The sequence below is a fragment of the Massilia sp. LC238 genome, from assembly GCF_000735635.1.
In the GTDB taxonomy this organism is placed as follows: domain Bacteria; phylum Pseudomonadota; class Gammaproteobacteria; order Burkholderiales; family Burkholderiaceae_D; genus Telluria; species Telluria varians.
Genome location: NZ_JNNN01000053.1, coordinates 1 through 323,996 on the forward strand (window position 1 = coordinate 1; position 323,996 = coordinate 323,996).

A 323,996-nucleotide genomic window follows, 5' to 3' on the forward strand; every position below is an offset into this window, starting at 1 on the left:
CGGCGTCGCTCTTCGGACACCGTCACGACTTCGATGGTTTGGTTGTTTCTAGTCATACTCACAGTCTTATTCCTATCCGTAAGGATACAGCATCGACTGTGTCTGGTACTTCAAGGGGCTATCTCAGTCAGATGAGCCATCGAGGCCGCCATGGGCCTATAATTCAGTCTACCGCATTGTTGCAGGATTGCACCTAGCCATTGGCTGTAGCTGCGCATTGAAGAGTAAAATGTGGCACACGTCGTCATCTAAACATCTTAATGCGCAAATACTGGCCTACCCCGGAAGCACCAACCGACACGGTTGAGCAGCTTCTTGCTCGTCGCACTCTTGCAATGGTGTTTAACCATGTGGTCGGCAAGCCTAGTACGGACGGGTTGATTACGCAAACGGCATTCATCGCTGGCACGTTGTCGCTTGGTGAGGCTACAGCCTACGTTCGGTATGCCGAACAGATGATAGTGCTGTGCTCTAACGGAGCAACTAGTTGAGTATGGACACTATGCCTCCCGCACAGCTACGCGTCCTTTTGGTGGAGCGGAACGAAGATGTATGCGAACTCTTCACTAGCTTGCTTGAACGGATGGGCTTCATCGCAGAAGCCGTCAAGACGGGAGCCGAAGCGATGGCAGCAGCTAGGGCAAGGCCACCCCATGCGGTTTATAGCTCGCTCATGCTTGGAGACATGCACGGGTTTGACCTGTGCCGGATGCTACGATCTATGCCTGAGTTAGAACATACCGTATTCGTTGCCTTTACGGGGTATTCGGAGACTAACGTTGTGCAGGAATCGAAGGACGCAGGCTTTGCCTACTACCTGCTAAAACCTGTCAGCTTGGGAGCGATCCTTGCGCCGTTACATTCTATTCCCGGCCTTGAAGAGGACGGAGCCTTGCATGATGCGTATAGAGCTTTCAATAAAGCCCTCCTAGATGCCGAAAGACAACTGAGCAACCAGTAGCGTGAGAATCCCACTGCATTTACATTAGCATTAGGCGTTAAGCCGACGTGTTATCATCTCTGCATGTTTAAGAGAGTGCTACTGGTTGATGGTACTGCCGAAGATGCTGAACTGACGTTCAATGCATTGCATCACTGTGGCATTAAAAACCCAGTGGTGTACGTGGGCGACGGCACGCAAGCCCTTCTCAGTCTTGTAGAAGACCGAGATATAGCAATTGTACTCCTGAACCTTCACACCCATGTTGCCGAAGGCTTCGATCTGTTGAAGCAACTTCGATTCCAACCCCAGTTCGCATCAACGCCGGTGCTCGTTGTCTCGTCCTTTTACGACGAGGCCCACCGCAAACGGGCCGAGCTACTGGGTGCTTCCGGGTACGTGGTGAAGGCATTCGAACCAGAGCGGTTTGCAGACTTGCTATGTGACGCCCTAGCACCATACCGCCACTTGCTTGAGGAAGCTGTATAACTACAGTGCGCGTCTCGGATTACAGCCGAGCTACACTGTAAGGGCTGTTTGCCAAGACTCTCTCGTTCGGCTTTGCCCGGTACTCCCCACCGGGTTTTTTTTCGTATTACGACAGACGGGCCAGCAGGTTGCTTACGTTGGCTTTCGTCCAAGGGCCACCGCGAGCGGTCGAGATGCGACGGGCAGTCAGTTCCTTAGCAATCCCACCGAGGGACACGATGCCAGCAGCAGTAATGTCCTGAATGATCGGCTTGAGGTCGGCTGCAAATGCTTCGGCCTTCGCTTTGATCGTACTTACGGCTGCATCGTTGCCCTTGGCAGCACGGCGGAGGGCTTCGGCTCCGTTCGGGTTGCCCAGCTTCTGGCCGCGAGCCTTGGCAGCTTTCAGGGCTACCGTAGTGCGCTCGGAGATGGCGTGACGTTCCTGTTCGGCCACAAGCGCCATGATGCCAACGGTCAGTTCGTTGGCGTCGGGCATGTCGGCTGCAATGAACTTCACGCCGGAGTCACGCAGGGCCAGCAGGAAGGCCGCATTACGGCTCAGACGGTCAAGTTTAGCGATGACCAAAACGGAGCCGGTAACTTTCGCCAGATGCAGGGCTGCGGCAAGCTGGGGGCGATTGTTATTCTTGCCCGACTCTACTTCTACGAACTCTTTCACGATGGTGGCGTTACGCCCTGTAGCGTAGTCCTGCACCGCCTTACGCTGCGCTTCCAGTCCAAGGCCACTGTCACCCTGACGAGTAGTCGAGACACGCAGGTAAGTTACGATTTTCATATTGTTGGCCTCGTGGTATAAAATTGTCTAACGTCGGCAAGGCAATTATATACCCCCACTGCTGGGTTAACAAGAGCATTGAACTTGATCCCCTTCCCTCGGGGACCGATGGACCGGAAGGGGGACCGGCCTATCAGGTCTGCTAGGTTGACTTCTTCGTCAGCCGTGTCAGCTCGGCCAATACCGCGTCGCCATTGATCTTCGGCTTTCGTGCTACTGCTGCTACTGGCGCTGGCTTCGGTGCTTTCGCATCCGGTGCCCACCATGGCTGTGCTGCTGGTGCCTTCGGTGCTGGCTTCGGTGCTTCCACCGGCTGCGATCCTACCGGCCTCATATGACGTTGCAATTCCTTCTTCATTCTGTTCCTTCGTTTCTGTTTGTGTGATTACTGTTTCCTCTGCTGGTGGGACAGCAGGAGGAAGAGAGGATTTCGTTAGGGCGTCCCTGTACTTCTGTCGCTTGGCCTCTCGCTTGGCAATGTTGCTCAGGAACTCGGAGCCGAAGTAAGTCTCCCGGCCCGGTACGTCTTCCTTAGAGCGTACCTTGAGGAAGTACGTAGCCCACTTGATGCAATCAGCCAGCTTGGCGGGAGTGTTCATCTTGGCGAACATGGCTCCACCATGCATCGGATTCTTCGGTGGCTCGATGCGTATGCTCAGGCTCTTGTCTAATCCGGCTTCCTTGGCCTTCTTGGCCTTACGCTTGATGCGTCGAGCAATGAACCCGCCTTCCCGAACATCTAGTAGGTCTGAGGGGAAGTGCTCTGCTGTCTCAACAATGACAAATGCGTGAGCATGGCTTCCGCCTTTCTCTTCGCCTACCTCATAGGCTCCGATGTACTCTGCTCGGCATTTGGTGCGGATATGACGCATCAAGGCTTTCAGAGTGGCTTGGTACTCGGCCCTGTCTGCCCCGGACAGGATGAACTGGTACAAGATTGCAGTCTTCAAATCATGAGTGTTGAAGAACTGTTGTACGGTGTTCAGCTTACGGCGTGAGTGAAGTCCACCGTTATTGTTACCAGCTAGGATGTCGTTACTGTATTTCTTACGTGGCATCTGATTCTTTCATCGTTACTTCTACCCTCCCTGTAAGGGGGAGGGATAGGGAGAAAGGAGTAACATTGACTAACTTTGTTATTCCTTCTATTTATTAGTTATTGTTTCTTGTTTCTACTTCACTCTTTATTACTGAGAGAGAATTAGCTCGGGATTTGAACCCGGCACAACCTCATTTCCTCCTATGGGAAGAGGTCGAATAACCGGGCAATTCTGCAAATGTTCTAATCCGTCGTTTATCGCGTCTTGAATTTCGTTGCGAGGTCGATCAACCGGCCAATAACAAGCGAACCGGAAACGCCTTGCAGAGAGGCGAGCTTTTTCAAGTTATCCCACTGGTGCGGCTCAAGGTAGACGTATTGACGGTGCAGTTCGGTTCCGTCGTCATAGACAACGCGTTGGCGGCTGGTGCCGGGGACACTGGTTGGCGTAATGGTCATGCGCATTTAGTTTCCTTTTCATTAATCGTGTACAAACGGCAGACGTACGAATAGCGATGGCCCACACTGGGGCTACGTCTGCGGTTTAGGTTGTTGTGCTACAGGGGCCAGAATGGCCTGATGCGCTTCCCAGCCGGGAAGGCGGGGGAGATGGTTACTGCTGGGCTGCTGCTTCGATGCGAGCGCGTTCGGCGGCTACGTCAGCTTTGATTTTCTCGACGGCTGCATTGGCGACTGCTTCGGCTGCTGCAATACGTGCCTCTTGGTCAGCTTGAATCTGTGCTGCGTGGAGTCGTGCAGCTTCATCTTTCACGCGGCGGTCGAACTCGGCTGCCTCCTTGCGCTGTTCGTTGGCGACGCTTTCGGCGGCTCGTTGTGAGGCGAGCGGAAGAGGATTCCCAAGCTGGAGCAGGATCGACATCATGCCGGAGCGCTCGTAATACGTTGGATGCACACCGGGATACAAGTGGTAGCCGTTGCGTGCGTGAATCGTCATCTCTTCTAGAACCTCATGCGCATGACCCAGCAGGGTAATCGAGTCGGGGCGTCGTGCGATTTCTGCCAGTGGTGTAGATTCTTCAATTGTTACTGCTGCTTTCGTTGCCATATTCGTTTTCCTTTAGATTTTGTTCGATTTGATATAACGGGCCAAACGGTCACGCGTGAATGGTAGTCCCGTTGGGGTAGTGAATCCCTGCGAATTAAGATGCTGGGAAATAATGCGCAAGCTGCTACGTCCCCTCAAAATGCGGATCACATTTGAGGTTTTCGTGTAGTAGGCTTCGGTTCTCAATCGACCGCCGAAGGATGGCGGTAGTACGTCTGTTACATTTGTTTCGTCCATAGATATAGCTCCTGTGCTGATAGGATAATTAGTTTGATTCAATTGGGGATTGAAACTGGAAGGGTGGAGCGGGGGAATTGCGGATTCAGGCTCTACAGGTGAAATTGTATACTACGTGTCCTCATCTGTCAAGTTTTGGCCATAGCTAGCCACGCCTGTCAACCACTGTTACAAAAAAGTAGGATCGGCTAATACCGTAAATACGCAGGGGATTTGTCTATGAGACGGAATACGAATTCGTGGCGTTTCGGAGCGAATTTTCGTGCGTGAAAAGAAGAATGAGCGGGGTTCGCTGCTTAGCAATCCGGGGGCTTGACCGAAGGGCCACATTCCGGGCTACCCTGTGGACGCCTGACGCAACAAGAGTCAAACTACCATAGTCTCTTTCGCACATAAGCGCACCGATTCCTGGAAGCTGCGGCTGATCTTGTTGGCTTCATCCGTCGTGCGCCACTCGCCGAAGACGGTCGAGAAGCCGCGCGAGTACAGCAGGTCTCCGGTCTTCGCGTCCACCACCTCGACCCGGTTCTGGCCGCGGTTGGTCTCGTCGAAGTTGCGCGCCGTGTTGCCGGGCCAGGGCAGCGGTTCGATGACGACGCGTTCCAATGCATACTGGTCGGACAAGGCATTGCCGCTGTGCGTATAGTCGACGCGGACAGTGGCCGGCTGGGCTGCGCAGGCAAAGCCGGTGACCAGCGCCAGCGCGGCAGCGAAGAATCGGAGTGGCAGACGGAACATGGTGATCCCCATTCGGTGCGGAAGCTGCATTGTAAAACGGCGGCAAGCCTGTCGGAAATGACAGTTGTACTCATCAGCCCGGCGAACTAGAATCGTCCGGATACCTGGGAGACGACATGCACCTGTTCAAACGCAGCCTATTTACCGCGCTGGCCCTGGCTTCCCCACTGGCGCACGCGGCCCTGCCCGCCGCCTGCAAGCCCGGCCAGGCAATCCACGACAGCGGCTATGTCAAGATCGGCGGCATCGAGCAGTGGATCTCGATCGACGGCGCCGACTGCGCCAAGCCGGCGCTCCTGCTGGTGCATGGCGGTCCGGGCAATCCACTCTCGGTCTACGAGAACGGCCCGTACGCGTCCTGGACCAGGGATTACGTCGTCATCCACTGGGACCAGCGCGCCGCCGGGCTGACCTGGTCACGCAACGCGCCCGGCGAAGACACGCCCCTGCGCCTGGAGCGAATGCGCGACGACGGCATCGAACTGTCGCGCCACCTGCTCGAACGCCTGGGCAAGCGCAAGCTGGTCCTGCTGGGCAGCTCCTGGGGCTCGATCCTGGGCGGACACATGGCGACCAAGAGCCCGGAGCTGTACTGCGCCTGGATGCCGGTGGCGCAGGTCGTCAACAATACCGAGACCATGCGTGTCTCGCGCGACGCCATCCTGGCGCGCGCCCGCGCGACGGGGGACGTGGCTACCGTCGAGAAAATCGAGGCGCTCGGCACGCCGCCGTGGACCAACCCGCGCAACTTCGGCATCCTGCGCCGTGCGATCCGCAAGTACGAAGCCATGGTGTCCGATCCGGCGCCTGCCGCCTGGCTGGCATGGAAGGCCGAACGCGGTACCCCGAAGGCGCGTGCCGACTACGAGGCGGCCGAGGACTATTCTTACATCCAGTTCATCGGCATGAAGGGCGAGGGCATCGCTTCGCTGGTGGACATGGAGCGCCAGGCGGCCAGCTTCAAGCTGCCGGTCTACATGGTGCATGGCGAGCAGGACCTGCTGGCGCCCAAGGAAATCGCGCAACGCTACTTCGACCGGATCTCTGCCCCGCGCAAGCAGCTGGCGATCGTTCCGCGCGCCGGACACGATCCGAACCTTCCCCTGATCGATGCCCAGGCGCGCATGCTGGCCAGCCAGCTGGGCGGCCGCTGCGAATGATCCGCTCCTACCTGGCGGCATCGGCCCGGCTGGCGCCGGCACCGCCGTCCGCCACGGTCTCGAGCTGCCGGTACTGGTACAGCGGCCGCTGCACCACGATCGGCCGGATGTCGAGCCGCATGTTGTAGACCGAGTACTGCTCGGTGAACGAGGACTGGTAGCCCACGCTGTCGCCCGTGCGGGTGAGCTTGAACTCGAAGCCGAGGTCGGGCTGGATGCCGTGCGGGCTGTCGAGCGAGAGGCCGATGGCTTCCGGCTGGTCGCTGTCGATCAGCTTGGCCATCAGGTCGACCACCGTGCTGTTGCCGAGGATGTCGGCCGAGAACAGCGGTTCGCGGTAGTAGGGCCGGGCCGGGTCGATCCGGTTGTCCAGCTTGTCGGGCGCGGGGGTGAAGGTCTGGCTGAGCAGGCTGAAGCGGTCGCCGTTGTCCAGGTAGCTCAGGCGCACGTTGCTGACGCTCAGCGGCCCTCCCTTCGGCCCGTCCTGCGGCACCGCCTTCGACAGGTCGACCAGCAGCGCGCCGCGGTAGCCGATCACCTCGACGTCGCGGGCCGGGCCCACCACCATGGCGGTGTTCTCGTCGATGCCCAGGCCGAGCTTGTATCCCTTCTTGAGCATGGCCGGCACCATGCGCGCGAACCGGCCGCGCACCAGCAGGTGCTGGTCGATGAAGACGTCGTCGCCGATGAAGCCGAGGCCGGGCGCGATCTCCTTGTCCTCGTCGATGCCGAGCTTGAGCGTGGCCAGCACCGTCTTGGGACGGCCGAACATGGTGCTGCTCATGATGGCGGCGCCGGCGCTGGAGCCGGCGATCATGCCGCCGCGCCGGTACATGTCCCACAGGGCGTCGAGCATGCGGGTATTGCCGCCGTCCTCGCGGCGCAGCGCGCGCGTGATGCGGCCCTGGTCGCCGCCGGCGAAATAGGCGCCGCCGGCCGCGCGCACCGCGCTGGCCAGCGCCGGATCCTCGGCGGCCGCCTGGTAGTCGATGCCGGACAGGCGCACGGCCACCGGCACGAAGAAGGCCCTGGCGCCATAGTGGTTGAAGCGCTCGACCAGGAACTTGCCGGCTTTTTCGGGGCTGGCCGAGGCCGAGGCGAACACGGCGATGCGGGCGCCCTTGCCGCCCGCCAGCTGGACCATGCGTTTCCACACGGCGGCATTGTCGGCACGCAGTGCGCCACCGATGATGACGAGCGAGCCCTTCGGCTGCGGGGTATCGGCTGCGGCAAGCGGCTGGCTTCCCAGCAAGGCAAACACCAGCAGAGCACGGACGACGCGAAGCATACGACTTCCTCCCGGTTCAGACACATCGTAAGCCTGATTCCAGAAGGGGGACGCCGTGTTGAGTATGCTCAGGACAAATATATGTTCGGAAAGTACCGTTCCATCATCGTCTCGGGACGCTGGGGCGCGGTGAAACCGAAGCGCTCGTACAGGCTGTGCGAATCGCTCGTGTTGAGCGTGAAGCGGCGCAGTTTCTGCAGGCTGGGGTGGCGCAGCACCGCCCCGATCAGCTGCTTGCCGTAACCGCGGCCGCGGTACTCGGGCACCACGAACACGTCCACCAGGTTGGCGAAGGTGGCAAAGTCGGTGATGACGCGTGCAAAAGCGATCTGGCGCCCGTCGAGATAGCCGCCGAAACACAGCGAATTCTCGATGGCACGCTCGACGGTCGGACGCGAAATGCCAACTGCCCAGGTGGATTGTTCGCTCAGGAAGCGGTAGATCATCGGGATGTCCAGCCGCGTCTGGTCGGTACTGACCTGGAAGCTCGAATCGTTGGTAATCATGGAAGCGTTGAATGTGGCTTAAAAACCAATTCTAGCGCCGTTCTCTTGATGCATAAGTTTCAATTGGACGGCGCTCCCCGGGCAGCTCAGCCGTTGCGCAGGTAGCGCTCAGGCAGCTGCAGCTTGGCGTCCTCGGCCTGCCAGATCAGGTTCAGCACGTACCAGAGCTTGCCGTCATGGATGAGCTGGATGCTGTTGATCCCTCGCATGAAGGGCTTGGCCTCATCCTTGGCGTGGCGCGCCTCGTAGGTGCTGAACACGTGGGCGATCTGGCCGAAGGTCTCGGTGGTGCGCGCCTTTTCGGTCTCGAAGAAACCCATGGTGGCGAAGGCCTTGGTGTTGCGGGCGATGTAGTCCTCCGGGCTCATGGCGCGCAGGACGTAGCTGCCGTCCGGACGCGCGACCATGGCGCCCATGCGGCCTTCCGGCGCGAACAGCGAACGCCTGCGGTCCCAGTCGCGCGGCGCGCCGGCCGGGCCCGAGATCACGTCGTAGACGGCAGCGATAATGGCGTCGATCGAGGCGACGTCCGCCGCTTTCGCTGCCGGCATGCTTGCCGCCGCCGGCGCGGCTGGTGCGGCCACCGCGGTGGGCGTGGCCGGCGCAGCGGGTGCGGCCTGCTGGGCCAATGCTGCAGGTGCGGCAAACGCGAGTGCCAGGCCGAGTTGGGCCAAACGATGCATGTCTCCCCCTTATTGGAATAGTAAGCACATCATTGCGCATTTACCGGCGCTTGTCATCCACCTCGGGTGAGGGGCGGGCACAGGCTTTATAATCGTGGGATACCTAACAGGGATCCCACCATGACCGATCAATTCTCCAAGAAAGCCGAAGCCTGGTCCGCGCGCTTCACCGAACCCGTCTCCGACCTCGTCAAGCGCTACACCGCCTCCGTGTTCTTCGACAAGCGCCTGGCGCCCTTCGACATCCAGGGCTCGCTCGCCCACGCCGAGATGCTGGCCGCGCAAGGCATCATCAGTGAACAGGACCGTGCGGAGATCGAGCGCGGCATGGCCCAGATCAAGGGCGAGATCGATGCCGGCAGCTTCGAGTGGCTGCTCGACCTGGAAGACGTGCACCTGAACATCGAGAAGCGCCTGACCGAGCTGGTGGGCGACGCCGGCAAGCGCCTGCACACCGGCCGCTCCCGGAACGACCAGGTGGCGACCGACATCCGCCTGTACGTGCGTGCGGCGATCGACGACATCCTCGGCCTGCTCGCCAGCCTGCGCGCCGCCCTGCTCGATCTGGCCGAGCGCCATGCGGACACCATCATGCCGGGCTTCACCCATTTGCAGGTGGCCCAGCCGATCACGTTTGGACACCACATGCTGGCCTACGTCGAGATGTTCGGCCGCGACGCCGAGCGCATGCAGGACGCGCGCCGCCGCGTGAACCGCCTGCCGCTGGGCGCGGCCGCGCTGGCCGGCACCACTTTCCCGATCGACCGCCTGCGCGTGGCGAAAACCCTTGGCTTCGAGGACGTGTGCCACAACTCGCTGGACGCCGTGTCGGACCGCGATTTCGCGATCGAATTCACGGCTGCAAGCTCCCTGATCATGATGCACGTGTCGCGCTTCTCGGAAGAGCTGGTCATGTGGATGAGCCCGCGCATCGGCTTCATCGACATCGCCGACCGCTTCTGCACCGGCTCGTCGATCATGCCGCAAAAGAAAAACCCGGACGTGCCGGAACTGGCGCGAGGCAAGACCGGCCGCGTTTACGGCCACCTGAACGGCCTCTTGACCCTGATGAAAGGCCAGCCGCTGGCCTACAACAAGGACAACCAGGAAGACAAGGAGCCGCTGTTCGACACCATCGACACGGTCACCGACACGCTGCGCATCTTCGCCGACATGGCGGGCGGCATCACCGTGAAGGCCGAGAACATGCGCGCGGCGGCGCTGCAGGGCTACGCCACTGCGACCGACCTGGCCGACTACCTGGTCAAGAAGGGCCTGCCCTTCCGCGACGCCCACGAAGCGGTGGCGCACGCGGTGCGCGCCTGCGACATCGCCAAGTGCGATTTGTCGGAGATGTCGCTGGAGAAGCTGCGCGAGTTCTCGCCGCTGATCGAGCGGGACGTGTTTGCGGTGCTGACGCTGGAAGGCTCGGTGGCGGCGCGTGACCACGTGGGCGGCACCGCGCCGAACCAGGTGCGGGCGGCGATCGCGCGCGTGCGCAAGCAGCTCGCGTAGGGTGGACGGCTTAGCCGTCCGCGCGTTCAACTCCCCCATGAGCAGATACTGCGTCTGTTCTTGGGCTGGTTGAACGCGCGGGCGTTTGTCATTCCGGGCACTGCCCAAAATGACCCCGCCCACCCTACCTTAAAGAAGTCATCACCCGCCGCGCTTGTCCCGGCCGCGCTGCTTCGCTTCCTTCATCAAGACCTTCCACTTCCCGCGCTCGGCAATCCGCTCCAGCGCCGTCTGCTCCGCCCGCCGCACCTCGCGCAACAGCTTGCGATAGTTCTGCAGGCGATCCGCATCCACCACGTCCCGCACCGCGCATCCCGGCTCGCTCGCATGGCGGCAGTCGCGGAACTGGCAGCCTTCCGCCAGCGCCGCGATGTCGTTGAAGGACAGCTCCAGCTCATCCTCGTCCGCGTCCGGCTGCCAGGCGCGCAGGCCGGGGGTATCGATGATGCAGGCCCCGCCCGGACAGCGGTGCAGCGAGCGCGCCGTGGTGGTATGGCGGCCGCGGTCGTCGCCGTGGCGGGTGCCGCCGGTGGCTTGCAGGCTGCCGCTCAGGGCATTGGTGAGCGTGGACTTGCCCACGCCCGAGGACCCGAGCAGCACCAGGGTCTGCCCTGCCCCCAGCCAGGGCGCCAGCACGCCGGTGTCAAGCTGTTCCGACGGAATCAGGTGCAGCAAGGGCACGTCATCGGGAATGTGCTGGCGCAGCTGCGCGATCCTGTGCGCGACCTCGCTGCCGATGTCCGGCTTGGTCAGGATCATGACCGGCGCCACGCCGCAGGCCCGCACCAGCGCGATATAGCGCTCCATCCGGCGCGGATTGAAATCGTTGTCCAGGCCCATCAGCAGCAGCGCCGTATCCACGTTGCTGGCCAGCACCTGGCTGCCCGACGGGGTGCGCCGCGACAGCCGGGTGAAGGCGTCGAGCGTGTCGGCGATCCACCAGTCGCCCAGGCTGTGCGTGGCCAGTACCCAGTCGCCGACCACGGGCTGGCCACGCGCGTCGAAGCGCGCGTTGCGCGCGGGGAATGCCTCGCGCCCGTCGTCGAGCGTGAGCGCGTCGCGCTGGGCGGAGGTGACGCGGGCGAGGCGCCCTTGCGGCGATGCTGCCGCGAGTTGTGAGACGAAATGTTGCTTGAAGCCGATCCCGTGCAGGGTCGGGAAATCGATGTCGATCATGACGATGTGTTTTCCATTCAGTGGCGCAACAGGCGTGCGCGGGCAGCCGCACCAGTGGCGCGGCAAAGCAAGAAATGGAAGGTCGGGCGCGCTGGCGCGCTTAAGACATCGTCGAGATGGACGAAGCGCTCAGGCGGCCGACCGGAGGACGGTATCAGGCTGGTTCATGCGGCGTCTCCTCGGATCGGTAAATGGGATGGCCAGTCTGGCAGCACGCCGCCATCGCGTCAAGAGAGGCGAAGCCTTCAGGCCTTTTGCGCTATGCTGGATAATCCGATTCCACAACGAGAATGCATCCGTGACTCCGACCAACCCATCCGTCCTGCCCTCGCGCGAATACGCCGCCTTCCTGTTCGACATGGACGGCACCATCCTGACCTCGATCAAGTCCGCCGAGCGGGTCTGGAGCGCATGGGCGCTCCGGCATGGACTGGATCCGGTGACTTTCGTGCCGACCGTGCACGGCAAGCGTACCGAAGACACCATCCGCAACCTCGGCCTGCCCGGTGTCGACCCGGTAGCGGAAGCGCTGGGCATTGCGCTGGCGGAAATCGAGGACGTCGGCGACATCGAGGAAATCGCCGGCGTGGGCCGCTTCCTGGCCAGCCTGCCGACGGACCGCTGGGCCATCGTCACCTCGGCCTCGCGCCCCCTGGCGACGGCGCGCATCGCGGCCGCCGGCCTGCCCCTGCCGCCGCTGCTGGTGTCGGCCGACGACGTCAAGCGCGGCAAGCCGTATCCCGATCCTTTCCTGCTGGGCGCGCAGAAACTGGGCGTGGCGCCGCAGGATTGCCTGGTGTTCGAAGACACGACCATCGGCCTGGCGGCTGCGGAAAGCGCGGGCATGGACAGCATCGTCGTGACCGCTACGCACACGCATCCAGTCGAGACGCGCTCGGCCCCGGTGGCCGATTACATGGATCTTGTTGCCGTGCGTACAGAAAGTGGGCTGCTGAAGGTGCAGCGCAAGATCGGTCACTGAAGCGAGGCGTCTTGTCTTGAGGCGATCGACACCCACATGAGAGGTATCGACGACAAACATGGAGGTGCGCATGCGCCGCTATCGCAACACGAGCGGCGAATCCGGCGTGGTCGCCTACGACATCGACACCGACTCGATCACTATCCAGTTCACCGGCGGTGACCGCTATCTGTATACCGAGCGCAGCGCCGGCGCCGAGAATATTGCCAGGATGCAGGAACTGGCGCGCGAAGGGCGCGGACTGTCGACCTTCGTGAGCCAGCACATCCGCAGCCGCTACGCGCGCAAGCTGAACTGACCTTCAACCGCGTGGCGGATAGGGGCTGCCGTCCTTGTGCGAATAGGTGTTGGTGGCGCCATCGTAGTGCAGGTCGATGTCCGGATACGTCGCCTGGTCTTCCTTGACGCGCGAGCCGACGCACAGGAATACCCCCTGCCCCCAGCTGCGGTTGACGAGATGGTGCCCGTTCGGCTTTCCTGCCGGGAAAGCCGCGCAGTCGCCTGCGCGCATGAGGGTCTCGCCTTCGTCGGTGACCAGCACCAGCTCGCCCGACACCACCATCACGAATTCGTCCTCATGCGAATGCCAGTGGCGCTGCGAGGATGCGGCGCCCGGCTGCAGTTCGACCAGATTGACGCCGAACTGGGTCAGGCCGCCGGCGTCGCCCAGGGCCTGCTTGGTGCGTCCGTCCACCAGCTCGGCGTAGGCTTCGGGGTAACCCGTACCTTTCAGTACGGGAATGCTGCTCAGGTCCAGTCTCGACATGCGATAGGTCTCCTTGGTTTCCGGCGGACAGCGCCCTCGCGTCCTAGCCGCGTTTCTGTACCAGCGTCAGGATATCGTAACTCGCCACGAGTTCATCGTGTTGATTCGTCACCTGCACATCCCATGCCACCACGCCCTGGCCGCGCCCCTGCTCATCGGTACGGTTGCGGTCGACCTTGCGCTTGCAGGTCAGGCGCGCGCGGATGGTGTCGCCGATCGCCACCGGCGCCACGAAGCGCAGGTTGTCCAGGCCGTAGTTGGCCAGCACCGGGCCCGGCGCCGGCGACACGAACAGGCCCGCGGCCGCCGACAGCACGAAGTAGCCGTGGGCGATGCGCTTGCCGAACTGGGTGTCCTTGGCCGCGATCTCGTCGAAGTGCATGTAGAAGTAGTCGCCCGAGACGCCGCCGAAGTTGACAATGTCGGCTTCGCTCACGGTGCGGCGGTGAGTCAGCAGCGAGTGGCCCACTTCCAGGTCTTCGAACCAGCGGCGGAACGGGTGGATCTCGGTTTCCTTGACCGCGCCGCCACGCACGTACTCGCCGGTGACGGCGCCCAGCATGGTCGGCGAACCCTGCACCGCGGCGCGCTGCAGGAAGTGTTTCACCGCCCGGATGCCGCCCAGCTCTTCGCCGCCGCCGGCGCGGCCCGGGCCGCCGTGCTTGAGTTGCGGCAGCGGCGAGCCGTGGCCGGTGGAATCGACCGCCGATTCGCGCTCGAGGATGTGCACGCGGCCGTGCGAGGCGGCGGCGACCGGCACCGCGTGGGCGGCGATGGCCGGATCCTTGGTCACCAGGGTGGTTACCAGGCTGCCCTTGCCGCGCGCAGCCAGGTGCAGGGCTTCGTCGATGTCGCGGTAGGTCATCACGGTGCTCACCGGGCCGAAGGCTTCGATGTCGTGGACGGCGTCGTTATTCAATGCGTTACGGCACAGCAGCAGGGTCGGCGCGAAGAAGGCGCCGTTGGCACAGCCCTCGCCCACCGGGCTGAAACCGTCGCGGGCGCTGAACAGGACTTCGTTGCCGCGCGCGAGCATCTCGACACGCTCCGAGACGTCGCGGTGCTGGTCCATCGAGGCCAGCGCCCCCATGCGCACGCCTTCGACCTTCGGGTTGCCGACCGTGATCCTGGCCAGCCGCTCGCGCAGGCGCGCGCCCACGGCATCGGCGTGCTGCTCGGGCACGATGACGCGCCGGATCGCCGTGCACTTCTGGCCGGCCTTGCCGGTCATCTCGCGCGCGACTTCCTTCACGAACAGGTCGAATTCCGGGTCGTCCGGCGTCACGTCCGGCGCCAGGATGGCGCAGTTCAGCGAGTCCGCTTCGGCGGTGAACGGGACCGATGCGCGGATCAGGTTCTGGTTCGCCTTCAGCTTGGCGGCGGTGTCGGCCGAGCCGGTGAAGGTGACGGCGTCGAAACCGCCCAGGCGGTCGAGCAGGTCGCCGGTGGAGCCGATGACGAGCTGCAGCGCGCCTTCCGGCAGCAGCTTCGACTCCATCATCATCCTGACGGTAGCGTGGGTCAGGTAGCTGGTGGCGGTGGCGGGCTTGACGATGCAGGGCATCGCCGCCAGGAAGCTCGGCGCGAATTTTTCCAGCATGCCCCAGATCGGGAAGTTGAAGGCGTTGATGTGCACCGCCAGGCCGCCGCGCGGCACCAGGATGTGGGTGCCGGCGAAGCCGCCGCGCTTGCCCAGGGCGATGGCCGGGCCTTCGTGCAGCACGTTCGAGGACGGCAGCTCGCGCGAGCCCATGCTGGCGTAGGCGAACAGGGTGCCGATGCCGCCTTCGACGTCGACCCAGCTGTCCGGACGGGTGGCGCCGGTCAGGTGCGAGATCTCGTACAGCTCTTCCTTGCGCTCCATCATGTACAGGGCCAGGGCTTTCAAGACCTGGGCGCGCTTCTGGAAGTCGAGCCGCATCAGGGCGGGGATGCCGGTCTTGCGGCCGTAGGTGACGGCTTCGTCGAAGTCGATTTTCTCGGCGTGGGTGTGGAAGATCAGTTCGTTGTTCAGCGCGCTGTGCAGCGGGGTGTGCGCCTCGGCACCGTGCCAGCGGCCGGCGATCAGGCTTTGCAGGGTTGCGATGTTGCCCATTTGTTTGTCTCCAGTCGGTTATCTCTTCAGGAATTCGGTACTCGTGCATTCCCGCGCCCTATCCAACGTCAGCCCGGCGAAGGCCGGGATCCAATTCCGCTTCGTAGCCAAAGGATGCATTAGCACCTCGCACGCAAAATTGGGTACCGGCCTTCGCCGGTAGTCGTAGGCCCCTGTGGGGCGTATGACGGTCTTGGGACTAGCAATGCAGTCAGGCTTTCGGTTTGTGCATGCCGTTCGGATCGAACTCAATGCCTTTCCGGTCCGGCTCGGGTTCAAGCAAGGCCTCGACTTCGCGCATCGTCTGCAGCGAGCGCACGTTGAGCTCGTGGTACTGGCGCGTCCCGAAGCTCTTCCACTTCACGTCCTCATCGCTCAGCTCGCGCATGATCTTTGCGGGCGTGCCCATCACCATGCTGCGCGGCGGGATGATCATCCCGGCCTTCACGAAGCTCATCGCGGCCACGATCGATTCCTCGCCCACGACCGCCTTGTCCATCACCACCGCATTCATGCCCACCATGGCATTGCGCTTGATGCGACAGCCATGCAGTACAGCGCCGTGCCCGATGTGGCCGTCGACTTCGACCACGGTGTCCTCGCCCGGGAAGCCGTGCATCACGCAGGTGTCCTGCAGGTTGGCGCCCTCTTCCAGGATCAGGCGGCCGAAGTCGCCGCGCAGCGAGGCCAGCGGGCCGATGTAGCAGCGCGGGCCGACGATCACGTCGCCGATCAGCACCGCACTCGGGTGCACGTAAGCGCTGGGATGGACCACCGGCCGTACGCCGTCGATCTCGTACACCTTGACCATGCCTACACCCGCTCGACGATGATCGCGATGCCCTGGCCCACGCCGATGCACATGGTGCACAGGGCGTAGCGGCCCCCGATGCGGTGCAACTGGTTGACGGCGGTGGTCACCAGGCGCGCGCCGGAGGCGCCCAGCGGGTGGCCGAGGGCGATGGCGCCGCCGTTCGGGTTCACGTGGGCAGCGTCGTCGGGCAAGCCGAGGTCGCGCATGACGGCCAGGCCTTGCGCCGCGAAGGCTTCGTTCAGCTCGATCACGTCCATCTGGTCGAGACGCAGGCCGGTTTGTGCCAGCAGTTTCTTCACGGCCGGCGACGGGCCGAAGCCCATGATGCGCGGCGCCAGGCCGGCGGTGGCCATGCCGACCACGCGGGCGCGCGGGGTCAGGCCGTTGCGTGCGGCGGTTGTTTCGGCAGCCAGCAGCAGCGCGCAGGCGCCGTCGTTCAGGCTCGACGCATTGCCGGCGCTGACGGTCCCGTCTGGCAGCACCACACCCTTCAGCTTCGCCAATGCCTCGATGCTGGTGTCCGGACGCGGCTGCTCGTCGGTGTCGAATACGCGCGAGTCACCTTTTTTACCGTGAATGGTCACGGGGACGATCTCGTCCTTGAAGAAACCCTCGGCATGGGCACGGGCCCAGCGCTGCTGGCTGCGTAGCGCGAAAGCGTCTTGGTCGACGCGGTTGATGTTGAACTCCACCGCCACGTTCTCGGCGGTCTCCGGCATCGAGTCGATGCCGTACTTCGCTTTCATGAGCGGATTGACGAAGCGCCAGCCGAGGGTGGTGTCCTCGATCCTGGCGGCGCGCGAGAAGGCGCTGTCGGCCTTGGCCATGACGAAGGGCGCGCGGGTCATGCTCTCGACGCCGCCGGCGATGATCAGGTTGGCCTCGCCGGCCTTGATCGCACGCGCGGCGCTGCCGATGGCGTCCATGCCGGAACCGCACAGGCGGTTGATGGTGTTAGCCGGCACCGATGGAGGCAGGCCAGCGAGCAGCGCGGCCATGCGGCCGACGTTGCGGTTGTCTTCGCCGGCCTGGTTGGCGCAGCCGTAGAACAGGTCGTCCACCGCGCCCCAGTCCACGTCCTTGTTGCGGGCAATGAGCGCGGCGATGGGCAGCGCGCCCAGGTCGTCGGCGCGCACGCTCGAGAGCGAGCCGCCGTAGCGGCCGAAGGGGGTGCGGATGGCGTCGCAGATGAATGCGTCAGTCATGGTGTCTCCTCAATAATCAGTTTTTTGGACGCTTGTCGACCACGCGCCGGGCCTTGCCGGTCAGCGTGCGCTCGATCCCGCCGGGCGGCATCAAGCGCACGCGCGTGCTCACGCCCACATGGGTCTTGATGCAGTGCTGGAGTTCGCGGCACAGGGCATCCACGTCGCCTGCTGCGAGCGAAGCGTCGCGCAGTTCGTCCAGCACTTCCAGCGTGTCGAGGTGGCCATCGCGCGCGACCACCAGCTGGTACTGCGGCGCCAGCGCCGGCATCTTCAGGATGATTTCTTCGATCTGGCTCGGGAACACGTTCACGCCGCGGATGATCAGCATGTCGTCCGAGCGGCCCGTGATGCGGCCCATGCGCCGCATCGAGCGCGAAGTGGGCGGCAACAGGCGGGTCAGGTCGCGCGTGCGATAGCGGATGATCGGCAGCGCTTCCTTGCTCAGGGACGTGAACACCAGCTCGCCCTCCGCGCCGTCAGGCAGCACTTCGCCGGTTTCGGGGTCGATGATCTCGGGGTAGAAATGGTCTTCCCAGATGGTCGGGCCGTCCTTGCTCTCGATGCACTCGCTCGCCACGCCCGGGCCCATCACTTCCGACAAGCCGTAGATGTCGACCGCGTCGATGCCGGCGCGCGCCTCGATCTCGCGGCGCATGGCGTCGGTCCAGGGCTCGGCCCCGAAGATGCCGACTTTCAAGGACGACGTCGCCGGGTCGATCCCCTGGCGCGTGAACTCCTCGACGATGTTCAGCATGTACGAAGGCGTGACCATGATGATCGAGGGCTTGAAATCCTGGATCAGCTGCACCTGCTTCTCGGTCTGGCCGCCGGACATCGGGATCACCGTGCAGCCGAGCTTTTCGGCGCCGTAGTGCGCGCCCAGGCCGCCGGTGAACAGGCCGTAGCCGTAGGAGATGTGCACCATGTCCCCTGGACGACCGCCAGCCGCGCGGATCGAGCGCGCCACCACGCCGGCCCAGGTGTCGATGTCGCGCTGGGTGTAGCCGACCACGGTCGCCTTGCCGGTGGTGCCGCTGGATGCGTGGATGCGCACCACCTGCTCGCGCGGCACCGCGAACAGGCCGAAGGGATAGTTGTCGCGCAGGGTTTTCTTGTCCGTAAATGGGAACCTGGCCAGGTCGGACAGCGACTTCAGGTCTTCCGGGTGCACGCCGGCGGCATCGAAGGCGGCGCGGTAGTGCGGCACGTTCTCGTAGGCGTGGCGCAGCGACCACTTCAGGCGCTCCAGCTGCAGGGCCTGCAGTTCGTCGCGGCTCGCGCGCTCGATCGGTTCCAGCTCGTTCGGCGCCGGATTACGTTGGACCATCTCGACCTCCTCGTCGTCTTGCAAAATACTTTACTGCCCGACCTCTGCCACCATGCCGCTGACGCGGTGCGACTTCCCGCGGAACAGCGCCACGGTGCGCCCGTCCTGGTTCGTGACCTTGATGTCGTACACGCCGGTCTTGCCCTGCAGGGCCTGCTCCACCGCTTCCGCCACCAGCAGGTCGCCTTCACGGCCCGGCGCCAGGTAGTCGATGCTGCAGCCGGCGCCGACGGTATTGAAGTTGTGCGAGTTACAGGCAAAGGCAAAGGCGCTGTCGGCCAGCATGAAGATGTAGCCGCCGTGGCAGGTGGCGTGCCCGTTGAGCATGTCGCCGCGCACGCGCATCGACATGCGCGCGTAACCGGGGCGAATCTCGTCAAGCAGCATGCCCAGGGCCTGGCTGGCCGGGTCACGCTCGTACATGGTCTTGCCCGCCAATTCGGCCAGGGCCTGCGGATCGCTATGCATGGAAGGTCGCTCCGTGCGGATTGGCGGCGATCTTGCGGCGCAGCAGCGGCGAGACGCGATAGCGGTCTTCGCCATAGGTCGCGGCGAGGTTGGACAGCACCGCCACGATGTGCTCCAGCCCGACGCTGTCGGCCCAGGCCAGCGGGCCGCGCGGGTAGTTGACGCCCTTCTGCATCGCGATGTCGACGGCCTGCGCGCTGCACACGCCCTGGTTGACGGCGTCGGCGGCCTCGTTGGCCAGCATGGCGACGGTGCGCATCACGGCCATGCCGGGCACGTCGTCCAGGCGCGTGACGGCAAAGCCGGCGGCCTGGAACATGCCGACCACCGCGTGATACGCGGCCTCGCTGCATTGGTCGGCGCGCGCCAGCGCGATGCGGGTTGCGCCGGATGGGTCCAGCAGCAGGTCGTAGACGACGGTGTCGTCATGCCAGCTCTCGGCGGCGCGCTCGGTGGCGCTGCGGCCATCGGTGAGGTAGACCGCGGCGCCGTTGCACACGAAGCCGGGGGACGCGTCCAGGGTCTCCTCGCGCGGCAGCGCGTAGCCGGCAGCGGCCAGGCGCGCAGCCAGCGCTGCGATCGCCTCGGATTCGTTGCCGACGATCGCCACCGATTCCGGTCTCGCTTGCGGCGCCTCCAGCTGCACGGCAGGCTTGTCGACACCCTCGCCGTAACGGTAGAAGCCGCGCCCGGTCTTGCGGCCCAGGAAGCCGGCGTTGACCAGTTCCTGCTGCAGGATCGAGGGCGTGAAGCGCGGGTCGCCGAAGTAGGCGTTATAAACCGAATTCGTCACCGAAAAATTGACGTCGTGGCCGATCAGGTCCATCAGCTCGAAGGGACCCATACGGAAGCCGCCGCAGTCGCGCAGCACGGCATCGATGGTGGCCGGCTCGGCGGCCTGCTCCAGCAGCAGGCGCAGGCTTTCCGCGTAATACGGACGGGCGACGCGGTTGACGATGAAGCCCGGTGTCGACTTCGCGTGCACCGGGTTCTTGCCCCAGGCTTCGGCGGTGGCGTAGGTGGTATCGGCAACCGCCTTGTCGGTGGCGATGCCGCTGATGACCTCGACCAGCGCCATCAGGGGCACCGGATTGAAGAAGTGCATGCCGACCAGGCGTTCCGGGCAGCGCAGCTTTGCTGCAATCGCGGTGACGGAGATCGACGAGGTATTGGTGGCCAGGATGCAGTCGTCCGCCACGATCCCTTCCAGCTCGGCGAACAGGGCGCGCTTGGCGTCCAGGTTCTCGACGATGGCTTCGACCACCAGCGCAGCCTGATGCGCTTCCTGCAGCGTGCCGATGCGTTTCAGGCGCGCGCGCGCCTCATCGGCCGCGGTGGCGTCCATGCGGCCCTTCTCGACCAGTTTGGCGTAGGTCTTGCCGATGTCCGCGATGGCCTTGTCGGCGGCGTCGGTCCGGGTGTCGAACAGCAGGACCTGGTGGCCGCCGCTGGCCGCCACCTGGGCGATGCCGCTGCCCATGGCGCCGCTGCCGACGACGGCGACGATGCTGTCTTTCGGGAGAGCCGTCATCTCATTCCGCCTTGAAGTGTGCCGGACGCTTGGCGATGAAGGCGGCGACGCCTTCGCGATAGTCGTGGCTGTAGCCCAGCTCGCGCATCATCTCGCCTTCCAGCTTCAGCTGCTCCGGCAGGGTGTTCGACCAGCTGGCCTGCAGGGCTTTCTTGGTGAAGGCGAGACCTTTGGTGGGCGCGGCGGCGAAGTGCTCGGCCATGGCCATGGCCTGGTCCATCAAGGCTTCGTCCGGCACGCAGGCCCAGATCAGGCCCCATTGCTCGGCCTTCTCGGCGCTGAGTTTGTCGCCCAGCATGGCAAGACCGGTGGCGCGCGCCTGGCCAATCAGGCGCGGCAGGTGCCAGGTGCCGCCGGTGTCGGGGATCAGGCCCAGCTTGCAGAAAGCTTCGATGAAGCTGGCCGATTTCGCGGCCAGCACGATGTCACAGGCCAGGGCCAGGTTGGCGCCGGCGCCGGCGGCCACGCCGTTGACGGCGCAGATGACCGGCATCGGGAGCGACTTCAGGGTCATGACCAGCGGGGCGTAGAACTTCTCGACCGATTCGCCGAGGTCGACGCCGGGGGCGCCGGGTTCGACGGCGCGGTCGGACAGGTCCTGGCCGGCGCAGAAGCCGCGGCCGGCGCCGGTGAGGACCAGCACGCGCACGGACTTGTCGGCCTGGAGCGTATCCAGGGCGTCGCGCACTTCGAGGTGCATGGCCTGGGTGAAGCTGTTCAGGCGATCAGGGCGGTTCAGGGTCAGGAGGGCGATGCCGTTTTCGATCTTGAACTGGATGGATTCGTAGCTCATGGTTGTCTCCGTTTTTATTGTTGTCCTTCGCACGTCGTCCCGGCGCAGGCCGGGATCCAAGTTCGGTGGTTCGCTATGAACGTCAATTTGGATCCCGGCCTTCGCCGGGATGACGGTCTCTCTGCTAGTGGGCCTATTCGGCGATATCGAAGTCGACCACGACCTTGTCGGTGATCGGAAAGCTCTGGCAGCTGAGCACGAAGCCGCGCGCCACTTCGTAATCTTCCAGCGCATAGTTCACGTCCATCTCCACCTGCCCGTCGAGCACCTTGCAGCGGCAGGTCGAGCACACGCCGCCCTTGCACGAGTAGCGCATGTCGATGCCCGCGCGCAGGCCGGCGTCCAGGATGGATTCCTTGTCCTTGTCCATCGTGAAGCTGGCTGCGTTGCCGTCCATGATGACGGTGACTTCGGTGTGGTGCTGTTGCCCTGCTTCGACTTTGCGCGGCTTGTGCTCGTGCTTGGGGATGCTGGCGGCGAACAGCTCGATGCGGATCTTTTCCTTCGCCAGCCCGGCCGCCTGCAGCGAACGCGACACGCCGTGCATCATGTCTTCCGGGCCGCAGATGAAGGCGACGTCGATGTCCTTGATGTCGATCCAGTGGCGCAGGAAGAGGCCGCACTTTTCTTCGGTGATGCGGCCGTTGAACAGTTCGATGTCCTGCTGCTCGCGGCTCATCACATACACCAGCTTGAGCCGGTCCATGTAAGTGTCCTTGAGGTCGGTCAGCTCATCGCGGAAGATCACGCTCGACGAGGCGCGGTTGCCGTAGACGATGGTGAAGCGGCTCTTCGGTTCGGCCTGCAGGGTCGTCTTCACGATCGACAGGATTGGCGTGATGCCACTGCCGGCAGCGAAGGCCAGGTAGTGGCGTTCGCTGCTTGGATCGAGCGGCACGTTGAAGTGGCCCATCGGCGGCATTACTTCGAGGGTGGCGCCCGGTTTCAGGTGTTCGTTGGCCCAGCTCGAGAACTGGCCGCCGGACACCCGCTTGATCGCCACGCGCAGTTGTTCGTCCTGCACCGCCGAGCAGATCGAGTAGGAACGGCGCACGTCCTCGCCGTCGATCATCGCGCGCAGGGTCAGGTGCTGGCCCTGCTGGTAGGCGAATTGGGCTTTTAGCTCGGCCGGGACGTCGAAGGTGACGGCGATGGCGTCGCGGGTCTCCTGCTTCACCTTCGCCACGGTCAGTGGATAGAATTTGCTCATCTTAGTGGCACTTGAAATAGTCGAAAGGCTCGCGGCAGTCGAGGCACTTGTACAGCGCCTTGCAGGGCGTCGAGCCGAACTCGCTGGTCAGCTGGGTATGCGGCGAACCGCAGTTGGGGCAGGCCACCTCGGGCGCGGCGCGGCGGCGGATGCCGGCGTGCAGGCCGCTGATGTCGATCGCCTGCTGGCTAGGTGGCGCGATGCCGTAGCCCTTCAGGGCGGCCTTGCCGGCCTCGCTCATCCAGTCGGTGGTCCAGGCGGGCGCCAGGCGGCTGACGATGCGTACCTGTGCCAGGCCATGCGCCTGCAGGGCTTCCTTCACCGCGTCCGCGATGACCTGCATGGCCGGGCAGCCCGAGTAGGTTGGCGTAATGGTGACCACGCAGGCGTCGCCCTCGAAAGCGACCTCGCGCACGATGCCGAGGTCCACCACCGAAATGACGGGAATCTCCGGATCGGCGACCTCGCCGAGCCAGCTCCACACCTGTTCGATGGTGACGCCGACGAGGTTCATTACCACTGCGCTCCCGGATAGGCGCGCTGCAGGAACTGCATCTCGGCCAGGATGTAGCCCAGGCGCTCGCTGTGCCGGCCCTGCTTGCCGCCGCGCTGCATCCAGGCGCTCGGGTCAGGCATGCTCAGGGTGGCTTCGTTCAGCACGTCGGCCAGGTGGTCGAGGTAGTTCTTGCGCAGCGATTCGCTAGCTGGCGCCACGCCCTGCTCCACCATCGCATTGTCGACGGCGTCGTAGAGGAACATCTCGCTGCTGTACATCCACAGCTCGTCCAGCGCGGTCTGCATTTTGGCGTGGCTGACATCGGTGCCGTCGCCAAGGCGCACCACCAGGTCGCCCGAGCGGCGCAGGTGGTAAGTCACTTCCTTGATCGACTTCTGCGCGATCTCGGCGATGCGCGCATCGTTTGATTTGGTCAGGCCATCCATCAGGAAGTAGTGCCAGGTATCGAACAGGAACTGGCGCGTCAATACCTCGGCATAGCTGCCGTTCGGCTGCTCGACCAGCAGGCAGTTGCGGTAGTCGTGGGCGTCGCGCAGGAAGGCCAGGCGGTCTTCGTCGCGGCCCTTGCCTTCCAGCTCGCCGGCATAGCTCAGCCACATGCGGGTCTGGCCCAGCAGGTCGAGCGCGACGTTCGACAGCGCCATGTCTTCTTCCAGCGCCGGGCCCTTGCCGCACAGCTGGCACAGCTGCTGCGACAGGATCAGGGCGTTGTCGCCCTGCCGAAGCAGATACTCGATCTTTGCGTCCACGGCAGGCCTCACAGGTTCTTGACTTCTTCCGGCATCGGGAAGAAGGTCGGGTGGCGGTAGACCTTGCTGTTGGCCGGCTCGAACAGGGCTTCCTTGTCGTTCGGGCTGCTGGCCACGATGTCCTGGGCGCGCACGACCCAGATGGACACGCCTTCGTTGCGGCGGGTGTAGACGTCGCGCGCGTTGTTGATCGCCATCTCGGCGTCAGGCGCGTGCAGGCTGCCCACGTGCTTGTGGGCCAGGCCGTGCTGGCTGCGGATGAAGACTTCCCACAGCGGCCATTCTTTGCTCATCTCTGAATCTCCAAGGGGTTGCATGCGGCGGTGTCACCGCCGCATCGTTCTCATCTTATGCCGCAGCCTTGGCGGCGGCTTTTTTCTCGGCGTGGGCAACCAGCGCGTTGCGGAACCATTCGCCGTCTTCATAGGCCTTCACGCGGGTGCGCAGGCGCTCGCGGTTGCAGGGGCCGTTGCCCTTCAGGACGTTGTGGAACTCGCTCCAGTCGATCTCGCCGAAATCGTAGTGGCCGCGCTCCTCGTTCCATTTGAGGTCAGGATCGGGAATGGTCAGGCCCAGGTATTCGGCCTGCGGCACGGTCTGGTCGACCATGCGCTGGCGCAGCTCGTCGTTGGAGAACAGCTTGATGCGCCAGGCGGTCGACTGCGCGCTGTTCACCGACTCGGCATCCGAGGGGCCGAACATCATGAGCGAAGGCCACCACCAGCGGTTCAGTGCATCCTGGGCCATCGCCTTCTGCTCGGGCGTGCCCTTGGCCAGCGCCATCATGATGTCGTAGCCCTGGCGCGCGTGGAAGGACTCTTCCTTGCAGACGCGGATCATGGCGCGCGCGTACGGTCCGTACGAGCAGCGGCACAGCGGGATCTGGTTGATGATGGCCGAGCCGTCCACCAGCCAGCCGATGGCGCCCATGTCGGCCCAGCTCAGGGTCGGGTAATTGAAGATGCTCGAGTATTTTGCCTTGCCCGCATGCAGGGCCTGCAGCAGCTCGTCGCGCGATACGCCGAGCGTCTCGGCGGCGCTGTACAGGTACAGGCCGTGGCCGGCCTCGTCCTGGATCTTGGCCAGCAGGACCGACTTGCGCTGCAGCGTCGGCGCGCGCGTGACCCAGTTCCCTTCCGGGAGCTGGCCGACGATCTCGCTGTGCGCGTGCTGCGAGATCTGGCGGATCAGGGTCTTGCGGTAGGCCTCGGGCATCCAGTCCTTCGGCTCGATCTTGATGCCGGCGTCGATGCGCGCCTGGAACGCCGCTTCTTCAAGGCTCATGTCTTCTTCGGTTCGGACTTTCTTGAGTCCGGTCTCCACCATTTGTGCGTACATGCTGGTCTCCGTTGCGAAACTCTCCAAACCATAATACGATACAAAAAATTGGATGTACACCAAAATTTTGAATCATATTGAGGCGTTATCAATGGCACAACTCACCAGCGCGGAATGGATAGACCGCTTCCTGACGAACGACCCGCCGCGCCATAAATCGCTGGTGATGACCCTGTGCGGCGACGCCATCGCCCCGCATGGCGGCGCCTTCTGGCTGGGCAGCATGATCGACCTGCTGGGTCTCCTGGGCGTGTCGGACCGGCTGGTGCGCACCAGCGTGTTCCGCCTGGTGCAGGAAGGCTGGCTGACCGCCAGCCGCGAGGGCCGGCGCAGCCGCTATGCGCTGGAGCCGAAGGCCCTGCCGCGTTTCGAGCGCGCCAACCGCCGCATCTATTCGCCGCCGGGGCTGGACTGGGATGGCCGCTGGACCATCGTGCTGGCCCCCAACGGCAGCATCGACGGCGACCTGCGCGCGCTGCTGCGCAAGGAACTGGAGTGGGAAGGCTTCGCGATGCTGGCCACCGGCGTGATGACGCACCCGGCCCCGGATCGCGACACCCTGCGCGAGATCCTGGTGCGTGCCGGCGCGGAAGGCAAGGTATTTGTGTGCGATGCGGCCGAACTGCCCGGCGTCGGCGCGCGCCCGCTGCCCGAGCTGGTGGGCGACGCCTGGGATCTGTCAGGCGTGGTAGCCGGCTACCGCGGCTTCATCGAGACCTTCACACAGCTAGCGGACTTGGACGCGGACATCGCCCCGCAGGACGCGTTCGCCATCCGTACGCTGCTGATCCACGCCTACCGCCGCGTGCAGCTGCACGACCCGATGCTGCCGCTCGGGCTGCTGCCCACCCCGTGGCCGGGCAGCGACGCCTATGAACTCGCCGGGCGCATCTACCGTCTCACCTATGCCCGGGCCGAGGAACACATCATGACGATGCTGCGCAAGGAAGACGAATCCACGCCGGAAGCGGACCAGGACTTCCATGAGCGATTCGGCGGCCTCGCCTGATTCGTGCAGTATCATTAGCGTTTTACCCAACACCGATAATCCAGGACACACCATGTCTATCAAGATCAGCAGCCAGTTCGACGCTGGCGCCATCGAAGTCGTCAACGCCACAAGCGCGAACGCCATCGACCTGAACATCCGCAAGGATTCGCACGCCGACATCGTGCAATGGTTCTACTTCCGCCTGCAGGGCGCGCAAGGCCAGGCCTGCACCATCCGCTTCCTGAATGCGGCCCAGGCCGCCTATCCGGCCGGCTGGGAAGGCTACCAGGCGATGGCGAGCTACGACCGCGTCAACTGGTTCCGCGTGCCGACCTCCTACGACGGCAAGGTGATGACGATCGAGCACACCCCGGGCATGGACAGCGTCTACTACGCCTACTTCGAGCCCTACTCGTGGGAACGCCACCTGGAGCTGCTCGACCGCGCCCAGATGGCCGAGAACGTGCGCATGCTGGACCTCGGCTCCACCGTCGACGGCCGCGACCTGAACATGCTGGTCATCGGCGAGCCCTCGCCTGAAAAGAAAAAGGTCTGGGTAATCGCACGCCAGCACCCGGGCGAGACCATGGCCGAGTGGTTCGTGGAAGGCATGCTCGACGCCCTGCTCGACCCGGCCCACCCGTTCGGGCGCCAGCTCCTGAAGGAATCGGTGTTCTACGTGGTGCCGAACATGAATCCGGACGGCTCGGTGCGCGGCAACCTGCGCACCAACGCGGCCGGCGCCAACCTGAACCGCGAGTGGATGAACCCATCGATGGAGCGCAGCCCGGAAGTCTTCCTGGTGCTGAAGAAGATGCACGAGACCGGCGTCGACCTGTGCCTGGACGTGCACGGCGACGAGGGCCTGCCCTACGTGTTCGTGGCCGGCAGCGAGTCGCTCCCGACCTGGACCGAAGCCCAGGCCGCGCAGCAGCAGCGCTTCATCGAGGACTTCAAGATCGCCAGCCCGGACTTCCAGGACGTGCACGGCTACGGCAAGACCCCGTTCACCGACGAGACCCTCACCATGGGCTCCTCGCACATCACCCACGCCTTCGGCTGCCTGTCGCTGACCCTGGAACTGCCGTTCAAGGACAACGCCAATGACCCGGATCCGCAGGTGGGCTGGGACGGCGCCCGCAGCGCGCGCCTGGGCGCGGCGGTGCTGCAGCCGGTGCTGAACGCGGTGCGCGCGTTGGGCGCGAAGTAAGGAGCGGGCGATGAGCGTGTTCTCCGCCCCCGTGTTCGACGCCACCGTCGTGTTCGAAGGCCAGGAGCTGTTCAAGGGCCGCGGCGCGGCCCAGACCTGGGCCGAGAAAGTGGCGAAGGAAGTCGAGGCCGAGGTGACGGTCGAGAAGATCGGCACCGGCTGGGCCCTCAAGGCCACGGTCGACGGCGAGCCGGTCACCTGGGGCATCTACGGCCAGCGCCTGAGCCGCATCGGGCAGGCCGGCTGAACCTTGCCTGTCTCGGCACAGCCCACCCGACCGTATGGTCCGGTGGGCTTTTTACCGGCCGTAGCGCGCCCGCGTCGCGGCGGCCGCCTCGGCCACCAGCTGCTCCAGCACTTGCTGGTCCACGTCCTCCAGCCGGCGCACGTAGAGGCAGGCCTTGCCCATCTTGTGCCGGCCCAGGCGCTCGCGCAGCGCGTCCGTCGGCGGCACTTCGCAGGACAGATAGATGCTGATGTCGCCCTTGCGCGACGAGAAGCCGGCGAGCGGGGCGTCGCCTTCGCGGCCGCTGGCATACTTGTAGTGGTAGCTGTCGAAGCCGACGATGCTGCCGCCCCACATGACGGGAGGCGCTCCCGTCACCCTGCTCATCATCGCCACGATCGCTTCACAGTCCTGGCGCCGCGCGGCGTCGGGAATCGCATCCAGGTAGGCGCGCACGCTGGCGTCATTGGCCCTGGTCTTGTTCTCAGCCATAGGGGGTGTAGGCAAAGCCGTTGGCGATCAGCGCCGCCGAGCCGTTGATGTTTTCCGGACTCTCGCTGATCCCGGCCAGCACGTCGGCGCGCGCCACGCCGCTGTCGAGTTTCTGCACCCAGAAGTCCAGGCCAGCCTGCTCCGGCGCGCGGTCGAGGATGTTGGTGTAGTAGCGCGTGACCAGCTCGCGGTGCGTCATGGCGGAGCCATAGGCGTCGCGGTATTCCTGCGAGTCGATGAAGCCCTGCGCCACCGCCGTCACCGACACGCCCGCATCGAGCTTGCCGATCCAGAAGCCGACGCCCGCCGCGTCCGGCGTGCGGTTGAAGGCTGCCTCGTACAGGCGGTAGGCGCGGCCGCCGGTTTCGCCGGCGCCGACGTCGAGCGCCACGTTGGTGTCGGCAAAGACCAGGCGTTCGATGCCCTCCAGGCTGTCCCTGCCCTCCACGCCGGTGCTGTCGGCCACGGTGAAGCCGGTGGCCGTGCGGGTGACGGCGTAGGCGGCGCGATTGCCCGCGTACAGCGCGAAATCGAAGCCGGCGCCGCCCGAGATCCAGTCGTCCCCGCCGCCGCCGCGGATGCGGTCGTTGCCGGCAAAGCCCATCAGGCCGTCGGCGCCAGCGCTGCCCTCGATCGTATCGTCGCCGGCCAGGAAAGGCTCGTACAGGCCGCGCAGGTCGCCCTTGCGCTCGACGTAGGGCGCCAGCAGGCTGGCAGCATGGTCGAGACCGCTGATGGTGTAGATCAGCGCATCCTTGATGGAAAAGGAGGTGCTGGCGATCTTGCCGTTCAGGCTGCTGTCCGAGGCCAGCGGAAAGTCGCCGAGGAAGGTCTGGCGGTAGGTGGTGTCCGCGATCGAGATGCGGTTGAAGTTGGTTTCCCGCAGCATCCAGGTCCAGTCCTGGGCGCTGCGGAAATCGAAGGCTTGCGACAGGACGAGCTTGGCCATGGCGCCTCCGCTTGTCTTAGAGCTCGACGCCCAGGTGCTTGTGGACCCAGGTATTGGCGTCCGCGAGCGCGTCGAAATGCAGGGTGGCGATGGTGGTCTTGTCGGATGCCAGGAAACTCACGTAGGCCTTGCGCGCCTCGTTGCCCGAGCTGAGCAGGTCCGAGGGCTGGGACAGCTCGACGGTGGCGACCAGGTCGAGGTTGAGCAGGACGCTCTTCTGGCTGTTTTCTTTGTCAATGCGAACGAACTTGCTCATTTTTTATTCTCCTTGGAGCACCTGACAATTCCCTTTTTGTCAGGCGCTCTAGTTTCAACTACCGGCCACGACCATCTTTTCGATGAGGATCGAACCCGTCGATTTGTTGCCGCGTGCCAGGACATCGTTGCCGATCGCCACGATTTGCTGGAACATCTCGCGCATGTTGCCTGCGATGGTGATCTCTTCCACCGGATACTGGATCACGCCGTTCTCGACCCAGTAGCCGGACGCGCCGCGCGAATAGTCGCCGGTGACGTAGTTGACGCCCTGGCCCATCAGTTCGGTGACCAGGAGGCCCGTGCCCATCTTGCGCAGCATGCCTTCGAAATCGTCGGCGCGCTTCGTGCCCGAGGAGACGATGTCGAGGTTGTGCGAGCCGCCGGCATTGCCGGTGGTCTGCATGCCCAGCTTGCGCGCCGAGTACGAGGACAGGAAGTAGCCCTGCAGTACGCCATTCTCCACCACCTTGCGGCGAGTGGTGCGCACGCCTTCCTCGTCGAAGGGCGCGGAGCCGACCGCGCCGATCAGGTGCGGGTCTTCGACGATGTTGATGTGCTCCGGGAAGACCTGCTTGCCCAGCGAATCGAGCAGGAAGCTCGACTTGCGGTACAGCGAGCCGCCCGAGACCGCCTGCACGAAGGCGCCGAGCAGGCCGGCGGCCAGCGGAGCCTCGAACAGCACCGGGCAGGTTCGGGTGTCCAGCTTGCGCGCGTTCAGGCGTGCCAGCGCGCGCTCGGCGGCGTAGCGGCCCACGGCTTCCGGCCTGGCCAGCTTCCTGGGGTCGCGCGCCGAGGTATACCAGTCGTCGCGCTGCATCCGGTTGCCCTTGCCGGCGATCGGCGCAACCGAGATCGTGTGGCGCGAGAACGGATAGCCGCCGATGAAGCCGCGCGAGTTGGCGCCGACGAAATGCGACTGCTGCACGTAGACGCTGGCGCCTTCGCTGTTGCTGATGCGCGGGTCGACCTCGAAAGCCGCGTTTTCGCAGCGCTGGGCGAGTTCGACCGCTTCTTCGGTGCTGATCTGCCAGGGGTAGAACAGGCGCAGGTCGCGCGGGTTCGTTTCCAGCAGTTCGGCGTCGGGCAGGCCGGCGCAGTCGTCTTCGGCGGTGAAGCGGGCGATGTTCCAGGCCGCTTCCACGGTATCTTTCAGGGACTTGGTGGAGAAGTCGGAGGTATTGGCATTGCCGCGCCGCTGGCCGTAGTAGACGGTGACGCCGATGCCCTTGTCCTTGTTCTGCTCGATGGTCTCGATCTTGCCTTTACGCACGGAAACCGACAGGCCGCTGCCTTCGCTGATCTCGACCGAAGCATCGGTGGCGCCCTGCTCTTTCGCGAAGGCCAACACGTCGCGGGCAAGCTGTTTCAGCTGGTCCTGGGTATGGGTAAAAGCGGAGTCGTTCATGTCGTGTTTTTCGTAGCGAGCCCTAAAACAGTTATCATAGCAGCCGTTTACTATTTTCACTGACCGGCTCTACGCCAATCGGATCGATCCGGGTCAATCCATAGATCATGCCTAATCCAAACCGCGGCTCCGTGGGCTTCCAGTCCAACGAGTTCGAGCAAGAATACGAACGTCCTTCCAAGTCCGAAGCCAAGCGCCAGTCGAACGAGCTGCAGAAGCTCGGCGAACAGCTGGTGGAGGCGCCGCGCGACCGCGTCAAGCGCGTCGAGATGCCGGAAGACGTCAAGGAAGCCATCCTCACCTGCCAGAGCATCACCAACCACGAAGGCCGCCGCCGCGCCCTGCAGTTCGTGGGCAAGAAGATGCGCACCCTGGACGAAGCAGAAGTCGAGGTCATCAAGCGCACCATCGAGGGCTGGAAAGGCGCCTCGAAGGCCGAGACCGCCGCGCTGCACGCCCTCGAGCGCCGCCGCGAGAAATTGCTGGCCGACGACAAAGCCCTGACCCAGCTGCTGGAAGAAAATCCGGAACTGGACGTGCAGCACCTGCGCACCCTGATCCGCAACGCGCGCAAGGAACAGGCGGAGAACAAGCCGCCCAAGGCCTACCGCGAGATCTTCCAGATCCTGAAGGACCTGGGCAAGAAGCAGAAACAGAAGGCGGCAGCAGACGACGAGGAAGAAGCCGGCGATGACGAGTCCGACGACGAGTAATCCTGAATTGGTGATTGGCCTGGTGTCGGTCTCGGACCGCGCCAGCGGCGGCGTCTACGAGGACAAGGGCATCCCGGCCCTGCACGAGTGGCTGGCGCAGGCGATCACCACGCCGTTTCGGGTCGAAACCCGCCTGATCCCCGACGAACGCGCGGAGATCGAGCGCACCCTGGTCGACCTGGTCGACAATGTGCGCTGCCACCTGGTGCTCACCACCGGCGGCACCGGCCCGGCGCGGCGCGACGTGACGCCCGAGGCGACGCTGGCCGTGGCCACGAAAGAGATGCCGGGTTTCGGCGAGCAGATGCGCCAGATCAGCCTGCGCTTCGTGCCGACCGCGATCCTGTCGCGCCAGACCGCGGTGATCCGCGAGACGCCTGATCACGCGGCCCTGATCATGAACTTGCCGGGCCAGCCCAAGTCGATCAAGGAAACGCTGGAAGGCCTGAAGGACGATGCCGGCAACACGGTCGTCGGCGGGATTTTTGCCGCCGTCCCCTACTGCATCGACCTGATCAAGGGCCCCTACATCGAAACCAATCCGTCCGTCAGCAAGACCTTCCGCCCGAAGTCGGCGCTGCGTCCCCCTGCTGCCTGAACCGCATTGTCATTCCTAAGGAACCCATGGAACTGCTGCAAAACATCGAGATCGAAACCGCGCCGAACCCGCAAGTGGCGGTCATCTGGCTGCACGGCCTGGGCGCCGACGGCAACGACTTCGTGCCGCTCGTGAACGAACTGGACCTCTCCGGCCTGCCGGGCATCCGCTTCGTGTTCCCGCATGCGAAGACCATGCCGGTGACGATCAACGGCGGCTACGTGATGCGCGCCTGGTACGACATCACCGGCGCCGAGCTGACCCGCCGCGAGGACGAAGGCGGCCTGCGCGCCTCGCAGCGCGACGTGGAAGCCCTGATCGCGCGCGAAAAGGCACGCGGCATCCCGGCTTCGCGCATCATCCTGGCCGGCTTCTCGCAGGGCTGCGCGATGACCCTGCAGACCGGCATGCGCCACCCGGAAAAGCTGGCCGGCATGCTGTGCCTGTCGGGCTACCTGCCGCTGGCCAACGTGGTCATCAATGAACGTACCGAAGAAAGCCTGGCCACGCCGATCTTCATGGCCCACGGCACCCACGACAACGTGGTGCCCTTCGCGCGTGCGCGCGAATCGAAGGATGTGCTGGTGTCGCTGGGTTATCAGGTCGAGTTGCACGAGTACATGATGCAGCACTCGCTGTGCCTGGAAGAGGTGCAGGATATTTCGAAGTGGATCAGGAAGGTGCTGGCGTAGGGGTGATCTGGTCCAGTGGACCAGATCACGCTTTGCCGTCCGCGCGTTCAAATCACCGTTGAATAAACGCTGCGGCTGATCTTGTACCGATTGAACGCGCGGACGGCATCCGCGCAGCCGATCAATCATATTTCAGGGTGGAGCCGTCCACCCTACTGTTTCAACGCGGCCTCCACCGCATCGGCGAGGCGCGACACGATCTCCGACAGATCCGCCGCCGTCGCAATGAAGGGCGGCGCCAGCAACACGTGGTCGCCGTACTGCCCGTCGATGGTCCCGCCCATCGGGTAGACCATCAGCCCGTTTTCCATCGCCTTGGCCTTGATCGCCGCATGCAGCTTGCGCTCCGGCGCGAAGGGCCGCTTGTCGGCGCGGTCCTGCACGAATTCCAGCGCCAGGAACATGCCGCGCCCGCGGATGTCGCCCACGTGCTCGTGGGTGCCGAACACGTCGCCCAGCATGCGCCGCAGCGTCGCGCCGCGGCTGCGCACGCGCCCCAGCAGGTCGTCGCGCTCGATCACCTTCTGCACTTCCAGCGCCGCCGCGGCCGCCACCGGGTGCCCGATGTAGGTGTGCCCGTGCTGGAACATGCCGCTGCCGCCCCGCAGGCAGTCGACGATGGTCTGGTGCGCCAGCATCGCGCCGATCGGCTGGTAGCCCGCGCCCAGGCCCTTGGCGATCGCGATGATGTCCGGCGCCACGCCGTCCTGCTCGATCGCGTACATGGTGCCGGTGCGGCCCATCCCGCACATCACCTCGTCGGCGATGAACAGGATGCGGTAGCGGTCGCAGATGTCGCGCACGCCCTGGAAGTAGCCCGGCGTCGGGGGGATCGCGCCGCCGGTGGCGCCCACCACCGGCTCGGCGACGAAAGCGATGATGTTCTCCGGCCCGGCCTTGAGGATGTTGGTTTCCAGCTCGTCGAGCAGGCCGGCGGTGTAGTCGTCCACGCTCTGGTGCGCCGCGCGGCCCCGATATTCGTAGCAGGCGCTCACCCGAACGGTGTCCATCAGCAGCGGCGCGAAAGCCTTGCGGCGCCACTCGTTGCCGCCCACCGCCAGCGCGCCCAGGGTGTTGCCGTGGTAGCTCTGGCGCCGCGCCATGAACAGGCGGCGCTGCGGCTCGCCCGCCTCCACCCAGTACTGGCGCGCCAGCTTGAGCGCCGTCTCCATCGCTTCCGACCCGCCCGAGACCAGGTAGACGCCGCCGATGTCCTGCGGCGCCCCGGCAATCAGGCGGTCGGCCAGTTCCTCGGCCGCGTCGGTGGTGAAGAAGGCGGTGTGGGCATAGGCGCAGCCGTCGATCTGGCGGTGCATGGCGGCGATCACGTCAGGGTGCCCGTGGCCCAGCGAGGACACGGCGGCCCCGCCGCTGGCGTCGATGTAGATCCGGCCGGCCTTGTCGCGCATGCGGATGCCGTCGGCGGACACCGCGGTCGGCGGCACCTGGCGCAGGTTGCGGTGGAGGATATGGCTCATTGCGACTCCCTTGGTCAGAACAAGAGTTTGACAATAAGCGTGCCGTGCACCGGTTCTTTTGATTTTTAGAGAACGCTGTGCAATTATTTTCCAATTACAACATTTGATCGACGCCATGACCGACCGACTCGGACCGATTGCGCTGGAGGACATGACCCCGGCCCAGCGCGCCGCGGCGCAGGCCATCATCGACGGGCCGCGCGGGGCGGTGTACGGCCCCTTCGTGCCCTTGCTGCGCAGTCCGGAGCTGATGGAATACGCCCAGCGCATGGGCGAGTACCTGCGCTACCGCAGCGCGATCGGGGTACGGCTGTCGGAACTGGCGATCTTGGTCACCGCGCGCCAGTGGAACCAGCAGGTGGAATGGGCGATCCACGCGCCGATCGCGGCCCAGGTGGGCATCCCGGCCTCGGTGATCCAGGCGATCGCCGAGCGGCGCAGACTAGGCGACATGCTGGTCGACGAAGCGGTGGTGCATGACTTCTGCGTCGAGCTGCACGAGGGGAAATCGGTCTCGGACCGGGTGTATGCCGATGCGCTCGCGCTGTTCGGCGAGCACGGGGTGGTCGATCTCATGGGGATCAACGGGTATTACACCTTCCTGGCCATGGTGATGAACACGGCCAGGACGGCGGTGCCGGCAGGCTGCGAGGCGCGGCTGCCGGACTAGCGTTTGCGCGCTGGTAGCTGCGGCACGAACTTGGATCCCGGCCTGCGCCGGGATGACGGTTTTCAGGCCTGCGGCTTTAACGGATTCCGATTCCAGCGAACTGGAACAACGTCGTCCCGGCGCAGGCCGGGACCCAAGTTTGCTAGCGCGCCACTACCGTCATCTTACTTAGGAAACGCCACCACTTCCTGCTGCTGTTCCCCCAGGCCGGCGATGCCGAGCCTCAGCTTGTCACCCTTCTTCAGGAAGCGCTGCGGCGAACGCCCCATGCCCACACCCGGCGGCGTGCCGGTGGTGATGATGTCGCCCGGTTCCAGCGTCATGAAGCGCGACACGTAGCTGACGATCTGCGCCACCGTGAAGATCATGTTCGCGGTGTTCCCGGTCTGCATGCGCTTGCCGTTCAGTTCCAGGTAGAGGTCGAGGTCCTGCACGTCGTAGATTTCGTCGCGCGTCACCAGGAAGGGGCCGACCGGACCGAAGGTGTCGCAGCCCTTGCCCTTGTCCCACTGCGAGCCCATCTCGAACTGGAAGGCGCGCTCGGACACGTCGTTGACCACGCAGTAGCCGGCCACGTACTTGAGCGCCTCGTCTTCGCTCACGTACTGCGCGCGGGTGCCGATCACCACGCCCAGTTCGACTTCCCAGTCGGTCTTCTTCGAGCCCTTCGGCAGCTGGACCGGATCGTCCGGGCCGGACAGGCTGCTGATCGCCTTGGTGAAGAAGATCGGCTCCTTCGGCACCTCGGCGCCGGTTTCCGCCGCATGGTCGGCATAGTTCATGCCGATGCCGATGAACTTGCCGACGCCCTTGACCGGCACGCCCAGGCGCGGATTGCCGCGCACCAGCGGCAGCGTCTTCCACTCAAGCTTCGCCAGCTTGCGCAGCGCCTTGTCCGAGAGTTGCGACGCGTCGATGTCGTCGATGATCCCGGACAGGTCGCGCAGGCGGCCCTCTTCGTCGAACAGGCCCGGCTTTTCCTTGCCCGGGCGGCCATAGCGCACCAATCTCATTCTTGTCTTCCTTGTATATCAAACGCCGAACACGCCCAGCATGGGCCAGCGGGCGATGATACCAAGGATCCGACGGCCAGGTTATTGGCTTAACAGATAAGCGCTGATATCGAGCGCATCGCGTTCGCTCACGCCCATGTTCGGCATGGCGGTATGCGGGTCGATCGACTGCGGATCGCGGATCCAGCGCACCAGGCCGGCCTGGTCGTTCGGCACCGCCCCCGCCAGCACCTTGCGCTCGGCCATGCCTTCGAGCGGCCGGCCGACATAAACCTTCGAGCCGGGTACGCCGGGGATCAGGTGGCAGGACTGGCAGGCGTACTGCGTCACGGCGATCTTGCCGCGTTCCGGGTCGCCCTGCACGCCGACCGGCGGCCGCTTGGGCGAGCAGGCGGCCAGGCTGGCCAGCGCCAGTACCGCCGCGATGCGCAGCAAGCTCATTTCGCTCCTCCCTGCGCCAGCGCCGGCGCATCCGGCTGCGCCGTCCTGGCGCGGAAATCCTGGGCGCTCATCGTCGGCATGGCCCTCACGAAGGCCACCACCGCCCAGATCTCGTTCTCGCCCAGATGGTATTCCCAGGCCGGCATGCCGCTCATCTTGATGCCGTTCTTCGTGATCCAGTACAGCTCGCGCGCTTCCCAGTGCTGGGTGGCGTCCACCAGCGGCCCCGGAATCGGCTGCATGCTCATGCCGATGGTGGACTGGGCCACGCCCGGGCCGCCGTGGCATTGCAGGCACTTGTCGCGGTAGACCGCGGCGCCGAGGCGCAGCTGCTGTTCGTCCCCGAGGCGCGGCACCTGCACGTCGCGTGCGTGGTGGCGCACCGAGTTCGCCATGCCCTTTTCCAGCACCGTGTACACGTAGGGGAAATGCTGGGCGGTGGCGCCGATGTTGTACCAGCCGCCATACAGGACCGCGAGGCCGGCCGCACCCGCGATGGCACCCGCCGCGAGCAGCGTCAATACAGCGGTCTTCACGATCAGCCGTTGGCGGTTGGAGAGCATGTCGGGGTGCGTCCGATTGGATTCGTTAAAAAAAATACATTATTGTTTGTGTATTATAAAAGCCACTTCACAATGTCGAATTTCAAACGTGCGCCCCCGTCTTTACCGTGATTCTCTCCGCACCGCCACACAGGCCGCATTGACGCTGGCTTGTGCCGTATTGCTCGCCGGGTGCAAGGACGACGCACGCTCGGCCGTCCCCGGTGGCGACGTGCAGCTTGGATTGCGGCTGGTCACCCAGTACCAGTGCGGCGCCTGCCACGTGATCCCGGGCGTGCAGGGCGCGGACGGCAAGTCGGAAGGCGCCGGCCCTTCGCTCGACTACATCGGCCGCCTGAGCTACATCGCCGGCGGCATCCCCAACCAGCCCGCCAACATGGTGCAATGGCTGCGCGTGCCGCATGCCGTCAAACCCGGCACCGAAATGCCGCCCATGGGCCTGACGGAACAGGAGGCGCGCCACATGGCCGCCTTCCTGTACACCCTGAGGTGAGCGCCATGACCGGAACCCTGCACTCGGTCCTGCAGCCGGCCGGCTGGGACGCCGCCATCATCAGCCAGTTCGCCTGGGTCATGTTCGGCGCCGGCGCTCTGATCTTCCTCGCCGTGATGGCGCTGCTGTTCCTGAGCCTGCGGCGCCGCGAACGGCCGGCACGCGCGCTGCTGTGGATCGGGGGCGGCGGCATCGCCTTTCCGGTCGTGGTGCTCACCGCGCTCCTGGGGTGGAGCACCTGGCGCAGCGCGCAGCTGGCGCCGCAGACTTCGCGCGACGCGCTCACCATCTCGGTCACCGCCAAGATGTGGTGGTGGGAAGTGCGCTACCACGACGCGGCGAGCGGACGCGAGATCGTCACCGCCAACGAGATCCACATCCCGGTCGGCCGCAATGTCTACCTCGGCCTGAATTCGGCCGACGTGATCCACAGCCTGTGGGTGCCCTCGCTGGCCGGCAAGCGCGACATGGTCCCGGGCCGCGTCACCGGCCTGACCCTGCGCGCCGACAAGCCGGGCATCTACCGCGGCCAGTGCGCCGAATACTGCGGCGCCCAGCATGCGAAGATGGCGCTGCACGTGGTGGCCCTGGCGCCGCAGGAATTCGAGGCCTGGCTGGCGCGCCAGGCGCAGCCGGCCCTGCCCGCGGACAACGCGATCCTCGAACGCGGCCGCGCCGCCTTCCTGGAACAACGCTGCCAGGCCTGCCACACGATCCGCGGCGTGGCCGAAGGATCGCGCCTGGGCCCGGACCTGACCCACGTCGGCAGCCGCATGCACATCGGCGCGGGCACCTTGCGCAACCACCGCGACACGCTGGGCGGCTGGATCGCCGACCCGCAGGCCGCCAAACCCGGCGTCTTCATGCCCGGCTCGCAAGACCTCGACCGCGACACGCTGCGCGCGCTGGCCACCTACCTCGAGCACCTGAAATGACGCAGCCGCTGCCCACGCATTTGCCTAATTCATTGCCCCGTCCGGATGGCGAATTCGAGCGCCTGAAGGAAGTCTGGCGCACGCCCACCGGCTGGCGCTTCTTCACCTCGGTGAACAACACCAGCATCGGCCTGCTGTACATCGGCACCGCCCTGCTGTTCTTCGTCCTGGCCGGCATCCTGGCCCTCGTCATGCGGGTGCAGCTGGCCGTGCCCGACAACACCCTGCTCAGCCCCGACACCTACAACCAGGTCTTCACCATGCACGGCACGGTGATGATGTTCCTGTTCGCGATCCCGATCGTCGAGGCATTGGCCGTCTACCTGCTGCCCAACATGCTGGGCGCGCGCGACCTGCCCTTCCCGCGCCTGTCCGCCTATGCCTACTGGGCCTATGCCTTCGGCGGCCTGGCCTTCTTCTGCACCATCTTCGTCGGCCTGGCGCCGGACGGCGGCTGGTTCATGTACCCGCCCTATACCGGCAACACCTATTCGCCGGGCCTGAACGCCGACTTCTGGCTGCTGGGGATCGGCTTCATCGAGATCTCGGCGATCGCCGGCGCGATCGAGCTGATCGTCGGCATCCTGTTCACGCGCGCGCCGGGCATGACGCTGCGCCGCATGCCGGTGTACGCCTGGGCCATGCTGGTGGTGGCGGTGATGATCGTGTTCGCCTTCCCGGCGGTGATCGCCGGCACCGCCCTGCTGGAACTGGAGCGCGCCTTCGACTGGCCCTTCTTCATCGCCGAGCGCGGCGGTGATCCGATCCTGTGGCAGCACCTGTTCTGGTTCTTCGGCCACCCCGAGGTCTACATCATCTTCCTGCCCGCCGCCGGCATGGTCTCGACCATGATCCCGACCATCGCCGGCACCCCGCTGGTGGGACGACGCGCCATCATCGTGGCCCTGGTCGGCGTGGGCTTCTTCAGCTTCGGGCTGTGGGCCCACCACATGTTCACCGCCGGCCTGGGCGTGCTGGAGATGAGCTTCATCTCGGCCGCCAGCATGGCGGTGGCGATCCCGACCGGCATCCAGGTGTTCGCCTGGATCGCCACCCTGTGGAACGGGCGGGTGCGCATGACGTCCCCGGCGCTGTTCCTGATGGGCTTCATGTTCATCTTCGTGCTGGGCGGCCTGACCGGGGTGATGGTGGCCGTGATCCCGTTCGACTGGCAGGCCCACGACACCTATTTCATCGTGGCCCACCTGCACTACGTCCTGATCGGCGGCATGGTGTTCCCGGTGTTCGCCGGGATGTATTACTGGCTGCCGCTGGTCAAGGGCCAGCCCCTGTCCGAGAAGCTGGGGCGCTGGGTGTTCTGGATGATGTTCGGCGGCTTCAACCTGGCCTTCTTCCCGATGCACATCACCGGCCTGTACGGCATGCCGCGCCGGGTCTACACCTATGACGCGCACCTCGGCTGGAACCTGCTGAACATGCTGTCCACGGTCGGCGCCTTCATCTTCGCCTTCGGCGTGCTGCTGTTCATCGTCGACGCCGTGCGCGCGCTGCGCCGGCCGGAAAAGGAAGTGGGCAATCCGTGGAATGCGCCGACCCTCGAATGGCTGCCGTCGGAATCCTACGGCAACCGCAGCATCCCGCGCATCCACTCGACCAACCCGCTGTGGGACCAGCCGACTCTGTCCGAGGAAGTCGAGCGCGGCCAGCACTACCTGCCCGGCACCGCCACCGGCCTGCGCGAAACCATCGCCACCAGCCCGGTCAAGGCCGAGCCGCGCTACCTGATGGTGCTGCCGACCGACAGCTGGCTGCCGGTCATCGCCGCGCTCGGCACGGCCGGCTTCTTCCTGCTGCTGACGGTGAAGGCGATCGTGCCGGCCTTTATCTTCGGCTTGATGGCGGTGGGCGGCACCATCGCCTGGCTGTGGGAATCGGACCGCAAGCCACCGATCGACCAGGCGCGCGTCGCGGACGACCTGGTGCTGCCAGTGAATGCGAAGACCACCGCCTCGCAGTCGTGGTGGGGCACGATGGTGATGCTGATCGTCGACGCCTGCATCTTCGCGTCCTTCGGCTACGCCTACGTCCATGTGTCGATGCGCCTGCAGGTCTGCCCGCCGCCCGGCGCCGCCCTGCCGGAGCTGTCGTCGCAGCTGGTCTCGGCCGGCCTTCTGGTCGCCAGTTCGGTGCTGATGCTGCTGGCCGTGCGCGCGCTCGGCAAGCGCCGCCTGCCCTGGCTGGTGCTGCTGGCGCTGGGCTGCACCACGGCTTCCTTCCTGTTCGATCTGCGCGGCCACCAGTTCGCCGGCCTCGACCCGACGGCCAGCGCCTGGGGCGCCGCGATCGGCGGGCTGCTCGGCTACCAGGGCCTGCACGTGGTGGTGCTGGCGATCGCCGGCCCCTATCTGGTTCTCCGGTCCTGGCGCGGTCACCTGGGCGAGCGCAGCCGCGCGACGCTCGACAATGTCGCCCTGCTCTGGCACTACACGACGCTGCAGGGCCTGGCCGGCATGGCGCTGGTGCATGGCCTGCCGGCGCTGATGCCGTGGCTGATGGAGTAGACCATGCAAGACCACTTCTTCCGGCAACTGATGCGCGGCACCCTGCCCCTGCTGGTATGGGCGGCGCACTTCACCTTCTGCTACCTGCTGGCGGCGGCGCAATGCACGCCGGCGGTAATGCGCACGGGCGGGCCGGACCGCTTGCTGCTGGGGATCGCGACCGTGGCGGCGCTGGCGGCATGCCTGTGGCTGGCCTGGCGCGAGCGCGGCATCCTGCGAAACGCTACGGAAGCGGCGCTGCTCGACTGGGCGGCGGCGCTGGGCGCCGTGCTGGCCTTCGTGGGGATCCTGTGGACCGGGATGCCGATCCTGCTGGTCAGCGGCTGCGCGTAGGGTGGGCGGGTTTCCGCCCACGCGGTGATAGTTATCCCTACGATTAACGCGCGCTCGGCGTCACGCGCCAGACCACGTTGCCGACATCGTCCGCCACCAGGATCGCGCCCTTCCCGTCCACCGCGACGCCGACCGGACGCCCCTGCGCCTCGCCGTCCTTGTTGAGAAAGCCGCTGAGCAGCTCGACCGGTTTCCCGGCCGGCTTGCCTTCCCTGAACGGCACATACACCACGTTGTAGCCCGACAGCGGCTTGCGGTTCCAGGAACCGTGCTGGCCGATGATGGCGCCGTTGGTGAACTGGGGCAGCAGCGCGCCGGTATAGAAGGCCAGCCCCAGCGCCGCCACGTGGGCGCCCAGCGCATAGTCCGGCACGATCGCCCTGGCCACCAGGTCCGGGCGCTGCGGCTTGACGCGCTCGTCCACGTGCCTGCCATACCAGCTGTAGGGCCAGCCGTAGAAGCCGCCCTCCTTTACCGAGGTCAGGTAGTCCGGTACCAGGTCGCTGCCGATCTCGTCGCGTTCGTTCACCACCGTCCACAGCACCCCGGTTTCCGGGTTCCAGGCCAGGCCGTTCGGGTTGCGCAGGCCGGCGGCGAAGAGGCGGGTCTTGCCGGTGGCGATGTCCACTTCGAGGATCGCGGCGCGGTCGACTTCCTGGTCGATGCCGTTTTCGGCCACGTTGCTGTTCGAACCCGTGGTGGCGTACAGCTTGCGCCCGTCCTGGCTGGCGATGATGTTCTTGGTCCAGTGGTGGTTCAGCGGCCCGCCCGGCAGCGGCGCCACCCGGGCTGCCTGCGCGGTGATCGCGGTATCGCCCTCGCGGTAGGGGAAGCGCACGATGCCGTCGGTGTTCGCCACGTACAGCGTGTCGCCGACCAGCGCCATGCCGAAGGGCGAGTTCAGGCCCTTCAGGAACACGGTCTTCAGTTCCGCCACGCCGTCGCCGTCGGCATCGCGCAGCAGCGTGATGCGGTTCGCGCTGGGCACGCCCGCGCCCGCCCTTTCCATCACCTTTTTCTGGACCCAGTCCTTGATGCCCTTCTTGGCCGGCTGTTGCGGCGCATTGCTCTCGGCGACCAGCACGTCGCCATTGGGCAGCACGTGGAGCCAGCGCGGATGGTCGAGGCCGGAAGCGTAGGCCTGCACCGCCAGTCCCGCCGCCGCGAGCGGCTTGCCGCCCGGTGGCCAGCCCCTGGCGGGGGCGATGTCCACGGTCGGGATCAGGGAGCGGACCGGCGACACCAGGGTCGGATGCGAGCCGACGTCGGCCCCGGGAGACAGCGTGGAGCGGTCGCCGCAGGCGGCCAGCAGCAAGAGCATGGCGCCGCTGGACAGGCGAAGCAGGAAGTGGTCGCGCATGGTGTTCTCTCGGTGGGGGCGGACAGCACGATACTAGCCAATCCGGCCATATCGCGCCATCCTTTCCCAGCGAGAGAATCGGTTCAGGTGGGAACCGCCTGGACCTCCTCGACATCCTCGGCCACCGGTGCGCTCTGGCGGCGGCGCCGCCGCACGAATCCGACCAGGCCCGGCAACTGTACCAGCACCAGCACGGCAAAGGCCATGCGGTATGCCATGGCGGGAGTCTGGCCGGCGTCGTCGAGGGGCCACAGCCCGACCAGCAGGCCGAAGCCCGCCTGCACCACGAAGGCGCCGATGAAGATCAGGAGGTTCAGGCAGGTCGCCGCGCGTCCGGTCAGCTCGCGCGGCATCGACTGCGCGATGATGGCGTACTCGATTCCCGTAATGGTCCCGACCAGCGTGAACAGCACCGACAGCAGCTGGAAGCTCGGCTTGTAGTTGAGCACGAAGGCAGCCTGCACCAGCAGGAAGACGGCGATGCCGGCGGCGGCGACGTCCAGCGGGGCGATGCCGCGCCGGCCGGCCCACTCGGTGATCATGCCCACCCCGATGGCGCCGAAGATCACCGATGCCATCCCCATGTAGAGCAGGTAGGCGACCGCGTCGTCGGGAAAGCGCGCGACGTCCGACAGCCAGCGTCCGATCCACAGCCCCTGGATGCCGAAGAACACCGCATGCGGGATCAGGACCAGCGAGGCCGTGTTGCGGAACACCGGCGCCCGGAACACCTCGCGCAGCGCCTGCCCCAGCGGTCCGCGCTTGGGCTGCGGTCCCTTGTCACGAGGGTACACGAGCGCGATCAGCAGGCCGGAACATGCGGTCAGCCCGGCCAGGATGGCGAACAGGCCGCGCCAGTCGGTATAGTCGAGCACCAGCCGCACCGGCATGGTCGCGCTGGCGGCGCCCAGTCCCCCTACTGCGATCAGGTAGCCGTGCACCGAAGGCAGCTTGCTCGGGGTGATCCAGGTGGACACCGCCTTCACCGCCGCCATGAAGCAGCCGCCCAGGCCCAGGCCCATGACGGCGCGCGCCACCAGCAGCTGCCCGAAGCCGGTGCCGCGCGCGAACAGCAGCGCGCCGAGCGCGCCGACCAGCATCATCGACAGCTGCACCCTGCGCGGCCCCCAGCGGTCGAGGGCGATCCCGACCGGCAGCTGGACCAGCGCGAAGGCGAAGAAGAAGGCGCTGGTGAGCAGTCCCAGCTCGCCCGGGGTGAGCGCGAGCGCCCCCATCAGGTCGGGGGCCAGCACCGCGTTCACGTTGCGCAGCAGCGTCGACAGATAGTGTCCCAGCGCGAACGGCAGGAACACGTAGAAAAAGACCGCCACGCCGGTCAGGCGTGGCGCGGTGGCGGTATCCTGCATGGGCCAGGTCCCGGTCGGGGTCGGGTGGATGCGCGTCCGGGGTCAGGCCGCGTCCTGGGTAGCGCCGCCACGCGGCTGCCCTGCCGGCACCAGCGGGATGACGCGCCCGCCGGGTCCGCGCAGCGGGCTTTCGCTCTCCTGTTCGAAGAAGAACTTGTCGCGCCCGAAGGCCGGCTTGAGGTGGTCGAGCCAGGTGGCTTCCGGATCGTACTTGGCGAAGAAGGGACGGCGCACCCATTCCGGATTGCGGGCCTGCAGGAACTGCAGCGCGAACAGCTTCTCGCCATTGATCGTGACCACGCCGTCGATCACCACCTTGCCCGGGAAGGCGCTCATCGAGGGACCGCGCACGGTGCGCGACAGGCCCGACACCATCGAGTAGGCCTCCTGGAAGATCTGGTGCGCGCGCGCCAGCGGCAGCGAGAAGTAGTCGCGCGGGCCGGTGTCGCGCTCGACGAACATGTAGTACGGAATGGCGCCCAGGCGCACGCCGGTGGTCCACAGCTCGGCCCAGCTCTTCGGGTCTTCGTTGATGTGGCGGATCAGGGGCCCCTGCATGCGCAGCGTGGCGCCGGTGCCGACGATGCGCTTGACCGCCTGCTGGGCAATCGGGTGGCGCAGCTCGACTGCATGGTTGTAGTGGCCCATGATCGCGAGGTTCTTGCCCGACCTGACCACCTTCTCGAACAGGCGCATCAGGTCGTCGCTGTCCTTGTCCGACACGAAGCGCTGCGGCCAGTAGGCCACCGACTTGGTGCCGATGCGGATGTTCTGGATGTGGGCCAGGTTCGGTTCGAGCAGCGGCTCGAGGAACTCGGCCAGCGAACGCGTGTTCATGATCATCGGGTCGCCGCCGGTGATCAGGACGTCGGTGACGTCTTTATGGGTCTCGAGGTAGGACACCAGCTCCTTGCATTCGCGCGCATCGAACTTCATGTCGTCCATGCCGACGAACTGCGGCCAGCGGAAGCAGAAGGTGCAGTAGGCGTGGCAGGTCTGGCCCGAGCTCGGGAAGAACAGCACGGTCTCCTTGTACTTGTGCTGCAGGCCCTTGAGCGGCGCGTCGTTGACGCGCGGGACGTTGTGCGTCATCTGGCCGGCCGGGTGCGGGTTCATGCGCATGCGGATGCCGTGCACCAGCTTGGCGGTGGCCGCCTCGTCCTTCTTGTACAGCACCAGGTCGCGCAGTTGTTCGTATTCGCTGGCGGGCAGCATGTCGCGGTGCGGGAAGGTGAGCCGGTAGATCGGATCGTCCGGCACCTTGTCCCAGTCGATCAGCTCCTCCAGCACGTAGGCGTTCACGCGGAACGGCAACACATGGGACACCACCTGCACGGCTTCCTGCAGCTCCGGCGTCAGCCATTGCCATTGGCGTGCCGTGTGGATCGTCTGGCGGGTATAGGGCTTGAACTTGGAGGGCGTCGATTCGGTCGTGATCACGGAAATTCTCCAGGAAACGAGGGATGAATTAGTCGGCGTGGGTAAAACGTTGCCGGTAAGAATTCATCTTACGTTGCGGAAAGCCGCCAGAAATTGCCGCCAATCAATCAGACTGTTCCTACGGTGGGGGTTAAAACAAGAGAGAGGCAAAACGGGACAAATACTGGACAGGACGGCCCGGAGCGCATTCCCCGGGCCGTCCGTGCAGGCTTATTTCGGCGCTTGCCGGCGCATCCATTCGGCGAAATGCCTGCCCACCAGCAGGTCGCCGTCATAGCTCAGGTGGTTGGTGTCGCGGTACATCAGGCGTCCGTCGATCATGGCGTGGCAGCTACTGTCGTCGCACAAGGCCGTGGACGAATCGAACCAGGCCATCTGCGGGAACTCGCGGGCGAAGGCGCCCAGGACCTCGCGGTGCTGCACCACCTGCTGCTCCCATTCGGCGCGCGTGATCGCGCAGGGCACGCGGGTGGCCGACGAGGCCACGCCGGCGCGCTTGATGCAGGAACGCGGATCGAAGCTGATGATGGGCACGTCGTTCATGAAGATCACCTGCTTGCCGGCCGCGGTGAAGCGGCGGAAGGTCTCGCGCGCCGCATCCACCCACATGCGGTGCTCGGGCGCGCTGCCGAAACGCAGGTGGGTCGAGAACACCACGGTCTTCACCGAAGGCATGCCGAGGGCCAGCTCCAGCATCGGCTGGGTCGCCTGCTGGTAGGGATCTCCCTGCGGGTCCAGGCCCCAGTACGGATGGCGGGTGCCCAGCATCAGGAGGTTCTCGCCGACGCTGCTGTAGTACTTGGTCAGGCCGGCCACCACGTGGTAGGCATGGCTGTCGCCCACCAGCACCACGGTCGGGTCCCTGGCGACGTCGGCCTGCAGGCAGTACTCGTAGGTCGAGTCGAAACCGTAGCGCTTCTTGCAGGCCTCGGCATTGGCCTTGTCCTCGACCAGCACCAGCGCCTTCTGGTTGGCCAGGTTGTCCTGGACCGGCTTGCGCGTCGGCAGGCCATCGTTCAGGTAGATATAGCCTCCGGTGGCGGCGCAGGCAAGCATCAGCGCGCTCAGCGCAGCGACCTTGCCGCGCCCGCTGCCGCCGCGCAGCGGGCGCTCCACCACGCGGTAGGTCAGCCAGGCCAGCAGGACGGCCAGCAGCACCGCCGCGGCGCGGATGGCCGGCGCCGGGGTGCGCGATTCGACGATCTGGGCAAAGGACAGCAGCGGCCAGTGCCACAGGTAGAGCGGATAGCTCACCAGCCCGATCCAGACCATGAGGCGGTTCGACAGCAGCACGCGGTTGAGCCAGGCCTGCGGCCCGGCGCCGATGAGCAGGAGCGCGCCCAGTGCGGGCAGCAGCGCGCGCCAGCCGGGGAAGGGGTCTTCCCGCGTAATTAGGGCCAGGCCCGCGGCCAGCAGGGCGGCGCCAAGCCAGGAGAGCAGGTTCGGCGCCACGGCAAGGCGTGAAGCGGCGGCGCCGGGGCGCGCATGCAGGCAGGCCAGGCCGGCGCCCAGCAGCAGCTCCCAGGCGCGGCTGGCCGGGGAATAGAAGGTGGCGGTCGGGTGATCGGCGATGCCGCCCAGGTTGACGGCGAACGAGGCCAGCGCCAGCACGGCGGCCACCGCCAGCAGATTCATGCGCAGCCGCCACCCAAGCAGGAGGACGACCGGCCACAGGATATAGAACTGCTCTTCGATGCCGAGCGACCACAGGTGCAGCAGCGGCTTGGTGTCGGCCGCGGTGTCGAAGTAGCCGACCTGGGCCCAGTAGAAGAAGTTGGCCGCGAAGCCGGCGCCCCCGACCACGTGCTTGCCGAGCTGCTGGTATTCGTCCGGGAACAGGGCCAGCCAGCCGAAGGCCAGGCAGGAACCGAGCACCAGCACCAGCGCCGGGAAGATGCGCCGCACGCGGCGCGCGTAGAAGCCGGCGAAGCTGAAACTGCCCGCCTCCAGCTCGCGCAGCAGGATGCTGGTGATCAGGAAGCCGGAAATGACGAAGAAGATGTCGACGCCGATGAAACCGCCCCGCAGCACCGCCGGGAAGGCATGGAACAGCACCACCGACAGCACGGCGACGGCGCGCAGGCCATCGATGTCGCGGCGGTAGGCCAGGTGCCCCGGTGTGTCGGCTGGTTTTCCCAGCGGGTCCCCGATCGGAATCTGTGTCTCTCGCTTCATGCCGGCTCATCAATAAAAGCTGACGATTCTACATGAGCTGTTCACATCGAAACAACGAACTCTGCCTGAAAACAACATCAGGATTGATTTGCATGCATGGTGGATGAGCATTCTGCTCAGCATCCACTGACACGAATGCGCAACGTTCCTACGCGACTCCGCAATGCGATTGCGCGATCGCAATTCCCCGTCATCCCAGCCCGGTACATTTGCCAATGCACTTTAGCAATATTGATCCCAGAACATTCACTCAAGGAGTCAACATGAAACTGTTCGCCACGACCGCCGCCCTGTGCCTGGCCATTGCCGCCACCCCTGCCCTCGCCAATGGCCCGACCGAAAAGGACGCCATCGCGATGGTCGAACGCGGCGTTGCCCTGGTCAAGGCCAAGGGCAAGGACGAGATGATGAAGAAGATCAACGCGAAGGATGCGGAATACGTCCAGGGCGAGCTCTACATGGACATCCGCGACCTGAAGACCGGCATCGTGCTGGCCCACCCCTATAACCCCTCGATCGTCGGCAAGGACCTGACCGACGTGCCGGATGCGAACGGCAAGAAGTACCGCCGCGAGATCATCGAACTGGCCGCCGCCAAGGGCAAGGGCTGGGTCGACTACCAGTACAAGAATCCGACCAGCGGCAAGATCGAGCCGAAGACGACCTTCATCCAGCGCGTCGACGACGTGGTGCTGGAAGTCGGCATCTACAAGAAGTAAAGCGCCCCGCCCTTTCGTCCACGCCCGGAGTCAAGCATGCTGAACAAACTGAGGATCGGCCCGAAACTCCTGCTGGCCCCGGGCCTGGTGCTGGTGCTGCTGACGATGCTGTCGGCAGCCGCCTATTACGGCATGGTGCGCCAGAACGCCTCGCTCGAGCACATGGTGCAGGTGCGCGCCGCGCGCCTGCAGGCCGTGGCCGACGTGGCGGGCGAAGCGCGCTTCGCGCATGCCAACATCTACCAGCTGCTGGCCTGGGTGAACGGCAGCTTCGCGAAGAACCGCCTGGACGCGCTGACCGCCGACATCCACAAGAAGCATGCCGCGATTGCAGCCAGGCTGGGCGAACTGTCGAAGGGCGCCGCACCGGGCGAGCGTGCGCCGATCGAGAGCGCGCTGGCAGGGCTGGCGAGCTACCGCAAGATGGTGGCCGAGACCATCGAGCTGGCCCAGGTCGACCAGTCGATCGCTACCAACTCGATGCAGAAGGCCGAGAAGCAGTTCGTCGCCCTCGACAGCGGCCTGCAAAACCTGGCGGCACTGGAAAAGAAGCTGAGCGTGGAAGCGCACGCCGCCGCCAAGGCCGAGTTCCGCACCCTCGGCATGACCATGGCGGGCATGGTGCTGCTGTCGATCGCTGTGTCCCTGGTGGTGACAATGCTGGTGCGGCGCGCCATGCTGGCCGATATCCATTCGATCGCCACGGTGGTGAACGACCTGGCCGAGGGCCGCCTGCGTCCGTCCGGCACGCCCGGCGCCGGGCGCGACGAGATCGCCGACACCTCGCGCGCGCTCGACCACTCGATCTCGCGCCTGAACGGCGCCCTGAACAGCATATTGCACTCGGTGCGCTCGATCGACACCGCTTCGAAGGAAATCGCCACCGGCAACCTGGACCTGTCGACCCGCACCGAGCTGCAGGCCGGCTCGCTCGAACAGACCGCCAGCACCATGGAAGAACTGACCACGGCAGTGAAGGAAAACGCCAACAACGCGCGCCTGGCGTCGGATCTTGCGGCCGAGGCGGCGCAGCTGGCCTCGAATGGCGGCCAGGCGGTGGGCCGCGCGGTGGCGACCATGGAATCGATCCAGGCCAGCTCGCGCAAGATCGTCGAGATCACCAGCGTCATCGACGGCATCTCGTTCCAGACCAACCTGCTGGCCCTGAACGCCGCGGTGGAAGCGGCGCGCGCCGGCGAGCAGGGACGCGGCTTCGCGGTGGTGGCGGCCGAAGTGCGCACGCTGGCCCAGCGTTCGGCGGCGGCGGCGCGCGAGATCAAGGGCCTGATCGCCGATTCGGTGAAGAGCATCGAGGACGGCAGCGCTTCGGTGAGCGAGGCCGGCGCCAGCATGGGCGACATCGTCGCCTCGGTGCGCCAGGTGAACGACATCATCGGCCGCATCAGCATCGCCAGCACCGAGCAGGCCGACGGCATCGCCGAAGTGAACAAGGCGGTCGGCCAGATGGACGGCATGACCCAGCAGAACGCGGCCCTGGTCGAACAGGCCGCAGCCGCGGCCGAAAGCCTGCACGAACAGACCGTCAACCTGGCCAAGGCGGTGTCGATCTTCAAGTTCGAGGGTGACGACGGTGCGGACATCGCCGCTGTGCAGTCCGAGGATGAGGCGATCGCGGAAGAGGAAGGCGACGAAGGCTTCCACGGCCTGCACGAGCGCCGCGCGCCCGGCAGCGCGATGCGCGGACGTGCGGTGGCGGCGCTGCCTGCTGCGACCACCAAGGGAACGCAGCGCCGGCGCAGCGCCTGACGGCTCAGCGGAAGGGCCGGCTGACGAAGCGTGAACCCGCCAGCCCGAAACGCCAGGGCACGTCCATCGCCTTGGAAATCCCGATGCGCGGCCCGGTCACGACCTCCAGGCCTGGCGGCGCGGGCAGGATCTCGAACGGTGATTCCGAGATGGCCATGCCGTTGAGGGCGCGGGTCACCCCCAGCGCCTGGCACAGCTTGCCCGGGCCGGAGCACAGCAGCCACTCGTCCATCGCATCGCGGCGCACGCGCATCTGGTCCAGGCCGGCGAGCGGCTCCAGCGCGCGGATCAGGACCCCGGCGCCGTGGCCCTCTTCGCGGCACACGAAATTCAGGCACCAATGGATTCCGTAAGAACGATAGACATAGGCATGGGCAGGCGGCCCGAACATCGAGGCATTGCGCTCGGTAGGACCGGAAAAGGCGTGCGACGCCGGGTCTTCGCGGTCATAGGCTTCGGTCTCGACGATCCGTCCGCCGACGCCATCCACCAGCACCGTCACACCGATCAACTGGCGCGCGACGATCTCCGCGGGCTGGGAAAAATCGATTCCTGCTATTGTCGAAATGGCCATGGCGGGATTCTAACCCGGCCTGTCCAGGAGTGTCGCTTTGGTTAAATTGACACAAAATATGATTTTAATGATAAGCATTTTGCATTGCTTTGCTGCAATAAAATAAGTGCTGGGGTATAGTGGCACGGTTGGTCGCTTCCCTTCCGCACTTCCTCCTGTCCGCCCATGAATACCCTCGCCGATCCCGTTCCGCACCTCGACCAGGTCGATGCCCTGATCAAATCGATCCGCATCCCACCCCGGCCGAGCCTGCTTGCCGACATGCAGCGCGAACTGGCATCGGAAGACCCGTCGCCGGAGGCGATCGGCAAGATCGTGGCGAGCGACGTCGGCATGTCCGGTGCGCTGCTCAAGCTGGCCAATTCGGCGATCTACGGCGGCCGGCGCAAGGCCAAGTCGATCGAGCAGGCGATCCTGTTCCTGGGCATTAACCAGGTGGCGGCCCTGATGACCGGCCTGCTGGCGCGCCAGGCGATTCCCGCCAACAGCGCCGCGCTGGCCAGCTTCTGGGATATCAGTACCCGGCGCGCCCAGGCGATGGTGTTCCTGTCGCGCCGCCTGCGCATCGGCGAGGCGGACGTGGCCCACACCTTCGGCCTGTTCTGCGACACCGGCGTGCCGCTGCTGATGGAGCGCTTCCCGGACTACGCCGCGACCTATGCCGCCGCCTCGCTGGAAACGCAGCGCGCATTCACCGTGCTCGAGGACGAGCGCCATAGCACCAATCACGCGGCGCTCGGCTGCCTGCTGGCGCGCAACTGGGGCCTGTCGGGCGACGTCGGCTGGGCCATCCTGCACCACCATGATTTCGCCGTGCTCGACGATGCCGCGAGCGCCGCCGCGGTGCGCTCGCTGGTCGCCCTGTCGGTGCTGGCGGAGAGCGCGATCTGCCGCTACCAGGGCCATGCCGAATCGCTGGAGTGGAACAAGGGCGGCGCCGCCGCCTGCGCCTACCTCGGGCTGTCGGACGAGGAAACGGCCGAGCTGCTGGACGAGCTGGTGGAAGCCTTCCACGAGCAGTAGATACATATCTTTACATCACTCCTGTACAGGCGGATACTGCCTGTAAGTACACCTGGGAGTGAGTCATGAAGTTCCTCGCCATCCTGCTGTCGCTGTCCCTTTCCCTGCTGGCGGGCTGCGCCAGCGTGCAGCCCGCCAGCGCGCCCCTCCCTCCCTTCGCCGACGCGCGCTTTGCGCCACCAAGCGAGCCGGTCGGCGCCGGCGACCTGTTCACCCTCAGTCCGGCGATGCTGTCCTACCTGAACAGCCCGGCTTTCAACAGGTACCTGCGCCAGAGCGGCTCGCGCCGCGGCCTGGTCGAAGCGCTGTACAGCAAGACCGACCTGAAGCTCGAATACGAATCCTCGAAGACCCGCACTGCCGCGGAGACCTACGCGGACCGCTCCGGCAACTGCCTGTCGCTCGTGATCATGACGGCGGCCTTCGCCAAGCAACTGCGCATGCCGGTGCGCTTTCGCAGCGTCGACGTCGGCAATGACTGGAGCCGCAAGGCGGATCTGTACCTGGGCAGCGCCCACGTCAACGTCGCCGTCGGCGAACCGGTCGACAGTGGCTTTCGCAGCAATGGCCTGAACGAATTCCTGGTGGTCGACTTCATCCCGCAGGAGGAAGCCGAACGCCTGCGCGCACACGACCTGGACGAAGACGACATCGTCGCGCTCTACATGAACAACCGCGCGGCCGAGATGCTGGTGCAGGACCGTATCGACGACGCCTACTGGTGGGCGCGCGCCGCGGTGGACAAGCGCCCTGGCCTGATCGCGGCGCTCAACACCCTGGCCGTGATCTACAACCGGCACGGCGATCTGTCGCTAGCCGAACAGACCTACCGCGCGGCCTTGCTGCGCGAGCCGGAGAACGTGATGGTCATGCGCAACCTGCAGCCGGTGCTGGCCACGCTGGGCAAGCACGCCGAGGCCCAGGTGCTGGCGCAGCGCATCGCCAGCATCGAGCCCTTCCCGCCCTATTACCACTTCGACCAGGGCATGCTGGCGCTACGCGCGGGCGACTTCGACAAGGCGCGGCGCCTGTTCGAACGTGAGCTCAAGCGCGCCCCCTACAACGACGAGTTCCTGTTCTGGCTAGGCGTGACTCACCTGCGCCTGGGCGACGTCAAGTACGCGCGCGAGCAGATCGCCAAGGCGGTCGACAACAGCACGCGGCAGGAGATGCGGCAGTTGTATTCGGCCAAGCTGGCGATGCTTCGGAGGGTGAGTGCGACCGGGACGCATATCCGTTGAGCGGCCAGCGATAAATTTAGAACAACGGCGACTGCGCCGGCAGCGCTGTGTTCCCTTCCAACTCGGCGAGTCTACGCCACACCTCCAGCTTCTGCTCGAACGTCATCGCCATGTGTGCCGGTGAACTCGACGGCAGTACGACAGTGCGGTAACCGGCCGCCGCAAACTGCGGCGCGAACTTGCCCGACGCCTGGCCATTGAAGCCGACCGTCTCCAGCTCCGGACAGAGCGCCCGCAAGCGTTCGAAATCGTTGGCGGCCGGGTTGCGGATCGCGGAATCGAGGCTGCCTTCGCGTTCGCAGCCGGCCAGCACGTCCCACAGGCCGAAGCGGTGCGCCAGCAGGCGCGGCAAGCGCTCTTCATAGGGCAGGCTTGCCAGGTCCTCCTTGACCACCGCCGAGATCAGGGGCCAGAACTGGTTCCTTGGATGAGCATAGTAGCGCCCTGCGGCCAGCGAGGCGGCGCCGGGAAAGCTGCCGAGGACAAGGACGCGGGTGTCCGGTGCGAGTACAGGCGCAAGGCCAGTCAATGAGGGAGTTCGATTCACCATGCCCCGATTGTAGCCGGACGAAAAAAAGCGGCGAGCACTCACGTACCCGCCGCAAAGGGCAAACCGTCGGGAGACGAAACGACGGCAGGACTACTTCATGGCGACGGCATTGCCGTCGACGCGGGCGGCATCCCAGCCGCCGCCCAAGGAACGAATCAGGGCCACCGTCGTCACCGCCCGGTTGCCTCGCAGCTGGACGGCAGTACGCTCAACCGCCGCCAGGTTGCGCTGCGCATCGAGCAGCTCCAGGTAGCTGGAACGGCCGGCGTCGTACAGCTTCTGCGCCAGGTCGGCCGAACGGCGCGCCGACAGCAGCGCCGCATCGATCTGCTCGGCCTGGCCGGAAAGGATGCGCAGGCCGGCCAGGTTGTCCTCGACCTCGGCAAATGCCATGAGCACGCTCTGGCGGTAGCTGCCCACCGATTCCTCCAGCACCGCTTCGCTGCGTTCGACGTTGGCGCGGTTGCGGCCGCCGTCGATGATCGGCATCGAGGTGAGCAGACCCAGCACCCAGGAACGGCTGCTCCACTTGAACACTTCCGACATGGCGCCACCGACGCCTCCTCCGGCCGCGCTGATGGTGAGGGCCGGGAACATCGCGCCGCGCGCCACGCCGATGCGGGCGTTCGAGGCTTCCATCGCGCGCTGGGCGGCATTGATATCGGGACGGCGTTCCAGCAGCGAGGACGGCAGGCCGGCCGGTATCGCGGGCAGTGTGGTGGCGCCAAGTAGCGGGCTCTTGCCGGCGACGTAGTGCGACGCCGGCTTGCCCAGCAGGACCGCCAGCGCGTGTTCGGCGGTGGCGCGCTGGCGCTGCAGGCCGATCGCCTCGGCGCGCGCCGTCGCCAGCTCGGTGCGGGCGCGCGACAGGTCGAATTCGCCGATGTCGCCCAGGTCGAAGCGGCGCTGCGTCACCTTCACGCTTTCCTCACGCAGGCGCACGGTTTGCGCCACCGTGTCCAGTTCGGCGTCCAGCGCGCGCAGGCGGAAGTAGGTCTGGGCCACGTCAGCCTGCAGCGCCAGCAGCACCGAGCGGTAATTGGCTTCCGAGGTCGCCGCATCGCTGCGCGCCGCCGACACACCGGCCGCCACGCGGCCGAACAGATCGACCTCGTAGCTGGCGGTGAGGTTGGCCGTGTAGCTCGTCACCGGCTGGGTCGGCGCGCCTTGCGGCAGGCCGCTTTCCAGCGCCGACGGGCGGGCGCGCTGGGCGCCGATGCCGATGCCGACTTGCGGCGCCCTGTCGGCCGCTGCGATCCCGGCGATCGCCCTCGCCTGCTTGACGCGGCTTGCCGCCACCGCCAGGTTGGCGTTGTTGGCGCCGGCTTCCTCGATCAGGGAAGTCAGGGCCGCGTCCTTGAAGGCCAGCCACCACTGGCCGCGTGGCTGCTGCTCCGCAGGCTGGGCCGGTTTCCAGCGCGAGCCTTCGATGCCGTCCACTTCAAGGGCGCTCGGCACCTGCGATTCACGGAACGCCGTCGGCGTCTCGATGACCGGCTGCCTGAACTCCGGCGTGGCGCAGGCGGTCAGCAGCAGGGCCGCCAACAGTGGGGCCACGCCCCTCGCAATCATGCTTTTCATCTCAATGCACTCCTTCCAGGTCCAGGACCGGGGCTTTGACTGGCGCCACCGGCGCCTTTTTCTCGAAACGTTTGGCCAGCGTGCGCAGCAGGACGTAGAACACCGGCGTCAGGAACAGGCCGAAGAAGGTAACGCCCAGCATGCCGGCGAACACCGCCACGCCCATCGCATGGCGCATCTCGGCGCCGGCGCCGCTCGAGAACACCAGCGGCACCACACCCATGATGAAAGCGATCGAGGTCATCAGGATCGGACGCAGGCGCAGGCGCGAAGCTTCCAGCGCGGCGTCGACGATGCTGCGGCCGTGGTCTTCCAGCTCGCGGGCGAACTCCACGATCAGGATCGCATTCTTCGAGGCCAGTCCCACCAGCACGAACAGGGCGATCTGGGTGAAGATGTTGTTGTCGCCACCGGAGAGCTTGACGCCCACCAGCGCGCACAGGATCGACATCGGCACGATCAGGATCACCGCCAGCGGCAGGGTCCAGCTTTCGTACTGGGCGGCCAGCACCAGGAACACCAGCAGCACGCACAGCGGGAACACGTAGATCATGGTGTTACCGGCCAGTTCTTCCTGGTAGGTCAGCTCGGTCCACTCGTAGGCGATCCCTTTCGGCAGCGTTTCCTTGGCCAGCTGCTCCATGATGGCCTGGGCCTGGCCCGAGGACACGCCCGGCGCCGGACCACCGTTGATGTCGGCCGCCACATAGTTGTTGTAGCGCTGGACGCGGTCCGGGCCGTAGCTGTCCTTCAGCTGCATCAGGGACGACAGCGGGATCATCTCGCCCTTGTCGTTGCGGACCTTCAGCTGGGCGATCTGCTCCGGCTGCGAGCGGAACTGCGCATCGGCCTGCACCCGCACCTGGTAGGTGCGGCCGAACTGGTTGAAGTCGTTCACGTACAGCGAGCCCAGGTTCACCTGCAGGGTCTGGTAGATGGTCGACAGCGGCACGCCGAGCTGCTTGGCCTTGACGCGGTCGACGTCCGCGAACAGCTGCGGCACGTTGATCTGGTAGCTCGAGAACACGCCCGCCAGTTCCGGCGTGCCCCAGGCCTTGTCCTGCAGCGCCTGGGTGGCCTTGTACAGTTCGTCGTGGCCGAGGTTGCCGCGGTCTTCCAGCATCAGCTTGAAGCCGCCGGTGGTGCCCAGGCCGTTCACCGGAGGCGGCGGCAGCACCATCACGAAGGCATCCTGTACGCTGCCCATGCGCTTGTTGATCTCGGCGGCGATGGCTTCGGCCGACTGCTCCGGCTTGCCCTTGCGCTCGCTGAAGGGTTTGAGGCCGGTGAACACGATGCCGGCATTGGGCGCATTGGTGAAGCCGTTGATCGACAGGCCCGGGAAGGCGATCGAGGATTCCACCCCCGGGATTTCCTTGGCGATGGCCGACATCTTGCGGATCACTTCATCGGTGCGGTCCAGCGAGGCGGCGTCCGGGAGCTGGGCGAAACCGATCAGGTAGCCCTTGTCCTGGGCCGGCACGAAGCCCGGCGGCACCACCTTGAACATGAAGATCGCAGCCACGCCCAGCGCCAGGTAGACGCCCAGCGTCGCGGCCTTGCGGCGCAGGACGGTCTTCACGCCGCCTTCGTAGCTGTGCGAGGCACGGCCGAAGAAGCGGTTGAAGGCGGCGAAGAAGCGGCCCAGTACCTTGTCCATGGCGCGGGTCAGGCGATCCTTCGGCGCATCGTGGGCTTTCAAGAGCGCGGCGGACATGGCCGGCGCCAACGTCAAGGAAACGAAGGCCGAGATCACGGTCGAGATGGCGATGGTCAGGGCGAACTGGCGGTAGAACTGGCCGGTCAGGCCGGAGACGAAAGCGATCGGCACGAACACGGCGCACAGCACCAGGGCAATGGCGATGATCGGGCCCGACACTTCCTTCATGGCCTGGATGGTCGCGTCATGCGGCGACAGGCCGTTGCCGATGTTGCGCTCGACGTTTTCCACCACCACGATGGCGTCGTCGACCACGATACCGATGGCCAGCACCAGCCCGAACAGCGACAGCGTGTTGATCGAGAAGCCGAACATCAGCATCACGGCAAAGGTACCGACCACCGACACCGGCACCGCCAGCAGCGGGATGATCGAAGCGCGCCAGGTCTGCAGGAACACGATCACGACCAGGGCCACCAGCACCACGGCTTCGAGCAGGGTCTTGATCACCGAGTCGATCGACTCGCGCACGAACTGGGTCGGGTCGTACACGATGCTGTACTCGACGCCTTCCGGGAAGTCCTTCGAAAGCGCTTCCATCGTGGCGCGCACGTCCTGGGACAGCTGCAGCGCATTGGCATTCGGCGCTTCAAAAATGGGGATCGCCACCGCCGACTTGTTGTTCAGCAGCGAGCGCAGCGCGTAGGAGCTGGAACCCATCTCGAGGCGCGCCACGTCCTTCAGGCGCGTGACCGCGCCGTCCTCGCCGGCCTTGACCACGATGTCGCCGAATTCCTCGACGCTTGATAAGCGCCCCTGGGTGTTGACGGTCAGCTGGAAGTCCGCATCCTTGCTCGGTCCCTGCCCCACCACGCCGGCCGCGACCTGCACGTTCTGCTCGCGGATGCTGGCGACGACGTCGCCGGCGGTCAGGTTGCGCGCCGCGACTTTCTGCGGGTCGAGCCAGACGCGCATGGCGTAGTCGCCCGAGCCGAACAGCTGGACTTCGCCCATGCCGTTCAGGCGCGCCAGCTGGTCCTTGATGTTCAGCACCGCGTAGTTGCGCAGGTACAGGTCGTCGTAGCGGCCGTCCGGCGAATTCAGGTGCACCACCATGGTCAGGTTGGGCGAACTCTTCACCGTGGTGACGCCGATCTGGCGCACCTCCTCGGGCAGGCGCGGCAGCGCGCGCTGCACCCGGTTCTGCACCTGGCTCTCGGCGCGGTCGATGTCGGTGCCGATCGCGAAGGTCAGGGTCAGGGCCAGGGCGCCGTCCGAAGTGTTCTGGGAGCTCATGTAGAGCATGTCCTCGATGCCGTTGATCTGCTCTTCCAGCGGCGCGGCCACGGTTTCGGCGATCACCTTCGGGTTCGCGCCCGGGTACTGGGCGCGCACCACCACCGACGGCGGCACCACCTCGGGATACTCGGACACCGGCAGCTGGAAGATCGAAATCAGGCCGCCTACGAAGACGATCACCGACAGCACGACCGCGAAGATCGGCTTGTCGACGAAGAAGCGGGAGAAGTTCATGGTCTTACTCCTTGGCGGTGTTCAAGGCCAGCGTCGCGTCAGCCTTGGCGGCAAGCTGGGCATCCATCGGCACGATCTGCGGCGCCACCGGCGCCCCGGGACGCACCCTCTGCAGGCCGTTGACGACGATCTTCTCGCCGGCCTTCAGGCCCGAGCGCACCACGCGCATGCCGTCGACCACCGGGCCGAGGGTCACCGGGCGGTACTCGGCCTTGCCGTCGGCGCCCACCACGACCACGAACTTGCGGCTCTGGTCGGTGCCGACCGCGCGGTCGTTGATCACGATGGCCTTGCCGGCCTCGCCGCTGCCCACCTGGACGCGGGCGAACAGGCCGGGCGCCAGGGCGCGGTCCTTGTTGGCCAGGGTGGCGCGCATGCGCACGCTGCCGGTGCGGGCATCGAGCTGGTTGTCGACGAATTCGAGCTTGCCCTCGTGCGGGAAGCCCTCTTCGTTGGCCAGGCCGACCTTCACCACCGCTTCCTTGTCGCGCTGGGCGCCGACGCGCAGGTAGGTCTGTTCGTCGCCGTCGAAGCTGGCGTAGATGCGCTCCAGCGAAACCACCGAGGTCAGCACGGCGCTGGCATCGACCAGGTTGCCGAGGGTGATCTCGGCCTTCGACACGCGGCCGTCGATCGGCGCCGTGACGCGGGTGTACGCCAGGTTCAGGCGCGCCGCTTCATACTGCGCCTGGGCAGCCCTGGCGTTGGCGTCGAGTTCCTTCTGGGCGGCGGCCTTTTCGTCGAACTCGCGCTGGGCGATCGCCTTATCGAGCAGCAGGCGCTCGGCGCGCTGCAGTTCCAGGCGCGCCAGGTCGGCTCTGGCGCGGGCCGCGCTGGCGGCGGCGCCGGCACGGTCGGCCTCGGCCTGGTAAGGGCGTGGGTCGATCACGAACAGCACCTCGCCCTTCTTCACTTCGGCGCCCGGTTTGAAGTTGACGGCGGTGATGTAGCCGCTGACGCGCGAACGGATCTCGACCTCTTCTACGGCTTCCAGGCGGCCCGAGAATTCCTGGGTTTCAAGCACCGGCTTTTCGATAACGACCGCGGCGGAAAGCGGCGGCGCGGCGGGCGCCGCGGCGGCTGCGCCGTCCTTGCTGTTGGCGTCGGCGCAGCCGGTGAGCACTGCGCCTGCCAGGCCTGCAGCTGCGAGCAGCCCGACGAGTATCCTTACTTTGCCCATGTGTCGTTGGTTAGTCATGATCAACCTTTCTTATTGAAGAGACAAAAACTTCCCTGTCCGCAGCCGGGTACGAGCCGGATGCGGGGAAAAAGAGGGCCTGTCCACGCCCGCAGGTGTGGATGCCGAATTCCTTACTGGTATGGAGGCCGCGCGCTCAGCGCGGCGGGGGCGCCGGGATCAACAGCGCATGGTGCGCAGGTGGTGCATGTTCATGGCTCACCTCTTTCTAAAGACGTTCCCTCACGTCGCCGAAGCGACGAATTTTTGGGAAAAAACGGGCCTCCCTCGTGCTCGCGGCACGTGGTTGTTGGGAAGGCAGTGATGGTTAGCTCTGGCGCTGGCTGGTCAGCGGTCCAGTCCCGCAAGGAAGGTGGCGATCTCGGCGAGCGCGTGCACCTTGCATGCACATTCGTTGCGCCCGTCGGGCTCCTGCAGGGGCGCCGGCGGCATGCGCCGCACCGTGGTGCGTACGCCGGCGTTGATCAGTTTGGCGCCGTATTGTTCAGCCTCGTCGCACAATGGGTCGTCCTCGGCGGAGAGGATCAGCGCCGGCGGCAGGTTCTTCAGCCGGGTCGAACGCAGCGGCGAGGCATACGGATGCGCGCGGTCGGCGGCGTGCGGCAGGTAGCCGCGGTAGGCGGCGGCGCAGTCGCTGGTGACTTTTTCGCGGTCCGGGCACTGGTTCATCTGGCGCATCGAGCCGGTGGACAGGCCGGGATCGAGCATCGGCATGATCAGGATCTGGCCGGCCAGCTTGGGGGCGGCGCGGTCGCGCGCCATCAGGGCGCAGACGGCGGCCAGGTTGGCGCCTGCCTCGATGCCCATCACCACCAGCTTCTTGCCGGACCAGCCGAGCTTTGCCTTGTGTTTGGTAGTCCAGAGCAGCACGGCGTGCGCATCTTCCACCGCGGCCGGGAAGGGGCTCACCGTTGCCAGGGTGTAGTTCGAGGCGAGCACCGCGCGCTCTTCGTTGCATTGGGCCATATGGCGCAGGAATTCGTCCGCCTCCTGCAGGTCGCCCGAGACGAAGCCGCCGCCATGGAAGAAGACGATGAGCGTGTCGCGCTTGGCGGGCGTGCCGGCGGTGTACAGGCGCGCGGCAAGCGCTCCCTGTGCGCCGGCCACTTCCAGCTCGCGCACGTCCACGCTGGCCGTGGCGGCTTCTTCGCGTTCGAGTACCGCGCTCATGGGCGGCCTCCTTCCGGCGCCGCGGCCCAGCGGCTGGACTCGCCTTCCGGGCATGCGTCGCAATCCAGTTCCAGCTGCATCGAGAGTGCCTTCAGGCCGCGCGCTTCCGCGCCGGCAGCCTGCGAATAGGCGTCGGTCCCCAGCAGGCCTGCCAGCGCTACCCCGCTCAGGGTCACTGCTACCGTGGTGAAGATTCCGTCCCGCATGCTCATGACCAGCTCCGTTTGTGTTTACATTTTTGTTGCGATGCACACACTATAGTCTTCAACTACAATCGGATAAAGATGTCAATAACGAATTGATTGTTCAGATTGCCGAACAATCGACCAATTCAGGAAGGTGAGATCCTCATGAACAAGCTCCAGGCCATGGAAGTTTTCATCCAGGTGGTTGACTGCGGCAGCTTCACCAAGGCGGCCGAAATGCTGAACCTGCCCAAGGCGACGGTCTCGACGCTGGTGCAGACGCTGGAATCGACCTTGTCGGTCAAGCTGCTGCACCGCACGACGCGCCAGGTGATGATCACCTCGGACGGCGCGGCCTACTACGAACGCTGCGTGCAGATCCTGTCGGATGTGCGCGACGCCGAGGAATCGCTGTCGCGCCACCGCCTGAGCCCGAGCGGACGGCTGCGCATCGATACGCCCACCGGCCTGGCCTCGGAAATCCTGATCCCCGCCCTGCCCGCCTTTTTCGAGCGCTACCCGGACATCACGCTCGAACTGGGCAGCACCGACCGTCCGGTCGACCTGGTCGAGGAAGGGGTGGACTGCGCCGTGCGCGGCGGCGAGCTGGAGGACCCGAACCTGATCGCGCGCCGCATCGGCGTGATCAACTTCGTCACCGCCGCCTCGCCTGCCTACATCGAACGCTACGGCATGCCGGAACATCCGCGCGACCTGGATCGCCACCGCTGCGTCAACTACTTCTCGGCCAAGACCGGCAAGATCTCGAAATGGGACTTCACCCGCGACGGCGAGCGCATCGAAGTGGCGCTGCCCGGCTCGATCGCCCTGAACGACTCGAACGCCTACGTGCAGGCGGGATTGGCGGGACTGGGCGTCATCATGATGACGGACTACCTGCTGGCGCAGCACATCGCGGCGGGGCGCATGGTGCAGGTGCTGCCCGAGTGGAGCAGCGACGCGCTGCCGGTGCACGTGGTCTACCCGCAGAATCGCCACCTGTCGGCCAAGGTGCGCGTGTTCGTCGAATGGATTTCCGAGCTGTTCGCGGCCCACCCGAACCTGCGCCTGCAGGCGCCGCGGCCCAGCGTTCAACAGGAGCTGGAGACGGTGTAGAATCGGCCGAAACAACAGAGCACACGGAGACAAGCATGGACCACAGCGCATCCTCCCGCAACATCGACGTCCTGCTGGCGCGCTACGCCGAAAGCCACCGCAACCACACCAACGAGATCATCCACTTCGTGTGCATCCCGCTGATCGTCCTGAGTTTGCTCGGCATCCTGTGGGCGATCCACCCGGTGGTGGCGATCGCGGCGACGCTCGCCTCGCTCTACTACTACACCAAGCTGTCGCGCGGGTTTGCCCTCGGCATGGGCGTCATGAGCGCGGTGATGCTGGGCTTACTCGCGCTGATGCCGGACATGACGGTGCTGCCGGTGTCGATCGCGATCTTCGTGGTGGCCTGGATCGGGCAGTTCATCGGCCACAAGATCGAGGGCAAGAAGCCGTCCTTCTTCGAGGACCTGCGCTTCCTGCTGATTGGGCCGCTGTTCGTTCTGTCCTTCCTGTATCGCCGCATGAATCTCGCGTACTAAGGCGTATTCATTCAACCTGCAAGAACGCGCGGGAGCACGTATACTCGCGCGATGCCTTCTTCCGTCCTCTTCACCGTCGCCTCCCTGATCTGGGGCTCGACCTTCTTCGCCATCACCCTGCAGCTGGGCGAAGCGCCGCCCGCCGTCTCGGTAGCCTACCGATTCTTCCTGGCCGCGGCCACCCTGTTCCTCATCTGCCTGGTGCGCCGCGACAGCCTGCGCCTGCCGTTGCGCACCCATGGCTGGATGGCGCTGCAGGGCGTGCTCACCTTCTGCATCTCCTACCTGTGCACCTATCAATCCGAGCAGTACGTGGTGTCGGGCCTGGTGGCGGTGGTGTTCGCGCTGATGGTGTTCTGGACGCCGCTGCTGAGCAGCCTGTTCTTCGGCACCGGCATCAGCCGCCGCACCATCGCCTGCGGCGTGGTCGCGATCGCCGGCGTCGCCCTGCTGTTCTGGCATTCGATCGGCACCGCCTGGCGCGATTTCCAGGCTGGCGGCAGCCCCGCCTTCATCGCCGGCGTGATCCTCGCCCTGGCTGCCACCATCGCCAGTTCGGCCGGCAGCATCGTCGTCACCAAGGTGAAGGAACAATGCGAAAACCTGCCCCTGACCATGGCCTGGTCGATGCTGTGGGGCGCGTCGCTGGTGACCGTGTGGGCGCTGGCCCATGGCGACCGCTTCGTCATCCCGAGCAGCTCGACCTACTGGGCCGGCCTGGTCTACCTGTCGATCTTCGGCTCGGTGATCGCCTTCTTCGCCTACTTCACCCTGATCGGGCGCATCGGCGCGCAGAAGACCGTCTACATCGGCGTGATCACGCCGGTGCTGTCGGTCCTGCTGTCGATGGAGTTCGAAGGCTACCGTCCCGGCCCCGTCGAATTTGCCGGCATGGTCCTGTGCCTGGCCAGCGTGGCCTGGGCCCTGCGCGCACCCGCGGCCAAACCCGTGCAATCCGCAAACCTGAACAATCCACTCGAAACGCCATGAGCACCACTTTCTCCATCCGTCCCGCCCAGCCCACCGACGTTACCCACATCCATTCCATGATCGTGGAGCTGGCCGTGTTCGAGAAACTCGAACACCTGGTGGTCGCCACCGAAGACCTGCTGCACGAGGGCCTGTTCGGTAGCCGCCCGTCCTGCGAAGCCATCATCGGCGAAGAGGACGGCGAAGTGGTCTGCTTCGCGCTGTTCTTCCATAACTTCTCGACCTTCCTGACCAAAAAGGGGCTGTACCTGGAAGACCTCTACGTGCGCCAGTCGCACCGCGGCAAGGGCTATGGCACCAGGATGCTGACGCGCCTCGCGCAAATCGCGGTCGAGCGCAACTGCGGCCGCTTCGAATGGTCGGTGCTGGACTGGAACGCGCCGGCAATTGGGTTCTACCAGCAGATGGGCGCGGACATCCTGCCCGACTGGCGCATTTGCCGCCTTACCGGCGACACGCTGACTGCACTAGCCGAACGGCGCGCATAAAGAAAAACCCACGGGGCCGTGAGGCGCCGTGGGCGAACCCATTTTTGTCAAATGGGGAGGGGAGATGGTGAATCACACGCTTGCACTATAAGTGTGGATTCTTAATATTCAATTAGGCTTTACATCCGGTTACCCTTGTTACCAAACCGGTTTTTTGCTGCCGTTGAACTGATAATTCCCGAGCTGGAATTTGGTGATTTGATGAAGGTCAAGCACACCCTATTCAAGAGGGCGTTGCTTGTGCATGCGTAACGGATAAGGCTTGCCCTGTCTCCGTATGTTCACACGCTGATGTGCGCAGCACGCAAGACACCGCCGTTGACGACGCTGCGGCAAGGATTCGATCCCATGGCATAGGCCAGGTCGGCCGGGCGGGCAATGTCCCACAGGGCCAGGTCGGCCCGCTTCCCCACTTCCAGCGATCCGATCTCCTCGTGCAGGCCGAGGGCGCGTGCGGCGTGGATGGTGGCGCCCAGCAAGGCTTCCTGCGGCGTCAGGCGCCATAGGGTGCAAGCCATGTTCATGGCCAGCAGCAGGGAGGTCATCGGCGAGGTGCCGGGGTTGCAGTCGGTGGCGACCGCCATCGCCACCTTCGCTTCGCGCAGCGCCGCGATCGGCGGCTGCCTGGTCTCGCGCAGGAAGTAGTAGGCGCCCGGCAGCAGCACCGCTACCGTGCCGGCGCGCGCCATTGCGTCGATGCCGGCCTGGCTCAGGTATTCGAGGTGATCGGCCGACAAGCCCCCATGGCGCGCCACCAGTTCGGCGCCCTGCTGGTCGGACAACTGTTCGGCATGCAGCTTGACCGGCAAACCGAGCGCCCGCGCAGCAAGGAAGATGCGTTCGGTCTGCGCATGGGTAAAACCGATCCGTTCGCAGAAGGCGTCCACCGCGTCGACCAGCCCTTCTTCGGCCAGTTGCGGCAGCATGCGTTCGCATACTTCAGTCACGTAATCGTCGGCCCGGCCCGCGAATTCCGGCGGCAGCGCATGTGCGCCCAGGAAGGTGGTGGCAACCCGCACCGGCAGGCGCCCGGCCACTTCGCGCGCGGCGCGCAGCATGCGCGCCTCGGCGTCCAGCGCCAGGCCGTAGCCCGACTTGATCTCGAGCGTCGTCACACCCTCGGACAGCAGCCTGGCCACGCGCGGCAGGCTTTGCGCCAGCAGCGCCTCGACGTCGGCGTCGCGCGTGGCGCGCACGGTGGACATGATGCCACCGCCCTGGCGTGCGATGTCCTCGTAGCTGGCGCCGTTCAGGCGCGCTTCCCATTCCTTGCTGCGGTTGCCGGCGTGGACGACGTGGGTGTGGCAGTCGACCAGGCCCGGCGTCATCCAGGCGCCGCCGCAGTCGTGTTCCGCGCTGGCCGGCGGCGCATCGCGGCGCGCGCCGAGCCAGGCGATGCGGCCATCCTTCACGGCCAGCGCGGCGTCAGGCATCTCGCCGTAGCCGTCCACGGCGGTAGGCACCATCGTGGCCAGATTCACGTTGGTGAACAGCAGGTCCACAGCCTCACTCATAGCTTTCTTCGTCTTCTTCCTCGTGGTACCAGACGTCCACGATATAGATCATGCCCTGCCCCGCTTCGAGACGCCAAGTCGAGCCGGGCTCCAGCACCACCGCGTCGTAGCGCACCATGCCGATACGCTCCTTTTCGTTGCGCAGCTCGAGGGCGTCGCCCTCCGCCAGGAACAGCACGGTCACGTCGGCGCGCGCCACGAATGTGGACGAATCGCCCGACAGCCGGCGCCGGCCGAAGATGTGGTAGCAGCGCTCGCTGCGCGTCATGGCATTGAAGTCGGTGCTGCCGCCGCGGCTGAGTTTCGCGATGACCTGCGAGCTGCCGTCGAAAGCCACCACCGGCTCGGTATCGGTCACCAGGGTCGGCTCACCGTCGATTTCCAGCGTCATGCCGTGGCCCTCGACCAGGGCCAGCGTCCGGTCCACGCCGGGGAAGCTTGAAAAGGCGCCATCCTTCTCGATGGTGGCCAGGCTCACGCGCCAGTCGAAGTCCTCGAAGCCGGAGTCCGGCGGCCCGATGGCGATTTCGGTCGTGCTGCCGCCGCCGTTCTTCCACGGCACCGGCGACAGTCCCGCGAATGGGATCAGTACGGTCATTGGCTCACCTCGCGCAATTCATTCAGGGCCTGGCGGTAGCGCTGCGTGACCGCCTCCTGCGCCACGTGGCGTCCGCCCTGCACCACCCAGCGCCCGCCGCACAGCACGTCGCGCACCAGGTTGTCGTTACCGCAGAACAGGAAGCGGCCGAGCACGTCCTCGTCCCCCACGCCGTCCAGGTTCGGATGGCTCCCGTCCAGCACCAGGAGGTCGGCGCGCAGGCCTTGCGCGAGCGCGCCCACCTTGCGGCCGGCCGCCTGGGCGCCGCCGCGCAAGGCAGTCTGCCACAAGTACTGGCCGACGTCGCGCTGTTGACGTGTGAACGCAATATTGCGGCGCTGGTGGACCAGGCGCTGGCCGTATTCCAGCCAGCGCAGCTCCTCGACCGGGCTTTGCGATACGTGGCTGTCGCTGCCGATGCCGAAGCGGCCGCCCAGCTCGATGTAGGCCTGCAGCGGGAACAGGCCGTCCCCGAGGTTGGCTTCGGTGGTCGGGCACAGGCCCGCGACGGCGCCGCTCTTCGCGATCGCCGCCACCTCGGCATCGTTCAGGTGGGTCGCATGCACCAGGCACCAGCGTTCGTCGAGCCCGACCTGCTCGACCAGGTACTCGACCGGACGCCGGCCGCTGAAGGCGATGCTCTGCTCGACCTCGGGCATCTGCTCGGCGATGTGGATGTGCAGCGGACGCCCGGCCGGCAGGCCGGCCGCCAGCTCGCGCACCTGCGCGATGCTGGCCGCGCGCAGCGAATGCGGCGCGGCGCCGACTTCCAGCTGGCCGCCGCGCAGGGGCTGCAGCGCCTCGACGATCCTGAGGATGTCGTCGACGCCGGTGCGGAAGCGCCGCTGCTCGGGTCGCAGCGGCTGCTCGCCGAAGCCGGCATGGCTGTACAGCACCGGCAACAGGGTCAGGCCCATGCCGGTGGCATGGCCGGCGGCAGCCACACGCTCGGCAGTTTCGGCCGGTCGTGCATAGGCTTTGCCATCCGGCCCCCGCTGCAGGTAGTGGAACTCGCACAGCGAGGTATAGCCATGGCGCAAGCATTCCACGAACAGCTGGGCGGCGATGGCCTCGATCTGCTCGGGCGTGATGCGGGCGGCGAAGCGGTACATCAGGTCGCGCCAGGTCCAGAAGCTGTCCGGACCCTCGCCGGCACGCTCGGTCAGCCCGCCCAGCGCGCGCTGGAAGGCGTGCGAGTGCAGGTTGACCATGCCCGGCAAGACGTAGTCGGCCCGCGCCACGCCGAGGGGCGGGGCGGCCTGCGCGTCGACCCGGGTCAGGTCGCCCTGCGCATCCCATTCGAGCAGCACGTCGCGCTGCCAGCCATCCGGCAGCAGCGCATGGCGGGCGAACAGGGCTCTCATGCGCGCACCCACGCTAGCCCCGCGCCGATCATGTCCTGCAACAGCGGCTGGACTTGCGCCGCCACCTCAGGGCGATATTCGAACGGGGCTTGTTCGTTCATGTACAGGCACTGGCACATCTCGAGCTGGATCGCGTGCACGCCCTGCTCCGGCTGGCCGTACTTGCGGGTGATGTGGCCGCCCTTGAAGCGGCCGTTGACCGCGATGCTGAAGCGGTCCTGGGCGCGGGCGACGCTAATGACGGCCTGTTCCAGTCCGGGAGCGCAGGACTTGCCCTCGGCGGTGCCGAAATTCAGGTCCGGCAGGCGGCCTTCGAAGAAGCGCGGCACGATCGAGGCGATCGAATGCGCGTCCCACAGCACCACGCTGCCGAATTCACGTGTCAAGCGATCCAGCTCCGCGCGCAGCTGCTCGTGGTAGGGCATCCAGTAGCGCTCCAGGCGGCGCCGCACCTCGGCTTCGTCCGGCGTCTTGCCCGGCAGGTAGAGGCTCTCGCGGCCGAAGGTGTCGACCGGGCACAGCCCCGTGGTGTCCATCCCGGGATACAGGTTGGTGTTCTCGGGTGGGCGGTTCAGGTCGATCAGGTAGCGCGACCAGCGCGCCGAGATGGTCGACACGCCCATCTCTTCCAGGAAGCCGTAGAGTTCCGGCAGGTGCCAGTCGGTGTCCGCGCGCGCCGTGGCGCAGGGCGCCATGTTGGCTGCGACCTCGTCCGGGATGTCGGTGCCCGCATGGGGCATCGACACGAGCATGGGGAGCCTGCCTGCCTTGAACCGGAAATCCATTGCCTATCCTGGGTGAAATGATTAAGGGTGCAGAACCGTGAACAGTTCCTTGATTGATGCCGACAGCTCGCCGTTCACGACCATCAGACGCGCGGCCTCGATGTCCGGGGCGAAGAAGCGGTCCGCATCGTAGGGCGCCACGCGGGCGCGCAGCTGGGCATGCACGTGCTCGAGGTGCTCGGAGCTCTTCAATGGGCGGTGGAACTCGATGCCCTGCGCCGCCGCCAGCAGCTCGATGCCCACGATCACGGAGGTATTGTGCGCCATCTGGTCCAGGCGGCGCGCCGCGAAGGTGGCCATGCTGACGTGGTCTTCCTGGTTGGCCGAGGTCGGCAGGCTGTCGACGCTGGCCGGATGGGCCAGCGACTTGTTTTCCGAGGCCAGCGCGGCGGCGGTGACGTGGGCGATCATGAAGCCCGAGTTCAGGCCCGGTTCCTTCACCAGGAAGGCCGGCAGGCCGGACAGGTTGGCGTCGATCAGCAGCGCGATGCGGCGTTCCGACAATGCGCCGACTTCGGCGATGGCCAGCGCCAGCGTGTCGGCGGCAAAGGCCACCGGCTCGGCATGGAAGTTACCGCCCGAAATGATCGCGCCGTCGTCGGGGAACAGCAGCGGGTTGTCGGTGACGGCGTTCGCTTCGATCAGCAGGGTGCGGCCGGCATTGGCGATCAGGTCCATCGCCGCGCCCATCACCTGCGGCTGGCAGCGCAGGCTGTACGGGTCCTGCACGCGCTCGTCGCCCACCAGGTGCGAGGCGCGGATGGCGCTGCCCGCCATCAGCTCGCGGTAGATGGCGGCGGCCGCGATCTGGCCCGGCTGGCCGCGCACCGCATGGATACGTGGATCGAACGGCGCATCGCTGCCGCGCGCCGCGTCGACCGACAGGGCGCCGGCCACCATGCCCGCCTCCAGCACGCGCTCGGCCATGAACAGGCCGTGCAGGGCCAGCGCGGTCGAGACCTGGGTGCCATTGATCAGGGCCAGGCCCTCCTTCGCCGCCAGGGTCACCGGCTCGATGCCGGCGGCGCCCAGCGCCTGCTTGGCGTCCATCAATTCGCCCTTGTAACGCACCGGGCCGACGCCGAGCATGGCCAGGGTCATGTGGGCCAGCGGCGCCAGGTCGCCCGAGGCGCCGACCGAGCCCTGCGAGGGAATCGCCGGCATGATGCCCGCGTTGTACAGGGCGATCAGGGTCTCGATGATCAGGGGGCGCACGCCGGAATAGCCGCGCGCCAGGCTGCCGATCTTGGTCAGCACGATCAGGCGCACGATGTTGTCGGCGATGAGTTCGCCGGTGCCGACCGCGTGCGACAGGATCAGGTTGCGCTGCAGCGCTTCCAGCTGGTCGTTCGGGATGTGGGCCTTGGCCAGGATGCCGAAGCCGGTGTTGATGCCGTAGGCCGGGTCGCCCTTGGCGGTGATTTGCTGGACCAGGGCGCAGGAGGCGTTGACGGCCTGCCACGCTTCGGGCGCGAGGCTCAGCGGCACGTGGGCGGCCCAGACGGCGCGCAGGTCAGCCAGGCGCAGTTCGCCCGGTTGCAGGGTCAGGTGGTGATGCGAGTCGTTCATGGTGTACTGCCTTACTTGATCATTGGGAGATTCAGGCCATTGCGCTTGGCCGTCTCGATTGCGCTTTCATAGCCGGCATCGGCGTGACGCATCACGCCCGAGCCGCTGTCGTTGACCAGCACGCGCGCCAGTCGCTTGGCTGCCGCCTCGGTACCGTCGGCCACGATGACCACGCCCGAGTGCTGCGAATAGCCCATGCCCACGCCGCCGCCATGGTGCAGCGAGACCCAGGTGGCGCCGCCGGCCGTGTTCAGCAGGGCATTCAGCAGCGGCCAGTCGGACACCGCGTCGGTACCGTCGCGCATGGCTTCGGTCTCGCGGTTCGGGCTCGCCACCGAGCCGGTGTCGAGGTGGTCGCGGCCGATCACGATCGGCGCTTTCAGTTCGCCGGTGCGCACCATCTCGTTGAAGGCCAGGCCGGCCAGGTGGCGCTCGCCCAGGCCGAGCCAGCAGATGCGCGCCGGCAGGCCCTGGAAGGCGATGCGTTCGCGCGCCATGTCGAGCCAGCGGTGCACGCGCGCGTGCTGCGGGAACAGTTCCTTTATTTTCTCGTCGGTTTTATGGATGTCTTCCGGGTCGCCCGACAGCGCCACCCAGCGGAACGGGCCGCGGCCTTCGCAGAACTGGGGACGGATGTAGGCCGGCACGAAGCCCGGGAAATCGAAGGCGTCCGTGACGCCCTCGTCCTTGGCCACCTGGCGGATGTTGTTGCCGTAGTCGACGGCATACGAACCCATGGCCTTGAAGTCGAGGATGGCGCGCACGTGGGTGGCGCACGAGCTTGCTGCTGCCGCTTTCAGGCGCGCGTGCTGGACCGGGTCCTGCTGGGCGGCCTTCCACTCTTCCACCGTCCAGCCGGAAGGCAGGTAGCCGTTGATCAGGTCGTGGGCCGAGGTCTGGTCCGTGACCAGGTCCGGCACCAGGCCGCCCGCGCGTGCACGCCGCACCAGTTCCGGCAGCACGTCGGCCGCATTGCCGAGCAGGCCGATGGAGACGGCTTCGCGCTTGGCGGTGTATTCATTGATCATCGCCAGCGCCTCGTCGATGTCCCTGGCTTGCTTGTCGAGGTAGCGGGTGCGCAGGCGGAAATCGATGCTGCTCTGCTGGCATTCGATGTTGAGCGAGACCGCGCCGGCAAAGGTGGCGGCCAGCGGCTGGGCGCCGCCCATGCCGCCCAGGCCGGCCGTCAGGATCCAGCGGCCCGCCATATCGCCGCCGAAGTGCTGGCGCCCGGCTTCGGCGAAGGTCTCGTAGGTACCCTGCACGATGCCCTGGGTGCCGATGTAGATCCAGCTGCCGGCGGTCATCTGGCCGTACATGAACAGGCCCTTGCGGTCCAGTTCATTGAAGTGTTCCCAGTTGGCCCACTTCGGCACCAGGTTGGAGTTCGCCAGCAGCACGCGTGGGGCGTCCGCATGGGTGCGGAACACGCCGACCGGCTTGCCGGACTGGATCAAGAGGGTCTGGTCGTCTTCCAGCTCGCGCAGCGAGGCGAGGATCTGGTCGTAGCATTCCCAGTTGCGCGCGGCGCGCCCGATGCCGCCGTAGACCACCAGTGCCTGCGGGTTCTCGGCCACCTCGTTGTCGAGGTTGTTCTGGATCATGCGGTAGGCGGCTTCGGTCAGCCAGCTCTTGCAGGAGAGTTCGCTGCCGCGCGGGGCGCGGATGACGCGGGTGGGGTCGAAGCGGGGGTCGTAGGGCATCGGTGAGTTCATGGCGGCTCCTGGGTTGGAAATGGTGCGCGCAACAAGGGCGCGCACCACGTGCAGCAATGAGTCTAAGTTGTCTATACAACCAAGTCAATCCATTTCATCAGACCCCGCAACGCTTATTTTTTGAACACCTGGCGTCCGCCTACCCAGGTCTCCAGCACGCCGGTCTTGAAGATGTCGTAGGTCGGCATGCGGAACAGGTCGCGGTCGATCACGATGAAGTCGGCGTGCTTGCCCGGCTCCAGCGAACCCAGGCTGTTTTCCTGGTGGCCGGCATAGGCCGCATCGAGGGTGAAGCAGCGGAAGGCTTCTTTGAGCGACATGGCCTGGTTCGGATACCAGCCGGCCACCGGCTGGCCGGCGTGGTCCATGCGGGTGACTGCGGCGTGGATGCCGAAGAAAGGGTTCGGCGATTCGACCGGGAAGTCCGAGCCGCAGGCGATGCGCGAGCCCTGGTGCAGAAAGCTGCGCCAGGCGTAGGCGCCCTTGATGCGTTCCGGGCCGACGCGGGTCTCGGCCATGTTCTTGTCCGAGGTGGCGTGGGTCGGCTGCATCGACGGGATGATGCCGAGCGACTTGAAGCGCGGGATGTCGTCCAGGGTCACGACCTGGGCGTGCTCGATGCGGTGGCGCTGCGCACCGCTCTTCGTCGCGGCCAGCTCCTTCTTGTAGATGTCGAGGATCTGCTTGTTGCCGGCGTCGCCGATGGCGTGCACGTTGACCTGGTAGCCCTTGCGCATGGCCTTGGTCATCATGGCGTCCATCTGCGCGGTCTTGAAGAACAGCAGGCCGTGCGAATGCGGCTCGTCGCTGTAGGGCTTGAGCAGGGCGGCGCCGCGGCTGCCCAGCGCGCCGTCCGAATACAGCTTGACCGCGCGCAGCGCGTACATGCCGTCGGCGTAGTCCTTCAGCGGGCCATTTTTTGCCAATTGGTCAAAATCCTCGCCGGTGCCGCCGATCATGGCGTACACGCGCGCGGTCAGCTTCTTCCTGTCCGCGTAGTCGCGGTACAGGCGGTCTTCGGCCACGCCGATGCCGGCGTCGTGCACGGCGGTCAAGCCCATGCGCGCGATCTCCTGCAGCGATTTATCCAGCATGACGCGCCCTTCCGCCTCGGTCTGGGCCGGCATGACCTTGGTCACCAGTTCCTGCGCCGCGTCCACCAGCACGCCGGTGGCTTCGCCGTTCGCATCGCGCATGATCTTGCCGCCGGCCGGATCCGGCGTCGTCTTCGTGATGCCGGCCAGCGCCAGCGTGCGGCTGTTGGCCCAGCCGGCGTGGCCATCCACGCGCTCGAGCCAGACCGGGCGATCGGACACGACGGCGTCGAGTTCGGCGGCGGTCGGGAAGCGGCCCAGCTTCCAGTTCTCCTGGTTCCAGCCGCGGCCGCGGATCCAGGCATGGTTCGCATTCGCCTTGGCATAGCCGGCGATGGCCTTGATGGCGCCGTCCAGCGACGTGGTGCTCGACAAGTCGAGCTGGGTCAGCTGCTGGCCCAGGCCGAACACGTGGCCGTGGGCGTCGATCAGGCCCGGCAGCACGGTGCGGCCCTGCATGTCCACCTGGCGTGCATTCTTCGCCTTGGCGCTCACCTCGGCATTGCTGCCGACGGCAAGGATGCGTCCGCGATCGTCGAAAGCCAGCGCGCTGAACTGTACCAGCTCGCCCTTGGCGTTCAGGGTGTAGCCGTTGGCGTTGGCGATGACGGTGTCGGCGTGGGCCGACCCGAGGACGCCGAGGCCGGCGAGGACGATCATGGAAGACAGGGGGATCTGGCGCGCGCGCATGCTTATCAATTCTCCGTTTTTGTATGGGTGACCGCGCCTTATGGGCACGGCACGGAGAAGTGTATAGAAAATCAAGGCCAGGGCATAGCTGCCCTACCCGGCGTCATGAAAGATGATCCCCAAGGTGTGCCGCAGGCCGCGCCGCAGCCGGCTGACGCCGTGGCGCATCGCCACCCGGTACACGCCGCGCATGCCCTGCACTGGCCGTTGGTTGACCGCAAACACGACCGCATCGCCCTGCGCGAGGGGCACCACCTCGGCGCGCGACTGCATGCGCGGGCGCTGCTCCGTCAATACGAACTCCCCGCCCTCGAAGTCGACGCCAGGCCGCGACAACAGCACCGCCACCTGCAGCGGGAACACCAGCTCGCCGTACAGGTCCTGGTGCAGGCAGTTGTAGTCGCCTTCGCGGTAGCGCAGCAGCAGCGGCGTGGGTTTGCCCTGGCCGGCCGCGTGGCAGCGCGCCAGGTAGTCCGCATGCGCGGGCGGAAAGCGGGTCTCGATGCCCAAGCTCTCGTGCCAGCGATTGGCGATGCCGGCCAGCGGCGGATACAGCGCGCCCCGCAAGGCCTCGAGCGGCGCCGGCAGCGGATAGGCGAAATACTGGTACTCGCCGCGCCCGAAGCCGTGCTGCTGCATCACGACGCGGCTGCGAAACAGCGCCGGCCGCTCGTACAAGGCGGCAGCGGCCTCGCAGTCCCGCGGCGCCAGCAGCCCGGGAATCACGGCGCAGCCGAAGGCGTCCAGCTCTCCGGCCACGCGCTCCCAATCGATCTCCTTCACTGGCCCGCCTCACGGTCGAGCAGCGTGCGCTTGCGCTCGATCCCCCAGCGGTAGCCGGACAGGGCTCCGTCGGTGCGCACCACGCGGTGGCAGGGAATCGCCACCGCCACCGGGTTGGCCGCGCAAGCCCCCGCGACGGCGCGTGCCGCCGTCGGCATGCCCAGGCGTTCGGCCAGTTCGCTGTAGCTGACCGTGGAGCCGGCGGGAACGGCGCGCAGCGCTTCCCACACGCGGCGCTGGAAGGCGGTGCCGCGCACGTCGAGCGGCAGGTCGAGGCCGAGGCGGGGCGCCTCGACGAAGCCGATCACCTGGGCCACCGTGCGTTCGAACTCGGCTTCCGCGCCCCTGAGTTCGGCCTGCGGGAAGCGCGCCTCGAGGTCGCGCACCAGCGGTTCCGGCTCGTCGCCGATCAGGATCGCGCAGATGCCGCGCTCCGTACTGGCCACCAGGATGGCGCCGAGCGAGCATTGCGCGACGGCGAAGCGGATGGTCTCGCCCTGCCCGCCCGCGCGGTAGCGGCCGGGCGTCATGCCCAGCAGCCCGGTACTGGCGTCGTAGAAGCGCCCGCTTGAGCCGAAGCCGGCCTCGTACAGCGCCTCGGTCACGCTGGGCGCCGCCCCCAGGCCCTGCTGCAGGCGTGCGCCGCGCCGCGCCGCCGCATAGGCTTTCGGCGTGACGCCGGTATGCGCCTTGAAGACGCGGTGGAAGTGGAAGCGGCTCATGCCCGCCGCCTGCGCCAGGCTGTCGAGGTCGGGGGCGTCTTGCGCTTCGTCGATCAGGCGGCAGGCCTGCGCCACCGCGGCCGCCTGGCGCTGCGCCAGCGGCGGCTGGTCCGGCCGGCAGCGCAGACAGGCCCGTAAGCCCGCGGCCTCGGCCTCAAGCGGGCTGGCGTGAAAGGCGACGTTGGCGCGCAGCGCGCCGCGCGAGGGGCAGGAGGGCCGGCAGTACACTCCGGTGCTGCGCACGGAATAATAGAACTGGCCGTCGGCGTCGCGGTCACGGCGCTGCACGGCGGCCCAGCGCGCCTCGTCGGTATCAAAGATGCTGGTCATGGCGGTCATGATGAAGTCCCGGTTCGGTAAGTATAGGGTCAGCCTAGCCGCCTGCCGACCGCAGGGCACTCCGGGTATTGCTTTCGAATTGCGATGCTAGAATTTGGTGTCGGCGGCTGCATGCCGCTTCAAACCTTCCCGGAGAGTAGTTTGGAAGAACCGATCACGCAAGACAGCACCCCCATTTTCCAGCGCATCAAGGATTACCTGGTCGGCGAGATCGCCTCGGGCCGCTGGAAGGAAGGCGACCTGGTGCCTTCCGAGCAGGCGCTGGTGCGCCAGTTCGGCGTCTCGCGCATGACCGTCAACCGCGCGGTGCGCGAGCTCACCGCCGAGCAGGTGCTGACCCGGCGCCAGGGGTCCGGCACCTATGTGGCGCCGCAGAAGTACCAGGCCACCCTGGTCGAGATCCGCAACATCGCCGACGAGATCCGCGCGCGCGGCCGCGCCCACCGCAGCCACCTGCGCCTGCTGCGCGCCGAGATCGCCACCGACGAGCTGGCGGCCGAGTTCGAACTGGCGCCCGGCGCCACGCTCTACCATTCGATCATCGTCCACTTCGAGAACGACGTGCCGATCCAGGTCGAAGACCGCTGGGTCAACCCGGAATGCGCGCCGCGCTACCTGGACCAGGACTTCAGCGCCATCACCCCGAACGAGCACCTGATGGCGGCCGCGCCGCTGCAGGGCGCCAGCTACACCATCGAAGCCCAGCCGGCGCCGGGCGAGGTGGCGCCGATGCTGGCGATCGGCGAAGGCCAGCCCTGCCTGTTGCTGCACCGCCGTACCACCTCGGGCGGACGGGTCGCCTCGGTGGCCACGATGTGGCATCCTGGCCACTTGACGCGCTTTACCGGCAGCGTTTGAGGCGGAAGCTGTTCAATATCTGCACGGGACCGGAAAAATTCGCCATAATGGCTCGCTTCCGAATGCCGCCCATCTTCCCCGCATGAAGCCGCCCTCTTCTCCCGCACCGCATGCCGCCCCACGCCGCGTGCTGCTGCTCGACGACGACCGCTTCATGCTCGACGTGCTGCGCGAGATGCTCGACATGGTCGACGAGACTGGCGGCAGCGGCCGCTTCGACGTCCATGCCGAGTGCGACGCGCGGCGCGCGCTGGCGGTCCTGCCGCGCCATGCGCCGGATTTCCTGATCTGCGACCTGGCGATGCCGGAAATGGACGGCATCGAGTTCCTGCAGGCCGCGGCCGGCCAGGGATTCAGCGGCCGGGTGATCCTGGTCTCGGCGCTGGAAGACGGCGTGCGCGACGCCGCCACCGAGCTGGCGCGCGCCCTCGGGCTGCGGGTGGCGGGCGCCTTCCGCAAGCCGCTGGCGATCGAGCAGCTGCGCCTCGCGGTGCAATGTTGAGATTTTGTACAAGGCGACCCACACTTTTTGAAAAAATGGGGTATTATTCGGCACATCCCCGCCTGACACCCCCTGCCGTTTTTCCATATTGAATTTTGCACACAGTGCCTCCACCATTGTGTAGCAGCTAATTATTTGATGAGAAGCGCGATGAGCAGTACGCGCAGGCCGGCGGGACCACGCCGGATCGGCACAGGCCGCCAGGCGTAACTTGATCCTTACCTCTTTTGAGGAACATATGAGCGAAAACATTAAACACATCACCGATGCAAACTTCGATGCCGAAGTGCTCAAGTCCGAGCAACCGGTCCTGGTCGACTTCTGGGCCGAGTGGTGCGGCCCGTGCAAGATGATTGCACCGATCCTGGAAGAAGTCGCCCAGCAGTACGCTGGCAAGCTGGTGGTGGCCAAGGTCGACGTCGACGCCAACCAGGCCGTACCGGCCCAGTTCGGCATCCGCGGCATCCCAACCCTGATCCTGTTCAAGAACGGCGAAGCGGCTGCGCAAAAAGTCGGTGCCATGGCCAAGGGCCAGCTGGTTCAGTTCATCGACAGCAATATCTAATACTGTTAACATGAGCGGCGGCAGCGCGCCCGCGCTGCCGTCATTGTCGGGAAGCTGACCGGCTCCGGTGCTTCCCAGCTTACATAAACCCACGTAGTTCCCTCCCCTACCTTTACTTTCCCGTCACGGGACACCCACACAAACATGCATTTATCTGAACTGAAGGCAATGCACGTCTCCGCGCTGCTGGAGATGGCAATCGGCCTCGACATCGACAACGCAGCCCGCCTGCGCAAACAGGAACTGATGTTCGCGATCCTGAAGAAGCGCGCCAAGCAGGGCGAACAGATCTTCGGCGACGGCGCCCTCGAAGTCCTGCCGGACGGCTTTGGCTTCCTGCGCTCGCCGGACGCCAGCTACATGGCCTCGACCGACGACATCTACATCTCGCCGTCGCAGATCCGCCGGTTCAACTTGCATACGGGTGACTCGATCGAAGGCGAAGTGCGTACGCCGAAGGACGGCGAGCGCTACTTCGCGCTGGTGAAGGTGGACAAGGTCAACGGCGAATCGCCGGAAGCCTCGAAGCACCGCATCCTGTTCGAAAACCTGACCCCGCTGCACCCGAACGAGCCGCTGCGCCTCGAGCGCGACATGAACGGCGCCGAGAACATCACCGGCCGCATCGTCGACCTGATCTCGCCGATCGGCAAGGGCCAGCGCGGCCTGCTGGTCGCTTCGCCGAAGTCGGGCAAGTCGGTCATGCTGCAGCATATCGCCCACGCGATTACCGCGAATCACCCGGACGTGACCCTGATCGTCCTGCTGATCGACGAACGTCCGGAAGAAGTGACCGAGATGCAGCGTTCGGTGCGCGGCGAAGTGGTCGCCTCGACCTTCGACGAACCGGCCACCCGCCACGTGCAGGTCGCCGAGATGGTGCTGGAAAAGGCCAAGCGCCTGGTCGAGATGAAGAAGGACGTCGTGATCCTGCTGGACTCGATCACCCGCCTGGCGCGCGCCTACAACACCGTGATCCCGGCCTCGGGCAAGGTGCTGACCGGTGGTGTCGACGCCAACGCCCTACAGCGTCCGAAGCGCTTCTTCGGCGCGGCGCGTAACGTCGAGGAAGGCGGCTCGCTGACCATCGTCGCCACCGCCCTGATCGAGACCGGCTCGCGCATGGACGACGTCATCTACGAAGAATTCAAGGGCACCGGCAACATGGAAGTGCACCTCGAGCGCCGCCTGGCCGAGAAGCGCGTCTACCCGGCCATCAACCTGAACAAGTCGGGCACCCGCCGCGAGGAACTCTTGATCAAGCCGGACCAGCTGCAAAAAATCTGGATCCTGCGCAAGCTGCTGTACTCGATGGACGAGATCGAGGCGATGGAGTTCATCCTCGACAAGATGCGCGCGACGAAGAACAATGTCGAGTTCTTCGACATGATGCGCCGCGGCGGTTAAATCCCGTAGCACATCGCGCGACAAGGGGCGGCCTGCGGGCCGCCCTTTTTCTTGCCCGGAGCGCCGAAGCGGCTTATAATCGCCGGTTCAGTCCAACCCCTGGCAAGTGATCGGCAATCGGGTCAAGAAGCAGGACGACCGACGAAGTGCCGTTTGGCTACCAACCATAGAGAAAGCAACATCATGAAGACCGATACCCATCCGGATTACCGCGAAGTCCTGTTCCACGACGTGTCCTGCGACTTCAAGTTCATCACCCGTTCGACCATCAACACCCGCGAAACCGCTACCTACGAAGGTAAGGAATACCCGCTGGTCAAGATCGAAGTCTCGGCTGAATCGCACCCGTTCTACACCGGCAAGCACAAGATCGTCGACACCGCTGGCCGCGTCGAGAAGTTCCGCCAGAAGTTCGGTTCGGTCGGTTCGAAGACCGCGGTCGCCAACGGCTAATCTGCCCGGGCACCACGCAAGCTCCGGGTCCGCAGGGCCCGAAGTTGCCAGAAAAGAAGCCGGTATCCCCGGCTTCTTTTTTTTCGCGGCTATACTACGCGACTATTCTTTCCCGCTGCACTGAACGATGAAACCCGTCCGCCTTCCCGCTGCCGCCACACTGGCACTGCCCCGCTGGGCCCTGCTCGCGCTGGGCATGCTGTACATCCTGCCGGGCCTGATCGGCCGCCACCCGTGGAAGGAAGACGCCGGCCCCTTCGGCATCATGTGGACGATGGCGCACGGCGGCATCGACGACTGGCTGTACCCGAACATCGCCGGCCTGGCAGCCGCCCAGGAAGGCCCGCTGGCCTTCTGGCTCGGCGCGCTGTGCATCAAGCTGTTCGGCTGGATCCTGGGCGACGTGCTGGCCGCGCGCGTCTCCACCATCGGCATCTTCGTCACCGGCGCCATGTCGCTCTGGTACACCGCCTTCCACCTGGGCCGCCGCGCCGAAGCACAGCCGCTGCGGCTGGCCTTCGGCGGCCAGCCCGAGCCCGACGACTACGGCCGCACGCTGGGCGACACCGCGGTGCTGATCTACCTCGGCTGCCTGGGCCTGCTGGTGCAGAGCCACCTGACCCTGGCCGCCACCCTGCAGGGCGCCCTGCTCGCCTATTTCCTGTACCGCGCGGTGCGCTACGTCGAGACCTCCTCGACCCGCAATGCCGTGCTGGTCGGCCTGTCGCTGGGCGCGCTGGCCCTCACGCGCGGCGTCGTGGTGCCGGCGGTGCTGGTGCTGGCGCTGTATGCCTGCACCCGCTACCTGAAGCTGGCGACCCGCGACAGCCTGCGCCACCTGGCCATCGCGGCAGGTGTCGGATTTCTTATCACCCTGGCCTGGATCGTGCCGGCAGCAACGGTCCAGCCTTACGGCCTGTCGCCGGTCGGCGAGTGGCTGGACTGGAATGCCGGCCAGCTCGCGCTACCCAGCCTGGCATCGCTGAAGGGCTTCTTCCGCATCGGCGTGTGGTTCTTCTGGCCGGCCTGGCCGTTCGCCCTGTGGGCGATCTGGGCCTGGCGCCGCCAGCAGCACCTGCTGCACATCGTGATGCCGGTAATGTTCTTCGTCGCCCTCGCGCTGCTGCTGCTGTGCGACCCGGAGCCGGAAAACAGCGACTTCCTCAAGATGCTGGCGCCGCTGGCGCTGATGGCCGCCTTCGGCCTGCCGACCATGAAGCGCGGCGCGATCAATGCGATCGACTGGTTCTCGGTGATGGTGCTGACCATGCTGGGCGCGCTGGTGTGGCTGTTCTGGATCGCGAAGCTCACCGGCTGGCCGGCCCAGCTGGCCAAGAACGCGCTCAAGCTGGTGCCGGGCTTCAAGCCGGAAGTCGGCATCATCGCCTTCCTGGTGGCCGCCGCGACCAGCGTCGGCTGGATCATGCTGGTCCACTGGCGCCTGTCGCGCCAGCCCTCGGTGCTGTGGCGTGCGGTGGTGCTGTCCTCGGGCGGCCTGATCCTGCTGTGGGTGCTCCTGATGACCCTGTTCCTGCCGGACCTCAACTACAGCAAGAGCTACGCCGGCGTGGCCCAGCAGATCGCGGCAACCCTGCCGCATGACGCGGACTGCATCGAAACCAATGTGAATCCCGCCCAGCGCGCCTCGCTGGCCTATTTCGGCCGCCTGCCCTTCACCACCCTGGCGGGCGGGCGCTGCAACTATGTCCTGCTCCAGGACAGCATCAAGAACCGCGACGACGACAAGCTGGCGCGCCGCTACGGCGTGCGCGGCAGCACCGTGCTGTGGGAAGGCCGGCGCGCCTCCGACCGCGACGAACGCTTCCGGCTGTTCCAGCGCAGCCGCTGATTCCTTCCTCCTGACTGTTTCCTTGCAGGCCGCCGGCATCCCAGCCGGTGGCCTTTTCGTTCTGGCACGATTCCTGCATCTTTTTCACCGGTGCGCAGCACACCAGCCTGATGTGAGAACCTATGTATGCAAGATAGCGCGCTTGAGCGGAGTCAACTGCCCCGTAAGCTAGACCGGCACAATAAAACAGGTCGTTTTTTGTTGCCATGCGGGCGCAACCAATCGAGCAGCGCTGCGAGGAGATACCATGAAAAGCGTTACCTTTTCGGAAATTGTTCGTATTCGCGAGCGGCCTTTCTTCCTGCGTTGCCCCGCTACCTGGCGGCAGCTGTTCCCATGGGTCCTTACCATGGCTGTCGGCCTGCCGCTGCTGATGCTGGTGCTGCACCTCATCGACCCGGAAACCCCGCTGCCCTTCATCGTGCTGCCGGCGCTGGTCGGCGGGCTGATGCCGGTGGCCATGATGGGTCCGGGAAGCTTCGAGATGCGCACCCGCTTCGACGCCCATCACATGATCAGCACGCTCGACGAAGCGCTGGTGTCGCTGGGCTACCGGCGCACCAGGTCCGATGCCGACCGCATCAGCTACTTCCGCCCGCTGCCCTGGCTGCGCGGCCGCGAGGGCTCGATCGAAGTGGCGGTGCAGCCGCACACGCTGCAGGTGGTGGGCCCGGTAGGCAGCCTGAGGCTGCTGCAGCAGCGCATCTCCTGCTGATTGTGTGGGGGCGACGTCGCTACGGGCCGCAACCGGCCCGTAACAGGGTTCGTCGCCGCAATACTTTCGCCGGTGCTGGTCATCCGTGCAATCGATGTGCTAAGATGCGCGCCTGCTATTGGGCCTCTGTGGCGGAATTGGTAGACGCACTTGACTCAAAATCAAGCGCCGAAAGGCGTGCCGGTTCGATTCCGGCCGGAGGCACCACCCACCAGCATGGCAGTGACATTGACCTGTCCCTCGATTTGTCCGACATTTCCGTCGGAATAATTTACACCTCAAAAAACTCTGCCACCGGCCAGGCCATGCGGGCGAGCATTACGGCTGCCTGATCGGCCCACCCCAGTTCTCGTAACTGCGCTCGATCCGCCGCGCCGTGCCGTCGCGCGCCATGGCTTCGAAGGCCGCATTCAGGCGCCCCACGACGGCATCCGGCACCCCGGGGTTGCAAGCCAGGTAGAGCTCGATCCGGTTGAACACCAGCAGCGGCACGATCTTCTTGTCGTAGCCATAGCGGGACAGGATGGTGGTGCCGGTGCGCAGGCTGGCGGCCCACAGGTCGATGCGGTCGAGCAGCAGCTTGCCGGCGTTGGCGAGATCCTCGTTGGCGGCGTCGACCCGGAAGCCGCGTGCCCGCAGGTAGGCATCGCGGGCGTCGCCGTTGTAGGTGCCGATGCGCAGGCCGCGCGCATCCTCGAGGCTGCGCAGCGTTAGCTTGCTGTCGGCGCGCGCCATCATGACCCACTCGGCAACCGCGGTCGGCCCCACCCATTTGAACAGGTTTTCCCGCTCGGGCGTACGCGAGGTCGAGTACACGCAGGCATCCGGGCGTTGCTGCGCAGCCAGGTAGGCGCGCTTCCAGGGCAGCAGTTCGATGCTGTAGTCGACGCCGGCGCGCTGCATCGCTTCGCGCACCTTGTCGGTGGCGATGCCGGTCACGCGCGTGCCCTCCAGCATGCTCGACGGCGCCGAGGTCTCGGTCGTGATGTAGAGCCGAGGCCGGGCGGCAGGCGCCGTCCAAGCGGCGGCATTGGCGGCATTGGCGGCACTGGCAGCGCTGGCAGCGCCGGCTACCGCGAATGCTATCGCGAGAATTCGAGTAAGCAAGGTTCTTCCCTGGCTGGATCGCCTGCGCATTGCGCTATCCACACGCGCTTGTATTGATTTATCAATGCAGAGTAGCACTACAGGGAATTTTTCCGCAATGCATGTCGGTACAGTAGCCGTGAGGGTGGCGCCTGCGCTACAGAAATACGGGTCAAACCCGCATGATGCCTGCCTTCAACGAGACTTTCCTCTGCGAAAATGAGATACTGCTGAGACCTTTCCCGGGCGCTTTTCACTGCCCAATCACCGCAAAAGCCGCCCCATGCTGCAATTATTTTCAGTTCCGGACGATCCGTCGCTGCTCACCTTTGGCGCCTATGAACCGCGCTTTGTCCTGCTGTCGGTCCTGATTGCCATTTTCTCGTCCTGGATGGGCTTGCAGATCGCCGGCCAGGCGGCCGCCAGCCGCAGCCACCGCGTGCTCGTGCTCGGCAGCGGCAGCCTCGCCCTCGGCGCTGGCGTCTGGGCCATGCACTTCATCGGCATGCTGGCGTTCAACCTGTGCACGCCGATCACCTATGACCCGATGACCACCATCCTGTCGGCGCTGCCCAGCATCGGCGCCTCGGCGGTGGCCTTGTCGCTGATTTCGCGCCAGCGCCTCGGCCCGGTCGGCCTGCTGGTCGGCGGCGTGCTGGTCGGCGCCGGCATCGGCGTCATGCATTATTCCGGCATGGCCGGCATGCAGATGCGCCTGCAGCTGCGCTATGACCCGGCCATGTTCGCCCTGTCGATCGTGGTGGCGGTGGTGCTGGCCACGCTGGCGCTGGGCGTGCGCTTCGGCCTGAAGCGCTTCCGCTCGCTGAGCGAATCGCGCCGCCTGCTGCTGGCGGCCATCGTGATGGGCTGCGCCATCGCCGGCATGCATTACACCGGCATGGCCGCCGCGCGCTTCGTCGGCCAGGCCGACCCGGCCGGCGCCGGCTCCTCGAACAGCGACTTCCTGGCCCTGGCCATCTCGCTTATCACCATGGTCTTCACCGGCCTGGTGGTCGCGGCCAACGGCCTGCTGCGCTACCGCATGATGTTCCTCGAGCTGCGCCGCAGCGAAGCCTGGATGCGCGCCCTGCTCACCACCACGGTGGACGGCGTGATCACGATCGCGCGCGACGGCACCATCACCGAATTCAACGCCTCGGCCGAACGCATCTTCGGCTGGCGGCGCGACGAGATCGTCGGCCGCAGCGCCAGCCTCCTGATCGCCGACGACGACGCGCCCTCGCACGACGGCCTGCTGGGCCTCATCACCGAAGGCTTTACCCCGGCGATGTCGGGCAGCAGCGAGATCATGGGCAAGCGCAAGGACGGCAGCCTGGTGCCGATCCGCCGCGCCATCGGCCATGCGCGCCTGGACAAGCAGGACCTGTTCGTCTGCTTCATCACCGACATCAGCGAGCGCCGCGCCATCATGCAGGCGCTGCATGCCAGCGAAGCGCAGTTCCGCTCCCTGATCGCCAACATCCCCGGCATTTCCTTCCGCTGCACGCTGGACGGCCAATGGCCGATGGTCTTCATCAGCGACGCGGTCGAACGCGTCACCGGCTACCCGGCGGCCGACTTCCTGGGCGACCATCCGCGCCGCCTGTTCGGCACCCTGATCCACGCGACCGACCGCGTGCGCGTGAACGAAGAGCTGGAAGCCGCGCTGCGCGAAGACCGCCCCTACCTGGTCGAATACCGCCTGCTGCACAAGGACGGCAGCGTGCGCTGGCTGTGGGAGAACGGCAGCGGCGTGCGCGACGACGAAGGTACGGTCACCTGGCTCGACGGGGTCATCCTCGACATCACCGAGCGCCGCCAGATGGAAGACGCGCTGCGCGACGCCAAGGACAAGGCCGAGCAGGCCGCCGCCGCGCGCGCCACCTTTGTCGCCAACATGAGCCACGAGATCCGCACGCCGATGAATTCGATCCTCGGCTTCACCGACGTCCTGCTCGACGGTGAGCTGAACAAGGAACAGCGGCGCCACCTCGACACCATCCGCAGCGCCGGCCGCGCGCTGCTGCGCCTGCTCAACGAGATCCTCGACACCGCCAAGCTGGAAAAGGGCGCGGTGGAGCTGGAGCAGAACGACTACAACCTGCTGTCGCTGATCGACGAGCTGTCGTCCACGCTGGCCGCGAATGCGCGCGCCAAGGGCCTGCACCTCGACATCCACTACGATCCGGCGCTCCCGACCGGCCTGCGCGGCGATGAGCTGCGGGTGCGCCAGGTGCTCACCAACCTGCTCGACAACGCGATCAAGTTCACCGAGAAAGGCACCGTCACCCTGCGCGTGCGTGCCGAGGGCGACCAGCTGTGCATCATCGTCAGCGACACCGGCATCGGCATCGCGCCGGAACGCCTGCAGGCGATCTTCGATCCGTTCACCCAGGCCGACGCCTCGATGACGCGCCGCTTCGGCGGCACCGGCCTCGGCACCACCATCAGCAAGCAGCTGGTCGAGCTGATGGGCGGGAAGATCTGGGCCGAGAGCGAACTCGGCAAGGGCACCAGTTTCCACGTGCATCTGCCGCTGGTGCTGGCGCGCTTCGCGCAGCAGGCGCCGCGCGTGCGCAGCGCCGCGGTGTTGCCGCCGCTGCGCGTGCTGGCCGCCGACGACGTGCCGCAGAACCTGGAGCTGCTGCAGCTCCTGATGGCGCGCCGCGGCCACACGCTCACCGCCGTGGCGGATGGCGCCGCGGTGCTGGAGCAGGCCAAGGAAGGCGACTTCGACCTGGTGCTGATGGACTTCCAGATGCCGACCCTCGACGGCCTCTCCGCTACCCGCGCGATCCGCGCCCACGAGGCGGCGACGGGCAAGCGCCGTACGCCGGTGATCGCGATGACCGCCAGCGTGCTGGCCGAGCACCGCCGCGCCAGCGTCGAAGTCGGCATGGACGGCTTCGCCACCAAGCCGGTCGACTGGTTCACGCTGTCGCACGAGATCGCGCGCGTGCTGGGCCTCGACCAGCAGCAGGCCGACAAGGACGCGCTTGCGCTGCCTGCCGCGGCGCGCGAGGTGCTGAACCGCCGCGCCGGCCTGCACCGCTGGGCCGACAAGGCCGACGTGTATGCCGAGGCGCTCGATCACTTCGGCCGCCAATACGCCGACCTGGCCACCACGCTGAAGATGCATGCGGCGGGCGGCTCGCACCAGCAACTGCGCATGCTGGCGCACAAGGTGCGCGGCGTGGCCGCCAACATCGGCCTGGAACAGCTGTCGGACGCGCTGTCCAGGCTCGAGCAGGCCACCAACACCGTCCCGACCGACGAGCGCGAAGCCGCCCAGGCGCTGGAGACCGCCAACGCCGCACTGGTCGACGCGCTGGCCGCGATCCGCGCCGGCAGCCCGCAGCCGACCGTGGCGCCCGAGGCGGCGCCCTATGACCTGGCGCGCGCGCGCCGCGCCGGCGGCGTGCTGCTGCAGGCGCTGCGCCGCGGCGCCCTCGACGATGCCGCCCTGTCCGGCCTGGCGGCGGCGCTGGCCGGCCATCCGGTGGCGCCGCGCGTGGCCCAGATCCAAGGCGCGATCGGCGACTTCGAATTCGACTCCGCCCTGGAACAGCTGGAGGCCGTGATGGCCACGCTGGAAGAATAAGTTTTACAGGATTGACGAGCATGACCCAACCGAACAACCGGCCGCTGATCCTCGCGGTCGACGACGAAGCCAGCAACCTGCAGCTGCTGCGCCAGATCCTGCAGGACCACTACCGCCTGCTGTTCGCCAAGGACGGCGCGCGCGCGCTCGAGCTGGCGCGCCAGGAACGTCCCGACCTGGTGCTGCTGGACGTGATGATGCCGGGGATGTCCGGCTACGAAGTGTGCGCCTCGCTCAAGTCGAACCAGGATACCGCGGCGATTCCCGTGATTTTTGTCACCGCGCTCACCGACACCGCCGACGAGCTGGAAGGCTTCGAGGCCGGCGCGGTCGACTACATCACCAAGCCGGTGAGCCCGCCGATCGTGCGCGCGCGCGTGCGCACCCACCTGTCGCTGGTGCGCATGGAAGAGTTGCGCGCGACGCGCCTGGAAATCGTCCAGCGCCTCGGCCTGGCCGCCGAATACAAGGACAACGAGACCGGCCTGCACGTGATCCGCATGAGCCACTTCTCGCGCATCCTGGGCATCGCCGCGGGCATGAGCGAGGCGGAAGCGGACGATCTGCTGCACGCCGCGCCGATGCACGACGTGGGCAAGATCGGCATTCCGGACCGCATCCTGCAGAAACCCGGGCCGCTCGATCCGGACGAATGGAAGGTGATGCAGAGCCACGTGACGATCGGCGCCGAGATCATCGGCGAGCACGAAGGCGGCATGCTGGCGCTGGCCGCGCAGATCGCGCTGACCCACCACGAGAAGTACGACGGCAGCGGCTACCCGAACGGCCTGCGCGGCGAAGACATCCCGCTGGTCGGGCGCATCGTGGCGATCGCCGACGTGTTCGACGCGCTGACCTCGAAGCGGCCATACAAGAAGGCCTGGACAGAGGATGAAGCGCTGACCTTCCTGCGCGAGCAGAAGGGGCGCCATTTCGATCCGGCGCTGGTCGACCTGTTCCTCGAACAGATGCCGGCGGTACGGGCGGTGCAGCAGCGCTGGGCAGAAGCCTAATCAATACAAGCGACCAGGGTTTGCGTAGGGTGGGCGGGTCTCCCGCCCACGCGTTCAACTCCCCTGTTTATCGGCGCGATATGCCCCGGTCAACTATCACCGCGTGGGCGGCAGAGCCGCCCACCCTACAACTGCGTTCATCTGGTCGGCGGCACGCCCGCCAGCCCCACGCTCTCGCGCGCATTCGCGGTGGCCTTGCGCGCCACCAGCTCCTTGTACAGGTCGGTGTAGTTGGCCGCCATCTGCTCCGAGGTGAACAGCTCGTGGTAGCGCTGTTCCGCGCGCACGCCCATGCGGCGCGCCATCTCGGTGTCGTTCCACAGCGCCTGCAGCGCGCCGCGCAGCGCCGCGGCGTCGGAGGGCGGCACCACCAGCCCGGTCTCGCCATGCTGGTTGATGTAGGTGGTGCCGCTGCCGATCTCGCAGGAGATCATCGGCTTGCCGTACATCGCCGCTTCCAGCAGCGAGATACCGAAGGATTCCGCCCGCAGGTGCGAGGGGAACGCCATCGCATGGCACAGGCTCAGGAGCGCCGCCTTGTCGGCGTCGTCGACGCTGCCGGTAAACACCACGTGTTTCAGGCCGAGACGCGCCGCCTGCTCGCGCAAGGCCTGCTCTTCCGGTCCGGTGCCGACGATGACGATCGGGTAGTCCAGGCCGCGCGCCGCTTCCAGCAGGACGTGCAGGCCCTTGTAGTAGCGCAGCACGCCGACGAACAGGAAGAACTTCGGACCGAGCTTGGCGCGCCAGTGCGCCAGGCGGCACAGCTCGACGTGCGGATAAGTCGACTTGTCCAGGCCGTAGGTGATGATGCGGGTCTTGTCGCGGTAGCGCTGCAGCACGTTCGAGGAAGCCAGGTAGTTGGGCGAGGCCGCGACCACGGCATCGACACTGTCGAAGAAGCGGTACTTGAGCGGCTGGTACAGGCGCAGCAGGTGCTTCTGGCGCACGATGTCGGCGTGGTAGCTCACCACGGTGGGCTTGTCCACGCGCGCCATGAAATGCGCCAGGTCCATGAAAGGCCACGGGAAGTGGTAGTGGACCACGTCGGCCTCGCGCGCCATGCGCGACAGCGCGCCGATCGCCTGCAGCGAGCAGGCATTCGAGGCGATCTCGAAGTTCTGCGGCACGCGGTGCACGGTGTGCCCATCAAGCGTATAGGGCGCCAGGTCTTTCTGGCGCGACAGCGACAGCACGGTATTGTTAACGCCCAGGCGCGTCGTGCCGACGCACAGCTGGCGGATCACCTGTTCGATGCCGCCAAGGGAGTCCGGATAGTACGTCTTGTAGAAATGAAGGACACGCATGTTGGAAGCTTACTGCGAAAGTAGCGCACGGTACACCTCGGCAGTCTGCCGTGCGGTAGCGTGCCAGGTCAGTTGTTCGGCCCGCGTGCGGCCGGCGGCGATGCAGCGCGCGCGCTCGCGGGCGTCGTTGGCCAGCGTCTGCAGCGCGCTGGCCAGCAGGCCCGTGTCGAGCGGATCGACCTCGAGTGCGGCGCCTTGCGTCACTTCGGGCAGCGAGCTGGCGTTCGACGCCACCACCGGGACGCGCGAGGCAAAGGCCTCGACCACCGGGATGCCGAAGCCCTCGTACAGCGAAGGAAAGGCGAACACGCCGGCGCCCGCATACAGGTGGCGCAGCTGCTGGGCGTCGGTGAGCTTGTCGAGCCAGACCACGTTCTCGCCATTCGCCTGCGCCGCCCGGATCTGGGCGACCAGCGCTTCGCAGCGCCAGCCGCGCGCGCCGACCACCACCAGCGCGCGCTCGTCGCGCAGGGCCTTCGGCAGCGTCAGCCAGGCATCGAGCAGGCGGCCGACGTTCTTGCGCGGTTGCAGTGTGCCGACAGTGAGGAAATAGCCAGGGCGCAGTTTGTAGTGTGCAAGCGTAGCTGTCATCGCCTCCGCGTCGGGCGCCTCGAGCCATTCCTCGTCCACGCCGCAGTAGACGACCGAGACGCGGTTCGGGTTCACGCCGAAGCATTCGACCAGTTCGTCGATCGCGAAGTGCGACAGCGCGATGACGTGGTCGGCCTTGGCGGCGGCCTTGCGCTGCAGCCAGTTCTTGAGGCTGCGCAGGCGCGGGTTGCACCACTCGGGGTACTTGATCGGCAATGCGTCGTGCAGGGTCGCCACCACCGGGCAGTCCATGCGCACGATGCGGTAATCGGTGACATGGAACAGGTCGGCCGGCATGTGGACGCGGTGCGCGGCAGGCGTGGCGAGGTCGACCAGGGAAGCGGTTTCGAAGGATTGCGGCATGGGCTGGCCGATGCTGATGCCCTGCCCCTTCGAACGGACACGCGGCCAGGAATACGGGACGACGCTACAGCCGGCGCGCGGCAGGTGCCGCATCAGTGCGCTGGTATAGACGCCGATGCCGTCGAGGCGGCCGCCGGTCAGGCCCGGTTCGATCATGGTCGTTCCGAGCCCGACGGTGAGACCGCCGGCCCTCACGCCAGGTACATCCAGCGCAGCGTCTCGGACAGCGGCGTCGGGTCGAGTTGGCCGATGACGGCGGTGAGCTTGCTGTTGCTGCCCGACAGCGTGAGCACGTCGTTGGCGCGCACGAATGCCGGGTTGACGTGCACGTCGATGTGGTAACCGGCGATCTCGCTCATCATGTCGATCAGGTTGGTCAGCGAGTGCGAACTGCCGGAGCAGACGTTGAAGGCTTCGCCGGCAGGCGCCACGGCCAGCAGGCGGCGGTAGGCGCGCGCCACCATGCGCACGTCGGAGAAGTCGCGCGCGATCGCCAGGTTGCCCAGCTCGATGCGCTTCTCGTTGCGGCGGAAGTGGGACACGATCTTCGGCAGCAGGAAGTTGTCGGTCTGGCCCCTGCCCGTATAGTTGAACGGGCGCGCGATGGTGATCGGCAGCTTGTCCATCCACAGGCGCGCCATGTATTCCATGGCCAGCTTGCTGACGGCGTAGTCGTTGGCCGGGCTTGGGGTCACGTTCTCGTCGATGACGGGCACGCTGGCATTGCCGTAGATGTTGGCCGAGGAGGCCAGCAGCACACTGGTGGGGCGGTGCTTGCCGGCGGCCAGCGCTTCGAGCAGGTTGCGCGTGCCGACCACGTTGACGCGGTAGATCAGTTCGACATCCGAATGGGCCACGAAGGCGATGCCGGCCAGGTGCGCGACCACGTCGGGCTGCACCTCGTCGACCATCCGCGCCACGGCTTCGCGATCGCACAGGTCGACCGCATGGATGTCCGGGCCGAGCTCTTCGCCCGGCATGACGGTGCCGTAGACACGGTAGCCGGCCGCAGTGAGCTCCTGCGCCATGTAATAGCCGGTGAAGCCGCGCAGGCCCGTGATGAGCGCGCGGCGTCCCTCGCCTTCCCTCCCGCCGATGAAGGCCGGGATGTCGTCCGTGGCCATGCGTTCCATGATCTTAGAACGAGAATCCGATTTCGTTGCGACGCAGGTCGGCGTCGACCATCATCTGGCACAGTTCTTCGAGCGTGGTCTTGGGCTCCCAGCCGAGCACGCGCCTGGCCTTGGACGGATCGCCGATCAGGAGGTCGACTTCGGCCGGGCGGTAGAACTTGGGCGACACGCGCACCAGGGCCTTGCCGGTACGGGCGCAATGACCCACTTCGTTCTCGCCTTCGCCGGCAAACTCGATGTCGATATTGGCGCCCTTGAAGGCCATGCTGACGAAGTCGCGCACGGTCTCGGTACGGTTAGTGGCCAGCACGAAGGTATCGGGTTCGTCGGCCTGCAGGATGCGCCACATGCCTTCGACGTATTCCTTGGCGTAGCCCCAGTCGCGCTTGGCGTCGAGGTTGCCCAGTTCGAGCACGTCGAGCTTGTTCAGGACGATCTTGGCGACCGAGTCGGTGATCTTGCGGGTGACGAATTCACGGCCGCGCAGCGGCGACTCGTGGTTGAACAGGATGCCCGAGGAACCGTAAATGCCATAGGACTCGCGGTAGTTGACGGTCATCCAGTGGGCGTACAGCTTGGCCACGCCGTAAGGGCTGCGTGGATAGAAAGGCGTCTCTTCGACCTGGGGAATGGACTGCACCTTGCCGAACATCTCGGAGGTGGAGGCCTGGTAGAAGCGGATCTTCGGATTGACGATGCGGATGGCTTCGAGCAGGTTGACCGCGCCCAGGCCCGTGATCGAGGCGGTGGTGACCGGCTGCTCGAAGGACACGCCAACGAAACTCTGCGCCGCCAGGTTGTAGACCTCGTCGGGCTGCGCGCTTTCCATCAGGCGGATGCTCGAGGACAGGTCGGTCAGGTCGTATTCGACCAGCGCCAGGTTCGGATGCTTGTCGATGCCGAGCTCTTCGATGCGCCAGAAGTTGACCGAACTGGAGCGGCGGAAGGTGCCGGTCACGTGGTAACCCTTCTCCAGGAGAATCTGCGCCAAGTAGGCGCCATCCTGGCCGGTAATACCAGTGATCAGGGCTCTTTTCGTTGTTTGCATGTTCTTGGGTTCTTGAAGATGGTCTTGCAGGCAGCCAGACCCAGGAAAGCCGGGATTGTATCAAAGAGGAGGAATTGCCTACCTCTACACGGTAGAGAGTGCTGCAATTAATGCAACACTTATCTCGACATTATGCCTTGAAAAGTGTGCCACCCGGCGCCCGCTTACGGTTTGTTACCGTTGTATTTGTGCGAAGACAAATTGTGAAATTCTGAGACAAAAACGCCTGACATAGCTCAAGGAGCCGCGTCAGGCGTACGTTTTACCGCTTGTTGGTACTTACTTACCTCTGCGAGACCGCATCCACCACACACAGAGCCGTCATGTTGACGATGCGGCGCACCGTCGACGACGGCGTCAGGATGTGCACGGGACGTGCGCAGCCCAGCAGGACCGGGCCGATCGCGATGCCGTTGCCGGCGGCGCTCTTGACCAGGTTGTAGGAAATGTTGGCTGCGTCGATATTCGGCATCACCAGCAGGTTGGCGTCGCCGGTCAGCGCCGAGTTCGGCATGATCTTCATGCGCACCTTGGCTTCGATCGCGGTGTCGCCGTGCATCTCGCCATCGATTTCCAGGCCCGGCTTGGCCTGCTGCACCAGCGGCAGCACCGCGCGCATCTTGCGGGCCGATTCGCTGTTGTAGGTGCCGAAGTTCGAATGCGACAGCAGGGCCGCGCGCGGCTGCATGCCGAAGCGTTCCATCTCCTCGGCCGCCATCACGGTGATCTCGGCCAGCTCCTCGGCGTTCGGGTTCTCGTTGACGTGGGTGTCGACGATGGCCAGCTGGCGGTCCGGGGTGATCAGGAAGTTCATCGCCGCGTACACCTTCGATGCCGGCCGCTTGCCCAGCACCTGGTCGACATAGTGCAGGTGCATCTGGGTGGTGCCGTAGGTGCCGCAGATCAGGCCGTCCGCGTCGCCCTTGTGGACCATCATGGCGCCGATCAGGGTGTGGCGGCGGCGCATCTCGATCTTGGCCAGGTCGACGGTCACGCCCTTGCGCTTGGCCATCTCGTAGTAGGTCTGCCAGTAGTCGCGGTAGCGCTCGTCGTAGTCGGGGTTGATCACGTCGACGTTCTGGCCCAGTTTGAGGCGCAGGCCGAACTTCTCGATGCGCTTTTCCAGCACCGCCGGGCGGCCCACCAGGATCGGGCGCGCCAGCTTCTCGTCGACCACCACCTGCACCGCGCGCAGCACGCGCTCGTCCTCGCCCTCGGCGTAGACGATGCGCTTGGCTTCCATCGGCGCGGCCTTGGCCACCGAGAACAGCGGCTTCATGAAGGTGCCGCTGCGGTACACGAACTGCTGCAGGCTCTCGGCGTAGGCGGCCAGGTCCGCGATCGGCCGGGTTGCGACGCCGGCGTCCTGCGCCGCCTTGGCCACCGCCGGGGCGATGTGGGTCAGCAGGCGCGGATCGAAGGGCATCGGGATCAGGTATTCCGGGCCGAAGGACAGGTTGGCGATGCCGTAGGCCGAGGCCACGATGTCCGACTGCTCGGCGTGGGCCAGGTCGGCGATCGCGTGCACCACCGCGATTTCCATCTCGCGGGTGATGGTGGTCGCGCCGCAGTCCAGCGCGCCGCGGAACATGTAGGGGAAGCACAGGACGTTGTTGACCTGGTTCGGGTAGTCCGAACGGCCGGTGGCGATGATGGCGTCGCTGCGCACCGCCTTGACGTCTTCCGGCAGGATTTCCGGGTTCGGGTTGGCCAGCGCCAGGATCAGCGGATTGGGCGCCATCTGGGCAACCATGTCCTGCTTCAGCACGCCGCCTGCCGACAGGCCCAGGAAGATGTCGGCGTCCGGGATCACCTCGGCCAGCGAGCGGTGCGGGGTGTCCTGCGCAAAGCGCGCCTTGTCCTCGTCCATCAGCTCGGTGCGGCCCTTGTAGACCACGCCGGCCAGGTCGGTGACGAAGATGTTCTCGAGCGGGAAGCCGAGGTCGACGATCAGGTCGAGGCAGGCCAGCGCGGCCGCGCCGGCGCCCGAGACTACCAGCTTGCAGTTCTTGATATCCTTGCCGACCACCTTCAGGCCGTTCAGGATGGCGGCGCCGACGATGATGGCGGTGCCGTGCTGGTCATCGTGGAAGACCGGGATCTTCATGCGCTCGCGCAGTTTACGCTCGATGTAGAAGCACTCCGGCGCCTTGATGTCTTCCAGGTTGATGCCCCCGAAGGTCGGCTCGAGCGAAGCGATGATGTCGACCAGCTTGTCCGGGTCGTTCTCGTTGATCTCGATGTCGAACACGTCGATCGCGGCGAACTTCTTGAACAGCACGCCCTTGCCTTCCATGACCGGCTTGGAGGCCAGCGGGCCGATGTTGCCCAGGCCGAGCACGGCGGTACCGTTCGAGATCACGGCGACCAGGTTGCCGCGCGCCGTGTACTTGTACGAGTTGGCCGGGTCCTTGACGATCTCCTCGCAAGGGGCGGCGACGCCCGGCGAGTAGGCCAGCGCCAGGTCGCGCTGGTTCAGCAGGCCCTTGGTCGGGGTGACACTGATCTTGCCGGGGCGGGGAATCTGGTGGTATTCGAGTGCTGCTGCGCGCAGCTGTTGACGCAATTCTTCTTTCTTGTCCGATGACGAGTCCATGCCGGGCAGCCTTCCTGAAACTAGAGGGGAACCTCCAATTTTATCAGACGAACAGTTGACAAAGGCTACGTATTTTCAACAGGCAGTCATGGATATATAAGTTTTGCTAATAATTTATGCTCTGTCATTAGCTTAGCTTCTAGTTAAACGGGGCGATTACAATGCGGAGATGCTTTCCGAATTCGACCTCATCAAACAATTCTTCAAGCGCGAGCGCCCCGGCCGGGCCGACCTGGGCATCGGCGACGATTGCGCCCTGCTCACGCCCTCCCCCGGCATGCAGCTGGCGATCTCGAGCGACATGCTGGTCGAGGACCGGCATTTCTTCGCCGGCGCCGATCCCGTCATGCTGGGTCACAAGAGCCTGGCGGTGAACCTGTCGGACCTGGCGGCGATGGGCGCGCGCCCGGTCGGCTTCACGCTGGCGCTCGCGCTGCCGGCTGCCGACCCGACCTGGCTCGAGGGTTTCTCGCGCGGGCTGTTCGCGCTGGCCGACGCGCAGGGCTGCGAGCTGATCGGCGGCGATACGACCAAGGGTCCGCTGAACATCTGCATCACGGTGTTCGGCGAGCTGGCCCCCGGGCACGCGCTGCGGCGCGATGCGGCGCGCGTCGGGGACGACATCTGGATCTCGGGCACGCTGGGCGACGCGCGGCTGGCCCTGGCCGGCTACCTGGCCGAAGTGGCGCTGCCTGAAGCGGATCACGCGCAGGCGGCCCAGCGCATGCACATGCCGGCGCCGCGCGTGGCCCTGGGCCTGGCGCTGGCGGCGCAGCCGGTCGCGCATGCGGCGCTCGATGTGTCGGACGGGCTGGTGGGGGACCTCGGGCACATCCTGGCGGCGTCAAGGGTCGGCGCCACGCTGGAGGTGGATGCGCTGCCGGCCGGGCCGGTGCTGGCGCGGCAATCGCTCGAACTGCGGCGCCGCTTCACGCTGGCGGGCGGCGACGATTATGAGCTGTGCTTCACGGCGCCGGCAGCGAACCGGGAAGCGGTGCTGGAAGCCGGACGGCGCAGCGGAACAACGGTGACACGGGTCGGACGGATCGAGGCCGAGCCGGGCCTGCGTTTCCTCAGCGCGGATGGCGCGCCGCTCGACCTCAGGCTGAGCGGCTGGGATCACTTCAGTTAGGCCGTACCGGTTTTCTCCACATCCTCGCGCGGCACCTTGCGGTCGTCATACGGCCCGTAGGTCAGCCAGTAGTGCCGGAACGCCAGCCGGATATTCTCGCGCAGCTGCAGGTCGTGCCAGGGCTTGGTGTAGAAGCGGTAGATCGCCCCGCGGTTGATCGAATCGAGCACCGTCTCCACGCCGGTGTAGCCCGACAGGATGATACGGATGGTCTCCGGATACATCTCCTTGACCTTGCTGAGGAACTCGGTGCCGCTCATGACCGGCATGCGCTGGTCGCACAGGATCACCTGCACCCGGTACAGCGCCAGCAATTCGAAACCCTCGGCCGGCGAGGAGGCCGTCAGCACCCGGTAGTTGTCGCGCCTGAACAGGCGGTGCAGCGCGGTCAGCACGTTGACGTCGTCGTCCACGATGAGCAGGGTTTGCACCTTGTCGTCCTGGGCCGGCGGCTGGTCCGGCTGGGCGCGGTTGTCCTGTACCAGGCGCGCCAGCTCGTCGGCGGGCAGGCCGCGCGAGAAGTGGAAGCCCTGGATCTCGTCGCAGCGGTTGCGCCGCAAATACGCCATTTGCGCACGCGTCTCCACGCCTTCGGCGATCACCTGCATGTGCAGGCTGTGCGCCATGCTGATGATGGCCAGCGCGATCGCCGCATCGTCCGGGTTGGTCACGATGTCGCGCACGAAGGCGATGTCGATCTTCAGCTTGTCGATCGGGAAGCGCTTGAGGTAGGCCAGACTCGAGTAGCCCGTGCCGAAGTCGTCGATCGCAATGCGGATGCCGAGTTCCTTCAGCCGGCCCAGCACGGCGATGGTGTGCTCGGCATTCGACATCAGCGCGCTTTCCGTCAGTTCCAGCTCCAGCATGCCGGGCTCGACCCCGTGCCTGTCGAGCGCGGCGCGGATCACGCTTTCCAGGTCGCCTTCGACGAACTGGCGGCTCGAGACGTTCACCGCCACCCGCACGTCGCGCACCCCGCTTGCGTTCCAGGCCGCGATCTGGCGGCAGGCTTCGTCGACGATCCATTCGCCGACCCGCACCACCAGCCCGGTCTCCTCCATCAGCGGCACGAACTCGGCCGGGTAGACCAGCCCGAAGCCCGGCCGGTTCCAGCGCAGCAGCGCCTCCACGCCCGAGATGCGGCCGGTGTTCAGCTCCAGCTTGGGCTGGTAGTACAGCACGAACTGGTTGCCCTCGAGCGCGCTGCGTAGCGCCAGCTCGAGGTCCAGGCGCGCCAGCACCTGCACGTTCATCCCGGCGGTGAAGAAGCGGTAGCCGTCGCGCCCCGCTTCCTTGGCGCGCACCATCGCGGTGTCGGCATACTTGATCAGGGTGCCCGGCTCGGTCGAGTCTTCCGGGTACATGGCGATGCCGATGCTGGCCGTCAGCGCGGCCTGCTGGCCGTGCAGGTCGAAGGGGGCGCGCAGCGACTCGCGGATCTCGTTGGCGACGTTCACCGCCTCCTGCTGGTCGCGCGTCATGGTCAGGATCAGGGCGAACTCGTCGCCGCCCAGGCGCCCGGCCGTGTCGCGCAGGCGCACCACGCGAACCAGGCGCGTGCTGAACTGGCGCAGCAGCTCGTCGCCGAGCGAGGTGCCGAGCGAATCGTTGATGATCTTGAAGCGGTCGAGCGTGATGCACAGCACCGCCACGCGCCAGTTCTTGTCGCGCGCCAGCTCGATGGCGTCGCGCAGGTTCTGGAAGAACAGGGTGCGGTTGGGCAGGCCGGTGAGCGCATCGTAGCTGGCCATGTGGCGCAGGCGTTCCTGGGCGTGCAGGCGCTCGCTGATGTCGCGCGCCACCGCGATCAGCATGCGGCTCTTGCCCAGGTCCTGCAGCTTCCAGCTGATTTCCACCGGCACCGCGCCCTGCCCGCCGGCGCGCAGCAGCTCGGTCTCGACGATGTCGCCGGGCAGCGCGCCGAATTCCGGCTTGTCTTCCTCGCCATCGACGCCGGGCGCGGCGGTGGGCGCGCCGCCATGGGCCAGCGCATCGGCCGCCAGGTGGCGCTCGAGCAGCTGGCGCGTGCCCAGGCCCAGCGCCACCGGGTCGATGCGCAGCAGCGCCTCGCGCGAGAAACCGAGCATGCGGCAGGCGCCGTCCGAGACGTCCACCATCGCCATCGAGGCGGTGTCGATCAGGAAGATCGCATCCGGCGTCGCATCCATCGCGCCGCGGAAGCGCGCCAGCTCGGCGGTGCGCTCGCGCACCTCGCGCTCCAGCTGCACCCCGTAGTCCTGCGACTCGCGGTGCAGCAGGCGCACTTCCAGCAGGTTGCGGATGCGCGTCATCACCTCCACGGTGTCGAAGGGCTTGCCGATGAAGTCGCGCGCGCCGGCTTCCAGCGCCGCCAGTTTCTTGTCCGGCTCGGCCGTCACCACCAGCACCGGCAGCCAGGAATCGCTCTCGAGTGGCTTGAGCGCCTCCATCACGTCGAAGCCGTCCATGGCCGGCATGTGCAGGTCGAGGATGATCAGGTCGAAGCGATGCTTCAGGTGCATCGACACCACCTGGCGCGGATCGCAGGTAGCCGAGACGTTCTCGTACCCGGTCGTCGTCAAGAGGTATTCCAGCAGCTGGACGTTGACGGGTTCGTCGTCCACGACGAGGATGCGCGCGCGGCGGATGTCGGACAGTGAAATCATTCGGCCTTCCTTTCGGCTGGTCTTGCTTTGGCCAGCGTACTGTTGATCGCGTCGGTGAACTTGTCGATGTCGATCGGTTTGGTCAGGTAGCGGGTGAAGCCCGCGGCCATGCCGCGCTCGATGTCGCGCTGCATGGCGTTGGCGGTCAGGGCGATGACCGGGATGCCGGCCGTGAGCGGATCGGCGCGCAGCTGCCTGAGCACCTCGATGCCGCTCATGCCCGGCAGGTTCAGGTCCATCAGGATGATCGCCGGCTGGTGCGCGCGCGCCAGCGACAGGCCGACGTGGCCGTCGTGCGCCGACAGCAGGCGCAGGTCGGAACGGAAGCGCACGATCTCTTCCACCAGGCGCAGGTTGGCGGGGTTGTCCTCGACGTACAGGATCAGCTGCGGTTCTCCCTCGTCCGGCACGGTATGGGCTTCCTGCACCTCGGCGGCCACGCCCTCCGCCTGCGCCGCCAGCGGCGCGGTGGTGGCCAGCTCGATCCAGAACACGCTGCCCATGCCCGGGCTGCTGGACACGCCGATCTCGCCGCCCATCAGCTCGACCAGGCGCTTGGTGACCACCAGCCCGATACCGGTACCCTCCTGGCTGCCGCCCTCCTGGCCGAGCCGGTTGAAGGGCTGGAACAGGCTCGCCACCTGTTCGGCATCGAGGCCGGCGCCGGTGTCCTGCACCGACAGGCGCAGCCGGGTCGGGGCCACCTGTTCGCAGGTGACCACCACGGCGCCGGCCTCGCGGTTGTACTTCACCGCGTTGGAGAGCAGGTTGAGCAGGACCTGTTTCAGGCGGGTGCGGTCGGCCAGCACCACCGCCCCCGGCGTTTCCGGGAACAGCACGCGCACGCCGCGGCTTGCCGCGATCGGCTCGACCATGGCGCGGGTCTCCAGCAGCGTGTCGGAGAGCGCCACCGGCTCCATCGACAGCGTCACCGTGCCCGACTCGACCTTGGCCAGGTCGAGGATCTCGTTGATCAGGGTGAGCAGGTGGCGGCCGCTCTTCAGGATATGGCCGGCGAACTCCTTCTTCTGCTCGATCGTCGAGGGCAGCGTATCGGAGGTCAGGATCTGGGCGAAGCCCAGGATCGCGTTGAGCGGCGTACGCAGCTCATGGCTCATCGAAGAAAGAAACGCCGACTTGGCCTGGTTGGCGCTGCGCGCCTCTTCGATCGCATTGGCCAGCTCGGCGTTGGCCAGCGCCAGCTGCAGGGTGCGCTCGTCCACGCGCTGCTCGAGCTGCTCGTTCAGGCGCATGACTTCCTGCTGCGCGCGCGAGCGTTCCGCCGCTTCGCGCGCGATCTCGCTGCTCGAGGTCTCCAGTTCGCGCGTGCGCCCTTCGATCTCGGTCAGCATGGCATTGAAGGAATCGACCAGCTCCCCGGCCTCGTCGTTGCTGATGCGCGGCGCGCGGCGCGAATAGTCGCGGGTGGCGACGACGTCGCGCGCGATCTCGGTGATGGCCACGATCGGCGCCGTCACCACCCGGCCCATGCGGCGCATCAGGAGATAGGCCACGAACATCGCCAGCAGCGTCACCCCCGCGGCGATGCTGAGGTAGTCGACCGTGCGCGCCAGCAGCTGGTTCTCGGCGCGCAGGTAGACCGTGCCGAGCGCGTCGCCATCCTCGACGATGCGGTGGTGGATGACCAGCTTGTCGCGATCGCTGGCGGGGGCGGCGGGCAGACGTTCGGGCAGCCCGCTCGCCTCGCCGGCCGCCTGGTAGGAAGCGAACAGCTCGCCGTTGGCGTCGTAGATGGCGGCGGCGCGCACCTGGGGGCGGGTGCGCAGCAGCGCCAGGTTCTCCTTGGCCAGGCGCGGATCGTCGAAGGTCAGCGCGGCCGAGCTCATGTGGCCGACCAGTTCCGCCTGGGTGGCGAGGTCGTTCAGCAGGCTGCGGTGGTAGCTGCGCAGGTCGTAGAAGATGATGATCGCCACCGACACCAGCAAGGCGACGAACGTGGTGGTCATCACCGCCCGCACCAGCTTGCTGCGGATCGAACGGCGATGGGTCATGCGGCCTCCAAGGGTCCTACCTCAAACGAAATTGTCAATACAAGAGTCGGCCACCAGGGCGCGGCCGCGCCAATCAGCATAGCCGACGACTTCGTGTCATGTCGCACGGAACTTTTCACTATTCAACCATATGCACACCGGGTAAAACATGCACGCAGCTTGAAGTGCACGCTTTCTGTGTCAGTGCGGCACAGACCGCGCTAGAATAAACTGCGCGCCACTCGCGTGCGCCACATCGGCCTCGGCCTGCTCATCGGTTCACCGCAGGGTCAACCGCATTCAAAGGAGCTTCACGTGACGAACGATATCCTAGATCTTGCTACGAAAGTTGGCCGGGCGCTCGAGGCCAAGCGCCTGGTGCTGGCCACCGCCGAATCCTGCACCGGGGGCGGCGTATCCCAGGCAATCACCGAAATCCCGGGTTCCACCGGCTGGTTCGATTGCGGCTTCGTCACCTATTCCAACAATTCCAAGACCGAGCTGCTGGACGTGCCGGCCGCGCTCATCGCGCAATTCGGATCGGTGAGCGAGGAAGTGGCCGGCAAGATGGCCGAGGGGGCGCTGTCCAACAGCACGGCCGACGTTGCCGTGTCGACCACCGGCATCGCCGGGCCGACCGGCGCGGTGCCGGGCAAGCCGGTGGGCACGGTCTGTTTCGGCTGGTCGCGCGGCGACACGACCTATACCGAGCGCCTGGTGTTCCAGGGCGACCGCAAGGCGGTGCGCGAGCAGACCGTGGCGCATGCGCTGCAGGGCCTGCTGCGCTTCATCGAGTAGGCAGGCAAGCCTCGATGACCAGCATGGCGCCGCGCCTGCTGGGCGGCCTGGCGCTGCTCGCAGCCGCCGGGTCGGGATGTGCCCAGGCAGCTGTCGATACCGATACCGCCGCGTACACCGTGTATGCGGCGGGCGACATCGCGCGCTGCAAGCACCCCGACCCGCGCTGGTCGGGTGCCGCCGCCACCGCCAGACTGGTGGAACCGCTGCTGCGCGCCAATCCCAGGTCCGCCGTGCTGTCGCTGGGCGACCACACTTATCCCTACGGCAGGGCAGCCGAGTTCGAGAACTGCTACCACCCGACCTGGGGGCGCTTCCGCGACCGCACCTGGCCCACGCCCGGCAACCATGAATACGCGACGCCCGGCGCCGCCCCCTACTTCGCGTATTTCGGCGCTCGGGCCAAACCGCAAGGAAAGAGCTGGTACAGTCTGCGGCTCGGCAGCTGGCTGGTGGTGTCGCTCGACAGCAACCTGGACGGCGCGGCGCACGCCGAGCAGATCGGCTGGCTGCGCGACACGCTGGCGCGCGAGAAGGCCGCCTGCACCCTCGCCTTCTGGCACCATCCGCTGTACACCTCGGGCGGCCACTTCCGCGAACAGGGACGCTTGCGCGACGCCTTCGCGCTGCTGCATGCGGCCGGCGCCGAGCTGGTCCTGTCGGGCCACGACCACGACTACGAACGCTTCGCGCCGCAGGATGCCGACGGCCGGCTCGACCGCGCAAGGGGCGTGCGCCAGTTCGTGGTCGGCACCGGCGGAGCCTATGCCACTCCCTTCCTGCAGTTCACGCCGAACAGCGAGGTGCGCGAAGCCAGCTACGACGGCGTGCTGGAGCTGCGCCTGCTGGATGGCGCCTACGCATGGCGCTTCCTGCCGGCCGACCCCAGCCGGGTGCCGGCGGGGGCCACGCCCGACCACGGACGCGGCAGCTGTCACTGAGTTGCCACCGAGCGCCACAGAAGGAGCACCACATGAGATACTGCCGGCTGCTCGCCCTGATATTGATGATGACCACATTCGCTCCACCCACTGGCGCCCAGTCCGCGCCGACGCCCCTGCCCACCGTCGCTTTCGAAAAAACCACCCTGCCCAACGGCCTGCAAGTGATCCTGGTCGAAGACCGGCGCCTGCCGATCGTGGCAGTGAACATCTGGTACCACGTCGGCCCGGCCAACGAAGCGCCCGGCCTGACCGGCTTCGCCCACCTGTTCGAGCACATGATGTTCGCCCAGACGCGCCACATCCCGCGCGGCATGGCCGACCGCCTGCTGGAAGGCGCCGGCGCCACCGACAGCAACGGCGGCACCGGCTACGACCAGACCAGCTACTACGACACCGTGCCCTCCAACCAGCTGGAGCTGGCCTTGTGGGTGCACGCCGACCGCATGGGCTACCTGCTCGACGTGCTCGACCAGAAGGCGCTCACCAACCAGCAGGACGTGGTGCGCAACGAACGCCGCGAGACCGTCGAGGACGAACCCTACGGCCTGGTGCAGGAAGCGCTGGCGCATGCGCTGTTCCCGAAGGGCCATCCGTATTACGCCTCGATCATCGGCTCACACGCCGACATCCAGAACGCGAAACTCGACGACGTGCGCCAGTTCTTCCAGCGCTACTACGGGCCGAACAACGCCAGCATCGTGATCGCCGGCGACATCGACAAGGCCAGGACGCGCGCCCTGGTCGAACGCTACTTCGGCAGTTTCAAGCGCAGCCCTCCGGTGGCGCGCCCCAGTGTGACGACGCCGCCGATTACCAGCGAGCGCCGCGTGGTCGTGCGCGACCGCGTGAAGCTGCCGCGCATCTTCATGGGCTGGCTCACGCCCCCCGCGTACCAGCCGGGTGACACCGAGCTGGCGGTGGCGGCCGAGATCCTCGGCGGTGGCAAGTCGAGCCGGCTGTACAAGAAGCTGGTGTACGAGCGCCAGATCGCCCAGGACGTGGACGCCAGCCAGAACTCCCAGGGCCTGGTCTCGACCTTCGTCATCGACGTCACCGCACGTCCCGGCGTCGAAGCGCGCGCGCTGGAAGCGGCGATCGACGCCGAGCTGGCCCAGCTGCGCGATCACGGCCCCTCGCAGCGCGAAGTCGAGCGCGCCCGCAACAGCCTCGAGACCGCGCTCCTGAGCACCGTCGAGAAGCTGGGCGGCGACGGACTGGCGGACCAGCTCAACCACTACAACCAGTACACCGGGGACCCGGGCTACCTGGCAAAAGACGTGGCGCAGCTGCGCAGCATCACGCCCGCCGACGTGCAGCGCGCCGTGCGCAGCTACTTGCGCCAGCAGGCGCGCGCGGTGGTCACCGGCCTGCCCGGCAAGCCGGTCATCGACGATCCGCGGGTTCCGCCTGCGCCGAAAGCCGGCAAGGCCGCCAAGCCGGCCACCGTGGCCGCGCACGAAGCGATCAACGTGCCGGAGCCCTGGCGCGCGCAGCAGCCGATGGCGGGGCCGGCCCCGCGCTTCACGCTGCCGCAGGGCGAGTCCTTCAAACTGCCGAACGGTCTCACCGTGATCCACCACTACAAGCCGGGCCTGCCGCTGGTGGCGGCCCAGCTGGTGGTGCGCAGCGGCAGCGCCGAGAACCCTGCCGACGTGCCGGGCCTGGCCGGCTTCACGGCGCAGATGCTGGAAGAAGGCACGGCCACGCGCAGCGCGCCGCAAATCGCCGACGAGATCGCGCAGCTCGGCGCCTTCCTCGACACCGGCACCGGCCATGACGCCTCAATGGTGTCGCTGCTGTCGCTGCGCGCGAACTTCGCGCCGGCGCTCGACATCATGGCCGACATCGTGCTGCGCCCGGCCTTCCCCAACGCGGAAGTCGAGCGCCAGCGGGCCGACCGGATCGGGGAACTGATCCAGCAGCGCGACGATCCGGAATCCGTGGCGGCGGTGGCCGCGGCCGGCACCTTGTACGGCAGCGGGCATCCGAAGGGCTATGGCCAGCTCGGCACCGAACCGGCGATCCGCGCCGTCACGCGCGACGACCTGGTGGACTTCTGGCGCCGCCACTACGTACCCGGGAATGCCGCGCTGGTGGTGTCGGGCGACATCGCGCGCGGCGAACTGAAGGCGCTCGTGGAATCGCGCTTCGCGGCCTGGGCGCGTGCCGACGTCCCCGACGGCGGTGTGGAAGAGCCCGCCGGCACGCCCGCGCGCCTGGTGCTGGTCGACCAGCCGGGCGCGGTGCAGACCGCGCTGCGCGTCACCGGCATCGGGGTGGCGCGCACGACGCCGGACTTCCCGGCGCTGCAGGTCCTGAACGCTGCCCTGGGGGGCATGTTCTCCAGCCGCCTCAACAACAACCTGCGCGAGACCAAGGGCTACACCTACGGTATCTCCTCCTGGTTCCGCTACGACCGCACGCCGGGCCCCTTCGTCGTTGCCGGCAGCGTGCGGCGCGACGCCACCGGCGCCTCGGTGCGCGAGATCTTCAGCGAGGTGAACGCGATGCGCGATGCGCCGTTGCCGGCCGCCGAACTCGACACCGCCCGCGATGCCCAGGTGCTGTCGCTGCCCGGGGCCTTCGAGACCAATGCCGACATCGGCGCCAGCATGGCCGACATCTTCATTTACGGCCTGCCGCTCGACTACTACGCGCGCCTGCCCGCCCAGCTCTCGGGCGTCACGGCGGCGCAGGTGCAGGCCGCGGCGCGCAAGTACCTGGCGCCGGAACGGATGAAGGTGGTCGCCGTGGGTGACCGCAAGCGCATCCTGCCGCAGTTGCAGCCGCTCGGGCTGGGGACGGTGGAGGTGCGGGATAGCGATGGGCAGTTGCCGCGCCGCGCGGACTGAGTGGTGTGGTCAGGAAATCAGATCGGCATCCGAGCCTGCGTAGATTTTCCGAAATCTCAGATAGCCTGCGCAGGCGATCAAATCGGAAGCAGACCCCCAGGGCTCGCGTCCTTCAGTAACAAGGCGGGGAATCTTACCGTGCTTCTGGTATTCCTCCACGGCACCTCGCTGCTCTTCAGTCAGTCCATCGTCTGCGCGCATCCGATAAACAGAGTTTCCCCGGCCACGCATCCTGGATCGAACTTCATTATGGCTTGCCACCGCCTTGCGTCGCTTCACCCATTTATCGAGCATGGCAAGCATGTCTTTTTCGTTGTCCGGGTTACCGGGTATGAGCTTGAACCAGGCCCTGGAGTCATGGACATAGTTGTCGAAGAACTCCAGTACAGCTGGATCCAGGCTTTTTTCCTTTTCCCACCAGGTCGCAATTTCTTCCCACTCGGCCGCATGGCTGTTGCCGAATCCGGCTTTCTGAACTGAGGGAATGAACTGCCTGCCCTTCTCCTTGAGCCAGGTAGCAAATGCCTTGATTTCTTCTTCGAATTCATGGGCCGCACTATGGAGATCGTTTTGGTCGAACACGGATGAACGGAGGAAGCTCGGGCTCTTATGCAATGGGGTCGTTCCGGTGACCCGTCGGGCCAGCCGCCACTCGATCTGCTTGCGCGCCTGCTCGCGCATGATCCGATGGATTGGGCCTTTCATTTCCTTGCACGTCGCGATGTAGGCGTTGAAGGCGGTGATCGCCTCAGGCTTCAAGGCGAACCTTTTCTTCGCAACCGGGCTGGCCAGCTCAAGCTTCAAGGGAACACCGTTCAGGCGAGCGGCCTTGTACATCATCAGGAGCGGAATTCTCGTCAGCATGTCCGCTCCCGCCGGATCGGTTCCGCGCCCCTGTTCGCCGGGACAGTAGCCGCAGCCGACGTCCGAATGTACCCCGGGCACGACGATTTCCGTACAGCCTTCGGCGAGGACGCCGTTGACCGAGATCGAATCGACCGGAAAGCTGCGGCGCAGCTCGTGCGCCGCAACGAGATGCAGGCAGTTCATGCCTGCCGGGACACGCATGCTGTCCTCGGCATCTGCCCAAAGTCCATGCCCATCGAAGAACCCAAACGAGTTTGCGGATCCAACGGAGGCGACGGTATCGAACAGGCCCAGGAAGTCGAAGTGCACCGGAAAGCCACCCAGCGACATCGCTCCCGTCTTCCCTCTAAGCCTGGCGTCCAGCTTGCAAAGGGATTGCAGCCAGTTTACGAACACACGGGCTTCGGTGGCGCCGCGCGAAAAACCGAACACCGACATATAGATCGTCTTGACGATACCCGGGTCAATCTTGGCCGGCTTGCCTGTTTTCTCGTTCGGCCAATGCCTGGAGACGGCCTCATGCAATCTCAGCAGCATTTCCTTGAATTTTTGTGGCACCTGCTTTTCGCGACTGTTCAAGCCGAGGTCGCCTCCCCTGCCATCAAGGAGTGCGCGTGTGCTTTTATTCAGGATGAGGGTCCGGCACAGCTCTTTTTCTTCCGTTGCCGATATCAGCGGCGTCTTCAGAAAAAAACGGTGAAGATTATTTACGGCCTGGATCAATGCCCACACTATCCTGAAGTCGCCGAATCCGCCTGCTGCGGCGCCGGAGGTAGCTTGCATGCCGGTTCCATTATCGCCTACTTGCGGGAAAGGGGATGCGACGCCCGGGACATAGACTCGGAAGAAATGCTTATATCTGGGCAGTTCGTGTACCCAGTCAGTCGAAGTGGGAAGAACTCCGGGGACGCTCAGACCGGGGTAACAATCGTAGAGGCGAGCGACGTTCGAATGGTTCTTCGTGGTCTCGGCTTGTTCGTAGTTATTCTTGGTACCGTCAAAAAAAAAGCCGAAGAACAAGTTTGTATTGCACGATTTCTCCGGAATTCCAATTGGCGGACGCTCCCGTATATCATAGCGTTCCGACATATCCCTTATTTCCTTCTTTGAAAAAAATATGCTCGGATCGACCACAGAGGAAAAGTTTTCGCCTACGAATGGAGCAAGCATCATTGTCATGGCTTCTCCTCCATAACTTGATTTACTCTGTTCTTGCTGTTCTCAAAGAATTTTTCGTAGTCTTTTTTAAGTTGCACAAGATATCGTGGTTCTTCCGGACCAGTAAACGCTTTAATACTGTCACGATCATATTGTTTTGCATGTTCCCACGCTTCTATACACCCCTTCTTCGGATCCTCTTCCAAATCATGAAGTAGGGATAGCGCAGCATCCACGCTGGCAAGGTGATAATTTAGAAAAATTTTCCACCGTTCTAGGCGATACTCATAAGAGGGAACCGGCCAGCCTTTTATTTGCCCTGGCCAATTCGGATGGTCGGGCTGAAAGTCACTAGATACGACAGCGACCTTACCGTCCGGGGTACGCAGCACCCACAGCTCACCAGGCTTGCCGTCGGGGTATTGCGGGACCTCGACGAGGTGTGTCTCCTTAACTTCAAGCAGCCCTTTCTCCGGCCCCCTGTCTACCCAGTGGGTTGCATTCACCTGCAGTGTGATACCGGGACGCCAGGTCTTGGGCAGCGTCGCGCAGCAGGTTGTCCCCCCAGCCCCATAAGGATCGATCAGTTCTCCGCCGGCGCCGGGCTGGTCCTTGAGGGCCGGATTCTTGACGGAATAACTGAAGGTATCCACGGTGTGGTTGACGCCATGAAGATTGACGTCCACGTTTGTTGACTCACTACACGCGGTGAGAGCGGGTTGAATCAACAGGCAGGCCAGCACCGGTACAGCATATTTCCAGATCGGCTTGAGCATGTTCGTCCTCATGATGATGTCCTTCGCCAGGTCTGCAGCATGTTGGCTACGGCTGCTGCTTCACATAAGAGATCCTGCTTCCAGAACCATTCGCACCATTCGATCAGACTGTGATCGCCCATACCTGCCTTCCGTGCAGCGCCTGATGCTGCGCTGAGCAGCGCATGCGTTCTCGAAGGACGGTTATAGACTTCATGCCCGCGGTCACCCAGCAAGGCCATCAACTCATCGGCATGGCTATCTCCAGCCAGGACTGCGAACTGACCTTCATCCAGCACCGGCTTATCAGCGGCGCACTCACTTGAACTCTCGACTGAAAGCGGTTGCCAGCAACCATCCCGCCCGATGTAGGTCCAGCCCGTCGCCGGACCAAGGAACTGGGCGCGCTGTATCGGATTGAGCACGTCGACAATGGCCGGCAGGCGCCGCGTATCCGGAAATCTGAAATTGAAAACCTGGCCGTCGCTTTCGATGACACACCATGCAGCCAAGCGGCGAGCCAGTTGCCCAAGGGGTTCCGGGGTGGCAATTACGCTGAGCATTGGCCAGCGGTCGCAGCGCTGCAGCAATGCCTTCAATGTCTTGTCCGCAGGGTCAAACGGTGTGAGGAATGGCGACGCGTTCCCCGCTTCTTCCGAACAGCCCGGGAGCAAAGCAAACAGAATGGCTTTGCGTTCGCTTGCGAGCTTCTTGTGCAAGCCAGGAACGAATGCGCCGTCGACCAGGACATACAGTCGATCAGCCGGAGCCAGCTGCGCCGCACGTGCATGCAGATCGTCCAGCCATTGAATGGAAAACGCATCGATGAACATGTCATTCCACCATCGTGAAGGCGGGGGCCGCAGCCAATGATTTCTTGAGGCAGGCAATGCAGATACTGCGTGGCAGTGCCGGCATCTCGAAATCCAGCTTCGCCGGATCGGAGAAACTCTTCTTTCCGGCATGTGCGGTGAGCTTGCCGGGACACTGGAGCGTGATGTTTCCGCCTTCGATCGTGATATTTGCCCCGCCCGCTGTCGACAGGCTGAGCCTTTTTGCTGCGGCCAGGTCGATGCGCGCACTGACACTGGTGAGCGTCACCTCGTCCCGCGCCTGCACTGCGATACCGTCCGCCTGTGACTGAATATCGATGGCGTCCGCGGCGGCGATCATCTGCAGACCAAGGCCTTTGACGGCGCCCGCCAAAGCGCCGATGGCCTGGCCCGTATGCAAACGCGACTGTCCACCGTCGACAAATTGGACATCTTGTCCGCTCAACACAGAAAGCGTTTCGCCATTCGCCAACTGAAAGCTCTGCCCTGCCATCGCGCTGAAGTCGTCGTTCGCCGCAAACGTCATGATCGGGTCGCTCGCATGCGGCAACTTGCCGTCACCGTCATTCGTGGTCCTGGCAGCCGCGTCTGTCCTGGCACGGTCCAGGCTGTCGCTGCCAACCATGCCCGACACCGAAGTCAGCATCGCCTCGAGCGGGGCGTTCTTATTGTCCAGCACGCTCGTATGGGCCGTCATGGCTCCTTTATGCGAAGCGAAACCCACCGCCTGATGCGTTGTCGCGGCTGAATGAAAGCTTGCGGCTAGGGAGACTGCCTGACGTAAAACGCCAAGGCCCCCCTTGTTCTCGCCAGCAGGTTCTCTACGGGCTGAGTCATGTGTGGCACCGTAACTCGTCACCAGCAACCCAGCCGCCCGCACAGCGCCATATGCATCGGTATGCAGTCCGGCGCCTAGGCCGCGGACGCTGCCGCGGTAGTTGTCGGCTGAATGGATCAGATGCCCAAGACTCAGTTCCGCCGTAACATGGGTGCACTTGAGCTGAATGCGACCCTGCGCATCGGTGTCATCGAACACCAGTTGGTTGTAGCCCGAGCCGCCGAATTCCTTGCTGCGCACGCCCCACTGTGCGGCCGTATTCCGGTGGCCGCCATTGTCGCCCGAGGCGCCGTGCCATACCGGACTGTGAGCGCCAGCCAGGTTGCCTTGCGCGGAGGCCGCGTGATCATTGGCATGCCCAAAGCAGGTCTCGTCGTTCCCTCGGTTCATCCTGCCTCCTGGCGTCGGCGCAATTCCACCCTCGCCTTGTCCGTTGTACAGGGCGCCCACGACAATCGGCCGGTCGATATCGTTTTCCAGGAATTGCACCAGCACTTCCTGCCCAATGCGCGGCAAGAACTGGCTGCCCACGCCGCCGCCGGCCGCCCGCTGGGCGACCCGAACCCAGCAGCTCGCATCGCCGCTGTCCTGCCAGTGAAAGCGAATGCGTATCCGGCCCAGCCGGTCGCAATACAGTTCGTCCGCGCCGTTTGGCTCGTCGTTGCCATCAGGGCCGATGACGACGGCGCTCTGCGCACCCATGGCAGTCGGTTTCGGCTCAGCACCATTGACGCTGCCTGGCAGCCAAGGGCGCCACGGCAACGCTGCCGGGACTGCCTCGAAGCAATTGGCATACCCTGATTCGACAGCCCGGCCGACGGCGAGCGCCAGGTCATCAGGCGCATTCGCGCACCTGCACTCCTGCAGCAATTCAGGAATGGAACCAAATAATTCTGCCAGCGCGTGCTGTGCCGGCGGGGGCAGGTTATTGACGCCCATGCTCGTCACGCGCAACACGGTAAACCCCGGTGACTCACCAAGTTCTTGCAGCGGAGCACCGGTGATGGTGAGACGCGTCCCAGGACGCAGGGTACGGACTGTCGAACGGCCATGCCATAGGTGGCTGCGCGCTTCCTGACCTTCCATCCGCAGGTCGGCGTGGCCTTGGGCATGGCGCCGGTCTTCGAACGCGTATTGGCCGGGCGCATCGTAGGTTTCCAAGCCAGGCAAGCTGCAATGAATGGAAAGACGGGTAGGCGAATTTGCAGCTACTATCTGCCTGGCCTTGTAGTCATAACTCAGCACTGTGGCGAGCGAAGCATGAAGGCGGCGTTGCGCAACCAGAGATTGCACTGTGTCCTGATGTTCGACGGCACTGGCGCCGTGATAGCGGATCCCGCCATCGATTTCGCTGCTATGGTCCTCCGGCACCGCGTCCGCGCCGGTGCTGTCAGCGAACAGGAGCATCGCAGGTCCTTGGTCGGTCTGCTCGAAGCGCCAGTTGATTCCCTCTTCTGCCAGAATCCTGCGTATGAAATCGAGGTCGGATTCACGGTACTGGCAGCAGTAGCTGCGCGGCGCGGTGCCTGCCATCAAAAACGAAATCTCATCGCTCCAGCGCCACCGCGCCAGCGGCAGATAAGCCTCAAACACCGAGTCGACAATCCCGATCACGGTCTTGTCCTGCCACACGCGGCTGTTGCGTACCTGGCCAAGACGCCATAGCCATGGCGAGATGCGCACCAGATAGCGGGCAAGGCCACCGTCGCTCCCAAGCATTGCTACTTCGCTGATCTCTCCAGTAAAGCTGGTGCGGCTACCGTTGGCCAAGGCAATCTGCAGGCTCGCCGACTGTCCCAGCAGTTTTTCCAGCTCTAGGTAGGCATTGGTCGACACGACAATGAGGTCTCGGACATCGAGCTCGTTCAAGGCGTCATCGGCCAGGAAAGCCTCGACCAACAGCTCTTTCGTACCGAGGCCAGCGCTGCTGCCGTCGATGCTCAGCTCATAGAGCCTTGTCGTGCTTGAAAAACGGGCAAGCTCGACGGCAATTTGTTCCGCCAGTATCGTGGTCATGTGGGAAAGCTATTCGTCGGTAAGTCCGCGATCCTCGGCGGACGGTCTGAAAATAAAAGTACATCGGCCAACATACCGGACTGATCCGACAAGTCATTGCGCAATCGCATCAATTTTCAGCGGCCGTACTGCTTGCCGGTCACGAGCATTTCGCCTAACATGTGAACAAATCTTCACATGTTAAACATGACTACACCTACCGAATTCGAACACGCGGCCGGCGCCGTCGAAGAACTGGCCGACCTGTTCCACCTGCTCGGCGACGCCACCCGCCTGCGCATCGTGCTGGCCTGCCTGGCGCAGCCGACCGCGGTGGGCGACATCGCCGCCTCGCTCGATTTGTCCAGTTCGCTGGTCAGCCACCACCTGCGCCTGCTGCGCGCGGCCCGCATCGTCAAGGCCGAGCGCCAGGGCAAGCAGGTCTTCTACTCGGCTGCCGATGCCCACATCAGCAGCCTGCTCGCCAACATGTTTGAACACATCGCCGAACCAATCAACGGAATGGACGCATGAGCACCACCCACACGCACGACCACCATGATCACGACCACGATCATGGCCACCACCATGGTTTTGGCCACCACCATCACCACATGCCCGATCCGGCCGGGCACGAGCGCGCCTTTGCGCTGGCCATCGGCCTCAACGCGCTGTTCGTGGCCATCGAATTCACCTACGGCTTCATCGCCCACTCCACCGCGCTGATGGCGGACGCCGGCCACAACCTGTCCGACGTGCTCGGCCTGGTGCTGGCCTGGGGCGCGGCGGCGCTGGCGAAGCGCGCGCCGACGCACCGCTACACCTACGGCCTGCGCGGCTCCTCGATCCTGGCGGCGCTGGGCAACGGCCTGCTCCTGATGGTGGCCTGCGGCGCCATCGCCCTGGAAGCGGTGCAGCGCTTCACCGAACCGGCGCCGGTACAGGGCATGACGGTGTCGATCGTCGCGGGGATCGGCGTTCTGATCAACGGCTTCTCGGCCTGGCTGTTCATGGCCGGCAGCAAGAGCGACCTGAACCTGCGCGGCGCCTACCTGCACATGGCGGCCGACGCCGCGCTGTCGCTGGGCGTGGTGATTTCGGGCCTGCTCATCATGGGCACCGGCTGGACCTGGGTCGATCCGGCGGTGAGCCTGGCGATCGTGGTCGTGATCGTGGTCGGCACCTGGTCGCTGCTGCGCGAATCGGTGCTGCTGTCGATGGCGGCGGTGCCGCCCGGCGTGGATGCGAACGCGGTGCGCGACTTCCTGTGCAACCAGCCGGGCGTGAAGGAAGTGCACGACCTGCACATCTGGGCGATCAGCACGACCGAGAACGCGCTGACGGCGCACGTGGTGATGCCGGGCGGATATCCGGGGGACCGGGTGCTGGACGAGATGGTGGACAAGCTGCGCAGCGACTTCGGGATCCACCACTGCACGCTGCAGGTGGAGGAAGGGACGACGCATCATGGTTGTGCGCTGGGCGATCATCATGGTCATGACCACGAACATGATCATGACCATGCCCATGCGCACTGAGTGCAGCCGGGCCGGCGAGCCTTAACCGGCGAGGTTGGCGTACAGCGCCGTACTCAGGTAGCGCTCGCCGAACGAGGGAATGATGGTCACGATCAGCTTCCCGGCGTTCTCCGGCCGCTGCGCCACCTGCACCGCCGCCCACAAGGCGGCGCCCGACGAAATCCCCACCAGCAGCCCCTCTTCGCGCGCCGCGGCGCGCGCCGTCTCGAAGGCATCCTCGTTCTTCACGGTGATCACTTCGTCGTAGACGCCGGTGTTGAGCACTGCCGGCACGAAGCCGGCGCCGATGCCCTGGATCGGGTGCGGTCCCTTGGTCCCTTTCGACAGCATGGGCGAGGCTTCCGGCTCCACGGCGATGGCCTGGAAGCCGGGTTTACGTGCCTTGATGACTTCGCTCACGCCGGTGATGGTGCCGCCGGTGCCGACGCCGGCCACCAGGATGTCGACCCGGCCGTCGGTGTCGCGCCAGATTTCCTCGGCGGTGGTGTTGCGGTGGATTTCCGGGTTGGCTGGATTGTTGAACTGCTGCGGCATGAAGCAGTTCGGATCGGCGGCCACCAGTTCCTCGGCGCGGCGGATCGCGCCCAGCATACCCTCGCTGCCCGGCGTGAGCACCAGCTCGGCCCCATAGGCGCGCAGCAGCATGCGCCGCTCGTTGCTCATGGTCTCGGGCATCACCAGCTTGCAGCGGTAGCCGCGCGCGGCGCACACCATCGCAAGCGCGATGCCGGTGTTGCCGCTGGTGGGTTCGACGATGACGGTGTCGGGCTTGATCATGCCGGCCCGCTCGGCGGCCTCGATCATGGCCAGGCCGATGCGGTCCTTCACGCTGTGCGCGGGGTTGTGGTATTCCAGCTTGCCGAGGATCTCGGCGCCGCCATTCGGGGCCAGCCTGCGGATTCGTACGAGGGGGGTGTTGCCGATCAGTTCAGTAACGTCGTTCGCAATGCGCATGCCGGTCTCCCGTTTATCGTTGGATTTGACTTTACTTGACGTTCACCAGTTCCACGTCGAAGATCAGGTCGGCGTCGGGCGGAATCATGCCGCCGGCGCCGCGCTTGCCGTAGGCCAGCGCGCTCGGGATGACCAGGGTGCGCTTGCCGCCCACCTTCATGCCCTGCACGCCCTGCTCCCAGCCCTTGATGACCATGCCGGCGCCGAGCTGGAACTCGAGCGGGTCGCCACGGTCGAGCGAGGAGTCGAACTTCTTGCCGCGCTGCTTGGGCGCGAGCGGCTTGTGCAGCCAGCCGGTGTAGTGGACCAGGACCTTGCTGCCGACACTGGCTTCCTTGCCCTTGCCGACCACGCGGTCGATGATCTCGACCTGCGGGGTGGGCGCGGCCGGCACGACCGGCTCGGCCTGCGGCTGGACCGTCTGCGGCTGGGTCGCCTGCGGGACGTTCTGCTGCTCCGGCGCAGGCTGGGTGGTGGGCTTGGACGCGTCCTGTTGCTGGGTGGCGCTGTCCTGTGCGGTGGCGCCGGCAGCGGCGGCCAGCAGCAGTGCTGCGAATGCGGTACGACGGATCATGTGGGTTCTTCCATCAAAGTGATCAATAACTGATCCTATGATAGCAAGGCCGCTTCGGCTTGCACAGTTTGCGCTTGAGCAACAACATCGGGCGCGTCCACCGGCTCGGCGTTCGCCGCATCGGCCAGCTTGCGCAGCAGGTGGCCGGCCGCCACCATGCCGAAGGTGGCCGTGACCACCATGCTCGAGCCGAATCCGGCGCAGTTCAGGCCGGTGACGCTGTTTGCATCGATCGCGCAGGCATCGCCGGCATCCGGGTAGCGCAGCGGCTCCATCGAGAACACGGCATCGATGTGGTACTTGTTCTTTTCACCCTTGGCGAAGCCGTACTGGGCGCGCAGGATCTTGCGCACTTTCTTCAGCAGCGGTTCCTGCTCGGTGCGGGCCAGGTCGCGCACTTCGATCTTCGTCGGGTCGGTCTGGCCGCCGGCGCCGCCAATGACGATGAGGGGCAGCTTCCTGGCGCTGCAGTAAGCGATCAGGGCCGCCTTCGACTTGACGCCGTCGATGGCATCGACCACGTAGTCAAAACCCTTACCGGCGATCATCGTCTCGATGTTCTCCGGGTCGATGAAGTCCTCGACCAGGGTGACCTTGCAAAACGGGTTGATCTGCGCGATGCGTTCCTTGAGCGCCTCGATCTTCGGCATCCCGATGGTCGAGCTGAGCGCCTGGAGCTGGCGGTTGATATTCGATTCGGCCACGTTGTCGAGGTCGATCAGGGTCAGGTGGCCGACGGCGCTGCGGGCCAGCGCCTCGACGATCCAGGAACCGACGCCGCCGACACCGATCACGCAAACGTGCGCCGCACGGAAGCGTTCGAGGGCACGCTCGCCATAGAGGCGCGCGATCCCGCCGAAGCGGCGCGCAAAGTCGACTTCGTCGTCCAGGGTAGCTGCAAGAGTAGGGGTATCGGTCAGGTTCATCCCGCCATTTTAACGGACCTCGATTGCGCATCTGCACTAAAATAGCTTCTAGTCAACCAAATTCTTCTCGTGTGTCAACAAAACGCCCCATGACTCTCAACCTCCACGACACCGCCCCCGATTTCGACCAGCCGATCGCCGTCCTCAAGCACTGCCATGACCGCATCCGCAAGCAGCTGGCGACCCTCGACAAGCTGCTCGCCCACCTGCCGGAATTCGGCGCCGACGAACAGGCGCGCCAGGCCGCGGCAGCGGTGCTGAAATACTTCGAGAAGGCGGCCCACCTGCACCACGACGACGAGGAACAGGACCTGATCCCGATGCTGCGCGCCGTGGCGCAAGGCGAGGACGCCGCCACCCTGCAGGCGCTGGCGCCGGTGATCCTGCAGGACCACAAGGACATGGACGCGATCTGGCAGGATTTGCACGAGCAACTGACCGCGATCGCCGAAGGCCAGTCCACGGTGCTGTCGGCCAGCGCGGTGCAGCGTTTCAGCCAGCGCTATCTTTCCCACATGGAACGCGAGGAGGGCACGATGGCGCCGATGGCCCTGCGCCTGTTCAGCCCGGAACAGATGGCCCAGCTGGGCAAGGCGATGCAGGCGCGCCGCGGCATCGGAGAAACCTCCCCTGCCCCGGCCATCGGCCAGGCCGTCGCCGACCTGCGCAAGGATTACGGCCAGGCCAGCCTGAACGAGAACGAAGTGATGGACGACCCGATGCTCCAGTTCACGCAATGGTTCGAGCAGGCGCTGAAGGCCGAGGTGAACGAGCCGAACGCCATGTCGGTGGCCACGGTGGCCGCCAACGGCCGCCCGAGTTCGCGCATCGTGCTGGTGAAGCAGTTCGACGAACGCGGCTTCACCTGGTACACCAACTACGACAGCCGCAAAGGCCACGAGTTGGAGGATAATCAATACGCCGCTTTGTTGTTCTTTTGGAGCGAACTCGAACGCCAGGTGCGCATCGAAGGACGTGTAGAGCGCACCTCAAACGAAGAAAGCGACCGGTATTTCCGCAGCCGGCCGCTGAAAAGCCGTTTGTCGGCCATCGCCTCTCGTCAAAGCGCTCCAATCGGCAGCCGCGCTGAGCTGGAACAGAACTACGAAGCCGTAGCACGGCAAGCTGGAGATGATCCGGCGCGTCCGGGCAACTGGGGCGGTTTCCGCCTCGTGCCCGAGCGCCTGGAATTCTGGCAGGGGCGCCGCTCCCGCTTCCACGACCGCATCGTCTACGAGCGTCAGGAAGACGGCAGCTGGACCCGCCTGCGTTTGCAACCCTAGGCCGGCCGCAGCGCGAGCTCGCATCTGCGCGGCACGCCGGCCACCTATGCCGGAGGTGAGCGTGTTCGAGCAAATGGTATTGTCGGCCTGGAGTGCAGGCCTGCGTGACAAGCTGTCGCTGCCCTTGCGGGTGGAACTGTGGGATGGCCGCCAACTCGAGTTTTCCTCCGAGCCGGCACGGGTGACCATCCGCGTCCCCGACCGTTCCGCCCTGCGCTACCTGCGCTCGCCCTCGCTGTACAACCTGGGGCGGGCCTACGTCGAGGGAGCGATCGACATCAAGGGACGGGCGGCCGACATCATCAACGTCGGCAACGCGCTGGCGGCCAGCCTGGACAAGGGACGCAGCCGCCTAGGCGACATGCTGCGCCGCGCGGTCCCGCACACGCGCGAGAGCGATGCCGAAGCGATCCGCTACCACTACGACGTTTCCAACGATTTCTACGCGGCCTGGCTCGACCCGGCCATGGTGTATTCCTGCGCCTACTTCGAGAACGGCGACGAAGACCTGGCCACGGCCCAGCAAAAGAAAATCGACCACATCCTGCGCAAGATCGACCTGCGGCCCGGACAGACCTTGCTCGACATCGGCTGCGGCTGGGGTGCGCTGGTGCTGCGCGCGGCCCAGGCCTTCGGCGCGCGCTGCGTCGGCGTGACGCTGTCCGAGAACCAGGCCCGGCTTGCGCGCGAGCGGGTCGAACATGCCGGGTTGCAGGGACAGGTCGAGATTCGCCTGCAGGACTACCGCGACGTCGACGGCAGCTTCGAGCGCATTACCAGCGTCGGCATGTTCGAACACGTCGGCGTGCAGCACCTGCCGGAATATTTTTCACGCGTGAACCGGCTGCTGGCCCCGGGGGGCATAGTGATGAACCACGGCATCACGACCACCAATGTCGACAACAGTGCCACGCCCTACGGCGGCGGCGAATTCATCGACCAATACGTGTTCCCGCACGGCGAGCTGGCCCACCTGGCCACGGTGGTGCGGGCGATGCAGGAAGGCGGGCTGGAGGTGCGCGACGTGGAAAACCTGCGGCGCCACTACGCGAAGACCTGCGCGATCTGGACCGACAATTTCGAAGGCAATGCCGAGCATATCCGGACGCTGACGGACGAGAAGCGCTTCCGCATCTGGCACGTCTACCTGGCGGGCTGCGCCTACGCCTTCGCGCACGGGAGGATCAGCCTGTACCAGATCGTGTGCGGGAAGGCGGATGGAGAGGTCGAGCAGTTGCCGTGGTCGCGCAAGTACATGTACGCTACTTGAGCCGCTCGCTGAAGGTCTTGCGGAACTTCGCCACCTTCGGCGCCACCACGAAGGCGCAGTAGCCCTGCAGCGGATGCTGCGCAAAATAATTCTGGTGATAGTCCTCGGCCTTGTACCAGGTCTCCTGGGGCAACAGCTGGGTCACGATCGGCGCATCCCATACCGCCGCCATCTCGGCCATCACCTTGCGCGCCGTCGCCTCCTGCTCCGGCGAGGTGGTGAAGATCACCGAGCGGTATTGCGGGCCGACATCGTTGCCCTGGCGGTCAGGCGTGGTCGGATCATGGATCGTGAAGAAGATCTCGAGGATGTCGCGGTAGCTGATCACCGTTGGGTCGAACTCGAGCCGCACCACCTCGGCGTGGCCGGTCGTGCCCGCGCACACTTGTTCGTAGCTCGGATTGGCGACGTGGCCGCCCATGTAGCCCGATTCCACGCGCGTCACGCCGCGCGCTTCCAGGTAGACCGCTTCCAGGCACCAGAAGCATCCGCCACCCAGGATGGCTACCTCCCTCCCGCTTTGTTCGCTCATTGCACGCACCTTTGCTATTTCGTCAGATTCGATAGTTCTTAATGTAACGCAAAGCGCACTTTCATGCAGTGCGCTCGGGATCAATACCCGGCCGGCCGCCCGACAGTGGCATAATGGCGATCCAATGAATACACGCTCTCCCCGTGCCACGACGCGCGGTTTCGACTCGGCGCATTTTCGCCACGCCCTGTCGCAATTCGCCACCGGTGTCACCATCATCACCACGCGCCTTGCCGACGGCTCTTTCCGCGGCCTGACCGCCAGTTCCTTCAACTCGGTCTCGCTCGAGCCCCCGCTCGTCCTGTGGAGCCTGGGCGCCGGCGCCAACAGCCTGCCCATCTTCAGCGGCAACTCGCATTACGTCATCAACGTGCTGGGCGCGGGCCAGCAGGACCTGGCGCTGCGCTTTTCGCGCCGCAGCATCGACGATCCCTTCACCGGCGTCGAGTACGAACTGTCGCGCACCGGCCTGCCGATCCTGAAGGGCGTCTCGGCCTGGTTCGAATGCCACAACCGCAGCCGCTATCCGGAAGGCGACCACGTCATCTTCGTGGGCGAAGTCGAGGAATGCGCCGTGCATCCGCAATCGGCGCTGCTGTTCCATGGCGGACGATTCGGTGCAACCGGCTAGGGCGACCATTTAAGATCCAGTGCAGCTGGCGAGGATCACGCCAGCTCTCCGGATTTTTAGGCAAATCCCGCCGGGTCCCGCGCCCTACCATTCTCTTCACCTTAACGCCGCGTCAAGCGGCATATCATGGAGAAGAGATCATGTCCAAAGTCTGGTTCATTACGGGCGCCGGCCGCGGCATCGGTGCGGAAATTGCCCATGCAGCTATCGCGAATGGCGACCGCGTTGTTGCGGCGGCTCGCAGCCTTGCACAGCTGACATCCACCTTCGCCTCGGTCGATTCGGAGCAGGTCGAACTGGTCGAACTCGACGTCGCCAAGGAAACGCAAGCCACGGTCGCCATCGAGGCCGCCGTCGCCCGCTTCGGCCGCATCGACGTGCTCGTCAACAACGCCGCCTATGGGCTGCTGGGCAACTTCGAGGAGCTGTCCCCGGCCGACATCGAACAGCAGTTCACGGTCAATGTATTCGGCGTGATGCACGTGCTGCGTGCCGCCCTGCCGGTGTTGCGCCGCCAGCGCGCGGGCCACGTCGTCAACATCAGCTCGATCGCCGGCGTCACCGGCTTCGACGGCGCCTCGGTCTACTGCGCTACCAAGTACGCGATCGAAGGCCTGTCCTCTTCGCTCGGGCTGGAGTTGGCCAAGTTCGGCATCAAGGTGAGCACTGTCGAGCCGGGCTTCTTCCGTACCGATTTCCTCGACCAGAGCTCGGTGCGCTACGGCCAGAAGCTGATCGACGATTATGCGGCCTACGGCTCGGTCGAGAACGCTTATGGCGCCTACCACGGCAAGCAGCTGGGCGATCCAGCCAAGCTCGCCAAGCTGGTGGTGCACCTGGCCGGGATGGACAATCCGCCGAAGCAGTTCCTTGCAGGCAGTGATGCACTCGCCATGGCACAAACCGCGATCGATGCCCGACTCGTCGAGTTGAACCAACTGGCTGGACTGTCGCGCTCGACGGACCACGATGCCTGAGCACTGCACCGGCGCTGGTGGTATCCTGCGATCGATAGCGCCATGAACTCGCCCGACCAGCTCCCCATCCTTGCCGGTGTCCAGACAAGCGAGCCGCCCCAGCAGCCGGCCATGCCTGCGCTTGCGCGCTTGGCGCGGCTGCTGCTTGCCAATGCGCCGCAGGACGGTTCCTTCGAGACCTGCATTCCGGGCGTACATGCCATCCGCGCTTCGACCACCAGCGCGGAACTGGTGCATGGCCTGCACCGCCCTGCCCTGTGCATCGTTGCGCAGGGCGCCAAGACGGTCATGCTGGGCGAAGAGTCCTACGAATACGATCCCTCGCGCATGATGATCTTTTCGCTGGACCTGCCGATCGCCGCCATGATCAGGCAAGCCAGCGTGGCCGCGCCCTACCTGTCCTTCCGGCTCGATTTCGACCAGCAACGGCTGGCGGAACTGATCCTGAAGGCCTATCCGGAAGGTGTGCCGGCCGTTCGCGACAGGCGTGCCGTGTACGTGGCGCAGGCGGGCGAGGCCATCGTCGACGCCGCGGCGCGTTTGATGGCGCTGGCCGGCCAGCCCGAGGATGCCGCCCTGCTGGCGCCGCTGGCCATCGACGAGATCATGCTGCGCCTCTTGCGCGGCCCCTTTGGCGCCCGCCTGGCCCAGCTCGGCCGCGTCGAATCGCACCGTATCGGCAAGGTAGTGGACTGGATCCGCCGGAATTACGACCGGCCTGTCCGCATCGACGACATGGCCGAGCTGGCGCACATGAGTCCCTCCTCCCTGCATGAGCACTTCAAGTCGCTGACCTCGATGAGCCCGCTGCAGTTCCAGAAGACCCTGCGCCTGCAGGAAGCACGCCGCCTGATGTTGTCGAGCGGCATGGATGCCGGGCTTGCTTCCCAGCGTGTCGGCTATGCCAGCCCCTCGCAGTTCAGCCGTGAATATGCTCGCCATTTCGGCTCGGCGCCGACACGCGACATGCTGCGTCTACGCAATGCCGGCCTGGCACAAGCAGTATCATTTACACAATAATCCGCTATCGTCAGCGCTCGAATTTCCGACCGAGCAAAAATGAAAATGCTTGTCGCAGATTCAAAAGATACGGCGGCGCACCATTCTTATAATGGTCAAGCCATGGCGTGGCCTTCAGACTGGCGTGCGCCTCGTACAAGAACCTATCGAGACAGGAAGATCCATGAGCCATTCCGATTCGCCCCGCAAAGCCGCCTTCCACTGGGACGACCCCCTGCTGTTGAACAGCCAGCTCACCGATGAAGAACGCATGGTGCGCGAGGCTGCGGCGAGCTACTGCCAGGACAAGCTCAAGCCGCGCATCCTCGAGGCTTTCCGCCACGAGCGCATGGACAACGCGATCTTCCGCGAAATGGGCGAACTCGGCCTGCTCGGCCCGACCATCCCGGAACAATACGGCGGCCCGGGCCTGAACTACGTCTCGTATGGCCTGATCGCGCGCGAAGTCGAGCGCGTCGACTCCGGCTACCGCTCGATGATGAGCGTGCAGTCCTCGCTGGTGATGGTGCCGATCTTTGAGTTCGGCAATGAGGAAACCAAACAGAAATACCTGCCGAAACTGGCCACCGGCGAATGGATCGGCTGCTTCGGCCTGACCGAGCCGAACCACGGCTCCGACCCGGCCTCGATGGTCACCCGCGCCCGCAAGGTCGAGGGCGGCTATTCGCTGAGCGGTTCCAAGATGTGGATCACCAACTCGCCGGTCGCCGATGTGTTCGTGGTCTGGGCCAAGGACGACGAAGGCGCGATCCGCGGCTTCGTGCTGGAAAAGGGCTGGAAGGGCTTGAGCGCTCCCGCCATCCACGGCAAGTTCGGCCTGCGCGCCTCGGTCACCGGCGAGATCGTCATGGACGAGGTGTTCTGCCCGGAAGAAAACGCCTTCCCGGACGTGCGCGGCCTGAAGGGCCCGTTCACCTGCCTGAACTCGGCGCGCTACGGCATCGCCTGGGGCGCGCTCGGCGCGGCCGAAGACTGCTGGCACACGGCGCGCCAGTACGCGCTGGACCGCAAGCAGTTCGGCAAGCCGCTCGCCGCCAACCAGCTGGTGCAGAAGAAGCTGGCCGACATGCAGACCGAAATCACCCTCGGCCTGCAAGGCTGCCTGCGCCTGGGCCGCATGAAGGACGAAAGCACTGCCGCCGTCGAGATCACCTCGATCATGAAGCGCAACTCCTGCGGCAAGGCACTCGATATTGCCCGTACGGCACGTGACATGCTCGGTGGTAACGGTATCTCGGACGAGTTCGGCATCGTGCGCCACATGGTCAACCTCGAAGTGGTCAACACCTACGAAGGCACCCACGACATCCACGCGCTGATCCTCGGCCGTGCACAGACCGGCATCGCCGCGTTCTGACCCGCCAGGCGCGCCGCCGGCCGGTGGCGCGCTTTTTCCCTCTCGCACTGGCCGAGTTACAACAATTCTTTTCTAGTTTCAATCGCGCTACGTCAATACGGTGCAAATTTGCGCTAGGATAGTTACCGGATTCTTATAACCAGAACTAGCGGTAACTCAGACCATGTGCGAGGCCGGATGAGCGCTCTTGACGGACCGCAATCGCCTGCTCTCAGCGACGCCCGTGCGTTGTCGCTCGAGCTGCTGCTCCAGAACCTGCCTGGCGTTGCCTACCGCTGCCGGTACGACGCCGACTGGACCATGGAGTTCATCAGCGACGGGGTGGAAAAGCTGACCGGTTATCCTGCCGCCGCCTTCCTGGCGCGCTCCGGACTGAACTTCGCCAGCTTGATCCATCCGGGCGACCGCGCCGGCGCCGAACGCGGCGTCGCCCTGGCGCTGCAGCAGGGGCGCTCCTTCAAGCTGACCTACCGCATCCGCTGCGCCAACGGCGAAACCAGATGGGTATATGAACAAGGGGCCGCACCGCCTCAGGGGCGAGGCGAGATCCTTGAAGGCTTCATGTTCGACTACACCGAGCTGCGCAATGCCAACATGCTGGTGCAGGAACAGGCCTCCTACCTGCAGCAGGCGCGCGACGCCATCATTGCGATGGACCTGAATTCGCGCATCACCTACTGGAACAACGGCGCCGAACGGCTGTACGGCTGGAGCGCCCTCGAAGCGCGCGGCAAGAAGTTTTCCGACATGCTGTGCGGGGAACAGCGGGCCTACCATGCGGCCTACGAGAACACGCTCGCCAATGGCGAATGGACGGGCGAGCTGTCGCACCTGCGGCGCGACGGCGTCTGCATCGAGACCGACACCCGCTGGACGCTGATGGCCGCCGACCGCGAGTCGGGCGCGCTGCAGAAGATCCTGGTGATCAGCACCGACATCAGCGAGCGCAAGCACAATGAAGCGAAGATCTACCGCCTCGCCTTCTTCGACGCGCTCACCGACCTGCCGAACCGCGCCAGCCTGCTCGACCACCTGCGCCGCGCCCTGCTGGGCAGCGCCCGCACGCGCAAGTGCGGCGCCCTGATGTTCTGCGACCTCGACAAGTTCAAGTACCTGAACGACTCGCAGGGCCACGCCGCCGGCGACATGCTGCTGCAGGCGGTGGCGCGCCGCCTCGAGCACTGCGTGCGCGAAGCCGACATGGTGGCGCGCCTGGGCGGCGACGAATTCGTGATCCTGATCCAGCCGGTGGAAGACACGCGCGAGGGCGCGGCGGCCCAGGCCGAGACGGTGGCCAGCAAGGTGGTGGCCGCGATGGCTGCGCCCTTCCAGCTGGCCGACATGATGTATTCGGTGTCGGTCAGCGTCGGCGTGACCACCTTGTGCGGCACCGTGGACACGGTCGAATCGACGCTGCGCCAGGCCGACGCCGCGATGTACCAGGCCAAGGCCTGCGGCCGCAACACCTACCGCTTCCACGACCCGGCGGTGCAGGCGGCGTGGTCGGCCCGGGCCGAGCTGGAAGGCGCGATGCGGCGCGCGCTGCGCGACAACGAGTTCGTGCTGCATTACCAGCCGCAGCTCGACCGCAGCAGCCGCGTGATCGGCGCCGAAGCGCTGTTGCGCTGGCGCCTGCCGGACGGCCAGCTGCTGTATCCGGCCGAGTTCATCCAGGCCGCCGAAGAGAGCGGCCTGATCATCGACATCGGGCGCTGGGTGCTGCGCACCGCCTGCGCCGAGCTGGCGCGCTGGCAGCGCTTTCCCGACACGGCCGGGCTGACGATGTCGGTCAATGTCAGCGCCGGCCAGTTCATGGAGCCGGACTTCGTGCCGATGCTGCAGCAGGTGTTCGAAGAAACCGGGGTGCAGCCGTCCAGCCTCAAGCTCGAGCTGACCGAAAGCCTGGTGGTGAGCGACTTCACCCACACCGCGCACACCATGGCCACCCTGAAGCAGCGCGGCATCAGCTTTTCCCTGGACGACTTCGGCACCGGCTACTCGTCGCTGGCCTACCTGCGCAAGCTGCCGCTCGACCAGCTCAAAATCGACCAGTCCTTCATGCGCGATGTGCTCACCGACCAGAACGACGCGTCCATCGTGCGCTCGATCATCGCGCTGGGCGAGAGCCTGGGCCTGCAGGTGATCGCGGAAGGCGTCGAGACGCCCGGCCAGCGCCAGTTCTTGTCGGACGCCGGCTGCTACATCTACCAGGGCTTTTTATACCAGCACGCGCTCAGCGCCGAGCACTTCACGCAGTACGCGCGCACGGTGCATTAGCCCCGAGCGCCAGCGGTATGCCCCGCGCCCAGCGGTTCGAGGAGAGCGAGAATTCCAGCGCCCGCACCTGGTGGAACCAGCCGGCCGGCACGTACAGCAGGTCGCCCGGCGCGACGATGCACTCGACCGTGGCCGCCTGGCGCGCCAGCGGATACGCGTCGAAGTCCGGCGCCTCCGGGTCGACGGGTGAACCGAACAGGACCGGATTGGCTTCGTTCGCGTAGAGGAAGGCATCGTGGTGGGGCGGCGCCAGGAAGATGCGTTTGGTGCCCCAGATTTGCGCGAAGATGTTGTCGTCGAAGTCGCAATGCAGGGGCGTCATCGTGCCTACCGGGCCGAGCCAGAAACGGGGCGGCCCCATCTTGCGAAAGTAGGCCGGCCAGTGGCACAGGCGGTTCAGCTCGCGCAGTTCCAGGTTGCCGACATAGGGCGGCGGCTCGCCGGCGCCGTGGATGCGTTCGGGCTCGAGGTCGAGGTAGGCGCGCAAGGACATGTCGCGCATCGGGCGGTCGGCCCGGAAGGGTTGCCGGATGTAGTCGCCGACGCGGGCGCGCACCGGCAGATCGCCGTAGCGTTCGCGCAGCTCGCGCGGGGTAAGGCTGCACAGGGGCCAGCGATCGACCAGGCCGGTCATGATGAAGGGGAGTCCTTGCGCGGCGCGCGCCGCGAAGGCTGCAGCGTCCAGCCGCTTGAGGCGCGGCACTTCGGAGGGGATCGGCAGGCCGCGCGCATGGTCCTTGACGGCCTGGCGCATCGCGGCGATCGAGACGACGCCGCGTACCGCGGCGTCGCGCTCTTCCTGCGCCAGCTTCCTGGCTGCCGCGTCTTCCGGCGTCGTCGCCGGCGTCGGCAGCGGTGGCAGGATGCCTTTCGCTTCCCTATTGTCCTGCATATGTTTTCAGCACTCCACACGAAACCGTACAGGTTAGCGCGTGGAGGCCAGGATGTCGACAAATGCGGTCGAATCAGGCGCGGCTTGCGCCGAACGGCGTTTCCGCCACGCCCTGCACACCCGGGCGCAGCAGCACCACCGAACCGGCCTCGCCGCCCGTGCCCGGGTCGATCGACGTTACCAGCAGGGTATCGAGCTGCGGCCCGCCGAAGGCGCACATCGAAGGCTTGGCCATCGGCAGCGCGATCTCGCGGTCCAGCTTCCCATCCGGGGTGAAGCGCTGCACCAGGCCGCCGTCGTTGGCGCAGGTCCAGTAGCAGCCGTCGGCATCGACCGCGGCGCCGTCCGGGCGGCCCTTCTGCCCGGTCAGGTCGAGGAAGACGCGCTTGTTGTGCGGGATGCCCTGCTCGACGTCGTAGTCGAAGGCCCACACGGTGCGGCGTTGCGGATGCGAATCCGATAGGTACATGGTGCGCCCGTCGGGCGACCAGGCCAGGCCGTTCTGCGTGAGCATGCCGCTCACGACCGGACCGTGCAGCCCTTCGTCCGCGCTGTAGCGGTACAGGCCGCCGACCGCGCGCGCCGCGCCCATGTCCATGAACATGGTGCCGCTCCAGAAACGGCCCTGGCGGTCGCAGCGTCCATCGTTGAAGCGCATGCCTTCGCCCAGTTCAAGCGCGGACGGCGCGGCCAGGCGCGTGGCCTCGGCCTTGCCGTCCTCGCCCAGGACCAGGCGATGGATGCCGGTTTCCATGCCGGCCACCAGGCTGCCGTCGACGGCGCCTGCGATGCAGGCCACCATCTCGGGCGCTTCCCAGTGGCGCAGCGCGCCGGTGGCGTGGTCCATGCGCCAGACGCGGCGTGCCGGGATGTCCACCCAGTACCACGCAGCTTCGGCCGCGTTCCAGGTGGGGCTTTCGCCGGTGGCGCAATGCACGCCTTCGATACGGTCGATCTCCATGCCTGCCATTACAGGTCGGTGATCTCGCGGTGTGCCGGCACCAGGGCCTTCATCACCAGCCAGGCCGTCAGGTAGGCCAGCGCGCAGATCGAGAACATGATCAGGTAGCCGGTTTCCAGATGACCCAGGGCGCCGTAGTAGTCGAACAGCCAGCCGCCCAGCTTGGTGAGCAGCACGCCGCCCAGGCCGCCGGCCATGCCGCCGATGCCGACCACCGAACCGACGCTGTGCTTGGGGAACATGTCCGACACGGTGGTGAACAGGTTGGCCGACCAGGCCTGGTGCGCCGAGGCGCCGATGCCGATCAGGATCACCGGGATCCAGAAGCCCAGGTAGCCGAGCGGCTGGGCCAGCAGCACCACCAGCGGGAACAGGGCGATGGTGAACATGGCGCGCATACGGCCCTGGTAGATGCTGTGGCCGCGGTCGATGAACCAGGTCGGCAGCCAGCCGCCACCGATACTGCCCACCATCGTCATGCTGTACAGGACCGCCAACGGCAGGACCATCTCCGGGCCGGTCAGGCCGTACTGGGCCGACATGTACTTCGGCAGCCAGAACAGGAAGAACCACCACACGCCGTCGGTCATGAACTTGCCGAAGGCGAAAGCCCAGGTCTGGCGGTAGCCGAGCAGCTTGAACCACGATGCCTTCGGCTTGGCCGCTGCGGCGGCCGGGTTCGCGTCCGCAGGCGCGCTGTCGCTGTTGATGTAAGCCAGTTCGCCCGGGCTCAGGCGCTTCTGGCGATCCGGCGTGTCGTACAGCCAGATCCAGATGCCCATCCAGACGAAGCCGATGGCGCCGACCGCGATGAAGGCGGCCTGCCAGCCCCAGTACTCGGCGATCAGGGGCACGGTCAAGGGCGCCAGGATCGCGCCGACGTTGGCCCCGGAGTTGAAGATGCCGGTGGCGAAGGAACGCTCGCGCTTGGGGAAGTACTCGGCGGTGGCCTTGATCGCGGCCGGGAAGTTGCCCGCCTCGCCGATCGCCAGCACCGCGCGGCCCACCATGAAACCGACGATCGAGACCGGCACCGCGGCCAGGCCGAGCGTGGTGAACACGCTGTTGACCGCATTGCCGATGCCGATGGCGTAGGCGTGCGCAACGGCGCCGATCGACCAGACCACGATGGCGAGGACGAAGGCGCGCTTAGTGCCGAGGCGGTCGATCACGCGGCCGGCGAACAGCATCGAGATGGCGTAGACGAACTGGAAGACTGCCGTGATGTTGGCGTAGTCGGTGTTCGACCAGCCGAATTCCTTGGTAAGCAGCGGCGCCAGCAGGCTCAGGACCTGGCGGTCGAGGTAGTTGATGGTGGTGGCGAAGAACAGGAGGGCGCAGATGGTCCAGCGATACTTGCCCACCGTCGAGGTGAGCCCCGGGGCCTGCTCCGCGCGTTGCTTCGCATTTGCGCTCATGACTTGCTGATTCATGGGATCTGTTCTTTTCAAACGAAACAGCCGGCGTCTCCTCCGGCTGGTGCTTCAATCGGTGAAAAGGGGGCGCAAAGTCGAACCTTGCGCCCCCTCACATTACTCTGCGACTTTCAGGTCTCCATCCAGCACGCGCGCAAGGCGCAGTGGATTGTCGTCGCGAAGCGCCTCCGGCAGCAAGCCCTCCGGCACGTTCTGGTAGCACACCGGCCGCAGGAAGCGGTCGATCGCGCTCGCGCCCACCGAGGTGGTGCGGCTGTCGCTGGTGGCCGGGAAAGGGCCACCATGGACCATCGCGTGCGACACTTCGACGCCGGTCGGGAAGCCGTTGAACAGCACCCGGCCCGCCTTGCGTTCCAGGATCGGCAGCAGGCGCGCCGCCAGCGCATGGTCGGCCGGCTTGACGTGCACGGTCGCGGTCAGCTGGCCATGCAGCTGTTCGGCTGCCTGCAGCATCTGCTCTTCGCTGTCGAAACGCACCACCAGCGCGGCCGGGCCGAAGATTTCGTCCTGCAGCTCCGGGTTGCCGATGAAGTCCGCAGCATCGACCTCGTACAGCGCAGCCTGCGCAGCGCAGCCGATGCCTTCGGTACCGCCCTGGGCGACCAGGCGCAGGCCCTTGGCGGCGCCGAAGCGTGCGATACCGCTGTTGTAGGCTTCATGGATGCCGGCGGTCAGCATGGTACCCGCGCCCTTGGCTGCCAGCGCCGTGGTGGCCGCCGCAGTGAAGGCGCTAAGGGCCGCTCCCTTGACCGCGAACACCAGGCCAGGGTTGGTGCAGAACTGGCCTACGCCCAGGGTCAGCGAGTCGACGAAGCCGTTCGCAAGAAGCGAACCGCCCTCTTCCAGCGCCGCAGGCAGGAGGAACACCGGGTTCACGCTGCTCATCTCGGCGTAGACCGGGATCGGTTCCGGACGTGCGGCCGCGGTGCGCATCAGCGCGGTGCCGCCGCCACGCGAGCCGGTGAAGCCGACCGCCTTGATGGCCGGGTGGCTGACCAGCTGCTGGCCGATGGTACGGCCGTCGCCGAAGATCATCGAGAACACGCCTTCCGGCAGGCCGCACTCCTGCACCGCGCGCTGGACGGCGCGGCCGACCAGTTCCGAGGTGCCGAGGTGGGCGCCGTGGGCTTTCACGATGACCGGGCAGCCTGCCGCCAGTGCCGATGCGGTATCGCCGCCCGCGACCGAGAAGGCCAGCGGGAAGTTACTGGCGCCGAAGACCACGACCGGGCCGAGGCCGATCTTGGCCAGGCGCAGGTCGGGACGCGGCGGAGTACGTTCCGGCAGCGCGCTGTCGATCGTCGCGCCCAGGAAGCGGCCGTCGCGCACCACTTTCGCGAACAGGCGCAGCTGGGTCACGGTGCGCATGCGCTCGCCTTCCAGGCGGGCTTGCGGCAGGCCGGTTTCCTGTTGGGCGCGTTCGATCAGGCTTGATCCGATGGCCAGGATCTGTTCCGCCACCGCTTCCAGGAAGCGGGCGCGCTGTTCCAGCGGCAGTGAACGGTACGGATCGAAGGCTTGGGCTGCGAGTTCGCAGGCACGCTCCACGTCGGCGCCGGTCGCCTGGCCGAAGGCCGGCTCGAACTCGCCGCGGGTGGACGGGTTGTAGGCTTTCACCTCGCCCGCGCTACCGCGGACGAGCTGGCTGCCGATGATCATTTCACCAGTGATCTGCATGGCTTACACCGGGTTCTTTTGTTTCTTGATCAGTTCCAGCAGCATTTCGTCTTCTGCCGGGGTCAGGTCGGTCAGCGGCGGACGCACCGGACCTGCGCCGTGGCCGACCAGGCGGGCGCCGGCCTTGACGATGCTGACTGCGTAGCCGCCCTTGCGGTTGCGGATCTCCAGGTACGGCAGGAAGAACTCGTCCAGCAGGCGGTTGGTGGTGGCGGTGTCGCCGCTGGCGGTAGCGTGGTAGAAGTCCATTGCCAGCTGCGGCACGAAGTTGAACACGGCCGACGAGTACACCGGGGTGCCCAGAGCCTTGTAGGCGCCGGCATACACTTCCGCGGTCGGCAGGCCGCCCAGGTAGCTGAAACGGTCGCCCAGCTTGCGGTAGATCGAGACCATCAGTTCGATGTCGCCGATGCCGTCCTTGAAGCCGATCAGGTTCGGGCAACGGTCAGCCAGCTTGGCCAGCGAGTCCGCGCTCAGGCGGCAGGCGGCGCGGTTGTACACCACGACACCGATCTTCACGGAGCGGCACACCGCTTCGACGTGGGCGATCAGGCCATCCTGGTTGGATTCGGTCAGGTAGTGCGGCAGCAGCAGCAGGCCCTGGGCGCCCTGGCGCTCGGCTTCCTGTGCGTGGGCGATGGCGGCGCGGGTCGGGCCGCCGCAGCCGGCCAGGATCGCGACGCCGGTGCCGGCGCAGGTGTCGACCGCGGTCTTGACGATCTGGCTGTACTCTTCGCCGTGCAGCGAGAAGTATTCGCCGGTGCCGCCGGCGGCGAACAGCGCGGTCGCGCCGTACGGTGCCAGCCATTCCAGGCGCTTCTGGTAGCCGGCCTTGTCGAATTCGAGTTCGGCGGTGAAGTCGGTGATCGGGAAGGACAGCAGGCCGTGCGACAGGACTTTTTGTAGTTCGAGTGCTTGCATTACAGAGTCTCCAGGACAGATGTGTGAAATACGGGTGAAGAAAGGATTACCGCGTTGAGTTGTATGTCATCGTACAACTTAAGCGATGAGCTCGCAAGCAGAATGTGCGACTTTTTTTAATTGATCATGGATTCGATCCGGCGCTGCGCCTGCACCAGCCGTTCGCGGCTGTTGGACAGGTGGGTGCGCATGGCCGCGCGTGCGGCCTCCGGATCGCGGCGCTCGATGGCGCGGAAGATGTCGTCGTGTTCGCGGCCGACGCGCTCGTTGAAGTTGGCCGGCTTGTCCTGCTCCAGCTCCACCGTGTTCAGGCGCGCACGCGGGATGATCGCGTTGCCGAGCTGGGTGAGGATGTCTTCGAAATAGCGGTTGCCGGTGGCCTGCGCGATGAGCAGGTGGAAGCGCTTGTCGGCATCCACCGCCGACCTGCCGACCGCCATCGCCTCATGCATCTCGGCCAGGGCCACGCTCAGGTCCCGCACCTGCTCGTCGGTGCGGCGCACCGCGGCCAGGCCCGCCGTTTCGGTCTCGACGCCGATGCGCAGCTCCAGGATCGACAGCACGTCGCGCAGGGTCAGGATGCTTTCGGCATCGATGCCCAGGCCGGACTGCGGGCGTTCCAGCACGAAGGTTCCGATGCCGTGGCGCGTCTGCACCAGCCCGGAGGCCTGCAGGTGCGAAATCGCCTCGCGCACCACGGTGCGGCTCACGCCATGCTGCGCCATCATCGAGGACTCGGTCGGCAGTTTTTCGCCCGGCTTGAGGATACCCTGGCGGATGCTGCTGCTGATCTGTTCGACGACGCCCTGTGCGAGGTTACGGGGCTTGCGCTGGGTGGGGAGCATGTGGTGAATAAAGGGTGGAATAAGAGATAAGACAATTATATATCAAGACAAGTTGTATGACGTCCTATGACAAGACATCTCTCATAAGCTGTATCGGCGACGCCACAGCGGGTATCGATCTCGTGCCGGCCTGACCGCTTGATAAATTGGTCAGGCCAAAATAGAATCTGGCGAACCTTTAGGAGTCCGCCCCATGTTACGTCCTGCCCGTTCCCTCGCCTGCCTGCTTCCCCTGCTGTTCGCCAGCTGCGCCAATGCCGCCGCCCTGCCCGACCGTGTGATCCTGGTCGGCGACTCCACCATGGCCAGCACCACCGGCTACGGCGACGCCCTGTGCGCGCGCCTGACACCGGAGACGGCCTGCCACAACCTGGCGCGCGGCGGCCGCAGCTCGGGCAGCTTCCGGGCCGAGAAACGCTGGGACGAGGTCATGGAACTGCTGCGCAAGAGCGCGGGCTTCCGCAAGACCTATGTGCTGATCCAGTTCGGACACAACGACCAGCCGGGCAAGCCGGGGCGCTCCACCGACTACGTCACCGAATTCCCCGCCAACATGCAGCGCTACGTGGAAGAAGCCCGTTCGCTCGGCGGCGAACCGGTGCTGGTGACACCGCTGACGCGCCGCATCTTCAAGGACGGCTACGTGCACAACGACCTGGCGCCCTGGGCCGCCACCGTGCGCACGATCGCGCGCGCCACGCATACGCCGCTGGTCGACCTGAACGCGCTGTCGCTGGCAGCCGTGCAGGAGATGGGATCGCAGGAAGCGGACAAGCTGGCACGCCTTGGGGCCAACTTCGACCACACCCATCTCGGTCCGCTCGGCGCGGAACGCTTCTCCGGCATCGTGGCCAGGGAGCTGGTGCGCAAGGTGCCGGCGCTGTCCGCATCGATGCGGGGCGCACAGTGAAGGCGCCGCTCGCATTGATGGCGCTGGCCGCGGCCGGCGCCGTGGCAGCGCCGCTCACGCCTCCTCCGTTCCGGCCAGCCACCGCGGCCGTGCCGGTCCCGACGGCCGAGCGCCAGCATGCGCCCTTCGACGGCTGGGCCGCACAAGAGGGCGGCACCCGCGGCGGCGCCCTGGCCAGCCCCGCCCATGTGTACACCGTGCGCGACCGCGCCCAGCTGCTGGCGGCCCTGAGCGCAACAGCGCCGGCCCGCATCGTGCGTGTGGCGGCGAGCATCGACATGAGCGAGGGGCGCGCCTTTGCCGACAGCGAGGACCAGGCAAACCGCGGCACGGTGCGCGTTCCATCGAACACGACGCTGATCGGCGTGGCGCCCGGCGCCGGCTTCGTCAACGGCTCGCTGTCGGTGGCCAACGTCTCGCAAGTGGTCATCCGCAACCTCGCGCTGCGCAATCCCTGCGACGTCAATCCGCGCTGGGATCCGAAGGACGGCCCCAAGGGCAACTGGAATTCGCTGTTCGACGCCATCACGGTCTCGAACGCGCGCCACGTCTGGATCGACCACAACAGCTTTACCGACGCCCCCGGCACCGACGACAAGCATCCGGTCGAGAACGGCAAGCTGAAGCAATGCCACGACGGGGCGCTCGACATCAACCAGGCCTCGGACTTCGTCAGCGTCACCTACAACCACTTCGCCCTGCACGAGAAGAACATGCTGATCGGCTCGAGCGACCGCGCCGTCGGGGACCAGGGCCACCTGCGCGTCACGCTCAAGGGCAACCTGTTCGAGCACGTCGCCGAACGCGCTCCACGGGTGCGCTACGGCCAGGTCCACCTGCTCAACAACTACTACGTCGGCGACCGCAAGCATCCCGTCTACGGCCACGGCTACAGCGTCGGCGCGGCCCATGCCTCGCGCATCATCTCGGATGCCAATGCCTTCGATATCGCCGGCGCCACGAGCTGCAGGCAGGTGGTGCGCGACCCGGGTGCCAGTCCGGGCATCTTCAGCGACAAGGGTTCGCTGCTGAACGGCACGGCGCTGGCGGACTGCCCCTACGGCGGCGACGCCGGCTGGCGCGTGCCCTACCGCTACACGGCGCTGCCCGCAAGCGAGGTAGCGCGCCACGTGCGCGAGCATGTAGGTCCACGTCCCCTGCAGCAAGCGGCGGACGGCTATGCCGAGGCCCGCTTCGTCCCGGCGGCCGGCAGCCCCTTCCTGCTGCGCGCTCGCCAGGACGCGAACGGTGACTGGCAGGGCGCCAGCCTGCAGCTCAGCGACGACCGCAAGGTCTGGGTGGTGGAGCTGCTGGAGTCGCGCGGCGGCGAGGTCAAGCGCATCAAGCAGGTGCGCCGCAATGCCTCGCTGCCGGGCACGCCGGTGGTGCTGCGCTATGCGGCCGAACCGGGACCGCAGGATAATGTGCTGAACGTCTCGGTGGACGGCGACCGCGCCACCTGGCTGGTGGCGCCGCCCTTCCCCGCGGTGCAGCCGGTCAGCTGGGAAGCGGGCGCGAACACCCTGGTCGACCTGCGCGCCGGCCCTGCCGGCACGCCGCCCGAGCGCGTGACCGTCCACGTCGGCGCCGACCGCATCGCGCTGCAGGCCGGCGACACGCCCGAGACCATCCGGGTCGGCGGCGCCGGCGGAAGTGCGCACATCGCCGCGGCCTCCGCCGATCCGCGCATCGCGCATGCCGATGCCGCAAGCGGCGCCCTGCGCCTGACCCCGCACGCCGCGGGCCGCACCACGGTGACGGTGCGCAGCCTCGACGATCCATGGGCGCAGGCCGTGTTCACGGTCGACGTGGGCGCCCCCTTCGCCGCGCCGGCCGGCACCACCCTGCCCCCTGGTGCCACCGTTCTGCCGGCCAACGGCGAGCGCGGCGTGCCGCCCGATACGCCGCTGCGCCTCGCTTTCGCGGAAGAACCGGTGCTCAGCGGCGAAGGCAGCGTGCGCGTCTACCGCAAGCGCGACAAGGCCCTGGTTGCGGTCATCCGCCCGGGCGAAACCGTCACGGCGCTGGCCCCCGGGGAGCGCCAGCGCCTGGTGCGACAGCATCCGATCCGCGTGCTCGGCAAGGAGCTGTACGTGCGCATGCCGCGATCGCTCGAACGCGGCCTCGAGTACGAGGCGGTGGTCGATGCGCGCCTGGTGCGCGCCAAGGGCTTCCAGGGCGCGCGCTGGTCCTTCCACACCACGCCCTACCAGCCGGTGGGCGACAGCGTGATGGTCGATGCCATCGGACGCGCCGACTTCCGCACCGTGCAGGGCGCGCTCGACTACGCCATGACGCTGCCGCGTGCGCAGGCGCTCACCGTGAACGTGCGCGACGGCGTCTATCCCGAGCTGCTCTACCTGGTTGATAAGGACAATGTCATGCTGCGCGGCCAGAGTCGCGAAGCGACCATCATCCGCGCCGCCAACAGCGATACCCGCAATCCGGGTTCGGGTAGCGGGCAGCCCGCCGGGACGGCCGGCATCGATGGCGGCCGCGCCCAGTTCCTGGTCCAGGATGTCGACCTGTTCGAAATCCGCGACATCGCCCTGCACAACAGCACCCGCCGCAGCGACGGCCATTCGGCCCAGGCCGAAACGATCTTCTTCAGGAGCGAGAACGGCCGCCTGATCGCGCGCAATGCGCACTTCGTGAGCGAGCAGGACACGCTGCAGCTGCACGGCTACGCCTGGTTCTACAAGTCGCTCATCGAAGGCAACGTCGACTTCGTGTGGGGGAACAACCGCGCCGCCCTGTTCGAAGAGAGCGAACTGCGCACGGTAGGCGACAGCGCCAATCCGCAAAGCGGCGGCTACATCGTGCAGGCGCGTACCGTGGGCAAGGACGACCCGGGCTTCGTGTTCCTGCGTTCGCGCCTGACGCGCGGCCCCGGCCCGGCGGGCAACCTGCCGCCCGACGGCGCAACGTACTTCGCACGCTCGCCGGGCACCGCGAATACCTGGGACAACGTCGCCTTCATCGAGTGCAGCGTCGGCCCGCACATTGCCGCGGATGCCTGGTACCGCAAGCCGCTGCCGAATCCCCTGGAGGGCGGCTGGCGCGAATACGGCAACCGTTCGGAAAACGGGCAGCCGCGCAGCTACGGCGGCTACCAGATGGACCGGGCGCAGGCCGCGCGCCTGTCGACCCGCGCCGCGGTGTTCGCCGGCCGCGGCTGGAATCCTCAGCCTTGAGGACATAGCGGCCACCCTGGCCGCATAAAGGCACGCGCAGCGCTTGACAGTGCCGTTTACAGCTGTAATCATGAATTGAGATTACAACTGTAAATGGTGCTGTCATGTCGAATCCTTCCCCCATCAACATCAGCGACGCCGAGTCGCACGTCATGGAAGTGCTGTGGCGCGCGCCCGGCCCGGTGGTGGCCGAACAGGTCGTCGTCGCCCTGTCCGAGAGCCAGCACTGGCAGACCGCCACCGTCAAGACCCTGCTCAACCGCCTGCTCAAGAAGGGGGCGATCGCCGCGCAGAAGGATGGGCGGCGCTTCCTTTACCACGCCGTGCTGCCGCGCGAGGCCTGGCTGGCGCGCGAAAGCGAAAGCCTGGTGCAGCGCCTGTTCGGCGGCCGCATCGCGCCGCTGGTCGCCCATTTCGGCAGCCAGAAAAAACTGTCGCAGGCGGACATCCGGGAACTGCGCAAGCTGATCGACGAGCTCGATGATGATGGCCAGTGAGCTCATGCCCCTGGTCCTGCGCGCGGCGCTGTTCGCCGGCCTGGCGACCCTGATCCTGCTGGCAGTGCGCAAGCCATTACGGCGCTGGCTCGGCGCGACGCTGGCTTACCAGGCCTGGCTGATCGTGCCGATCGTGGTGGCGGCAAGCCTGTTGCCACGAAGCGCGGCGCCATCCGGCTTGTCCGTGCAGGCGCTGCGCCCCGTGCAGGCGCTGGCCGTGCAGGCCGCGCCGGCAGTGACGGCGGACGGCGCCGGCATGCTGCCCTTCATCTGGATGGCCGGCGTCGCGGCGATGGCATGGTGGTTCATCCGCGGCCATCTGCGCTTCCTGCGCCAGGCGGGCGAGCTGACCCGCTCCGGCGGCGTGTTCGTCGGCGCCGCCGGCGCCGGACCGGCTTCGGTCGGCCTGTTCCGCCTGCGGATCGTGGTGCCGCGCGACTTCGCACAGCGCTACACGCCCGCCGAGCAGGCGCTGGTGATCGCCCACGAACAAGTCCACGTCGCGCGCCGTGATGCCCTTGCCAACCTGTTGACGGCCTTGTTCCAGTGCCTGTTCTGGTTCAACCCGCTGATCCATGTCGGCGCGCGCTGCCTGCGCCAGGACCAGGAACTGGCCTGCGATGCCGCCGTCATGCGGCAGTACCCGCGCCAGCGCCGCGTGTATGCCGAAGCACTGCTCAAATCCCATGCCGGCGCCTTTGCGGCGGGCGGCATCCACTGCCACTGGCAAACGCCACACCCTACCAAGGAGCGCATCATGAGCCTGCAGCAAGCCTTACCTGGAACCCTGCGCCGTATCGCTGGCCGCTGTACCCTCGCCCTGCTGGCCGCGGGCGCTTTCGGCACGACGCTGGGCGTGCGCGCCGAGCAGGCCGCAGGTGTGCCCCAGTATTCGGTGGCGATGGTCATCGGCGATGCGAACCGTTCATCGGTCTCCTTCCAGCTCAAGGCGGAAGGTTTCGAGGGCGATGGCAAGCATTCCATCCCGCGCGTGCTGACGCCGGCCGGCGAAAAGTTCAGCGTGAGTACGGGCGAGTGGCGCCTCGACATGATCGTCCGTCCGGCCGAGACGCCCGACAAGGTCTGGCTGACCGGGAAACTGTTCAAGGGCGCAGCCCTGGTGACGGCGCCGACCTTGCTGGCCCGCGTCGGCGAAGCGGCTACCGTCAGGGTCGGCGAAGGCGAGAAAGCCTTCAGCGTGGCGATGACCGTTACGCCACAACCGTAAAGACGGCTCCGTTAGCTTATAATTGGTTGGTCCACTTGCAACAATACCCGCACCAAACTAAGATCGCTGGTTTGGCATCGGCCACCATATTTACAAACGACGGACCCATCGATGAAGAAAACCGCTGCGCTGAACGAGAACAGCGTCAACGAGCCACGCTTGTACCGGGTGGTCTCGGCCAAGATCGAGGAACTGATCCGCGCTGAAAACATCCGCCCGGGCGAGCGCCTGCCGGCCGAGCGCGAGCTGGCCACCAAGCTCGGCGTCAGCCGCACCTCGCTGCGCGAAGCCCTGATCGCCCTGGAACTGGGCGGCACGGTCGAAGTGCGCGGCGGCTCGGGGGTGTACGTCAGTGAACAGGCCCAGCCCCAGGCCGAGGTGCCGACCGCCGGCCCCGGCCCGTTCGAAGTGCTGGCCGCGCGCCGCCTGATCGAGGTCGAAGTCGCGGCGCTGGCCGCGAAGCACGCCAGCGATTCGGCCATCGACGCCATCCTGCGCGCGGTGGAAGAGATGGAGCAGCACCACGAAGACCGCAGCGGCAACGAATCGGCCGACCGCAACTTCCATCTGGCGATCGCGCGCGCCACCGGCAACAGCGCGATGGTCGGCGTGATCGAATACCTGTGGAGCCAGCGCGGCTCGCTCTGGCACAAGCTGAAGGAACACTTCCAGACCGAAGAACTGCGCCAGCAGACCCTGATCGACCATCGCAACATCTTCGCCGCCATCGCCTCGCACGACGTGGCCGGCGCCCGCACCGCCATGCGCGCCCACCTCGACCGCGTGACCCGCACGTTCTCGCGCGGCTGATGCCTGGTCCGGGCCGGGCCATCGGCCCGGCTGTCCACCCTTCCCGCCGTTCTCTCCCCTCCCTGCGTTTCCAGGTCGCCTTCGGCGTTGCGGGAATATTGCTGTTTGAATAATTGGCCCAACCGCCTTGTATTTACGAACAGACCAGAAAATAAGTGGTTCGTCCAGATTGCGAAAGCGGTCAGACCAAAGTAGAATCCGCTACAGACCAATCAATCATCTGCTGATCCCTACCGCCGTCGCACGAGGATGGCCTGCCGCGGACCACAGCGCTGTGCATTGGACGGCAGTGACCTCGTCACCACCGCGCGGATACCCCTGCGTATCCCTTCGCGCGATCCAGGGACACACCCGGACGCAATTCTGATTTGAGCAGGAGACTTCCAGTGAAACAAACTCGTATCACCGAACAACGCTTCCTTCTGACGGCAATCACTGCCGCAGTGCTGACCCTGACGAACACCGCCATCGCGCAGGACGCGCCGATGCAGCGCGTCGAAGTGACCGGTTCCTCGATCAAGCGCCTCGCCACCGAGAATGCCCTTCCGCTGACCACCTACAAGGCCGAAGAACTGACCAACCAGGGCCTGACCACGATGACGGAAGTCGCCGTGGCCCTGACCGTTGCGGCGACCAACGAACCGGTCGGCGGCGGCGGCGGCGGCACCATGATCAACATGCGCGGCCTGAACACCAACCGTACCCTGGTGCTGCTGAACGGCCGCCGCCTGGCCAACGAGGCGCTGGGCGCGAGCTCGGTCAACGTCGACGTGATCCCGATGGCCGCCATCGAGCGCGTCGAAGTGCTGCGTGACGGCGCATCGGCCCTGTACGGCACCGACGCGATCGCCGGCGTGGTCAACTTCATCACCAGGAAATCGGTCAAGGACGTGACCGTCCATGCCAGCACGGTGCAGCCGGAACAATCCGGCGGCGGCGACCAGAAGCGCGTGACCCTCGTCGCCGGCAAGGGCGACATGGCCACCGACGGCTGGAACGTCTATACCGCCTTCAGCGCCCAGCGCCGCGAGTCACTGATGCAGAAGGACCGTCCGCAAATCTGGGATCCGGTCAAGCTGGCCGCACTCGGCGGCAACCCGTTCACCTCGAACACCTCGGGCGGCTCGGCATCGCCCGCGAACTACACGATCTACCGCAACGGCAAGTCGGCCAACATCACCGGCAACCCGTATTTCGCCTCCGGTTGCGTGGCGCCGGGCCTGCCGCAGACCACGGTGCCGTCGACCCGTACCAACGCCAACGGCGGCAAGACCTGCATCACCGACCCGACCATCTACCCGCAGCTGCTGCCCGAGAACCAGCAGGTCACCCTGTTCACCAAGGGTAGCCTGGCCCACGGCGACGGCGGCGTGCTGACGGTGGAACTGAACCTGTCGCGCTCCTACATCGACGCCATCAGCCCGCCGCAGCCCTTCGGCGCGAATACCAACTACGACATGCGCACCGCCTCGCGCAAGCCCCTGATGATCACCAAGGCCAGCAAGTGGTACCCGGGCGGCAGCGGCGGCGTGCCGGCCGTGGCCGGCCTGAACGGCGAAGACCTGGCGCTGACCTGGAGCCTGGACGAGCTGGGCGCGGCCAAGCTGCACGACGTGCAAAAGAATGCCCGCCTGGTCGTCGCCGATGAAGGCCAGATCAAGGGATGGGATTACCGCGTCGGCGCGAACTACGGCTACAGCCACCGCGACAGCGGCTTCAAGGAAAACTTCGTGCGCACCCCGGGCGTATACGCGGGTGTCGCCAACGGCATCCTGAACCCGTTCGGCGCCCAGGATGCAGCCGGCCGCGCCTACCTGGAGAGCATCTCGGCCGACGGCGAGGACTTCCGCGTGGCCGACGTGCGCCACTACGGCGTCGACTTCAACCTGAGCCGCACCCTGATGGACCTGCCGGGCGGCTCCCTAGGCCTGGCCGTGGGCGGCGACTGGCACCGCGAGACCTACGAGGAAGATGCGCGCATGATCGGCGACGAGGTGGTCTGGCGGGTCAACGGCTCGCCGGGCAACAACCCGAGCGGCGCGCGCCGTGTCGCCGCACTGTACGCCGAACTCGACGCACCGGTTACGAAAGAGCTGAACCTGAACTTCGCCGTGCGCGGCGACCACTTCAGCGATTTCGGCTCGACCTTCAATCCGAAGGCCAGCTTCCGCTACCAGCCGATGAAACAGCTGATGGTGCGCGGCACGGTCAGCACCGGCTTCCGCGCGCCGACCCTGCCTGAACTCTACGGTGTGCCGCGCACGCTGGCGCCGTCGACCTCGAGCTGGGACGATCCGTTGCTGTGCCCGAGCGCCACCCCGAACGTGGCCGGCTCCGGTACCCTGACCACCGATCCCCGCTATGCCGGCCTGGGCCTGGACGCCGAGCGCGTCTGCAACACGCGCCTGACCACGCTGGTCGGCGCCAACCCGGACCTGGAACCGGAAAAGTCGAAGACCTATACCGTGGGCTTCGTGATCGAACCGATCAAGAACTTCGTCGCCACCGTCGACTTCTGGAAGATCGACATGAAGGGCACGATCGCCCAGATCAACGAGGATTCCATCTTCGACAACCTGGCGCGCTACCAGGACCTGTTCGTGCGTAACCCGGACGGCACGCTGCAGTACATCACGAAGACGCGCCTGAACATGGGTGGCCTCAAGACCCAGGGTATCGACCTGAGCCTGAATTACTCGTACCCGACCAAGAACTGGGGCCGCTTCGGCTTCTCGATGGACGGCACCTACACCGACAAGTACGAAGGCCAGAACGACGTCGGCAGCCCATGGGTCGACAGCGTCGGCCGCATCGGCGCCCTGTCCACCGGCTCCACCTCGGCCAACACCTACATCTTCAAGTGGAAGCACCAGGCGCGCGTGAACTGGAACTACGGTCCGTTCTTCGCCCAGTTGACGCAGCAGTACTCGTCGACCTACGAAGACACCAACGCGCTGCCGACCCAGCAGCCGGGCCAGCCGTTCTACAACGTGATCGCACCGTACCGCGTGTACAACCTGTCGACCACTTACAAGTTCTCGAAGAACTTCAAGGTGGGCGCCGGTGTGAACAACCTGTTCGATACCGATCCGCCGCTGTCGAACCAGCGCCTGTCCTCGCGCGTCGTGTTTGCGCAGAACATCGCCAAGCCGATCGGGCGTGCCTTCACGCTGCGCGCGGACTACACGTTCTAAGCGCTTCGAGACCGTGACCGACGCAGGGCGGACGAGACCTCGTCCGCCCTGCGCACATCCATCTATGCGCGCATGCCGGCGCCGGCAAATAAAGGAATCACCATGACTAAGCGACACATCAATCCGCAACGCCGTTCGCTGCTGTATGCTGCATCGGCATCGGTGGCCGGCCTGGCTGTGGGACCGGCGCTCGCCGCAAGCGGAGGAACCAAGGTGGCACAAGACGATCCCTGGGCGCGCGCCCAAAGCATCATCGACGGGTTCAGGAAGCCGCTCGTCTTCCCCAAGCGCGACTTCCTCATCACCGCCTACGGCGCCAAGCCCTGCGAAGCGGTCATGGTGACGGGTTACGTGGCCGACCACGAAGAGGGCAAGCTCAGCACCCCGGCGCCCGGCGCCCATGACTGCTACGCGGCGATCGCGGCGGCCATCGCGGCCTGCAGCGCGGCGGGCGGCGGCCGGGTCGTGATCCCGGCCGGTAACTGGCTGGTGAAGGGGCCGATCGTCCTGAAATCCAACGTCAACGTGCACCTGGCCAAGGGCGCCCACGTCTACTTCAGCAACGATCCGGAAGACTTCGCCAAATACGGCGACTATGACTGCGGACCCAATGGCAAGCTGGTGATCTCGCGCTGGCAGAGCAACGACTGCCTGAACTATTCGCCGATGGTCTACGCCTACGGCCAGACCAACATCGCCCTCACCGGCGAAGACTGGACCAGCATCCTCGACGGCCAGGGCGGCGTGCCGCGTGCCGATGGCGAGACCTGGTGGGACTGGAAGGGCAAGCGCAAGGGCGTGGCAGGAAAGGCGCACAACCAGCAGCGCACGCAGATCGCTGTCAATCCGCTCAACCCCACCTCGATCCGGACCGTTGCCCCCAATCTCAACGACGCCCAGGTCGCCCTCATGGAGGGCACGAACGACAAATGGCGCACCGACGAAGCCTACTTGCCGACCCTGTCGGAAGCGGGCGTGCCGGCCGCGAAACGGGTGTTCGGCCGCGGTCACTACCTGCGCCCGTGCATGGTGGAGTTCATCGGCTGCACCAACGTCCTGATGCAGGGCTACCAGCTGAACCAGACACCATTCTGGCAGCACCACCCGGTCAACTGCAGCAAGGTCGAGATCCGCGGCGTGCACATGGACAGCATGGGACCGAACAGCGACGGCTTCGACCCGGAAGCCTGCAACACCGTGCTGGTCGACGGCTGCACCTTCAACAGCGGCGACGACTGCATCGCGATCAAGGCCGGCAAGAACCTCGACACCCAGTTCGGCCCGACCCAGAACGTGGTGATCCAGAACTGCGTCATGAACAGCGGCCACGGCGGCGTCACGCTGGGCAGCGAGATGGCGGGCGGGATCCAGCACGTGTATGCGCAGGACATCGAGTTCCGCAACACGCACTGGGCAAGCGACCCGCTCAACACCGCGATCCGCCTGAAGACCAACATGAACCGCGGCGGCTTCCTGCGCCACTTCTACGTGCGCAACGTGACCATGCCGAACGGCGTCAACCTCAAGCCGCAGTTCTACACCCCGCTGCCCGGCTCGCCGATCAAGCCCAAGTCGGTGGGAGCCGGCGCCGGCGCCGTGATCACCTTCGACTGCGACTACGCGCCGAACGCCGATAACGTGCGCACCCGCCCGCCGGTGGTGGAGCACATCCACATCTCGGGCGTCAGGGTCGGCAACGTCGCCACGGAGAATGGCCCGCGCTCCTGCTACCAGGCGCTGCTCCTGCTCGGCCCGGTCGCCTTCGACTACAACGGCGACAAGCCGGTCGACATCCTGCCGATCCGCGACGTGACCATCACCGACTGCGACTTCGGCACCCCGGTGAACGCGGACCAGCCCTGGTTCATCTACAACGTCCGCAACGTCAAGCTGAGCAAGGTCACCATCGCGGGCAAGGTCTACAACACCACCCTGCAGGCCTGAAGCCTGCACCGGTTTCGGCGCAGGATGAGCTAGGATGTCGGACTGACAGCCACCGCTTCCTAGCCGACACCGATGCTCGACCTGATCAACGCCATCCCGCGCAGCCTGATTCTTCCTCCCGCCAACCTGTTCCTGTTGATCCTGATCGGCCTGGCGCTATGGCGCCGCTGGCCGCGCATCGGCCGCAGCCTTGCGGGAACGGGGCTGGCGCTACTGGCCTTGCTGTCGATGCCGAAGGTGGCCGAGCTGTTCGTCAGGCCGCTGGAGCGGATGACCGCGCCCCTGCACGCGCCCGAACGCGCCGGCGCCCAGGCGATCGTGGTGCTCGGGGCCGGACGGCTGCGTGACGCCCCCGAGTACGGCGGCCGCGACATCCCCGATGTCACCGCCCTGGCGCGCCTGCGCTACGCGGCCCACCTGCAGCGGCGCACGAAGCTGCCCGTCCTGGTCAGCGGCGGCACCGTCGGGAAGCCGCCCGCCGGTGAACGTGCTTATTCGCTGGCCGATGCGATGGCGACCGCCTTGCGCGAGGATTTCGGCGTGCCGGTGCAATGGGTCGAAGCACGCTCGCGCGACACCGCGGAAAACGCCGCCTACAGCGCCGCGCTGCTGCGCGCGGATGAGGTCCGGCGTGTCCTGCTGGTGACCGATGCCATGCACATAGCACGCGCCCGCGCCGCGTTCGAACGCGCCGGGCTCGAGGTGGTCGACGCACCGACCATGTTCTTCACCGGCCAGGCCCGCAGCATCCATGCCTGGGTGCCCAGTGCCGAGGGCTTGCGCCGTTCCTGGTATGCCATGTATGAACTGATCGGCATGGGCTGGTACCGGCTGCGCGCGGGCGGCGCGCAGGCCCCCGCGCGCTGAGCGCTCAGCCGCCGGCCCGCTTCGGCTGGTGGCCGAGCTTCCTGAGCGTTTCCATGATCAGCTCGCAGTGCTCGCCCTGCACTTCGATCACCCCATCCTTCACGGTGCCGCCGGAACCGCATGCCGTACGCAGCTGCTTGCCCAGCTGGGCCAGTTCAGTGGCATCGAGCGCGAGGCCCTTGACGATGGTCACGCTCTTGCCGCCCCGGCCCTTGGTTTGCAAGGAGACGCGCACCACGCCGTCGCCCTTGACCGCGGCCCGGGCCTTGCACTCGCAGGCCGAGACGGGCATGCGGCATGCGGGGCACATGCGGCCGCTCTCGGTGGAATAGACGAGGCCGCTGTTCGAACTGCTCTTCATGTTCTGCTCAAGAATATCTGTGAAATCGGGGGGACGAGTGTAGCAGCATCGGCTCCTCAAAGCTGCGGCGGCGCAGCTGGACGGGTCCTGCACCACTGCGCGCGCAGCGCGAAAGCGGCGCCCAGGTCGCCGGCCGGCGTTTCCTGGTTCGGCCGCATCTCGACGTACTTTACTGCGGCATCGCAATGTCCCAACTTCGCGCCCAGGAGGAAGATGGCTCTTGCCAGGTCGAGATCGCCGTTCTGTTCCAGAATCAGCCCGTATTGATGGTAGGCCTCCGGAAGTCGGCCCTGCATCGCTTTCTGGAACAGCCTGGACGCTTCGTCCGCGTCCACAGGCATTACGCGGCCCGATACGAGCAGCTTGCCCAGGGCGAGCTCGGCGCGCCCTTCACTGCGGCCAAGGGCCTTGCGGTACAGCGCCGCCGCCTGCGCGTCGTCCTGCACGTTCCCGAGGCCCAGTTCGAAGCTGCGGCCGAGATGGACCAGGCCTGACGCATCGCCCTGCGCCGCGGCGCGTGCGATCCAGGCCACTGCCGCCGTGCGCTCCCCGTCGGAGACGGCGCGCTGCATTCCCAGCAGGCCGAGGCGCAGCTGCGCCTCGGCCAGTCCGCCCTCGGCGGAGCGCGTCAGCCAGGACAAGGCCTTGTCCATGTCGAGCTCTCCCGCGGTGCCGTACTGGTAGGCCCACGCCAGGTTGGCCTGGGCCCAGCCGTGCCCCTGTTCCGCCGCCTTCGCGTACCAGTAGACCGCCTGTTTCTGGTCATATGGCACGCCGAGGCCGCGGTAGTACAGCACGCCGAGATTGTTCTGCGCGAATGCATTGCCGGCTTGCGCCGCGCGCAGGTACCAGGCAGCGGCCTGCACGGGATCGGCCTCGACGTGGGTGCCGTGCTGGTACCAGGCGCCCAAGGTATTCTGGGCGACCGGATCGCCCGCTTCCGCACGTGTCCTGGTACCGGCGAGCAGCGCCGCGTCCTGCGCCTGCGTCTTCTGCGCCCCGCCGGGTATCCAGACAAATTGCGTCTTGAGCCAGCCGGTCGGCGCCTGGCCCGTGGCTTGCACGCCATGAAAGTGGCAATTGCGCACCGCATCGAGTGCGGCCTTGTCGAGGTCTTCCCTGCCGCTGGACGTGTACACGCGCGCATCGTTCGCGCGCCCCAGTTCGCCGATCAGCACTTCGACCGTCGTCTTGCCGCCGGCGCCCTGCGCCAGCGCGGCGGCGGGATAGACGGGGCGCCCGCAGGCATTCAGGTCCATGGCCATCAGCTGCTGCGGGTCCTGCAGGCGGGCGGCAGGCACTTGGGCAGGAACGACGGCCGCGGCCGCGGCCAGGGAGAGGATGAGCTTCTTCATCCCTCGACTGTACGGCATCGCGCGGCGCTACACATACACGCATTGTCACCTGTCGGCATGGCCGCAGGCGCCCCACCGGTCAGCGCACGCCGCTAACCGGCAGCCAGGACGGCCTGGTATCGGTGTGCAGTTCGATGTCGACCGGATCGGTAAACGGTGCGTCCAGCGTGCCGAGGGTGACCGCGATGCGCTCGGGCGTGTGCTCGCTGCGCCAGAACAGGGTGGACCCGCACTGCCGGCAGAAGGCGCGCCGGCCGTGGCTCGACGAAGCGTATTCGGTGATGAACTCTTCGCCACGTTCGATGCTCAAGCCGGCACGGGCAAGGTTGGCGTAGGTACCGGCCGCCGCCCCATGCTGTTTCTGGCACATGGTGCAATAGCAGTGACTGGCGCTCTCGATCGGGCCGGTCGCCTGGTAGGCAACGGCGCCGCACAGGCAGCTTCCTCGTAACACGCTGGTCTCCTCGTAGTCCGGATCAGGCCGGTCGGTTCTCGGTCCCTTCGCCGCGCGTGACGTGCAACATGCGGCTCGGCTGGCGCACCCGGGCAGTATGCCAGACGCCGCGCGGCACCACGACCGCGCCGCTGCCCTCCAGCACGATCGTCTCCACCCCGCTGTCGCGTTCGAGCAGCAGTTCTACGTGACCTGCCAGCAGGTAGACGAATTCGTCGCCGTGCGGGTGCATTTCCCAGCTCGGCCAATCTTGCGTGAACGAGAATTCGCTGACGAGCCAGCCCTTGCCGAAGGCATCGAGTTCGGCTGGGGGCAGCTGCCAGAAGGATTCGCCTGGCACGCTGCGTGCCAGGCCATCGTCGGCGAGGTGGACATAGGTCTGCTGCGGGTCGAGGGCCATGAGGTCTCCAGTCTTCAAGAACGGAAGTCCGGCAATACTATCACCCCGACACCGGCATCAAGGCGTGATGCGCAGGTAGTCCACGTCCGCGTAGCTGCCCGCCGCCCCGGTCGCGAACAGGCCGACCTGCGTCCCGACCCAGCGGCCCATGGTGGCGTCGAATGGCGCACCGAGCTGCGTGTAGCGCAGGCCGTCCGCGCTGTACCAGAAGGCGACGCGGGCGCCGGCCGTCACGTGCATGCGCAGGTGGGCCGCGAAGCCCGGCAGTTCCGCGCCCAGCTCCTCGACGCACTTGCCGTCTTGAGCACAGCGCACCAGCACCATGCGTGGCTTGCCCTCGACGCGGCGCAGGCCGAACCAGTGGCTGGCCAGGCCCATCGTGCCGAGGCCGACCTGATCGCCGTCGCGCTGCGCCCGCAGGTCGACCTTGGCGGCGACGCCGAAGGCGGGCGCCGGGAACTTCTGGGTCAGCACCGAGGGCAGCGAGCGCACCGGCATCTCCGGCTGCGCGAACAGGCGCAGATGGCCCGGACGGGCGTCGAGCGCATACCAGCGGGAATCCGGGTTGGCTGCCCACTGCCACTGCGCGCCCAGCGCCTTGCCATCGAATTCATCGCTCGTTGCCGGCACCTGCCGGGCGAAGCTGCCGGCAAGCGGCTTGGCATGTTCGGTCACCGGCTGGCCCACGCCCGGCTTGCTCGACGGCTCGCCGATCAAGGGCCAGCCGTCGTTCCAGTGCATCGGCTGCAGGTGCACCACGCGTCCGTAGGCGCGCTTGTCCTGGAAGTGGAAGAACCAGTCGCTGCCCTGCTGCGTCCTGACCCAGGCGCCCTGATGCGGTCCGTTGATGCCGGTGGCACCCTGCTCCATCACGATGCGCGACTCGTAGGGGCCCTCGATGCTGCGCGAGCGGAACACCGATTGCCAGCCATGCTCGACGCCGCCCGCCGGCGCGAACACGTAGTAATAAGCGTTCGCCTTGTACAGCTTCGGTCCCTCCAGCGTGCGGTAGCCGGGCAGCTTGTCGCCGTCGATGACGACCTTGCCTTCGCTGTCGAGCAGGCTGCGGCCATCGGGCGCCATCTTGCGCAGCGTGAGCACGTTGTTGAAGCCGGCCCGGCTCTTGGCCCAGGCGTGGATCAGGTAAGCCTTGCCGTCCTCGTCCCACAGCGGGGCCGGATCGATGATTCCCTTGCCCGGCAGGAGCAGGTGCGGGGCGCTCCAGGGACCCTTGAAGTCGTTCGCGGTGGTGACGTAGATCCCGTTGTCGGGGTCGGGATAGAAGATCCAGAATTTGCCGTCGTGGTGGCGCAGGGACGGGGCCCACACGCCCTTGCCGTGCTGGGGCGCGGCGAACTGCGCGCCCGGCACTAACTGGGGCAGCGCATGGCCCTGCAGCTCCCAGTTGACCATGTCTTTCGAGTGCAGGAGCGGCAGGCCGGGCGCGTTGGCGAAGCTCGAGGACACCATGTAGTAGGTGTCGCCGACGCGGATCGCGTCCGGATCTGAATAATCGGCATGCAGGATCGGGTTGCGGTAGCGGCCGTCGCCGAGGTCGGGCGACCACGGCGCCCTCGCCGGCACGGGGCCGAGCACGCGCTCGAGAAAAGCCGCCATGGCGCCGACGGTGGGCGACACCCAGGGATCGAACAGCCAGAACGAATGCGGGGTGCCGGCCAGCGCCACGGTATCCGAATGGATGCCGTGCGAGGCCAGTTTGGCCGCCATCGCCTCGCGTCCCACCGAGAAGCGCGGCACGCTGCTGGTGATGAAGAGTACCGGCGGGCTGTTCTTGCCTACATGATTGATCGGCGAAGCCTCGCGCCACAGCGCTTCCTTCTCGGCGTAGCGGCCGCCGAACCAGGCGCCGGCCGCGGAAGGGTTCTTCTTCGGATCGTCCTCGTGCCTGCGCGCTTCCTCCGAGGTGAAATCGGACAGGCCGTCGATGTTGACCACCGCACGGATGGCTTGCGGCTCGAGCATGCCGACCAGCGCGGCGATCTGGCCGCCGGCCGAACCGCCGGCGATCGCAAGCCTGGCCGGGTCGATGCCATGGCTGCCCGCGTCCTTGCGCAGCCAGCGCACGGCTTCCTTCACGTCCTCGATCGCGGCCGGGTAGCGCGCCTGTCCGGACAAACGATAACTGACGGTGGCGGCCGCGTAGCCGCGTGCGGCGAGACGCGCCGCCAGCGGCGCCATGTTGGCGCGCTCGCCGGTGCCCCAGCCGCCGCCGTGGACCAGGATCACCAGTGGCGCCGGCTTGCCGCCCGGGCCCGGCAGGTAGAGGTCGAGCCCGAGGGACAGGTCGCCGCGCCGCGCATACTCGAGGTCCTTGCGTACCTGGACCGGGGCCGGCGCCTCGGCGCTGGCGATGCGGATGTCAGGATAGTCGCGCACCAGCTTGCGGTAGGTGGTGTCGGCGTTGTACGGCGCCTGGGCGAAGGCCGCAGTGACCGTCAGTGCCAGCAGCAGGCCGAGAGGAGCCCGCCTCACAGCGCCGCTCCCCGGAACACGCAGCGGCGGCGCAGGGTCGCGCCTGGCGCCAGCACCGTCAGGCCCGGATAGCCCGGCAGGTTGTGCGCATTGATCGGGTGGTCCACCGGTTCGAAGCAGAAGAAATCGCGTCCCGGCGGAACGTAGAGGATGAAGTAATCCATGTCGGCCTGTACCTCCAGTGCAAGGCCGCGTTGCGGCCAGGTGATACGGGCGGCGCCGTGCCAGCCCTCGAATACGTTGTCGACGCCATCCTGCGGCAAGGGCGCGGGGCTGTCGAAGCGCCACTCGGGCGGGATGTCCTGGCGCACCAGCGGCAGCTTGTCGGGGCCGGCCATCCAGACGCTGTTGGCGCCGGCTTCCAGCCGGGCGGCTTGCGGATCGGGCATCCAGGGATGCAGGCCGATCCCGAAGGGCAGCGCACTGCGGCCCGCATTGCGCACGCTGAGTTCCACCACCAGCGCATCCTTGTCCAGAATGTAGTGCAGCTCGGCCGTATAGGCGAAGGGTTGCGCATCCCGGCGGTCGAGGCTCAGGGTGAGGGAGGTATCGTGGTGGGCGGCGACGCGCCAGGGCTGCTGCCAGCCGTCGCCGTGGATCGGGCAAGGCTCTCCGGCCCGGTTCGGGGCGGGCACGTGGCGCTCGCCTTCGAAGGCAAAGCCGGAGGGCGCCATCCGGTTCGACCAGGGCAGCAGCGGGAAGCAGGCCAGCTGCCCGGGCAGCGGCGTGTCGTTGGCGTCCGGCGGCAAGCCGCGCAGCAGGGGCCGTGCCTGGTCGCCGTCCAGCCAGTCCAGCCGTGCCAGGCCGCCCCCGATCTGCGGAACAATCTCGGCCAGCAGGCGCTCGTTACGCAGTGTGAGGCGTTCCAGCACGGCTCTGCTCACCGATCAGTATTGCGGGCCGTCGAGCAGGAACTTGCCGCCCTGGTACATCGTGGTGACGTCGTCCTTGGCCGGGAACTCGGAGGTGTCCGGGAACAGGTGGGCGAACTTCGACGAGCTGTCCTTCGGCTTGTAGCCCAGGTGCGAGGCCAGGCGGTTGTCCCACCACACGCTGTCGTTGTCCGACATGCCGTAGACGATGGTGTGGCCGACGCGCGGCGCGAACAGCGCGCAGCGCAGCATCTCGGTCAGGTCGTCGTAGGAGAACCAGGTGCTCATCATGCGCTTGTTGGCCGGCTCCGGGAAGCTCGAACCGATGCGGATGCAGACGGTCTCGATGCCGAAGCGGTCGAAGTAGTAGCGCGCGATCTGCTCGCCGAAGACCTTCGACAGGCCGTAGTAGCTGTCCGGGCGGGTCGGCGAGTCCGCATCCAGCACGGTGTTGACGTGGTGGTAGCCGATCGCGTGGTTCGAGCTGGCGAAGATCACGCGCTTGGTACCGGCCTTGTGCAGGGCTTCATACAAATTGGCCACGCCCAGGATGTTGGCCTGCATGATCGGCTCGAAGGGCTTCTCGGTGGAGATGCCGCCGAAGTGCAGCACGGCGTCCACGCCTTCAAGCAGCTTCAGTACCGCTTCCTTGTCGGCCAGGTCGCACTGGACGATCTCTTCGCCCTCGCGCGCTTCGCCCATGTCGGCGACGTCGGACAGGCGCACGACCTCGGCCCAGGGCTTGATACGGTCACGCAGCACCTTGCCGAGGCCACCGGCGGCGCCGGTCAGCAGGATGCGTTTGAAGGGTTTGCCTTTTACAGCTTCGGTCATGCTAAGAACTCCTAATTTGTTCAGGTCACCGGCGCAGGATTGAACAGCGCCAGCGCATTGTGCAGTTTCCAGTGTTCGGCCCAGGTCTTCTTCCCGCTGGCCACGTCGAGGATCAGGCGGAACAGCTCCCAGCCCACGTCCTCGATGCTAGCCTCTCCGCTGGCGATGCGCCCGGCGTTCACGTCCATCAGGTCGTGCCAGCGGTTCGCCAGTTCGGTGCGGGTGGCCACCTTGATCACCGGGACCGCCGCCAGGCCGTAGGGGGTGCCGCGGCCGGTGGTGAAGATGTGCACGTTCATGCCGGCGGCCATCTGCAGGGTGCCGCAGATGAAATCGCTGGCCGGGGTGGCGGCGTAGATCAGGCCCTTCTGCTGCAGCTTCTCGCCCGGCGACAGCACGCCGGTGATCGCCGTGGTGCCCGACTTGACGATCGAGCCCATGGCCTTTTCCACGATGTTCGACAGGCCGCCCTTCTTGTTGCCGGGCGTGGTATTCGCGCTACGGTCGACGCCGCCGCGCACCAGGTAATCGTCGTACCACTGCATCTCGCGCACCATCGCCTGGGCCACTTCCGGGGTGGCGGCGCGCGCGGTCAGCTGGTCGATACCGTCGCGCACCTCGGTGACTTCGGAGAACATCACGGCGCCGCCGGCACGCACGATGAGGTCGGTGGCGAAACCGACGGCCGGGTTGGCGGTGACGCCCGAGAAGGCGTCGCTGCCGCCGCACTGCACGCCGACCACCAGGTCGGAGGCCGGGCAAGTGACGCGCTGGCGCGCGTTCAGCAGCGCCAGGTGCTTCTCGGCGGTCTGCATCAGGTTGTCGATCATCGACATGAAGCCGACATGCTGCTGGTCCTGCAGGGTGATCACCGAGGGTTCGGCGTTGCCGATCGGGATCGAGCCGGCCGGGAACAGGCGCGCCGGCGGCAGCTTCTCGCAGCCCAGGCTGACGACCATGACGTGGTCGCCGAAATTCGGGTTTTTGGAGAGGTTGCGGATGGTCTTGATCGGGATGTCCGCGCCCGGCGCGTCGATCGCGACGCCGCAGCCATACACGTGTTCGAGCGCGACCACGTCCTCGACGTTCGGGTAGCGCGGCAGCAGCTCTTCCTTGATGCGCTTGACCGCGTAGTCGATCACGCCCGAGACGCACTGCACGGTGCTGGTGATCGCCATGATGTTGCGGGTGCCAACCGAACCGTCCTTGTTACGGTAGCCCTCGAAGGTATAGCCTTCGAGCGCTTCGGTCACCGGGCGCGCATGGGTGCCGATCGGCAGGTCGTCGAGCGAGCGGGCCGCGGGCATGCGCAGCACGCGCTCCGACACCCAGCTGCCGCGCGGGATCGCGCCGTTGGCATAGCCGATGATCACGCCGTAGCGGGTGACCGGGTCCCCATCAGCAAAGTCCACCAATGCCACCTTGTGCCCCTGCGGAACCCCTTCGACGAGCGTCAGGCCGTCCGGGAAAACGGTGCCCGCGGGCAGTCCGCCGTCGTTGACGACGATGGCGACGTTGTCGCTGGCCTGCATGCGGATTGTGCGCGGAACTTGGGTGTTCATGGTGTGGTGCCTTGGTCGGTAGGTTCTTTTTCAGTATGCCATACAATTTCGGGCAGTGGCTAGTCCACATTGCTATTTTGGTCGGACCAAATTAGAATGGCCTGACCAATAAGTAGTCAGATAGTAGCTAGACGTATAAGTCAGACAAATCCGCCCGACTGGAGACATATGAAGACGACCTTGATGGCAGCCTCGCTTGCCACCGTTCTTGGCTGCGCACTCGCTTGCGGCCCCGCCCTGGCCCAGGGTGGCCACTACCGCAACACCGATAACAAGAACCTGCTGGACCACTCCGAAGGCACCTATCCGGTGCCGTACAAGAAGCCGGTGGTGGCGGAAGTGACTGCCCAGCTCAAGGCGATCCGCGGCTACATGGACCAGGCAACGCCGACCCGCATCATCAACAGGAAGACCGGCGACCAGATCACCGACCTGAAGACGCCGAACGCCGATGCCATCTTCGAACCCAGCGCGGGCGACTACGGCATCCAGGTGTACGAGATGGGCGTGGTCCACTCGGGCCTCCTGAAGGCAGCCGAAGCGACCGGCGACAAGAGCTTCACGGCGATGAGCCAGCGCCACTTCCAGTTCTTCTCCCAGACCCTCCCCTATTTCCGCGCCCAGGAACAGAAATTCCAGCTCGACCGGGCCAACAGCTTCGCGCGCTTCCTCGCCCCGCACTCGCTGGACGATTCCGGCTCGATGTGCGCCGCCCTGATCCGCGCGCGCGCGGCCAAGGTCGGGCCGGACCTCAAGCCCATGATCGACACCTGCAGTGACTGGGTGATCAACAAGCAGTTCCGCCTGGAAGACGGCACCATGGCGCGCAAGCGCCCACAGGAAGTGTCGCTGTGGGGCGACGACATGTACATGAGCATTCCCCTGCTGGCCGAGATGGGCCGCATGACGGGCGATCGCAACCACTTCGACGACGCCGTCAACAACGTCATGGGCATGAGCAAGCGCCTGTTCAACCCGCAGAATGGCCTGTACACCCACGGCTGGCACGCCAACCATCCGGACGCGCCGCGCTTCTACTGGGCGCGCGCCAACGGCTGGGCGGTGCTGGCCATGTCGGACCTGCTCGACGTGCTGCCGAAGGACCACCCGGGCTACCAGCCGGTGCTGAACCAGCTGCGCGCCGCGATCAAGGGCATCGCCGAACTGCAGTCGGGCACCGGCCTGTGGCACCAGATGATCGACCGGAACGATTCCTACCTCGAAACCTCGGCCAGCGCCATGTTCACCTACGTGATCGCGCACGCGGTCAACCAGGGTTGGGTCAGCCCGACCACCTACGGCTCGATCGCGCAGGCCGGCTGGGTGGGCCTGTCGACCCGCATCACCGCCAAGGGTGAAGTGGAAGGCACCTGCGTCGGCACCACCCTCGCCGGCGACATGGTCTATTACTACAACCGCCCGACCAGCGCGCACGCGCTGCACGGCTACGGCCCGACGCTGCTGGCCGGCGCCGAGATCATCAAGATGATCAATAACCCGGCTATCGATATCCAGCACAAGGTTCGCACGTATCATTACGTGCCCAAAGGGGGCAAGACCGACTACAACAAGCATCAGCAATGATGCGTTCATCACCGAGTGAAGCCATGAAACGACTGATCCTTGCAGCGGCCGCATTGTCCACCAGCGCCGCATCGCTGAACGCCTACGCCTTTGACAAACTGGCGGTGACCGTGCAGCACGACCTGTCCATCGCACGTCCGTCCGAGACCATCTCGATTCCCTGGAGCGAGGTCAACGCCGCCCTGCCGGGCGCCCTGATCCAGAAGATCGCCGTGAAGGACGCCAAGGGCCGTGTGCTGCCCTACCAGGTGACCAACGTGGCGCCGCTGTCCAAGGATCCGGAGAACAAGGGCATCGCCTACGGCGAACTGCTGTTCCAGCACAGCTTCGCCCCCGGCGAGAAGAGCGCCAGCTTCACCGTCGAGAAGATCGACACGGTGGCGCCGGTGTTCGCCCAGAAGGCCTATGCCCGCTACGTGCAGGAACGCCTCGACGACTTCGCCTGGGAAAACGACAAGGTGGCGCACCGCACCTACGGCCCGGCCCTGGCCGCGCCCTCCCCGGCCGGCATGAACAAGGAAGTGCTGGTGACGAGCGGCCTGGACCTGTGGTTCAAGCGCGTGCCTTACCCGATCATCGACCGCTGGTATAACAAAGGCCATGACCACTACCACGAGGACGAGGGCGAGGGCATGGACATGTACCAGGTCGGCAAGTCGCGCGGCGCCGGCGGCACCGGCGTGTGGGACGGCAAGCAGCTGTACACCAGCGTGAACTACGCCTCGTGGAAGGTGCTGGCCAACGGCCCGGTGCGCGCGGTCTTCGAGCTGCACTACGCCGCCTGGGATGCGGCCGGAAAGCCGGTCAGCGAGGTCAAGCGCTTCACGGTCGACGCGGGCCGCCAGCTGGACCGCATCGAGAGCACCTTCCAGTTCGAAGGCAATGATCCGATCACGGTTGCCGTGGGCCTGAACAAGAACCCGAGCGACAAGGGCCAGGACCCGGTCATCGCGGTCAAGCGCGAAGGTCCGGTGCTGCTGCAGTGGATCGAGCAGAAGAGCAATGGCGCCTTCGGCACCGCGGTGGTGCTGCCGGGCGCGGAAGGCTTCACCGAAGACAAGCTGAACGAGCTGATCCTGGCCAAGGCCACGTCCGGCAAGCCGCTGCGCTACTACGCCGGCGGCGCCTGGAGCCGCGCCGGCGACGTCACCACGCTCGCCCAGTGGCAGCGCCTGGCGCAGGACACCGCTGCGCGCGACGGCAATCCGGTGCGCGTGATCCTCGCAAAGCCGGCCAAGTCGGGCAAGTGAGGTGACGATGCGCTTCCAGCCCCGCCGCCGCGCCCTGCTGCGCACCGTTCCCGCCGCCGGCCTGCTGCTCGCCGGCGCCGGCTGCGCCACCTCCTCCAGCAACAAGACCGCAGGCGATCCGTGGCAGCGCGCCGCCGACATCGTCGCGCGTTTCGCCACCCCGCTGCGCTTCCGCGAGGAAGACTTTCCGATCACGGCCTTCGGCGCCAAGCCCTGCTCGATGGTCGAGGTCAAGGGACAGACCGCCTCGCTCGTCAATGGCACCCTGCGCACTCCGGCCAAGGGCTCGCCCGACGCCTATCCGGCGATCACGGCGGCCATCGCGGCCTGCCACGCCAAGGGCGGCGGCCGGGTCGTGATCCCGGCCGGCGACTGGTACTGCGCCGGCCCGATCGTGCTGCGCTCGAACGTGCACGTGCACCTGGCCGCAAACGCGCGCGTGCATTTCTCGGCCAATCCGGAACACTATGCGCGCCACGGCGAATTCGACTGCGGCGCCAACGGCAAGCTGACCCTGTCGCGCTGGCAGGGCAACGACGTCCTGAACTACTCGCCGCTGGTCTATGCGCACAACCAGACCAATATCGCGCTCACCGGCGCCGACTGGACCAGCATCCTGAACGGCCAGGGCGGCGTGCCTTTCGAGAACAAGCCGGACGAGTGCTGGTGGGACTGGAAAGGCCGCGGCACGCCGGTACGCACCCGCACCGAGATCGCAGCGAACCCGGCCAACCTGTCGCTGGACAAGGTGGCGCCGAACCTGTCCGAGGCGCAGCGCGCCCTGATCCAGGGCGAAGGCTGGCAGACCGATTCGCGCTACCTGCCGGCCCTGTCGGAAGCGGGCGTGCCGGTGGCGCGCCGCGTGTTCGGCCACGGCCACTTCCTGCGCCCCTGCATGATCGAATTCATCGGCTGCAGCAAGGTGCTGCTGCAGGGTTACCAGGTGAATGCGGCGCCGTTCTGGCTGCACCACCCGGTGAACTGCCGCGACCTGCACATGCGCGGCGTGAACATGGAAAGCCTGGGACCGAACAGCGACGGCTTCGACCCGGAAGCCTGCGACGGCGTGCTGGTGGAGGAATGCACCTTCAACAACGGCGACGACTGCATCGCGATCAAGGCCGGCAAGAACCGCGATACGGGGTTCGGGCCGACGCGTAACATCGTGATCCAGCGCTGCATCATGAACAGCGGCCACGGTGGCGTGACCCTGGGCAGCGAAATGGCCGGCGGCATCGAGCACGTGTATGCGCAGCAGCTCGAGTTCCGCAACATGCACTGGGCCAAGAAGCCGCTGAACACGGCGATCCGCTTGAAGACCAACATGAACCGGGGCGGCTTCCTGCGCCACCTGTACGTGCGCGACGTTACCCTGCCGAACGGCGTCAGGATCGAGCCGATGCTGTACAAGCCGCTGCCGGGCGCGAAGGAAATCACCCAGCCGGTGGCCTCGACCGCGGGCGCGATCATCACCATCGACTGCGACTACGTGCCGGGCGACGACGCGGTGCGCACCCGGCCGCCGCAGGTGTCGGACATCGTCATCAGCGGCGTCCGTGCCGGCAACGTGGACACCGGCTCCGGCAAGTTCTCGTGCTACCAGGCCTTCGTGCTGCTCGGGCCCGTGGCGTCCAGCTTCAACGGACCGGCCGGCACTCCGATCCTGCCGATCGAGCGCATGCGCATCAGCGACTCGGACTTCGGCACGCCGAAGAACGCGGCCCAGCCCTGGTTCCTGCACAATGCCACCGGCATCATCCTGGACCAGGTCACCATCGGCGGCAAGCTCTACAACACGACCCTGTCGTCCAGCAATCCCTAATCTGGGAGAGGTCAGGCCAACTCATGTATTTATTTGAATTGGCCTGACCACATCTGTCAATATTGCCGTAAAATCTAGAAACTGGCCTGACCAGATATAGATAAAAAACGCAATGGAGACAGCATGAAACAAGCGCCGCGTGCCGCCTTACGCCAACTCACCCTGTGCCTGCTCGGCACTGCCTCGGTGTCCACCCTGTCCATCGGTGCTGCTTTCGCCCAGGACGCCCCAGCCTCCCAGCCGCAACAGATCCAGACCGTCCAGGTGACCGGCCTGCGCGCCTCGCTCGAGAGCGCGCTGAACGCCAAGCGCGAAGACAACGGCATCGTCGACGTCATCAAGGCGGAAGACATGGGCAAGTTCCCGGACACGAACCTGGCCGAGTCGCTGCAACGCGTACCGGGCGTGGTGATCGACCGCGACGCCGGCGAAGGCCGCAACATCACGGTGCGTGGCCTGGGCCAGGACTTCACCCGCGTGCGCATCAACGGCATCGAGGGCCTGGCCACCACCGGCGGCACCGACAGCTCGGGCGGCACCAACCGCGGCCGCGGCTTCGACTTCAATGTGTTCGCCTCCGAACTGTTCAGCTCCCTCACCGTGCGCAAGAGCTCCTCGGCCGACGTCGACGAAGGCTCGCTCGGCGCCACCGTCGACCTGCAGACCCTGCGCCCCTTCGACCTGAAAGGCTTCAACGCCACCATCGCGGCCAAGGGCAAGTACAACGACGGCTCGGAAAAGATTGACCCGCGCGTGGCCTTCATGCTGTCCAACACCTTCATGGACCGCACCCTCGGCGTGCTGGTCTCGGGCGCATTCTCGAAACGCCGCGTGCTGGAGGAAGGCTTCAGCACCGTGCGCTGGGATAACGGCCCCTCGTCGGGCGGCTGGTGCGCCCCGCAAGGCGTCGCCAACAACCCGGCCAACTCCACCGCCACCACCTGCGGCCCGGCGGCCCAGGGCGTGCCGCGCCTGCCGGCATCAAGCGCCGCTACCGAGGCCTACAACGCCGCCAGCAGCGCCGGTAACTTCCACCCGCGCCTGCCCAGGTACGGCCGCCTGACCCACGACCAGGACCGCCTGGGCCTGACCGCCTCGGTGCAGTGGCGCCCGCAGCGCGGCACCCTGCTCACCTTCGACATGCTGTACTCGAAGCTGGATGCGACGCGCCAGGAAGACTTCCTGCAGGCGATGTCCTTCAGCCGCAGCGCCGCCCAGGGCGGCAAGCCGCAGATGAGCGTGGTCGAAGCGCAGTACGCGCCGAACGGCGCGCTTCTGTATGGCCGCTACAACGGCGTGGACATCCGCTCGGAATCGCGCTTCGACGAACTGAACACCACCTTCAGCCAGCCGACCCTGACGCTGGAACACAAGTTCAGCGACACCTGGAGCATGAGCGCCAAGGTCGGCCGCGCGAACTCGAAGTTTCGCAATCCGGTGCAGACCACCGTCACGCTCGACGCGCTGAACGTGAACGGCTACACCATCGACTTCCGCGGCAACGAGCGCCTGCCGGCGATCAGCTATCCGTTCGACCCGATGGCAAGCAACGGCGCGCTGGGCATCATCGGCGTGCCGGCAGTGGCCAGCGGCACCCAGCCCACCACGGTGCCGAACACCACCACCAGCGAGATCCGCATCCGTCCGCAGGGCGCAACCAACGTCAACGACGTCGGCCAGTTCGACCTGGCCTGGGAAGCCAGCGACAACCTGAGCTTCAAGGGCGGTGTGAATCGCAAGAAGTACGAGTCGGACACCTACGAATTCCGCCGCGTGAACCAGAACGACACGATCTTCGCGCCGGCGGCAGGATCGAGCGGCCTGACGACGACCGTCAACGGCTTCGGCAAGGGCCTCGACATGCCGGCCGGGAACCCGACCGGCTGGGTGATCCCGAACCTGCGCGCCATCGCGGCCGCCTACGACATCTACTGCAACTGCATCAAGGCCGGCCCCGCGGGCGGTCCGGGCGACTTCACCCTGTCGTCGATCACCAACGGCAATGCGCGCGGCAACAACCGCACCGTCACCGAGCGCGACGACGGCTTCTACCTGATGGGCGAGTTCAAGTACGACCTGTGGGACATCCCGCTGCGCGGCAACTTTGGCGTGCGTCACGTGAAGACCGAGCTGGAAGCGATCGGCTACCAGGCCGCCGGCGGCGGCACCGCGGTGAAGGTGAACCACGAGTACAAGGACACCCTGCCTTCGATGAACATCGCGGCCAACCTGACCCGCGACTTCATCGTCCGCTTCGGCGCGGCCAAGGTGATGACCCGTCCGCAGCTGGGCTTCCTGTCGCCGGGCGGCACCATCTCGACCACCGGCACGCTGACCATCAACACCGGCAACCCGCTGCTGAAACCCTTCCGCGCCAAGACCTTCGACTCGAGCTTCGAGTACTACTTCGGCAAGAACGCCTTCGTGGGCCTGGGCCTGTTCCAGAAGAACATCGACACCTACATCCAGTCGCTGCGCACCAACGTGGCCTTCCGCGAGACCGGCCTGCCGATGTCGCTGCTGCCGGCGAACTTCAGCGGCGACGAGCAGTTCCAGGTCACGGCCCCGATCAACACCGATGGCGGCAAGCTGAAGGGCTTCGAGCTGAACTACCAGCAGCCGTTCACCTTCCTGCCGGGCTGGGGCCGCAACTTCGGCACGGTGCTGAACTACACCAAGGTGAGTTCGAAGATCGAGTATGCGGTCTCGCCGACCAGCAGCGAACGCATCGTCGACGACCTGCTGAACCTCTCGCCGAAGTCCTGGAACGCGACCTTCTACTATGACGACGGCAAGTTCAGCGTCCGCGTCTCCGGCGCCAAGCGTTCGTCCTTCCTGACCCGCGTGCCGGGCCAGAACAATAACGACGTCGAAGGCAAGAACGAAACCTTCAACGTGGACGTGTCGCTCTCGTACAAGTGGAACGAGCAGCTGGAATTCACGCTGGAAGGCGTCAACCTGACCAACGAGCCGAACGACCAGTTCATCAGCCGCGCGCGCAACAGCGTGGTGGTGAACAACGTCACCGGGCGCGAGTTCCTGGCGGGGCTGCGCTACAAGTTCTGATTTCTTCCTCTCCTCTCCTTGGGAGCTTTGACAGCCCGCGCTTGCGCGGGCTTTTTTCATGCTGCGTCACAAGCAAAAAAGGCCCGCACGCGGCGGGCCCTCGGGCAGGATGAAACGCCGCTTAGAACTTGTAGCCGACAGCCAGGATCACCGACACCGGGTCCAGCTTCATGTGCTGGGTCTGGCCGGTCGAGAAATGCACGTCGGTGCGTAGGCGAGCCTTGTTCAGGGTTACGTCGGCAAACCATTTCTCGGTGAAGTTCACGGCCATGCCAAGCTGGGCGGTGTAAGTGAACTTGTTGTCGATGCTGAAGGTCGTCGGAACGCCGCTGCCCGGGTTGGTAATCGCGGTCATCTTGGCCGAGCCGCGTTCCTTCATGAAATAGGCATACGTCGCGCCGATGCCCACGAAGGGACGGAAAGTGGCCGTCGGGGCACCGAAGCGGTATTGGGCGAACAAAGTCGCCGGCAGCGCCTCGACGGTGCCGAGCTGGCCGGTGCCGGCGATGGCGCCCGCGCCGTAGATCTTGTGCTTGTAGGGCGTGCCCAGCGCGGTCTCGAGCGAAATGTTGTCGGTCAGGCCGTAGGCCAGGACCAGCACCGGCTGAATGTCCCGGTCGACGTCGCCCTTCGAGCCCGGCAGGGCCGGCGCGCCGATATCGCCGCTTTCGACCTTCGGGGTGAGCTGGTTGAGGCCGACCTTGGCCGTGAACTGACCGGCCGACTGGGCTGACGCGGTCGAAGCGCAGGCCAGCGCTGCGGCGACGCCCAGCACCTTGACGACGCTGTTGAAACGTACTTTCATGTTATCTCCTGATTCTGTGATGGGAGCCCGCCTGGTGGCGGGCCCTCCGCTGTCGTGCAGCCTGTCGATTACAGCCAGCCCTTGACCGCCATTTCCTTGAGAACAAGGCGTGCGATCAGGTTGTTCTCGAACGGCGTCGGGTGGATGTCGTCGGCGAACATGTAGCGGCTGACGTCACCGGCCACGGTATTGCTGTTTGTGCAGATCAGGGACGTGGTGCCCAGTGCGTTCGGGCCGCAGGCCGGGCTGGTGGTGTTGGTCAAGCCATACGGCCCCGGATTCTTCACCTGGTCATTGCTGACGCTGTACAGGTCGACGTACAGGATACGGTCGTCGGCGCCGATGCCGTTCTTCAGCTGGGTATTGAAGGCGTTGATCATGGCGGTAATCAACTGCTGGATGTCGGCGGTGCGAGACTTGCCGGCCGGGGTGCTGGCAACGTCGGGCAGGTTGGCGACGATGACGTATTTCGCGCCCTTGGCCAGGATCTCGTTCTTCACCAGTGCCGCCATCTGCGCGCCGGCCGTACCCAGGTCCTGGACCAGCTTTGGACCGTTGGCGGCGGCGTAGTCGGCGCCGGCTTTCGCACCGGCAGCGGTGGCGTCGGCCTGGGCCTTGGTGACCATCGGGCCATAGACCGACACCTGGGCCACGGCGGCGTTGCCGGGCTGGCGCGCGGCGGCGCCCACGGCGGCGGCCACGATGGTCTGCGAAGTATTGCCCGGACGTGCGCTCTCGGTGGCGATAGCCGCGCCGATCGCCTGGGCGGCGGTCTGCGGATTGGTCGCGCCAGCCGCAAGCTGGGCGGTCAGCGAGGTGGCGAAAGTCTGGGCACCGGCGGCATTGCCTGCCGCCGTGGCCTGGGCCGACAGAGTACTCAGGGCCATCAGCACGTCGTTACCGCCGGACAAGATGGTCACCAGCTCGGTGCCGCTGAACTTGTTGCCGGTGCGCGACAGGTGGTTGGCGACCTGGGTCACCAACGGCACCGTCATTTCGCCGATCGGCGAGCCGGTAGCCTTGTTGCCCGGGCCGATCGGGTTGGTCACGCGCGAACCACCCTGGGCATAGTTGAAGCAGTTCAGGTTGTTGCTGATCGGGACCGAGAAGCCGCGCGACGCGTCGCCCTCGAGGCCGGTCTGGGCCGCGCAAGGCGCCGGCAGTTTCAGCTCGGCTGCCAGGAATTCGACCCAGATCTTGCCGTTCAGCTCAGGATTCTTGGCGGTGCCGTCGCCGTTGATGGTGAACTTGCCGCCGCCGGCCTGCTTGACCGCGCCCACGGCATAGGTACCGACGTCCGACAGGCTGTCGCCGAAGGAGACCTGCTGGGTGAAGCTGAGTTTTTGCGTTTGGTCGCCGCCGCTTGGGCTGGTCCCGCCGCAGGCTGCCAGCACCGCTGCCGTCAACAGGGCGAGCGCGAGTTTGGTTTGACGCATTGTGTCTCCTAAATTGGTTTTATCTGAAACGAACGGGCGTGCTATTCGTTTCATAATAATATGCCAGTGTTCAACTTGCTTGTATAGGAATTGCTTACCCGCACGTCAGTTTTTGGTGACACGTGGCAAGCAGATCGGGCGGCGATTATAGCGCCGCTATCGATCCGGAAAGAAAGGGTTTTTGAACGGTGTGACACAGAACAACGCCCGTACGTACGGGCGTTGTGCCTGAAGACGCTTCAGGTGTGCGAAGACGCGCTTACTGAGCGGTTTGGTTCAGCAGGCCATGCACGATGCCGGTCGAGCCGTGCGCGGCGCGGCGCAGGCGGTCGTTGACGCCCAGCCAGGCTCCGCCCTGCGGCGGCGCTTCGACCAGGATCAGGTCCGCGCCCTGGCCGTCCATCGCACGCAGCGCGGCGTACAGGGCGTGGGCGAAGCCATCCGGCGTGGCCGGCAGGCGCAGCGCGGCGTGCGTGCTCGGCATGTCCGAGTAGTGGATCAGCGCGACCTTGCGTCCCGCCGCCGCCAGTTCAGCCAGGGTCTGGCGCAGCGTGGCGCTGTCCTGCATCGCCACCGGCGTATGCGGCGCATAGTGCGATTCGAGCGTGCCCGAGGCGCGCGGGGCTGCGGCGTCGGGAGCGCTCGGCAACTGGTCGATCACCGCGGCGATCGCCTCGGCGCTGATGTGGCCCGGACGCAGCAGCACCGGGCCGTGCGTGGCCAGGCGCGACAGGTCGACGATGGTCGATTCGATGCCGACTTGCGAGGCGCCGCCATCCAGCACCATGGCCAGCGTGCCGTCTTGCTCGAACTCGTCGCGCACGTGCTGGGCCAGGGTCGGGCTGACCGCGCCGAACTTGTTGGCCGACGGCGCCGCCACGCCGCCCTTGCCGCCCTTGAAGGCGCGCAGCAGCGCGATCGCCACCGGGTGCGACGGGCAGCGCAGGCCGACCGTGTCCTGGCCGCCGCTGACGGCGTTCGGGATGTTCGGTGCGCGCTTGAGGATCATGGTCAGCGGGCCCGGCCAGAAGGCATCGGCCAGCGCCTGGGCCTCGTGCGGGATGCTTGCTGCCCAGTAGTCGAGCGGCGCACCAGGAGCGAGGTGCACGATCACCGGATGGTCCTGCGGGCGGCCCTTGGCGGCATAGATGGCCGCGACCGCGGCCGGGTTCTCGGCATCGGCGCCGAGGCCGTACACGGTCTCGGTCGGGAAGGCGACCAGCGCGCCCTGCTCCAGCGCGCGTGCGGCAGCCTCGATGACGGCCTGGTCGATGTTCTCGCTTGCCATCCTTACTCCGGGATTCCGAGGATCGCGCAGGCCTGGCGCAGGCTGTCCTGCGCCTGTTCGAGCGTCGGCGCCACGAAGGTCACGTGGCCCATCTTGCGTGCGCGGCGCGGATCGTCCTTGCCGTACAGGTGCAGGTTGGCGCCCGGCAGTGCCAGGACGCGGTCCCAGGCTGGTTCGCGCGGGGTGTCGCTGCTGCCTTCGAACCAGACGTCGCCCAGGATGTTGAGCATGACGGCGGGCGAATGCTGGCGCACGTCGCCCAGCGGCAGGCGCGCCATCGCGCGTACCTGTTGCGCGAATTGGCTGGTGATGCAGGCGTCGATGGTGTAGTGGCCGCTGTTGTGCGGGCGCGGCGCCATCTCGTTGACCACCAGGGTGCCGTCGGCAAGCACGAAGAATTCGATGCACAGCACGCCCACATAGCCCAGCTGGTTCACGATGGCGCGCGCCGCATCCTGCGCCTGTTTGGCGCAGGCATCGGAGACGTTCGGTCCCGGCACGGTGGTCGTGAACAGGATGCCGTCGCGGTGCACGTTCTCGGCGATCGGGTAGACCACCGAGGCGCCGTCATAGCCGCGCGCGGTGAGGATCGAGACCTCGTAGGCCAGCGGCAGCATCTTCTCCAGCAGGCAGGTGACGCCCTTCATGGCATCGAACGCGGCGCGCACGTCGTCGCGGCTGCGCACGCGCACCTGGCCCTTGCCGTCGTAGCCCATGCGCACGGTCTTCAGGATGCCGGGCAACAGGTCGTCATCGATGGCGTCGATGTCGGCATGCGAGGCGATGGTCTTGTGCGGCGCCGGCATCACGCCGGAGCTCGGGGCGCATTCGACGAAGAAGCGTTTTTCCGCGATGCGGTCCTGGGCGATCGATACGCAGGAGGCGGCCGGCGCGACAAAAGCGCGCTCACCCAGCCAGGCCATGCTGTCGGCCGGGACGTTCTCGAATTCGGTGGTGACGGCGACGCAGGCCTGGGCCAGTTCGGCCAGGCCGTTGGCATCGGCATAGCCGGCGTTGATCAGGCGCTCGGCGACCTGCCCTGCCGGGCAGTCCGCGGCTGGCTCGAGCACCGCGACCTTGTAGCCCATCGCCTGGGCGGCGTGGGCGAACATGCGGCCGAGCTGGCCGCCGCCCATCACGCCGAGCCAGGCCGACGGATTGGCGGATGGGAGAAACGATTCACTCATGCGTCAGAACGGGAAGAGTCATGGCCTGGGCCGCCGCGGTCTGCTCGGCGCGGAAGGCCAGCAGCTTCTGCGCCAGCGCATCGTCGGTCGCAGCCAGGATCGCCACCGCGGTCAGGGCCGCGTTGGCGGCGCCGGCTTCGCCGATGGCGAAGGTCGACACCGGCACGCCCTTCGGCATCTGCACGATGGAGAGCAGCGAATCTTCGCCGCGCAGGTACTTCGAAGGTACCGGCACGCCCAGCACCGGCACGATGGTCTTGGCGGCCACCATGCCCGGCAGGTGGGCGGCGCCCCCTGCCCCGGCGATGATCGCGCGCAGGCCGCGCTCGCGTGCGGTTTCCGCATAGGTGAACATCTCGTCCGGCATGCGGTGCGCCGAGATCACCTGCGCCTCGAAAGGCACGCCGAACTGCTTCAGGATGTCCACGGCATTCTTCATCACGTCCCAGTCGGACGAGGAACCCATGATGACGCCGACAACTGGCTTGTTTGCTTGCTCGCTCATCTTCTCAGGCCTTCAGCTTCTCGCCGGTGAGGCGTTCGATGGCTTCGAAATACTTGGCCTGGGTCTTTTCGATGACGTCCTGCGGCAGGGCCGGGGCCGGGGCGGTCTTGCCCCAGTCGGTCAGGGTTTCGAGGTAGTCGCGCACGAACTGCTTATCAAAACTCGGCGGCGACATGCCCGGCGCGTAGGAGTCGGCCGGCCAGAAGCGCGAGGAGTCGGCGGTCAGGACTTCGTCCATCAGGTGCAGCACGCCATTGTCGTCCAGGCCGAATTCGAACTTGGTGTCGGCGATGATGATGCCGCGGGTGGCGGCGTATTCGGCGGCGGTGGTGTAGAGCTGGATGCTGATGTCGCGCATCTTGGCAGCGAGTTCCTTGCCGATGCGGTTTTCCATTTCCTCGAACGAGATGTTCTCGTCGTGTTCGCCGATGTCGGCCTTGGCGGCCGGGGTGAACAGCGGCTGCGGCAGCTTGTCGGCCTGGCGCAGGCCGGCGGGCAGCTGGATGCCGCAGACGGCGCCGCTTTCCTGGTAATCCTTCCAGCCCGAGCCGATGATGTAGCCGCGCACGACGGCTTCGACCAGGATCGGCTTGAGGCGCTTGGCCACGACGGCGCGGCCGCGCACCTGCTCGACTTCATCCGGGGCCACCACGCTTTCCGGCGCCACGCCGGTCAGGTGGTTCGGCACGATGTGGCCGAGCTTCTCGAACCAGAAGTCGCTCATCTGGTTCAGCACCATGCCCTTGCCGGGAATCGGCTCGTTCATGACCACGTCGAAGGCCGACAGGCGGTCGGTGGTGACGATCAGGATCTTGTCGTCGCCGACAGCGTAGTTGTCGCGCACCTTGCCGTGACCGAGCAATGGCAGGGACTTGATGGTGGATTTGTAGAGGCTGTTCATAGAAGGGATATCAGGGAAACGGGACCGGGATGGTACCGGTCGAGTGGGTCAGGTCTGGGGGGTGGCCTGGGCCAGTGCGTAATTTTACGTCAATTTGCTACCAACCGCGCCGCTAACCCGTCGTTCCCGCGAAGGCGGGAACCCAGTTTTATTCGAGTGCAGCAGCAGTAGCACCTGCTGCTGGCAGCGAAACCGTCGCTCCGGCGAAGGCCGGAGCCCAAGTTTGCGTGCACTGTAGCGCACTCAAACATGTCGGTCTGCTGACGAAATTGGATCCCGGCCTGCGCCGGGATGACGTTGCTTTGGTGCGGTGGTGAGGCTGGCTGCAAGGTTCCTGCAGCGCAGCATGACTACATTTCCAACTCTTACTGGACGATCTGGGCCAGCTCGCCTGCCTTGTAGCGCTCGGCCATCTTCTCCAGCGGCACCGGCTTGATCTTGGCGGCCATGCCTTCGCAGCCGAAGGACAGGTAGCGCGCCTTGCAGATCTCGGTGGCGGCTTCGCGGGCCGGCTTCAGGTAGTCGCGCGGGTCGAACTTCGACGGGTTCTGGAACATGTACTTGCGGATCGCAGCGGTCATGGCCAGGCGGATGTCGGTGTCGATGTTGATCTTGCGGACACCATGCTTGATGCCTTCCTGGATCTCTTCGACCGGCACGCCGTAGGTCTCTTTCATGTCGCCGCCGAATTCGCGGATGATCGCCAGCAGTTCCTGCGGCACCGACGAGGAGCCGTGCATCACCAGGTGGGTGTTCGGGATGCGGGCGTGGATTTCCTTGATGCGGTCGATCGCCAGGATGTCGCCGGTCGGCTTGCGGGTGAATTTGTAGGCGCCGTGCGAGGTGCCGATGGCGATCGCCAGGGCGTCGCATTGCGTTTTGGCGACGAAGTCGGCGGCCTGGGCCACGTCGGTCAGCAGCTGCTCGCGGGTCATGGTGCCGTCGGCGCCGTGGCCGTCTTCCTTGTCGCCCTTCATGGTCTCCAGCGAACCGAGCACGCCCAGTTCGGCTTCGACGGTCACGCCGATCGAGTGCGCGAATTTCACGACTTCACGCGAGACTTCCACGTTGTATTCGTAGGAAGCGACCGACTTGCCGTCGGCCTCGAGCGAACCGTCCATCATCACCGACGAGAAGCCCGAACGGATCGCGGCCATGCAAACCGCCGGCGACTGGCCGTGGTCCTGGTGCATGACGACCGGGATGTGCGGGTAGGCTTCGACGGCGGCGTCGATCAGGTGACGCAGGAAGGCTTCGCCTGCGTATTTGCGGGCGCCGGCCGAGGCTTGCATGATGACCGGGCTGCAGGTGGCGTCGGCGGCGGCCATGATGGCCTGCACCTGTTCCAGGTTGTTGACGTTAAAAGCCGGCAGGCCATAACCGTTTTCGGCGGCATGGTCCAGCAGTTGACGCAGCGATACGAGTGCCATGGTTGATTACTCCAAACAATTAAGAAACTATTTCGTCCAGCTCGCCCACGCGCACGATCTTGAGCGCATTGGTGCCGCCGGCCTGCCCCATCGGCGAGCCCCAGGTCACGACGATCAGGTCGCCCTTGCGCACCATGCCTTCGCGAATCAGGACTTCTTCGGCCTTGCGCAGCACCGCGTGGCTGCCACCTTCCTGCAGCAGGTGGAATGCTCGCACGTTCCGGTACAGCGATGCCTTGCGCTGCGTCGTCTGCAGCGGGGTCAGGGCGAAGATCGGGGTATCGATCGAGTGACGGCTCATCCACAGTGCGGTCGAGCCCGATTCGGTCAGCGCCACGATCGCCTTCACCTTCAGGTGATGGGCCGTGAACAGGGTGCCGTAGGCGATCGACTGGTCGATGCGGGTGAACTGGACATTCAGGAAATCTGCATCCTGCTTGTTGTATTCGGATTGTTCGGCCTCGAGGCAGATCGCGGCCATCATTTCGACGGTCTCGACCGGGTATTTGCCCGATGCGGTCTCGGCCGAGGTCATCACGGCGTCCGTGCCGTCCAGCACGGCGTTCGCCACGTCCGAGACTTCGGCGCGGGTCGGCACGGCGTTGACGATCATCGACTCCATCATCTGGGTCGCGGTGATGGCCAGCTTGTTGGAGGCGCGCGCCATCTTGATCATGCGCTTCTGCAGCGCCGGCACCGCCGCGTTGCCCACTTCCACCGCCAGGTCGCCGCGCGCGACCATGATGCCGTCCGAGGCGTCCAGGATTTCCTGCAGCACGGGGATGGCTTCGGCGCGCTCGATCTTGGCGATCATCATCGGCTTGTGGCCGTAGGGCTCGCCGGCGATGTTGGCCAGCTGGCGCGCCATTTCCATGTCGGTGGCGTTCTTCGGGAAGGAGATCGCCAGGTAGTCGGCCTGGAAGCTCATCGCGGTCTTGATGTCTTCCATGTCCTTCGAGGTCAGGGCCGGCGCGGTCAGGCCGCCGCCCTGGCGGTTGATGCCCTTGTTGTTCGACAGCTCGCCGCCCACCTTCACGGTGGTGAAGATCTCGTGGTTGACGACCTTGTCGACGATCAGCACGATCAGGCCGTCGTTCAGCAGCAGCTTGTCGCCCGGCTTGACGTCGCGCGGCAGGGCCTTGTAGTCGAGGCCCACGCGGTCCTGGTTGCCCAGCTCGCCGTTCTCGCCCCAGCGGGCGTCGAGGATGAACTTGTCGCCGTTGTTCAGGAAAATCTTGCCCTCTTCAAACTTGCCGACGCGGATCTTCGGACCCTGCATGTCGGCCATGATCGCCACTTCGACGCCGCATTCGGCAGCCGCGCGGCGCACCAGGGCGGCGCGGTCGATGTGGTCCTGCGCCTTGCCATGCGAGAAGTTCAGGCGCACGACGTCGACGCCGGCGCGGATCATGCGGACGAGGATGTCGAAGTCGGTCGATGCCGGGCCGATGGTGGCAACGATCTTGGTGGCGTTGTACAGGGGGCGCGCAGCTTGCATGTGTCTGGAATCCTTGGTTCTGAAAAGAGAAGCGCAGCCACTGGGCTGCGCTGGTACTGATTACTTATTGTTCGGATTTACGCTGGAGCAGGATCTCGACTGCCGGCAGGGTCTTCCCTTCCAGGAACTCGAGGAAGGCGCCGCCGCCGGTCGAGATGTAGCCGATCTGGTCGCCGATGTCGTACTTGGCGATCGCGGCCAGGGTGTCACCGCCGCCGGCGATCGAGAAGCCGTTCGACTTGGCGATCGCCATCGCCAGGGTCCTGGTGCCTTCGGCGAACTGGTCGAATTCGAACACGCCCACCGGGCCGTTCCAGACGATGGTGCCGGCCTTGGCCACCTGCTCGGCCAGCATGGCGGCGGTCTTCGGGCCGATATCCAGGATCATGTCGTCGTCCGCCACGTCGGCCACGTCCTTGACGGTCGCAGCCGCGGTCGGGCTGAATTCCTTGGCGCAGAACACGTCCACCGGAATCGGCACCTGCGCGCCGCGCGCGGCCATCATGTCGATGATCTGCTTGGCCTCACCGACCAGGTCGTTCTCGACCAGCGACTTGCCGATGTTCAGGCCGACGGCCTTCATGAAGGTGTTGGCGATGCCGCCGCCGACGATCAGGTTGTCGACCTTGCCGGCCAGGCTCTGCAGGATGGTCAGCTTGCTCGACACCTTCGAGCCGGCCACGATGGCCAGCAGCGGACGGGTCGGCTGGCCGAGGGCCTTGCCCAGCGCATCCAGTTCGGCCCCCAAGAGAGGGCCGGCCACGGCCACCGGCGCGAACTTGGCGATGCCGTGGGTGGTGGCTTCGGCGCGGTGCGCGGTGCCGAAGGCGTCGTTGACGTAGACGTCGCACAGCTTGGCCATCTTCTGGGCCAGCTCGTCGGCGTTCTTCTTTTCGCCCTTGTTGACGCGGCAGTTTTCCAGCAGCACAACCTGGCCCGGCGCGACATCCACGCCATCGACCCAGTTCTGCTTGAGTTCCACCGGCTGGCCGAGCAGCTCGGACAGGCGCGCGGCGACCGGCGCCAGGCTGTCTTCCGGCTTGAACTCGCCTTCGGTCGGACGGCCCAGGTGCGAGGTGACCATCACGGCGGCGCCGGCCTTCAGGGCAGCCTGGATCGCCGGCACGGAGGCGCGGATACGGGTGTCTTCGGTGATATTGCCAGCGTCATCCTGCGGCACGTTCAGGTCGGCGCGGATGAATACGCGCTTGTTCTTCAGCGCATCGCGGTCGATCAGGTCTTGCAAACGGGTGAAACTGAGAACGTCGTCCATTGGCTAGTCAACAATGAAAAAGTGAAAAAACGTCATTGTACATTAGGGGGGCTAGGGAAAAACGTGTAACACGCGCAACAGTGTGAATACCAGCATGCCGAAGATGATCGTCATCAGCATGCTGCGGCGCCACAGGTAGAAAGCCAGGGCGGCGAGCGCCGCGATCAGCTTGGGATTGGCCAGCGTGAGCTGGGTCTGGCCCTGGGTGTCGATCAGCAGGTCGGGCCCGATGATGGCGGCCAGCGCGCAGGCCGGCGCATAGCGCAGCATCTCCTGCACCCGCGGCGGGATGGTGACGCGGTGGCCGATCAGCCAGAACGAGCTGCGAGTGGCGGCGGTGGCGACGCACAGCACGCCGATGGTGAGCCAGATTTCCCAATCAGCCATTGCGTGCCTTTTGTTTTGCGAGGGACTCTTCGACAAACATCGAAGTGACCATGCCGACCAGGACGGCCAGCAGCAGCCCGAGCTTGTACGGCAGGCCGTAGGCCAGCACCGATACCGCAATGGCGACCGCCACGCCGCACAGCGCCGCATTGTTGATGATGAGCGGCACCATGATGCACAGGATCGCCAGCGTGCCGGCAAAGCCCAGCCCCCATTCGGTCGGAATGGCGCTGCCCAGGAAAATGCCGATCAGCGAGCCGATCTGCCAGGCGAACCAGTTCGGGTACATCAGCCCCTTCAGGTAAGACAGTTTGCCGGCCACGCGTTCGGCGGTCGGATAGCGCTGCAGGAACATCGCCACGGTCAGGTCGCCCGAGACGTAGCCGAGCAGGAAGCGCTGCTTCCAGGGCAGGTGCGCGAAGTGCGGGCCGAGCAGTGCGGAGAAGATGACGAAGCGCAGGTTGACGACCAGGGCGGTGGCGAAGATGACCCAGATCGGTGCGGCGGCGGCAATCAGGGGAAGTGAAGCGAGCTGGGCGGATCCGGCGAAGACCAGCAGGGTCATGCCGACCGCCTGCGCGGCGGTCAGGCCGCTCTTGACCATCGCGATGCCCACCACCAGGCCCCAGGCGCCGATGCCGAACAGCGAAGGCAGGCCGGTCTTGAAGCCCTCGCGCCAGGCGGCGGGGTCGTGGGCTTCGGTGGGCTCCGTGGTGACAGCTGCTTGCGGGCCCGGCGGCAGGGCCGGGGTCATGTTGTTTTCCTGCAACTGCCGTATGGGGCGGATGCGGCGACGGGCTTGAAACGGTCGGGCATGAAACGCATGTAAGGGTGCGGCGCCAGGCTGGCAGCGCAATGCCCCCGGGCTCGTTTATGATCAGCTGGTAATTCTACCGATCATTTCGATATGCAGGTTGAATCGGATAGAATCTTGTCTTTGCCATTTCCCTTTTATGGAGAAAAACAGATGAACCAAAAGACGATGCCTGTGGTGGAACTCGAGGCCAAAGACCTGCCGGCACACTGCCCGAATCCGGCAATGCCGCTGTGGTCCTCGCACCCGCGCGTCTTCCTCGATTTCGACCACCACGGCGATGCCAAGTGCCCATACTGCGGCACCCAGTACCGCCTGGCCCCGGGCGTCGAGCTCAAGCACCACTGATCTTCCCGGTGCGGCGCCAGCCGCACCGATCTTCCATGCACTACCGCGCGCCCGCATGGCTGCCTGGCGGCCACCTCCAGACCATCTATCCGGCGACCTGCGTCGCCAAACCGCCCGTCGCCTACCGGCGCGAGCGCTGGAGCAGCAGCGACGGCGACTTCATCGATGTCGACTTCGTCGACGGCCAGCCGGGCAAGCCGCTGGTCGTGCTGTTCCATGGCCTGGAAGGCTCGTCCAACAGCCATTACGCGCGCTCGCTGATGGCGGCGCTGCGCGCACGCGGCTGGTCCGGCGCGGTGCCGCACTTCCGCGGCTGCTCGGGCGAAGCCAACCTGATGCCGCGCTTCTACCATTCCGGCGACGCCGCGGAAGTCGACTGGGTGGTGCGCAAGCTCCATGCGCGCGCCCCCGGTCCCCTGTTCGCGGCGGGCGTGTCCCTGGGCGGCAATGCGCTGCTGCGCTGGCTGGGCGAATCGGGCCATGGGGCGGACATCGTCGAGGCCGCCTGCGCGGTGTCGGCGCCGCTCGACCTGGCGCGCGGCGGCGAAGCGCTGTCGTCCGGCTTCAACATGCTGTACACGCGCATGTTCCTGCAGACGCTCAAGCCCAAGTGCCTGGCCAAGCTGGAACGCTATCCCGGCCTGTTCGACCGCGGCGCCCTGATGGCGGCGCGCGACCTCTACGCCTTCGACAACGTGGTGACCGCGCCGCTGCACGGCTACAAGGACACCGACGACTACTGGCACCGCGCCAGCGCCCGCCACGTGCTGCACGAGATCACCGTGCCGACCCTGGTGCTCAACGCCCGCAACGACCCCTTCCTGCCCGGCCGGCACTTGCCCCAGTCCGCCTCGAAAGCGGTGACGCTGGAGTATCCTGACGAAGGTGGGCACGTCGGCTTCGCCGTGGGTCCCTTCCCCGGACGGATCGACTGGCTGCCGCGGCGCATCCTGGCCTTCTTCGACAGCGCGGCGCCTGCCGCAAGCCGCGCGCCCGGCGCGCTCGAACCATGCGAAGCTTGAGACTATGGACGACATCGTAAAACAGGCAATGGCCAAGTGGCCGAACGTACCGCACTGCTACGGCTGGCTGGCGCTGGATGCGCGCGGCAACTGGCGCATGCGCGACGAGGCGGCGCAGCGCGCCAATGCGCCGGGCGACAAGCTGGCGAATGCGGCGCTGGTAGGCTTCATCAACCGTAACTACGCGCACGACGACAAGGGCCGCTGGTATTTCCAGAACGGCCCGCAACGCGTGTACGTGAACCTGGAAGCGACGCCCTTCATCGCGCGCACCGACCCAAGCCAGGGCTTCGTGCTGCAGACCGGCCAGGCGCTGGCGGCGGTGGAAGCGGCCTACATGACCGATGCCGGCGCCGTGATCCTGCAGGCCGGCGAGATCGTCGCCCAGCTCGACGACCGCGACGTGGCCCAGGTGCTGGCGCGCATGGAGCTCGACGGCCAGCCGGCCTCGGTGGAAGCAATCATGGCCTGGCTGGAGGACGACTCGGCCGAGCTGACGCTGGACCGTGTGAAAGTGGAACGCTTGTCGGCCGATGCGCTGCAACGCCGCTTCGGCTACGTGCAAGCGCCCGGGACCTGATCTACGGGAAGTCCTTCTCGGTTTCCTTCTCGGCCTTCTGGCGCGCCTTCAGCTCGCGCTCGCGCGCATCGATGACGGCCTGGTCGTAGAAGGACACGTCGCCCGCCTTGCGCGCCAGGTCGAGCTGCGCCACCGCTGCCGGCAACGCGCCCGCCAGCGCATACGATTCCGCCAGCGCCATGTGCTGCAGGGCGATCTTGCCCTGCTTGGCATAGGTCCGCGCCAGCATGTCGTGCAGCTTCGGCTCTTCGCGGTAGAGCTGGGTCTGGTCGCGCAGGTAGCGGGTGGCCTCTTCAAACTTGCCGGCCGCAATCAGCGCCTCGCCGTACTGGCGTGCGATGGCCCGCGACAGCGGATAGCGCTGGCGCGCGGCATCCGCTTCCTGCACCGCCTGCTCGGCCATCGCCGGCCCCTGGCCGGGCGCCAGCTTGATCTCGACGGACAGCCCGGCGAACATCGCCGCGCCGTCGCCGGCATTCGATTCGGCCGACAGGACACCCTCCTTCGGCTTGACGGTGGCGCGCGCCTTGTCGAGCCATTCCTGGGCCTCGACCAGGTTCCCCTGGCGCAGCGCCAGCAGCGACAGCCCGTACTGCGCGCCGGCCTGCAGGTGGCGGTGCGATTCCTTGAGCTGGGCGTCGAACGCGTTCTTCGCCTCGCGGCGGCCACCGACGCTCTCGTCCTGCAGCACGCGGGCACGCGCGCGCACCAGCTGGAAGTCGAGGTTGTCCACGCGCGCCTTTTTCGGCATCTCGCGGATGCGCGCCTGCATGTCGGTGATGCGCTCGGCCGTCAGCGGGTGGCTGCTCAGGTGGGCCAGGTTCGCGGGGATGTCGCCCGACAGCTTGGTGGCGCTCTGCAGGCGCCTGAAGAAGCCGACGATGCCGGTGACGTCAAAGCCACCCGCGCCCATGATCTGGAAACCCACGCGGTCGGCCTCGCGCTCGGCCTCGCGGCTGAAATTGAGCTGGCGCTGCACGGCCAGGCCCTGCCCGCCCATCAGGACGCCCATCGCGGCATCGGAGCTTGCCTTGGCGGCCAGCGCGGCCAGGATCATCGAGGCCAGCGGCAGCAGCACGTCCTGCTTCTGCTGCCCGATCATGCGGGCGATGTGACGCTGCGACACGTGGCCGATCTCGTGCGCCATCACGCCGGCCAGCTCCGACTCCTTCTGCGCCGCCACGATCAGGCCCGTGTGGGCGCCGATGAAGCCGCCCGGTAGGGCGAAGGCGTTCAGGTTCACGTCGCGCATCGCGAAGAAGGTGAAATCGGCATTGGTCTCGCCGCGCGCGCCGGGCACCGACGACAGCAGCGTGTTGCCGAGGTTGTTCAGGTACTCGGTGATCTGGTCGTCGTCGAGATAGGCCGGGTCGCGCCGGACGTCGCGCATGATCTCTTCGCCGAGCTTGCGCTCGAGTACCGGCGACAGGTCCTGGCGCGCGGTGTCGCCTAGCGTCGGCAGGCGCAGGTTGTTCGGCTTTTGAAGTGGCTCGGCGGGTGCGGCAATGGCGAGGGCGGCCGCCGTGCACAGGGCAATGGCGGTCAACGCAGGGCGCCAGCGGCGCGCCGATGCTGGGCGGGGAGCGTAGTTCACAATGCTATGATAACCCTATCCGCAGCCGCGTTGCTGCACGGCGAAACACTTTGTTTAACAACCTTATTGGGTTAGCAATGAGCACTTCCACCCCGCCCGCAGAGCACCTGACCCACTTCGACGCCACCGGCCAGGCCCACATGGTCGACGTCGGCGCCAAGCAGGACACCCACCGCATCGCCGTGGCGGCCGGCACCATCCGCATGAAGCCGGAGACCCTGGCGCTGATCCAGTCGGGCAATGCGAAAAAGGGCGACGTGATCGGGATTGCCCGCATCGCCGCGATCATGGCTTCCAAACGGACCAGCGACCTGGTGCCGCTGTGCCATCCGCTGCCGATCACGCGGGTGGCGGTGGATTTCGAGGTGGACCCGGTGGCCAGCAGCGTGCATTGCCGGGCGCAGGTCGAGACCATCGGCAAGACCGGGGTCGAGATGGAGGCATTGACGGCCGTTCAGGTGGGGCTGCTGACGATCTATGACATGTGCAAGGCGGTCGATCGCGGCATGGTGATGACCAATGTGCGGGTGCTGGAGAAGCACGGGGGCAAGAGCGGGGACTGGACGGCCGCCCTGTCCTAACGCAGCCGGCACTCTCAAGCGCGGTTCGTCACCACGGTGATGCCTTCGGCAAGCGCGAGCCGCTCCAGGGCGTCCTCCAGCAGGGCGCGGGCCTGACCCGCGCTGCGTTGCAAGCTCGCGTGAAGTTCGGCATCTTCCGGGCTGCGTAGCGCGCACTGGGCGCTGTAGCGCTCGAAACTCCCAACGGTCATCAAGACCTCGGCCAGATGCCGCGGGCACTCGCAAGTCAGTCGCCCGCTTGTTTGTGCCAGCATCGATAGTGTTTCGTCTCCATAGCGCGGCGCATGCACCGGTGGTGGTGTATGAGACAGGGGTATCCGCTCTCCCTGCATCGCAAGCCGGCACAAGGACAAGAGTTCACTCAAGTCGGCAGGCAGGCGGGCCACCAGGCAGCCGGCGTTGCGCAAGGCCCGGATCGTTGCTCCGGACGAAAAACGGTACAGTACCAGAATCGCGGCTGGAATGCGCCCGCGGAGGGCCTCGATGCGGGGCAATACCATATCGTCCAGTTCCGCCTTCTCGACAATCAACACCTCGCCATCAACGTCGACGTCTTCCTGACCGAGCTCGGCCAGCGTGGCACAGCGCAGGCGCAGGTCGAGCCCAATCGCGTCGGCGCCGAGCGCGACCAGCCTGCGCGGCAAGCTTGCTCCCACGACCACCGCACGTATCGGTACAGTCGACAACGAGACCTGTCCCGGATTGTGCTGCTCCAACATCGATTCCAATTGTTGACGTGACAAGCTGGCCAGCAAGCCGATGCCGTGCCCCTGGTCGACCAGTTGCTTGAGCAAGGCAAGACGCTCGACTTGCTCGGCCGAGTAAAGGCGTTGCCCATGCATGGAGCGTTGGGTGTCGGATATCTGATAGCGCCGTTCCCATACGCGCAAGGTTTCGACTGGCAAGCCAGCCATGCGAGCAGCTGTACCGGCACGATAGACAACCGTCTGCTGAACCGCTTTTTCGAAATTCTTCATGTACATGCACCGTTTTTGAACCATATATATGAGAAATTATAGGTTCACATCTTAGACATCTTGCCAAAATTTTCTATATTATCGGGACAAGTTCATTTCATTCACCCCTACCCAAGGAGCGCATCATGAAACGATTCTTCCTCGCAGTCCCGTTTGCTCTGTCCCTCGGCTCGGCCCAGGCTGCCGATATCGTCGACACCGCCAAGTCGGCCGGCAGCTTCAATACGCTGGTCACCGCCGTGCAGGCAGCTGGCCTGGTCGACACCCTGAAAGGTCCCGGTCCGTTCACGGTGTTCGCGCCGACGGATGCGGCATTCGCCAAGATTCCGAAGGCGAAGCTGGACGCCCTGCTCAAGGATAAGGAAGCATTGACGAAGGTCCTGACCTACCACGTGGTTCCAGGCAAGGTGATGGCGGCGGACGTCAAGCCGGGCATGGTCAAGACCGTCGAGGGCAATGCGTTCAAGGTCAGCACCAGCGGCGGCAAGGTCATGGTCGACAAGGCCACTGTGACGAAAACCGACATCGCGGCGGACAATGGCGTCATCCACGTGATCGATACGGTCATCATGCCGAAGTAAGCCATGTTCCCACCGCCGATCACAGCATCGGCGGTGGTTTCCGTGACGTCTCTCTGCCCACAATCTCACCAATATTCACCATTCGAATAGGCAATGTCAGCACACATGTAAGCTGATATGATGCCGCCTCCCGCACGTCGTCCCGACGGCGAATCTGGCCCCGCATCGCATGACCACCGAACAAGCCCGCGAACTCAAGCCCCAGGAATTCGAGTTCGAAACCATGAACCTGCAGGTCGGCGTCCGGCTGCAGGTGATGACCCACCGGCACCTCAAGCCCGCCCAGTATTTCTCGACCCTGATCGGCTACGTCAAGGACGAATACCTCATCATCAAGATTCCGACCGAGAACGGCGCGCCGATCGCCATGACGGAAGGCGATCCGCTAACGATCCGGGTGTTTTCGGGGGTGAACGTGTGCTCGTTCGCGTGCTCGGTCGAGCGGGTGTTCCCGCGGCCGCTGAACTACGTGCACCTGTCTTTCCCGACCGCGATCCAGGGCACCAGCCTGCGCGGTGCGATGCGGGTCAGGGCCGACATTCCGGCGCGTGTATTCAAGGCGAGTGGGGCCGCGTCACCGATCGCCTGCACGCTGGCCAACGTCTCGGTGACCGGAGCCAGGATCGACTCGAACTATCCGCTGCCGGCCGACAGCGAAGTGCTCACGTTGGCGTTCACGCTGGCGACGCCGCCCACCAACGAGGAAGTGCCGGTGGAGACCCTGGCCGCGATCCGGAACATGACGGTGGCCCGGCCGGCGCCGGACAAGCCCGATGTCTACAGCTACGGCGTCCAGTTCGTCGACCTCGATCCGGTGCACTACACCCTGCTGCAGAACATGACCTACGAGGCGCTGCTGGCGGACCGGCTCAAGATCGTCTAGGGACGCGCTCTCCCCCGCTCCAAATGATGTCCATGGTAAATTGCCGGCCTGCGTAAGCAGCGCCCTGCCGCTTGCCAGATGACAACAAGGATGGAGCATGAATATTCGTTTGTCGGGTTTGCTGCCAATGGTGGCGGCGGCCCTTGTCGCGACGAGCGCGAGCGCCGCGCCGCGCGGCTTTACCGTGGAAGACCTGGTGAACATGGAACGGGTGGGCAGCCCGGCCGTGTCGCCCGACGCCAGCCGCGTCGTCTACACCGTGCGCAGCACCGACATGAGCAAGAACCGCGGCCACACCGAACTGTGGATGCTCGACCTGCGCACTGCCGGGGCGGTGCCGCAGCGCCTGACCAATCACGGTTCCAGCAGTACCGAACCGGAATGGTCGCCGTCCGGGGACGCCATCTATTTCCTGTCCTCCCGCTCGGGTTCGTCGCAAGTGTGGCGCCTTCCGATTGCCGGCGGCGCGGCGGGCGAGCCGGTGAAGGTCACCGACCTCCCCCTCGACGTGGAGAGCTTCCGCATCTCGCCGGCAGGCGACCGCCTGGCGATGAGCCTGTCGGTCTTCCGCGACTGCGCGGATCTCGCCTGCACCACACAGCGCCTTGACGCGAAGGACAAGGACAAGACCAGCGGCAAGTTGTATGACCGCCTGTTCGTCCGTCATTGGGACACCTGGAAGGACGGACGCAACAACGTGCTGTTCTCGGCGCCGCTCGACAGCGCCGGCAAGGCGGGCGGCGTGCCGGTCGCGCTATCGGGCTCGCTCGACGGCGACGTGCCCTCGAAACCCTTCGGCGACCGCGAAGAGTTCCGCTTCAGCCCGGACGGCAAGACCATCGTGTTCGCAGCCCGCATTGCCGGCAAGACCGAGGCCTGGTCGACCAACTTCGACCTGTACACCGTGCCGTCCGCGGGCGGCGTCCCGCGCAACCTCACGGCCGACAACCTAGCCTGGGATACCAAGGGCGTGTTTTCGCCTGACGGGAAAACCCTTGCCTACCTGGCGATGGCGCGTCCCGGCTTCGAGGCGGACCGCTACCAGGTGATGCTGATGGATGTGGCGAGCGGCGCAAAGCGCACGCTGGCTGCCGACTGGGACCGCTCCGCCGGCAGCCTGCACTGGCGTGCCGACGGCAAGGCCCTGATCGTCGATGCCGAAGACCTGGGCCAGCACCGGCTGTTCTCGGTCGAGGTCGCGAGCGGCAAGGTGACGGCGCTGACCGACAAGGGCGCGGTCGGCGCCTTCGACGTGCGCGGCAATACGGTGGTCTATACCCAGGCCAACCTGGCCTCCGGCGCGCAGCTGTTCGCCATGCAGCCCGGCGGCCGGCCAAGGCAGCTGACCAGGCTGAACGCCGAGCGCCTGGCCGACGTGCGCTGGGGCGATTACGAGCAGTTCAGCTTTGCCGGGGCCAATGGCGAGACGGTGTACGGGCACGTGATGAAACCCTGGAATGCCGAACCGGGCAAGAAGTACCCGATCGCTTTCCTGGTGCACGGCGGGCCGCAGGGCAGCTTCGGCAACGGCTGGAGCTATCGCTGGAATCCCCAGGTGTATGCGGGCGCGGGCTATGCCACCGTGTTCATCGACTTCCATGGCTCGACCGGTTACGGCCAGAAATTCACCGATTCAATCAGCGGCGACTGGGGTGGCAAGCCGCTGGTGGACCTGCAGAAGGGACTGGACGCGGCCGTGAAGAAGTTCCCATGGCTCGACCGCGAACGCAGTTGCGCCCTGGGCGCGTCCTACGGCGGCTACATGATGAACTGGATCGCGGGGAACTGGAACGACGGCTTCCGCTGCCTGGTCAACCACGACGGCGTGTTCGACAGCCGCGGCATGGCCTACTCGACCGAGGAACAGTGGTTCACGGACTGGGAAAACGGCGGCGCCTATTTCGCGGCGCCCGACAATCACGAGCGCTTCAATCCGGTCCACCACGTGAACAAGTGGAAGACGCCGATGCTGGTGATCCAGGGCGACCTCGATTTCCGCATCCCGACGGCGCAGGCCCTGTCCACCTTCACCGCGCTGCAGCGCAAGGGCATCGACAGCCAACTGCTGGTGTTCCCGGACGAGAACCACTGGGTGCTCAAGCCGGCGAACTCGGTGCAGTGGCATCATACGGTGATGAAGTGGCTGGATCGCTACCTGAAGAAGTAATGCTGTAAACGAAAAAGAGACCGCCGTGGCGGTCTCTTCGAACGATCGCCATCGCGATCGTTCCCATGCTGCGTGGAGGTTATTCGGTCGGGGTGGTGGCCAGATCGCAACCTGCCGGCTTGTAGTCATCCTTCGAGAAGCCTTCAGTCTTGCATTCGTAAGTACCGGTAGCGGTGCGATTCAGCAGGATCTTTGCGGTGCCTTGGGTACCGATACGGCCCGGGCTTTCGATGGTGCAGGTCAGGGCAGCGCCGGCGCCGGTGTCGCCAGGCACGCCGGCTTCGATGGTGGTGCAGTTGCCGGTCTTCTCAGCCAGGCCAGCCTTGGCCAGGTACTGCGCTTCAGTCGTTGCGCTGCCTTCAACGAAAGCCATTTCGTAACCGGTCTTGCCCGCTGCGATGTCGGCATAGGCAGCAGCTGCCTTGCCCTTGGCAATGTAGTCCTGGTAGGCCGGGATTGCCACGGCAGCCAGGATACCGATGATCGCGACGACGATCATCAGTTCGATCAGGGTGAAACCGCCTTCAGCTTTTTTGGTTTGCATTTGCTTGATGTTCATTTCTATCTCTCCAGGGTGGTGTTTCGGGTAATTGGGTTACTGCTTGTTGCCACGCTTTCCTATATGCAAGGCGTGTGCCAGCCCGAAAAATGCTGATTTTATTAGCAGGGAGATAAGGAAACGTCGTGCCAGGACAGGTTTTGGCTTGAGCAGTGACAAAATTTGTCACTTGAGCTCAGCAATTTTTGTCAGCTGGACAGTTTATGGAACGTAATTTGTCATGCATACCAAGGGCGCTCGTCATGGCATGCCAAAAATTTACCGAGTGGTAAAAAAAACGGGGAGCTCACGCTCCCCATTTTCGTCGACCTTGAACTGCTCAGATTACAGCATGGCCTTCAGCAGGCGCGCCATTTCCGACGGGTTCTTGGTGACCTTGATGCCGCAGGCTTCCATGATTTCCAGCTTGGCTTGCGCGGTATCGGCGCCGCCCGAGATCAGCGCGCCGGCGTGGCCCATGCGCTTGCCCGGAGGCGCGGTGACGCCAGCGATGAAGCCGACGACCGGCTTCTTCATGTTGTCCTTGATCCACTGAGCAGCGTTCGCCTCGTCCGGGCCGCCGATCTCACCGATCATGATGACCGCGTCGGTGTCAGGATCGTCGTTGAACATGCGCATCACGTCGATGTGCTTCAGACCGTTGATCGGGTCGCCGCCGATGCCGACTGCCGACGACTGGCCCAGGCCCAGGGCGGTCAGCTGGCCGACTGCTTCATAGGTCAGGGTGCCCGAGCGCGACACGACGCCGATACGGCCCTTCTTGTGGATGTGACCCGGCATGATGCCGATCTTGATCTCGTCCGGGGTGATCAGGCCTGGGCAGTTCGGGCCCAGCAGCAGGGTCTTGGAGCCGGCCTTGGCCATGCGATCCTTGACTTCCATCATGTCACGGACAGGGATGCCTTCGGTGATGCAGATTGCCAGGTCCAGCTCGGCTTCAACGGCTTCCCAGATGGCGGCGGCTGCGCCTGCCGGCGGAACGTAGATCACCGACACGGTAGCGCCGGTTTCCGACTTGGCTTCCTTGACCGATGCGTAGATCGGGATGCCTTCGAAATCTTCGCCGGCTTTCTTCGGGTTCACGCCTGCCACGAAGGCTTCACGGCCGTTCGCGTAGTCGCGGCACATGCGGGTGTGGAACTGGCCGGTCTTGCCGGTGATACCTTGGGTGATGACTTTGGTGTCTTTGTTAATCAGAATCGACATTTTTATTTCCTTCGCGAATTAGGCTTGGCCAGCGGCAGCGGCAACGACCTGCTTCGCTGCGTCTTCCATGGTGTCGGCGGAGATGATTGGCAGGCCCGAATCGGCCAGCATCTTCTTGCCCAGGTCTTCGTTGGTGCCCTTCATGCGGACGACCAGCGGCACTTGCAGCGACACGGCCTTCGATGCGGTGATGACGCCTTCGGCGATCACGTCGCAGCGCATGATGCCGCCGAAGATGTTGACCAGGATGGCTTTCAGGCCCGGGTTCTTCAGCATGATCTTGAATGCTTCGGTGACCTTCTCTGCGGTCGCACCGCCGCCCACGTCCAGGAAGTTGGCCGGCTCGCCGCCGAACAGCTTGATGGTGTCCATGGTGGCCATGGCCAGGCCGGCGCCGTTCACCAGGCAGCCGATGTTGCCGTCCAGCGAGATGTAGGCCAGGTCGAACTTCGATGCTTCGACTTCAGCCGGATCTTCTTCGTCCAGGTCGCGGTAGGCGACGATTTCCGGGTGACGGAACAGGGCGTTCGAGTCGAAGTTGAACTTGGCGTCCAGGGCGATGACCTTGCCCGAACCGGTCAGGATCAGCGGGTTGATTTCGGCCAGCGATGCGTCGGTTTCCCAGTAAGCCTTGTACAGGCCTTGCAGGTTGGTGCGCGCGTCGACGATCGACGCTTCCGGCACGCCGATCTTGCGGGCGACGTCGTCGGCCTGCTCATCGGTCAGGCCGACCGACGGTTCGATCACGACGTTGTGGATCTTTTCCGGGTTGCTGTGCGCGACTTCTTCGATGTCCATGCCGCCTTCCGACGAGGCCATCAGCACGACCTTCTGGGTGACGCGGTCGGTGACCAGGGAAACGTACAGTTCCTTCTTGATGTCAGCGCCTTCTTCGATCAGCAGGCGGCGGACTTTCTGGCCTTCCGGGCTGGTCTGGTGCGTGATCAGCTGCATGCCCATGATCTGGTCGGCGTATTCCTTGACCTGTTCCAGCGACTTGGCAACCTTGACGCCGCCGCCCTTGCCGCGGCCGCCTGCGTGGATCTGCGCCTTGACGACCCAGACCGGGCCGCCCAGCTCTTCAGCTGCCTTCACGGCCTCTTCCACGTTCATGCACGGAATGCCGCGCGGAACGGTCACTCCGAATTTTCGGAGGATTTCTTTGCCCTGATACTCATGGATTTTCATGCTGGCTTCCCTTCTTATCTATGTACTGAATGAGTAATACGGTTGAATTACAAAATGACAAACAGCGAATCCTAACCCGACACGGCTTTGATCGACCAGCGGGGATAGTAGGTGGCCACGGCCGGTCCGTCGCTGCGCAGCGCATGGCAACGGTCGAGCTCGAAAGGCCGTTCGGCCGCGCTTTTATTCGCATCTGCGTCGGCGCCGCCGCGATCGTCGAACACGTCGTCGGCGTAGGCCTGCAGCGCTGCGGTGGGCAGCACCTGGGCCAATTCGGTCAGGTGGGTGCAGCCGAGCACGCCGGACAGGCGATCTTTCAAGTGCAGCCGGAAGTGGTTCATGAGCGACAGGCCGACCAGCTTTTTGTAAGCAGGGCCGATGGTCTCGCAAAAACCGGGATACGGAACGGAATCGGACGCGGCTTCGGCGTCCACGATGGTCAGCTTGCGGTCGATGGTGACGCGCAGCTTGAGGTCGTGTACAGGCATGCCGCCCGGTCGATCACCGGAAGGCAGCGAAATGTCACGGGTTTTGACGTCGCGGATACTGGCGTCCAGATCCCACAGGCCATCGTCGCGCGCATAGGCTTCGACGGTGATGGCGCGCGTATGCCGGAGCGAGCGCGATACGGGAGGAGACAGGGGCATAAAAACCAATGCCGCTTACGCGGCGGTTAGTGGTGCAGCCAGTGTGCTTCATGCACGTTGCCGTAGCTTCTACGACAACAACCGCTCATGCGGCGCTGCTTAAACCGTGAAAGTTTAGCACACGGCGTTGGCGGTTGCACTGCAACAGCGGCCTTTTTGCTGCACTGCAGGCAAGATTGGACGGGTTTCTTGCTGAGCCGTCAATATTGCTTTGGCTGGACGGGTCTGGCGGGTTGGCAAGACCAATCTCGACAGCGGCGCGCCGCACAGGCTCCGTAAACGCACAGCGCCAGCGTGCAGCGCCATCGTCCGTTGAGGAATATGCCTGGGCATATCGGGGATGACGCTCCACGCTGGCGCCGGAGCATGCTTCTATATAGAAGAAGCGCAATGATCGAGGGTGATACATCAGGCCTGCGGCCACGCCTGGCATATCGTCAGAGCAAGCCTGGGGCCAGGCCGGCTCGTCAGGGCAACAGGCTCGAACTCCAGCCTGTTTACAGCTCGTCGTCGTCGGGAGCGCCCTGCATTGCGATCCGTGCAGCGCGTTGGGAGAAACCACGCTGCAGCATGAAACGCATCTGCTTGGCACGCTCAGCCGCATCGGCGGCGACGGTGCCGAACTTGCGCCGCCAGACTTCGGTGGCGCGTGCGGTTTCGCTGTCGGCGAGCGCGGCCTTGATCTCATCCAGCGCTTCGCCGTTGACGCCGTGGCTTTGCAGCTCGGCCATCACGCGGCTGTTGCCGAAGCGGCTTGCCTTCCTGTTGATCAGGGATTCGGCAAAACGCTCCTGCGACAGCCAGTTGTTCTTCTCAAGGAAATCCAGGAGGGCTTCCACGTCATCGCCCTCCTCGGCATAACGGGCCAGCTTGCGCCCCAGCTCGAGCCGGCTGTGCTCGCGCATCGACAAGTAGCGAAGCGCGCGCGCTTTCAGGCTCAGCTGGGGTGCAGGCATAGGCACTCTACAAGCTCAGCGATTACTCGCCGACTGCCTTCAGCTTGTCCTTGCCGCTGTCTTCGACAGCAGCCAGGACCGGCGGCAGCTCGCGCACGCCCAGCGCAGCACGGACCTTGTTCTCGATTTCGCGTGCCAGTGCCGGACGATCTTTCAGGAACTGACGGGCGTTGTCCTTGCCCTGGCCGATGCGTTCGCCGTTATAGCTGTACCACGAACCCGACTTCTCGACGATCTTGTTGTCGGCGCCCAGGTCCAGGATTTCGCCTTCGCGCGAGGTGCCTTCTCCGTACAGGATATCGAAGTGGGCTTCCTTAAACGGCGGCGCGATCTTGTTCTTGACGACCTTGACCTTGGTTTCGTTACCGATCACTTCGTCACCCGACTTGATCGAACCGGTACGGCGGATGTCCATACGTACGGAGGCGTAGAACTTCAGCGCGTTACCGCCGGTGGTGGTTTCCGGGCTGCCGAACATCACGCCGATCTTCATACGGATCTGGTTGATGAAGATGACCAGGGTATTGGTACGGTTGATCGAGCCGGTCAGCTTGCGCAGCGCCTGCGACATCAGTCGCGCCTGCAGGCCCGGCAGCGAGTCGCCCATGTCGCCTTCGATTTCGGCGCGCGGGGTCAGTGCCGCCACCGAGTCGATGACCACGAGGTCGACCGAGCCCGAACGCACCAGCGCGTCGGTGATTTCGAGGGCTTGCTCGCCGGTGTCCGGCTGCGAGATCAGCAGCTCGCCCAGGTTGATGCCCAGTTTCTGCGCGTAGGTCACGTCGAGCGCGTGCTCGGCGTCGATGAAGGCGCAGGTGCCGCCCAGTTTCTGCATCTGGGCGATGGTCTGCAGCGTCAGGGTGGTTTTACCCGACGATTCCGGACCGTAGATCTCGACGATACGGCCGCGCGGCAGGCCACCGACGCCCAGCGCGATGTCCAGGCCCAGCGAGCCGGTGGAAACAGTCTGGACTTCCTCGACCGGTGCGCTGGTGTCCATGCGCATCACCGAGCCCTTGCCGAACTGCTTTTCAATTTGCGCCAGGGCGGCGGCCAGCGCCTTGCCCTTTTCAGCGGCGTTTACTGCGGTTTTTTTGTCGTCCATGGTGTACTTTCAGCTGTGGAGTAGGCAAGGTAGGGGCGCTACCACGCAAATCAAGGTCACTACTGTATAAAAACTCAGTGGTTTGAACAAGCGAAATCAAGCCACTACTGTATATAAATCCAGTGGTTTAGGCAAGCGAAAAAAGTCGCCGTGTTGTTATCCGTAAGACTCGCATTGTTGCGATAAATCAAACACAATAGGGCCTGTCAAAGGTCTAACGAATACTGAGGTAGCCCCATGCGAATTCTGCTCGCCGAAGATGATAGCGTACTTGCCGATGGGCTAACGCGTTCCCTGCGCCAGTCCGGCTATGCCATCGATTGCGTCAAGAACGGCCAGGATGCCGATACGGCATTGTCCACCCAGGAGTTCGACCTCCTGATCCTCGACCTCGGCCTGCCCAAGCTGTCCGGCCTGGAAGTGCTGCGCCGCCTGCGCGCGCGTTCCTCGCTGCTGCCGGTGCTGATCCTCACCGCCGCCGACTCGGTCGAGCAGCGCGTCGAGGGTCTCGACCTCGGCGCCGACGACTACATGGCCAAGCCTTTCGCCCTGTCCGAGCTGGAGGCGCGGGTGCGCGCCCTCCCCCGCCGCGGCGCCGGCGGCGGCCCCGCCGTGGTGCGCCACGGCCCGCTGGTGTACGACCAGGTCGGCCGCAGCGCCTACATCAACGACCAGATGCTCGACCTGTCGGCGCGCGAGCTCGGCCTGCTGGAAGTGCTGCTGGCGCGCACCGGGCGCCTGGTCTCCAAGGAGCAGCTGGTCGACCACCTGTGCGAATGGGGCGAGGAAGTCTCGAACAACGCCATCGAGGTCTACGTGCACCGCCTGCGCAAGAAAATCGAGGTCGGCGGCGTGCGCATCGCCACCGTGCGCGGCCTTGGCTACTGCCTCGAGAAATACTCAGACGCCCCGCGCGCCCCGGTCCAAGAGAACAAGTGAACGAGCACGAACGCGGCCTTGCCGACAAGCCGCCAAGCGCGGGGCAGGACCCGTTCGCGCCCTTCCAGGCGGGCCAGTACCAGCCCTGGATCCCACCCAATCCCGAGCCCGACGAGAACATCCGCCATTCGCTGTTCGGCGAGATCCTCGACTGGATGCTGGCCCCGCTGCTGCTGTTGTGGCCGATGAGCATCGCGATCACCTACCTGGTGGCCAAGTCGATCGCCAACCAGCCTTTCGACGACGCGCTGGAAGACCGCGTCACCGTGCTGTCGCAGCAGATCCGCACGGTGGCCGGCCGGCCCGAGGTGCAGCTGCCCGGCAGCGCGACCGACGTGCTGCGCGCCGACGACGTCGACAGCGTCTACTTCCAGATCAGCGGGCCGGACGGCGCCCACCTCGACGGCGACCGCGACCTGCCGCGCCCGCGCAAGGGCATGCTCGAGGAAGGCGCCCATGGCGGCGCCGTGCTCTTCCGCAATGACAACATCCACGGCACGCCGGTACGCGTCGCCTACTCCTGGGTCAACCTCGATCCGCTGCGCGCCCGTCCGGCGGGCACGCCCCCCAGCCTGGCCCTGGTGCAGGTCGCCGAAACCCTCGACAAGCGCGCCCACCTGGCCAACGAGATCATCAAGGGCGTGATCCTGCCCCAGTTCATCATCCTGCCGGTGATCCTGGCGCTGGTCTGGTTCGCGCTGTCGCGCGGCCTGTCCCCGCTGGCCGAGCTGCAGGAGCGCATCCGCGCGCGCCCGCAGGACGACCTGTCGCCGATCGACCCGCGCCAGGTGCCGGAAGAGATCTCGCCGCTGGTCGGCTCCTTCAACGACATGCTCGAGCGCCTGGCCCAGACCGTCGAGATGCAGAAGCGCTTCATCGCCGACGCCGCGCACCAGATGAAGACCCCGCTGGCCGGCATGCGCATGCAGTCCGAGCTCGCATTGCGCCAGGTCGACCCGGGCGAGATCCACCGCTCGCTCGAGCAGCTGGCCAAGAGCTCGGAATCGGCCACGCGCTTGGTCAACCAGCTGCTGGCCCTCGCCCGCGCCGAGAACCAGCCGCATGCCGGCCTCGCTTTCGAGGAAATCGACCTGGCCCAGTTGGCCCGCGCCACCGTGCAGGACTGGGTGCAGGCCTCGTTCGCGCATGGCATCGACCTCGGCTACGAATCTCCCGATGCGCCCGCGCACGAAACCCTGCATATCGCCGGCAACGCGCTGATGCTGCGCGAACTGCTGTCGAACCTGATCGACAACGCGTTGCGCTACACCCCGCAGGGGGGCAGCGTGACGGTGCGCGTGCGCCGCGACGGAGAACACGCCCTGCTCGAGGTCGAGGACACCGGTCCCGGCATCGCGCCGAGCGAGCGCGCCAACGTGTTCGAACGCTTCTACCGTATCCTCGGCAGCAACGTGCAGGGCAGCGGCCTGGGGCTGGCGATCGTGCGCGAGATCGCGCAGCAGCACGGCGCCGAGATCGACATCTTCAACAACCCGCGCAGCCACTCGTCCAAGTATCCCGGCAGCCTGTTCCGCCTGACCTTCCCGCCTCCTGTCCATGAACCCATCGATGCCGACTGATTCCCCGCCTACGCCGAGCGATCCGCACGCGCGCCTGGCCGCCGCCCGCGCCGCGCACTGGCAGGCGACACGCCGGCTGACCGCGGCGCTGCTGGTGGTGTGGCTGTGCACCGGCTTTTGCACCGTGTTCTTCGCGCGCGAGCTGTCGCGCTTCACCCTGTTCGGCTGGCCCATGTCCTTCTACATGGCGGCTCAAGGAGCGTCGCTGGTGTCGCTCGCCGTGATCGTGTTCTACGCCTGGCGCATGCGCCGGCTCGACCGCCTGTACCCGGACGCCGCGCGGGAGAGCGCATGAGCGCGAACAAGCCGCCCTACTTCCGCAAGCTGTCGCGCTACTACCTCTGGTATACCGCCTGCTTCGCCCTGTTCCTGCTGGCGCTGGCCCTGCTCGAGCAGGAAGGCATGCCGCGCCTGTGGATCGGCTACATCTTCATGTTCGCGACCATCGTCCTGTACGCCACCATCGGCGTGGTGGCGCGCACCTCGAACGTCACCGAATACTACGTGGCCGGGCGGCGGGTGCCGGCCCTGTTCAACGGCATGGCCACGGCGGCCGACTGGATCTCGGCGGCCAGCTTCATCAGCCTGGCCGGCGGCCTGTACCTGTACGGCTTCGACGGGCTGGCCTACATCATGGGCTGGACCGGCGGCTTCGTGCTGGTGGCCCTGCTCATCGCGCCCTACCTGCGCAAGTTCGGGCAATACACCATCCCCGATTTCCTGGCGGTGCGCTACGGCGGCGGCGCCGGCGGGCGCGGCGGGCCGGTGCGGGCGCTGGCGGTGGCCGCCACCATCCTGGTCTCGTTCACCTACGTGGTGGCCCAGATCTACGCGGTTGGCCTGATCGCCTCGCGCTTCACCGGCGTCGATTTCTCGGTCGGGATCTTCCTGGGCCTGGCCTCGATCCTGGTCTGCTCGTTCCTGGGCGGGATGCGCGGCATCACCTGGACCCAGGTGGCGCAGTACATCATCCTGCTGGTCGCTTTTTTGATCCCGAGCATCTGGCTGGCGGCCAAGCATGCCGACAACCCCATCCCCCAGGTGGCCTACGGCTCGCTGTTACAGAAGCTGGCGGCGCGCGAGCAGCAGCTGGAGAAGGATCCGCGCGAGGAACAGGTGCGGGCCGAGTTCCGGCGCCGTGCCGACGAATACGCGGTGCGCCTGGCCGCCCTGCCGGCCTCGTGGGAGACGGGCCAGCTGGAAGCGCAGCGCAACCTGGCCTCGGTACGCGCCAGCAATGCCTCGCTGGTCGAGGTGCGCCAGGCCGAGCGCGCCATGAACACCTATCCCGGTTCGGCCGACGAGGCGCGCGCCCTGTGGCTCGAGCAGCGCGACGCCAACCTGGCGCGCGCCCGCCCGCCGGTGCCGCACACGGTGCCCTTCCCCGGCGCCACCGAAGAGGAATCGGACAAGCGCCGCAACAACTTCCTGGCCGTGGTGTTCTGCCTGATGTTCGGCACCGCCGCCCTGCCCCACATCCTGATGCGCGCCTACACCACGCCCTCGGTGAACGAAACCCGGGTGTCGGTGTTCTGGACCCTGTTCTTCATCCTGCTGATCTACCTGACCATCCCGGCGCTGGCGGTGCTGGCCAAGTACGACATCTACACCGCGCTGGTGGGCAGCGATTTCTCGTCGCTGCCGACCTGGGTCTCGTACTGGGCCAGCGTGGACAAGGTCAGCCCCCTGCTCAGCATCGCCGACGTCAACCGCGACGGCGTGGTGCAGCTGGCCGAGATCGCGATCGACGCCGACGTGCTGGTGCTGGCGACGCCCGAGATCGGCGGCCTGCCCTACGTGATCTCGGGCCTGGTGGCGGCCGGCGGCCTGGCCGCGGCGCTGTCCACGGCCGACGGCCTGCTGCTGGCGATTTCCAACGCGCTGTCGCACGACGTGTACTACAAGATGGTCGATCCGGGCGCCTCGACCCAGAAGCGGGTGACGATCTCCAAGCTGCTGCTGCTGGCGGTCGCCTTCATCGCGGCCTATACCGCCTCGCAGAAGCCCGCCGACATCCTCTCCCTGGTCGGCGCGGCGTTCTCGCTCGCCGGTTCGACTCTTTTCCCGGTGCTGGTGCTGGGTGTGTTCTGGAAGCGCGCCAACCACATGGGAGCGATGGCGGGCATGGTCACCGGCTTCCTGGTCTGCCTGTGGTACATGCTGCGCGCCAGCCCCACCCTGGGCGGCAGCCTGGACCAGTCCTGGCTAGGCATCCAGCCGCTGGCGGCCGGCGTGTTCGGGGTGCCGGCGGGACTGCTGGCCACGGTGATCGGCAGCCTGCTGAGCGCACCGCCGAGCCATGCGAGCCTGGGCATGGTGGATTACATCCGGGCGCCCGAGGAAGAGACGGCGGGCAAGCCCTGAGGCGTATGCGCCACGGCAGGCATGCCGTATGCATGACATCGGTATTGCGGGTGTTTTTCCGATGGCAAGACTGTTATTGTCGAGCGGCTGCGGGAAAGCGTCCCGCGTCCAAGACGACAACCGAACAGAGATCCATGCACACTTCGTTACTCCGCTCCCTGCGCTGCGCTGCGCTCGCCTCCGCCGTCGCACTCGCCTGCACCCTGCCGGTCCATGCCGATGCGCAGGCGCCGGTCCCGGCTGCGCTGCCGTCCATCGCCAGCTTCTTCGGCAATTCCCCATTCGGCGGCGCCGTGCTGTCGCCGGACGCCCACTTCCTGGCCGTGCGCCTGGGTGCGCCAGGCAAGCGCGACTCCCTGGCCATCGTCGACCTGTCGAACAACAGTGCCAAGGTCATCGCCTCGTACGACGATGCGGACGTCGGCCACATCCGCTGGATCAACAACGAACGCCTGGTCTTCACCACCCAGGAAAAGAACGTCGGCCTCGGCAACAAGCGCTACGCGCCCGGCCTGTATGCGATCAACCGCGACGGCCAGAAGTTCGTCGAGCTGGCCGACCGCACCGGCTGGGGCAGCGGACACGGCTCCCGGGCCACCCGCAAGGTCCTGCCCTGGCATACCTACCTGCTGGCCCAGGCCGGCACGCGCGACTCCGACTACGTGTACGTCACCAGCCCGATCTTCGACACCACCGGCGACGTGCGCAGCGTCGACCTGCTGCGCCTGAACACCCTGACCGGCTTCACCCAGACCGTACCGCGGCCGGGCAATGTGCAGGGCTGGATGCTCGACCACAAGGGCGAGCCGCGCCTGGCAACGGGTTTCGAGCAGGACACCATTACCCTGCACTACCGCGACCCGGAGAGCGGTGCCTGGCGCGTGCTGGCCAGCTATCCCGCCTTCGGCGACGGCAGCAAGGCGCTGCAGCCGCTCGGCTTCACCCCGGAAGGCAACCTGTACGTGCTGGCACGCAGCGGCGGACGCGAAACGACGGCTGTCCACATTTTCGACATCGTCAGCGGCAAGATCGACCCGCGACCGCTCGTGATGACCGCCGGTTTCGACTTCGACGGTGGCCTGATCGTGAACCGCGACAAGGTGCTGGGCATCAGCTTCCGCACCGATGCGGTATCGAACGAATGGTTCGATCCCGGCATGAAGGCGGTGCAGGCCGAGCTGGACAAGCTGCTGCCCGCCACCATCAACATGATCAGCGTGCCGGCGCGCGGCGAAACGCCCTGGGTCCTGGTGAGCTCGTACTCGGATGCCATCCCCGGCACCTACTCGCTGTACAACGTGCAGACCAAACAGCTGAACAAGGTCGCCGACAGCAGGCCGGACATCAAGCCGGCGCAGATGGGTCGCCAGCAGTTCGTGCGCTACAAGGCACGCGACGGCCTCGAGATCCCGGCCCTGCTCACCCTGCCTTCGGGGGGCGCAAAGAAGAACCTGCCGATGGTGGTGATGGTGCACGGCGGCCCTTATGCGCGCGGGGCATCCTGGGGCTGGAACAGCGAAACGCAGTTCCTGGCCTCGCGCGGCTACGCGGTGCTGGAACCGGAATTCCGCGGCAGCAAGGGCTTCGGCATCAAGCACTTCAAGGCAGGCTTCAAGCAGTGGGGACTGGCGATGCAGGACGACATTGCCGACGGCGTGCGCTGGGCGGTTGGCCAGGGCATCGCCGACGGGTCGCGCGTGTGCATCGCCGGCGCCAGCTACGGCGGCTACGCCACCTTGATGGGCCTGGTAAAGGATCCGGACCTGTACAAGTGCGGCATCAACTGGATCGGCGTCACCGACATCAACCTGCTGTACAACGGCGGCTGGAGCTTCACCAACGACACCTCGGACGAGTACAAGGCCTACGGCATGCCGGAAATGGTGGGCGACCCGGTCAAGGACGCGGCCCAGTTCCAGGCCACCTCCCCGCTTCGGCAGGCGGCCCGCATCACCCAGCCGGTGCTGCTGGCCTACGGTGGCGTCGACCGGCGCGTGCCGATCAACCATGGCACCGAATTCCGCAACGCGGTCATGAAGACCAACAAGAACGTCGAATGGGTCGAGTATCCGGAAGAAGGCCACGGCTGGGCACTGGAGAAGAACAACATCGACTTCTGGGGTCGGGTCGAGCGCTTCCTCGACAAACACATCGGCGCGGGTGCGGCCAAGCCTTGAAAGCCAGCCATGCCGATAACTGTTCGGAAAGAGTCCATGCTTCCACTGTTCTCCCTGTGCGCACGCCTGCTCCCCGGCCTCGCCATCGGCGCCGCCCTTGCCGGTCCTGCCTTTGCGGCGGGGGCCGCAGCCGCGGCTGATAATGCGCCGGTGCCGATCGACGCCTTTTTCTCCAATCCCCAGCTGGAAGACGCGACGCTGTCGCCGAGCGGACGCTACCTGGCCGCGATCTCGGCCGCACCTGGCCGGCGCGACGCGCTGGTGGTACTCGACCTGCAGGACAATAAGCCGCGCATGGTTGCCGGCTTCAAGGATGCCGACATCCTCGACTTCGAATGGGTGAGCGACCAACGCCTGCTGTTCAACGTCAGCGACAAGCAGACCGGCCCCGGCGGCCAGGTCCTGTCCAGTGGCCTGTATGCGGTCGACCGCGACGGCTCGGCCATGCGTCAGCTGGCGCACCGTCGCGGCCCCCACGAGGCCCAGACGCCCGGCACCAACATCAACCGCCGCATCCTGTCCTGGAACACCTTCATGCTCCGCCAGCGCGGCGCCCAGGATTCGGACCGCGCCTACGTCGTCACCCCCGAGTTCAACGAGCTCGGCGAGGTGCGCACCGTCGGCCTCCTGCAGCTCGATACGCGCACCGGACAGACCTGGCCCGTCAAGCGCCCGGGCCCCATCGATGGCTGGCTGCTCGACAACGCGGGCGAACCGCGCCTCGCGACCCATAGCGAGGACGGCAAGACCACCATCTACTACCGCGAAAAGGACGGCGAGACCTGGCGCACGATCGCGCAGTTCGCCACCTATGCCGGCAGCAAGGACGCATTCACGCCGGTCGGCTTCGGCGCTGACGGCACACTGTTCGTGCTGGCCCAGGCGGGCCAGGACACTGCCTCGCTGCACACCTACGACCTGGCCAGCGGAAAGCTCAGTCCGGAGCCAATCGTGGTCACCCGCGGCTACGACTTCACCGGCGGCCTGGTGACCCGCCGCGGCAAGGTGCTGGGCGTCTCGATCGAGACCGACGCCCGCGCCAATGTCTGGTTCGACAAGGAGATGCAGGCCGTCCAGGAAGCCGTCGACAAGCAACTGCCGAGCACTGTCAACACCATCTCCGTGCCCTCGCAGCTCGAGGCACAATGGATGCTGGTGCGCTCGTATTCGGACACGCGCCCGGTGACCTACCGCGCCTACAACGCGAAGACCGGCGCCTTCGTCCTGGTCGGCAAGAGCCGCGACGGCATCGACCCGGCCCGCATGGGACGCCAGGACCCGGTGCGCTACAAGGCGCGCGACGGCCGCGAGATCCCGGCCCTGCTCACGCTGCCGGCCGGCGGCGCGAAGAAGAACCTGCCGCTGGTGATGCTGGTGCACGGCGGCCCGTATTTGCGCGGCAACCACTGGGGCTGGAACCCGACCTCCCAGTTCCTGGCCTCGCGCGGCTACGCGGTGCTGGAGCCGGACTTTCGCGGCAGCCGCGGCTACGGCCAGGCGCACTACCGCGCCGGCTGGAAACAGTGGGGCCTGGCGATGCAGGACGATATCGCCGACGGCGCGCGCTGGGCGATCGCGCAGGGTTATGCCGATCCGCAGCGCATTTGCATCGCGGGCGGCAGCTACGGCGGCTACGCGGCCCTGATGGGCCTCGTCAAGGACCCCGACCTGTACAAGTGCGCGGTCAACTACTTCGGCGTCACCGACATCAACCTGCTCTACGACGGACACTGGAGTTTCAAGTCCGACCTGCAGGACGACTGGCGCATCCACGGCATGCCCTTGCTGGTCGGCGATCAGGTCAAGGACGCGGCCCAGCTCAAGGCCACCTCGCCGATCGAACAGGCGGCGCGCATCACCCAGCCGCTGCTGATGGCCTCTGGGGCGGTGGACCGGCGCGTGCCGCTCTACCACGGCACCAAGTTCCGCGACGCGGTGAAGAAGCACAACCAGCAGGTCGAATGGGTCGTCTACCCGGAGGAGGGACACGGCTGGAGCCAGCCGGCGACGCGCTTCGATTTCTGGACGCGGGTCGAGAAATTCCTGGCGAAGCACATCGGGGACAAGGCGGCGCAGTAGTCCCCAAAAAACAAAACGGGCGCCGCGGCGCCCGTTCCTGCGTCAATCGACGGCGAATTACTGCACGACGGTCTGCGCCTGGCCTTCCTCGCGCGCGCGGATCTCGCCGATGCAGTACACGGTCTCGCCGGCCGCCTGCAGCTGCGCCATGGCGGCATCCGCGTTTTCCTTCGAGACGATCACGGTCATGCCGATGCCGCAGTTGAACACGCGGTGCATCTCGGCGTCGGCCACGCCGCCGTGCTGCTGCAGCCACTTGAACAGCGGCGGCATCTCCCAGGCTTTGGCATCCAGCACCGCGGTCAGGTTCTCGGCCAGCACGCGCGGGATGTTCTCGACCAGGCCGCCGCCGGTGATGTGCACCAGGCCCTTCACTTCCATCGCCCCCATCAGGGCCAGCAGCGGCTTGACGTACAGGCGGGTCGGCGCCATCAGCACGTCGGCCAGCTTGCGGCCGTGGAAGTCAGCTTCCAGGTCAGGCTTGGCCACTTGAATGATCTTGCGCACCAGCGAGTAGCCGTTGGAGTGGATGCCCGACGAGGCCAGGCCCAGCACCACGTCGCCCGGGACGATCTTGCTGCCGTCGATGATCTGCGACTTCTCGACCGCGCCGACGGCGAAGCCGGCCAGGTCGTATTCGCCGTCCGGGTACATGCCCGGCATCTCGGCGGTCTCGCCGCCCAGCAGGGCGCAGCCGGACTGTTCGCAGCCTTCGGCGATGCCCTTGACCACGGCGGTGGCGGTCGCCACGTCCAGCTTGCCGCAGGCGAAGTAGTCGAGGAAGAACAGCGGCTCGGCGCCTTGCACCAGGATGTCGTTGACGCTCATCGCGACCAGGTCGATGCCGACCGTGTCGTGGCGATTCAGCTCAAAAGCGAGCTTGAGCTTGGTGCCGACACCGTCGGTACCCGACACCAGTACCGGTTCCTTGTACTTCTTGCTGATCTCGAACAGCCCGCCGAAACCGCCGATGCCGCCGAGCACGCCTTCGCGCATGGTGCGCTTGGCAAACGGCTTGATCGCTTCGACCAGGGCATCGCCTGCGTCGATGTCGACACCGGCGTCGCGGTAGGAGAGGGAAACATTAGATGGTTGGCTCATGGTATTTGGCAGCGGAGGCGGTAAAATAGGGGGCGGCAGACCGTCAAACCTTGGTCAATCCGCTATTTTAGCAAAACGGCCCCGTGTCCAAGCCATGTGTGCCCAATTGCATACCATTGTTACCTATTTGAATGCCGATTTTGTTGGCAGAACCGCCAAGAGAACAAGAACAAGCATGCCAATTCTCCTGAGCCCGAAGCGATGAAACAGCTGGTGCTCGATTTAGGCGCCGAACCGGCGCACAGCCTCGACACCTTCCAGGTGGGCGAGAATGCCGAACTGGCGCACCTGATGCACCAGTTCGCGCAGCGTGCTTCGCGCGAGCATTTCGCCTACCTGTGGGGCGACACCGGCGCCGGCAAGACCCACCTGCTGCAGGCGCTGGCCGCCAGCCCGGCCTCGCGCTACATCCCCTTCGACGCGCCGGCAGACCAGTTCGTCCACAGCCCGGACGTCACCCTGTACCTGCTGGACGATACCGATCGCCTGTCGCCCCGGCGCCAGATCGACGCCTTCGCCCTGTTCAACCAGATCCGCGAGCACGGCGCCTACATGGTGAGCACCGGCCCGGTGCCGCCGGCGGTGCTGGGGGTGCGCGAAGACCTGCGTACGCGCATGGGCTGGGGCCTGATCTACCAGATCAAGGGCTTGTCGGACGACGAAAAGATCGCCGCGCTGACCCAGGCGGCCGAAGCGCGCGGTTTGACGCTGTCGGCCAGCGTGTTACCCTATTTGTTGTCTCACTTCAAGCGCGACATGCGGTCGCTGGCGACGATGCTGGACGCCCTCGACCAGTATTCGCTCGAGACCCAGCGTCCCGTTACCCTGCCGCTGCTGCGTGATTTGTTGCTGCAAGAAAACCAGCAGTCGGAACCCAAAGAATGAAAAACCTTGCGCTGTTCGACCTCGACCACACCCTGATGCCGATCGATTCGGATTACGAATGGGGCGAGTTCCTGGTCCGCATTGGCGCGGTGGACGAAACCGCCTTCCGCCGCCGTAACGACGAATTCTTCGCCCAGTACAATGCCGGCGTGCTCGACCCGGTGGAATACCTCGAGTTCGCCCTCGGCACCCTGGCGCGCTTCCCGCGCCCGGAACTGGACGCGATCTACGCGCGCTACATGGCGGAAGTCATCGAACCCGCGATCCGGCCGAAGGCGCTGGCGCTGGTGCGCCAACACCAGGACGCCGGCGACCTGGTGGCCATCATCACCGCCACCAACCACCACATCACGGCGCCGATCGCGGCGCGCTTCGGCGTCGAGCACCACATCGGGGCCATGCCGGAGTATGACGCGGCAGGAAACCTGACCGGCAGGCTGCTCGGCACCCCGACCTCGGGCCCCGGCAAGATCACCCACATGCACGCCTGGCTGGAGCGCCTCGGCAAACGCTTCGAGGACTTCGAACGCTGCCACTTCTACAGCGACTCGCACAACGACCTGCCGCTGCTGTCGATCGTCAGCCACCCGGTCGCCACCAACCCGAGCGCGAAGCTCGCCGCCCACGCGCAATCGCAGGGTTGGCCAACTATCCATCTCTTCAATGATTAAGAAATTCATCCGCAAGATCCTCGGCGTGAAAGACGACGGCCGCGACCAGACCCAGCCGGTCATCCTGGGACCGGAAGAACACAAGATCGACCCGCGCAACGTGTCGCGCAATGCGGTCACGGTCACCCAGACCCTGCAGGAAGCCGGCTTCAAGGCCTTCGTCGTCGGCGGCGCCGTGCGCGACCTGCTGCTGGGCGTGAAGCCCAAGGACTTCGACATCGCCACCGACGCCACGCCCGAGCAGGTCAAGCGCCTGTTCCGGCGCGCCTTCATCATCGGGCGCCGCTTCCAGATCGTGCACGTGATGTTCGGCCAGGACCTGCTGGAAGTGACTACCTTCCGCGGCAACGGCAGCGACAACGCGCCGAAGGATGAACACGGCCGCGTCCTGCGCGACAACAACTTCGGTCCCCAGCACGAGGACGCGGCGCGCCGCGACTTCACCATCAACGCCATGTACTACGACCCGGCCACCCAGACGGTGCTGGACTACCACGGCGGCATCGAGGACATCCGCGCCAAGACCCTGCGCATCATCGGCGTGCCGGAAGCGCGCTACCGCGAAGACCCGGTGCGCATGCTGCGCGTGGTGCGCTTCGCGGCGAAGCTCGGCTTCACCATCGAGCCGACCACGCGCGCCCCGATTCCCGTCATGGCGCCCCTGATCGACAACGTGCCGGCCGCGCGCGTGTTCGACGAGATGCTCAAGCTCCTGCTGTCGGGCCACGCGCTGGCCTGCCTGAAGGAGCTGCGCTCGGCCGGCCTGCACCACGGCTTGCTGCCGCTGCTGGATGTCGTCCTGGAACAGCCGATCGGCATGAAGTTCGTGACGCTCGCCCTGGAATCGACCGACGGCCGCGTCAAGGCCGGCAAGGGCGTCTCGCCGGGCTTCCTGTTCGCCTCGCTGCTGTGGCACCAGGTGCTGGAAAAGTGGAATGCCTACCGCGCCGCCGGCGAAGCACCGATTCCCGCCCTGCACCTGGCGGCCGACGACGTGCTGGGGACCCAGACCGAGAACCTGGCCCTGCAGCGCCGCATCGCCACCGACATGCGCGACATCTGGGCCATGCAGCCGCGCTTCGAGCGCCGCACAGGCAAGGCTCCGTTCAAGCTGCTCGAGCACCCGCGCTTCCGCGCCGGCTACGACTTCCTGCTGCTGCGCTGCGAATCGGGCGAGCTGCCGGGCGAGGTCGGCGAATGGTGGACCGCGTTCTATGCGGCCGAAGGCGGCGAGCGCGAAGCCCTGCTGGCGGCCGCCAGCCAGCGCGACCGCGGCGAAGGAAGCGCGAAGCGCAAGCGCGCGCCGCGCCGCGGCCCGCGCCGCCGCAACGAGGGCGAAGGAGCGCAAAGCCCGCAGGGCGGCGGCGAGGAATGATCGCCTACGTCGGCATCGGCGCCAACCTGGGCGACGCCCGGGCCAACGTGCTGGACGCGCTGCGCCGCCTGGCCCTGCTGGACGGTTCGACAATCATCGAAACGTCCGGCCTGTACCGCACCGCGCCGGTCGACTCCAGCGGCCCCGACTACATCAACGCGGTGGCCTGCATCGACACCGCCTTCGACCCTTTCGAGCTGCTGAAGGCGCTGCAGGACATCGAACAGGCGCACGGCCGCGAGCGCCCCTACCGCAACGCGCCGCGCACGCTGGACCTCGACCTGCTGCTGTACGGCGACCAGCAGATCGCCACCGACACCCTCACCGTGCCGCACCCGCGCATGCACGAGCGCGGCTTCGTGCTGGCGCCGCTGGCCGAAGTCAACCCCGATCTCGTGATCCCCGGCGTCGGCCCTATCCACGACTACCTGCCCCTGGTCGCCAGCCAGGCGGTCGAGAAGATCGGCTGAACCTCCATCCATGACCACCTTCCTGCTGCTCGCGGCTTCCAACATCTTCATGACGATCGCCTGGTACTGGCACCTGAAGGGCGGCATGCACAAGCCGCTGCTCACCGTCATCGTGATCAGCTGGGGCATCGCCTTCGTCGAGTACTGCCTGGCCGTCCCGGCCAACCGCATCGGCTTTGCCAGCGGCTGGAGCGCCGGGCAACTGAAGGTGATGCAGGAAGCGATCGCCCTGGTCGTGTTCGGCATCTTCATGGTGACCGTCCTCGGCGAGCCGGTCTCGTGGCGCCACCTCGCCGCTTTCGCCTGCATCATGGCGGCGGTGGGCTTCCTGTTCGTCGGCAAATAGGCAAAAAAGCCTGCTTCGAATCAAGAATCTGATTGTTTGTCGCGTCACGATCGTCAATACGACGCGCACTGAATAATCGAGATCAACAGCGTGAGCGTTTGGCGCGCACGGCTCTGCAAGCCCTCCGATCTGCCCGAGAATAAATACACACAGTGACGCCGCGTGAGCTCACTGCAGGCAGATAACGATAACACCGGAGACAACATGAGCCATCTCGAGCGCCGCCCAGGCCGGCGCGCCCCTTCATTCCCGTTGACCGCCACCGCGCTTGCCGTGGCCGCCCTCTTCGGCCAGGCCCAGGCACAGGAACAGGAAGCGCCGCCGGCCGAGAACACCGTGGTCGTGACCGGCTTTCGCGCCAGCCTGAACAGCGCGCTGAACGACAAGAAGAACGCCGACGGCATCGTCGACGTCATCAAGGCCGAGGACGTCGCCAAGTTCCCCGACGCGAACCTGGCCGAATCGCTGCAGCGCGTGCCGGGCGTCTCGCTGGCGCGCGGCGACGGCGGCGAGGGCAAGCAGATCAGCGTGCGCGGCCTGAACGCCGGCTTCACGCGCGTGCGCATCAACGGCATCGAAGCCATCTCGGCCACCGGCGCCTCGGACATCAACGGCAGCACCAACCGCTCGCGCGCCTTCGACTTCTCGGTGTTCGCTTCCGAGCTGTTCAACAGCCTGGAAGTGCGCAAGACCTCGGAAGCGTCGATCGAGGAAGGCTCGCTCGGCGCCACCGTCGACCTGCGCGGCGCCCGTCCCTTCGACTTCAAGGGCGAAACCATCACCGTGGCCGGCCAGCAGACCTACAACACGCTGGCGCACCGCCCCGCCCCGCGCGCCACCGCGCTGTACTCGAACCGCTGGGACACCGGCATCGGCAAGCTCGGCTTCCTGGTCTCGGGCGCCTATTCGAAGCGCCACGCCACCGAGGAAGGCTACGAGGCGGTGGAGCTGCTGACCGCGAACTCGGACGGGGGCTTCTGCTCGCCGCTGGGCGCGAGTCCGCAGAACCCGGCCAACACCCCCGCAAAGGGCATCACTGCCGCCAACTGCGGCTTCAACCTGCCGCGCACCTCGACCAGCGCCGCCTACAACGACGTGTTCGGCCGCACCGACAACTACGGCGGCACGGTCGCCAACCCGGCGCCGGGCTCGGGCGCCTTCCACCCGCGCATCCCGCGCTACCGCCGTTCGGTGGCCGACTACGAGCGCGCCGGCCTGACCGCCGCCTTCCAGTGGCGCCCGCGCGCCGGCACCGAGCTCAATCTCGACCTGCTGGGCGGCGACTTCAAGAACGACCGCTACGACAACTACATCTCGGCGATCTCCTTCGGGCGCAGCCTGGCCGCCGCCAACGGCAAGCCGCAGACCTCGATCCTCGAGACCTCGTTCAACGGCAACGGCAGCTGGGAGTACGGCAAGTTCAACGGCGTGGACATCCGCTCGGAAGGCCTGCTGGACGTGAACAACACCAAATTCCGCCAGCACGTGTTCTCGGGCAGCCACAAGCTCACCGACACCATCAAGCTCGACTTCATGAGCGGCGTATCGCGCTCGGATCTCGATTCGCCGATGCGCGCGACCGTGCAGATCGATTCGCCGAACGCCAACGGCTTCGTGTTCGACTTCCGCCAGAACCGCAACGTCCCGATCCTGAACTTCGGCATCGATGTGGCCAATCCGAACAACTTCAGCTGGGGCCCGGTCGATGCGGACGGCACCGTGCACGGCCAGTTCGTCGGCCGCAAGCTGGAGACCGGCAACCGCCTCAAGACCAATGCGTTCAACGCCAGCTGGGAAGTCAGCCAGAACCTGACCCTGCGCTCGGGGCTCTCGATGCGCGAGAACACCTGGACCAACCTCGAATTCGGCTCCGGCGCGCCGAACGGCCTGCCCAATCCGGCCGGCTTCCAGATGGCCAGCGTGACCCGCATGATCAGCAATTTCGGCCGCGGCCTGGAAGGCTCGGGCTACCCGAGCCAGTGGGTGGCGGTCGACCTCGACAAGTTCCGCAAGGTGTGGGACATCGAGTGCCACTGCGCCGCCGTGCCGGGCTCGGAATACCAGCTCCTGACCCAGGCCAACCGCCGCGTGGTCGAGAAGATCGATGCGCTCTACCTGTCGGCCGATTTCAACGTCGACGTCGGCCCGGTGACGCTGCGCGGCAATGCCGGCGTGCGCGCCGCCGAGACCCGCGCCACCGCCGCCGCCCTGGTGAACGGCGGCGGCACCCTTACCGAAGTCAGCATCGACAAGAAATACCGCGACTACCTGCCGGCCCTGAACCTGACCGCACAGCTGCCGCACGACGTGTTCCTGCGCTTCTCGGCCGGCAAGACCCTGTCGCGGCCAGAATACGTCGACCTGGCGCCGTCCGCGACGGTGAACACCCAGGCCCAGACCGTCAGCATCGGCAGCCCTGGGCTCGATCCGATCCGGGCCAAGACCTACGACCTGCAGGCGGAGTGGTACTACGACAAGAACGCCATGGTCTCGGTCGGCTTCTTCCGCAAGGACATCGACACCTACATCCAGCGCATCAGCGAACGCGTGCCCTACAACACGCTGGGACTGCCGGATTCCTTGCTCACCGGCGGCGGCAGCGGCTGCTCCTTGAGCGGCGGCACCCCGGCCTGTCCGACCCTGCCGGCGTCGGTGGTGACGGTAAGCCGCGCGGCGAATACGCCGGGCGGCCCGCTGAACGGCTTCGAGTTCAACCTGCAGGCGCCGTTCAACTTCCTGCCCGGGATGTGGAGCAACTTCGGCCTGCTGGCCAACTATACCCGCGTGAAGTCGACCATCACCTACATCACGCGCACCGCCACCCCGACCCTGCCGGCGCTGACGATGGACGCCAATCTGGTGGGCATGTCGCCGAAGGCCGGCAACCTGACCCTGTACTACGAGGATCCGAAGTTCAGCGCGCGCGTCTCGGCGGCGCACCGCTCGTCCTACCTGTTCAACGTGCTGGGCGACGTGAACGGCCACGACTACACCTTCGTCGATGGCGCGACCAACCTGGACTTCTCGATGTCGTACAACCTGACGCCGAACCTGCGCGTCAGCCTGGAAGGCTCGAACCTGACCGACGAACCGCTGCGCTACGGCCGCGATTCGCAGCGTAACGATACGCTGCTGTACGCCCACTCGGGCCGTACCTTCGCGCTGGGCGTGTCGTACAAGTTCTAAAGGGGACTCAGGCCGGCGCCACCGGGCGCCGGCGCTGAACCAGGGGTGTGACCACGACCCGGCCATCGCCCACGGCGATCTGCGCCTGGTCGACCAGCACCTCGTCGTAGCGGATCGCCAGCACGAAGCGCCGCACCCGGCCGTCGGGACCGATGTCGCGCTGGTCGTAGCTGAATTCCCAGCCGCGGCGCCCCCAAGCGATCGCGATGCCGATGACGCCATCGCGCTCGCCGCGGCGCCAGGGAATGCCGGGCTCGCCCGCCTGCCGGGCGCCGGCGGCGATCTTCAGGTAATCGACCAGCTGGACAAGGTCGAACAGCTCGAACACCCGCGCCAGCGTCCGGTTGCGAAAACCGCGCCATCCCGGCACCAGGAACCAGTGCGGGCAGGGCAGCTCGTCGAGATAGGTGTTCAGCGCCGTCCCGCACAGCACGCACTGGTTGTGGTGCATGCCCGCGCGGATGGCGGTACTCAGGGTGGCAAAGTCCATCTGGCTTCACGCCGCTCGGGCGCCCTCGTACGCACACGTGAACAACATACAGGAACGTCAATACGACGCCAGCCGGCACGTGAAAACAATCATGGCCCTGCGCGTTTGCGTCCGGGGCATTACACTACGCGTTTCCGAACGACCGTTTTACAAGGATTTCCATGAGCGCTTACCTGCAAGGCCAGGATCCGGCTGCCAACGATGCCCCGAAACCCGTCCGCAAGGCCGTCACCGCACCTTCGCTGCTAGCCATGCGCGCGGCGGGCGACAAGATCGCGATGCTGACCGCCTACGACGCCAGCTTCGCCTCGCTGATGGACCGCTGCGGCGTGGACGTGCTCCTGATCGGCGATTCGCTGGGCATGGTCTGCGCCGGCTACGATTCGACCCTGCCGGTGACGGTGGCCGATGTCGCCTACCACACCGCTTCTGTCGCGCGCGGCAACAAGCTGGCCCTGGTGCTGGCCGACATGCCCTTCGGCAGCTACACCACCCCGGTCGAGGCCTACAACAACGCGGTGACGCTGATGCGCGCCGGCGCCCAGATGGTCAAGATCGAAGGCGGCGCCTGGCTGGCCGAGACGGTGCGCTTCCTGGTCGAGCGCGGCATCCCGGTGTGCGCCCACATCGGCCTGACGCCGCAGTTCGTGCACGCTTTTGGGGGCTTCAAGGTGCAGGGCAAGACCGATGCCGCGGCCGAGCAGCTCAAGGCCGACGGCCTGGCGCTGCAGGCGGCGGGCGCCTCGCTGGTGGTGCTGGAAGCGATTCCCGCGGCACTGGGCAAGGAAGTCACCGAACTGCTGGCGATTCCGACCATCGGCATCGGCGCCGGCCCGGACTGCTCCGGCCAGGTGCTGGTGATGCACGACCTGCTGGGCGTCTTCCCGGGCCGCAAGGCGCGCTTCGTGCGCAACTTCATGGAAGGCCAGACCAGCATCGACGCGGCCGTGAGCAGCTATGTGGCCGCGGTCAAGGACGGCAGCTTCCCGGCGCCGGAACACTGCTTCTAAGGAGCCGGCATGGACGGACAGACGAAAACACCCACCACCCGTCTGTTCCTGGCCCTGTGGCCCGAGCCGGGCGTGCGCCATCTCCTGGCCGAGTGGCGCGACGCCTGGACCTGGCCGGCGGGCGCCGCGCCGGTCCATGCCGACAAGCTGCACGTCACCCTGCACTTCCTCGGCGCCCTGCCGAGCGAACGCCTGTCAGAACTGCTGGACGGTTTTGCCGTTCCGTTCGAACCCTTCCGCCTCGATCTCACGCACGCCGCGCTGTGGCATAACGGGATCGCCGTGCTCGAACCAAGCCTCACGCCGCCCGGCCTCGCGGCCCTGCACGCACGCCTGTCGGACGCGCTGCTGGCCCTGGGCCTGCAGCCGGAGGCGCGCCGCTACCGCCCGCACGTGACGATGGCGCGCCGCGCCGGCGGCGCCAGCGTGCCTGCGGAAGGTCCGCCGGTGATGTGGGAGGTGCGCGGCTATGCGCTGGTGGCGTCGAAGGACGGCGTCTACACGGTGCTGCGCGAATACGCCTGAGCGCTCAGGCAGGTACGTAGCGCAGCCTGAGCACGTCCTCGTCGATCCGCTCGTGCGCCAGCAGGCGCAGCGGCGGCCGGGGGCCGGCGAAATACGGCGTACCGCCGCCGAGCACGACCGGGTGGAGGTAGATCCGGTACTCGTCGATCAGGCCAAGCGCGGTGAGGCTGCGCGCCAGGTCGGGGCCGGCCACTTCGATCTCGCCCTCGTGCCCGGCCTTCAGCTGGCGGATCGCGTCGCCCAGGTCACCGCCCAGCAGCGTGGCATTCGGCCCCACCGAGCGCAGGGTGCGCGACGCCACCCACTTCGGCTGCCGGCGCCAGGCCTGCGCGAAGGCGTGCTCATCCGGCCCCCATTCCGGACGATCCTCGTCCCAGTAACGCATGATCTCGTAGATCTTGCGTCCGTAGATGCTGCCCGTCTGCGCCTGCGCTTCTTCGACGAAGTGGCGAAATAGCCTGGGACTGGGCCCGAAGGCCATGTGGTCGACGTAGCCGTCGAGGGACTGGTTCATTCCAAAGACAAGCCTGGCCATGCCTGTTTCCTTTCCCTCGATGGCGGATCGCTATGCGGACAAGCCTTTTTGCAGCAGCTCGGCGACCAGCTCGTTCAGCTCGACGCCGCGCTCCTTGCTCAGCGCCTGCAGCTGCCCTACCAGGTCGCCGTTGAGCTTGACCGCGAAGGGCACCAGTCCGAGGGCGCGGTCGCGCTCGCGCTGTTCGCGCCGGTCGGGCACGGCATTCCTGGCGGCGCCGCCGAAGGCCGCGTTCTGCGACCCCATCTGGTTCTTCAGTTTTTCGGCATCCCGCTTTGCCAGGTCAGTTCGTTTCATTGCATGCTCCTAGGTTGTAGGCGTGGATTTTACCTTGATGATCCCCGCACTCATGGCAATGACCAGTCCCGACAGCGACAACATGCCCAGCGCCACCATGATACTCGCGTGCGAGGCGATATAGCCCAGCACCGGCGGCGCCAGCAGCAGCCCGCCATAGCCCAGCGTCGCCACTGCCGCCACGCCGGCGCCGGCGCTCATGCCCGGGATGCGCGAGGCCGCGCCGAACAGTAGCGGCACCACGTTGGCCGCGCCGATGCCGATCAGGGCGAAGCCGGCGGCCGACAGCAGGAAGTGGGTGCTCAGCACCGCCGTGGCCAGGCCCGCGAACATGGCCAGCCCGCCCAGCACCATTACGCGCATCGCGCCGAAGCGCAGGATCATGCGGTCGCCCGCAAAGCGGCAGGCCGCCATCGCGATCGAGAAGGCCGAGAATCCCAGCGCCGCCTGCGCCGGTACCGCCTTGGTGCGCTCCTGCATCAGGAGTGCGCTCCAGTCGACCAGCGCGCCCTCCACCGCGAAGCACAGCAATGCCAGCAGGCCCAGGCTGAGCGCCGCGCCGCGCGGCAGCTGGAAGTGGCTTCCGGCTTCATGCGTCGGGGCGAAGGCCATCACGCGCGGCGCCACCAGCGCCAATGCGACCGCGGTCGCGATGCCCATCGCCATCGCTCCCTTGCCGTCGCCCCAGCCCTGGCCGATGACCAGGCCGCCCAGCGCTGCGCCAATCAGGCCGCCGAGGCTGTAGAAGCCATGGATGGATGACAGGGTCGGGATGCCGCGCGCGGCCTCGACCTCGCTGGCGTTGGCGTTCATCGCCACGTCCAATGCGCCGTTGCTGACGCCGAACGCGAACGCGGCCACGAACAGCAGGCGCAGGTCGCTCACGCCCATGAGCACGGCCAGCAGCGCGGCAAAGGCGAAGCCCGACAGCAGGGTCATGCGGCGCGTACCCCAGCGTGCGGTGAAGCCGCCCATCAGGGGCATTGCCAGCAGCGCGCCTGCCGCGATGGTGAGCAGGACCATGGACAGCGTGGCCAGGTCGATGCCGAGGCGTGCCTGCACCACCGGCACGTGCGCGGCCCACAGGCCGATGCCTGCGCCGTTGAGCAGGAAGACGGTCGAGATCGACCAGCGCGCCGCGGACAGCGAGGAAGGGTTCTGGTTCATGTGCGGGCTTTCGGGGCAAGCTGGAGGTCGAGTCCCGGATGCGCCTGGCGCAGGCGGGCGATGGTGTCGGGCGGCGCGTCGGCTTCGAGTACCAGGTGGTCGAGTTCGGCCAAGCGGGCAAAGGCGAAGGGCGCGCTGTCGCCCAGGCGTTCGTTGAGGATGGCCGCGGCCCTGCGGGTGCTGCCGGTCACCATGGCGGCCTTGATGGTGGCTTCCTCGGCATCGGAAGCCGCCAGCCCGCGTTCCGGGTCGAGCGCGCAGACGCCGACGATGCACAGGTCGGCGCGCAGCTGCTGCAGCTCGGCCAGGGTCCAGGCGCCGAGCACCGCACCGCTGCCGGCGTGATAGGTCCCGCCCAGCAGCACGATGCGGGTCCGGCGGAAGTCGCCCAGCGCCAGCGCCAGTTGCGGGCTGTTGGTGACGATGGTCGCGGCCTGGCCGTCTTCCAGCAGGCGCGCCAGCGCGAGGTTGGTGGAACCGGCGTCGATCAGCACCGTGTCGCCGGGGCGGACGAGCGTGCACAGCGCCTGCGCCAACGTGCTCTTTCTGGCCGGGTCGCGTTCGACGCGCTCGCCGAAGCTGGCCTCGCGCGTGCGCCGCATCGCGCCGCCGTGCACGCGGCGCAGCAGGCCGGCGGCGTCGAGCTCGCGCAGGTCGCGCCGGATGGTGTCTTCCGAGGTGTCCAGGCGCTGGGCCAGCTCGGCCGCCAGCACCCGCCCTTCCCGCTCGACGGCCTCGATGATCGATTGCCGCCGTTCTTCTGCAAGCTGCATGTTCTCTCCTGATGAATCCGCATGATTCTACACGAACATGCAAAAACACGCATATAGACGCAAAAATACGGCATATCCAGGCATAATCCTGCTGTCATGCATACAACATTTTCATTCTTCGCCCGTATGCGGGGTGCCAAGAAGTTGTTAAACTTCATCTACTTTAGTAAGAGAAACATCATGGACAAGTCCGCCGCCATCCTCATCGTCGATGACTACCTCCTGATCCGCACCCACGTGCGCCAGGTGCTGGCGGAACTCGGTTTCCTGAACGTGTTCCAGGCGGATAACGGCAAGACCGCGCAGGACCTGATGCGCAAGCAGCAGATCGACATCGTCGTCGGCGACTGGGGCATGCCGGTGATGAGCGGGATCGACCTGCTCAAGTGGATGCGGACCGATCACCGCTACGCGAACACGCCGTTCATGATGCTCACCGCCGAGGCCAATCCGCAATCGGTGCGCACCGCGCTGCAGGCCGGCGTGAACGCCTACATGATCAAGCCGTTCACGGTGCACAGCTTCGCCTGCAAGTTCATGAGCATGCTGGGCGTGCAGCTGGAAACGGCGCCGGGCCCGTTCGCGCGCCAGGGCATGTCCGCGCCTGCGCCCATGCCGAAGCCTGCGGCAGCGCCTGCCCCGGTGCCGCCGGCGGCCGCCGTGCTGCCCGAATCGAACGTCATTGGCCTGGATGCGCCGATCGGCGAGCGGGTGAAGAAATCGACGGTGCTGATCGTGGACGACATCCCGACCAACATCGAGGTGCTGGCCGGGGTGCTGAAGGACGACTATGCGATCAAGGTCGCGATCAGCGGCAGGAAGGCGCTCGAGATCGCGGACGCCTTCCACATCGACCTGATCCTGCTCGACATCATGATGCCGGCCATGGACGGCTTCGAAACCTGCCGCCAGCTCAAGGCCAACCCGAAGACGGCGCACATCCCGATCATCTTCCTGTCGGCGCGCGACGGTACCGAGGACGTGGTGGCCGGCCTGCGCCTGGGCGCGGTGGACTACGTGTCCAAGCCGGCCGACCCGACCATCTTGAAAGCGCGCCTGTCGGCGCACCTGCTGCTGGCCACCGCCATGCAGGACATCAAGCGCCAGAACGAACTCCTGATCGAGAATGCGCGCCTGCGCGAGGACGTCGAGCGCATCACCCGTCACGACCTGAAAAGCCCGATCGCCGTGGCGCTGCACGGCAGCCAGGCCCTGCTCGCCAGCCCGCTCACGCAAGCTCAGCGCGAGCAGGCGCTCATGATCGAGACCGCGGCCGAGAACGCGCTCGAGATGATCAACCGCACCCTCGACGTCTACAAGATGGAACAGGGCAGCTACCAGCCGGTGCTGCAGATGTTCGACCTGGGCGAGATGCTGGAACGGGTCTGCCGGCAGGCCCGGTTCACCTTCGACAGTGGCGACGTCACGGTCGTCTACGACAAGCCGGATGAGGTGATGTGCCTGGGCGAACCGCTGCTGTGCTATTCGCTGTTCAACAACGTGCTGAAGAACGCGATCGAGGCCTCGCCGCCGGGCGGCCGTGTGAGCGTCCATATCGCGCCCGGCTACGGCAACCTGCACGTCATGGTCGACAACGCCGGCGAGGTGCCGCAGGCGGCGCGCGAACGCTTCTTCGAGAAATATGCGCCATCAAGCAAGACCGGCGGCAACGGCCTGGGCACCTACTCGATCCGCCTGATGGCCGAGGTGCAGGGCGGCAGCGTGAGCATGGACACGGGCCACGGCCGCACGCGCCTGACCATCACCCTGCCCTGCCCGTAAGCGGGCCGGGCGCCCCACGCCGCATTTCCTCATTTCGGAACATGAATCCTGCAGTTCGTGACATGACAGGCCTGCTGCGGCCCATCGGGGGCGATACTCGGGGCATGAACACGACCGCTCCCACACTGATCCGGCCCGCCCTCATGTGGCGGCTCTACATCGCCGCGTGGACGACCTACGGGGTTTTCATTTCCATCGCCGATCAGCTGGACTGGGTGGTGGAGGGCCGTTTCGATGCGGGCCGCTGGCTGCTGACCTTCGTCAGCCTGATTCCTTCCGCCCTCCTGCTGGCGCTGGCCTGGCCCCTGACCGGCTTCTTCGAGCGCCGCGCCTACCGCCTCGGCAGCATCATCGCCATCCATATCCCGACCGCCTTCGTGTTCTCCGTGGTGTCGCAGACGCCCTTCTGGCTGAGCTTCCACACCGCCAAGCCGATCAGCTGGTACGTCTGGCCGCTGCTCTACCACGTCATGACCTACCTGCTCGGCGCCGGTGTCTTCCACCTGATCCGCGCCAGCGAAGCCGCGCACCGGCAGGCGCTGGTGGTGAAGGATGCGCAGAACCTGGTGATCGCATCGGAACTGAGCGCGCTGCGCAACAAGCTCAATCCGCACTTCCTGTTCAACACCCTGCACTCGATCATCGCGCTCACCCAGCGCAACCCGGCGGCCGCCGAGACCGCGCTGTTCCAGTTCTCGGACATGCTGCGCTATGTGCTCGACACCGAGCGCAGCGGCAGCGACCGCGTGACCCTCGATGCGGAACTCGATTTCGTGCGCGACTACCTGGAGCTGGAACAGCTGCGCCTGGGCGAGCGCCTGCAGGTCGAATGGGACCTCGACGAGGACGCGGGCGACCATCCGCTGCCGGCCCTGTCCTTGCAGCCGCTGGTCGAGAACAGCATCAAGCACGCTTTCAATCCGCACAGCCGGCCGGGCATCCTGCAGATCCGCACGCGGCGCGATCCGGCAAGCGGTGCGTTGACCATGACGGTGCGCGATACCGGTCCCGGCGCCGATCCGGCCGCCATTGCCGCTTCCTCCGGCCTGGGCCTGCGCACCATCGAGCGGCGCCTGCAGCTGGACTATGGCAGCCGCGCCGCCATGCGGGTGAAGAGCGCGCCGGGAGCCGGGTTCAGCGTGTCGGTGACGATCCCGGCAGTCCGGGAAGAGAGCTACGCATGAGCACAAAAACCGCCTTTTTCGCCGAAGACGAACCGCTGGCGCGCGACGTGCTGCGCGACGCCATCTACGCCCATCCCGCCCTGCGCCTGGTGGGCGAGGCGGCCAACGGCGCCGAGGCGCTGGACCGGATCACGCGCCTGCGCCCCGAGGTCGTGTTCATGGACATCCAGATGCCCGAGATGACCGGCCTGGAAGTGCTGCGCCGCCTCGACTACCTGCCGCAGATCGTGTTCACCACCGCCTACGACCAGTACGCGGTGACGGCCTTCGAGCTGCATGCGGTGGACTACCTGCTCAAGCCCTTCACGCAGGCGCGCTTCGCGGCGGCGGTGGCGCGCCTGCTCGACGGGCCGGCCCATGCCCGCGACACCCTCGACAGCGCCCTGGCGCAGGCGGCAGGCGGGAGCGCGGCCCCGGCGCGGCTGGAACGCATCCTGGTGCGCGACCGCGGCCGCATCTTCCCGCTCGCGACCGGCGAGATCGAGTACATGAAGGCCGATTCCAAGTACACGGTAATCGCGGCGCGCGGCCAGACCTTCCTGGTCCGCATCGGCATCTCCGAGCTCGAGGTCCAGCTCGACCCGGCGCGCTTCGTGCGCATCCACCGCTCGGCCCTGGTCAACCTCGATTTCGTGGACTCGATGCGGGCCGACGAGCAGTCGCAGCTGCAGATCCACATGCGCGACGGCACGGTGCTGGGGGCGAACCGGGACGCGTCGAAGGTCTTGCGCGACATGGCCATTTGAGTGCGGCGCACATGATGAACTTGCGCATGGTGGTGGAAGTCTTGATGCTGGCGGCCGCGCTCGGGTTCGGCGCGCTGGCGATCCGTCACTGGCGTGCCCAGGGGACGCCGGTATTGCGCGGGCTCAGCCTGGCGTGGAACGTCCGTGCCGGATGCGACCTCATGGCGGGTATTGCGATCGCCAGCCTGGCCATGCTGGGTATTTTCTTGATCGAAGCGGCGGTGGGCGCGGTCACCACCTCGCCACGCCAGCAGTCATGGGGAGAACTCGGCAGCTGGTTCCTCGGCAAGTCGGCCGCCAGCCTGAAAGAAGAGATCCTGATGCGTGGCCTGCTCCTGTCCGGCCTGGTATTGGTGCTGAAGGGACGCCGTACGCTGGCCATCCTGGTCTCGGCCATCGCGTTCGGCTGCATCCACCTGAGTAATCCGGGCGCCAGCCCGCTGTCGGTGCTCGGCAATACGCTCGGCGGTGTGATCTATGGCATGGCCTTCCTTCTCTCCGGCAGCCTGTGGCTGGCGATCGGCCTGCATGTCGCCTGGAACTTCGTCCAGGGCCCCTTGCTGGGCTTCCCCGTGAGCGGCATCGCCGCGGGCGGCCTGCAGCAGGTGCACGACGCCGGTCCGGCCTGGCTCAGCGGCGGTGCCTACGGACCGGAGGCCGGCCTGGTCGGGATCGCGTTCCGCTTCGTGATCATCGCAGTCATGTTGCTCTGGTTGAAACGAGGATGGCGCAGAGCGGTGCGAACGGAAATCGCGCCCGGTTAATCTGCAATTAATCTTTGCTGCATAGGCTGCTTCCAACGCAACAGAATGGAAGAAGTCCCATGCCCCCCTTCGCGGACCTGGCCATCGCGCCCACCCTGCCCGCCGACGCGACGCGCGCGCCGCGCCGCCCGGCCTACCAGATCGAGACGGTAGGCCACGGCGACGTCCGGCGCCCCGGACTGGAGGCCTTCATCGCCGCGACCTTCCTGGCGACCTACGGCGCCCAGCTGCATCATTTCAGCGACACCCTGATCGGCTGCCGCGCCGAGGACGGCCAGTGGATCGCCGCGCTCGGCTATACCCTAGCCGCATCCGGCCCGACCTTCCTCGAGCAATACCTGGATGCCCCCCTGGAGCGGGAAATCTCCGCCCGCACCGGGCAGGCGGTGGAGCGCGCCAGCATTGTCGAAGTCGGCAACCTGGCGGCGGCCCATGCCGGCGCCGCGCGCGCCCTGATCGTACGCACCACCCACCTGCTGCACGGCCTGGGCCTGCGCTGGGTCGCATTCACCGCCACGCCCAGCCTGCTGAATTCCTTCAGCCGCCTACGCCTGCAGCCCCACGTGCTGGCCCCTGCCGATCCCGCACGCCTGCCGGATGGCGGGCGCCATTGGGGCAGCTATTACGACACCCATCCACACGTCATGTTTGGCGACATCTCCTATGGCCATGACCAGCTTTCCTGATCTCTTCCCGTCCGGGCGCGCCGTGTTCAGCGACGGCGTCCACGGCATCGGCCGCGACGCCCTGGCGCAACGCATCGACCGGCTGGAAGCCATGCTGGCGGCGCGTGCCGCTCCGCATGCGCCGGTGGCGATCCTGGCCGACAACAGCCCTGAGTGGCTGGCGGTCGACCTTGCCACCCAACAGGCCGGCCTGACGCTGGTGCCGCTGCCGCTGTTCTTCACGCCCGCCCAATGGCAGCATGTCATCGCCGCCAGCGGCGCGCAGGGCCTGTTCTGCGCCGACCCGGGCCAGGGCGCGGCGCTCGGTTTCACCGAACTGGTCGATGGCAGCGGGCCGCTGGCCTTGTGCCAGCGGCCCGGCCCTGCCCCTGCTCCGATCGCGGAGCTGGACGGGGTACAGAAGATCACCTTCACTTCCGGCACCACCGCCGCCCCGAAAGGCGTCTGCCTCGGCAGCTTCCAGCAGTGGGAAGTGGCGCAGGCGCTGTTCCAGGGACTGGGCGAGCTGGGCATCGAACGCCACCTGTGCCTGCTGCCCTTCGCGGTGCTGCTGGAGAATATCGCCGGTCCCTACACCGCCCTGCTGAGCGGCGCGACCACGATCTGCCCGCCCCTGGCCGAGGTCGGACTGAGCGGCGCCAGCGGCTTCGATGCCGGGCGCTGCTTGGACGCGATCGCGCGCCACCAGGCCCACAGCATCATCCTGCTGCCGCAGATGCTGGCCGCGCTGGTGGCGGCTGCCGCGCCGCACGATCCGCGCCTGGCCAGCCTTCGCTTCGTCGCGGTGGGCGGCGCCCGGACGCCGGTGCGCATCCTTGCCGCCGCGCGCGCGCTCGGCATCCCGGTGTTCGAGGGCTACGGCCTGTCCGAATGCAGCTCGGTGGTGGCTCTGAACCTGCCGGGCGCCGTGCGCGACGGCAGCGTCGGCCGGCCCCTGGCGCACCGCGCCGTGCGCCTCGCGGCCGACGGCGAGATCGAAGTACGCTGCGCACCGCCTCATTACCTGGGACAGGCGCGCGGCGCCGGCGACTGGCTCGCCACCGGCGACCTGGGCCACCTCGACGGCGACGGCTACCTGTATATCGACGGCCGCAAGAAGGACATCCTGATCACCGGCTACGGCCGCAACGTCTCCCCCGAGTGGCCCGAGTCGGCGCTGCTGGGCACGGGCCTGGTAGCGCAGGCGCTGGTGGTGGGAGACGGCCAAGCCTGGCTCGGCGCCCTGCTGGTGCCCGCCTCCGCCGACGTCAACCCGGAACAGCTGCAGCAGGCGGTCGACCTGGCCAACCGCGAGCTGCCGGACTATGCCCAGGTGCGGCGCTGGGCGACGGCGGCGCCCTTTACCCCCGCCAACGGCCTGGCGACCGCCAACGGACGCCCGCGCCGCGCCGCGATCGCGCGCGAATACGCAGGGCGCATCGCATCCCTTTTCGACCATACGGAGCATCCATCGTGACTTTCTTCGACCAGCTCAAGGCAGAGACCGAGCAGGAACGGCAACAGCTGTTTTCCATCCCCATCATCCAGGACGCACTACGCGGCACGGTGACCACGTCCCAGTACATCGCCTTCCTGACCCAGGCCTACCACCACGTCAAGCACACGGTGCCGCTGATGATGGCCTGCGGCAGCCGCCTCGGCGATCGGCACGAATGGCTGCGCCAGGCCATCGCCGAATACATCGAGGAAGAGATCGGCCACCAGGAATGGATCCTGAACGACATCGCGGCCTGCGGCGGCGATTCCGACGCGGCGCGCACCTCGCGTCCCCATGCCAGCACCGAACTGATGGTGGCCTACGCCTACCACCAGGTCGACCGCCACAACCCGGTGTCCTTCTTCGGCATGGTGCACGTGCTGGAAGGCACCAGCACGGCGCTCGCCACCCATGCCGCAGACACCATCCGCGGCGCCCTGGCGCTGCCGCCGCAAGCCTTCAGCTACCTCAGCTCGCACGGCAGCCTGGATCTGGAGCACGTGGCCTTCTTCGAACGCCTGGTGAACCGCCTGGACGAGCAGCGCGACCGCGAGGCCGTGACGCACATGGCACGCATGATGTACGGCCTGTACGGCAACGTGTTCCGCAGCCTCCCGCGTGGCGAGGCGCTGTTCGGAGAACCGGCCTGATGGCTGCGCGCTACCGCGCGGTGATCACCGGCGCCGGCGGCGGCATCGGCGCGGCCATCGCGCGCGCGTTGGCGCCGCATGCCGACGCGCTGGTGCTGGTGGGGCGCCGCTGCGCGCCGCTGGATGCGCTGGCCGCCCAACTCGGCACCCGGGTCGAGATCGTGTGCGGCGACCTGCTGGAAGATGCCACACTGGCCGCCGTCGAGGCGGCCGGGCGCGCCATCGGCGGCGTCGACCTGCTGGTCAACAATGCCGGCGTCAGCGACTTCCACGCCTTCGACACCCAGGACCCACAACGGATCCGCGCCATGCTCGACACCAACCTGCTGGCGCCGATGCTGCTGTCGCGCCGCCTGATCCCGCTGCTGAAAGAGTCGCCGGCGGCGCAGATCGTCAACATCGGCTCGGTATTCGGCATGCTCGGTTTTCCGGGCTTCGCCGCCTATGGCGCCAGCAAGGCCGGACTGGCCGGCTTTTCGCAGGCGCTGCGGCGCGAGCTGTCGGACAGCACGGTCACTGTGCGCCACTTCGCGCCGCGCGCCACCCGCACACCGATCAACAGCGCCGCGGTGGACGCCATGAACCGCGAGCTCGGCACCGCCGAGGACGCGCCGGAGGCGGTGGCCGCCGCCTTCCTGGCCTTCCTGCGCGGCAGCGCGTGGCAACGCACGCTGGGACGCCAGGAAAGCTTCTTCGTCCTGGTCAATAAACTGCTGCCGGGCCTGCCCGACGGCGCGATCCGCAAACAGCTGGCGGTGATCCGCAAGCACCTGCCCAGATAGCATTGGAGAACGACACCATGAACAAGCTCGTCAAATTCCTCATCGCCCTGTTGTCCGCCGCCGCGCTGTCGGCCGGCGCTGCCGTCCCCGACGAAGTCGCCCGCCTGCAGGGCGCCTGGGAACAGGCCAAGTACCAGACCCCTCCGGCCCAGCAGGAAAAGCTGTTCGAGCGCTTGACCGAGCAGGCGCGCCAGAGCGCCGCCCAGAACCCATCCAGCGCCGACGTGCTGATCTGGTATGCGATCATCGAGTCGACCTATGCCGGCGCCAAGGGCGGGCTGGGCGCGCTCTCGCACGTGAAGAACGCGAAGAAAAACCTGGAACAGGCGCTGTCGATCGATCCGAACGCGCTGTCCGGTTCGGCCTATACCAGCCTCGGCTCGTTGTACTATCAGGTACCGGGCTGGCCGATCGGTTTCGGCGACGACAAGAAGGCGCTCGAGAACCTCAAGCGCGGCCTGGCGATCAACCCTGACGGGATCGACCCGAACTATTTTTACGGGGATTACCTGTTCCGCAAGGGCGACTTCGATGGCGCCGAGCGCGCCCTGCGCAAGGCCTTGCAGGCTGCGCCGCGCCCGGGCCGCAGGCTGGCCGACGAGGGACGGCGCGGCGAGATCGCCCAGTTGCTGGACCAGATCGCCGCCAAGCGCAACAAATAAACTGGAAACGGAGGACGGGATTGAGGCTCCTGCTGGTCGAAGACGATGAACTGCTGAGCAATGGCCTGCAAACGGCCCTGCACCGCGCCCAATACACGGTCGAGCATGTACGTGATGGCGAGTCCGCCCTGCTGGCCCTGGCCCACAACGATTTCGACCTGATGGTGCTCGATCTCGGCCTGCCGGGCATGGACGGGATCGCGGTACTGAAGGCGCTGCGCGCCGGCGGCAACCCGATCCCGGTCCTGATCCTGTCGGCCCGCGACGCCACCCGCGACCGTATCGCCGGGCTCGACCTGGGCGCCGACGACTACCTGATCAAGCCCTTCGAGCTCGACGAGCTGCTGGCGCGCCTGCGCGTGCTGGTGCGGCGGCGCAATGGGCGCCAGGTGAACCAGCTGGTGCTGGGGCCGCTGACGCTCAACCTCGACAGCCTGAGCGTCGTCTGGCAAGGCCAGCCGGTCGAACTGCAGCGGCTGGAATTCATGCTGCTCAAGCAGCTGGCGGAAAGCCCGCAACGCGTGTTCAACCGCGCCCAGCTCGAGGAGTCGCTGTACGGCTGGGGCGAAGGCAGCGAAAGCAACACCATCGACGTCCACGTGCATCACCTGCGCCGCAAGCTGGAACCGGGCGTGATCAAGACGGTGCGCGGCGTGGGCTACCGCATCGGCGACCTCGCCGCATGAGCCCGCGCACCTATTCCGGCCGGCGCCGGCTGGTGCTCGGCACGCTGGCCTGCGTGCTGCTGATCTTCACCGGCATCGGCATCGGCGCGCACAGCGTGGCGCGCCACGAATCGGTCGAGCTGTTCAGCGCGCGCCTGGCCACCTCGGCGCGCGTGCTGGAAGCGCTGGTGGCGAACCAGCTCGCATCCGCCACGGTCAGCCACCCCATCGTGATCGCGCTGCCCAAGGAGCTGGAAACCAGCACCAGCGACCTGCCGGAAGTCTTCGGCCACCGTTATGAAACCAAGATCGCCTTCCAGGCCTGGCGCGACGGCGCGCTCCTGCTGAAATCGGCATCGGCGCCCGACGCCGCCCTGGCGCCCCTGCGGCCGGGCTTTTCGGAGCAAAGGATTGGAAACGTGCTGTGGGAAGTATTCGTGCTGCGCTCGGGCGAGGTATGGATCATGACGGCAGAAAAGGAAGAGGTACGCGAAGAACTCGCCGAAGGCATCGGCATGTCGATCCTGGCCCCGCTGGCCCTGGGCGGGCTGTTCCTGCTTGCAATGGTGAATTTCCTGATCTCGCGAAGCATGCGGCCGCTGTCGGAACTGGCGGCCCTGATCGCCGCGCGCGAGCCGGAGTCGCTCGAACCGGTCGCGCTGCAGGTGACGCCGGTGGAGCTGTTGCCCATCGTCACCGAGCTGAACAATCTGATGAACCGTACCCGCGCCGCGATGGAACGCGAGCAGCGCTTCCTGAACGCGGCCGCGCACGAGATCCGCACGCCAGTCGCGGCGGTGCAGCTGCACCTGGAGAATGCCCTGCGCGCCGGCGACGAGCAACAGCGCGCGAGCTCGCTGGACTCGGCGCTGGCCGGCGCGCGCCGCACCAGCCGACTGGCCGAACAGCTGCTGACCCTGGGACGCATCAGCTCCGGCGGCGACAGCGCTCCCATGCAGCGCTTGTCGCTGCGCGAGATCTGCTGCGAGGTGATCGGCACCGTCGAGCCGCTGCTCGACCGCAAGGGCCAGACCATCGGCCTGGAAGCGCTGCAGGACTGCCCGGTCCGGGGCGAGCCGACCCAGCTGCGCCGCATGCTGCAAAACCTGATCGACAACGCCTCGGTGCACGGCACGCCCCATGGCGACATCCAGGTGACCCTGGCCCGGCGCGGCGACCACGCGCTGCTGGCGGTCTCGAACGACGGCGCGCCGATTCCGGAGGCCGACGCAGCCCGTCTTTTCACGCCGTATTACCGCCGTCCCGGTGCGGCGCCGGACGGCTTTGGACTGGGGCTGGCCATCGTCAAGGAAATCGTCGACCAGCACGGCGGCAGCATCCGGATCGGGCGCAGGCCCGATGGACAGGGAACCGTGGTCGAGGTCGAGCTGCGGCTGGCGTAAGCCTTGCCCGGCGGCCGCCGACCTTCAGCGGGCCAGGCGCCTGCCGACGGCCGCCACGACATCCTGCGGGCTGACCGGCTTGACCAGGTGGTCGTCGAAGCCGGCCTCCAGCGTGGCGCTGCGGTCCTGCTGCTGGCCCCAGCCCGTCACGGCGACCAGCGCCACCTTCCCGCCCCAGTCCTGCGCCCGCACCCAGCGCGCCACCTCGATGCCGTTCGCGTGCGGCATGCCGATATCGAGCACCAGCGCGTCCGGCCGCCATTGCTCGGCCATCTGCATGGCCTGCCTGCCGTCATAGGCCACCTGGACCGTGTATCCCTCCAGGCGCAGCACCTCGCCCAGCAGGTCGGCGGCGTCGACGTTGTCGTCGGCAACCAGCAGCCGCAGGTGCGTGTTGGCCGCCATGCCGGCGCCGGCTGGGGGCTGCTCTTCCACGATATCCGGAGCGATGCACGGCAGTTCGATGCGCACCGTCGTGCCGCGCCCGCTGCCTTCGCTGGAGGCCTGCACCGTGCCGCCATGCAGGTCGACCAGCTTGCGCACCACCGCCAGGCCGATACCCAGGCCCTCGGTTCCGCCGCTGACCTTCGACTGGCCCTGGGAGAACATGTCGAACACGGTGTCCAGCTGGTCCCCGGCGATCCCGGCGCCGTTGTCGGTGACGGCGACGACGGCCCGCCCCGCTTCGCTGGCGGCATGGACCGTGATGACGCCGTTCGCGGGCGTGAACTTGGCAGCGTTGTTCAGGATATTGCTGATCACCTGGGTCAGCCGGACCTCGTCGCCCAACACCATGATGGGCGAGGCCGGCAGGTCGAAGCGGATGTCGTGGCCGAGCGATTCGATCAGCGCCCGCGTGCTTTCGCAGGCCTGCTCGATCGTTCGCCGCAGGTCGACCGGACGGGTATCGAGCACGATGCGGTTCAGGGTGATGCGGCTCAGGTCGAGCAGGTCGTCGAGCAGGCGGCTCATGTGGCGGGTCTGGCGGGTGATGACCTCGCGGGCCTTGCCGATCGCGGCGGGCGAGCTCGCATGACGCAGCATCTCGACCGAGTAGCCGATCGCGGCCATCGGATTGCGCAGCTCGTGCGCCAGCACCGACAGGAACTCGCTTTTCTGGCGGTTCGCCTTCTCCAGTTCGCGCTGGACGTCCTTCAGTCCGGTGACGTCCATGACCGCCGCGACCGCCCCGCGCACGCGTCCCTGCGCGTCGAACAGCGGCGCCGCATTGACCAGCATGGTAAGCGCACGTCCGTCGTGGAACTGCACGTCGAGCTCCTCGCCGCGCACCGGTTTGCCGAGCCGCGCCGCCACCCGCATCGGCCAGTCGGCCGGCTCGAGGGCTTGCCCGGCGCGCAGGTAGCGGTAGGGGCGCTCGTCCGTGTCGATGCGCTCGTATCCGTTGCCGTGGCCGACGCCGAGCAGCGCGGAAAAGTACGGCGTGATGCTGATGTTCTGCGCCGCGGCGTCGCGGCTGATCGCGATGCCGACCGGCAGCACGTCGATGATGGTCTGCAGCTCTTCGCGCTGCTTGCGCTGCGCCTCCTTCGCCATCACCTCGGCCGTCACGTCGCGCAGCGTGCCGATGACCAGGCGCGCCCGGCTGCCGTCATGCTGCAGCAGCTTGGCGCTGCCGGCGAGCCAGCGCAGCTCGCCGTCCGCGCCGAGCACGCGGAACTCGGCGGCGACGCGGCTGGTCCCGTCCAGGACACTGTCCCAGAGGGCGTGCAGCCGGGCGACGTCCTCGGGATGCACCTGGGCCAGCGCCTGCGCCGGGTCGGCATGCACGAAGCCGGGCGGGTGGCCGAACATCGGGCCCGCGTCGTCCGAGCAGGACAGCTGTCCGCTGGCCAGGTCGGCCTGCCAGGTCGCCATGCCCGCGGACTGCAGCGCGACCTCGAGGCGCGCCTTGGCCAGCGATTCGCGCGCCGTCGAGGCCTGCAGCCTGGCGCGGTTGCTCACCCGCTCGAAGCAGGCCAGCACGGCGAACGGCACGCGCGGATAGTGCTTGGGCGTCTTGGTGATGTAGTCGTCCAGGCCCTCTTTCATGGCATCGACGGCGACTTCCTCGTTGCCGCTGCCGGTGAACATGATGACCGGCACCTCCGGATAACGCGCCTTGATCTCGCGCAGGACCTCGGTGCCGACCGTCCAGCGCAGCCGGTAGTCGGTGACCGCCACCTCGAAGCCGCCGGCGGCGAGCGCCTCGGCCAGCGTCGCGGCGTCGCTGATGTGGCGCACCTCGACCTGTTCGATGCGCAGCCGCAGCTCGCGCTCGACCAGGGCGCGGTCGTCGGGATTGTCGTCGATGAGCAGGACCCGCAACGGTCCCTGGCTGAAAACTTGCTCAGGCATTGGGCAACTCGATCCAGAAATTCGATCCGATGCCCGGCGCGGCCTCGACGCCGACGCTGCCGTTCATGCGCTCGACGCCTTTCTTGACGATCGCCAGGCCGATGCCGGTGCCCGGGTATTCCTCTTCGCCGTGCAGGCGCTCGAACACGTTGAACACGCGCGCCCTTGCCTCGTCGGCCATGCCGATGCCGTTGTCCTGCACCTCGATGCGCACCGTGCGTCCATGGGCGCGCGCCACGACCTGCACCGCGGCATGGGTGTCGGGCCGCACGAACTTGACGGCGTTGGCGAGCAGGTTGGCCAGGGCCTGCACCAGCACCGCGCGGTGCGCGCGCACCACCAGGTCCTCGGGGATGTCGACTTGGATGTCGGCCGCCTGGTAGGCCGGCTCGCCCTGCAGGCTTGCGCCCGCATCGTTCACCACGTCGCGCAGCGGCAGGAGGTCGGTGCTGATCTCGGCGCGCGACAGGCGCGCGAACTCGAGCAGGTCGGACACCATCAGGTCGATGCGGCGGGCAATCGCGTTGATCCGGTCGACGTACTGCTCGAAGTTGCCGAAGTCCCGGGCCGACAAGTCCTGGCGCAGCGCCGCCGCGTAGCCCTGGATGGTGCGCAGCGGCTCGCGCAGGTCGTGCGAGACCGAGAAGCCGAAGGTCTCCAGGGCCTCGTTGGCTTCCTGCAGCTGGCGGGTGCGCTCGACGATGCGCTGTTCCAGCTCGGCGTTGAGGCGGTGGATCTCGGCGCCGGCGCGGCGCAGCGAGGTGGCGTCTTCGACGATGCCGTCGATGGCGTCGTGGCCGTTGACCCGCACCCGCACCAGCTTGACGACGTAGAAGCGCCCGGCCTCGTCGCTGGCGCCCAGTTCGGCCTGCAGTTCGGCGGCGTCGGAGACCGCCTGCAGTTGCGGCAAGCGGCCTGCGACCTGGTCCAGCAGCGGATGGCGCAGCGAGTCCGGCGCGCTGGGGTCGCCGCCGAGCATGGTCCAGAAGGCGCGGTTGGCTTCTTCGAGCCTGCCGTCGAGCGTCATGCAGAACACGCCGAGCTGGATGTTTTCCAGCAGGGCCGCGAGCCGGGTTTCGGAGCGGATGGCGCGGGCCCGGATTTCCTTGCGGTCCAGGCAGGTGCGCACCGCGACCGGCAGGCGCGCATAGTGGCGCGGGCTCTTGATGACGTAGTCGTCGAGCCCGAGCTTCATCGCCTCGACCGCGATCTCCTGCGTCCCGGTGGCGGTGAACATGATGACCGGCAGTTGCGCATCGAAGGCCTTGACCTGCTTGAGGATGTCCAGGCCGGTCACCCAGCGCATCTGGAAATCGGTGATCACGATGTCGACCCGCAGGCCGGACTGGAGCTCGCGCTCCCAGGCGGCGCGGTCGCCAACCTCGCCGATGACGCAGCCCGGCAGGTTGCGTTCGAGCTCGCGGCGCGCCAGGGCGCGGTCATCCGGGTTATCGTCGAGCAGCAGTATGTTCAGTGTCATGGTAGGTGTTTCATTGCCACGCGCCGAGGGCTGGCGGCGGCACGCTCAGGTTGTTCCGGAACCAGTACAGGTCGAGCACGCCGAGCAGCTGGACCAGGCCGTGGAAGGCCACCGGCTTCAGGAGGTAGGAATTGGCGCCCAGCGCATAGGCCTTCTGGATGTCCTCGTCCTCGCTCGACGAGGTCAGCACGACCACGGGCGTCGTGGCCAGCGTGGGCTGGCTGCGTATCCAGCGCAAGACCGCCAGGCCGGAGCGCTTGGGCAGTTTGAGGTCGAGCAGCACCAGGGCCGGGAGCGGATGGCGCCCGCGGTCGCCGAAATGCCCGCTGCCGTCGAGGTAGGCCACGGCTTCGTCGCCGTCGTGGACGACCTGCAGCGCCACCGCCAGCGCGGCCTTCTTGATGGCGCGGCGCACCAGCAGCACATCGTCCGGGTTGTCCTCCACCAGCAGGATCAGCGGCAGGCCGGCGCCGTCGTCCTCGTGGTTCACGATTTCCATTCCATGCTCCTTGTTCAGTCGGCTGCCTGCAGGGCCAGCTCGAAGGTGGTCCCGCCGCCCTCCCGATCCAGGATCGCCACCTTGCCGTCCATGCGTTCGAGGCCTTTCCTGACGATCGCCAGGCCGATGCCGGTGCCCGGATAGCGCTCGTGGCCGTGGAGACGCTCGAACACCCCGAACACATGCTCGCGGTGTTCCGGCGCGATGCCGATGCCATTATCGCCGATCGAGAGGCGCGCTACCGCACCGTCGCGCCTTCCCGCGATCTCGATGCGCGGCACCACGCCCCGGTCGACGAACTTGATGGCGTTCGATACGAGGTTGCCGACGACCTGGGCCAGGATGGTAGCATTCCCGCGCACCGCCGGCAGCGGCCAGGCGATGTCGAGCTGTGCGCCGCTCGCGCCGATCTCGGCCTCCAGGTCGCGCAGGGCGGTTTTCACGACGGCCCCGAGGTCGACCCGCTCCAGCTGCAGTTCGGCGCGCGACAGGCGGCTGTAGGCCAGCAGGTCGGTGATCAGGCGGTCCATGCGCACCACGGCGGCCACGATGCGGTCCGCGAACATCCGGCCCTCCGCGGACATGCGCTCGCCCTCGTCCTCGACCAGGGCGGTGGCGAATCCTTCGACGTTGCGCAGCGGCGCGCGCAGGTCGTGCGCCACCGTGTGAGCAAAAGCGCGCAGCTCGGCATTGGCCTCGGCGATCCGTTCGGTGCGCTCCTCGACCCGCTGTTCGAGCAGCTGGTTGGCTTCGATCAACTCACGCTGGGCGGCCTTGATCTGCGTGACTTCGAGCAGGGCGACGACGATGCCTTGCAGTGCGCTTCCATCCAGCACCGGATAGCAGCTGGCCAGCCAGTCGCGCTGCGGCGCCGCATCCGTCCCCGGACTGCCGAACTCGACGCCGGCGACCTGGCGGCGCTCGCGCCGGACCTGCTCCAGCACCTGGCCGACCCGTTCTCCCATCGACGCCGGCAAGACCTCCGCCGGCGCCCGGCCCACGATGGCGCTCTTGGACATGCCGCTCACTTCCGCCAGCGCATCGTTGAGTTCGGTCAGGCGCAGGTCGGCGCCGACCAGGCCGAGGCCGACCGGAACGGCGCGGTAGATGGTTTCGATCTGGGCCAGCCTGCTGCTGAGCGCCAGCTCGGACTCCTTGCGCGCGTGGATGTCTTCAATCAGGCCGTACCAGGCCACGACGGCGCCCGTATCGGCGCGGCGCGGGTTGGCGCGCGAGCGCATCCAGCGCAGCTGCCCGCCGGCGTCGCGGATGCGGAATTCGACGTCGAACGGCTCCCCGCTGTCCACCGCATGCGCCCAGGCCTGCATCATCGCCGGACGGTCCTCGTCGACGACGGCGCTCGCCCAGCCGGCGCCGCGGACGGCCTCGCGCGCCTGTCCCGTGAGCGACAGCCAGCGATCCGAAATGCGCTCGATGGCGCCGCCGGGCGAGGCCCGCCACGGTATTTGCGGGTTGAGCTCGATCGTGTAGCGGTAGTTGGCTTCCGACTCGGCCAGGGCGCGGGCGCGCGCATTGCGCTCGCTGACGTCGCGCAACACCAGCACCTCACCCGCGGCCATGTCTCCCTGCGGCTCGATGGGCGCGGCGCTCAGTTCGGTGGCGTATTCGCGTCCGTTGCCGGATGCCAGCACCACGTGCTCGCCGCCGTCCGCGATGGCCTGGTCCAGGTCGGCCGGCCCGCCGCTGCCGCGGTCGCGAAAGTGCAGCACCTGCTCCAGCCGCATGCCGACGCCGCGCGCCTCGGGCGTGCCGGTCAGTTCCTCCGCCACCCGGTTCATCAGGCTGACATTGCCCTGCGGGTCGGTCGCGATCACGCCGTCGCCGATACTGCGCAGCGTCGCGTCGAGCCGCGCGCGTTCGGCCAGCAGGCGCGCCGCGTCGCGCGACGAGAGCACCCACAGCATGACCACCAGCAATCCGGCCACGCCGACGGTGATCGCAAAGGCCGTGATCAGCTCGCGGCGCCCCTCTTCCACGTGCCGCTGCCGCACCTGCAGCAGGCGCTGTTCCTCGGACCGGATCAGCTGCGCCTGCGCCAGGATCCGCTGCTTGAGCGCATGCCCGGACTCCAGCACCGCCAGCTCGACCGGGCGCCCGGCGCGCCGTTCCTGCATGACACGCTCGAGCAGGTCCAGGCGCCTGCGCACCGCGTCCTCGAAAGAGCGCATCGCCACCTGCTGCCGCGGATTGTCGAGAATCAGTACGCGCAATTCATGGACCTCGGGCAGTACGGCGTCGCGGGCCTGCCGGTAGCCGGCAACGAAGCTGTCGTTACCGGTCAGCAGGAAGCCGCGCTGGGCCGCTTCCGCTTCGCTGGTCAGCGTCAAGGCCGCCTGCACGTGTTCCAGGACTTCGCGGGTATGGACCACCCACCGCCAGGACCCCGACTGGTTCTGGATGCCGCGGGCCAGCACACTGAGGGCGACGCTGAGGACCAGCAGGCTGACGATGGTGGCGATCGTGACGGGCCCGCGCAGCTTGAGTTTTTTCATGGAAAACAGTCACTGCCGGTGACGCTGGTCCGGGCCGTGACGGGATGGCGTTCCGGCTAGCATACACGAGCGGCCTGCCTGGCTGCGCTACAGAGGAGGCATGGCTCAGCCAACCTGAATCCAGGTGGTCTTGAGCTCGGTGTACTTGTCGAAGGCATGCAGCGACTTGTCGCGCCCGTTGCCCGACTGTTTATAACCGCCGAAGGGCACCGTGATGTCGTCGTTGTCGTACTGGTTGACGTGCACCGTGCCGGCCCGCAGCGCGCGCGAAGTCCGGATCGCCTTGCTCATGTCCGGGGTCCATACCGCCGCCGCCAGGCCGTAGGGCGTGGCGTTCGCCTGCCTGATCGCTTCGTCCAGGTCGGTAAAGGACAGCACCGACAGCACCGGCCCGAAGATCTCCTCGCGCGCGATGCGCATCCCGGGATCGACGCCGTCGAACAGGGTCGGCTCGATGTACAGGCCGCCACTGTCCTGGCGCGCGGCGCCGCCGCCCGCCAGCAGGCGCGCACCGGCCGCCTTGCCGTCCTCGATATAGCCGAGCACGGTCTTCATCTGGACCGGATCGACAATGGCGCCCATGACGGTTTGCTCGTCGAGCGGGTCGCCCGGGGCGTAACGCGGGACCAGCGCCAACGCTTTTTCCAGGAACGCATCCTTGATCGACGCCTCGACGAACAGGCGCGAGGGCGCGTTGCAGCTCTCGCCCTGGTTGAAGTAGATCGATCCGATCGCGCTTTCCACCGCGGCATCGAGGTCGGGGCAGTCGGCGCAGACGATGTTGGCGGATTTGCCGCCCAGCTCGGTCCAAGCGCGCTTCAGGTTCGACTGCCCCGCCATCTGCAGGATCTGCTTGCCGACCCGGGTCGAGCCGGTGAAGGCGATGCAGTCGACGTCCATGTGCAGGCCGAGCGCGCTGCCCGCTTCGTTGCCGTAGCCGGGCAGGACGTTGAACACGCCCGGCGGCACCCCCGCCTCCAGCGCCAGCTCGGCCAGGCGCAGGCAGCTCAAGGGCGCCTTCTCGGACGGTTTCAGGACCAGGCTGTTGCCGCTTGCTAAAGCCGGGCCGATCTTCCAGGCCGCCATCAGCATCGGGTAGTTCCAGGGGATGACCGCCGCGACCACGCCGACCGGTTCGCGCGTGACCAGGGCCAGGCTGTCCGCGCCGGTGGGGGCGACCTGGTCGTAGATCTTGTCGATCGCCTCGCCATACCAGCGGATGCAGTTCTGGGCCAGCTGCACGTCCACGCTCAGGCTGTAGCGGATGGGTTTACCCATGTCGAGGGTTTCCAGCAAGGCCAGCTCGTCGCCCTGCGCCAGCATCAGGTCGGCGAAGCGGACCAGCACCCGCTTGCGCTCGCTTGGCGCCATGCCGGCCCAGCGGCCGTCCTCGAAGGCCCTGCGGGCGCTGGCGACGGCGGCGTCGGCGTCCGCGGCATCGCAGCGCGCGACCTCGGCCAGCTTGCGGCCATCGATGGGGGAGATGCAGTCGAAGCGGGCCCTGGTGCGCGCGTCGACGCGAAATCCGTCGATGAAGGCGCGGCCGTCGATGACCAGATTGACAGCCCGTTGATGCCATGATGGAGTCGACATATCAGTTTCCCTTCCTTGAAGTGCAACACTTGACCTTAAATACGAGCAAAGTTGATCCAACGGCCGAATTCTGCCTTTATAATCGCGAATTTTCCGCCCGATAATTCTTGCTTCCCGGAGCCACCACCGCATGAACACCACTTTGATCGTTTTCGTCGCGCTTTACATGCTCGGCACGCTGGGGCTCGGGATGTGGGCGGGCACACGGATCAAGAATACCGCCGACTTCGCCGTGGCCGGCCGCAGCCTGCCGCTGATCATGGTGATCACCACCACCTTCGCCACCTGGTTCGGCGCCGAGACCGTGATGGGCGTGCCCGCCAAGTTCGTGCAGGGCGGCCTGAACGCCATCATCGAGGACCCGTTCGGGGCCGGCATGTGCCTGATCCTGGTCGGCCTGTTCTTCGCCAAGAAACTGTACAAGCTGAACCTGCTCACCATCGGCGACTACTACCGCCAGCGCTACGGCAAGGGCATCGAGATCTTCTGCTCGGTGGCGATCATCCTGAGCTACCTGGGCTGGGTGGCGGCGCAGATCACCGCGCTGGGCCTGGTGTTCACGGTGCTGACCGGCGGCGCGATGTCGCCGGCTATGGGCATGCTGGTCGGTACCCTGGCGGTGCTGGTCTACGTGGTGGTGAGCGGCTTCCTGGCGGTGGCGATCACCGACTTCGTCCAGATGATCGTGCTGGTGGTCGGCATGAGCATCATTGCCTTCTTCGCGGCCGACCTGGCCGGCGGTTCCGACAAGGTGCTGGCGATGGCCCAGCAGGCCGACCTGTGGCGCGTGCTGCCGGAGCCCACCTTCACCGACATCGCCTTCTTCGTGGGCGCGGCCGTCACCATGATGTTCGGCTCGATCCCGCAGCAGGACGTGTTCCAGCGCGTGATGTCGGCCAAGGACGCGCCGACCGCGCGCACCGGCGCCGTGATCGGCGGCGCCAGCTACATCCTGTTCGCCTTCGTGCCGATGTTCATCGTCGCCGCGGCCGTGGTGGTGATGGGTAACTCGGCGATGGAAATCGCCCAGAACGACTACCAGCGCCTGCTGCCGACCTTCATCATGACCAAGATGCCGCTGGTCATGCAGATCCTGTTCTTCGGCGCCCTGCTGTCGGCAATCAAGAGCACCTCGTCGGCGACCCTGCTGGCGCCGTCGACCAGCTTCGTCGAGAACATCCTCAAGAACCTGCGTCCGGGCATGAGCGACAAGCAGAACCTGCTGGCGATGCGCATCACCATCGTGATCTTCGCCGCCCTGGTGCTGACCTATGCGATCGCGATGGAAGGCACCTCGATCTACGAACTGGTGTCGAGCGCTTACCAGGTGACCCTGGTGGGCGCCTTCGTGCCGCTGGTGATGGGCCTGTACTGGAAGCGTGCGACCACCCAGGGCGCGATCGTCTCGATCGGCGCGGGCATCCTGGTGTGGCTGCTGTTCTTCGAAGGCGTCACCACCTGGGGCGAGCACTTCCCGGGCCAGCTGGCCGGGCTGATGGCGGCCTTCGTGGGCATGTTCGCGGGCTCGCTGGCGCCGCAGTTCGTTCGCAATGGTGGGGAGCCGACGAAGCATATCGTTGGGGCGAGTGCTTAAGCTAAGGCTGTACCTGCAAAATTGGGTTCCGGCCTTCGCCGGAACGACGGTTTTAAAGCTGGTGGACAGAGATAGCATTACGTTTGGCTCGCACCTTCAGCACGTCATCCCGGCGAAGGCCGGGATCCAAGTTCGTCGCGCACCGTTAGCTACGCCATCCACCCCTTCCCCACCACCTCCTCCAGCGTCAAATCCAGGCAAACCCCGATCCGCTCCACCATCTCGTCGATCTGCGCCCGCGTGATCGACAGCGGCGGCGCCACGATCATGCGGTCGCCCACGGCGCGCATGATCACCCCGTTGTCGAACATGTGCTTTCGGCACAGCATCCCCACCGCCTGCTCGGCCGGGAAGGCTTCGCAGTCGTGCACGGTGGCTCCCTTGCGCCGCACCAGGTTCAGCCCCGCCGTCATGCCGCAGGTCTCGGCATGTCCGACCAGCGGGTGCATCGCCAGCGAGGCGAAGCGCGACTTCAGGTGCGGGCCGGTTTCCAGCGCCACGCGCTCGACCAGGCCTTCGGCCTCGATGATGCGCAGGTTCTCCAGCGCCGCGGCGCAGGCCGAGGGGTGGCCGGAATAGGTGAAGCCGTGGTTGAAGTCGCCGCCCTTCTCGATCAGGACGTGCGCCACGCGCCCTCCCACCAGTACCCCACCGAGCGGCACGTAGCCCGAGGTGACGCCCTTGGCAAACGCGATCAGGTCGGGCTGGAAGCCCATCAGCTCGCAGCCGAACCAGGTGCCCAGGCGACCGAAGCCGCAAATCACTTCGTCCGACACCAGCAGGATGTCGTACTTGTCGCAGATGCGCTGGATCTCGGGCCAGTAGGTCGCGGGCGGGATGATCACGCCGCCCGCGCCCTGCACCGGCTCGCCGATGAAGGCGGCCACCCGCTCGGGGCCCACTTCCAGGATTTTTTCTTCCAGCCAGCCGGCGGCGTGCAGGCCGAACGCGGCCTCGCTCATGCCGTGCCCGTGTTCGGCGTAGCTGGGTTGGTCGATGTGGACGATGCCGGGAATCGGCAGCGAGCCCTGCGCGTGCATGCCGGCCATGCCGCCCAGCGAGGCCCCGGCCATGGTACTGCCGTGGTAGGCGTTGCGGCGGCTGATGATGACCTCGCGATCGGGCTCACCAAGCAGCTGCCAGTAGCGCCGCACCATGCGCACGATGGTGTCGTTCGCTTCCGAGCCGCTGCCGGTGAAGAACACGTGCTGGAACTGGGGAGGAGACAGCCGGGCCAGCAGCGCCGCCAGCTTCACCGCGGGCACGTTGGTGGTATTGAAGAAGCTGTTATAGAAGGGTAGCTGCAGCATCTGCGCATGCACCGCGTCGGCGATGCTGGCGCGGCCGTAGCCGGCGTTCACGCACCACAGGCCGGCCATGCCGTCGATGATCATCTTGCCTTCCGAATCCCACAGGTAGACGTCGTCGGCGCGCACGATCACGCGGGCGCCACGCTCCCTCAGCGCGGCGTGGTCGGTGAAGGGGTGCAGGAAGTGCGCGCTGTCGAGGCGCTGCAGTTCCTGGGTGTCATAGGTCTCGCGTGCCTCGGGCGTGGTGACGCGCAGCGAGGCGACCGGGGTATTGGTGGTCATGATCGACTCCCATTTTTTGTGTGAATCCGATCAGACGTGCAGGAGCAGGTGTTCCCGCTCCCACGGGCTGATGACGCGCATGAATTCCTGGTGCTCGAGGTCCTTCACCGCCGAGTACACGTCGATGAAGCGCTCACCCAGCACGTCGCGCAGGCGGTCTTCGCGGCGCAGCAGGGTGATGGCCTCGGACAGGCCCTGCGGCAGCTCGACCGGCATGTCGTAGGCGCTGACTTCGACCATCTGGCTCGGCTCGACCGCGTCCAGCATGCCCAGGTAGCCGCAGGCCAGGGTGACGGCCAGGGCGAGGTAGGGGTTGGCGTCGGCGCCGATCACGCGGTTCTCGATGCGCCGGTCCTGGGCGCCGGACACCGGCACGCGGAAGCCCACCGTGCGGTTGTCCATGCCCCACTGCAGGTTGATCGGCGCCGCCGAATGGCGCACGATGCGGCGGTAGGAGTTCACGTAGGGCGCGATGATGGCCATCGCCGAAGGCATGTAGCGCTGCAGGCCGCCGATGTAGTGGCGGAAGGCTTTCGAAGGCGTGCCGTCGGGATTGCTGAAGATGTTGCGGCCGCTCTCCAGGTCGACCACGCTCTGGTGCACGTGCATCGCCGAGCCGGGTTCGTCCGCCATCGGCTTGGCCATGAAGGTGGCGTACATCTCGTGCTTGAGCGCGGCTTCGCGCAGGGTGCGCTTGAAGTAGAAGACCTTGTCGGCCAGGCCGAGCGGGTCGCCGTGCAGGAAGTTGATCTCCATCTGGCCGGCGCCGATCTCGTGGATGAGCGTGTCGACGTCGAGGTTCATCATCTCGCAGTAGTCGTAGATGTCCTCGAACAGCGGGTCGAACTCGTTGACGGCGTCGATGCTGTAGACCTGGCGGCTGGTCTCGGCGCGGCCGCTGCGGCCCACCGGCGAGGACAGCGGCAGGTTCGGATCGATGTTCTTGGCCGTGAGGTAGAACTCGAGTTCCGGCGCCACCACCGGCTTCCAGCCGCGCTCCGCATACAGCTTGAGCACGCGGCGCAGCACGCTGCGCGGCGCGTAGTCGACCAGCGTGCCGTCGGAGAAGTAGCAGTCGTGGATGACCTGGGCGGTGGGATCGACCGCCCACGGCACCATGGTGATGGTGGTGGGGTCGGCCTTGAGGATCATGTCGCGGTCGGTGGCCGCGATGGCGCGGTTGTACGATTCGTCGCGCTCGGGGGTGTTGCCTGTGACGGTCATGCCCAGCACCACTTCGGGGATGCGCATGCCGCGGTCTTCGGTGAACTTCACGCGGGGGAGGATTTTTCCACGGGCGACGCCGGTCAGGTCGGGGACCAGGCATTCGATTTCGGTGACCCGTTTCGCGTTGAGCCACTCCTCCATGTCGGTGTAAGAAAAATTGTCGCGGATTGCCATGATTGCCTCACTGTCTGGTTCGGATCGAGTGCGCACCGCCGGCGCGGGCCGGGTGCGCTCGCACATCAGGCAGGAAAGCTATGGGACGGCGTCGCTCGCCCAGAGAAAGGCGGCCTCCAAGGCAGGGATGCTCATGCGCTGCTCCGTTGTTTCTGCTGCTGGTATTCGCGGCAGGCCTGGCCGAAGGCGCCGAACATCTTCATCGAATACGGGTTGTGCTGGATGCGCCACTCGGGGTGCCATTGCACCGCCAGCGTGAAGCCGGGCGCGGTGGAGACCGAGAAGGCTTCGACCAATCCGTCCTCCGCTACCGCTTCGACCGTCAGGCCGGGCGCGAGTTCGTTGACGCCCTGCCCGTGCAGCGAGTTCACCGGAATCTCCGGCACGCCGAGCATGCGCTCGAGGCAGCCGCCCGGCGTAAGCGTGACGTTGTGGGCGTCGCCGTACTGCTCGTCCATGCCGAGTTCGGGATTCTCGCGGTGGTCGAACTTGCCGGCCACCGCCTGCACCGCCTGGTGCAGGCTGCCGCCCAGGGCCACGTTCATCTCCTGGAAGCCGCGGCAGATCGCGATGATCGGAATGCCGCGCTTGACCGCTTCGCGGATCAGGGGCAGCGTGGTCTGGTCGCGCGCCGGATCCTGCGGCAGCGAGGGATCGAGCACTTCCTCGGAATAGTAGCTGGGGTGGACGTTCGAGGCCGAGCCGGTCAGCATGATGCCGTCGCACAGGGCCAGCATGGTTTCCAGGTCCAGCGAAGCGCCCAGCGAGGGCAGGATCATGGGGGCGCAGTCGGCGCCGAGGACGACCGCGTCGACATACTTGTGCTGGGCCGCGTGATAAGGGTGTTCGCCGAAATCACGCGTGCATGCGGGGACGAATACGATGGGGCGCATGGTCTCTACCTTGTCGTGAAGCGCACGAAACCATGATACGAGCATTCCGGTCCGGGCGCGAGTGGCCTATGACTCAGATCAACTGCGCCAGATCAATGCGGCGCGGCCGGAGCGTACTCCCTACTGCTGATCTGCCTAGTGTTCATAGCAAAAGCTTAACGGTAACTCGAGAAGCATGCCAACACGGTAAGGCAGAGGAGCGGCGAAATACTATTTCACGCAAGGCTCTTCCATGAAATTTTATTTCGCCACGGAAATTACCCCTTACTCCTTCAGCACGGCGAGCGCCGCTTCCAGCACAGTATCCCGGCCACGGCGCAGGTCGGCCACCGTCGGCGCCGCCTTGACGGTCGGCTGGATGCCGTGACCGACCCAGGCGCGCCCGTCCGGATAGGTGTCGGCCTTGGTGCAGATGCGCGCCACGCCGCCGCCCGGCAGCTTGATGAACAGCGGCTGGCCGGTGCTGCCGCCGGTCGCCTCGCCCACGATCGGCCCGCGCCCCATGCCCTCATAGGCCACCATGAAGTCTTCCGCCGCCGAGTAGGTCGCGCCCGAAGTCAGGACCGCCACCGGGCCCTTGAACCAGCGCTTGCCGTCCGGCTGGCGATCGCTCGGCTTGCCTTCGAAGTCCGGCATCGGGCGCTTCCAGGCGCGGTAGGACGGCAGGTACTGGCGCGTCGCCCATTTGCCGGTGGCGAAAGGCTTGTCGGTCAGCGTGGCCAGCACGCGCCAGCCTTCGGACGAATTGCCGCCGCCGTTGTTGCGCAGGTCGATGATCAGCGCCGAACTCGCTGCGATCTGGTCGAAGGCCGCGAGGAAGGCGTCGGCGGCCCGGCTGTCGCCGAAGCTGTTCAGGGCCACGTAGCTCACGTTGCCCGGCAGCTTGCGCAGTTCAAAAGGAGGATTGCCGCCCGCCGCCTTGCCGAAGCTTTCCGCGTCGACGCGCTTCGCCTCCAGCTTCACCGTCTTGCCGTCGGCATGGCGGAAAGTCAGGCGCGGCGCCTTGTCGCGCGGACCCATCAGGAACTGGTAGCCGTACACGCGGATATCCCTGTCCTGCTGCGTCGAGGCACTCACATAGGGCGCGATCTCGCGCTGGGCGTAGGCGACGACCGGCTCGCCGTCGACCTCGACGATCTCGGAGCCCGGGACCACGCCGCCCGCCCGCAAAGCCGGGTCGAACACCTCGCGCACCAGCACCCGGCCCTCGACCAGCTGCGTCTTCATGAGCGGCCGCGCCATCATCGCGTTGCGCAGCTCCGGCCCGGGGTAGACATTGGTATGCCCGTCCTGCAGCTTCGCGCACAGCTCCATCAGCACGCGGTAGTAGTCGGCGGTGGAGGTGGTGGCGCGCACCTTCGGGAGATATTCGAGGTAGAGCCGGTCCCAGTCGAGCTCCTTGAGCTTGTCGACGTACACGAAGTTGTATTTCACCTCGGACCAGAACTTCGACAGGCCGGCGATCTTCTCGTCTTCGCTGATGTTCTCGCGGTAGGGCGAGCCGAGTGCGGGCGAGTCGAACAGCAGCGCTTCGCGCGCCTCAGCGGGCTTGGCGTCCTGCGCGAAGGCTGCCCCGGACAAGGCCGCAAGGACTGCGGCGGCGATGATGTGACGTACCATGGAATCTCCCTTGTTGTGATGGGGGCGATTCTACGAAGCGGAAAGGCCGTTGTGGGAGGGTAATGCGACAGGCTGCATGATTCGCGGAGCAGTCTGCGGTAGCAATCTGTTACAGCTGTGCCGTGCACAGTCTTGTAGTGTATTGCGTATGGAAGGAAAACCGGGCGCGCGTCGCGCTCCGGTGCACCTCATGGAGAAACTATGAAACCCCTGTTCGCCGTCCTCGCCTTGCTGGCATCGCTGAACCATGCTGCTGCCGGCGAGATCTCGCTGTTCACCGATGCGGACTTCCGCGGTCGTCCGCTGAGCCTGCGTGGTCCGGTCACGAACCTGGAAGCGCTCGGGTTCAACGACCGCGCATCGTCGGCCATCGTCCGCTCGGGCAGCTGGGAGATCTGCGAGCACAAGGATTTCGGCGGCCGCTGCATCGTGCTGGAGCCGGGCGAATACCGGATGTTCGAGGGTTTCAACGATGTGGCTTCCTCGGTGCGGGAACTGGAGCGCGGACGCGGACGCGATGGATACCGTGACCGTGACCGGCGCCACGACGAGGGCGGGTGGGGCCGGCGCGGTCCTGGCAGCGACGGCCGGCGCGGCCCGCCGGTCGAGCTGTTCGCCGGCCGCCAATTCGGGGGCGAGGGCATCATGCTGGAAAGCGATGTGCACAGCCTGCGTTCACGCAATTTCAACGACCGCGCGGGCTCGATGATCATCCGCGAAGGCGAATGGCAGCTGTGCGAGCATGACGATTACCGCGGCCGCTGCATCGTCTACGGGCCTGGCCGCTATTCGTCCCTGCGCGGCCTGGACGGCATTGCGTCGTCGCTGCGCAGGGTGCGCTGACACCCTGGCTCGCTACTTCTTGTACTCGTAATACTTGCGCGCATCGCCGCGCACCTGCTCGGCCGGGTACTTGGCCCGGTTGAGCACCATCTTCTCCTGCACCGCCGCGAACAGGTCGACGTCGAGCTTGTCGGCCAGGCGCACCAGGTAGACCAGCACGTCGGCCATCTCGTGGCGCACCTGTACCAGCTTGTCCGGACCGAGTTCCTCGGGCCGGCCATGCTGGAGCCACTGGAAATGCTCCAGCAGCTCGGCCGCCTCGACGCTCAGGGCCGAGGCCAGGTTCTTGGGCGTATGGAACTGGTCCCAGTCGCGCTCGTCCACGAAGGCGCGGACGAGATCGCGCAGCCGGATGAGATCACTGTCCGCGGCGTTCGTCACGCACTTGGTCTCCATCGAGGTAGCCGGTGAGGACGCGCTGCAGCTTGGGCGCGATCTCGTCGTAGCTGCTGACCGTGATGCCGAGGTCGCGCAGCAGGCCGTCGTGCACGCCGTAGACCCAGCTGTGGATGGTCAGCGGCTGGCCGCGTTCCCAGGCGTCGCGCACGATGGTGGTCTGGGCCACGTTGATCACCTGCTCGGCCACGTTCAGTTCGACCAGGCGGTTGACGGCGGCGCGGCCGACCACGTTGCCGAGGTACTTGCCGTGCTTCTCGCGCACGTCGCGCACGTGGCCGAGCCAGTTGTCGGCCATGCCCACACGGGTGCCGGTGAGCGCTGCGCCGACGCCCGAGCAGCCGTAGTGGCCGCACAGGATGATGTGCTTCACCTTCAATACGTCGATCGCGAACTGCAGCACGCTCAGGCAGTTCAGGTCGGAGTGCGCGACCACGTTGGCGATGTTCCGGTGCACGAACAGCTCGCCCGGCAGCATGCCGAGCAGTTCGTTGGCGGGCACGCGGCTGTCCGAGCAGCCGATCCACAGGTATTCCGGCGCCTGCTGTTCCGACAGCGCCTTGAAGAAGTTCGGGTCTTCGGCCACCATCGAGGCGGCCCATTTGCGGTTGCGTGCGAAGAGCTCTTCGGCGCTCACGCCCGTCGTGTTGTTATCCATTGTTTTCCCTGGTTGATGCGTGCTGAATGGACGAAAGTATACCAGCAGGCGAAAAAAAACCGCCGAGGGCTTTCGCCTTCAGCGGTTTTTCCTGTCCGGCTTCTTACTCGAAGAAGTCCTTGACCTTGTCCATCCAGCCCTTGCTCTGCGGGCTGTGCTTGGCGCCACCCTCGGTGGTCGAGCGTTCGAACTCGCGCAGCAGTTCCTTCTGCTTGTCGGTCAGCTTGACCGGGGTCTCGACGACCACGTGGCAGAACAGGTCGCCGGTGTAGCCCGAACGGACGCCCTTGACGCCCTTGCCCTTGAGACGGAAGGTCTTGCCGGTCTGGGTGCCTTCCGGCACCGTGAACGACACCTTGCCGGTGAGCGTAGGCACTTCGATCTCGCCGCCCAGCGCCGCCTTGGCGAAGGAGATCGGCATTTCGCAGTGGAGGTCGTCGCCCTCGCGCTGGAACACCGGGTGCGGCTTGATGTGGATCTCGACGTACAGGTCGCCCGCCGGTCCCCCGTTCGTCCCCGGCTCACCGTTGCCGGTCGAGCGGATGCGCATGCCGTTGTCGATACCGGCCGGGATCTTCACTTCCAGCGTTTTGTTGCGCTTGATGCGTCCGGCGCCGCCGCAGGCTGCGCAGGGTTCCGGGATGATCTTGCCGCTGCCGTGGCACTTCGGGCAGGTCTGCTGGATGCTGAAGAAGCCCTGCTGCATGCGCACCTGGCCGTGGCCCGAGCAGGTGGTGCAGGTCACGGGCTGGGTGCCCGGCTTGGCGCCGCTGCCGTGGCAGGTGTCGCACTTGTCCCAGCTCGGCACGCGGATGGTGGTCTCGTAGCCGTGCGCGGCCTGCTCCAGGGTGATCTCGAGGTTGTAGCGCAGGTCGGCGCCGCGGTAGACCTGCGGGCCCGCGCTACGGCCGCGGCCGCCGCCGCCGAAGATGTCGCCGAAGATGTCGCCGAAGGCGTCGCCGAAACCGCCGGCACCGAAGCCGCCCCCGCCGCCGCCCATGTTCGGGTCGACGCCGGCGTGACCGTAGCGGTCATAGGCCTCGCGCTTCTCCGGATTGGTCAGCATCTCGTAGGCTTCCTTGACCTCCTTGAACTTCTCTTCCGCTTCCTTGTTGTCGGGGTTGCGGTCAGGGTGGTACTTCATCGCAAGCTTGCGATAAGCCTTCTTGATGTCGTCTTCCGACGCGTTCTTGGCGACCCCGAGGATCTCGTAAAAATCACGCTTTGCCATTGGCGGCACCTTGCTTATTGATCTGGTAATACGGGTTATGCAGAAAATGAGGCAAAAAAACCGAGCCGGAGCACCAATCGGTCGCAGCGGCTCGGCGGGTCCCGTGGGAAACGGACGAGTGTAACCCAGCTCGTCCGTCCCTGCAGGGGATTACTTCGCGTCTTTCACTTCCTTGAAGTCCGCGTCCACGACGTCGTCCTGCTGCGGCTGCTGTTCGCCGCCGGCAGCCTGGGCGCCGCCCGCGCCGGCAGCGCCAGCCTGCTGCGCCTGCATGTCGGCGTACATCTTCTCGCCCAGCTTCTGGGCCGCGGTCGACAGGGCCGAGGTCTTGGCATCGATGTCCGACTTGTCGCCGCTCTTCAATGCGCCTTCCAGGTCGGCGATCGCCGCTTCGATCTTTTCCTTCTCGCCGGCGTCCAGCTTGTCGCCGTATTCGGTCAGGGACTTCTTGGTCGAGTGCACCAGCGCGTCGCCCTGGTTGCGGGCTTCGGCCAGTTCCTTGACCTTCTTGTCCTCTTCCGCGTTCAGCTCGGCATCCTTCACCATCTTCTGGATTTCGTCTTCCGACAGGCCCGAGTTGGCCTTGATGGTGATCTTGTTTTCCTTGCCGGTGGCCTTGTCTTTCGCGCCCACGTGCAGGATGCCGTTGGCGTCGATGTCGAAGGTCACTTCGATCTGCGGGGTGCCGCGCGGTGCCGGCGGGATGCCCTCGAGGTTGAATTCGCCCAGGCTCTTGTTGCCTGCTGCGATCTCACGCTCGCCCTGGTAGACCTTGATGGTCACGGCCGGCTGGTTGTCGTCGGCGGTCGAGAACACCTGCGAGAACTTGGTCGGGATCGTGGTGTTCTTGTGGATCATCTTGGTCATCACGCCGCCCAGGGTTTCGATGCCCAGCGACAGCGGGGTCACGTCCAGCAGCAGCAGGTCCTTGCGCTCGCCCGACAGGACCGAGCCCTGGATGGCGGCGCCGACAGCGACGGCTTCGTCCGGGTTGACGTCCTTGCGCGGATCCTTGCCGAAGAACTCCTTGACCTTTTCCTGCACCTTCGGCATGCGGGTCATGCCGCCGACCAGGATGATGTCGTCGATGTCCGAGACCTTGATGCCGGCATCCTTGATGGCGACGCGGCACGGCTCGATGGTCTTGGCGACCAGTTCCTCGACCAGGGCTTCCAGCTTGGCGCGGGTGATCTTCAGGTTCAGGTGGACCGGCGCGCCGTTCGCCATGGCGATGTACGGCTCGTTGATTTCGGTCTGCTGCGCCGACGACAGTTCGATCTTGGCGCGCTCGGCCGAAGCCTTGATGCGCTGCAGGGCGATCGGGTCCTTCGACAGGTCGAGGCCGTTGATCTTCTTGAACTCGTCGATGATGTAGTCGATCACGCGCTGGTCGAAGTCTTCGCCGCCCAGGAAGGTGTCGCCGTTGGTCGACAGCACTTCGAACTGCTTCTCGCCGTCGACGTCGGCGATCTCGATGATCGAGACGTCGAAGGTGCCGCCGCCGAGGTCGTACACGGCGATCTTGCGGTCGCCCTTGTCGGTCTTGTCCAGGCCGAATGCCAGCGCGGCCGCGGTCGGCTCGTTGATGATGCGCTTGACGTCCAGGCCCGCGATGCGGCCGGCGTCCTTGGTCGCCTGGCGCTGCGAGTCGTTGAAGTAGGCCGGCACGGTGATGACCGCTTCGGTCACTTCTTCGCCGAGGTAGTCTTCGGCGGTCTTCTTCATCTTGCGCAGGACTTCAGCCGAGATCTGCGGCGGCGCCAGCTTCTTGTCGCGCACGCCGACCCAGGCGTCGCCGTTGTCGGCGGCCAGGATCTGGTAAGGCATCAGCGAGATGTCTTTCTGGACTTCCTTTTCCTGGAACTTGCGGCCGATCAGGCGCTTGACCGCGAACAGGGTGTTCTTCGGGTTGGTGACAGCCTGGCGCTTGGCCGGCGCGCCGACCAGGATCTCGCCGTCTTCCTGGTAAGCGATGATCGACGGCGTGGTGCGCGCGCCTTCCGCGTTTTCGATGACCTTCGGCTGGCCATTTTCCATGATCGCGACGCAGGAGTTGGTGGTTCCCAGGTCGATACCGATGATCTTGCCCATTTTGTTTTCCTTTTAAATGCTGTAGTTTCGGATGGATTCAATATTGGGAAATACTGCGTGCTTTCAAGGGCCGCAGCGCCCATCTCCTGCTTACTTCGGCGCTGCCGCCGTCACGATGGCCGGACGCAGCAGGCGGTCGGCGATCATGTAGCCCTTCTGCAGCACGGCGACCACGGTATTGGCCTCCTGCTCGGACGGCACCACGGCCACGGCCTGGTGCTTGTTCGGGTCGAGCTTCTCGCCCGCCTGCGGCATCACTTCGACCAGGCGGTTCTTCTCGAACGCGGCGGTCAGCTGCTTGAGCGTCATTTCGACGCCTTCGCGGATCGCTTCGACGGTCTGCGACTCGACCTTCAGCGCCATTTCCAGGCTGTCGCGCACCGGCACCATGGCCTCGGCGAAGCTTTCGATGGCGAATTTATGGGCCTTGCTGACGTCTTCCTGGGCGCGGCGGCGGATGTTTTCCGCGTCGGCCTTGGCACGCATGAAGGCGTCGTGCATCTCGGCCAGCTTGGCTTCAGTGGCGCTGAGCTGGGCTTCCAGTTCGGACTGCACCGAGGTGTCGGCCGTCGGAGGCACGCCGGCTTGGCCGGCGCTGGCCTGGGCCGCCTCGTTCGCGGCGGCGGCGGTAGCGGCATCAGCCTGCTGCGGCGCGGCGCCGTTGCCCTGTTGGGACAGCTCTTGGTTTTCTTGGTCTTGCATCGAAAAAACTCCTAGAATCAAGGACTTGGCTGAGTTGGTAACGTGTCCTGCATGACACACAGGGCCCTACATGGGGCGATGTCCTACATTTTCAAGGGGCATTCCCGGTACACCTTATGAAAAAGTAGAAATCATTTGTTACAAGATTTACGCTTTCCCTGAATCATTTCTCAATGAAAAGTCTTACGCTTCCTGACAAGCTTGCAGTAAACACCGCAAGCATCCGGGAGCAGACATCATGAGACTTCAACTGATCAGTGGCGCCGTCGTGCTGTACACCATCGCGGTGCTGGCATGGCTGTGCTATGTCGGCATCAGTGCGGCGCCCTGGCATGCATAAACTGAGCCGTCTATTTTAACAGGTCGACAAGACCCGGTTTTACGCACCCAGCTGGGCCGCGTGCTGGGCGCCGACCTGGGCATCGCGGCGCTGGGCCGCGCGCTGGGCCGGCGTCAGGATGGTCGGCCAGCCGATCAGGTGCTGTTCGGCGATCTCGGCCATGCCGGTGATCCAGGCCGGCGACTCGTTCAGGCAGGGAATGTAGTGGTATTCCTTGCCGCCGGCGGCCTCGAAGTCGTGGCGCACTTCCATATTGATCTCTTCCAGGGTTTCCAGGCAGTCGCTGGTGAAGCCCGGGCAGATCACGTCGATCCGCTCCAGCCCCTGGCGCGCCAGTTCCTGCACCGTGGGCGCCGTGTAGGGCTGCAGCCACTCGGCCTTGCCGAAGCGTGACTGGAAGGTGACGATATATTCGTCGGCGCCCATGCCCAGCGCCACCGCCAGCAGGCGCGCGGTCTTCTGGCATTCGCAGAAATACGGGTCGCCCAGCATCAGGGTGCGCTTGGGCGTGCCGTGGAAGCTCATCACCAGCTTCTGGCCGCGGCCGTGGGCTTCCCAATACGATTCCACCTGCACCCGCAGCGCCTCGATATAGCCTTCGTGGTCGTGGTAGTGGCGCACCAGGCGCAGCTCGGGGATATTGCGCACTTGCGCGTAGTGGGCATGGACGGCGTCCCAGACCGAGGCGGTGGTGGTGCCGGAATACTGGGGATAGGCCGGCAGGACCACGATGCGCTGGCAGTGATCGGCCTGCAGGCGCGCCAGCACGTCGGACAACGAAGGCGAGCCGTAGCGCATCGCCATCACCACCTTCACGCCTTCGTGACCGCGCTCGACGAGGGTCTTTTCCAGCAGCGCCGCCTGCTTCTGGGTGTGCACCTTGAGCGGCGAGCCTTCCTTGGTCCAGATAGTGCGGTACTTGGCGGCCGACTGGCCGGAACGGAAAGGCAGGATGAACAGGTTCAGGATGAACCACCAGATCCTGGCCGGGATCTCGACCACGCGCGGATCGGAAAGGAACTGCTTCAGGTAGCGGCGGACGGCCTTGCGGGTGGGTTCGTCCGGCGTACCCAGGTTGACCAGCACGATGGCACTGGAGGGCACGGTACCGTGGGGGAAAGGCGGTTCGTTTCGAAAGGGCATGAGCGAAAGATATTGAAAGGACGCCCAATATTATAAGTGGCGTCCCATGGCCGGACGTGTCTACCGCGAACAACAGCGGGTCATCAAGTGCTGGTATGCAAGCGCACGTCGATGTTGTTGCGGGTGGCGTTCGAATACGGGCAGACCACGTGGGCCTTGTCGACCAGCTCCTTCAGCTGGGCCTCGTCCATGCCGGGCGCCTTGATGCTCAGGTCGACCTCGATGCCGAAGCCGGTCGGGATCGGGCCGATGCCGACGTCGCCGGTGACGGTCAGGTCGGGCGGCAGCGTCACTTTTTCCTTGCCGGCCACGAACTTGAGCGCGCCGAGGAAGCAGGCCGAATAGCCGGCCGCGAACAGCTGTTCCGGGTTGGTGCCCGAGCCGCCGCCACCGCCGAGTTCTTTCGGGGTGCTCAGCTTCAGGTCAAGCACATTATCGGAACTTTTCGAGGTGCCTTCACGGCCGCCTTGCGAGGTGGCCTGGGCGCGGTACAGCACGTTGTCAATGCTCATTCGAATTCCTCCTGTGGTGGTGTGGACGTGTCCGCGGAGCGGAGCCTTGAACACTTTGCCACAGAATGGCGGAAGGGGCAGGACGGGAGTGCGGCGGCGCCATCGCCGGCCCATAGCTGTCCGGGCTGAAGCGCACGCTCAGCCCGGCCACCAGGCCGACACAGGCGAGGTGCCAGGACCATCCCGGAACATAGCTGGCGCTGAGTTCATGCAGCGCGGCGACGAGCCAGGGCGGCAGCGCGGCCAGGATGAATCCGCCGCCCTGCATGAGCGCCGTCAGCGCGCCTGCCTGCGCGGGATCGGGCAGATGGTCGAGCGCGACGCCCATCGACAGGGCGAACCAGCCGCCCAGGCCCGCACCGAGGATGGCCGCCAGGGCGTAAGGCGCCCAGCCGGGGGCCAGTGCGAGGCCGGTAAAACCGAGGGCCTGCATGCCCAGCGTGAGCCACAGCCAGGGCCGCCGGTCCGCTTGTTTTCTGGCGATGGCAGGCAGCGCCAGCGCCGCCAGCGCCTGGGCCGCCGCCAGCGTCGCCAGCAGGCCCGCGCTGGCGGCGGGGCTCCAGCCTTGCATCTGATAAGCGGGCGCGAGCCATGCCACGACCGACGAATAGCCGCCGTTGACCAGGCCGAAACAGGCCATGAGCAGCCAGGTCCGGGGCCGCGCCAGCAGCGCCTGCGTCGTGCGGCGGCCGGGACCCGTGCGCGCATCGGCAGGCAGGGACACGCGGGCCACCAGCACGGCGAGCAAGGCCGGCAGGGCAAAGCATGCCAGTCCCGCCGCCCAGCTTCCGCTGGCCTCGGCCACTAACGGGGACAGCATGGCGCCGAGGGCGCCGCCTCCCATCAGCATGGCCGAATACAGCCCCATCACGGGCCCGGTGTGGCGGGGGAAGGCGCGCTTGATCATCCCTGGAAAGACGGCCTGCACCACCGCCCCGCCCGCGCCGATCAGGGCGGCGGTGGCGACCAGCGCGGCGCCCGATCCGGCCAGCAGGCGCAGGGCGCAGCCGCCGCAGATGGCTGCCAGGGCGAACAGCACCGCGCGGCGCGCGCCCACGGCGCTTTCCAGCGCTGGAGCGGCGAATGCCAGGATGCCCATCAGCAGCATCGGTACCAGCGTCAGCAGCGCCATGCCCTGCAGGCCCAGCCCCGTGTGGCGATGGATGCTGGAAGCGAGCGGCCCGATGCCGGTGATGAAGGGCCGCAGGTTGATCCCGACCAGCACCACGGCTGCGATCGGCATCAGCCGGCGTACTGCGCCCGGGCTAATGGTGTTGCTGCCAGTGCGCGTACAGGTCCGGCTCGCCGTCGAGGCGGAGCGGCAGATGCCGGATCCGCATGGTCTGCTGGTCGACGGGCCTGGCCAGGTCGGCGTAGACCGCGGCCGTGGACAGGCCGAAGGGCTCGGCGTCCTGGTTGGAATAGGCGTAGCTCACCGCCGCGACCCCGGCCATGCGCATCGCTCCCATGCACATGGGGCAAGGATGGCCGCTGGCATAGACGGTACAGCCTTCCAGGCTGGCCGAGTCGAGAATGCGGCTGGCGGCCCGGATGGCCAGCAGTTCGGCATGCGCCGTCGGATCCTTGGTGCCGACGACCTCGTTGACCGCCTGGGCGACGATCTTGCCGTCCTTGACGATGAGCGCACCGAAGGGGCGCCCGCCCTGTTCGACATTGGCGTAGGCCAGCGCGATGGCTTGGCGGAGAAAGTCCGTGTCCTGGGTCATGTGCTTTTCCTTTCAAAAGCTCAGCGCCCGCCGGCGGCGCGCAAGACGCTTTCGATCTTGCGGTAGCCGCGGGAGCGCGCATGCTGCACCGGCGTGATGCCGTTGCGATCTGCAATGTTGGGATCGGCGCCCGCTTCGAGCAGGATGGCCACGATCTGCCGGTGGCGTTCGCCCTCCCCGCCCAGGATGATGGCTTCCAACAAGGCGGTCCATCCCAAGTTGTTGACATGGTCCACCGCCACGCCGGCCGCGACCAGGGATTTCACCGTATCGACGTGGCCGCGCTCGGCCGCCGGAATCAGGGCCGTTCCGCCATAGCGGTTGGTGCTGCGCAGATCGGCGCCGTGCGCCAGCGTCATCTTCAGGATGTCGAGATACCCCTGGGCGCCGGCATACAGATAGGGACTGTCGCTGATCTGGTCCTTGGCGTTGACGTCGGCGCCGGCCTCGATGAGCACCCGGGCGGCGGCAACCTGGTCGGCCCTGGTCGCGGCCAGCAAAGCGGTCGCGCCAGACGCGTCGCGCGCGTCGATCCTGGCGCCTTCACGCAACAGGCGCTCGATGGCGGGAACATCGCCGCGCGCGGCGGCGGCATGCAGCGGATGGGTGGGCATGGGCTGCGCCGAACAGGCTTGCATGCCCACAAGCATGGTGCTTGCGCAGAAAGTGGGAATGATTGACTTGGTCATGTCGGCTCCGAATCGATCGGCCAAGCATAAGCCCCTCGCGCATTATTTGGAAATTAAATTAAATCATCAAAATTATTAAAATCCTGCATGTTAGGATGCCTACACCACCATGAAACGGGCAGGAAATGTTCGATCTACGCTTGTTACGTGCTTTTGTCACCATTGTCGATGCGGGCAGCTTTACCGCGGCAGCCGACCGCCTGCACATGACGCAATCCACCATCAGCCAGCAGATCGCCCGGCTGGAAGAAGAGGTCGGCCAGCCGCTGGTGGACCGCTCGGCCCGGCCGGTACGCGCGAGCGCCGCCGGCGAGCGGCTGCTGGGGTATGCGCGGCGCATCCTGCTGCTCGAGGGCGGAGCGCAGGCGGCCCTCGCCGACCCGGCCGGCGCAAGACCGGTACGCATCGGCCTGCCCGAAGATGTCTTCGACGGCAGGATGGCCTCGGCCTTGCAGGCGCATGCCGGCCAGGATCGCTCGATCCGGCTCGACATCACGACGGGCCTGAGCCGCAGCCTGGCGGAAGCTTACCGGGGCGGCGAATTCGATATCGTCGTCGTCAAGGAAGCGGCGGCAAGCGCCGATTGCCTCGCGACGTTTCCGGAACCGATGGCCTGGTTCGAAGGCGAAGACAGCACGCAGCCATGGCCCGACCCGATTCCGCTGGTCGTCTTTCCGCCGGGCGGGCTGTATCGCGAGGCCATGTTCGAGCGCATCGAGCGCGAGCGCCGGCGCTGGTATATCGCTTTCTCGGGCAGCAGCCTGCAAAGCATCCTGGTCGGGCTGGAAGGCGGCCTCGGATTGTCCATGCTTCCCGTGCAGGCGGCCAAGGGACGGCGCCTGCGCATCCATGCTCCCTTCGGCACGGCGCCGCCCATGGCCGTCTCCATTTACACCTGGGACAAGGGTGAGCTGGTGTCCGAACTGGCCAGGGCGATGGCAGAGGTTCTCGACAAGCGGTGAATGCCGCCTGGGGTGCGGGCCTCAGGAAGCCAGCAGCTCCCTGGCATGCTTGCGCGTCGTCTCCGTGATCTCGATCCCGCCCAGCATGCGCGCCACCTCCTCCACCCGCGCCCGCGTGTCGAGCACGTCGATGCGCGAGACCGTACGGCCCTCGATGGTGGCGCCCTTGGCCACCTGGAAGTGCTGGTTGGCCTGGCTCGCCACCTGCGGCAGGTGGGTCACGCACAGCACCTGGCGCTGCTGGCCCAGGCGCTTGAGCAGGCGCCCCACCACCTCGGCCACGCCGCCGCCGATGCCGGTATCGACCTCGTCGAAGATCAGGGTCGGCGTGGTGGTCGCGTGCGCGGTGATCACGGCGATCGCCAGCGAGATGCGCGCCAGCTCACCGCCCGAGGCCACCTTGGCCAGCGGCCGCGCCGCCACCCCGAGATGGCCGGCCACCAGGAATTCCACCTGCTCGAGGCCGTGCGCGCCCGGTTCGCCGGGGTTCAGTGCCACCTCGAAGCGGCCGCCGCTCATGCTCAGTTCCTGCATCGCGCTGGTGACACCCTTGCCCAGCTCCACGGCCGCCTGCTGGCGCCGCTTCGACAGGCCCTCGGCCACCTTCATGTAGGCTGCCTTGGCCTTCTCTTCCTGCTTGCGCAAGCCTTCCAGGTCGCTGGCGTCCGCCAGCTGGCGCAGCCGGGTTGCCAGCGCGGCATGTTCTTCGTGCAGTTCTTCGGGCGTCACGTGGTACTTGCGCGCGGCGCTGTGCAGCGCTTCCATGCGCGCGTCCACTTCGCGCAAGCGGCCCGGGTCGAGTTCGACCTTGTCGATGTAGTTGTTCAGCGCGTACACCGCTTCCTGCAGCTGGATGCGCGCCGGCTCCATGCAGTCGAGCACTTCCTGCAGCTGCGCGTCGACGTCGACCAGCTTGCCCAGTTTGGCGTTGAGCGAGGACAGCTGCGACAGGATCGGGTGGTCGGCTTCCGAGATGGCCTGCAGCGCTTCCTGCGCGCCTTCGAGCAGGCTGGCAGCATGCGACAGGCGGCTGTGCTCGTTGCTGATCTCGGCCCATTCGCCGGCCTTCGGCGCCAGCTTGTCGAGCTCGCTCACCTGCCACTCCAGGCGCTCGCGTTCGAGCAGCACCTTGCGCGCATCGTTCTCGAATTCCTCGCGCTGGCGCACCAGCGCGCGCCAGGCTTTATAGGCGCTCGCGGTGACCTGCACCTCTTCGCTGGCGGCCGGGTCGCGCACGGCGATCTGGTTGTCGAGCAGGGCGCGCTGGGCGTCAAGCTTGAGCAGCGACTGGTGCGCATGCTGGCCGTGGATGTCGACCAGCATGTCGCCCAGCTCGCGCAGCTGCGCGGCGGTGGCGCTGATGCCGTTGATCCAGGCCTTGGAGCGGCCGGCGTTGTCGATCACGCGGCGCATCAGGGCCACGCCTTCCTCGGTCGGGAATTCGTTGGACAGCAGCCACGCGGAGGCCGTGGGCGTCAGCGCGAATTCGGCGGTGATGTCGGCCTTGGCCGCGCCTTCGCGCACCATGCTTGCGTCGCCGCGCCCGCCCAGCGCCAGTTGCAGCGCGTCGATCAGGATCGACTTGCCGGCGCCGGTCTCGCCGGTGAACACCGTGAAGCCATGCGCGAACTCGAGTTCGATGGCGTCGACAATGACGAAATCACGGATGGTAAGTGTGCGCAGCATGAAAAATCGGGTCTCCTGTTTTTGCTCTGCTTGTGACGGGATTACGTCAATTTGCCTTCGTTGGTCGGGTATTCGTTCCAGTGCAGCTTTTCGCGCAGCGTGTGGTAATAGCTCCAGTCGCGCGGATGCAGGAAGGTGATCGTGTGCGGCGAGCGCGAGATGACGATGCGGTCGCCCAGCTGCAGGCTGGTGAAGGTCTGCATGTCGAAGTTGACGCTGATGTCGCGCCCCGCCACCAGTTCGACCACGATCTCGCTGGAATCGGGCACGACGATCGGCCGGTTCGACAGCGCGTGCGGCGCGATCGGCACCAGCACGATGCCCCGCACTTTCGGGTGCAGCAGCGGCCCGCCGGCCGACAGCGCGTAGGCGGTCGAGCCGGTGGGCGTCGAGATGATCAGGCCGTCCGCCCGCTGGTTGTACATGAATTCGCCATCCACGATGAGCTTGAGCTCGACCATGCCGGCGCCGGTGCCGCGCGCCACCACCACGTCGTTGAAGGCGACGCTGCAGAAGATCTCCTGGCCGTCGCGCACCACGCGCGCTTCCAGCAGGGTGCGCTCGCCGCTGCGGGCCTGGCCCTGCAGGATCTCGTGCAGGGCCGGCACCATGCGCTCGAGCGGGATGTCGGTGATGAAGCCCAGCCGGCCCGAGTTGATGCCGATGAGCGGAATGTCGTACTTGGCGAGCTGGCGCGCGATGCCGAGCATGGTGCCGTCGCCGCCCATGACCACCGCGTAGCTGCCCTGCTCGCCGATCTCGGCCACCGTCATGGCCTCGATGCCGCCGATACCGAGGTAGGCGGCGGTATCGGTCTCGAACACCACCCGGTAGCCTTCCTTGGCCAGGAACTCGGTGAGCTGCCGGGCCGGCTCCTCGATGCCGGGGGTATTTTGCCGCACCACGAGCGCGATGATTGGTTGCTTTTCAGGCGTCACAGGCATGGTTCCAGGGCGGTTGGGTCGGGACTACGGAGATTAACCGATTATCCCTGCGTCTGCTATATGGGTGCCCTGCGGGCGCTCGCAAATGACTGTACAAATAAACAGTATAACGGGCGCCCCGCGCTTCCGGCAAGATCAGATCAAGAGCCCGAGCGCTACCGCCAGGAATACCACCGTTACCAGGGTGACCAGGTGCAGCACCATCAGGACCATCCAGCGCAGCGCCGTCACGATCCGCCCGCCGCCGAAGACGCGCCGCATCGCGGTCGGCAGGTAGAACACCAGCCAGGCCAGCAGCACGACGCGGACGAAGTTCCAGCCGTCCGCCAGCATGAACAGGCTCAGCATCAGGAAGGCGAAGGCATTGCTGTGCAGGGCGAACAGGAAGTGCTCGCCGTAGCGCCGCCCCGAACCGAGGTAGAGCAGCTTCAGGTAGAGCGCGAACACCGGCATCATCAGGAAGATCGCGTACGGCGTGTAGCTGAAGAACACGCGCTTGGCCGTGTCGTTGCGTTCCTTGGGCGACAGGGCGAAGAAGCGCTCGGCGCCCTGCTCCAGCCGGGGATTGACCCGGCCCAGCATATGCTGGAGATTGCGCTGGATTCCCTTGGCATCCTCGGCTTCCTCCGCCCGCTTTGCCTTCTCGGCGGCCGGTGCGCTCACGACCGCCGGACTCTCGCTGCGCCCGCCGATGTTGATGATTTCCACGCCGCTCATCTTGAACAGTGCGAAGAAGATGATGCTGAAGGTGAGATACAGGCGCAGCGGCTCGATGTAGCGCACCCTGCGGCCTTCGATGTACTCGCGGCTCAGGAAGCCCGGCTTGAACAGCAGCAGCTTCAGCGAGCGCCACAGCTTGCCCTCGAGCGCCACGTAGTGGGCGATGAACTCGTGCAGGAATTCGCGCGCGCTCGGCACGTGCAGGTGGGTCGCCTGGCCGCACTGGTGGCAGTAGTTGCCGGCAATAGCGGCGTCGCAGTTCTTGCAAAAGGCGGCGTGCTGGTGGGTGTCGAGGGCGTGGGCAGTCACGATACAGGTTCCGCAGTATTGTCCAAGCTGCCATGTTAACGGGTTAGTTGCAAAAAAGCATCTCTCATTGTCATGCCGCCGGCGCCAATTGCGCGACTGCTTCGGCAGGCGGCGGCTACGATGAGGGTTAACTGGATTACAAGGAGGCCCATATGGTGACCGAAACCAAAGACCGCTTCGTCAACACGAAGGCACCGATCGAGAACGATGGCGTCAAGCGCCAGCCGCACGAGCGCGACGAAAGCCCGGACGCGCAGGACCAGGAACCGCGCGGCATCATGGAGCAGGCCGCGTCGGACATGGCGCAAGGCCTGGTGAACACCGACATGTACGGCACCAATCCCGACGGCCTGGAAAACGCCGTCGACCCGGCGCCGGGCGCCACCGGCCAGGCCAAGCCCCAGCCGGACAACAACGATTCGATGCGCCGGCACGACACCACCAACGACAAAGCCGACAAGAACAACCTGTAAGGAGAAACGATGACCATCAAACGCAATGGCAGCGCCGTCTGGAGCGGCGGCCTGAAGGACGGCAAGGGTGCGATCTCGACCGCGAGCGGCGTGCTCAAGGACACCCAGTACGGCTTCAACACCCGCTTCGAGGACGGTCCCGGCACCAACCCGGAAGAACTGATCGGCGCGGCCCATGCGGGCTGCTTCACGATGGCGCTGTCCGGCCAACTCGGCCAGGCCGGCCTGACGGCCCAGGAACTGCGCACCACCGCCACCGTCTCGATGGAAAAGGTCGAAGGCGGCTTCTCGATCACCGCGGTGCACCTCGACCTGGTGGCCAGGATCCCGGGCGCCAGCCAGGAAGCCTTCGACAAGGCGGCCAACACGGCCAAGGAAAACTGCCCGGTGTCGAAGCTGCTGAACGCGAACATCACGATGACCTCGCGACTGGAGAACTAAGGCACTGCCGGATGCTGCCATCTCGAGGCAGCGTCCGGCAGAAATCGCGCCCAGCGCATAAAATGGCCGCTTTCCGTTTCACCAGAAGGACACCCCCATGCGCATCCTCCACACCATGCTCCGCGTCGGCGACCTGCAGCGTTCCATCGACTTCTACACCAAGGTGCTCGGCATGAAGCTGCTGCGCACCAGCGACAATCCCGAGTACAAGTACAAGCTCGCCTTCCTCGGCTACGGCAGCAACCCGGACCACGCCGAACTCGAGCTGACCTACAACTACGGCGTCGACAGCTACGACATGGGCACGGCCTACGGCCACATCGCCATCTCGGCCGAAGACATCTACGCCACCTGCGACGGCGTGCGTGCCGCGGGCGGCAACATCACCCGCGAGCCGGGCCCGGTCAAGGGCGGCACTACCGTGATCGCCTTCATTACCGACCCGGACGGCTACAAGGTCGAGCTCATCGAGCGCAAGGACAATGCGTCCGGTGCCGGCCTGAGCAGCTAAGCTCTCCCTACTCAGCAGGACCGGCGCGGCGCTGCTACAATCGCCGGGCCTGCTTTTCAGGCATCAACTTAAATTACGTCTTCGGGGCGGGGTGCGATTCCCCACCGGCGGTATGAGCCTGCAAGGGCTCGAGCCCGCGAGCGCCTGCGCAAGCAGGGTCAGCAGACCTGGTGAGAAGCCAGGGCCGACGGTATAGTCCGGATGAAAGAAGATGTGCGCTGCCACGCGCTGTCCTCGCTGCTTTTTGCAGCCGGGCCGGCGCGCGCTTTGCTTTGCCCTGATGCGTTTTTCGCCAACTTACTGCGAGGAGCGTTTCACATGTTAGTCACCACCACCCATTCCCTCACCAGCACCGACCTGGAAGGCCGCATCGCCGCCGCCCTGGACGCCGTGCGCAACGGGGTTCCCGTCATCCTGCTCGACGATTTCGACCGCGAGAACGAAGCCGACCTGATCGTCGCAGCCGACAAGCTCAGCGTCGAGACGATGGCGCTGATGATCCGCGAATGCAGCGGCATCGTGTGCCTGTGCTTATCAAGCGACAAGGTGCGCACGCTCGCATTGCCGCCGATGGCGGCGGAGAACGGCAGCCGCTACGGCACGCCCTTCACCGTGTCGATCGAGGCGCGTCATGGCGTCACGACCGGCGTGTCGGCGGCGGACCGCGTCACCACCATCCGTGCGGCGATTGCAGCCGATGCGAAGCCGGATGACCTGGTGCGGCCGGGCCACGTGTTCCCCTTGCGCGCCACGCCGGGCGGCGTGCTGGCGCGCGCCGGGCATACCGAAGGCTCGGTCGACCTGGCGACGATGGCAGGCCTGCAGCCGGCGGCCGTGCTGTGCGAGCTGATGAATCCCGACGGGACGATGATGCGCGGAGAGCAGATCGAGCACTTCGCCGCCTTGCACGGCTTCCCGATCCTGACGATTGCGGAGATGATCGTATGGCGTAAGCGCCCTTGATCGCATGGGGTGATGGTCCGCTGGACCATCACCCTTCATGGCATTACGCCAGTGGATCGATCACAAATGCCGGCATGCGCGCATTGCTCTTGGCGCTTTCCAGGAACTTGTCCGCGGTGGCCAGCGCCTCGTTGATGGTCACGTCCATGTCGAGGTAGCGGTAGGTGCCGAGACGGCCCACGAAGGTCACGTTCGGCTCCTCGCGCGCCACGTTCACGTAGCGTTCGAGCTGCTCCTTGTCGCGCGCCTGGCGGATCGGGTAGTACGGGATGTCCTTCTCTTCGCACTGGCGGCTGTATTCCTTGTACATCAAGGTCTTCTCGTGCTTTTCCCACGGCGAGAAGTGCTTGTGCTCGGTGATGCGGGTGTACGGCTGGGCATTGTCGCAGTAGTTGATGACGGCATTGCCCTGGTAGTCGCCGGTGTCGCGGAACACTTCGAAGTCCAGCGTGCGGTACGGCAGGCGGCCCTCGGAATGCTTGAACCAGGCGTCGATCGGGCCGCTGTAGAACACGTGCTCGTAATCGCCCTTGTTGGCCGGGTCGAACTTGGTGTTCAGGTGCAGGGTGATGCCCGGCACGTCCATGATCTTTTCCACCAGCGCGGTGTAGCCGTCTTCCGGCATGCCCTGGTACTTGTGCGCGAAGTAGTTGTCGTCGTAGTTGAAGCGCACCGGCAGGCGCTTGAGGATGCTGGCCGGCAGTTCGGTCGGCTGCATGCCCCACTGCTTGACCGTATAGGTCTTGAAGAAGGCTTCGTACAGCTCGCGGCCGACGAAACGCAGGGCCTGGTCTTCAAAAGTAACCGGGTTCTCGATCGACTTGTCGCCGAGCGAAGCCAGGAATTCCTGGGCCTCGGCCGGACGGAAGGTCTTGCCGAAGAACTGGTTGATGGTGAGCAGGTTGATCGGCAGCGTGTAGACGGCGCCGTTGGTGATCGCCTTGACGCGGTTCACGTAGGGCATGAAGCGGCTGTAGCGGTTGACGAATTCCCAGACCCGCTCGATATCGGTGTGGAAGATGTGCGGCCCGTAGACGTGCACCATGACGCCGGTTTCGGCATCACGCTCCGAATGGCAGTTGCCCGCGATGTGGGGGCGCGATTCGAAGATCTCGACCTTGTACCCAGCTTGTGCCAGCTGGTTGGCAATGACGGCCCCGGAAAAACCGGCGCCGACAATCGCGATGTTCTTTTGCATGTTGTTTTTCCTTAGGGAAGAGCTGAAGAAACAAGAATCCTGGCTGCGGCACTCTCGGTAGGCAGGCTCTTCTGGCCTGCCATGAAAAGGCGCATTAACGTTGCCAGTTTATCAGCTTTGTAAAAAAATCCCCCTCGGCTCAACTTGTCGTGCGTCAACTATTATTTTGCAGAATCAATGAGTTAGCATAAGGCCCAAAAACAAAAACCCGGACCTTGCGGCCCGGGTTTTCACATTTCGCGGCAGCGCGAGGCTGCGCGGCGATTACTTTTCCAGCAGGTTGTTCACCGCCGCCAGGTCCGACTCGCGCAGCGAACCCGCGGCCGCCTTCAGGCGCAGGCCGTTCAGGATGGTGTTGTAGCGCGCCTGGGACAGGTCGGTGCGGGTCTGGTACAGCTGGCGCTGTGCGTTCAGCACGTCGATGTTGATGCGCACGCCGACCTGGTAGCCCAGCTTGTTCGACTCCAGCGCCGACTGGCTCGACACTTCCGCCGCTTCCAGCGCCTTGACCTGGGCCATGCCGCTGTTCACGCCGAGGTAGGCCTGGCGCGCCTGCAGGGCGGCCTGGCGGCGCGTCGCTTCCAGGTCGTTGCGGGCCTTGTCTTCCAGCGCAATGGTTTCGCGCACGCGGCTGGTGACGGCGAAGCCGTTGAAGATCGGCACGCTGAACTGCACGCCGATACCGTTGTTGGTACTGGTGCCGGAAGCACCGGGGGTGCCGCCGTGGACCTTGGTACGCTGGTTGCTGGCCAACAGGTCCAGGGTCGGATAGTGGCCGGCGCGGGTCTTCGAGATCTCGCGCTTGGCCAGTTCCACCTGCAGCTCCGACACGGCCACGCCGTAGTTCTGGGTTTCGGCCGACGACACCCATGGGTCGGGATTCGCGGGCGACGGCGCGGTCAGGGTGATGCCGCTCTTGAGCGGCGCCAGGCTGCTTGGCGCCGTGCCGATGATGGCCTGCAGCGCATTGCGCTTGTTGTCGAGGTCGTTCACCGCCGCGAATTCCTGGGCGATCACCAGGTCATATGCCGCCTGCGCTTCGTGGGTATCGGTGATGGTCTGGGTGCCGACTTCGAAGTTGCGCTTGGCCGATGCCAGCTGCTCGGTCACCGCGGTCTTCTGGGCGCGGGTCGATTCCAGCTTGTCCTGGGCCGCCAGCACGTCGAAGTAGGCTTGCGCCACGCGGGTGATCAGGTCTTGCTGGGCCTGGGCGAACTGCGCGTCGGCGACGGCCTGCTGCAGCTTGCTCTGCTGGTAGGTTTCCCAGCGATCCCAGCGGAACAGCGGCTGCGTCAGCAGCAGCGTGTAGGTGCTGGTGCGCAGGTTCGAGCCGTCTCCGGCCACGATGGTTTGCCTGCCGGTGAGCGGATCGGTGACGGTGGTTCCTTCGTTGAACGGCGACGCGTCGCGGTCGTTCTTGATGCTGCTGCCGGTGATGCCCACGGTCGGGAGAAGTCCTGCGCGTCCCTGCGGAATCCGCTCCCGCCCGGCCGCCGCCGACGCACGCGCACTTGCATAGGCCGCATCGTTGGCGAGTGCCTGCTGGTACACCTGGAGCAGGTCCGCCGCGCTGGCGTTCAGCGAAAAGACGGCGCCGGCAACCAGCACGGCAAGAAAGGATTTGCGCAGGGGTTTCTGCATTACATTCTCCACAGGAGTCATCAATAGTTAGGAATCAAGTCAGTACTTCGGCATCGAAGGGTCGACCTGTACGGCCCAGGCGTGTATGCCGCCCGTCAAATTCGTTACGTTGTCAAATCCGTTCCGTTCGAGGAAAGCAGCGACCTGCATGCTGCGCGCCCCGTGGTGGCAGATGCACACGATTTCTCGGTCATCTGGCAGTTCGCCGGCCCGGATCGGCACCAGGTGCATCGGGATCTGGGTCGAGCCTGCGATGTGGCAGGTCTCGAATTCCCAGTTCTCGCGCACGTCCAGCAGGAGTGGCTGCTCGGCTGCCCCGTCGGCAAGCCGGGCCGCCAGCTCCGGTGCGGTCATGTGCTGCATCGCGGCCTCAGAACTGGAAGCGCGACGGCGCCTGCGCGCCGGTCAGCGGCTTGACGATGGTCTCGAACAGCTTGACCGTGTCGTAGCCGGTGTCCGACGTGCGGGTGATGATGTTGAAGCTCATCGCCGGCGCCTCGCCCAGGATCGCGCCGATGCGGCCACCCACCTTCACCTGCTTGAGCAGGGCTTCCGGCAGCACCGGCAGGCCGCCCGACACCAGGATCACGTCGTAGGGCGCGCCCTTGTCCCAGCCGCCGGCGCCATTGCCTTCTTCGACCGTCACGTTGGTAACGCCGGCACGGGCCAGGTTTTCCTGCGCCAGCTTCACGGCTTCCGGCTGGATTTCCACGGTGGTCACGTGGCGCGCCTTGTGCGCCAGCAGTGCCGCCATGTAGCCCGAACCGGTGCCGATTTCGAGGACGTTCTCATGCTTCTTGACCGCCAGTTCCTGCACGATGCGCGCTTCGACCTTCGGGTTGAACATCGCTTCACTGCCCGGCAGCGGGATCTCGACGTCGGCAAACGCCAGGTTCTGGTACGCGGCCGGCACGAACTGTTCGCGCTTGACCACGTGCAGCAGGTCCAGCACGTCCTGGTCAAGCACGTTCCACGGGCGGATCTGCTGTTCGATCATGTTGAAGCGGGCTTGTTCGATATTCATCTGAGTTCTCGATGGAAAAATAAATAATCCGATATTTTATCGTTGAACGGCCTCAGGACGCACATCTTAGCGATGGGCTGCCCGGACCGGGGGAAATTGCGACAGTCTGCAGTTTGGAGGGGTTGAACGCCGAAAAAGCGGCGTAATGGCGCAAATGGCAACTCAGGCACTGCGGGGGAGGAGGCCGTGCAAAGTGAGGTCGAGCAGGTTCTCGAGGAAGGCCTGGGGCTGCAGCGCGCCATCCTCGCAAGGCGCCACGGCCGAGTGCCGCCACACGTTGAGCATCATCATCGGTGCGATCAGCACCTGGGTCATCTGCAGGATGTCGACATTGCGGAATTCGCCGCGGCTGACGCCGCGCTCGACGATGCTCGAAATCATGTGGACAGTGCGGCTCATGACCTCGTCCCGGTAGAACTGCGCCAGATCCGGGAAATTGACGGCTTCGGCGAGCATCAGCTTGCTCAGGCCCGAGGCCTTGCTCTGGCCGATCTGGCGCGACCAGTTCATGACCACGTCGCGCAGCAGGTCGCCACTATGGCCATGGAACTCGGCGACCGAGGATTCGGCCTTGCCCAGGAAAGGAAGGATGCTCTCGCGCACCACGGCCTTGAACAGTTCTTCCTTGTTCGTATAGTAGAGATACAGCGTTCCCTTGGAGACACCGGCGCGGCGCGCCACGTCTTCCAGACGGGTGGCGGCGAAGCCGCGCTCGACGAACAGATCAATTGCGGCAGCAAGGAGCTCCTGCGGACGGGCCTCCTTCCGGCGTTCCCACCGCGGCTTGCTGTCGATTGGACATTCCATGTTTCTGCCTAGAAACCAAATGAACAACCATAGAATATAGACGCGGCTTGTCAGGCAGTCAAGCAATCCTTGCCAAAACTGTCAATATAAACAGGTATTTACGTGATTTCATGCTTTCATGAAGGTCCGTAAATGCGCCCGTTTGCCCGCGATGCATACAAGGCGCCATCCGGGTTGCGCGGCGGTGCGTCCTGCTGCTGGCGCGGCACCTGGAACACCGACAGGCGGTCCGTCAGGCCGGGGACGATTTTCTCCATCAGCACATCGATCTCGGCCATTATGCCAACCCGCACCGTGCGCATCGGCACCACGGCCGCATGCAGGATGGCGGCGGCCACCTCGTGCGGGTCGACCTGGGGCGACGGCAGCTTCGGCTCGCAGTCCATGTAGTTGCGGGCATGCTGGGGCAGCGGCGTGTCGACGGCGGTCGGCTCGATCAGCGTGATCGACACCGGCGCCCCGTCCATGTGCTCGACCTCGATGCGCAGCGCATCGGTAAACCCTTTCACCGCGTGCTTGCTGGCCGAATACATGCCCTGCATCGGGATCGCCACCTCGGAGGCTTCGCTGCCGAGGTTGATCAAGGCGCCGCCCTGGCGCGCGAGGTGCGGCAGCGCCACCAGCGAGCCATGCACCATGCCCCAGAAATTGATGTCGAACAGACGCCGGCTATCTTCCTCGGATACCTGGTCGAGGCGGCCGTAGATGGTGCCGCCGGCATTGTTGATCCAGGTATCGATGCGGCCATAGCGCTCGATCGCGGCCTGCGCGATGCGCTCGACCTGGGCGCGCTCGGCGACGTCGGCCACCACGGCGATGGCGTCGAAGCCGTTCTCGACCAGCCCCTGCACGACCGCCTCGAGCACGTCGGCCCCGCGCGCGGCCAGCACCAGCTTGGCGCCCTGCTTGCCGGCTTCCTGCGCGGTGGCCAGGCCGATGCCGCTCGAGGCGCCGGTGATCACGACGACCTGGCGGTTCAGGGGTTTGAGGGGACTGGACATGGGGCCTCCTGCTTGTGCTGTGGGATGACAACAACGTAGCAGGAAACCGGAGGGCGACGCGCCCGCCAGAGGCGCCGCGGCGCTATACTGCTGCCCTTCCTTGTGTCCTTCCGCCACCATGCAGTGTAGAAGCAACTGCGGCGCCTGCTGCACCGCGCCCTCGATCACCAGCCCGATTCCGGGCATGCCCGACGGCAAGCCGGCCGGCGTGCGCTGCGTGCAGCTGGGCGAGGACAATCGCTGCCTGATCTTCGGCCGGCCCGAGCGACCGGCTTTCTGCGGCGGGCTACAGCCATCAAGGGAAATGTGCGGGGACAGCCGCGAGCAGGCGATCCGCTGGCTGGATGAACTGGAACAGGCAACGGCGCCTACGCCCTTTCCCGCGAACTCTCCGCGTCTGGCATGACTGGCCCGACGCGCTTTCTTCTTGATGGAAGTGGCGTGCATGTGTCGAAAAATTTTACACATCAAGCCGTTATCAAGGCGTCAGTCGTTGTTTCCCCTTGGAATATAGGGTTGGCACATATATTGCCTTCATTCCGCACCGTAAGCCAATTTCATTATTCCATGGGAGAGACAACATGAAAAGACTGCTGAAAGCGTCGATTGCCGCCCTGCTGCTGAGCACCACCGCCATGACCGCAAGCGCCGCCGTCGTACAACTGGGATCGATCAGCAAGAACTATGGTTCCGCGCCCGGCAGGTCGAGCTATGCCAGCACGGCCGGCAGCTGCGACACGCTGAACGCCACCTCCGTCACCATCCGGGATACGGGTGGCTGCCAGCGCTTCTACGACCTGTTCGATTTCAGCTTCCTGAACTACAGCAGCCTGGATCGCCTGACCCTCACCCTGACCTTCCAGAATACCAATGGTTTATTTGAAGACTGGAACGTGCGGTTTGCCCAGTCGCCGACCGTGGCCGTCTCGACAGCGAACCTGCTCGATATGAGGAATGTGGGCACCAATGGGACCACGCAAACCTTCACCTTCAACGCCGCAAACGGCGGCACCGCGAACAACACCAACGCATTCGACGTTGTCGCTGCCAACGAGAAAATGTACCTGTGGTTCGCGGAAGAGGGATTGGGCAGCCATAGCTTCAATCTATCCTCGGCCCGGCTCGACGTGTACGGCACGGCGGTCCCCGAGCCGGCCAGCATGGCCCTGTTTGGCATCGCGCTCGGCGCACTGGGGCTGTCGCGTCGCAGGACGCGCTGAGCCGCAAGGCGCCACGAAGCGAAGCCCGACGGCTTCGCTTCCTTGACGGCCTTGAGGCTGTCAGGCCGCGGCCGACTTGCCGCGCGCCTGCTGCACGCGCTGGAACAGCCCGCCCAGCGTCATCCCTTCATGCCAGATCTCGTCGAGCTTCAGGCCGTAGCGCTCGCGCAGCGCCTTCGCCAGCGTCTCGAATTCCTGCGCGTCCGGCAGCCAGCGCCTCGGGTTCACCTCGCGGTAGATGCCGAGCACTTCATCGTCGGGACGGAAGTGCAGCCGCTCGCTTTCGCGAAAGGAAAAGGATGACACGAAGACGGACAGGAAATCGCGGATGTCCTTCCGCGACGCGGTAGGGAAGGTATTGCGCCAGGCCCGGCCCTGGCAGGGCCGGTAACGCAGGGAGTTGGGGCTTTGCCAACCGTGGAATGCCGCCCAGGCGAGCGCAGCAAGGATCAGGACAACAAAGATACTCATGCGGTTGAGTCAGGAATACGCATGCGGTCCAGTGTAGCACGCGTTCGGGCTGGCGGCGCACGGAAGATTTTTGCCGTGATGGCGATGAGCTAACCCTGCGGCAACCCGGGCGCGGTACAATCTTGCACCGGACACAGCAGGCGACGTCGCCTGTTGCAATCATGTTAAGCTTCGGCCCCGCCGTACCTTCCACGGGATATCCCGACAGCATCCGCATTCAGCCGCTCTCACTCTAACGCATTCATGGACATTCTTCTCGCCGTCAAGGCGATCATCATGGGCCTGGTCGAAGGCTTCACCGAGTTCCTTCCGATTTCCTCCACCGGCCACCTGATCCTCATGGGCAGCCTGCTCGACTTCACCGGCCCGAAATCCGTCGTCTTCAAGATCGTGATCCAGGCCGGCGCCATGCTGGCAGTGGTCTGGGAATACCGCGACCGCATCGCCCGCGTCCTCAAGGGGCTGGGGGCAGACCCGGTCCAGCAGCGCTTCGCGCGCAATGTCGTGATCGCCTTTTTCCCGGCCGCCATCGCCGGCGTGCTGTTCAGCTCGACGATCACGGAGCTGCTGTTCCATCCGGTGCCGGTGGCGATCGCCCTGGTCATCGGCGGCGTCCTGATCCTGTACGTGGAGCGGCGCAACCGCCTGCGCCCGACGGCGGCGCGCGTGGAGACGGTCGAGGACATGAGCGCGCTCGACGCGCTCAAGGTAGGCCTGGCCCAGTCCTTCGCCCTGATCCCCGGCACCAGCCGCTCCGGCTCGACCATCATCGGCGGCATGCTGTTCGGCCTGTCGCGCAAGGCGGCCACCGAATTTTCCTTCTTCCTTGCCATGCCGACCATGCTGGGCGCCACGGTATACTCGGTTTACAAGGAGCGCGCGCTGCTGTCGGCCGCCGACCTTCCGTTGTTCGGCCTGGGATTCTTTTCCGCCTTCCTCGCGGCCTTCCTGTGCGTACGCTGGCTGCTGCGCTATATCAGCTCGCACGACTTCACGATCTTCGCCTGGTACCGTATCGTATTCGGTATCCTGGTCCTCGTGACCGCCCATTTCGGCCTGGTGACCTGGGCTGAATAAACAGTAAGCAGAGTATGACAAGCGAAATCGGCGCGCGCGCCCTCCACGTTCTCGAAACGGTCTTCGGCTATCCCGCTTTCCGCGGCCAGCAGGCCGACATCGTCGAGCACGTGGCCAGCGGCGGCGACGCACTCGTCCTGATGCCCACCGGCGGCGGCAAGTCGCTGTGCTACCAGATCCCGGCCTTGCTGCGCGAGGGGGTGGGTGTGGTCGTCTCGCCGCTGATCGCGCTGATGCAGGACCAGGTCGATGCCCTCGAAGAAGTCGGCGTGCGTGCCGCCTTCCTGAACTCCACCCAGACCTTCGAGGAAACCCTGCGCATCGAGCGCCTGGTGCGCAGCGGCGAGATCGACCTCGTCTACGTGGCGCCCGAGCGCCTGCTGACGCAGCGCTGCCTGGAACTGTTCGACGTCTCGCCGATCTCGCTGTTCGCCATCGACGAGGCGCACTGCGTGTCGCAGTGGGGCCACGACTTCCGTCCAGAATACATCCGACTGTCGGTCCTGCACGAGCGCTACCCGGGGATTCCGCGCATCGCCCTCACCGCGACCGCCGACCTGCAGACCCGCGAGGAAATCGCGCACCGCCTGCAGCTCGACGACGCACGCAAGTTCGTCTCGTCCTTCGACCGCCCGAACATCCGCTACTCCATCGTCGAAAAGACCACCGGCCGCAAGCAGCTGCTCGATTTCATCAGCAGCGAGCATCCGCAGGATTCCGGCATCGTCTACTGCCTGTCGCGTAAAAAGGTCGAGGAAACCGCCGACTTCCTGAACGAGCACGGCATCCGCGCCCTGCCCTACCATGCCGGCATGGAGTACAGCCAGCGCGCCGCGAACCAGTCGCGCTTCTTGCGTGAAGACAACATCACGATGGTGGCGACCATTGCCTTCGGCATGGGCATCGACAAGCCCGACGTGCGCTATGTCTGCCACCTCGACCTGCCCAAGAGCCTCGAGGGCTATTACCAGGAGACCGGCCGCGCCGGCCGCGACGGCCTGCCGGCCAGCGCCTGGATGGCTTACGGTTTGCAGGACGTGGTGCTGCAGCGCCGGATGATCGACGAATCCGAGGCCGACGAAACCTTCAAGCGCGTGCTGTCGATGAAGCTCGACGCCATGCTCGGCCTGTGCGAAACGCTGTCCTGCCGACGCATGCGCCTGCTCGACTACTTCGGCGAGCGCTCCGGTCCCTGCGGCAACTGCGACACCTGCCTGATCCCGCCGATCCAGGTCGACGGCACGGTGCCGATGCAAAAGCTGCTGTCGGCCATCTACCGCGTCGACCAGCGCTTCGCCGCCGGCCACGTGATCGACGTGCTGCGCGGCGCGCAGACCGAGCGCATCAGCCAGTGGCACCACGACAAGCTCACCGTCTACGGCGTCGGCGCCGACCGCTCCGAGCAGGAATGGCGCGCCATCGTGCGCCAGGCGATCGCGCTCGGCTTCGTCACGGTCGACCACGACGCCTTCAGCTCGCTCAAGCTGACCGACGCCGCGCGCCCGGTGCTCAAGGGCGAGCAGAAGGTGCAGCTGCGCCAGTACCAGAAACCCGTCAAGGCCAAGCGGCCTTCGTCGCGCGCTGCCGGCAGCTACGAGGAACTGGAACTGTCGCGCTCCGAGCAGGCCATCTTCGAGCGCCTGCGCACCTGGCGCATGGGCACCGCGCGCGAGCACGGCGTGCCGGCCTATGTGGTGTTCCAGGACGCGACCCTGCGCGAGATCGCCAAGGTCAAGCCGGGCTCGCTGGACGCGCTGCGCGGCGTGTCCGGGGTCGGCGAGAAGAAGCTGGTGTCCTACGGCGACGAAATCGTCGCCATCATCAACGAGATGATGTAGAGACACCATGGCCCTCCCCACTCCTACCAGCACCACCGCGGCCCCCGACAAGGATGGCGCCCAGGCCGCCGTGCCGCAAAACGCGGCCAGCCTGCAGACCTTCGTCTTCGCGCTGTTCTTCGTCTTCGGCGGCATCACCAGCCTGAACGACGTCATCATCCCCAAGCTGAAGGACCTGTTCACGCTCAGCTACGCCCAGGCGATGCTGGTGCAGTCGGCCTTCTTCGCCGCCTACTTCTTCGTCTCGATCCCGGCCGCCGCCATCGTGCAGCGCCTCGGCTACATGCGCACCGCCGTGGTCGGCCTGGTCACGATGGCCCTGGGCTGCCTGCTGTTCATCCCGGCGTCCTACTCGGGCGTGTTCGCCACCTTCCTGCTGGCGCTGTTCGTGCTGGCCTCGGGTATCACCATCGTGCAGGTGGTCGCCAATCCCCTGATTTCGATGCTGGGCAAGCCGCAGACGGCCTCCAGCCGCCTGACCTTCGCCCAGGCCTTCAATTCGCTCGGCACCACCGTGTTCCCCTATGTCGGCGCGATCCTGATCCTGGGCTCGCTGGCGACGGTCGATGTCTCGACCCTCAACGGCGCGGCGCTCGACGCCTACCGCCAGGAAGAAACCCGGGTGGTGGTGAACACCTACATCGGCCTGGCGATCGCGCTGGCCCTGCTGGGCGGCGCGGTGTGGATGAACCGCCACAAGCTGGTGGAGACGGCGGCGCCCTCGGAAAACATCCTGCACGCGTTCGATCTGCTCAGGCAGCCGCGTTTTGCGCTGGGCGCGCTGTGCATCTTCCTCTACGTCGGCGCCGAGGTGGCGATCGGCTCGATCATCGTGAACTACCTGATGGAATCCCACGTGCTGGGCCTGAGCGCGGAGGCGGCGGGCAAGCACGTGCCGCTGTACTGGGGCGGCGCCATGGTGGGACGCTTCATCGGCGCCGCGCTGCTGCGCATGTTCTCGCCCGGGAAAGTGCTGGCCTGTGCCGCCACGGTGACGATCGCCTTGCTGCTGGTGTCCGCGAACAGCACCGGCGCGGTGTCGGGCTGGTCGCTGCTGGCCATCGGCCTGTTCAACTCGATCATGTTCCCGACCATCTTCACGCTGGCCTGCGAAGGACTGGGCAAGCGTACGGCGGAAGGCTCGGGCGTGATCTGCGTGGCGATCGTGGGCGGCGCCGTCGTGCCCCTGCTCATGGGTCATACGGCTGACGTGGCCGGCCTGAAGATGTCCCTGGTCGTGCCGGCGCTGTGCTATGCGGTGATCGTGTACTTTGGGCTGTACGCGCGGCGAGCGCATCGCGCATGAAAAAACGCGCCGTTCGGCGCGTTGTTTTTCACTTCTTGACGAACACCAGGTCCCAGACGCCGTGGCCCAGCTTGAGGCCGCGGTTCTCGAACTTGGTCAGCGGCCGGTAGGCCGGCTGCGGCGCGTAGCCTTCAGCCGTGTTCTGGAGCAGGGGCTCGTTGCCCAGCACTTCCAGCATCTGCACCGCGTAGTCTTCCCAGTCGGTGGCACAGTGGATGTAGCCGCCCGGCGCCAGCTTGTCGCACAGGACCTTCACGAACGCCGGCTGGATCAGGCGGCGCTTGTTGTGGCGCGCCTTGTGCCACGGGTCCGGGAAGAACACGTGCACGCCGGCCAGCGAACCATCAAGGATCATGTGGTTCAGCACCTCGACCACATCGTGCTGGATCAGGCGCAGGTTCTCGATGCCCTGCTCACCGATCTGCTTGAGCAGGCTGCCCACGCCCGGGGTGTGCACCTCGACCCCGATGAAATCCTTCTCCGGCATCAGGCGCGCGATGTGCGCGGTGGTGTCGCCCATGCCGAAGCCGATTTCCAGGATCACCGGCGCCTTGCGGCCGAAGGCCTGTTCCAGGTCAAGCGTCTCCTTTTTATACTCGATCAGGTACTTGGGACCGAGCTCCTCCAGCGCGCGCGCCTGGGCGGTCGACAGGCGGCCGGCCCGCGTGACGAAGCTGCGGATGCGGTGTTCGGTCGGATCGTAAAGCATGGAACGCGCCGGGCCGGGGGTGGGCTTTTCAGAGGACATGAGGAATGATAGTGAGGAAAAAACGGCTGTCATTATAGCCCAGCCGGGAGCGTGCGAAGCCTCCCGGCGGAATCGCGGATAATCGTGCTTTATCCATGCCGAGCCCAGGAAGCCTGTCCATGCAATCAGTAAAACACCCGATCGCTGTCGACGAGAACGTCGCCACCGCCCACCTGACTTCCTTCCATTACGGCAGCCCGGGCACCGGTAAAAAGGTGTACATCCAGGCCGCCGTCCACGCCGACGAGGTGCCGGCCATGCTGGTGGCGCACTTCCTGCGCCAGGAACTGGAACGCCTGGACGCTGAAGGCCGGATCAAGGGCGAAGTCATCCTGGTGCCGGCGGCCAATCCGATCGGCCTGTCGCAGGTCATCCACGGCACGCCCTTCGGCCGCTACCACCTGACGACCGGCACCAACTTCAACCGCTTGTACAGGCACGTGGCGGACGAGCTCAAGAAGTCGCTCGAAGGCAAGCTCGGCAGTGACGTGGACGCCAACATCGCCCTCATCCGCGAGCAGGCCCGCGACCAGATCAGCCTGTGGGAACCGCATGACGACGTCGAGACGCTCAAGAAGACCCTGCTGTCGATGGCGATCGACGCCGACATCGTGCTCGACCTGCACTGCGATAACGAAGCGCTCATGCACATGTACACCGGCACCCCGCTGGTGGAAAGCGTGGAGCCGCTGATGGCGCTGCTGGGCGCGCGCGTGCTGCTGGTCGCCAAGGCCTCGGGCGGCGAAGCCTTCGACGAAGCCTGCAGCCGCCTGTGGTGGGACCTGGCCGACCACTTCGAGGGCACGGCGATCCCGCCCTCCTGCATCGCGGTCACGGTCGAGCTGCGCGGCGAGAACGACGTGCGCTACGACTACGCACGCCAGGACGCTGCCGCCCTGCTGCAGTACCTGGGCCATGCCGGCGTGCTCGACATCCCGCTCGATCCGCTGCCGGAAACGCCCTGCCGCGCGACGCCGCTCAATGCCGTCGAGCCCTTGGCCGCACCGCATGCGGGCGTGCTGGTCTTCCACAAGAAGCTGGGCGAGCTGGTCGAAGCGGGTGAGCCGGTGGCGGACATCGTCAACCCGGTGAGCGGCCAGGTCACGAGCTTGTGCGCGGAGCATGCCGGGCTGCTGTTCGCGAGCACGGCGCACCGGCACCTGCTGCGCGGGATGCACGTGTGTAAGATCGCCGGGACGGAATCCTTCCGCTCGGGCGACCTGCTCAGCGCCTGAACTTCCCCCACACCACGGCGCCCAGCGCAAGCAGCGCCGTTACCGCCGGCCACCAGGGCCGCGATGCATTCAGCTCGAGCAGCGTCGCCGTGCTGGCGGCACACCACAGCAACGGAATCACCCACAGCGACCAGGGCGCGCGCCAGAACATCAGGACGCCGAGCGTGAGCATGGCGGTCGGATCGGGTGCAAAGCCGAAGACCTCGGCCTGCCACCAGCTGCGGCCATACAGTGGCGCCAGCAACGGGTAGCCGGCCAGTACGAGCAGCACGAGAAGGAAAGCGCCGCCCGCCGCACGTGTCATGAACTCCGGCGCCGGCGGCGCCTTCCAGGCCATCCAGGCATGCAGCCCGGCCTGCAGGAAGAAGGCGGCAGCGAAGTACGGTGCACCGGTGTTGATGTCGGCATAGCGCTGCAAGTGGTAGGCCCAGCCCACCCACAGCCAGGCTGCGCCAAGCAGCGCGAAAGTGACCCGCGCGCTGGCCAGGCGCCGGTGCGCGATGCCGCCCAGGATGACCGCACCCGCGGCGAGCGCCAGCAGCTGCAGCGGCCACCACTCGCGGTTCATCAGTTCGAACTGGCGGTAATAGGTCCGCGCCGAGAACATCAGGAAGTCCGACAGCGAGTACGTCCACCACTCGCTCATGCCAGCCTTTCGACGTCCTGGACGATGCGGCGGCGCAGCGCCTCGTCCGGCAGCGATCCGGTCGCGGCCAGCATGTTCTCGCGCACGTGGGCGACGCTGGAGGTGGCGGGAATGGCGCAGGTGACGCTCGGATGCGCGACGATGAACTTGAGCAGCGCCTGCGCCCAGCTGCTGCAGCCGATCTCCACGGCCCAGCCGGGCAGGCGCTTGCCTGCCAGCGCCCGGGTCAGGTCGCCTTGGCGAAACGGCCGGTTGACGATCACGCCGATGCGCCGCTCGCGCGCCAGCGGCAGGATGCGCTGCTCCACTTCGCGGTCGAGCGCGTTGTACCAGACCTGCACGAAGTCGATCGGCTGGCTCGCCATGATTCTCTCGATCTCGCCGTGCCGGCGCCCTTCGGAGGTGGTGATGCCGACGTAGCGCAGCCGCCCTTCCCGCTTCATCCGCAGCAGCATCGGCAAATGCGCTTCCCAGGCCAGCAGGTTATGCACCTGCAGCAGGTCGAAGCGCGGGATTTGCCACAGCCGGCGCGAGGTTTCAAGCTGGGCCGGTCCCTGGGCGCCGTCGCCGGTCCACACCTTGTCGGCGGAGAACAGCTGCGCGGGCTTGAGCTTGCCGACCGCTTCGCCGATCACCTCCTGCGCCGAGCCGTACATGGGCGAGGAATCGATGAGCCGGCCGCCGCCGGCGAAGAACTGGCGCATGACAGCCGCGCACTCGGCGCGGGCTTCGGGATCGCGCCCGACGTTGAAGGTGATCCAGCTGCCCAGGCCGACCACCGGCAGCTGCTCGCCGGAAGAGGGAATGGCGCGCGTCAGGATCGCGGGACGACCCTGGGCATGGGCGAAGGCCGGCAGGGCCAGCAGCGAGGCGAGCACGCGGCGGCGTGATCGGGAAGCGAGTTGCATGCGGGCGCTCCTTGGCGGATGGGACGAGTAGCATCGAGCATACCGCGCCGGCGCCGGGCGCGGCGCATTCCCTGCCGGCGCTGCCTGGAGGAACCCGATGCGACGCCACATTCGCACCCGCCTGCTCGTTGTCGCCGCGCTGCTGGCCTGCGTGCCGGTCCGGTCCGCGCCCGAGCGGGACGCCATGCATTGGCTGCCCGTGCAGGACGTCGCCAGCGGCGGCGGCACCAAGGGCCCATGGCGCCAGAACGATTCGCAGTACGACTACGTGGACGACGGCACCCTCGCCTCCCTGCCCGGCGGCGGCCTGGCCGTGGCCTGGGTCGACCAGCGCCGCAAGGAAGTGCTGCTGCAGGTGCTCGGGGCAGATGGCCCCGCACGCGCCGCGCCGGTGGACGTGTCGCGTAGTCCCGCTACCTTTTCCTGGATGCCGCGCATCGCGGCGGGTGACCCGGACACGCTGCACCTGCTCTGGCAGGAGATCATCTTCTCGGGCGGATCGCATGGCGGCGACATCCTGTATGCGCGCTCGCTCGATGGCGGCCGCAGCTTTTCCCGGCCCGTGAACCTGTCGAGTTCGCTCGGCGGCGACGGCAAGGGGCGCCTGGACCGCGATACGTGGTCGAACGGCAGCCTGGACCTGGCGGTGGGCGCGGACGGCAAGGTCTACGCGGCCTGGACCGAATACGATGGCGCCCTGTGGCTGGCGCGCTCGCGCGACGGCGGGCGCAGTTTCACGCCGCCGCAGCGGATCGCCGGCGACGACAAGCGTCCGGCCCGTGGCCCGTCGCTTGCGCTTGGCGGCGGCAAGGTTTACCTGGCATGGACGGTGGGCGAGGATCCGGACGCCGACATCCGCGTGAGCAGCTCGCTGGACGACGGCGCCAGCTTTTCTCCGCCGGTCCTGATCGGCGCCAGGGCAGCGCGGGCCGATGCGCCGCGCCTGGCGTTTGATCGCGACGGGCGGCTGCATCTCGTCTATATGGAGCAGACGGGGAAGCAGCCGGCGGCGATCCGCAATGCGCGCTCCGACGGCCCCGAGCTGGCGTTCGGCACGCCGCGCACCCTGTCCACGCGGGGTGAAGCGGCGATGGCGCCGCAGCTGGCGATCGATGCGCACGGCCGCGTGCATATCGCATGGGAGTCGGCGAAGGGGCTGCGCTACAGCCGGGATGGCGGCGCCCCGGTCACCGTGCCGCACAGCGGACCAGCTGCGGGAGCACGCCAGGGCAGCCAACAAGGCATGCTCGGCAAGAAGCTGGCGGCCGGCGACGGGATGATTGCACTGGTCAACAGCAGCCTCGCCCAGGGTCACGGCAGCCGCGTTTGGGTGATGCGGGGACGCCTGCCCGATTCGCGCTGAAGAGTCGGCGGCGTGACAGCTTGGGGGATGGGATACTGAAGACTGGAGCGGGTGAAGGGAATCGAACCCTCGTCGTAAGCTTGGGAAGCTTCTGCTCTACCATTGAGCTACACCCGCGTTGCCTGCATTCTACGCGCGTTTGCCGCGCTTTGACAAATTCTCAATGCCGCGCGTAGCCGGCGCCTGGCCTGCTTTCGCGCTGCATCAAACCTGCTGCTGCCTACTCCGGCTGCTCCACCGTATAGCCCTTCGCCGCCAGCGCCGCCATCAGGCCCTTCGGATCGAGCAGGTCCTTCATCGCCAGTACCGCGAAGGTCGAGCTGTTCTTCGCCAGCGCGGCCTCCGCATTGGCGAGCCACATGGCACGGTGGCGCTCTTCCGCTCCCTGGAAGGCCGGATGGTCGCGCAGCACCGCGCTGTTGCGGATCGCGTTGCTGCAGCTTTCCTGCTCGTTGAAATCGAGCTTGCGGATGGCGTCGATGTCGCCCTTGGCCCAGGCGTTGGCGCGCACGCGCATTGCATCGATATCGGTTTCCAGGCGTTTCAAGGTGTTCGAGAAGCAGGCCACGTCGTCGATCTGCGATTTCTTGAAGTCCTTGATCAGCTGGCGCGGGTTGTCGATCTTCACTTCATTGACCGTCCGGGTCACCTTGAGCTTCTTCTGGTCGACGATCTTCTCGACCTGCTTGCGCACATCGGTGCTGTTGGTCAGGCTGGCCTGCTTCAGCGCGGCGCTGAACAGCTCATTGGCCACGAAGATCGGCCGGTCGCGCTCCTTGTTCTTGGGCAGGTATTTTTCCTTGAGCGGCAGCCAGCGCGCGTAGACCTCGGCCGGGAGCACATCGCGGAGCTGGGCGTCGTCCGGATTCTTGTTGACGCCGATGAGGCTGGGCAGCGCCAGCGCCATTTTGAAGTAGGACGCCTCGACCTTGGTGACCGGCGGCGCCAGGTATTCCTGCGAGCGGCCAATCACCGCTTCGACCTCGTGCGAGCGCCAATCCATCTTGACCGGCAGCGGAGAATAGGTCCCGAAGATCCACAGCACGTGCTCGTCCTTCGAGACCTTCCACATGCCCGGACCGGGCTTCTGGCCGACCACCAGGATCTGTTCGGGCGCGGCCGGCGCCTCGTCGCTTGACGCGGCGGTCGTTGCCGCAGGCGCTGCGGCAAGGTCGGCGGTCTGGGCAAACGACGGCGCTGCGCACAAGGCCAGGCACAGCGCCGGCAGGATTGCAAATTTCAGCATCAGGACACCTTTGTTGTTGGTTGTCCGTCAAGCTTAGCCCTGCAATATGAACCGGAACTTAACAGGCTTGGGCTACCCTCTTTTTCATGCCGCCTGCATGAGGCGCTTGGGAGCGGGTGCCGCCAGCTTCGACCGCGCGGCCAGCTGCGGCTCGCTGTCCTCGAGCTTGAACTCGCCCACCAGCGCCACCAGGGTGGCCGCCTGCTGCTGCAGGCTTTCCGCCGCGGCAGCCGCCTCCTCGACCAGGGCCGCGTTCTGCTGGGTCACGCCGTCCATCTGCACGATGGCCTGGTTGACCTGGCCGATGCCGGTGCTCTGCTCCGCGCTGGCCGCGCTGATCTCGGCGACGATGTCGCTGACGCGGCGCACGCTCGACACGACTTCGTCCATCGTCTTGCCCGCTTCCTCGACCAGCATGGTGCCCATGCTGACCTTGTCGACCGAGTCGCCGATCAGGGTCTTGATCTCCTTGGCGGCGGCGGCGCTGCGCTGCGCCAGGTTGCGCACCTCGGTCGCCACCACCGCGAAGCCGCGGCCCTGCTCGCCCGCACGCGCCGCTTCCACGGCGGCGTTGAGCGCCAGGATGTTGGTCTGGAAGGCGATGCCGTCGATGACGCCGATGATGTCCACCACCTTCTTCGAGGCGTCGCTGATCGAGGCCATGGTGCCGACCACCTGGGACACGACCTCGCCGCCGCGCGTGGCGACCTCGCTCGCCGACTCGGCCAGCTGGTTGGCCTGGCGCGCGTTGTCGGCGTTCTGCTTCACGGTGCCGTTCAGCTCTTCCATCGAGGCCGCAGTTTCCTCGAGCGCGCCGGCCTGCTGTTCGGTGCGCACCGACAGGTCGGCGTTCCCCTGGCGGATCTCGCTGGATGCCACCGCCACGGCGTCGGAGCTGCTGCGCACGCGCGCCAGCACGTCCTGGATCTTGGCCACGAAGACGTTGAAGCCGCGGGCGATGTCGGCCAGTTCGTCGTTGCCCTTGACGGCCAGGCGTGCGCTCAGGTCGGCGTTGCCGCCGGCCAGGTCGGTCATCGCCTGGCCCAGCACGCGCAGCGGACGGGTCAGGCGGCGCAGGACCGTCACCATCACCAGCGCGGCGGCCGCCGCGCACAGTACGGCGACCAGCGCCGCATAAGCGGCCAGCTCGCGTGCCGGGGCGGTCGTCACGCTCTGCGGGAAAGCCAGTGAAATGGCCCATGGCGCCATGTCCTTGCTGACCTGCAGCGGCTGCAGCACGTGCACGATGCCCTGCTCGTCGAGGTACTCGTAGGGCTTGCCCTGCTTGACGGCTTCCAACGCCGCAGCGGGCAGGTCCTCCGCTTTCTTGCCGTTGCGGGAGGTGTCCTTGTGGCTGGCGTACATGCCGCCGTTCGAGATCAGCGCCAGCGTGCCCTTGTCCATGATCTTCATGTTGGCCAGCATCGTGCCGAGACCGGTGAGCGGGAAGTCGCCGGTGAAGGTGCCCTTGAACTGGCCGTCCACCATGATCGGCGCCGCCAGCGTGGCGATCGCCTCGTCCTTGCCGTTGATCCGGTACAGGTAAGGCTCGGTGAAATGGGCCCGGCCGGTCGCCTTCGGCACGTCGTACCAGTCGTTGCCGCCCGGGGTGGTGACGAACACGATCGGCTCGACGTTGACCTTGCCTTGCGGGCTGCGCGTCCAGTAAGGCATGTAGCGGCCGGTAGCGTCGTACAGCGGCGCCTGGCCGGCAAACTCGGCATCCTTGCCGTCCAGCGCATTCGGCTCATAGGCGGCGGAACTACCGATGAAGTCTTCCGAACCCACCAGCGTGGCGCGCACCAGGTCGGCGACCTGGGTGCGCGTCAGCGCCTGCCCGCCGGCCTGGGTGGAGGCCAGCACGGAGGCCGCGCTTTCCAGCGTCGCCAGGTTCGCTACGACGCGGCTCTTGAGCAGCGCCGAGGCTTGCAGGGTCAGCGTCCGCGCCTGGCGCATCGCGGCTTCCTCGGCGCTCTGGCTGTTCTTGACCGCGATAAAGCTCGATGTCACGCCCAGGCTAGCCACCACCAGCAGGGTGGCGGTGACGCAGATCTTGGCGCTCAGGGACAGGGAAAAAAATCGGCGCGATGCATGCTGTGCTTGATGCGCTGCCTGGTGCTTGTTCATGGTCGTCTCTCGTTCTCAGAATGTACGGGCGACGCTCGCGGCGAACGTGCCCTTGGCAGGATTCGAATAGGCGACGGCGCCGTCGCCGCGCGGCACGCCCGTCGTGTAGCGCTTGTAGGCATCGGTGGCGCCCCACGCGCGGGTCCAGGCCGCGGCGATGCTCCAGCCGCCGTCGAAGGTCCTGGTGACACCCGCTTTGGCATCGCGCCAGTCCCAGATGGCGTTGCCCTCTCCCGCCACGCGTCCGTCGCCGACGTGCAGGTTGAGCACGTAGCCGCCGCCCAGGTCATGATTCAGGCCGACGTCGAGGTAGCCGGTGCCGCGCGCGTTCGTAATGCCGAAGAAGTCGCGCGACACCGTGCGGTAGTACTTCGCGTAGAAGGATTGGTAGCCCAGGCCGGGCACGACTTCGGTGTAGTCGTATTTGGTGCCGGTGGCGCCGATGCGTGCGCCCGGATAGCGGTAGTGCATGAGGTTCAGGCTGACGCCCAGCGGCCCGAGCGTGCCGGCGTAGCCGCCGTACAGGTCCCATTCGACGCGGCCGCCCTCGATGAAGCGGTCGCTGACGGTCGAGGTCCAGGTGCCGAGCGACCAGCCGCTCTGGTGCGCATAGTCGATGCCCGCCTGCAGCGCGGGGCGGCCCCAGGTCTGGCGCATGCCGCGTGAGACGTATTGCGAGCTCAGGGTGACCGTGGTGCTGATCGGCAGCGTGGCCGACGGCGAAGCGCTGGCGGCGTCATCGCCGCCGGCCTGGGCGGGCATGGCCGCCACTACCAGGCAAGCCGGCAACAGCAGGGAAAAGGGGGAAGTCATGGTGGTCTCGTCGTTATCCGGCGAAGGCCCACATGAGGTCCTCCGCTCACTCAGCAATTAATGCCGTAAGGAAATTCTACGAGAGATTGTGAATATTCACGAAAATGTGGCGTGTTCGATAACGGGATTTTTCACCCATCTGAGTCGCCGGCGCAACATTCGATAAATCCGGTAGATTTACTCCGGCTTCGGCAGGTCGGGCCGCTCGAGCAGTTCCTGCGCCAGTTTCAGCCCCTTCACCATGACCGAAAAGGCTTCGTGCTTGGACGCTTCGTCCGGCACCCGCAGCACGTACGAAGGGTGGTAGATGGTCACCAGCCAGCAGCCGTCGATGCGGACCGGCTTGCCGAGGAAGTCCTTCAGCGCCACCGTGCCCTTGCGCATCACGGACTTGAGCGCGGTCGCGCCCATGGCCACGATCACCTTCGGCTTGACGGCCGCCAGCTCCTTCTCCAGCCAGTAGTGGCAGGCCTCGATCTCGCGCTGGACCGGGGTCTTGTGCAGGCGGCGCTTGCCGCGCGGTTCCCACTTGAAGTGCTTGACGGCGTTGGTGAGGTAGATGGCCTTGCGGTCGACCTCGGCCTGGGCGAACACCTGGTCGAGGAGTTGTCCGGCCGGGCCGACGAAGGGCTTGCCGGCCAGGTCTTCCTGGTCGCCCGGCTGCTCGCCGACGATCATGATGGGCGAGCGCTTCGAGCCTTCGCCGCCGACCGCCTGGGTGGCGTACTGCCACAGCTCGCAGCGCCGGCACTCGTCGAGTTTCGACGGCTGCTCGCGGTCGGGCTGCGCGGCTTCGGCGCTGATCGGGATCGTGGCGCCGCTCTTGCGGCCGACCGCCTCGACCTGCCCGATCTTGCGCGCCCCGAGTTCGGCCTGGCTCACCAGCGAAGGCACGATCGCGCCTTCCGGCAGGTTCTTCCAGAAGCGCGAAGGGATGTGGCTCTGCATCAGCTGGGCGTTGACGCGCGCCGGGTTGAAGATGCTGCGGTAATAGGTGAGCCAGAGCGCCTCGCCCGCGTCATCCAGCTCGGCGGCGCTCGACATGAGGGGCCCGGTATTGTGCAAGGTGTGGCCGTCCCACAGCACGCTGGCCTCGGGCGTGGCGATCATCCAGCTGACCTTGCCCATGCGGGCCACGAAGTGTTCGGCCACCTGGGGCAGCACGTCGTGGCGCGGCTCGAACCAGGCGACGAAGCGCGGGTCGCCCGCATTTTGCGGACGCTCGCGGAATCGGATGTAGGCATGCATGTCGTGCTCCTCGCGGCGCACCGCCTTGACCATGCCGTGCAGGCGGCTGCCGTCCGGATCGGCGGGCGACTGCACATCGTGCTCGCCATGCGTCCAGCGCCACAGCACGCGGTAGAGAAAAGCCCAGCGGTCCGGAGCGCGGAAGCACGCGGCTTTCTGCAGCATCTCCAGCAGCGATCGCGGCACGCGTGCGGCCGGCGGTCCTGGCGATTGCGCTTCCTGCAATCGGGTGCCCTGATTATGGTCCGGCCCGGACGCGGCCGGCGCACCTGAGAACAGGTCGCCGCCCTCAATGGAGCCCCAGTTGGCCGCCTCGGGTGGCACCCCGGCCCGCAGCAACCCGCGCGCCGCGTCGCGCCACTCGGCGAAGCTCGTCACCGCGGTGACGCCGGCGCTCATGCCGCCTGCAGTTCCGGCCACAGGTTCATCTGCTCTGGCGCGTCGGCCAAGTGGCGCCGCAGGAGGTGGGAACTGGCCGCGCCCTGCACCGGCTTGTAGTCTGCCGTGACGATGAAGGGCGCCAGCTTCTTCATGCTGCAGCGCAGGCGCGACAGGTCTTCCCAGCGGATGCGGCGGATGCGGCGCAGCTCCACGATGCGCTTGGCGTTGCGCATGCCGATGCCGGGCACGCGCGCGATCATGGTTTCGTCGGCGCGGTTCAGGTCCATCGGGAAGTGCTCGCGGTTACTAAGGGCCCAGCCCAGCTTGGGATCGACGTCGAGCGCCAGGTTGCCGGATTGCGGCATCAGCTCGCCCGCGGTGAAGCCGTAGCCGCGCAGCAGGAAGTCGGCCTGGTACAGGCGGTGCTCGCGCAGCAGCGGCGGGGGCGCCAGCGGCACGCTCTTCGGGCTTTGCGGGATCGGGCTGAAGGCCGAGTAGTACACGCGCTTGAGCTTGTAGCTGCCGTAGAGCGTTTCGGCGGTGTTCAGGATGGTGTGGTCGTCGCTGGCGTCGGCACCGACGATCATTTGCGTGCTCTGCCCGGCCGGCGCGAAGTTCGGCGCCTTCGGTTCCTCCGCCTTTTCGTCGAGCTTGCGGCGGATCGAGCCCATCGCCAGCTTGATGGTGTGGACGTTCTTTTCCGGCGCCAGGCGGGTCACGCTGTCGTGGGTCGGCAGCTCGATGTTGACCGACAGGCGATCCGCCCAGCGCCCCGCCTCTTCGATGAGGAGCGGGTCGGCGTCGGGAATGGTCTTGAGGTGGATGTAGCCGCGGAACTTGTGCACTTCGCGCAGCTGGCGCGCCACCGCCACCAGCTGCTCCATGGTGTAGTCGGCCGACTGGATGATGCCCGAGCTCAGGAACAGGCCGTCGATGTAGTTGCGGACGTAGAAGTCATGGGTGAGCTTGACCACCTCTTCGACCGAAAAGCGCGCGCGCGGCACGTTGGAGCTGCGCCGGTTGATGCAGTACTGGCAGTCATAGATGCAGAAGTTGGTGAGCAGGATCTTGAGCAGCGAAACGCAGCGGCCGTCCGGGGTGTAGCTGTGGCAGATGCCCATGCCGGTGGTGGCGCCGAAGCCGTCCTTGTCCTCGGACGAACGCTTGGGCGCGCCACTGCTGGCGCAGGACGCGTCGTATTTCGCGGCGTCGGCCAGGATTTCCAGTTTGTCCTTGAGTTCCATCGCATGCCTTGAACTGTATGGGCATACAGTATACTATCGCGCGCGTATGCACAGGGTCGATGGGGCCAAGTGTGCGTGCTTTGCGCCGGTTCAATGCTGGGACATGGGTGCAAGCGGGTGGGTCAGTACGCATGCGAATTGGGTTCCGGCCTTCGCCGGAACGACGGTTTTGAAGCTGGTGGAATTGAAGGAGCGCTAACTCCAGGGCCGCTCCCTTGGCACGTCATCCCGGCGAAGGCCGGGATCCAATTTCGCTGCGCAGAGATGGGCGTAAAAAAGCCCGGTTGAAAAACCGGGCTTCCCGTTACAGCGAGCTCAGGTCAACGAAGGGGCTTCCCATCCGCGTCGACAACCGTCACCTCGCCCCACCCCAGCGAACGCACGCCCGCCTCGATCTTGCGCAGGTCGCCGATTACCATCCACACCGCCTCGTCCGGCTTGATGAACTTGGACGATGCCGCCGCCAGCTGCTCCGGCTTGAGCGCGCGCACGTTCGACGCATACCTGGTCCAGTAGTCGTCCGCCAGGCCCAGGTTGACGGCGTCCAGCCCTGCCGCCTCGAGTGCAGCCAGGGTGGAGAAGCGGCCCGGCAGGCGCGACGTCATGTTGCGCATGATGCTCTCGTACTCGGTGCCCACCAGCGGACGCTCGCCGGCCACGCCGCGCAGTTCCTTGGCTACCTCCCGCATCGCCTCGACCGTCTTGTCGGTCTGCACCGGCGCGATGATGTAGAACGGACGCTGGCCGCGCACGTCCGGCAGGCGGGCCTGGGTGCCATAGCTCCAGTGCTTGTCCAGGCGCAGGTTGCGGTTCAGGCGCGAGGTCGCGATGCCGCCGAAGTTGGTCATCACCGGCTCCATCGCCAGGTCTTCCGGCTGGCCGTTGGCCTGCGACACGTGGGTGGCGACGATGGTCGACTGCGGCGCGTCCGGCTTGTCCACCAGGATCAGGCGCTTGCCCCGGGTCGGCGGCACCGTGGCCATCTGCTTGGCCGGGGCGCTGCCCTGCTGCCACTTGCCGAAGCTCGCTTCCAGCGCCGGCAGCAGCTTGTCCATGGTGGTGTCGCCGGCGACGATGATGGTGGCGCTGCCCGGCTTGAACCAGGTGCCGTGCCATGCCATCAGGTCGTCGCGGCTCAGGCCCTGCACGCTGCCTTCGAAACCGGAAGCCGGCTTGCCGTAGGCATGCTCGGCACCGTAGAGCAGCGATGGAATCAGGCGCAGGGCCAGGCTGTTCGGCTGGGCCTTTTCCTGGCCGATGGCGGCGATGCGGCGGCTCTTCGACAGCGCGAACTGGTCTTGCGGGAAGCTCGGGGTCAAGGCGGCTTCGGCCATCAGGGCCAGCGAAGGCGTCAGGTTGGCACTGGTCGCCTGCAGGCGCACCAGCGACTGGTCCTGGGAGGTGCCGGTGCTCAGGCGCGCGCCCAGGTTTTCCAGCGCGTCCGACAGCGCGAAGGCGTCACGGTTTTTGGTGCCCTTGTCCAGCAGGTCCAGCGCCAGCGAGGCGGCGCCGGCCTTGGCGGCGGTGTCGGAAGCCGCGCCGGCATCGACCGCCAGCGAGACGTTGACGATCGGGGCGGTGTGACGCTCCAGCAGCACGACCTTCAGGCCGTTCTTCAGCTGGGCGCGCTGCAGCGCCGGGAAGGTGACGTCCGGCGCGTCGCCCAGCGCGGGCAGCTGCTTGCGGTCGAGGGTCGACTTGGTGGCGGCCAGCTTGGCCGACGGCCGCACCGTCATGGTGTAGTGGTTGGCGCGCAGCCAGCGGTTGGCGGCGGTCTTGACGTCCGCCGGGGTGCTGGTGGCGAACAGCTCGAGACGGTCGAGGTAGGCGTCCGGCTTGCCGCCGTAGGTCTGGCTCTCGGCCAGCACGTCGTTGCGGCCGCCCATGCCGCCCACGCGCTCCAGGCTGCGTGCGAAATCGGCCAGGTCGCGGGTCTTCACGCGTTTCAGTTCAGCCTCGGTCGGGCCCTTGTCGAGCAGCTCGGCCACCACGCGCTCCATCTCGCGCTCGACCTCGAGCGGATCGACGCCAGGCTTGACGGTGACCGACAGGTTGAAGGTGCCGCCCAGCTCCGCGTCATTCACATAGGCCGACACGCCGGTCGCCATGCCCTTCTCGTACACCAGGCGCTTGTCCAGGCGCGCGTTCTTCGAGCCGGCCAGCACGCCGGCCAGCAGGTTCAGGCGCTGGGTATCGGCATCCTTCCACGAGGAGGTGTGCCAGCTGCGGTAGATACGCACCTGCGGCACGTGGTCTTCCATCTCGTCGCGGATGTTGCGGTCCAGCTGGGGGATCCATTTCTCGGTACGCGGCAGCGGCGGGCCCGGCGGGATCGCGCCGAAGTACTTGTTCACCAGCTCATAGGCGCGTTCCGGCGTGATGTCGCCGGCCAGCGAGATCACCGCGTTGTTCGGGCCGTAGTAGGTGCGGTACCACTCCTTGATGTCCTCCAGCGAGGCGGCCTGCAGGTCTTCCATGTAGCCGATGGTCGACCACGAATACGGGTGCGAGTACGGGTACATCTTGGCCGAGATTTCCATGCGCACGCGGCCATACGGCTGGTTCTCGCCCTGGCGCTTCTCGTTCTGCACCACGCCGCGCTCGCGCTCCAGCATCGCCTGCGAGATGTAGTTGCCCAGGAAGCCCATGCGGTCCGATTCCAGGAACAGGGTGCGCTCCAGCGCCGACACCGGCACGTCTTCGAAGAAGTTGGTGCGGTCGACGTTGGTGGTGCCGTTGCGGTTGTTCGCACCGAGGTCGTCCATCGCCTCGCGGAAGCCGTGCGGGTAGTTCTCGGAACCGTTGAAGAAGAAGTGCTCGAACAGGTGGGCAAAGCCGGTCTTGCCGCGCTTCTCGTTGCGCGAACCGACGTGGTACCACATGTTCACGCCGACCACCGGCACGCTGTGGTCGGTGTGGACCAGCAGGGTCAGGCCGTTGGGCAGCACGAATTTCTTGTGGTCGATGCTGTAGGCCTTGCGGTCGAAGACGGTTTGCTTCGTGGCGGGTGCGGCGGCGTGGGAAGGCAGGGCTGCTGCGGCTGCGAGACCGAGCAGGAGGGGCAGTGCGAGTTTTTTCATGGCGTCTCGTGGACAGGTTGTTGTATGTATGCGTCCCGTCGAATCACGCGTCGGTTGGACGCGCGGTCGGCACAGCCGACCACCCTACAGGAAACGCCGGGCTTGCGCCAGAGGGCTCAGGCGTAACCTTGCGCCTGCGCCAGCAGCTGCGGCTCCATGCGCGCCGCGATCTTCTTCAGGTAGCCTGACGCGGCGGCCACGCCCGCCCCGCCCGCGCGCTGCAGCCAGGCATAGGCCTCGACCAGGTCGCGCTGCACGCCCTGCCCCGCCGAATACATCACGCCGAGGTTGAACTGGGCGCGCGCATGCCCCTGGCGCGCCGCGCACAGGTACCAGAAGTGGGCGGCTTCATAATCGCGCTCGATGCCCTTGCCGCAGTCATGGCGCAGGCCCAGCTCGAACTGCGCCAGCGCGTGGCCCTGGTCGGCGGCCTTGTGGAACCAGTCGGTGGCCTCGCTTGGATCGGTATGCTCGGCGCGGTCCAGCAGCACACCCACCATGTACTGCGCGGGCGCGTAGTCCTGGTTCGCCGCGCGCCGGTACCACTCCAGCGCCTGCGTCTCGTCGCGCGCCACGCCCACCCCGCCCTCATAGCGCAGGCCGAGGTCGAACTGGGCGCGCAGGTGGCCCTGCTCGGCCGCCTTGCGGTACCAGTGGGCCGCCTGGGCGGGATCCTGCGGCACGCCGCTGCCGGCGTCGAACAGCTGGCCGAGGTGGTACTGGGCCGAGGGCATGCCCTGCTCGGCGGCCTGGCGATACCAGTGGGCTGCCTGACTCGGGTCGGGCTCGACGCCCTGCCCGTGCTCGTAGCGCACGCCGAGGTTGTCCTGGGCGCCGGCATGGCCCTGGCTTGCCGCGCGGCGGTACCAGTGCAGCGCCAGCGCTTCGTCGCGCGGCACGCCGTGCCCGCTGTCGTAGATGAGGGCCAGATTGAACTGGGAACTGGCGTGACCCTGTTCGGCGGCGCGGCCGTACCACAGGATCGCCAGCGCGCTGTCCTGCTCGAGGTCCTGCCCCTTGTCGTAGCGCAGGCCGAGGTTGAACTGGGCCGGCGCGTAGCCCTGCTCTGCGGCCTTGCGGAACCAGTCGACCGACTGCGCCCCGCTGGAGCGCAGCGCGAGGCTGAACTGCGAGCGCGCATAGCCCTGTTCCGCGGCGCGGCGGTACCACTCGGTGGCGGCATCCTGGTCCTGGGGCACGCCCTTGCCGGTCTCGTACATCATGCCGAGGTTGTGCTGCGCGCCCGGTTCGCCCTGGCCGGCGGCCTGGCTGAACCAGTGCAGGGCCTGCTGCACGTCGCTCGGCACGCCCTGGCCTTTCGCATACAGCCAGCCCAGGTTGTACTGCGCCGACGCATAACCCTGTTCGGCGGCGCGGCGGTACCAGTAGGCGGCCTGGCCGTAGTCCTGGCCGACGCCCTGGCCTTTTTGGTACATCACGCCGAGGTTGTACTGCGCCAGCTCGAGGTCGGCGCTGGCCGCCATGCGGTACCAGGCCACCGCCAGCTCGTAGTTCTGGGGCACGCCCTGGCCGCTCGCGTACATGAAGCCCAGGCTGTGCTGGGCGCTCGGCACGCCGCGCTCGGCCATGCCCTTCACGCGCAGGAATTCCGCGGTGTGGCGACCTTCGATGTCGCCAGGCTGGGCAGGGATGTCGAGCATGGCGTCCGCTTACGCCTGCACTGCCCGCAGGCCGAACAGCGTCGGCTGGGTGCGCAGCGACTTGATGAATTCGCCCAGCGGAATCGGGCGGTAGTACAGGTAGCCCTGCATCGTCATGCAGCCGTTGGCGCGCAGGTAGCGCGCCTGTTCTTCGGTCTCCACGCCTTCCGCGATCAGGTTCAGCCCCAGGCCGCGCGCGATCGAGATGATCGCCAGGATCACCGGATAGTGGCCGCCCTCTTCGTGGATCTCCTTGACGAAGGACTGGTCGATCTTCACGGTGTGGATCGGGAAGCGGTGCAGGTAGGAGAGCGACGAATAGCCGGTGCCGAAATCGTCGATCGCCACCGACACGCCGAGCTGGCACAGTTTATTCAGCTGTTCGATCGCGTACTGCGGGTTGCGGATGCAGATGTTCTCGGTGATCTCGACTTCGATCTGGCCCGGCGCGATCCCGTAGCGCACCAGGGCATTGCGCATCTTCTCGAAGAAGTCGCCGCGGTCGAGGTATTGCGGCGACAGGTTGAGCGACAGGCGCACGTGGTCGGTGCCCGAGGCATTCCACTGCAGCATGTCGCGGCACAGCGCGCCGATCATCCAGTCCGAGATCGGCAGCATCAGGCCGTTCTCTTCCGCGAAGGGCAGGAACTCGCCGGCCGACAGCAGCCCGCGGGTCGGGTGGTTCCAGCGCATCAGCGCCTCGGCGCCGACGATGCGGCCGGTGAGCGCGTCGATCTGCGGCTGGTAGTACATCTCCAGCTCGTCCTGCTCGAGCGCGCGGCGCAGCGCCTGCTCGAGGGCGATCTTCTGGTGCGAGATGTCCAGCATCGAGGTGTGGTAGAAGCTGTGGCCGTTCTTGCCCTGGGCCTTGACCTGGTACATGGCGATGTCGGCGTGGCGCAGCAGCTCGTCGATCGATTCGCCGTCGGTCGGGTAGATCGCGATGCCGATCGATGCCGAGATGTGCACTTCGTGGCCGTCCAGGTCGAACGGTTCCTGCAGGACCTCGAGAAACTTGTCGGCGACCATGCGCGCGTCGTCGCGGTCGCGCAGCTCCGGCAGCACGATGGTGAATTCGTCGCCCCCCTGGCGCGCCAGCGTGTCGCCCTTGCGCAGGCAACTCTTCAGGCGGGTGGCGGCCTGCTGCAGCAGTTCGTCGCCCTTCACGTGGCCAAGGGTGTCGTTGACCAGCTTGAAGCGGTCGAGGTCGATGAACATCACCGCGAGCTCGGTCTTCTTGCGCTTGGCCTGAATCACGGCCAGTCCGAGGCGGTCCTTGAACAGGATGCGGTTCGGCAGGTCGGTCAGGATGTCGTGGTAGGCCTGGTAGGAGATGACTTCCTCGGCGCGCTTGCGGTCGGTGATGTCGCGCGCCACGCCGTAGGTGCCGAAGAACTCGAGCTTCTTCACTTCCTGGTCGGGCACGTGCATGCCGATCGCGTTCAGCGAAATCGTCATCAGGGTGTTGTTGAAGGTGCGCTCGTGGCCGTTGCCGCCGCTGCCGCCGCCGTTCCTGCACTTCAGGCGCAGCTCGACGTTGCGCGAGGCGCGTTCGTCGACGCGGCGCTCGTTGAAGACGTAGCGCGCGCGCTCCAGGTCTTCCTCGTGCACCAGCAGCGAATAGTGCTTGCCGAGCAGCTCGTCACGCGAATAGCCGAGCAGCTGGTAGGCGCGGTCGTTCACGAAGGTGAAGCGGCCTTCGTGGTTCAGCGTGTAGATGATGTCCGGCGAGGAGTCGACCAGGTAGCGGTACATCTTCTCGGAGGCGTCCAGCTGGGTGGCCATGCGCTGGTTCTCGAGCGCGAGGCGGCGGCCCTTGAGGGCGTTGGCGACCGTGGCCAGCAGTTCTTCGCGCGCGTAGGGCTTGCGCAGGTAGTCGTAGGCGCCGCGCTTGAGCGCGCCGATCGCCGCATCGATGCCGACTTCGCCGCTCATCACGATCACGTCGGCGTCGATGCCCTTCTGGTTGATGAAGTCCATGATCTCGTGGCCGCCGATGTCGGGCAGGCGCAGGTCGAGCAGGACCAGGTCGAAGCGCAGGCGCGACAAATGGGCCAGGGCTTCGCCGCCCGAGGACGCGGTGGTGAGCTGGTAGCCGCGGTCGCGCAGCAGCTCGTACAGCGAAGACAGCAGGCGCGGCTCGTCGTCGACCAGCAGCAGGCGTGGCTGGCTGTCGGTCTCGAGCGTTGGGGAATACGGGGCCGGTTCGCCGGGAAACATGGCGTTGTGCGCGTTGATCATGATGTTATGCGGAGCCGATCGCGCGGGCCGGCAGCGCCACGGGGGTACCAAGACTGGTGCCGGCGGCGGCGGCGCCGGACCACGCCGGCAGGAGGATTTCGAATGCGGTGCCGTTGCGGCCGCTGCGGCAGCCGATGTGGCCGCCCAGCTTCTTGACCAGGCTGTGCACGATGGACAGGCCGAGGCCATGGTGGGCGCCGTCCTTGGTGCTCTTCACCGGCGAGAACAAATGGGCCAGCACGTCGCGCGACAGGCCGGGCCCGTTGTCGCTGACGACCAGTTCCAGGTAGAGCTGGCGCTCGCGGTTCACATGGCCGCGGTTGACGATCTCCACGCGCCCGCCGCCCGTGCCGAGGGCCTCGATGGCGTTCTTCACCAGGTTCACCAGGATCTGCTTGAGCACGTCGGCGTCGCCCTCGATGCGGGTCGCTTCCTCGTGCATGGTGACGACGATGTCGACCGTGGCCGGAACGAAGCCGGTGCTGCGGAACAGGCGCTGCACCTCGTCCACCACCTTGGCGACGTCGGTCGGGCGCGGGCCGGTATCGACCGGCTTGAGCTCGGCCAGGCTGCTGACCAGCTGGCCGACGCGGTCGATCTCTTCGTTCAGGATCGACATCTCGGTGTTCACCGGCTCCTGGCGCGCCAGCTTGCTGTCGAGGACACTCAGGTAGTTCTTGATGATCGACAGCGGGTTGTTCACTTCGTGCACCACGCGGCGCGAGGCCTCGCGGTATTCCTCGGCCACGTGGGCCAGCTGGCGGCGGGCGTGGCCGCGTTCCAGCAGCATGTTCTCCAGCGCGGTGGCGGCCTGCGCCCCGAAGGACTGCATGAAGCGCTCACGCCGCTGGCAATACGGGACCTGCCAGGGCGCGATACCGCCGATCAGCACGCCCAGGCAGCGCGCGCCGGCGACCAGCGGCACGCACACCAGGCTGTCGGTGCCGAGCATGCGCAGCAGCTGTTCCTCGGCCAGGCCGAGGCTGTCGCCGTCGCGCCCGATGAAGGCCGGACGGCGCTCCAGCGCGCTCTTGGCGATGGCGCCGCCTTTCGCGAGCGGCACGGCGAATTCGGCGATGCGCTGGCTGCCCTGGGTCGGCGCGCCGACCAGGGCGTGGCCGGTCGGGTTCTCCAGCAGGACCACGGCATTGCCGAAGTCGAACAGGATGCGCGCCGAGCGTGTCATCGCTTCCAGCAGGCCGGATTCTCCCTGCTGGCGCGCGAAGCTCTGGCCGACTTCCGAGACCAGCACCATGTTGCGCACTTCTTCGGACAGGCGCTGCTGCACCGGATCCAGCGCGGGCGGCGCATAGGCCGGCGGCGCCGGGACGTCGTCGGCGCCCGCCAGGTCGATGCCCAGGTGGGCGGCGGCCTTCTCGACCTGGCGCGCGGCGCCGGCCAGCATCTGGCCGGCCTGTTCGTCGTCGATGCCGCACAGGGCCGCGGCGTCGCGCACCATGACTTCGTCGCCGGCATGGCTGGACAGCACGTGGGCCAGGCGCACGATGCGGATCAAGGGGTGGGCCGACTCCAGGCGCTCGCTCGGCTCGTGGTGGTACAGCACGGCGTCGGCCAGGAAGGAATCGAGCTGCCAGCGTTCGATCAGCCAGGCGCCGGCTTCGGCGTGGGTGATCTGCAGGGTGCGCTGCTCGACCGCGCACAGGTCCTCGTCGTCGCGCGCGCTGAAGTTGAAGGCGTATTCCTTGGGCGCGGTGGCCAGGAGGGCCAGGCGGCCGACATTGTGCAGCAGGCCGGCCAGGTAGGCTTCTTCCAGGTGCGGGTACTCGACGGCGCGTGCGATGTCCTTCGCGATGACGGCCGTGCTCAGCGAATTCTTCCAGAAGGCGCGCAGGTCGGTGCTGCCCGAATGCGGGAAATTATTAAAGGTCTGGAACACCGAGTCGCTGATCACCAGCGTCTTGATCATGTCGGTGCCGAGGGCGACCAGGGACTGCTCGAGGTTGACGTTGCGGTGGTGCCGCTGGTATGCCGAGCTGTTGGCCACGGCCAGCAATTTGCCGGTCATGCCGGCATCCTTCGAAATCAGGGCGGCCAGCTCCGGCATGCCGAGGTCGTCGGCCTGCAGGTGTTCGATGAGACGCACGAGGATCTGCGGCATGGCCGGCAGACGGGCAATCAGCAGACGATTGCGTATATCCTGATCCGAAGCTTGCATGGTCTCCAACGCGGCCGCGTGTCGAAGGTTGTCCGAGGCAGCCCGGGTAGGGTTGCCACAAAGTCTTTCTGTTTGATCTACTGAGCAGAACGATGTTTAAACGTTTGTTCTGGGCACGAAAAACTTATCTTAGCATATAGACATTTCTGATCGGGAACAATACTTTCTGTAAAAAGTGTTGTCGAGATGTCGCTCTAAAGTGAGAGGCGCAAGAAAGCTATTTCAGCATCAATGGAAGATTATTTCAAATATGCATGCATATATGAAATTTTATTTCACGACAGTGATCGGCCCCAGCGAACCCGATCACGGCATCGGGTGCCCGTCGCGGATTTTCTGGCGCCGGTAACGGCGCGCAGTGGCCCACAGGCCGATCGACAGCAGCGTGAAGCCGGCCTGGCCGAGCGCCAGCGACAGCACCGAATGCGACAGCATCGGCGAAATCACGCCCGCCACGATCGCCCCCGCCAGGGTAGTCATGAAGGACTGGCACGAGGCCACGGTGCCGCGGATGTGCGGGAACATATCAAGCGCCATCAGGGTGGCGCCCGGCGCGATGATCGAGCTGCCGAAGGTAAAGAAGAACATGTGCGCCACGCTCCAGGGCAGCGAGGGCGGCAGGAAGCTGTGGTAGGTCACGTTGAAGGCGACTGCGCCCAGCATGAAGAAGAAGCCGATACGGATCTGGCGCGCGAAGCCCAGCTTGCCGGCCATGCGGTTGGCCGCCAGCGCGCCCAGGAAGATGCCGCTCACGGTCGGCACGAACAGCCAGGCGAACTGCGACGGGCCCAGGCCGAGGTGCTCGGGCAGCATCACCGGCGCCGACGCGATGTACAGGAACAGGCCGGCGAAGTTCAGCGCCACCACGCCCGACTTCATGTGGAACAGGAAGGAGCTGAAGATGGCGCCGTAGCTCTGGGCCAGGAAGCGCGGATTGAAGGGCTGGCGCCTTTCCTTCGGCACGGTCTCGGGCAGGTGCTTCCAGCAGAACCAGCCCAGGATGACGGTATAGGCGCACAGCGCCAGGAAGATCGCGCGCCAGTCGGCCAGGGTCACGATCCAGCCGCCCAGCACCGGCGCGATGGCCGGTGCGATCGAGAAGATCATGGTCACCATCGACAGCAGGCGCGCCGCCTCGGCATCCGAATACAGGTCGCGGATGATGGCGCGCCCCACCACCACGCCCGCCCCCGCCGACACGCCCTGCATGATGCGGAACACCCACAGGTAGTGCACCGAACTGGCCGCCGCGCAGCCGAAGGTGCCGATCGCGAACACGACCAGCGCGAACAGGACCACGTTGCGCCGCCCGAAGGCATCCGACAGCGCGCCGTGCCACAGCACCATGCCGGCGAAGGCCAGCATGTAGGCGGTGAGCGTCTGCTGCACTTCCAGCGCCGAGGCGTTCAGCTCGGAGCGGATCTGCGGGAAGGCCGGCAGGTAGGCGTCGATCGAGAACGGCCCCAGCATCGACATCGCCGCCAGCAGCGTGGCCAGGCCGCCGGCGCTGAGCATGGCGATCTTGTGGGGCGGAGGCAGCGGAACCGGGGTGACCGGATCCTTGGGCAAGTCGTCGGGTTCGGTCGGCGGCAGCATGGAGGCTTATTGCTCCTGTTTCGGTTTGGCTTCCTCGCGGCGGTTGAAACCCGCCACCATGTCGAAGCGGAACAGGCGGCATTCGAGCGCGCCGTTGAAGAACGGGGTCTTGCGCGATTCCTTCAGGCGCAGCAGCTTGGGCAGCCCGAGGTCCGCCGTGAACAGGAAGGCGGTCCAGCCCGCGAAACGCTGCTTCAGCGTGGTGCCGAGGGCGGAGTAGAAGGACACCGCCATCTCGTCCTGCGGCACCGTGGAATCGCCGCGCACGCCGATCCGCTCGCCATAGGGCGGGTTGGTCAGCAGGATGCCCGGGGTGGTAGTCGGCGGCGCCACGTGCTGGGCTTCGATCTGCTTGAGCGGCACGTCGAACAGGATGCCGGCGATCTTCAGGTTATGGCGCGTCATCGCGACCATGTCGCCCGAGATGTCGGAACCGAAGATGGTCGGCTCGGCAGGCAAGGGATTCGGCTTGATCTCGGCTTTCAGCGCGGCCCAGGCATCGCGGTCGAAGTCGGCGAATTTCTCGAAGGCGAAGCGACGCCGCGCTCCCGGCGGGATGCCCTGCACCATCTGGGCCGCTTCGACCAGGATGGTGCCGGAGCCGCACATCGGGTCGAACAGCGGGATGCCCGGCTTCCAGCCGGCCACGCGCAGCATGCCGGCGGCCAGGTTCTCGCGCAGCGGCGCGTCGCCGGTCTCTTCACGCCAGCCGCGCTTGAACAGCGCTTCGCCCGAAGTGTCGAGGTAGATGATGAAGTTGCGCTGGTCGAGGAAGCCGACGATGCGCATGTCCGGCTCGCGGGTGTTCACCGAAGGACGCTTGTTGAACTGGTCGCGGAAGCGGTCGCAGACGGCGTCCTTGATCTTCAGCGTGGTGAACTCGAGGCTCTTCAGCGGGGATTTCACCGCGGTGACGTCGACGCGGATGGTGTGGTTGACGCCGAACCAGTCTTCCCAGGGCTGCTCGAGCACCAGGTCGTAGATGTCGTTCTCGTTGTTGTAGCTGCGCTGCCCCATGCGCATCAGGACGCGCGAGGCGATGCGCGAGTGCAGGTTGATGCGGTAGGCATCGACCAGCGAACCGGAACAGTGCACGCCGCCCGGCACCTGGTTGTGCACCCGCATGGTGGTGCTGTGCTGGGCGATTTCACCCAGTTCTTCGGCAAGTGCCGCTTCCATGCCGCGCGGGCATGGGCAAAAATATGAGGCCATGAGGGGTACCCTTTGTCCGTTAATAAAACTTGAAACGTGTTAGCGGTATCAGTACTGCTAACCTTGAGACCGTCGCAATCTAATTGCACCGTTAGCCTGAAGACCGTCGTTCCGGCGAAGGCCGGAACCCACTGACGTTCGTGGCGGACGCGCGAACTTGGATCCCGGCCTTCGCCGGGATGACGTTCTAGAGCTAACTCTTAGAACGGTTTGACGACTACCAAAATCACAATCGCAAGCAACAGCAGCACCGGCACTTCATTGAAATACCGGTACCACTTATGGCTGCGCACATTCGCCCCGCGCTCGAATTTCTTGAGCAGCGAGCCGCAGGCGTGATGGTAGCCGATCGTCAGGATCACGAGCGCCAGTTTCGCATGCAGCCAGCCGCCCCGGATGCCGTAGCCCAGCCACAGCCAGATGCCCAGCACCAGGGCCGGCACCATCAGGATCGTGGTGAAGCGGTACAGCCGGCGCCCCATGCCCAGCAGGCGCTCGAGCGCCGCCGGATTGGTTTCCTGGGCCAGGTTCACGAAGATGCGCGGCAGGTAGAACAGCCCGGCGAACCAGGAAGCGATGAAGACGATGTGCAGGGCCTTGATCCAGAGGTACATGCGATTCCTTGTTGTCGTTCTTGTCAGCTACGCACTTCGCCGTGCCCGAACACGACGTACTTGAGCGAGGTAAGCCCCTCCAGCCCCACCGGTCCGCGCGCATGCAGCTTGTCGTTCGAGATGCCGATCTCCGCGCCCAGGCCGTATTCGAAGCCGTCCGCGAAGCGGGTCGAGGCGTTCACCATCACCGAGGCCGAATCCACCTCGCGCAGGAAGCGCAGCGCGGCGCTGTAGTCTTCGGTGATGATCGATTCGGTGTGCTTCGACGACCAGGTGTTGATGTGGTCGATCGCACCGTCCAGCCCTTCCACCACGCGGATCGACAGGATCGGCGCCAGGTATTCGGTGCTCCAGTCCTGCTCGGTCGCATGCGCCAGCCAGGGGTAGCCCGTCAGGATCGCATGGGATTCCGCGTCGGCGCGCAGCTCGACCTCTTTCGTCTTGTACAGCTCCGCCAGCTGCGGCAGCACGACGGGTGCGACCGAACGCGCCACCAGCAGGGTTTCCATCGTGTTGCAGGTGCCGTAGCGGTGGCACTTGGCGTTGAAGGCCACCGGCAGCGCCTTGGCGATGTCGGCCTTGTCGTCGATGTAGACGTGGCAGATGCCGTCCAGGTGCTTGATCATCGGGACCGTGGATTCCTCCATCAGGCGCGCGATCAGCCCTTTGCCGCCGCGCGGGACGATCACGTCCACGTACTGCGGCATGGTGATCAAGGCGCCGACGGCGGCGCGGTCGGTCGTGTCGACCACCTGCACCGCGTCCAGCGGCAGGCCGGCACCCTGCAGGCCCTCGCTCACCAGCTTGGCCAGCGCGCGGTTGCAGTGGATCGCTTCCGAGCCACCGCGCAGGATGGCGGCGTTGCCGCTCTTGATGCACAGGCCGGCCGCATCCACCGTGACGTTCGGGCGCGCCTCGTAGATGATGCCGATGACGCCCAGCGGCACGCGCATCTGGCCGACCTGGATGCCGCTCGGGCGCGATTTCATGTTGGTGATTTCGCCGACCGGGTCGGGCAGCGTGACGATCTGGCGCAGGCCCTCGACCATGGTCTTGAGGGCGCCTTCGGTCAGCGCCAGGCGGTCGAGCAGCGCCGGTTCCAGGCCGCCGGCGCGGGCGGCCTCCATGTCTTCCTGGTTCGCCGCGCGCAGCACGGCGGCGTCGCGCTCGATGGCGTCGGCGATCAGGAGCAGCGCGCGGTTGCGGGTGGCGCCGTCGGCGCGCGCCATGGCGCGCGAAGCGGCACGGGCGCGGCGCCCCATCGAATGCATGTATTCAGTGATATCCATCGTCGTTCCCGTAGTGCGGTTTTCGTAGGGTGGGCGGGTTCCCCGCCCACGCGTTCAGCCAGTGCGGTAATGGACGAGGTGCATCAATTCACAGTGTAGTTGAACGCGTGGGCGTTCGTAATCTAGGCCACTGGCCTACATTACCCCGCCCACCCTACCGAGCTACACGTAACGCCAGCTGCAGCATGGCATCCCACGCATCGCCCGCAAACGCCTTCGCCCGCAGGCCCTTGACCATCCGGTCCACCTGCGCCGCCTCCTGCAGCGCCGCTTCCAGCGTGGCGAGGGACACGCGCCGCAGCGCCGGTTCCATCATGCGCTCGCGCGGACCCCAGATGCGGTATTCCTTCAGCAACGCGCCCAGCGGGCGGCCCTGCGCCATCCCGGATTTCAATTTTAGCAGCGTGCGGATTTCTTCACTGACGGCCCATAAAACCAGCGGCAGCGCCTCGCCCTCGCCCTTCAATCCATCGAGCATGCGCGCCAGGCGCGCCGGGTCGCCCGCCAGCATGGCTTCGGACAGCTTGAACACGTCGTAGCGCGCCACGTTCAGCACGGCGTCGTGCACCTGCTCGAAGCTCAGCTTGCCCGGCTCGTACAGCAGGCCGAGCTTCTGGATTTCCTGGTGCGCCGCCAGCAGGTTGCCTTCGACGCGGTCGGCGATGAAGTCCAGGCTCTGACGCTCGGCACTCTGTCCTTGCGCGGAGAGACGCATGCCGATCCAGCCCGGCAGCTGGGCGCGTTCCACGTTCGGAATCTCGATGTAGACCGCTGCCTGCTGCAGCGCCGCCACCCACGAGGCCTTGGCGGTCTGCCAGTCCAGCTTCGGCAAGGTGATCAAGGTGAGGTTGTCGGGGCCGAGGTCCTTGGCGTAAGCCTGCAGGGCGGCGCTGCCGTCCTTGCCGGGCTTGCCGCTCGGGATGCGCAACTCGATCAGCTTCTTGTCGCCGAACAGGGACATGGCCTGGTTGGCGGCCAGCAGTTCGCCCCACTTGAAGTTGCGCTCGACCGTGAGCACGTCGCGCTCGGTAAAACCTTGCGCGCGGGCGGTCCTGCGGATACGGTCGGCCGCTTCCAGCGCGAGCAGGTGCTCGTCGCTGGTGATCACGTACAAGGGCGCCAAGCCCTTGGCCAGGTGGCCCTCGAGGGCCTCAGGCCGCAGCTGCATGCTTCAGTCTCAAATCGTCAGACAGGTTTGATCGCGGCCAGGCGGCGCAGGATCTGCTGCACCAGGTCGGCCTGCATGTCGCGGTACAGCAGCTGCTCTTCCGATTCCTTGGCCAGCACCTGCGATTCGTCGAAGGCGATGTTGCGGCGCAGGGTGATCTCGGTCGGGCCGAGCAGCTCCTTGTTGTTGGCGTCGCGCACGCGGAACACCAGGGTGTAGCTCAGCGAGTACTCGCGCACCCGGCCCAGGCTGTTCAGCGACAGGATCGACTTGCCGCGCGACTCGGACAGCACGTCGAACAGGGCCTGCGCCTTGGAGGCGTCAGCCTCGACGCGCACGGAGTCGCCCGCGCGCAGGTTGCGCTTGAGCTCCGTGCCCAGCGGCGAGGTCTCGGGGAAGGCCAGGTAGATGCTCTGGAAGGGCATGTTGTACTGGCCGGTCGAGCCGCGCAGCTGGAAGCCGCAACCGGCGAGGCTTGCGGCCACCAGGACCGCTGCCAGCGTGCGTACCACGATGGTTTTCATCGATTTACACCACGATGTTGATGAGTTTGCCCGGCACCACGATGACCTTCTTCGGCGTGCCTTCGATGAACTTGCTGACCGATTCCTCGGCCAGCGCAGCCGCTTCGATGCTCGCCTTGTCGGCATCTTTCGGCACCTTGACCGAACCGCGCAGCTTGCCGTTCACCTGGATCATCAGCTCGATCTCCGACTGCTCCAGCGCGGCCGGGTCGACTTGCGGCCACTGCACGTTGAGGATGTCGCCATGGACGGCGGCATAGCCCAGTTCCTGCCACAGACCGTGGGTGATGTGCGGCGCCACCGGGTTCAGCAGGCGCAGGAAGATCGAGAAGCCTTCGGCGATCACCGCATCCGACGCCACGCCTTCCGCCAGCTTGGCCGACTCCAGCGTATTGAGCATCTTCATGCAGGCCGAGACCACGGTGTTGTACTGGATGCGCTTCAGGTCGTAGTCGGCCTGCTGCAGCACCTTGTGCACTTCGCGGCGCAGGGTCTTCTGGGCGTCGTCCAGCGAGCCTTGCTGCTGGCCTTTCAGGGCATTGGCGATGCGCTCGCGCTGCGCGTAGCCATAGGCCCAGACGCGGCGCAGGAAGCGGCTCGCGCCTTCCACGCCGCTGTTCGACCACTCCAGGGTCTGCTCCGGCGGCGAGGCGAACATGGTGAACAGGCGCGCGGTGTCGGCGCCGTACTGCTCGATCTGCGCCTGCGGGTCGATGCCGTTGTTCTTCGACTTCGACATCTTCTCGGTGCCGCCGATCAAAACCGGGCGGCCGTCCGTTTTCAATGTCGCGCTCTGCGGGCGGCCCTTGTCGTCGAACGTGAGCTCGACGTCGGCCGGGTTGAACCAGGTCTTCTTGCCGGATTGGTCTTCGCGGTAGTAGGTCTCGTTCAGCACCATGCCCTGGGTCAGCAGGTTCACGAAGGGCTCGTCGAACTTGAGCAGGCCGAAGTCGCGCATCACCTTGGTCCAGAAGCGCGCATACAGCAGGTGCATGACGGCGTGCTCGATGCCGCCGATGTACTGGTCCATCGGCATCCAGTAGTCGTTGCGCTCGTCGACCATCTTGTCGTTGGAGCCCGGCGAGGTATAGCGCATGTAGTACCAGGACGAATCGATGAAGGTATCCATCGTGTCGGTCTCGCGGCGCGCCGGCTTGCCGCACTTGGGGCAATCGCACTTCAGGAAGGCTTCGTCCTTGTTGAGCGGGTTGCCGGTGCCGTCCGGGACCAGGTGTTCCGGCAGCACGACCGGCAGGTCTGCTTCTGGCACCGGCACCGCGCCGCAGTCGCCGCAGTGGATCATCGGGATCGGGGTGCCCCAGTAGCGCTGGCGCGAGATGCCCCAGTCGCGCAGGCGGAAGGTGACCTTCTTGTCGCCCAGGCCCTGGGCGGCGAGGTCGCCCGCCACCGCGTTGACCGCGGCGATGTAGTCCAGGCCGTCGTACTTGCCCGAGTTGATGGTGCGGCCAGCTTCCTTGTCGCCGTACCATTCCTGCCAGCCGTCCAGGGAGAATTCCTGGCCTTCGACGGCGACCACCTGCTTGATCGGCAGATTGTATTTGGTGGCGAAGCCGAAGTCGCGCTCGTCGTGGCCCGGCACGCCCATCACGGCGCCGTCGCCGTAGGTCATCAGGACGTAGTTGCCGACCCAGACCGGCAGCTGCTCGCCCGTCACCGGGTGGGTCACGGTCAGGCCGGTCGGCATGCCTTTCTTTTCCATCGTCGCCATGTCGGCTTCGATGACGGAACCCAGCTTGCACTCGGCGATGAAGGCCTGCAGTTCCGGGTTGTTCTTCGCGGCGTGCTGGGCCAGCGGGTGCTCGGCCGCCACGGCGCAGAAGGTCACGCCCATGATGGTGTCGGCGCGGGTGGTGAAGACGTACAGCTTGCCCTCGTTGATCAGCTCACCCGATTCGTCCTTGATCTGGTGCGGGAAGGCGAAGCGTACGCCGGTCGACTTGCCGATCCAGTTGGCCTGCATGATGCGCACGCGCTCCGGCCAGCCCGGCAGCTTGTTGTCGACGTAGTCCAGCAGCTCTTCCGCGTAGTCGGTGATGCGCACGTAGTACATCGGGATCTCGCGCTTCTCGATCAGCGCGCCCGAGCGCCAGCCGCGGCCGTCCACCACCTGTTCGTTGGCCAGCACGGTCTGGTCCACCGGGTCCCAGTTCACGGTGCCGGTCTTCTGGTAGATGATGCCCTTCTCGAGCATCTTGAGGAACATCCACTGGTTCCACTTGTAGTATTCCGGCTTGCAGGCGGTCATCTCGCGCGACCAGTCGATGGCCAGGCCCATCGATTCCATCTGCCCGCGCATGTGGGCGATGTTCGAATAAGTCCACTCGGCCGGCGGCACGTTGTTCGCCATCGCCGCGTTCTCGGCCGGCATGCCGAAGGCGTCCCAGCCCATCGGCATCAGGACGTTGTAGCCGTTCATCCGCAGGTAGCGGTACATCACGTCATTGATCGTATAGTTGCGCACGTGACCCATGTGCAGCTTGCCCGACGGGTAAGGCAGCATCGAGCAGGCGTAATACTTGCCTTTTGGGAAACGCGGGTCGTTCTCGACGGCCTTGTAGGCGTCGATCGACTTCCAGTAGGCCTGGGCGGCCTGTTCGACTTCAGCTGGACTATATTTTTCTTGCATGATTTCTTGCAGACGTGGAGGGTGGAACAGAACATTATACTGTTTCATTTTGCACTGCGGCGAAAGGCGGTGGACCAGGCGTAAGTAGCGCCTACGGCGATGTCTTTATGACCACAGAATGAAAAACCGTCATTCCCGCGCAGGCGGGAATCCAAGTTCGTCGCACCGAGTTGGCCTACGCATGGGCCACGGCAAAGCAAACAAAATTGGATTCCGGCCTTCGCCGGAATGACGGTCTTAAAGCCGTGGGCTAAGGTTTAGCGCAGCACCAGCTCCAGCGCCGGCTTCTCGCCGTAGTCCTCGTAGCGCTCGTTGATGCCGCCCACGCAAAAGGCGATTTCGTCCAGCAGGTCCGGCACGGCCGCCTTCATCCTGTCGGCATCCGCGATGACGATTTCCAGCACCTCGTTCGGCTTGAGCCGGAACTTGGTCATGTTTTCCTCGTCGCGCAGGTAGCTCAGGCAGTCGACCCAGGCGTCGATGCTGTCGGCATAGGACGCGGGAAAGCCGAACGCGCGCCGGGATTCCAGATGGAAGGAGGCCTCGTCGACGATGGCGGCGCCGTTCAGTTCCGCGACGGCCATGGTCACCCCTTCAGGCCCAGCACGTCGTCCATGCCGAACAGGCCGTTCGGCTTGCCCGCCAGGAAGCGTGCGGCGCGGACGGCGCCATGGGCATAGGTGACGCGGCTGCTCGACTTGTGGCTGATCTCGATGCGCTCACCGGTGCCGAGGAACATGACGGTATGGTCGCCCACCACGTCGCCGCCGCGCACGGTGGCAAAGCCGATGGTCGACGGGTCGCGCTCGCCGGTCACGCCTTCGCGGCCGTAGACGGCGCATTCCTTCAAGTCGCGACCCAGCGCGTCGGCGATGACTTCGCCCATCTTGAGGGCGGTGCCGCTCGGCGCATCGACCTTGTGGCGGTGGTGCGCCTCGACGATCTCGATGTCGTAGCCTTCGCTGAAGCTCTTCGCCGCCATTTCCAGCAGCTTGAGGGTGACGTTCACGCCCACGCTCATGTTCGGGGCGAACACGATGCCGACCTTCTGGGAAGCCGCGCGGATCGCCGCCTTGCCGGCATCGTCGAAGCCGGTGGTGCCGATCACCAGCTGCACGCCGTTGGCCGCGCAGTATTCCAGGTGGCGCAGCGTGCCTTCGGGACGGGTGAAGTCGATCAGCACGTCGGCGTTCTTCAGCGCGCTGGCGAGGTCGGACTGGATGATCACGCCGGTCAGCTGGCCGGCGAAGGCGCCGGCGTCCATGCCGATCGAGGGCGAACCCGCGACGTCGAGCGCACCTGCCAGCTCGGCGTCCGGCGCGGCCCCGATGGCTTCGACCAGCATGCGGCCCATGCGGCCGCTGGCGCCGGCGACGGCGATTTTCAACCTGGCGGTCATGGCTGCACCACCGGGGCGCCGCCGACCTTGGGCGCTTCCATCGGGCGCGATTCAGGCTTGGCCTTGGTGCTCACCTTGGACGGACCGGCGATGCGGTCGATGTATTCGCGCTCGGTCGGCAGGTTGCCGCCTTCGAAGCGCTCGACCTTGTCGTCCTTGAAGAAGACGGTGACGCGGCTGGTGGTCAGCTCGCCGTTGCCGCGCGCAAGGTAGAACGGGTAGTCCCAGCGGTCCTGGTGGAAGACGTCGTTCAGCAGCGGGGTGCCGAGGAGGAAGCGTACCTGGTCGCGGGTCTGGCCGACCTTCAGCTGGTCCAGCATCTCCTGCGAGACGAAGTTACCCTGCTGGATGTCCGGGCGGTAGGGCGAGAATACCCACATGAACTTCTGCAGCTTGGTGGCCTGGACGGTCTGGGCGCCGGCATTCGCGGCGGCGGCCGACTTCTGTGCGTCCGCGGCGACTGCTGCCGGGTCCGTGCTCACCGGCGGCGCAGGACGCGTCTGGTTGCGCCAAGCGGCGCAGCCGGACAGCATCAGCGTGCATGCGAGGCCGGCCACGACGACTGCCCGGCTTGAGAATCGGTGGAGAACGGCTGGTTTGACGCGCATAGGTAACCTCAAAACGTTTGAGCGGGAGCTCCAAAACGCTATATCATAAAGCACTCCGCCAAACTACGAGCAACAAACATGAGTAACAACCCCAGCGACCTGAAGGCCAGCGGCCTGAAGGCAACCCTGCCACGCCTGAAAATCCTGGAAATCTTCCAGAACAGCTCCGTTCGGCACCTGACGGCGGAAGATGTCTACAAAATCCTCCTCGCCGACAACATGGACGTGGGCCTGGCCACCGTGTACCGCGTGCTGACCCAGTTCGAACAGGCCGGCCTGCTGAACCGCAACCACTTCGAGACCGGCAAGGCCATCTACGAGCTGAATGCCGGTTCGCACCACGACCACCTCGTCTGCCTCGACTGCGGCCACGTGGAAGAGTTCTACGACGAAGAAATCGAAGCGCGCCAGCACAAGATCGCGGTGGAACGCGGCTTCAAGATCGCCGAGCACTCGCTGGCGATCTACGGCAATTGCGTGAAGCCGGCCTGCCCGCACCGCCACTGATTCAGGTAGGGGTGTAAAAAGCGGCCAGGGCAAGGCGCCGAGCCGAAGACAGTACGGGTAGTACGGCGAGACGAGGCAACGCAGCCATGGCCGCTTTTTTACACCCCTACGACTGGCTCAGGGCGTTCGACAGCAGCTTGGCCGTGATGTCGACGATCGGGATCACGCGCTCGTAGGCCATACGCGTCGGCCCGATCACTCCCAGGGTGCCGACGATGCGTCCATTGACCTCGTAGGGCGCCGTCACCACGCTCATCTCGTCCATCGGCACCAGCTTGGATTCGCCGCCGATGAAGATCTGCACCCCGCCCGCCTTGCTCGACACCTCGAGCAGCTGCATCAGGCCGGTCTTCTGCTCGAACATCTCGAACATCTGGCGCAGGGACGACATGTTGGACGACAGGTCCGACACCGACAGCAGGTTGCGTTCGCCCGCGATCACCATGTCGTCGCCCTCGGCCATCGCCTCGCTGCCCGCCTCCACCGCCACCTGCATCAGCTTGCCCATGTCGTCGCGCAGCTGGCGCAGTTCGCCGCCCAGGCGCGCGCGCACCTGGTCGAAGGTGAGGCCCGCATAATTCTGGTTCAGGTAATTGGCCGACTGGGTCAGCTGGCCCGGCGTGTAGTCGACGTCGGTGTGCAGGAGGCGGTTCTGGACGTCGCCGCGCGGATCGACGATGACCAGCAGGATGCGCTTTTCGGACAGGCGCAGGAATTCGATCTGCTGGAACACCGACTCGCGCCGCGGGCTTTGCACCACGCCGGCGAACTGCGACAGCGAGGACAGCATCTGGGCCGCGTTGGCGATGATCTTCTGGGGCTGCTGGCTCGGGAGGCGCATGTGCTGGGCAGCCTGCTCGTCGATGTGCTGCACGGTGAGCAGGGTGTCGACGAACAGCCGGTAGCCGCGCGGGGTCGGGATGCGGCCGGCCGAGGTGTGCGGACTGGCGACGTAGCCCATTTCCTCGAGGTCGGCCATGATGTTGCGGATCGTGGCCGGCGACAGGTCGAGGCCGGAAATCTTCGACAGCGCACGCGAACCGACAGGCTGGCCGTCGGCGATGTAGCGCTCGACAAGGGCTTTGAGCAGGGTCTGGGCGCGGGGTTCGAGTTGCATGCTCTTATTATGCACGCGATAGCGGGCGGGGCGCCAGTTCAGGCGTGCTCGCGCTTGAGCCAGTCCAGCAGCCCGTCCAGGCTGCTCGTTTCCAGGTCGGGCCGGACCTGTTCCGGCATGTCGTTGACCTTGCCGATCCGGTTCATCCACACGGCGCGCAGCCCGGCGCGCTGGGCGCCCTGGACGTCCAGCAGCAGGTCGTCGCCCACGTACACCGCCTCCTGCGGCGCCACGCCCAGCAGACGGCAGGCCTCCAGGAAGATCCGCGGGTCCGGCTTGGCGACGCCGAAGCTGGGGGCGGCGACCGAGGCATCGAAATGGCGCGCCAGGCCGATCGTCTGCAGGTCGGCATTGCCGTTGGTGACCGAGCCGATCCGCACCCTGCCCTTCAGGCGCAGCAGGCCGGGCAGCACGTCGTCATAGGGAATCACCGCATTGCGCGCCGCGAAGAATTCGGTCATCGCCAGCTCCACCTTGCCCGCATCCTCGCCGGCCTGCTCGAAGGCGGCGATCAGGCCGGCCCGGCGCAGGGCGCCCAAGTCGAGCTGGAATTCGGGCTGGCGCGCCAGCAGCTCGAGCCGGGCCTGGCGCAGCGTCTCGATGGTGAACTGCTGCGCCACCCGCGGCGCATGCTGGCGCAGCCAGGCGAACAGGATCTGCTCGGCCTCCAGGATCACCGGGGCGATCGGCCACAGGGTGTCGTCGAGGTCGAACAATACGGCTTTGGGCCAGGCGCGGCGCTGGATCATGGTGTGCTTGCTGGGAAGATGGTGCCTGGCCCAAGGATAGCGAGCACGCCCGTAGAAAGCAATCGGGCACTGTCCCCTGCTACCCACGGTTACAGCGTGATACAAAGGCAAACCGTCCAGTCGCTTGTTAAATGGACTAAAATGTTGGGCTAATATAATGTGGTCGTAGCTCGTCCACCAGCGTGTCCACAGCTCACTTGCACACGCTTTGCACGTTCACCAGTCAGATTTTTTGGAGAAATTATGAAGAGTTCGTACCTGCGTGCCGGTGCTGCGCTGGCATGCGCGCTGGCGCTGTCCGCCTGCGGCGGCGGCGATGGCGACCGGGTTATCAGCGGTTCGTTTTCGGGCGTGACCAAGCCTGGCCTGGTCCTGCAGAACAATGGCGGCTCCGACCTGGTCATCAATCCGACCAACGGAGGTATCGGCAATTTCTATTTCCCTGACATGGTGGAAACCGATTCCGACTACAACGTGACGGCCAAGAGTTTCCCCAGCAATGCTGAAACTTGCACCGTAACCAACGGAAAAGGCAAGGTTGCCATCGACATCAACACCATCTACGTCGAATGCACCATCCGCCAGCATGAGCTGAAGGGCACCGTCACCGGCCTCACCGGCACCCTGGTGCTGGTCAACGGTTCCGACCGCGTCACGGTCGCCCCCGGCGCCACCTCCTTCACCATGGCCAAGGTCAACGAAGACGCGCCCTACGGCATCGCCATCCTGACCCAGCCCGACAACCAGACCTGCACCGTTGCCAACGGCAGCGGCACCGTGGGCCAGGCCGACATCACCAACGTGACCGTGACCTGCGGCCCGCGTACTTGATCAACACTGTATATCCTGGAGCAAGCTTCATGAAGTTTTCCCTGATCCGTCCGGCAAGCATGCTGGCAATGGCAGCGGCCCTGGCATCCTGCGGTGGCGGTGGCGACGACGACAGTTTTACGGTGGGCGGCCGCGTCGCAGGTATCGTGTACCCGGGCATGACGCTGACCAACAACGGCACCGAGACCATCAACATCGCGCCGCCGGCCAAGGCTGGCGAAGAAGTCACGTTCAGTTTCTCGAAAAAGCTGGAGTACGGCGACACCTACGACGTGCGCATCACGTCCAATCCGCAGCACCAGGACTGCCGCATCTACCAATACGCGCCGAACAGCACGGTTGGCACGGCCGGCCAGCTGGCCGTGATCAATGCCCGCTTCGAGTGCTTCATCCAGACGCATGCGATCGGCGGCGAAGTCACGGGCCTGACCAAGGACAATACCGGCCTGGTGCTGGCCAATGGCAGCACCACCGGCACCACCGTGATCATCCCGCCTGAAGCCAACACCACCGGCGCCGCGTTCAAGTACTCGATGGTTGTCCCGGTGGAGTACAACCAGTCCTATGGCGTGACCATCGTGACCCAGCCGAAAGACGCCGTCTGCACGGTCCAGAACCCGACCGGCATCATGGGCGACGCTGATGTTACCAACATCAACATCACCTGCGTCCGCTCCTCATAAGATATTCGAAAAACTTATGTCGAATATGCGAAAGGAAAATTGGACTTATATGCTGTGACGCAGCATACTAACTCCTGTCTCCTCCAACTCTCCTCAGAAAAGAATTGGATTTCAAGCCCGCTACCCAGCGGGCTTTTTTTTGCCCGCCGCCCGGCGGTGGCCGGAAGGGGGCATCGGAAATCAGGCCGGACGCTTGGCCGTGACCTTCACCACGGCGACCTGCGAGGCGCCCATCGACACCTGGGCATTGTATGCCTCGGCCGCGCGGGTGGTGGCGGCCTGCGCATAGCTGCTGACGCCGGCGAGGACCAGGGTGGCGAGGAAGATGGCTTCCATGTGCTTGAGGACGTTCATTTTGTGCTCCCTTCGGTGAGTTGGTGGCCGCTTCGTGTGTCGTGCGGCTTGTCGATGGAAGCACTTTAGCCAAGGCGTCCCGCGGCTTCCACCGGGGTGCGACGGACTGCAGGAATTGGCGGATGAAGGGACGAAAAACGGGATGCGCCGTCGTTGTGCAGCGCAATGTAGAGCAGGATTGAGGGAGTTTCGCTGGACGGCAAGGCGCCGCCCAGCGCGGGAAGATCAGGGCAGGTTTGCTAGCGCCACGTACTGCTCCAGGCCCACCGCTTCCGGCCGTGCGCCCGGATCGATCCCGGCGTCGACCAGCTGCGCCTCGGTGAACATGCCCGCCACGCAGTTGCGGATCACCTTGCGGCGCTGCGAGAAGGCCTTGGCCACGACCTTTTCCAGCTTGTCGCCATCCACTTCCAGCTTCTGGCGCTTGGGGATCATGCGCACGATCGCCGAGTCCACCTGGGGCGGCGGGTCGAATGCGGTCGGAGGGACGATGAACAGCAGGTCCATGTCGTAGCGCCACTGCAGCATCACCGACAGACGGCTGTAGGCCTTGGTGCCCGGCTCGGCCACTATGCGCTCGACCACTTCCTTCTGCAGCATGAAATGCTGGTCCTCGACCAGCGGCGCGAATTCGGCCAGGTGGAACAGCAGCGGGCTCGAGATGTTGTACGGCAGGTTGCCGACCACGCGCAGCTTCCGGCCTTCCGGCACCGGGATCGATCCGAAATCGAATTTCAGCGCATCGCCCGAGTGCACGGTGAGCTTCTCGCGCGGATAGGCCTTTTCCAGGCGCGCCACCAGGTCGCGGTCCAGCTCGACGACGTGCATGTGGTCGAGCGACTTGAGCAGCAGCGCCGTCATGGCGGCCAGGCCCGGCCCGATCTCGACCATCGCCTGGCCGCGCTGTGGGCCGATGGCGTCGATGATGTTGTCCAGGACGAGTTTGTCGGTCAGGAAGTTCTGGCCGAAGCGCTTGCGTGCTACGTGTTTGCTCATGGTGTTCTAGTAGTTGTGTTCGTTCAGCGGCGGTTCGAGGCCGCCATCTGCATGGCGGCGCGGATCGCCTCCTCCATGCTGCCGCAGTCGGCCAGACCCAGGCCCTGCGCCGCCAGGTCGAGCGCGGTGCCGTGGTCGACCGAAGTGCGCACGATCGGCAGGCCGAGCGTGACGTTGATGCCGCGCCCGAAGGTGGCGTGCTTCAGCACCGGCAGGCCCTGGTCGTGGTACATCGCCAGCACGCAGTCGGCATCCCGCAGGTACTTCGGCTGGAACAGGGTGTCGGCCGGATAGGGACCGCGCGCGTCGATGCCGCGCGCCCGTGCCGCTTCGAGTACGGGCGTGATGACCTCGATCTCTTCGCGGCCCAGATAGCCGTTCTCGCCCGCGTGCGGGTTCAGGCCGGTGACCAGGATGCGCGGCGCGGCGATGCCGAACTTGTTCTTCAGGTCGGCGTCGACGATGTCGATCACCTGCGCCAGGTTCTCCGGCGTCAGCGCCGCCGGGACGTCCTTCAGCGGCAAATGGGTGGTGGCCAGCGCCACCCGCAGGTAGGGCTGCTCATTTCCCCCTGCCGCGCCGGGCTGCCCCGCCAGCATCATCACGACCTTCGGGGTGCTGGTCTTCTCGGCCAGGTATTCGGTATGGCCGGAAAAGGCCACGCCGGCGTCGTTGATCGTGCTTTTCTGGAGCGGCGCGGTAACGATGCCGTCGAACCAGCCACACTTGGCGCCTTCGATCGCGAGGTCCAGGGTCGCCAGCACGGCGCGCCCGTTCTCGGCATTCAGCAGGCCCGGGACCACGTGGGCGGCGAGCGGCACGTCGATGACGGCCAGGCGGTCCTTGCCGAAGTGCGGCAGGCCGCCGTTGCGCAGGGCCTGGATCGACAGGGCCGACAGGCGGATGGCGGGATCGATCAGGCTGGCGGTGAGCGCCAGGAAGGCGGCGTCGCCGACCAGCACGCAGTTGGCGGATTCGCGCAGCGCCCAGGCCGCGCGGATCGAGATCTCGGGACCGATGCCGGCCGGCTCGCCGACCGTGACCGCGAGGGTGGGCCGGCGTCCGTTCGACATCAGCATGGCTTACTGCTCCTCGCGGAACTCGACGTAGGCGCGGTCGCGCACCTGGCGCATCCAGTCTTCCAGCGCTTCCTGCATCTTGCGTTCGCGCAGCACCTGACGTGCATTGTTACGCTCGCGCTGCTTGCTCTGGTCTTCCGACTTGCGCTCGGTGACGCGCAGGATGTGGAAGCCGAACGGCGACTCGATGACGTCCGAGACCTCGCCCGGCTTCAGCGTGGACAGGGCCTGGTCGAATTCCGGACCGGCGTCGCCCGGCTCCAGCCAGCCCAGGTCGCCGCCCTTGGCCGCACTGCCCGGTTCCTGGCTGTTCTGGCGCGCCAGGTCTTCGAAGGTGGCGCTCTTGTTGACGATCTTTTCCTTCAGCTCGAGCAGCTTCTTCTTGACCTCGGCCGCGTTCATGGTCGGCGTCGGCTTCATGAGGATGTGGCTGACGCGGGTCTGCTGGACCACGGCGTCCTCGGGCGCGGCCTCGTCGGCCAGGTTGCGCTTGTCGGCCATCTTGAGGATGTGGAAACCGACGTTGGTCTTGATGATGGGAGTGACCTGGCCCTTGTTCAGCTTGCGCAGCTCGGTGGCGAAGATGGCCGGCAGGCGGTCCGGGTCGCGCCAGCCGATTTCGCCGCCCTTCAGGGCGTCGGGCGCGTCGGAATAGGTCGCGGCCATCTTGGCGAAGTCGGCGCCGGTGCGCAGCTGGCGCGCCACTTCGTCGGCGCGCGCGCGGCGTGCCGCGATCTGCTCGGGCGAGGCGTTCTCGGGCACCGCCACCAGGATCTGCGCCAGGTTCATCTCGACGCGCTCGGCCGCGGCGGCCTTGGAGGCGGCCAGGTAGGTGTCGATCTCGGCTTCCGAGACCTGGATCTTGGAGTCGACCTCGTGCTCGCGCAACTGCTGCATCATGATCTCGTTGCGGATGTCTTCGCGGAACTGCCCGAAAGGCAGGCCCTCTTTCTCCATCTGGTTGCGCATCTCCTGCACCGACATCTTCTGGTTCTCGGCGATGCGGGCGATGGTGGCGTCGAGGCGGCGGTCGTCGACGCGCACGCCCATTTCCTTGGCCAGCTGGAGCTGGGCGCGCTCGACGATCATCGCCTCGACCACCTGGCGCTCCAGGGTGGACTGGTCCGGCAGCTGCACGTTGCGCGCCTTCAGGTTCTGCGCGGTCTGGGCCACGCGGTTGCCCACCTCGTTTTTCGTGATCACTTCGTCATTGACGACGACGTGGATCGAGTCGAGCACCTTGGCATTGCTGGACGCCGGCGGCAGGAAGCCGCTGCCCGGCTTGGCGGCCGGCGCCGCAGCCGGCGCCGTGGCTTGGGCCAGAACCTGGCCCGCGGTCAGCGCGCACAGCAGGGTTGCGGCGAGCTTGATGGTGTGCAAACGGGTGGTACGCGTCATCTGGAAAGCACTCATTCAGGGTGAAGAATCATTCAATAGCAGCCGAGTAGTGTACTCCACGGCGTTTAAGGCGTCCTTAAAAAGATTACCTCGAAAAACCTACTGCGCGTTGCACTGGCGGTCTGCGATGCTCGCTGTACTAAAGTACAGCTGCGCTTCTCGACCACCATTGCCGCCGCTCGCTACGGTTTTTTGAGGTAATCTCATGGACGCCCCACATTGGTCGTGAGCTGCTGGTAGCCCGGCACGGCCTTGTTGAAGGCCTCGAGCGGGTTGCCCGAACCGAGGCGGGACAGGCCATTGAGCTCGAGCTGGAAGAAGATCGGCGTCGAGGTGGTCTGCGCCGCGGTCACGAAGCGCTGTGCGCCGAAACGGAACACCCAGCAATCGGCCTTGTATTCGAGGCCGATCAGGCTCTCGAGCAGCTTGCCCTTGCCCGGCGTGACGCTGCCCACGGTGTACGAGCGCAGCGCATAGCTCACGCGCCCGACGCCGTACCAGCGCGAGGACAGCGGCCACTGCCCCGACAGGTCGACGTTGCGGAAGCTGCCGCGCTGGTAGCGGTATTCGGCGTTCAGGACCTTCATCGCGGCCGGGCGCCACTGCGTGCTCAGGTTCGAGCTGTACAGGTTGCTGCCGGTCGCGTCGTATTGTACGCCGCTGTCGAAGCTCCAGGTTTCGGAGATGCGGCCCGAGGCCGCCAGCAGCACGTCCGAGCGGCTCTGGTGCACCGGCTCGCCCGGCAGGCGCACGCGCGGCTCGTCGAAATAGATGCGCTGGCCGAAGGCCAGGCGCAGGCGCTCGGCGCCGTCGGACTGGATGAAGCGCGACACCACGGCGGCGGTCATCTGGTTGGCGTCCGACATTCGATCCAGCCCGACGAAGCGGTTCTCGCTGAACAGCTGGGCGTAGTTGAAGCCCGCGCGGCCGGTATCGAAGTTCGGGAACAGGCTCTGGTCCTTGTACGGCGTGTACACGTAGAACAGGCGCGGCTCCAGGGTCTGGGTCATGCTGTTCTTGAACAGCGTGGTGTCACGCTCGAACACCAGGCCGCTGTCGAGCGAGAAGGTATTCAGGCTGCGCGACAGCTTGGTCGGTCCGGTGTAGCCGTTGGCGCGGTCCAGGTCATACTTGGTATGGTGGCTGATGAGCTTGGGCGTGACGAACCAGCCTGGACGCACGAAGGGGTAGCTGACCTGGGCCACGGCCACGGCGCGGTTGCCGCGCACCCAGTCCGGGTGCCAGAAGCTCACCGCCTCGGCATCCAGCGCCCAGTCGAAGCCCTTGACGTCGTAGCGGCCGGCGTGGAAGTTAATCTGCGGCAGGCGGTCGTAGGGACGCGGCACCGTCAGGCGCGGGTCGTTGGCGGCCGCCGGGTCCTGCAGCACCTGGTAGTTCTGGGCGCGCGCGGAGAGGTTCCAGAACTGGCCGACGAAGTCGGTGCGCACCTCGCGCAGCAGCTGGCGCTCGGCGCTGGCCGCCACGGTGCGCGAGAAGTCGCTCGGGTATTCGTCGTCCGAAGCCGCATGCAGGTTCCAGCCGTAGGACCAGCCCGGGCCGAGGGCCTGGGTGTGCACCGAGTCGACGCGCCAGCGGTCTTCGCCGGTCTCGCGGTCCTTGCGCAGGCCCTCGACGTGGGTCTCGCCATTGTAGGCGCCCAGGTCGGTGACGCCGAGGTAGCGCCCGGTGGCGCCGAGCTGCAGGCCGCGGTCGAACATCATGCGCGGGTACAGCGTCAGGTCGCGGTTGGGGGCGATGTTGAAGTAATACGGCACCATGACCTCGGCCTTGCCCTTGGAGCCGAAGCCCACGGTGGGCGCCAGCCAGCCGGAGCGGCGCGCGCCCGACAGCGAGAAGGACAGGGCCGGGGTGCCGATGATCGGCACGTCCTTGAAATAGATGACGGTCTTGCCGGCCAGGCCGACGTCGCGGCCGCTGTCCAGGCGCAGGGTGCTCGACTTGAGGTACCAGTCCGGGTCCGGGCCTTCGCAGGTGCTGTAGGTGCCGTCGCGCACCAGCGCCACGTCTTCGCCGAGGAAGTCGATGCGCGAGGCATTGCCCTGGGCGTTATTCAGCTGCAAACGGTACTCGGGGCGCAGCACGTAGCCCTTGCCCGTCTCGAGGTTCAGCTGCAGCTCGTCGCCCTTGTAGCGGTCGCCGAAGCGCCACATGCTGACGTTGCCGACGGCCGTCACCTGGTCTTCGACGCGCTGGTAGCAGGCGGTGTCGGCGGTGAGGCGGGTCTGGCCGCGTGTCAGTTCGACATTGCGTTCGAGGTTGATCTGGCGGTCGGGACGGCCGCTGATCTCCTCGGCGCGGATCGTGATCGGCAGGTCCTGTTCATCGCGAGATGAGCTCGACTGTGGCGTGGGAGCGACGTCCTGTGCATGCAGCGGCAGCGCGACGCCGGCGGCCGCACTGGCCAGTACATACAATGCGAGCGCTTGTCGCGGAGGAAATGGGTGGGCCGAAAACCAGCTCATGGAGAATCTGCGTGCGCCATAAAGGGCGGTATTTTTGGAATGAATCCCTTATTATATGGGAATAACTTTGATCAACCCGATTCACCAGGCCGCTTCATGTCTTCTTTGTATCAAAATTCTTCCACTTCCGCTGACAAGGACGCGCGCCTGCAGCAGCTGAACGAATGGCTGGCTTCGACCGGCCTGGTGGAAGTGGAAACCGGCCGCCCGGCATCCGCGGATGCCAGCTTCCGTCGCTATTTCCGCTACGACGTTGTTCCCGCCATGCGCGAGAAACTGGGCGCGACCCTGGTGGCCATGGATGCCCCGCCCGAGCGCGAGAACGTGCCGGCCTTCATCCACGTGCAGGGCCTCCTGCTGGACGCCGGCGTCAATGCGCCGGCGATCGTCGCTAGAGCCGTCGAGAGCGGCTTCCTGCTGCTGTCCGACCTCGGCGTGACCACCTACCTGCAGCGCCTGGACTCGGACAATGCCGCCTTCATGTACTCGAGCGCGGTCGACGCCCTGCTCAAGTTCCAGCTCGCCAGCGAACCTGGCAAGCTGCCGGAATTCGACCGCGCCTTCGTGCTGCGCGAGATGAACCTGTTCCCGGAGTGGTATATCGGGCGTCACCTGGGCGTCACCCTGGATGCGAAGCAGCAGGCACAGCTGGACAAGGTGTTCGAGGCGATCACCGCCAACGTGCTGGCGCAGCAGCAGGTCTACATGCACCGCGATTTCCATTCGCGTAACCTGATGTGGCTCGAACAGAACAACCCGGGCGTGCTCGATTTCCAGGACGCCGTCTACGGCCCGATCACCTACGACCTGGCTTCGCTGCTGCGCGACGCCTACATCCAGTGGGACGAAGAGATCGTGCTGGACTGGGTGGTGCGCTACTGGCAGAGCGCCAAGCAGCTCGGCCTGCCGGTGAACCCGGACATCGACGCCTTCTACCGCGACTTCGAATTCATGGCCCTGCAGCGCCACCTGAAGATCCTCGGCATCTTCTGCCGCCTGAACTACCGCGACGGCAAGCCGAACTACCTGGGCGACCTGCCGACGGTCATGGATTACGTGCGCCGCACCGCCGGTCGCTACACCGAACTGAAACCGCTGCTGCGCCTGCTCGATTCGCTCGAGGACAAGGCGCCGCAGGTCGGCTACACCTTCTGAGGACGATTCCTTTCTCATGAAAGCCATGATTTTCGCCGCCGGCCGCGGCGAGCGCATGCGCCCGCTCACGGACGCCTGCCCCAAGCCGCTGCTCAAGGTGCGTGGACGGCCGATGATCACCTACCACGTGCTGAACCTGGTGCGCGCCGGGATCAAGGACATCGTCATCAACCACTCGCACCTCGGCCACATGATCGAGGACGAGCTGGGCGACGGCAGCAAGTACGGCGCGCGCATCGTGTACTCGCACGAGCCGACCCCGCTCGAGACCGCGGGCGGCATCGCCAATGCGCTGCACCTGCTGGGCGACGAACCCTTCCTGGCGGTGTCGGGCGACATCTACGCGCCCTACTTCGACTTTTCGCAGGTGTTCGACGTCCTGAAGGACAAGGACATGCTGGGCATCCCCTACCCGCCGGACAAGCGCGACATCGCCTGGCTGTGGCTGACGCCGAATCCCTGGCACAACCCGGAAGGCGACTTCGCGCTCGACATGTACACCCTGCGCAACGACGGTCCTACTAAATGGAACTTCGCCGGCATCGGCGTCTACCGCCCCGAGATGTTCGAGGGGATCAAGGCCGGCGACTTCGTCAAGTTCGGGCCCCTGATGCGCAAGTTCATCGAGCAGGGCCGCGTGGGCGGCGAGCTGTACAACGGCCAGTGGGTCAACGTCGGCACCGCCCAGCAGCTGGAAGAACTGAACGCGCCGCTGGCGGCCAAGACGGGGTCATGACGACCGCGGTCACGCGCCATATCGAACGCCGTGCGCGCCTGGCGGCGCGCATGCAGCCGGGATCGGTCGCGGTGCTGGCCACTGCGCCGGAAGTGCTGCGCAACGGCGACAGCGACTATCCCTACCGGCACGACAGCTATTTCTATTACCTGACCGGCTTCACCGAACCGGAGGCGGTGTTGGTGCTGCTCGCCCCGGCCGGTGACACGCCTGCGCGCTCGATCCTGTTCTGCCGCGAGAAGAACCCCGAACGCGAGATCTGGGACGGCTACCGCCATGGACCGGAAGCGGCGCGCATTGCCTTCGGCTTCGACGAGGCCTATCCGGTCGGCGAACTCGATGCGCAGATGGGCAAGCTGCTGGCCAACGTGCCGGCGCTGTACTACGCGCTGGGCCACAGCGCCGCCCTCGACGCCCAGGTTGCAAGCTGGCTCAAGGCCGTGCGTGCGCAGGGCCGCAGCGGCATCACGGCCCCCGGCAGCACCCACCACCTGCTCGGCATGCTCGACGAGATGCGCCTGCTGAAGGATGCGGACGAACAGGCGCTGATGGGGCGCGCCGCCGGCATCGCCGCAGCCGCCCACGCCCGTGCGATGCGGTTTACCCGTCCCGGCGTGTTCGAATACGAGATCGAGGCCGAGCTGCTGCACGAATTCCGCCGCAACGGCGCCCAGTTCCCGGCCTATACCCCGATCGTCGCTTCCGGCGCCAACGCCTGCGTCCTGCACTACAACCAGAACGACCGCCAGTGCCGCGAGGGCGAGCTGGTGCTGGTCGACGCCGGCTGCGAGCTGGATGGCTATGCCTCGGACATCACCCGCAGCTGGCCGGTGGGCGGCCGTTTCAGTGCGCCGCAGAAAGCCTTGTACGAGCTGGTGCTGCGGGCGCAGGAAGCGGCATTCGCCGCGATCGTGCCCGGACAGCCGTACAGCGGCATGCACGAGGCGGCGGTCAAGGTGCTGGCCGCGGGCATGCTCGATGTCGGCCTGCTCGACAAGCAAAAATACGGTTCGCCCGAAGATGCGATCGCCGACAAGGCGCACCTGCAGTTCTACATGCACGGCACCGGCCACTGGCTCGGCATGGACGTGCACGACGTCGGCCCTTACCGCGACCTGAGCGTGGCCGACAAGCCCTCACGGCCCCTGCTGCCGGGGATGGCGCTGACGGTGGAGCCGGGCATCTACGTGCGTCCGGCGGAGGGCGTGCCGGAAGCGTATTGGAACATCGGCATCCGGATCGAGGACGACGTGATCGTCACGGACGACGGCTGCCGGGTGCTCTCGGGCGATGCGCCGAAAGGCGTGGCCGAGATTGAGAACATGATGAAGGAGTGCTAATGGCGGACGAACGCATTGACGTCGATGTGGCGATCTGCGGCGCCGGTCCGGTCGGACTGGCGCTGGCGGCCTTCTTGGTCCGGCGCGGTGTCGAGGGTAGCCGCATTGCCCTCGTCGACGGCAAGTCGCTGGGCCAGGCGATCACCGATCCGCGCTCGATCGCGCTGTCCTGGGGCAGCGTGCAGCTGCTCGAAGAAGTGCGCGCCTGGCCGCTGCCGGCCACGCCGATCCACGAGATCCACGTCTCGCGCCGCGGCCAGCTGGGCCGCAGCCTGATGGACCGGGCCGAGCACAGGCTGCCGGCGCTGGGCTATGTGGCGCGCTACGGCGACGTGGTGGATGCGCTGGCGCGCGCCTGCGACAAGGCCGGCGTGGCGACCCTGCGCCCGGCCCGCGTCGCATCCTTCGACGAAACGGACGATGGCGTGGCGCTGCGCCTCGACGACGGCCGCACCGTGTTCGCCCAAGTGGCGGTGCAGGCGGAAGGCGGCGTGTTCGGCCAGCAGGAAAGCAAGGCGCAGCAGCGTGACTATGGCCAGACGGCCTTGATCGCACGCGTGAGCGTGAGCGAGCCGCTTGCCCACCGCGCCTTCGAGCGCTTCACCGACGAGGGCCCGCTGGCCTTGCTGCCGCAGGACGGTGGCGATGGCCATCAGTATGCGCTGGTGTGGTGCATGCGGCCGGAACGGGCGCTGGATGTCCAGCTGCTCGACGATGCCGGGTTCCTGGTCCAGCTGGGCGAGGCCTTCGGCACCCGCCTCGGGAGGTTCACGTCGGCCTCGCCGCGCGTCGCCTTCCCGCTCGGCCTGAACGCCGAAGCGCGCGCCACCGCGCGGACGGTCGCGATCGGCAATGCCGCCCAGACCCTGCACCCGGTCGCAGGCCAGGGCCTGAACCTCGGCCTGCGCGACGCCGCCGTCCTGGCGCGCCAGCTGGGCCGCGGCGCCACCCCAGGCGCGCTGGAGGGCTTCATGCGCGAACGCGCCCAGGACCGCAGTCTGACGATTTCCCTGACCGACACGATGGCCCGCGCCTTCACAGGCAGCGGCCCGTTGCAGCCCCTGCTGGGCCTGTCGCTGGCGGCGCTGGACGTCGTCAAGCCGGCGCGCCTGCTGCTGGCCGACCTGATGATGTTCGGCCGCCGCTAGGACCTAATTCGCAGGGAGGCGCTCGACCGTGTTGCGCCTCGGGGTCGCGTCTTCATGGAACAGGTCGGCCAGGTAGTCGGCCAGCCCATCCTCAGTGACATCGGCAGGAACGATGAAATCGGCCGGCCGGCGCGTGCCGTCGTTGCCGGGATAGAAGGCCTGCCATGCACCTGGCTTGCCGCTGATGGCAACCAGTGTGCCGAAGACATTGAAACGGTGTGTTTTCATCGATGAGGTTAGGGTCAGCGTCGAATGATTCGCCAGGCATTCCAGATCAGTTGAGGAGGCGCCTGTTTGACGAAGGCGCGACAGATCTCGGAATCACTTGGAAAATAATTTAACGCTGACCCTAATGGGTTGTGCCAGAAGTGATTATTCGACGGCCTTGACCATCGATTCGATCACCTTCTTGGCGTCGCCGAACACCATCATCGTGTTCGGCTGGTAGAACAGATCGTTGTCCAGGCCGGCATAGCCGGAAGCCATCGAGCGCTTGTTGACGATGATGCTCTTGGCCTTGTAGGCCTCGAGGATCGGCATGCCGGCGATCGGCGACTTCGGGTCCTTGGCGGCGGGGTTGACCACGTCGTTCGCACCCAGCACCAGCACCACGTCGGTCTGGCCGAACTCGCCGTTGATGTCTTCCATCTCGACCACCTGGTCGTAAGGCACCTCGGCCTCGGCCAGCAGCACGTTCATGTGGCCCGGCATGCGGCCCGCCACCGGGTGGATCGCGTAGCGCACCTGCACGCCGTGCTCGGTCAGCTTGTCGACCAGTTCCTTCACCGAGTGCTGGGCGCGCGCCACCGCCAGGCCGTAGCCGGGGACGATGATCACCGATTCCGCGTTCTGCAGGATGAAGGCGGCGTCGTCGGCCGAGCCGGACTTCACCGGGCGCTGTTCCTTCGCCGCGCCATCGTCCACCGCCGCCTCGCCGCCGAAACCGCCCAGGATCACGTTGAAGAAGGAGCGGTTCATCGCCTTGCACATGATGTAGGAGAGGATCGCGCCGCTCGATCCCACCAGCGAACCGGCGATGATCAGCATCGAGTTGTTCAGCGAGAAGCCGATGCCCGCCGCCGCCCAGCCCGAGTAGGAGTTCAGCATCGAGACCACCACCGGCATGTCGGCGCCGCCGATCGGGATGATGATCAGGACACCCAGCACGAAGGACAGCGCGGCCATGATGATGAACGGGGTCCAGCTGGGCGCCACGCCATCGGCGAAGCAGAACACCAGCCCGAGCGCGATGATCGCGATCGCCAGCACCAGGTTGAGGATGTGCTGCCCGGCGAAGCGCACCGGCGCGCCCTGGAACAGGCGGAACTTGTATTTGCCCGACAGCTTGCCGAAGGCGATCACCGAACCGGAGAAGGTCACCGCACCCACGAAGGTGCCGATGAACAGTTCCAGGCGGTTGCCGAAGGGCAGCGGGGTATCGCGCGTGGCGATGTTGAAGGCCCAGGGCTCGGACACCGCGGCGATTGCGATGCAGACCGCGGCCAGGCCGATCAGCGAGTGCATCGCCGCCACCAGCTCCGGCATCTTGGTCATCTCGACCTTCTTGGCCGCCACCGCGCCGATCGCGCCGCCCACCACCACACCCAGCAGCACCAGGGTGAAGCCCATGCCGCCGGTGGCGAGTTGCGCCTGCAGCTTGAACATCAGGGCGATGGTGGTCAGGACCGCGATCGCCATGCCGGCCATGCCGAAGGTATTGCCGATGCGCGCCGTGGACGGCGAGGACAGGCCCTTGAGCGCCTGGATGAAGCAGACCGAGGCCACCAGGTAGAACAGGGTCACGACGTTCATGCTGATGAAATTCATGGCTTTTCTCCCGCGGCCGGCTTGGCCTTCGGCTCCTTTTTCTTGAACATCTCGAGCATGCGGCGCGTGACCATAAAGCCGCCGAAGACGTTCACCGCGGCCAGCGCCACCGCGACGGTGCCGGCCACCTGCCCGGCCAGGCCTTCGGTGAGGCCGGCGGCCAGCATGGCGCCGACGATGATGATGGCCGAGATCGCGTTGGTCACCGCCATCAGGGGCGTGTGCAGCGCGGGAGTGACGTTCCAGACCACGTGGTAGCCGACGTAGATGGCCAGCACGAAGATGATCAGGTTGATGATGGTGTGGCTGATTTCCATGCTTCGCTCCTCGTGTCCTGTTCTTAGGTACGCAGTACCGCACCGTCCGCGCACACCAGCGTGGCGCGCACGATCTCGTCCTCGCGGTCAATCACGAACCGGTCTTCCTTGTCGATGACGAGCTTGAGGAAGTCCAGCACATTGCGGGCGTACAAGGCGGAAGCGTCGGCCGCCACCATCGAGGCCAGGTTCGGCTCGCCGATGATGTAGACGCCATGCTTCACCACCGTGCGGCCCAGCTCCGTGAGCGGACAGTTGCCGCCCTGCTCGACCGCCATGTCGACGATTACCGAGCCCGGCTTCATGGCCTGCACGGTCTCTTCGCCGATCAGGGTCGGCGCCTTGCGGCCCGGGATCAGGGCGGTGGTGATGATGATGTCGGCCAGTTTGGCGCGCTCGTGCACCAGCGTTGCCTGGCGCTGCATCCAGCTGGCCGGCATCGGGCGCGCATAGCCGCCCACGCCTTGCGCGATCTCGCGTTCCTCTTCGGTTTCGTAGGGCACGTCGATGAATTTGGCGCCGAGCGACTCCACCTGCTCCTTCACCGGCGGGCGCACGTCCGAGGCTTCGATCACGGCGCCCAGGCGCTTGGCGGTGGCGATCGCCTGCAGGCCGGCCACGCCCACGCCCATGATCAGCACGCGCGCGGCCTTGACCGTGCCGGCCGCCGTCATCAGCATCGGCATGAAGCGCTGGTAGGTGTTCGCGGCCAGCATCACGGCCTTGTAGCCGGCGATGTTGGCCTGCGAGGAAAGCACGTCCATCGACTGGGCGCGCGTGATGCGCGGCGCGGCCTCGAGGGCAAAGGCGGTCAGGCCGGCGCCGGCGAGCGCCGCCAGGTTCTCGGTATCGAAGGGATTGAGCATGCCGACCAGGACGCTGCCCGGGCGCATCCGGGCGCGCTCGGCGCCGTCCGGGCTGCGGACCTTGAGCACCATGTCCGCGCCGAAGGCGGTGGCCGCGTCGACGATGCTGGCGCCGGCTGCCTCGTACGCCGCATCGGGGTAGGAAGCGCGCACCCCGGCGCCACTCTCCACCAGCAACTGGTGCTTCGCGGCCAGCTTCTTGACGGTTTCGGGAGTTGCAGCAACGCGGGTCTCGCCCGGCCTGGTCTCGGCCGGTATGCCAATTCTCATGAATCCCTCCGTTCAGTGGACACATCGGTCCACAATCTATCATGTAATTACGTTAATTGCTCAAAAACAAATACTAAAAGCAATATTTGATTGTCACGAAAACCCATCACTGTAACGGGCGCCAGGAATCATTTGTTTGCAATGAATCAAGGCCATTTAACGACAGGCAAGCGCACCGTAGCGGAGGTGGATGAGCAGAGATGCCTGCTGTCAAGGTAAAATATCGGCTCATTTTCAAGGACGTGCATGACCGATATCTTCAAACCATCCGTGACCGTCGCCGCGATCATCGAGCGCGATGGACGCTTCCTGCTGATCGAGGAAGAGACGAGCGAGGGCGTGAAGCTGAACCAGCCGGCCGGGCACCTCGACCCGCACGAATCGCTCGAGCAGGCGGTGGTGCGCGAGGCACTGGAGGAAACCGCGCACGAATTCATCCCGACCGCGCTGGTGGGCATGTACATGTCGCGCTACCATTCGAAGTCGCGCGGCGCCGACGTCACTTACCTGCGCTTCACCTTCTGCGGCCATGCCGGCCGCGAGCTGGACCAGCCGCTCGACGAAGGCATCCTGCGCACCATGTGGATGACGCGCGACGAGATCGCCGCCACCGCCGACCGCCACCGCAGCCCGATCGTGCTGCAGTGCGTGGACGACTACCTGGCCGGCCATCGCACCCCGCTGCGCCTGCTGTACACCCACCCCTCGGTTTTCGAGGGTGGAATCTAAGAATACGGACGTAACATGAGCAAGAAAAAAGTCGTGATCGGGATGTCGGGCGGTGTCGACTCCTCGGTCGCGGCGTGGATGCTGAAGGAACAGGGCTACGAAGTCATCGGCCTGTTCATGAAGAACTGGGAAGACGACGACGATTCGGAATACTGCTCGACGCGCCAGGACTGGATCGACGCGGCCAGCGTGGCCGACGTGGTCGGCGTGGACATCGAGGCCGTCAACTTCGCCGCCGAATACAAGGACCGCGTGTTCGCGGAATTCCTGCGCGAGTACCAGGCCGGCCGCACCCCGAACCCGGACGTGCTGTGCAACGCCGAAATCAAGTTCAAGGCCTTCCTCGACCATGCGATGAAGCTGGGCGCCGACCTGATCGCGACCGGCCACTACGCGCGTGTGCGCGAGAACGACGGCCGCTTCGAGCTGCTCAAGGCCTTCGATCACACCAAGGATCAAAGTTACTTCCTGCACCGCCTGAACCAGGCCCAGCTGTCGAAGTCGCTGTTCCCGCTGGGAGAAATCCCGAAGACCGAAGTGCGCAAGATCGCAGAACGCCTGGGCCTGCCGAACGCGCAGAAGAAGGACTCGACCGGTATCTGCTTCATCGGCGAGCGCCCGTTCCGCGAGTTCCTGAACCGCTACCTGTCGCACAAGCCGGGGCCGATGAAGCTCGACACCGGCGAGACCGTGGGCGAGCACATCGGCCTGTCCTTCTACACCCTGGGCCAGCGCAAGGGCATCGGCATCGGCGGCCTGAAGTCGCGCAAGAACGCGGACGGCACCAGCGAGCCGTGGTTCGTGGCGCGCAAGGACGTGGCCAGCAACACGCTGTACATCGTGCAGGGGCACGACCATCCGTGGCTGCTGTCGCCGCACCTGGAAGCCGGCCAGGCCAGCTGGACCGCGGGCGAACCGCCCGTCAGTGGAAAAGCATTGTCGGCCAAGACCCGCTACCGCCAGGCCGACGTGGCCTGCACCGTGCAGGCCGACGGCATGAACCGTTTCGCGCTCGATTTCGAAGAGCCGCAGTGGGCGGTCACGCCGGGGCAGTCGGCCGTGCTGTATGACGGCGACGTGTGCCTGGGTGGTGGGATTATCGATTCGAACGCAGCGTGATGTCGTAGGGTGGGCGGGTCTCCCGCCCACGCGGTCAAGTCACGGTGATGCTGCCCGCGCGGCTATTCGTCTTCTAACTATCACCGCGTGGGCGGCAAAGCCGCCCACGCTACATTATCGGGCTGCGAGCCACTCGGCCAGCGCCGCCGGCGCCATCGGCCTTCCATAGTAATACCCCTGCGCCTCGTCGCAGCCCGCCGCGCGCAGCAGCTGCGCCACCTCCTCCGTCTCCACGCCTTCCGCCACCACCCGGTGGCCGAGGTCGTGCGACAGCTTGATCATGGTCGTCACCAGGGCAAGCGTGCGCTCGTCCTTTTCCATGCCGCGTACGAACGACTGGTCGATCTTGACCACGTCCGCCGGCATGTCCTGCAGGTAGGACAGGCTGCTGTAGCCGGTGCCGAAGTCGTCGATGGCGATCTTCACGCCGCGCTCGGCCAGCCGCGCCATCGTGTCATGCGCGATCTTCGGCTTGCGCATCAGCGCGCTTTCCGTCATTTCCAGCGCCAGGCAGGCGGCCGGCAGGCCGTGCCGCGCCAGCCCCTCCAGTACGCGGTCGCTGAAGTCCGGCTCCTCGAGGTTCACCGCAGAGACGTTGACCGCGACTTGCAGCGACACGCCATCAAGGCGCCAGGCCGCCAGCTGGCGCAGCGCCGCCTCCAGCACCCATTCGGTGGTGGCGCGCGCCAGCGCGGTGGTTTCGACGATCGGCATGAATTCGCCCGGCGGGATCGGGCCGGCGTCGGGATGGGTCCAGCGCAGCAGGGCTTCCACGCCGAGGCAGCTGCCGTGGTGCAGGGAGACCTTGGGCTGGAACACGAGATGCAGCTCGCTCGCCTGCGCCAGCGCGCGTCCGAATTCGCTGATCAGCCAGAAGCGGTGGCGGTAGGCGGCGTCCTGCTCGGGCGAATACACGCGCAGGCCGGATTCGGCGTCGCGCGCATCGTGGGCGGCGCTGTGCAGGTTGCGCAGCACGTCGAGCGGTGCTTCCTGGCCCACTGCGAAGCGGACCAGGCCGACCGTGGCCGTGGTGAGGAAGCTGCACTGCCCCATCGGCTTGCGTTCGTCCAGCCAGGCCATCAGGGTGCCGCTGAAGCGCGCCAGGGACAGGCCGAGCGGCGCCAGGAAGGCGAACTGGGTCGGCGCGACGTGGTAGACCTTGCCGCCGCCGGCCAGCCTGCGTAGAGCCGGCACGGCATCGCGCACGATGTCGTCGAGCCAGGTGCCGCCCATCACCCGCATGGCGTCGCTCAGCTCTTCCGGCGTGGCCAGGCTGACCAGGGCCGCCAGCTGGGGCGTCCCCTCGGCCGTGACCAGGCTTATGTCGCGGACGTCGCTGACGAACTGGCTGCGGTTGGGCAGGCCGCTGACCGGATCGATCCGTCCCAGCGCGTGCTGCAGCTCGATCTGCGCCATGACCATGGCCGCCAGGTCGGCCAGCGTGGCGCGGTCAGCGTCGCTCACGCTGCGCGGCTCGGTGCCGAGCACGCACATCGCGCCCAGGCAGTGCCCGGTTTTCGTCACCAGCGGCGCGCCGAGGTAGAAGCGGATCCCGCTATCGGCGAGGGGGCTGTCGCGGAAGCACTCGCTGTCCAACAGGTCCGGCACCTCCAGCATCCGGCCGCTGTCCGCCACCGCGGCGCAGGGCGCCTTGACCCGCGGAATCGCATCGTGCGCGACGCCCACCTTCGACTTGAACCACTGGCGGTCGCTATCGGTGAGCGACACCGCCGCGATCGGCAGCTGGAACAACTGCGCGGCCATGCGCGTGATGCGGTCGAATGCTTCGCTGGGGGCGGTGTCGAGCAGCTCCAGCTGGCGCAGGGCTTCCAGCCGGCTGGCTTCCTCGAGCGACGGGTCATACAGTGAATTCATGGGCGGCCTTGGCAGTCGCACACCCAGGAAAGGCGCACGTATCTATCGGAAATGACGATTGGATGGCGATTATTGCGCTATATAATGCACTCAGTCAATATTTATCCAATCGTGCACGCATTTTCGTCAAATATTGTCGGGTTTCGGTTAGAATGAGTGCATCAACTACACATTACCAAGAAGATGAGCGAGGACGATCCGATCCTGACGACGCGGGAAGCGGCGCACATGCTGGGCGTTGCCGTCAGCACTGCGCAGCTCTGGATGGAAAGCGGCGCACTGCCGGCATGGAAGACGCCCGGCGGGCACCGGCGCGTGCGCCTGAGCGCGGTGCGCCAGCTCCAGGCGCGGCAGGGCGGCGCTGGCATGGCGCCGGGTGCGCCGGCGGGCCCGGGCACGGCGTCCCTGCCTGCCCCAGCGGCGCCCGCGCCGCGGGAGACCGGCGCGCCGGACGGCCATGCCCTGCTCGATACGCCGCCCGAGGATGTCTTCGACCGCCTGGCGCGGCTGGCCGCACAGGTGACGGATTGCCCGATCGCGCTGGTGACGGTGCTGGCCGGGGAGCGCCAGTGGTTCAAGGCCCGCGTCGGCCTCGACCTGCAGGAAACGCCGCGTGAATGGGCCTTCTGCAACCATGCGCTGGCCAGCGGCGAGGCATTCGTGGTGGGCGACGCCGCCCTCGATGCGCGCTTTGCCGCCAATCCGCTGGTGACGCGCGCGCCGCACGTGCGCTTCTATGCCGGGGTGCCATTGGAAGATGCGCAGGGCCGCCGCTTCGGCACCCTGTGCGTACTGGACCGCGAACCGCGCCGGCTGCGCGAACGCGAGCTGCGCGCCCTGCGCGAGCTGGCGACGATCGCCTCGGACGAGATCAAGCGGCGCGGCTGAGCGCCTGGTTATTCCGCGCTACCCGAGGCGGCCTGCTGCTTGCGGACGACCGCGATCACGGTATTGCGGATCGTCTTGAGCACGGCGTCGGCCTTGAAGGGCTTGACGATGAAGCCGTGCACGCCGCGCCCGAGCGCGTCCTGGATGGCGGCGGCGTCGAGCGTGCCCGACACCATGAAGATCATCGCCTTCGGCAGCTGGGCGCGCAGTTCCTCGACGATGCGGCTGCCGTCCTCGACCTGTTCGCGCGCGATGCAGACGATCTGCGGGCGGTGCTTCATCGCCAGGCCGTAGCCGAGCGTGCCGGTATGCGTCTGCGCGACGACGTCGTAGCCGCCATCGGTCAGTACGGTGTTGAGCAGGCCGCGCGCGATGGCGCTGCCGTCCACGATCAATGCCTTCAGCATCGGCGCTTTCCTTCAATGGGATTCATAGGCCAGCATGTTCCAGGTGACGCCCAGCCGCACGTCCAGCTTGAGCGACACCAGGCAGCGCGACATCTCGAGTATCTCACGCTCGGCGCGCAGCCTTTCGCCCAGCGGGGTCTTGAGGATGCCGGCGCCGGCCATCACGGCGTCCAGGCTGCCGTAGGCGTTGAGCAGGCGCGCCGCGGTCTTCATGCCGATCTTCGACACCCCCGGCACGCCGTCGGTCGGGTCGCCCATCAGGGCTAGCAGATCGTGCAGCAATTCGGGGGCGACGCCGAAGCGCTGGCGCACCCAGGCGTCGTCATGCCATTCGTTCTTGAAGTGGTCCCACACCAGCGCGCCGTGCGCGATCAGGATGTGCAGGTCCTTGTCGGTGGTGGCCACGATGGCCTCGCCCCGCCCTTCCCCCAGCCAGCGCATGACGCCGGTGGCGATCACGTCGTCGGCCTCGACCTCGGGAATCGCCAGCACCTGCAGGCCGGCCTGGCGCAGGCGCTCGTGGAATTCCGGCAGGGCTTCGCGCAGCGGCGCCGGCATGGCGGCGCGTCCTTCGCGGTAGCGCGGGTAGAGGGCGTGGCGCCAGTTGGGGCCGCCGTAGTCGAAGGCCGCCAGCACGTGCGTGGGCGCGTGCGCTTCCAGCACGTTGCGGAAGGACGAGAACGCGTGGCGCAGCGCGATGCTGGCCTTCAGGTCGGAGTCCGGTTCGGGGCTGGCTTCGTACACGCGGCGCACGATGTTCAGGCCGTCGATGGCGAGCAGCTTTCCCTGTTTGCTCATGGTGGTGCGGGCAGTGCGTTGATCAAGAGTGCTTGCAGCGCCGCCATGATAAACCGGTCGGCCCGTCAGGCATAGTCGTACTTGCCGCCGCGCTCGAGCGCGCGCGCGTAGGCCGGGCGCGCGTGGATCCGCGCCAGGAAAGCGGACAGCTTCGGATACTGGCTGCCGAGGCCTCCGCGCGAGGCGGCCGCTTCCAGCGCAAAGCTCATCTGGATGTCGGCGGCGCTGAATTCCTCGCCGGCGAACCAGGTCGACTTGCCCAGTTCGCCCTCCAGGAAGTCGAGCTGGCTGCGGATGTTCGGCATGACGAAGCTGTCCTTGACCTTGCGTGCGATCGAGCGCGCGATCGGCTTGGCAAAGAAGGGCATCGGGCTGTTCTCGACCTTGTCGAACACCAGCTTCATCAGGAGCGGCGGCATGGCCGAGCCCTCGGCGAAGTGCAGGAAGTAGGTATAGCGCAGGCGTTCCGGGGTGCCGGGCGCCGGCACCAGGCGTCCGTTGCCGTAGCGGCCGGTCAGGTATTCCACGATCGCGCCGGATTCGGCCACCACCAGTGCATCGTCGGTGATCACCGGCGACTTGCCGAGCGGGTGCACCGCTTTCAGTTCCGGCGGCGCCAGCATGGTCTTCGGGTCGCGCTGGTACTTCTTGATCTCATAGTCGAGCCCGAGCTCTTCGAGCAGCCAGAGGATGCGCTGCGAGCGCGAGTTGTTCAGGTGGTGGACGACGATCATGAAGTTTTCCGGATAGTTCGACAGGCTGTCAGCTTAGCATGGGTGCGCCTGCCAACGGACGAGGCAGTGTATGGTTAGCCCATGAATGGATCGGTCTATATCGGCATTTCCGGCTGGCGCTACGTGCCGTGGCGCGGCGTGTTCTATCCCAAGGGGCTGGTCCAGCACCGCGAGCTCGAATACGCGGCCGGGCAGCTGCCCAGCATCGAGATCAACGGCTCCTTCTACTCGCTGCAGCGGCCGGAGAGCTATGCCGCTTGGCATGCGGCCACCCCGCCCGGCTTCGTGTTCGCGGTCAAGGGCAACCGTTTTCTCACCCACATGCTCAAGCTGAAGGACATCGAAGGTCCGCTGGCCAATGTGCTGGCCTCGGGCGTGTTCGAACTGCGCGAGAAGCTCGGTCCCTTCCTGTGGCAATTCCCGCCCATCGTGAAATTCGATCCGCAGCGCTTCGAGCACTTCCTGTCGCTGCTGCCCCAGGATACCGATAGCGCCCGCGAACTGGCGCTGCAACACCAGCCGCGCATGGAAGGCCGGGTTGCGCTCGAATCCGGCCCGAACCGCCCGATGCGCTATGCGGTCGAGATCCGGCACGAGAGCTTCCTGGACCCCGCCTTCATCGCCATGCTGCGCCGCTACAAGGTAGCGCTGGTGGTGGCCGATACCGCCGGCAGGTGGCCGCTGTGCGAAGACGTCACCGCGGACTTCGTCTACATCCGGCTGCATGGCGACAAGGAGCTGTACGCGAGCGGTTATGAAGACGAGGCCATCGCGGCCTGGGCGGCGCGCATCCATGCCTGGCGCCGGGGCCGGCAACCCGAGGGGGCACGGCTCGTCTCCGACAAGCCGCCGCCGAAGGCCAAGGCGCGCGACGTCTACTGCTACTTCGATAACGACATCAAGGTGCATGCGCCGTTTGACGCACGTCGCCTGATCGCCGCGGTAGAAGGCCTTGCAGGGAACGGCTGACTGAAACTGTTGTCTATCCAGGCATTCACAGCCTGGAGGCCCGCCATGACCCTGCTTCGTGTTGCCAGTGTTGCCGCTGCCCTGTTACTTTCAACCACTGCCAGCGGCGCCGATGCGCCGCCCCTCAAGAGCTCGAATGGCGTGCTGGTCAATGCCGCCGGCATGACCGTCTACACCTATGACAAGGATGAAGCCGGCAGCGGCAAGAGCAGTTGCGTCGCCGCCTGTGCGAAAAACTGGCCGCCCGTGAAGGCCGATGGCAGCCCGCGCCCGCCCTACTCCGTGATCACGCGCGCGGACGGCAGCAAGCAGCTGGCGCATGGCGGCAAGCCGCTGTACACCTTTGTGAAGGACAAGAAGGCTGGAGACAAGACCGGCGATGGGGTGGGTGGCGTCTGGCACGTGGTCAGCGTGGCGACGCCTTGAAGCGCTGCCGGCGCCGCTAGCGGCGCTCGTGGATCTTGATGACCTTGCCGTTGCCCTTGCCGGGCGGCGGCGCGGGCTCGGTCGGGCCGCAGGTATTGCAGCTGTTGCAGCCGCTGCCACAACTGGCCGAGGTATCCAGCCACTTGACCAGTCTCGATTGCTGGCCGCCCCTGGAGAGGCGATGCACGATCGCGCGCCGCCAGCTGTCCGGCAGATACTTCGCGCCAGTGTACAGCACGGCCAGCGCGACGATGATCCCGGCGACCAGCTCCTGCCACATGTCCTAGGCTCCCGTGAAGAACAAGGTGGTGCGGTAGACGATGAAGGCGGCCACGTAGGCCAGGCCGAACATGTAGCCGGCCATGATCCAGGCGTAGCGGCGGCTGCCGGTTTCGCGCGCCACGGTGGCCAGCGTCGGCAGGCAGTGCGGCGCATAGACGTACCAGGTGAGCAGCGCCAGGCCGGTGGCGAGCGACCACGACTGCGCGATCACCGGCGCCAGGGCGTTGGCGGCTTCGTCGCCGCCCGACAGGGCGTACACGGTGCCCAGCGCGCCGACTGCCACTTCGCGCGCGGCCATGCCGGGCACCAGGGCGATCGCGATTTCCCAGCCGAAGCCGATCGGGGCCAGGATGACTTCCAGCGCGCGACCGATCATGCCGGCCACGCTGTAGTAGATCGGCGGATGGGTCGCGCCTTCCGGTGCGCCCGGGAAGCTCGACAGCAGCCAGAGCAGGATCATCATGGTGAGGATCAGGGTACCGACCCGCTTCAGGAAGATCTTGGCACGCTCCCACAGGCCGGAGGCCAGCGCGCCCGGCTGGGGCCAGTGGTAGGCCGGCAGTTCCATCATCAGTGCATGCTGCTTGTAGCCGCTGCGGCGCTTCATGAACCAGGCCACCGCCATGGCGCTCAGGATGCCCGCCATGTAGAGGGCGAACAGCACCAGGCCCTGCAGGTTCATCAGGCCGGCCACTTCACGGTCCGGGATGAAGGCGGCGATCAGGAGCGCATACACCGGCAGGCGCGCCGAGCAGGTCATGAGCGGGGCGATCATGATCGTCACCAGGCGGTCGCGCGGATTCTGGATGGTGCGCGCGGCCATGATGCCCGGGATGGCGCAGGCGAACGAGGACAGCAGCGGCAGGAAGGCGCGGCCCGACAGGCCGACGCTGCCCATCACGCGGTCGAGCAGGAAGGCGGCGCGCGGCAGGTAGCCCACGTCTTCCAGCAGCAGGATGAAGAAGAACAGGATCAGGATCTGCGGCAGGAATACCAGCACACTGCCGACGCCGGCGATGATGCCGTCCACGATCAGGCTGTGCAGCACGCCTTCGCCCAGCAGCGCGCCGACCTGCTCGCCGAGGGCGCCGACGCCCGCCTCGATCAGGTCCATCGGCGTGCCGGCCCAGCTGAACACGGCCTGGAAGATCAGGAACATCAGGGCGGCCAGGAGCACCAGGCCGAATACCGGGTGCAGCACCACGTTGTCGATCTTTTCCGTCAGGTTGCCGCGGTCTCCGCTGGTGGAAACGGCGAGCTCGAGGATGCGGCGCACTTCGCGCTGGGTTTCCTCGACCGGCACGGCGTCGATCGCGGACAGCGGATTCGGCTTGACGGCGGTCTTGAAGGCCATGCGGTCGAGCTGGGCCAGCAGGGCCTGCTCGCCGCCGGCCTGGATGGCGACGGTTTCCACCACCGGCATGTCCAGTGCGGCCGACAGTTTTTCCTTGTCGATGGTGATGCCGCGCTTCCTGGCGACGTCGACCATGTTCAAAACGAGCACCATCGGCAGGCCGAGGCGCTTGAGCTCCAGCACCATGCGCAGGTTCAGGCGCAGATTGGTCGCGTTGACCACGCACAGCACCGCATCCGGCGCCGCTTCGCCCGCGCGCAGGCCGGCCACCACGTCGCGCGTGATGGCTTCGTCCGGGGTCTGGGCGCTCAGGCTGTAGGCGCCCGGCAGGTCGAGCACGCGAAAAGGCCGGCCCGCCGGCGAGGTGAAGCTGCCCTCTTTGCGCTCGATGGTCACGCCCGCGTAGTTCGCGACCTTCTGGCGCGAGCCGGTCAGGCGGTTGAAGAGTGCGGTCTTGCCACAGTTGGGATTGCCGAGCAGTGCGACCAGGGGCGTGCGCGACGCCACCTGTTGTTCCATGACACCCATCCGACTATTCCGGCTTGATCGACACGAGGGCCGCTTCGAAGCGGCGCAGCGCGAAGGTCGATTCGCCGACCTTGACGGCCAGCGGGCCGCCCAGCACGCGCTTGAGCACACGGATGCGCTCGCCCGGCACGAAGCCGAGCTCCATCAGGCGGCGCTGGACGTCGAAACCACCCTGTTGCGCCGGCGGCGCCAGGTGGATCACGGTAGCGCTCTGGCCGGCCGGGAGGGCGTCGAGCGTGGTGAGGGAGGGAACAAGAGTCATGGTCGCGTCCAGTAAGTGTAGCGCTGATGAGACAGATAGCTAGCATCATAAACCTAAATGCGAATTATTTCTATTTGCGGTTTGATCACACCCCTAAAGAAAGATCACGTCAATACAAAATTCCTGTTGCAAACGCCGCCGAGTTTACGGAGAATAGAACACGAATGAGATTGATTCTCATTTAAATGCCAAGTGAACAAGTAGCGCCAAGGAACCTCAAGATGATCGTCTGTGTCTGCAACAACATCTCCGACCGCGAAATCCGCCAGGCCGTCGACCTGGGCATCAGCTCGGTCGCCGAACTGCACAAGGAACTGGGCGTCGGCACCATGTGCGGCAAGTGCGTGAGCTATGCACGCGAAGTCCTGCACGAACACATCGAGAGCAAAACCACGATCACCGAAGTGCGCCGCGTCCCGCAGGCGGCCTGAACATCACCACCGTGTCTCTCCATGCCCCGCTTTCGCGGTAATGCCGTTCAGTTAAGGTAGCTTCTTGACCTTTCGAACGGCATAGCGCTTCGGCGCTGCCTTGACGGCCCGGTCGCATTTGCGGCCGGGCCGTTCGTCTTTCAGGAGGCTAACTAGCCTTG

Annotated in this window: 291 protein-coding genes, 2 tRNA genes, 1 pseudogene and 1 riboswitch; of the genes and pseudogenes, 119 read left to right on the plus strand and 175 right to left on the minus strand. The window is 66.0% G+C overall.

Features of this window, described 5'->3' with window-relative positions:
• Window positions 1-502: 502 nt before the first annotated feature.
• Both FG94_RS14330 and FG94_RS26660 read left to right on the plus strand, forming a co-directional pair.
• Window positions 503-961 (plus strand): response regulator, encoded by a 459-nt coding sequence (locus FG94_RS14330; protein ID WP_161783970.1) that lies wholly within the window; start codon window positions 503-505, stop codon window positions 959-961.
• Window positions 962-1,024: 63 nt separating this feature from the next.
• Window positions 1,025-1,429 (plus strand): response regulator, encoded by a 405-nt coding sequence (locus FG94_RS26660; protein ID WP_081925998.1) that lies wholly within the window; start codon window positions 1,025-1,027, stop codon window positions 1,427-1,429.
• Between the two features lie 106 nt (window positions 1,430-1,535).
• Here FG94_RS26660 and FG94_RS14340 read toward each other — a convergent pair whose 3' ends face one another.
• From FG94_RS14340 to FG94_RS14360, 5 genes are all read right to left on the minus strand, one after another.
• Complete coding sequence (locus FG94_RS14340) at window positions 1,536-2,207, minus strand: recombinase family protein (protein WP_027865579.1); 672 nt, start codon at window positions 2,205-2,207, stop codon at window positions 1,536-1,538.
• Complete coding sequence (locus tag FG94_RS27680; protein WP_036212865.1) at window positions 2,204-3,265, minus strand: hypothetical protein; 1,062 nt, start codon at window positions 3,263-3,265, stop codon at window positions 2,204-2,206. The genes FG94_RS14340 and FG94_RS27680 overlap by 4 nt, the downstream gene beginning before the upstream one ends.
• A 236-nt stretch (window positions 3,266-3,501) precedes the next feature.
• Complete coding sequence (locus FG94_RS14350; RefSeq protein ID WP_036212868.1) at window positions 3,502-3,711, minus strand: hypothetical protein; 210 nt, start codon at window positions 3,709-3,711, stop codon at window positions 3,502-3,504.
• A gap of 148 nt (window positions 3,712-3,859) precedes the next feature.
• Window positions 3,860-4,312, minus strand: a complete 453-nt coding sequence (locus FG94_RS14355) for a hypothetical protein (protein ID WP_152570991.1) — start codon at window positions 4,310-4,312, stop codon at window positions 3,860-3,862.
• Between the two features lie 603 nt (window positions 4,313-4,915).
• On the minus strand, window positions 4,916-5,287 hold the full coding sequence (locus tag FG94_RS14360; protein ID WP_081926022.1) for a peptidase M64 N-terminal domain-containing protein: 372 nt from the start codon (window positions 5,285-5,287) through the stop codon (window positions 4,916-4,918).
• 116 nt (window positions 5,288-5,403) lie between these two features.
• Between FG94_RS14360 and FG94_RS14365 the strand changes: the two genes are divergently transcribed.
• Window positions 5,404-6,447, plus strand: a complete 1,044-nt coding sequence (locus FG94_RS14365; RefSeq protein WP_051996705.1) for an alpha/beta fold hydrolase — start codon at window positions 5,404-5,406, stop codon at window positions 6,445-6,447.
• A gap of 7 nt (window positions 6,448-6,454) precedes the next feature.
• Here the strand turns inward: FG94_RS14365 and FG94_RS14370 are convergent, their stop codons facing one another.
• From FG94_RS14370 to FG94_RS14380, 3 genes are all read right to left on the minus strand, one after another.
• Window positions 6,455-7,735 (minus strand): cyanophycinase, encoded by a 1,281-nt coding sequence (locus tag FG94_RS14370; protein WP_051996707.1) that lies wholly within the window; start codon window positions 7,733-7,735, stop codon window positions 6,455-6,457.
• A gap of 68 nt (window positions 7,736-7,803) precedes the next feature.
• Complete coding sequence (locus FG94_RS14375; RefSeq protein ID WP_036212879.1) at window positions 7,804-8,241, minus strand: GNAT family N-acetyltransferase; 438 nt, start codon at window positions 8,239-8,241, stop codon at window positions 7,804-7,806.
• A gap of 86 nt (window positions 8,242-8,327) precedes the next feature.
• The gene (locus FG94_RS14380; protein ID WP_036212882.1) at window positions 8,328-8,924 is read right to left on the minus strand and encodes a hypothetical protein; all 597 of its coding nucleotides are present in this window, start codon (window positions 8,922-8,924) and stop codon (window positions 8,328-8,330) included.
• A gap of 120 nt (window positions 8,925-9,044) precedes the next feature.
• Between FG94_RS14380 and argH the strand changes: the two genes are divergently transcribed.
• Window positions 9,045-10,439, plus strand: a complete 1,395-nt coding sequence (gene argH / locus FG94_RS14385) for an argininosuccinate lyase (protein WP_036212884.1) — start codon at window positions 9,045-9,047, stop codon at window positions 10,437-10,439.
• Window positions 10,440-10,580: 141 nt separating this feature from the next.
• Here argH and rsgA read toward each other — a convergent pair whose 3' ends face one another.
• Window positions 10,581-11,615, minus strand: coding sequence for a ribosome small subunit-dependent GTPase A (rsgA, locus tag FG94_RS14390; protein WP_036212886.1), 1,035 nt, complete (start codon window positions 11,613-11,615; stop codon window positions 10,581-10,583).
• A 298-nt stretch (window positions 11,616-11,913) separates the two neighbouring features.
• Between rsgA and FG94_RS14395 the strand changes: the two genes are divergently transcribed.
• Window positions 11,914-12,597: an HAD-IA family hydrolase gene (locus FG94_RS14395; RefSeq protein WP_036212889.1), complete on the plus strand. Its 684-nt coding sequence runs from the start codon at window positions 11,914-11,916 to the stop codon at window positions 12,595-12,597.
• A 70-nt stretch (window positions 12,598-12,667) separates the two neighbouring features.
• A complete protein-coding gene (locus FG94_RS14400; RefSeq protein WP_036213483.1) occupies window positions 12,668-12,895 on the plus strand; it encodes a hypothetical protein in 228 nt (75 codons plus the stop codon).
• Window positions 12,896-12,898: 3 nt separating this feature from the next.
• Here FG94_RS14400 and FG94_RS14405 read toward each other — a convergent pair whose 3' ends face one another.
• From FG94_RS14405 to paaA, 13 genes are all read right to left on the minus strand, one after another.
• Window positions 12,899-13,363: a cupin domain-containing protein gene (locus FG94_RS14405; RefSeq protein ID WP_036212892.1), complete on the minus strand. Its 465-nt coding sequence runs from the start codon at window positions 13,361-13,363 to the stop codon at window positions 12,899-12,901.
• 43 nt (window positions 13,364-13,406) lie between these two features.
• Window positions 13,407-15,458, minus strand: coding sequence for a phenylacetic acid degradation bifunctional protein PaaZ (gene paaZ, locus FG94_RS14410; RefSeq protein WP_036212894.1), 2,052 nt, complete (start codon window positions 15,456-15,458; stop codon window positions 13,407-13,409).
• Between the two features lie 211 nt (window positions 15,459-15,669).
• Window positions 15,670-16,269 (minus strand): phenylacetic acid degradation protein PaaY, encoded by a 600-nt coding sequence (gene paaY, locus FG94_RS14415; RefSeq protein WP_036212897.1) that lies wholly within the window; start codon window positions 16,267-16,269, stop codon window positions 15,670-15,672.
• Window positions 16,270-16,271: 2 nt separating this feature from the next.
• Window positions 16,272-17,477, minus strand: coding sequence for a 3-oxoadipyl-CoA thiolase (pcaF, locus tag FG94_RS14420; RefSeq protein ID WP_036212900.1), 1,206 nt, complete (start codon window positions 17,475-17,477; stop codon window positions 16,272-16,274).
• Window positions 17,478-17,493: 16 nt separating this feature from the next.
• The gene (paaK, locus tag FG94_RS14425) at window positions 17,494-18,807 is read right to left on the minus strand and encodes a phenylacetate--CoA ligase PaaK (RefSeq protein WP_036212905.1); all 1,314 of its coding nucleotides are present in this window, start codon (window positions 18,805-18,807) and stop codon (window positions 17,494-17,496) included.
• A gap of 30 nt (window positions 18,808-18,837) precedes the next feature.
• Entirely contained in the window at window positions 18,838-19,275 is a 438-nt protein-coding gene (paaI, locus tag FG94_RS14430; protein WP_051996709.1) for a hydroxyphenylacetyl-CoA thioesterase PaaI, read from the minus strand.
• The gene (gene paaH / locus FG94_RS14435; protein WP_036212907.1) at window positions 19,268-20,806 is read right to left on the minus strand and encodes a 3-hydroxyacyl-CoA dehydrogenase PaaH; all 1,539 of its coding nucleotides are present in this window, start codon (window positions 20,804-20,806) and stop codon (window positions 19,268-19,270) included. Before paaH ends, paaI begins: the two co-directional genes overlap by 8 nt.
• Before the next feature lies 1 nt (window position 20,807).
• Window positions 20,808-21,599 carry a 2-(1,2-epoxy-1,2-dihydrophenyl)acetyl-CoA isomerase PaaG gene (gene paaG / locus FG94_RS14440; protein WP_036212909.1) on the minus strand — a complete coding sequence of 264 codons (792 nt, stop codon included), beginning with the start codon at window positions 21,597-21,599 and terminating at the stop codon, window positions 20,808-20,810.
• A 133-nt stretch (window positions 21,600-21,732) separates the two neighbouring features.
• On the minus strand, window positions 21,733-22,809 hold the full coding sequence (gene paaE / locus FG94_RS14445; RefSeq protein ID WP_036212911.1) for a 1,2-phenylacetyl-CoA epoxidase subunit PaaE: 1,077 nt from the start codon (window positions 22,807-22,809) through the stop codon (window positions 21,733-21,735).
• A gap of 1 nt (window position 22,810) precedes the next feature.
• Window positions 22,811-23,323 (minus strand): 1,2-phenylacetyl-CoA epoxidase subunit PaaD, encoded by a 513-nt coding sequence (paaD, locus tag FG94_RS14450; RefSeq protein WP_036212914.1) that lies wholly within the window; start codon window positions 23,321-23,323, stop codon window positions 22,811-22,813.
• Window positions 23,323-24,075 (minus strand): 1,2-phenylacetyl-CoA epoxidase subunit PaaC, encoded by a 753-nt coding sequence (gene paaC, locus FG94_RS14455; RefSeq protein WP_036212917.1) that lies wholly within the window; start codon window positions 24,073-24,075, stop codon window positions 23,323-23,325. The genes paaD and paaC overlap by 1 nt, the downstream gene beginning before the upstream one ends.
• A gap of 8 nt (window positions 24,076-24,083) precedes the next feature.
• Window positions 24,084-24,368, minus strand: coding sequence for a 1,2-phenylacetyl-CoA epoxidase subunit PaaB (gene paaB, locus FG94_RS14460; RefSeq protein WP_027865558.1), 285 nt, complete (start codon window positions 24,366-24,368; stop codon window positions 24,084-24,086).
• A 55-nt stretch (window positions 24,369-24,423) separates the two neighbouring features.
• A complete protein-coding gene (gene paaA, locus FG94_RS14465; RefSeq protein WP_036212920.1) occupies window positions 24,424-25,413 on the minus strand; it encodes a 1,2-phenylacetyl-CoA epoxidase subunit PaaA in 990 nt (329 codons plus the stop codon).
• Window positions 25,414-25,504: 91 nt separating this feature from the next.
• On the opposite strand from paaA, the gene FG94_RS14470 reads away from it, so the two are divergent.
• The 3 genes from FG94_RS14470 to FG94_RS14480 are packed head-to-tail and all read left to right on the plus strand — an operon-like array spanning window position 25,505 to window position 27,861.
• Window positions 25,505-26,422, plus strand: a complete 918-nt coding sequence (locus FG94_RS14470) for a PaaX family transcriptional regulator C-terminal domain-containing protein (protein ID WP_036212923.1) — start codon at window positions 25,505-25,507, stop codon at window positions 26,420-26,422.
• A gap of 52 nt (window positions 26,423-26,474) precedes the next feature.
• Window positions 26,475-27,614: a M14-type cytosolic carboxypeptidase gene (locus FG94_RS14475; protein ID WP_036212926.1), complete on the plus strand. Its 1,140-nt coding sequence runs from the start codon at window positions 26,475-26,477 to the stop codon at window positions 27,612-27,614.
• Between the two features lie 10 nt (window positions 27,615-27,624).
• Window positions 27,625-27,861, plus strand: a complete 237-nt coding sequence (locus FG94_RS14480) for a hypothetical protein (RefSeq protein WP_036212929.1) — start codon at window positions 27,625-27,627, stop codon at window positions 27,859-27,861.
• A 51-nt stretch (window positions 27,862-27,912) separates the two neighbouring features.
• On the opposite strand, the gene FG94_RS14485 is transcribed toward FG94_RS14480, so the two are convergent.
• From FG94_RS14485 to pmbA, 4 genes are read right to left on the minus strand one after another with little or no spacing between them, the layout of a single operon-like run.
• A complete protein-coding gene (locus FG94_RS14485; RefSeq protein ID WP_036212932.1) occupies window positions 27,913-28,332 on the minus strand; it encodes a DUF1801 domain-containing protein in 420 nt (139 codons plus the stop codon).
• Window positions 28,325-29,281 (minus strand): DUF4214 domain-containing protein, encoded by a 957-nt coding sequence (locus FG94_RS14490; protein ID WP_051996711.1) that lies wholly within the window; start codon window positions 29,279-29,281, stop codon window positions 28,325-28,327. Before FG94_RS14490 ends, FG94_RS14485 begins: the two co-directional genes overlap by 8 nt.
• Window positions 29,282-29,297: 16 nt before the next feature.
• Window positions 29,298-29,537 (minus strand): hypothetical protein, encoded by a 240-nt coding sequence (locus FG94_RS14495; protein WP_036212934.1) that lies wholly within the window; start codon window positions 29,535-29,537, stop codon window positions 29,298-29,300.
• 54 nt (window positions 29,538-29,591) lie between these two features.
• Window positions 29,592-30,944 carry a metalloprotease PmbA gene (gene pmbA / locus FG94_RS14500; RefSeq protein ID WP_036212937.1) on the minus strand — a complete coding sequence of 451 codons (1,353 nt, stop codon included), beginning with the start codon at window positions 30,942-30,944 and terminating at the stop codon, window positions 29,592-29,594.
• A 107-nt stretch (window positions 30,945-31,051) separates the two neighbouring features.
• On the opposite strand from pmbA, the gene yjgA reads away from it, so the two are divergent.
• Genes yjgA through FG94_RS14515 form a run of 3 tightly spaced genes read left to right on the plus strand, consistent with a single transcriptional unit; the run spans window position 31,052 to window position 32,947 of the window.
• Complete coding sequence (gene yjgA / locus FG94_RS14505; protein WP_036212940.1) at window positions 31,052-31,657, plus strand: ribosome biogenesis factor YjgA; 606 nt, start codon at window positions 31,052-31,054, stop codon at window positions 31,655-31,657.
• On the plus strand, window positions 31,635-32,255 hold the full coding sequence (mog, locus tag FG94_RS14510) for a molybdopterin adenylyltransferase (RefSeq protein WP_036212942.1): 621 nt from the start codon (window positions 31,635-31,637) through the stop codon (window positions 32,253-32,255). The genes yjgA and mog overlap by 23 nt, the downstream gene beginning before the upstream one ends.
• Window positions 32,256-32,281: 26 nt before the next feature.
• Window positions 32,282-32,947, plus strand: a complete 666-nt coding sequence (locus tag FG94_RS14515; RefSeq protein WP_036212944.1) for an alpha/beta hydrolase — start codon at window positions 32,282-32,284, stop codon at window positions 32,945-32,947.
• A 152-nt stretch (window positions 32,948-33,099) separates the two neighbouring features.
• On the opposite strand, the gene FG94_RS14520 is transcribed toward FG94_RS14515, so the two are convergent.
• Window positions 33,100-34,425: an aspartate aminotransferase family protein gene (locus FG94_RS14520; RefSeq protein ID WP_036212946.1), complete on the minus strand. Its 1,326-nt coding sequence runs from the start codon at window positions 34,423-34,425 to the stop codon at window positions 33,100-33,102.
• Window positions 34,426-34,540: 115 nt separating this feature from the next.
• Between FG94_RS14520 and FG94_RS14525 the strand changes: the two genes are divergently transcribed.
• Window positions 34,541-35,095 carry a carboxymuconolactone decarboxylase family protein gene (locus FG94_RS14525; RefSeq protein ID WP_036213489.1) on the plus strand — a complete coding sequence of 185 codons (555 nt, stop codon included), beginning with the start codon at window positions 34,541-34,543 and terminating at the stop codon, window positions 35,093-35,095.
• A 164-nt stretch (window positions 35,096-35,259) separates the two neighbouring features.
• On the opposite strand, the gene FG94_RS14530 is transcribed toward FG94_RS14525, so the two are convergent.
• The 3 genes from FG94_RS14530 to FG94_RS28240 form a co-directional block, all read right to left on the minus strand.
• A complete protein-coding gene (locus FG94_RS14530) occupies window positions 35,260-36,108 on the minus strand; it encodes a fumarylacetoacetate hydrolase family protein (protein ID WP_036212949.1) in 849 nt (282 codons plus the stop codon).
• A gap of 81 nt (window positions 36,109-36,189) precedes the next feature.
• On the minus strand, window positions 36,190-36,549 hold the full coding sequence (locus FG94_RS28235) for a cytochrome c family protein (protein WP_051996713.1): 360 nt from the start codon (window positions 36,547-36,549) through the stop codon (window positions 36,190-36,192).
• A complete protein-coding gene (locus FG94_RS28240) occupies window positions 36,546-37,112 on the minus strand; it encodes a cytochrome c (protein WP_051996715.1) in 567 nt (188 codons plus the stop codon). Before FG94_RS28240 ends, FG94_RS28235 begins: the two co-directional genes overlap by 4 nt.
• A gap of 211 nt (window positions 37,113-37,323) precedes the next feature.
• Here FG94_RS28240 and FG94_RS28245 point away from each other — a divergent pair, with 211 nt between their 5' ends.
• Genes FG94_RS28245 through FG94_RS14555 form a run of 4 tightly spaced genes read left to right on the plus strand, consistent with a single transcriptional unit; the run spans window position 37,324 to window position 41,395 of the window.
• Window positions 37,324-37,605, plus strand: coding sequence for a cytochrome c family protein (locus FG94_RS28245; RefSeq protein WP_229445952.1), 282 nt, complete (start codon window positions 37,324-37,326; stop codon window positions 37,603-37,605).
• Window positions 37,606-37,610: 5 nt separating this feature from the next.
• Entirely contained in the window at window positions 37,611-38,540 is a 930-nt protein-coding gene (gene coxB, locus FG94_RS14545; protein ID WP_036213491.1) for a cytochrome c oxidase subunit II, read from the plus strand.
• Window positions 38,537-41,062 (plus strand): cytochrome c oxidase subunit I, encoded by a 2,526-nt coding sequence (gene ctaD, locus FG94_RS14550; RefSeq protein WP_036212955.1) that lies wholly within the window; start codon window positions 38,537-38,539, stop codon window positions 41,060-41,062. The genes coxB and ctaD overlap by 4 nt, the downstream gene beginning before the upstream one ends.
• 3 nt (window positions 41,063-41,065) lie before the next feature.
• Window positions 41,066-41,395 carry a hypothetical protein gene (locus FG94_RS14555; RefSeq protein WP_036212957.1) on the plus strand — a complete coding sequence of 110 codons (330 nt, stop codon included), beginning with the start codon at window positions 41,066-41,068 and terminating at the stop codon, window positions 41,393-41,395.
• Between the two features lie 43 nt (window positions 41,396-41,438).
• On the opposite strand, the gene FG94_RS14560 is transcribed toward FG94_RS14555, so the two are convergent.
• The 4 genes from FG94_RS14560 to FG94_RS14575 all read right to left on the minus strand — a co-directional run bounded on the left by FG94_RS14560 (window position 41,439) and on the right by FG94_RS14575 (window position 47,737).
• A complete protein-coding gene (locus FG94_RS14560; RefSeq protein ID WP_051996717.1) occupies window positions 41,439-42,755 on the minus strand; it encodes a sorbosone dehydrogenase family protein in 1,317 nt (438 codons plus the stop codon).
• Between the two features lie 83 nt (window positions 42,756-42,838).
• Window positions 42,839-44,122, minus strand: coding sequence for an MFS transporter (locus FG94_RS14565; RefSeq protein WP_051996719.1), 1,284 nt, complete (start codon window positions 44,120-44,122; stop codon window positions 42,839-42,841).
• 42 nt (window positions 44,123-44,164) lie between these two features.
• Window positions 44,165-45,562, minus strand: coding sequence for a KamA family radical SAM protein (locus FG94_RS14570; protein ID WP_036212960.1), 1,398 nt, complete (start codon window positions 45,560-45,562; stop codon window positions 44,165-44,167).
• Window positions 45,563-45,772: 210 nt separating this feature from the next.
• Entirely contained in the window at window positions 45,773-47,737 is a 1,965-nt protein-coding gene (locus FG94_RS14575) for an acyltransferase family protein (protein WP_081926001.1), read from the minus strand.
• Window positions 47,738-48,000: 263 nt separating this feature from the next.
• On the opposite strand from FG94_RS14575, the gene FG94_RS14580 reads away from it, so the two are divergent.
• Both FG94_RS14580 and FG94_RS14585 read left to right on the plus strand, forming a co-directional pair.
• A complete protein-coding gene (locus tag FG94_RS14580; protein ID WP_027865534.1) occupies window positions 48,001-48,456 on the plus strand; it encodes a cache domain-containing protein in 456 nt (151 codons plus the stop codon).
• Window positions 48,457-48,492: 36 nt separating this feature from the next.
• On the plus strand, window positions 48,493-50,223 hold the full coding sequence (locus FG94_RS14585) for a methyl-accepting chemotaxis protein (RefSeq protein WP_036212963.1): 1,731 nt from the start codon (window positions 48,493-48,495) through the stop codon (window positions 50,221-50,223).
• Between the two features lie 4 nt (window positions 50,224-50,227).
• On the opposite strand, the gene FG94_RS14590 is transcribed toward FG94_RS14585, so the two are convergent.
• Window positions 50,228-50,797 (minus strand): DNA-3-methyladenine glycosylase, encoded by a 570-nt coding sequence (locus tag FG94_RS14590; protein WP_036212966.1) that lies wholly within the window; start codon window positions 50,795-50,797, stop codon window positions 50,228-50,230.
• Window positions 50,798-50,962: 165 nt separating this feature from the next.
• On the opposite strand from FG94_RS14590, the gene FG94_RS14595 reads away from it, so the two are divergent.
• Entirely contained in the window at window positions 50,963-51,820 is an 858-nt protein-coding gene (locus tag FG94_RS14595; RefSeq protein WP_036212969.1) for an HDOD domain-containing protein, read from the plus strand.
• Between the two features lie 65 nt (window positions 51,821-51,885).
• Window positions 51,886-53,061, plus strand: a complete 1,176-nt coding sequence (locus FG94_RS14600; protein ID WP_036212972.1) for a tetratricopeptide repeat protein — start codon at window positions 51,886-51,888, stop codon at window positions 53,059-53,061.
• Between the two features lie 16 nt (window positions 53,062-53,077).
• Here the strand turns inward: FG94_RS14600 and FG94_RS14605 are convergent, their stop codons facing one another.
• From FG94_RS14605 to FG94_RS27905, 6 genes are all read right to left on the minus strand, one after another.
• Entirely contained in the window at window positions 53,078-53,611 is a 534-nt protein-coding gene (locus FG94_RS14605; protein ID WP_036212975.1) for a DNA-deoxyinosine glycosylase, read from the minus strand.
• Between the two features lie 90 nt (window positions 53,612-53,701).
• Window positions 53,702-55,192 (minus strand): efflux transporter outer membrane subunit, encoded by a 1,491-nt coding sequence (locus tag FG94_RS14610; protein ID WP_036212978.1) that lies wholly within the window; start codon window positions 55,190-55,192, stop codon window positions 53,702-53,704.
• Between the two features lies 1 nt (window position 55,193).
• On the minus strand, window positions 55,194-58,385 hold the full coding sequence (locus FG94_RS14615) for an efflux RND transporter permease subunit (RefSeq protein WP_036212981.1): 3,192 nt from the start codon (window positions 58,383-58,385) through the stop codon (window positions 55,194-55,196).
• A gap of 4 nt (window positions 58,386-58,389) precedes the next feature.
• Entirely contained in the window at window positions 58,390-59,583 is a 1,194-nt protein-coding gene (locus FG94_RS14620) for an efflux RND transporter periplasmic adaptor subunit (protein ID WP_051996785.1), read from the minus strand.
• A 327-nt stretch (window positions 59,584-59,910) separates the two neighbouring features.
• The gene (locus tag FG94_RS14625) at window positions 59,911-60,753 is read right to left on the minus strand and encodes an alpha/beta hydrolase (protein ID WP_036212987.1); all 843 of its coding nucleotides are present in this window, start codon (window positions 60,751-60,753) and stop codon (window positions 59,911-59,913) included.
• The gene (locus FG94_RS27905; protein WP_036212990.1) at window positions 60,750-60,965 is read right to left on the minus strand and encodes a hypothetical protein; all 216 of its coding nucleotides are present in this window, start codon (window positions 60,963-60,965) and stop codon (window positions 60,750-60,752) included. Before FG94_RS27905 ends, FG94_RS14625 begins: the two co-directional genes overlap by 4 nt.
• Window positions 60,966-61,103: 138 nt before the next feature.
• Between FG94_RS27905 and FG94_RS14635 the strand changes: the two genes are divergently transcribed.
• From FG94_RS14635 to FG94_RS14650, 4 genes are read left to right on the plus strand one after another with little or no spacing between them, the layout of a single operon-like run.
• Window positions 61,104-62,054 carry a LysR family transcriptional regulator gene (locus FG94_RS14635; protein ID WP_036212992.1) on the plus strand — a complete coding sequence of 317 codons (951 nt, stop codon included), beginning with the start codon at window positions 61,104-61,106 and terminating at the stop codon, window positions 62,052-62,054.
• Between the two features lie 35 nt (window positions 62,055-62,089).
• A complete protein-coding gene (locus FG94_RS14640) occupies window positions 62,090-62,536 on the plus strand; it encodes a DUF962 domain-containing protein (RefSeq protein WP_036212994.1) in 447 nt (148 codons plus the stop codon).
• Between the two features lie 51 nt (window positions 62,537-62,587).
• A complete protein-coding gene (locus tag FG94_RS14645; protein ID WP_036212997.1) occupies window positions 62,588-63,526 on the plus strand; it encodes a DMT family transporter in 939 nt (312 codons plus the stop codon).
• Entirely contained in the window at window positions 63,523-64,014 is a 492-nt protein-coding gene (locus FG94_RS14650) for a GNAT family N-acetyltransferase (RefSeq protein WP_036213000.1), read from the plus strand. The genes FG94_RS14645 and FG94_RS14650 overlap by 4 nt, the downstream gene beginning before the upstream one ends.
• A gap of 281 nt (window positions 64,015-64,295) precedes the next feature.
• Here FG94_RS14650 and hutI read toward each other — a convergent pair whose 3' ends face one another.
• The 9 genes from hutI to ada form a co-directional block, all read right to left on the minus strand.
• Window positions 64,296-65,528: an imidazolonepropionase gene (hutI, locus tag FG94_RS14655; RefSeq protein ID WP_036213004.1), complete on the minus strand. Its 1,233-nt coding sequence runs from the start codon at window positions 65,526-65,528 to the stop codon at window positions 64,296-64,298.
• Window positions 65,521-66,126, minus strand: coding sequence for a HutD family protein (locus FG94_RS14660; RefSeq protein ID WP_036213007.1), 606 nt, complete (start codon window positions 66,124-66,126; stop codon window positions 65,521-65,523). Before FG94_RS14660 ends, hutI begins: the two co-directional genes overlap by 8 nt.
• Window positions 66,123-67,490, minus strand: a complete 1,368-nt coding sequence (locus FG94_RS14665) for a formimidoylglutamate deiminase (RefSeq protein WP_036213009.1) — start codon at window positions 67,488-67,490, stop codon at window positions 66,123-66,125. Before FG94_RS14665 ends, FG94_RS14660 begins: the two co-directional genes overlap by 4 nt.
• Window positions 67,487-68,275, minus strand: coding sequence for an N-formylglutamate deformylase (gene hutG / locus FG94_RS14670; protein WP_036213011.1), 789 nt, complete (start codon window positions 68,273-68,275; stop codon window positions 67,487-67,489). Before hutG ends, FG94_RS14665 begins: the two co-directional genes overlap by 4 nt.
• Before the next feature lie 21 nt (window positions 68,276-68,296).
• On the minus strand, window positions 68,297-69,844 hold the full coding sequence (hutH, locus tag FG94_RS14675; protein WP_036213013.1) for a histidine ammonia-lyase: 1,548 nt from the start codon (window positions 69,842-69,844) through the stop codon (window positions 68,297-68,299).
• Window positions 69,845-69,855: 11 nt separating this feature from the next.
• Window positions 69,856-71,559, minus strand: a complete 1,704-nt coding sequence (hutU, locus tag FG94_RS14680) for a urocanate hydratase (RefSeq protein ID WP_036213015.1) — start codon at window positions 71,557-71,559, stop codon at window positions 69,856-69,858.
• Between the two features lie 113 nt (window positions 71,560-71,672).
• The gene (locus FG94_RS14685; protein ID WP_036213017.1) at window positions 71,673-73,343 is read right to left on the minus strand and encodes an amidohydrolase; all 1,671 of its coding nucleotides are present in this window, start codon (window positions 73,341-73,343) and stop codon (window positions 71,673-71,675) included.
• Window positions 73,344-73,436: 93 nt separating this feature from the next.
• Window positions 73,437-74,126, minus strand: coding sequence for a 2OG-Fe(II) oxygenase (locus FG94_RS14690; protein ID WP_036213019.1), 690 nt, complete (start codon window positions 74,124-74,126; stop codon window positions 73,437-73,439).
• On the minus strand, window positions 74,123-75,187 hold the full coding sequence (gene ada / locus FG94_RS14695) for a bifunctional DNA-binding transcriptional regulator/O6-methylguanine-DNA methyltransferase Ada (RefSeq protein ID WP_036213021.1): 1,065 nt from the start codon (window positions 75,185-75,187) through the stop codon (window positions 74,123-74,125). Before ada ends, FG94_RS14690 begins: the two co-directional genes overlap by 4 nt.
• A gap of 111 nt (window positions 75,188-75,298) precedes the next feature.
• Here ada and hutC point away from each other — a divergent pair, with 111 nt between their 5' ends.
• The 8 genes from hutC to FG94_RS14735 all read left to right on the plus strand — a co-directional run bounded on the left by hutC (window position 75,299) and on the right by FG94_RS14735 (window position 81,743).
• Window positions 75,299-76,045, plus strand: coding sequence for a histidine utilization repressor (gene hutC / locus FG94_RS14700; protein ID WP_051996720.1), 747 nt, complete (start codon window positions 75,299-75,301; stop codon window positions 76,043-76,045).
• An 82-nt stretch (window positions 76,046-76,127) separates the two neighbouring features.
• Complete coding sequence (locus tag FG94_RS14705) at window positions 76,128-76,547, plus strand: response regulator (RefSeq protein WP_036213025.1); 420 nt, start codon at window positions 76,128-76,130, stop codon at window positions 76,545-76,547.
• Window positions 76,548-76,785: 238 nt separating this feature from the next.
• A complete protein-coding gene (gene trxA, locus FG94_RS14710) occupies window positions 76,786-77,112 on the plus strand; it encodes a thioredoxin TrxA (RefSeq protein ID WP_027865507.1) in 327 nt (108 codons plus the stop codon).
• A gap of 144 nt (window positions 77,113-77,256) precedes the next feature.
• Window positions 77,257-78,519: a transcription termination factor Rho gene (gene rho / locus FG94_RS14715; protein ID WP_005665081.1), complete on the plus strand. Its 1,263-nt coding sequence runs from the start codon at window positions 77,257-77,259 to the stop codon at window positions 78,517-78,519.
• A gap of 183 nt (window positions 78,520-78,702) precedes the next feature.
• Complete coding sequence (locus FG94_RS14720; protein WP_036213036.1) at window positions 78,703-78,972, plus strand: type B 50S ribosomal protein L31; 270 nt, start codon at window positions 78,703-78,705, stop codon at window positions 78,970-78,972.
• Window positions 78,973-79,099: 127 nt separating this feature from the next.
• Window positions 79,100-80,821: a glycosyltransferase family 39 protein gene (locus FG94_RS14725; RefSeq protein WP_036213043.1), complete on the plus strand. Its 1,722-nt coding sequence runs from the start codon at window positions 79,100-79,102 to the stop codon at window positions 80,819-80,821.
• 247 nt (window positions 80,822-81,068) lie between these two features.
• Entirely contained in the window at window positions 81,069-81,536 is a 468-nt protein-coding gene (locus FG94_RS14730) for a hypothetical protein (protein ID WP_027865504.1), read from the plus strand.
• A gap of 122 nt (window positions 81,537-81,658) precedes the next feature.
• A tRNA-Leu gene (locus FG94_RS14735) sits at window positions 81,659-81,743 on the plus strand.
• Window positions 81,744-81,854: 111 nt separating this feature from the next.
• Here the strand turns inward: FG94_RS14735 and FG94_RS14740 are convergent.
• Window positions 81,855-82,643, minus strand: coding sequence for an ABC transporter substrate-binding protein (locus tag FG94_RS14740; RefSeq protein WP_229445953.1), 789 nt, complete (start codon window positions 82,641-82,643; stop codon window positions 81,855-81,857).
• Window positions 82,644-82,905: 262 nt separating this feature from the next.
• Between FG94_RS14740 and FG94_RS14745 the strand changes: the two genes are divergently transcribed.
• Both FG94_RS14745 and FG94_RS14750 read left to right on the plus strand, forming a co-directional pair.
• Complete coding sequence (locus FG94_RS14745; RefSeq protein ID WP_036213046.1) at window positions 82,906-86,223, plus strand: MHYT domain-containing protein; 3,318 nt, start codon at window positions 82,906-82,908, stop codon at window positions 86,221-86,223.
• A gap of 20 nt (window positions 86,224-86,243) precedes the next feature.
• Window positions 86,244-87,236, plus strand: coding sequence for an HD-GYP domain-containing protein (locus FG94_RS14750; RefSeq protein WP_036213050.1), 993 nt, complete (start codon window positions 86,244-86,246; stop codon window positions 87,234-87,236).
• 137 nt (window positions 87,237-87,373) lie between these two features.
• On the opposite strand, the gene FG94_RS14755 is transcribed toward FG94_RS14750, so the two are convergent.
• From FG94_RS14755 to FG94_RS14775, 5 genes are all read right to left on the minus strand, one after another.
• Window positions 87,374-88,543, minus strand: coding sequence for a glycosyltransferase family 4 protein (locus FG94_RS14755; protein WP_036213053.1), 1,170 nt, complete (start codon window positions 88,541-88,543; stop codon window positions 87,374-87,376).
• A gap of 9 nt (window positions 88,544-88,552) precedes the next feature.
• Complete coding sequence (locus tag FG94_RS14760; protein ID WP_051996722.1) at window positions 88,553-89,653, minus strand: glycosyltransferase family 1 protein; 1,101 nt, start codon at window positions 89,651-89,653, stop codon at window positions 88,553-88,555.
• Window positions 89,654-89,688: 35 nt separating this feature from the next.
• On the minus strand, window positions 89,689-90,621 hold the full coding sequence (locus tag FG94_RS14765) for a GDP-mannose 4,6-dehydratase (protein ID WP_051996789.1): 933 nt from the start codon (window positions 90,619-90,621) through the stop codon (window positions 89,689-89,691).
• A gap of 13 nt (window positions 90,622-90,634) precedes the next feature.
• Window positions 90,635-91,678 (minus strand): GDP-mannose 4,6-dehydratase, encoded by a 1,044-nt coding sequence (gene gmd, locus FG94_RS14770; protein WP_036213059.1) that lies wholly within the window; start codon window positions 91,676-91,678, stop codon window positions 90,635-90,637.
• 283 nt (window positions 91,679-91,961) lie between these two features.
• The gene (locus FG94_RS14775; protein ID WP_036213060.1) at window positions 91,962-94,274 is read right to left on the minus strand and encodes an NADP-dependent malic enzyme; all 2,313 of its coding nucleotides are present in this window, start codon (window positions 94,272-94,274) and stop codon (window positions 91,962-91,964) included.
• A 169-nt stretch (window positions 94,275-94,443) separates the two neighbouring features.
• Here FG94_RS14775 and thiL point away from each other — a divergent pair, with 169 nt between their 5' ends.
• Entirely contained in the window at window positions 94,444-95,406 is a 963-nt protein-coding gene (gene thiL / locus FG94_RS14780) for a thiamine-phosphate kinase (RefSeq protein WP_036213063.1), read from the plus strand.
• Here the strand turns inward: thiL and FG94_RS14785 are convergent.
• Both FG94_RS14785 and FG94_RS14790 read right to left on the minus strand, forming a co-directional pair.
• The gene (locus FG94_RS14785; protein WP_036213066.1) at window positions 95,403-98,051 is read right to left on the minus strand and encodes an EAL domain-containing protein; all 2,649 of its coding nucleotides are present in this window, start codon (window positions 98,049-98,051) and stop codon (window positions 95,403-95,405) included. The genes thiL and FG94_RS14785 overlap by 4 nt on opposite strands.
• On the minus strand, window positions 98,048-100,063 hold the full coding sequence (locus FG94_RS14790) for an ATP-binding protein (RefSeq protein ID WP_036213069.1): 2,016 nt from the start codon (window positions 100,061-100,063) through the stop codon (window positions 98,048-98,050). The genes FG94_RS14785 and FG94_RS14790 overlap by 4 nt, the downstream gene beginning before the upstream one ends.
• 294 nt (window positions 100,064-100,357) lie before the next feature.
• On the opposite strand from FG94_RS14790, the gene FG94_RS14795 reads away from it, so the two are divergent.
• The 3 genes from FG94_RS14795 to FG94_RS14805 are packed head-to-tail and all read left to right on the plus strand — an operon-like array spanning window position 100,358 to window position 104,636.
• A complete protein-coding gene (locus FG94_RS14795; RefSeq protein ID WP_036213072.1) occupies window positions 100,358-100,840 on the plus strand; it encodes a CinA family protein in 483 nt (160 codons plus the stop codon).
• Window positions 100,841-100,854: 14 nt separating this feature from the next.
• Entirely contained in the window at window positions 100,855-101,781 is a 927-nt protein-coding gene (locus tag FG94_RS14800; RefSeq protein ID WP_081926004.1) for a metallophosphoesterase, read from the plus strand.
• 32 nt (window positions 101,782-101,813) lie between these two features.
• Window positions 101,814-104,636 carry a pitrilysin family protein gene (locus tag FG94_RS14805; protein WP_036213076.1) on the plus strand — a complete coding sequence of 941 codons (2,823 nt, stop codon included), beginning with the start codon at window positions 101,814-101,816 and terminating at the stop codon, window positions 104,634-104,636.
• A gap of 9 nt (window positions 104,637-104,645) precedes the next feature.
• Here FG94_RS14805 and FG94_RS14810 read toward each other — a convergent pair whose 3' ends face one another.
• From FG94_RS14810 to FG94_RS14830, 4 genes are read right to left on the minus strand one after another with little or no spacing between them, the layout of a single operon-like run.
• On the minus strand, window positions 104,646-106,682 hold the full coding sequence (locus tag FG94_RS14810; protein WP_081926005.1) for a phospholipase effector Tle1 domain-containing protein: 2,037 nt from the start codon (window positions 106,680-106,682) through the stop codon (window positions 104,646-104,648).
• Window positions 106,679-107,437, minus strand: coding sequence for a DUF3304 domain-containing protein (locus FG94_RS26670; protein ID WP_161783971.1), 759 nt, complete (start codon window positions 107,435-107,437; stop codon window positions 106,679-106,681). Before FG94_RS26670 ends, FG94_RS14810 begins: the two co-directional genes overlap by 4 nt.
• An 8-nt stretch (window positions 107,438-107,445) precedes the next feature.
• Window positions 107,446-108,249: a DUF4123 domain-containing protein gene (locus tag FG94_RS26065; RefSeq protein ID WP_051996726.1), complete on the minus strand. Its 804-nt coding sequence runs from the start codon at window positions 108,247-108,249 to the stop codon at window positions 107,446-107,448.
• A 1-nt stretch (window position 108,250) separates the two neighbouring features.
• Window positions 108,251-111,103: a type VI secretion system Vgr family protein gene (locus FG94_RS14830; RefSeq protein ID WP_036213084.1), complete on the minus strand. Its 2,853-nt coding sequence runs from the start codon at window positions 111,101-111,103 to the stop codon at window positions 108,251-108,253.
• A 186-nt stretch (window positions 111,104-111,289) separates the two neighbouring features.
• On the opposite strand from FG94_RS14830, the gene FG94_RS14835 reads away from it, so the two are divergent.
• Together FG94_RS14835 and FG94_RS14840 are read left to right on the plus strand one after the other, a co-directional pair.
• Window positions 111,290-111,616, plus strand: coding sequence for a helix-turn-helix transcriptional regulator (locus tag FG94_RS14835; RefSeq protein ID WP_036213087.1), 327 nt, complete (start codon window positions 111,290-111,292; stop codon window positions 111,614-111,616).
• Window positions 111,613-112,620: a cation diffusion facilitator family transporter gene (locus FG94_RS14840; protein ID WP_036213088.1), complete on the plus strand. Its 1,008-nt coding sequence runs from the start codon at window positions 111,613-111,615 to the stop codon at window positions 112,618-112,620. The genes FG94_RS14835 and FG94_RS14840 overlap by 4 nt, the downstream gene beginning before the upstream one ends.
• Before the next feature lie 21 nt (window positions 112,621-112,641).
• Here FG94_RS14840 and cysK read toward each other — a convergent pair whose 3' ends face one another.
• Genes cysK through tcdA form a run of 3 tightly spaced genes read right to left on the minus strand, consistent with a single transcriptional unit; the run spans window position 112,642 to window position 115,074 of the window.
• Window positions 112,642-113,574: a cysteine synthase A gene (gene cysK / locus FG94_RS14845; protein ID WP_036213091.1), complete on the minus strand. Its 933-nt coding sequence runs from the start codon at window positions 113,572-113,574 to the stop codon at window positions 112,642-112,644.
• 31 nt (window positions 113,575-113,605) lie between these two features.
• Window positions 113,606-114,148: an FKBP-type peptidyl-prolyl cis-trans isomerase gene (locus tag FG94_RS14850; RefSeq protein WP_027865485.1), complete on the minus strand. Its 543-nt coding sequence runs from the start codon at window positions 114,146-114,148 to the stop codon at window positions 113,606-113,608.
• 35 nt (window positions 114,149-114,183) lie between these two features.
• Window positions 114,184-115,074, minus strand: coding sequence for a tRNA cyclic N6-threonylcarbamoyladenosine(37) synthase TcdA (tcdA, locus tag FG94_RS14855; protein WP_036213093.1), 891 nt, complete (start codon window positions 115,072-115,074; stop codon window positions 114,184-114,186).
• A gap of 89 nt (window positions 115,075-115,163) precedes the next feature.
• Here tcdA and pdxH point away from each other — a divergent pair, with 89 nt between their 5' ends.
• Both pdxH and FG94_RS14865 read left to right on the plus strand, forming a co-directional pair.
• Entirely contained in the window at window positions 115,164-116,357 is a 1,194-nt protein-coding gene (gene pdxH / locus FG94_RS14860; RefSeq protein WP_036213096.1) for a pyridoxamine 5'-phosphate oxidase, read from the plus strand.
• A 61-nt stretch (window positions 116,358-116,418) separates the two neighbouring features.
• On the plus strand, window positions 116,419-117,627 hold the full coding sequence (locus FG94_RS14865; RefSeq protein WP_036213506.1) for a cyclopropane-fatty-acyl-phospholipid synthase family protein: 1,209 nt from the start codon (window positions 116,419-116,421) through the stop codon (window positions 117,625-117,627).
• On the opposite strand, the gene msrA is transcribed toward FG94_RS14865, so the two are convergent.
• The gene (msrA, locus tag FG94_RS14870) at window positions 117,620-118,159 is read right to left on the minus strand and encodes a peptide-methionine (S)-S-oxide reductase MsrA (RefSeq protein ID WP_036213099.1); all 540 of its coding nucleotides are present in this window, start codon (window positions 118,157-118,159) and stop codon (window positions 117,620-117,622) included. The genes FG94_RS14865 and msrA overlap by 8 nt on opposite strands.
• A 124-nt stretch (window positions 118,160-118,283) precedes the next feature.
• On the opposite strand from msrA, the gene FG94_RS14875 reads away from it, so the two are divergent.
• From FG94_RS14875 to FG94_RS14895, 5 genes are all read left to right on the plus strand, one after another.
• Window positions 118,284-118,790 (plus strand): flavin reductase family protein, encoded by a 507-nt coding sequence (locus FG94_RS14875; protein WP_036213102.1) that lies wholly within the window; start codon window positions 118,284-118,286, stop codon window positions 118,788-118,790.
• Window positions 118,791-118,930: 140 nt separating this feature from the next.
• Window positions 118,931-119,767: an SDR family NAD(P)-dependent oxidoreductase gene (locus FG94_RS14880; protein WP_036213105.1), complete on the plus strand. Its 837-nt coding sequence runs from the start codon at window positions 118,931-118,933 to the stop codon at window positions 119,765-119,767.
• Between the two features lie 42 nt (window positions 119,768-119,809).
• Complete coding sequence (locus FG94_RS14885; protein WP_200879981.1) at window positions 119,810-120,787, plus strand: AraC family transcriptional regulator; 978 nt, start codon at window positions 119,810-119,812, stop codon at window positions 120,785-120,787.
• A gap of 163 nt (window positions 120,788-120,950) precedes the next feature.
• On the plus strand, window positions 120,951-122,144 hold the full coding sequence (locus FG94_RS14890) for an acyl-CoA dehydrogenase (protein ID WP_036213107.1): 1,194 nt from the start codon (window positions 120,951-120,953) through the stop codon (window positions 122,142-122,144).
• 177 nt (window positions 122,145-122,321) lie between these two features.
• Complete coding sequence (locus FG94_RS14895; RefSeq protein ID WP_229445954.1) at window positions 122,322-124,421, plus strand: bifunctional diguanylate cyclase/phosphodiesterase; 2,100 nt, start codon at window positions 122,322-122,324, stop codon at window positions 124,419-124,421.
• On the opposite strand, the gene FG94_RS14900 is transcribed toward FG94_RS14895, so the two are convergent.
• From FG94_RS14900 to FG94_RS14925, 6 genes are all read right to left on the minus strand, one after another.
• Window positions 124,393-125,313, minus strand: a complete 921-nt coding sequence (locus FG94_RS14900) for a cupin-like domain-containing protein (protein ID WP_036213109.1) — start codon at window positions 125,311-125,313, stop codon at window positions 124,393-124,395. The genes FG94_RS14895 and FG94_RS14900 overlap by 29 nt on opposite strands.
• A gap of 73 nt (window positions 125,314-125,386) precedes the next feature.
• Entirely contained in the window at window positions 125,387-126,274 is an 888-nt protein-coding gene (locus tag FG94_RS14905; protein WP_200879985.1) for an SMP-30/gluconolactonase/LRE family protein, read from the minus strand.
• Between the two features lie 8 nt (window positions 126,275-126,282).
• Window positions 126,283-127,707: an MFS transporter gene (locus tag FG94_RS14910; RefSeq protein WP_152570993.1), complete on the minus strand. Its 1,425-nt coding sequence runs from the start codon at window positions 127,705-127,707 to the stop codon at window positions 126,283-126,285.
• A gap of 99 nt (window positions 127,708-127,806) precedes the next feature.
• Window positions 127,807-129,387 carry an aldehyde dehydrogenase (NADP(+)) gene (locus FG94_RS14915; protein WP_036213114.1) on the minus strand — a complete coding sequence of 527 codons (1,581 nt, stop codon included), beginning with the start codon at window positions 129,385-129,387 and terminating at the stop codon, window positions 127,807-127,809.
• Between the two features lie 3 nt (window positions 129,388-129,390).
• On the minus strand, window positions 129,391-130,308 hold the full coding sequence (gene kdgD, locus FG94_RS14920) for a 5-dehydro-4-deoxyglucarate dehydratase (protein WP_036213116.1): 918 nt from the start codon (window positions 130,306-130,308) through the stop codon (window positions 129,391-129,393).
• A gap of 116 nt (window positions 130,309-130,424) precedes the next feature.
• Window positions 130,425-131,153 (minus strand): FadR/GntR family transcriptional regulator, encoded by a 729-nt coding sequence (locus FG94_RS14925; RefSeq protein ID WP_036213123.1) that lies wholly within the window; start codon window positions 131,151-131,153, stop codon window positions 130,425-130,427.
• A 193-nt stretch (window positions 131,154-131,346) separates the two neighbouring features.
• Between FG94_RS14925 and FG94_RS14930 the strand changes: the two genes are divergently transcribed.
• From FG94_RS14930 to FG94_RS14970, 8 genes are all read left to right on the plus strand, one after another.
• The gene (locus FG94_RS14930; RefSeq protein ID WP_036213126.1) at window positions 131,347-132,063 is read left to right on the plus strand and encodes a rhamnogalacturonan acetylesterase; all 717 of its coding nucleotides are present in this window, start codon (window positions 131,347-131,349) and stop codon (window positions 132,061-132,063) included.
• Window positions 132,060-135,257: a pectinesterase family protein gene (locus FG94_RS26070; protein ID WP_051996728.1), complete on the plus strand. Its 3,198-nt coding sequence runs from the start codon at window positions 132,060-132,062 to the stop codon at window positions 135,255-135,257. Before FG94_RS14930 ends, FG94_RS26070 begins: the two co-directional genes overlap by 4 nt.
• A gap of 104 nt (window positions 135,258-135,361) precedes the next feature.
• Entirely contained in the window at window positions 135,362-135,754 is a 393-nt protein-coding gene (locus tag FG94_RS14945; protein WP_200879982.1) for a BlaI/MecI/CopY family transcriptional regulator, read from the plus strand.
• Window positions 135,738-136,982: a M56 family metallopeptidase gene (locus FG94_RS26075; RefSeq protein ID WP_081926007.1), complete on the plus strand. Its 1,245-nt coding sequence runs from the start codon at window positions 135,738-135,740 to the stop codon at window positions 136,980-136,982. The genes FG94_RS14945 and FG94_RS26075 overlap by 17 nt, the downstream gene beginning before the upstream one ends.
• Window positions 136,983-137,093: 111 nt before the next feature.
• A complete protein-coding gene (locus tag FG94_RS14955; protein WP_051996733.1) occupies window positions 137,094-137,792 on the plus strand; it encodes a FadR/GntR family transcriptional regulator in 699 nt (232 codons plus the stop codon).
• Between the two features lie 386 nt (window positions 137,793-138,178).
• On the plus strand, window positions 138,179-140,986 hold the full coding sequence (locus FG94_RS28465; protein ID WP_152570994.1) for a TonB-dependent siderophore receptor: 2,808 nt from the start codon (window positions 138,179-138,181) through the stop codon (window positions 140,984-140,986).
• Between the two features lie 102 nt (window positions 140,987-141,088).
• Complete coding sequence (locus FG94_RS14965; protein ID WP_036213139.1) at window positions 141,089-142,930, plus strand: glycoside hydrolase family 28 protein; 1,842 nt, start codon at window positions 141,089-141,091, stop codon at window positions 142,928-142,930.
• A gap of 72 nt (window positions 142,931-143,002) precedes the next feature.
• A complete protein-coding gene (locus FG94_RS14970) occupies window positions 143,003-143,797 on the plus strand; it encodes a YdcF family protein (RefSeq protein ID WP_036213142.1) in 795 nt (264 codons plus the stop codon).
• A 4-nt stretch (window positions 143,798-143,801) separates the two neighbouring features.
• On the opposite strand, the gene FG94_RS14975 is transcribed toward FG94_RS14970, so the two are convergent.
• From FG94_RS14975 to garD, 8 genes are all read right to left on the minus strand, one after another.
• On the minus strand, window positions 143,802-144,158 hold the full coding sequence (locus tag FG94_RS14975) for a translation initiation factor Sui1 (protein WP_036213144.1): 357 nt from the start codon (window positions 144,156-144,158) through the stop codon (window positions 143,802-143,804).
• Between the two features lie 56 nt (window positions 144,159-144,214).
• Complete coding sequence (locus FG94_RS26080) at window positions 144,215-145,513, minus strand: TonB family protein (RefSeq protein WP_051996737.1); 1,299 nt, start codon at window positions 145,511-145,513, stop codon at window positions 144,215-144,217.
• 79 nt (window positions 145,514-145,592) lie between these two features.
• Complete coding sequence (locus FG94_RS14985) at window positions 145,593-145,967, minus strand: GFA family protein (RefSeq protein WP_036213147.1); 375 nt, start codon at window positions 145,965-145,967, stop codon at window positions 145,593-145,595.
• Window positions 145,968-145,989: 22 nt separating this feature from the next.
• On the minus strand, window positions 145,990-146,367 hold the full coding sequence (locus FG94_RS14990) for a cupin domain-containing protein (RefSeq protein WP_036213150.1): 378 nt from the start codon (window positions 146,365-146,367) through the stop codon (window positions 145,990-145,992).
• 57 nt (window positions 146,368-146,424) lie between these two features.
• Window positions 146,425-148,860, minus strand: a complete 2,436-nt coding sequence (locus tag FG94_RS28260) for a family 43 glycosylhydrolase (protein ID WP_081926009.1) — start codon at window positions 148,858-148,860, stop codon at window positions 146,425-146,427.
• Window positions 148,857-149,732, minus strand: a complete 876-nt coding sequence (locus FG94_RS15000; protein WP_051996741.1) for an aldose 1-epimerase — start codon at window positions 149,730-149,732, stop codon at window positions 148,857-148,859. The genes FG94_RS28260 and FG94_RS15000 overlap by 4 nt, the downstream gene beginning before the upstream one ends.
• Window positions 149,733-149,747: 15 nt before the next feature.
• Complete coding sequence (locus tag FG94_RS15005; protein WP_036213153.1) at window positions 149,748-150,566, minus strand: NAD(P)-dependent oxidoreductase; 819 nt, start codon at window positions 150,564-150,566, stop codon at window positions 149,748-149,750.
• 20 nt (window positions 150,567-150,586) lie between these two features.
• Window positions 150,587-152,128: a galactarate dehydratase gene (gene garD / locus FG94_RS15010; protein ID WP_036213156.1), complete on the minus strand. Its 1,542-nt coding sequence runs from the start codon at window positions 152,126-152,128 to the stop codon at window positions 150,587-150,589.
• Window positions 152,129-152,296: 168 nt separating this feature from the next.
• On the opposite strand from garD, the gene FG94_RS15015 reads away from it, so the two are divergent.
• From FG94_RS15015 to FG94_RS15030, 4 genes are all read left to right on the plus strand, one after another.
• Window positions 152,297-153,712: a glycoside hydrolase family 105 protein gene (locus FG94_RS15015; RefSeq protein WP_036213159.1), complete on the plus strand. Its 1,416-nt coding sequence runs from the start codon at window positions 152,297-152,299 to the stop codon at window positions 153,710-153,712.
• 23 nt (window positions 153,713-153,735) lie between these two features.
• On the plus strand, window positions 153,736-154,962 hold the full coding sequence (locus FG94_RS15020; protein WP_036213162.1) for a DUF4861 family protein: 1,227 nt from the start codon (window positions 153,736-153,738) through the stop codon (window positions 154,960-154,962).
• A gap of 7 nt (window positions 154,963-154,969) precedes the next feature.
• Window positions 154,970-156,784, plus strand: coding sequence for a glycoside hydrolase family 28 protein (locus FG94_RS15025; RefSeq protein ID WP_036213534.1), 1,815 nt, complete (start codon window positions 154,970-154,972; stop codon window positions 156,782-156,784).
• Window positions 156,785-156,907: 123 nt separating this feature from the next.
• Window positions 156,908-159,850: a TonB-dependent receptor gene (locus tag FG94_RS15030; protein ID WP_051996744.1), complete on the plus strand. Its 2,943-nt coding sequence runs from the start codon at window positions 156,908-156,910 to the stop codon at window positions 159,848-159,850.
• A gap of 121 nt (window positions 159,851-159,971) precedes the next feature.
• On the opposite strand, the gene FG94_RS15035 is transcribed toward FG94_RS15030, so the two are convergent.
• From FG94_RS15035 to FG94_RS15085, 11 genes are all read right to left on the minus strand, one after another.
• The gene (locus FG94_RS15035; RefSeq protein ID WP_036213165.1) at window positions 159,972-160,655 is read right to left on the minus strand and encodes an OmpW family protein; all 684 of its coding nucleotides are present in this window, start codon (window positions 160,653-160,655) and stop codon (window positions 159,972-159,974) included.
• 68 nt (window positions 160,656-160,723) lie between these two features.
• Window positions 160,724-162,091 (minus strand): SGNH/GDSL hydrolase family protein, encoded by a 1,368-nt coding sequence (locus FG94_RS15040; RefSeq protein WP_036213168.1) that lies wholly within the window; start codon window positions 162,089-162,091, stop codon window positions 160,724-160,726.
• A gap of 259 nt (window positions 162,092-162,350) precedes the next feature.
• A complete protein-coding gene (locus tag FG94_RS15045; RefSeq protein ID WP_036213171.1) occupies window positions 162,351-163,379 on the minus strand; it encodes an L-threonylcarbamoyladenylate synthase in 1,029 nt (342 codons plus the stop codon).
• A 2-nt stretch (window positions 163,380-163,381) separates the two neighbouring features.
• Window positions 163,382-164,566, minus strand: coding sequence for a 5-(carboxyamino)imidazole ribonucleotide synthase (locus tag FG94_RS15050; protein WP_036213174.1), 1,185 nt, complete (start codon window positions 164,564-164,566; stop codon window positions 163,382-163,384).
• On the minus strand, window positions 164,559-165,071 hold the full coding sequence (purE, locus tag FG94_RS15055; protein ID WP_036213177.1) for a 5-(carboxyamino)imidazole ribonucleotide mutase: 513 nt from the start codon (window positions 165,069-165,071) through the stop codon (window positions 164,559-164,561). Before purE ends, FG94_RS15050 begins: the two co-directional genes overlap by 8 nt.
• Window positions 165,072-165,075: 4 nt before the next feature.
• Window positions 165,076-165,972: a phosphoribosylaminoimidazolesuccinocarboxamide synthase gene (locus FG94_RS15060; protein WP_036213180.1), complete on the minus strand. Its 897-nt coding sequence runs from the start codon at window positions 165,970-165,972 to the stop codon at window positions 165,076-165,078.
• A gap of 365 nt (window positions 165,973-166,337) precedes the next feature.
• Window positions 166,338-167,402, minus strand: coding sequence for a class II fructose-bisphosphate aldolase (gene fba / locus FG94_RS15065; RefSeq protein ID WP_036213183.1), 1,065 nt, complete (start codon window positions 167,400-167,402; stop codon window positions 166,338-166,340).
• A 19-nt stretch (window positions 167,403-167,421) separates the two neighbouring features.
• Window positions 167,422-168,882, minus strand: a complete 1,461-nt coding sequence (gene pyk / locus FG94_RS15070) for a pyruvate kinase (protein ID WP_152571001.1) — start codon at window positions 168,880-168,882, stop codon at window positions 167,422-167,424.
• Window positions 168,883-168,964: 82 nt separating this feature from the next.
• Entirely contained in the window at window positions 168,965-170,173 is a 1,209-nt protein-coding gene (locus tag FG94_RS15075; RefSeq protein ID WP_081926011.1) for a phosphoglycerate kinase, read from the minus strand.
• Between the two features lie 51 nt (window positions 170,174-170,224).
• A complete protein-coding gene (locus FG94_RS15080; protein ID WP_036213189.1) occupies window positions 170,225-170,560 on the minus strand; it encodes an AzlD domain-containing protein in 336 nt (111 codons plus the stop codon).
• Complete coding sequence (locus tag FG94_RS15085) at window positions 170,553-171,314, minus strand: AzlC family ABC transporter permease (protein WP_036213192.1); 762 nt, start codon at window positions 171,312-171,314, stop codon at window positions 170,553-170,555. The genes FG94_RS15080 and FG94_RS15085 overlap by 8 nt, the downstream gene beginning before the upstream one ends.
• Window positions 171,315-171,527: 213 nt before the next feature.
• On the opposite strand from FG94_RS15085, the gene FG94_RS15090 reads away from it, so the two are divergent.
• Genes FG94_RS15090 through FG94_RS15100 form a run of 3 tightly spaced genes read left to right on the plus strand, consistent with a single transcriptional unit; the run spans window position 171,528 to window position 173,324 of the window.
• Complete coding sequence (locus tag FG94_RS15090; protein WP_027865446.1) at window positions 171,528-171,722, plus strand: zinc-finger domain-containing protein; 195 nt, start codon at window positions 171,528-171,530, stop codon at window positions 171,720-171,722.
• A 35-nt stretch (window positions 171,723-171,757) separates the two neighbouring features.
• On the plus strand, window positions 171,758-172,744 hold the full coding sequence (locus tag FG94_RS15095; protein WP_036213196.1) for a YheT family hydrolase: 987 nt from the start codon (window positions 171,758-171,760) through the stop codon (window positions 172,742-172,744).
• A 4-nt stretch (window positions 172,745-172,748) separates the two neighbouring features.
• Complete coding sequence (locus tag FG94_RS15100) at window positions 172,749-173,324, plus strand: DUF2946 family protein (RefSeq protein WP_036213198.1); 576 nt, start codon at window positions 172,749-172,751, stop codon at window positions 173,322-173,324.
• A gap of 1 nt (window position 173,325) precedes the next feature.
• Here the strand turns inward: FG94_RS15100 and FG94_RS15105 are convergent, their stop codons facing one another.
• Window positions 173,326-174,870, minus strand: coding sequence for a M48 family metalloprotease (locus FG94_RS15105; protein ID WP_036213200.1), 1,545 nt, complete (start codon window positions 174,868-174,870; stop codon window positions 173,326-173,328).
• Window positions 174,871-174,995: 125 nt separating this feature from the next.
• Here FG94_RS15105 and moaC point away from each other — a divergent pair, with 125 nt between their 5' ends.
• On the plus strand, window positions 174,996-175,499 hold the full coding sequence (gene moaC, locus FG94_RS15110; protein WP_036213203.1) for a cyclic pyranopterin monophosphate synthase MoaC: 504 nt from the start codon (window positions 174,996-174,998) through the stop codon (window positions 175,497-175,499).
• A 14-nt stretch (window positions 175,500-175,513) separates the two neighbouring features.
• On the opposite strand, the gene FG94_RS15115 is transcribed toward moaC, so the two are convergent.
• Entirely contained in the window at window positions 175,514-176,476 is a 963-nt protein-coding gene (locus tag FG94_RS15115) for a MerR family transcriptional regulator (RefSeq protein ID WP_036213541.1), read from the minus strand.
• Between the two features lie 125 nt (window positions 176,477-176,601).
• Between FG94_RS15115 and FG94_RS15120 the strand changes: the two genes are divergently transcribed.
• From FG94_RS15120 to FG94_RS15130, 3 genes are all read left to right on the plus strand, one after another.
• Window positions 176,602-177,057 (plus strand): fasciclin domain-containing protein, encoded by a 456-nt coding sequence (locus FG94_RS15120; RefSeq protein WP_036213206.1) that lies wholly within the window; start codon window positions 176,602-176,604, stop codon window positions 177,055-177,057.
• A 169-nt stretch (window positions 177,058-177,226) separates the two neighbouring features.
• Window positions 177,227-177,940 carry a flagellar brake protein gene (locus FG94_RS15125; protein WP_036213209.1) on the plus strand — a complete coding sequence of 238 codons (714 nt, stop codon included), beginning with the start codon at window positions 177,227-177,229 and terminating at the stop codon, window positions 177,938-177,940.
• A 97-nt stretch (window positions 177,941-178,037) separates the two neighbouring features.
• On the plus strand, window positions 178,038-180,107 hold the full coding sequence (locus tag FG94_RS15130) for a S9 family peptidase (RefSeq protein ID WP_051996746.1): 2,070 nt from the start codon (window positions 178,038-178,040) through the stop codon (window positions 180,105-180,107).
• Window positions 180,108-180,186: 79 nt separating this feature from the next.
• Here the strand turns inward: FG94_RS15130 and FG94_RS28265 are convergent, their stop codons facing one another.
• The 6 genes from FG94_RS28265 to recA all read right to left on the minus strand — a co-directional run bounded on the left by FG94_RS28265 (window position 180,187) and on the right by recA (window position 185,768).
• Window positions 180,187-180,651: a pilin gene (locus FG94_RS28265; protein ID WP_036213544.1), complete on the minus strand. Its 465-nt coding sequence runs from the start codon at window positions 180,649-180,651 to the stop codon at window positions 180,187-180,189.
• A gap of 339 nt (window positions 180,652-180,990) precedes the next feature.
• The gene (sucD, locus tag FG94_RS15140; RefSeq protein ID WP_036213214.1) at window positions 180,991-181,872 is read right to left on the minus strand and encodes a succinate--CoA ligase subunit alpha; all 882 of its coding nucleotides are present in this window, start codon (window positions 181,870-181,872) and stop codon (window positions 180,991-180,993) included.
• 18 nt (window positions 181,873-181,890) lie between these two features.
• The gene (gene sucC / locus FG94_RS15145) at window positions 181,891-183,060 is read right to left on the minus strand and encodes an ADP-forming succinate--CoA ligase subunit beta (RefSeq protein ID WP_036213217.1); all 1,170 of its coding nucleotides are present in this window, start codon (window positions 183,058-183,060) and stop codon (window positions 181,891-181,893) included.
• Between the two features lie 71 nt (window positions 183,061-183,131).
• Window positions 183,132-183,707, minus strand: coding sequence for a DUF2889 domain-containing protein (locus FG94_RS15150; protein WP_036213220.1), 576 nt, complete (start codon window positions 183,705-183,707; stop codon window positions 183,132-183,134).
• 497 nt (window positions 183,708-184,204) lie between these two features.
• A complete protein-coding gene (recX, locus tag FG94_RS15155) occupies window positions 184,205-184,663 on the minus strand; it encodes a recombination regulator RecX (protein ID WP_027865433.1) in 459 nt (152 codons plus the stop codon).
• Window positions 184,664-184,685: 22 nt separating this feature from the next.
• The gene (recA, locus tag FG94_RS15160; RefSeq protein ID WP_036213223.1) at window positions 184,686-185,768 is read right to left on the minus strand and encodes a recombinase RecA; all 1,083 of its coding nucleotides are present in this window, start codon (window positions 185,766-185,768) and stop codon (window positions 184,686-184,688) included.
• A 237-nt stretch (window positions 185,769-186,005) separates the two neighbouring features.
• On the opposite strand from recA, the gene FG94_RS15165 reads away from it, so the two are divergent.
• From FG94_RS15165 to FG94_RS15190, 6 genes are all read left to right on the plus strand, one after another.
• Window positions 186,006-186,707 carry a response regulator transcription factor gene (locus FG94_RS15165; protein ID WP_036213226.1) on the plus strand — a complete coding sequence of 234 codons (702 nt, stop codon included), beginning with the start codon at window positions 186,006-186,008 and terminating at the stop codon, window positions 186,705-186,707.
• Window positions 186,704-188,287: a sensor histidine kinase gene (locus FG94_RS15170; protein ID WP_036213229.1), complete on the plus strand. Its 1,584-nt coding sequence runs from the start codon at window positions 186,704-186,706 to the stop codon at window positions 188,285-188,287. The genes FG94_RS15165 and FG94_RS15170 overlap by 4 nt, the downstream gene beginning before the upstream one ends.
• Complete coding sequence (locus FG94_RS15175) at window positions 188,277-188,582, plus strand: DUF4212 domain-containing protein (protein WP_051996750.1); 306 nt, start codon at window positions 188,277-188,279, stop codon at window positions 188,580-188,582. Before FG94_RS15170 ends, FG94_RS15175 begins: the two co-directional genes overlap by 11 nt.
• Window positions 188,579-190,651, plus strand: coding sequence for a sodium:solute symporter family protein (locus FG94_RS15180; RefSeq protein WP_036213232.1), 2,073 nt, complete (start codon window positions 188,579-188,581; stop codon window positions 190,649-190,651). Before FG94_RS15175 ends, FG94_RS15180 begins: the two co-directional genes overlap by 4 nt.
• Before the next feature lie 134 nt (window positions 190,652-190,785).
• Window positions 190,786-192,828, plus strand: coding sequence for a S9 family peptidase (locus FG94_RS15185; RefSeq protein ID WP_036213235.1), 2,043 nt, complete (start codon window positions 190,786-190,788; stop codon window positions 192,826-192,828).
• A gap of 36 nt (window positions 192,829-192,864) precedes the next feature.
• Window positions 192,865-194,907, plus strand: coding sequence for a prolyl oligopeptidase family serine peptidase (locus tag FG94_RS15190; protein WP_051996752.1), 2,043 nt, complete (start codon window positions 192,865-192,867; stop codon window positions 194,905-194,907).
• Window positions 194,908-194,964: 57 nt separating this feature from the next.
• Here FG94_RS15190 and purM read toward each other — a convergent pair whose 3' ends face one another.
• Window positions 194,965-196,008 carry a phosphoribosylformylglycinamidine cyclo-ligase gene (gene purM, locus FG94_RS15195; RefSeq protein ID WP_036213238.1) on the minus strand — a complete coding sequence of 348 codons (1,044 nt, stop codon included), beginning with the start codon at window positions 196,006-196,008 and terminating at the stop codon, window positions 194,965-194,967.
• Between the two features lie 201 nt (window positions 196,009-196,209).
• Here purM and hda point away from each other — a divergent pair, with 201 nt between their 5' ends.
• From hda to FG94_RS15225, 6 genes are all read left to right on the plus strand, one after another.
• Window positions 196,210-196,893 carry a DnaA regulatory inactivator Hda gene (gene hda / locus FG94_RS15200; RefSeq protein WP_036213241.1) on the plus strand — a complete coding sequence of 228 codons (684 nt, stop codon included), beginning with the start codon at window positions 196,210-196,212 and terminating at the stop codon, window positions 196,891-196,893.
• Entirely contained in the window at window positions 196,890-197,564 is a 675-nt protein-coding gene (locus FG94_RS15205) for an HAD family phosphatase (protein ID WP_036213244.1), read from the plus strand. Before hda ends, FG94_RS15205 begins: the two co-directional genes overlap by 4 nt.
• Window positions 197,557-198,939 carry a polynucleotide adenylyltransferase PcnB gene (pcnB, locus tag FG94_RS15210; RefSeq protein WP_036213247.1) on the plus strand — a complete coding sequence of 461 codons (1,383 nt, stop codon included), beginning with the start codon at window positions 197,557-197,559 and terminating at the stop codon, window positions 198,937-198,939. Before FG94_RS15205 ends, pcnB begins: the two co-directional genes overlap by 8 nt.
• The gene (folK, locus tag FG94_RS15215) at window positions 198,936-199,409 is read left to right on the plus strand and encodes a 2-amino-4-hydroxy-6-hydroxymethyldihydropteridine diphosphokinase (RefSeq protein ID WP_036213248.1); all 474 of its coding nucleotides are present in this window, start codon (window positions 198,936-198,938) and stop codon (window positions 199,407-199,409) included. The genes pcnB and folK overlap by 4 nt, the downstream gene beginning before the upstream one ends.
• A 10-nt stretch (window positions 199,410-199,419) precedes the next feature.
• Window positions 199,420-199,755: a DMT family protein gene (locus tag FG94_RS15220; RefSeq protein WP_036213250.1), complete on the plus strand. Its 336-nt coding sequence runs from the start codon at window positions 199,420-199,422 to the stop codon at window positions 199,753-199,755.
• A 204-nt stretch (window positions 199,756-199,959) separates the two neighbouring features.
• Entirely contained in the window at window positions 199,960-202,941 is a 2,982-nt protein-coding gene (locus tag FG94_RS15225; protein WP_036213253.1) for a TonB-dependent receptor, read from the plus strand.
• A 7-nt stretch (window positions 202,942-202,948) separates the two neighbouring features.
• Here FG94_RS15225 and FG94_RS15230 read toward each other — a convergent pair whose 3' ends face one another.
• On the minus strand, window positions 202,949-203,431 hold the full coding sequence (locus FG94_RS15230) for a hypothetical protein (protein ID WP_036213256.1): 483 nt from the start codon (window positions 203,429-203,431) through the stop codon (window positions 202,949-202,951).
• Window positions 203,432-203,592: 161 nt separating this feature from the next.
• Here FG94_RS15230 and panB point away from each other — a divergent pair, with 161 nt between their 5' ends.
• Together panB and thpR are read left to right on the plus strand one after the other, a co-directional pair.
• Window positions 203,593-204,441, plus strand: coding sequence for a 3-methyl-2-oxobutanoate hydroxymethyltransferase (panB, locus tag FG94_RS15235; RefSeq protein ID WP_027866600.1), 849 nt, complete (start codon window positions 203,593-203,595; stop codon window positions 204,439-204,441).
• Window positions 204,442-204,450: 9 nt separating this feature from the next.
• A complete protein-coding gene (gene thpR, locus FG94_RS15240; protein ID WP_036213259.1) occupies window positions 204,451-204,966 on the plus strand; it encodes an RNA 2',3'-cyclic phosphodiesterase in 516 nt (171 codons plus the stop codon).
• A gap of 4 nt (window positions 204,967-204,970) precedes the next feature.
• Here the strand turns inward: thpR and FG94_RS15245 are convergent, their stop codons facing one another.
• From FG94_RS15245 to FG94_RS15260, 4 genes are read right to left on the minus strand one after another with little or no spacing between them, the layout of a single operon-like run.
• Window positions 204,971-205,501, minus strand: a complete 531-nt coding sequence (locus FG94_RS15245; RefSeq protein WP_036213262.1) for a dihydrofolate reductase family protein — start codon at window positions 205,499-205,501, stop codon at window positions 204,971-204,973.
• Between the two features lie 30 nt (window positions 205,502-205,531).
• The gene (locus tag FG94_RS15250; protein ID WP_036213265.1) at window positions 205,532-205,798 is read right to left on the minus strand and encodes a hypothetical protein; all 267 of its coding nucleotides are present in this window, start codon (window positions 205,796-205,798) and stop codon (window positions 205,532-205,534) included.
• Window positions 205,799-205,807: 9 nt separating this feature from the next.
• Entirely contained in the window at window positions 205,808-206,965 is a 1,158-nt protein-coding gene (locus tag FG94_RS15255) for an MFS transporter (protein WP_036213271.1), read from the minus strand.
• A complete protein-coding gene (locus tag FG94_RS15260; protein WP_036213273.1) occupies window positions 206,962-207,738 on the minus strand; it encodes a DeoR/GlpR family DNA-binding transcription regulator in 777 nt (258 codons plus the stop codon). The genes FG94_RS15255 and FG94_RS15260 overlap by 4 nt, the downstream gene beginning before the upstream one ends.
• A gap of 180 nt (window positions 207,739-207,918) precedes the next feature.
• On the opposite strand from FG94_RS15260, the gene FG94_RS15265 reads away from it, so the two are divergent.
• From FG94_RS15265 to FG94_RS15315, 11 genes are all read left to right on the plus strand, one after another.
• The gene (locus FG94_RS15265) at window positions 207,919-209,520 is read left to right on the plus strand and encodes a response regulator (protein WP_051996756.1); all 1,602 of its coding nucleotides are present in this window, start codon (window positions 207,919-207,921) and stop codon (window positions 209,518-209,520) included.
• 104 nt (window positions 209,521-209,624) lie between these two features.
• Window positions 209,625-210,704: a sensor histidine kinase gene (locus tag FG94_RS15270; protein ID WP_051996758.1), complete on the plus strand. Its 1,080-nt coding sequence runs from the start codon at window positions 209,625-209,627 to the stop codon at window positions 210,702-210,704.
• The gene (locus FG94_RS15275) at window positions 210,701-211,450 is read left to right on the plus strand and encodes a LytTR family DNA-binding domain-containing protein (protein WP_036213277.1); all 750 of its coding nucleotides are present in this window, start codon (window positions 210,701-210,703) and stop codon (window positions 211,448-211,450) included. The genes FG94_RS15270 and FG94_RS15275 overlap by 4 nt, the downstream gene beginning before the upstream one ends.
• A gap of 11 nt (window positions 211,451-211,461) precedes the next feature.
• The gene (locus tag FG94_RS26085; protein WP_051996760.1) at window positions 211,462-212,214 is read left to right on the plus strand and encodes a CPBP family intramembrane glutamic endopeptidase; all 753 of its coding nucleotides are present in this window, start codon (window positions 211,462-211,464) and stop codon (window positions 212,212-212,214) included.
• Between the two features lie 59 nt (window positions 212,215-212,273).
• Window positions 212,274-212,900, plus strand: coding sequence for a thermostable hemolysin (locus tag FG94_RS15285; protein ID WP_081926013.1), 627 nt, complete (start codon window positions 212,274-212,276; stop codon window positions 212,898-212,900).
• On the plus strand, window positions 212,884-214,356 hold the full coding sequence (locus FG94_RS15290) for an AMP-binding protein (protein WP_036213279.1): 1,473 nt from the start codon (window positions 212,884-212,886) through the stop codon (window positions 214,354-214,356). Before FG94_RS15285 ends, FG94_RS15290 begins: the two co-directional genes overlap by 17 nt.
• Entirely contained in the window at window positions 214,353-215,027 is a 675-nt protein-coding gene (locus FG94_RS15295; RefSeq protein WP_036213281.1) for a TenA family transcriptional regulator, read from the plus strand. The genes FG94_RS15290 and FG94_RS15295 overlap by 4 nt, the downstream gene beginning before the upstream one ends.
• Complete coding sequence (locus FG94_RS15300) at window positions 215,027-215,809, plus strand: SDR family oxidoreductase (RefSeq protein WP_036213283.1); 783 nt, start codon at window positions 215,027-215,029, stop codon at window positions 215,807-215,809. The genes FG94_RS15295 and FG94_RS15300 overlap by 1 nt, the downstream gene beginning before the upstream one ends.
• A gap of 17 nt (window positions 215,810-215,826) precedes the next feature.
• Window positions 215,827-216,471 (plus strand): hypothetical protein, encoded by a 645-nt coding sequence (locus FG94_RS15305; RefSeq protein ID WP_036213559.1) that lies wholly within the window; start codon window positions 215,827-215,829, stop codon window positions 216,469-216,471.
• 20 nt (window positions 216,472-216,491) lie between these two features.
• Window positions 216,492-217,157: a response regulator transcription factor gene (locus tag FG94_RS15310; protein WP_036213285.1), complete on the plus strand. Its 666-nt coding sequence runs from the start codon at window positions 216,492-216,494 to the stop codon at window positions 217,155-217,157.
• A complete protein-coding gene (locus tag FG94_RS15315; RefSeq protein WP_036213288.1) occupies window positions 217,154-218,539 on the plus strand; it encodes an ATP-binding protein in 1,386 nt (461 codons plus the stop codon). The genes FG94_RS15310 and FG94_RS15315 overlap by 4 nt, the downstream gene beginning before the upstream one ends.
• Window positions 218,540-218,563: 24 nt before the next feature.
• On the opposite strand, the gene FG94_RS26090 is transcribed toward FG94_RS15315, so the two are convergent.
• The 5 genes from FG94_RS26090 to FG94_RS15340 all read right to left on the minus strand — a co-directional run bounded on the left by FG94_RS26090 (window position 218,564) and on the right by FG94_RS15340 (window position 226,979).
• Window positions 218,564-220,894, minus strand: coding sequence for a response regulator (locus FG94_RS26090; protein WP_081926014.1), 2,331 nt, complete (start codon window positions 220,892-220,894; stop codon window positions 218,564-218,566).
• On the minus strand, window positions 220,887-222,374 hold the full coding sequence (locus FG94_RS15325; RefSeq protein ID WP_036213289.1) for an ATP-binding protein: 1,488 nt from the start codon (window positions 222,372-222,374) through the stop codon (window positions 220,887-220,889). The genes FG94_RS26090 and FG94_RS15325 overlap by 8 nt, the downstream gene beginning before the upstream one ends.
• 10 nt (window positions 222,375-222,384) lie before the next feature.
• A complete protein-coding gene (locus FG94_RS15330) occupies window positions 222,385-222,873 on the minus strand; it encodes a response regulator (protein WP_051996763.1) in 489 nt (162 codons plus the stop codon).
• A 14-nt stretch (window positions 222,874-222,887) separates the two neighbouring features.
• Window positions 222,888-225,386: a PAS domain-containing protein gene (locus FG94_RS26095; protein ID WP_051996765.1), complete on the minus strand. Its 2,499-nt coding sequence runs from the start codon at window positions 225,384-225,386 to the stop codon at window positions 222,888-222,890.
• 105 nt (window positions 225,387-225,491) lie between these two features.
• Window positions 225,492-226,979: an aldehyde dehydrogenase gene (locus FG94_RS15340; protein ID WP_036213290.1), complete on the minus strand. Its 1,488-nt coding sequence runs from the start codon at window positions 226,977-226,979 to the stop codon at window positions 225,492-225,494.
• 130 nt (window positions 226,980-227,109) lie between these two features.
• Here FG94_RS15340 and FG94_RS15345 point away from each other — a divergent pair, with 130 nt between their 5' ends.
• On the plus strand, window positions 227,110-228,573 hold the full coding sequence (locus FG94_RS15345; RefSeq protein WP_036213291.1) for a sodium:solute symporter family protein: 1,464 nt from the start codon (window positions 227,110-227,112) through the stop codon (window positions 228,571-228,573).
• 149 nt (window positions 228,574-228,722) lie between these two features.
• On the opposite strand, the gene FG94_RS15350 is transcribed toward FG94_RS15345, so the two are convergent.
• The 4 genes from FG94_RS15350 to FG94_RS15365 form a co-directional block, all read right to left on the minus strand.
• A complete protein-coding gene (locus FG94_RS15350; protein WP_036213292.1) occupies window positions 228,723-230,165 on the minus strand; it encodes an aspartate aminotransferase family protein in 1,443 nt (480 codons plus the stop codon).
• 30 nt (window positions 230,166-230,195) lie between these two features.
• Window positions 230,196-231,566, minus strand: coding sequence for a glutamine synthetase family protein (locus FG94_RS15355; RefSeq protein WP_036213294.1), 1,371 nt, complete (start codon window positions 231,564-231,566; stop codon window positions 230,196-230,198).
• A 131-nt stretch (window positions 231,567-231,697) separates the two neighbouring features.
• Window positions 231,698-232,459 carry a gamma-glutamyl-gamma-aminobutyrate hydrolase family protein gene (locus FG94_RS15360; RefSeq protein WP_036213296.1) on the minus strand — a complete coding sequence of 254 codons (762 nt, stop codon included), beginning with the start codon at window positions 232,457-232,459 and terminating at the stop codon, window positions 231,698-231,700.
• Window positions 232,460-232,723: 264 nt separating this feature from the next.
• A complete protein-coding gene (locus FG94_RS15365; protein ID WP_036213299.1) occupies window positions 232,724-234,079 on the minus strand; it encodes a S41 family peptidase in 1,356 nt (451 codons plus the stop codon).
• Window positions 234,080-234,280: 201 nt separating this feature from the next.
• On the opposite strand from FG94_RS15365, the gene FG94_RS15370 reads away from it, so the two are divergent.
• Window positions 234,281-234,922, plus strand: coding sequence for a beta/gamma crystallin-related protein (locus FG94_RS15370; RefSeq protein ID WP_036213302.1), 642 nt, complete (start codon window positions 234,281-234,283; stop codon window positions 234,920-234,922).
• Between the two features lie 12 nt (window positions 234,923-234,934).
• Here FG94_RS15370 and FG94_RS15375 read toward each other — a convergent pair whose 3' ends face one another.
• The 10 genes from FG94_RS15375 to FG94_RS15420 all read right to left on the minus strand — a co-directional run bounded on the left by FG94_RS15375 (window position 234,935) and on the right by FG94_RS15420 (window position 244,336).
• Window positions 234,935-235,303: a nucleotide pyrophosphohydrolase gene (locus tag FG94_RS15375; RefSeq protein ID WP_373965160.1), complete on the minus strand. Its 369-nt coding sequence runs from the start codon at window positions 235,301-235,303 to the stop codon at window positions 234,935-234,937.
• Window positions 235,281-235,976: a carbonate dehydratase gene (gene can, locus FG94_RS15380; RefSeq protein ID WP_036213307.1), complete on the minus strand. Its 696-nt coding sequence runs from the start codon at window positions 235,974-235,976 to the stop codon at window positions 235,281-235,283. Before can ends, FG94_RS15375 begins: the two co-directional genes overlap by 23 nt.
• A 103-nt stretch (window positions 235,977-236,079) precedes the next feature.
• Window positions 236,080-237,207, minus strand: coding sequence for a molecular chaperone DnaJ (dnaJ, locus tag FG94_RS15385; RefSeq protein WP_036213310.1), 1,128 nt, complete (start codon window positions 237,205-237,207; stop codon window positions 236,080-236,082).
• 150 nt (window positions 237,208-237,357) lie between these two features.
• Window positions 237,358-239,298, minus strand: coding sequence for a molecular chaperone DnaK (dnaK, locus tag FG94_RS15390; protein ID WP_036213312.1), 1,941 nt, complete (start codon window positions 239,296-239,298; stop codon window positions 237,358-237,360).
• A gap of 90 nt (window positions 239,299-239,388) precedes the next feature.
• Window positions 239,389-240,000 (minus strand): nucleotide exchange factor GrpE, encoded by a 612-nt coding sequence (gene grpE, locus FG94_RS15395; RefSeq protein WP_036213315.1) that lies wholly within the window; start codon window positions 239,998-240,000, stop codon window positions 239,389-239,391.
• Window positions 240,001-240,379: 379 nt separating this feature from the next.
• The gene (hemH, locus tag FG94_RS15400; RefSeq protein ID WP_036213317.1) at window positions 240,380-241,483 is read right to left on the minus strand and encodes a ferrochelatase; all 1,104 of its coding nucleotides are present in this window, start codon (window positions 241,481-241,483) and stop codon (window positions 240,380-240,382) included.
• An 83-nt stretch (window positions 241,484-241,566) separates the two neighbouring features.
• The gene (locus tag FG94_RS15405; RefSeq protein WP_036213320.1) at window positions 241,567-241,995 is read right to left on the minus strand and encodes an organic hydroperoxide resistance protein; all 429 of its coding nucleotides are present in this window, start codon (window positions 241,993-241,995) and stop codon (window positions 241,567-241,569) included.
• Window positions 241,985-243,238, minus strand: coding sequence for an MFS transporter (locus FG94_RS15410; protein WP_081926015.1), 1,254 nt, complete (start codon window positions 243,236-243,238; stop codon window positions 241,985-241,987). Before FG94_RS15410 ends, FG94_RS15405 begins: the two co-directional genes overlap by 11 nt.
• A 22-nt stretch (window positions 243,239-243,260) precedes the next feature.
• Window positions 243,261-243,722 carry a nucleoside deaminase gene (locus FG94_RS15415; protein WP_036213322.1) on the minus strand — a complete coding sequence of 154 codons (462 nt, stop codon included), beginning with the start codon at window positions 243,720-243,722 and terminating at the stop codon, window positions 243,261-243,263.
• 20 nt (window positions 243,723-243,742) lie between these two features.
• Window positions 243,743-244,336, minus strand: a complete 594-nt coding sequence (locus FG94_RS15420; protein ID WP_229445955.1) for an ankyrin repeat domain-containing protein — start codon at window positions 244,334-244,336, stop codon at window positions 243,743-243,745.
• A gap of 200 nt (window positions 244,337-244,536) precedes the next feature.
• On the opposite strand from FG94_RS15420, the gene FG94_RS15425 reads away from it, so the two are divergent.
• Window positions 244,537-245,373, plus strand: a complete 837-nt coding sequence (locus FG94_RS15425) for a LysR family transcriptional regulator (RefSeq protein ID WP_036213324.1) — start codon at window positions 244,537-244,539, stop codon at window positions 245,371-245,373.
• Window positions 245,374-245,394: 21 nt separating this feature from the next.
• On the opposite strand, the gene recN is transcribed toward FG94_RS15425, so the two are convergent.
• The 3 genes from recN to FG94_RS15440 form a co-directional block, all read right to left on the minus strand.
• On the minus strand, window positions 245,395-247,059 hold the full coding sequence (recN, locus tag FG94_RS15430) for a DNA repair protein RecN (protein ID WP_036213326.1): 1,665 nt from the start codon (window positions 247,057-247,059) through the stop codon (window positions 245,395-245,397).
• 41 nt (window positions 247,060-247,100) lie between these two features.
• Entirely contained in the window at window positions 247,101-248,003 is a 903-nt protein-coding gene (locus tag FG94_RS15435) for an NAD kinase (RefSeq protein ID WP_036213329.1), read from the minus strand.
• 135 nt (window positions 248,004-248,138) lie between these two features.
• Window positions 248,139-249,032 (minus strand): DUF3667 domain-containing protein, encoded by an 894-nt coding sequence (locus FG94_RS15440; protein WP_229445956.1) that lies wholly within the window; start codon window positions 249,030-249,032, stop codon window positions 248,139-248,141.
• A gap of 152 nt (window positions 249,033-249,184) precedes the next feature.
• On the opposite strand from FG94_RS15440, the gene FG94_RS15445 reads away from it, so the two are divergent.
• From FG94_RS15445 to ribB, 4 genes are all read left to right on the plus strand, one after another.
• The gene (locus FG94_RS15445; protein WP_036213335.1) at window positions 249,185-249,505 is read left to right on the plus strand and encodes a hypothetical protein; all 321 of its coding nucleotides are present in this window, start codon (window positions 249,185-249,187) and stop codon (window positions 249,503-249,505) included.
• A gap of 9 nt (window positions 249,506-249,514) precedes the next feature.
• Window positions 249,515-249,946 carry an OsmC family protein gene (locus FG94_RS15450; RefSeq protein WP_152570996.1) on the plus strand — a complete coding sequence of 144 codons (432 nt, stop codon included), beginning with the start codon at window positions 249,515-249,517 and terminating at the stop codon, window positions 249,944-249,946.
• A 97-nt stretch (window positions 249,947-250,043) separates the two neighbouring features.
• Entirely contained in the window at window positions 250,044-250,457 is a 414-nt protein-coding gene (gene gloA / locus FG94_RS15455; protein ID WP_081926017.1) for a lactoylglutathione lyase, read from the plus strand.
• A 73-nt stretch (window positions 250,458-250,530) separates the two neighbouring features.
• A riboswitch (FMN riboswitch) is annotated at window positions 250,531-250,674 on the plus strand.
• A gap of 101 nt (window positions 250,675-250,775) precedes the next feature.
• Window positions 250,776-251,420, plus strand: coding sequence for a 3,4-dihydroxy-2-butanone-4-phosphate synthase (ribB, locus tag FG94_RS15460; protein WP_036213338.1), 645 nt, complete (start codon window positions 250,776-250,778; stop codon window positions 251,418-251,420).
• Window positions 251,421-251,463: 43 nt separating this feature from the next.
• Here the strand turns inward: ribB and glf are convergent.
• The 6 genes and pseudogenes from glf to FG94_RS15490 all read right to left on the minus strand — a co-directional run.
• Window positions 251,464-252,627, minus strand: a pseudogene (gene glf / locus FG94_RS15465) (UDP-galactopyranose mutase); the annotation flags it as partial.
• A gap of 255 nt (window positions 252,628-252,882) precedes the next feature.
• Window positions 252,883-254,259, minus strand: a complete 1,377-nt coding sequence (locus FG94_RS15470) for a TolC family outer membrane protein (RefSeq protein ID WP_036213342.1) — start codon at window positions 254,257-254,259, stop codon at window positions 252,883-252,885.
• Between the two features lie 39 nt (window positions 254,260-254,298).
• On the minus strand, window positions 254,299-254,622 hold the full coding sequence (locus FG94_RS15475) for a rhodanese-like domain-containing protein (protein WP_027866563.1): 324 nt from the start codon (window positions 254,620-254,622) through the stop codon (window positions 254,299-254,301).
• A gap of 7 nt (window positions 254,623-254,629) precedes the next feature.
• Window positions 254,630-255,283 (minus strand): protein-L-isoaspartate O-methyltransferase, encoded by a 654-nt coding sequence (locus tag FG94_RS15480; RefSeq protein WP_036213344.1) that lies wholly within the window; start codon window positions 255,281-255,283, stop codon window positions 254,630-254,632.
• Between the two features lie 162 nt (window positions 255,284-255,445).
• Entirely contained in the window at window positions 255,446-256,090 is a 645-nt protein-coding gene (locus FG94_RS15485; RefSeq protein WP_036213347.1) for a TetR/AcrR family transcriptional regulator, read from the minus strand.
• 116 nt (window positions 256,091-256,206) lie between these two features.
• Entirely contained in the window at window positions 256,207-257,091 is an 885-nt protein-coding gene (locus FG94_RS15490; protein ID WP_036213350.1) for an SDR family oxidoreductase, read from the minus strand.
• 118 nt (window positions 257,092-257,209) lie between these two features.
• Between FG94_RS15490 and FG94_RS26680 the strand changes: the two genes are divergently transcribed.
• Window positions 257,210-257,497 (plus strand): YkgJ family cysteine cluster protein, encoded by a 288-nt coding sequence (locus FG94_RS26680; protein ID WP_081926018.1) that lies wholly within the window; start codon window positions 257,210-257,212, stop codon window positions 257,495-257,497.
• A gap of 175 nt (window positions 257,498-257,672) precedes the next feature.
• Entirely contained in the window at window positions 257,673-258,311 is a 639-nt protein-coding gene (locus FG94_RS15495) for a PEP-CTERM sorting domain-containing protein (protein ID WP_036213353.1), read from the plus strand.
• A 60-nt stretch (window positions 258,312-258,371) separates the two neighbouring features.
• Here the strand turns inward: FG94_RS15495 and FG94_RS15500 are convergent, their stop codons facing one another.
• Window positions 258,372-258,782 carry a hypothetical protein gene (locus tag FG94_RS15500; protein ID WP_036213356.1) on the minus strand — a complete coding sequence of 137 codons (411 nt, stop codon included), beginning with the start codon at window positions 258,780-258,782 and terminating at the stop codon, window positions 258,372-258,374.
• Window positions 258,783-259,025: 243 nt separating this feature from the next.
• On the opposite strand from FG94_RS15500, the gene FG94_RS15505 reads away from it, so the two are divergent.
• The 3 genes from FG94_RS15505 to FG94_RS15515 are packed head-to-tail and all read left to right on the plus strand — an operon-like array spanning window position 259,026 to window position 263,003.
• Entirely contained in the window at window positions 259,026-259,859 is an 834-nt protein-coding gene (locus FG94_RS15505) for an undecaprenyl-diphosphate phosphatase (RefSeq protein WP_036213359.1), read from the plus strand.
• 14 nt (window positions 259,860-259,873) lie between these two features.
• Window positions 259,874-261,697 carry a DNA helicase RecQ gene (gene recQ / locus FG94_RS15510; RefSeq protein WP_036213361.1) on the plus strand — a complete coding sequence of 608 codons (1,824 nt, stop codon included), beginning with the start codon at window positions 259,874-259,876 and terminating at the stop codon, window positions 261,695-261,697.
• Between the two features lie 7 nt (window positions 261,698-261,704).
• Window positions 261,705-263,003 carry a sugar MFS transporter gene (locus FG94_RS15515; RefSeq protein WP_036213364.1) on the plus strand — a complete coding sequence of 433 codons (1,299 nt, stop codon included), beginning with the start codon at window positions 261,705-261,707 and terminating at the stop codon, window positions 263,001-263,003.
• A gap of 28 nt (window positions 263,004-263,031) precedes the next feature.
• Here FG94_RS15515 and trmB read toward each other — a convergent pair whose 3' ends face one another.
• On the minus strand, window positions 263,032-263,712 hold the full coding sequence (gene trmB, locus FG94_RS15520; protein ID WP_036213366.1) for a tRNA (guanosine(46)-N7)-methyltransferase TrmB: 681 nt from the start codon (window positions 263,710-263,712) through the stop codon (window positions 263,032-263,034).
• A 158-nt stretch (window positions 263,713-263,870) separates the two neighbouring features.
• Here trmB and FG94_RS15525 point away from each other — a divergent pair, with 158 nt between their 5' ends.
• Window positions 263,871-264,986 (plus strand): succinylglutamate desuccinylase/aspartoacylase family protein, encoded by a 1,116-nt coding sequence (locus FG94_RS15525; RefSeq protein WP_036213369.1) that lies wholly within the window; start codon window positions 263,871-263,873, stop codon window positions 264,984-264,986.
• Here the strand turns inward: FG94_RS15525 and FG94_RS15530 are convergent.
• Window positions 264,976-265,632 (minus strand): DUF6064 family protein, encoded by a 657-nt coding sequence (locus tag FG94_RS15530; RefSeq protein ID WP_036213371.1) that lies wholly within the window; start codon window positions 265,630-265,632, stop codon window positions 264,976-264,978. The two genes, FG94_RS15525 and FG94_RS15530, sit on opposite strands and share 11 nt — an antisense overlap.
• On the minus strand, window positions 265,629-266,540 hold the full coding sequence (locus FG94_RS15535) for an aldo/keto reductase (protein WP_036213373.1): 912 nt from the start codon (window positions 266,538-266,540) through the stop codon (window positions 265,629-265,631). Before FG94_RS15535 ends, FG94_RS15530 begins: the two co-directional genes overlap by 4 nt.
• Before the next feature lie 97 nt (window positions 266,541-266,637).
• Between FG94_RS15535 and FG94_RS15540 the strand changes: the two genes are divergently transcribed.
• Complete coding sequence (locus FG94_RS15540; protein ID WP_051996767.1) at window positions 266,638-267,903, plus strand: sialidase family protein; 1,266 nt, start codon at window positions 266,638-266,640, stop codon at window positions 267,901-267,903.
• Between the two features lie 43 nt (window positions 267,904-267,946).
• Here FG94_RS15540 and FG94_RS15545 read toward each other — a convergent pair.
• The 20 genes from FG94_RS15545 to FG94_RS15640 form a co-directional block, all read right to left on the minus strand.
• Window positions 267,947-268,020 (minus strand) — tRNA-Gly (locus FG94_RS15545).
• Window positions 268,021-268,123: 103 nt separating this feature from the next.
• Complete coding sequence (locus tag FG94_RS15550) at window positions 268,124-269,149, minus strand: TraB/GumN family protein (RefSeq protein WP_036213376.1); 1,026 nt, start codon at window positions 269,147-269,149, stop codon at window positions 268,124-268,126.
• An 84-nt stretch (window positions 269,150-269,233) separates the two neighbouring features.
• Window positions 269,234-271,276 (minus strand): methyl-accepting chemotaxis protein, encoded by a 2,043-nt coding sequence (locus FG94_RS15555; protein WP_081926019.1) that lies wholly within the window; start codon window positions 271,274-271,276, stop codon window positions 269,234-269,236.
• Window positions 271,277-271,291: 15 nt separating this feature from the next.
• Window positions 271,292-272,089 carry a TorF family putative porin gene (locus tag FG94_RS15560; protein WP_036213378.1) on the minus strand — a complete coding sequence of 266 codons (798 nt, stop codon included), beginning with the start codon at window positions 272,087-272,089 and terminating at the stop codon, window positions 271,292-271,294.
• 177 nt (window positions 272,090-272,266) lie between these two features.
• On the minus strand, window positions 272,267-273,736 hold the full coding sequence (locus FG94_RS15565; RefSeq protein WP_036213380.1) for a UdgX family uracil-DNA binding protein: 1,470 nt from the start codon (window positions 273,734-273,736) through the stop codon (window positions 272,267-272,269).
• Window positions 273,733-274,962: a putative DNA modification/repair radical SAM protein gene (locus FG94_RS15570; protein WP_036213382.1), complete on the minus strand. Its 1,230-nt coding sequence runs from the start codon at window positions 274,960-274,962 to the stop codon at window positions 273,733-273,735. The genes FG94_RS15565 and FG94_RS15570 overlap by 4 nt, the downstream gene beginning before the upstream one ends.
• A gap of 320 nt (window positions 274,963-275,282) precedes the next feature.
• Window positions 275,283-278,042: a pitrilysin family protein gene (locus FG94_RS15575; protein WP_036213384.1), complete on the minus strand. Its 2,760-nt coding sequence runs from the start codon at window positions 278,040-278,042 to the stop codon at window positions 275,283-275,285.
• Between the two features lie 116 nt (window positions 278,043-278,158).
• Window positions 278,159-279,703 carry an SEL1-like repeat protein gene (locus FG94_RS15580; RefSeq protein WP_036213387.1) on the minus strand — a complete coding sequence of 515 codons (1,545 nt, stop codon included), beginning with the start codon at window positions 279,701-279,703 and terminating at the stop codon, window positions 278,159-278,161.
• A 9-nt stretch (window positions 279,704-279,712) separates the two neighbouring features.
• Window positions 279,713-281,923, minus strand: a complete 2,211-nt coding sequence (locus FG94_RS15585) for a bifunctional diguanylate cyclase/phosphodiesterase (RefSeq protein WP_051996811.1) — start codon at window positions 281,921-281,923, stop codon at window positions 279,713-279,715.
• Window positions 281,924-281,948: 25 nt separating this feature from the next.
• Window positions 281,949-284,120 carry an HDOD domain-containing protein gene (locus tag FG94_RS15590; RefSeq protein ID WP_036213390.1) on the minus strand — a complete coding sequence of 724 codons (2,172 nt, stop codon included), beginning with the start codon at window positions 284,118-284,120 and terminating at the stop codon, window positions 281,949-281,951.
• A 306-nt stretch (window positions 284,121-284,426) separates the two neighbouring features.
• Entirely contained in the window at window positions 284,427-285,716 is a 1,290-nt protein-coding gene (locus FG94_RS15595) for a multidrug effflux MFS transporter (RefSeq protein WP_051996769.1), read from the minus strand.
• Between the two features lie 6 nt (window positions 285,717-285,722).
• Window positions 285,723-286,928 carry a class I SAM-dependent RNA methyltransferase gene (locus tag FG94_RS15600; protein ID WP_373965175.1) on the minus strand — a complete coding sequence of 402 codons (1,206 nt, stop codon included), beginning with the start codon at window positions 286,926-286,928 and terminating at the stop codon, window positions 285,723-285,725.
• Window positions 286,929-287,128: 200 nt separating this feature from the next.
• A complete protein-coding gene (locus FG94_RS15605) occupies window positions 287,129-287,542 on the minus strand; it encodes a CopD family protein (RefSeq protein WP_027866541.1) in 414 nt (137 codons plus the stop codon).
• 23 nt (window positions 287,543-287,565) lie between these two features.
• Window positions 287,566-288,831: a glutamate-5-semialdehyde dehydrogenase gene (locus tag FG94_RS15610; RefSeq protein WP_036213396.1), complete on the minus strand. Its 1,266-nt coding sequence runs from the start codon at window positions 288,829-288,831 to the stop codon at window positions 287,566-287,568.
• 154 nt (window positions 288,832-288,985) lie between these two features.
• Complete coding sequence (gene holA / locus FG94_RS15615) at window positions 288,986-289,999, minus strand: DNA polymerase III subunit delta (RefSeq protein ID WP_036213399.1); 1,014 nt, start codon at window positions 289,997-289,999, stop codon at window positions 288,986-288,988.
• Between the two features lie 17 nt (window positions 290,000-290,016).
• Window positions 290,017-290,523, minus strand: a complete 507-nt coding sequence (gene lptE, locus FG94_RS15620) for an LPS assembly lipoprotein LptE (RefSeq protein ID WP_036213402.1) — start codon at window positions 290,521-290,523, stop codon at window positions 290,017-290,019.
• Window positions 290,524-290,527: 4 nt separating this feature from the next.
• Window positions 290,528-293,170, minus strand: a complete 2,643-nt coding sequence (gene leuS, locus FG94_RS15625) for a leucine--tRNA ligase (RefSeq protein ID WP_036213405.1) — start codon at window positions 293,168-293,170, stop codon at window positions 290,528-290,530.
• 257 nt (window positions 293,171-293,427) lie between these two features.
• Window positions 293,428-293,754 carry a barstar family protein gene (locus FG94_RS15630; protein WP_036213408.1) on the minus strand — a complete coding sequence of 109 codons (327 nt, stop codon included), beginning with the start codon at window positions 293,752-293,754 and terminating at the stop codon, window positions 293,428-293,430.
• 2 nt (window positions 293,755-293,756) lie between these two features.
• The gene (dapB, locus tag FG94_RS15635) at window positions 293,757-294,569 is read right to left on the minus strand and encodes a 4-hydroxy-tetrahydrodipicolinate reductase (protein WP_036213410.1); all 813 of its coding nucleotides are present in this window, start codon (window positions 294,567-294,569) and stop codon (window positions 293,757-293,759) included.
• Complete coding sequence (locus tag FG94_RS15640) at window positions 294,566-295,177, minus strand: outer membrane protein assembly factor BamE (protein WP_229413128.1); 612 nt, start codon at window positions 295,175-295,177, stop codon at window positions 294,566-294,568. Before FG94_RS15640 ends, dapB begins: the two co-directional genes overlap by 4 nt.
• A 78-nt stretch (window positions 295,178-295,255) precedes the next feature.
• Between FG94_RS15640 and fur the strand changes: the two genes are divergently transcribed.
• Window positions 295,256-295,684, plus strand: a complete 429-nt coding sequence (gene fur, locus FG94_RS15645; RefSeq protein WP_036213413.1) for a ferric iron uptake transcriptional regulator — start codon at window positions 295,256-295,258, stop codon at window positions 295,682-295,684.
• Between the two features lie 106 nt (window positions 295,685-295,790).
• Here fur and hrcA read toward each other — a convergent pair whose 3' ends face one another.
• Both hrcA and FG94_RS15655 read right to left on the minus strand, forming a co-directional pair.
• Window positions 295,791-296,801, minus strand: a complete 1,011-nt coding sequence (hrcA, locus tag FG94_RS15650) for a heat-inducible transcriptional repressor HrcA (RefSeq protein WP_036213416.1) — start codon at window positions 296,799-296,801, stop codon at window positions 295,791-295,793.
• 38 nt (window positions 296,802-296,839) lie between these two features.
• On the minus strand, window positions 296,840-297,550 hold the full coding sequence (locus FG94_RS15655) for an HAD family hydrolase (protein WP_036213420.1): 711 nt from the start codon (window positions 297,548-297,550) through the stop codon (window positions 296,840-296,842).
• Between the two features lie 243 nt (window positions 297,551-297,793).
• On the opposite strand from FG94_RS15655, the gene FG94_RS15660 reads away from it, so the two are divergent.
• Both FG94_RS15660 and FG94_RS15665 read left to right on the plus strand, forming a co-directional pair.
• Entirely contained in the window at window positions 297,794-298,381 is a 588-nt protein-coding gene (locus FG94_RS15660; RefSeq protein WP_036213423.1) for a hypothetical protein, read from the plus strand.
• Window positions 298,382-298,410: 29 nt separating this feature from the next.
• On the plus strand, window positions 298,411-299,064 hold the full coding sequence (locus FG94_RS15665) for a hypothetical protein (protein WP_036213426.1): 654 nt from the start codon (window positions 298,411-298,413) through the stop codon (window positions 299,062-299,064).
• Between the two features lie 180 nt (window positions 299,065-299,244).
• Here FG94_RS15665 and FG94_RS27920 read toward each other — a convergent pair whose 3' ends face one another.
• The 5 genes from FG94_RS27920 to FG94_RS15685 form a co-directional block, all read right to left on the minus strand.
• The gene (locus FG94_RS27920) at window positions 299,245-299,418 is read right to left on the minus strand and encodes a hypothetical protein (protein WP_200879983.1); all 174 of its coding nucleotides are present in this window, start codon (window positions 299,416-299,418) and stop codon (window positions 299,245-299,247) included.
• Window positions 299,419-299,643: 225 nt separating this feature from the next.
• A complete protein-coding gene (gene rsmA / locus FG94_RS15670) occupies window positions 299,644-300,414 on the minus strand; it encodes a 16S rRNA (adenine(1518)-N(6)/adenine(1519)-N(6))-dimethyltransferase RsmA (protein ID WP_036213428.1) in 771 nt (256 codons plus the stop codon).
• 23 nt (window positions 300,415-300,437) lie between these two features.
• The gene (pdxA, locus tag FG94_RS15675; protein ID WP_036213588.1) at window positions 300,438-301,487 is read right to left on the minus strand and encodes a 4-hydroxythreonine-4-phosphate dehydrogenase PdxA; all 1,050 of its coding nucleotides are present in this window, start codon (window positions 301,485-301,487) and stop codon (window positions 300,438-300,440) included.
• Window positions 301,488-301,496: 9 nt separating this feature from the next.
• Window positions 301,497-302,891, minus strand: coding sequence for a peptidylprolyl isomerase (locus tag FG94_RS15680; RefSeq protein WP_036213591.1), 1,395 nt, complete (start codon window positions 302,889-302,891; stop codon window positions 301,497-301,499).
• Between the two features lie 203 nt (window positions 302,892-303,094).
• Complete coding sequence (locus FG94_RS15685; RefSeq protein WP_036213430.1) at window positions 303,095-305,374, minus strand: LPS-assembly protein LptD; 2,280 nt, start codon at window positions 305,372-305,374, stop codon at window positions 303,095-303,097.
• 96 nt (window positions 305,375-305,470) lie between these two features.
• Between FG94_RS15685 and FG94_RS15690 the strand changes: the two genes are divergently transcribed.
• The 4 genes from FG94_RS15690 to FG94_RS15705 are packed head-to-tail and all read left to right on the plus strand — an operon-like array spanning window position 305,471 to window position 309,753.
• The gene (locus FG94_RS15690; RefSeq protein WP_036213432.1) at window positions 305,471-306,529 is read left to right on the plus strand and encodes an aminoglycoside phosphotransferase family protein; all 1,059 of its coding nucleotides are present in this window, start codon (window positions 305,471-305,473) and stop codon (window positions 306,527-306,529) included.
• A 16-nt stretch (window positions 306,530-306,545) separates the two neighbouring features.
• Complete coding sequence (murU, locus tag FG94_RS15695; protein WP_036213435.1) at window positions 306,546-307,265, plus strand: N-acetylmuramate alpha-1-phosphate uridylyltransferase MurU; 720 nt, start codon at window positions 306,546-306,548, stop codon at window positions 307,263-307,265.
• Complete coding sequence (locus FG94_RS15700; protein ID WP_036213438.1) at window positions 307,262-308,605, plus strand: aminopeptidase P N-terminal domain-containing protein; 1,344 nt, start codon at window positions 307,262-307,264, stop codon at window positions 308,603-308,605. Before murU ends, FG94_RS15700 begins: the two co-directional genes overlap by 4 nt.
• Window positions 308,605-309,753 (plus strand): UbiH/UbiF/VisC/COQ6 family ubiquinone biosynthesis hydroxylase, encoded by a 1,149-nt coding sequence (locus tag FG94_RS15705; protein ID WP_036213441.1) that lies wholly within the window; start codon window positions 308,605-308,607, stop codon window positions 309,751-309,753. Before FG94_RS15700 ends, FG94_RS15705 begins: the two co-directional genes overlap by 1 nt.
• A 3-nt stretch (window positions 309,754-309,756) precedes the next feature.
• Here FG94_RS15705 and FG94_RS15710 read toward each other — a convergent pair whose 3' ends face one another.
• The 4 genes from FG94_RS15710 to FG94_RS15725 all read right to left on the minus strand — a co-directional run bounded on the left by FG94_RS15710 (window position 309,757) and on the right by FG94_RS15725 (window position 313,033).
• Window positions 309,757-309,981 carry a hypothetical protein gene (locus tag FG94_RS15710; protein WP_036213444.1) on the minus strand — a complete coding sequence of 75 codons (225 nt, stop codon included), beginning with the start codon at window positions 309,979-309,981 and terminating at the stop codon, window positions 309,757-309,759.
• 144 nt (window positions 309,982-310,125) lie between these two features.
• Window positions 310,126-311,580, minus strand: a complete 1,455-nt coding sequence (locus FG94_RS15715) for an NAD(P)(+) transhydrogenase (Re/Si-specific) subunit beta (RefSeq protein ID WP_036213446.1) — start codon at window positions 311,578-311,580, stop codon at window positions 310,126-310,128.
• On the minus strand, window positions 311,577-311,897 hold the full coding sequence (locus FG94_RS15720; RefSeq protein WP_036213449.1) for a proton-translocating transhydrogenase family protein: 321 nt from the start codon (window positions 311,895-311,897) through the stop codon (window positions 311,577-311,579). The genes FG94_RS15715 and FG94_RS15720 overlap by 4 nt, the downstream gene beginning before the upstream one ends.
• A gap of 23 nt (window positions 311,898-311,920) precedes the next feature.
• A complete protein-coding gene (locus FG94_RS15725) occupies window positions 311,921-313,033 on the minus strand; it encodes a Re/Si-specific NAD(P)(+) transhydrogenase subunit alpha (RefSeq protein ID WP_036213453.1) in 1,113 nt (370 codons plus the stop codon).
• A gap of 246 nt (window positions 313,034-313,279) precedes the next feature.
• On the opposite strand from FG94_RS15725, the gene FG94_RS15730 reads away from it, so the two are divergent.
• Both FG94_RS15730 and mnmA read left to right on the plus strand, forming a co-directional pair.
• Window positions 313,280-313,762, plus strand: coding sequence for an NUDIX hydrolase (locus tag FG94_RS15730; protein WP_036213455.1), 483 nt, complete (start codon window positions 313,280-313,282; stop codon window positions 313,760-313,762).
• A 15-nt stretch (window positions 313,763-313,777) separates the two neighbouring features.
• The gene (gene mnmA, locus FG94_RS15735) at window positions 313,778-314,881 is read left to right on the plus strand and encodes a tRNA 2-thiouridine(34) synthase MnmA (protein ID WP_036213458.1); all 1,104 of its coding nucleotides are present in this window, start codon (window positions 313,778-313,780) and stop codon (window positions 314,879-314,881) included.
• 114 nt (window positions 314,882-314,995) lie between these two features.
• Here mnmA and FG94_RS15740 read toward each other — a convergent pair whose 3' ends face one another.
• Complete coding sequence (locus FG94_RS15740) at window positions 314,996-316,756, minus strand: EAL domain-containing protein (RefSeq protein WP_051996771.1); 1,761 nt, start codon at window positions 316,754-316,756, stop codon at window positions 314,996-314,998.
• Window positions 316,757-316,912: 156 nt separating this feature from the next.
• Between FG94_RS15740 and FG94_RS15745 the strand changes: the two genes are divergently transcribed.
• Window positions 316,913-317,644, plus strand: a complete 732-nt coding sequence (locus FG94_RS15745; protein WP_229445957.1) for a GAF domain-containing protein — start codon at window positions 316,913-316,915, stop codon at window positions 317,642-317,644.
• Between the two features lie 8 nt (window positions 317,645-317,652).
• Here FG94_RS15745 and FG94_RS15750 read toward each other — a convergent pair whose 3' ends face one another.
• The 3 genes from FG94_RS15750 to FG94_RS15760 form a co-directional block, all read right to left on the minus strand.
• Window positions 317,653-318,051, minus strand: coding sequence for an ANTAR domain-containing response regulator (locus FG94_RS15750; RefSeq protein ID WP_036213464.1), 399 nt, complete (start codon window positions 318,049-318,051; stop codon window positions 317,653-317,655).
• A 12-nt stretch (window positions 318,052-318,063) separates the two neighbouring features.
• On the minus strand, window positions 318,064-318,849 hold the full coding sequence (locus FG94_RS15755) for a 5'-3' exonuclease H3TH domain-containing protein (RefSeq protein WP_036213467.1): 786 nt from the start codon (window positions 318,847-318,849) through the stop codon (window positions 318,064-318,066).
• A gap of 65 nt (window positions 318,850-318,914) precedes the next feature.
• A complete protein-coding gene (locus FG94_RS15760; protein WP_036213469.1) occupies window positions 318,915-319,583 on the minus strand; it encodes a glutathione S-transferase in 669 nt (222 codons plus the stop codon).
• 81 nt (window positions 319,584-319,664) lie between these two features.
• Here FG94_RS15760 and FG94_RS15765 point away from each other — a divergent pair, with 81 nt between their 5' ends.
• Complete coding sequence (locus FG94_RS15765; RefSeq protein ID WP_036213471.1) at window positions 319,665-320,552, plus strand: DUF72 domain-containing protein; 888 nt, start codon at window positions 319,665-319,667, stop codon at window positions 320,550-320,552.
• A gap of 45 nt (window positions 320,553-320,597) precedes the next feature.
• Complete coding sequence (locus FG94_RS15770; protein ID WP_036213475.1) at window positions 320,598-320,978, plus strand: lipoprotein; 381 nt, start codon at window positions 320,598-320,600, stop codon at window positions 320,976-320,978.
• 16 nt (window positions 320,979-320,994) lie between these two features.
• Here the strand turns inward: FG94_RS15770 and FG94_RS15775 are convergent, their stop codons facing one another.
• From FG94_RS15775 to FG94_RS15785, 3 genes are read right to left on the minus strand one after another with little or no spacing between them, the layout of a single operon-like run.
• The gene (locus FG94_RS15775; protein WP_051996773.1) at window positions 320,995-321,258 is read right to left on the minus strand and encodes a DUF6587 family protein; all 264 of its coding nucleotides are present in this window, start codon (window positions 321,256-321,258) and stop codon (window positions 320,995-320,997) included.
• Between the two features lie 3 nt (window positions 321,259-321,261).
• Window positions 321,262-323,142, minus strand: coding sequence for a ferrous iron transporter B (locus tag FG94_RS15780; RefSeq protein ID WP_051996775.1), 1,881 nt, complete (start codon window positions 323,140-323,142; stop codon window positions 321,262-321,264).
• A gap of 4 nt (window positions 323,143-323,146) precedes the next feature.
• Complete coding sequence (locus tag FG94_RS15785; protein WP_036213477.1) at window positions 323,147-323,404, minus strand: FeoA family protein; 258 nt, start codon at window positions 323,402-323,404, stop codon at window positions 323,147-323,149.
• Between the two features lie 221 nt (window positions 323,405-323,625).
• On the opposite strand from FG94_RS15785, the gene FG94_RS15790 reads away from it, so the two are divergent.
• Window positions 323,626-323,835 (plus strand): bacterioferritin-associated ferredoxin, encoded by a 210-nt coding sequence (locus FG94_RS15790; protein ID WP_027866506.1) that lies wholly within the window; start codon window positions 323,626-323,628, stop codon window positions 323,833-323,835.
• Window positions 323,836-323,996: the final 161 nt, after the last annotated feature.

What these genes read in the sequence shown, in the direction of transcription:
- FG94_RS14330 (WP_161783970.1), top strand. Translation starts at nt 503, where the DNA reads ATGCCTCCCGCACAGCTACGCGTCCTTTTGGTGGAGCGGAACGAAGAT.
- FG94_RS26660 (WP_081925998.1), top strand. Translation starts at nt 1,025, where the DNA reads ATGTTTAAGAGAGTGCTACTGGTTGATGGTACTGCCGAAGATGCTGAA.
- FG94_RS14340 (WP_027865579.1), bottom strand. Translation starts at nt 2,207, where the DNA reads ATGAAAATCGTAACTTACCTGCGTGTCTCGACTACTCGTCAGGGTGAC.
- FG94_RS27680 (WP_036212865.1), bottom strand. Translation starts at nt 3,265, where the DNA reads ATGCCACGTAAGAAATACAGTAACGACATCCTAGCTGGTAACAATAAC.
- FG94_RS14350 (WP_036212868.1), bottom strand. Translation starts at nt 3,711, where the DNA reads ATGCGCATGACCATTACGCCAACCAGTGTCCCCGGCACCAGCCGCCAA.
- FG94_RS14355 (WP_152570991.1), bottom strand. Translation starts at nt 4,312, where the DNA reads ATGGCAACGAAAGCAGCAGTAACAATTGAAGAATCTACACCACTGGCA.
- FG94_RS14360 (WP_081926022.1), bottom strand. Translation starts at nt 5,287, where the DNA reads ATGTTCCGTCTGCCACTCCGATTCTTCGCTGCCGCGCTGGCGCTGGTC.
- FG94_RS14365 (WP_051996705.1), top strand. Translation starts at nt 5,404, where the DNA reads ATGCACCTGTTCAAACGCAGCCTATTTACCGCGCTGGCCCTGGCTTCC.
- FG94_RS14370 (WP_051996707.1), bottom strand. Translation starts at nt 7,735, where the DNA reads ATGCTTCGCGTCGTCCGTGCTCTGCTGGTGTTTGCCTTGCTGGGAAGC.
- FG94_RS14375 (WP_036212879.1), bottom strand. Translation starts at nt 8,241, where the DNA reads ATGATTACCAACGATTCGAGCTTCCAGGTCAGTACCGACCAGACGCGG.
- FG94_RS14380 (WP_036212882.1), bottom strand. Translation starts at nt 8,924, where the DNA reads ATGCATCGTTTGGCCCAACTCGGCCTGGCACTCGCGTTTGCCGCACCT.
- argH (WP_036212884.1), top strand. Translation starts at nt 9,045, where the DNA reads ATGACCGATCAATTCTCCAAGAAAGCCGAAGCCTGGTCCGCGCGCTTC.
- rsgA (WP_036212886.1), bottom strand. Translation starts at nt 11,615, where the DNA reads ATGATCGACATCGATTTCCCGACCCTGCACGGGATCGGCTTCAAGCAA.
- FG94_RS14400 (WP_036213483.1), top strand. Translation starts at nt 12,668, where the DNA reads ATGCGCCGCTATCGCAACACGAGCGGCGAATCCGGCGTGGTCGCCTAC.
- FG94_RS14405 (WP_036212892.1), bottom strand. Translation starts at nt 13,363, where the DNA reads ATGTCGAGACTGGACCTGAGCAGCATTCCCGTACTGAAAGGTACGGGT.
- paaZ (WP_036212894.1), bottom strand. Translation starts at nt 15,458, where the DNA reads ATGGGCAACATCGCAACCCTGCAAAGCCTGATCGCCGGCCGCTGGCAC.
- paaY (WP_036212897.1), bottom strand. Translation starts at nt 16,269, where the DNA reads ATGGTCAAGGTGTACGAGATCGACGGCGTACGGCCGGTGGTCCATCCC.
- pcaF (WP_036212900.1), bottom strand. Translation starts at nt 17,477, where the DNA reads ATGACTGACGCATTCATCTGCGACGCCATCCGCACCCCCTTCGGCCGC.
- paaK (WP_036212905.1), bottom strand. Translation starts at nt 18,807, where the DNA reads ATGGTCCAACGTAATCCGGCGCCGAACGAGCTGGAACCGATCGAGCGC.
- paaI (WP_051996709.1), bottom strand. Translation starts at nt 19,275, where the DNA reads ATGCATAGCGATCCGCAGGCCCTGGCCGAATTGGCGGGCAAGACCATG.
- paaH (WP_036212907.1), bottom strand. Translation starts at nt 20,806, where the DNA reads ATGACGGCTCTCCCGAAAGACAGCATCGTCGCCGTCGTCGGCAGCGGC.
- paaG (WP_036212909.1), bottom strand. Translation starts at nt 21,599, where the DNA reads ATGAGCTACGAATCCATCCAGTTCAAGATCGAAAACGGCATCGCCCTC.
- paaE (WP_036212911.1), bottom strand. Translation starts at nt 22,809, where the DNA reads ATGAGCAAATTCTATCCACTGACCGTGGCGAAGGTGAAGCAGGAGACC.
- paaD (WP_036212914.1), bottom strand. Translation starts at nt 23,323, where the DNA reads ATGAACCTCGTCGGCGTCACCATCGAACAGGTGTGGAGCTGGCTCGGC.
- paaB (WP_027865558.1), bottom strand. Translation starts at nt 24,368, where the DNA reads ATGAGCAAAGAATGGCCGCTGTGGGAAGTCTTCATCCGCAGCCAGCAC.
- paaA (WP_036212920.1), bottom strand. Translation starts at nt 25,413, where the DNA reads ATGTACGCACAAATGGTGGAGACCGGACTCAAGAAAGTCCGAACCGAA.
- FG94_RS14470 (WP_036212923.1), top strand. Translation starts at nt 25,505, where the DNA reads ATGGCACAACTCACCAGCGCGGAATGGATAGACCGCTTCCTGACGAAC.
- FG94_RS14475 (WP_036212926.1), top strand. Translation starts at nt 26,475, where the DNA reads ATGTCTATCAAGATCAGCAGCCAGTTCGACGCTGGCGCCATCGAAGTC.
- FG94_RS14480 (WP_036212929.1), top strand. Translation starts at nt 27,625, where the DNA reads ATGAGCGTGTTCTCCGCCCCCGTGTTCGACGCCACCGTCGTGTTCGAA.
- FG94_RS14485 (WP_036212932.1), bottom strand. Translation starts at nt 28,332, where the DNA reads ATGGCTGAGAACAAGACCAGGGCCAATGACGCCAGCGTGCGCGCCTAC.
- FG94_RS14490 (WP_051996711.1), bottom strand. Translation starts at nt 29,281, where the DNA reads ATGGCCAAGCTCGTCCTGTCGCAAGCCTTCGATTTCCGCAGCGCCCAG.
- FG94_RS14495 (WP_036212934.1), bottom strand. Translation starts at nt 29,537, where the DNA reads ATGAGCAAGTTCGTTCGCATTGACAAAGAAAACAGCCAGAAGAGCGTC.
- pmbA (WP_036212937.1), bottom strand. Translation starts at nt 30,944, where the DNA reads ATGAACGACTCCGCTTTTACCCATACCCAGGACCAGCTGAAACAGCTT.
- yjgA (WP_036212940.1), top strand. Translation starts at nt 31,052, where the DNA reads ATGCCTAATCCAAACCGCGGCTCCGTGGGCTTCCAGTCCAACGAGTTC.
- mog (WP_036212942.1), top strand. Translation starts at nt 31,635, where the DNA reads ATGACGAGTCCGACGACGAGTAATCCTGAATTGGTGATTGGCCTGGTG.
- FG94_RS14515 (WP_036212944.1), top strand. Translation starts at nt 32,282, where the DNA reads ATGGAACTGCTGCAAAACATCGAGATCGAAACCGCGCCGAACCCGCAA.
- FG94_RS14520 (WP_036212946.1), bottom strand. Translation starts at nt 34,425, where the DNA reads ATGAGCCATATCCTCCACCGCAACCTGCGCCAGGTGCCGCCGACCGCG.
- FG94_RS14525 (WP_036213489.1), top strand. Translation starts at nt 34,541, where the DNA reads ATGACCGACCGACTCGGACCGATTGCGCTGGAGGACATGACCCCGGCC.
- FG94_RS14530 (WP_036212949.1), bottom strand. Translation starts at nt 36,108, where the DNA reads ATGAGATTGGTGCGCTATGGCCGCCCGGGCAAGGAAAAGCCGGGCCTG.
- FG94_RS28235 (WP_051996713.1), bottom strand. Translation starts at nt 36,549, where the DNA reads ATGAGCTTGCTGCGCATCGCGGCGGTACTGGCGCTGGCCAGCCTGGCC.
- FG94_RS28240 (WP_051996715.1), bottom strand. Translation starts at nt 37,112, where the DNA reads ATGCTCTCCAACCGCCAACGGCTGATCGTGAAGACCGCTGTATTGACG.
- coxB (WP_036213491.1), top strand. Translation starts at nt 37,611, where the DNA reads ATGACCGGAACCCTGCACTCGGTCCTGCAGCCGGCCGGCTGGGACGCC.
- ctaD (WP_036212955.1), top strand. Translation starts at nt 38,537, where the DNA reads ATGACGCAGCCGCTGCCCACGCATTTGCCTAATTCATTGCCCCGTCCG.
- FG94_RS14555 (WP_036212957.1), top strand. Translation starts at nt 41,066, where the DNA reads ATGCAAGACCACTTCTTCCGGCAACTGATGCGCGGCACCCTGCCCCTG.
- FG94_RS14560 (WP_051996717.1), bottom strand. Translation starts at nt 42,755, where the DNA reads ATGCGCGACCACTTCCTGCTTCGCCTGTCCAGCGGCGCCATGCTCTTG.
- FG94_RS14565 (WP_051996719.1), bottom strand. Translation starts at nt 44,122, where the DNA reads ATGCAGGATACCGCCACCGCGCCACGCCTGACCGGCGTGGCGGTCTTT.
- FG94_RS14575 (WP_081926001.1), bottom strand. Translation starts at nt 47,737, where the DNA reads ATGAAGCGAGAGACACAGATTCCGATCGGGGACCCGCTGGGAAAACCA.
- FG94_RS14580 (WP_027865534.1), top strand. Translation starts at nt 48,001, where the DNA reads ATGAAACTGTTCGCCACGACCGCCGCCCTGTGCCTGGCCATTGCCGCC.
- FG94_RS14585 (WP_036212963.1), top strand. Translation starts at nt 48,493, where the DNA reads ATGCTGAACAAACTGAGGATCGGCCCGAAACTCCTGCTGGCCCCGGGC.
- FG94_RS14590 (WP_036212966.1), bottom strand. Translation starts at nt 50,797, where the DNA reads ATGGCCATTTCGACAATAGCAGGAATCGATTTTTCCCAGCCCGCGGAG.
- FG94_RS14595 (WP_036212969.1), top strand. Translation starts at nt 50,963, where the DNA reads ATGAATACCCTCGCCGATCCCGTTCCGCACCTCGACCAGGTCGATGCC.
- FG94_RS14600 (WP_036212972.1), top strand. Translation starts at nt 51,886, where the DNA reads ATGAAGTTCCTCGCCATCCTGCTGTCGCTGTCCCTTTCCCTGCTGGCG.
- FG94_RS14605 (WP_036212975.1), bottom strand. Translation starts at nt 53,611, where the DNA reads ATGGTGAATCGAACTCCCTCATTGACTGGCCTTGCGCCTGTACTCGCA.
- FG94_RS14610 (WP_036212978.1), bottom strand. Translation starts at nt 55,192, where the DNA reads ATGAAAAGCATGATTGCGAGGGGCGTGGCCCCACTGTTGGCGGCCCTG.
- FG94_RS14615 (WP_036212981.1), bottom strand. Translation starts at nt 58,385, where the DNA reads ATGAACTTCTCCCGCTTCTTCGTCGACAAGCCGATCTTCGCGGTCGTG.
- FG94_RS14620 (WP_051996785.1), bottom strand. Translation starts at nt 59,583, where the DNA reads ATGACTAACCAACGACACATGGGCAAAGTAAGGATACTCGTCGGGCTG.
- FG94_RS14625 (WP_036212987.1), bottom strand. Translation starts at nt 60,753, where the DNA reads ATGAGCGCGGTACTCGAACGCGAAGAAGCCGCCACGGCCAGCGTGGAC.
- FG94_RS27905 (WP_036212990.1), bottom strand. Translation starts at nt 60,965, where the DNA reads ATGAGCATGCGGGACGGAATCTTCACCACGGTAGCAGTGACCCTGAGC.
- FG94_RS14635 (WP_036212992.1), top strand. Translation starts at nt 61,104, where the DNA reads ATGAACAAGCTCCAGGCCATGGAAGTTTTCATCCAGGTGGTTGACTGC.
- FG94_RS14640 (WP_036212994.1), top strand. Translation starts at nt 62,090, where the DNA reads ATGGACCACAGCGCATCCTCCCGCAACATCGACGTCCTGCTGGCGCGC.
- FG94_RS14645 (WP_036212997.1), top strand. Translation starts at nt 62,588, where the DNA reads ATGCCTTCTTCCGTCCTCTTCACCGTCGCCTCCCTGATCTGGGGCTCG.
- FG94_RS14650 (WP_036213000.1), top strand. Translation starts at nt 63,523, where the DNA reads ATGAGCACCACTTTCTCCATCCGTCCCGCCCAGCCCACCGACGTTACC.
- hutI (WP_036213004.1), bottom strand. Translation starts at nt 65,528, where the DNA reads ATGAGTGAGGCTGTGGACCTGCTGTTCACCAACGTGAATCTGGCCACG.
- FG94_RS14660 (WP_036213007.1), bottom strand. Translation starts at nt 66,126, where the DNA reads ATGACCGTACTGATCCCATTCGCGGGACTGTCGCCGGTGCCGTGGAAG.
- FG94_RS14665 (WP_036213009.1), bottom strand. Translation starts at nt 67,490, where the DNA reads ATGAGAGCCCTGTTCGCCCGCCATGCGCTGCTGCCGGATGGCTGGCAG.
- hutG (WP_036213011.1), bottom strand. Translation starts at nt 68,275, where the DNA reads ATGGATTTCCGGTTCAAGGCAGGCAGGCTCCCCATGCTCGTGTCGATG.
- hutH (WP_036213013.1), bottom strand. Translation starts at nt 69,844, where the DNA reads ATGAACGACTCGCATCACCACCTGACCCTGCAACCGGGCGAACTGCGC.
- hutU (WP_036213015.1), bottom strand. Translation starts at nt 71,559, where the DNA reads ATGAACTCACCGATGCCCTACGACCCCCGCTTCGACCCCACCCGCGTC.
- FG94_RS14685 (WP_036213017.1), bottom strand. Translation starts at nt 73,343, where the DNA reads ATGCGCGCGCGCCAGATCCCCCTGTCTTCCATGATCGTCCTCGCCGGC.
- ada (WP_036213021.1), bottom strand. Translation starts at nt 75,187, where the DNA reads ATGACCGCCATGACCAGCATCTTTGATACCGACGAGGCGCGCTGGGCC.
- hutC (WP_051996720.1), top strand. Translation starts at nt 75,299, where the DNA reads ATGCCGCTTCAAACCTTCCCGGAGAGTAGTTTGGAAGAACCGATCACG.
- FG94_RS14705 (WP_036213025.1), top strand. Translation starts at nt 76,128, where the DNA reads ATGAAGCCGCCCTCTTCTCCCGCACCGCATGCCGCCCCACGCCGCGTG.
- trxA (WP_027865507.1), top strand. Translation starts at nt 76,786, where the DNA reads ATGAGCGAAAACATTAAACACATCACCGATGCAAACTTCGATGCCGAA.
- rho (WP_005665081.1), top strand. Translation starts at nt 77,257, where the DNA reads ATGCATTTATCTGAACTGAAGGCAATGCACGTCTCCGCGCTGCTGGAG.
- FG94_RS14720 (WP_036213036.1), top strand. Translation starts at nt 78,703, where the DNA reads ATGAAGACCGATACCCATCCGGATTACCGCGAAGTCCTGTTCCACGAC.
- FG94_RS14725 (WP_036213043.1), top strand. Translation starts at nt 79,100, where the DNA reads ATGAAACCCGTCCGCCTTCCCGCTGCCGCCACACTGGCACTGCCCCGC.
- FG94_RS14730 (WP_027865504.1), top strand. Translation starts at nt 81,069, where the DNA reads ATGAAAAGCGTTACCTTTTCGGAAATTGTTCGTATTCGCGAGCGGCCT.
- FG94_RS14745 (WP_036213046.1), top strand. Translation starts at nt 82,906, where the DNA reads ATGCTGCAATTATTTTCAGTTCCGGACGATCCGTCGCTGCTCACCTTT.
- FG94_RS14750 (WP_036213050.1), top strand. Translation starts at nt 86,244, where the DNA reads ATGACCCAACCGAACAACCGGCCGCTGATCCTCGCGGTCGACGACGAA.
- FG94_RS14755 (WP_036213053.1), bottom strand. Translation starts at nt 88,543, where the DNA reads ATGCGTGTCCTTCATTTCTACAAGACGTACTATCCGGACTCCCTTGGC.
- FG94_RS14760 (WP_051996722.1), bottom strand. Translation starts at nt 89,653, where the DNA reads ATGATCGAACCGGGCCTGACCGGCGGCCGCCTCGACGGCATCGGCGTC.
- FG94_RS14765 (WP_051996789.1), bottom strand. Translation starts at nt 90,621, where the DNA reads ATGGCCACGGACGACATCCCGGCCTTCATCGGCGGGAGGGAAGGCGAG.
- gmd (WP_036213059.1), bottom strand. Translation starts at nt 91,678, where the DNA reads ATGCAAACAACGAAAAGAGCCCTGATCACTGGTATTACCGGCCAGGAT.
- FG94_RS14775 (WP_036213060.1), bottom strand. Translation starts at nt 94,274, where the DNA reads ATGGACTCGTCATCGGACAAGAAAGAAGAATTGCGTCAACAGCTGCGC.
- thiL (WP_036213063.1), top strand. Translation starts at nt 94,444, where the DNA reads ATGCTTTCCGAATTCGACCTCATCAAACAATTCTTCAAGCGCGAGCGC.
- FG94_RS14785 (WP_036213066.1), bottom strand. Translation starts at nt 98,051, where the DNA reads ATGATTTCACTGTCCGACATCCGCCGCGCGCGCATCCTCGTCGTGGAC.
- FG94_RS14790 (WP_036213069.1), bottom strand. Translation starts at nt 100,063, where the DNA reads ATGACCCATCGCCGTTCGATCCGCAGCAAGCTGGTGCGGGCGGTGATG.
- FG94_RS14800 (WP_081926004.1), top strand. Translation starts at nt 100,855, where the DNA reads ATGACCAGCATGGCGCCGCGCCTGCTGGGCGGCCTGGCGCTGCTCGCA.
- FG94_RS14805 (WP_036213076.1), top strand. Translation starts at nt 101,814, where the DNA reads ATGAGATACTGCCGGCTGCTCGCCCTGATATTGATGATGACCACATTC.
- FG94_RS14810 (WP_081926005.1), bottom strand. Translation starts at nt 106,682, where the DNA reads ATGACAATGATGCTTGCTCCATTCGTAGGCGAAAACTTTTCCTCTGTG.
- FG94_RS26670 (WP_161783971.1), bottom strand. Translation starts at nt 107,437, where the DNA reads ATGCTCAAGCCGATCTGGAAATATGCTGTACCGGTGCTGGCCTGCCTG.
- FG94_RS26065 (WP_051996726.1), bottom strand. Translation starts at nt 108,249, where the DNA reads ATGTTCATCGATGCGTTTTCCATTCAATGGCTGGACGATCTGCATGCA.
- FG94_RS14830 (WP_036213084.1), bottom strand. Translation starts at nt 111,103, where the DNA reads ATGACCACGATACTGGCGGAACAAATTGCCGTCGAGCTTGCCCGTTTT.
- FG94_RS14835 (WP_036213087.1), top strand. Translation starts at nt 111,290, where the DNA reads ATGACTACACCTACCGAATTCGAACACGCGGCCGGCGCCGTCGAAGAA.
- FG94_RS14840 (WP_036213088.1), top strand. Translation starts at nt 111,613, where the DNA reads ATGAGCACCACCCACACGCACGACCACCATGATCACGACCACGATCAT.
- cysK (WP_036213091.1), bottom strand. Translation starts at nt 113,574, where the DNA reads ATGCGCATTGCGAACGACGTTACTGAACTGATCGGCAACACCCCCCTC.
- FG94_RS14850 (WP_027865485.1), bottom strand. Translation starts at nt 114,148, where the DNA reads ATGATCCGTCGTACCGCATTCGCAGCACTGCTGCTGGCCGCCGCTGCC.
- tcdA (WP_036213093.1), bottom strand. Translation starts at nt 115,074, where the DNA reads ATGAACCTGACCGATACCCCTACTCTTGCAGCTACCCTGGACGACGAA.
- pdxH (WP_036213096.1), top strand. Translation starts at nt 115,164, where the DNA reads ATGACTCTCAACCTCCACGACACCGCCCCCGATTTCGACCAGCCGATC.
- msrA (WP_036213099.1), bottom strand. Translation starts at nt 118,159, where the DNA reads ATGAGCGAACAAAGCGGGAGGGAGGTAGCCATCCTGGGTGGCGGATGC.
- FG94_RS14875 (WP_036213102.1), top strand. Translation starts at nt 118,284, where the DNA reads ATGAATACACGCTCTCCCCGTGCCACGACGCGCGGTTTCGACTCGGCG.
- FG94_RS14880 (WP_036213105.1), top strand. Translation starts at nt 118,931, where the DNA reads ATGTCCAAAGTCTGGTTCATTACGGGCGCCGGCCGCGGCATCGGTGCG.
- FG94_RS14885 (WP_200879981.1), top strand. Translation starts at nt 119,810, where the DNA reads ATGAACTCGCCCGACCAGCTCCCCATCCTTGCCGGTGTCCAGACAAGC.
- FG94_RS14890 (WP_036213107.1), top strand. Translation starts at nt 120,951, where the DNA reads ATGAGCCATTCCGATTCGCCCCGCAAAGCCGCCTTCCACTGGGACGAC.
- FG94_RS14895 (WP_229445954.1), top strand. Translation starts at nt 122,322, where the DNA reads ATGAGCGCTCTTGACGGACCGCAATCGCCTGCTCTCAGCGACGCCCGT.
- FG94_RS14900 (WP_036213109.1), bottom strand. Translation starts at nt 125,313, where the DNA reads ATGCAGGACAATAGGGAAGCGAAAGGCATCCTGCCACCGCTGCCGACG.
- FG94_RS14905 (WP_200879985.1), bottom strand. Translation starts at nt 126,274, where the DNA reads ATGGAGATCGACCGTATCGAAGGCGTGCATTGCGCCACCGGCGAAAGC.
- FG94_RS14910 (WP_152570993.1), bottom strand. Translation starts at nt 127,707, where the DNA reads ATGAATCAGCAAGTCATGAGCGCAAATGCGAAGCAACGCGCGGAGCAG.
- FG94_RS14915 (WP_036213114.1), bottom strand. Translation starts at nt 129,387, where the DNA reads ATGCAGATCACTGGTGAAATGATCATCGGCAGCCAGCTCGTCCGCGGT.
- kdgD (WP_036213116.1), bottom strand. Translation starts at nt 130,308, where the DNA reads ATGCAAGCACTCGAACTACAAAAAGTCCTGTCGCACGGCCTGCTGTCC.
- FG94_RS14925 (WP_036213123.1), bottom strand. Translation starts at nt 131,153, where the DNA reads ATGCTCCCCACCCAGCGCAAGCCCCGTAACCTCGCACAGGGCGTCGTC.
- FG94_RS14930 (WP_036213126.1), top strand. Translation starts at nt 131,347, where the DNA reads ATGTTACGTCCTGCCCGTTCCCTCGCCTGCCTGCTTCCCCTGCTGTTC.
- FG94_RS14945 (WP_200879982.1), top strand. Translation starts at nt 135,362, where the DNA reads ATGTCGAATCCTTCCCCCATCAACATCAGCGACGCCGAGTCGCACGTC.
- FG94_RS26075 (WP_081926007.1), top strand. Translation starts at nt 135,738, where the DNA reads ATGATGATGGCCAGTGAGCTCATGCCCCTGGTCCTGCGCGCGGCGCTG.
- FG94_RS14955 (WP_051996733.1), top strand. Translation starts at nt 137,094, where the DNA reads ATGAAGAAAACCGCTGCGCTGAACGAGAACAGCGTCAACGAGCCACGC.
- FG94_RS14965 (WP_036213139.1), top strand. Translation starts at nt 141,089, where the DNA reads ATGACTAAGCGACACATCAATCCGCAACGCCGTTCGCTGCTGTATGCT.
- FG94_RS14970 (WP_036213142.1), top strand. Translation starts at nt 143,003, where the DNA reads ATGCTCGACCTGATCAACGCCATCCCGCGCAGCCTGATTCTTCCTCCC.
- FG94_RS14975 (WP_036213144.1), bottom strand. Translation starts at nt 144,158, where the DNA reads ATGAAGAGCAGTTCGAACAGCGGCCTCGTCTATTCCACCGAGAGCGGC.
- FG94_RS26080 (WP_051996737.1), bottom strand. Translation starts at nt 145,513, where the DNA reads ATGAAGAAGCTCATCCTCTCCCTGGCCGCGGCCGCGGCCGTCGTTCCT.
- FG94_RS14990 (WP_036213150.1), bottom strand. Translation starts at nt 146,367, where the DNA reads ATGGCCCTCGACCCGCAGCAGACCTATGTCCACCTCGCCGACGATGGC.
- FG94_RS15005 (WP_036213153.1), bottom strand. Translation starts at nt 150,566, where the DNA reads ATGACCGAAGCTGTAAAAGGCAAACCCTTCAAACGCATCCTGCTGACC.
- garD (WP_036213156.1), bottom strand. Translation starts at nt 152,128, where the DNA reads ATGAACACCCAAGTTCCGCGCACAATCCGCATGCAGGCCAGCGACAAC.
- FG94_RS15015 (WP_036213159.1), top strand. Translation starts at nt 152,297, where the DNA reads ATGAAGACGACCTTGATGGCAGCCTCGCTTGCCACCGTTCTTGGCTGC.
- FG94_RS15020 (WP_036213162.1), top strand. Translation starts at nt 153,736, where the DNA reads ATGAAACGACTGATCCTTGCAGCGGCCGCATTGTCCACCAGCGCCGCA.
- FG94_RS15025 (WP_036213534.1), top strand. Translation starts at nt 154,970, where the DNA reads ATGCGCTTCCAGCCCCGCCGCCGCGCCCTGCTGCGCACCGTTCCCGCC.
- FG94_RS15030 (WP_051996744.1), top strand. Translation starts at nt 156,908, where the DNA reads ATGAAACAAGCGCCGCGTGCCGCCTTACGCCAACTCACCCTGTGCCTG.
- FG94_RS15035 (WP_036213165.1), bottom strand. Translation starts at nt 160,655, where the DNA reads ATGAAAGTACGTTTCAACAGCGTCGTCAAGGTGCTGGGCGTCGCCGCA.
- FG94_RS15040 (WP_036213168.1), bottom strand. Translation starts at nt 162,091, where the DNA reads ATGCGTCAAACCAAACTCGCGCTCGCCCTGTTGACGGCAGCGGTGCTG.
- FG94_RS15045 (WP_036213171.1), bottom strand. Translation starts at nt 163,379, where the DNA reads ATGGCAAGCGAGAACATCGACCAGGCCGTCATCGAGGCTGCCGCACGC.
- FG94_RS15050 (WP_036213174.1), bottom strand. Translation starts at nt 164,566, where the DNA reads ATGAGTGAATCGTTTCTCCCATCCGCCAATCCGTCGGCCTGGCTCGGC.
- purE (WP_036213177.1), bottom strand. Translation starts at nt 165,071, where the DNA reads ATGAGCGAGCAAGCAAACAAGCCAGTTGTCGGCGTCATCATGGGTTCC.
- FG94_RS15060 (WP_036213180.1), bottom strand. Translation starts at nt 165,972, where the DNA reads ATGAACAGCCTCTACAAATCCACCATCAAGTCCCTGCCATTGCTCGGT.
- fba (WP_036213183.1), bottom strand. Translation starts at nt 167,402, where the DNA reads ATGGCACTCGTATCGCTGCGTCAACTGCTGGACCATGCCGCCGAAAAC.
- FG94_RS15075 (WP_081926011.1), bottom strand. Translation starts at nt 170,173, where the DNA reads ATGGACGACGTTCTCAGTTTCACCCGTTTGCAAGACCTGATCGACCGC.
- FG94_RS15080 (WP_036213189.1), bottom strand. Translation starts at nt 170,560, where the DNA reads ATGGCTGATTGGGAAATCTGGCTCACCATCGGCGTGCTGTGCGTCGCC.
- FG94_RS15085 (WP_036213192.1), bottom strand. Translation starts at nt 171,314, where the DNA reads ATGACCCCGGCCCTGCCGCCGGGCCCGCAAGCAGCTGTCACCACGGAG.
- FG94_RS15090 (WP_027865446.1), top strand. Translation starts at nt 171,528, where the DNA reads ATGAACCAAAAGACGATGCCTGTGGTGGAACTCGAGGCCAAAGACCTG.
- FG94_RS15095 (WP_036213196.1), top strand. Translation starts at nt 171,758, where the DNA reads ATGCACTACCGCGCGCCCGCATGGCTGCCTGGCGGCCACCTCCAGACC.
- FG94_RS15100 (WP_036213198.1), top strand. Translation starts at nt 172,749, where the DNA reads ATGGACGACATCGTAAAACAGGCAATGGCCAAGTGGCCGAACGTACCG.
- moaC (WP_036213203.1), top strand. Translation starts at nt 174,996, where the DNA reads ATGAGCACTTCCACCCCGCCCGCAGAGCACCTGACCCACTTCGACGCC.
- FG94_RS15115 (WP_036213541.1), bottom strand. Translation starts at nt 176,476, where the DNA reads ATGAAGAATTTCGAAAAAGCGGTTCAGCAGACGGTTGTCTATCGTGCC.
- FG94_RS15120 (WP_036213206.1), top strand. Translation starts at nt 176,602, where the DNA reads ATGAAACGATTCTTCCTCGCAGTCCCGTTTGCTCTGTCCCTCGGCTCG.
- FG94_RS15125 (WP_036213209.1), top strand. Translation starts at nt 177,227, where the DNA reads ATGACCACCGAACAAGCCCGCGAACTCAAGCCCCAGGAATTCGAGTTC.
- FG94_RS15130 (WP_051996746.1), top strand. Translation starts at nt 178,038, where the DNA reads ATGAATATTCGTTTGTCGGGTTTGCTGCCAATGGTGGCGGCGGCCCTT.
- FG94_RS28265 (WP_036213544.1), bottom strand. Translation starts at nt 180,651, where the DNA reads ATGCAAACCAAAAAAGCTGAAGGCGGTTTCACCCTGATCGAACTGATG.
- sucD (WP_036213214.1), bottom strand. Translation starts at nt 181,872, where the DNA reads ATGTCGATTCTGATTAACAAAGACACCAAAGTCATCACCCAAGGTATC.
- sucC (WP_036213217.1), bottom strand. Translation starts at nt 183,060, where the DNA reads ATGAAAATCCATGAGTATCAGGGCAAAGAAATCCTCCGAAAATTCGGA.
- FG94_RS15150 (WP_036213220.1), bottom strand. Translation starts at nt 183,707, where the DNA reads ATGCCCCTGTCTCCTCCCGTATCGCGCTCGCTCCGGCATACGCGCGCC.
- recX (WP_027865433.1), bottom strand. Translation starts at nt 184,663, where the DNA reads ATGCCTGCACCCCAGCTGAGCCTGAAAGCGCGCGCGCTTCGCTACTTG.
- recA (WP_036213223.1), bottom strand. Translation starts at nt 185,768, where the DNA reads ATGGACGACAAAAAAACCGCAGTAAACGCCGCTGAAAAGGGCAAGGCG.
- FG94_RS15165 (WP_036213226.1), top strand. Translation starts at nt 186,006, where the DNA reads ATGCGAATTCTGCTCGCCGAAGATGATAGCGTACTTGCCGATGGGCTA.
- FG94_RS15175 (WP_051996750.1), top strand. Translation starts at nt 188,277, where the DNA reads ATGCCGACTGATTCCCCGCCTACGCCGAGCGATCCGCACGCGCGCCTG.
- FG94_RS15180 (WP_036213232.1), top strand. Translation starts at nt 188,579, where the DNA reads ATGAGCGCGAACAAGCCGCCCTACTTCCGCAAGCTGTCGCGCTACTAC.
- FG94_RS15185 (WP_036213235.1), top strand. Translation starts at nt 190,786, where the DNA reads ATGCACACTTCGTTACTCCGCTCCCTGCGCTGCGCTGCGCTCGCCTCC.
- FG94_RS15190 (WP_051996752.1), top strand. Translation starts at nt 192,865, where the DNA reads ATGCTTCCACTGTTCTCCCTGTGCGCACGCCTGCTCCCCGGCCTCGCC.
- purM (WP_036213238.1), bottom strand. Translation starts at nt 196,008, where the DNA reads ATGAGCCAACCATCTAATGTTTCCCTCTCCTACCGCGACGCCGGTGTC.
- hda (WP_036213241.1), top strand. Translation starts at nt 196,210, where the DNA reads ATGAAACAGCTGGTGCTCGATTTAGGCGCCGAACCGGCGCACAGCCTC.
- FG94_RS15205 (WP_036213244.1), top strand. Translation starts at nt 196,890, where the DNA reads ATGAAAAACCTTGCGCTGTTCGACCTCGACCACACCCTGATGCCGATC.
- pcnB (WP_036213247.1), top strand. Translation starts at nt 197,557, where the DNA reads ATGATTAAGAAATTCATCCGCAAGATCCTCGGCGTGAAAGACGACGGC.
- folK (WP_036213248.1), top strand. Translation starts at nt 198,936, where the DNA reads ATGATCGCCTACGTCGGCATCGGCGCCAACCTGGGCGACGCCCGGGCC.
- FG94_RS15220 (WP_036213250.1), top strand. Translation starts at nt 199,420, where the DNA reads ATGACCACCTTCCTGCTGCTCGCGGCTTCCAACATCTTCATGACGATC.
- FG94_RS15225 (WP_036213253.1), top strand. Translation starts at nt 199,960, where the DNA reads ATGAGCCATCTCGAGCGCCGCCCAGGCCGGCGCGCCCCTTCATTCCCG.
- FG94_RS15230 (WP_036213256.1), bottom strand. Translation starts at nt 203,431, where the DNA reads ATGGACTTTGCCACCCTGAGTACCGCCATCCGCGCGGGCATGCACCAC.
- panB (WP_027866600.1), top strand. Translation starts at nt 203,593, where the DNA reads ATGAGCGCTTACCTGCAAGGCCAGGATCCGGCTGCCAACGATGCCCCG.
- thpR (WP_036213259.1), top strand. Translation starts at nt 204,451, where the DNA reads ATGGACGGACAGACGAAAACACCCACCACCCGTCTGTTCCTGGCCCTG.
- FG94_RS15245 (WP_036213262.1), bottom strand. Translation starts at nt 205,501, where the DNA reads ATGGCCAGGCTTGTCTTTGGAATGAACCAGTCCCTCGACGGCTACGTC.
- FG94_RS15250 (WP_036213265.1), bottom strand. Translation starts at nt 205,798, where the DNA reads ATGAAACGAACTGACCTGGCAAAGCGGGATGCCGAAAAACTGAAGAAC.
- FG94_RS15255 (WP_036213271.1), bottom strand. Translation starts at nt 206,965, where the DNA reads ATGAACCAGAACCCTTCCTCGCTGTCCGCGGCGCGCTGGTCGATCTCG.
- FG94_RS15260 (WP_036213273.1), bottom strand. Translation starts at nt 207,738, where the DNA reads ATGCAGCTTGCAGAAGAACGGCGGCAATCGATCATCGAGGCCGTCGAG.
- FG94_RS15265 (WP_051996756.1), top strand. Translation starts at nt 207,919, where the DNA reads ATGGACAAGTCCGCCGCCATCCTCATCGTCGATGACTACCTCCTGATC.
- FG94_RS15270 (WP_051996758.1), top strand. Translation starts at nt 209,625, where the DNA reads ATGAACACGACCGCTCCCACACTGATCCGGCCCGCCCTCATGTGGCGG.
- FG94_RS15275 (WP_036213277.1), top strand. Translation starts at nt 210,701, where the DNA reads ATGAGCACAAAAACCGCCTTTTTCGCCGAAGACGAACCGCTGGCGCGC.
- FG94_RS26085 (WP_051996760.1), top strand. Translation starts at nt 211,462, where the DNA reads ATGATGAACTTGCGCATGGTGGTGGAAGTCTTGATGCTGGCGGCCGCG.
- FG94_RS15285 (WP_081926013.1), top strand. Translation starts at nt 212,274, where the DNA reads ATGCCCCCCTTCGCGGACCTGGCCATCGCGCCCACCCTGCCCGCCGAC.
- FG94_RS15290 (WP_036213279.1), top strand. Translation starts at nt 212,884, where the DNA reads ATGACCAGCTTTCCTGATCTCTTCCCGTCCGGGCGCGCCGTGTTCAGC.
- FG94_RS15300 (WP_036213283.1), top strand. Translation starts at nt 215,027, where the DNA reads ATGGCTGCGCGCTACCGCGCGGTGATCACCGGCGCCGGCGGCGGCATC.
- FG94_RS15305 (WP_036213559.1), top strand. Translation starts at nt 215,827, where the DNA reads ATGAACAAGCTCGTCAAATTCCTCATCGCCCTGTTGTCCGCCGCCGCG.
- FG94_RS15315 (WP_036213288.1), top strand. Translation starts at nt 217,154, where the DNA reads ATGAGCCCGCGCACCTATTCCGGCCGGCGCCGGCTGGTGCTCGGCACG.
- FG94_RS26090 (WP_081926014.1), bottom strand. Translation starts at nt 220,894, where the DNA reads ATGCCTGAGCAAGTTTTCAGCCAGGGACCGTTGCGGGTCCTGCTCATC.
- FG94_RS15325 (WP_036213289.1), bottom strand. Translation starts at nt 222,374, where the DNA reads ATGACACTGAACATACTGCTGCTCGACGATAACCCGGATGACCGCGCC.
- FG94_RS15330 (WP_051996763.1), bottom strand. Translation starts at nt 222,873, where the DNA reads ATGGAAATCGTGAACCACGAGGACGACGGCGCCGGCCTGCCGCTGATC.
- FG94_RS26095 (WP_051996765.1), bottom strand. Translation starts at nt 225,386, where the DNA reads ATGAAAAAACTCAAGCTGCGCGGGCCCGTCACGATCGCCACCATCGTC.
- FG94_RS15340 (WP_036213290.1), bottom strand. Translation starts at nt 226,979, where the DNA reads ATGTCGACTCCATCATGGCATCAACGGGCTGTCAATCTGGTCATCGAC.
- FG94_RS15345 (WP_036213291.1), top strand. Translation starts at nt 227,110, where the DNA reads ATGAACACCACTTTGATCGTTTTCGTCGCGCTTTACATGCTCGGCACG.
- FG94_RS15350 (WP_036213292.1), bottom strand. Translation starts at nt 230,165, where the DNA reads ATGACCACCAATACCCCGGTCGCCTCGCTGCGCGTCACCACGCCCGAG.
- FG94_RS15355 (WP_036213294.1), bottom strand. Translation starts at nt 231,566, where the DNA reads ATGGCAATCCGCGACAATTTTTCTTACACCGACATGGAGGAGTGGCTC.
- FG94_RS15360 (WP_036213296.1), bottom strand. Translation starts at nt 232,459, where the DNA reads ATGCGCCCCATCGTATTCGTCCCCGCATGCACGCGTGATTTCGGCGAA.
- FG94_RS15365 (WP_036213299.1), bottom strand. Translation starts at nt 234,079, where the DNA reads ATGGTACGTCACATCATCGCCGCCGCAGTCCTTGCGGCCTTGTCCGGG.
- FG94_RS15370 (WP_036213302.1), top strand. Translation starts at nt 234,281, where the DNA reads ATGAAACCCCTGTTCGCCGTCCTCGCCTTGCTGGCATCGCTGAACCAT.
- can (WP_036213307.1), bottom strand. Translation starts at nt 235,976, where the DNA reads ATGGATAACAACACGACGGGCGTGAGCGCCGAAGAGCTCTTCGCACGC.
- dnaJ (WP_036213310.1), bottom strand. Translation starts at nt 237,207, where the DNA reads ATGGCAAAGCGTGATTTTTACGAGATCCTCGGGGTCGCCAAGAACGCG.
- dnaK (WP_036213312.1), bottom strand. Translation starts at nt 239,298, where the DNA reads ATGGGCAAGATCATCGGTATCGACCTGGGAACCACCAACTCCTGCGTC.
- grpE (WP_036213315.1), bottom strand. Translation starts at nt 240,000, where the DNA reads ATGCAAGACCAAGAAAACCAAGAGCTGTCCCAACAGGGCAACGGCGCC.
- hemH (WP_036213317.1), bottom strand. Translation starts at nt 241,483, where the DNA reads ATGCCCTTTCGAAACGAACCGCCTTTCCCCCACGGTACCGTGCCCTCC.
- FG94_RS15405 (WP_036213320.1), bottom strand. Translation starts at nt 241,995, where the DNA reads ATGAGCATTGACAACGTGCTGTACCGCGCCCAGGCCACCTCGCAAGGC.
- FG94_RS15410 (WP_081926015.1), bottom strand. Translation starts at nt 243,238, where the DNA reads ATGCCGATCGCAGCCGTGGTGCTGGTCGGGATCAACCTGCGGCCCTTC.
- FG94_RS15415 (WP_036213322.1), bottom strand. Translation starts at nt 243,722, where the DNA reads ATGACCCAGGACACGGACTTTCTCCGCCAAGCCATCGCGCTGGCCTAC.
- FG94_RS15420 (WP_229445955.1), bottom strand. Translation starts at nt 244,336, where the DNA reads ATGCCCACCCATCCGCTGCATGCCGCCGCCGCGCGCGGCGATGTTCCC.
- FG94_RS15425 (WP_036213324.1), top strand. Translation starts at nt 244,537, where the DNA reads ATGTTCGATCTACGCTTGTTACGTGCTTTTGTCACCATTGTCGATGCG.
- recN (WP_036213326.1), bottom strand. Translation starts at nt 247,059, where the DNA reads ATGCTGCGCACACTTACCATCCGTGATTTCGTCATTGTCGACGCCATC.
- FG94_RS15435 (WP_036213329.1), bottom strand. Translation starts at nt 248,003, where the DNA reads ATGCCTGTGACGCCTGAAAAGCAACCAATCATCGCGCTCGTGGTGCGG.
- FG94_RS15445 (WP_036213335.1), top strand. Translation starts at nt 249,185, where the DNA reads ATGGTGACCGAAACCAAAGACCGCTTCGTCAACACGAAGGCACCGATC.
- FG94_RS15450 (WP_152570996.1), top strand. Translation starts at nt 249,515, where the DNA reads ATGACCATCAAACGCAATGGCAGCGCCGTCTGGAGCGGCGGCCTGAAG.
- gloA (WP_081926017.1), top strand. Translation starts at nt 250,044, where the DNA reads ATGCGCATCCTCCACACCATGCTCCGCGTCGGCGACCTGCAGCGTTCC.
- ribB (WP_036213338.1), top strand. Translation starts at nt 250,776, where the DNA reads ATGTTAGTCACCACCACCCATTCCCTCACCAGCACCGACCTGGAAGGC.
- FG94_RS15470 (WP_036213342.1), bottom strand. Translation starts at nt 254,259, where the DNA reads ATGCAGAAACCCCTGCGCAAATCCTTTCTTGCCGTGCTGGTTGCCGGC.
- FG94_RS15475 (WP_027866563.1), bottom strand. Translation starts at nt 254,622, where the DNA reads ATGCAGCACATGACCGCACCGGAGCTGGCGGCCCGGCTTGCCGACGGG.
- FG94_RS15480 (WP_036213344.1), bottom strand. Translation starts at nt 255,283, where the DNA reads ATGAATATCGAACAAGCCCGCTTCAACATGATCGAACAGCAGATCCGC.
- FG94_RS15485 (WP_036213347.1), bottom strand. Translation starts at nt 256,090, where the DNA reads ATGGAATGTCCAATCGACAGCAAGCCGCGGTGGGAACGCCGGAAGGAG.
- FG94_RS15490 (WP_036213350.1), bottom strand. Translation starts at nt 257,091, where the DNA reads ATGTCCAGTCCCCTCAAACCCCTGAACCGCCAGGTCGTCGTGATCACC.
- FG94_RS26680 (WP_081926018.1), top strand. Translation starts at nt 257,210, where the DNA reads ATGCAGTGTAGAAGCAACTGCGGCGCCTGCTGCACCGCGCCCTCGATC.
- FG94_RS15495 (WP_036213353.1), top strand. Translation starts at nt 257,673, where the DNA reads ATGAAAAGACTGCTGAAAGCGTCGATTGCCGCCCTGCTGCTGAGCACC.
- FG94_RS15500 (WP_036213356.1), bottom strand. Translation starts at nt 258,782, where the DNA reads ATGAGTATCTTTGTTGTCCTGATCCTTGCTGCGCTCGCCTGGGCGGCA.
- FG94_RS15505 (WP_036213359.1), top strand. Translation starts at nt 259,026, where the DNA reads ATGGACATTCTTCTCGCCGTCAAGGCGATCATCATGGGCCTGGTCGAA.
- recQ (WP_036213361.1), top strand. Translation starts at nt 259,874, where the DNA reads ATGACAAGCGAAATCGGCGCGCGCGCCCTCCACGTTCTCGAAACGGTC.
- FG94_RS15515 (WP_036213364.1), top strand. Translation starts at nt 261,705, where the DNA reads ATGGCCCTCCCCACTCCTACCAGCACCACCGCGGCCCCCGACAAGGAT.
- trmB (WP_036213366.1), bottom strand. Translation starts at nt 263,712, where the DNA reads ATGCTTTACGATCCGACCGAACACCGCATCCGCAGCTTCGTCACGCGG.
- FG94_RS15525 (WP_036213369.1), top strand. Translation starts at nt 263,871, where the DNA reads ATGCAATCAGTAAAACACCCGATCGCTGTCGACGAGAACGTCGCCACC.
- FG94_RS15530 (WP_036213371.1), bottom strand. Translation starts at nt 265,632, where the DNA reads ATGAGCGAGTGGTGGACGTACTCGCTGTCGGACTTCCTGATGTTCTCG.
- FG94_RS15535 (WP_036213373.1), bottom strand. Translation starts at nt 266,540, where the DNA reads ATGCAACTCGCTTCCCGATCACGCCGCCGCGTGCTCGCCTCGCTGCTG.
- FG94_RS15540 (WP_051996767.1), top strand. Translation starts at nt 266,638, where the DNA reads ATGCGACGCCACATTCGCACCCGCCTGCTCGTTGTCGCCGCGCTGCTG.
- FG94_RS15550 (WP_036213376.1), bottom strand. Translation starts at nt 269,149, where the DNA reads ATGCTGAAATTTGCAATCCTGCCGGCGCTGTGCCTGGCCTTGTGCGCA.
- FG94_RS15555 (WP_081926019.1), bottom strand. Translation starts at nt 271,276, where the DNA reads ATGAACAAGCACCAGGCAGCGCATCAAGCACAGCATGCATCGCGCCGA.
- FG94_RS15560 (WP_036213378.1), bottom strand. Translation starts at nt 272,089, where the DNA reads ATGACTTCCCCCTTTTCCCTGCTGTTGCCGGCTTGCCTGGTAGTGGCG.
- FG94_RS15565 (WP_036213380.1), bottom strand. Translation starts at nt 273,736, where the DNA reads ATGAGCGCCGGCGTCACCGCGGTGACGAGCTTCGCCGAGTGGCGCGAC.
- FG94_RS15570 (WP_036213382.1), bottom strand. Translation starts at nt 274,962, where the DNA reads ATGGAACTCAAGGACAAACTGGAAATCCTGGCCGACGCCGCGAAATAC.
- FG94_RS15575 (WP_036213384.1), bottom strand. Translation starts at nt 278,042, where the DNA reads ATGAAAAAACTCGCACTGCCCCTCCTGCTCGGTCTCGCAGCCGCAGCA.
- FG94_RS15580 (WP_036213387.1), bottom strand. Translation starts at nt 279,703, where the DNA reads ATGCTCGACATCCCTGCCCAGCCTGGCGACATCGAAGGTCGCCACACC.
- FG94_RS15585 (WP_051996811.1), bottom strand. Translation starts at nt 281,923, where the DNA reads ATGTTTCCCGGCGAACCGGCCCCGTATTCCCCAACGCTCGAGACCGAC.
- FG94_RS15590 (WP_036213390.1), bottom strand. Translation starts at nt 284,120, where the DNA reads ATGCAAGCTTCGGATCAGGATATACGCAATCGTCTGCTGATTGCCCGT.
- FG94_RS15595 (WP_051996769.1), bottom strand. Translation starts at nt 285,716, where the DNA reads ATGCTGCCGCCGACCGAACCCGACGACTTGCCCAAGGATCCGGTCACC.
- FG94_RS15600 (WP_373965175.1), bottom strand. Translation starts at nt 286,928, where the DNA reads ATGGCCTCATATTTTTGCCCATGCCCGCGCGGCATGGAAGCGGCACTT.
- FG94_RS15605 (WP_027866541.1), bottom strand. Translation starts at nt 287,542, where the DNA reads ATGTACCTCTGGATCAAGGCCCTGCACATCGTCTTCATCGCTTCCTGG.
- FG94_RS15610 (WP_036213396.1), bottom strand. Translation starts at nt 288,831, where the DNA reads ATGGATATCACTGAATACATGCATTCGATGGGGCGCCGCGCCCGTGCC.
- holA (WP_036213399.1), bottom strand. Translation starts at nt 289,999, where the DNA reads ATGCAGCTGCGGCCTGAGGCCCTCGAGGGCCACCTGGCCAAGGGCTTG.
- lptE (WP_036213402.1), bottom strand. Translation starts at nt 290,523, where the DNA reads ATGAAAACCATCGTGGTACGCACGCTGGCAGCGGTCCTGGTGGCCGCA.
- leuS (WP_036213405.1), bottom strand. Translation starts at nt 293,170, where the DNA reads ATGCAAGAAAAATATAGTCCAGCTGAAGTCGAACAGGCCGCCCAGGCC.
- FG94_RS15630 (WP_036213408.1), bottom strand. Translation starts at nt 293,754, where the DNA reads ATGGCCGTCGCGGAACTGAACGGCGCCGCCATCGTCGACGAGGCCTCC.
- dapB (WP_036213410.1), bottom strand. Translation starts at nt 294,569, where the DNA reads ATGACCGCCAGGTTGAAAATCGCCGTCGCCGGCGCCAGCGGCCGCATG.
- FG94_RS15640 (WP_229413128.1), bottom strand. Translation starts at nt 295,177, where the DNA reads ATGCGCGTCAAACCAGCCGTTCTCCACCGATTCTCAAGCCGGGCAGTC.
- fur (WP_036213413.1), top strand. Translation starts at nt 295,256, where the DNA reads ATGAGTAACAACCCCAGCGACCTGAAGGCCAGCGGCCTGAAGGCAACC.
- hrcA (WP_036213416.1), bottom strand. Translation starts at nt 296,801, where the DNA reads ATGCAACTCGAACCCCGCGCCCAGACCCTGCTCAAAGCCCTTGTCGAG.
- FG94_RS15655 (WP_036213420.1), bottom strand. Translation starts at nt 297,550, where the DNA reads ATGATCCAGCGCCGCGCCTGGCCCAAAGCCGTATTGTTCGACCTCGAC.
- FG94_RS15660 (WP_036213423.1), top strand. Translation starts at nt 297,794, where the DNA reads ATGAAGAGTTCGTACCTGCGTGCCGGTGCTGCGCTGGCATGCGCGCTG.
- FG94_RS15665 (WP_036213426.1), top strand. Translation starts at nt 298,411, where the DNA reads ATGAAGTTTTCCCTGATCCGTCCGGCAAGCATGCTGGCAATGGCAGCG.
- FG94_RS27920 (WP_200879983.1), bottom strand. Translation starts at nt 299,418, where the DNA reads ATGAACGTCCTCAAGCACATGGAAGCCATCTTCCTCGCCACCCTGGTC.
- rsmA (WP_036213428.1), bottom strand. Translation starts at nt 300,414, where the DNA reads ATGAGCAAACACGTAGCACGCAAGCGCTTCGGCCAGAACTTCCTGACC.
- pdxA (WP_036213588.1), bottom strand. Translation starts at nt 301,487, where the DNA reads ATGTCGAACGGACGCCGGCCCACCCTCGCGGTCACGGTCGGCGAGCCG.
- FG94_RS15680 (WP_036213591.1), bottom strand. Translation starts at nt 302,891, where the DNA reads ATGACGCGTACCACCCGTTTGCACACCATCAAGCTCGCCGCAACCCTG.
- FG94_RS15685 (WP_036213430.1), bottom strand. Translation starts at nt 305,374, where the DNA reads ATGAGCTGGTTTTCGGCCCACCCATTTCCTCCGCGACAAGCGCTCGCA.
- FG94_RS15690 (WP_036213432.1), top strand. Translation starts at nt 305,471, where the DNA reads ATGTCTTCTTTGTATCAAAATTCTTCCACTTCCGCTGACAAGGACGCG.
- murU (WP_036213435.1), top strand. Translation starts at nt 306,546, where the DNA reads ATGAAAGCCATGATTTTCGCCGCCGGCCGCGGCGAGCGCATGCGCCCG.
- FG94_RS15700 (WP_036213438.1), top strand. Translation starts at nt 307,262, where the DNA reads ATGACGACCGCGGTCACGCGCCATATCGAACGCCGTGCGCGCCTGGCG.
- FG94_RS15705 (WP_036213441.1), top strand. Translation starts at nt 308,605, where the DNA reads ATGGCGGACGAACGCATTGACGTCGATGTGGCGATCTGCGGCGCCGGT.
- FG94_RS15710 (WP_036213444.1), bottom strand. Translation starts at nt 309,981, where the DNA reads ATGAAAACACACCGTTTCAATGTCTTCGGCACACTGGTTGCCATCAGC.
- FG94_RS15715 (WP_036213446.1), bottom strand. Translation starts at nt 311,580, where the DNA reads ATGAATTTCATCAGCATGAACGTCGTGACCCTGTTCTACCTGGTGGCC.
- FG94_RS15720 (WP_036213449.1), bottom strand. Translation starts at nt 311,897, where the DNA reads ATGGAAATCAGCCACACCATCATCAACCTGATCATCTTCGTGCTGGCC.
- FG94_RS15725 (WP_036213453.1), bottom strand. Translation starts at nt 313,033, where the DNA reads ATGAGAATTGGCATACCGGCCGAGACCAGGCCGGGCGAGACCCGCGTT.
- FG94_RS15730 (WP_036213455.1), top strand. Translation starts at nt 313,280, where the DNA reads ATGACCGATATCTTCAAACCATCCGTGACCGTCGCCGCGATCATCGAG.
- mnmA (WP_036213458.1), top strand. Translation starts at nt 313,778, where the DNA reads ATGAGCAAGAAAAAAGTCGTGATCGGGATGTCGGGCGGTGTCGACTCC.
- FG94_RS15740 (WP_051996771.1), bottom strand. Translation starts at nt 316,756, where the DNA reads ATGAATTCACTGTATGACCCGTCGCTCGAGGAAGCCAGCCGGCTGGAA.
- FG94_RS15750 (WP_036213464.1), bottom strand. Translation starts at nt 318,051, where the DNA reads ATGCTGAAGGCATTGATCGTGGACGGCAGCGCCATCGCGCGCGGCCTG.
- FG94_RS15755 (WP_036213467.1), bottom strand. Translation starts at nt 318,849, where the DNA reads ATGAGCAAACAGGGAAAGCTGCTCGCCATCGACGGCCTGAACATCGTG.
- FG94_RS15760 (WP_036213469.1), bottom strand. Translation starts at nt 319,583, where the DNA reads ATGATCGTCGTCCACCACCTGAACAACTCGCGCTCGCAGCGCATCCTC.
- FG94_RS15765 (WP_036213471.1), top strand. Translation starts at nt 319,665, where the DNA reads ATGAATGGATCGGTCTATATCGGCATTTCCGGCTGGCGCTACGTGCCG.
- FG94_RS15770 (WP_036213475.1), top strand. Translation starts at nt 320,598, where the DNA reads ATGACCCTGCTTCGTGTTGCCAGTGTTGCCGCTGCCCTGTTACTTTCA.
- FG94_RS15775 (WP_051996773.1), bottom strand. Translation starts at nt 321,258, where the DNA reads ATGTGGCAGGAGCTGGTCGCCGGGATCATCGTCGCGCTGGCCGTGCTG.
- FG94_RS15780 (WP_051996775.1), bottom strand. Translation starts at nt 323,142, where the DNA reads ATGGGTGTCATGGAACAACAGGTGGCGTCGCGCACGCCCCTGGTCGCA.
- FG94_RS15785 (WP_036213477.1), bottom strand. Translation starts at nt 323,404, where the DNA reads ATGACTCTTGTTCCCTCCCTCACCACGCTCGACGCCCTCCCGGCCGGC.
- FG94_RS15790 (WP_027866506.1), top strand. Translation starts at nt 323,626, where the DNA reads ATGATCGTCTGTGTCTGCAACAACATCTCCGACCGCGAAATCCGCCAG.